Origin of the sequence: Burkholderia crassaminum (genome assembly GCF_964265005.1) — a bacterium.
Classification (GTDB): Bacteria; Pseudomonadota; Gammaproteobacteria; order Burkholderiales; family Burkholderiaceae; genus Burkholderia.
In genome coordinates this window covers 1601150-2057029 of sequence record NZ_OZ183799.1, presented here as the reverse complement: position 1 = coordinate 2057029, position 455880 = coordinate 1601150, and the positions used below count along the sequence as shown (strand labels likewise).

405 protein-coding genes, 7 tRNA genes, 6 pseudogenes and 3 riboswitches (2 of these 421 only partly in view) are annotated in these 455880 nt (G+C 66.7%); of the genes and pseudogenes, 161 read left to right on the top strand and 257 right to left on the bottom strand.

All coding sequences use genetic code 11. The features are described 5' to 3' along the window. Positions 1-293, top strand: the 3' portion of a protein-coding gene (locus ACPTTF_RS09460) for a hypothetical protein (RefSeq protein WP_423371020.1). 109 nt of this gene lie to the left of the window's left edge; 293 of the gene's 402 nt are visible here — the last part of the coding sequence; the start codon falls outside the window, past its left edge; the stop codon is at positions 291-293. A 139-nt stretch (positions 294-432) separates the two neighbouring features. Here the strand turns inward: ACPTTF_RS09460 and ACPTTF_RS09455 are convergent, their stop codons facing one another. The 4 genes from ACPTTF_RS09455 to ACPTTF_RS09440 all read right to left on the bottom strand — a co-directional run bounded on the left by ACPTTF_RS09455 (position 433) and on the right by ACPTTF_RS09440 (position 5603). Continuing rightward, on the bottom strand, positions 433-2034 hold the full coding sequence (locus ACPTTF_RS09455; protein ID WP_423371019.1) for a DUF3472 domain-containing protein: 1602 nt from the start codon (positions 2032-2034) through the stop codon (positions 433-435). A 159-nt stretch (positions 2035-2193) separates the two neighbouring features. Then, positions 2194-3000: a sulfite exporter TauE/SafE family protein gene (locus tag ACPTTF_RS09450; protein ID WP_423371018.1), complete on the bottom strand. Its 807-nt coding sequence runs from the start codon at positions 2998-3000 to the stop codon at positions 2194-2196. Positions 3001-3018: 18 nt separating this feature from the next. Then, a complete protein-coding gene (locus tag ACPTTF_RS09445) occupies positions 3019-4689 on the bottom strand; it encodes a TIGR01244 family sulfur transferase (RefSeq protein WP_423371017.1) in 1671 nt (556 codons plus the stop codon). 29 nt (positions 4690-4718) lie between these two features. Then, a complete protein-coding gene (locus ACPTTF_RS09440; RefSeq protein ID WP_423371016.1) occupies positions 4719-5603 on the bottom strand; it encodes an MBL fold metallo-hydrolase in 885 nt (294 codons plus the stop codon). Between the two features lie 261 nt (positions 5604-5864). Here ACPTTF_RS09440 and ACPTTF_RS09435 point away from each other — a divergent pair, with 261 nt between their 5' ends. The 5 genes from ACPTTF_RS09435 to ACPTTF_RS09415 all read left to right on the top strand — a co-directional run bounded on the left by ACPTTF_RS09435 (position 5865) and on the right by ACPTTF_RS09415 (position 9512). Further along, the gene (locus ACPTTF_RS09435) at positions 5865-7262 is read left to right on the top strand and encodes a sigma-54 interaction domain-containing protein (RefSeq protein WP_423371015.1); all 1398 of its coding nucleotides are present in this window, start codon (positions 5865-5867) and stop codon (positions 7260-7262) included. 79 nt (positions 7263-7341) lie between these two features. Continuing rightward, positions 7342-7872 (top strand): M949_RS01915 family surface polysaccharide biosynthesis protein, encoded by a 531-nt coding sequence (locus ACPTTF_RS09430; RefSeq protein WP_423371014.1) that lies wholly within the window; start codon positions 7342-7344, stop codon positions 7870-7872. Positions 7873-8036: 164 nt separating this feature from the next. Next, positions 8037-8597 carry a DUF2975 domain-containing protein gene (locus ACPTTF_RS09425; RefSeq protein ID WP_423371013.1) on the top strand — a complete coding sequence of 187 codons (561 nt, stop codon included), beginning with the start codon at positions 8037-8039 and terminating at the stop codon, positions 8595-8597. 8 nt (positions 8598-8605) lie between these two features. Beyond that, a complete protein-coding gene (locus ACPTTF_RS09420; protein WP_027787308.1) occupies positions 8606-8830 on the top strand; it encodes a helix-turn-helix domain-containing protein in 225 nt (74 codons plus the stop codon). After that, the gene (locus ACPTTF_RS09415) at positions 8805-9512 is read left to right on the top strand and encodes a hypothetical protein (protein WP_423371012.1); all 708 of its coding nucleotides are present in this window, start codon (positions 8805-8807) and stop codon (positions 9510-9512) included. The genes ACPTTF_RS09420 and ACPTTF_RS09415 overlap by 26 nt, the downstream gene beginning before the upstream one ends. Before the next feature lie 66 nt (positions 9513-9578). Here the strand turns inward: ACPTTF_RS09415 and ACPTTF_RS09410 are convergent, their stop codons facing one another. The 4 genes from ACPTTF_RS09410 to ACPTTF_RS09395 all read right to left on the bottom strand — a co-directional run bounded on the left by ACPTTF_RS09410 (position 9579) and on the right by ACPTTF_RS09395 (position 16565). Further along, complete coding sequence (locus ACPTTF_RS09410) at positions 9579-10607, bottom strand: MerR family transcriptional regulator (RefSeq protein WP_423371011.1); 1029 nt, start codon at positions 10605-10607, stop codon at positions 9579-9581. A 119-nt stretch (positions 10608-10726) separates the two neighbouring features. Then, complete coding sequence (locus ACPTTF_RS09405) at positions 10727-12310, bottom strand: efflux transporter outer membrane subunit (protein ID WP_423371010.1); 1584 nt, start codon at positions 12308-12310, stop codon at positions 10727-10729. A gap of 2 nt (positions 12311-12312) precedes the next feature. Then, complete coding sequence (locus ACPTTF_RS09400) at positions 12313-15459, bottom strand: efflux RND transporter permease subunit (RefSeq protein WP_423371009.1); 3147 nt, start codon at positions 15457-15459, stop codon at positions 12313-12315. Continuing rightward, on the bottom strand, positions 15456-16565 hold the full coding sequence (locus tag ACPTTF_RS09395; RefSeq protein WP_423371008.1) for an efflux RND transporter periplasmic adaptor subunit: 1110 nt from the start codon (positions 16563-16565) through the stop codon (positions 15456-15458). Before ACPTTF_RS09395 ends, ACPTTF_RS09400 begins: the two co-directional genes overlap by 4 nt. A 186-nt stretch (positions 16566-16751) precedes the next feature. Between ACPTTF_RS09395 and ACPTTF_RS09390 the strand changes: the two genes are divergently transcribed. Next, complete coding sequence (locus ACPTTF_RS09390) at positions 16752-17372, top strand: TetR/AcrR family transcriptional regulator (RefSeq protein ID WP_423371007.1); 621 nt, start codon at positions 16752-16754, stop codon at positions 17370-17372. 93 nt (positions 17373-17465) lie between these two features. On the opposite strand, the gene ACPTTF_RS09385 is transcribed toward ACPTTF_RS09390, so the two are convergent. Next, positions 17466-19199 carry a ClcB-like voltage-gated chloride channel protein gene (locus ACPTTF_RS09385; RefSeq protein ID WP_347814796.1) on the bottom strand — a complete coding sequence of 578 codons (1734 nt, stop codon included), beginning with the start codon at positions 19197-19199 and terminating at the stop codon, positions 17466-17468. Between the two features lie 103 nt (positions 19200-19302). Further along, on the bottom strand, positions 19303-20370 hold the full coding sequence (locus ACPTTF_RS09380) for a YeiH family protein (protein WP_166964576.1): 1068 nt from the start codon (positions 20368-20370) through the stop codon (positions 19303-19305). A gap of 112 nt (positions 20371-20482) precedes the next feature. Between ACPTTF_RS09380 and ACPTTF_RS09375 the strand changes: the two genes are divergently transcribed. The 8 genes from ACPTTF_RS09375 (at position 20483) to ACPTTF_RS09340 (ending at position 28720) form a co-directional block, all read left to right on the top strand. Next, entirely contained in the window at positions 20483-21376 is an 894-nt protein-coding gene (locus ACPTTF_RS09375) for a LysR family transcriptional regulator (protein ID WP_166964574.1), read from the top strand. 171 nt (positions 21377-21547) lie between these two features. Further along, complete coding sequence (locus tag ACPTTF_RS09370) at positions 21548-22312, top strand: sugar phosphate isomerase/epimerase (protein ID WP_423371006.1); 765 nt, start codon at positions 21548-21550, stop codon at positions 22310-22312. 28 nt (positions 22313-22340) lie between these two features. Then, positions 22341-23333 carry a sugar kinase gene (locus tag ACPTTF_RS09365; protein ID WP_166964570.1) on the top strand — a complete coding sequence of 331 codons (993 nt, stop codon included), beginning with the start codon at positions 22341-22343 and terminating at the stop codon, positions 23331-23333. A 347-nt stretch (positions 23334-23680) separates the two neighbouring features. After that, positions 23681-24961, top strand: a complete 1281-nt coding sequence (locus tag ACPTTF_RS09360) for an MFS transporter (protein ID WP_423371005.1) — start codon at positions 23681-23683, stop codon at positions 24959-24961. 5 nt (positions 24962-24966) lie between these two features. Next, entirely contained in the window at positions 24967-25932 is a 966-nt protein-coding gene (locus ACPTTF_RS09355) for an NAD(P)-dependent oxidoreductase (protein WP_423371004.1), read from the top strand. A 525-nt stretch (positions 25933-26457) separates the two neighbouring features. Continuing rightward, positions 26458-27501 (top strand): LacI family DNA-binding transcriptional regulator, encoded by a 1044-nt coding sequence (locus tag ACPTTF_RS09350; RefSeq protein ID WP_423371003.1) that lies wholly within the window; start codon positions 26458-26460, stop codon positions 27499-27501. 54 nt (positions 27502-27555) lie between these two features. Next, complete coding sequence (locus ACPTTF_RS09345) at positions 27556-28344, top strand: YhfC family intramembrane metalloprotease (RefSeq protein WP_423371002.1); 789 nt, start codon at positions 27556-27558, stop codon at positions 28342-28344. Between the two features lie 13 nt (positions 28345-28357). Then, positions 28358-28720, top strand: coding sequence for a DUF3022 domain-containing protein (locus ACPTTF_RS09340; protein WP_423371001.1), 363 nt, complete (start codon positions 28358-28360; stop codon positions 28718-28720). 33 nt (positions 28721-28753) lie between these two features. On the opposite strand, the gene ACPTTF_RS09335 is transcribed toward ACPTTF_RS09340, so the two are convergent. Beyond that, positions 28754-29185, bottom strand: a complete 432-nt coding sequence (locus ACPTTF_RS09335; protein ID WP_423371000.1) for a PGDYG domain-containing protein — start codon at positions 29183-29185, stop codon at positions 28754-28756. 135 nt (positions 29186-29320) lie between these two features. After that, positions 29321-29866, bottom strand: a complete 546-nt coding sequence (locus tag ACPTTF_RS09330) for a Spy/CpxP family protein refolding chaperone (protein WP_423370999.1) — start codon at positions 29864-29866, stop codon at positions 29321-29323. Between the two features lie 255 nt (positions 29867-30121). Here ACPTTF_RS09330 and ACPTTF_RS09325 point away from each other — a divergent pair, with 255 nt between their 5' ends. Further along, positions 30122-30586, top strand: a complete 465-nt coding sequence (locus tag ACPTTF_RS09325) for an Lrp/AsnC family transcriptional regulator (protein ID WP_006481526.1) — start codon at positions 30122-30124, stop codon at positions 30584-30586. A 3-nt stretch (positions 30587-30589) separates the two neighbouring features. On the opposite strand, the gene ACPTTF_RS09320 is transcribed toward ACPTTF_RS09325, so the two are convergent. The 4 genes from ACPTTF_RS09320 to ACPTTF_RS09305 form a co-directional block, all read right to left on the bottom strand. Beyond that, positions 30590-32014 (bottom strand): sensor histidine kinase, encoded by a 1425-nt coding sequence (locus tag ACPTTF_RS09320; protein ID WP_423370998.1) that lies wholly within the window; start codon positions 32012-32014, stop codon positions 30590-30592. Beyond that, complete coding sequence (locus tag ACPTTF_RS09315) at positions 31990-32655, bottom strand: response regulator transcription factor (protein WP_166964554.1); 666 nt, start codon at positions 32653-32655, stop codon at positions 31990-31992. Before ACPTTF_RS09315 ends, ACPTTF_RS09320 begins: the two co-directional genes overlap by 25 nt. An 82-nt stretch (positions 32656-32737) precedes the next feature. Next, positions 32738-33178 carry a hypothetical protein gene (locus ACPTTF_RS09310; RefSeq protein WP_423370997.1) on the bottom strand — a complete coding sequence of 147 codons (441 nt, stop codon included), beginning with the start codon at positions 33176-33178 and terminating at the stop codon, positions 32738-32740. A 56-nt stretch (positions 33179-33234) separates the two neighbouring features. Beyond that, positions 33235-34017, bottom strand: coding sequence for a hypothetical protein (locus ACPTTF_RS09305; RefSeq protein ID WP_166964550.1), 783 nt, complete (start codon positions 34015-34017; stop codon positions 33235-33237). Positions 34018-34266: 249 nt separating this feature from the next. Between ACPTTF_RS09305 and ACPTTF_RS09300 the strand changes: the two genes are divergently transcribed. Beyond that, entirely contained in the window at positions 34267-35367 is a 1101-nt protein-coding gene (locus tag ACPTTF_RS09300) for a saccharopine dehydrogenase family protein (RefSeq protein WP_085039114.1), read from the top strand. A gap of 96 nt (positions 35368-35463) precedes the next feature. Here ACPTTF_RS09300 and ACPTTF_RS09295 read toward each other — a convergent pair whose 3' ends face one another. Together ACPTTF_RS09295 and cydX are read right to left on the bottom strand one after the other, a co-directional pair. Beyond that, positions 35464-36081, bottom strand: a complete 618-nt coding sequence (locus ACPTTF_RS09295) for an AAA family ATPase (RefSeq protein WP_166964548.1) — start codon at positions 36079-36081, stop codon at positions 35464-35466. Next, complete coding sequence (gene cydX, locus ACPTTF_RS09290; protein ID WP_166964546.1) at positions 36078-36224, bottom strand: cytochrome bd-I oxidase subunit CydX; 147 nt, start codon at positions 36222-36224, stop codon at positions 36078-36080. The genes ACPTTF_RS09295 and cydX overlap by 4 nt, the downstream gene beginning before the upstream one ends. 179 nt (positions 36225-36403) lie before the next feature. On the opposite strand from cydX, the gene corA reads away from it, so the two are divergent. After that, positions 36404-37381, top strand: a complete 978-nt coding sequence (gene corA / locus ACPTTF_RS09285; protein WP_166964545.1) for a magnesium/cobalt transporter CorA — start codon at positions 36404-36406, stop codon at positions 37379-37381. 13 nt (positions 37382-37394) lie between these two features. Here the strand turns inward: corA and ACPTTF_RS09280 are convergent, their stop codons facing one another. Then, positions 37395-37682: a YciI-like protein gene (locus ACPTTF_RS09280; RefSeq protein ID WP_166964543.1), complete on the bottom strand. Its 288-nt coding sequence runs from the start codon at positions 37680-37682 to the stop codon at positions 37395-37397. 321 nt (positions 37683-38003) lie between these two features. Further along, positions 38004-38492 carry an adenosine-specific kinase gene (locus ACPTTF_RS09275; RefSeq protein WP_208102223.1) on the bottom strand — a complete coding sequence of 163 codons (489 nt, stop codon included), beginning with the start codon at positions 38490-38492 and terminating at the stop codon, positions 38004-38006. A gap of 140 nt (positions 38493-38632) precedes the next feature. Between ACPTTF_RS09275 and ACPTTF_RS09270 the strand changes: the two genes are divergently transcribed. The 18 genes from ACPTTF_RS09270 (at position 38633) to ACPTTF_RS09185 (ending at position 63609) form a co-directional block, all read left to right on the top strand. Continuing rightward, positions 38633-39619 (top strand): cysteine synthase A, encoded by a 987-nt coding sequence (locus tag ACPTTF_RS09270; protein ID WP_423370996.1) that lies wholly within the window; start codon positions 38633-38635, stop codon positions 39617-39619. Positions 39620-39719: 100 nt separating this feature from the next. Next, on the top strand, positions 39720-40205 hold the full coding sequence (locus tag ACPTTF_RS09265) for an aminoacyl-tRNA deacylase (RefSeq protein WP_122945468.1): 486 nt from the start codon (positions 39720-39722) through the stop codon (positions 40203-40205). An 826-nt stretch (positions 40206-41031) separates the two neighbouring features. Next, complete coding sequence (locus ACPTTF_RS09260; RefSeq protein ID WP_089425491.1) at positions 41032-41730, top strand: energy transducer TonB; 699 nt, start codon at positions 41032-41034, stop codon at positions 41728-41730. Between the two features lie 86 nt (positions 41731-41816). Then, positions 41817-42734: a MotA/TolQ/ExbB proton channel family protein gene (locus tag ACPTTF_RS09255; protein WP_423370995.1), complete on the top strand. Its 918-nt coding sequence runs from the start codon at positions 41817-41819 to the stop codon at positions 42732-42734. 20 nt (positions 42735-42754) lie between these two features. Beyond that, a complete protein-coding gene (locus ACPTTF_RS09250; RefSeq protein WP_021160935.1) occupies positions 42755-43177 on the top strand; it encodes an ExbD/TolR family protein in 423 nt (140 codons plus the stop codon). A gap of 372 nt (positions 43178-43549) precedes the next feature. Then, positions 43550-43981, top strand: a complete 432-nt coding sequence (locus ACPTTF_RS09245) for an ExbD/TolR family protein (RefSeq protein ID WP_048022780.1) — start codon at positions 43550-43552, stop codon at positions 43979-43981. Positions 43982-43997: 16 nt separating this feature from the next. Then, entirely contained in the window at positions 43998-45188 is a 1191-nt protein-coding gene (locus ACPTTF_RS09240; protein WP_423370994.1) for a tetratricopeptide repeat protein, read from the top strand. 308 nt (positions 45189-45496) lie between these two features. Then, positions 45497-46072, top strand: a complete 576-nt coding sequence (locus tag ACPTTF_RS09235; RefSeq protein ID WP_166964533.1) for a helix-turn-helix domain-containing protein — start codon at positions 45497-45499, stop codon at positions 46070-46072. Between the two features lie 349 nt (positions 46073-46421). Then, on the top strand, positions 46422-49220 hold the full coding sequence (locus ACPTTF_RS09230; RefSeq protein ID WP_423370993.1) for a TonB-dependent receptor: 2799 nt from the start codon (positions 46422-46424) through the stop codon (positions 49218-49220). Between the two features lie 308 nt (positions 49221-49528). Further along, positions 49529-51382: an extracellular solute-binding protein gene (locus tag ACPTTF_RS09225; protein WP_423371867.1), complete on the top strand. Its 1854-nt coding sequence runs from the start codon at positions 49529-49531 to the stop codon at positions 51380-51382. A 13-nt stretch (positions 51383-51395) separates the two neighbouring features. Continuing rightward, entirely contained in the window at positions 51396-52448 is a 1053-nt protein-coding gene (locus tag ACPTTF_RS09220) for a microcin C ABC transporter permease YejB (RefSeq protein WP_423370992.1), read from the top strand. Beyond that, a complete protein-coding gene (locus tag ACPTTF_RS09215) occupies positions 52402-53514 on the top strand; it encodes an ABC transporter permease (RefSeq protein WP_423370991.1) in 1113 nt (370 codons plus the stop codon). Before ACPTTF_RS09220 ends, ACPTTF_RS09215 begins: the two co-directional genes overlap by 47 nt. Then, complete coding sequence (locus tag ACPTTF_RS09210; RefSeq protein WP_423370990.1) at positions 53514-55157, top strand: ABC transporter ATP-binding protein; 1644 nt, start codon at positions 53514-53516, stop codon at positions 55155-55157. Before ACPTTF_RS09215 ends, ACPTTF_RS09210 begins: the two co-directional genes overlap by 1 nt. Continuing rightward, on the top strand, positions 55150-56601 hold the full coding sequence (locus ACPTTF_RS09205) for a TldD/PmbA family protein (protein WP_423370989.1): 1452 nt from the start codon (positions 55150-55152) through the stop codon (positions 56599-56601). Before ACPTTF_RS09210 ends, ACPTTF_RS09205 begins: the two co-directional genes overlap by 8 nt. Beyond that, on the top strand, positions 56601-57962 hold the full coding sequence (locus ACPTTF_RS09200) for a TldD/PmbA family protein (protein WP_423370988.1): 1362 nt from the start codon (positions 56601-56603) through the stop codon (positions 57960-57962). Before ACPTTF_RS09205 ends, ACPTTF_RS09200 begins: the two co-directional genes overlap by 1 nt. Positions 57963-57983: 21 nt before the next feature. Continuing rightward, positions 57984-61145: a multidrug efflux RND transporter permease subunit gene (locus ACPTTF_RS09195; RefSeq protein WP_423370987.1), complete on the top strand. Its 3162-nt coding sequence runs from the start codon at positions 57984-57986 to the stop codon at positions 61143-61145. Positions 61146-61255: 110 nt separating this feature from the next. Next, on the top strand, positions 61256-61903 hold the full coding sequence (locus ACPTTF_RS09190) for a glutathione S-transferase family protein (RefSeq protein WP_423370986.1): 648 nt from the start codon (positions 61256-61258) through the stop codon (positions 61901-61903). A gap of 215 nt (positions 61904-62118) precedes the next feature. Beyond that, a complete protein-coding gene (locus ACPTTF_RS09185) occupies positions 62119-63609 on the top strand; it encodes an ISNCY family transposase (protein ID WP_423368572.1) in 1491 nt (496 codons plus the stop codon). A 156-nt stretch (positions 63610-63765) separates the two neighbouring features. Here ACPTTF_RS09185 and ACPTTF_RS09180 read toward each other — a convergent pair. Continuing rightward, a pseudogene (locus tag ACPTTF_RS09180) lies at positions 63766-63954 on the bottom strand (IS3 family transposase); the annotation flags it as partial. A 47-nt stretch (positions 63955-64001) separates the two neighbouring features. Here ACPTTF_RS09180 and ACPTTF_RS09175 point away from each other — a divergent pair. Next, positions 64002-64223: pseudogene (locus ACPTTF_RS09175) on the top strand (DUF4148 domain-containing protein); the annotation flags it as partial. Positions 64224-64280: 57 nt separating this feature from the next. Here the strand turns inward: ACPTTF_RS09175 and ACPTTF_RS09170 are convergent. From ACPTTF_RS09170 to ACPTTF_RS09160, 3 genes are read right to left on the bottom strand one after another with little or no spacing between them, the layout of a single operon-like run. Then, entirely contained in the window at positions 64281-65927 is a 1647-nt protein-coding gene (locus tag ACPTTF_RS09170; RefSeq protein ID WP_423370985.1) for an AMP-binding protein, read from the bottom strand. 26 nt (positions 65928-65953) lie between these two features. Next, positions 65954-66550 carry a 2-hydroxychromene-2-carboxylate isomerase gene (locus ACPTTF_RS09165; RefSeq protein ID WP_423371866.1) on the bottom strand — a complete coding sequence of 199 codons (597 nt, stop codon included), beginning with the start codon at positions 66548-66550 and terminating at the stop codon, positions 65954-65956. Positions 66551-66590: 40 nt separating this feature from the next. Then, positions 66591-67334 (bottom strand): SDR family oxidoreductase, encoded by a 744-nt coding sequence (locus ACPTTF_RS09160; RefSeq protein WP_423370984.1) that lies wholly within the window; start codon positions 67332-67334, stop codon positions 66591-66593. Positions 67335-67599: 265 nt separating this feature from the next. Between ACPTTF_RS09160 and ACPTTF_RS09155 the strand changes: the two genes are divergently transcribed. Next, complete coding sequence (locus tag ACPTTF_RS09155; protein WP_423370983.1) at positions 67600-68169, top strand: TetR/AcrR family transcriptional regulator; 570 nt, start codon at positions 67600-67602, stop codon at positions 68167-68169. 44 nt (positions 68170-68213) lie between these two features. On the opposite strand, the gene ACPTTF_RS09150 is transcribed toward ACPTTF_RS09155, so the two are convergent. Then, positions 68214-69020, bottom strand: a complete 807-nt coding sequence (locus ACPTTF_RS09150) for a sensor histidine kinase (protein ID WP_423371865.1) — start codon at positions 69018-69020, stop codon at positions 68214-68216. A gap of 80 nt (positions 69021-69100) precedes the next feature. Between ACPTTF_RS09150 and ACPTTF_RS09145 the strand changes: the two are divergent. Both ACPTTF_RS09145 and ACPTTF_RS09140 read left to right on the top strand, forming a co-directional pair. Next, a pseudogene (locus ACPTTF_RS09145) lies at positions 69101-69715 on the top strand (class I SAM-dependent methyltransferase); the annotation flags it as partial. A gap of 113 nt (positions 69716-69828) precedes the next feature. Continuing rightward, positions 69829-70704 (top strand): lipid A biosynthesis lauroyl acyltransferase, encoded by an 876-nt coding sequence (locus tag ACPTTF_RS09140; RefSeq protein WP_423370982.1) that lies wholly within the window; start codon positions 69829-69831, stop codon positions 70702-70704. A gap of 36 nt (positions 70705-70740) precedes the next feature. Here the strand turns inward: ACPTTF_RS09140 and ACPTTF_RS09135 are convergent, their stop codons facing one another. After that, positions 70741-71397: a glutathione S-transferase family protein gene (locus tag ACPTTF_RS09135; protein ID WP_423370981.1), complete on the bottom strand. Its 657-nt coding sequence runs from the start codon at positions 71395-71397 to the stop codon at positions 70741-70743. A gap of 275 nt (positions 71398-71672) precedes the next feature. On the opposite strand from ACPTTF_RS09135, the gene ACPTTF_RS09130 reads away from it, so the two are divergent. The 5 genes from ACPTTF_RS09130 to ACPTTF_RS09110 all read left to right on the top strand — a co-directional run bounded on the left by ACPTTF_RS09130 (position 71673) and on the right by ACPTTF_RS09110 (position 75747). Further along, complete coding sequence (locus ACPTTF_RS09130; RefSeq protein WP_423370980.1) at positions 71673-72677, top strand: LysR substrate-binding domain-containing protein; 1005 nt, start codon at positions 71673-71675, stop codon at positions 72675-72677. A gap of 142 nt (positions 72678-72819) precedes the next feature. Further along, entirely contained in the window at positions 72820-73617 is a 798-nt protein-coding gene (locus ACPTTF_RS09125) for an alpha/beta hydrolase (protein ID WP_423370979.1), read from the top strand. 49 nt (positions 73618-73666) lie between these two features. Further along, complete coding sequence (locus ACPTTF_RS09120) at positions 73667-74428, top strand: SDR family oxidoreductase (protein ID WP_423370978.1); 762 nt, start codon at positions 73667-73669, stop codon at positions 74426-74428. A 148-nt stretch (positions 74429-74576) separates the two neighbouring features. After that, entirely contained in the window at positions 74577-74981 is a 405-nt protein-coding gene (locus ACPTTF_RS09115) for a nuclear transport factor 2 family protein (RefSeq protein WP_166964500.1), read from the top strand. A 43-nt stretch (positions 74982-75024) separates the two neighbouring features. Next, positions 75025-75747 (top strand): hypothetical protein, encoded by a 723-nt coding sequence (locus tag ACPTTF_RS09110; RefSeq protein WP_423370977.1) that lies wholly within the window; start codon positions 75025-75027, stop codon positions 75745-75747. Between the two features lie 266 nt (positions 75748-76013). Here the strand turns inward: ACPTTF_RS09110 and ACPTTF_RS09105 are convergent, their stop codons facing one another. The 3 genes from ACPTTF_RS09105 to ACPTTF_RS09095 are packed head-to-tail and all read right to left on the bottom strand — an operon-like array spanning position 76014 to position 80428. Next, on the bottom strand, positions 76014-77552 hold the full coding sequence (locus tag ACPTTF_RS09105) for a DHA2 family efflux MFS transporter permease subunit (protein ID WP_423370976.1): 1539 nt from the start codon (positions 77550-77552) through the stop codon (positions 76014-76016). Next, complete coding sequence (locus ACPTTF_RS09100) at positions 77549-78919, bottom strand: HlyD family efflux transporter periplasmic adaptor subunit (protein ID WP_423370975.1); 1371 nt, start codon at positions 78917-78919, stop codon at positions 77549-77551. Before ACPTTF_RS09100 ends, ACPTTF_RS09105 begins: the two co-directional genes overlap by 4 nt. 9 nt (positions 78920-78928) lie before the next feature. Next, positions 78929-80428 (bottom strand): efflux transporter outer membrane subunit, encoded by a 1500-nt coding sequence (locus ACPTTF_RS09095; RefSeq protein ID WP_423391160.1) that lies wholly within the window; start codon positions 80426-80428, stop codon positions 78929-78931. Between the two features lie 103 nt (positions 80429-80531). Here ACPTTF_RS09095 and ACPTTF_RS09090 point away from each other — a divergent pair, with 103 nt between their 5' ends. Continuing rightward, positions 80532-81368 (top strand): AraC family transcriptional regulator, encoded by an 837-nt coding sequence (locus ACPTTF_RS09090; protein ID WP_423370973.1) that lies wholly within the window; start codon positions 80532-80534, stop codon positions 81366-81368. 16 nt (positions 81369-81384) lie between these two features. Here the strand turns inward: ACPTTF_RS09090 and ACPTTF_RS09085 are convergent, their stop codons facing one another. Continuing rightward, positions 81385-81594, bottom strand: a complete 210-nt coding sequence (locus ACPTTF_RS09085; RefSeq protein ID WP_423370972.1) for a hypothetical protein — start codon at positions 81592-81594, stop codon at positions 81385-81387. A 24-nt stretch (positions 81595-81618) separates the two neighbouring features. Here ACPTTF_RS09085 and ACPTTF_RS09080 point away from each other — a divergent pair, with 24 nt between their 5' ends. Further along, a complete protein-coding gene (locus tag ACPTTF_RS09080) occupies positions 81619-81822 on the top strand; it encodes a hypothetical protein (RefSeq protein ID WP_423370971.1) in 204 nt (67 codons plus the stop codon). Positions 81823-82272: 450 nt separating this feature from the next. Here the strand turns inward: ACPTTF_RS09080 and ACPTTF_RS09075 are convergent, their stop codons facing one another. Continuing rightward, positions 82273-84564: an Ig domain-containing protein gene (locus ACPTTF_RS09075; protein WP_423370970.1), complete on the bottom strand. Its 2292-nt coding sequence runs from the start codon at positions 84562-84564 to the stop codon at positions 82273-82275. 610 nt (positions 84565-85174) lie between these two features. Here ACPTTF_RS09075 and ACPTTF_RS09070 point away from each other — a divergent pair. After that, a complete protein-coding gene (locus ACPTTF_RS09070; protein ID WP_423370969.1) occupies positions 85175-85882 on the top strand; it encodes an SDR family NAD(P)-dependent oxidoreductase in 708 nt (235 codons plus the stop codon). 31 nt (positions 85883-85913) lie between these two features. Here ACPTTF_RS09070 and ACPTTF_RS09065 read toward each other — a convergent pair whose 3' ends face one another. Then, positions 85914-86879 (bottom strand): LysR substrate-binding domain-containing protein, encoded by a 966-nt coding sequence (locus tag ACPTTF_RS09065; protein ID WP_423370968.1) that lies wholly within the window; start codon positions 86877-86879, stop codon positions 85914-85916. A 208-nt stretch (positions 86880-87087) separates the two neighbouring features. Between ACPTTF_RS09065 and ACPTTF_RS09060 the strand changes: the two genes are divergently transcribed. Beyond that, positions 87088-87552 carry a RidA family protein gene (locus ACPTTF_RS09060; protein ID WP_423370967.1) on the top strand — a complete coding sequence of 155 codons (465 nt, stop codon included), beginning with the start codon at positions 87088-87090 and terminating at the stop codon, positions 87550-87552. A 43-nt stretch (positions 87553-87595) separates the two neighbouring features. On the opposite strand, the gene ACPTTF_RS09055 is transcribed toward ACPTTF_RS09060, so the two are convergent. Beyond that, on the bottom strand, positions 87596-88849 hold the full coding sequence (locus ACPTTF_RS09055) for an alpha-hydroxy acid oxidase (RefSeq protein WP_423371864.1): 1254 nt from the start codon (positions 88847-88849) through the stop codon (positions 87596-87598). A 103-nt stretch (positions 88850-88952) separates the two neighbouring features. Between ACPTTF_RS09055 and ACPTTF_RS09050 the strand changes: the two genes are divergently transcribed. Further along, on the top strand, positions 88953-89840 hold the full coding sequence (locus ACPTTF_RS09050; protein WP_166964484.1) for a LysR family transcriptional regulator: 888 nt from the start codon (positions 88953-88955) through the stop codon (positions 89838-89840). A gap of 56 nt (positions 89841-89896) precedes the next feature. Here the strand turns inward: ACPTTF_RS09050 and ACPTTF_RS09045 are convergent, their stop codons facing one another. After that, positions 89897-91216 carry an MFS transporter gene (locus ACPTTF_RS09045; RefSeq protein ID WP_423370966.1) on the bottom strand — a complete coding sequence of 440 codons (1320 nt, stop codon included), beginning with the start codon at positions 91214-91216 and terminating at the stop codon, positions 89897-89899. 390 nt (positions 91217-91606) lie between these two features. Here ACPTTF_RS09045 and ACPTTF_RS09040 point away from each other — a divergent pair, with 390 nt between their 5' ends. The 4 genes from ACPTTF_RS09040 (at position 91607) to ACPTTF_RS09025 (ending at position 93224) form a co-directional block, all read left to right on the top strand. Then, entirely contained in the window at positions 91607-92026 is a 420-nt protein-coding gene (locus tag ACPTTF_RS09040; RefSeq protein WP_423370965.1) for an organic hydroperoxide resistance protein, read from the top strand. 71 nt (positions 92027-92097) lie between these two features. Continuing rightward, the gene (locus ACPTTF_RS09035) at positions 92098-92424 is read left to right on the top strand and encodes a DUF4148 domain-containing protein (protein ID WP_423370964.1); all 327 of its coding nucleotides are present in this window, start codon (positions 92098-92100) and stop codon (positions 92422-92424) included. Positions 92425-92488: 64 nt separating this feature from the next. Then, positions 92489-92815 carry a DUF4148 domain-containing protein gene (locus ACPTTF_RS09030; RefSeq protein WP_166964477.1) on the top strand — a complete coding sequence of 109 codons (327 nt, stop codon included), beginning with the start codon at positions 92489-92491 and terminating at the stop codon, positions 92813-92815. Positions 92816-92888: 73 nt separating this feature from the next. Further along, positions 92889-93224 (top strand): DUF4148 domain-containing protein, encoded by a 336-nt coding sequence (locus tag ACPTTF_RS09025; protein WP_423370963.1) that lies wholly within the window; start codon positions 92889-92891, stop codon positions 93222-93224. A 377-nt stretch (positions 93225-93601) separates the two neighbouring features. On the opposite strand, the pseudogene ACPTTF_RS09020 reads toward ACPTTF_RS09025, so the two are convergent. Both ACPTTF_RS09020 and ACPTTF_RS09015 read right to left on the bottom strand, forming a co-directional pair. Further along, positions 93602-94207 (bottom strand): annotated as a pseudogene (locus ACPTTF_RS09020) (class I SAM-dependent methyltransferase); the annotation flags it as partial. Positions 94208-94250: 43 nt separating this feature from the next. Continuing rightward, positions 94251-94778, bottom strand: coding sequence for a DedA family protein (locus tag ACPTTF_RS09015; protein WP_166964708.1), 528 nt, complete (start codon positions 94776-94778; stop codon positions 94251-94253). Between the two features lie 293 nt (positions 94779-95071). On the opposite strand from ACPTTF_RS09015, the gene ACPTTF_RS09010 reads away from it, so the two are divergent. The 3 genes from ACPTTF_RS09010 to ACPTTF_RS09000 all read left to right on the top strand — a co-directional run bounded on the left by ACPTTF_RS09010 (position 95072) and on the right by ACPTTF_RS09000 (position 97965). Continuing rightward, positions 95072-95737, top strand: a complete 666-nt coding sequence (locus ACPTTF_RS09010) for a response regulator transcription factor (protein WP_423370962.1) — start codon at positions 95072-95074, stop codon at positions 95735-95737. After that, entirely contained in the window at positions 95734-97119 is a 1386-nt protein-coding gene (locus tag ACPTTF_RS09005; protein ID WP_423370961.1) for an ATP-binding protein, read from the top strand. The genes ACPTTF_RS09010 and ACPTTF_RS09005 overlap by 4 nt, the downstream gene beginning before the upstream one ends. A 129-nt stretch (positions 97120-97248) precedes the next feature. After that, positions 97249-97965 (top strand): GNAT family N-acetyltransferase, encoded by a 717-nt coding sequence (locus ACPTTF_RS09000; RefSeq protein WP_423370960.1) that lies wholly within the window; start codon positions 97249-97251, stop codon positions 97963-97965. 48 nt (positions 97966-98013) lie between these two features. Here ACPTTF_RS09000 and ACPTTF_RS08995 read toward each other — a convergent pair whose 3' ends face one another. The 6 genes from ACPTTF_RS08995 to ACPTTF_RS08970 all read right to left on the bottom strand — a co-directional run bounded on the left by ACPTTF_RS08995 (position 98014) and on the right by ACPTTF_RS08970 (position 103117). Next, on the bottom strand, positions 98014-98469 hold the full coding sequence (locus ACPTTF_RS08995; protein WP_423370959.1) for a MarR family winged helix-turn-helix transcriptional regulator: 456 nt from the start codon (positions 98467-98469) through the stop codon (positions 98014-98016). A gap of 124 nt (positions 98470-98593) precedes the next feature. Next, on the bottom strand, positions 98594-98722 hold the full coding sequence (locus tag ACPTTF_RS08990) for a hypothetical protein (RefSeq protein ID WP_423370958.1): 129 nt from the start codon (positions 98720-98722) through the stop codon (positions 98594-98596). Further along, positions 98719-99090, bottom strand: a complete 372-nt coding sequence (locus tag ACPTTF_RS08985) for a GFA family protein (RefSeq protein WP_423370957.1) — start codon at positions 99088-99090, stop codon at positions 98719-98721. The genes ACPTTF_RS08990 and ACPTTF_RS08985 overlap by 4 nt, the downstream gene beginning before the upstream one ends. A 202-nt stretch (positions 99091-99292) precedes the next feature. After that, positions 99293-100393: an NAD(P)H-dependent flavin oxidoreductase gene (locus ACPTTF_RS08980; RefSeq protein ID WP_423370956.1), complete on the bottom strand. Its 1101-nt coding sequence runs from the start codon at positions 100391-100393 to the stop codon at positions 99293-99295. A 262-nt stretch (positions 100394-100655) separates the two neighbouring features. Beyond that, positions 100656-101912 (bottom strand): MFS transporter, encoded by a 1257-nt coding sequence (locus ACPTTF_RS08975; protein ID WP_423370955.1) that lies wholly within the window; start codon positions 101910-101912, stop codon positions 100656-100658. Positions 101913-102190: 278 nt separating this feature from the next. Continuing rightward, positions 102191-103117: a LysR family transcriptional regulator gene (locus tag ACPTTF_RS08970; RefSeq protein ID WP_423371863.1), complete on the bottom strand. Its 927-nt coding sequence runs from the start codon at positions 103115-103117 to the stop codon at positions 102191-102193. Between the two features lie 236 nt (positions 103118-103353). On the opposite strand from ACPTTF_RS08970, the gene ACPTTF_RS08965 reads away from it, so the two are divergent. Together ACPTTF_RS08965 and ACPTTF_RS08960 are read left to right on the top strand one after the other, a co-directional pair. Then, positions 103354-103986 (top strand): 5-formyltetrahydrofolate cyclo-ligase, encoded by a 633-nt coding sequence (locus tag ACPTTF_RS08965; protein WP_423370954.1) that lies wholly within the window; start codon positions 103354-103356, stop codon positions 103984-103986. 13 nt (positions 103987-103999) lie between these two features. Next, positions 104000-104683, top strand: coding sequence for a hypothetical protein (locus ACPTTF_RS08960; RefSeq protein ID WP_423370953.1), 684 nt, complete (start codon positions 104000-104002; stop codon positions 104681-104683). Positions 104684-104755: 72 nt separating this feature from the next. On the opposite strand, the gene ACPTTF_RS08955 is transcribed toward ACPTTF_RS08960, so the two are convergent. Then, positions 104756-105889, bottom strand: a complete 1134-nt coding sequence (locus tag ACPTTF_RS08955) for an AAA family ATPase (protein ID WP_423370952.1) — start codon at positions 105887-105889, stop codon at positions 104756-104758. Between the two features lie 41 nt (positions 105890-105930). Further along, positions 105931-106800: an RNA ligase family protein gene (locus ACPTTF_RS08950; RefSeq protein ID WP_423370951.1), complete on the bottom strand. Its 870-nt coding sequence runs from the start codon at positions 106798-106800 to the stop codon at positions 105931-105933. Between the two features lie 734 nt (positions 106801-107534). Here ACPTTF_RS08950 and ACPTTF_RS08945 point away from each other — a divergent pair. The 3 genes from ACPTTF_RS08945 (at position 107535) to ACPTTF_RS08935 (ending at position 111137) form a co-directional block, all read left to right on the top strand. After that, positions 107535-108683: an RNA ligase RtcB family protein gene (locus tag ACPTTF_RS08945; RefSeq protein WP_423370950.1), complete on the top strand. Its 1149-nt coding sequence runs from the start codon at positions 107535-107537 to the stop codon at positions 108681-108683. Continuing rightward, positions 108683-109291 (top strand): peptide chain release factor H, encoded by a 609-nt coding sequence (gene prfH, locus ACPTTF_RS08940; protein ID WP_423391159.1) that lies wholly within the window; start codon positions 108683-108685, stop codon positions 109289-109291. The genes ACPTTF_RS08945 and prfH overlap by 1 nt, the downstream gene beginning before the upstream one ends. 382 nt (positions 109292-109673) lie before the next feature. Continuing rightward, a complete protein-coding gene (locus ACPTTF_RS08935; RefSeq protein WP_423370948.1) occupies positions 109674-111137 on the top strand; it encodes an MFS transporter in 1464 nt (487 codons plus the stop codon). A 203-nt stretch (positions 111138-111340) separates the two neighbouring features. Here the strand turns inward: ACPTTF_RS08935 and ACPTTF_RS08930 are convergent, their stop codons facing one another. The 9 genes from ACPTTF_RS08930 to ACPTTF_RS08890 all read right to left on the bottom strand — a co-directional run bounded on the left by ACPTTF_RS08930 (position 111341) and on the right by ACPTTF_RS08890 (position 118551). Beyond that, the gene (locus ACPTTF_RS08930; protein ID WP_423371862.1) at positions 111341-112102 is read right to left on the bottom strand and encodes an O-methyltransferase; all 762 of its coding nucleotides are present in this window, start codon (positions 112100-112102) and stop codon (positions 111341-111343) included. Positions 112103-112207: 105 nt separating this feature from the next. Beyond that, on the bottom strand, positions 112208-112504 hold the full coding sequence (locus tag ACPTTF_RS08925) for a 4Fe-4S dicluster domain-containing protein (RefSeq protein ID WP_423371861.1): 297 nt from the start codon (positions 112502-112504) through the stop codon (positions 112208-112210). Between the two features lie 2 nt (positions 112505-112506). Next, positions 112507-112815 carry a hypothetical protein gene (locus ACPTTF_RS08920; protein WP_423370947.1) on the bottom strand — a complete coding sequence of 103 codons (309 nt, stop codon included), beginning with the start codon at positions 112813-112815 and terminating at the stop codon, positions 112507-112509. A gap of 12 nt (positions 112816-112827) precedes the next feature. Next, positions 112828-113391 carry an RNA polymerase sigma factor gene (locus ACPTTF_RS08915; protein ID WP_423370946.1) on the bottom strand — a complete coding sequence of 188 codons (564 nt, stop codon included), beginning with the start codon at positions 113389-113391 and terminating at the stop codon, positions 112828-112830. Between the two features lie 509 nt (positions 113392-113900). Beyond that, the gene (locus ACPTTF_RS08910) at positions 113901-114794 is read right to left on the bottom strand and encodes a LysR family transcriptional regulator (RefSeq protein ID WP_423370945.1); all 894 of its coding nucleotides are present in this window, start codon (positions 114792-114794) and stop codon (positions 113901-113903) included. 117 nt (positions 114795-114911) lie between these two features. Next, a complete protein-coding gene (locus ACPTTF_RS08905) occupies positions 114912-115739 on the bottom strand; it encodes an alpha/beta hydrolase (protein WP_423370943.1) in 828 nt (275 codons plus the stop codon). Between the two features lie 230 nt (positions 115740-115969). Continuing rightward, positions 115970-116353: a VOC family protein gene (locus ACPTTF_RS08900; RefSeq protein WP_166964432.1), complete on the bottom strand. Its 384-nt coding sequence runs from the start codon at positions 116351-116353 to the stop codon at positions 115970-115972. A 22-nt stretch (positions 116354-116375) separates the two neighbouring features. Then, the gene (locus ACPTTF_RS08895) at positions 116376-117338 is read right to left on the bottom strand and encodes a hydroxymethylglutaryl-CoA lyase (RefSeq protein WP_423370942.1); all 963 of its coding nucleotides are present in this window, start codon (positions 117336-117338) and stop codon (positions 116376-116378) included. A gap of 22 nt (positions 117339-117360) precedes the next feature. Then, on the bottom strand, positions 117361-118551 hold the full coding sequence (locus tag ACPTTF_RS08890; protein WP_423370941.1) for a CaiB/BaiF CoA transferase family protein: 1191 nt from the start codon (positions 118549-118551) through the stop codon (positions 117361-117363). Positions 118552-118802: 251 nt separating this feature from the next. On the opposite strand from ACPTTF_RS08890, the gene ACPTTF_RS08885 reads away from it, so the two are divergent. Then, positions 118803-119768, top strand: a complete 966-nt coding sequence (locus ACPTTF_RS08885; protein WP_423370940.1) for a D-2-hydroxyacid dehydrogenase — start codon at positions 118803-118805, stop codon at positions 119766-119768. 289 nt (positions 119769-120057) lie between these two features. Here ACPTTF_RS08885 and ACPTTF_RS08880 read toward each other — a convergent pair whose 3' ends face one another. From ACPTTF_RS08880 to ACPTTF_RS08820, 13 genes are all read right to left on the bottom strand, one after another. Next, entirely contained in the window at positions 120058-120270 is a 213-nt protein-coding gene (locus tag ACPTTF_RS08880; RefSeq protein ID WP_006497261.1) for a hypothetical protein, read from the bottom strand. A gap of 473 nt (positions 120271-120743) precedes the next feature. Next, positions 120744-121181, bottom strand: coding sequence for a hypothetical protein (locus tag ACPTTF_RS08875; protein ID WP_166964424.1), 438 nt, complete (start codon positions 121179-121181; stop codon positions 120744-120746). Positions 121182-121346: 165 nt separating this feature from the next. Then, positions 121347-122279: an ABC transporter permease gene (locus tag ACPTTF_RS08870; RefSeq protein WP_423370939.1), complete on the bottom strand. Its 933-nt coding sequence runs from the start codon at positions 122277-122279 to the stop codon at positions 121347-121349. Next, a complete protein-coding gene (locus ACPTTF_RS08865) occupies positions 122279-123148 on the bottom strand; it encodes an ABC transporter permease (RefSeq protein WP_166964420.1) in 870 nt (289 codons plus the stop codon). Before ACPTTF_RS08865 ends, ACPTTF_RS08870 begins: the two co-directional genes overlap by 1 nt. A gap of 46 nt (positions 123149-123194) precedes the next feature. Next, the gene (locus ACPTTF_RS08860; protein WP_423370938.1) at positions 123195-124274 is read right to left on the bottom strand and encodes an ABC transporter ATP-binding protein; all 1080 of its coding nucleotides are present in this window, start codon (positions 124272-124274) and stop codon (positions 123195-123197) included. 49 nt (positions 124275-124323) lie between these two features. Beyond that, positions 124324-125490, bottom strand: a complete 1167-nt coding sequence (locus tag ACPTTF_RS08855) for an ABC transporter substrate-binding protein (RefSeq protein ID WP_423370937.1) — start codon at positions 125488-125490, stop codon at positions 124324-124326. 285 nt (positions 125491-125775) lie between these two features. Further along, positions 125776-125949, bottom strand: a complete 174-nt coding sequence (locus ACPTTF_RS08850; protein WP_423370936.1) for a hypothetical protein — start codon at positions 125947-125949, stop codon at positions 125776-125778. A gap of 136 nt (positions 125950-126085) precedes the next feature. Next, a complete protein-coding gene (locus ACPTTF_RS08845) occupies positions 126086-126679 on the bottom strand; it encodes an RBBP9/YdeN family alpha/beta hydrolase (protein ID WP_423370935.1) in 594 nt (197 codons plus the stop codon). 16 nt (positions 126680-126695) lie between these two features. Continuing rightward, on the bottom strand, positions 126696-128045 hold the full coding sequence (locus ACPTTF_RS08840) for an MFS transporter (RefSeq protein WP_423370934.1): 1350 nt from the start codon (positions 128043-128045) through the stop codon (positions 126696-126698). 164 nt (positions 128046-128209) lie between these two features. Next, the gene (locus ACPTTF_RS08835; RefSeq protein WP_423370933.1) at positions 128210-129265 is read right to left on the bottom strand and encodes a 3-keto-5-aminohexanoate cleavage protein; all 1056 of its coding nucleotides are present in this window, start codon (positions 129263-129265) and stop codon (positions 128210-128212) included. Positions 129266-129382: 117 nt separating this feature from the next. Next, positions 129383-130231, bottom strand: coding sequence for a TauD/TfdA dioxygenase family protein (locus tag ACPTTF_RS08830; protein ID WP_423370932.1), 849 nt, complete (start codon positions 130229-130231; stop codon positions 129383-129385). A 10-nt stretch (positions 130232-130241) separates the two neighbouring features. Beyond that, on the bottom strand, positions 130242-131222 hold the full coding sequence (locus ACPTTF_RS08825) for a quinone oxidoreductase family protein (RefSeq protein ID WP_423370931.1): 981 nt from the start codon (positions 131220-131222) through the stop codon (positions 130242-130244). An 18-nt stretch (positions 131223-131240) separates the two neighbouring features. Further along, positions 131241-132302, bottom strand: a complete 1062-nt coding sequence (locus ACPTTF_RS08820) for a universal stress protein (RefSeq protein ID WP_423370930.1) — start codon at positions 132300-132302, stop codon at positions 131241-131243. Between the two features lie 242 nt (positions 132303-132544). Here ACPTTF_RS08820 and ACPTTF_RS08815 point away from each other — a divergent pair, with 242 nt between their 5' ends. Both ACPTTF_RS08815 and ACPTTF_RS08810 read left to right on the top strand, forming a co-directional pair. After that, a complete protein-coding gene (locus tag ACPTTF_RS08815) occupies positions 132545-135247 on the top strand; it encodes a LuxR C-terminal-related transcriptional regulator (protein WP_423370929.1) in 2703 nt (900 codons plus the stop codon). A 261-nt stretch (positions 135248-135508) separates the two neighbouring features. Then, on the top strand, positions 135509-136633 hold the full coding sequence (locus ACPTTF_RS08810; RefSeq protein WP_423370928.1) for a porin: 1125 nt from the start codon (positions 135509-135511) through the stop codon (positions 136631-136633). Between the two features lie 513 nt (positions 136634-137146). Here the strand turns inward: ACPTTF_RS08810 and ACPTTF_RS08805 are convergent. The 4 genes and pseudogenes from ACPTTF_RS08805 to ACPTTF_RS08790 form a co-directional block, all read right to left on the bottom strand. Then, a complete protein-coding gene (locus tag ACPTTF_RS08805) occupies positions 137147-137602 on the bottom strand; it encodes a hypothetical protein (protein ID WP_423370927.1) in 456 nt (151 codons plus the stop codon). Continuing rightward, a pseudogene (locus ACPTTF_RS08800) lies at positions 137586-137825 on the bottom strand (transposase); the annotation flags it as partial. The gene ACPTTF_RS08805 and the pseudogene ACPTTF_RS08800, both read right to left, overlap by 17 nt. 67 nt (positions 137826-137892) lie before the next feature. Continuing rightward, the gene (locus ACPTTF_RS08795) at positions 137893-138432 is read right to left on the bottom strand and encodes an Imm21 family immunity protein (RefSeq protein WP_423391158.1); all 540 of its coding nucleotides are present in this window, start codon (positions 138430-138432) and stop codon (positions 137893-137895) included. Positions 138433-138501: 69 nt separating this feature from the next. Continuing rightward, positions 138502-138894, bottom strand: coding sequence for a hypothetical protein (locus ACPTTF_RS08790; RefSeq protein ID WP_423370925.1), 393 nt, complete (start codon positions 138892-138894; stop codon positions 138502-138504). Positions 138895-139233: 339 nt separating this feature from the next. On the opposite strand from ACPTTF_RS08790, the gene ACPTTF_RS08785 reads away from it, so the two are divergent. From ACPTTF_RS08785 to ACPTTF_RS08770, 4 genes are all read left to right on the top strand, one after another. Next, a complete protein-coding gene (locus ACPTTF_RS08785; RefSeq protein WP_423370924.1) occupies positions 139234-139566 on the top strand; it encodes a DUF6572 domain-containing protein in 333 nt (110 codons plus the stop codon). Positions 139567-140262: 696 nt separating this feature from the next. After that, the gene (locus ACPTTF_RS08780) at positions 140263-140967 is read left to right on the top strand and encodes a glutathione S-transferase N-terminal domain-containing protein (protein WP_423370923.1); all 705 of its coding nucleotides are present in this window, start codon (positions 140263-140265) and stop codon (positions 140965-140967) included. Positions 140968-141281: 314 nt separating this feature from the next. After that, positions 141282-141851, top strand: coding sequence for a hypothetical protein (locus tag ACPTTF_RS08775; protein ID WP_423370922.1), 570 nt, complete (start codon positions 141282-141284; stop codon positions 141849-141851). A 374-nt stretch (positions 141852-142225) separates the two neighbouring features. After that, the gene (locus ACPTTF_RS08770) at positions 142226-144082 is read left to right on the top strand and encodes an ATP-dependent nuclease (RefSeq protein ID WP_423370921.1); all 1857 of its coding nucleotides are present in this window, start codon (positions 142226-142228) and stop codon (positions 144080-144082) included. Positions 144083-144293: 211 nt separating this feature from the next. Here the strand turns inward: ACPTTF_RS08770 and ACPTTF_RS08765 are convergent, their stop codons facing one another. Continuing rightward, positions 144294-144809 carry a MarR family winged helix-turn-helix transcriptional regulator gene (locus tag ACPTTF_RS08765; protein WP_423371860.1) on the bottom strand — a complete coding sequence of 172 codons (516 nt, stop codon included), beginning with the start codon at positions 144807-144809 and terminating at the stop codon, positions 144294-144296. Between the two features lie 138 nt (positions 144810-144947). Here ACPTTF_RS08765 and ACPTTF_RS08760 point away from each other — a divergent pair, with 138 nt between their 5' ends. Continuing rightward, positions 144948-146126, top strand: coding sequence for an MFS transporter (locus tag ACPTTF_RS08760; RefSeq protein ID WP_423370920.1), 1179 nt, complete (start codon positions 144948-144950; stop codon positions 146124-146126). A 13-nt stretch (positions 146127-146139) separates the two neighbouring features. Here ACPTTF_RS08760 and ACPTTF_RS08755 read toward each other — a convergent pair whose 3' ends face one another. Next, a complete protein-coding gene (locus ACPTTF_RS08755) occupies positions 146140-146871 on the bottom strand; it encodes a hypothetical protein (RefSeq protein WP_423391157.1) in 732 nt (243 codons plus the stop codon). A gap of 245 nt (positions 146872-147116) precedes the next feature. Continuing rightward, positions 147117-147656, bottom strand: a complete 540-nt coding sequence (locus tag ACPTTF_RS08750; RefSeq protein ID WP_423370918.1) for a MarR family transcriptional regulator — start codon at positions 147654-147656, stop codon at positions 147117-147119. Positions 147657-147797: 141 nt separating this feature from the next. Between ACPTTF_RS08750 and ACPTTF_RS08745 the strand changes: the two genes are divergently transcribed. Next, positions 147798-148709, top strand: a complete 912-nt coding sequence (locus ACPTTF_RS08745) for a DMT family transporter (protein WP_423370917.1) — start codon at positions 147798-147800, stop codon at positions 148707-148709. Here the strand turns inward: ACPTTF_RS08745 and cobM are convergent, their stop codons facing one another. The 5 genes from cobM to ACPTTF_RS08720 form a co-directional block, all read right to left on the bottom strand. Then, entirely contained in the window at positions 148710-149438 is a 729-nt protein-coding gene (cobM, locus tag ACPTTF_RS08740; protein WP_423370916.1) for a precorrin-4 C(11)-methyltransferase, read from the bottom strand. 43 nt (positions 149439-149481) lie between these two features. Beyond that, positions 149482-150213 (bottom strand): cobalt-precorrin-6A reductase, encoded by a 732-nt coding sequence (locus ACPTTF_RS08735; protein ID WP_423370915.1) that lies wholly within the window; start codon positions 150211-150213, stop codon positions 149482-149484. Beyond that, positions 150210-151298 carry a cobalt-precorrin-5B (C(1))-methyltransferase gene (locus ACPTTF_RS08730; RefSeq protein WP_423370914.1) on the bottom strand — a complete coding sequence of 363 codons (1089 nt, stop codon included), beginning with the start codon at positions 151296-151298 and terminating at the stop codon, positions 150210-150212. Before ACPTTF_RS08730 ends, ACPTTF_RS08735 begins: the two co-directional genes overlap by 4 nt. Beyond that, positions 151298-152551, bottom strand: a complete 1254-nt coding sequence (cbiE, locus tag ACPTTF_RS08725) for a precorrin-6y C5,15-methyltransferase (decarboxylating) subunit CbiE (protein WP_423370913.1) — start codon at positions 152549-152551, stop codon at positions 151298-151300. The genes ACPTTF_RS08730 and cbiE overlap by 1 nt, the downstream gene beginning before the upstream one ends. 124 nt (positions 152552-152675) lie before the next feature. After that, entirely contained in the window at positions 152676-152972 is a 297-nt protein-coding gene (locus ACPTTF_RS08720; RefSeq protein WP_423370912.1) for a hypothetical protein, read from the bottom strand. 142 nt (positions 152973-153114) lie between these two features. Continuing rightward, positions 153115-153305: riboswitch (cobalamin riboswitch) on the top strand. 107 nt (positions 153306-153412) lie between these two features. Here ACPTTF_RS08720 and cobG point away from each other — a divergent pair. Genes cobG through cobJ form a run of 4 tightly spaced genes read left to right on the top strand, consistent with a single transcriptional unit; the run spans position 153413 to position 157839 of the window. Continuing rightward, positions 153413-154777 carry a precorrin-3B synthase gene (cobG, locus tag ACPTTF_RS08715; protein WP_423371859.1) on the top strand — a complete coding sequence of 455 codons (1365 nt, stop codon included), beginning with the start codon at positions 153413-153415 and terminating at the stop codon, positions 154775-154777. Beyond that, a complete protein-coding gene (locus ACPTTF_RS08710; protein WP_423370911.1) occupies positions 154770-155396 on the top strand; it encodes a precorrin-8X methylmutase in 627 nt (208 codons plus the stop codon). The genes cobG and ACPTTF_RS08710 overlap by 8 nt, the downstream gene beginning before the upstream one ends. Further along, positions 155393-156127, top strand: coding sequence for a precorrin-2 C(20)-methyltransferase (locus ACPTTF_RS08705; RefSeq protein ID WP_423370910.1), 735 nt, complete (start codon positions 155393-155395; stop codon positions 156125-156127). The genes ACPTTF_RS08710 and ACPTTF_RS08705 overlap by 4 nt, the downstream gene beginning before the upstream one ends. Continuing rightward, positions 156124-157839: a precorrin-3B C(17)-methyltransferase gene (cobJ, locus tag ACPTTF_RS08700; protein ID WP_423370909.1), complete on the top strand. Its 1716-nt coding sequence runs from the start codon at positions 156124-156126 to the stop codon at positions 157837-157839. The genes ACPTTF_RS08705 and cobJ overlap by 4 nt, the downstream gene beginning before the upstream one ends. Positions 157840-157845: 6 nt before the next feature. On the opposite strand, the gene ACPTTF_RS08695 is transcribed toward cobJ, so the two are convergent. After that, positions 157846-159054, bottom strand: a complete 1209-nt coding sequence (locus tag ACPTTF_RS08695; RefSeq protein WP_423370908.1) for an MFS transporter — start codon at positions 159052-159054, stop codon at positions 157846-157848. Between the two features lie 94 nt (positions 159055-159148). Here ACPTTF_RS08695 and ACPTTF_RS08690 point away from each other — a divergent pair, with 94 nt between their 5' ends. Both ACPTTF_RS08690 and ACPTTF_RS08685 read left to right on the top strand, forming a co-directional pair. Continuing rightward, positions 159149-160051 (top strand): LysR substrate-binding domain-containing protein, encoded by a 903-nt coding sequence (locus tag ACPTTF_RS08690; RefSeq protein ID WP_423370907.1) that lies wholly within the window; start codon positions 159149-159151, stop codon positions 160049-160051. 250 nt (positions 160052-160301) lie between these two features. Then, entirely contained in the window at positions 160302-161657 is a 1356-nt protein-coding gene (locus ACPTTF_RS08685; protein WP_423370906.1) for a chitinase, read from the top strand. Between the two features lie 140 nt (positions 161658-161797). Here the strand turns inward: ACPTTF_RS08685 and ACPTTF_RS08680 are convergent, their stop codons facing one another. The 4 genes from ACPTTF_RS08680 to ACPTTF_RS08665 form a co-directional block, all read right to left on the bottom strand. Continuing rightward, positions 161798-162541 carry an IclR family transcriptional regulator gene (locus ACPTTF_RS08680; RefSeq protein ID WP_423370905.1) on the bottom strand — a complete coding sequence of 248 codons (744 nt, stop codon included), beginning with the start codon at positions 162539-162541 and terminating at the stop codon, positions 161798-161800. Positions 162542-162601: 60 nt separating this feature from the next. Continuing rightward, positions 162602-163768 carry an acyl-CoA dehydrogenase family protein gene (locus tag ACPTTF_RS08675; protein WP_423370904.1) on the bottom strand — a complete coding sequence of 389 codons (1167 nt, stop codon included), beginning with the start codon at positions 163766-163768 and terminating at the stop codon, positions 162602-162604. Positions 163769-163910: 142 nt separating this feature from the next. Next, on the bottom strand, positions 163911-165218 hold the full coding sequence (locus tag ACPTTF_RS08670; protein ID WP_423370903.1) for a CitMHS family transporter: 1308 nt from the start codon (positions 165216-165218) through the stop codon (positions 163911-163913). Between the two features lie 124 nt (positions 165219-165342). Beyond that, positions 165343-166527 carry a CaiB/BaiF CoA transferase family protein gene (locus ACPTTF_RS08665; protein ID WP_423370902.1) on the bottom strand — a complete coding sequence of 395 codons (1185 nt, stop codon included), beginning with the start codon at positions 166525-166527 and terminating at the stop codon, positions 165343-165345. Between the two features lie 276 nt (positions 166528-166803). Between ACPTTF_RS08665 and ACPTTF_RS08660 the strand changes: the two genes are divergently transcribed. Further along, positions 166804-167064 carry a hypothetical protein gene (locus ACPTTF_RS08660; protein ID WP_423370901.1) on the top strand — a complete coding sequence of 87 codons (261 nt, stop codon included), beginning with the start codon at positions 166804-166806 and terminating at the stop codon, positions 167062-167064. 150 nt (positions 167065-167214) lie between these two features. Then, positions 167215-167637, top strand: coding sequence for an NUDIX hydrolase (locus ACPTTF_RS08655; RefSeq protein ID WP_423370900.1), 423 nt, complete (start codon positions 167215-167217; stop codon positions 167635-167637). A gap of 21 nt (positions 167638-167658) precedes the next feature. Here ACPTTF_RS08655 and ACPTTF_RS08650 read toward each other — a convergent pair whose 3' ends face one another. From ACPTTF_RS08650 to ACPTTF_RS08615, 8 genes are all read right to left on the bottom strand, one after another. Then, complete coding sequence (locus ACPTTF_RS08650) at positions 167659-167985, bottom strand: low molecular weight protein tyrosine phosphatase family protein (protein WP_423370899.1); 327 nt, start codon at positions 167983-167985, stop codon at positions 167659-167661. A gap of 13 nt (positions 167986-167998) precedes the next feature. Beyond that, positions 167999-168571 (bottom strand): DUF1993 domain-containing protein, encoded by a 573-nt coding sequence (locus ACPTTF_RS08645; protein WP_423370898.1) that lies wholly within the window; start codon positions 168569-168571, stop codon positions 167999-168001. Between the two features lie 191 nt (positions 168572-168762). Beyond that, positions 168763-169215, bottom strand: coding sequence for a YaiI/YqxD family protein (locus tag ACPTTF_RS08640; RefSeq protein WP_166964337.1), 453 nt, complete (start codon positions 169213-169215; stop codon positions 168763-168765). A 55-nt stretch (positions 169216-169270) separates the two neighbouring features. Further along, entirely contained in the window at positions 169271-169879 is a 609-nt protein-coding gene (locus ACPTTF_RS08635; protein ID WP_423370897.1) for a vWA domain-containing protein, read from the bottom strand. Between the two features lie 68 nt (positions 169880-169947). Continuing rightward, complete coding sequence (locus tag ACPTTF_RS08630; RefSeq protein WP_423370896.1) at positions 169948-171024, bottom strand: ATP-binding protein; 1077 nt, start codon at positions 171022-171024, stop codon at positions 169948-169950. Beyond that, complete coding sequence (gene cobN, locus ACPTTF_RS08625; RefSeq protein ID WP_423370895.1) at positions 171021-174830, bottom strand: cobaltochelatase subunit CobN; 3810 nt, start codon at positions 174828-174830, stop codon at positions 171021-171023. The genes ACPTTF_RS08630 and cobN overlap by 4 nt, the downstream gene beginning before the upstream one ends. A 6-nt stretch (positions 174831-174836) precedes the next feature. After that, positions 174837-175925 carry a cobalamin biosynthesis protein CobW gene (gene cobW, locus ACPTTF_RS08620; RefSeq protein ID WP_423370894.1) on the bottom strand — a complete coding sequence of 363 codons (1089 nt, stop codon included), beginning with the start codon at positions 175923-175925 and terminating at the stop codon, positions 174837-174839. A gap of 26 nt (positions 175926-175951) precedes the next feature. Further along, on the bottom strand, positions 175952-177010 hold the full coding sequence (locus ACPTTF_RS08615) for a HoxN/HupN/NixA family nickel/cobalt transporter (RefSeq protein WP_423370893.1): 1059 nt from the start codon (positions 177008-177010) through the stop codon (positions 175952-175954). A 188-nt stretch (positions 177011-177198) separates the two neighbouring features. After that, a riboswitch (cobalamin riboswitch) is annotated at positions 177199-177462 on the bottom strand. Positions 177463-177586: 124 nt separating this feature from the next. After that, positions 177587-177825, top strand: a riboswitch (cobalamin riboswitch). 170 nt (positions 177826-177995) lie between these two features. Here ACPTTF_RS08615 and cobA point away from each other — a divergent pair. Genes cobA through ACPTTF_RS08595 form a run of 4 tightly spaced genes read left to right on the top strand, consistent with a single transcriptional unit; the run spans position 177996 to position 181066 of the window. Beyond that, complete coding sequence (cobA, locus tag ACPTTF_RS08610; RefSeq protein WP_423370892.1) at positions 177996-178745, top strand: uroporphyrinogen-III C-methyltransferase; 750 nt, start codon at positions 177996-177998, stop codon at positions 178743-178745. Further along, on the top strand, positions 178742-179119 hold the full coding sequence (locus ACPTTF_RS08605; protein ID WP_423370891.1) for a cobalamin biosynthesis protein: 378 nt from the start codon (positions 178742-178744) through the stop codon (positions 179117-179119). Before cobA ends, ACPTTF_RS08605 begins: the two co-directional genes overlap by 4 nt. Before the next feature lie 37 nt (positions 179120-179156). Further along, positions 179157-179759 (top strand): cob(I)yrinic acid a,c-diamide adenosyltransferase, encoded by a 603-nt coding sequence (gene cobO / locus ACPTTF_RS08600; protein ID WP_423370890.1) that lies wholly within the window; start codon positions 179157-179159, stop codon positions 179757-179759. A gap of 2 nt (positions 179760-179761) precedes the next feature. After that, a complete protein-coding gene (locus ACPTTF_RS08595) occupies positions 179762-181066 on the top strand; it encodes a cobyrinate a,c-diamide synthase (RefSeq protein WP_423370889.1) in 1305 nt (434 codons plus the stop codon). Between the two features lie 218 nt (positions 181067-181284). On the opposite strand, the gene bamE is transcribed toward ACPTTF_RS08595, so the two are convergent. Together bamE and ACPTTF_RS08585 are read right to left on the bottom strand one after the other, a co-directional pair. Beyond that, positions 181285-181824, bottom strand: a complete 540-nt coding sequence (gene bamE, locus ACPTTF_RS08590; protein WP_423370887.1) for an outer membrane protein assembly factor BamE domain-containing protein — start codon at positions 181822-181824, stop codon at positions 181285-181287. A 170-nt stretch (positions 181825-181994) separates the two neighbouring features. Further along, a complete protein-coding gene (locus tag ACPTTF_RS08585; RefSeq protein WP_423370886.1) occupies positions 181995-183158 on the bottom strand; it encodes a M20 aminoacylase family protein in 1164 nt (387 codons plus the stop codon). Positions 183159-183499: 341 nt separating this feature from the next. On the opposite strand from ACPTTF_RS08585, the gene ACPTTF_RS08580 reads away from it, so the two are divergent. Both ACPTTF_RS08580 and ACPTTF_RS08575 read left to right on the top strand, forming a co-directional pair. Beyond that, a complete protein-coding gene (locus ACPTTF_RS08580; protein ID WP_423370885.1) occupies positions 183500-184573 on the top strand; it encodes a type IV toxin-antitoxin system AbiEi family antitoxin in 1074 nt (357 codons plus the stop codon). After that, the gene (locus ACPTTF_RS08575) at positions 184542-185447 is read left to right on the top strand and encodes a nucleotidyl transferase AbiEii/AbiGii toxin family protein (protein WP_423370884.1); all 906 of its coding nucleotides are present in this window, start codon (positions 184542-184544) and stop codon (positions 185445-185447) included. The genes ACPTTF_RS08580 and ACPTTF_RS08575 overlap by 32 nt, the downstream gene beginning before the upstream one ends. Positions 185448-185496: 49 nt before the next feature. Here the strand turns inward: ACPTTF_RS08575 and ACPTTF_RS08570 are convergent, their stop codons facing one another. From ACPTTF_RS08570 to ACPTTF_RS08530, 9 genes are all read right to left on the bottom strand, one after another. Beyond that, entirely contained in the window at positions 185497-185913 is a 417-nt protein-coding gene (locus ACPTTF_RS08570) for a PIN domain-containing protein (protein ID WP_423370883.1), read from the bottom strand. After that, positions 185910-186173, bottom strand: coding sequence for a type II toxin-antitoxin system VapB family antitoxin (vapB, locus tag ACPTTF_RS08565; RefSeq protein ID WP_166964309.1), 264 nt, complete (start codon positions 186171-186173; stop codon positions 185910-185912). The genes ACPTTF_RS08570 and vapB overlap by 4 nt, the downstream gene beginning before the upstream one ends. Before the next feature lie 250 nt (positions 186174-186423). Then, a complete protein-coding gene (locus ACPTTF_RS08560) occupies positions 186424-187440 on the bottom strand; it encodes a GNAT family N-acetyltransferase (RefSeq protein ID WP_423370882.1) in 1017 nt (338 codons plus the stop codon). Continuing rightward, positions 187440-188279: a formyltransferase family protein gene (locus ACPTTF_RS08555; RefSeq protein ID WP_423370881.1), complete on the bottom strand. Its 840-nt coding sequence runs from the start codon at positions 188277-188279 to the stop codon at positions 187440-187442. The genes ACPTTF_RS08560 and ACPTTF_RS08555 overlap by 1 nt, the downstream gene beginning before the upstream one ends. Before the next feature lie 86 nt (positions 188280-188365). Then, positions 188366-190618 (bottom strand): TonB-dependent siderophore receptor, encoded by a 2253-nt coding sequence (locus ACPTTF_RS08550; RefSeq protein WP_423370880.1) that lies wholly within the window; start codon positions 190616-190618, stop codon positions 188366-188368. A gap of 22 nt (positions 190619-190640) precedes the next feature. Then, positions 190641-192005, bottom strand: coding sequence for a lysine N(6)-hydroxylase/L-ornithine N(5)-oxygenase family protein (locus tag ACPTTF_RS08545; protein WP_166964301.1), 1365 nt, complete (start codon positions 192003-192005; stop codon positions 190641-190643). A 32-nt stretch (positions 192006-192037) separates the two neighbouring features. Then, positions 192038-193072 carry a GNAT family N-acetyltransferase gene (locus ACPTTF_RS08540; RefSeq protein WP_423370879.1) on the bottom strand — a complete coding sequence of 345 codons (1035 nt, stop codon included), beginning with the start codon at positions 193070-193072 and terminating at the stop codon, positions 192038-192040. Next, entirely contained in the window at positions 193062-198065 is a 5004-nt protein-coding gene (locus tag ACPTTF_RS08535; protein WP_423370878.1) for an amino acid adenylation domain-containing protein, read from the bottom strand. Before ACPTTF_RS08535 ends, ACPTTF_RS08540 begins: the two co-directional genes overlap by 11 nt. A gap of 9 nt (positions 198066-198074) precedes the next feature. After that, the gene (locus ACPTTF_RS08530) at positions 198075-207734 is read right to left on the bottom strand and encodes an amino acid adenylation domain-containing protein (protein ID WP_423370877.1); all 9660 of its coding nucleotides are present in this window, start codon (positions 207732-207734) and stop codon (positions 198075-198077) included. Between the two features lie 273 nt (positions 207735-208007). On the opposite strand from ACPTTF_RS08530, the gene ACPTTF_RS08525 reads away from it, so the two are divergent. Beyond that, positions 208008-209753, top strand: a complete 1746-nt coding sequence (locus ACPTTF_RS08525; protein WP_423370876.1) for a cyclic peptide export ABC transporter — start codon at positions 208008-208010, stop codon at positions 209751-209753. A gap of 202 nt (positions 209754-209955) precedes the next feature. Here the strand turns inward: ACPTTF_RS08525 and ACPTTF_RS08520 are convergent, their stop codons facing one another. The 7 genes from ACPTTF_RS08520 to ACPTTF_RS08490 all read right to left on the bottom strand — a co-directional run bounded on the left by ACPTTF_RS08520 (position 209956) and on the right by ACPTTF_RS08490 (position 216794). After that, a complete protein-coding gene (locus tag ACPTTF_RS08520) occupies positions 209956-210993 on the bottom strand; it encodes an ABC transporter substrate-binding protein (protein ID WP_423370875.1) in 1038 nt (345 codons plus the stop codon). Next, positions 210990-211790 carry a siderophore-iron reductase FhuF gene (fhuF, locus tag ACPTTF_RS08515; protein WP_423370874.1) on the bottom strand — a complete coding sequence of 267 codons (801 nt, stop codon included), beginning with the start codon at positions 211788-211790 and terminating at the stop codon, positions 210990-210992. Before fhuF ends, ACPTTF_RS08520 begins: the two co-directional genes overlap by 4 nt. Continuing rightward, positions 211787-213877, bottom strand: coding sequence for a Fe(3+)-hydroxamate ABC transporter permease FhuB (fhuB, locus tag ACPTTF_RS08510; RefSeq protein ID WP_423370873.1), 2091 nt, complete (start codon positions 213875-213877; stop codon positions 211787-211789). The genes fhuF and fhuB overlap by 4 nt, the downstream gene beginning before the upstream one ends. Beyond that, the gene (locus tag ACPTTF_RS08505) at positions 213874-214722 is read right to left on the bottom strand and encodes an ABC transporter ATP-binding protein (RefSeq protein ID WP_166964285.1); all 849 of its coding nucleotides are present in this window, start codon (positions 214720-214722) and stop codon (positions 213874-213876) included. Before ACPTTF_RS08505 ends, fhuB begins: the two co-directional genes overlap by 4 nt. Further along, entirely contained in the window at positions 214722-215729 is a 1008-nt protein-coding gene (locus ACPTTF_RS08500; protein ID WP_423370872.1) for a TauD/TfdA family dioxygenase, read from the bottom strand. Before ACPTTF_RS08500 ends, ACPTTF_RS08505 begins: the two co-directional genes overlap by 1 nt. Before the next feature lie 45 nt (positions 215730-215774). Further along, the gene (locus ACPTTF_RS08495; RefSeq protein ID WP_166964281.1) at positions 215775-216017 is read right to left on the bottom strand and encodes an MbtH family protein; all 243 of its coding nucleotides are present in this window, start codon (positions 216015-216017) and stop codon (positions 215775-215777) included. Between the two features lie 120 nt (positions 216018-216137). Then, complete coding sequence (locus ACPTTF_RS08490; RefSeq protein ID WP_166964273.1) at positions 216138-216794, bottom strand: RNA polymerase factor sigma-70; 657 nt, start codon at positions 216792-216794, stop codon at positions 216138-216140. A gap of 325 nt (positions 216795-217119) precedes the next feature. On the opposite strand from ACPTTF_RS08490, the gene ACPTTF_RS08485 reads away from it, so the two are divergent. Together ACPTTF_RS08485 and ACPTTF_RS08480 are read left to right on the top strand one after the other, a co-directional pair. Continuing rightward, complete coding sequence (locus ACPTTF_RS08485) at positions 217120-217362, top strand: hypothetical protein (protein WP_166964271.1); 243 nt, start codon at positions 217120-217122, stop codon at positions 217360-217362. Positions 217363-217410: 48 nt separating this feature from the next. After that, the gene (locus ACPTTF_RS08480; RefSeq protein WP_166964269.1) at positions 217411-217548 is read left to right on the top strand and encodes an HHHH-motif protein; all 138 of its coding nucleotides are present in this window, start codon (positions 217411-217413) and stop codon (positions 217546-217548) included. Between the two features lie 42 nt (positions 217549-217590). On the opposite strand, the gene ACPTTF_RS08475 is transcribed toward ACPTTF_RS08480, so the two are convergent. The 9 genes from ACPTTF_RS08475 to ACPTTF_RS08435 all read right to left on the bottom strand — a co-directional run bounded on the left by ACPTTF_RS08475 (position 217591) and on the right by ACPTTF_RS08435 (position 230554). After that, positions 217591-218925 carry a calcium-binding protein gene (locus tag ACPTTF_RS08475; RefSeq protein ID WP_423370871.1) on the bottom strand — a complete coding sequence of 445 codons (1335 nt, stop codon included), beginning with the start codon at positions 218923-218925 and terminating at the stop codon, positions 217591-217593. Between the two features lie 98 nt (positions 218926-219023). Beyond that, positions 219024-220049: a fimbrial protein gene (locus ACPTTF_RS08470; RefSeq protein WP_423370870.1), complete on the bottom strand. Its 1026-nt coding sequence runs from the start codon at positions 220047-220049 to the stop codon at positions 219024-219026. Next, complete coding sequence (locus ACPTTF_RS08465; protein WP_423370869.1) at positions 220046-220792, bottom strand: fimbrial biogenesis chaperone; 747 nt, start codon at positions 220790-220792, stop codon at positions 220046-220048. Before ACPTTF_RS08465 ends, ACPTTF_RS08470 begins: the two co-directional genes overlap by 4 nt. Before the next feature lie 16 nt (positions 220793-220808). Next, positions 220809-223262, bottom strand: a complete 2454-nt coding sequence (locus tag ACPTTF_RS08460; RefSeq protein WP_166964398.1) for a fimbria/pilus outer membrane usher protein — start codon at positions 223260-223262, stop codon at positions 220809-220811. A gap of 118 nt (positions 223263-223380) precedes the next feature. Then, entirely contained in the window at positions 223381-223893 is a 513-nt protein-coding gene (locus ACPTTF_RS08455) for a fimbrial protein (protein ID WP_027787455.1), read from the bottom strand. Positions 223894-224098: 205 nt separating this feature from the next. Further along, entirely contained in the window at positions 224099-224335 is a 237-nt protein-coding gene (locus tag ACPTTF_RS08450) for a hypothetical protein (protein ID WP_423370868.1), read from the bottom strand. A 395-nt stretch (positions 224336-224730) separates the two neighbouring features. Continuing rightward, positions 224731-226197 carry an efflux transporter outer membrane subunit gene (locus tag ACPTTF_RS08445; RefSeq protein ID WP_423371858.1) on the bottom strand — a complete coding sequence of 489 codons (1467 nt, stop codon included), beginning with the start codon at positions 226195-226197 and terminating at the stop codon, positions 224731-224733. Next, positions 226197-229334 (bottom strand): multidrug efflux RND transporter permease subunit, encoded by a 3138-nt coding sequence (locus tag ACPTTF_RS08440; protein ID WP_423370867.1) that lies wholly within the window; start codon positions 229332-229334, stop codon positions 226197-226199. Before ACPTTF_RS08440 ends, ACPTTF_RS08445 begins: the two co-directional genes overlap by 1 nt. 20 nt (positions 229335-229354) lie before the next feature. Further along, entirely contained in the window at positions 229355-230554 is a 1200-nt protein-coding gene (locus ACPTTF_RS08435) for a MexX/AxyX family multidrug efflux RND transporter periplasmic adaptor subunit (protein WP_423370866.1), read from the bottom strand. Between the two features lie 150 nt (positions 230555-230704). Here ACPTTF_RS08435 and ACPTTF_RS08430 point away from each other — a divergent pair, with 150 nt between their 5' ends. Next, a complete protein-coding gene (locus ACPTTF_RS08430; RefSeq protein WP_166964257.1) occupies positions 230705-231352 on the top strand; it encodes a TetR family transcriptional regulator in 648 nt (215 codons plus the stop codon). A gap of 336 nt (positions 231353-231688) precedes the next feature. Then, positions 231689-232951, top strand: coding sequence for a M23 family metallopeptidase (locus ACPTTF_RS08425; RefSeq protein ID WP_423370865.1), 1263 nt, complete (start codon positions 231689-231691; stop codon positions 232949-232951). Between the two features lie 181 nt (positions 232952-233132). Here the strand turns inward: ACPTTF_RS08425 and ACPTTF_RS08420 are convergent, their stop codons facing one another. The 9 genes from ACPTTF_RS08420 to ACPTTF_RS08380 all read right to left on the bottom strand — a co-directional run bounded on the left by ACPTTF_RS08420 (position 233133) and on the right by ACPTTF_RS08380 (position 242609). Then, positions 233133-233858, bottom strand: a complete 726-nt coding sequence (locus ACPTTF_RS08420) for an amino acid ABC transporter permease (RefSeq protein WP_166964253.1) — start codon at positions 233856-233858, stop codon at positions 233133-233135. 2 nt (positions 233859-233860) lie between these two features. Then, positions 233861-234583, bottom strand: coding sequence for an amino acid ABC transporter permease (locus tag ACPTTF_RS08415; RefSeq protein ID WP_423370864.1), 723 nt, complete (start codon positions 234581-234583; stop codon positions 233861-233863). A gap of 101 nt (positions 234584-234684) precedes the next feature. Then, on the bottom strand, positions 234685-235500 hold the full coding sequence (locus ACPTTF_RS08410) for an ABC transporter substrate-binding protein (RefSeq protein WP_423370863.1): 816 nt from the start codon (positions 235498-235500) through the stop codon (positions 234685-234687). Between the two features lie 225 nt (positions 235501-235725). Continuing rightward, positions 235726-236421, bottom strand: coding sequence for an alpha/beta hydrolase (locus tag ACPTTF_RS08405; protein WP_166964247.1), 696 nt, complete (start codon positions 236419-236421; stop codon positions 235726-235728). 275 nt (positions 236422-236696) lie between these two features. Next, positions 236697-238211 (bottom strand): agmatine deiminase family protein, encoded by a 1515-nt coding sequence (locus tag ACPTTF_RS08400; protein ID WP_166964245.1) that lies wholly within the window; start codon positions 238209-238211, stop codon positions 236697-236699. A gap of 149 nt (positions 238212-238360) precedes the next feature. After that, positions 238361-239473: an agmatine deiminase family protein gene (locus ACPTTF_RS08395; protein ID WP_423370862.1), complete on the bottom strand. Its 1113-nt coding sequence runs from the start codon at positions 239471-239473 to the stop codon at positions 238361-238363. A gap of 50 nt (positions 239474-239523) precedes the next feature. Further along, on the bottom strand, positions 239524-240636 hold the full coding sequence (locus tag ACPTTF_RS08390; RefSeq protein ID WP_423370861.1) for a polyamine ABC transporter substrate-binding protein: 1113 nt from the start codon (positions 240634-240636) through the stop codon (positions 239524-239526). 10 nt (positions 240637-240646) lie between these two features. Continuing rightward, a complete protein-coding gene (gene aguB, locus ACPTTF_RS08385) occupies positions 240647-241561 on the bottom strand; it encodes an N-carbamoylputrescine amidase (protein WP_166964239.1) in 915 nt (304 codons plus the stop codon). 46 nt (positions 241562-241607) lie between these two features. Further along, a complete protein-coding gene (locus ACPTTF_RS08380) occupies positions 241608-242609 on the bottom strand; it encodes an agmatine deiminase family protein (RefSeq protein WP_423391168.1) in 1002 nt (333 codons plus the stop codon). A gap of 137 nt (positions 242610-242746) precedes the next feature. On the opposite strand from ACPTTF_RS08380, the gene ACPTTF_RS08375 reads away from it, so the two are divergent. Beyond that, positions 242747-243676 carry a LysR family transcriptional regulator gene (locus tag ACPTTF_RS08375; protein ID WP_423370859.1) on the top strand — a complete coding sequence of 310 codons (930 nt, stop codon included), beginning with the start codon at positions 242747-242749 and terminating at the stop codon, positions 243674-243676. A 97-nt stretch (positions 243677-243773) separates the two neighbouring features. Here the strand turns inward: ACPTTF_RS08375 and ACPTTF_RS08370 are convergent, their stop codons facing one another. From ACPTTF_RS08370 to ACPTTF_RS08295, 16 genes are all read right to left on the bottom strand, one after another. Further along, positions 243774-245078, bottom strand: coding sequence for an MFS family transporter (locus ACPTTF_RS08370; protein ID WP_166964233.1), 1305 nt, complete (start codon positions 245076-245078; stop codon positions 243774-243776). Positions 245079-245310: 232 nt separating this feature from the next. Further along, positions 245311-246990 (bottom strand): SpoVR family protein, encoded by a 1680-nt coding sequence (locus ACPTTF_RS08365; protein WP_166964231.1) that lies wholly within the window; start codon positions 246988-246990, stop codon positions 245311-245313. Beyond that, positions 246987-248255, bottom strand: a complete 1269-nt coding sequence (locus ACPTTF_RS08360) for a DUF444 family protein (RefSeq protein WP_166964229.1) — start codon at positions 248253-248255, stop codon at positions 246987-246989. The genes ACPTTF_RS08365 and ACPTTF_RS08360 overlap by 4 nt, the downstream gene beginning before the upstream one ends. 125 nt (positions 248256-248380) lie before the next feature. Continuing rightward, positions 248381-250303, bottom strand: coding sequence for a PrkA family serine protein kinase (locus tag ACPTTF_RS08355; RefSeq protein WP_166964227.1), 1923 nt, complete (start codon positions 250301-250303; stop codon positions 248381-248383). 550 nt (positions 250304-250853) lie between these two features. Further along, a complete protein-coding gene (locus ACPTTF_RS08350; RefSeq protein ID WP_423370858.1) occupies positions 250854-252620 on the bottom strand; it encodes a methyl-accepting chemotaxis protein in 1767 nt (588 codons plus the stop codon). A 277-nt stretch (positions 252621-252897) separates the two neighbouring features. Next, positions 252898-253827: a ribokinase gene (gene rbsK, locus ACPTTF_RS08345; RefSeq protein WP_423370857.1), complete on the bottom strand. Its 930-nt coding sequence runs from the start codon at positions 253825-253827 to the stop codon at positions 252898-252900. Then, a complete protein-coding gene (locus ACPTTF_RS08340; protein WP_166964221.1) occupies positions 253824-254855 on the bottom strand; it encodes a LacI family DNA-binding transcriptional regulator in 1032 nt (343 codons plus the stop codon). Before ACPTTF_RS08340 ends, rbsK begins: the two co-directional genes overlap by 4 nt. Positions 254856-254890: 35 nt before the next feature. Next, the gene (locus tag ACPTTF_RS08335; RefSeq protein WP_423370856.1) at positions 254891-255910 is read right to left on the bottom strand and encodes an ABC transporter permease; all 1020 of its coding nucleotides are present in this window, start codon (positions 255908-255910) and stop codon (positions 254891-254893) included. Next, positions 255907-257520: a sugar ABC transporter ATP-binding protein gene (locus ACPTTF_RS08330; RefSeq protein WP_423370855.1), complete on the bottom strand. Its 1614-nt coding sequence runs from the start codon at positions 257518-257520 to the stop codon at positions 255907-255909. The genes ACPTTF_RS08335 and ACPTTF_RS08330 overlap by 4 nt, the downstream gene beginning before the upstream one ends. Before the next feature lie 146 nt (positions 257521-257666). Further along, on the bottom strand, positions 257667-258617 hold the full coding sequence (locus tag ACPTTF_RS08325) for a sugar ABC transporter substrate-binding protein (RefSeq protein ID WP_166964215.1): 951 nt from the start codon (positions 258615-258617) through the stop codon (positions 257667-257669). 261 nt (positions 258618-258878) lie between these two features. After that, positions 258879-259280 (bottom strand): DUF805 domain-containing protein, encoded by a 402-nt coding sequence (locus tag ACPTTF_RS08320; protein ID WP_423370854.1) that lies wholly within the window; start codon positions 259278-259280, stop codon positions 258879-258881. 563 nt (positions 259281-259843) lie between these two features. Further along, the gene (locus tag ACPTTF_RS08315) at positions 259844-260770 is read right to left on the bottom strand and encodes a CysB family HTH-type transcriptional regulator (protein WP_011351897.1); all 927 of its coding nucleotides are present in this window, start codon (positions 260768-260770) and stop codon (positions 259844-259846) included. A 75-nt stretch (positions 260771-260845) separates the two neighbouring features. Continuing rightward, the gene (locus tag ACPTTF_RS08310) at positions 260846-261904 is read right to left on the bottom strand and encodes a sulfate/molybdate ABC transporter ATP-binding protein (protein WP_027787478.1); all 1059 of its coding nucleotides are present in this window, start codon (positions 261902-261904) and stop codon (positions 260846-260848) included. Between the two features lie 13 nt (positions 261905-261917). Beyond that, positions 261918-262868 (bottom strand): sulfate ABC transporter permease subunit CysW, encoded by a 951-nt coding sequence (cysW, locus tag ACPTTF_RS08305; protein WP_166964211.1) that lies wholly within the window; start codon positions 262866-262868, stop codon positions 261918-261920. Then, a complete protein-coding gene (gene cysT / locus ACPTTF_RS08300) occupies positions 262865-263758 on the bottom strand; it encodes a sulfate ABC transporter permease subunit CysT (RefSeq protein ID WP_166964209.1) in 894 nt (297 codons plus the stop codon). Before cysT ends, cysW begins: the two co-directional genes overlap by 4 nt. A gap of 122 nt (positions 263759-263880) precedes the next feature. Beyond that, positions 263881-264918: a sulfate ABC transporter substrate-binding protein gene (locus ACPTTF_RS08295; protein ID WP_021157012.1), complete on the bottom strand. Its 1038-nt coding sequence runs from the start codon at positions 264916-264918 to the stop codon at positions 263881-263883. 264 nt (positions 264919-265182) lie between these two features. On the opposite strand from ACPTTF_RS08295, the gene lexA reads away from it, so the two are divergent. Genes lexA through ACPTTF_RS08280 form a run of 3 tightly spaced genes read left to right on the top strand, consistent with a single transcriptional unit; the run spans position 265183 to position 266932 of the window. Beyond that, positions 265183-265830, top strand: coding sequence for a transcriptional repressor LexA (gene lexA, locus ACPTTF_RS08290; RefSeq protein WP_047900600.1), 648 nt, complete (start codon positions 265183-265185; stop codon positions 265828-265830). A gap of 26 nt (positions 265831-265856) precedes the next feature. After that, positions 265857-266192 (top strand): hypothetical protein, encoded by a 336-nt coding sequence (locus ACPTTF_RS08285; RefSeq protein WP_423370853.1) that lies wholly within the window; start codon positions 265857-265859, stop codon positions 266190-266192. Between the two features lie 29 nt (positions 266193-266221). Further along, on the top strand, positions 266222-266932 hold the full coding sequence (locus ACPTTF_RS08280; protein ID WP_423371857.1) for a DUF2939 domain-containing protein: 711 nt from the start codon (positions 266222-266224) through the stop codon (positions 266930-266932). A gap of 85 nt (positions 266933-267017) precedes the next feature. Here ACPTTF_RS08280 and ACPTTF_RS08275 read toward each other — a convergent pair whose 3' ends face one another. Then, positions 267018-267515 (bottom strand): universal stress protein, encoded by a 498-nt coding sequence (locus tag ACPTTF_RS08275; protein ID WP_423370852.1) that lies wholly within the window; start codon positions 267513-267515, stop codon positions 267018-267020. 337 nt (positions 267516-267852) lie between these two features. On the opposite strand from ACPTTF_RS08275, the gene nodI reads away from it, so the two are divergent. Together nodI and ACPTTF_RS08265 are read left to right on the top strand one after the other, a co-directional pair. Continuing rightward, entirely contained in the window at positions 267853-268767 is a 915-nt protein-coding gene (gene nodI, locus ACPTTF_RS08270) for a nodulation factor ABC transporter ATP-binding protein NodI (RefSeq protein WP_423370851.1), read from the top strand. Between the two features lie 6 nt (positions 268768-268773). Continuing rightward, positions 268774-269607: an ABC transporter permease gene (locus ACPTTF_RS08265; RefSeq protein WP_166964203.1), complete on the top strand. Its 834-nt coding sequence runs from the start codon at positions 268774-268776 to the stop codon at positions 269605-269607. A 37-nt stretch (positions 269608-269644) separates the two neighbouring features. Here ACPTTF_RS08265 and ACPTTF_RS08260 read toward each other — a convergent pair whose 3' ends face one another. The 4 genes from ACPTTF_RS08260 to ACPTTF_RS08245 all read right to left on the bottom strand — a co-directional run bounded on the left by ACPTTF_RS08260 (position 269645) and on the right by ACPTTF_RS08245 (position 273369). Then, complete coding sequence (locus tag ACPTTF_RS08260; protein ID WP_166964201.1) at positions 269645-270067, bottom strand: hypothetical protein; 423 nt, start codon at positions 270065-270067, stop codon at positions 269645-269647. A 101-nt stretch (positions 270068-270168) separates the two neighbouring features. Further along, positions 270169-271227 (bottom strand): permease, encoded by a 1059-nt coding sequence (locus ACPTTF_RS08255; RefSeq protein ID WP_423370850.1) that lies wholly within the window; start codon positions 271225-271227, stop codon positions 270169-270171. Then, positions 271224-272351: a tRNA 2-selenouridine(34) synthase MnmH gene (gene mnmH, locus ACPTTF_RS08250; protein ID WP_423370849.1), complete on the bottom strand. Its 1128-nt coding sequence runs from the start codon at positions 272349-272351 to the stop codon at positions 271224-271226. Before mnmH ends, ACPTTF_RS08255 begins: the two co-directional genes overlap by 4 nt. 64 nt (positions 272352-272415) lie before the next feature. After that, a complete protein-coding gene (locus ACPTTF_RS08245) occupies positions 272416-273369 on the bottom strand; it encodes a LysR family transcriptional regulator (protein ID WP_166964196.1) in 954 nt (317 codons plus the stop codon). A gap of 165 nt (positions 273370-273534) precedes the next feature. On the opposite strand from ACPTTF_RS08245, the gene ACPTTF_RS08240 reads away from it, so the two are divergent. Both ACPTTF_RS08240 and ACPTTF_RS08235 read left to right on the top strand, forming a co-directional pair. Beyond that, a complete protein-coding gene (locus ACPTTF_RS08240) occupies positions 273535-274956 on the top strand; it encodes a M20 family metallopeptidase (protein ID WP_423370848.1) in 1422 nt (473 codons plus the stop codon). 35 nt (positions 274957-274991) lie between these two features. Next, complete coding sequence (locus ACPTTF_RS08235) at positions 274992-276278, top strand: MFS transporter (RefSeq protein WP_423370847.1); 1287 nt, start codon at positions 274992-274994, stop codon at positions 276276-276278. A gap of 77 nt (positions 276279-276355) precedes the next feature. On the opposite strand, the gene ACPTTF_RS08230 is transcribed toward ACPTTF_RS08235, so the two are convergent. Together ACPTTF_RS08230 and ACPTTF_RS08225 are read right to left on the bottom strand one after the other, a co-directional pair. Continuing rightward, positions 276356-277408: an NADP(H)-dependent aldo-keto reductase gene (locus tag ACPTTF_RS08230; protein WP_085038954.1), complete on the bottom strand. Its 1053-nt coding sequence runs from the start codon at positions 277406-277408 to the stop codon at positions 276356-276358. A 147-nt stretch (positions 277409-277555) separates the two neighbouring features. Then, complete coding sequence (locus ACPTTF_RS08225) at positions 277556-277993, bottom strand: PaaI family thioesterase (protein WP_059234414.1); 438 nt, start codon at positions 277991-277993, stop codon at positions 277556-277558. Positions 277994-278162: 169 nt separating this feature from the next. On the opposite strand from ACPTTF_RS08225, the gene ACPTTF_RS08220 reads away from it, so the two are divergent. The 3 genes from ACPTTF_RS08220 (at position 278163) to ACPTTF_RS08210 (ending at position 281172) form a co-directional block, all read left to right on the top strand. After that, positions 278163-278651, top strand: a complete 489-nt coding sequence (locus ACPTTF_RS08220; protein WP_423370846.1) for a winged helix-turn-helix transcriptional regulator — start codon at positions 278163-278165, stop codon at positions 278649-278651. A gap of 334 nt (positions 278652-278985) precedes the next feature. Beyond that, positions 278986-279609 (top strand): phospholipase D family protein, encoded by a 624-nt coding sequence (locus ACPTTF_RS08215; RefSeq protein WP_034201824.1) that lies wholly within the window; start codon positions 278986-278988, stop codon positions 279607-279609. 591 nt (positions 279610-280200) lie between these two features. Then, the gene (locus ACPTTF_RS08210) at positions 280201-281172 is read left to right on the top strand and encodes a diguanylate cyclase domain-containing protein (RefSeq protein WP_423370845.1); all 972 of its coding nucleotides are present in this window, start codon (positions 280201-280203) and stop codon (positions 281170-281172) included. 51 nt (positions 281173-281223) lie between these two features. Here ACPTTF_RS08210 and ACPTTF_RS08205 read toward each other — a convergent pair whose 3' ends face one another. The 5 genes from ACPTTF_RS08205 to ACPTTF_RS08185 form a co-directional block, all read right to left on the bottom strand. Next, on the bottom strand, positions 281224-281697 hold the full coding sequence (locus tag ACPTTF_RS08205; protein WP_423370844.1) for a VOC family protein: 474 nt from the start codon (positions 281695-281697) through the stop codon (positions 281224-281226). Between the two features lie 157 nt (positions 281698-281854). Continuing rightward, positions 281855-282397 carry an aspartyl-tRNA synthetase gene (locus ACPTTF_RS08200; RefSeq protein WP_166964184.1) on the bottom strand — a complete coding sequence of 181 codons (543 nt, stop codon included), beginning with the start codon at positions 282395-282397 and terminating at the stop codon, positions 281855-281857. A 176-nt stretch (positions 282398-282573) separates the two neighbouring features. Further along, entirely contained in the window at positions 282574-282816 is a 243-nt protein-coding gene (locus ACPTTF_RS08195) for a hypothetical protein (protein WP_423371856.1), read from the bottom strand. A 205-nt stretch (positions 282817-283021) separates the two neighbouring features. After that, on the bottom strand, positions 283022-283330 hold the full coding sequence (locus ACPTTF_RS08190; protein ID WP_423370843.1) for a phosphatidylserine/phosphatidylglycerophosphate/cardiolipin synthase: 309 nt from the start codon (positions 283328-283330) through the stop codon (positions 283022-283024). A 47-nt stretch (positions 283331-283377) separates the two neighbouring features. Then, on the bottom strand, positions 283378-283761 hold the full coding sequence (locus tag ACPTTF_RS08185) for a VOC family protein (protein ID WP_423370842.1): 384 nt from the start codon (positions 283759-283761) through the stop codon (positions 283378-283380). Positions 283762-283847: 86 nt separating this feature from the next. Between ACPTTF_RS08185 and ACPTTF_RS08180 the strand changes: the two genes are divergently transcribed. Continuing rightward, positions 283848-284591 carry a DUF695 domain-containing protein gene (locus ACPTTF_RS08180; protein ID WP_166964180.1) on the top strand — a complete coding sequence of 248 codons (744 nt, stop codon included), beginning with the start codon at positions 283848-283850 and terminating at the stop codon, positions 284589-284591. A gap of 430 nt (positions 284592-285021) precedes the next feature. Here the strand turns inward: ACPTTF_RS08180 and ACPTTF_RS08175 are convergent, their stop codons facing one another. Beyond that, positions 285022-285570 (bottom strand): hypothetical protein, encoded by a 549-nt coding sequence (locus ACPTTF_RS08175; RefSeq protein ID WP_423370841.1) that lies wholly within the window; start codon positions 285568-285570, stop codon positions 285022-285024. A gap of 279 nt (positions 285571-285849) precedes the next feature. After that, positions 285850-286254, bottom strand: coding sequence for a hypothetical protein (locus ACPTTF_RS08170; protein ID WP_423370840.1), 405 nt, complete (start codon positions 286252-286254; stop codon positions 285850-285852). A gap of 326 nt (positions 286255-286580) precedes the next feature. Between ACPTTF_RS08170 and ACPTTF_RS08165 the strand changes: the two genes are divergently transcribed. After that, positions 286581-287045, top strand: coding sequence for a plasmid fertility inhibition factor family protein (locus ACPTTF_RS08165; RefSeq protein ID WP_423370839.1), 465 nt, complete (start codon positions 286581-286583; stop codon positions 287043-287045). A gap of 75 nt (positions 287046-287120) precedes the next feature. Here the strand turns inward: ACPTTF_RS08165 and ACPTTF_RS08160 are convergent, their stop codons facing one another. Then, positions 287121-287636: a GNAT family N-acetyltransferase gene (locus ACPTTF_RS08160; protein WP_423370838.1), complete on the bottom strand. Its 516-nt coding sequence runs from the start codon at positions 287634-287636 to the stop codon at positions 287121-287123. A 157-nt stretch (positions 287637-287793) separates the two neighbouring features. Here ACPTTF_RS08160 and ACPTTF_RS08155 point away from each other — a divergent pair, with 157 nt between their 5' ends. Further along, positions 287794-288132: a hypothetical protein gene (locus tag ACPTTF_RS08155; protein WP_423370837.1), complete on the top strand. Its 339-nt coding sequence runs from the start codon at positions 287794-287796 to the stop codon at positions 288130-288132. Between the two features lie 610 nt (positions 288133-288742). Further along, a complete protein-coding gene (locus ACPTTF_RS08150) occupies positions 288743-289261 on the top strand; it encodes a VUT family protein (protein ID WP_166964175.1) in 519 nt (172 codons plus the stop codon). 374 nt (positions 289262-289635) lie between these two features. Here ACPTTF_RS08150 and ACPTTF_RS08145 read toward each other — a convergent pair whose 3' ends face one another. Further along, positions 289636-290022, bottom strand: coding sequence for a hypothetical protein (locus ACPTTF_RS08145; RefSeq protein ID WP_423370836.1), 387 nt, complete (start codon positions 290020-290022; stop codon positions 289636-289638). 335 nt (positions 290023-290357) lie between these two features. Between ACPTTF_RS08145 and ACPTTF_RS08140 the strand changes: the two genes are divergently transcribed. Continuing rightward, positions 290358-290645, top strand: a complete 288-nt coding sequence (locus ACPTTF_RS08140) for a hypothetical protein (protein WP_423370835.1) — start codon at positions 290358-290360, stop codon at positions 290643-290645. Between the two features lie 9 nt (positions 290646-290654). Here ACPTTF_RS08140 and ACPTTF_RS08135 read toward each other — a convergent pair. The 8 genes from ACPTTF_RS08135 to ssuD all read right to left on the bottom strand — a co-directional run bounded on the left by ACPTTF_RS08135 (position 290655) and on the right by ssuD (position 295763). Further along, a tRNA-His gene (locus ACPTTF_RS08135) sits at positions 290655-290730 on the bottom strand. 57 nt (positions 290731-290787) lie between these two features. Then, positions 290788-291774: a tRNA dihydrouridine(20/20a) synthase DusA gene (dusA, locus tag ACPTTF_RS08130; RefSeq protein ID WP_423371855.1), complete on the bottom strand. Its 987-nt coding sequence runs from the start codon at positions 291772-291774 to the stop codon at positions 290788-290790. 132 nt (positions 291775-291906) lie between these two features. After that, positions 291907-292152, bottom strand: a complete 246-nt coding sequence (locus ACPTTF_RS08125; RefSeq protein WP_166964172.1) for a hypothetical protein — start codon at positions 292150-292152, stop codon at positions 291907-291909. A 55-nt stretch (positions 292153-292207) separates the two neighbouring features. Then, positions 292208-292405: a hypothetical protein gene (locus tag ACPTTF_RS08120; protein WP_027787628.1), complete on the bottom strand. Its 198-nt coding sequence runs from the start codon at positions 292403-292405 to the stop codon at positions 292208-292210. Between the two features lie 141 nt (positions 292406-292546). Continuing rightward, complete coding sequence (locus ACPTTF_RS08115; protein WP_006476104.1) at positions 292547-292762, bottom strand: TOBE domain-containing protein; 216 nt, start codon at positions 292760-292762, stop codon at positions 292547-292549. Between the two features lie 57 nt (positions 292763-292819). Next, positions 292820-293779, bottom strand: coding sequence for an ATP-binding cassette domain-containing protein (locus ACPTTF_RS08110; RefSeq protein WP_423370834.1), 960 nt, complete (start codon positions 293777-293779; stop codon positions 292820-292822). Further along, complete coding sequence (ssuC, locus tag ACPTTF_RS08105) at positions 293776-294588, bottom strand: aliphatic sulfonate ABC transporter permease SsuC (protein WP_423370833.1); 813 nt, start codon at positions 294586-294588, stop codon at positions 293776-293778. Before ssuC ends, ACPTTF_RS08110 begins: the two co-directional genes overlap by 4 nt. Positions 294589-294605: 17 nt before the next feature. Next, the gene (ssuD, locus tag ACPTTF_RS08100; protein ID WP_166964168.1) at positions 294606-295763 is read right to left on the bottom strand and encodes an FMNH2-dependent alkanesulfonate monooxygenase; all 1158 of its coding nucleotides are present in this window, start codon (positions 295761-295763) and stop codon (positions 294606-294608) included. A 340-nt stretch (positions 295764-296103) separates the two neighbouring features. On the opposite strand from ssuD, the gene ACPTTF_RS08095 reads away from it, so the two are divergent. Beyond that, positions 296104-296532, top strand: coding sequence for a hypothetical protein (locus ACPTTF_RS08095; RefSeq protein WP_006484223.1), 429 nt, complete (start codon positions 296104-296106; stop codon positions 296530-296532). A 115-nt stretch (positions 296533-296647) separates the two neighbouring features. On the opposite strand, the gene ACPTTF_RS08090 is transcribed toward ACPTTF_RS08095, so the two are convergent. The 3 genes from ACPTTF_RS08090 to ACPTTF_RS08080 are packed head-to-tail and all read right to left on the bottom strand — an operon-like array spanning position 296648 to position 298673. Continuing rightward, entirely contained in the window at positions 296648-297802 is a 1155-nt protein-coding gene (locus tag ACPTTF_RS08090) for an enoyl-CoA hydratase/isomerase family protein (protein ID WP_423370832.1), read from the bottom strand. Positions 297803-297833: 31 nt separating this feature from the next. After that, positions 297834-298172: a DMT family transporter gene (locus tag ACPTTF_RS08085; RefSeq protein WP_021161565.1), complete on the bottom strand. Its 339-nt coding sequence runs from the start codon at positions 298170-298172 to the stop codon at positions 297834-297836. A 3-nt stretch (positions 298173-298175) separates the two neighbouring features. Then, positions 298176-298673, bottom strand: coding sequence for a heme-degrading domain-containing protein (locus ACPTTF_RS08080; RefSeq protein WP_129514465.1), 498 nt, complete (start codon positions 298671-298673; stop codon positions 298176-298178). A 197-nt stretch (positions 298674-298870) separates the two neighbouring features. Here ACPTTF_RS08080 and ACPTTF_RS08075 point away from each other — a divergent pair. The 7 genes from ACPTTF_RS08075 (at position 298871) to ACPTTF_RS08045 (ending at position 304141) form a co-directional block, all read left to right on the top strand. Continuing rightward, positions 298871-298947, top strand: a tRNA-Met gene (locus ACPTTF_RS08075). 162 nt (positions 298948-299109) lie between these two features. Beyond that, entirely contained in the window at positions 299110-299655 is a 546-nt protein-coding gene (locus ACPTTF_RS08070) for an NUDIX hydrolase (RefSeq protein WP_021161562.1), read from the top strand. 11 nt (positions 299656-299666) lie between these two features. After that, on the top strand, positions 299667-300431 hold the full coding sequence (gene aat / locus ACPTTF_RS08065; RefSeq protein WP_021161561.1) for a leucyl/phenylalanyl-tRNA--protein transferase: 765 nt from the start codon (positions 299667-299669) through the stop codon (positions 300429-300431). A 33-nt stretch (positions 300432-300464) separates the two neighbouring features. Beyond that, positions 300465-301295 carry an arginyltransferase gene (locus ACPTTF_RS08060; protein ID WP_166964162.1) on the top strand — a complete coding sequence of 277 codons (831 nt, stop codon included), beginning with the start codon at positions 300465-300467 and terminating at the stop codon, positions 301293-301295. Between the two features lie 98 nt (positions 301296-301393). Further along, positions 301394-302431, top strand: a complete 1038-nt coding sequence (locus ACPTTF_RS08055; RefSeq protein WP_166964160.1) for a quinone-dependent dihydroorotate dehydrogenase — start codon at positions 301394-301396, stop codon at positions 302429-302431. 100 nt (positions 302432-302531) lie between these two features. Beyond that, entirely contained in the window at positions 302532-303326 is a 795-nt protein-coding gene (locus ACPTTF_RS08050; protein WP_011351851.1) for a cystine ABC transporter substrate-binding protein, read from the top strand. A 122-nt stretch (positions 303327-303448) separates the two neighbouring features. Then, the gene (locus ACPTTF_RS08045) at positions 303449-304141 is read left to right on the top strand and encodes an amino acid ABC transporter permease (protein ID WP_006484207.1); all 693 of its coding nucleotides are present in this window, start codon (positions 303449-303451) and stop codon (positions 304139-304141) included. Positions 304142-304193: 52 nt separating this feature from the next. Here ACPTTF_RS08045 and ACPTTF_RS08040 read toward each other — a convergent pair whose 3' ends face one another. The 6 genes from ACPTTF_RS08040 to rnr form a co-directional block, all read right to left on the bottom strand. Further along, positions 304194-305180, bottom strand: coding sequence for a Gfo/Idh/MocA family protein (locus tag ACPTTF_RS08040; RefSeq protein WP_423370831.1), 987 nt, complete (start codon positions 305178-305180; stop codon positions 304194-304196). 101 nt (positions 305181-305281) lie between these two features. Beyond that, a complete protein-coding gene (locus ACPTTF_RS08035) occupies positions 305282-305998 on the bottom strand; it encodes a FadR/GntR family transcriptional regulator (RefSeq protein ID WP_166964158.1) in 717 nt (238 codons plus the stop codon). Positions 305999-306277: 279 nt separating this feature from the next. Next, positions 306278-306973 carry a ribose-5-phosphate isomerase RpiA gene (rpiA, locus tag ACPTTF_RS08030; RefSeq protein WP_226121741.1) on the bottom strand — a complete coding sequence of 232 codons (696 nt, stop codon included), beginning with the start codon at positions 306971-306973 and terminating at the stop codon, positions 306278-306280. A gap of 91 nt (positions 306974-307064) precedes the next feature. Continuing rightward, complete coding sequence (locus tag ACPTTF_RS08025) at positions 307065-307937, bottom strand: N-acetylmuramoyl-L-alanine amidase (protein WP_423370830.1); 873 nt, start codon at positions 307935-307937, stop codon at positions 307065-307067. Positions 307938-308032: 95 nt separating this feature from the next. After that, complete coding sequence (rlmB, locus tag ACPTTF_RS08020; RefSeq protein WP_166964154.1) at positions 308033-308776, bottom strand: 23S rRNA (guanosine(2251)-2'-O)-methyltransferase RlmB; 744 nt, start codon at positions 308774-308776, stop codon at positions 308033-308035. 149 nt (positions 308777-308925) lie between these two features. Continuing rightward, positions 308926-311403: a ribonuclease R gene (rnr, locus tag ACPTTF_RS08015; RefSeq protein ID WP_423370829.1), complete on the bottom strand. Its 2478-nt coding sequence runs from the start codon at positions 311401-311403 to the stop codon at positions 308926-308928. A gap of 249 nt (positions 311404-311652) precedes the next feature. On the opposite strand from rnr, the gene ACPTTF_RS08010 reads away from it, so the two are divergent. Beyond that, a tRNA-Leu gene (locus tag ACPTTF_RS08010) sits at positions 311653-311739 on the top strand. Positions 311740-311965: 226 nt separating this feature from the next. On the opposite strand, the gene ACPTTF_RS08005 is transcribed toward ACPTTF_RS08010, so the two are convergent. Both ACPTTF_RS08005 and ACPTTF_RS08000 read right to left on the bottom strand, forming a co-directional pair. Beyond that, positions 311966-312403, bottom strand: coding sequence for a MarR family winged helix-turn-helix transcriptional regulator (locus tag ACPTTF_RS08005; RefSeq protein ID WP_166964151.1), 438 nt, complete (start codon positions 312401-312403; stop codon positions 311966-311968). Between the two features lie 99 nt (positions 312404-312502). Next, positions 312503-314065 (bottom strand): DHA2 family efflux MFS transporter permease subunit, encoded by a 1563-nt coding sequence (locus ACPTTF_RS08000; RefSeq protein WP_423370828.1) that lies wholly within the window; start codon positions 314063-314065, stop codon positions 312503-312505. A gap of 357 nt (positions 314066-314422) precedes the next feature. Between ACPTTF_RS08000 and ACPTTF_RS07995 the strand changes: the two genes are divergently transcribed. From ACPTTF_RS07995 to ACPTTF_RS07960, 8 genes are all read left to right on the top strand, one after another. Then, on the top strand, positions 314423-315412 hold the full coding sequence (locus ACPTTF_RS07995) for an aliphatic sulfonate ABC transporter substrate-binding protein (protein WP_423370827.1): 990 nt from the start codon (positions 314423-314425) through the stop codon (positions 315410-315412). Positions 315413-315521: 109 nt separating this feature from the next. Next, a tRNA-Leu gene (locus tag ACPTTF_RS07990) sits at positions 315522-315608 on the top strand. Positions 315609-316011: 403 nt separating this feature from the next. Next, positions 316012-316098 (top strand) — tRNA-Leu (locus ACPTTF_RS07985). Between the two features lie 353 nt (positions 316099-316451). Next, positions 316452-317699 carry an ROK family protein gene (locus tag ACPTTF_RS07980; protein ID WP_423370826.1) on the top strand — a complete coding sequence of 416 codons (1248 nt, stop codon included), beginning with the start codon at positions 316452-316454 and terminating at the stop codon, positions 317697-317699. Continuing rightward, complete coding sequence (locus ACPTTF_RS07975) at positions 317686-319239, top strand: sugar ABC transporter ATP-binding protein (protein ID WP_423370825.1); 1554 nt, start codon at positions 317686-317688, stop codon at positions 319237-319239. Before ACPTTF_RS07980 ends, ACPTTF_RS07975 begins: the two co-directional genes overlap by 14 nt. Positions 319240-319281: 42 nt before the next feature. Next, on the top strand, positions 319282-320319 hold the full coding sequence (locus tag ACPTTF_RS07970; RefSeq protein ID WP_423370824.1) for an ABC transporter permease subunit: 1038 nt from the start codon (positions 319282-319284) through the stop codon (positions 320317-320319). 83 nt (positions 320320-320402) lie between these two features. Beyond that, entirely contained in the window at positions 320403-321347 is a 945-nt protein-coding gene (locus ACPTTF_RS07965; protein WP_423370823.1) for an ABC transporter substrate-binding protein, read from the top strand. 132 nt (positions 321348-321479) lie between these two features. After that, positions 321480-322415, top strand: coding sequence for a carbohydrate kinase family protein (locus ACPTTF_RS07960; RefSeq protein WP_423370822.1), 936 nt, complete (start codon positions 321480-321482; stop codon positions 322413-322415). A 22-nt stretch (positions 322416-322437) separates the two neighbouring features. Here ACPTTF_RS07960 and ACPTTF_RS07955 read toward each other — a convergent pair whose 3' ends face one another. From ACPTTF_RS07955 to ACPTTF_RS07945, 3 genes are all read right to left on the bottom strand, one after another. Beyond that, positions 322438-324168 carry a SulP family inorganic anion transporter gene (locus ACPTTF_RS07955; protein WP_423370821.1) on the bottom strand — a complete coding sequence of 577 codons (1731 nt, stop codon included), beginning with the start codon at positions 324166-324168 and terminating at the stop codon, positions 322438-322440. Between the two features lie 7 nt (positions 324169-324175). Next, positions 324176-324802, bottom strand: coding sequence for a ParB-like protein (locus tag ACPTTF_RS07950; protein ID WP_423370820.1), 627 nt, complete (start codon positions 324800-324802; stop codon positions 324176-324178). A 128-nt stretch (positions 324803-324930) separates the two neighbouring features. Continuing rightward, the gene (locus ACPTTF_RS07945) at positions 324931-325473 is read right to left on the bottom strand and encodes a GNAT family N-acetyltransferase (RefSeq protein WP_423370819.1); all 543 of its coding nucleotides are present in this window, start codon (positions 325471-325473) and stop codon (positions 324931-324933) included. A 281-nt stretch (positions 325474-325754) separates the two neighbouring features. Here ACPTTF_RS07945 and ACPTTF_RS07940 point away from each other — a divergent pair, with 281 nt between their 5' ends. From ACPTTF_RS07940 to ACPTTF_RS07925, 4 genes are all read left to right on the top strand, one after another. Beyond that, entirely contained in the window at positions 325755-326975 is a 1221-nt protein-coding gene (locus ACPTTF_RS07940; RefSeq protein ID WP_166964130.1) for an MFS transporter, read from the top strand. A gap of 215 nt (positions 326976-327190) precedes the next feature. Beyond that, positions 327191-328012, top strand: a complete 822-nt coding sequence (locus ACPTTF_RS07935) for a TetR/AcrR family transcriptional regulator (protein WP_423370818.1) — start codon at positions 327191-327193, stop codon at positions 328010-328012. Between the two features lie 157 nt (positions 328013-328169). Next, complete coding sequence (locus ACPTTF_RS07930) at positions 328170-329924, top strand: AMP-binding protein (protein ID WP_423370817.1); 1755 nt, start codon at positions 328170-328172, stop codon at positions 329922-329924. Between the two features lie 29 nt (positions 329925-329953). Further along, positions 329954-330871 (top strand): DUF1571 domain-containing protein, encoded by a 918-nt coding sequence (locus tag ACPTTF_RS07925; RefSeq protein ID WP_423370816.1) that lies wholly within the window; start codon positions 329954-329956, stop codon positions 330869-330871. 27 nt (positions 330872-330898) lie between these two features. On the opposite strand, the gene ACPTTF_RS07920 is transcribed toward ACPTTF_RS07925, so the two are convergent. Next, positions 330899-331183 (bottom strand): hypothetical protein, encoded by a 285-nt coding sequence (locus tag ACPTTF_RS07920; RefSeq protein ID WP_423370815.1) that lies wholly within the window; start codon positions 331181-331183, stop codon positions 330899-330901. Between the two features lie 295 nt (positions 331184-331478). Between ACPTTF_RS07920 and hfq the strand changes: the two genes are divergently transcribed. Next, entirely contained in the window at positions 331479-332060 is a 582-nt protein-coding gene (gene hfq, locus ACPTTF_RS07915) for an RNA chaperone Hfq (protein WP_048020710.1), read from the top strand. Between the two features lie 77 nt (positions 332061-332137). On the opposite strand, the gene ACPTTF_RS07910 is transcribed toward hfq, so the two are convergent. The 14 genes from ACPTTF_RS07910 to ACPTTF_RS07845 all read right to left on the bottom strand — a co-directional run bounded on the left by ACPTTF_RS07910 (position 332138) and on the right by ACPTTF_RS07845 (position 346035). After that, positions 332138-332845: a DUF2968 domain-containing protein gene (locus ACPTTF_RS07910; protein WP_166964121.1), complete on the bottom strand. Its 708-nt coding sequence runs from the start codon at positions 332843-332845 to the stop codon at positions 332138-332140. 54 nt (positions 332846-332899) lie between these two features. After that, positions 332900-334291: a sigma 54-interacting transcriptional regulator gene (locus tag ACPTTF_RS07905; protein WP_166964119.1), complete on the bottom strand. Its 1392-nt coding sequence runs from the start codon at positions 334289-334291 to the stop codon at positions 332900-332902. A 108-nt stretch (positions 334292-334399) separates the two neighbouring features. Then, positions 334400-336436, bottom strand: coding sequence for a pilus assembly protein TadG-related protein (locus tag ACPTTF_RS07900; RefSeq protein ID WP_423370814.1), 2037 nt, complete (start codon positions 336434-336436; stop codon positions 334400-334402). A gap of 11 nt (positions 336437-336447) precedes the next feature. After that, positions 336448-336774, bottom strand: a complete 327-nt coding sequence (locus ACPTTF_RS07895) for a DUF3613 domain-containing protein (protein WP_423370813.1) — start codon at positions 336772-336774, stop codon at positions 336448-336450. 20 nt (positions 336775-336794) lie between these two features. Then, a complete protein-coding gene (locus ACPTTF_RS07890) occupies positions 336795-337640 on the bottom strand; it encodes a tetratricopeptide repeat protein (RefSeq protein WP_423370812.1) in 846 nt (281 codons plus the stop codon). Positions 337641-337657: 17 nt separating this feature from the next. Further along, positions 337658-338650 carry a type II secretion system F family protein gene (locus ACPTTF_RS07885; RefSeq protein ID WP_423370811.1) on the bottom strand — a complete coding sequence of 331 codons (993 nt, stop codon included), beginning with the start codon at positions 338648-338650 and terminating at the stop codon, positions 337658-337660. 4 nt (positions 338651-338654) lie between these two features. Further along, entirely contained in the window at positions 338655-339656 is a 1002-nt protein-coding gene (locus ACPTTF_RS07880; protein WP_423370810.1) for a type II secretion system F family protein, read from the bottom strand. Then, entirely contained in the window at positions 339649-341016 is a 1368-nt protein-coding gene (locus ACPTTF_RS07875; RefSeq protein WP_423370809.1) for a CpaF family protein, read from the bottom strand. The genes ACPTTF_RS07880 and ACPTTF_RS07875 overlap by 8 nt, the downstream gene beginning before the upstream one ends. Positions 341017-341019: 3 nt before the next feature. Continuing rightward, positions 341020-342294 carry a fimbrial protein gene (locus tag ACPTTF_RS07870; protein ID WP_423370808.1) on the bottom strand — a complete coding sequence of 425 codons (1275 nt, stop codon included), beginning with the start codon at positions 342292-342294 and terminating at the stop codon, positions 341020-341022. A gap of 60 nt (positions 342295-342354) precedes the next feature. Further along, positions 342355-343683, bottom strand: coding sequence for a type II and III secretion system protein family protein (locus ACPTTF_RS07865; protein ID WP_423370807.1), 1329 nt, complete (start codon positions 343681-343683; stop codon positions 342355-342357). Between the two features lie 65 nt (positions 343684-343748). Further along, entirely contained in the window at positions 343749-344681 is a 933-nt protein-coding gene (cpaB, locus tag ACPTTF_RS07860; RefSeq protein WP_423370806.1) for a Flp pilus assembly protein CpaB, read from the bottom strand. A gap of 86 nt (positions 344682-344767) precedes the next feature. Continuing rightward, on the bottom strand, positions 344768-345214 hold the full coding sequence (locus ACPTTF_RS07855) for a TadE family protein (RefSeq protein WP_166964099.1): 447 nt from the start codon (positions 345212-345214) through the stop codon (positions 344768-344770). Then, a complete protein-coding gene (locus ACPTTF_RS07850) occupies positions 345211-345711 on the bottom strand; it encodes an A24 family peptidase (RefSeq protein ID WP_423370805.1) in 501 nt (166 codons plus the stop codon). The genes ACPTTF_RS07855 and ACPTTF_RS07850 overlap by 4 nt, the downstream gene beginning before the upstream one ends. A gap of 114 nt (positions 345712-345825) precedes the next feature. After that, the gene (locus tag ACPTTF_RS07845; RefSeq protein WP_166964095.1) at positions 345826-346035 is read right to left on the bottom strand and encodes a Flp family type IVb pilin; all 210 of its coding nucleotides are present in this window, start codon (positions 346033-346035) and stop codon (positions 345826-345828) included. 677 nt (positions 346036-346712) lie between these two features. Here ACPTTF_RS07845 and ACPTTF_RS07840 point away from each other — a divergent pair. The 4 genes from ACPTTF_RS07840 (at position 346713) to ACPTTF_RS07825 (ending at position 352379) form a co-directional block, all read left to right on the top strand. Further along, a complete protein-coding gene (locus ACPTTF_RS07840) occupies positions 346713-348464 on the top strand; it encodes a collagen-like triple helix repeat-containing protein (RefSeq protein WP_423370804.1) in 1752 nt (583 codons plus the stop codon). 40 nt (positions 348465-348504) lie between these two features. Beyond that, positions 348505-349926 (top strand): collagen-like triple helix repeat-containing protein, encoded by a 1422-nt coding sequence (locus tag ACPTTF_RS07835; protein ID WP_423391156.1) that lies wholly within the window; start codon positions 348505-348507, stop codon positions 349924-349926. A gap of 144 nt (positions 349927-350070) precedes the next feature. Beyond that, complete coding sequence (locus ACPTTF_RS07830) at positions 350071-351756, top strand: ShlB/FhaC/HecB family hemolysin secretion/activation protein (RefSeq protein WP_166964089.1); 1686 nt, start codon at positions 350071-350073, stop codon at positions 351754-351756. Between the two features lie 161 nt (positions 351757-351917). Next, positions 351918-352379: a DUF2147 domain-containing protein gene (locus tag ACPTTF_RS07825; protein WP_166964087.1), complete on the top strand. Its 462-nt coding sequence runs from the start codon at positions 351918-351920 to the stop codon at positions 352377-352379. A gap of 116 nt (positions 352380-352495) precedes the next feature. On the opposite strand, the gene ACPTTF_RS07820 is transcribed toward ACPTTF_RS07825, so the two are convergent. From ACPTTF_RS07820 to typA, 6 genes are all read right to left on the bottom strand, one after another. Next, complete coding sequence (locus ACPTTF_RS07820; RefSeq protein ID WP_423370802.1) at positions 352496-352906, bottom strand: transposase; 411 nt, start codon at positions 352904-352906, stop codon at positions 352496-352498. Positions 352907-353050: 144 nt separating this feature from the next. Continuing rightward, complete coding sequence (gene zapE / locus ACPTTF_RS07815) at positions 353051-354148, bottom strand: cell division protein ZapE (RefSeq protein WP_166964083.1); 1098 nt, start codon at positions 354146-354148, stop codon at positions 353051-353053. Positions 354149-354246: 98 nt separating this feature from the next. Continuing rightward, on the bottom strand, positions 354247-355677 hold the full coding sequence (lpdA, locus tag ACPTTF_RS07810) for a dihydrolipoyl dehydrogenase (protein ID WP_423370801.1): 1431 nt from the start codon (positions 355675-355677) through the stop codon (positions 354247-354249). 81 nt (positions 355678-355758) lie between these two features. Next, positions 355759-357033, bottom strand: coding sequence for a 2-oxoglutarate dehydrogenase complex dihydrolipoyllysine-residue succinyltransferase (odhB, locus tag ACPTTF_RS07805; protein WP_423370800.1), 1275 nt, complete (start codon positions 357031-357033; stop codon positions 355759-355761). 135 nt (positions 357034-357168) lie between these two features. Further along, positions 357169-360033, bottom strand: coding sequence for a 2-oxoglutarate dehydrogenase E1 component (locus ACPTTF_RS07800; RefSeq protein ID WP_031402214.1), 2865 nt, complete (start codon positions 360031-360033; stop codon positions 357169-357171). 319 nt (positions 360034-360352) lie between these two features. Then, the gene (typA, locus tag ACPTTF_RS07795; protein WP_423370799.1) at positions 360353-362179 is read right to left on the bottom strand and encodes a translational GTPase TypA; all 1827 of its coding nucleotides are present in this window, start codon (positions 362177-362179) and stop codon (positions 360353-360355) included. A gap of 327 nt (positions 362180-362506) precedes the next feature. Here typA and ACPTTF_RS07790 point away from each other — a divergent pair, with 327 nt between their 5' ends. From ACPTTF_RS07790 to ACPTTF_RS07770, 5 genes are all read left to right on the top strand, one after another. Next, positions 362507-362998: a MarR family winged helix-turn-helix transcriptional regulator gene (locus ACPTTF_RS07790; RefSeq protein ID WP_011351804.1), complete on the top strand. Its 492-nt coding sequence runs from the start codon at positions 362507-362509 to the stop codon at positions 362996-362998. Positions 362999-363085: 87 nt separating this feature from the next. Then, the gene (locus tag ACPTTF_RS07785) at positions 363086-364582 is read left to right on the top strand and encodes an efflux transporter outer membrane subunit (RefSeq protein WP_423370798.1); all 1497 of its coding nucleotides are present in this window, start codon (positions 363086-363088) and stop codon (positions 364580-364582) included. Between the two features lie 52 nt (positions 364583-364634). Continuing rightward, positions 364635-365849 (top strand): efflux RND transporter periplasmic adaptor subunit, encoded by a 1215-nt coding sequence (locus tag ACPTTF_RS07780; protein WP_166964071.1) that lies wholly within the window; start codon positions 364635-364637, stop codon positions 365847-365849. Between the two features lie 28 nt (positions 365850-365877). Further along, positions 365878-367437 (top strand): DHA2 family efflux MFS transporter permease subunit, encoded by a 1560-nt coding sequence (locus ACPTTF_RS07775; RefSeq protein WP_423370797.1) that lies wholly within the window; start codon positions 365878-365880, stop codon positions 367435-367437. 137 nt (positions 367438-367574) lie between these two features. Beyond that, on the top strand, positions 367575-368795 hold the full coding sequence (locus ACPTTF_RS07770) for an ISL3 family transposase (protein ID WP_423370796.1): 1221 nt from the start codon (positions 367575-367577) through the stop codon (positions 368793-368795). Positions 368796-368835: 40 nt separating this feature from the next. On the opposite strand, the gene truB is transcribed toward ACPTTF_RS07770, so the two are convergent. The 9 genes from truB to ACPTTF_RS07725 all read right to left on the bottom strand — a co-directional run bounded on the left by truB (position 368836) and on the right by ACPTTF_RS07725 (position 381007). Beyond that, the gene (gene truB, locus ACPTTF_RS07765) at positions 368836-369768 is read right to left on the bottom strand and encodes a tRNA pseudouridine(55) synthase TruB (protein WP_166964067.1); all 933 of its coding nucleotides are present in this window, start codon (positions 369766-369768) and stop codon (positions 368836-368838) included. 13 nt (positions 369769-369781) lie between these two features. Next, a complete protein-coding gene (gene rbfA / locus ACPTTF_RS07760; protein WP_423370795.1) occupies positions 369782-370180 on the bottom strand; it encodes a 30S ribosome-binding factor RbfA in 399 nt (132 codons plus the stop codon). A gap of 114 nt (positions 370181-370294) precedes the next feature. Further along, on the bottom strand, positions 370295-373228 hold the full coding sequence (gene infB, locus ACPTTF_RS07755; protein ID WP_423370794.1) for a translation initiation factor IF-2: 2934 nt from the start codon (positions 373226-373228) through the stop codon (positions 370295-370297). 91 nt (positions 373229-373319) lie between these two features. Continuing rightward, positions 373320-374795: a transcription termination factor NusA gene (gene nusA, locus ACPTTF_RS07750; RefSeq protein ID WP_166964061.1), complete on the bottom strand. Its 1476-nt coding sequence runs from the start codon at positions 374793-374795 to the stop codon at positions 373320-373322. After that, the gene (rimP, locus tag ACPTTF_RS07745; RefSeq protein ID WP_011351796.1) at positions 374795-375253 is read right to left on the bottom strand and encodes a ribosome maturation factor RimP; all 459 of its coding nucleotides are present in this window, start codon (positions 375251-375253) and stop codon (positions 374795-374797) included. Before rimP ends, nusA begins: the two co-directional genes overlap by 1 nt. 459 nt (positions 375254-375712) lie before the next feature. Next, a complete protein-coding gene (gene rluB / locus ACPTTF_RS07740; RefSeq protein ID WP_423370793.1) occupies positions 375713-377479 on the bottom strand; it encodes a 23S rRNA pseudouridine(2605) synthase RluB in 1767 nt (588 codons plus the stop codon). A 60-nt stretch (positions 377480-377539) separates the two neighbouring features. Continuing rightward, entirely contained in the window at positions 377540-378571 is a 1032-nt protein-coding gene (scpB, locus tag ACPTTF_RS07735) for an SMC-Scp complex subunit ScpB (protein ID WP_423370792.1), read from the bottom strand. Between the two features lie 272 nt (positions 378572-378843). After that, a complete protein-coding gene (locus tag ACPTTF_RS07730) occupies positions 378844-380046 on the bottom strand; it encodes a pyridoxal phosphate-dependent aminotransferase (protein WP_423370791.1) in 1203 nt (400 codons plus the stop codon). Between the two features lie 58 nt (positions 380047-380104). Further along, positions 380105-381007, bottom strand: coding sequence for a LysR family transcriptional regulator (locus tag ACPTTF_RS07725; RefSeq protein ID WP_166964054.1), 903 nt, complete (start codon positions 381005-381007; stop codon positions 380105-380107). 431 nt (positions 381008-381438) lie between these two features. Here ACPTTF_RS07725 and ACPTTF_RS07720 point away from each other — a divergent pair. Both ACPTTF_RS07720 and ACPTTF_RS07715 read left to right on the top strand, forming a co-directional pair. Then, positions 381439-381834: pseudogene (locus tag ACPTTF_RS07720) on the top strand (transposase); the annotation flags it as partial. Between the two features lie 201 nt (positions 381835-382035). Next, a complete protein-coding gene (locus ACPTTF_RS07715) occupies positions 382036-382287 on the top strand; it encodes a hypothetical protein (protein ID WP_423370790.1) in 252 nt (83 codons plus the stop codon). A gap of 196 nt (positions 382288-382483) precedes the next feature. Here ACPTTF_RS07715 and ACPTTF_RS07710 read toward each other — a convergent pair whose 3' ends face one another. Continuing rightward, on the bottom strand, positions 382484-382801 hold the full coding sequence (locus ACPTTF_RS07710; RefSeq protein WP_011351791.1) for a hypothetical protein: 318 nt from the start codon (positions 382799-382801) through the stop codon (positions 382484-382486). 156 nt (positions 382802-382957) lie between these two features. Between ACPTTF_RS07710 and ACPTTF_RS07705 the strand changes: the two genes are divergently transcribed. The 3 genes from ACPTTF_RS07705 to ACPTTF_RS07695 all read left to right on the top strand — a co-directional run bounded on the left by ACPTTF_RS07705 (position 382958) and on the right by ACPTTF_RS07695 (position 384567). Continuing rightward, positions 382958-383674, top strand: coding sequence for a YdcF family protein (locus ACPTTF_RS07705; RefSeq protein ID WP_423370789.1), 717 nt, complete (start codon positions 382958-382960; stop codon positions 383672-383674). A 220-nt stretch (positions 383675-383894) separates the two neighbouring features. Next, a complete protein-coding gene (locus tag ACPTTF_RS07700) occupies positions 383895-384173 on the top strand; it encodes a hypothetical protein (protein ID WP_011351789.1) in 279 nt (92 codons plus the stop codon). Between the two features lie 136 nt (positions 384174-384309). After that, a complete protein-coding gene (locus ACPTTF_RS07695) occupies positions 384310-384567 on the top strand; it encodes a hypothetical protein (RefSeq protein ID WP_011351788.1) in 258 nt (85 codons plus the stop codon). 40 nt (positions 384568-384607) lie between these two features. On the opposite strand, the gene ACPTTF_RS07690 is transcribed toward ACPTTF_RS07695, so the two are convergent. The 4 genes from ACPTTF_RS07690 to ACPTTF_RS07675 all read right to left on the bottom strand — a co-directional run bounded on the left by ACPTTF_RS07690 (position 384608) and on the right by ACPTTF_RS07675 (position 387731). Next, positions 384608-384898: a putative quinol monooxygenase gene (locus ACPTTF_RS07690; RefSeq protein ID WP_423371854.1), complete on the bottom strand. Its 291-nt coding sequence runs from the start codon at positions 384896-384898 to the stop codon at positions 384608-384610. Positions 384899-385424: 526 nt separating this feature from the next. Next, entirely contained in the window at positions 385425-386633 is a 1209-nt protein-coding gene (bamC, locus tag ACPTTF_RS07685; RefSeq protein WP_423370788.1) for an outer membrane protein assembly factor BamC, read from the bottom strand. A 140-nt stretch (positions 386634-386773) separates the two neighbouring features. Beyond that, positions 386774-386850, bottom strand: a tRNA-Pro gene (locus ACPTTF_RS07680). 167 nt (positions 386851-387017) lie between these two features. Next, the gene (locus ACPTTF_RS07675; RefSeq protein WP_423370787.1) at positions 387018-387731 is read right to left on the bottom strand and encodes a methyltransferase domain-containing protein; all 714 of its coding nucleotides are present in this window, start codon (positions 387729-387731) and stop codon (positions 387018-387020) included. 390 nt (positions 387732-388121) lie between these two features. On the opposite strand from ACPTTF_RS07675, the gene ACPTTF_RS07670 reads away from it, so the two are divergent. Then, a complete protein-coding gene (locus ACPTTF_RS07670; protein WP_347814787.1) occupies positions 388122-388937 on the top strand; it encodes a tyrosine-protein phosphatase in 816 nt (271 codons plus the stop codon). Between the two features lie 344 nt (positions 388938-389281). Beyond that, positions 389282-391492, top strand: coding sequence for a hypothetical protein (locus ACPTTF_RS07665; RefSeq protein WP_423370786.1), 2211 nt, complete (start codon positions 389282-389284; stop codon positions 391490-391492). Between the two features lie 81 nt (positions 391493-391573). Here the strand turns inward: ACPTTF_RS07665 and ACPTTF_RS07660 are convergent, their stop codons facing one another. The 13 genes from ACPTTF_RS07660 to ACPTTF_RS07600 form a co-directional block, all read right to left on the bottom strand. Beyond that, positions 391574-391987 (bottom strand): MerR family transcriptional regulator, encoded by a 414-nt coding sequence (locus ACPTTF_RS07660; RefSeq protein WP_423370785.1) that lies wholly within the window; start codon positions 391985-391987, stop codon positions 391574-391576. 60 nt (positions 391988-392047) lie between these two features. Continuing rightward, positions 392048-392434, bottom strand: coding sequence for an integration host factor subunit alpha (locus ACPTTF_RS07655; protein WP_034190156.1), 387 nt, complete (start codon positions 392432-392434; stop codon positions 392048-392050). A 72-nt stretch (positions 392435-392506) separates the two neighbouring features. Beyond that, positions 392507-394936: a phenylalanine--tRNA ligase subunit beta gene (gene pheT, locus ACPTTF_RS07650; RefSeq protein ID WP_423370784.1), complete on the bottom strand. Its 2430-nt coding sequence runs from the start codon at positions 394934-394936 to the stop codon at positions 392507-392509. Between the two features lie 94 nt (positions 394937-395030). Next, complete coding sequence (gene pheS / locus ACPTTF_RS07645) at positions 395031-396044, bottom strand: phenylalanine--tRNA ligase subunit alpha (protein ID WP_423370783.1); 1014 nt, start codon at positions 396042-396044, stop codon at positions 395031-395033. Between the two features lie 149 nt (positions 396045-396193). Then, complete coding sequence (gene rplT / locus ACPTTF_RS07640) at positions 396194-396553, bottom strand: 50S ribosomal protein L20 (RefSeq protein ID WP_004192938.1); 360 nt, start codon at positions 396551-396553, stop codon at positions 396194-396196. 30 nt (positions 396554-396583) lie between these two features. Next, a complete protein-coding gene (gene rpmI, locus ACPTTF_RS07635) occupies positions 396584-396781 on the bottom strand; it encodes a 50S ribosomal protein L35 (RefSeq protein ID WP_004191477.1) in 198 nt (65 codons plus the stop codon). 189 nt (positions 396782-396970) lie between these two features. Then, positions 396971-397495, bottom strand: coding sequence for a translation initiation factor IF-3 (infC, locus tag ACPTTF_RS07630; RefSeq protein ID WP_071734130.1), 525 nt, complete (start codon positions 397493-397495; stop codon positions 396971-396973). A gap of 49 nt (positions 397496-397544) precedes the next feature. Beyond that, positions 397545-399452, bottom strand: coding sequence for a threonine--tRNA ligase (gene thrS, locus ACPTTF_RS07625; protein ID WP_423370782.1), 1908 nt, complete (start codon positions 399450-399452; stop codon positions 397545-397547). Between the two features lie 271 nt (positions 399453-399723). Then, positions 399724-399800: transfer RNA gene (locus ACPTTF_RS07620), tRNA-Val, on the bottom strand. Between the two features lie 85 nt (positions 399801-399885). Further along, positions 399886-402120 (bottom strand): RelA/SpoT family protein, encoded by a 2235-nt coding sequence (locus tag ACPTTF_RS07615; protein WP_423370781.1) that lies wholly within the window; start codon positions 402118-402120, stop codon positions 399886-399888. Positions 402121-402164: 44 nt separating this feature from the next. Beyond that, complete coding sequence (locus ACPTTF_RS07610; RefSeq protein WP_021162422.1) at positions 402165-402518, bottom strand: RidA family protein; 354 nt, start codon at positions 402516-402518, stop codon at positions 402165-402167. 80 nt (positions 402519-402598) lie between these two features. Continuing rightward, the gene (locus ACPTTF_RS07605) at positions 402599-403495 is read right to left on the bottom strand and encodes an alpha/beta fold hydrolase (RefSeq protein WP_423370780.1); all 897 of its coding nucleotides are present in this window, start codon (positions 403493-403495) and stop codon (positions 402599-402601) included. A 294-nt stretch (positions 403496-403789) separates the two neighbouring features. Beyond that, positions 403790-404674 (bottom strand): EamA family transporter, encoded by an 885-nt coding sequence (locus tag ACPTTF_RS07600; protein WP_423370779.1) that lies wholly within the window; start codon positions 404672-404674, stop codon positions 403790-403792. A 92-nt stretch (positions 404675-404766) separates the two neighbouring features. Between ACPTTF_RS07600 and ACPTTF_RS07595 the strand changes: the two genes are divergently transcribed. Further along, entirely contained in the window at positions 404767-405699 is a 933-nt protein-coding gene (locus ACPTTF_RS07595) for a LysR family transcriptional regulator (RefSeq protein ID WP_423370778.1), read from the top strand. A gap of 78 nt (positions 405700-405777) precedes the next feature. On the opposite strand, the gene ACPTTF_RS07590 is transcribed toward ACPTTF_RS07595, so the two are convergent. Together ACPTTF_RS07590 and ACPTTF_RS07585 are read right to left on the bottom strand one after the other, a co-directional pair. After that, positions 405778-406419 (bottom strand): CoA transferase subunit B, encoded by a 642-nt coding sequence (locus tag ACPTTF_RS07590; protein WP_021162427.1) that lies wholly within the window; start codon positions 406417-406419, stop codon positions 405778-405780. 1 nt (position 406420) lies between these two features. Beyond that, positions 406421-407125 carry a CoA transferase subunit A gene (locus tag ACPTTF_RS07585; protein WP_423370777.1) on the bottom strand — a complete coding sequence of 235 codons (705 nt, stop codon included), beginning with the start codon at positions 407123-407125 and terminating at the stop codon, positions 406421-406423. Positions 407126-407348: 223 nt separating this feature from the next. On the opposite strand from ACPTTF_RS07585, the gene ACPTTF_RS07580 reads away from it, so the two are divergent. Further along, positions 407349-407894 (top strand): LuxR C-terminal-related transcriptional regulator, encoded by a 546-nt coding sequence (locus ACPTTF_RS07580; RefSeq protein WP_423370776.1) that lies wholly within the window; start codon positions 407349-407351, stop codon positions 407892-407894. A 105-nt stretch (positions 407895-407999) separates the two neighbouring features. Here the strand turns inward: ACPTTF_RS07580 and ACPTTF_RS07575 are convergent, their stop codons facing one another. Both ACPTTF_RS07575 and ACPTTF_RS07570 read right to left on the bottom strand, forming a co-directional pair. Continuing rightward, on the bottom strand, positions 408000-408440 hold the full coding sequence (locus ACPTTF_RS07575; protein ID WP_423370775.1) for an acyl-CoA thioesterase: 441 nt from the start codon (positions 408438-408440) through the stop codon (positions 408000-408002). A 32-nt stretch (positions 408441-408472) separates the two neighbouring features. Further along, positions 408473-409255: an SDR family oxidoreductase gene (locus ACPTTF_RS07570; RefSeq protein ID WP_011351770.1), complete on the bottom strand. Its 783-nt coding sequence runs from the start codon at positions 409253-409255 to the stop codon at positions 408473-408475. Positions 409256-409433: 178 nt separating this feature from the next. Here ACPTTF_RS07570 and ACPTTF_RS07565 point away from each other — a divergent pair, with 178 nt between their 5' ends. Continuing rightward, positions 409434-411107, top strand: a complete 1674-nt coding sequence (locus tag ACPTTF_RS07565; RefSeq protein WP_423370774.1) for an electron transfer flavoprotein-ubiquinone oxidoreductase — start codon at positions 409434-409436, stop codon at positions 411105-411107. A 143-nt stretch (positions 411108-411250) separates the two neighbouring features. Here ACPTTF_RS07565 and aroC read toward each other — a convergent pair whose 3' ends face one another. The 3 genes from aroC to ACPTTF_RS07550 all read right to left on the bottom strand — a co-directional run bounded on the left by aroC (position 411251) and on the right by ACPTTF_RS07550 (position 415168). Continuing rightward, positions 411251-412351 carry a chorismate synthase gene (gene aroC / locus ACPTTF_RS07560; protein ID WP_043183141.1) on the bottom strand — a complete coding sequence of 367 codons (1101 nt, stop codon included), beginning with the start codon at positions 412349-412351 and terminating at the stop codon, positions 411251-411253. 287 nt (positions 412352-412638) lie between these two features. Next, complete coding sequence (locus tag ACPTTF_RS07555; protein ID WP_166962822.1) at positions 412639-414573, bottom strand: MFS transporter; 1935 nt, start codon at positions 414571-414573, stop codon at positions 412639-412641. Positions 414574-414712: 139 nt separating this feature from the next. After that, the gene (locus ACPTTF_RS07550) at positions 414713-415168 is read right to left on the bottom strand and encodes a CBS domain-containing protein (protein WP_006755543.1); all 456 of its coding nucleotides are present in this window, start codon (positions 415166-415168) and stop codon (positions 414713-414715) included. A 157-nt stretch (positions 415169-415325) separates the two neighbouring features. Here ACPTTF_RS07550 and ACPTTF_RS07545 point away from each other — a divergent pair, with 157 nt between their 5' ends. Next, positions 415326-415643, top strand: coding sequence for an Mpo1-like protein (locus ACPTTF_RS07545; RefSeq protein WP_166962824.1), 318 nt, complete (start codon positions 415326-415328; stop codon positions 415641-415643). Between the two features lie 16 nt (positions 415644-415659). On the opposite strand, the gene ACPTTF_RS07540 is transcribed toward ACPTTF_RS07545, so the two are convergent. Next, positions 415660-416991, bottom strand: a complete 1332-nt coding sequence (locus tag ACPTTF_RS07540) for a YihY family inner membrane protein (protein ID WP_423370773.1) — start codon at positions 416989-416991, stop codon at positions 415660-415662. Positions 416992-417136: 145 nt separating this feature from the next. Between ACPTTF_RS07540 and wrbA the strand changes: the two genes are divergently transcribed. The 4 genes from wrbA to ACPTTF_RS07520 are packed head-to-tail and all read left to right on the top strand — an operon-like array spanning position 417137 to position 420442. Then, positions 417137-417757, top strand: coding sequence for an NAD(P)H:quinone oxidoreductase (wrbA, locus tag ACPTTF_RS07535; protein WP_423370772.1), 621 nt, complete (start codon positions 417137-417139; stop codon positions 417755-417757). Next, on the top strand, positions 417754-418146 hold the full coding sequence (locus ACPTTF_RS07530) for a DUF2069 domain-containing protein (protein WP_423370771.1): 393 nt from the start codon (positions 417754-417756) through the stop codon (positions 418144-418146). The genes wrbA and ACPTTF_RS07530 overlap by 4 nt, the downstream gene beginning before the upstream one ends. Positions 418147-418164: 18 nt before the next feature. Further along, positions 418165-419586: an FAD-binding oxidoreductase gene (locus ACPTTF_RS07525; protein ID WP_423370770.1), complete on the top strand. Its 1422-nt coding sequence runs from the start codon at positions 418165-418167 to the stop codon at positions 419584-419586. A gap of 25 nt (positions 419587-419611) precedes the next feature. After that, positions 419612-420442 carry a metallophosphoesterase gene (locus ACPTTF_RS07520; protein ID WP_423370769.1) on the top strand — a complete coding sequence of 277 codons (831 nt, stop codon included), beginning with the start codon at positions 419612-419614 and terminating at the stop codon, positions 420440-420442. Between the two features lie 59 nt (positions 420443-420501). On the opposite strand, the gene ACPTTF_RS07515 is transcribed toward ACPTTF_RS07520, so the two are convergent. Together ACPTTF_RS07515 and ACPTTF_RS07510 are read right to left on the bottom strand one after the other, a co-directional pair. Then, positions 420502-420654, bottom strand: coding sequence for a hypothetical protein (locus ACPTTF_RS07515; protein WP_166962833.1), 153 nt, complete (start codon positions 420652-420654; stop codon positions 420502-420504). A 117-nt stretch (positions 420655-420771) separates the two neighbouring features. After that, positions 420772-421713 carry a LysR family transcriptional regulator gene (locus tag ACPTTF_RS07510; RefSeq protein ID WP_166962835.1) on the bottom strand — a complete coding sequence of 314 codons (942 nt, stop codon included), beginning with the start codon at positions 421711-421713 and terminating at the stop codon, positions 420772-420774. A gap of 157 nt (positions 421714-421870) precedes the next feature. On the opposite strand from ACPTTF_RS07510, the gene ACPTTF_RS07505 reads away from it, so the two are divergent. The 4 genes from ACPTTF_RS07505 to ACPTTF_RS07490 are packed head-to-tail and all read left to right on the top strand — an operon-like array spanning position 421871 to position 426782. After that, on the top strand, positions 421871-423478 hold the full coding sequence (locus ACPTTF_RS07505; protein WP_166962836.1) for an efflux transporter outer membrane subunit: 1608 nt from the start codon (positions 421871-421873) through the stop codon (positions 423476-423478). 14 nt (positions 423479-423492) lie between these two features. After that, the gene (locus ACPTTF_RS07500; protein WP_166962838.1) at positions 423493-425694 is read left to right on the top strand and encodes an FUSC family protein; all 2202 of its coding nucleotides are present in this window, start codon (positions 423493-423495) and stop codon (positions 425692-425694) included. Continuing rightward, the gene (locus ACPTTF_RS07495; protein ID WP_059769419.1) at positions 425691-425894 is read left to right on the top strand and encodes a DUF1656 domain-containing protein; all 204 of its coding nucleotides are present in this window, start codon (positions 425691-425693) and stop codon (positions 425892-425894) included. Before ACPTTF_RS07500 ends, ACPTTF_RS07495 begins: the two co-directional genes overlap by 4 nt. Before the next feature lie 12 nt (positions 425895-425906). After that, positions 425907-426782 (top strand): HlyD family secretion protein, encoded by an 876-nt coding sequence (locus ACPTTF_RS07490; RefSeq protein ID WP_014897260.1) that lies wholly within the window; start codon positions 425907-425909, stop codon positions 426780-426782. Positions 426783-426803: 21 nt separating this feature from the next. On the opposite strand, the gene ACPTTF_RS07485 is transcribed toward ACPTTF_RS07490, so the two are convergent. After that, positions 426804-428477 (bottom strand): methyl-accepting chemotaxis protein, encoded by a 1674-nt coding sequence (locus tag ACPTTF_RS07485; protein WP_423370768.1) that lies wholly within the window; start codon positions 428475-428477, stop codon positions 426804-426806. Positions 428478-428885: 408 nt separating this feature from the next. Between ACPTTF_RS07485 and ACPTTF_RS07480 the strand changes: the two genes are divergently transcribed. After that, positions 428886-430124 carry an MFS transporter gene (locus tag ACPTTF_RS07480; protein WP_423370767.1) on the top strand — a complete coding sequence of 413 codons (1239 nt, stop codon included), beginning with the start codon at positions 428886-428888 and terminating at the stop codon, positions 430122-430124. 69 nt (positions 430125-430193) lie between these two features. Here ACPTTF_RS07480 and ACPTTF_RS07475 read toward each other — a convergent pair whose 3' ends face one another. After that, positions 430194-430991, bottom strand: a complete 798-nt coding sequence (locus ACPTTF_RS07475) for a 5'-methylthioadenosine/adenosylhomocysteine nucleosidase (RefSeq protein WP_423370766.1) — start codon at positions 430989-430991, stop codon at positions 430194-430196. Next, positions 430988-433351, bottom strand: a complete 2364-nt coding sequence (locus ACPTTF_RS07470; RefSeq protein WP_423370765.1) for a UvrD-helicase domain-containing protein — start codon at positions 433349-433351, stop codon at positions 430988-430990. Before ACPTTF_RS07470 ends, ACPTTF_RS07475 begins: the two co-directional genes overlap by 4 nt. Positions 433352-433575: 224 nt before the next feature. Between ACPTTF_RS07470 and ACPTTF_RS07465 the strand changes: the two genes are divergently transcribed. Together ACPTTF_RS07465 and galU are read left to right on the top strand one after the other, a co-directional pair. Continuing rightward, the gene (locus ACPTTF_RS07465; RefSeq protein WP_423370764.1) at positions 433576-436443 is read left to right on the top strand and encodes a valine--tRNA ligase; all 2868 of its coding nucleotides are present in this window, start codon (positions 433576-433578) and stop codon (positions 436441-436443) included. 87 nt (positions 436444-436530) lie between these two features. Next, on the top strand, positions 436531-437415 hold the full coding sequence (gene galU, locus ACPTTF_RS07460) for a UTP--glucose-1-phosphate uridylyltransferase GalU (RefSeq protein WP_423370763.1): 885 nt from the start codon (positions 436531-436533) through the stop codon (positions 437413-437415). Between the two features lie 52 nt (positions 437416-437467). On the opposite strand, the gene ACPTTF_RS07455 is transcribed toward galU, so the two are convergent. The 7 genes from ACPTTF_RS07455 to ACPTTF_RS07425 all read right to left on the bottom strand — a co-directional run bounded on the left by ACPTTF_RS07455 (position 437468) and on the right by ACPTTF_RS07425 (position 444743). Beyond that, complete coding sequence (locus ACPTTF_RS07455; protein ID WP_423370762.1) at positions 437468-438082, bottom strand: DUF4136 domain-containing protein; 615 nt, start codon at positions 438080-438082, stop codon at positions 437468-437470. A 37-nt stretch (positions 438083-438119) separates the two neighbouring features. Beyond that, complete coding sequence (locus ACPTTF_RS07450) at positions 438120-440507, bottom strand: CHASE2 domain-containing protein (RefSeq protein WP_423370761.1); 2388 nt, start codon at positions 440505-440507, stop codon at positions 438120-438122. A gap of 10 nt (positions 440508-440517) precedes the next feature. Beyond that, positions 440518-441879 (bottom strand): FecR domain-containing protein, encoded by a 1362-nt coding sequence (locus tag ACPTTF_RS07445; RefSeq protein WP_423370760.1) that lies wholly within the window; start codon positions 441877-441879, stop codon positions 440518-440520. After that, complete coding sequence (locus ACPTTF_RS07440) at positions 441876-442580, bottom strand: response regulator transcription factor (protein WP_006490421.1); 705 nt, start codon at positions 442578-442580, stop codon at positions 441876-441878. The genes ACPTTF_RS07445 and ACPTTF_RS07440 overlap by 4 nt, the downstream gene beginning before the upstream one ends. Positions 442581-442849: 269 nt before the next feature. Further along, positions 442850-443263, bottom strand: coding sequence for a peptidase (locus ACPTTF_RS07435; RefSeq protein ID WP_423370759.1), 414 nt, complete (start codon positions 443261-443263; stop codon positions 442850-442852). 199 nt (positions 443264-443462) lie between these two features. Continuing rightward, complete coding sequence (locus ACPTTF_RS07430; protein WP_006402122.1) at positions 443463-443690, bottom strand: sulfurtransferase TusA family protein; 228 nt, start codon at positions 443688-443690, stop codon at positions 443463-443465. Between the two features lie 117 nt (positions 443691-443807). Continuing rightward, complete coding sequence (locus ACPTTF_RS07425; protein ID WP_423370758.1) at positions 443808-444743, bottom strand: LysR substrate-binding domain-containing protein; 936 nt, start codon at positions 444741-444743, stop codon at positions 443808-443810. A gap of 114 nt (positions 444744-444857) precedes the next feature. Here ACPTTF_RS07425 and ACPTTF_RS07420 point away from each other — a divergent pair, with 114 nt between their 5' ends. Then, positions 444858-446378, top strand: coding sequence for a CoA-acylating methylmalonate-semialdehyde dehydrogenase (locus ACPTTF_RS07420; RefSeq protein ID WP_423370757.1), 1521 nt, complete (start codon positions 444858-444860; stop codon positions 446376-446378). 59 nt (positions 446379-446437) lie between these two features. Here the strand turns inward: ACPTTF_RS07420 and ACPTTF_RS07415 are convergent, their stop codons facing one another. From ACPTTF_RS07415 to ACPTTF_RS07380, 8 genes are all read right to left on the bottom strand, one after another. Next, positions 446438-447322, bottom strand: coding sequence for a MurR/RpiR family transcriptional regulator (locus tag ACPTTF_RS07415; RefSeq protein ID WP_423370756.1), 885 nt, complete (start codon positions 447320-447322; stop codon positions 446438-446440). A 300-nt stretch (positions 447323-447622) separates the two neighbouring features. Further along, entirely contained in the window at positions 447623-448795 is a 1173-nt protein-coding gene (locus tag ACPTTF_RS07410) for a Gfo/Idh/MocA family protein (RefSeq protein ID WP_423370755.1), read from the bottom strand. A 31-nt stretch (positions 448796-448826) separates the two neighbouring features. Next, positions 448827-449753: a TIM barrel protein gene (locus tag ACPTTF_RS07405; RefSeq protein WP_423370754.1), complete on the bottom strand. Its 927-nt coding sequence runs from the start codon at positions 449751-449753 to the stop codon at positions 448827-448829. Positions 449754-449783: 30 nt separating this feature from the next. Then, complete coding sequence (locus ACPTTF_RS07400; RefSeq protein ID WP_423370753.1) at positions 449784-450797, bottom strand: Gfo/Idh/MocA family protein; 1014 nt, start codon at positions 450795-450797, stop codon at positions 449784-449786. A gap of 59 nt (positions 450798-450856) precedes the next feature. Continuing rightward, entirely contained in the window at positions 450857-451768 is a 912-nt protein-coding gene (locus tag ACPTTF_RS07395) for a sugar phosphate isomerase/epimerase family protein (RefSeq protein WP_423370752.1), read from the bottom strand. A 76-nt stretch (positions 451769-451844) separates the two neighbouring features. Further along, positions 451845-452870, bottom strand: a complete 1026-nt coding sequence (locus tag ACPTTF_RS07390) for an ABC transporter permease (RefSeq protein ID WP_166962874.1) — start codon at positions 452868-452870, stop codon at positions 451845-451847. A 27-nt stretch (positions 452871-452897) separates the two neighbouring features. Next, the gene (locus ACPTTF_RS07385) at positions 452898-454481 is read right to left on the bottom strand and encodes a sugar ABC transporter ATP-binding protein (RefSeq protein ID WP_423370751.1); all 1584 of its coding nucleotides are present in this window, start codon (positions 454479-454481) and stop codon (positions 452898-452900) included. A gap of 68 nt (positions 454482-454549) precedes the next feature. Next, a complete protein-coding gene (locus ACPTTF_RS07380) occupies positions 454550-455476 on the bottom strand; it encodes a sugar ABC transporter substrate-binding protein (protein ID WP_423370750.1) in 927 nt (308 codons plus the stop codon). Positions 455477-455792: 316 nt separating this feature from the next. Here ACPTTF_RS07380 and ACPTTF_RS07375 point away from each other — a divergent pair, with 316 nt between their 5' ends. Next, positions 455793-455880: the 5' end (the start) of a bifunctional 5-dehydro-2-deoxygluconokinase/5-dehydro-2-deoxyphosphogluconate aldolase gene (locus ACPTTF_RS07375; RefSeq protein WP_423370749.1), read on the top strand. It continues 1871 nt past the right edge of the window; the window shows 88 of its 1959 coding nt (coding positions 1-88); it begins with the start codon at positions 455793-455795; its stop codon lies off the right edge, out of view.

Here is a 455880-nt window from a genome sequence, read left to right as displayed (position 1 = left end):
CCGTTGCGGCTTTCGCGGTTGCATTTCCCGTGACAATGCTGCTTTCGTATCCGGTCTATTGGGTAAGCACGCTGCTTCCTCGGAAGGCGGTGTTGCCGATGCTGGTCATCGTGGGCGGCGTTGCCGGAGCGAGCGTTCTTGCGGTGCTGACGAAGGCAGCATGGTCGAACATCGCAAGGAACGGAGAAATGGCCATGCTGTACGCGGCAATCGGAACGATGTGCGCGGTTTCGGCGCAGGGGTATCTCGAGCGATCCAGAATTGCCGGCAGGCTGCGCAAATGGCTCGAATGACGGCCACACAGCGTCTGTTTCGACGATGACGGGCCGTCGCTCTGTTGGCCGGTGGTGCCCGCAATGAAAAACGCCCGGTGCCGACGAAGAGTCGGGCCGGGCGTTTTGCTTGGCGGTGCTGCGCGTCGATCGGCGCCGGTCAGTACGCGAAACTCTTGCCGGGCGTCGTCCAGACTGCCGTGGCCGCCGTGCACGGCTGAAGGCTCAACGCGCCGCCGGCGGCAGGCACCAGGCAGCGGCCCGTCGGCTGCGACACGAGCTGTGCCGAACCCGGCCCCGTGCCGGCTTTCACGAGCCATTGCTGATCCGTCGCGCCTGCCACGCAGGTACGCAGCAGCGTGCCGTTGGCCTGCGCGGTGAGGCAGTAGCTGTACTTGGTCTGCAGCGTGCCGTCGCCCGCGACGACCCACAGTTGCGGATTGAAGTGCGTGCCGCCGGACGTACGGACCGACGCGCGGGTCGGGCATGTTGCGAGTGCGGTGGGACTGCCGTCGCTCAGGCCGCTGGTCGCCGTCAGGCACGTGCCGCTCGCCTTCACGAGGCCGGCCGCCGACTGCCGCGGGCCGCCGATCAACGTGGCGACGCCGTTTTCCTCCGAGGCGTTCGCATCGCTGGCGGGACACGACTTGTTGACCGTGACCGACGGTGCCGGGACCGTCACCGCATTGCCGATCGAATCGTAAGCGCGGATGCTGAACTGCGCGTTCGTATATGCGACCGACGCACAGCTCGTCCGGCTCGAGTTCCAGTCGAAATATTCGACCCACTGGCTGATCGAGCTGACGGGCACCTGCGTCTGCTTGTTGCCGACGTAGATGCTGCCGATGTCGAAGCTGTCGCCGGTCGAGCCGGGTGTCACGTCGGTGACGTTGCTCTTGAACCAGCCGGGGCCCTGGCTCGTATCCGGCGTGATGCGGAACCGGTACGTGTGCCCGGCCAGCCAGTCGTAGCGATAGCGGCATTGCGCGCCCGCGCTGCCGTCCGTCGCCGAGCCGCTGACCGTGCAATAGCTGCCCGCGCCGATGCCGGCGCTCGCCGGGGTGCCGGGTTTTGCGGCGGTGGCGCCCCACAGGCTGAACAGGAATTGCTTGCCGACGCCTTCGCTTGCCGATACCAGTTCGGTCGACTGCAGGCCGGTGTAGCCGTTCAACGAATTGATCTGGTTCGACCAGAACACATTCGAGTTCGGGCCGGGATCCGTCTTTGGCGTGATGAACAGGTCGAGCGTGCCGACGCTGCGCACCGTCGACGGAAACCATGTGTCGCTGTAAAGGCCTGGCGTCGAACCGAGGAAGCCGGACAGCGTCGGTGCCGTGGCGGCGGATAGCGTTGCGAGCCCAGCGGCCGTGTCGGCCGCGATCGTGAAGCCGCGCGCACCCGCCGGCGGCAGCGACGCGACGGGCGGTACGTCGAGCGTGAAGCCGAGCGTGCAGGCGCCGCCGGCCGGCACCGTCATGCCCGACAGGGCGACGCGCGACGCACCGTCGTCGGCGAGCGTGCCGCCGCAGGTACTGGTGAGGCCGTTCGCGCTGAAGCCGGCGGGCATCCCGACGAAGAGCCCGGCGGCCGCGGGCGCGGTTCCGGTGTTGGCGAGCTTGAGCGTGGCCTTGTCGGTTCCGCCGACCGACGGCGACAGCGTGGCGAGCGTCAGCGCGGCGGTGTAGGCAGGGGTGGCGAACGTGGTGAGCGGTGCGAACAGCAGCGTGGCAATCGCCGCGCATCCTCGTGTGCTGATGGCCATAACAGGAATCCTTACTAGTTGTTAGATTCGATACCCGTCGCGACGGCGACGCGACACGAATCTAGCACGGGACTCCCGGCGGATCATGAAGATTTCGGAACGGCGGCCGCGTCGTGATCCGGGCGCCGGCTCGTTGCCCGCGCCCGGTCGTGTGCCGGCTCACGCGCCGAACGCCGCCTTGGCCAGCAGGCCGAGCGCGACGCACACGAGCACGGCTGCGAACCCGGCCTGCACATGCCGCGCGGCGAGGTGGCGCGACGCGCCGCGACCGGCGGCCATGCCCAGCGCGGTCGCGACGGTGAACCACAGCGTGACGTCGAGCGGTGCACGCGTGCCCGACACGAGCGTCGCGAACACGCCGCCGGTGCCGACGAGCGCGATCACCATCAGCGACGTCGCGACGACGCCATGCATCGACACGTTCGTGAACTTGCGCAGCATCGGCACGATCACGAAGCCGCCGCCGACGCCGAGCAGCCCCGTCATCAGGCCCGTCATCGCGCCGGTCGACGCCAGCGCGACGCCGACCGGCCAGGACCACACGAGCCGGCCCGTATCGGGATTCACGCGGCCGACGCACAGCGGCGACGCGTCGGCGTCGACCGGCGCGTGCCGCAACGCCTGCCGCAACAGGCGGCCGGCGACGACCAGCATCGTCAGCGCGAACAGAGCGAGCAGCAGGCGCTGGGGCAGGAGATGCGCGAGCCGCACGCCGAGCGTGGTCAGCGGCACGCCGGCCACGGCCATCAGCAGTGCCGCGCGATAGCGCACGAGCCCGCGGCGGAAACCTTCGAGCGCGCCGAGTGCGGCGCTGCCGGCCACCGCGACGAGCGCGACGGGCGTGGCCTGCTGCATCGGCCAGCTCATCCCGACGACGAGCGCGGGCACCGCGAGGATGCCGCCGCCGGCGCCGGTCAGGCCGAGCACGGCGCCGACGAAGCCGCCCAGTACGAGAGAAATCAGCATGACGTCATTGCGCTCCGGTCAACGTGCGACGGCGGGTTTCGCGAGCCATTCGCGGCCCTTGAGCATCGCCTTCCAGTAGAGCGGCGGCAGCACGCGTTCCTTGAGCAGCCACGCGAGCCGCGACGGGCGCTTGCCGTCGAGCAGCCACGCGGGGAAGGTCGGCGCGACCTTGCCGCCGTACAGGAATTCGGCGAGCACGATCTTGCCGCGCTCGACGGTGAGCGGGCACGAGCCGTAGCCGTCGTACGCGGCGTCGCCGTGTGCGCGGCCGAGCGACGCGAGCAGGTTGTGCGCGACAACGGGCGCCTGCTTGCGGGCGGCCGCGGCAGTTTTCGCATTGGTCGTGTTGGTGGCGTCGCCGAGCGCATAGATGTCCGGAAACTGCCGGTGCCGCAGCGTCGCCGGATCGACGTCGATCCAGCCGGCCGCATCGGCGAGCGGGCTCGAACGCACGAAATCGGGCGCCTTCTGCGGCGGCACGACGTGGATCATGTCGAACGCACGCACGACGGTTTCCTTGCCGCCGTCGGGCAGCGCGCGTGCGAAGGTCGCGCGGCGCGCGGGCCCGTCGATCGAGACGAGGTTGTGACCGAACGACAACGCGATGTCGTAGCTTTTCACGTACTCCATCAGCGCAGGGACGTAGTCGGCGACGCCGAACAGCGCGCCGCCCGCATTCAGGAACTCGACGTTCGCGGCCTCGAGGCGCCCCGCGCGCCGCCAGTGGTCGCACGACAGGTACATCGCTTTCTGCGGTGCACCTGCGCACTTGATCGGCATCGGCGGCTGCGTGAAGAGTGCGTTGCCGCCGCGGAACGCGCGCACGAGCTCCCACGTGTACGGCGCGAGGTCGTAACGGTAGTTGGACGTGACGCCGTTGCGGCCGAGCGTGTCGGCGAGGCCCTCGATCGCGTGCCAGTCGAGCTTGAGCCCCGGGCACACGACGAGCTTGCGATAACCGATGCGGCGGCAGCCGTCGAGCACGACCGTGTGCGCGTCGGGCTCGAAGCCCGCGACGGCGGCCTGGATCCGGTGCACGCCGCGCGGCAGCACGTCGGTCATCCGGCGCGCGGTGGTCTCGGGCCGGAACACGCCCGCGCCGACCATCGTCCAGCCCGGCTGGTAGTAGTGGACGTCGGCCGGATCGATTACCGCGATGTCGAGCGACGCGTCGCGCGCGAGCAGGCTCGACGCGACCGCGATGCCGGCCGCGCCCGCGCCGACGATCACGATGTCGTGCCGTGCGTCGACAGCCGGTGCTGCTTGCTTGCCGCCTTGCACGACCCGCGAGGCGAGCGCGCGCAGGTCGTAGCCGGCCGCGGCGGCCGTCGCGACGATGTCGTTCAGCGGGCGCAGGCCGGCTTGCGACAACGCCCACAGCGTGGCCGAACGCGTGCCGCTGCGGCAGTACGCGAGCACCGCGCCGTCGAGCGACGCGACGAGCGCACCGAACTGCGCGGCCTGGTCGTCGGTCACCTTGCCGGTATCGACCGGCAGGTAATGCACGTCGATGCCGAGCGGCGCGGCGGCCGCGCGGATTTCGGTGACGGTCGGCTGGTCGGGGCCTTCGCCGTCGGGGCGGTTGCAGATGATCGCGCGGATGCCGGCCGCGTGAAGCGCGGGCAGGTCGGCCGCCGCGATCTGCGGCGAGACCGACAGCGCGTCGGTCAGCTTGCGGATGGAGGTCATGTCGGGGGTCTCGGTTGGGGCGCCGACGCTCAGATCGCGTCGAGCGGGATCTTCAGGTAGCGCACGCCGTTGTTTTCGGGCTCGGGCAGGTGGCCGGCGCGCATGTTGACCTGCACGGACGGCAGCATCAGCACGGGCATCGCGAGCGTGGCGTCGCGCGCGGTGCGCATCGCGACGAAATCGTCCTCGGTCACGCCGTCCTTCACGTGCACGTTCGCGCGGCGCTGCTCGGCCACGGTCGTCACGAACTGCACGTCGCGGCCGCCGGGCTGGTAGTCGTGGCACAGGTACAGGCGCGTGTCGGGCGGCAGGCCGAGCACGCGCTCGATCGAGCGGTACAGCGTGCGCGCGTCGCCGCCCGGGAAATCGCAGCGGGCCGTGCCGTAGTCGGGCATGAACAGCGTGTCGCCGACGAATGCCGCGCGCTGTGTCGCGTCGTCGACGCAATAGGTCATGCACGCGGGCGTGTGGCCCGGCGTATGCAGCGCGCGGATCGTCAGCGCGCCGAGCGCGAGCGTGTCGCCGTCGTCGAGCAGCCGGTCGAACTGGCGGCCGTCCTGCGCGAAACCGGGGCCCGCGTTGAACAGCGTGCCGAACACGTGCTGCACGCGGCGCACGTGCGAGCCGATCGCGATCCGGCCGCCGACGTGTTCCTTCAGGTACGGCGCGGCCGACAGGTGGTCGGCGTGCACGTGGGTTTCCAGCAGCCAGTGCACGTCCGCGCCGAGTTCGGCGACGCGGGCGATCAGCCGGTCGGCGCTGGCCGTGTGCGTGCGGCCGGATTTCGGGTCGTAGTCGAGCACGCTGTCGATCAGCGCGCACGCGCGGCTCGTGGTATCGAGCAGGAGATAGCTGACGGTGTGGGTCGCCGGGTCGAAAAAGCCTTCGACCGACAGCGTGGTGGCATGGCTCACGGGGTGTCCTCGATCGGGTTCTGCATCTGCAATCGGGATCTGTAACTCAAGAAGCGTGCCAGCGTGCAGCGCGGCGCCGGCCGATCTGCCAGGGACTTGATTCGGCTCGGGTTTTCGGTGCGGCCGCAGCGAAACGCGGGCGTCGCCGGCATCCGGTTGCCGCTGCGGACTGCCACATCTGGCAGTGTCGTGGCAGAATTGGCAGTCAGCTTGGCAGTGCGCCTTGCAGTTCGTCAGCCATCCCCTTCACCGAGCGTCCGCATGAATCCGCACGACACCATCCCGATCGTCCCCGCGCCGCGTCGCGACGTCATGCCCGACGTGCGCGCGCTCGTCGCGTATCTCGAGCAGGACCCGCAGCCGATGATCGTCGTCGATCCCGACTACCGCATCCTCGCGGCGAACGATGCGTACCGGCGCCAGTTCGGCGTCGCGGGCGTCGAGCACGTGGGCCGGCACTGTTTCCAGGTCTCGCATCACTACGACGTGCCGTGCGACCAGGCCGGCGAGCATTGCCCGATGAAGCAGGCGCTCGAATCGCGCGGGCTGAACCGCGTGCTGCACATCCATCACACGCCGCGCGGCCCCGAGCATGTCGACGTCGAATTGCGGCCGATCTTCGATGCGCACGGCAACGTGATTGCGTATGTCGAGCGGCTGACGACGGTGCGCAGCGCGTCCGCGCAGCCGAGTGCGGAAGGGCTCGTCGGCGGCGCCGACGCGTTCAATGCGGCGCTCGGCGCACTGCAGCGCGTCGCGCCGTCGATGCTGCCGGTGCTGCTGCTCGGCGAATCGGGCACCGGCAAGGAACTGTTCGCCCGCGCGCTGCACGAAGCGAGCGATCGGGCGATGGGGCCGTTCGTCGTCGTCGATTGCTCGGGGATCGCCGAGTCGCTGTTCGAGAGCGAGCTGTTCGGTTACGAGAAGGGCGCGTTCACGGGCGCGAACCAGCGCAAGCCGGGCCTCGTCGAGACCGCGCAGGGCGGCACGCTGTTTCTCGACGAGATCGGCGACGTGCCGCTGCCGATGCAGGTGAAGCTGCTGCGGCTGATCGAGTCGGGCACGTTCCGCCGCGTCGGCGGCGTCGAGGCGCTGCGCGCGGATTTCCGGCTGGTCGCGGCGACGCACAAGCCGCTGCGCGAGATGATCGACGACGGCCGGTTCCGGCAGGATCTCTACTACCGGATCAACGCGTTTCCGATTCCGTTGCCGGCGTTGCGCGACCGGCGCGGGGACGTCGCGCTGCTGGCCGAATCGATCCTGCGGCGGATCGCGAACGCGCGTGCCAGCGCGGGCGACGCGGGCGCACGGCCATTCGCGGCCCGGCTGTTCGTGCTGACCGAACGCGCGCGCGCGTGTCTCGATGCGTATGCGTGGCCGGGCAATATCCGCGAGCTGCGCAACGTGCTCGAACGCGCGTGCCTGTTCGCGGACGACGGGACGATCCGGGTCGAGCATCTGCCGGCCGAGCTGGTCGCCGCATCGGTGGCGCCGCAGGATCGTACGGCCGATGCGCGCGGCGTGTCGGACGCGGAGCTCGTGCGCATCGCGCGCACGTTCGACGGCACGCGCAAGGCGCTCGCCGAGCAGGTCGGGATGAGCGAGCGGACGTTGTACCGGCGGATGAAGGCGCTCGGGCTCGGGGTGCGCGAGCGCTGAACGGGCGTGCGGCGCGCGGCTGGCAGCGGCGCGCGGCTTTGTCGATAATGGCGCGTTCGATCCTGCCTCCACCTCGCCGATGAAACGACGCTTCCTTTCGCCTTGCCTGTTTCTTGCCACCACTGCGCTGTGCAACCTCGCGCAGGCCGCCACCGAATACACCTGGACCGATGCGGCCGGCGCGCATGCAGTGACGCTCGCACGCACCGCGTCCGGCGACGACCTCGAGCTCAAGGTTGCCGCGACGCTCGACGGCCGGCCTGACTGGACCGTGCGCGACTACGTGAAGGCATGCCCGGTCGACGCGATTCTCGATGTCGTGCCCGCGTCGATCGAAATGCGCGACCTGCTCGGCAACGGCCGCAAGCAGTTCCTGTTTGCGTACAAGATCGGCTGCCGCGGCGACGTCAGCGCCGACCAGGTCAAGTACTTCCTGATCGACCAGGGCACGAAGTACGTGCTGCGCGGCGAGGAAACCGTCACGGTCAACGGCAAGTTCATGGACGGCGGCGCGGCGCCCGTGCCGAATGCAGACCTGAAAGCCCAACCCGCGTTTCTGCGCTACATGACCAAGCATTGGCACGGGATCAGCGCGCAAGACTATCGATAGGCGCGCGCCCGGCGACACGCGATGGTGCGCGCGACACGCGCCTGTCGAGGCGGGTTGAGCATGCCATGCGATAAGAAATCATGAAGATACGACAATTAATTATCGTTTTACGATAATTATCGGCGTACAATCGACGCACGTTCATTTCCCGTCGAGGACTTCGCATGCATTCCGATCGCATTGCCCGTATCAGCCAGCAGATGGCCACCGTCACGCTGTGGTTCATCGTCGGCATGCTGGTGCTCAACGCCGCATGCTGGGCATTTCCGTCACTGAACGCGGCCTCCGGGCCCGGCCTCGTATTCGGCCTCACCGATTCGGTGATCTCGAACCTGCGCGTGGATGTCGCCGCATTCCCGTGGTGGCAGAAGGCGGTCGGCATCCTGCTGTCGAGCGTGCCGCTGATCGCGCTCGCGAACGGCCTGCGTCATCTGCGTGCGCTGTTTCGCACCTACGCGCGGCGCGACTATTTCTCCGCGCAAGCGGCCGGCCATCTCGGCAAGACGGGCCGTGCGATCGGCATGTGGGTGGTGCTGAGCCTGCTGTGCGAACCGCTCCTGAGCGTGTGGGCGACGCTGCGCGAACCGGTCGGCCATCGCGTGGTCAGCATCGGTTTCAGCCTGCCGTACGTGGTCGCGCTGTTCACCGCGGCCTGCATCGCGGTCATCGCGCACATCCTCCGGCAGGCGAGCGAACTCGATGCCGAACATCGGCAGTTCGTCTGAGGCGCGCCATGTCGATCGTGGTCAAGCTCGATGTGATGCTCGCGACGCGCAAGGTCCGCTCGAAGGATCTCGCGGCGGCGGTCGGCATCACCGAACAGAATCTGTCGCTGCTCAAGCAGGGGAAGGTCAAGGGCATCCGTTTCGCGACGCTCGAGGCGATCTGCCGCTATCTCGACTGCCAGCCCGGCGACCTGCTCGCGTTCAGCGATGACGGTGTCGGCGAGCCGGACTGACACATCGCCACCGCGACGTGTCGAGGCGGCGGGGCGGCGCCGGTCGCGCATCGTCGCGCTGGCCGTCGCCGCGTCCGTATCGCTTCACCTGCTCGGATGGTTCGTGCTGCAACGGGCGTCGACGGTGGCCGGCCCGAAAGCCGGGGCGCGGCCCCGGGTCGCGCTGCGCGTCGAGCTGATTCCCGCGCGGCCGGTGCCCGTGGCCAGCGCGCATGGCGCCGGGCGAATCGGGCCAGCCGCGGGTGGGCGTGGTGCCGAGGGGGCCGAGCCGTCGACGAAACGATCCGCCGCGGTTGCAGCGTCGCGCATGACGACGCGGTCGTCTTCGGATGCAGCAGGCGTTTCGCATCCGCAAGGTGAAACACCTGCCGCCGCAATCGCGGGCCGACGTGAACTCCGTCCCGAGACCGCACCAGGCCCCGATCTCGACTGGCGCCGCGACCTGGACGCGATCGGTTCGCGGCCTGCGGCGGCGCGCAGCCCGGCGCAGGCCGCGGTCGGGGCATTGGGCGCGTCCTCCGGCGGCATGGCCGCGCGTCGTGACACCGTCGATGCGAGGCTGGCCGACGGCGTGTCGGAGGCCCGTCGCACCGACTGCCGGCAAGCGTATTCGCGTGCGGGCCTGCTGGCATTGCCGATGCTCGCACTGGATGCGGTGCGCGACACGGGCTGCAAATGGTGAAACGGGCGGCACGCGGGAAACCTGCGTGCCGCCCGCACCTTCATGCGCTCAACGCACTCTGCGCGTTCAACGCGCAGGCGCAAGCTGCGCCATCGCCTCCCGCACGAAACCGATCAGCGTGTCGTCGACCCACGTATCCCGCGTCAGTGCAGGCTCGTTCATCATCGCCTCGCGGAATTTCGCATGCGTGGCCGGATCGGTGCCGGCATAGCTGCAGAACAGCTCGAGCCAGCGCTGCGCGAGCGCGCGGCCTTCCGGCGAAGCAGGTCGGGTGCCCGCATCGATCGCGTCGCGCACGTCGCCCATCAGTTGCGGCCACTCCATCGCGTGTTCGCCGTAGTGCGCCCGCATGAAACGAATCTCGTCCGGCGCGAGATACTTCTCGAAGATCCGCATCTTGGTTTCCGACGACGCGCGCAGCACATAGTCGCGCAGCGCGGTCGAAATGCCGATCTTCGACTGCATCGCCGGTTCGTGCTGGTGCATCAGGTTCAGCTTCGCCAGCAGCCGCGGGTCGTTGTTCGTGTCGCGCACGAGCATCATCATCCAGCGACCGGCGAGCGCACGGGTGCGTTCGTCCTCGGCGGGTACGCCCGCGTCGTGCAGCGCGCGAACTTCGTCGATGAGCGCAATCCATTCGGCGTCGCCCGCCTGGCTCTTCTGGTACATCGGCAGGCGCGCGAGTTCTTCCTCGGAAAAATATTTGTCGTACACGGTCATCAACTCCAGTGTGGTGAGCCAATCGGCCAGCTCCGGCTCCGTGCCTGCGGCGAGCTGCGCGTGCAGGCTCACGAGCCGCTCGCGCAGCTGCGCGGTTTGCGCGAGCTGACGGTCGAGCAGCGCGATCTGCTTCGCGACGAGATCGACGAGCGGGGTGTCGGGCTGGTTCAGGTGGTCGCCGATTTCGGTGAGCGACAGGCCGAAGCGACGCAACGCCTGGATCTGGTGGAGCCGGGCGATGTCGTGGCGGTCGTACAGCCGGTAGCCGTTGTCGGCGCGCGCCGAAGGCGTCAGCAGACCGATCGCGTGATAGTGATGAAGCGTGCGGACGGTCAGCCCGCTGCGTTTCGCCAGTTCTCCCACTTTCAGTCGCATTCGTTCCTCCGTTCGGTACGCACACTGGAGTCTCGAACGTTACGCTACGTGAGGGTCAAGCGGAAGATCGGGAGACGGGTGCGCGGGGGATTCCGCGCGCACCCGATGGCCGGGCCGGCTTATTGCGGCGAAGGCGGGGTGTGGGCGATGTCGGCGGTATCGGCGGTGGCGGCGCGTGCTTGCTGGCCGGTTGCGCCGTCGCTGCCTGCGTTGCCGGGCTTGCCGGCCTTATCGGCCTTGTCGACCGGCGGCGTGCCCATCGCCTGGTAAAGCCGAGCGGTATCCGCGAACCGTGCGCCGGTCGCGCGGATCTCGTCGAGCCGGGCATTGCGATACTGCAGCTCGCTGGCGCGCGCGGCCGACGGCGGCAGCGCGCCGAGCCGCACGCGGGCCGCCGCGTCGTCGTATGCGCCACGCGCGGAAAGCGCGGCGCGGGACGATGCGTCGAGTGCTTCCGCATCGTGTTCGAGCGCCGCGAGCGAATCCGCGACGTTCTGGAACGCGCCGAGCACGGCCTGCTTGTACTGGTCGACGGCGGCCTCGTAAGTCGCCTTCGCCGCGCGGCGCTGCGCGAGCAGCGCGCCGCCGTGGAAGATCGGCTGGCTCAGCGACGCGCCGACGTTCCAGATCGCGCCGGCGCCCGACAACATCGTCGGCCAGCTGAAGCCGCCTTTGCCCATCGCGGCCGACAGCGACAGCTGCGGGAACATCTGCGCGGTCGCGAGGCCCACCTCGGCTGCGGCCGCCTTCAGCCCCGCGTCGGCCGCCTGGATGTCCGGGCGGCTTTGCAGCAGGTCCGACGGCACGACGACGGGCACCTGCTCGGGCAGGTGCAGATCGGCGAGCGTGAGATCGGCCGGCGGCCGGTCGGGCGTGCGGCCGACCAGCACGGCAAGCGCATGGCGTGCCGAGTCGCGCTGCTGGCGCAGCGCGGGCAGGCTTGCCGCGAACGTGTCGGCGCTTTGCCGCGCGTTCAGCGCGTCGCTGCGCGAGGCCGATCCGAGCGCGTAGCGGCGTTCGGCATCGTGGGCCTGATCGTTGGCGAGCGCGACGAGCCGCTCGGTCGTGTTGATCTGGGCATTCAGCACCGACACCGTGATCGACGCGGTGACGATGTTCGCGGCCAGCGCGCGCCGTGCGGATTCGAGCTGGAACGCGCTGACGTCGACGCGTCGGGCCAGCGCGCGGTTCGCGAAGCGCGACGCGCCGAACAGGTCGATCGTGTAGCTCGCCTGCAGCTGGCCGACGAACGTGTCGTACAGCAGCGTCGGCGCGCCGAGCGCGGGAATCGGTACGCCGAGCGCACGCTGGCGCGTGGCCTGGCCGCCCGCGTCGATCGACGGCAGCATCGAGCTGCCGATCTGCCCGCGCAACTGTTCGCGCGCGGCATCGAGCGAATGCGATGCCGCGCCGAGTGTCGGGCTGTTGCGCAGCCCTTCGTCGACGAGCGCGTTCAGCGCATCGGAGCGGTACTGCTTCCACCAGTCGGGCACCGGCTGCGCGCCGACCTCGAACTGCTGCGCGACGCCCTGCGCGGATACGGTCTGCTGGACTTGCGGCGTGGTGCCGTAGTGCGCGGGCGACGGCATCGCGGGCGGCTCACCGCTCGGCGCGAACCAGGAACAGCCCGCGAGCGGGCCGGCGAGGCTCGCCACGGCGAGTGCCCGCACGGCTTGTGTTTTCAGGTTCATCGATCGATCCATGGTCAGGCCCCCGACGGCGCGGCAGGCGTGCCGCCAGGCGGCGGGCCGTTCTGCGGGTCGCGTTCGTCGCGCTTCACGCGGAACCACGTCGCATACAGCGCGGGCAGGTAGAACAGCGTCAGCACGGTCGCGCTCGTGATGCCGCCCATCAGCGCGGTCGCCATCGGCCCGAAGAAGTTCGAGCGCAACAGCGGGATCAGCGCGAGCACGGCGGCCGCGGCCGTCAGCGTGATCGGGCGGAAACGCCGCACGGTCGCGCCGATGATCGCGTCGACGCGCCCGTGGCCGACCGCGATGTCCTGCTCGATCTGGTCGACGAGGATCACCGAGTTGCGCATGATGATCCCGAACATCGCGATCACGCCGAGCATCGCGACGAAGCCGAACGGCTGGCCGAACAGCAGCAGCGTGGCGACCACGCCGATCAGCCCGAGCGGTGCGGTCAGCACGACCATCAGCACGCGCGAGAAGCTCTGCAACTGGATCATCAGCAGCGTGAACACGGCGATCGCCATCAGCGGCATCTGCGCGTTGATCGAGTTCTGCGCCTTCGCGCTTTCCTCGACCGAGCCGCCGATGTTGATCTGATAACCGACCGGCAACTGCGCGCGCAATGCGTTCAGCTTCGCGTCGACCGCATGCGTGACGTCGATGCCCTGCGAACCGGCGCGCACGTCCGACTGCACGGTGATGGTCGGCTGGCGATCGCGCTCCCACACGACGCCGTATTCGAGCGTCGGCTTGAAGCGGCCGAGCGAGCCGAGCGGCACCGGGCCGTTCGGGGTCGGCAGCGCGAGGCCGGCGAGCTTCGCGGGGTCGACGCGATCGGCCTTCGGCGCGCGCAGGTCGACCGCGATCAGCTTGTCGCGCTCGCGGTACTGCGTGACGGTCGTGCCGGACAGCGTCATCGCGAGGAAGCTCGACACGTCCTGCGACGTGACGTTCAGCTCGCGCGCCTTCTTCTGGTCGATCTCGAAGCGCACCGAGCGCTCGGCCGGCTCGTCCCAGTCGAACTGCACGTTGACCGTGCGCGCGTCGCCGCGCATCGTCGCCGCGACCTTCTCGGCGATCGAGCGAACCGTCGCGATGCTGTCGCCGCTCACGCGGAACTGCACCGGGTAGCCGACCGGCGGGCCGTTCTCGAGCCGCGACAGGCGCCAGCGCACGGCCGGGAACTGGTCGCGCAACGTGGTTTCGAGCCAGGTCGCGAGCTTCTCGCGATCCTTCACCGACTTCGCGGTGATCACGAACTGCGCGAAGTTCGGCAACTGCAACTGCTGGTCGAGCGGCAGGTAGAAGCGCGGCGCACCGCTGCCGACGAAGTTCACCGAATGGTCGATCTCGGGGCGCTTGTCGATTACCTTCTCGAGGCGCTCGGTCTCGCGCAGCGTCGCCGCGAACGACGCGCCTTCGGGCAGCCGCAGGTCGACCAGCAGCTCGGGGCGATCGGAGCTCGGGAAAAACTGCTGCGGCACCAGCGAGAAGCCCATCAGCGACACGACGAACAGGGCGCCCGTGATCAGCAGCACGACGAAGCGCCGCTCGATGCACCAGTCGATCCAGCCGCGCAGCCGCCGGTAGAAACGCGTGTCGTAGATGTCGTGCTCGTGATCGTCGGGCAGGTGTGCCTCGTGTGCTTGCCGCTTGCGCTCGGGCAGCATGTGGTAGCCGAGCAGCGGGATCAGCACGACGGCCGCGAACCACGATGCGATCAGCGCGATCGCCGACACCTCGAAGATCGAGCGCGTGTATTCGCCGGTGCTCGATTTCGCGAGCGCGATCGGCAGGAAGCCCGACACGGTGACGAGCGTGCCGGTCAGCATCGGGAACGCGGTGCTCGTATAGGCGAACGCGGCGGCGCGTGCGCGGGTGTAGCCCTGTTCGAGCTTCACGGCCATCATCTCGACCGCGATGATCGCGTCGTCGACGAGCAGCCCGAGCGCCAGCACGAGCGTGCCGAGCGACACCTTGTGCAGCCCGATGTCGAACATGTACATGAAGAGGGCCGTGACCGCGAGCACGACCGGAATCGAGATCACGACGACCATCCCGGTGCGCAGGCCGAGCGACACGAGGCTCACGACCAGCACGATCGCGACTGCTTCGGCGACGGCTTCGAGGAAGTCGTCGACCGAGTGCGCGACCGCGTGCGGCATGCTCGACACCTCGACCAGTTTGAGGCCGGCCGGCAGTTGCGCCTGCAGGTCCTTCGATTCGGCGTCGAGCGCCTTGCCGAGCCGGATCACGTCGCCGCCCGGCTGCATCGTCACGCCGATGCCGAGCACGGCCTTACCGTTCGAGCGCATCTGCGTGACGACCGGATCGTCGTAGCCGCGCTTGACGGTCGCGAGATCGCCGAGCCGGAACGTGCGGCCGTTGATGCGGATCAGCGTATCGGCGATCGCGTCGACGTTGTCGAACTGGCCGCTCGGGCGCACGAACACGCGATCGTCGGCGGTCGTCAGCACGCCGGCCGACGAGATGTCGTTCTGCGCGTTGATCGCCTGCCCGAGCTGCTGCGGCGAGATGCCGAGGCGCGTGAGCTGCGCGTTGTTCACCTCGATGAAGATCCGCTGGTCGGGGTCGCCGAAATAGTCGACCTTGCCGACGCCCGGCACGCGCAGCAGCACGGTGCGCAATTGATCGGCGTAGTCGTGCAGTTGGGCGGGCGTGAAGCCGTCGCCTTCGAGCGTCCAGATGTTGGTGTAGACGTCGCCGAACTCGTCGTTGAAGAACGGGCCCTGCACGCCGGGCGGCAGCGTATAGCCGATGTCGCCGACCTTCTTGCGGATCTGGTACCAGGTCTCGGGCACGTCCTTCACGGGCGCCGAATCCTTCATCGTGAAGAAGATCAGCGATTCGCCGGGGCGCGAATAGCTGCGCAGGAAGTCGATGGCCGGCGTTTCCTGCAGCTTGCGGCCGATCCGGTCGGTCACCTGTTCCTGCACCTGCCGCGCGCTCGCGCCGGGCCAGAACGTGCGGATCACCATCACGCGGAACGTGAACGGCGGGTCTTCGGACTGCGCGAGCCGCGTGTACGCGAGGATGCCCGCGAGCGTCGCGAGCGCGATCAGGTAGACGACCAGCGCCTGGTGGCGCAGCGCCCACGCGGAGAGATTGAAGCGGCCTTCTTCGTACGAAACGCTCACGATGCGAAGTCCTCCGGATGCAGCGGCGCGATCGCGCGTACCTTCTCGCCCGCGCTGACCGTGTGCACGCCCTGCAGCACGACGCGCTCGCCGGGCTGCAGCCCGTGCGACACCGTCACCGTGCGCTCGTTGAAGCGCGCGACGTCGACGCGGCGCAGCTCGAGCGTGTCGTCCTTCGCGCGCACGACCCATACGGCCGGCTGCGCGCCGTCATGGAACAGCGCGGTCGCGGGCAGCGTGATCGACGGTGCGTCGCCGGCGGCCGGTGCGCCGTCGAACGCGACGCTGGCCGTCATCCCGAGCCGGATCGCCGGATCGGGCGCGGCGAGCGTGAGCTTGACGCGATACGTGCGGCTTTGCGGATCGGCGGCCGGCGCGATTTCGCGCACCTTCGCGGCGAACTGGCGGCCCGGCAGCGACGGCAGCGTGACGGCGGCCGCGTGGCCGGGCGCGAGCGAGGCAAGCGCGGCCTCGGGCACGTCGCTGACGACGTCGACGTCGCCGGACCACGCGAGCTGGTAGACGGCCTGGCCGGCCGACACGTTCTGGCCGGTGTCGGCCTGTTCGGCGGTGATGTAGCCCGCATGATCGGCGACGAGCGTCGCGTAGCGGAGCTGGTTCTTCGCGAGTGCGAGCTGCTGCTGCGCCTGGTCGCGCTGCGCGAGCGCCGACGTGTAGCTGTTCTCGGTCTGCTCGAGCTGGGCGGTCGCGATCAGGTTTTCGCGCGCCTGGGCGCGATCGCGGTCGAGCTGCTGCTTCGCGAACGCGAGGCTGTGCGTCGCGGCATCGAGTTGCGCCTGCGCGCTCGCGGCGTTCTTCTCGACGTCGGACGGATCGAGCAGCGCGACGACCTGGCCGACCTTGACGGTATCGCCGAGGCGCACCTTGCGCTCGATGATCTTGCCGGCGATGCGGAACGACAGCGGGGTGGCATAGCGCGGCTGGATCTCGCCGGGGAGCGTGCGGGCGACCGCGGCGTCGTCGGCATGGGCGGGCAGTGCGACGACGGGGCGCGGGGCGGGCGGCGCGGATTCTTTCGGATGACAGGCGGCGAGGACGAGCGCGGCGCCGATCAGCAGCGCGGCGCGGGAACCGGAGCGATTCACGAAACCCCCAGATGAAGTGAGAGCGAGAACGGAACGAAGCCGGCAAGCGCGGCGGGCGCTTGCCCCGAGCGGCGCCGGCACGGGCGCGCGGACACCATCTTTCAGAAACTGTGGCGAATTCTAATACACACCTGTATCTGAGTGCAAAGATGAATCTGAAAGGCAATTGGTGCTAGACTGCGCGCCATGAAACCACAGCGCTTAACACGCGAGCAGAGCAGGGATCAGACGCGCGAACGTCTGCTGGTTGCTGCGCACCGCATTTTTCTGAAGAAAGGGTACGTCGCCGCAAGCGTCGAGGACATTGCGGCGGCGGCAGGCTATACACGCGGCGCGTTCTATTCGAATTTCCACAGCAAGTCCGACCTGCTCCTCGAGTTGCTGGAGCGCGATCACGCCGAGGTGCAGGCTGACTTCCAGGCGATCTTCGACGGGGGCGGATCGCGCGAGCAGATGGAGTCGATGGCGCTCGCGTATTACCGGACGCTGTTTCAGGACGACGAATATTCGCTGCTGTGGGGCGAGGCGAAACTGCAGGCCGCGCGCGACGCGAAATTCCGCGTGCGCTTCAACCAGTTCCTGCATGGCAAGCGCATGCAGATGGCCGAGTTCATCCGGCGCTTCGCCGAGCGCGCGGGCACGCCGCTGCTGCTGCCGGCGGAGACGCTTGCGTTCGGGCTGATGTGCCTGTGCGACGGCGTGCAGTCGTACTACACGGCCGATCCGCAGCACGTGTCGGCCGATGTGGCCGAGTCGGTACTCGCGGGATTCTTCGCGCGCGTCGTGCTCGGGCGTGCGCCGGACTGACGCGGCAGCGGGTTCGTCGTGCCGCGTGCGATGCGCGGCAGAGGCGGGGTGCGATGAAGCATGCGGCGCGCGCGCCTCATGGCGTCGTGCGAATCAGCGCTCGCCGGTCATCCGGCGGTACGCATCGAGCAGCGACGTCTTGTAGACGACCCCGGCGAGCGTTGGCTCGGCTTCGCTTTCGATCACCGGCAGGCGTTCGCCCTGGAACGCCATGAAGCGTTCGAGCGCGGTGGCGAGCGGCATGTCGGGCGTCAGGAGCGGAAACGGCGTGTGCGCGTAATGCGCGGCCGTCTTGTCGGTCGTGTCGCGCTTGTCCAGCAGGTCGGACGTGATGTCCTTCAGCGCGACCGCGCCGCGAAAGCGCCCGGCGTCGTCGGTCACGTACAGATACTTCACCGGATATTCGAGAAACACGCGCGTCATGTCGGCGACGCTCGCCGTGAGCGGCACGACCGTCTGCGCGGGCTGGATCAGCTCGCGCATCTGCGTGGTGCGCAGCCGCAGCTTCTCCTGCGCGTCCTGGTAATGGTGCTGCGTGATCTCGTACATCGACGTCGTGCCCGTCGCGCGCGCGACGAAATACGCGAATACGCACGACACCAGGAGCGGCAGCACGACCTGGTAGCTCAGCGTCATCTCGAAGATCATCAGGATCGCCATCAGCGGCGCCTGCGTGGCGCCCGCCATGAACGCGCCCATGCCGACGATGGCGTAGGCGAAGTACGCCGACGTATGGCCCGGCCACAGCGCTTCCATCGCGAGCCCGAACAATGAGCCGAACACCGCGCCGACGAACAGCGTCGGCGTGAACACACCGCCGATCGCACCCGAGCCGACCGTGGCGGAGGTGGCGATCACCTTGAACACGAGCACCGCGACCAGCGCTTGCCAGGTCCACGGCGAATGCAGGATCTGGTTCACGACGCTGTAGCCGTTGCCCCATACGTCCGGCGTCCACACCGAGATCACGCCGACGACGAGGCCGCCGAGCGCGAGCCGCACCGGTAGCGGCAGCGGCAGCCGCTTGAACTGGTTCTTCGACGCGTCGAGCAGGTGCAGGAACTGCGGCGCGAGCACGCCGCACAACGCGCCGAGCACGACGAACAGCAGGACCTCGGGGCCCGTGACGGCCGGAAACACCGGCATCTCGTACGGCGGCCGGTAGCCGGCGAATTCGCGCATCACGATGTTCGCGACGACCGATGCGACGACCATCGGCCCGAAGCTCTCCATCGCGATCGTGCCGAGCACGATTTCCGACACGAAGAACGCGCCGGCGATCGGCGCGTTGTACGCGGACGTGATGCCGGCCGCCGCCCCGCAGGCGACCAGCAGGCGCAGGCGCGGCGGGTCGAAGTGCACGAAGCGGCCGACGAGCGACGCGGCGAGCGCCGCGAGCTGCACCATCGGGCCCTCGCGGCCGATCGAGCCGCCGCTGCCGATCGTCAGCAGCGACGACACGCTGCGCCACAGGCTCTGCCGCACGGGGACGACGCCGTTACCGAGCGCGACCGATTCCATGTAGTCGGTCTTGCCGGCCTGCTTGTCGCCGCGCGTCGCGAGCAGCAGCACGCAGCCGGCGAGGAAGCCGCCCGCGGCCGGCATCCAGAACCGCACGTACCACGGCAGGCGCTTCGCCATCTGCACGAAGCTGCCGCTTTGCCCGGAGATCAGGTGCTGCATCAGGTCGATGCCTTCGCGGAACGCCATCGTGGCAAAGGCGCCGCCGACGCCGACGATGGCCGACCAGATCAGCATCGTATGGGCGTCCGACAGGCGGAACAGCTTTTGGGCGCGAGTGCGCAGCTTCAGCAGGAACGAGAGCACGGCTGAAAGAGGGCGATGGAAAACGACGCGAAGCATAGCACTGCGCCGCGCCCGCGGGACCATCCCGTCGGGCGCGGCGCGCGAAGTGTCACGGGCGGGCAACTCAGCCAAGCCAGTGCTGCACGGCCCAGGTGATCCCGTAGCCGCCGACGATCAGCCATACGTACAGGATCAGGCCGGTCATCAGTGCCCGGGGGCCGGCCGCGCGGATCTGCGCGACGCGGGTTTCGATGCCGAGCGCGGTCATCGCCATCGTCAGTGCGAAGGTGTCGAGCACGTTCAGCGTGTGGGTGACCTGGCCCGGCAGCACGTTCAGCGAATTGACGATCACGAAACCGAGGAAACCGAGTGCGAACCAGGGCACGGCCACCTTGCGCTTGCCTTGCGCGCCGCCGGCCGTCGCACGTGCCGAGCGGGCGAGCCACCAGCCGAGCACCAGCAGCACCGGCACCAGCAGCATCACGCGCGTCATCTTCACGATCGTCGCGATGTGCGCGACCTGCGGGCTGATGTCGCTGGCCGCGCCGACCACCTGCGCGACCTCGTGGATCGTGCCGCCGAAGAACAGGCCGAGGCCGGCCGGATCGAGGTTCAGCAGCCCGGCGTGATACGCGATCGGGTACAGGAACATCGATAGCGTGCCGAACAGCACGACGCTGCCCACGGCCATCGCGCTCTGGTGCGGCTTCGACTGCAGCGTCGACTCGAACGCGAGCACGGCGGCCGCGCCGCAGATCGCGCTGCCGGCAGCGGTCAGCAGGGCGGAATCGCGGTCGAGCTTCATGATCTTCATGCCGGCCCAGGTGCCGATCACGAGCGTGCTGACGACGACCAGTACCGACACCGTCAGGCCCGGCAGCCCGACCTGCGCGATTTCCTGCAGGCTCACGCGCAACCCGAAGAACGCGACCGCGATGCGCAGCAGCTTGCGCGCGGAGAAATTGACGCCGGCCGCCCAGCTGGCCGGCATGCCGTCGCGCAGCGCGTTGCCGTACAGCGCACCGGCGACGATGCCGACGATCAGCGGCGACAGGCCGAGCCCCGCGATCGCGGGAAGTTGGGACAGGCTCGTGACGGCGGCGGCGAACAGCGCGACGAACAGCACGCCGTTCAACTGGCCGCGCATCGACGGCGCGGCGGGGCTGAGATGGGGAGTCGGGGCAGTGGACATGGAAGCACCGTGTTGGAGCGTGTTGCGATGCTGTAATCCTAATTTCGTTATATCGATATGAAAAATTGTGATTTGTGACATAAACTATCCGGAAAGCCGATAATTTATCCCCATGACCCCGGATCAACTGATAACGTTCGCCGCCGTCGCCGAACACCTGAACATCAGCCACGCCGCCGTGGCGCTGCATCTGTCGCAGCCGGCCGTGTCGGGCCAGCTGCGGCTGCTGCAGGACGAATTCGGCGAGCCGCTGTACCAGCGCGAAGGTCGCGGCATCCGCCTGACCCCGGTCGGCGAACAGCTCGCGCAGTACGCGAAGGCGCAGCGCGACACGTTCGCGCAGGCGCGCGCGTTTCGCGACGCGGTACGCGGCCTCGAGGCCGGCACGCTGCGCATCGGCGCGAGCACAACGCCCGCGAGCTACCTGTTGCCGTACCTGATCGCGGCGTTCCAGCCGCGCGCACCGCGCGTGGCGATCCACACGATGAGCGGCAACACGGCCGACGTGGTCGCGGCGCTGCCGTCGCTCGATATCGCGATGATCGAAGGGCCGCCCGGCGAGGCATTGCCGCCGGGCACCGCGGTGCACGCGTGGCGCGAGGACGAGATCGTGGCGATCGTGCCGACCGGGCATCCGCTGGCCGCGCCCGAATACGCGCCGGGGGTCACGCTCGCCGCGCTGGCGGCGCATCCGCTGGTATTGCGCGAGGCGGGCTCCGCCGTGCGGCAACTCGTCGAGCGCGCGTTCGCGCATGGCGCGGCGCCGATGCGTGTCGCATTCGAGATCGCGGGTGTCGAGGCCGTGAAGGAGGCCGTGCGTGCCGGGATGGGCGTCGGGTTCGTGTCCGCCATGTCGCTGCGTCACGACGATGCCGCGCTCGTCCTGCGCTCGCTCGCGCCCGCGCCGCTCACGCGTCACTTCTCCATCCTCGTGCCACACGGCGGCGCGCCGTCGCGGGTCGCCGCGCAATTCCTCGAAATGAGCCTCGCGCACGACATCGCCTGAACATCGCGTGAACGGCCGACCCCGGACCGGGCACGCGCGATGCGTGCCGTCAGGCGCGCGTTCGCGCCGTGCACCGTCTTAGGGATTTCCTCTATGGCGTGGGTCCGAAGCGAAGCGCACCATCCGTCTCAAGCAAATGGAACCGGTTCCATTCCGGGGAAAGAGGGCAAAATGACAGACATCGTGATCGTGGCGAGCGCATTCGGGATGGACCGCGTGCGTCAGGAGGGCCACAGCGCATTCGTCGCGACCGCGGCGGCATCCGGTGCGACCGGTTTCGAGGTGCGGCGCGAGCTGTTCGCGTCGGAAGCGGATGCGGCGCCCGGCGCGCTGGCCGCGCTCGGTGCGCAACTGACCGGCCAGGGGCTGTGGTCGGTCTATTCGACGCCGGCCAACCTGTACACGGAAACGGGCGCGCTCGACGCGGATGCATTGCGCGGCGCGCTCGCGGAAGCCGACGCGCTCGGCGCGCGCTTCGTGAAATTCCAGCTCGGCGGTTTCGCCGGCGACGCACACGCGGCCGACATCGTCGCGCTGTCGCGCGGCGCACGGGCCCGCGTGGTGGTCGAGAACGGCCAGCTTCCGGTCGGCGGCGCGCTCGCGCAGTTCCGCGGGCTGTTCGAGGCACTGGCCGCGGCGGGCCTGCCCGATGCGCTCGGGATGACGTTCGACATCGGCAACTGGCAGTGGCCGGGCGAAGCGCCGCTTGATTGCGCGCAAGTGCTCGCGCCGCATGTGGAATACATTCACTGCAAGGCTGTCGAGGGCGAGGGCGCGCGCCGTTTCGCCGCCGCGCCGGCGCCGAATGACCCGCTCGTGACCGGCGTGCTCGCGGCGCTGCCGCAGCAGGCGCCGCGTGGCATCGAGTTTCCGTTCGATGCGGCCGACCTGGCGGGCGACGCGTGCCGGCGTGTCGCGTGGCTCGCAACCGCGTGACGGCGGAAGGATCCTGGAGAGTTCATTCATGAAAGCAGCACTCGATGTCGTGACCTACGGCGAAGCGATGGCGATGTTTGTCGCGACCGAGCCCGGCCATCTCGCGCACGCGACGCAATTCTCGAAGCGGATCGCGGGCGCCGACCTGAACGTCGCGATCGGCCTGTCGCGGCTCGGCTTCCGGGTCGGCTGGATGAGCCGCGTCGGCCGCGATTCGTTCGGCGGCTACGTGCTCGACACGCTGGCGCGCGAGGGCATCGACGCGTCGTGCGTGACGGTCGATCCGCGTTACCCGACCGGCTTTCAGCTCAAGTCGCGCAACGACGACGGCAGCGACCCGACCGTCGAGTATTTTCGCAAGGGCTCGGCCGCGAGCCACCTGTCGTGCGACGACTACGTGGCCGACTACGTGCTCGGCGCGTGCCACCTGCACCTGACGGGCGTCGCACCGGCGATCTCCGCGACGTCGTGCGAGCTCGCGTTCAAGCTGGCGCGCGAAATGCGCGCGGCCGGCAAGACGATCTCGTTCGACCCGAACCTGCGCCCGACGCTGTGGCCGTCCGCCGACGTGATGACGAAGACGCTGAATGCGCTCGCGTCGCTTGCCGACTGGGTACTGCCGGGCATCGCCGAAGGGCGGCAACTGACCGGACACGACACGCCGGCCGACATCGCGGGCTTCTATCTCGCGCAAGGCGCGCGCGGCGTCGTGATCAAGCTGGGTGCGCAAGGCGCGTACTACCGGACGGCTGACGGCCGCGACGGAACGGTGGTGGGCGAGCGCGTGCAGAACGTCGTCGATACGGTGGGCGCCGGCGACGGCTTCGCGGTCGGCGTGGTCAGCGCGCTGCTGGAGGGGAAGACGATCGAGCAGGCCGTGGCGCGTGGCAACCGGATCGGCGCGCTCGCGATCCAGGTGATCGGCGACTCGGAAGGGCTGCCGACCCGTGCCGCGCTCGATCGGTTCGAAAATGTCAGCAATCGCGCCGATCGCTTAGAGGAAACCTTCACCGCGCAATGAGAGGCCGGACACGGCACAATCCGCGGACTCATTTCGTCGTACAAGCATGGGATCTGAGTAGGTGCTGAAGGGCAAACTCGGGTCGACCGCGAAGCATGGGGCTGGAGTAAGCGCTGAAGCGCTAACTCGGGCCGACCGCGAAGCATGGGGCTGGAGTAAGCGCTAAAGCACTAGCTCGGATCGACCGCGAAGCATGGGGCTTGAGTAAGCGCTAAAGCGCTAACTCCAGCCGACCGCGAAGCATGGGACCCGAGTAAGTGCTGAAGCACTAACTCGGGTCGACCGCGAAGCATGGGGCCTGAGTAAGCGCTAAAGCGCTAACTCAGGCCGACATAGGAGACATTCTGATGGCCAATACTCTCGCTGCCCGCCGCTGGTGGACGATCATGCCGATCGTCTTCATCACGTACAGCCTCGCCTACCTCGACCGCGCGAACTACGGGTTCGCCGCCGCGGCCGGCATCAACCAGGACCTCGGGATCAGCAAGGGTCTCTCGTCGCTGATCGGCGCGCTGTTCTTCCTCGGCTACTTCTTCTTCCAGATCCCCGGCGCGATCTATGCGGAACGCCGCAGCGTGAAGAAGCTCGTGTTCGTCAGCCTCATCCTGTGGGGCGCCTGCGCGGCGCTCACGGGCGTGGTCAGCAACATCCCGTCGCTGATGGCGATCCGCTTCCTGCTCGGCGTCGTCGAGGCGGCCGTGATGCCGGCGATGCTGATCTACATCAGCAACTGGTTCACGAAGAACGAGCGCTCGCGCGCGAACACGTTCCTGATTCTCGGCAACCCGGTCACCGTGCTGTGGATGTCGATCGTCTCGGGCTATCTCGTGCACGAATTCGGCTGGCGCCACATGTTCATCGCCGAAGGCGTGCCGGCCGTGCTCTGGGCCGTGTGCTGGTGGTTCCTCGTGCAGGACAAGCCGGCCGATTCGCCGTGGCTCAACGCGCAGGAAAAACGCGACCTCGACGCCGCGCTCGTAGCCGAGCAGGCAGCAATCAAGCCCGTGCGCAACTATGGCGAGGCGTTCCGCTCGCCGGCCGTGATCAAGCTGTGCGCACAGTATTTCTGCTGGAGCATCGGCGTGTACGGCTTCGTGCTGTGGTTGCCGTCGATCGTCAAGAACGGTTCCGATCTCGGGATGGTCGCGACCGGCTGGCTGTCCGCACTGCCGTATCTCGCGGCGACGATCGCGATGATCGCGGCGTCGTGGGCGTCCGACAAGGTCGGCTCGCGCCGCGGCTTCGTGTGGCCGTTCCTGCTGATCGGCGCGGCCGCGTTCGCCGCATCGTATGCACTCGGCTCGTCGCATTTCTGGATCTCGTATACGCTGCTGGTCGTGGCCGGCGCCGCGATGTACGCGCCGTACGGCCCGTTCTTCGCGATCGTGCCGGAACTGTTGCCGAAGAACGTCGCCGGCGGCGCGATGGCGCTGATCAACAGCATGGGGGCGCTCGGCTCGTTCGTCGGCTCGTACTTCGTCGGCTACCTGAACGGTGCGACCGGCTCGCCCGTCGCGTCGTACGCATTCATGAGCGCCGCGCTCGTCGCTGCGGTGATCCTCACGCTGTCCGTCAAACCCCACGCGCCCGATGCGCATTCGCTCGCGGCGCCGCTGCAAGGAAAATGAATCAGATGAAGCCCCGTATCGTCGCGTACAAGCCGCTGCCCGATGACGTCCTCGCGTACCTGCGCGAACATGCGGACGTCGTGCAGGCCGACGGTGTCGCAGCCCTCGCCGATGCGCTCGGCGACGCGGACGGCGCGATCGGCGCGAGCCTGAAGGTCACGCCGGACATGCTCGACCGCGCACCGCGGCTGAAGGCGTGGTCGACGATTTCGGTCGGCTACGACAACTTCGACGTCGCGGATCTCACACGGCGCGGGATCGTGCTCGCGCATACGCCGGACGTGCTGACCGAGTCGACCGCCGATACGGTGTTCTCGCTGATCCTCGCGTCCGCGCGACGCGTGGTCGAGCTGGCCGAGTGGGTGAAGGCGGGCCACTGGCATCACAGCATCGGCCCCGACCTGTACGGCACCGACGTGCAGGGCAAGACGCTCGGCATCGTCGGGCTCGGGCGGATCGGCGGCGCGGTCGCACGCCGCGCGGCTCTCGGTTTCCGGATGCAGGTGCTGTACGCGAACCGGTCCGCGCATGCGGAAGCGGAGACGCAGTACGGTGCGCGGCGCGTGAGCCTCGACGAACTGCTCGCGCAATCGGACTTCGTGTGCCTGCAAGTGCCGCTGTCGCCGGAAACGCACCACCTGATCGGCGCGGCCGAGTTCGCGAAGATGAAGCGCAGCGCGATCCTGATCAATGCGTCGCGTGGGCCGGTGGTCGACGAAGCCGCGCTGATCGATGCGCTGCGTGCGGGCACGATCCGTGGCGCGGGGCTCGACGTGTTCGAGAAGGAGCCGCTGGCGGCGGATTCGCCACTGCTGCAGATGAAGCATGTCGTCGCGCTGCCGCATATCGGCTCGGCGACGCACGAGACGCGCCATGCGATGGCGCGCTGCGCCGCGGAAAACCTGGTCGGCGCGCTGGCCGGCACGCTGCGCACGAATCTCGTCAATCCGGATGCGCTCGCGCGCGCCTGAGCCGCGGCGGGTAATGGGCCGGCCAGCAGTCGATGTCCGGCCGGCGGGGGGGCCGGCTTCGTTAGAGTCGATGATCTTGGTGCCGGAGGGCTGGCTGCGTTATGATCCCCGCGCGTCGTATCGATGCGTCCGGCCACGATGCCGGCGGCGTCCCGCGACGGGTATCCACGCCAGGTCCGATGCTGTCGACTGCTTTTGCGCGTGACCGGGGCGGGTGCCACCGCGCCGGCGCCGATCGACCGCGAAGCATGGGGTCCGCGTAAGTGCTGAAGGGCTGACGCTGACCGACCGCGAAGCATGGGGTCCGCGTAAGCGGTGAAGGGCTGACGCTGACCGACCGCGAAGCATGGGGTCCGCGTAAGCGGTGAAGGGCTGACGCTGACCGACCGCGAAGCATGGGGTCCGCGTAAGCGCTGAAGCGCTAACGCGGACCGACAGGAGATTCCACCGGGTGGCTTACGTTTCCAACAACAAAGGTCCGTCTGCTCACGAAGCGGCGCGGATCGCACGTCGCGAGGCACGACAGTGACCAATTCGCAACCAACCACAACGCGTCCGGCGACGATCAGCGATGTCGCGCGCGAAGCTGGCACAGGCAAGACCAGCGTGTCGCGCTACCTGAACGGCGAGACGCACGTGCTGTCCACCGATCTGCGCCAGCGGATCGAAGCAGCCATCGCGCGGCTCAACTACCGGCCGAACCAGATGGCGCGCGGGCTCAAGCGCGGCCGCAACCGGCTGCTCGGCATGCTCGCAGCCGACCTGACCAATCCCTACACCGTCGAAGTGCTGCAGGGCGTCGAAGCCGCCTGCCACGCACTCGGCTACATGCCGCTGATCTGTCACGCGGCGAACGAAATCGAGATGGAGCGCCGCTTCCTGCAGCTGCTCACGACCTACCGCGTCGAAGGGCTGATCGTCAACGCGCTCGGCGCCGATGAGGACGTGCTGCGCCCGCTGCGCGGGGCCGGCATCCCGGCCGTGCTCGTCGACCGGACGGTCGAAGGCTTCGAGGCCGACCTGATCGGCCTCGACAACGCCGACGCGATCGAGACGGCACTCGCGCACCTGGTAGAACACGGTTTCGATGCAATCCATTTCGTCGTGCAGCCGTTCGAGCGCGTCAGCTCGCGGCGCCTGCGCGAGGCCGCATTCCGTGCGGCACTGGCGGCGCGCGGGCTGACGGTGCCGTCGACGGTCGTGCTCGACCTGAACGAGCCCGACGCGGTCACAGCGGCGCTGGCCGACATCGATGCCCGCATCGATGACGCGGCACGGCGCGGCGTGCGCGCGGCGCTGTTCGCCGCGAACGCGCCGGTCGCGCTCGCGATCGCGCGCCATCTGCGCGCGCGTTTCGGCACCGCGTGGCAGCAGAAAGCGGCGCTGCTGTCGATCGACGATCCGGAATGGGCCGAGCTGATCGGCATCACGACGATCCGGCAGCCGACCTACGAAATCGGCTACAAGGCCGTCGAATTCGTGCACGAGCGGATCGACGGCGCGGCGGGCGACGTACGCGTCTCGCTGTTGCCGGGCGAGCTGGTTGCGCGCGCGTCGACCGCAAGCTGAGTATCATTCGGGGCACGCAGCGCGCCAGGTGCGCTGCCCCGAACAAGGAAATACATGACTGTCGCTCCCGTCACGCTGGCGGTACTGATCGCCGCCACGCTGATCATCGCGCTCCTGCCGCTCGTCCTCTACCGTATCCTGCGCAAGCCGCTTGCGCTGAACCGCCGCGACACGATCGTCGGCGTGGCCGTCTTCACGCTGTTTGCGATGATCCTCGAACGCGCGTTCCACGGGCTCGTGCTGAGCCGGACGCCGCCGGACGGCTGGCTCACGCAGCCGCTCGCGTTCGTCGCGTACAGCGCGCTCGTGACCGCCGTGTTCGAGGAAGTCGGCCGCTATCTCGGGATGCGTTTCCTGAACCGCCGTTACGGCGCTTCGGCCGGCGACGGCCGCGGAATCGGCTACGGGATCGGTCACGGTGGCGCCGAAGCGTGGTTCGTCGGCGTACTCGTGTGGGGCCAGTGGTCGTATCTCGCGTGGCTCGCGAGCCGCGGCCAGCTCGAGACCCAGCTCGCCGACCTGCCGGGCGATACCGTCGTGCGGCTGCACGTGATGCTCGCGACGCTGTCGACACAGTCGATCCTGCTGTTGCTGCTCGAACGCTGCGCGGCGTTCGTGCTGCAGCTTGCGCTGTCGGTGCTGGTCTGGCGCGGCGTGCGCGCCGGCCGCGCGGGCGTGTTGCCGCTTGCGATCGTGCTGCATGCGCTGGCGGCCGCGCCGGCGCTGCTGTACCAGGTGCGTGTGCTGCCGGCCGGCTGGGTCGAGGCCGCGTATTTCGTGCTGGCGGCGATCCTGGTCGTCGTGCTGGTGAAGACGTGCCGGCCGAAGCAATCGGCAGCCTGACGGGAGAGATGGGATGGACGACTATCTGATCGAATGCCAGAGCGCGGAATTTGACGCGCTCGCTCGCGTGATTTGCGATCTCTTTCCGGAGCAGACGCGTTTCGCCGAAAGCAGCGATGAGCGCGGGCGGTTCCTGTCCGTGCACTGGCTGGCGATGCGTTTCGGCGCTGTGCCGAAGCGGATGACGCTCGATATCCGCATCGTGCCGACGGCGCTCGCGCGCTATCTGGCGCTCAAGCCGATGCAGCGCGCACGCAGCCATGCGGTGCTGCACGCGTATACGGAAGCGATGCTCGGGTCGCTCGAGGAGCGCCATGCGGCCGGCGAGGCCGTCGAGCGCGACGCGGAACTCGAACTCGACGAAGACTTTGCGTGACCGTTCGCGCCGGCGCAATGCCGGCGCGCCGCATTACGCGCCGCGGTAGACCTGCGCGAAGCGCTGCGCCTGCACGACACCGTAGTCGCCGGGCGCGTATTGCATCACCCAGTCGCCGGCGACGCCGCGCAGCGTGTCGCCGTTTTCCGAGCGGGCGATCGTGAACGGCTCGTCCATGCGGCGGGCGAGCACGACGGCCGGCCGGTTCCGGTAGGCGCCCGGTGCGCCGTGCGCGAGTGCCGGATCGGCGGGCAGGTATTTGGCGTCGAAGCGCGCGCGCGACACGACCCAGCGGTCGCCGGTCGAGCCCGTGATCAGCGCGTCGCCCGCCACATAGCGGTTCGGGCCTTCGAGGCTCATCAGTTCGCCGTCCGCATCCGCGAAGGAAACGGCGACGGTTTCGTCCTTGACGACGCGACGGGCCTGCGGATCGGTACGCAGGTCGATGTGCTTGAGTTCGAGCATGGCGAGGAAGTGCGGGAAAGCTGGAAAAGCCGGGAGCTTATCCCGAATCCGGCGCGCCGTGTGACGCGCCGGTCGCCTGTAGCGGCGCGGCGCCGTTCGGCCCGGACGGGCGGCACGGCGCCGGCGGGGAGGGTATCAGGGCTGCGCGGGCGCGCTGGCGGCCGGCGCGGCTGCCGCCTTGCCTTCCTTGCCCTTCGCCTTGCCCTTGCCGCGGTGCTCGCCACCGTGGTGCAGCCAGCTGCGGAACGTCGTGTCGGCCAGGGCCTTCTGGTCGGCCGGGAAGCTCTCGTAGAGCGGTGCGAAGGCGTCGGCGAGCTTCTTCGCGCCGTCGGCGTTCGCTTGCGACAGTTCCGCGTACTGCTTCATGTCGTCGAGCGCGGAGACGTCGTGCTTGGCCATCCGTTCGCGATAGAGGCGGCCCATCGTGTCGCCGTTGTCGCGCATCGTGTCGGCGAACGTCTTCCACTGCGGTTCCTGCGCCGACGTGATCTTCAGCTGGTCGTGCAGGTACTTGATGCGCTGCTCGACGCGCGCTTCGTGGCGCGCCTCGCGCTGCTCGGCGCTCGGGGCCGAAGCCGCGGCCATCGTGGCCTGAGCGGGCGCTTGCGGCTGCGCCGGGGTTTGCGCGAACGCGCTGGCTGCAACGGCGAGCGTAGCGAGGGTGAGCGAGATTTTCTTCATGGTTGGCTCTCCGGGGTGGTGTCGTGCGAACGGGCGCGGCGGCAACTGCCGCAAGCGCGCATCTCGCGTCGCCCGCTATTAGTAGCACGTTGCGTGCGGCGCAGCAGTGAATGCGACACTTGCTTACATCCGATACGAATCGAAATTGAAAGGTTCGTATCGGCTCCGGGCGATGCCGTTTGGGCGCTCCGGCGTTCGGCGCTATCATCGCGTCACCTTCCACTTCGCCGGCGCGTCGTGCCCCGGCCCAGCCTCATGCGTCCACCCCGCCTCGACCAACTCGACGATCTCGACCGGCAACTCGTCGCGCTGCTGCAGGCCGATGCGCGCGCCAGCGTCGCGGATCTCGCGCGCCAGCTCGACGTCGCGCGCACGACGGTCGTCGCACGCATCGCGCGGCTCGAACGCACCAACGTGATCGCCGGCTACAGCGTCCGGCTCGGGCAGGACGTGCTCGACGCGAGCATTTACGCGTATGTCGGCATCATCCTCACGCCGAAGTTCGGCAAGGACGTGTTGCGCAAGCTCGACCGGATGCCCGAGGTGCAACTGCTGTGCGCGGTGAGCGGCGAGTACGACTACGTCGCATGGCTGCGCGCCGATTCGCCCGAACGTCTCAACGACCTGCTCGACCAGATCGGCACGCTCGAAGGCGTCGAACGCACGACGACGTCGATCATCCTGTCGCGCAAGATCGATCGCGGGACGATCGGCGGCTGACGCTCAAGCGCGGTGTCCGTCGCGCCGCGCGTGTTGCGCCGCCGTATCGGCCCGGCTGTCGGGCAGCGCCGCACCGGGCGGCCGCGCAAGCGGAATCCGCACCGAGATGCGCAAGCCGCCCGATTCCGATTCGTCCGCATAGGCGAGCGTGATGTCGGCGCCCATCCGGTCCGCGACGATCTTCACGATCGACAGGCCGAGCCCGGAGCCGATCTGCGCGTTGCCGGGCACCCGGTAGAACGGATCGAACACGCGCTCGTGTTCGTGCGGCGCGATGCCCGGCCCGGTGTCGGCGATCGTCACGCACGCGTGCGTGTCCGTGCATTGCGTCGACAGGTCCACGCGTCCGCCCGGCGGCGTGTAGCGGATCGCGTTGTCGACCAGGTTCATCACCAGTGACGTGAGTTCGCGCTCGTCGACGGACACGGAGGTATCCGGGCCGTCTTCGATGCCGATGTCGATCGTTTTCGCTTCGGCGAGCGGCATCAGGTCTTCCAGCACGCGGCGATAGACCGCATGGACCGACACGTCGCCGGGCGGCGTAGCCGGCGCGCTTTGCGCCCGCGCGAGCGCGAGCAGTTGCCCGACCAGGTGGCGGCTGCGGTCGAGCCCGCCGCGCAGTGCGGCGAGCCGCGCGCGCGCATCGTCCGGCAGGTCGGACTCGGCCAGGCGCTCGGCCTGCAGCGACATCGCCGTGAGCGGCGAGCGCAATTCGTGCGCGGCGTCGGCGACGAAGCGGCGCTGCGCGGCGACCGATTGCGCGACACGCGCCAGCATCCGGTTGATCGCGACGACGAACGGCCGTACCTCGACCGGCACGCGATCGACCGGCACCGCGCGCAGGTCGTGCTCGTCGCGCGCATCGATACCGGCGGACAGCGCGGCCACTGGGCGGAACAGCTTGCGCACGAGATCGGCGACGAGCAGCAACAGGATCGGTACGAGGATCAGCAGCGGCAACGCGGTGCGCCACGCGCTTTCGCGCGCGACATCGTCGCGCATGCCGGTTTCCTGCGCGACCGCGATGCGCTCGCCGTTCGCGAACGTCCGGACCATCACGCGATACGTGCTGCCGCCGGCGTCGACCGTATGCAGCCCGTCGGCGAGCGTCGGCGCCAGCGCGAGCCGCGGCGCGCCGTCACTGCCCGGCTGCGGTGCGCCGCCGAGCGGCTGCACGATCACGCGCGACAGTTCGTCGCTCTCACGTGCGGGCCCGGCGCCGGCGGCATGGAGCGACGGTGTCCGCTGGCGATCGAGCAGCGTCGCGACCTCGCGCAGCACGTCGTCCTGCAATTCGTGCGCTTCGTCGAATGCCGATGAAAAGGCGAACGCGGCCGCGGCCATCGCGACGGCCAGGATCGCGGCCGACAGCGCGACCGACAGGCGGAACCCGATCGATTCGTTCAGACGTTTCTTGAAACCATCCATCCCGCACCCCTGACGTTCTTGATCACGGTGCTGCCGAGCTTGCGGCGCAGCGAATGGATCAGGAATTCGACCGCGTTGCTTTCGACTTCCTCGCCCCAGCCGTACAGGCGATCTTCGAGCTCGCGCCGCGACAGGATCGCGCCCGGGCGCACCAGCAGCGCGCGCAGCAGCGAGAACTCGCGATTCGACAGCGGCACCGGCGCCTGCCCGTCGACGGCGGCCTCGCGCGTCGCCGGGTCGAGCGACACGATTCCGTTGCTCAGCAGCGGCGCGGCCGAACCGGCCCGGCGCCGGATCGCGACGCGAATCCGCGCGAGCAGTTCGGCCATCTCGAACGGCTTCACGATGTAGTCGTCGGCGCCGCCGTCGAGGCCGCGCAAGCGATCGTCCAGCCCGTCGCGTGCGGTGACGATCAGCAGCGGCGTACTGGCATCTTTCGCGCGGATGGCGGCCAGCACGTCGAGCCCGTCGCGGCCGGGCAGGCCGAGGTCGAGCAGGACCAGGTCGTAGGGCTGCGCGGCGAACGCGGTCAACGCGCGCACGCCGTCGGTGACCCAGTCGGTGGCGTACGACGCATCCTTCAGCGCGGCATGGACGGCCTCGCCGATCATCGGGTCGTCTTCGACGAGCAGTATTCGCATGCGTGTTCTCCGTGCCGCGCAAACGCCGCCAGCGTATGCGATTCCCGCGCGTGCGTCACGTGCCGTGCGCTTGCCGCGATCCTCACGTGCCGCTGAACCGGTCGAGGGCCGCGAGCAGGCTCTTCATCGCGGCGGCCGAATCGGCCTGCGTCGGATGGTCGGCGCGCAGCGCGGAGAGCGCCCGGTCGATCTCCTGGTCGACCATGTGCCAGTCGGCGGCCGCGCGCGGCTTGAGGCCGGCTTCGGCTGCGTCCCACGCGATCTCGAGATCCTTGATGCGCGTTTTTGCGCCGGGCAGGTCGCCCTTGGCGACGAGCGTGTTCACGTCGACGGCGATCGTGCGGAACTGCGACAGGTCGCCGAGCTTCGATGCGTGGGCCGCCGCGGGCGATGTTGCAGCCGAGGCGGGCAACGGGGTCGATGCGTTCGCATCCTGCTGCTTCGAGCAGCCGGCGGCGGCGCTCAACAGCGCAATGGTGGCCGCGGCAACGGCGAGACGGGTAACGGGATGGGGGATGCGCATGGCGTGTCCTCGATTCGGTGAACGGAAAGAACGGAAAGAACGGAAAGCAAAGGGCGTCATTCGGCGGTACCGGCACGCGTGCGCGGGCCGCTGCCGAACTGCGCGACGGCGACGAGCAGCACGATCACGGTCAGGAACAGCAGGCTCGTCCATGCGGCGCCGAAGCCGAGCCCGCCATAGGTGCGCGCCTGCGTGAGCAGGTCGCCGAGCGATGCGCCGAACGGGCGCGTCAGGATGTACGCGATCCAGAACGCCAGCACTGCATTGGCGCCGAGCCGCCACATCACGAACACGGCCGCGATCAACCCGCCGAAGATGAGCGCGCCGAGCGTGAAGCCGAGCCCGAGCGCCTCGGTCGCGAGATCGCCGGCTGCGGTGCCGAGCGCGAACGTGCAGAGGATCGCGGCCCAGTAGAACAGTTCGCGCCGCGGCGTGACGATCGTGTCGATCGACAGCGTGCCTTCGACGCGATGCCACACGAAGAAGATCGTGGCGAGCGCGACGGCAAACGCGGCGGTACTCGCATACAGGCTGACGTTCAGGCCGTCGGTGAGCAGGTCGGTGATCTGCGTGCCGACGATGCTGACCAGCACCACCGTGAGCCAGTAGATCCACGGCACGTAGCGGCGCGTACGCAACTGCAGCCACAGCGCGATCGCGAGCAGCGACGCCATCGCGACGCGCGTGACGGTCTGGCCGAGCCCCGCGTTGACCGCGAGAAAGTCCGCGCCGGTTTCGCCGACCGTGGTCGACATGATCTTGATGATCCAGAACGACAGCGCGACGTCGGGCACCTTGTTCAGCCAGTGCGGCGTGCGATGGGCGGGCAGGGATTGCATGCGATGCCTCCTTGGCAATCGGGTGGTCGGCATGCAGTCTGAATCGCGAGACTTAGGCCAGCCATAGCGGGCCGGCAGCGGGTGAAAAACGCTCGTTTCGACGTTTCGACGAAATGTGTCGTCGTAACGTCGAAATTATCGGTCGTTTCGCATCATTCTTCGTCTTGGAACTGATTTTGCGCGTCCCTAAACTGTGTTCATGGCTCAACGCCGTCCACAACACCAAACCCATCATCAGGAGATAAGCGCATGAAAATCGCCATCGTCGGCGCAGGTCTGATCGGCCACACCATTGCTCACATGCTGCGTGAAACGGGCGACTACGAAGTCGTCGCGTTCGACCGCGATGCGGATGCGCTCGCGAAGCTCTCGCGCGAAGGCATCGCGACGCAACGGGTCGATTCGGCCGACGCCAACGCGATTCGCGAAGCAGTGAAGGGCTTCGATGCGCTCGTCAACGCGCTGCCTTACTACCTCGCGGTCAACGTCGCCGCCGCCGCGAAGGCTGCCGGCGTCCACTACTTCGACCTGACCGAAGACGTGCGCGCGACCCACGCGATCCGCGAGCTGGCCGACGGCTCGGACCGTGCGTTCATGCCGCAGTGCGGCCTCGCACCGGGCTTCATCGGTCTCGCCGCGCATGAACTGGTGAACGGCTTCAGCGAAGTGCGCGACGTGAAGATGCGCGTAGGCGCCTTGCCCGAGTATCCGACCAACGCGCTGAAGTACAACCTGACCTGGAGCGTCGACGGCCTGATCAACGAATACTGCCAGCCGTGCGAAGCGATCCGCGACGGCCGCAAGCAGTGGGTGCAGCCGCTCGAAGGCCTCGAGCACTTCTCGCTCGACGGTACCGAATACGAAGCGTTCAATACGTCGGGCGGCCTCGGCACGCTGTGCGAGACGCTGTCGGGCAAGGTCGAGACGCTCGACTACAAGTCGGTGCGCTACCCGGGCCACCGCGACCTCGTCCAGTTCCTGCTCGAAGACCTGCGCCTGTCGACCGACCGCGACACGCTGAAGTCGATCATGCGCCGCGCGGTGCCGTCGACGAAGCAGGACGTCGTGCTCGTGTTCATCACGGTGACGGGCGTGAAGGATGGCCAGCTGGTGCAGGACGTGTTCACGCGCAAGATTTTCGCGAAGGACGTGTGCGGGATGCACATGAGCGCGATCCAGATCACGACGGCCGGCGCGATGTGCGCGGTGCTGGATCTGTTCCGCGAGAAGAAGCTGCCGCAAAGCGGTTTCATCCCGCAGGAAAAGGTCTCGCTGAAGGCGTTCCTGTCGAACCGCTTCGGCAAGCTGTACGAAGGCGGCACGATGGAGCGCGTGCACGCGGTGGCCTGAGCGTCCGCCAGCCTCTGGCACGAGGGCCGTACGACGCCGGGAGCGCAGCAGCGCTTCCGGCGTTGTTTTTTGCGGGGAGCGAAAAAGGTGCGGCGCTCAGGCCGGCAGCGGCGGGACGATCGTTGCCGCAGGCGGAGGCGGCGCGATGCGGTACAGCAGCGTATCGACGTCGGTGTCGGACGGCGCGGTGTTGTCGAACATCACGATGCCGTCGCATTCGTGGCCGGTCGGCACGAATCGGCGCTGCCGGTATTCGTCCCAGTGCGTGAGCTTGTACGCGTCGTTCGGGTTGCCGCGCGCGACGATCCGCTGGTGCGCGACGTCTTCCGACGTATGGACCCAGACGACCGTCAGCGTGACGTCGGGTGCGATGCCGAGCCATGCGCGGTCGAGAATGCGGCGATCGCGCACTTCGCGCGACAGCGGGCCGACGACGAGCGCACCGATGCCCAGCGCGAGATTTTCACGGGCCGTGTCGAGCAGGCCGTGGTATTCGGGATCGCGCAGGTGCTTCAGGTAGAGCGGGCTGTCGCGGTCGTTCGGATCCTCGGTGAGCGCGCCCATCGCGGCCGAGCTGTAGCGGCCGTACAGCGTGTCCTTGTCGAGCAGGCAGAACGCCTCGCCGGTCGCGCGCATCAGCGGCCCGATGAGCCGCTTCGCGAGCGTGGTCTTGCCGGTGCCGGCGTGACCGCAGAAGAACACCAGGTGTGTCACGAAACCTTGCCCCCCGGCCGCGGGCTCGACGCACCGTTGCGCTTGTCGCCGCGCGAGAACACTTCCGCTTCCAGCCACATCGCGTTGATGATGCCGAAGCCGAGCGCCACGCCGATGCCGAGTATCCACGAGAAATACCACATGGGTCTGTCTCCTTGACGGTTGGGCCGCACGGCCGTGCGGCGTGTGTGCCGCAGTGTTCCGGTGCGCGTGCTGCGGCGCACGCAGCCCGATCATGACCAATATCGCCGTGCCGCGCAAGCCGGGCTGCCCGCGCAGCAAACCGGTAAACTGATGCGCAAACCGCAACATCACGGACACCATGCTGATCAACTGTGCTGCATACCAGGACGGCCGCAAGCTGGCCGACATCGATATCGACGCCATCAGCGACTACGTGTCGAAGCCCGAATGCTTCGTGTGGGTCGCGCTGAAGGATCCGACACCCGAGGAAATCGACCTGATGGGCGAGGAGTTCGGGCTGCACGAGCTGGCACTCGAGGATGCCCGCAAGGGGCATCAGCGGCCGAAGATCGAGGAGTATGGCGATTCGCTGTTCGCAGTGCTGCATACGGTCGAGCTCGACGATGACGACGAATTCAAGATGGGCGAGTTGAACGTGTTCGTCGGCCCGAACTACGTGCTGTCGATCCGCAACCATACCGAGCAGGATTTCCGCGACGTGCGCAAGCGCTGCGAGCGCGAGCCGCACCTGTTGCAGGAAGGTTCGGCGTTCGTGTTCTACGCGCTGATGGACCAGGTCGTCGACCGCTATTTCCCGATCCTCGAAACGCTCGGCACCGAGCTCGAGGAACTCGAGGATCGCATCTTCGCGAAGGCCACGCCCGCGTCGTCGCGCGCGATCATCGAGGATCTCTATTCGCTGAAGCGCCGCCTCGTGATGCTGTACCAGCACACGGCGCCGCTGATCGAACCGCTCGCGAAACTCACCGGCGGGCGCGTTCCGCAGGTCTGCAGCGGGATGGCGGCGTACTTTCGCGACGTGTACGACCATCTGCAGCGGATCGTGAAGACGATCGAAGGGCGCCGCGAGATGGTCGTGACGGCGATCCAGGTCAACCTCGGGATGATTTCGCTGGCCGAGAGCGAAGTGACGAAGCGGCTCGGGTCGTTCGCCGCGCTGTTCGCGATACCGACGATGATCGCCGGCATCTACGGGATGAACTTCGCGAATATGCCGGAACTGCACCTGAAATACGGTTTCTACGGCTGCATCGCCTCGATGGTCGTCGCCGACTTCGCGCTGTGGTGGCGATTCAAGCGGGCAGGGTGGTTGTAGTCCTGCGTCGCACCTATCGCGGCGCGTGCTTGCCGATCACGACGCGCCACGGACGCACGCGCCACGATTTCACGAGGCCGTTCTGCACATACGGATCGGCGCGCGCGAACGACTCGGCCGCCTCCGGCGAATCACCTTCGAATACGAGCACGGCCTGGTCGGCCGGGTCCGACAGCGCGCCGGCGAGCACGAGTTCGCCGCGCTCGGTCGCGGCCTGTGCAAGCGCGAGGTGCTGGGCGCGGTACGGTTCGCGACGGGACAGGTAATCGTCGACGAGTTCGTAGATCAACTGGTAATGCATGCGTTGCTCCGGGAAGGGTTGGCGGCCGCGGCCGTCGTGCCGGCGCGGCTTTCGGTCAGTCTGTTGCGGGCAGTATAGGACAGCCGGGTGGCCAGCGCGCTGCAGCAAGAAGCGTGTTCTCGCCTTCTAAATTGCAACTAACGGTCAAGACATCTTGCGCCCTCGAATCCTGACCGCGCTCGTGCTTTTGATCCACGCGCCTGTTCATCTCGTTCTGCAAGGCCGGGAGGCGAGATCCGCATCGATGATGCGGTCACGTCTGCAGGGCAGGGCCCGGGGGACGTGCCGCACGCGCGGCGCGTCGGCCCCGGCGGCGCGCGCCTAAGCCTTGTATCCGATCGTGCGCAGCAGATCCTTGCGCCAACGCACGTCGTCGTCGTTCTCGACGCCGAGCGGCGGAAAGCCGTCGACGACGCCGACGATCCCGCGCCCCTGCGCGGTTTCCCCGACGATCACGTCGGTCGGGTTTGCGGTCGCGCAGTAGATCCGGCAGACCTCCGGCACGGCCTTGATCGCATTGAGCACGTTGACCGGATAGAAGCCGTCGCCGAGGAACACGATGAACGCGTGACCGGCGCCGATCGCAAGGGCGTTGCGGCACGCGAGTTCGACGAGTTCGGCATCGGTGCCGGAACGGCGCACGAGCCGCTTGCCCGATGCCTCACAGAACGCGAGCCCGAAACGGATGCCGGGCACGGTGCCGACCAGCGTCTCGTGGATGTCCTCGACGGACTTGATGAAATGCGACTGGCCGAGGATGAAATTCACGGCCTCGGGCTTGTCAATGGCAACGGATTGCAATTGCAGCATGGCGGACCTCGTCTGGCGATGCGGCGCGTGCCGCAATGGGCTCTCCAAGCTTAGTACGCGGCGGCCGGCGTCGAAAGCCGCGGGCGCGTCCTATCCTTCGTTGTGTAGGGCGCGCGAGCGCGAATGCAACGGAGGGCAACATGGACGTGCGACACGGCTTCGTCGACTGCGTGGGACGCACGCCGTTGATCCGGCTGACGAAGCTCAGTGCGGAAACGGGCTGCGAAATCCTGGGCAAGGCGGAATTCATGAATCCCGGCGGCTCGGTGAAGGATCGCGCGGCGCTCTACATCATCCGCGACGCCGAGCGGCGTGGCGCGCTGAAGCCGGGCGGCACCGTCGTCGAGGGCACGGCGGGCAACACGGGCATCGGTCTTGCGCATATCTGCGCGGCGCGCGGTTATCGCTGCGTGATCGTGATTCCCGATACGCAATCACCGGACAAGATGGCGATCCTGCGCACGCTCGGTGCCGACGTGCGCCCGGTGCCGGCGGCGCCGTACCGTGACCCGAACAACTATCAGAAAATTGCTGGACGGCTCGCGGACGAACTCGACAACGCGGTATGGGCCAACCAGTTTGACAACGTCGTGAACCGGCAGGCGCACTACGAGACGACCGGGCCGGAAATCTGGCGCGACACGGCGGGCACGGTCGATGCGTTCGTCTGTGCGACCGGCACGGGCGGCACGCTGGCGGGCGTGAGCCGCTACCTGAAAGAGCAGAATCCGGAGATCCGGATCGTGCTGGCCGATCCGCACGGCAGCGGGCTCTACGGTTACGTGAAAACGGGCGACCTCAGCGCCGAAGGCAGCTCGATCACCGAAGGCATCGGTTCGACGCGCGTCACCGCGAATCTGGCTGGCGCGCCGATCGACGACGCCGTGAGGATCGACGATACGGAGTGCGTGACGATGGTCTACCGGCTGCTGCGCGAAGAAGGGCTGTACGTCGGCGGATCGAGCGGCATCAACGTCGCGGCGGCGGTCTGGCTGGCCCGCCGGATGGGCCCCGGGCATACGATCGTGACCTTGCTGTGCGATCGCGGCGACATCTATCGTGCGCGGCTTTTCAACCGCGAATGGCTGCGCGAAAAGGGGTTGGAACCGGAGCGGGCGCCCGAATGAGGAAGGGGCGAGGCGGCGTTTCCATTGGCTCGAATGCGACCTATGCTGAACAAATCCGGAGCGAACTCCGTTCGCCCGATTCGCCCAGACGAGGTGTGTCATGCCTGTATCTGCCACCCTGCAGGATTGCCTGCGCCAGAAGTCATCCCGGTACGAAGTGGTGTACCACCCCTATAGCCATACGAGCATGGAGACGGCCGCCGCCGCGCATATTCCCGGCGATCGCCTCGCGAAAACCGTGCTCCTTGAAGACGACGAAGGCTACGTCGCCGCCGTATTGCCGACCACGCACGCCGTGCGCCTGTCGGATCTCTGGGTGAAGACGGGACGCCATCTCGTGCTTGCCCGCGAGGTCGAACTGCGCGAGCTGTTCAAGGATTGCGACATGGGTGCGCTGCCGCCGGTCTGCATGGCGTACGGAATGAAGACGTTTCTCGAGGAACGTCTCGCGCAGCAGCCGGAAGTCTATTTCGAGGCCGGCGACCACGAAGCGCTGATCCACATGATGCAGGATGAATTCCTGATGCTGATGGAGACGGCCGAGCGTGCGCATTTCTCGCACAAGATGCAGGGCATGCAGTCCTGACGCGCGCGGTGCATGGGCATTTGCCGGTGCGTGTGTGACAGGGTTGTGTGTCGGGGCAATCGTCGAATTTTCGGCTAGTTGTTTCGATGTGCGAAATACTATGCCGGTTTTTTCAGGTGGCTGGTCAACCTGAAATTTCCATCGCATTCCAGATTAACTGTCCGGATATCTTCCGCGTGCCAGACGTTTTGAGGAGACGATATCGGCCAGTTCGAGGCGGTCGATTGACGCGCCTGGCGACCGATGCGGGCATTGACGAAGCGAGGGTGCGCATCCAGCCGGTCGCTTCCCGGACGACCCGTTTTGGTGCGGTGCAGGAAATACGCCTTTATTTATGTTGAAGCGGCTTAATATCCGGTTTTGCATATATCCATACAATTCAATTACCGTTTTAATAATAAAAGTTTGATTTGTGCTTACCGTAATATTATTTGAATAAACCCTCCAAACTTTGTATTCGGGCATCAAATAAAGTTTGACGCGCAAATTTTTTCCTTGCTATCTTCTGCACCCAAGTGAACGGCACCAGTGACATCACCGTGTAACGAACGGCTAATCGTCATGCGACTTACAAGGTGCCGCCCGCTCAGCTGACAATTGCCTGAACGAGCAGGCGCGTGGTTTTCCGGTACCACACCGGGCCGCGCCGGCCGGAACGATTCCTTGAAAAAGAATGAATTGGAATTCGAATGTAATTCTTTCAATTCGGATTGCTAATTGAATTTGAAATGAAATGTTCGGGTTGATGCGGTGGTGATGCCGACCTGGCTTCACCGTCGGCTGCAATCCGAAACTGGGCGAATCGCTTGGGGGATGGATGGTGGGCATGAAAGTCGAAGAACGTCTGGCTACATCGAACAGCGGACTGGCTACGCTGGGCCGTCCGCGAGAGTTCGGCAAGAAGCAACAGAACCCGGTACGCCGGTTCGGCGGCATCGGAATCGTCCTGGTGCTGCATGCAGTGCTGATCTACGCGCTGCTCAACGGCCTGGCGACGAAAGTCGTCCAGGTGATCCAGCATCCGATCGAAACCCGCATCATCGAGCCGGTCAAGCCGCCGCCGCCACCGCCGATGCCCGTGGTCAAACTCCCGCCGCCGAAATTCGCGCCGCCGCCGCCGCCGTTCGTCCCGCCGCCGGAAGTGCCGGTGCAGGCGCCGCCGCAGGCGACGATCACGCACCAGTCGGCCCCGGTACCGTCCGCGCCGGCCGTGCAGGCACCGGTCGTGGCGCCCCCGGCACCCGCCAAGCCCGTCAGCCATGACGTGGGGGTCGTCTGCCCGAACTCGGACACGCTGCGCGCGTCGATCCAGTATCCGAAGGAAGCACAGGAAAACAACATCACGGGCGACGTGACGATCGAATTCGTCGTGGATGCGGAAGGGAACATCACGAACGAGCGCGTGGCGCAGTCGGCGGACCCGATCCTCGATCGCGCTGCCTTCAACACCGTGAAACGATTCAAGTGCGTCGCGCAGGGCCAGTCGGTGCGGGTCCAGGTACCGTTCTCGTTCAATCTGAATTGATGCAGTGGGCGGCCCGGCGCGAACCGGGCCGGGAAAAACCATCTCGAACTGACGTATTAAGTTCACCGAAATAACTGGAGTGGGGTATGACGAAGCGTTCAATGGCCGCGCTGGCGGCAAGCATCCTGATGTCCGTCGCCGCAATCGACGGGTTCGTTGCGCCGCAGCTCGCCCATGCGCAGGCAAGCGGCGCGGCCGACACATCGGCACAGGCCGCGGCGCCGTCGGCTGCGCCGACCACGGCTCCAGCCGCAGCCGAGCCGGCTCCGCCGCCCGCACCGGCCGCAACGGTAGCGGTCGAGAATCCGTACGGGCTCGGTGCGCTATGGAAGAACGGCGACTTCGTCGCCCGTTTCGTGCTGATCCTGCTGGTGATCATGTCGATGGGAAGCTGGTACATCATGATCACGAAGTTCCTGGAGCAGTTGCGCGCCAACCGCCGCGCGAAGCTGGCGGACGCACAGCTCTGGTCCGCGCCGTCGCTGGCCGAGGGCGCCAAGCTGCTCGACGAGGCGTCGCCGTTCCGGTTCATCGCCGAAACGGCAATCGAGGCCGGCGAGCATCATGAAGACGCGCTGCTGGAAGCGGTGGACCGCAACACGTGGATCGACGTCTCGGTCGAGCGCTCGATCACGAACGTGTCGAACCGGATGCAGGACGGACTCGCATTCCTGGCCACGGTGGGCTCCACGGCGCCGTTCGTCGGGCTGTTCGGCACGGTCTGGGGGATTTATCACGCGCTGACGGCCATCGGTATCGCCGGCCAGGCGTCGATCGACAAGGTCGCGGGCCCGGTGGGCGAGGCGCTCATCATGACCGCGATCGGCCTCGCCGTCGCGGTGCCCGCGGTGCTCGGCTACAACTTCCTGGTCCGGCGCAACAAGTCGGTGATGGAGCGGGTTCGCAACTTCGGCGCGCAACTGCACACGGTGCTGCTGGCCGGCAATCGGCGCCCGGTGCGCGCATCGTCCTCGTCGTCTGCAGCAGCATCGCTTGCGAACTGATCGGCTGACGGAGACGCGCGATGGCCATGAACGTCGGGCAGGACGATAGCGACGAGGTGATCGCCAACATCAACACGACGCCGCTCGTCGACGTGATGCTGGTGTTGCTGATCATCTTCCTGATCACGATTCCGGTCGTGACGCACACGATCCAGCTTCAGTTGCCGAAGGAGACGGTGCAGCCGCTGCAGACAACGCCGAAGAGCATCGAGATCGCGGTGAACCGCGACGGCGATTTCTTCTGGGGCGAGCAGCTGGTGGATGCACAGACACTGCTCGCGAAGCTGAAGGACGTGTCGCAGCAGCAGCCGCAGCCGAGCGTCCACGTGCGGGGCGACCAGAACACGCGTTACGAGTTCATCGGTCGGGTGGTCACGATGTGCGAGCGCGCGGGGATTGCGAAACTGTCGTTCATTACGGAGCCGCCCGCGCGTGGTGGATAGTCGTGCACGGGAACGTTGGTGAGGCAGGGGGCCGGCGGCAAGGGTTGACGTACTGATGCCGGTCGACCGCGAAGCATGGGGCCAGCGTAAGTGCTGAAGCGCTAACGATGATCGACCGCGAAGCATGGGATCGGCGTAAGTGCTGAAGCACTAACGCTGATCGACCGCGAAGCATGGGGCCAGCGTAAGTGCTAAAGCGCTAACGCTGATCGACCGCGAAGCATGGGATCGGCGCAAGTGCTGAAGCGCTAACGCTGATCGACCGCGAAGCATGGGATCTGCGTAAGTGCTGAAGTGCTAACGCTGATCGACCGCGAAGCATGGGACCAGCGTAAGTGCTAAAGCACTAACGCTGGTCGACAGGAGTCGACGATGGGAATGAATGTGCCTTCGGGCGGGAGCAATGCCGAACCGGAAGTGATGGTCGATATCAACACCACGCCGCTGATCGACGTGATGCTGGTGTTGCTGATCATGCTGATCATCACGATCCCGATTCAGATGCATTCGGTGAAGATGGACCTGCCGGTGGGCAATCCGCCACCGCCGGCCACGCCGCCGGAAATCGTGCAGATCGACATCGACTTCGACGGCACGACGACGTGGAACGGTGCACCGGTGCCGGACCGTACGGCGCTCGAGGCGAAACTGACCCAGGTGGCGGCGGAACCCGTGCAGGCGGAAATCCACCTGCGCCCCAACAAGCTGGTGCCGTACAAGGACGTGGCCGCCGTGCTCGCGTCCGCGCAACGCGTGGGCGCGACCAAGATCGGCCTGATCGGTAACGAACAGTTCATGCAATGACGACACGGACGAGCCGATGAACCAGCGACGATGGAAACGGATGATGGCGGTGGCGGCGCTCGGCGCGGCAGGCTTGCTCGGACGCCCGGCGTTGTCGGCGGACGCGCTGCGGCCGGACGTGGCGAAACCGTTGGCGGCCGCTCAGGAGCTGTATCGCGCGCACAAGTACCGCGACGCGCTCGGCAAGATCGCCCAGGCGGCCGCCGTGCCGAACCGGACGCCGTACGAAACCTACATGGTGGAGGAGATGCGCGGCGCGGCCGCGATGGCGGCCGGCGACCCGGGTACGGCCGCGCAGGCCTACGAGGCGGTGCTGAACTCGGGGCGGCTGTCGGGCGAGGACGAGCAGCGGACGACGGCGGCGCTGGCCGGCATCTACTTCCAGCAGAAGAACTACCCGCTGGCGATCCGGATTGCCCAGCGCTACCTGAAGGCAGGGGGATCCGATCCGGAAATGCGCACGCTGCTCACGCAGTCGTACTACCTGTCAAACGATTGCGCGCCGCTCGTGAGCCAGTTGAAAGCGAGCACCGACGCGCAGGCGAATGGCGGGCACGCGCCGGATGAAGGGCAGTTGCAGATGCTTGCGACCTGTGCTCAGAAGGTGAAGGACGGCAACGCGTATCGCAGCGCGCTCGGGCTGCTGGTGGCCTACCACCCGAGCCCCGCGTACTGGGACGAAATGGTCACGGCCATTCGCGGCAACCCCGGCTATCTGCCGTCGCTCGACCTCGACATCTACCGGTTGCGCCGGGCGACAGGCTCGCTCGCGACAGCCAACGCGTACATGGAGATGACGCAGCTCGCGCTGGTTGCGGGGTCGCCCGCCGAAGGCAAGCAGGTGATCGACCAGGGGTTCGCGTCCGGCGTACTCGGCAAGGACGCGCAGGCGGATCGCGAGAAGCGGCTGCAGACGCTGGCAGCAAAGCGCGCGCAATCGGGCGGCGACGCCGCAACGCCGTCTGCGCCGATCGACGCGGGTATGAACCTCGTCTTCGCAGGCAATGCGCAGCAGGGGCTGCCGATGATGGAGCAGGCGATTGCGAAAGGCGGGCTCGAGCATCCCGATGCGGCGCGACTGCGGCTCGGCGAGGCGTATTACGTGGCCGGCCAGAAGGCGCGGGCGGTCCAGGTACTGCGCACGGTCAAGGGTACCGACGGTTCCGGTGACCTCGCACGGCTCTGGACGGTGGTGGCATCCCGGTAACGCAACGCAAGGGTACGACGGCGCACGGTGCGGGAGCGGATGCGATCGGCAAACGAGGTGCCGCCGCGATAGCACCGATGCACGACTGGCAGGTCAGCCGATGGAAAGGGGCAACCTTGTTGATTAGTAAACCGAATGAAATGTGCGAGGGCTGCGTGGCCGCGCGACGCAGGTGCCGTGCCGCACCACGCGTGGCGTGCATGCCGCGACGGCGTGCAGCCGGGTATCGCGCCGGGCCGGTCGCGTCACGGCATCGGTCGACGCTTGACGACATCAAACCGAATTCGACTGCGAGGGTCCGTCTTTCCATGGCTTTGCCCCCTGATGAGTCGGTGCTCGTCGCCGTGTCGCTAGGCAACAAGATCCGGGCGCTGCGCCAGCGCCTGAAGCTCACGCTCGACGAAACGTCCACGATCGCCGGCATTTCGAAGCCGTTCCTGTCGCAGGTCGAGCGCGGGCGGGCGACGCCGTCGATCACGTCGCTGGTCCGGATCGCGAAGGCGCTGGGCGTGACGATGCAGTACTTCATCGACACGCCGACGGAAGCGCGCTCGGTATGCCGCGGCGATGCGCTGCAGTATTTCCAGTTCACGAACTCGGCCAGCCGGTTCGCCCGGCTGACGAATCTGGTGGACGGCCGCAAGCTCGACGCGATTCTCGTCAGGATGCCGGCGGGCCAGTTGTCGTCCGAGGTGACGACGCATGCGGGCGAGGAGTTCGTCTACGTGTTGCGCGGGCAGGTGGCGCTGACGCTCGAGGATTGCACGTTCACGCTGAACGAGGGCGACACCGCGCATTACGAATCGACGATGCCGCATGCGTGGCGCAACACGGCCGACGAAGAGGCGGTGATCGTCTGGGTCGGCACGCCCAGGCTGTTCTAGCAAAGGCGACCGGCGCGGCAGGCCGCCACGAAGGAGAAGTACCCGATCGGTAGCGGAGTGTGCGCAGTACGGCGCGTGCAGAGGCTCGCCGTGTGCATCGCGGCTGTCCGTCGAATCGGCAGGAAGCAGGCAAGGCGCTCAATGTAGGTGGTTAGCATGACGAATCAAAAATAGAAAACGACGGTGATGCTGAAAGGTGCTGGTGCCCCGAAGCCGATCCGTTCGAGTCGTGGCAGTCGAAAGCATGGCAATCGCGGGTTCCGGCACACGGGCACCCAGGACGCGCAAGGAATTCACAAGGTTCCGGCGCACAGCAGGTGGGGTCTTACTACGAGCGAGAGGGAACAAGATGAAGCAGAGAGTTTTGGCGTTGGCCATCAAGAGGATAGTCTGGGCGGAACTGGCGCTGACGGCAGTCCTGGCGCCGCCGGCGTTTGCCCAGAGCCAGCCGGCGCCGGGCGCCGTCGCGGTCGCCGATGCGGTCGCGAACGGCGCGCCCGTGACCGTTGCACAGGCGGGTGGCACGCCGGGCGCCGCCGCTGCCACGGGCGCCGCGGCGCCCGATGCGGCAGCGGGCGCGGCAACCGAGGCCACGCCCGCTGTACCCGGTGCGAACGGGCAAGGCAAGGTCGCGCAGATCAAGCGCTTCGAAGTGACGGGTTCGCTGATCCGGCAGGCCGACAAGACCGGTTTCCAGCAGGTGCAGACGATCACGCCGAAGGAAATCCAGGCCAGCGGCGCGGTGACCGTCACCGACTTCCTGCGTGACGCGGCGGCCAACTCGGCGAACAGCTGGGGCGAAGGGCAATCGGGCAACTTCGCGGCTGGCGCGGCCGGCATCGCGCTGCGCGGCCTGTCCGAGAAGTACACGCTCGTGATGGTCGACGGCCAGCGCGTCGCACCGTACGCATTCTTTTCGAACAGCGTCGACTCGTTCTTCGACCTCAACACGATCCCGCTCAACGACATCGAGCGGATCGAAATCGTGAAGACGGGCGCCGTGTCGCAGTACGGTTCGGACGCGATCGGCGGTGTCGTCAACATCATCACGAAACACGATTTCCGTGGCCTGCAGCTCGACGGCAGCCTTGGCAGCGCGATCAACGCCGGTAACGGCGACGGCACGGTGAAGTTCGGCGTGCTCGGCGGCTTCGGCGACCTGAACGCCGACCGCTTCAACGTGACGGCCGCGATGAGCTACTACAAGTCGAACGGCTTCACGCTGGCCGACCGCGATTCGACGCGCAACCAGGACTTCACGGGCAAGCCGGGCGGGTTCTCGCTGCTCGCGCCGTCGTACTGGAACATGCCCGGCGGTGTCGCGCAGGCGCTGAACGGGGGCTGCCCGTTCGGCGGCTCGGTGCATCCGGCCGTGTCGAATTCGCTGTCGGCCGGGTCGCAGGGCACGGTCTGCGGGTACAACACCGCTGAAAGCACGTCGATCCTGCCGATGACGGAGCGCCTGAACGCGAAGCTCCATGCGGACTTCAAGATCGACGACAAGACGACCGCGTTCGCGGATTTCCTCGAGAGCTACAACACGACCACGACCAACGACGGCTTGTGGAACAACGTGATCGGCAACTCGCAGAACCCGGCGCTCGTCTGGAATCCGCAGACGAAGCTGCTGTCGCCGTTCAACTTCACGGTACCGGTCAGCAACCCGTACAACACGACAGGCGCGGCCACGCCGCTCACCTACGCGTTCCCGAACACGGTCGCGCAGAAGACCTGGGCGAACTACTGGCGTGCGGCCGCCGGCATCAAGGGGTCGTTCACGTTGCCGTACGGCGACTGGGACTGGGCGACGTCGGTCAGCCATTCGCAGAGCACGGTGTCGAACGTGTTCACGAACCAGCTGAACGTCAATGCGCTGAACAACATCTACCAGAACGGCACGCTTAACTTTGCGAACCCCGCGGCGACGCCGAACGCGTTCAACGGGCTGTACCAGGAAGCGAACAACTTCGGCATCTCGAAGCTCGACACGATCGACGCGACGCTGTCGACGCCTAACCTGTTCCATCTGCCGGCCGGCGACGTCGGTATCGGCTTCGGCGCGCAGTTCACGCACCAGAGCGAAGTGCTGACGCCGGGCTCCGAATACCTGAGCGGGGCGGTCATCACGCCGGACCTCGAGACGGTGAACGGCCAGCGCAACGTCGCGGCCGTGTATTACCAGATCAACGTGCCGATCCTCGAGAACCTGACGTTCAGCCAGGCGGGCCGCTACGACCACTACACGGACGTGGGCGGCGCCTTCTCGCCGCGCTTCGCGTTGCGTTACCAGCCGATCAAGGCGCTCACGCTGTATACGTCGTACAACCGCGGGTTCCGCGCGCCGACCTTCGTCGAGGACAGCAAATCACAGACGCTCGGCATCCAGATCGACCCGGCCACCGGCCAGAACTATACGTCGATCACCGTCGGCAACCCGAACCTCGCGCCGGAACGCACGCGTAACTTCAACATCGGCTTCCAGGTGTCGCCGAGCAGGTACACGGATCTCGGCTTCGACTGGTACAAGATCCGCATCGACAACGTGATTGGCCAGGGTGCGCCGTCGCAGGTCGTGACCGATCCGACGACGGGCCAGCTACTGTACAAGGTGATCCCGTACCAGAACCTCGGCTACCTCGACACGAACGGCTTCGAAGGCACGTTCCGCCAGGGGCTGCCGCTCAAGGGCTGGGGCACGGTCACGCTGTCGGGTGACTGGGCGTACATCAACAGCTACAAGATCGGCTTCCCGGGTGGCACACCGGTGAACGGCGCGGGCAACAACTACACGATCACGCAGCCGTTCGGCGGCAGCTTCCCGCGCTGGCGCGGCAACACGACGCTGGACTGGAACTACCGGAAGTTCGACGCGGCGCTGACGTGGGAATTCACGGGCCCGTACGCGCAGAACCTGATGCCCGCACCCGCCCCGTCGAAGGTCGGGTCGTACAGCCAGTTCAACCTGATGATGACGTACACGGGTTTCAAGAACTGGACGATCTACGGCGGCATCAACAACCTCTTCAACCGCACGCCGCCGTACGACCCGGAATTCGCGAACGGCACGCTGGACCAGAGCGGGTACGACACGTCGGTGTATTCGTACATCGGCCGGTTCGCGCAGATCGGCGCGACGTACAAGTTCTGATGGCGATCGCGATGCACTGACAGGCTTTAGACCGGCCGCTCCACGTCCACTACCCCCCTTTTGGAGCGGCCTTTTTTCGCCTGGCGCCACGACGGCCCGCAACCGGGACGCGCGGCGGCGCAGTTGATCCGATCGAGTACAGCACGAACCATTCGCGGGACGCGGCCGGTATGCGGCGTCCGGCACAGGCATCGACCGTGCGCAGGCATCGCGCCCGCACGTTTCCGGACAGACTGACCATGAGACTGTTGAATGGGCGACGGGCACGCGTGCCGCGCCACTCGCACCTGAAGCGCACGCACGCGCGGATGCGCGCCGCCACGCGCGCCGCGCTGCTCGCGTGCGCCGCGTGGCTCGTGTCGGGCGGCGTCATGCCGCAGGCCGCGCTCGCCGTGCCGGCGATCTCGCAATACGATCATCCGAAATATCCACCGGGCTTCACGCATTTCGACTACGCGAATGCGGATGCGCCGGACAGCGGCACGCTCAATTTCGAAAACTACGACGAAACGCAAAGCTACGACTCGCTGAACCCGTTCCTCGTGCGCGGCTCGCCCGCACCGGACATCAAGAACCTGATGTTCGACACGCTGATGCAGCGCAGCTGGGACGAGCTCGCATCCGAATACGCGCTGATCGCCGACGACGTCGACGTCGCGCCCGACGGGCTGTCCGCGACGTTCCACCTCAATCCGGCCGCACGCTTTTCGAACGGCGACCCGATCACCGCGGCCGACGTCAAATATTCGTTCGACACGCTGACGAGCCCGCAGGCCTCGCCGCTGTACAACGCGCAGTTCTCGATCATCAAGCGCGCGGTGGCCGTCGACGGCCACACGGTGCGCTTCGAGTTCAAGCACGCGGAGCGCGACGCCGCGCTGATCGCGGGCGACCTGCCGGTGTTCTCGCCGAAATGGGGGCAGCGTGCGGACGGCACGCGACCGCCGTTCGACCAGATCGCGAACGTGCCGCCGATCGCGAGCGGCGCGTACCTGATCGACCAGCGCAAGAACGACAAGCAGATCAGCTACGTGCGCGACCCGCACTACTGGGCGGCGAACCTGCCGTCACGGCGCGGCATGTTCCGCTTCGCGCACGTGTCGTTCAAGCTGTACCTGGATCAGTACACGGCGCTCGAGGCATTCAAGGCCGGCGACATCGACGCGCGCATGGAATACAGCGCGACGCAGTGGGCGCGCAAATACGTCGGCAAGAATTTCCGCAACGGCATGCTCAAGCGCGGCGAGTTTCCCGACGGCCCCGCGCAGATGCAGGGTTTCCTGATGAACATGCGCAAGCCGATGTTCCAGGACGTGCGGGTGCGGCATGCGCTCGCGCTGGCGTTCGACTTCGACTGGATGAGCCGGATGATGTTTTACGGGCAATACCGCCGTACCAACAGCTTCTGGGAGGCGAGCCCGTTCGCGGCAACCGGCACGCCGAGCGAGAAGGAGCTTGCGCTGCTCGAACCGTTCCGCTCGACGTTGCCGCCCGAGGTGTTCGGCCCGATGGTCCAGCAGCCGTCGACGCTGCCGCCCGATTCGCTGCGTGCGAACCTGAAGCAAGCGCGCGACCTGCTCGCGCAGGCCGGCTGGCATTACCGCGACGGCGCGCTGCGCGACGCGAACGGCACGGCGATGACGATCGAGATCATCGACGACCAGCCCGGCATGGACCGCCTGATCCTGCCGTACACGCAGGCGCTCGCGATGCTCGGCATCCACGCGTACCTGCGGGAGATCGACAGCGCGGTCTACCTGAAGCGCCTCGACAACTTCGAGTACGACATGACGACGTACATCTACCTGCCGGTGACGATCCCCGGGGCGGAGCTGACGCGCCGCTTCGGCAGCGCGGCCGCGTCCCAGCCGGGCTCCGAGAACTATCCGGGCGTGAAGTCGCAGGCCGTCGATGCGCTGATCCGCGCGGCGCTCGCGGCCGACACGCTCGACGATCTCGAGACGGCCACGCATGCGCTCGACCGCGTGCTGATCAACCTGTACGCGCTGATTCCGCAGTACTACCTGCCGAATGCACGGATCGCGTACAAGGCGGCGCTCGGCCATCCGGCGATCGTGCCGGACTCCTATCAATACGAGGACTGGATCATCGACTACTGGTACGTGAAGCAGCCGGCGGCGAAGCCCGCGCCGGCGGCCTGACGGGGGAACGACGATGCTGGCATACATACTCAGGCGATTGCTGCTGATGATCCCGACGCTGATCGGGGTGGTGACGATCACGTTCGCGGTCACGCAGTTCGTGCCGGGCGGCCCGGTCGAACAGGTGCTCGCGCAGTTGCGCCACGGCAGTGCGCGCGGCGGGGAGGCGGGGGGCGCAGGCGGCGGCTACCACGGTAGCCAGGGCGTCGACCCGCAGCAGATCGAGCAGATCCGCAAGCAGTTCGGCTTCGACAAGCCGCCGCTCGAACGCTACGTGCTGATGCTGAAGAGCTATGCGACGTTCGATCTCGGCCAGTCGTATTTCGCGCACCGCAGCGTGTGGGCGGTCATTCGCTCGAAGCTGCCGGTGTCGATCACGCTCGGGATGTGGACGGTGATCCTCACGTACCTGGTGTCGGTGCCGCTCGGCATCGCGAAGGCGGTGCGCAACGGGTCGCGGTTCGACACCGTGACGAGCGTGCTGGTGCTGGCCGGCTACGCGGTGCCGGGCTTCGTGCTCGGCGTGCTGCTGCTGATGCTGTTCGGCGGCGGCACGTTCTGGCAGGTGTTCCCGATGCGCGGGCTCACGTCCGACAACTTCGACGACCTGACGCTGACGGCCAAGGCGCTCGACTATCTGTGGCACATCGTGATGCCGGTGACGGCGTCGGTCATCGGCAACTTCGCGATCGTCACGATCCTGACCAAGAACACGTTCCTCGACGAAATCGGCCGGCAGTACGTGCTGACCGCACGCGCGAAGGGCGCGCCCGAGCGCGACGTGCTTTGGAAGCACGTGCTGCGCAATGCGGCGATCCCGTTGCTCACCGGGCTGCCGGCCGCGTTCGTCGGCGCGTTCCTGAACGGCAACCTGCTGATCGAGACGCTGTTCTCGCTCGACGGCATGGGGCAACTGTCGTACGACTCGGTGATCCGCCGCGACTATCCGGTCGTACTCGGCTCGCTGTTCCTGTTCACGTTGATCGGCCTGCTGACCAAACTCATCGCGGATATCTGCTATGTCCTCGTCGACCCCCGTATCCAGTTCAACCGCCTGGACCACTGACCAGGCATGCGCCGCGTGCGCCGCGTCGCCGTCACCGTGGCGGCGTACGTGGTTGCGCTTTCGCGCGCAGCCGCTCGGCTACTGGAGCCTCGTGATCTTCATGGTGCTGTTCGTGCTCAGCCTGGGCGCGAATGTCCTGTCGAACGACCGGCCGCTGATCGTGCGTTACGACGGGCACTATTACTTCCCGATCGTGAAGGACTATCCGGAGACTGCGTTCGGCGGCGATTTTCCCGCGATGACGAACTATCTCGACCCGTACATCCGCACGAAACTCGAGTCGCACGGCAATTTCTCGATTTATCCGCCGAACCGCTATCGCTACGACACGATCGACTATTTCGCGTCGCGGCCGTATCCGGCGCCGCCGTCGGCCAGCAACTGGCTCGGCACCGACCAGTTCGGGCGCGACGTGCTGGCGCGGCTGCTGTACGGGTTCCGGCTGTCGGTGCTGATGGCGTTTGCCCTGACGGTATCGGGCGTGCTGGTCGGCGTGCTGACCGGCGCGCTGCAAGGTTTCTACGGCGGCCGCACCGACCTGGTCGGGCAGCGCCTGATCGAGATCTGGAGCGCGCTGCCGGACCTGTACCTGCTGATCATCTTCGCGTCGATCTTCACGCCGTCGCTGTGGCTGCTGTTCATCCTGCTGTCGATGTTCGGCTGGCTCGTGCTGTCCGACTACGTACGTGCCGAATTCCTGCGCAACCGCGCGCTCGATTACGTGAAAGCGGCGCGCACGATGGGGCTGACGAACGCGCAGATCATGTGGCGCCACGTGCTGCCGAACAGCCTCACGCCGGTGATCACGTTCCTGCCGTTCCGGATGAGCGCGGCGATCCTGTCGCTGACGAGCCTCGATTTCCTGGGCCTCGGCGTGCCGCCGCCGACGCCGAGCCTCGGCGAGCTGCTGCAGGAGGGCAAGAACAATCTCGATGCGTGGTGGATCTCGATCGCGGCGTTCGCGGCGCTGGTGGTGACGCTGCTGTTGCTCACCTTCATGGGCGATGCGCTGCGCAACGCGCTCGACACGCGCACGCGCGGTTCGGCATTCGGCGGAGGGCGATGATGACGAGACCGTTGCTGCAGATCGACGGGTTTTCCGCGCATTTCGGCGCGAACGCGGCCGTCCAGGACCTGAGCCTGTCGATCGGCCGCGGCGAGCGCGTGGCGCTCGTCGGCGAGTCGGGGTCGGGCAAGAGCGTGACCGCGCTGTCGATCCTGCGGCTCGCGCAGCAGGCGACGCTGTCGGGGCGGATGCTGTTCGACGGCGAGGATCTGCTCGCGAAGACCGAGCAGCAGATGCGCGGGATCCGCGGCGCCGATATCGCGATGGTGTTCCAGGAGCCGATGACGGCGCTCAATCCGCTGTATACGATTGGCAAGCAGATCGCCGAGAGCCTGCGGCTGCACGAGGGGCTGCGCCCGGGCGACGCGCGCGAGCGCGGGATCGCGCTACTGCGGCGCACCGGGATTCCCGAGCCGGAGCGCCGCATCGACAGTTTTCCGCATCAGCTGTCGGGCGGGCAGCGGCAACGCGCGATGATCGCGATGGCGCTGGCATGCCGGCCGCGGCTGCTGCTCGCCGACGAGCCGACGACGGCGCTCGACGTGACGGTGCGCCAGCAGATCGTCGACCTGCTGATCGACTTGCAGGAGCGGGAGGCCGCCGCGCGCGGGATGGCCGTGCTGCTGATCACGCACGACCTGAACCTCGTGCGGCGCTTCGCGCAGCGTGTGGCCGTGATGGAGAAGGGCGTGCTGGTGGAGACCAACACGACCGCCGCACTGTTCGCGGCGCCGCAGCATCCGTATACGCGCCGGCTGCTCGACAGTGCGCCGCAACGGGCGCTCGAGCCGGTCGCCGCCGGCGCGCAGACGATCCTCGACGTACGGCACCTCGCCGTCGACTACCGCATGACGGCGAAGGGCTGGCGCTCGGTGCTGGGCAAGGCGACGTTCCGCGCCGTGCACGACGTGCAGTTGAGCCTGAAGCGCGGCGAAACGCTCGGGATCGTCGGCGAGTCGGGCTCGGGGAAATCGACGCTCGCGGCGGCGGTGCTCGGCCTGCAGCGGCCGGCGTCGGGCGGGATCGAGATCGACGGCATGCCGCTGGCGTCGCTGCGTACGACGCAGGGCCGGCGCACGCTGTACGGGCGCATGCAGGTGGTGTTCCAGGATCCGTTCGGCTCGCTGTCGCCGCGCATGACGGTCGAGCAGATCGTCGGCGAAGGGCTGGGCGTACACCGGCCGCAGGTGGCCGGCGACGCACGGCGGGCGCGGATCGCCGCGCTGCTGCAGGAGGTCGGCCTGCCGGCCGAGGCGATGCTGCGCTATCCGCACGAGTTTTCCGGCGGGCAGCGGCAGCGGATCGCGATCGCGCGGGCGCTGGCGGTGGAGCCGGAACTGCTGGTGCTCGACGAGCCGACGAGCGCGCTCGACGTGTCGATCCAGAAGCAGGTATTGAATCTGCTGACGAATCTGCAAAAGAAGTACAAACTCAGCTACCTGTTCATCACGCACGATCTGGCGGTGATGCGCGCGATGGCTCACCGGGTCGTCGTGATGAAGGCGGGGCGCGTGGTGGAGGAGGGCGAGACGCTCGACGTGCTGCACGCGCCATCCCATCCTTACACGCGGGCGCTGCTCGCGTCGTCCCTGCTGGCGCCGGAGCGCGCCGCGCAGGAGAGGCAAGAGAGAACCGATGATTGACGAGAACCGGGCGCCGGGCGCCCGAGCCGTACAGGCGGCGCAGGCGTTGCGCAGTGACGCCGATTTCTGGTCGCTACGCATCGTCGACGAGACGATCGACGAACATGCGGTGCGTAACGACGTCGCGCAGCCGTTCTCGCGCACGCGCGAGCGCGGCGCGATGCTGATGGCCTGGGCCGGCACGGGCGCGGGCTATGCGGCGACGCCCGACCTGTCCCCGGCCGGGCTGCAGGCGGCGCTCGACATCGCGACCGCGCGGGCACGGGCAAGCGCGCCGTGGGCGCTGGTCGATCATCGCCAGGCTGCGCGCCCGCAGGCGAGCGGCACCCATGCGTCGCCCGATGTCGATGCGGCGCTGCCGTCGCGGGCGGAATGGATCGAGCGTCTCGCGCACGAATGCGCGGCGGCGAACCTTGGCGCGCGCATCGTCGAGCGTGTGGCGAGCGTGATGATCGTCAACACGGAGCAGTGTTATCTGACGAGCGACGGCGTCCGGATCGACCAGCGGTTCCGCTTCCTGATGCCCGAACTGCACGCGGTCGCCCACGCCGACGGCGACACGCAGACACGCTCGCTCGGTCAATCGGGCACGCTGGCGCAGGGCGGCATCGACGTGCTGGCGCGCTACGGCTTCGACGGCGCCGGCGCGCGCGTCGCCGACGAGGCGCTGCAACTGCTCGCCGCGCCGAACTGCCCGACCGGCCGGCGCGACCTGCTGCTGATGCCGGACCAGATGATGCTGCAGATCCACGAGTCGATCGGCCATCCGCTCGAACTCGACCGGATCCTCGGCGATGAACGCAATTTCGCCGGATCGAGCTTCGTCAAGCCGGAGATGGTTGGGCACTATCAGTACGGCTCGCCGCTGCTGAACGTCACGTTCGATCCCGAACCGTCCGCCGAAGCCGCGTCCTACTCGTTCGACGACGACGGCATGCCGGCGCGCAAGCAGTACCTGATTCGCAACGGCGTGCTCGAACGGCTGCTCGGCGGGGCGCTGTCACAGCAGCGTGCGGGCCTGCCGGGTGTGGCCAACTCGCGCGCGTCGAGCTGGAACCGCGCGCCGATCGACCGGATGGCTAACCTGAATGTCGAACCCGGCGACCAGTCGCTCGATGCGCTGATCGCGGGCACCGAGCATGGGATCCTGATGCGCACCAACACGTCCTGGTCGATCGACGACCGCCGCAACAAATTCCAGTTCGGTTGCGAATTCGGGCAACTGATCGAGAACGGCCGGCTCACGCAGGTCGTCAAGCGCCCGAACTACCGCGGCATCTCCGCACAGTTCTGGCGCAGCCTGCGCGCGGTAGGCGATGCGGGCACGTTCGGCATCTACGGCACGCCTTACTGCGGGAAGGGCGAACCCGCGCAGATCATCCGTGTCGGCCACGCCGCGCCGGCCTGCGTGTTCGCCGGCGTCGACGTATTCGGAGGGGCGTGATGACGGGATTCGATCCGATGGCACGCCGCGCCGGCATCGACTGGCATGCGCATTTCACCCGGCTCGCCGACGAGGCACAACGGCTGACGGCGCCGGCCGAAACCGTCCTGCTCGGCTTCTCCGGCGAAACGTCCGACTTCATCCGCTTCAATGGCGGCAGGATCCGCCAGACCGGCCGCGTCACGCAGGGGCGACTGTCCGTGCGGCTCGTCGACGGGGCGCGGCAAGCGCACTCGGCGCTGACAGTGTGCGGCGATCCGGCCGCCGACCTGCCTGAACTGGCGGCCGCGCTGGCCGTGCTGCGCGACGGCCTGCGCGATGCGCCGGACGATCCGCACTTGCTGTTCGATACCTCGTCGTGGGTTCAGGAAACGCGCCGCACCGGGCGCCTGCCGGATGCGGACGGGCTCGCGCGCGTCGTGACCGAATGCGCGCGCGGGCTCGACTTCGTCGGCTTTTACGCGGGAGGTACGCTGGCGCGCGGCTTCGCGTCGTCGACCGGCAGTCGCGGCTGGTACGAGGTCGAGAACTTCAACTTCAGCTGGTCGCTGTACGACCCGAGCGGACGGGCGATCAAGACCGTCTATGCGGGGGACGACTGGCGCGATGCGGCGTTCGCCGCCCGCGTCGAGGCGGCCGCCGCGCGGCTGCCCGTGCTCGGCCGCACGCCGAAGGCGCTTGCGCCCGGGCGCTACCGTGCGTATTTCGCGCCGGACGCCGTCCACGAGATGACGAGCCTGCTTGGCTGGAGCGGCTTTTCGGCGCGCGCGCTGGCGAGCGCCCGCAGCCCGCTGCATCGCCTGTACGCCGGCGAGGTCGCGCTCGATCCGCGCGTGTCGATCACCGAGGATTTGTCGCTGGGCCTCGCACCGGCGTTCAATGCGGACGGCTACCGGCGCGACAGCGTGCCGCTCGTCGTCGGCGGGCGGGGGGAAGGGCAGCTCGTGAGCGCACGCACCGCGCGCGAGCACGGGCGAGCGCCGAACGGCGCGGACAACGGCGAATCGCCGCAGTCGCTGGCGATCGCGGGCGGCACGCTCGCGGATGCCGACGTGCTGGCCGCGCTCGACACGGGGCTCTACGTCGGCAACCTCTGGTACTTGAACTTCTCGGACCCGATCGCCTGCCGGATGACGGGGATGACGCGCTTCGCGACGTTCTGGGTCGAAGGCGGGCGCATTGTCGCGCCGGTCGACGCGATGCGATTCGACGACAGCTTCTACCGGCTGTTCGGGCCGGAGCTCGAGCAGCTCGGCGCGGTGCCGACGCTGCTCGCGAACGACGACACGTACGGCGAACGCGCCACCGGGGGCGCGCAACTGCCGGGGCTGCTCGCGCGCGCGTTCGAACTCACGCTGTAGCGCGGTTGCCGATATTCGCCGATGCCGTCATTCTTCATCGACCGTCCCGTCTTTGCCTGGATCGTCGCGCTCGCGATCGTCGTTGCGGGCGTGCTGGCCATTCCGCAACTGCCGATCGCGCAGTATCCGCGCCTGGCGCCGCCGCGGGTCGTGATCACCGCGGCCTATCCGGGCGCGTCGACCGAGACGGTCGATGCCGACGTCGGCAGCATCATCGAGGAAAGCCTCGACGGCGCCGACGGGCTGCTGTACTACGAGACGAGCAGCGATGGTCACGGCAACCTCGAGATCGACGTGACGTTTTCGCCCGGTACCGATCCGGACATCGCGCTCGTCGACGTCAACAATCGCTTGAAGCAGGTCGAGCCGCGGCTGCCGCAGCAGGTCGTCCAGCAGGGGATCGGCGTGTTCAAGGCAGCGAACACGTTCCTGATGCTCGTCACGCTGACGTCGACCGACGGCACGCGCGATTCCGCGCAGCTCGGCGATTACCTGAACCGCTACGTGCTGCGCGAGTTGAAGCGCGCGCCGGGTGTCGGTGCGGCCGAGCTGTGGGATGCCGGCGAGGCGCTGCGGGTCTGGCTCGATCCGGTCAAGTTGCGTGAATACGACCTCGGTGCCGACGACGTGATCGCAGCGATCAGCGCGCAGAATGCGACGGTCACGGCCGGTGCGATCGGCGATGCGCCGTTCGTGCATGGCCAGCAGCTCACCGCGACGGTCGTGGTCAAGGGGCAGCTGACGTCGCCCGAGGAGTTCGGCCGGATCGTGCTGAAGTCGAAGCAGGACGGTTCGGCGGTGCGCGTCGCCGACGTCGCACGCGTCGAGATCGGCCGCGACGACTATTCGTTCTATTCGCGGCTGAACGGCCGGCCGGCCGCGACGGTCGGCATCCAGCTCGGCCCGCGCGGCAATGCGCTCGAAACGTCGAATGCGATCCGCGCGCGGCTCGCCGAGCTGTCGCGGACGCTGCCGCCCGGCGTCGCGGTCGAGATTCCGTTCGACGGCGCGCATTTCGTCAAGATCGCGATCCACGAAGTCGTGCTCACGCTCGTCGAGGCCGTCCTGCTAGTGTTCTGCGTGATGTGGCTGTTCCTGCGCGACCTGCGCTATACGCTGGTGCCGACCGTCGTGATCCCGGTCACGCTGATGGGCGCGTTCGTCGCGATGTGGGCGTTCGGGCTGTCGATCAACGTGTTCACGATGTTCGGCCTCGTGCTGGCGATCGGCATCCTCGTCGACGATGCGATCGTCGTCGTCGAGAGCGTGCATCGCGTGATGGAGGAGGGCGTGTCGCCGCGCGACGCCACGCGCCGGGCCATGAAGCGGATCGGCGGGGCGATCGTCGGCGTGACCGCGGTGCTGACCGCCGTGTTCGTGCCGATGGCGTTTTTCCCGGGCAGTGTCGGCGGCATCTACCGGCAGTTCGCGGTGTCGATGATCGCGTCGATGCTGGTGTCGTCGTTCATGGCGCTGTCGCTTACGCCCGCGCTGTGCGCGAACCTGCTGAAGCCCGTCGCGCGACACGACGGCGGAGCCGCGCGTGCGACGCGACGCGGCATCGGCGCGCGCCTGGCCGACCGGTTCGGTGCGGCTTTCGCGCGCGCCGAATCCGGTTATCGCCGCGTTGCCGTGTTCGCCGTGCGGCGCACCGGCATGGCCGTGGCCGTCTATGCGGGGCTCGTGATCGCATGCGGGCTGCTGTACTGGATGATGCCCGGCGGCTTCCTGCCCACCGAGGACCAGGGGCAACTGCAGGTGATGATCCAGTTGCCGGCAGGCGCCACGCAGGCGCGCACGCTCGCGGTCGTCGAGCGGGTGGAGGCGATCCTGCACGCGGAGCCGGCGATTGCGAACGTGACGAGCGTGATCGGCTGGAGTTTCGCGGGCAGCGGGCAGAATGTCGGGATGGCGTTCGTGGAACTCAAGGACTGGGCGCAGCGCGACTTCGACGCGATGGCGTTGCGCGACCGGCTCAACGGGCGTTTCGGCGCGATCCTCGACGGCGACGTCGAGGCGGCGCTACCGCCTTCGGTGCGCGGCATCGGGCATTCCGACGGATTCACGTTCCGGCTCGAGGATCGCGGCGGGGTCGGGCTCGACGCGCTGAAGGCGGCTCGCGAGCAGCTGGCCGAACGTGCGAAGGCGGATCCGCTGCTCTCTGCCGTGCACTTCGAAGACCTGCCGGACGCGCCGCGTATCGAGCTCGATGTCGATCGCGCGAAGGCGTATGCGCTTGGCGTGCCGTTCGAGCGGATCGCGGGGCTCCTGGGCGGCACGTTCGGCTCGAACTACATCAACGACTTTCCGGCGTCGGGCCGGATGCGGCGGGTGATCATCGAGGCCGATCCGGTCGCACGCGCGACCGATGCGCAGCTGATGGCGCTGACCGTGCCGAACCGCACCGGCGACATGGTTCCGCTCTCGGCCATTGCCGCGCCGCACTGGACGATCGGCCCGGTGATGCTGAACCGGTACAACGGCTATCCGTCGCTCGACATCAGCGGCCGGGCGGCGACCGGTACGAGTTCGGGCGCGGCGATGGCGGAGATGGAGCGGCTTGCCGGTGCGCTGCCGGCCGGGATCGGCTTCGACTGGGTCGATGCGGCGCGCGAGGAGCAGGTCGCCGCACGGCAGACGCCGCTGCTCGTCGGGCTGTCCGTGCTCGCGGTCTTCATGGCGCTCGCCGCGCTGTACGAAAGCTGGACGATTCCGCTGTCCGTGCTGACGATCGTGCCGCTCGGCATGATCGGCGCGATCGCGGCGGCGCTCGCGCGCGGCATGCCGAACGACGTGTACTTCAAGGTCGGGATGATCACCGTGGTCGGGCTGGCGGCGAAGAACGCGATCCTGATCGTGCAGTACGCGCGCGACCTGGCTGGTCACGGCGTGTCGTTGCGGCAGGCGGTGGTCGACGCGGCCGCTGCGCGATTCCGGCCGATCGTGATGACGTCGATGGCGTTCCTGCTCGGCGTCGTGCCGCTCGTGCTGGCGACGGGCGCCGGGGCGGAAAGCCGGCGCTCGATCGGCACGGGCGCGTTCGGAGGCGTGCTGGCGGCGACGGTGTTCGGGCTCGTGTTCGCGCCGGTGGCCTTTCGTGTCGTGGCGTCGGCCGGGCGACGCGGCCGGCGTGCAGCGGTGACGACGCGCGACGATCGTCAGGCGGAGACGGTAGGGGAGTGATGCAGCCCGCCGGCTGATTTTCGTGCGTTGCGTTGATCAGATACGATCGTCGTGCGGATGGCTCGCAGGCGACTCGCAGTCAACTCAACTCAAGGAGACTGATTCAAACCATGTCCTACGTTCTGTATTACTCGCCCGGCGCGGCAAGCATGGCCGTGCACTGGATGCTGATCGAACTCGGTGTGCCGTTCGAAACGCGCCTCGTCGATATCGATACGGGTGCGCAGCATACGGCCGAGTACCTGCGGCTGAATCCGGCCGGCCGCGTGCCGACGCTGGTCGTCGACGGCGTACCGCGGACCGAATCGGCCGCCTTGTTGATGCTGCTTGCCGAACGTCATCCGGAGCCGGCCCTGGCTCCCCATCCGGGTGCGCCCGAACGTCCCGAGTGGTTCGAGATGATGATCTATCTGGCCAATTCCGTACTGCCTGCGATGCGAAACTGGTTCTATGCGGAGACGGATGGCGATCCGCGATGCGCTGAGATGGTGAAGGCGTTTTCGCAAGGACAGGTCGAGGCGTCGATGGCGCAGCTCGATAATTTGCTGTCCGACGGTCGTTCGTACCTGATCGGCAATCGGTTGAGTACGGTCGACTTCCTTGCGCTGATGCTCATGCGCTGGACGCGCAACATGCCGCGCCCGGCAACGACGTGGTCGAATCTGGCGAGGTATATACAGCACCTTCGCGGGATGCCGACGTTTATCGAGTTGAATGCGCGCGAAGGTCTGACGGAGTGGGTGAATCCGGGTTCGTGAGCGTTTCGGGGGTGTTCAACAGTGCGGCAGCGGTCGGTTGGGGGCTGCTTGCCGCGGGTTTTTGGGGGGAAATATCGTATTTGACATAATCATCATTATCGATATGACTGGTTGTAGTGGCTAGATTGAAATGTCCGCTTTTGGCTACATAGAAATGTCCGCTTTCGTGCCACGTAAGCTGTCCGGCCGCCGGGTGTCCGGCGCCGGAGGCTGCGATGGCTGCAACGGAGCGGATCACGATGACGATGCGCGAGCTGGACAGGTTCAAGGTCATTCAAGACGTGGCGGACGGCAAGCTCAAGCCATGGCGTGCAGCGGAACGGCTGGAATTGACGACACGACAGATTCGCCGACTGGTCGCCCGGCTGCGTGAGCACGGTCCGGCGGGTTTGGTGTCGGGACACCGCGCGAAGCCCGGCAACCGCCGTCTGGACCCAGGAGACGCCGACCGGGCGCTGTCGATCATCCGCGATCGCTACGCCGATTTCGGACCGACACTGGCCTGCGAGAAGCTCTGGGAATGTCACGGCATTCGGCTGGCCAAGGAGACGGTCAGGAAGCTGATGACGGAGGCAGGTTTATGGGTGCCGCGCCGGCAGCGTCCGCCGAAGGTTTATCAGCCGCGAGCGCGCCGGGCGTGTCTGGGCGAGCTGATCCAGATCGACGGCAGCGACCATCGATGGTTCGAGCAACGCGCGGCGGCCTGCACGCTGCTGGTGTACGTGGACGACGCGACGAGCCGGCTGATGATGCTGCACTTCACGCAAACAGAATCGACCTTCAGTTACTTCGAGGCAACGCGAGCGTACATCGAACGTCACGGCAAGCCGGGGGCGTTTTACAGCGACAAGGCCAGCGTGTTTCGCAACGTGAAGCCAGGCAAGACTGGCAATCGCGTGACACCGTTCGGCCGCGCGATGTACGAGCTGAACATCGACACGTTCTGCGCGAACAGCAGCTCGGCCAAGGGGCGTGTCGAGCGAGCGCACCTGACGTTGCAAGACCGATTGGTCAAGGAGATGCGATTGCGCGGGATCAACACGGTGGCCGACGCCAACGCTTACGCGCCCTCCTTCATGGCCGCCTACAACGCGCGCTTCGCGAAGCCGCCGAAGAGTGACTTCAATGCGCATCGGACGCTACGGGCCAACGAGAGTCTGGACTTGGTGCTGACGTGGCGTGAGCCGCGGAAAGTGACGAAGTCGCTGACGGTACAGTACGACCGGGTGATGTACTTGCTGGACGACACGTCGGAGAACCGGAAGCTGATCGACCGGCAGATTGAGGTGTGGGAGTACCCGGATGGACGAATCGAGCTCCGGGCTGACGATCGCGTGCTGCGCTGCCGGCAGTACGATCGTTTGGCTGAAATCGATCAGGGTGCCGTCGTCGAGCACAAGCGTTTGAGCCATGTGCTGCAGGTCGCGCAAGCGCTTCAGGCGCAACGCGATAACAGCCGAATCGGTAAAGCGCCGTCACGCACACATCGCGGCGACTCAACCCGGACCGACCGAAACGAACCCCAAGCGGGCAAGAAGAAGCAACGCAAGATCACGCAGGCCGACGTCGAGCATGTGATCGTGGATCTGGCGCAACGTCGGCAAACCGCAAAGCCGCCAAACAAACCTGGCCGTCGGTCTGCAAAAGCTGAAGATACAAACGCAAGCGCCCTGCCCGTTCAGGCACCGACCTTCGACACTGCGTAATGGTTAAAGCGAGGAAAGAGACGCAGCAAAACCGACCTTAAAACCGGACATCTCTAAATGGCTGGAAGGTGGACATCTGAATCCGGCTATGACACTGGTTGTAGTGGCTAGATTGAAATGTCCGCTTTGGGGGTGCGGCGGAATTCTTGGACTGCGTTATGTCGTCAGCCCGAGACTCTCCCGGTACTCAATCGGACTGAGTGAGCCAAGCGAGATCTTGATCCGTTTCTCGTTGTACCAGCGAATGTACGAGTCGACGACCTCGATGAATTGGTCGGTGCTGATGGTCTGCCAGTCCCGAGAGTAAAACAGTTCCGTTTTCAGCCGTCCAAAGAAGCCTTCGCACACTCGTCGTTGCAACCGCACTCGCCGCGCCGGCAGTCGTTTTCGCGCAGGAAACCCAGCCGCTGACGCGCGCGCAGGTTCGCGCCGAGCTCGTCGAGCTCGAACACGCCGGTTACAACCCGATGGACTACTACTACGCGGAAAGCCTGCAGGTCGCCGAAGCGAAGGTTGCGCGCCAGCACAAACTTGATGCGCAGGCCGAATCCGGCAGCAAGCAGGTCATGTTTCAGGCGGAAGCGCATTCGCCGCTGAACATCACGCGGAAATGAAGACGCGAAACGAACGGGAACCGGCTTCCCGTGCACGGCCGGTACGCCCCCTTCCGCTCACCTCAACGTGCGACGGAGCACTTTCCCGACCGGCGACTTCGGCAACGCGTCGATAAATTCGAACTGTCGAGGCACCTTGTAGGCGGTCAGGTGCTCGCGGGCGAATCGCTGCAGAACGTCTGCCGTGAGTTCGCGCCGCCGCGACACCACGAACACCTTGAGCGCTTCGCCCGTCTTGTCGTCCGGAACGCCGATACACGCGCACTCGACGACTGCGTCGTGCAGGCTGATGACGGCCTCGATCTCGTTCGGGTAGACGTTGAATCCGGACACCAGCACGACGTCCTTCTTGCGATCGACGATCGACAGGAATCCGTCCTTGTCGAGCATGCCGATATCGCCAGTTCGAAGATAACCGTCGGCGGTAAAGGTGTCGCGGGTTTCCTCGGGCCGGTTCCAGTAGCCGCTCATGACCTGCGGACCTTTTACCGTGATTTCGCCCGGCGTACCGATCGGTGCCTCATCCCCCTCTTCGTCCAGCAGCGTGATGTCGGTCGACGGGAACGGCACGCCGACGCTATCCCGACGCGCGAATGCATGAGGCGGCGTGGCACAGACGCTCGGAGAGGCCTCGGTCAAACCGTATGCACTGAGAAGATGGCAGCCGGTCAGTTCCAGCCACCTTCTCGCGACGCTCGCCTCCACCTGTGCGCCGGCGCCGATCGTTTGCCGGAGGCAACTGAAATCCAGCGCACGAAACGGCTCGTGTTCGAGCAGCGCGTTGAACAACGTGTTGACGCCAAGCAGAAACGTAAAGCGGTGGGTGCGGAATTCGTTCGCGAAATGCTCGAGATCGCGCGGGTTCGGGATCAGCACGTTCTTGCGTGTCATCGCCACCGAAAAGAAGCAGCCGACGGCCAGACCCATGATGTGATAGATCGGCAGGACGGTCACCAGACACTCGTCACCGCGCGTGAAATCGGCGCCGAACCAGTCGCACATGATCCGGGTGTTCGCGATGATGTTTCGGTGCGACAGGATGGCCGCCTTGTTTTTTCCCGTCGTGCCACCCGTGTACTGCAAGAAAGCGTTCATGTCCGGTGTCACGACCGGATCGCGATAGGCCACGGTGCGGCCTTTCAGGAGCGCGTCCTGGAACCGGCACCGCTCCCCTTGCGCCGGACGCGGAGCGGTGATGGCGGCGGGCATGGCCGTTTGCCGCGCCCACTGCGCAAACGACGGCATTTCGCCGGCCGCCGCAACGACGATCCGGCAGGGCCGCCCGTCGACGTCGGCCGGCACCACGTCCAGCGCCGATTCCACCACGACGAGCAGGCTTGCGCCGCTATCCTGCAGATTGAACAGCACCTCGCGCGCCGTATAGAACGGATTCAGGTTCACGAGCGTGAGGCCCGCCCGCAGCGCGCCGAACACGACGACGGGATAGTGAAGCAGGTTCGGCAACATGATCGCGACACGGTCGCCGGCATGCAGCCCTTCGACGTTCAACAGGTAGCCGGCGAACGCACGACTGAGCGTATCCAGCTCCCGATAGCTCAGTGTCGAGCCCAGACAGACCATTGCCGTCTCGTCGGGGCGCGCTTCGGCGGCCCGAGTGAGGACATCGACCGCCGACCGATAACCGCTGATGTCGATTTCCGCAGGAACACCTTCCTGGTACTGCCGCTGCCAGATTCTCTCCATGCTGCCTGCCCCCTGACTGGGTTCGTTCAATCGGCCGCCAGTGCGTCGCGCACGAAGTCGAGCCGATCCTGCCCGAAGAACATGTGTTCGCCGACGAACATCGTCGGCGCGCCGAACAGCCCTCTGGCAACCGCCGCCTCGGTATCCGCTTTCAGCTGGTCCTTGACCGCCTGATCCTGGAAGATCTCGTAGAGCAGCCGAGGATCGAGATCGGCGTCTCGCAAGACCTTTTGCAACGTCTCCATGTCGCCGAGGTTCTGCGGCGTTTCCCACATCGCCCGGAATATCACGTCGACATATCGCTGGAACAGCGCTGCGTCGCGCATCTGCGTGCCGGTGGCGCCGCGCATCAGTACGAGTGTGTTGATGGGGAAATACGGGTTGTATTCGAAGCGAACGCCGTACTTGCGCGCGAATCGTTCGAGATCCTTGCGCATCCACGCGGACTTGGCGGGGATCGTTGCCGGTGACGCATTGTTCGTCGCCTTGTGGATGCCGCCCAGCAGAACCGGCTTGAAGACAAGCTCCGCCTGATGGTCGGCGGCGATGCCGGGAAGCTGGGTCCACGCGAGGTAGGCCGTCGGGCTGCCGAAGTCGAAGTAGAAGTCGATGCGTTTGCTCATTGAGATTCCTTTGGGTTTGCGGGCCGTCGAGACGGATGACTCACCACGTTTCGCGCCACGGCCGTAGATCCAGCTCGTGCGTCCAGGCATCGCGAGGCTGGGTATGCAGATGCCAGTAGTTGTCGGCGATGTGATCCGGATTGAGGATGCCGTCTTCCGCCTTCGTCGCGTATCGCTCCGGGAAATTCTCGCGAATGAATTCGGTGTCGATCGCGCCGTCCACCACGACGTGCGCGACATGGATATTCTTCTTCCCCAGTTCGCGCGCCATGCTCTGGGCCAGTGCACGCAGTGCATGCTTGGCGCCGGCGAACGCCGCGAAATTGGCGGACCCGCGAATGGCGGCGGTCGCGCCGGTGAAAATGATGGTTCCCCGCTCTCGCCCGGCCATGCGCTTTGCCACTTCCCGGCCGAACAGGAAGCCGCTAAAGCAGGCCATTTCCCAGATCTTGTAGTACTTGCGCGCGGTTTCCTCGAGGATGCTGCACGGCACGTTCGCACCGATGTTGAAGACCATCGCCTCGATCGGGCCGATCTCCCGTTCGATCCGCGACACGACATCGATCACGTCCTCCTCCTTGCGCGCGTCGGCCCCGAAACCGACTGCCGCCCCGCCTTCGGCCTCGATTTGCCGGATCAACGGCTCGAGCTTGTCCGCCTGGCGACGCACCACACAGGCGACCAGCCCTTCGCGTGCGAAGCGTCGCGCGATGGCGCCGCCGGTCGCATCGCCGGCGCCGATAACGAGCGCTGCCGGCCGGCCCTTCACGATCTCATTGGCCATCTTTCCTCCTTTATTGATTAACGGTCGTTTACTTATAGGGCACAGATCCCGATCTGCCTAGTCATTGATTACCCTAGTACCGTCCGCTTCTTGCGGAAAGGTGGTTGACGGCCCCCGGCGGCGCCAGGCGGGCGTGCTAACATCGTTCGGCCCTTTTCCGCGTCAACCTTGGCGTTCGTGATCCCTGCGAGTCCAGGCTTGAATGGCCGGCAACTGACGGCTATTCTGAATTTGAATTTTTTGCCAACGATGGATCCCGGCGACCATGCGCTACTCAAGTACCCACAAGGAAGAAACCCGCCAGAAGCTGATCGCCCAGAGCAGAGCGATCGCAAAGCGCGGTGGCTTTGCGACAACGGGCATCGATGCGTTGATGGCCTCGATCGGACTCACCGGCGGCGCTTTCTATACGCACTTCCCTTCGAAGCAGGCGCTGTTTGAAGCGCTCGTCAGCGAGGAGGTCGAGAAGAGCGCGGAGATGCTGGCCGGGGACGATTCGTCGCCGGCCGACCATGTCGCACGCTGTTTGCGAAACTACCTGAGTTCGGTGCATGCGTTGCACCCGGAGGACGGCTGCGTTCTGCCGACGCTCGGGCCGGAGATCGCACGCGCGGAACCGGAGGTTCGGGCAGTCGTGGAGCAGGCGCTCAAGCGCACGCAAAAGAGCTGGAGCGGCCGCACCGGTGATGCCGACGTGGCCTGGGCACTGATTGCCCAATGTGTCGGTGCATTGGTGCTCGCACGCTCCGTGGAGTCGGAGCGCACGCGCAAGGAGATTCTTGCCGCCAGCCGGCGCTTCCTCGGCAAAGCGCTGGCGATCGATTCGCTGCGCTGAGCCGGGTCGTCAAGCCGGGTCGTCAAATCTCGCCGGCGCCCGCACTAGCGCTGCCAGCGCTCCGGCTCCAGCCATATCGGGAACGACAGGATCACCGCCAGCCCGTTCCCCCCGATACCGGCCGTCACCTCGACCGACCCGCCGTGCGACTCGGCGATTCGCGCGACGAGTGACAGGCCGATGCCGCTGCCCGGCTGCACTGTCCCCGGTACCCGGTAGAAGCGTTCGAGGATTCGCTCGCGCTCGCCGGCCGGCACACCGGGCCCGTCGTCCGCGATACGCAGCCTGACCCGCGTCCCGTCCGCGTCGGCACGGATGTCGCACGTGATCTCGACCCGTCCGCCGTCGCGGCCGTAACGCAGGGCGTTGTCGATCAGGTTGCGCACCGCAATGGCGATTTCGTCCAGGTCGCCCCAGACGCGCACCGGTTCGACCGCGATCCGCATCGTCTGTCGGCGCGCCTGCGCGGCCGTGTCGAAGTCGCTCGCGATCAGCGCAACGAGCCGCGACAGCTCCACCGGCCCATGCTGTTCGGTGCGCGATCCCGCATCCAGCCGTGCCAGTTCGAGCAATTGCCCGGATAGCCGCGCGCTGCGCTCGACGCCGGTTGCGAGCCGGCGCAGTGCCTCGTTCTTGTCCGCCAGGCTGTCCGCCTGCAACGCCACTTCCGCCTGGGCCGACAACGCCGCCAGCGGCGTGCGCAACTCGTGCGCCGCATCGCCGATGAAACGGCGCTCGGTGTCGACAGCCTGACTCAGCCGCGCGAGCAGCCGATTGAACGATTCGACGAGTTTCGCGCGATTCGCGTCGGGCGCCGCGGCCGGCATCGCGTTATGGAACACGCTGTTCATCACCGCCGGCTATCTGGCCGCGCAAGTGACCCTCTAACCGGACATGTCATGTCCCGATCGATTCCGCCAGGAGCTTGTCGATGCGAATCCCCGAATGGATGCTGTTCCTGCGTACCTGGTTGCGCCATCCGCGCCGGGTCGGCGCGCTCGCGCCGTCCGGCCCGGCGCTCGCCGCGCTGATCACCGCACATATCCCGCGCAAAGGTGCATTCGTGATCTAACTCGGTGCGGGTACCGGCGTGTTCACGCGCGCACTGCTCGCGCGCGGCGTCGCGAGCGACAGGCTGGTGCTGGTGGAAGCCGATCCGGCTTTCGCGAACGCGCTGCGGCATCGGTTCCCCGCGGTGCGGATCATGCAGATGGATGCGGCTCAACTCGGCATGACGGGTGATTTCTTCGGTGGGGAGCGCGCACATGCTATTGTGAGCGGATTGCCACCCGTCGCGATGCCGGTCGAACAGGCCGTCGCGATCGTTCACTGCGCCTTCACGCACCACCTGGCTGCCGGTGGTGCGTTCTACCAATTCACGTATGTGCCGCGCTGCCCGATCCCGGCGCGTTATCTGGAGGCCATGCGCATTCGCGCAGTCCGAGTCGGCATCGCGTGGATGAACTTCCCGCCCGCCATCGTGTATCGCTTCGAACGTCGGATCGATGCGGCCGGCCACCAGCGGCCTGGCACGCGACCTCTGTCAGAGGTGGTTGCGGAAGCCACTACTTCATACAGCCTCGACACCACCCGATTCTCCCGTACTCCATCACTCGACTCGAGCGGCGCCGGGCAGTCAATAGACGGAAGTCCATCATCATGAACGCTCTCGGGTACTGGCTGATGCTCGGCCTGTTACGGCTCCTTTCCGTTCTTCCGTACGCGCTGGTCGCGCGAACCGGCAGCGGCATCGGCGCCGCGCTTTACCGCATACCGAGCCGACGCAAACACGTGGTGCATGTGAACCTGCAACTCTGCTTTCCGCTGAAGACCGACGCGGAACGCGACGTGCTCGCGCGAGCCCATTTCGAACATGTCGTCCGGAGTTACCTGGAGCGCGGATTCCAGTGGTTCGGCAGCGCGCGGTCGCTCAATCGCCTGGTCGAACTGGACAGCCGCATCGATCTCCACGACCCGGATGCGCCGCCGACGATCTTCATGGGTTTTCACTTCGTCGGCATCGAGGTGGGCTGCATGCTCTATTCGTCGTCGCTGCCCGTGGCGGCGCTCTACACGCGCATGTCGAACCGGCGCATGTGCGATCTCGCCAAACGTCAGCGCGGACGCTTCGGGGCCGAGATGATCGAACGCAGTGCGAGCGCGAAACACCTCGTCAGGCTGCTGCGCGCGGGCACCCCGGTGATGCTCGCCGCGGATATGGATCACGGAACGACGGGTTCGGTGTTTGCCCCGCTGTTCGGCGTGCAGGCCTGCACGTTGACGTCGGTATCGCGGCTGGCGAAGCTGAGCGGCGCGCGGGTTGTCCCGTTCGTGACCGAAGTGCTGCCGGAATTCCGCGGCTACAAGCTGACCATCTTCGAACCGCTCGGCAGTTATCCGACCGATAGCGAGTCGTTCGACGCGCGCACGATGAATTCCTTTCTCGAAGCGCAGATCCTGCGATTTCCCGAGCAGTACTACTGGGTGCACCGACGCTTCAAGCATCGTCCGGCGGGCGAGCCGGGCGTCTATTGACGGCTGCGTGAGCGGCACGTCCGGCGGCCGCGGCCGTTATGCCCCGCTGTTCGTGCCGACCAGCCCGGACGCCTGCAGATCGCTCAGGTCGGGAACCGTCGATGAAAACGCCGCCGACTGCATCGCACGCTGCGCGAGACTCGCCAGTTGCGGGAAGGCATCGCCGGTGATCGCGTGCGGCATGACCACCGCGGCACTCTGAAACGCGATGACCGTCATGATGTCGGCTTGCGAAATGCGCGCGCCAAGCAACCACGGTTCCGCATGCGCGTCATTCAGTACGCCGAACCCGGCCTGCATCTGCTCCAGGTGACCGGCCTGCAGATGCGGCAGCCGGTGAGATTCGGGGCGCAGCATCAGTTCGTCGCAATAGCGCGCCAGCTTGTCGTAGCAAGCCGCCGCATAGCTGACGAACTGCATCGCGCGCACCCGCTCCGGGCCGCCGGCGGGTATCAAGCGCTGCCCGGCCGGAACGAGGCTGTCGAGATAGTCGACGATCGCGCCGCTGTCGATGAGTACCTGCCCGTCGTCCAGTTGCAGCGCGGGGACCCGCTTCATCGGGCTGAATGCTGCGACGCGTTCCGGTTGCCGGTAAGCGTGATAAGGCAGATGCTCGAACGGAATGTTCAGCAGATTCAACGTCACGCCGACACGGCGCGTGTACCCGGACAACCACGGACCCACCAGTTTCATCGGGAACGCTCCACGGACATCGGTTGAACGACGTGAAAAATCCAGTTTAAGTCAATTCATTCACGATCGACGGGCACGCGCGCATCGATTGCGGACCGGCATCGCCGACATGGGCGGGCGGGTAATCACGTAGCCGCCGCCGCGTGTGGCGGCCTTTCCCGCCGCGGTTTAGACTGCGCGCTGGGCGTAACGGTCCGGGTTGCGGCCTCCCGCGCGTATCGAACGCGACGGAGGCTTCATGAGTTATCAACGCGTTGTTCTGAAAGGTCCGCGCCATGGATATCGTGTTGGCCATGAGAGTGTTCGCGCGCGTCGTGGAAACGAAAAGCTTCACGCGTGCAGCCGAGACGATGGACCTGACACGGGGGCGCGTGACCGTGATCGTCCAAAGCCTCGAAGCGCACCTGAAAGCGCGGCTGCTGCAGCGCACCACGCGCAGCCTGAACCTCACGGCGGACGGCGCGGCCTATTACGAGCGATGCGTGCGCGTGCTCGCGGATCTCGACGACATCGAGAATTCGTTTCTCGGCAAGGAGCGTTCGCCGCGCGGCCGGTTGCGCGTGGACATGCCGGGCGCGCTCGGGCGCGTCATCGTCATGCCCGCGCTGAGCGATTTTCATGCGCGCTATCCGGACATCGACCTGATGCTCGGCCTCGGCGACAAGCCGCTGGACCTCGTCCAGGAAGGCATCGACTGCGTGGTGCGCATCGGTACGCTGCAGGATTCGTCGCTCGTGGCGCGGCGCGTCGGCGTCTACCAGGGCGTGACGGTCGCGAGCCCCGACTACCTGGCGCGATCGGGCACCCCGCGGACGCTCGAAGCGCTCGACGATCACCGCACCGTGAACTACTACTGGGGCCGCACGGGGCGGATCATGCCGCTCACGTTCGACGTCGACGGCAAGGCGGTCGAGGTGAAGATGCGCGGCGCGATCGCGGTGAACGATGCCGAGGCCTACCTGAGCGGCGCGCTGAAGAGCCTCGGGATCGTCCAGGGTGCCCGCTTCCTTGCACTGCCGCACCTCGAATCGGGGGCGCTGGTCGAGCTTCTGCCGCAATGGAAACCGCCGCCGCTGCCCGTCTCCGCGGTCTATCCGCACAATCGCCACCTGTCCGCCACCGTGCGCGCATTCGTCGACTGGATCGCCGAGCTGTTCCGCACCGATCCGCGCCTGGCCAGCACGCCGGAGACGGATGCCCGCTGCGGCCCGGCCAGCATCGAGTCGCAGGACGGCGATGCGATCGACCTGGACGGTGACGAGGAAGCGCCGCTGGCGTAGGCAAGCCCTGCCGGCCACGGCCCGCGCATTGTTCTCGAGGAGAGAACACTGTTGAGGCGAGCGCGAGATTTATCGGTTTCGCGGTAACAACCAGAATGCGTTCATTGTTCAAGCAAACGAGAACGCAGCCGCGTTGACTGGTATGTCTACCGTTTCCCTTGCAGGTTTGCTGGTTGAAGACGCACGCATCGACGGCCATAGCCAGCCGATCGACGTGCGCAGCTTCCGGCCTTTGGCGCAAAAGCACCCGCTCTCGATCGTCCTCTATTTCCACGGCGGACTGTTCACCGCCGGTTCGCTCGACGAAACGCATTCGGTGTGCGAGGCGCTCGCAACGCAGGCGCGTGCGTGGGTGGTCTCCGTCGGTTATTCGCTCGCCCCGGCCTTGCCGTTTCCGAATGCGGTGGAAGACGCGCATCGCGCGCTGCTGTGGGCGCGGGCGGAAGCCCGGGGCATGCGCGCGGACAAGCGGCAGATGGCCGTGGCCGGCCATGATGCCGGCGCGAATATCGCCACCGGCCTTGCCGCGATTGCGCGCGACCGCGGCGACGCCGGCATCCGTGCACAGGTGCTGCTTGCGCCGCTGCTCGACCCGAGCATGACGCGCATCGGCCGCTACATGACGCCCTCGACACCGGCCATCGACACGCTGGCGGCCAGCTACCGTGCGTATCTGCCGACGCTGTCGCAGCGCGTTCATCCGTATGCCGCGCCGCTCGAATCGTGTCGCCTCGCCCATCTGCCCGCCACGTTCATCGCGACGGTCGAGCACGATCCGCTGCATATCGAAGCGGAACATTACGCCGCGGCGTTGATTGCCGCGGGCGTTCCTACCGAATGCGCACGCTATGCCGACACGACGCGCGCAGGCATCGCGACGTATGCCCCCGTGCTGCGCTCCGTCGGCGGCTTTCTCCAGCGCCATCTCGCGGGCAGCTGACAGCCGCGCACGCACATCGACACCTTTCACCCACCCAGGAGCACTCATCATGAAACTCAGCGGAAACACCATTTTCATCACCGGCGGCACGTCGGGTATCGGCCGTGCGCTGGCGGAAGCCTTCCACCGGCGCGGCAACAAGGTCATCGTCGCCGGCCGCCGCAAGGGGCTGCTCGATGAAATCGCACAGCGGAACCCCGGCATCGACACCGTCGAGCTCGATATCGGCGATGCGGCGCAGATCCGTACAGTCGCCGCGCAACTGATCGCGCGCTATCCGGCGCTGAACGTCGTGATCAACAACGCCGGCATCATGCCGTTCGACGATGCCGGCGGGCCGCTCGACGACGAACAGGCGGTGCGACTCGTCACGACGAACCTGCTCGGCCCCGTGCGCGTGAGCGCGGCGTTCGTCGAGCACCTGAAGCGGCAGCCCGACGCGACGATCATCAACAACAGCTCGGTGCTCGCGTATGTGCCGCTCGCCGCGACGGCCCTCTACTCGGCGACGAAGGCTGCGATCCACTCGTACACGCTGTCGCAGCGTTTCGCGCTGCGCGACACCAGCGTGCGCGTGCTCGAAATCGCGCCGCCGTGGGTCGACACCGATCTCGTGCACAAGAGCGGCGACCCGCGCGCGATGCCGGTCGACACGTTCATCGCCGAAACGCTGACGCTGCTCGAAACCGCGACGACCGAAGTCGTCGTCGACGCCGGCAAGCCGTTGCGCGACAACGCGGGGCCGAACGAACACGCGTTCGTCGAGCAGTTCAACCGGATGATCGCGGAGAACCCGATTCCGGTCGCATGACAGCCGCAAGCGCCACGCATGCGCGGCGCAGCAACACGTATTGAAGACGCTTTCCCGTCACCCTGCCGTGTCGTTCCGGAGGATCGTGCCGCGGTGAAAGCTAACCGGAATGAATGGAACGACACCTTTAATTATCGGAGTCCGAATCATGTCGAAAGAAATGGAAGAGAAGAACATCGCGTTCGTGCTGGACGCGCTCGATACCCTGTTCAACAAGAAGGATTACGAGAAGGCCGCGCAGTTCTGGTCCGACGCGTATATCCAGCACAGCCAGCACGTGCCGGCTGGCCGGGACGGCCTGTTCGGCCTCGTCGATTCGATGCCCGACCTGCGCTTCGAATACGACATGGTGGCCGCCAACGGCGATTTCGTGTGGGTGCACAGCCGCTATAGCCACTCAGCGTCGCCTGTCGCGCTGATCGCGATGGATATCCTGCGCATCGAGAACGGCAAGCTGGTCGAGCACTGGGACGTGCTGCAGAACGAAGCGGCGCGCAGCGAATCCGCCGGCGGCTATCCGATGTTCGGCGACAGGTTCGGCGACGAGCGCTGACACGCGCTTGCCAGGTCACTCGGTTCAACCTACGGAGGACGCAATGAGTACGCTGCTCGACGAGGCCATCCACGCCCATGGCGGGATCGGCAACTGGGAAAGATTCCGCACGGTTTCGGCGGAACTCGATATCGGGGGTGCCGTCTGGCACCTGAAAGACCAGCCCGGGATGTTCCACGGTATCGAGCTGGCCGCCGACCTGCGGCGCCAGCACGTCGCGATCACGTCGAGCGGCGGCAACTGGCGCGGCACGTTCGAGCCGGACGTCGTCGCTATCGACTCCATGAACGGCGCGGCGCCCGAAGCAAGGCGCATGCCGCGCAGCGCCTATCAGGGCCACACGCAGCAAACCCGCTGGGATCGCCTGCATGCGATGTACTTCACGGGCTACGCGTTGTGGACCTACCTGACCATTCCGTTTCTCTACGCCCGCCCGGGTTTCCGGACGGAGCAGCTACCGGACTGGCACGAGAACGGTGAAACCTGGCGACGCCTGAAGGTCACGTTCCCGGATGCGATCGCGAGCCACAGCCGCGAGCAGATTTCCTATTTCGGCGAAGACGGGCTGCTGCGTCGCCACGATTACACGGTCGACGTGATGGGCGGCGCACGCGGTGCGAACTATGCGTCGGACTACCGCAACGTGCGTGGCGTGATGGTGCCGATGTCGCGCCGGGTCTTTGCCTACGACGATGCGACGCAAAAGATCGACGAGCCGCTACTCGTGTCCATCGATTTCCGCAGCATCGATTTCCACACCGAATAGGTGCGGGGTGCCGTTGATGTTTCGCAGGAGCGTGTCGTGACCGCTCCTTCCGCGACGGTCGATCCGCGCGTCGGGTCCGTCACCGTGCCGCCATGCGACGGGCCGATGAGGCCCCTGCGTCGCGCTAGCCCTGCGCCGACGTAAGCATACTGTTGCCGTTGGCGCTCTGTGCCACGGGCACCGCGCGCCGTCCGGGGCGGCGTCGCTTCGACCGGAGACACGACAGACGCCATGTATCGGTCGGAACGGGCCGCGCAGCGCCCGCTTCACCGTTTCGCGGCGGCGCCGGGGCCGAACGGCGGACGGGCGAGCCAGACCACCGCGATCACGGCGAGATACACGCAGCCGAGCGCGAACGAAACGTCGTTGAACGAGATCTGGTACGCCTGCGCGTCGACCAGGTTGCCCAGCAGCGTCGCCGCGCGCTGCGGATCGCCGGCGCCGAGCCGCGCGACTTCGGCCCGCACGGCCGGATCGAACGCGCTCACGTGCTCGCTGAGCTGCGCGTGGTGCAGGATCGCGCGGCGGTCCCACAGGAACGACGTGATCGACACCGCGAAGCTCGCGCCGAGCGTGCGCAGGAACGTCGACAGGCCGGAGCCGGCGGCGATCTCGTCCGGCTTCAGGTCGGACAGCAGGATGCTGTTGATCGGCATGATGAACAGCGCGAGACCGAGGCCCTGCAGCAGCTGGATCAGCGCGACGTGCGTGAAGTCGATGTCGGGCACGAAGCCCGCGCGCAGGAACGACGACGTGCCGAGGATCGCGAACGCACAGCACACGAGCACGCGCATGTTGAAGCGCGGCGCGTACTTGCCCATGAACGGCGTCAGCAGCACCGGGATCACGCCCATCGGCGCGACGGCGAGCCCGGCCCGGAACGCCGTGTAGCCGAGCGTGCGCTGCAGCCATTGCGGCACGATCACGTTGACTGCAAAGAACGCCGAATACGCGAGCACGAGCGTCAGCGTGCCGGCCGCGAAGTTGCGATGCGCGAAGAGCCGCAGGTTCACGATCGGATTCGGCTCGTTGAGCTCCCAGATCAGGAACAGCGCGATGCCGAACGCAGCGACCACCGACATCACGACGATGAACGTCGAGTTGAACCAGTCGGCTTCGTTGCCCTTGTCGAGCACGATCTGCAGCGCGCCGACCCCGACGATCAGCGCGGCGAGGCCGACATAGTCGACACGCGCGGCAACGGTCGTCTCGATGCGTGCACGCATCTGTGCGAACACGCACATCGCGGCGAACACGCCGATCGGCAGGTTGATCAGGAACGCCCAGCGCCACGCGTAATGCTCGGTGACCCAGCCGCCGAACACGGGCCCCGCGATCGGCGCGACGACCGTGACCATCGCGATCATCGACAGCGCGAAACCGCGCCGCTGCGGCGGGTAGATCGACAGCATCAACGCCTGCGTGGTCGGGATCATCGGCCCGGCCACCAGGCCCTGCAGCGCGCGGAACGCAACGAGCTGCGGCAGGTTCTGCGCGAGGCCGCACAGGAGCGACGCAAACGTGAACGCGAGCGTCGCCCACACGAACAGCCGCACCTGCCCGACGCGCTTGACGAGAAACCCGGTCAGCGGCAGCGCGATCGCATTGCTGACCGAGAACGTCGTGACGACCCACGCGCTCTGCGTCGTGCTCACGCCGAAGTTGCCGGCGATCGTCGGCAGCGACACGTTGGCGACGGTGCCGTCCAGCACCTGCATGAACACCGCGAGCGCGAGGCCGAAGGTCGTGAGCACGACGCTCGACGGACGAAAGCCGCTGTCGGCGGCCGCCATCGGGCCGCTCATCGCACCGCCTCCGCGCGCGCTGCCGCCGGCAGGTTCGCATGGACGACATCGGCGATCAGGTTGTCGGCGCGCGCGAGCTCGTCGCGGTACACGTCGGTGCGAAAGACCGGCGCACGCTGCTCGAGATGCGACAGCATCGCGCCGCTGCGGTCGTGCTGGTCGACGCGCGCGTGCATCGACAGGCCGATGCGCAGCGGATGCGCGTCGAGCTGGGTCGGATCCGTCAGCTCGATGCGCACCGGCAGCCGTTGCACGATCTTGATCCAGTTGCCGGTCGCGTTCTGCGCGGGCAGCAGCGAGAACGCGCTGCCGGTGCCGACGCCGAGGCTCTGCACGCGGCCGGTATAGCGCACCGCGTCGCCGTACAGGTCGGCGGTCAGTTCGACCGGCTGCCCGATGCGCATGTGTTCGAGCTGCTTCTCGGTGAAGTTCGCATCGACCCACAGCTCGCGCAGCGGCACGACGGCAAGCAGCGGCACGCCGGGCGACACGCGCTGCCCGACCTGCACCGTACGCTTCGCGACATAGCCGGTGACGGGCGTGACGACGTCGGTGCGGGCATGCGCGAGGTAGGCGGCGCGCAGCCGTTCGGCCGCGGCCTGCACGTCGGGGTGCGACGCGACCGCGGTGTCGTCGATCAGCGCCTTGCTCGTCTGGTGCTGCTCGCTCAACGTGGCGAGCGAACTTTGCGCGGCCGCGTACGCGCTTTGCGCGGATGTCAGCGTGTCGCGTGCATGCGCGAGTTCTTCGCGTGAAATCGCGCCGGAGCGGCCGAGATCCTCGCGGCGGCCGTAGTCGGCCTTCGCCTTGTCGAGCGCGGTGCGTCGCGTGTCGAGTTCGGCGCGTGCGCCGTCGATGCTGCTCGCCAGCCCGCGCTCGTTGCTGTACAGGCCGCGCACCTTGCGCACCGTTGCCGCGAGATCGGCCTGTGCGGTCGCGAGCGCGATCTGTGCGTCGCTCGGGTCGAGACGCACGAGCGGCGTGCCGGCGCGGACGAGGTTACCGTCGTCCGCGTCGATCGACACGACGGTGCCTGTCACCTGCGGCGTCAGCGCGACGACGTTGCCTTGCGCGTACGCGTTGTCAGTGGATTCGTACCAGCGTCCGACGATCACGTACCAGATGCCCCAGCCGACGATGCCGAGCGCGAACACGGCGACGAGCGCGCGCACCAGATGCTTGCGCCGCGCAGGTGGTGGTGGTGGCGTCGCGGGTGCGGCACCGCCCGGCGCCGGTTGCGTGCGGGCGTCCGGCCCGCCCGGCGTGCGGGGTGCGCCGGAGTGGTCGGCCGCCGGCTGCTGGCGGGCGCTGGCGGAATCGGCGGCGGCCGGCCGCGCGGGAGTCTGCAGGGAGTTGTCGCTGCTCATGGTTCGATATCAAGGATGTTGGGAAGGAGTGGCGGCGAGCGCGACGTCGTCCGGCTCGGCACGAAAGCCGCCGCCGAGCGCGCCGACGAGCTGCAGCGACTGGTCCGCGCGCTGCGCGCGCAGCGCGGCGACCTCGCGGCTGGCGACCAGCAGTTGCTGGCGCACGACGAGCGCGTCGAGATAGCTGCCGACGCCGGCCCGGTAGCGCGCGTCCGCGAGCCGCCACGCGTCGGTGGCGGAGTCGAACGCCTGCTGCTGCGCATCGGTCTGCACGGCGAGCGAATGCAGCCGGTGCAGATCGTCGGCCACCTCGCCGATCGCACCGATCAGCGTCTTGTTGTAGCTGGCGACCGCGAGGTCGTATTGCGCGTCACGCCTGCGCAGCACGCCGCGCCGTTCGCCGCCATCAAAGATCGGCAGGCTCACGGCCGGGCTCGCGTTGTAGGTGCGTGACGCGGCCTGGAACAACGATGCGCCCCCGCGTGTCGCGAGCCCGATCAGCGCGGTGAGACTGACGTTGGGCAGGAAGTCCGCACGGGCGGCCGCGACGTTGCGGCTGGCCGCCTCGACCCGCCAGCGCGCGGCGACGAGGTCGGCGCGCCGGCCGAGCAGCGCGGCCGGCAGATCGGCCGGCACCGCGAGCGCGGCGGCCGGCAGCGGCGCGGGCCGCACGAGCGCGAGGCCGCGGTCGGGGCCTGCGCCGAGCAGGATCGCGAGCGCGATGCGCGCGCTGTCGATCGCTTGCGCCGTGCGCGCCTGTTCGCGTGTCGCGGCCGCGACTTCGCTTTCCGCCTGGCGCTGTTGCGCGACGTTGTCGATGCCGTTCGTGACGCGCTGGCGCGTGAGCGTGAGCGCTTCGTCGGCGCGCTCGTGTTCGGCCCGCGCGACGTCCTGCTGATCGAAGGCGTACGCGAGATTCACGTAAGCGCGCGCAATGTTGACCGACAGCAGCACGCGAGCGGCCTGCGCATCGATCTGCGCGGCGCGCGCTTCGCCGAGCGCGGCCTCCCACGCGGCACGGCGGCCGCCCCACAGATCGAGATCCCAGCTCAGGCCGAGATTGATCTCGCGCGTGTGGCTGAAGAAGCCGCCGCCCTCGCCCGAGGAAAACTGGGTGCCGGACAGCCGCTCGGCCTTTGCGCTCGCGCGGCCGACGAGATGGGGCAGCCGCGCGGCCCGTGCTTCGATCACCAGCGCCTGCGCTTCGCGTGCGCGCGCATCGGCGGTCGCGAGATCGGGGTTGCCGGCGAGCGCCTCGTCGATCAGCGTGCTCAGTTGCGCGTCGTTCAGCGTGCGCCACCAGTCGGCGGCAGGCCAATCGGCGGCCGGCACATGCGCGAGGCTGCGCGATGCGGCGAGCGTATCGGCGCCGCGCAGTGTGCCGGCCGGCGCGAGCCCGTCGCGGCTCGCGCACGCGCCGAGCACGACGAGCGCCGCGGCGACAGCGATGCGCGACATCACGCGCAGTGCGCCGACATCGCGTGTCCTGGGAGCAAGTACTGCATGCATCGCATTCCTCTGCTTCGTATCGGTTTGAACACGACACGCATTGTTGGACGCCCCCGGGCAAAGCTGATAATGTTGTTTAGACAAAAAATAATGAATTCCGGCCATGTCCATCCGAGACGTTTCTCCACCGCGCACCGTGCCGCGCGCCGATTCCGATCCGAGCGAACGTGAGGACGGCCCGTCCCTGATCGCCGTCTGGGGCGAGGACGACGGCAGCAACACGTACCGGCTCGGCACCCGCGAGGTCGACTGGCACCGCCATCTGCGCGGACAGGTGTTCTGCGTGGAAAGCGGTTTCGCGCACGTGCGCACGCCGCACGGTTCGTGGCTGCTGCCGCCGCATCGCGCGGGGTGGATTCCGCCGGGCGAGCAGCACAAGGTCAGCATCAGCGGCGCGTTGAGCGGCTGGAGCGTCGTGATCGCACCGGCTGCAAGCCGGCGGATGCCGGGCCAGCCGTGCGTGATCGCGATCACCGAGCTGATGCGCGCGCTCGTGCGGCGCGCGGTGTCGTGGGCGGACCAGGACAGGCTCGACGTCGAGCAGGCACGCATCAGCGTCGTGCTGCTTGACGAGATGCGCCGCGCGCCGCATGAGCCGCTGCACCTGCCGATGCCGCGCGACCGGCGGTTGCTGCGCATCGCCAACGCGATCCTCGGGCAGCCGCACGACAGCCGCACGCTCGAAGCGTGGGCCGAATGGGCCGGGCTGTCCGCCCGCACGCTGAGCCGGCTGTTCGTCGCCGAAACCGGCACGAGCTTTGCGCAATGGCGCCAACAGGCGCGTCTCACGCATGCGCTCGAACGTCTCGCGAACGGCGACAGCGTCGCCAACATCGCCGACGCGCTGGGCTATGCGACACCGAGCAACTTCATCGCGATGTTCCGCCGCGCGTTCGGCGATTCGCCCGCGCATTACTTCGCGAAACGCAGGCAGCCGTAGCGCCGCCCCGCCCCTATCACCCTTGCCAGTACGGCACCTGCATCGACGCCGCTATAGTCGCCGTGCGACCGGCCGGCAAGGCGACCGCACGCCGATCGTCGATGCCGGGCGGATCGTCGGCGCGATCCAGCGCGACGGCGCTGCGATCTCGCACTAGCCAGCCGGCCCGCTCGAACTGCCGGGTGCGCCGCTCGAGACGCTGCGCGACACGCATGCCGAGCTGCATGCGCATTTCGCCGCGGCGCTCGACGTGGGTGAACCGCTCCGCCCGCGCCGCACGCTGCTGCTGCATACGGCCGACCCGCGGCAAACCCTCGCCGCGTTGTACCGCATGCACGACCCGCTGTATCGCGAATGCGCACATGTGCTCGTCGATACGACTGCGCAGGATGTCGCGCGCGCGACGACCAACGTGTTGACGGTGCTGCTGGCGTGGATAGACGCAGCGGATTGAAGCCGCGCGCACCGAACCGTCGCTTCCCTGCCCCCGAATCGATGGCGAGACGCATGGGGGGCTCGAACCGTGTCCATCAGACGCGTTTTCGAAACGACGAGTTTGGATTTTCAATCATGCTATTGTGATAAGAAAAGTTATCCGAATAGGTGGGATGATTTATCCAACTGCGTGTTTCGTGACAGACGAATCGGCTCGTCAGACGACGCAAAAATCGATCCCCTCGGTGAGAATCGATTCATCCCGCCACGCCGATCGTGGTCACTGCCCTCGTGATCGTCTGGTCGCGCAACCCCATCCAGCTAAACCGGTTGCGTTCGCCAGAATGGCTGATCGACCCCACCTGAATCCACCGACATCACCAGACGACGCGCGCCGCACAACTACCACGACGCGCGTCCGGAATGCTGGCACGGTAGCCCGCGAGATCGCCGGGCGCGGGGCGATACTTCAGCGCACCTTGATTGTGTAAGTGGCTCGCGCGTCAGCCAGTCCCCCGTCGTTGGTGGCCGTGACGGTGAAGGTATAGCTCCCGGCGTTGCCGGGTGTCCCGACGATCCCGCCGGTGTCGTGGTTGAGTCGAAGACCCGGGGGCAATGCGCCGCTGGTCAGGGCGAAATGGATGGTCGCAGGCGTATTCGTCGTGACTCGCGCTTCGTAGAGCGTGCCGCGAGCGGCGTCCGGCAAAACGGCGGGGCTCAGTTGCGGCGTCGGTGCCGATACGATCTGAGGATCGCCCGTCGGGACGCCGCCGGATGTCAATTTCTGCAACGACCAACGCTGGCCAGGGCGAGTGACGGTCAGGGTCCAGTACGTATTCAGGTCGCGGAACTCAAACCGCTGTTTCTCGGTGAATGCGCCCAGATGTCGGGCGGTTTCCCACTGCTTGATTTTCTCGAAAATCAGTTGCGTCTGTGTTCCTCCTGCGGACAGGTTCTCCATCGTGACCCAGAAGCCGATGCCGGCGTTGAGCCCGGCGCCGCGTGCGAGCCAGGTTTCGACCTCGAACAGCGTATTGGGGTCGAGCATCGAGGCCTCTTTGAGATCGAGCCATCCGAGCATGCCCGGCAGGTAGTTGGCCTGGTAGAAGTCATTGTTGAGGAACAACTGGGCCATATCGTCGCTCCAGCTCGCACGGGTCAGCGCGTCCCACGCGTTCGAGGTCATCCGGCTGGTCTCGCTGATATAGCCATCGTGCCCGGCCTGGGCAGCATAGGTGCCGTTTATCAACCGGGCAATGCCAAAGCTGCCCCAGCCGGAGTCGCTGGCGGATTCCACACCATCGAAGGAATGGGACCGGATGCCGACGTTGTTCCGCAGGGTGCCCAGCCGGACCGCAATCTCGTCGATGATGCCGAGGCCGCCAATGGCCCCGCCATACGAATTCACGATCACCCGCGCAACGGGCGTGCCGGTCCCGGCGTAGGCCGCGGTGGAGCGCCATTGGCCTCGCTTTAGCCCGCCGATTTGCCATACATTGCCGATCTTCTGGACATCGGTGAACGAGATGAATTCATTGCCTACACGCAGCATCCGTCCTTGAACCTTGCCCCGCGCGGGCCCCGGTACGGGCAAGTAGAGCGCCGTGTTCTCCGCGCTCAATGGCCGCGACAAAGCGGCTTGTCCGCCCAAAACCAAACGAGGGTCCGGGTGCGGCGAAACATAGGGGTCAATGGCGCGTTCGGCGTCCGAGCCGGTGCTGATGAAATCCGACATGGTATGAACGCCGACGCGGACACCGTGTTCACTTGCGACAGCGACAAGATTTGCCGCAGCGTTGTCGCTGCTGCCAAACGTGGCGTCGAACTGATAATGCCCGGTGGAATACCAGGGGCCGCGACAGTCCCACGGAAGCGAGTAGACGTAGTTGATGCCCGCGCTTTGGGCGAATCTGGCAGCCTGGTCGACATTGTCGGTTGCGAGATTCGTCAGTACCAGGAACGACTGGCTGCTGGCCTGGGCGACTTTCTGCCATTGGCCGTTCTGGGTCGGATACAGGAGGTTCTCGCCCGACGCAATGAATGACAACAGGGTCGTCACGAGCTCCGGCTCGCAACCGTAGAGTGCAATTTTCGATCCGATGACCCTGGCAGCGCTGTCGAGCGGGCCGACCGGGATCGGGTAGCCGTCGAGGTTGAGCCGCTCGCGCCGGCGCGTATAGTCAAAAGTAAAGGCGCGCAGCACGGCCCCCCACGAAGTCTTGGCGGCCACGCTCCACGGTTCCATGTGCGCTACCGTCAACTGGTACGGATTCGGGTCGACGTCGCTTTCCCAGCCGCATTGCGGATATTCCCTGGGCCAGGCGCCTTCGGTGCGGTCGTTGAGCGGCTTGAGGCCGATCGCGAAATCCTTGTTTCGTACAACCCCCGCTGCTTCGCCGACGGTCTGGTTGATCGCGACAGGCAATGGCCCCCACAGCAGCGTCTGAACGTCGCTGCCGGCGGTGATGAACACCCGGGTGACTTCAAAGGTGGCGTAACCGTTCTTCTGCAAGACGCGGACATCGGCCTCGAATCCGGAGCGCGTCTCGCTCACGAAGATGAGCGTGTTGTCAGCGGAAGACCATCGGACGCCAGTGGGCTTCACCTGTTGTCCGTTGATCACGAGGCTGACGAGCGGGACGGACTTCCCTGGCGAAATGAAGTCGTGGCCGCTGCGGGAATCGACGAGTTCGACGACCGCGCCGGTGGCGTCCAGGCCCAGCGTCAAATAACCAGCCGGAATGTGTAGAGTGCTTGTCATTTTTCGATTTTCCTGACGAGAACAACGGGCGCGTGCGGCGCAGATGTGCCAGTGCTTTCTTCCCTGGCATGCCGCACGGCCATGTTTAGAACATCGAACCGATCCTCGTGGCATACATGTAGCAGCGGTCGACCGATACCCCGGATCAATGAACGCGGCAAATCCGGCCGACGGGTTCGAGCGCTCGTGCATGCGGTCGACGCTGGCAATCCTGCATCGACGGGTGAACGAACCGGCTTTCGAAGCCCGCCCCTTCCGGGATCAGGATCGCGGGTGAGCTTCGCGCGAAAGCACTTCGCTCGAAGCAACGTTATGCCGCGCGCATGGCGAAAGCGATTACACGTGATTACATGACTGAAGCGGCGATCAGGGCCCGTGCCGTCGGGCGACGCCGCGACGCCGGGCGGCCTTGGGGCGTCCACGCCTGAACGTCCTGACGGGTTGCGCCAACCGCAGACACTTCCCCTCCCCGCATTTGTTCCCGCGACGCAAGACTGTTGCTCCACGGTGGGTATTCGAGATCGCGGCCGGCGCGCCTACAGTTTGCCCATCGGATCCAACGATCCGTTCGGCACCGAAGCCGAGACCCCTTCACCTATCGAGGCAAATCATGAGCGCATCCAAAGTCATTATCGTCACCGGCGCATCGCAAGGCATCGGCGCGGAAACCGTCCGCGCATTCCGCGCACGCGGCCATCGTGTCGTCGCGACATCCCGTTCGATCGGGCCGTCGAACGATCCCGATCTCGTCACCGTTGCGGGCGACATCGGCGACCCGGCCGTCGCACGGCGCGTGGTCGACGCCGCCATCGAGCACTTCGGCCGCGTCGACACGCTCGTCAACAACGCCGGCATCTTCGTCGCGAAGCCGTTCACGCAATACACCGCGGACGACTATGCGCAAGTCACGAGCGTCAACCTGAGCGGTTTCTTCCACGTCACGCAGCATGCGATCGCCGCGATGCAGAAGCACGGCAGCGGACACGTGGTGAGCATCACGACGAGCCTGATCGACCACGCGAACAGCAACGTGCCGTCGGTGCTCGCATCGTTGACGAAAGGAGGCTTGAATGCGGCGACGAAGTCGCTCGCGATCGAGTATGCGAAGGCCGGCATTCGCGTGAATGCGGTGTCGCCCGGCATCATCAAGTCGCCGATGCATGCGCCCGAATCGCACGCGACCCTCGCGGCGCTGCATCCGGTCGGCCGCATGGGCGAAATGAGCGACATCGTCGACGCGATCCTGTACCTGGACTCGGCACCGTTCGTCACGGGCGAGATTCTGCATGTCGACGGCGGCCAGAGCGCCGGGCATTGAGCCGCGGCGTCGAAGCCGCGAGCCGGCGCGCCTACCGCGATGCGCGGGCCCGTCTGGTGCGTGTCCCGGCCGCCGGCCTGGCGGGCGCGTGCGCGAGATGTTCGACCAGAAAATCGACGAACACGCGCACGCGCGACGACATAAAGCGCGCATGCGGATACAGCAGCATGAATGGCCGCGACCGGCCACCTACGCCGGACAGCACGTCCACGAGCGTGCCGGCGCGCAGATCCTGCTCGACGATGAAGCGATAGGTCTGGAACAGGCCCGCACCGCTGCGTGCGAGCGTCACGCCGGCGAGGTAGTCACCCGACGTGCCGTAACTGCCGGTCGTCGCGACGTCGACTTCCTCCGGTCCATCGTTGAACAGCCACGGCACCGGCCGCCCGCTGCTCGGCAGCTCGAATTGAATGCACTCGTGCGCATGCAGATCGTCGACGGCGGTCGGCGTGCCCGCGCGCTTCAGATACGCGGGCGTCGCGACGACCACGAGTTCGGCGTCCTCCAGCTTGCGTGCGACCAGGTTCGAATCGGCCGGCGCGCGTCCGCGGATCGCGAGATCGTAGCCTTCCTCGGCGAAATCGATGTTGCGGTTGCTCAGGTGGGTTTCGACGCGTACGTCCGGATACCGCTCGCGAAACGCCGGCAGCAACGGCAGCACGCGATAGTGCCCGTACGGCGTCGGCATGCTGATCCGCAGCAAGCCGGCGGGCGTTGCCTGCTCGCCGGTCGCCTCGCGCTCCGCGTCGACGAGTTGCGACAGCGCGTCGCGGCATTGCTCGAAGTAGCGGCGGCCGGAATCCGTCAGGCGGATCTGGCGTGTCGTGCGCACGAACAGCCGCACGCCGAGACGCTGCTCGAGCCGCGCGACCGACCGGCTGACCGCGGCCGGCGTGACGCTCGCCGCGTTGGCCGCAAGTGTGAAGCTGCCGAGTTCGGCGGCAAGACAGAACAGCTCGATGCTGCCCAGCAGCAGGTCGTCGAATTGTCGTTGCATGGTTCCTGCCGTCTCCGGCATGTGGCGCGCGATGGAGCAACGAGTGTGCATGAATCTCGTGCGGGAAACCAGCGGGCACGCATGGCGTGATTCGTTACATCGCGTCGCGAATCAATTGCCCTGCCGACATTTACCGGCTTCGGCCGCGTGACTACAGTGACTCACAGGCAGCACCGATCGCCGAACCTTTTTCCGCAAGGAGCACGACATGACCGTCGAACAGAAGCTGGCCGACCTCGGCCTCGCGTTACCCGAACCGCCGAACCCGCTCGGCAGCTATACGGCCGTCAGCGAAGCCGGCAACCTGCTGTTCGTCTCGGGACAACTGCCGCTCGTCGACGGCAAGGTCGCCTATACCGGCCGCGTCGGCGAGCAGTTGAGCGTCGACGCAGGCAAGCATGCCGCCCGGCTGGCGGCGCTGAACGTGCTCGCGCAGATCCGCCGGCACCTGGGCGGGTTCGGGCGCCTGCGCAAGATCGTGCGTGTCGAGGGGCACGTGAGTTCGGCGGACGGCTTTTTCGGGCAGCCGGCCGTGATCGACGGCGCGTCGGACCTGTTCGCCGCCGTGCTGGGCGACAAGGCGGGACACGCGCGCTCGGCGTTCTCCCAGCGCCAGTTGCCGGCCGACGCGGCCGTGATCCTCGTCGTGATTGCCGAGATCGACCCGGCGTGACTTGTCGGCCGCCCCATGGGGCGGCGACCGGCCTCCCCCCGCGCTACACGGCCGTGAGCGACGCCGGCACGCCGGCTTTCCGAATCAGCACGTCGGGCGTCAGACCGCTGCACTGCTCGACGCCCAGCATGGCCATGTTCCGGTCCACTTCGTCGCGCAGCAGGCCGATCGCGTGCATGACGCCGGCTTCGCCGGCCACGGCCGCCGCATAATTGAACGGCCGCCCGACGAACACCATGCGCGCGCCCATCGCGACCGCTTTCAGTACGTCCGACCCGCGACGAAAACCGCTGTCGATCATCACCGGATAGTCCGCGCCCAGCGCCCGAACCACGTCGGGCAGGATCCGCATCGGCGAGACCGCGCCGTCAAGCTGGCGGCCGCCATGGTTCGACAGGATGATGCCGTCGGCACCCGCGTCGCGGGCGATGACGGCATCGTCCACACTGAGGATGCCCTTGATCACCAGTTCGCCCTTCCATTCCTGCCGGATCCGTTCCAGGTGCCCCCAGTCGAGATGGTCGCGGGCCGAGAAATCCCGCTGCACCGTGGACGACAGGATCGGCGCGCCGCGTGTGGCGAAGGAGTTCTCGAAATGCGGCATGCCGTGCGCGAGCAGCGTCCGCGCGAAGGTGCCCGCGAGCCAGCGCGGGCGCACGATGCCGTCCCAGAACAGGCGCGGCCCGGGGCGCAGCGGCGTGGTGAAGCCGGTACGCACGTTGTTTTCGCGATTCGCGGACACGGGGATGTCGACCGTGATCACGAGCGTCCGGTAGCCGGCACGCGCCACGCGTTCGAGCAGCGCGCTGATGCGGCTTGCGTCCCCTGGCAGGTAGGCCTGGAACCAGGTGCCTGGCGCGGCGGCGGCGACCTCCTCCAGGGGAATGAGCGACGAGCCGCTCATGATCGACGCGATGCCCGCGCGCTGCGCGGCACGCGCCAGCACGATATCGCCGCGATAGGCCGACAGCGCGTGGATCCCCATCGGCGCGATGCCGAACGGCGACGCGTAGTGTCGTCCGAACAGTTCGACGCCCTGCTGCCGCTGCGAAACGTTGCGCAGCACGCGCGTTGCAAACCCGTACTCGTCGAACACGGCACGGTTGTCGTCGCGCGTGCGGTTGTCTTCCGCGGCGCCGCTGACGTAGCCGAAGATCGGGCGCGGCAGCGCGCGACGTGCCGCGGCTTCGAAATCGTGAAGGCACAGCATTTTGCGCAGCACGCGCGGCATGTGCGGCACGCGCGCATCGGTCAGGGGGCGGCTTGTTCCGGGAACGGATGAGGCGGAAGGAGTCATGTCTGCGACCTGTTTTCGAATCGATGGTGGAATTTTAGGTACGCGCGCCGTGCTTAAAAAGCGATAATCTTCCAATGAATTTGTTCGATAAAAGCGAAAGACAATGGCCACTCCGACTCTCAAGCAGCTCGACGCGTTCTACTGGGCGGCGACCTGCGCAAACTTCTCGACCGCGGCGCAACGGCTGCATCTGTCGGTGTCGTCGCTGTCCAAGCGCATCAACGAACTGGAGCAGGTCGTCGAGCGCACGCTGTTCGACCGGAGCGGCCATCGGGCCGTGCTGACCGACGACGGCGAGGCGCTGCTGCCGGCCGTGGTGCGGGTGCTCGAGTCCGTGGCCGCGCTGCAGGAATCGGTTGCCAGGGACGAAGGATTGAGCGGCCGGCTGCGCTTCGGCGTCGGCGAACTGTCGGCGCTGACGTGGCTGCCGCGCTTCGTGGCGGCGGTCCAGAAGCTGCACCCGAAGCTGGCGCTGGAGCCGTATGTCGACGTGGGCGCGGCACTGGAGGAGAAAGTCGACGCCGGTGAACTGGATTTCGCGGTGATCGCCGGCCGGTCGTCACGCGGCAGCGTGCTGTCGCAGCCGGTGGCGGAAGCGCGGTTCGCGTGGATGGCGGCCGAGGCGCTGGTCGGCCGCGAGCGCGTGCTGACGCCGGCGCTGCTCGCCAGCCATGCGCTGGTGCTGCTGCCGTCCGGTTCGGGCGTGACGCGTATTCTCGACGACTGGCTGCTCGCGTGCGGCATCAATCACGCGCGCAGGATCGCGTGCAACAACTGGAGTGCGGTGGCCGGCATGCTGGGCGAAGGCGTCGGCATCGGCTTCCTGCCTGTCGACTGGGCGCGCGCGCGGCCGGGCGGCCATCTCGTGCAACTGACGAGCGAGCCGCCGCTGGCGCCGCTTCAATATGCGTTCCAGTGGCGCCGCGGCGACGTGCGCGGGCTGATTCCGTCGATGCTGTCGCTGGTGCGGCAGTACGCGGATTTCCGCTGAACCGTGACTTGCCGCCCGGCGTCAGGCGCGGGCGGTCCCGAAGATGCGTGCCGTCGTCACGCTTCGTCGATGCGCGAGACCTGCTTGGGATCGGGCATCCACAGGTAGCACAGCAGCGACACGAGCACGCATGCCGACACGTAGTAGAAGAACCACGCTTCGTGTCCGATGCTCTTCATCCACAGCGCGACGTATTCGGCCGTTCCGCCGAACAGCGACACCGTGATCGCGTACGGCAAGCCGACGCCCAGTGCGCGCACGCCGACCGGAAACAGTTCGGCCTTGGCCACCGCGCTGACCGATGAATACAGGCTGACGATCAGCAGCGCGACGACGATCAGCGCCAGCGCGGCGCCAGTGGTCTGAACCCCGCGGAGCGCCTGGAAAATCGGCACGGTGCAGAGCGTGCCGAGTACGCCGAACGCGATCAGCAGCGGGCGACGCCCGACGCGATCGGACAGGCTGCCGAAGATCGGCTGCATCGCGACGAACGCCAGCAGGCTGATCACGGAGACCATCGATGCGTCGGCCTTGCTCATCCCCGCGCTGTTGACGAGGAATTTCTGCATGTACGTCGTATACGCATAAAACGCGACCGTGCCGCCGAGCGTCAGCCCGGCCACGATCAGGCACTCGCGTTTGTGGTGAAGCAGGTCGGCGATCGACGCGTGGCGGCGCTTGCTGCGGCGATGCTGCTCGAACGATGCCGTTTCCTTCATGTTGCTGCGCAGGAAGATCGCGCTGCAGGCCAGCAGCGATCCGAGCAGGAACGGGATGCGCCATCCCCAGCTTTCGAGTTGCGCGGTGGTCAGGAAAAACTGCTGCAGCACGACCAGCACGCCCATCGCGAGCAACTGGCCGAGCGACAGGGTCGCGAACAGGAAGCTCGAATAAAAGCCGCGACGGGATTTGTCGGCCATCTCGCTCAGGTACGTCGCCGAGCTCGCGTATTCGCCGCCGAGGCTCAGCCCTTGCAGCAGTCGCGCGAAGACCAGGAGCACGGGCGCGGCAATGCCGATGGTGTCATAGCCGGGGGTCAGGCCGATGATCAGCGAGCCGACGCACATCGCCAGCACCGAGACGAGCAGCGCGGCCTTGCGTCCGTGGCGATCCGCGTACAGGCCGACGAGCCAGCCGCCGATCGGGCGCATGACGAAGCCGACGGCAAAGATGGCCGCCGTGTTCAGCAACTGTACGGTCAGGTTGCCGTTGGGAAAGAACGCCTTCGCGAAGTACAGCGAAAACGCGGAATACACGTACCAGTCGTAATACTCGATGAGGTTGCCTACCGATCCGCTGAAGATGGATCGGAGGTTCGCGAGGGTTCCGGTCGGCCGGGAATCCGTGGCCGTTGCAAGAGGGCTGACGCGCGACACGTAATGTCTCCGTTTCGATTGTGCTTGTGGTCCGTGCAAGTGCGGGCCGTGCGTGGGCCGCTTGCGATCGGGTGCGGCAAGGTTAGAAGAGACGTCACATTGTAGAAAGCGAAATAATGACAAGGAACCTGTTCGCTTTATGGAAAGTCAGGCCGGTGGCTCCCCCTTCCCGCTTCCGTTCCGGCATCGTTCACTGTTCCCCGATTATCAGGGATCGATCGGCGGAAAGTCTTGTCCCGGAAGGCGCTCCGCGTTCCGGATACATTGAAATACAAAATATCGCATGCGATTTAATCGAATACGCTTGACGTGGGTGGTCGCCAAGACCAAACTGCGTCGCATGCGATCGAATCGCATCTGAGACAAACCAGCCAACTGACGGAGCAAATGATGAGCAAGATCGAAAACGTGCTGTACACGGGCAAGACGCATACGACTTCGGGCGGGCGCGACGGCGCGGCGCGCAGTTCCGACGGCCGCCTCGATATCCAGTTGTCGTCGCCGGGCAGCGCCGGCACCGGCACCAACCCGGAGCAACTGTTCGCGGCCGGCTGGACGGCCTGCTTCATCGGCGCGATGCAGCTTGCGGCGCGCGCCGCGAAGGTGACGTTGCCGGCCGATCTCGCGGTCGACGCCGAAGTGGATCTCGGCACCGCCGGCAACGCGTACTTCCTGCAGGCCCGCCTGAACGTGAACGTGCCGGGGCTCGAGCGCGACGTCGCGCAGCGCATCGTCGATGCCGCACACCAGACCTGCCCGTATTCGAAGGCGACGCGCGGCAACATCGACGTCGACATCCGTATCGCTTGAACGTTGCGTCAGGCGGCCTGGCGCCGCCTGACCGAATGCCCGCTTTCCATGGTTTCTTTTCGAGGTGAATGATGAATACCCGACTGATCTCCACCCTTCTCGTCGCTGTTTCGGCCTCCGTTGCCGCACCGGCGTTCTCCAGCGAAGCCGCCGTGACGCGTGCGCAGGTGCGTGCCGAGCTCGCGCAGCTGCAACAGGCCGGCTACCCGCTGAATCGCGCGACCGACGCAACCTATCCGGACGATCTCCAGGCCGCCCTCACGCAGACCCACGCGGCCGATGCGGTCGCGAGCAACGACCCGGCGTCCGGCTACGGCGGCAATGGAGATGCGGCAACGCAATCGGGCCGCCGGCATGCGCTCAGCGTGGCCGACCGCTCGGTGTATTTCGGTCATTGAGCGCGGTGCGTCGTCGATACGCGAACCCTGAATCCCTTCTCATCCTGTTCTGTCGAGGTAAATGATGAAAACCCAATTGATCGCAGCCCTTCTCGTGGCCGTTTCCGCCTCCGCTGCCGTACCGGCATTCGCCGATGAAGCCGTCGTGTCCCGTGCGCAGGTGCGTGCCGAGCTCGTCCAGCTCGAACAGGCAGGCTATCGGCCGGGCCGCGCGAACGATCCGCACTATCCGGACGATCTGCAGGCCGCGCTGACACGCATTCACGCGAACGACACCGCGGTGGCCGACGCGGCGACATCCGGTTACGGCAGCGATGCCGTCGCCGCGACGCAATCGGGCAGCCGGCCCGCGACACGCATCGCCGAACGCTCGATCTACTTCGGTCATTGAACGAAACCGCGAACGGCGCCGGTTGCCGGCGCACGGTGCGCAACCGCTGAATCCTTATTTCTTGTCGAGGTGAATGATGAAGACCCAACTGATCGCCGCCCTTCTTGTTGCGGTGTCGGCCACCGTTGCCGCGCCGACGTACGCTGGCGAAAGCACCGTGACGCGTACGCAGGTGCGTGCCGAACTGGCCGCGCTGCAGAAGGCCGGCTACCTGCCGAACCGCCCCAACGACCCGAACTATCCGGACAACCTCCAGGCTGCGCTGCGCCGGGTCCACGACAACGATGCGGTTGCAGTTGCGGTCGAGTCGCAGGCGTCCGGTTACGGCGGCGACGCCGTCAGTGCGACGCAGTCGGGCAGCCGCAGCGCGGTTCGCACGGCGGAGCGGTCGATCTACTTCGGCCATTGAGCATGGCGTGTCGGAATCGCCGCGCGCATCCGGGCAGTTCGGTACGACGTGTGAGGAACGGGGGCGCGCGAGCACGACGCGCGCCTCGTCGGACTTCGACGGAACGCAGCGTTGCAGGCAGACGTGCATCCGTTACTTGCGTCGGCCCGGGAATCGATCGTGCGCAGCGCCGATGCAGCCGCTGGTTCTCGCGATCAGCAAGCATGCAGGAAGAGACAGCAGGCAGAGCAGCCCCCCACTCCGGCGCGCGTTCACGTTGATGGATGTCCGTGCGTCGATGTCCCGGCGCCACTTGAATTGAGTGACGGCGTATGGGGATTCAGCGTGGCATCCAGGCCGCGCAAAATAGTTGCTTCCGCAACCACATCACGATGCAACCGTACACCGGGCCACTGACGACGAACCGCATCGATCCGGCGTTCGAAGCGATACACGATGGCCGGCGGAAAGTTCATCCACGCGACACCAACCCGGACGGCGCGAAGGCGCATGGCCTCCAGGTAGCGCGCTGGAATCGGGCAGCGCGGCACATAGGTGAACTGGTAGAACGCGCCCTCCGCAGCGAGGTGGCGCGCGAACGCGCAGTGAACGATCGCGACGGCCTGTTCGACCGGCATCGCGACGAGCGGCAACCCGCTGACGACGGCATCCGCGCGCGCGCCGCCGAAGAAGTCGCCCGTCATGCCGAGTTGCGCCGCATCCATCTGCATGATCCGCAGCGCGGGAAACTGCTGCCGCAGTGCGCTCGCGAAAGCGGGATCGGCTTCCACCAGCACCAGCCGGTCGCTCGCGACGCCGCGCGCGAGCAATGCGCGCGTGAACACGCCGGTGCCCGCACCGAGTTCGATCACGGCGGCACCGTCGCGCGGAATATCGGCGGTGATCAGCGCGGCGAGCGCCGGGCCGGACGGCGCGAGCGCACCGACCCGGCGCGGATGGCGCAACCAGGTACGCAGGAACAGCATCCATTCGGGGATTCGCATCGACAGGCTCCAGGCGGGATCGATCGGTCAACGACAGGTCGGACTAGGCGGCCGCGTGCGCGGCCAGGTAACCCGCCGTGATGAACAGCGTGTTCCATAGCGCGATGCCGGCCGCGGCGCCGGACGCGAATCGCGCGAAACTCGTTTCCAGCAAGCCGGCGAGCGCCGGTGCGACGAGCCGGACGAACGGCACCAGTTGCGACCAGAGTGCGAGCCGCGCGGGCCGCGCGCGGATTCCCTCGATCAGCGCGTCCATTCTTGCGGGCTGCAGCCTGCCGAGCGGCGCGATGCGGCGCAGCAGGGTCAGCACGCTGTCTTCCGGCCACAGGTTGCCGAGCGCGTAATGCAACAGGCAGCCGGCGAAGCTGCCGAGCGCTGTGACGACGATCGCTTCCGGCAGCGTCCATGCGCCTTGCGCGCAGGCGACGCCGATCATCGTGAGGAGCACGTGGGACGGCAGCACGGGAATCAGCCGTTCGATCAGCGACAGGCCGACGAGGCAGGCAATGCTGTTGGCGCTGGCCAGGCTGAGCGCGAGGCCGAACGGGACGAGCGTGGCGAACTGGTTCATCGCGCCGCTCCCGCGCGGCGGGCGCGCGCCATGCACGACGCGCGCAACCTGCGCGACCTTCCGTGCCAGAATGGCGCGCACCGGGACGGCGCGAAGGTGGAACCTCGTGCCGCATTGCGTTGCAGCAACGGAATTGAAGGACGTGACACGGTCATCGCGAGCCTCTCGGGAAAACGCCAGATGCATTGCACCGGCAATGCGGCGATCGGCACGCATCGTGGCCCCCTGGCTTTAAGAAGTTTTTAATCGCGGTCCGTCAGGCTGGCGACCTCGCCATTCGAGGAGCGAAACCGATGCATATCCTGTTGGTAGAAGACGATGTGATGCTGGCCGACGCCGTGTGCGCCGGCCTCCGGCAGAACGGCTGGCACGCGGACTGGTCGGCCGACGTGCCGGCCGCGCGGCTCGCGCTCGTCGGCCACGACTACGACGCGGTGCTGCTCGACCTGCAGCTGCCGGGCGCGTCCGGCTTCACGCTGCTCGCCGCGATGCGCGCGAACTACGACCCGACGCCGGTATTGATCGTGACCGCGCGCGACCAGCTCAGCGACCGGATCCGTGGCCTCGATGCCGGCGCCGACGACTATCTCGTGAAGCCGTTCCAGCTCGACGAGCTCTATGCGCGGCTTCGCGCGCTGACGCGCCGCAGCCAGGGCCGCGTGTCGGAGCGTCTGGTCTACCGCGACGTGCACGTCGATCCGGCACGCAAGGCAGTCACGCGGGCCGGCGAACCCGTTGCGCTCAGCATCCACGAGTACCGCACCCTGCTCGCGCTCATGGAGCGGCAAGGCCGCGTCGTCACGCGCACGCAGCTCGAAGAGCGCGTGTACGGCAACGACGGCGCGATCGAAAGCAACACGATCGCGGTGTACATCCATCAACTTCGGCGCAAGCTCGGCGACGAACTGATCGTGACGGTGCATGGCTTCGGCTATCGCGTCGGCGAGAGCCCGGCATGAAGTCGCTACGCGTGCGCCTGCTCGCGACCGTGATGGCGGCGGTCGTCGTGTTCTGGGCGAGTTGGGGGGCGTTTCTCGGCATCGGCCTGTGGCGTGAACAGCGCGGCTGGCGCGACGGCATGCTTGAGAGCGCCGCGCAACTGCTGCTGCTGTCGTTGCCGGATGCCATCGATCGCCTGCCTGCCGCGAATGCCCAGGCAGTGATGCCGAAAGCCGCGTATGGCAAATACGACGTTGCGTTCCAGATCTGGGTCGACGGCCGCAACGTCATGCACAGCGCGGATGCGCCGGGGCCGGCGCTCAAGGCCGACCTGCGGGACGGATACGGGGTGAGCACCGGTCGTGGCGCCGCGCACGACGAGACCTGGCGGGTCTACTCGCTGTCGGATCCGGCGGGCCGGATTCACGTTCAGACGGGCGGGCCGGCCACGACCTGGCAGGAGAAGGCGAACAACGCGCTGCAACTCGGGCTGTTCAATACGGCGGTGATGCTCGGGATGCTGGGTGTCGTGATCTGGTGGGTGATCCGCTGGTCGTTCGGGCCGGTGCGAGACGTCCAGCAGGCGATCCAGCGCAAGGCCGCGTTCGATTTCTCGCCGTTGCCGCTCGTGACGCTGCCGCGCGAACTCCGCCCGCTCGTCGAATCGTTCAATCGGCTGCTCGCGCGGCTGAGTCAGGCTGTCGACACCGAGCGCCGTTTCATCGGCGATGCGGCGCACGAGTTGCGCACGCCGCTGGCGGCGTTGTCGGCCCAGGCGGAAGTGGCGTTGCAGGCGGACAGCCTGGCGGACAAGAACGAGGCACTGCGCCGGCTCGCAACCGGCGTCGAGCGCAGCGCGCGGCTATCCGGGCAATTGCTCGAACTGGCGCGGCTGGATGCGGGGTCGCGCACCGAACAGCATGGGCCGGTGGAGCTGTCGCGGCTCGTTGCGCTGATCGCGAGCGACTTCGACACGACGGCGCAGGCGCGCCGACAGACGATGCGGATCGCGGTCGAACCGGTGCGCGTCTGGGGCGACCTGGACGAAATCGCCATTGCGGTGCGCAACCTGATCGACAACGCACTGCGTTACGGCCGCGACGGCGGGCGGGTCGAGATCACGTGCGACATCCGTGCCGACGCGGACGGGGCGCGGGTCAGGCTGCGTATCGCGGACGACGGGCCCGGTGTGCCGGCCGGCGAGCGCGAGCGAATCCTCGAACGCTTCTACCGGGTACCGGGGACGGTGCAGCCGGGCAGCGGCATCGGCCTGTCGCTGGTCGCGCGAATCGCCGAGTCGCACGGCGGGTCGGTCGAGGTGACGGCCGGTATCGGGGGGAGCGGGCTGGCGGTGATCCTGTCGTTTCCGATCTGGGTGGATCCGGCGCGCTGGCAACGCTAGCACGGGGTTCGGCAACACGTGCCGCGCCTGCCGCACCGTGCCGGTGACGCGATCGATGCTGCGTCGCGCCCTGCCCGTCCGGTCCCGGTCTATGCTGTGCAACCGAAACCTTCAATCGAGGAGCAGCCGATGTCCGATGCAACGACCGGAACCGCGACAGGCAGTGCGCACCCGCTCGACCATGTGGTGTGGAACGCGCTGACGGGCAGGCAGCGCCGCTTTGCGCTCGGCAACGGACGTGCATGGCGGTTTCCGGCGGCCATCGCGCCGTTTGCCGCGATCGAGGACACGAGCGACGCATCGTTCGACGCGTTGCGTGCACTGGTCGCCGCACACGGGCCGGCGGCGCTGGTCATGCCGGACGAGCTCGAATTGCCGGCGGACCTGTCGGTGATCCGGCGCGCGACCCTGTTGCAAATGGTCTGGCAAGGGACGCCCGCCCCGACACCTGAAACGGGCCACGTCACGCTCGCGGAAGCCGACGTGCCGGAGATGCTCGCGCTGACCACGGCCGCGCAGCCCGGCCCGTTCGGGCCGCGCACATTCGAGCTCGGCCACTACATCGGTATCCGCAGCGAAGGCAGGCTGGCCGCGATGGCCGGCGAGCGGATGCAGGTCGACGGGTATACCGAGATCAGCGCCGTCTGCGTGGATGCCGCGTTTCGGCGGCAAGGGCTGGCGGCACGTCTGATCCGGTCGTTGATTGCGGCGATCGATGCGCGCGCGCAAACGCCTTTCCTGCACGTCCTCACGTCCAACCAGGTTGCGATCGAGCGCTATCTCGCACTGGGTTTTGTCGTGCGCCGCGAGATGCACCTGCTGGTGCTGGGCGACGGGCACGCATGACGACGCGGCCGGCACGATGCACGTGCCGGCCGCCGGTTCCCGGGGGGGTTATTCGTCGGTCGCCCGGATCAGGTTGCCGCGCAACGTGACGATTGCCTTCTGCATCTTCGCGAATTCGTCCGGCTTCAGCCCGGTGGCTTCGACCAGGTTCATGTCGAGCCCTTTCTCGCGCACGCGGCGGCCGCTCTTCGTCAGGCTGACGAGCACCTGGCGTTCATCCGACGGATCGCGGTGCCGCTCCAGGTAGCCCATCGCCTCGAGCTTCTTCAGGATCGGCGTCAGCGTATTGGATTCGAGGAACAGCTTCTCGCCGAGCTGGCCGACCGTCTGGTTGTCCTGTTCCCATAGCGCAATGATCGTGATGTATTGCGTGTACGTGAGGCCCAGCTCTTCGAGGATCGGCTTGTACGCCTTGCCGAACGCGAGGTTCGTCGAGTAGATCGCAAAGCACAGGAACTCGGACAGCTTCGGCGCGGCGACGGATGGTGCTTCGGTCGGTTTCATGAATGTCCTCCAGCGACGCGAACGGCCGCAGATGGACGGATTATATATCGCGTGCGATCTTATCGGAAGCATGATAAATCGGCCTCGATGAACCGACGAGGGACGCGACGCGGGCGGCGCGCCGTCAATCTGGCCTGCGGCGCTTGCCGGTCTGCACGCGGTTCGCCGACAGCAGCGTGCATTGCACCGGATGCGCGATTTCGGTCGCGACCCCGCCTGCGGCAAACAGCAGGATCATCAGCCAGCGTTTCATGCGTCCTCCACGACCGAGAGGCTCGCGCCGTCGGCGACCGTCGCGTCGAGCGCATACGGGTCGATTCCTTCGAGGCAGCCGAGATTGACGCGCCAGCAGGCCGGGTCCTTGCGCGTCTGATGGAACGGATAGACGCCGCAATGGCGGCAGAAATAATGGCGCGCGGTGTGTGTGTTGAAGTGGTAGCACGTCAGCGCGCCCTCGCCTTCGACGATCTTCAGTTCGCCCGCGGCGAACATCGGGCTCATCAGCGCGCCGCGCCGGCGGCACAGGCTGCAGTTGCAGCGAACCGCCGGCGTGACAGTGGTTCGGACTTCGAATCTGACGGCCCCGCAATGGCAGGACCCTTTGAACCAGGTTGCAGACATGAGGCACTCCGGAAGAGGTCATGCCTGCTTTATAGCGGACGCCCGAACCTGCGATGTATCGCGATGTATCCGCGGTTCGCGCAGATACAGAACATTGCAAATCGGCGGCGGGCGGCGAAGCGTGGCGGCCCGGATCGGGTTGCGTTCACCGATCGCCGGCATGTGCGTGCGGCCCGCCGCCCGCGGATCCCGGATCGCGCGATCAATCCAGCACGTGCTGCATCCGCTCGATCGCCACCCGCGTTTCGCGTTCGAGCGTGGCGAACAGCTCGGCAGCCGGCAACTGCCGCACGAGCGGCGCCGCCTGCCCGGCCCACTGCGCGCCGTAGCCGAATTCACCCTTCGCCTTCGCGGCCGCATGCAGCGCCTTGCCGGCGTCGTAGGCGATCGGGTACGCGGGCGTGACCGGCGCCTGCGGGTCGTCGCCGAGCGCGGTCAGCCGGTTCGCGATGCCGCGCGCGGTCCGGCCGGAGATCGCGGCCGTGAACGTCGTGCGTCGGGCCGCGTCGCCGAGCAGCGCGCGGCGATAACCGTCGTCGATCGACGTCTCGGGGCACGCGACGAACGCCGTGCCGAGCTGCGCGGCCTGCGCGCCGAGCGCGAGCGCGGCGGCGATGCCCTCGCCGTCCATGATGCCGCCGGCGGCGATCACCGGCAGTGCGCATTCGCGCACGATCAGGCGCGTGAGCGCGAACGTGCCGAGGCGGTCGTCATGGGCGGTCGAATCGAACACGCCACGATGGCCGCCCGCTTCGATGCCCTGCGCGACGATCGCGTCGATGCCGGCGGCGGCGATCTGGCGTGCCTCGTCGAGATTCGTCGCGGTCGCGAACAACGTGACGCCCGCGCGTTTCAGCGCAGCGATCACGTTCGCCGACGGCAGTCCGAAATGGAAGCTGACGACGGCCGGTTTTGCTTCGACGAGCAGCGCCTGCATCGCGTTGTCCGCGATGAAACTCGTATAGATTTCCGACAGCGATGCCGGGGGCGTCGCGCCGTATTCGCGGAAAGCCGGCGCGAGCCAGTCGAGCCACGCGCGTTCGACGGCTGCGTCGGCGCGCGCCGGCTGATGGCAGAACACGTTGATGTTGAACGGCCGGTCGGTGAGCGCGCGTGTGTCGTGGATCATCTTGCGGGCGCCGTCGGCGTTCGTCGCGCCCACGCCGAGCGAGCCGAGCCCGCCCGCGTTCGACACGGCGGCCGCCAGCGCCGGTGTGCTGACGCCGGCCATCGGCGCCTGGACGATCGGTGCGCGCATGCCGAGCGTGCGCAACAGCGTCCGGTTGTCGGTCGATTGATTCATGTCGCTTGCCTCCTGCAAGATCCGTCATCGAAATGCTTCGGCCGGATGCGGGCCGAAGCACGTGGGCCGGGATCGGACCGGTGCGTGTTGGTCGTGCCGCACGTGCGGCCGGTCGCGTAAAAGGTCTGTGGAAAACGATAGGCAGCCGCGCGGGATGGTGTTGGCCATTGCGGCGACGGTGTCCGTCATCGCCATTTCTCGGCGCGGCACTCGCCCGCAGCTGCCCCCATCCTACGCCCGCCCGCGACTCGCCGGCCGGCGGCTATCGGCCGCGCGCCCAACGCGCGAGCCCCGCGCAGGCCGCCAGCAGCGCACCCGTCACGAAGAACACTGAATGCAGCCCGAGCGCGACGCCGATCTGCCCGCCGATCACCGGGCCGATCACCTGCCCGCTGAATTGCGCGGACTGCAGGTAGCCGAGCATCTGCCCGGTCGCGCGCTCGTCGACCGATTGCCGCACGAGCTTGCCGATCGCCGGCAGCAACCCCGCGAGCGTCATGCCCATCAGCACGCGCAGCGCGGCAAGCTGCCACCAGTGCGTGACGAACGCCTGCGGCACCATCGCGAGCGCGGTCAGCAACAGGCAGCCGATGATCACGTTCCAGCTGCCGATCCGGTCGGCCAGCGCGCCGAGCCGGGCGGCGGTCAGCATGCTGCCGAGCGCCGAACACGCCATCACGACGCCGGCGACGCGCGCGAGATGGTCGCCGCCGACGCCGAGCCCGCCGATATAGACGGTGATGATCGGCTCGATCGACATGTTCGCGAGCAGCACCATCATCGCCGTCACCAGCAGCGCGGCGACCGCCGCGCGATTCGTGCGGTGCGGCGTACCGGTCGTCGCGCTCGCGGTGCGCGGTTTCGCGTCGGTGCCCGCGTGGAAGTCCTCCTTCACGACGAAGATCGTCAGCAGCGCGGCGACGGCGATCATCGCGCCACCGGCGAAGAACGTGCCGCGAATGCCGACCCAGCCCGGCAGCAGCCCGCCGACGAGCGGCCCGACCAGGTTGCCCGCGAGCGCGCCGGTCGACAGGATGCCGAGCGCCCAGCCGGCGCGCTCGCGCGGCGCCTGCGTGCCGACCATCACGGTCGACGCCGACGCGTAGCCGCCGACGAGCCCCGCGAGCAGCCGCAGCGCGACGAGTTCGGCCACGTTGTGCGCGACGCCGATCAGCGACATCACGATCGCCATGCCGATCGCCGCGCGCACGAGCATCGGCTTGCGGCCGAAGCGGTCCGCGAGCCGGCCCCACAGCGGCGCGGTGACGGCCGTGCCGAGAAACGTCGCGCCGAACGCGACGCCCGACCACTGGATCACGGCCGACTGTGTATCGACGCCGAGTTGTCGTACGTACAGCGGCAGGAACGGCAGCAGCATGCTCAGGCTGACGAGCGTCGTGAACGACCCGAACACGCAGACGGCGAGATTGCGCCGCCAGTAGCGCGTGTTGCGTTCGGCGTAGCTGGCGGCGGGCGGTTCGGCCCGTGCCGAAACGGGTGCGTGCGAGATCGTGCTCATTGTGCCCTCGCCGTCGCGGTCATCGGTGCGGGGAACCCCTGCGTGGCGAAGTGCGCGGGCAACGGCACGAATGCGAAACGGGCGACGCCGGCGCCGGAAACAGCGCGGTGCGTCCGTCCGAACGCACGGGCGCGACGCGGGGCGGGAAGCGCTTGATGCATGTTGACCTCCATTCGCTGAACGGGCGCCATACGCGTCCGTTGGTTGAAGGAAGTCTAGATTGAGCCGATTGTCGGGAGAATCCCCGTCACACGAAAGCCATTCTTCCGTATCCCGGTTCAATCGCCGTCGGTAATGGCCGCCAGCCGCGCGAAGTGCGCACGCAGGCGCGGCGCCGCGAAATCGACGAATGCGCGCACCTTCGGTACCGAAAGGCGACCGTAAGGCGTGACGAGATGGATGGGCAGCGGCGCATGTTCGCTGTCGCGCAACACGATCCGCAGCGCGCCGTCCCGCACCGGTTCGGCGACGTGATAGGAAAAGAGCCGCGTGACGCCGTGGCCGGCGACGGCCGACGCGACCGCGCCACGGATGGTGTTGATGACGAAGCGCGGCGCGAACTGGACGACCTGCGGCAGCGCCGACGGCGCGGACGGCGGAAAACTCCACGAATCGAGGCCGAAGTGCGTCATCGAGATGATCCGGTGCTGCGCGAGATCGGCCGGCGTCTCGATCGCCGGATGCTTCGCCAGATAGTCAGGCGAAGCCACAACGACCCGCCGCACCGCGCCCACGGGAATCGCGACCAGCGTCGAATCGCTCAGGTGCGCGATTCGCAGCGCGACGTCCATGCCTTCGTCGATCAGGCTGACGGGACGGTCGAGCAATTGAAGGCGGATCGATACCGCGGGATGGCGTTCGATGAATTCGTCGAGCAGCGCGCGCAGCACGTCCTCGCCCGCGGCAACCGGCGCGGTGACGGTGAGCATGCCGCGTGGCGCCGAGCGTTCGTCGGCGACCAGCATGTCGGCTTCCTCGAGATCGGACAGGATGCGGCGGCACGCGGCCGCATAGCGTTCGCCGGCCTCGCTGAGCCGGATCGTCCGGGTCGTGCGGTACAGCAGCGCGGTGCCCGTGTGCTCCTCGAGAAACGCGATCGCGCGGCTGACCGCCGCCGGCGACCGGCCGAGCTTGCGGCCCGCGCCCGCGAGGCTGCCTTCGTCCAGCGTGGCGACGAACACCTTCATCGCGTCGATTCGATCCATGGTCTGAGCGGGCTGGGTGCGAACGGTCGTGTGATGGGCGGCAGGCAGGCGAGCGAGCAGTCTACCGCACGCGGGCCCGGTACTTTGCCCGACGGATACCGCACCTGCCGGTTTGCCCCTACAATGCGCAGGCGAAGAAACCGCACGAACGGCCGTCAGGGCGCCGCGTTCATCGAACGCAGCGTCCGACATTCAAGCGGTTCCGCTGAATAACGAACAACATCCAACCAGCACTCATGAAAAGAAGAACATTTCTCGCGCTGCCCGCCGTGGCGGCGTCCGGCATGCTTGCCGGCTGCTCCAATTTCGGTCCCGTCACCAAGGCGTGGATGGAGGACTCGAAATACGACGAAACCTTGTCGACGTTCCTGATTACCGCGGACGGCAAACAACTCGTCGTGCTCGGCAAGCGGTATCACTACATCTTCGAGATGCCGCCGAGCCTTGCGACGGTGCTCAACGCGCCCTATCGCCCCAAGATTCACACGGCGTTCAACGATTTCGAGGCGCACGGCGACGCGATTTCCGGTCAATACACGATGAGGCTGGACTACGCGGATGCGCCGACCGGCTCCGACGTGCGCGCGCGTGCGTTCGCGGACGGTTTCAAGAAGGACGGTGCCTACCTGGAGTCGGAAGGCAGGATCAGCGGCAAGCGCTATCTGCCGAACGATGTCACGCCTTCGTCAGTCCCGCAGGCGTTCAATCGTCCGTACGGGGTCACGGTGACGGACAAGCTGACGGCTGTCGGCCGCGGTGCGAAGCTGGCGTTGTCGCCGATCGCGATGGCCGCCGATGGCGCGTTGGGCCTGCTCGGCCTCGCCCTGTTTCCGATCGCGCTCACCACCTTCATCATCGTGGCGAGTTGAGGCGGAATCGGCGATGAAATCTCCTGTCCGAAACCTGTTCCGGATCGGCTGCGTGGCTACCTGCCTGGCCTTCGCGCAACATGCCGCGGCCGAAAGCGACTGGGACGCCGCGCGCCATGTCCGGACCGACTGGGTGTTCGCGTCGATGAAGGAAAGCGACGTGCGGCCCACGCTCGATCGCGCACTGAAGGATCAAGTGCGCTGGGCTGACCTGCCCGGCAATGCGCCCGATGCCGGCGCGTTCCAATGCACGAAGCTCGCACTGCCACCGCCGTCGGCCGAAGCGCAGGCCGCATTCGACGCGGCGCCGTCGCCGCGCGGCCGCGACGCCGACAAGGCGTACGCGAAGGCCGCGTCCCTCGGTTCGTGGCGTGCGGCCGCACGTCTGGCAAGCAGTTCGCTCGACGACGAGGATTGGGAAGGCGCGCAGCCGGCGATTGCGTGGCTGCTCGTGCATCACGTGCCGGCCGGCTACAACAAGCTCGCGGATGTCTTGCAGGCGATGTCGGGCTACGACGGCGAAACACCCGGCGAAGGCATGAGCGGAATGATCGCGTCGCTGCGCTGGCGCGCGGCGCGCGAAGGCGATCCGGTCGCGCAGATGGAGATGGCCGATCTGTTCGAGAAGCTCGGCAAGCCCGATCTCGTTACCGCGTTGCGTGCCTGCGCGACGCAGCAGAATCCCGCACTGAAATGAAGCGAGCCGGTACGCCGCGATGACAGGCGGCATACCGGCTCGTGCCGCGACGTTTGCCGTGACGTCGTCACATCAGGCTTCGTACCGCACCACGTGCGCTTCGGTGGGCAGTGGCAGATCCCAGCGCGGCAGCATCGCCTCGAGCGCACGGTTCGTCAGCGACGTGTCGCGCCGCGCGTTGCGGCGCAACAGCTCCGCGCGCGGCTGCTCGAGGTAGACGAGCGTCACGTCGGCGTCGTACGCGAACAGCAGGTCGAGCGTCTTCTTGCGCATCAGCGGCGACAGGTTCGTCGCGTTCCACACAAACGGCCGTTTCTCCCGCAACAGCGCCTTCGCCGCGTCGACCGCATGGTGCGCGACGGCGCCCTCGTTCCGGCCGTGCCGCAGCCCCAATGCCTCGCGTGCATCGTCGAACGACACGACGGGCAGATCCGGATGATGCCGCGCAACCCACGTGTTCTTGCCCGACGCGGGCAGGCCCGACATCACGACGACCGGCGAGCCCGGCGTACGGAACAGCGGATAGTCGGGATGCAAGTCCGCGCCGCGAAAGTAGCTGAGCGCGGTGTGCGCATCGGCGAACGCGCGCGGCTGCCCGTAACAGCCCTCTTCCCGCGCCAGTTCGCGCAGCAGTTCGATGTTGTCGAGCACGCGCTGCGTATCGTTGCAGATGCGCCCGCGCATATCGGCCTCGGCGAGCAGGCACAGCAACGGCAGGCTCACCTGCCACGACAGTTCGCGCACGATGAACTCCGGCGTGCCGCGGCGCGACCCGCTCATCGCGAAGAACGGCACCTGGTGCACGGCGATCATCCGGCAGATCGCCTCGCGCACCGCGAACGGTACGCCGGCATCCCACAGCGCGATACGCGCATCGATCGCGCCCTTGCGCGAGTGGCCGGGATGGCCGATCGCACCGGTGACGGGATCGACGACCGTCGTGCGGTACTTCGCGATGTCGTGCAGCAGCGCGGCCAGGAACACGATTTCCTGGTCGGCGCGCGACGCGGCCTGATAACCGGGCAGCGCGAGCAGCGCATCGATCACCATCGTCGTATGGGTCCACACGTCGCCCTCGCCGTGGTGCGTCGGCTCCTGCGGTGTCGTCTTCGCCTGTTCGAGCGCGGGAAACGCCGCAAGGCACGCGTGATAGTCGGGCTGCCGGCCGGGTGCAGGCACGAGTGCCTGCAGTTGTTCGTACTTCATGATCAAGACTCCTCTCGAAACGGCGCACGGCCGTTCCGCATTCATTGGTTCGCGCGCGCAGCGGGGATCGATCCCCACGTTACCGTCGGGCGCGGTGCATACAGGTCGACATCCGGCGCGAGCAGGTTCGGGATGAACGGCTGCTCCGAGTGATGGCGCGCCGATTCGAGAATCGCCTGCACGAAATCGTGGCGTACCCACTTCAGGCGTGCGATCGTCGTGTCGTCCGTCTCGACCTTCACGTAGAGCCCCTCGGAGCGCTCCGACTTGTCGCATTGCTGCCATGCGCGCGCGAGGTCGAGCCCCTGCCGCCGCACCGTTGCCTCGAACGCGCGACGCCAGTCCGGCGTCTTCGCGAGCGACGGGCCGAGCAGTGCCTTCAGGTCGGCGAGCCGCGCCGGCGCGATGCCTTCGTACAGCACGGGCACCGATAGCACGGGCCCGTCGGCAAGCAGCGCGCGACGCGCGGCCGTCGACAAGAACAGGCCCGTCGTGCGGTCGAACACGTCGAATTCGAAGAAGTGATGCGGTAGCGCGTCGTAGAACACCGCGTGCTTCTTGCTCATCGTCTCGCCGTACATCACGTAGCGATCGCCAAGGCGGTCGAGCAGCCAGCCCGCATGGGCGGCGGCCCACGTTTTCACGAAACCGAACTGCCGCTCGCGGCCGCCGCCGGCCAGATAGTGGCCGCGCGACTGCAGCAGCAGTTCGCCCGCCGGGCTGAAGCTGATGCCCGTGTTCGCGCCGTCGAGTTTTTCCTCGACGACGATATGTGCGCCCGCGAGGGTGCGATACGGAACGTGGTCGTGACCTTCGTCGCCGTCCTGCAGGCGCGAGCCTTCGAGATGCGGCGTGCGCGGGTAGCGGGCGAGGTCGAGCGATTGCGCGTAGGCGCGAAAATCCAGCGTCATGGTCTTTCTCCGGAAACAACAGAAAAAGCCGACGACGTGAACGAACGGTCTGGTGTGCGTTGCGGTGTCAGTGCTTGTCCGGGCGCGTTCCTGCGGTCAACGTTTCGCCGCTGCAAGGCAGACGGAAACGGGCAGGACGACACGCGGCCGGGACGGCAGTCGTCGGCGTATCAGGCGAAGGGACGAATGTTTGCGGGCACTTGGATCACCGGTTCGATGAGGGTTCAGGGATGAAGCAGGCGGATGCTACGAAACGGCTTTTGCGCTGTCAAGCGCCGTCGGGGCCCGCTGTTGCGGATGTCGGCACGCGCCGAATGCCTGCTGCGGCGTGCCGCGCGTGCACTCGGCACGGAAATTATCAGGATGCCTATATGTGTGTTTTTCGCCACATCGAGTGGCGATTCGATGGGCAGCGCGGCGCGACCTGCTTGCTGCGCCCGTCGCGTGCATGCTAGAGTCGCCGCCATTCCGATCAACCCCTCACTCGCAAGGAGAAGAACATCATGACGTCACGCCAACACTCCTCCCGTCGCGGGTCGTAGTCCGGGTTTTTCGCGTCCGTTCGTTTCATCGTTCACGCCACGCAGCACACCGTATCGCCGTCATGGCGATGAATCGGGTCGTTCCGATCCGGTCGTGCCGCCCTCTTCCCGACTTCCGATGTCGGGCAGTGCATTTGAGCGCTGCCTGCGCCATGGCCCGCCGTTCTACCTTTTCATCGAACGGAAACCTCCATGGGCAATTCCATGCAATACCTGGGCGAGCGCATCACGCTGTGCGCTTGCGCCACCACCTGGATCGAAGGTGAGGCCATCCGGCAGCTCGAACACGCTGCCACCCTCCCCGGCATGCGGCGCGTCGCCGGCATGCCCGATCTTCACCCCGGACGCGGCTACCCGGTCGGCGCCGCGTTCTTTTCGACGGGCCGGCTGTATCCGGCGCTGATCGGCGGCGATATCGGCTGCGGGATGGCGCTGTGGCAAACCGCGCTCGATGCGCGGCGCGTCAGCGCGTCGAAGCTCGCGAGCCGGCTCGGCTCGATCGACGCCACGCCCGACGCGAGCTGGCAGCCGCTCATCGCGGCCGCCGGGTTCGCGGATCACGCGTTCGCGGCGTCGCTCGGCACGATCGGCAGCGGCAATCATTTCGCGGAAGCGCAGCGGATCGACGCGGTGTACGACGCCGACGCCGTCCAGGCGCTCGGTCTCGATCGCGACCGCCTGCTGCTGCTCGTGCACAGCGGGTCGCGCGGCTTCGGCCAGTCGATCCTCGAACAGCACCTGCGCGAGCACGGCTACGACGGCCTCGACGACACGGATGCCGCGTGCGCGGCATACCTTGCGCGTCACGATGCGGCGTTGCGCTACGCGATCGCGAATCGCGACCTGATCGCGCGGCGTATGCTGGCGCGCTGGCGCAGCGACGGCCGGTGCGTGCTCGACGTGAACCACAACCTCGTGAGCCGCGCGAGCGTCGACGGCGAGCGCGGCTGGCTGCATCGCAAGGGCGCGACGCCGGCCGATGCGGGGCCGGTCGTCATTCCCGGGTCGCGCGGCGACTACAGCTATCTCGTCGCACCCGTGCGGCCCGACGATGCGGCCAGCCTGGCGTCGCTGGCGCATGGCGCGGGCCGCAAGTGGGCGCGCGGCGATTGCAAGGGGCGCCTCGAACGGCGCTTCACGCCGTCGCAGCTCACGCGTACGCCGCTCGGCAGCCACGTCGTCTGCGAAGACCGCGAACTGCTGTACGAGGAGGCGCCGCAGGCCTACAAGCCGATCGACAGTGTCGTCGACGCGCTCGAGGCGGCCGGCTTGCTGCGCAAGCTGGCGCGGCTCGCGCCGGTGCTGACCTACAAGACGTCCGGGGAGGCTGGCCGATGCTGATGCAGATTTCTTCGGCGCACGGGCCGCTGGAGTGCCAGCTCGCCGCGGCCAATGCGTTGCGGCGCCTGCAGGCGGAAGCCGAGGCGCAGCGCGTCGCCGTCACGGTGCTCGATGCGCAGCCGGGCGAACGGCCCGGCACGCTGCGCTCGGCACTGCTCGATCTCGACGGCGCCGGCGCGCAGGCGCTGGCGGACCGCTGGACGGGCACGCTGCAATGGATTTGCGCGAGCCCGTACCGGTTGCGCCATCCGCGCAAGAACTGGTTCATCGGCGTCACGCGCTGCACCGACGCGCAGCCGCTGCCGGATGGCGACGTGCGGTTCGAAGCGATGCGCGCACGCGGGCCGGGCGGCCAGCACGTGAACAAGACGAGCTCCGCGATTCGTGCGACCCATGTCGCGACCGGCCTGTCGGTGCGCGTGGAAACCGAGCGCAGCCAGCACGCGAACAAGCGCCTGGCGCTGCAGTTGCTGCAGGTTCGACTGCAGCAGGAAGCCGACCGTCATGCGTCCGACGCGCGCCGGCAGCGGCGGATGCAGCACTTTGCGCTCGAGCGCGGCAACCCCGTGCGCGTGTTTCACGGGGCGGCGTTCGTGCCGGCTGACTGAGTACGAGCGACTGGCCGCCGGCGGTTTTCGCGCCGGCGGCCAGGCCCCGGGCCTCATGGTTTTCCCGGCCTGCCGGTTGCGTGAGTGCGCAATCGGTTCCGGTGCATTACCGCGCATGAGGCAGGCCGCACGGGCCTGCCGCGCGGATGCCGGCTGCCGTGCGTTCCGCACCCTTTCTGCGCGGGAAAGGACGCTTGAAACATCCGCAATTATCACGTGCCGCGGATTTGCCCACCATGTGTCGAACGATCGGTACAGCCCGCCTGTCCGGCCCTTTCACTGGCCTTACGGTGCCTGCCGCCACGTCGTGCGACCGGATGCAACGCGCCGGTCGCGAACGGCCGGGCCTTGCGCCACGGCGTATCGATAATCAGGAGACGCGATGAACAGCCATTCCCTCGATCTCGGCGGCGACGCGGGCGGACCCGCGTCCGCACGACCGCCGGCCGCTGCCGCCGGCGTCGGCGCCGATGCGGCGGCCCTCCCCGCCCGCCGCGTCACGCTCGGCGATTTCATGGACGACCTGCCGGTTGGCGCACTGCACCGGTTCGTCGTCTGGGTGATCGGCATCGGGCTATTTTTCGACATGTACGAGATCTTCCTCGTCAGCACGATCGGTTCCGCGTTGCAGAACGAATACGGGCTGAGCCGGCAGAGCGGCGATTTCAAGCTGCTGCTGGCGTCGGCATTCATCGGCATGTTCGTCGGCGCGATGTGCCTCGGCAGCCTCGCCGACCGCATCGGCCGGCGCAAGGCATTCCTGCTGACGCTCACGTGGTACAGCGCGTTCTCGCTGGTCGGCGCGTTTTCCGTGAATGCGGACATGCTCGTCGCGTGCCGGTTCCTGACCGGCATCGGCGTCGGCGCGATCTATCCGGTTGCCGACAGCTTCCTGTCCGAGATCCTGCCGAAGGAAAAGCGCGGGCGGCTCGCCGCGTGGGCCTATACGACTTCCTATGTCGCGGTGCCGCTCGTCGGCTTCCTTGCGCTGTGGTTGAATCCGCTGCATGTGGGCGGCGTGGCCGGCTGGCGCATCATCCTCGCGATCGGCAGCCTCGGCGCCGTATACGTGCTGTTCGTCCAGCACCGGCTGCCGGAAAGCCCGCGCTGGCTGCTCGCGCAGGGCCGCACCGCCGATGCGCATGCGGCATTGCGGCGCTTCGCGGAAGGCACCGGCGTGCGCGTGCCCGAGCAATTCGCGGAACCGGTCGAGCCGCAACGGCCGCTCGGGCTCGGCGAGCGTATCGCACTGCTGCGGCGCGAACCGTACGGCGCGCGCTACCTGATGCTCGCGATCTTTCACCTGTTCCAGGGCTTCGGCTACTACGGCTTCGGCACGCTGGCCGGCACGGTCGTGAAGAGCCGCGGCTTCGACGTGACGGACAGTACGCTGTTCATCGCGCTGTCGTTCATCGGCTATCCGATCGGCTCGCTGTTGTCGATTCCGCTGCTCAACTGGGTCGAGCGCCGCACGCTCGTGATTGCGTCGATCCTGTCGATCGCCGTGTTCGGGCTGTGCTTCGCGTACTCGGGTCAAACCGTGCTGATCGTCGGCTTCGGGTTCCTGACGACCTGCGCGTCGAACGTGTTCAGCAACGCGTATCACGTGTATCAGGCGGAGATTTTTCCGGCGCGCGTGCGTTCGACGGCGATCGGCAGTACCTATGCGCTGTCGCGCATCGTCAGCGGCGCGCTGCCGTTCGTGTTGCTGCCGGTGCTCGGCAGTTATGGCGCGGGTGCGATGTTCGGCGTGATCTCGGTTGCACTCGGTATTGTCGCGGTCACGCTGCGCGTGCTCGGGCCGCTGACTACGCGGCGCAGTCAGGATGAAATCAATCCAGTGTGAACGTGAGTCGATGCGGGGGCGCGGGAACGCGCTCGCGCATCGTTTTTGATGCTTCGCGGATTACCGGGCTATCGGTCGCCTGGCGTGCCGCAGTAGACGTTCGCATCTTCCGCATACGGTTACGGCCGCGCAACGGCCATGTGCGTGAACCGATAGCGGGCGAAGTACCCAGCCGGATGCTCGCCGATCGATCGCTGCGCCCTTCAGTTCGCGCCGCGGTGGCAAGGCCCCTGCGCCGACATTTCCGCTGGAGAAACGACGACCGTGAATTCGATCCCCGATTCGAAATCCAGTGTCATGGTCGAGAACCGCGGATCGTCATCGAGGTAGTGCTTGTACGGTCGAACGGCGTCCTCGGCCGTGTACATGTTGTCGGCCAGTACGATCGACCCCGGGCGCAGCAGGCGCTCGATCCGCTTGAACAACGTCAGGTAGGCGTCGGCCCACACGTCGATGAAGACCATGTCGAAGCGACCGTCCAGTTCGGCAACGGTCTCGAATACATCGCCCTCCCGGATGTCGACATGGGCGTCCAGGCCCGCCGCCCCGACGTGATCGCGCAAGCGTGCGCACTTGAGCGCATCGCGTTCGGTCGCTATGACCACGCCACGGCCCAACGTGCGCAGCGCGTCGGCGAAATACAGCGTCGACACGCCGCACGAGCTGCCGAGTTCGAGGATGCTGGCCGGCCGGTGCGATAGCACCATGTTGCGCAAGAACCCTCCCGTTTCCGGCGACACGGCCAACGACAGCGGGCTGCCTTCCGGGGAATCGAAGTCGTCGGTGGACAGCCCGAGCGTTTCGAGAAACCGGCCCCGCAGGCGGGGTGCGATCGCTTCGTATTCGTCGGTCAACGACAGAAAATCCTCGTTCGATCCCTGGAACTGCGTGCGGGCGCGGGCGATGATTTCGGATCGGCTCTCTTCGTGGAGCCGTTGCAGGAGATCGATGGTGGGTGAAGCCATGTGCATTCCTTGACGGGATGGATCAGGTCGACGATGTATCCCGCGACCGCCTCTCCCGTCAGGGTTGCTGCGCTGTCGCTCGATATCGACGATATCCGGAGGTTGTTATGCCGTGCGGGCGAGCGTGATGGCGCGTTCGGGGCACGCCGTCACACACAGTCCGCATGACCGGCAGGCAAGCGCGTTCGGCGTGTAGGCGACTTTCATGCCATGCACGCGCTGCTTCAGGCGATGCATCAGATCGAGGCCGACGTAATCGGCGTGGTCGATGCGCCGGATCTCGAACACGTTCTCGGGGCACACCGCGACGCAATCCCCTTTGCCTTCGCAACGCTTCAGATCGACGACCGGCGCAATCACGCCCGGTTTCTGTTTGCAGTCGCCCGTTGATTTTTCGCGCACGTTCATTCTCCCGTGGGCCGGTTGCGGCCGGATCGCCACGCGCTCCGGAACTGCTCCCGTTCTTCGGGTGTCATGGCTTCCCACTTGCGCCAGTGGCGCCGGCCGCGCCAGCCGTGGTGTCCGCGGAATCCGCCGAACAGGATGCGGCTCAACACGAGCAGGCCCAGCGCATGGGCGAAGTCGATCGTCCGGGCGCCGACGAACAGCGCCGGCATCACCCAGTTCCATAACATCATGACGACCCATCCGAGCACGCCTATGGCGATCACGACGAGCAGCGCCTTGCCTGCACACTTGATTCGAAAATTCATCTGTCGACTCCTCTAGGAATTGTCCAATTCGTCATAAATGAGCTGCAGTCGGGCACGCAGATGCAAGACCGCATAGCGTTTGCGAGCGAGCAGCGTATTGAGGGCGACACCGCTTTGCGTGGCCATCTCCTTGAAGGACAGGCCCTCCAGTTCGTGCGCGACAAATACCTCGCGCTGATTCGCCGGCAATTCGTCGAGCGCGTCCTGCAAGGCTTCGAGCAAGAGCGTGCGCGCGTAGCGTGCTTCGGGGCCGGCATCGTGCGCCGGCAGTACGAGGTCCAGGCGATACTCGCTGTTCGCGTCATCGTCGGCGTCGGCTTCGAATAGATCGGTCAGCGGCTGCTCCTTCTTCTTGCGAAAGCGATCGACGATACGGTTGCGCGCGGCGCGGAACAGCCACGCGCTCGCCTGTTCAATCGGCGCGGGAAGCCGGTAAGCCTGAACGAATTCGTGAAACACATCCTGCAGGATGTCCTCGGCATCGTCCGGATCGCGTATCCGACGCCGGATAAAGCTCACCAGCCTCGTGCGTTCACGCAGCACTATCGCGGTGATGTCGCGGTCTGGGTCGGTCATGTGCGTGAAGTGGGTGGCGATTCCATGCACCTGAAGACGTTTCAGGCGCGCGAATATTGTGTCGAGTGCGAAAAATGACTGCCCGACGCGTCGGCTTTACGGTGGGATGTCGATCACGCCGCCAAGCCTGGGGAATACCCATTTGTCCGGCCCCGGAGATCATCGCCGACACAACCGGGAACGGTGTAACGATAGTGCAAGGAACGTATCCGCGACGACAAGGCGGAAAATGCGCTTCTCGGCAGCGAAATATGCGGGCGGCAGGCGTGTGTCGCGGCGTCGGCGTTGCCGGGTCGAGATGGGAAAGCGAGATGGGGAAGCGCGTGCCGTGCTCGCGATGGTTGGCTGCAGTCGAGCCGTGCTACTCGAGGGCGGTTCGTGGTCGTCGGCCGGTCGGTCTGGCGCGGCTGCTTTGAATCGGCTTCCCGCAGCGGCGGGCCGAATGCGCACCGATGATCGCCCTTCCTCGCAGCCGCCCCACGCAAATCCCTACCGCTTGCAGGCTCGCCTCAACGCGCCGACATGAAATCGAACAGCTTCGCGATATCGGTCGTCAGCACGGTCCCGGCCTTTACGCCGACCCACAGCGTGCGCGTCGCCCACGCATCGTCGAGCGTCACGACCCCGAGCCGCGCCGCGCGCTCGCCGGTCACCGCATCGCGCGGCAGGATGCCGATACCGAGCCCCGCCTCGATCATCCGGCTCACGCCGTCGAAATTCGAGACCTGGATCCGCAGCTTCAGCGAACGCTCGACCGCAAACGCGGCGTCGGTCATGCGCGCGAGCAGCGAACTGCCGTCGCTGAGCCCCACGTAGTCCTCGTCGAGCGTGTCCGCAAAGCGGATGCTGTCGCACGCGGCGAACCGGTGCGTGCGCGGCACGAGCAGCACGAGCTCGTCGCGCCGATACAGCCGCCGCTCGATGCCGGGCGCCGGCACGTTGTCGGCGAACACGCCGAGATCGGCCTTGCCGGACGCGAGCGCGTCGACGATTTCGTGGCTCAGCCGCTCTTCGAGGCTGACCTTGATACCCGGGTTGTCGGTGAGGAACGCCGCGAGATCGGCGGGCAGGAACTGGACGATCGCGGACGTGTTGGTCCACACGTGGATGTGGCCGCGCACGCCGGCGACGTAGTCGCTCATCTCGTGCGCCATCCGGTTGACCTGCTCGATCACCTTCGCCGCATGGTCGAGCAGTGCGCGGCCCGCAGGCGTCAGCTCGACACCGCGCGCATGCCGGACGAACAGTGCGCTGCCCGTCACGCTTTCAAGTTCGGCGATGCGCTTGCTGACCGCGGACAGCGTGAGCTGGCCGTGCTCGGCCGCTTTCGTCAGGCTGCCGTGCTCGGCGACGAGCGCGAAGACGCGCAGCGATTGCAGATCGAAATGAAGCGGGTTCACCATGTCGTGGGTCCTGGGACGGCCGTGCCGGCGCTCGCCGCGAGCGGAGGCGGCCTGACGCCGATCATACGCGCGGCCGACCCCGCGCGGTACGTTGCGAAACGTTGTGATAAGGCGCGCCTAGCGCAGCGCGATCGACTGCAAGGCGGCGAGCATCGCCCCGTCCGGCTTCGCGAGATCGTCGAGCACGTCGAAGTGCCGCATGCCGGGGAGCCCGACGTGGACGATCCGTTCGCCCGCCGCTTCGCATGCGCTTGCGTAGTCGCGTGCTTGCCGGACGAGTTCGGGCAACTCGGCATCGCCGACCGCAACGACCGTCGGTGCGCCGGGCCCGACATGGCGCAACGGGCTGTACGCGTCGACTTCGCGCGCGGTGAGCTGCAGCTTGTCGTTCAGGCAGCACAGCGAGATCGGTTCGAGATCGACGAGCGGGCTGATCGCGAGCGCCGACACGACGGCCGGATGCGCGCGGTACACAGCCGTCAGGTGGCCGCCCGCTGAATGGCCGCTCAGGTGGATCGGCCTCCCGGCGGTCCCGATTGCGTCGGGGTCGTTCGCCAGGTAGTCGAGCAGCGCCCCGATCTCGTCGACGATGCCGGTCATCGTCGCGACCGGCGCAAGCGTGTATTCGGCGAGTATCACGTCGAAACCGCGCGCGAGCGGCCCGCTTGCCGCGTACGCAAAATCCTCTTTCGCGCAGTGCTGCCAGTAGCCGCCATGAATGAACACGAACAGCGGCGCATCGGGCCGACCGCACGACAGCCAGTCGAATCGCTGCGCGGGTTGCGCACCGTAACGCAGGTCGCGCCGGCCGCGTGTCGCTTCGTAGAGCGCCGCGCTGCGCGCCTGCATCGACGCCAGCAACGCGGGGAAATCGGGTACCACTTTCGTGTTCAGATAGGCGGCGTCGAGCGCCGCGCGGTCCATGCCGCGATAGAGGATCGTCATCGGGAATCGCCTGGGTCGGGTTGCGGAAGCGCGGACGCAAGCGTCGCGCTGGTGCGAAGGCGGCTTCTCAGTCGCCGAAGCACGCATTATCCGCAGCGTGGCGCGGGCCGGCTATCCGGAATCGGCGAGCGCGGAAACCGGCTGTCCGCTTTCGGCGGAAGATCGGCGCTGCATGCGGCCGCACCGGCACGATCCGGGCCGCATGCGCGATTGCATGAGGCGGCCTCCGCTCAGATCAGCTCGGAGATCTCGATCAGGTTCAGGTCGGGATCGCGCACGTAGACCGACCGGATCTTCTGCGTCGCGCCCGTGCGTTCGACGGGCCCTTCGACGATCGGCCATGCGACGCGCTTCAGGTGCGCGATCACGTCGTCGAGCGGCACCGACGCGATGAAGCACAGGTCGAGCGCACCGGGCACCGGCACATGCGCTTTCGGTTCGAACTCCGCGCCGCGCACGTGCAGGTTGATCTTCTGGTTGCCGAAGCGGAACGCGATCCGTCCGGCGCCGAAGGTTTCGAGCTGCATCTGCAGCACCTCGGTGTAGAAATGCTTCGTCCTGTCGGGATCGACGCAGGTCAGCACGAGATGGTCGAGGTGGTCAATCAGTGCCATGAGGTTCGCTCCGGTTGGTCGTTCATGAGAAAGCGCGTTGCGCGGGCATGTCGCCGGCGTCCGCGCGCGGCGGCGGATGAAGGTCCGAGCGGCGCCCGGCCTTCAGGATCTGGCTCGGCACGTCATGGCCGATCAGCGCGGGCAGGCGTGCCGACGCGGCCAGCACGGCCGCGAGATCGACACCCGTATCGTAGCCGTCGAGTTCGAGCATGTGCACGAGTTCTTCGGTGCAGGCGTTGCCGGTCGCCCCCGGCGCATACGGGCAGCCGCCGAGGCCGCCGAGCGATGCGTCGAAGCGGTCGATCCCGGCGTCGCGTGCCGCGAGCGTGTTCGCGAGCGCCATCCCGCGCGTGTTGTGGAAGTGCAGCGTGAGCTGCAGCGCGCCGAAGCGCTCGCGTGCACGTGCCGACAGGTCGCGCACTTGCGACGGAAACGCCATGCCCGTCGTATCGCACAGCGTGAAGCCGTGCACGCCGAGATCCGCGAAGCGCTGCATCCAGGCGAGCACGCCCTCGGCCGCGACATCCCCTTCCATCGGGCAGCCCATCGCGGTCGACAGCGATACGTTGATGGCGACACCCGTGCCGCGTACCGCGTCGATCACGTCGCGCAGCTGTGCGAACGATTGCTCGCGCGTCATCCGCAGGTTCGCGCGGTTGTGGCTTTCGCTCATCGACATCACGAGGTTCACCTCGTCGACGCCGCACGACAGCGCGCGCTCGGCACCGCGCACGTTCGGCACGAGCACCGTGTAGACGACACCCGGTGCGCGCGCGATGCCGTGCATCACGGCCTCGGCGTCGCGCAACGCGGGGATCGCCTTTGGCGACGTGAACGACGTGACCTCGATCTTCGCGTAGCCGCAGGCGCTCAGCGCGTCGACGAGCGCGATCTTGTCGTCGGTGTCGACGAATGCCGCTTCATTCTGGAAACCGTCGCGCGTCGCGACTTCGTGGATGTAGAGCCGTGTGCGTTGCCTGCTCATGTCGTCGTCTCCTGGTTCGGGTTCAGATCACGCCGCGCGTGCGCCAGTCGCCGCGCGTCGTGGCATCGATGCCGAGCGATTCGAGTACCGCGTCGGTATCCGCGCCCAGCGCGGGCGCCGCATGTTCGATGCGCCCGGGCGTCGCACCGAGCTTCGGCACGATGCCGGGCACGAGCACGGGCGTGCCGTCAGGCAGCGCGGCATCGACGAGCATGTCGCGCGCACGGTAATGCGGATCGGCTGCGATGTCGGCCACGTCGTAGATGCGCCCGGACGGGATGCGGGCTTCGTTCAGCGCCGCGAGCACGGCGTCGAGATCGTGCCGCGCGCTCCACTCGCCGATTGCCGCGTCGATGCGTTCGACCTGCGCGACCCGCCCGTCGTTGTGCGCGAGCGCGGGATCGTTGCCGAGATCGGGCCGGCCGATCAGTTCCATCAGGCGCCGGAAGATGCTGTCGCCGTTGCCGGCGATCAGCGCGTACCTGCCGTCGCGGCAGCGGTACGCGTTGGTCGGCGCGATGCCGGGCAGGCTGCTGCCGGCCGCCTCGCGCACGGCGCCGAACGCCGAGTATTCGGGCAGCAGGCTTTCCATCATGTTGAACACCGACTCGTACAGCGCGACGTCGACGACCTGCCCCTTGCCGCCCTGCTGCTCGCGATGCCGCAGCGCGAGCAGCACGCCGATCACGCCGTGCAGTGCCGACAGCGAATCGCCGAGCGAGATGCCGACGCGCACCGGCGTGCGGCCTGGCTCGCCGGTCAGGTGCCGCAGGCCGCCCATCGCCTCGGCGATCACGCCGAAGCCGGGACGGTCGCGGTACGGGCCCGTCTGGCCGAAGCCGGACACGCGCAGCATCACGAGCCCCGGATTGATCGCGGACAGCGCGTCCCAGCCGAGCCCCCAGCCTTCGAGCGTGCCGGGCCGGAAGTTCTCGATCAGCACGTCGGTTTCCGCGACGAGGCGGCGCACGACGTCCTGCCCTTCGGGCGTGCGCAGGTCGAGCGTCAGCGAGGTCTTGTTGCGCGACTGCGCGGCCCACCAGACCGACGTGCCGTCGCGCAGCAGCCGCCATTTGCGCAGCGGGTCGCCGAGCCCGGGCGGCTCGACCTTGAGCACGTCGGCACCGAATTCGGCGAGCATCCGGCCCGCGAACGGGCCGGCGATCAGTTGTCCGAGTTCCAGCACGCGGATGCCGTCCAGGGGGCGTGTCATGGCAGTCTCCGATGAAATCGTGTTGTCGATGACGGCGATCATGACGGCGTTCGCGCCCGGCGAAAATCGATCGATGCTCAACCAGCCTTTCCGAAACGGAAAGGCGTGCATCCCGTCCGTTCACATGCGCGATGCGTCAGCCTTTCCCTCCGGGAAAGCGCACTCGCGCAACGGTCAAACGACGGCACGCGCGCCGCCGGCAGAATCGAACCCGTTGCGCGCCCGCCGGGCGCCCGTCAGCGAGACCCGCCATGTTTTCTGTTTCCTCTCCCGCGAAGATCGTGTTTCTCGACCGCGCGACGCTGTCGCCGCAAACCGTGCTGAAGCCGTTCCCGTTTCCGCACGTGTTGCGCACGTTCGAGCGAACGGCCGCACACGAGGTCGCCGCGCGCATCGGCGACGCGGACATCGTCGTGACCAACAAGGTGCGGCTCGACGCGGCGGCGCTTGCCGATGCGCGGCGCCTGCGGATGATTGCGATCGCCGCGACCGGCACCGACATCGTCGATCTCGACGCGTGCGCCGCGCATGGCATCGTCGTGAGCAACATTCGCGGGTATGCGGTCCGTACGGTGCCCGAGCACACGTTCGCGCTGATCTTCGCGCTGCGCCGCAGCCTCGTCGCGTACCGCGACGCGGTGCGCGCGGGGCGCTGGCTCGACAGCGGGCAGTTCTGCTTTTTCGATCATCCGATTCGCGACCTGGCCGGCTCGACGCTCGGGATCGTCGGCGACGGCGTGCTCGGTCGCGCGGTGGCCGGCATTGCCCGCGCACTCGACATGCGGGTGCGGTTCGCGGCGCACGGCGATGCGTCGGGTGGCGACTACGCGCCGCTCGACACGCTGCTTCGAGACAGCGACGTGATCACGCTGCACTGCCCGCTCACGCCCGCGACGCGGCACCTGATCGACGCGGCCGCGTTCGCACGGATGGCGCGCCGGCCGCTGCTGATCAACACCGCGCGCGGCGGGCTCGTGGATGAACACGCGCTCGTCGACGCATTGCAGTCGGGGCAGATCGCCGGCGCGGGGTTCGACGTGGTCACGCAGGAGCCGCTGCCGGCCGCGCATCCGTTCCACGCGATCCTGTCGCATCCGGCCTTCCTCCTGACGCCGCACGTTGCGTGGGCGAGCGACGAAGCAATGCAGGCGCTCGCCGATCAGCTCGTCGACAATGTCGCCGCGTTTGTCGAGGGCACCCCGACGCATGTGGTGTGACGCGCGCGGCCGCGAGGGTCGTTTCGACCGCCCAAAGGGAAAAGCCCCGCGCGATTGCTCGACGCGGGGCTTTGGAGATGGGAGCTGCTTACGCCAGCGACTCGGCACCTAATGGGTTCGTGCATCGGGTTCATGCATCCGCCCTATCTTGCGGCTGGTTTCTGAATGCCTGACGAGCGTTACGTCAAGACATTCAGGCCGCCGATGCTGTAGGGCCAGCCCAGGAAGTCGCCCGTGCCGGTTGCAGCGCACCACCCGGCGCGCTGATCCCGACGTGAATGCGCGCGTTTCAGTAAGCGGACATCTCGACGCAAGGATCGACCTTGGACGGCGAGCAGATGACCGAATACTTCGCGCTCTCGCGCATCAGCGCTTCGCCTTCGTGCAGCGCGATCTTGATCTCGGGGTGACGCTCGTACGCGAGGAATGCCGAGCACACGACTGCGGACATCACGACGAGGGAAAACACAAATTTTTCAAGGGTTTGGAAACGTTCAGGCATGGTTCGACCTATCTCTTAGGCCGTGATTATAGCTCGAAATAAGGGTTTTCCCTATAACCCTGCCCGCATACCGAGGATGCCTTCGATCGCACGCCGATCCGATGCTCGAGCCCTTTTTCTCTGCCAATCCACGCTCGACTGCGGGGCGAACAAGCCGGTTACAAGCCGCTGAAAGGCCCATATCAGGACGATATCCAGGCGGCCGAAGCGCGCATCGCGTAATCGTCGGGTATCGGCGCGGAAGCCACTGCGTCGCCCGCGTCCGCGCCGTGTCGGCGTTGCCGGCAACCGTGTCCGGCCTGGCCCGTCGCGGGCGCTGACCCGCCGCTGCGCCAGGTGCATACGGCGAATCATGCGTGGGCAATCGGTCGATGGCGTGCCGTCGGCAGAAGGAACGCCGCGGCGTCCAGGCGCGACAGGCCGCGCATCACGGGAGGGAAACGATCAGCCGGTCGGCCGTGCACATCACTGCGTCACTGCGGCGCCGACGCACCGCTCGCCGCATTGCCGGGCCATGCCTTGCCGATCTGGTCGACCAGCGATTTCGCGGTGCCTGTCACGATCGCCGCGTCGACGCCGGACGTCTGCCACGAGCCGTCGGCGGCCTGCACGAAGGTCAGGTTCGCACGCGAGGGCTTGTAGTCGGTATTGCGCCACGTGACCACGATGTCGCACGAGTAGGTGCGATCGCCGAGCTTCTTGCAGTCGCCGTCGGGCTTCGCCGACACGACATCGGCCGAGACGGGCAGCGGCTGGCCGAACAGCGCGTTCAGGCCGCCGTGGTTTTCCGCCTCGAGCGCGCGGCGCACGGCGGCGTCGACGTCGCTCGACCCGGGGCCGTCGTGGAGCAGGTTGCAGGCGGCCAGCAGGGTCGATGCACAGCCGAGTGTCAGCAGCGTTTGAAACTTCATGGATATCCGTCAATCGGGTCAACGTCGGGGGGCGTGCGGCGACATGCACGAACGCAGTCGCCAGGCCGGTACGCCGCGTAGTCTGCAACGTCCGCGCGTCGTACGCGGTATCCATTTGTAACCAATTGCACGGACGAGCCGCGGCACGGCGCCCCCTCTTCTCTTCTACTGCCGCTCCTGCTTCACGCGGCTGACCAGCTGCGTCGGGCTCACGAACTGCAGCGCGATCACCACCCACACGAGCGTGATGGCCATGTAGATCATCGCCATCGCGTCGATCGACTGCGGCGCGCGCACGCCGGTCGAGAACACCGCGTAATACAGCGCGACGACGAGCGTCTGCGTGCTCGGCCCCGCGGTGAAGAAGGTCAGCTCGAACATCCCGATCGTGCGCACCAGCACGAGCAGCCCCGCCGCGAGCATGCCGGGCACGAGCAGCGGCAGCAGCACGTGGCGGAAATAACGCCACGTGTTCGCGCCGAAGATGCGCGCGGCGGCCTCGAGATTCGGATCGATCTGCTCGATGAACGGCGTCATCACGAGGATCACGAACGGCAGCGCCGGCACGAGATTGGCGAGGATCACGCCGGGCAGCGTGCCCGCGAGCCCGACCTTGTACATCACGGTGGCCATCGGGATCCCGTACGTGACGGGCGGCACCATCAGCGGCAGCAGGAACACCAGCAGCGCGAAGCGCTTGCCGCGAAACTGCACGCGCGCCAGCGCATAGGCGGCCGGCACGCCGAGCGCGATCGACAGCAGCACGACCGCGCCGACGACCTCGACGGTCACCCACAGCACGCTCGCGAGCTGGAAGTCCTCCCACGCCTTCGCGTACCAGTGCAGCGTGAAGCCCTGCGGCAGCGGCGTGCCGAACCAGCGTGTCGCGATCGAGTTCACCGCGACGGTCGCGATCAGCAGCATCACGTTCAGCAGGAAGAACGCCATCAGCCCCCAGACGAGCGCCTGCCACGCACGGCCGGCGAGATGGCTTGTCATCTTCCGCGGTTTCCTCGCGTCGGCGGGCCGCACATCGGGCGGGTCGGGCGCGTCGTGCTTCGGCGGCCACGCGCGGGCGGCACGATTGTCGGTCGCCATCAGCCCTTGCCTCCCGTCACCGCGCCGGTATAGAAGAAGCGGCGCGCGCCGAGCATCGACGCGACCACCAGCAATTGCACGAAGCCCATCACGATCGCGATCGCCGATGCGAGCGAATAGTCGTAGCTCTCGAACGCGGCTTCCGCCGCAGCGATCGAGATCACGCGCGTGGGCCCGGCCGGCGCGCCGAGCAGCACTGCCGACGGGAACACCGAGAACGCCTGCACGAACGACAGGCACGCGGCCATCGTGAGCCCCGGCACGAGCAGCGGCAGGTAGATCCGCCGGAACTGCTGCCACGGGTTCGCGCCGAGCGTCGCCGCGGCACGCGCGAGCGTCGGGTCGATGCCGCTGATGTACGAAAGCATCAGCAGGAACGCGAACGGAAAGCCCGACACGATCAGCGACAGCAACACGCCCCAGTAGTTGTGCGTGAGGCGCACTTCGTCGGTGTACAGGTGCAGCCCCTGCAACGCCTGCGGGAACCAGCCGTTCGGCCCGAAATACGTGAGCATCCCGTCGGCGACGAGCACCGTGCCGAGCGTGACGGGAATCACGAGCAGCGTCGTGACGAACTTCTGGTACGGCGAATGGCGGCGCAGCGCGAACGCGACGGGCACCGCGACGCCGACGTTGATCAGCGTCGCCGGCACCGCGAGCTTCAGCGTGACGAGCACGGTCGGCCACATCGCGGTGTCGGTGAAGAACTGCACGTAGTTCGCGAGCACGCCGCCGCCGTTCATCGGCTGGAACGACAGCACGAGACCGTACGCGAACGGATAGATGAACAGCGCGACGATGAACGCGAGCGCGGGCGTGACGAGCCACGCCTTCGCGTCGCGCGGCGTGCCGGCCGGGAGCGTGCTCATGCGGCCTCCCGGTGACGCGCTGTCGCGCACGCGGTGCGGCGGCCGTTCATTGCGCGTCTTCCGCATAGACGAGCGTGCGCGACGGCGCCACGCGCAGCCGCAACGGCTCGCCTTCCGCGAATTCGCCGGCCACGCGCGCCCAGATCGGGCCGAACGGCGTGAGCGCACGGATCAGCGAATCGCGGCCGCCGTACTCGACCGTTTCGACCGTCGCGTCGAACGCGTTGTCGGCGCCTGCTTCCGCGCGCTCGATGTCGTCGGGGCGCAGGGCAACCGCGACGTCCTTCGCGTCGAAGCCGGCCATCGGCACACCCGTGAGCCGCACGCCGGCGGCGCTGACGCTCACGTGGTCGCCGGCCATCCCTTCGAGCGTGAACGGCAGCACGTTGCGATAACCCATGAAGCGCGCGACATGCAGGTTGTGCGGGCGCGTGTAGACGTCCTTCGGCGTCGCGACCTGCTGCACGACGCCCTCCCTCATCACGACGATGCGGTCGGCCATCGACAGCGCCTCGTCCTGGTCGTGCGTCACGTAGATCGTCGCGCGTTCGAGCTGCGTGTGGATGCGGCGGATCTCGGCGCGCATCTCGATGCGCAGTTTCGTGTCGAGGTTCGACAGCGGTTCGTCCATCAGCACGAGCGGCGGCTCGATGACGATCGCGCGTGCGATTGCGACGCGCTGCTGCTGCCCGCCCGACAGTTGCCCGGGCAGCTTGCCCTCGTGCCCGACGAGCTGCACGAGTTCGAGCGCCTGCTGCGCGCGCCGCCGGGTTTCCTGCTTCGGCACGCCGCGCATCTTGAGGCCGAAGCCGACGTTCTCGAGCACCGACATGTGCGGAAACAGCGCGTAGTTCTGGAATACCATCCCGAAGCCGCGGCGCTCGGGCGGCAGCACGTCGATGCGCGTGTCGTCGAGCCAGATGCCGCCGCTCGTCAGCGGCTGCAGCCCCGCGATGCAGTTCAGCGCGGTCGACTTGCCGCAGCCCGACGGGCCGAGCAGCGCGATGAACTCGCCGCGCCGGATCTCGAGATCGAGCCCGTTCAGCGCGGCGACCTGCGCGCCTTGCGCATTGGTGAAGCTGCGGCTGACGCCATCGAGCCGCAGCCGTTCGAAACTGTGCTTCATTGCGCGAACTCCATCGACGCGGGCGCCGCGGCGCCCGCCGGCCCATGCGTCACTTCGACTTCTGCGAACCGATCTCGCGATCCCATTTCTGGAACGCGGCGACCATCGCCTGCGCGCTGAGCGGCTGCACGTGCGGGCGATCCGCCAGCAGCTTCGCGTACTCGGGGCGGCCGAACTTGCGGACCACTTCCTGGCTGTGCGCGGGCGCCATCTCGAGCGTCACGCCCTTCACCGCCGGGCCCGGGTAGAAGTAACCGTCGTCGTAGGTCATCGCCTGCTGCGCCGGTTCGAGCAGGAAGGTCATCAGCTTGAACAGCACGTCGAGCTTGTCCTTCGGCACGCCCTTCGGGATCACCATGTAGTGCGCGTCGTTGACCCACGTCATGTTGTCGAACGCCTGGATCCTGAATTCGGCCGGCACGATGCCGAGCGCGCGCGGGTTGAGATCCCAGCCGGTGACGGTCACGGTCATGTCGCGCGTGCCCTCTCCGAGTTCCTTCATCACGGCCGACGTGCCGCCGGGGTAGTACGGGACGCAGTCGTTGAGCTGCTTCAGGAACGCCCAGGTCTTGTCCCAGCCGTTGATCGGATCCTGCGGATTCTTGTCGCCGAGCACGTACGGCAGCCCCATCAGGAACGTGCGGCCGGGGCCCGAGTTCGCCGGGCGCGCATAGATCAGCTTGTTCGGATGCGCCTTGCACCATGCGAGCAACTGATCGGGTGTTTTCGGCGGATCACTGACCTTCGCCGGGTTGTATTCGAGCAGCGGGCCGGCCGGCATGTAGGCGACTTCGAGACCGAAGCCCTGTGCAAGGTCCTGCATCTTGCGCGGGCCGGGCGCGTATTTGTCCAGCACGCCGGGGAACGCGCCCGCGTTGTCGGGCAGCAGCTTCAGCCACAGGTTTTGCTCGATGCCGGCGGCCAGCGCGTCGGTGCCCGTCAGCACGAGGTCGATGTCGGCGCGCCCCGCCGCCTGCATCGCCTTGATCTTGCCGGGCAACTGCGGCGCCGGCGCGTTCGTGAACGTGACGTTCGACACGAGGTTCGGGTTCTTGTCCCTGAAGGCTTCGATGGCCTTCTGCGTGAGCTGCAGGTTGCCCGCGACATCGACGATGTTCAGCGACACGGGGGCGGCAACGGCTGCCGCGGCCGACAGCGTGAAGCCCAGGGCGAGTGCGATCCGGCGGACACGGCGAGCGATCGTGGTGGCGTTCATGTCTCCTCACTTCGGTCGGTGGATGGGACCTTTGTTTTCAGGAAATCATGACGGCGTTATACGATGTCGGTCAACAAAAAACCGAGCTGCGCGGGGCGGGACTTTCCCTGACAAATTCCTTCCGGTGGATCGCAATTTGATTGCCGGGCAAGATGGGCCGGGGATCGCGGCTGGACGCCAAGTCGTCTTGCGACGTCATATCTCCAGGTCGCTAAACCTGACGAAGCAGACTCAACCGGCATCCGACGTGGATCGGGTCTGTCGGCGTTGGGCAGGCCCGGCAAATCAGCGGTTCTTCAGCGCGATCAACACGTCGCGGTGCTCGGCAATGACTTTTCGCGCCGCGCGCAGCACGTCGCCCTTCTCGGCTTCGGTCGAAGCCTTGATCTCGTGGGTGGGGCGGATGATCGTGCGGGGTTTCAACTCAACCCCGTACAGCACCTTTCGTTTGGGATCCATGACAGCATTCCGCTAAAAAAACCGACAACGATCGGCCGATTATCCGTCGATCGGATGCTGCGGTCACGTCGCTGTCGATCATGGCGCCCGACGAACGGACGAAGGTGGCCCAAAGCCGGCAAACGATGCCCGAATATCAGTTCCTCAAGCGTGAATCGCCTTCGCCCAACACCTTCACCGCTTCGATCAGCCGTTCGGCGTCATGCCACTCGCCATACCCGGACGCCGGATTCAGGTGGCCCACCTCGCCGAGATCGACGAGCTTGCTGCCCCACCCCGCCGCCAGCACTTCGACGCGTTCGAAGCGCGCGAGCGGATCGTTGCGGCTCGCGGCGACGATGCTCGGAAACGGCAGCCGCCCGGTCGGCACCGGCGTCCAGCCGTTCGCGTCGATCGCATCGGGCGCCGGATAACCGGCGGGCATCGGCGACTCGAGATCGGCCGGCGCCGCGAGCAGCGCGCCGTGGATCGGGCGCGTGGCCTGCCGCGCCCAGTGCACCGTAATCATCACCCCCGCGCTGTGCGCGACGAGGATCACCGGGCCGTCGATCGCGGCCAGCGCCGCATCGAGCGCCGCGACGCGTGCGGCGCGGCTCAGCTTGTCCGCTTCGAGCGGTGCGACGGAGCGCGCGTTCGGCAGGCGCCGTTCGAGGTGCGTCTGCCAGTGGTCTTCGACGTGATCGCGCAAGCCGGGCACGATCAGGATGGTGGGTGCGGTCGTCAGGGTCATATAGGCTCCGAAGCGTTCAGGAAAGTCGGGATGCGCGCCGTTCGCGTTCGACGCGCGCGAGGTCGGCCACATAGCTCGCGCGTCCGATCGCGAACAGCACGGCGGCCATGAGCGGCACGACGGGAATCCATTGGAGTGCGCCGACGAGGCCGGCGCGATCGGCGACCCACCCCGTCAGCAGCGGGCCCGGCGCCATGCCGAGCAGGTTGTTGGCGAGCGTGAGCGTCGCGAACGCCGACGCGTGGATCGCGGCCGGCGTCAGGTTTGCGACCATCGCGCCCGACGCACCGGACGCGCCCGCGCCCACCAGCATCCCCGCGCAGATCAGCGTGAGCTGCAGCGGCCCGGGCGGCAGCCGGAACGCGACCGCGAGGCAGACGCCGGTCACCACGCAATACGCGATCGCGGTCAGCCACTTGCGCTTGCCGTCGGTCTTGCCGACGCGGTCGGTGAATATCCCGCAGCCGACCATCCCGACGCCCGCGAGCAGCACGAAGCCGGCCGCGAGCACGGCCGCGCGGTCGGGCGCCATCGCGTAGTAGCGGTTCAGGTAGCTCGGCAGCCACGCGAACAGCGCGCCCGGCACGAACAGGTGCAGCCCGCTGCCGAGATACGCGCAGATCACCGAACGCGACGCGAACAGCCCCGACATCAGCACGCGCACGCTGCCGCGCAGGTCGCGCGGCGTGTCGGCGTCGCGCCGACAGGGTTCGGCGCCAAATTCGGTGCCATATTCGGTTCGATACGCGGCGAGCCGCCGTTCGGTCACGACGCAGCGATACGCGACGAGCAGCACGATGCCGAGCGCGGCCATCACGCCGAACGACCAGCGCCAGCCGAGATGCGCGCCGACCAGCCCGCCGAGCGCCATGCCGAACACGGAGCCGAATGCGCCGCCGGCCATGAACGCGCCGGTCAGCGTCGCGCGCAGGCGGGCCGGAAAGATGCTGAGGATGAGCGCGACGCCGACGCTGCCGTACGCGGCTTCGCCGAGCCCGACGAGGCCGCGCGCGACGAGCATCTCCGTGTAATTGGTCGACAGCGCGCAGCCGAGCGTCGCGACGCTCCACAACGCGGCCATCAGCACGATGCTGCGCACGCGCCCGAAGCGGTCGGCGAGCACCGACAGCGGGAACGTCAGCAGCCCGACCAGCAGCGCGACGACGCCGGAAAGCGAACCGAGCTGCGTGTCCGACAGCGCCCACGCGTGCTTGAGGAGCGGGAACACGGCGTTGAGCACCTGCCGTGACATGTAGTCCGACAGCAGCAGGCCGACGGTCAGCCCGAACACGAGCCACGCATAGGCAGGCGCGCGCCGGCCGGCGGCGACGTCCTGCATCGACGGCTCGACATGATGGATCAGCATGCGTGTCTCCTCCGGCACCGGAGCGGTCGTGCTCCGGCGCGGCTTGCGTGGCCCCGCTCCGTTGACCGGAGTCCGCCCCCGCACCACGTGCGGGGATGGGTGCCACGCCACAACGATCGGCGGGCGGCGGCCGCCACGGCCGCTTGCCCGGATGCGCGGATGCGTCAGGCGGCCCGCAGCGGTACGTTCACCTGGCCCGGCCGGCGGTTCGGCGCCATGCCGAGCTGAGCAAGGGTCTCGTCGATGCCGTCGTACTGCACGCCGATCCGGTAGATCGCCTTCGCCTCCTTGCCGGTGGCGATGTCGCGGCCGAGTTCGCGCGCGATCCGTGCGCACTGCTCGACCTGCTGTACCGATGTCATCCGGTTGCCCTTCTGGTCGATGATCGTGTCCTCGATCCCGCAGCGCGGATGCAGGCCCAGCGCCATCGCGACCGTGTTGATCGGCAGCACGTTCTTCATCAGCGATTCGAGCGTGATGCACGCGCCGTCGGGGCAACGCCGGACGAATTCCATGAAGTTGTACGGATTCGGGCCGTCGAAGCCGCCGCCGATGCCGACCCACGTGACGTTCAGCGGGCCGCGATAGACGCCGCGGCGGATGATCCGTTCGAGCGTTTCCAGCGCATGCATGCCGGTGAGCTGGAAATGCGGCTGGATGCCGGCCTCCTGCAGGCGGCGCAGGTGCTCGTCGACCCAGCCGGGGCCGGCCGGCACGGTCATCTCGCGGTACGCGTCCCACAACGCGGCTTCGTTCAGCGACGTGCCGGCGATGTCCTTGCGGTTCATCAGCTCGGTGATGTTCATCTGCACGGTGTTGATCGCGACCGTCACCTGGTCGGGTTTCGGCGTCAGCTCGGCGAGCATGTGGCGCGTGTCGTCGGACAGCCATTTCGCATCGGCGCCCTCGCCCTCCGGCGCGAACGAGATCGAGCCGCCCACCTGCAGGATCATGTCGGGCACCGCCTCGCGCAGCCGGCCGAGCAGCTCGTTGAACTTCGACAGCCGCTTGCTGCCCTTGCCGTCGAGCTCGCGCACGTGCATGTGCAGCACCGTCGCGCCTGCGTTGTAGCAGTCGACGGCCTTCTGCACGTGCTCGTCCATCGTCACCGGAATGTCTTCCGGAAAATCGGCCGGCATCCATTCGGGGCCGTACGGCGCGACCGTGATGACCACCTTGTCCTGGTTTTCCGGGTGCAGCGAATCGTCGAGAAATTGCATGTCGTCCTCCAGTGGAAATCGTTGTATTCGGGCGTACGGGCGTGCGTATCCCGTCGCGCCGGGCGGCGGGCCCGGCGCGTTGTTCAGGGGTGCGGATCGGTTACGGTGCGGGCGCGCTCAGAACGGCACGTCGCCGACGATGCCCGCGCGCTCCATTCGGCGCACGCACGGCGGGTAGTCCATCACCGCGTAGTGCTGGGTGCTGCGGTTGTCCCAGATCGCGACGCTGTTCTTCTTCCAGCGCCAGCGCACCTGGTATTCGGGAATGAAGGCCTGGCTGATCAGGTACTGCAGCAACTGGCCGGCGCCGGGGTTCGCGTCCTGCCCGACCCGCACGCGCGCGGGCGTGTGAAAGTTCGTGAAATGCGTGGTGAACGCGTTCACGTACAGCACCTTCTCGCCGGTTTCGGGGTGCGTGCGCACGACCGGATGCTCGGCGTCCGGGTACTGCGCTTTCAGCGCGAGGCGCTTGTCGATCGGCATCGCCGCGCCGAAGCTCGCCTCGATGCTGTGGCGCGCGCGCAAGTCGTCGATCTGCTGCTTCACGTGCTCCGGCAGGCGCTCGTACGCGAGCACCATGTTCGCCCACATCGTGTCGCCGCCAACCGGCGGACCGTCGATGCAGCGCAGCACGCAGCCGAACGGCGGCGCCACGCGCCAGCTCGCATCGCTGTGCCACGCATTCTCGTAGCGGTCGTTCGCCTGGTCGGGCGACTTGTAGATCCGCACGAGCCCCGGGTGCTCGGGATCGCTGCCGGCAACCGGATGATCCTCGAGCTCGCCGAAGCGCCGCGCGAACGCGACATGCTCGGCGCGCGTGATGTCCTGGTCGCGCAGGAACAGCACGCGATGCCGGAGCAGTTGCGCGCGGATCTCGGCGAACAGGCCGTCATCGTGCACGGCGTCGGCGAGGCTCACGTCCAGCAGTTCCGCGCCGAGCGCGCAGGTCAGGGGTTCGACTCGCATGCGCGTCTCCTCAGACGATGAACACCGACGAACCGGTGGTCTTGCGCGATTCGAGATCGCGGTGCGCCTGCGCGGCGTCCTGCAGCGCGTAGCGCTGGTTGATCTCGATCTTGATGCGGCCGGCGGCGACGTGCGCGAACAGTTCGCCGGCCAGGTCGTTCTTCTCGGCCGGATCGGCGATGTAGTCGGCCAGCGCCGGGCGCGTCAGGTACAGCGAACCTTTCATCGCGAGGCGCTGCGGATCGAACGGCGGGATCGGGCCCGACGCGGTGCCGACGCACACCATCAGCCCGCGCCGCTTCAGCGAATCGAGCGAGCCTTCGAAGGTGTCCTTGCCGACGCTGTCGAACACGACGCCGACGCCCGCGCCGTCCGTCAGCTCGCGCACGCGTTTCGCGACGTCCTCGCGGCTGTAGTCGATCGTATGGTCGCAGCCGTGCGCGCGGGCGATCGCGGCCTTGTGCTCGCTGGATACCGTGCCGATCACGGTAAGCCCGAGCAGCTTCGCCCATTGCGACACGATCAGCCCGACGCCGCCGGCGGCCGCGTGCAGCAGGATCGTGTCGCCCGGCGCGAACGCGTGGATGCGGCGCAGCAGGTAGGCCGACGTCAGTCCGCGCATCGTCATCGCCGCGGCCGTTTCGCACGAAATGCCGGCCGGCAGCCGCACGAGCGGCGCGGCGGGGATCAGCCGTTCGGTGCTGTATGCGCCGAGCGTGTTCAGGAAGCCCGTGTAGGTCACGCGGTCGCCGACGGCGACGTTCGTCACGCCGGGCCCGATCGCCTCGACCACGCCGGCCGCCTCGACGCCGAGGCCGGCCGGCAGCGGCACCGGATACAGGCCGCTGCGGAAGTACGTATCGGCGAAATTCAGCCCGACCGCGTCGTGCCGCAGGCGCACCTGGCCGGCGCCCGGGTCGCCGACGTCGATCGCTTCCCAGCGCAGCACGTCGGGGCCGCCGGTTTCGTGGAATCGCACTGCATGTGCCATGTTGTTCTCCGTAGGGTGTCAGTCGGATGCGCGTCGCGCATCGTCGGGTTCGTTCGGTTCGTTCGCTTTGTTCGCGCGTGGCGGCGTCGCGGCTGCGCCGTCCGCCAGCGGTTCATCCAGTTCGGCCCAGTCCGCGTCGCCCAGGTAGCGCCGCGCGGCCGGGAAAATCACGCCTTCCATCCGCCCCATCTGCTCGAACGCGCCGTGCGCATAACGAGCGAGCGCCGCATCGAACGCGGCCGACGGCAGCCCGTCCGCGGCGATCCGCTCGAGCGCATCGAGCGCTTGCGCGTCACGCTGCCGCTGGCGGTCGAGTTCGTCCAGTTCGGCCGCGACGCACTCCGCGCGCACGCGCAATGCCGTGAAGAGGCGCGCTTCGGCGGCCGTGCCGACACGGGCGCGCTGCAGCGCGGCGAGCGATGCCAGCGCACGCTGCATGTCGGCCGCGCGCCGCTGCGGCGCGTCCGCGTTCGCGGCAGACGCCGTCAGAGCACGCTGCGTGTCGCTCGCTTGCCGCTGCGGTACGTCCACGTGTGTGGCGGACGCCATCAGCGCACGCTGCGTGTCGCTCGCTTGCCGCTGCGGTGCGTCCACGTGTGTGGCGGACGCCATCAACGCATACAGCAACACGCCGACCGTGCGATGCGCATCGAGGCAACGCGCCATCACGCGTGCCTCGGCGGGCGATCGCCGCGACGTGCACACGAGCACCGGCACGCCGCTCGTCGCGAGCAGGTCCCGCCGTTGCGCGCAGGCCGCTGCATCGGCATCGTGCGGCAGCGCCGCGACACCGATCAGGTCGCAGCCGAGTTCGGCCGCCAGTGCGCCGGGGGCTGCGCCGCCGGCCGCCGGGTGGCCGGCCCCCGCGATCGCGTGGGACAAGCCCTGCGCCCGCGCCGCGGCTTCCACTTTCGCACCGTGTTCCGGCAGCCGCGCTCCGGATAAACGCGAGTCCGGCGCGGCGCCGGCCAGCATGAACGTGACCCGGGCGCCGACCGCGCGCGCCAGTTCGAGCGCATGGCCGATCGCGTCGATGCCGCCGGGCGCGCCGTCGACCGTCACGAGCAGATGGCGGTACATCGTGCCGCTCCGTTTATCCGGCGAGCGGCGCGTGGCGCCGCGTGCCGGTCGATACGATGTTCATGGCCCTCTCCTCGTTGCGTTCGTCCTGCATCGGAACCCATGCTATCGACACGGTGCCGGTGCGGCCCCACTCGTCGCGGGGGGGATTGACGCGCGAACGCGGTTCGGCCGATCCTTCCCCCCACGCCCACCCCGGACGCTGGCCCGCACGGCACCGCCGGAATCCGACCCCTGCCCCGATGGCCCACCCACCCGAACGCGCCGACGCGCCCCCCACCGAACTGGTCCTGAAGACGACCGCGCCGCGCGTGCCGGCGCAGTTGCTGGCCCGCGCGCGGCTGAGCCTCGCCGCGCCCGCTTTCGACGGCCGGCCGGTCACGCTCGTGCAGGCGCCGGCCGGCTACGGCAAGACGTCGCTGCTCGCGCAATGGCGCCGCGAGACCCTCGCGCTCGGCCGCGCGGTCGTATGGCTGTCGGCCGACGAGCGCGACGATGCGGCCCGATTGCTGCAGGGGCTCGTGCAGGCGGTGCGGACCGGTTGCGCGCGGCCCGGCTTCGGGCGCCTGATCCCGCTCGGCGCGGCCGACGCGGCCCGCGCGCTGGAGGGCGTGACCGCGTGGCTGGCCGAGGTCGCGCAACTGTCGATCGATGCACTCCTGATCGTCGACGATGCGGAGCGGCTGCCGCCGGCCGGCCTCGATGCGCTGACCTACGTGCTGCACAACGCGCCGCAGAACCTGCATGTCGTCGTTGCCGCGCGGCGCGGGCTCGACCACACGGCCGGCGACCTGCTCGCCGGCGGGCAATGCACGCTCGCGGGCCCCGACTGGCTGCGCTTCACGCTCGACGAGACGATCGCGCTGGTCGGCGCGCGCTTTGCGCAGCGGGTCGACGCCGACGCGTGCGCGCGGCTGTTCGAACGCGTCGACGGCTGGCCGCTCGGCCTGCAGCTCGCGATGGCCGCGATGGCGCGCTCGGCCGATCCGCGCCAGGCGGTCGACGCGCTCGCCGCCCGCGTGGACGGCACGCGCGACCGCCTCGTCGAGCTGCTGCTCGCGAACCTGTCGGCCGACGACACGGCGTTCCTGACCCGCACGAGCATCGCCGATCGCCTGCATCCGTCGCTGTGCGCCGCGCTGCTCGACGACGCGGACGCGCCCGGCCGTCTCGCACGGCTCGCCCGCGACACGCCGCTGTTCATTGCGTCGGACGATTCGGACTGGTGCCGGCTGCATCCGCTCGTGCGCGACACGCTGCGCGACCGCCTGGCTGCGAGCCCCGACGCCGAGCGCAACGCGCTGCATGCGCGCACGGCCGCCTGGCTCGACGCGCACGGGATGACCGAGGAAGCCGCGCGCCACGCGTATGCGGCCGGCCAGTTCGAGGTGGCGTACGCGCTCGCACAGCGCTGCCTCGAGGATGCGATCAAGCAGGGCCGCATCAACGACGTGCTCGACTGGCTCGCGCTGTTGCCCGATGCGGAGCTCGACAAGCGCCCGACGCTGCGCATCGCGGTCGCGTGGGCGCTGGCGCTCGGCGAGCGCCACGTCGAGGCGCAGCGCCAGATCGCGGGCATCCTCGCGGATACCGGCACGCCCGCGGCGATGCGCTACGAATGCGCGCTGATCCTCAGCGCGGCTGCGTATTACGCCGACGAAATCGACCGTTTCGTCGAGCTGTTCGAACCGTGGGCCGACTTCACGCCGCCGGCGGCGACGTGGCTCGCGCAAATGCACGCGAACCGGCTGTCGGCGCGCGCGATCATCGTCGGCGAACCGGCGCAGGCGCGCCGCTTCCAGCACGCCGCGCCGCGCGGCGAGACGGCGGCCGGGTTCGGTTATGTCGCGCGCTGGGGCGAGCTGATCACGGGCCTGAGCTACCTGCGCGAAGGCCAGGTCCGGCTGGCCGACGATGCGCTGTCGCCGGCGCTGGCCCGCGCGGAAGCCGATCTCGGACGCCGCCATCCGCTGACCTGCATGCTCGCCGCGATGTGCGCGGCGCTCGCGTACGAGGCCGACCGCGTCGACCAGGCCGCCGCGTTGCTCGCGAACCGGCTCGACGTGCTCGAACATGCAGGCACGCCCGATACCGTGCTGCTCGGCTATCGCACCGCCGCGCGCATCGCGCTGCTGCGCGGCGTCGAGCACCGCGCGATCGACCTGCTCGAAGCGCTCGACGCGATGGGCGTCGCGCGCCGCTTGCCGCGCCTGTCGGTCGCGAGTCTCGCCGAGCAGGTGCGCATTCACGCGGCGCGCTATCGCGAGGCGACTTGCCATGCGCTCGTCGAGCGGATCGATGCGATCGCCGCGGCCGAGTTTCCGTCGCACGGGCCGTTGTGGCGACGCCCCGTCGTGCTGCTGCAGGCGAGCGCGCATGCGGGCGCGGCGCTGGCCGCGCGCCGCTGGGACGACGCGCGCGCGGCGCTCGACGAAGCAGCGGTGCTGGCCCGTGAAATGAGCATGGGGCAGGCGCGGATCGAGATCATGGCGCTCAGCGCGTTCGCGCTCGAACAGTCGGGCGGCGGCGGCCGCGCGCTGCTCGACGAGGCGATGAACCTCGCGGACGTGTTCGGGCTGACGCGCACGCTCGCCGACGCCCATCCGGCCGTCGCCGACTGGGCACGCCGCGCCGGCGACGAAGCGGCCGGCGGTGCCGGCCCCGCGCGGCACACGCTGCCGCCGCCGCGCATCGTGCCGCCCGCCCCGCGCGGCGTGGCCAGCCCGCGCGCGGTGCCGAGCGTCGTGCTGACGCCGAAGGAGCGTGCGATTCTCGAGCTGCTCGCGCGCAACCTGTCGAACAAGGAGATCGCGGTGGCGCTCGCCGTCGGCGAGGAAACCGTGAAGTGGCACCTGAAGAACCTGTTCGGCAAGCTCGACGCCAGCTCGCGCAAGCATGTGGTGCGCCGCGCGCTGGTGCTCGGCCTGCTCGAAAGCGCGCCGTAACGCTGGTTCGGCCGGTTCCGCCGATCGGGCGTGATCGGGCGTGTCGACGCGCCCCCGCCTCCCGTCTCGCGTCTCCCCCCCGCCGATTCTCCGCAACCCTGCCCCCCGCGCATGGGGGGGAGCGGCCGCCCGCCGTTGCGTAGTCTTTCCGCACGGCTCACGCGGGCATTGCCTGTCACGTCTTCCCGCCAGCCTCGTTGCTTCCCCGCTTCACCCGGACGGGCTCGATCCCGTCCGGACCAATACGACCCTGGAGACTTCATGAAGACGAAACTGGCCGCGCTCGCGGCGCTTGCCGGCTGTTCGGCGCTCGCGCACGCGCAATCCTCCGTCACGCTCTACGGCGTGATCGACACGGGCCTGCTGTACCAGAGCACGTCGGCGGCGTCGTTCAGCCCCACCGCGCCGAATACGGGCAAGGTGTTCCGCATGAAGGACGGCGGCATCTACTCGAGCTTCTGGGGCATCAAGGGCAGCGAGGACCTCGGCGGCGGCTACAAGGTCAACTTCAAGCTGCAGGGTTCGTTCGACAGCGGCACCGGCAAATTGCAGCTGAGCGATACGCCGGGCGCCGTCGCGATCTTCAACCAGGTCGCGTCGCTCGGTGTGTCAGGCCCGTTCGGTTCGGTCACGGCCGGTCGCCAGATCGTGCCGATGATCTACGCGATGGCCGACACCGACGTGCGCAACGCGCAGTTCTTCGGCAGCGTGCTGACCGCGTGGCTCGGCCTGAACACGGCGGCCGGCTGGCCCGGGACGAGCACCAACGGCGCGATCGGCGCGCTGTACGACAGCAATGCGCTCGTTTACCAGTCGCCGGTTTTCGCGGGCGCGTCGCTCGCGCTCGAATACGCGCCGGGCGGCGTGGCCGGGCAGTTCCAGGGCGGCACGCGTGAATCGGTCGTGCTCAGGTATGCGAACTACGGGCTGAACGCGTCGGCCGTCTACTACAACGGGCACGACACGAACCCCGCGCCGGGCGTCGCGCCGACCGGCGTCGACAACAACCGCTTCATGTACTTCGGCGCGAAATACACGATCCACGATTTCTCGGTGTCGGCGTCGTACGGCAACGGCCGGAATCCGTCGCATGCGGACAAGGTGAACCTCGACATGCTGTCGGCCGGTATCGGCTATCGCTTCACGCCTTTCCTGCAGGTGAGCTCGGCCGTGTATTACCTGAAGGATCGCAACGTGTCGGCGAACAAGTCGACGGCGGTCGTGCTCGCGGCCGACTACAGCCTGTCGAAGCGGACGACGGTCTATGCGCAGGTCGGCCACGTGAACAACCGCGGCACGATGGACCAGATGCTCGTATACGGGCAGCCGGTCGCGCCGGGCGTTGGCACGACGGCCGCGATGGTCGGGCTGCGGCATAGCTTTTGACGGCTGGCGGGCATGTGGCGGCTGTTTCGTGACAATAAACCTTCTTGAGCGCGGCGAGCTGCTCGTTGATCGTCGCCCGATCCAGCGTTCCGGGTACCAGTTGCTTGATCAGTTCCGGGTCCAGGTTCAAGCCCTTGCCCGGTTCAATCGTCACTTCTTCCTTGCGTTTGCGTGGCATAAAGTGGCTCCTTGGCCGTCAGTTTATGCCTCACACACAAAGACTCGGATAGGCTCCGCCATAGCGCGCTGAAATACCGCTCGCCCCGCGAGTTCCGGCGCTCAATGGATTCAGCAACCTTAGTGTGATGCTGTGTCCGGAAATACAGGGTCAACTCCAGCTGCCAAGATGGTCGAACAGTCAATGCATATCTACAACCATGAGCGGCCATATGTCGCCCTGAAATACAAAACGCCCGATGCGGTGCATCGGGCGTTCTAGTGCTCGGATACTGTAAATCTATTCCGGAGCTTGACAGCTTTTCAGTAAGTCGGCCCCGCAGTTGCTATGAAAATTTAAGTTGAAGAAGAAAATAAATCTCTAACCGACTTGGTAATAAGGCCTTCACGAAACCTTCCAGTGCGATATGCTTCAGCAATCGCTTGCTCATTAGAAAATCGCTTCAACTCTTCTCCGACTTCACTTGCCAGTAGGCTGAGGAACACTTCGTATTTTCTCGACTGCTCCATATCATCAAGCGCTCCCGCCCCGACAATCAACTCGCGATGCTGTGCAAACAAACGATCGAGCCGAAAGTACATGTGTGACTGTTCGATACGAGTTATTTCACCGATTCCGATCCGGTCAAGACAGAATCCCGCATTAACAAACCACTGTTGACCAAAACCATTTTCCACTCCGACTGCAATTTGTGCTCCATTTCCAGAAAAGCACATTAAATTACCTCGTCGGAGGAAGCCGCGTTCCATTAGAGTTGCAAATATACCTTGCTTGAATTCGTTTGACTTCATCGCTTGTGTGCCCGATAGCGTACGTGGTGTATAAGGCCCGTCCAATCTCCGGCGGGAACACGTAGAACGGCACGCCGTGCTCTCACGCGCGCTGCCACGACTGCACGGTCGTCGGATACTTCGTGCCCCAGGGACCGCCGGCGAAATCTTGCAGCACCTGCCTTGCCGCCTCTTCGCTGGCGGCCGCGTAGATTGGCCGCAACGCGGCGGCGAGTAGACCCCTGGCGCTTTGCCGGCAACGCGTAACTACGGTCTACGACGCAGCGCCGGGGCGTCAAAGCCAATCAGCCTCACACCCTGCTCAAGCGCACCACCCAGAGCAGGTTATTGTCGTTCTCGTACTTGATCAAAGAAACGGCGTACCTCCCGCACTCGACCACGACCTCGATCGTATTGTCCATGCCGACAGCATCTTCCCAGGCAAACGCCGCGTCGAACACAACCATGTTCGATGATTTGATCTCGAACTCGAAGGGTTGATCCTCGACGCTCGCCCATCGTCCGTTCACCACTTCACGCACGCACTGCTCGATTTCCTCTTCGCTCCCACCAAACTCGATCTTCACCAACAAGTACGAACCAGCGGAAATTTCATAAAAACCGATCTCCTGTTGCGCCCCACACACCACCAAAACATCGCTGACGAGCACGTTTCTCAACACATTCACATACTCGTCCGGTCCCACGAGGCTACGGCATGCCAGGTCGTAATCGCTGCCACCGGTGTCAGCGAGCGTCACACTCGATCCTTCGTTGCCTCGCCATCGCTCAGCAACAGGCATTCCCGTGAAAATGAAATTTCCGCCGCTGGAGTAGATCCATTTCATCATGCAAACCTTATGAAGAGTCTTGCATCTAAAAGCCCTGCGCACAGGGTGCGCAGGGCCGCAGCCTGACGTTCAAAAACCCGACGCGCCTTTACGCATGCCCTTCAGGGTCCCATCTCCCAGGGAGTTTGACTGCATCGTCCAGGAAACCCCTCCCAGTGGATCTTGCTTGAAGTCGTTCCACACATGAGTGGCGGCTTCGCTGATTGTCGAACCTACCACTGCAGTTGCCTCCGCCGTAAGCCTAAGCGGTCCGCTCACGAATCCACCCTGGGCATTGGGACACGTCACCCAACTCGGGAACAGACTCTGCTCTTGAGCGCTCGCCAACTTGGTCGGTGGGATGTGATCGCCAATGCAATAGCCTGATTTCGTTCCCGGATCCTTGGTGCCGCATATGTGACATCCGCTTTCAGTGACCTCGCGATTACTATTGTCATAGCCGATGACTTCCGTCGCGCTCATCAGGTCGACATTCGTGTTCGTGATGTCGTCGTTCAGGTCGTACGCATATGATGGTCGGGAGTCGGTAAGCTTGGTCTCGCCCCATCCCGCAGGCGGCTTTGATCTGGGTGCTGGTCACTCGGACTTCGTAAGAATCGCTTATGGTTCAATTCATGGATGAGCAAGGCCGCTTTACTGTAATATGAACCAGTACCGATCCTCTACATGAGATTTCGACACCATACAGCCGACCCACGCGGTTTATGAGGTTCGGTTCGTCACGTCAGGAGACACGAGCAAGGATTCTTTCGGCTCACGCAGACTGGCTCAGACCTAAGGCCCTCATCCCAAACGAGTAGTATGCAGACGACCCTTAAGAATCCCGAGCAGCTCGACCTAGTAACGGTCGATCCAACGAGCAACGAATATGTCCTGGTTATCTCCGCGATGAACGACTGGGACGACTCGGAGGAAGAGCAAACTCTCCTTCTTCAAAAGCTCAATAACTACGTGAACTTCGCACTTGATGGCGGACTTGCTGCGCACTTTCCTCAAAGCAAGGGAAAGCCCGTAAGAATCCAGATAGATAGCGCAGCGAGGCCGCCACTCAATGTCGATAGCGTTATCACGCAAGCCCAAGCCTTGCTGTTGAAGCAAAACATCCGCCTATGTGTCAATCTGATCAGCCAGTGACGCAAGGACCCGCGCAAATTGCCTGAAGCGCTCGGCGGCCAAGTCACTTCTCGCTTCGAGTTGGTGACAGCCAGCAGCGCAATTATCGCGCCCGAGGGTGGGATTCAAGGGGTGCGCAGTTCGTCCTCGAAAAAACCGCTCAAGATCGCTGGATTCCGCGAGGATCAAATCCGCTTCGCTACCGCGAGCAGCTATCGACAGTGGGACTTCAGCTATGCGCCGACAGCCGTAAAGCCGCCTGCCAGATAGGCCGCGGGCGAACCGGAAAGCGGTGTCATGTCAGCCGGAGCACACAACTCCAGACGCGCCTGCGTGCAACGCGACGCTCAGACCATTCAGTAAGGCCGTTTGCACCTCGTCGCAAAATCGATCAGTTCGAGTGTGCGCTGTCAGTGATTTTGCACAACCGTAGAAGTTCAAATTTCGAAAAAATGCCCTCGTGACGAGGGCTTTCATGTCGGTTACGATCTAAAAAATTTTGCCGGTCACCTCGTCAACTTTCCAAGCTTTGTTGGCATTTCTAAAATTTATTGTGACGGAACAGCGCCCGCCGCGCGCGGCGGCCATCGGCATCGATCGCCGGGATCGGCTACAGTGGGCGTTTTCGGCGCGCTCCGCCCCGCCGCCGCGCCATCGACCGTGGCGCGCGGCAGCATGGACGGCGCGCGGATCATTCACTTCGACGAGCGAACCTTCATGTCCGACCTGTCCGCCTTCCCGATCACGCAAAAGTGGCCGGCCCAGCATCCCGACCGTCTCCAGCTCTACTCGCTGCCGACGCCGAACGGCGTCAAGGTGTCGATCATGCTCGAGGAAACCGGCCTGCCGTACGAGCCGCATCTCGTGCGCTTCGACACGAACGACCAGCTCTCGCCCGCGTTCCTGTCGCTGAACCCGAACAACAAGATCCCCGCGATCATCGATCCGGACGGCCCCGACGGCAAGCCGCTGCCGCTGTTCGAATCGGGCGCGATCCTGATCTATCTCGCGGACAAGACGGGCCAACTGATCCCGAAGGATCTCGCGGGCCGCTACGAGACAATCCAGTGGGTGATGTTCCAGATGGGCGGCATCGGGCCGATGTTCGGCCAGGTCGGCTTCTTCCACAAGTTCGCCGGCCGCGACTACGAGGACAAGCGCCCGCGCGACCGCTACGTCGACGAGTCGAAGCGCCTGCTCGGCGTGCTCGACGCGCATCTCGCGAACCGCCAGTGGGTGATGGGCGATACCTACACAATCGCCGACATCGCGATCTTCCCATGGGTGCGAAATCTCGTCGGTTTCTACGAGGCGGGCGACCTGGTCGGCTTCAGTGAATTCCGCAACGTCGCGCGCGTGCTCGACGCGTTCGTGGCGCGTCCGGCTGTTGCGCGCGGGCTCAATATCCCGGCACGCGGCTGAACGGCCGCGCGGGTCGCACGCTGTGCGGCCCGCGGTCTTGAACCGCCCGCCGCATTGTGCGGTGGGCTTTTGGGGGCATTGCGAATTTCCAGGGAACGCTGAAAAGACCGTCGGGGTTTGGCCAAAAGCGGTCGTTCGAAAACACTTTCATGCGGACGTTGGAACGTTAGCGCCGCCCCAGAGAGCGGCCCTTCATGCCCGAAAGTCGGAGGCAGGGAACTCAAGGTTTTAATCCGGTAGCCGATATCCAGATTACCTAATCTGGTCTTCCAAGATCGGAAGATCACAAATATCACATCGATCAGAGCGCAGTCATGCCGCAAATCGCCCCCCTGTATCCGAATGTCACGGAACGTTCGCTTCGACTTGCCAGTCTCCTCTTTCCGATTCTGGTCGAATACGCGAAGCAAGGAAAGCTGATTAGCTATGGCGATCTAATTGAACGAGCTCAAGCGACATACCCCGACAACAGCGAGATTCAGCGCGTCATCCCACGTGCGTCGGGCAGGATTCTTGATGTAATTCGCACCTTCTGCTTGCGCCGCGGCGTTCCGGATCTTGCAAGTATCGTAGTCCAGCGGGGAACGACCGCACCCGGCCCGAACTATGTGGGGCTCGCTCAGGCAAGCGAATTTCAGAAAGAAGCATTCGCTTTCAATTGGGAGGTCGATGGTGTTGTATTTGAAGCAGAAGTGGTCGAGACAATACGCATCAACAGGCGAAAGCCGCTTTCGGAAGCAGCGGCTCGGGACGTGCTCTTCGCCTATTTCAGGGAAAACGAGGCACGACTCCCCGCCTCGATTCGTAATCACAGGGAGAAGATCCTGGCGCTCCTCATGGAAGGTTTTGACCCACACGAAGCATTCGAAATGGCGTTGAAATAGACTACTGCCTATTGAAGTCGCTGTTCGGGGTGGCATCCAGCAGTGCAGCCGTCGCGCACTGGCAGCGCCAGAATGGATGCCTATGGCCGATTGATCTAGCGCAACGAACGTTCTAAGCAGCCGACGTTGCAAATCCCTACGACAGCTTTCCGGCGGTGTATGTGAACAAGTCTTGTCGGTGAGGAGCGTCCCGTCGAACTTTACGTTCAAGCGTCCGTTACGGATGTGGAGGCAGACATCCATCAAGATGCCTTGTCGACGACTTGAATTCACAGAAGCAACTTCTTTGCCTTCAAGAGAAAGTATGATTTGGGTTTTGGCCTTCGCGAATTTCGCGTATCAGGGTCACCAACACTAAATCCAAGAGGCTCCCTGTGACCTTCCCGCTAGAGATCACCTTCCCTATAAACGGTTACTCTCATCCGATCACCAGAACCATCACGCTGCATTCTGGATTGACCGTTTTCATAGGTCCCAATGGATCGGGGAAGACACAATTGCTACGCGGCTTACAATCCGTTATGCGCTTCCATTCGGTTGGAAGAAAAGTCCGGTTCATTTCGGCTGGTCGAATTGGAGCGATTGAGAATGCTCGATCTGATTTCGATGGGCACCGAAATGGCAATCTGATGTACGAAACTGCGAGGTTCGGTAACAAACATGATCTCGAGAGACGTCATGCAATTGAAACGCTGAATGGCGACTTTCAAACGCTTTCGCAGCGAACTGATATTCAAATAAAAATCCGTGAGAGATTAAAAAAACTATTTAAACGGGATATTTTTGTCGAATGGGATGCTGGCGGCCTTGAGGTTAAATTCGCACGATATGAGCGTGGCGCAAAGACCTATTCATCAGGAAGGGAGGCGTCGGGGTTGCTGCATTTGGTCGGCATTCTCACGGCCCTCTATGATGATGAAGTGGGTGTTTTGCTGCTTGACGAACCGGAGGTATCTCTTCATCCTCAATTGCAAGCATTCCTTAATCGAGAGATCCGCAAGGCTGCAGGTGACCCACTCGACGGACCCAAGCGGAAGATCGTCATCATCGCTACCCATTCGACTGAAATGTTGCAGATCACGAAACCGGCCGATCTACCATCGCTCGTGTTTTCGCATGACATTAACACTCCTCCGACTCAGATCGATGCGAACGCACGAGAGTTAAAAAATAAGAAAATCCAGGCGCTGATTGCTCGCTTGGGACAGGAGCATAAGCTCGCCCTATTCGCAAAACGCCCGCTGCTGGTTGAAGGGCCTTCAGACGTTATTATTTGTTCAGCGATAGCCGCAAAAATCGACATGGATTTGGAAGCGGCCGGGTCCCAACTCCTACCCGTTGTCGGGAAAGGGCAAATGCCAGTTGTCGCTAAGCTGCTAAGGCTACTCGGAAAAGAACCCGTGGTGCTTGCCGATGCAGATGCTATTGCCGACGGGCTAGACCTCATCAATGAATTTCTGATCACGGATGCAGACTACGCCGCAGGTGAAATGGGGTTCGCTTCGGCCAGACACATGGCTCATGGAATCTATAACGACTTCTGCAACCAGGTCAAGAGCGGTTGGTCAGAGATTCGGGAGCATGCTGAAGACCATGCATATTGGATCAATAGAGGTTCCGCCGATGAAGACCTAGCAAAGCGACGAGCGGCCTTCTGCACGTTGTTTATACTAGGTGCTGTAGAAATTAAAAGGCTCGGCAATGGTTGGGTGCAAATGCACCGTCGCCTTACAGCCCTTCTCGATGTGCTTGAAAAGACTGGTTGCTTTATTCTTCGGCGCGGCTCCATTGAATCCTATTACAAGAAATCTGATCAATTGACTTCGACCGAAAAGCCAACCGCCGCCGCAGCCGAAATGGAATATATAGAGGGGCTTGCCGTAAATGGTGCGAGAGAGCTGTATACAGACATCGCGCGCTGCATTGTCTTTGCGGCAGAAGCGGAGTGTATTAACGAAGCCGAATCTCTTCGAGATATTCTTTTGTCGGTTGCGTCCCCAGCGTTTGCAAAATTTCAAGATGGAGCCGCCGTGAGCGATATTGAGTTGGCCGCTCAATCCCTCGCCGGAGATCGCGCCAAACTATTTTCATTCGAAGCTCTAGATGGTGCGATGAGTGTTTCATTTGCGACTAAGGTGTTAGACGTGCCGGACCAACCACTTACCTTGCGACCCGGAGATGACATATTTTCAAAGGTCAACGATACACTTGGCTTGAAAAATAAAAGATAAGCCGGTGAGATTGCAGAAATGCTGCGATAACTGGAGTCAACTCTGAATTCATAGATAGGATGTTTGCGAGTGTTCGGTATGGCGGTGTCGAGCAGATGTTCGACGCCGCATTGCGACCGACCGCTTCGGGTCGGCAAGCGAAGCCCACGAAAATTCACGAAGAACCTTGTTTGTGCCCGCGACGTGCGTTTGCGTGACGCATTCGGCACCGCTACTTGCCGTCCGCCCCTTTCGGCCCCCCGTCCCCCAGCCCCGCCAGCAGCTTCGCCAGCAGTTGCGACAACTGCACCTGCTCGTCGTCCGACAGCACAGCCAGCAACTCGCGCTGATTGTCGACATGCGCGACGACGGCCTCGTCGATCAGCGCGCGGCCGGTCTCCGTCAGCGCAACGAGCGTACCGCGCCCGTCGGCCGGGTTCGGCCGGCGCTCCACCCAACCGGCCTTCTGCAGTCGGTCGATGCGCGCAGTCATCCCGCCCGACGACATCATCAGCGCGTCATACAGCGCCGTCGGCGTCAGCGCGAACGGTGCACCGCCGCGCCGCAGCGTCGCGAGCACGTCGAATTCGCCCGGCTGCATCCCGTAGCGCGCGAACAGCGGATTGAGACGGTCGCGCGCGATCACGAGCGCGGCTTCCTGCAGCCGCCCCATCACCACCATCGACGACGCGTCGAGATCCGGACGCTCGGCACGCCATTGCGCGAGCGCATGCGCGGCTCGATCCACCTGATCCATTAACCCTCCTCGGCCTACCAGTTATCTTGACGTCGAGATAAACCAACGTTTATCTTGATGTCGAGATACTTTACATGAAAAACGCGCGGCGCCGTCCCGGGGCCGCGCACCGATTTCGAGGGCCTTGCGATGAATCGCTTCACTTCCCCCGGATGGCGGCTTGCCGCCATCGTGCTCGTCGGGCTGAACCTGCGGCCGGCGCTGGCCGCGGTCGGCCCGCTGCTCGACATGATCCAGCGCGCGACCGGCATCGACGATAGCGCCGCCAGCCTGCTGACGACGATCCCGATCCTGCTGATGGGGCTCGGCGCGCTGAGTGCGCGGCGCCTGCAGCGCGTGACCGGCATCGCGGGCGGCGTGTGGCTCGGCGTGGCGCTGATCGGGCTGGCCTGCGTGTCGCGCGTTGGCGCGCAGCACGCGTGGCTGCTGCTTGCGAGCGCCTGCTGCGCGGGCATCGGGATCGCGATGGTGCAGGCGCTGCTGCCCGGCTTCGTGAAGGCCCATTTCGCGACGCGGATCGGCGGTGCGATGGGCGTCTATTCGACGTCGATCATGGGCGGTGCGGTGCTCGCGAGCGTCGTCGCGCCGCTCGCCGCGGCCCGTTGGGGCTGGCTCGCCGCGCTCGCAGGCTGGGCGCTGCCGGCCGCGGTGGCCGCGCTGGCCTGGCCGCTGGCCAGCCGCGGCGGCAACGCGCTCGCCGCCGGGCCGGCGTCGGCAACGCATGCGCAGCCGTCGCGCTCGCCGCGTGCGTGGCGGCTCGCGCTGTTCTTCGGCATCGCGACCGGCGCGTACACGCTCGTGCTCGCGTGGCTGCCGCCTTACTACATGCGGCTCGGCTGGTCGCCGACGGCGGCCGGCAGCCTGCTCGGCGGCGTGACGCTCGCGGAGGTCGTCGCGGGGCTGACGATCTCGGCGATGATCGACCGCCTGCCCGATCGCCGGCCCGCGCTGCATGCGGCGATCGCGTCGCTGTTCGTCGGCTTGCTGGTGATGCTGGCCGCGCCCGAAGCGCTCGCGTTGCCGGCCGCGCTGCTGATGGGCGCGGGGATCGGCGCGCTGTTTCCGCTGTCGCTGATCGTCACGGTCGACCATGCGGCGACGCCGGCCGATGCCGCATCGCTGACGGGGTTCGTGCAGGGTATCGGCTACCTGATCGCCGGGCTGTTTCCGTTCGCGGCAGGCATCGTGCGCCAGCATCTCGCTGACCTGACGCCCGCGTGGGGCGCGATGGCCTGCCTGTGTGTCGCGCTGTTCGCGCTGGCGTCGGGGTTTGCGCCGAAGCAGACGCTGCACGCCGCGCGTGCGTAGCGCCGGCAGCCGTTCAGTTGACCGGCTCGCAAAACGGGATCTTGTCGCGCAGCGCGTTGCCTGCGGCGACAGGGTCCCGCCCGGCCGGCAACGTGACGGAAACCGAGGTATGCCCGGTTTTGCTCTGCGGTTCCTGGCCCGGCCAATGGCTCTCCTTCCAGGTGGCGATCCAGTCGAGCTTGCCGGCACTCGCGCCGGGCACGAAGCGCAGCCGCAGGGAACCGTCGAAGTCTTCGCTGCAATGCGGCGAGTGCTGATAGTCGTGCTCGGTGAAGCAGGCCCGAATCTGCTTGTTGCAGCTGAACGGGAGCTTCGATACGCGTGGCGTGCTCGCATGGCCGCCGTTCGGCTGCAGTTCGACGAAATCGGCGTTTTCCCAGCTTCCGCCACCGCCTGAATAGCTTTCGGACCAACCGGCCAGCACCGCGACCGCGAAGCGCTCGCCGCCCAGCGGATACAACGCGGGGTAGATCCCGAGCGGCGGTGGCTCGCCGTCGCCGTCGACCCGGTTGGTCCGCTGGTAGTCGGAGAAATCCCACTGCTGCACGCGCTTCCAGCCGGCGGCGGACGCGAAACTCACTTTCAGCAGTTGCGGGCCCGGCAGGATCGCGTAGTAGATGCCCGGCGCGTCGTTCCTGGCCCGGTACAGCGACGGCGCGTTGTCCGCGTCGCCGGGCTGGCCGGGGGCGCCGCACGATGCCGACGCCAACTCGCACACCTTGCGCGGCCAGTCGCGATCGGGCACGGCGGTTTTCGCAACCTCGACAAAAGGCACGGCGCGAGCTTCGCTGGCGTCACCGGCAGCGTGGGCCGTGGATGCCGCGATCAGAGCGGCCGTCAATCCCGCCAGGCTGCACATGCCCGATCGAATACGGGTACCCATTCAACGTTGTCCTTGTAAGGTGGTTGGCGCGCCGTGATCCCGTGCGGTGATCCAGCGACGTGGCCCAGTCTGCCCGAAAGTGCCCGCCCCGCCCAGACACCGCGCCGTTATCGACCGCCCGCTTCCCGTTCCGCCTCGAACCGCCGATAGGCACGCTCGGACGGGCAGCGCCGCAAGTCGCACGCGTCTTCGTCGCACAGCCGGCACACGCGGATCGCGTTCTGCATGTCGTCGGCCAGCGCGCCGACCAGTTGCTCGCAGATCGGCGTGAGTTGCGCGCATTGCTCGGACGTCAACGTGCGCGTGAGGTCCGCGATCGCCGCGCCGCGTGCAGCGAGCACCTGCTGCACCGCATCGTGCCCGGCCTCGGTCAGCGTCAGCACGACGGTGCGTTTGTCGTCGCCGGGCTCGCGCGCGACGAGCCCTTCCTGCGCCATCCGCTCGGCAAGTCGCACAGCCGACGAGTGGACGAGCATCAATTGCCGCGCCAGCGCGTCGATCGTCAGTGCCTGCGCCTGCGACAGCAGCACCAGCGCATCCACGCTCGACCCGTGCAGCCCGGTGTCGCGGGCGATCGCGTCCTCTACCCGGTCGTTCAGCCCAAGCGCGAGCGCGCCCAGCAGGTTGTTCAAGCGTTGCTTTTTCATGTAGGCACTCCTGGTATATGTGTGCGTCACGCATATAATTTAAACCATCGTGTCACCGATGTCAGCCGCAGCGCGACCCGCTCGATCCGGGCGGTCGCTCGCCCGCATTCTACGAGTCGACAGGCCGAGTGGAGCCAACGCATGAACGACAGCGCGCGCAAGACCGGATGCCTGATCATGGCGACGCTGTGCTGGGGCGTCGCCATCCCGTTCAGCAAGATGGCGCTGCCTGCCCTGTCGCCCGCGTGGCTCATCGTGCTGCAGATCGGCGCCAGCGTCGCGGTGCTCTCGTGTCTCGCCGTCGCGCAACGTGTCAGCCTGAAAGGCATCGCCCCGGCGCAGGTTGTCGTCGTCGCGCTGATCGGCATGCTCGAGCCGTGCGGCGCGTACTACCTCGGGTTCGTCGGCATGCAATCCACGTCCGCGCTGCACACCGCGGTGATCTTCGCGCTCGAACCGCTCGGCATCCTCGCGTTCAACATCGCGCTGTTCCGGTTCAGGGTCGACAGGCGGCTACTGTTCGCGGGCGTCGTCGCGTTGACGGGTGTCGTCATCATCACGCTCGGCGATACCTCGGCGGACGCTCACGCGTCGCTGCGCGGCGATGCATTCGTGTTCGCCGGCGTGATGGTGGCCGCGCTGTATGTGTCGTTGTCGACGCAGGCCGTGACGCTCACTTCCGCGACGGCGATGCTGCTGATCCAGCAGGCCGGTTCGCTGCTCCTCGCGCTCGTGCTGCTCGGCATCGACCTGGGCGGCGGCGGGTCGCACCGGTTGCCGGCGTGGCCGGCCGTGTGGCCCGCGCTGGCGATCGGCGTGCTGCAGTTCACGCTCGCGTTCCTGTTTTATTTTCGCGGCGCGCGCGACAACGCATCGTACTGGAGCGTGGTCGTGCTCAACCTGATTCCTGTCGTCGGTATCGCCGCGTCGATCCTGATCCTCGGCGAATCGGCCGCGCCGATCTACTTCGTCGGCGGCGCGATCACGATCGGCGCGGCGCTCTACACGCACCTGCGCGAACGCCGTGCCGAACCCGGGCCGGCCCGCACGTGATCAGCCTGCGCTCGCGTACAGCGTCGAATCCGCGAACCCTTCGGCATCGAGCACGCGCCCGATCAGGATCAGCGCGGTGCGTTCGATCTGCGTGCCCCGCACCTTGCCGACGATGTCGGCGAGCGTGCCGGTCACGCGTTCTTCATCCGGCCAGCTCGCGCGATAGATCACCGCGACCGGGCAATCGGCGCCGTAATGCGGCAGCACTTCGTCGACGATGCGCGCGAGATGGCGCACGCCGAGATGGATCGCGAGCGTCGCGCGGTGCGCGGCGAGCGAGCCGAGGGCTTCGCCTTCCGGCATCGTCGTCTTGCCCGCGAAGCGCGTGAGGATCACCGTCTGCGCGACGCCCGGCAGCGTCAGCTCGACGCCGAGCGTCGCCGCGCACGCGGCCGTGGCCGTCACGCCCGGTACAATGTCGTATGGAATCCCGAGTACCTTGAGGCGGCGGATCTGCTCGCCGATCGCGCCGTACAGCGACGGGTCGCCCGAATGCACGCGCGCGACGTCCTGCCCTTTCGCATGTGCGGCGGCAAGCAGCGCGACGATCGCGTCGAGGTCGAGCTCGGCCGTATTGACGACCTGCTCCGCGCGATGGCCGTCGAGCACGGCGGCCGGCACCAGCGAACCCGCATACAGGATCACCGGGCACGTGCGCACGAGGCGCTGGCCCTTCACCGTGATCAGCTCCGGGTCGCCGGGGCCCGCGCCGATGAAATACACCGTCATCGAAAAATCTCCGTCAATTCATGGAATGACCGGCCGCGCGGCGTCATGCGCGCGCGGCCGGATCGAGCGCGTCGATGAGCGCCGCGGCCGAGTCGAACGCGCGGTCGGCGTCGGGCAGCGGCGGCCGGCGCAGCATCACGACCGGCAGCCTGCGTTCGCGCGCCACGTCGAGCTTGGCTTCGGTGGCCGCGCCACCGCTGTTCTTGCTGACGACGACGTCGATGCCCGTCAGCGCGAACAGTGCGCGCTCGCCGTCGAGCGTGAACGGCCCGCGCGCGGCGACGACCTGCGCATGCGCGTTGCCGGGATGCGCGTCGAGGCAGCGCACGAGCCAGAACTGGTGCGGCGGGATCGCGTCGAGATGCGCGAGCGGTTCGCGGCCGAGCGTGAACAGCGGCCGCCGGAACGGCGCGAGCGCGGCTTCGATGCCGGCCCAGTCGCCGACCATGCGCCAGTCGTCGCCGGGTTGCGGCGACCACGGCGCGCGGCGCAGCGCCCACAGCGGCACGCCCGCTTCACGCGCCGCGGCGGCGGCATTCGCGCTGATTTGCGCGGCATACGGATGCGTCGCGTCGATCACGAGGCCGATGCCGGCGTCGCGCAGATACGCGGCCAGCCCGGCGGCGCCGCCGAAACCGCCGACGCGCACGTCGCAGCGCAGGTCGTCGGGCACCTTGCCGAGGCCGGCCAGGCTGTAGACGTGACGGGGCCCGAGCGAGCGCGCGATCTTCAATGCGTCGCCGGTGCCGCCGAGCAGCAGGATGCGCGTGCTCATCGCGCTGCCCCGACGAAGCGGCCCTGCCGGTCGATCGCGAACATCTCGACGGCGACCGACGCCGGCACGATGTCGCGCGCGACGCGCAGCGCGTGTGCGCAGACGAGATCGCCGAGCGGCACGCCGTCGGCGTGCGCGAGCTTCAGCGCTTCCTGGCTCGTGTTCGCGGCGCGCATTGCGGCCTGCAGCGCGTCGCTGGCGCCCGCCTCGGCCGCCCACTGTGCGAGCAGCGGCAGGTCGATGCTCGAATGGCGGCTGTGCAGGTCGAGATGGCCGGCCGCGAGCTTGCTGAGCTTGCCGAAGCCGCCGCACATCGACAGCCGCGCGACCGGCGCGCGCCGCAGGTGCTTGAGCACCGCGCCCGCGAAATCGCCCATCTCGATCAGCGCCATGTCGGGCAGGTGGTAGTGCGCGCGCATCGCATCCTCGCTTGCATTGCCCGTGCACGCGGCGATATGCGCGATGCCGTTTGCGCGTGCGACGTCGATGCCCTGGTGGATCGACGCGATATAGGCCGAGCACGAGAACGGCCGCACGATGCCGGTCGTGCCGAGGATCGACAGCCCGCCGACGATGCCGAGGCGCGGGTTCATCGTCTTCAGCGCGAGCGCCTCGCCGCCCTCGACGCCGATCGTCACGTCGAAGCCGCCCGCATAGCCTTGCTCGGCCGCCAGCGCTTCCAGGTGCGTCGTCATCATCTGGCGTGGCACTGGGTTGATCGCCGGTTCGCCGACCGGCAGCGTCAGCCCCGCGCGCGTGACCGTGCCGACGCCCGGCCCCGCATGAAACCGCACGCCGGGTGCCGCCGCGAGCGCGACACGCGCGAAGATCAGCGCACCGTGCGTCACGTCCGGATCGTCGCCGGCGTCCTTGATCGTGCCGGCTTCCGCACCGTCGGCCGTGGCCCGGCAGAACTCGAGCCGCATCATGACGTGCTGCCCCTTCGGCAGCACGATCTCGACGGCGTCGTCCGCATGACCCGCGAGCAGCAGCCGCGCAGCGGCGAGCGACGTCGCGGTCGCGCAGCTGCCGGTGGTATAGCCGAAGCGTAATGGCGCGGGCTGTTCGGGGGTCTCGTCGCGCATCACGCGTCCGTCGAGTTCGTCGTGGCCGGCGCTGCGGCCGTGCCGGCCGCGTCGGGCTTGCGCACGTCGTACAGCGTGACCGGCAACGGCTGACGCCAGGTGTCGAAGCGGCCGAGCGGCTCGGCATGCGCGAGCGACACGCGCGTGAGGGTGCCGCCATGCGTCTCGCGCCATGCGGCGAGCGCCAGCTCGCCCTGCAGCGTGACCGCGTTCGCGATCAGCCGGCCGCCGGGTTTCAGCGCTGCCCAGCACGCGTCGAGCACGCCGGGCGCGGTCGCCCCGCCGCCGATAAAGATCGCGTCGGGTGCGGCGAGCCCCGCGAGCGCATCGGGGGCGCGGCCCGCGACGAGCTGCAGGCCCGGCACGCCGAGCGTGTCGCGGTTGTGCTCGATGAAGCGCTGCCGTTCCGCATGCGCTTCGATCGCGATTGCCTGGCATGACGGATGCGCGCGCATCCATTCGATGCCGATCGAGCCGCTGCCGGCGCCGACGTCCCACAGCAGCTCGCCGGGCGCGGGCGCGAGGCGACCGAGCGTCATCGCGCGCAGGTCGCGCTTGGTGAGCTGGCCGTCGTGACGGTACGCATCGTCGGGCAGGCCGGGCGTGAGCGCGCGGCGCGGCGCGTCGGGGCCGGCCTGGCAGTCGAGCGCAACCAGATTGAGCGCGGCCGTTTCGTCGACGCGCCAGTCCTGCGCGAGCCCGTCGAGACGCCGCTCGAGCGGGCCGCCCAGATGTTCGAACACGCAGATGCGGGTCGGCCCGAAGCCGCGTGCGACGAGTTCGGCCGCGACGGCGGCCGGCGTCCGGCCGTCGGCGCTCAGCACGAACAGGCGGCGTCCTGGCAGCAGGTGACGCGCGAGCGTCGCAAGCGGACGGCCGACGAGCGAGACTGCGCCGACATCCTGCAGCGCCCAGCCGAGGCGGGCGGCCGCCAGCGACAGCGACGACGGTGCGGGCAGCACACGCCAGTCATCGGCGCAAAGCTGGCGCGCGAGCGTCGCGCCGACGCCGAACAGCATCGGGTCGCCGCTCGCGAGCACGCACACGGGCGAGCCGCGCCGCGCGAGCACGCCCGCGAGATCGAACGGCGACGGCCATGCTTCGCGTTCGGCACGCAGCCGTGCGGGCAGCATGTCGAGATGCCGTTTCGCACCGACCACGAGCGTCGCGTCGAGCAGCGCGCGTCGTGCGCTGCGCCCAAGCCCCGCGTAACCGTCGTCGCCGATGCCCACTACCGTCAGCCACGCCGTCATGCACCCTTCCCCATCGTTCGATTCCATACAATTTGTTGCGATGCGCGGCTGCCGGGCCGCCGCGCGTTGATCCGTTTCCATGCTGTGCGCGTCGCCCGCCCGCCGGTGCGATACGGCGACGATGTCAGCCGAGCGGCACGCCGACGACAAACGTCAGCAAGGCCAGATACATGCCGGCGATCGACGCGATCAGCAGCCAGCCGAGCAGCAGCCACATGAGCGGCCGCGCACCGCCTTTCCTGTACAGGAGCGTTCCGCCCGCCACGATCGGCACGCCGAGGCCGGCAAGCCCGACATTCTTCGGCCACTCGGCCGACGGTGCAAGCGGGATCAGTATGCTCGCGAGCAGAACCCATGCGGGGATGGCCAGCAGGCCCAGCGCGATGCCCATGCCGAACAGCTCTGTCCTGCCGAGTTTCATAGCGGGTGCCGGCGGTCGCCGATCTGATGTCGAGCCGCCAATCGTACCATTGGCGAGACAGCGCAAAACCGGCTGCGGCCATGCTGCGACGCGGTTGCGCGGCGCATCGCCGCTGCCGGATCGTCGCGAAAATCGGGTATCCTACGGCCGTTCGTTCGCCGGTGCCCCTCGGGGCCGAAGAGGGAACACAGGGCGCACCACGCGCCGCTGTGGCTGCCCCCGCAACTGTAGACAGCGAGCCGATCTCCCCCTCATGCCACTGGTTCCACCGGGAAGGCCGGGAGCCGGCGCCGACCTGTCAGCCAGGAGACCTGCCGGCCAGAAAGTGCGTGCGTGCCAGTCGGCGTCGGGCGGGGTGTACCGATGCGTTGGCCGCGGCGCGACACTGCCCCGGTATCCCGTTGAGTTCCGCCCCCGTTTCGATTCCTGCGTCGCCCGTCGTGCGCCCTTCGGCTTGCCCGGGGCTCGTGCGCGTGGTCGCGGCCGCCGACGGCGGCCTGTGCCGGATCAAGCTGCCGGGCGGCCGGCTCGACGCGCGTCAGGCGCGTGCGATCGCCGCTGCCGCGCGTGACTTCGGCTCCGGTGCGATCGACGCGACCAATCGCGCGAACCTCCAGCTGCGCGGCATTCGCGACGGCGCGGCCGACGCGCTGATGCGCGCATTGCTCGACGCGGGGCTCGGCCCGCCCGTCGATGCCACCGCGAGCGCCACCGCCGATGCGGCCGCGCTCTCCGCGAGCGACGACGTCCGCAACGTGATGCTCAGCCCGCTCGCCGGCCACGACCCTGCCGCACTCGTCGATAGCCGCGCGCTCGCCGCACCGCTCTTCGACATGCTGGCGCGCGAGCCGCGCCGTGGCGAGCTGTCGCCGAAATTCTCGATCCAGCTCGACGGCGGCGAATCGGTTGCGACGCTCGATCATCCGCACGACATCTGGCTGGCCGCATGGCGTCGCGGCGACGGTGCGGTGCGCATTGCGGCCGGGCTGGCCGGCTGCCCGCCGGTCGCGCATGACGCCCCACCCGCTTTGGTCGATGTCGCGCCCGATCAAGGTACCGCGCTGGTCCGCGCGCTGCTGCTCGCGTTCCTCGATCTCGCGCCGGCGGACGTCACGCGGATGCGCGCACTGCTCGCAACCTGCGGCGAGCGCGTGCTGCTCGAACGCGCGCAGCACTATGTGCCCTTCCCGCTGGCGGCCGATCCGGCGCTCGCCGGCTGGCGCCGCACGCGCACCGACCCGGCGCTGCGTTTCGGCGTACGCCCTTCGCGCGATGCGGCGCGCTGCAACGTCGGCGCGCAATTCACGCTCGGCCGGCTCGATGCCACGCAACTGGAACGGCTCGCCGCGCTGGCCGAAACCGACGGCGACGGCACGCTGTCGATGACGCCATGGCAAGGCGTGTTCATGCACGGCGTATCGCGTGAACGCGCGCCGGCCACGCTCGATGCGCTGTCGTCGCTCGGCCTCGTCTGCGCGTCGTCCGACCCGCTGGCATCGGTCGTCGCGTGCACCGGCAGCGCGGGCTGCGCGAAGGCGCGTGCCGACACGAAACACGACGCGCTCGCGCTCGCCGCGCGCATCGGCCACGCGGTCGACGTGCACCTGACCGGCTGCGAGCGCCACTGCGCGCTGCCGCATCCCGCGACGCACACGCTCGTCGCGGTTGCGCCCGCGCACTACGACCTTTACCGGCGCGACGCAGCCGCGGGCCTCGGCGCCCCGCTCGCGCGCCATCTGACGATTGACCAGGCCGCGGCCCGACTGACGGGCGCGCGGCACAGCCAGGACACCACCGATGCTTGACTACATTCGCGACGGGCAGGAAATCTACCGCCAGTCGTTCGCGACGATCCGCGCCGAGGCCGACCTGTCGCAGGTTCCGCCCGACCTCGAGAAACTCGCGGTGCGCGTGATCCATGCGTGCGGGATGGTCGACGTCGCCTACGGCCTGCGCTTCTCGGCCGGTGCCGGCACGGCAGGCCGCACGGCGCTCGCGGCCGGTGCGCCGATCCTGTGCGACGCGCGAATGGTCGCCGAAGGCATCACGCGCGCGCGGCTGCCGGCCGACAACCGCGTGATCTGCACGCTCGGCGAGCCGGAGGTGCCCGATCTCGCGCGGCATCTCGGCAACACGCGTTCGGCTGCCGCGCTCGAACTGTGGCGTCCGCACCTCGCCGGCAGCGTCGTCGTGATCGGCAATGCGCCGACCGCGCTGTTCCACCTGCTCGACATGATCGATGCCGGCGCGCCGCGCCCCGCGCTGATCCTCGGTTTCCCGGTCGGCTTCATCGGTGCGGCCGAATCGAAGGCGCTGCTCGATGCCGACAGCCGCGGCGTGCCGTACGTCGCGCTGCTCGGCCGGCGCGGCGGCAGCGCGATGGCGGCTGCGGCGGTCAACGCACTCGCGACGGAGGTCGAATGACGACCGCGCGCGGACGCCTGTTCGGGGTCGGTGTCGGCCCCGGCGATCCTGAACTGATGACGATCAAGGCGCTGCGCGTGCTGCAGGCCGCGCCCGTGGTCGCGTATTTCGTCGCGAAGGGCAAGAAAGGCAATGCGTACGGCATCGTCGAGGCGCACCTGCAGGACGGGCAGACGCAACTGCCGCTCGTCTATCCGGTGACGACCGAGGCGCTGCCGCCGCCGCTGTGCTACGAGACGGTGATCGCCGACTTCTACGACACGGCCGCCGAAATCGTTGCCGCGCACCTCGATGCGGGGCGCGACGTCGCGGTGATCTGCGAAGGCGACCCGTTCTTCTACGGCTCGTACATGTACCTGCACGACCGCCTCGCGCCGCGCTACGACACGGAGGTGATCCCCGGTGTATGCGCGATGCTCGGCGGCACCGCCGTGCTCGGCCAGCCGCTCGTCTATCGCAACCAGAGCCTGTCGGTGCTGTCGGGCGTGCTGCCCGATCACGAATTGCGCACGCGGCTCGCTCAGGCCGATGCGGCCGTCGTGATGAAGCTCGGCCGCAATTTCGACAAGGTGCGGCGCGTGCTCGACGAGCTGGGGCTCGCGAAGCGCGCGCTGTATGTGGAGCGCGCGACGATGGCGAGCCAGCGCATCGTGCCGCTCGACGAGGTCGATCCGATGGCATCGCCGTATTTCTCGCTGCTCGTCGTGCCGGGGGAAAAATGGCAAGGATGACGACCCCGCCCGCGATCGTGATCCTCGGCGCGGGCGCGCTCGATACCGCGCGGCGCATCCAGGCGCGCTATCCGGGCGCCCTCGTGCATGGCCTCGCATCGCGCGTCGCCGCCGACGTGCCGTTCGACGAGCTCGGCGCGCACTTGCGCGAACTCTATGCACGCGGCCTGCCGATCGTCGCGCTGTGCGCGGCCGGCATCGTGATCCGCTGCCTCGCTCCCGCGCTTGCCGACAAGGGCGTCGAGCCGCCCGTGCTCGCGGTGGCGGAAGACGGCTCGGCGGTCGTGCCGCTGCTCGGCGGGCTGACGGGCGTCAACGTGATCGCGCGCGAAATCGCCGCATGCGTCGGCGTTGCACCGGCCATCACGACGAGCGGCGAACTGCGCTTCGGCGCGTGCGTGCTCAATCCGCCGGAAGGCTATGCACTCGCCGATATCGCGCAGGGCAAGCGCTTCGTGTCCGATCTGCTCGCGGGCGAATCGACGCGCATCGACGGCGCGGCGCCGTGGCTCGACGATGTCGCGCTGCCGCGCGACGACGCAGCCGCGCATGCGATTCGCGTGACCCCCGAAGCCTGGCGCGGCGCGCGCGACGAACTCGTGATTCATCCGCGCAGCGTGGTGGTGGGCGTCGAGGCGCAGGCGGTCCACGCGGATGACGCGCTCGCCGCGCGCATCGCGGCGTCGCTCGACGCGCAAGGTCTTGCGCGGCTGGCGCTCGCGGCCATCGTCGCGCCCGCATCGGCGATCGGCGATGCCGCGCTGGAAGATGCGGCGCAAACGCTCGACGTGCCACTTCGTTTTGTCGATGGCGACGGCGATGGCGACACACCGACCGACGCGGCCGCGCTGCTCGGCCGCGCGTTGCGTGTCGTGCACACGCTGCGGGCCACGACGAACGGCGTCGCATGCGCGGTCGCGTCGCATCCGGTCGATGCCGCCACGCTCGGCCGTGCACGCGGCCGCCTGACGGTGCTCGGGCTCGGCCCGGGCGGCGCCGCGTGGCTCACGCCGGCCGCGCGCGCCGCGCTCGCGGAAGCGACCGACATCCTCGGCTACACCACCTACGTGAACATGGCCGGCCCGTTCCGCGACGACCAGCGCGTGCACGGCACCGACAATCGCGAGGAAATGCAGCGCGCGCGCCACGCGTTCGAACTGGCGGCAGAAGGCCGGCGCGTCGCGGTCGTGTCGTCGGGCGACCCGGGCGTGTTCGCGATGGCCGCGGCCGTGCTCGAAGCGCTCGACGAAGCGCGCGACCCGCACTGGGCCGCGGTCGACCTGCGGGTGGAGCCCGGCATCTCGGCGTCGCTCGCGACGGCCGCGCAGGCCGGCGCGCCGCTCGGCCATGATTTCTGCGCGATCTCGCTGTCGGACAACCTGAAGCCATGGGACGTGATCGAGACGCGCCTGCGGCATGCAGCGCAAGCCGATCTGGTGATGGCGTTCTACAACCCGATCTCGCGTGCGCGGCCGTGGCAGCTCGATCGTGCACTTGATGCCGTGCGCGCGCATCGCACGGCCGATACGGTGGTCGTGCTGGGCCGCGACATCGGCCGGCCGGGCGCGACGCTCACGACGACGACGCTCGGCGCACTACGCAGCGACCAGGTCGACATGCGCACGATGGTGATCGTCGGCTCGTCGACGACGCGGCGCTTTGCGATCGGCAAGGGTCGCGAGTGGGTCTATACGCCGCGCTGGTATCGCTGACCCCGGCTAGCGTGCCGGCCTGACGCCGGGCGCATCGGCGAGCGCCGTGCCGGCGGCGCCGCCGGTTCGCCAGAACCGGTACACGAGCACGCCGACGATGGCCTGCGCGACGACCACGAACGCGACGCAGCCGGCCCATCCCCACCGGTGCCAGCCGGGCACCGGCAGGATCGAGCCGAGGCTGCCGCCGAAGTAATAACAGGACAGATAGATGCCGATCGCCGTCGAGCGCGCGCTCGACGCCGCCTGCGAAATGAACGTGTTGGCCGACGCCTGTTCGACGAACACGGCGGTCGAGCTGAGCGCGAGGCCCGCCAGGATCACCGGCACGTGGTCGGACAGCGTGAGCAGCGCCCCGCCGATCGCGAGCGCGGCCGCGGCCAGCCCCGGTGCGCGCGGGCCGCGATGCCGCGCGAGGCGCCCTGCCAGCGGCGTCACGACCACCGCCACCAGGAACACCGCATAGATCGCACCGATCCCGACCGTGCCGAAGCCGAACGGCGCGCGGGCCAGGCGCAGGCCGACAAACGTGAACGTCGCGACCTGCGACGCGAGCACGCACGCGCCGATCGCGAACGATGCGAGCAGCGGGCCGCGCGTGACGATGCGCCAGGACGGCCCCGCACCGGCATCCGCATCGTGTTCGACACGCCGCGCGATCGTGCCGGACGCCGGCAGGCTCGCGTAGATCGCGACGCCCGTGACGAGACACAGCGCCGCGACGACGTCGAGCGCATGCCGCCAGCCCCACATCGACGTCATCAGGTTGGTCGCGAAGCGGCCGGCGAAACCGCCGAGTGTCGTGCCGGCGACGAACAGCGCGCTGATCTCGGCCGACGTGCCGCGATCGAAGCGCTCGGCGATATAGGCGATCGACAGCGCGAAGACGAACGGCATGACGAGCCCGGCTGCAAAGCGTGCACCGAGAAACGACGCGAAGCTTGCCGCATGCGCGGACCACACGACCGGCAGCGCGACCGCCACCGCCGCCAGCGAGATCGCGACGCGCCGCTCGATGCGCGCGGCCAGCACGCCGACGAACGGCGCGATAATGGCGACGGCCGTCGTGGTGGCGCTCACGCCCTGCCCCGCGCGCTCCGCGCTGACGCCGAAGGCGGCCGCGAGTTCGTGCAGGATGCCCTGCGTCGAATACAGATTGAGAAACGCGGCGAAGCCGCAGAGAAAGAACGCGATGCGCGTGGTCCTGTCGTTCATCGGAGCTGCCTGGTCGTCGATGCCGACAGTCTGACGAGCGCGCCGCGCGCACGCCAATACCGTTTTCATCGCCATTGATACCGGAACGACAACAATGCTCGACCTGCGCCGCCTCCGCTATTTCGTGGTCGTCGCCGACGAACTGCACTTCGGCCGCGCGGCGTTGCGCCTGCGGGTCGCGCAGCCGCCGCTGACGCGCCATATCGCCGCGCTGGAAAGCGAACTCGGCGTCCGGCTGTTCGAGCGTTCGACGCGCGCGGTGCGGCTGACGCCGGAAGGCGCCGCATTCCTCGAACATGCGCGCAACGTCGTCAGCGCGGCCGCCGAGGCCGAGGCGAGCGCGCGCAAGATCGCGCAAGGCATCGCCGGGCGAATCGTGATTGGCTATGCGAGTGCCATTCCGATGTCCGACACGTTCCCGGACGTCATCCGCGCCGCGAGCCGGACGATGCCCGACGTCGAACTCGCGTTCCGCGAGGCGGCGACCGCCAGCCAGCGCCAGCAGATCGCGGACGGCACGATGGACATCGGTTTCGGCTGGGCGTGGAACGGTGCGCCTGGCATGCCGGTGGCGTCGCTCGTCGTGTCGCGCGAACCGCTCGTTGCGGCCGTGCCGGCCGGCGATCCCCTCGCGAGCCGTGCGAGCGTCGACGTCGCGGCGCTTGCGGACGCAACCTTCGTCACCTTTCCGCCCGGTCACGGCTCGGCATTGACCGCGGCGCTGGACGACCTGTGCGCGCAAGCCGGATTCACGCCGCGTATCGGCGCAACCGCCGCACAGATCACGACGCTCGTGTCACTGGTGGCCGCCGAGCGCGGCATCTCGATCGTGCCGGGCTTTACGGCCACGCTGCAGCGTCCGGGTGTCGTCTACGTGCCGCTCGCCGGCACGCGCGCGGTTGAACAAATCGTGTCGTGGAACGAGCCGTTCGCGTCGACCTGCGTCGAGCGCTTCGTCGCACTGGCACGCGTGCTCGCGCAGCCGGCATCGGCCTGATGCAGCGCGAACGACGCGCGTCGGGCCGTGCGCGTTCGCTCGGGAAAAACACCCGCGTCACGCGTTCCGCAACTGTGTCGAATCGACAAGATCGTTACGTATCGGGAATCAAATAACAAAAAGAACTCCTGACTATTCACTATTCGACGCGAATCCTCCAAGATGGGCACGCCGCCGGCCGGGCATGCCCGGTTGCCCGACCGGCGGCGATACGCAGGCCAGCGTATCCCTCTTCCACTTGGAGAACACAATGAACAACAATGTGTTGCCGCGTTTCATCCCGCGCGCATTTGCTGCGGGTTGCTTTCTTGCAGTGGCGAGTGTGTCCCAGGGCGCAGGCGTCTATGCGCCTTATGTCGACGTGACGCTCTATCCGACGCCGCTCGTCGACCAGATCGGCGTCCAGCAAGGCATCCAGCAGTTCACGCTCGCGTTCGTGGTCGCGGGCAACGGCTGCGTGCCGTCCTGGGGCGGCGTGCAGCCGATCGGCAACGGCGCGAGCGGCGGCCTGCTGACCGCGCTGTCGACGTCGATCGCGAGCTATCGCGCGAAAGGCGGCGAAGTCGCCGTTTCGTTCGGCGGGGCGAACGGCACGCCGCTGATGCAGGCGTGCTCGACGGTCCCCGCACTGGCGAGCGCGTATCAGACCGTGATCGACACGTATGGCCTCACGCACCTCGACTTCGATATCGAGGGCGTGTCGCAGCTGGACACGGCCGCGGTCGCGCGCAACTTCCAGGCGGTCACGCAGCTGCAGGCGAGCTATGCGGCGAAAGGCAAGCCGCTGCACGTCACGCTGACGCTGCCGACGATGCCGACCGGGCTCACGCAGGACGGCCTGAACATCGTCAACGCGGCGATCTCGAATCAGACCGTGTTCGATGCGGTGAACGTGATGGCGATGGACTACGGCCCCGCGAACCTCGACATGGGGGCGGCCGCGATCAGTGCCGCGCAGGCGCTGTACTCGCAGCTCGATACGGCCTTCAAGTCGGCCGGCCAGCCGAAAACCAATGCCCAGCTCTGGCAGATGGTCGGCGTCACGCCGATGATCGGCGTGAACGACGTGCAGGGCGAAACCTTCACGCTCGCGAATGCGCAGAGCGTGCTGAACGCGGCGGTCAGCAACGGCTACGGCTTCTTCGGCAACTGGTCGGTCGGCCGCGATCAGGCGTGCCCGTCCGGCGGCACCTATGCGTCGCCGACCTGTTCGGGCGTCGCGCAGCAGCCGTACGCGTTCGCGACGATCTTCAAGCAACTCGACGGCAAGTGGGGCGCGGGCGTCACGCAGGATCCTAATTACGGCGGCGGCTCGAACGGCGGCACGCCGCAACCGGGCGCGCCCTGGGCGGCCGGCCAGGTCTATACGGCCGGCGCGACGGTCACCTACCAGGGCACGATGTACCAGGCGCAATGGTGGACGCAGGGCGACGTGCCCGGCCAGGCCGCGGTGTGGAAGCCGGTCGGCGGCGGCACGGCCACGTGGTCGGCGACAACCGCGTATTCAGGCGGCACCTGCGTGATGTACCAGGGCGCGAAATACTGCGCGAAATGGTGGACGCAAGGCGACAACCCGAGTGCGGGCGGTGTGTGGGTGAAGTCGTGATGCCGCGTATCGGCCGTCGCTAGGCCCGCGCATCCGGGGCCGTTCACGGCGATCGCTGCCCGAGCGCCGGCGGACGGCCCGCTTGTTGACCTGCTTGTTGCCTGCTCACCGGCCCGTTTGTCGGCCCGCCCTGCCCGCCGTCAGCCGCGCGCGTGCTCAGCCAGCAGTTTGGCCTTCGCGTCGACCAGCAGCGCCGCATGCATCTCGCGATGCTGGCGGATCCGCTCGGTCGGCCCGACCACCGACAGCCCGTACCAGTCGCCGTCGAGCGTCAGCGCGACCGCGATCGCCGACAGCTCGGGCGCGCTCTCGCCGAGGTTCTCGGCCCAGCCGAGTTCGCGAAACCGTGCGGTTTGCGCGACGAGCGCGGGCAGGTCCGCCACCGTTGTGTCGGTGAAGCGCTCGAACGGCAGTTGCGCGCCGAGCGCCTGCTGCGCGTCGCCATCCAGTTCCGCGAAGATTGCCTTGCCGATCGAGTTCGCATGCAGCGGGCGCAGTTCACCCGGCGCGCGCGTATAGCGGATCGCCTGCTCCGATTCGACGACGTCGAGGTAGGTGACCGACCCGCCCTGGATCTTGCCGAGCACGGCCGTCTCGCGGCTCGCGTCGCGCAGCGCGACGAGATGCGGATGGACGATGTCGACGACCGGGTCGGTCGCGTCGATCGCGGCGGCGATCGTCTGCAGGCGGCGCGTCGGGTAGTAGCCGCCGCGCTTGCGCACTTCGTACAGATAGCCGCGGCTCACGAGCGTGCGTGCCATCGCGAGGCAGCTCGACGGCGGCACATCGAGCAGGCGCGCGAGTTCGGTGAGCGGCAGCGGCCGCCGTTCGGCGGCGAACAGCTCGAACAGGTCGAGCGTGCGGGCAACGAGTTTGACGTCCATGACGAGCGCTTGAATCGGAACGGGAAACCGCGCGCCGGGCCGGCCGCCGCGTCGATACGGTCAGTACGACTTCGGCAGCCCGAGCACCTTTTCCGCGATGTAGCACAGGATCAGTTGCGGGCTCACGGGCGCGAGCCTCGGAATCATACACTCGCGCAGGTAGCGCTCGACATGGTATTCCTTCGCGTAGCCCATCCCGCCGTGTGTCGCGACCGCCGTCTGGCACGCCTGGAACGCGGCTTCCGCGCCGAGGTATTTCGCGGCGTTCGCCTCCGCGCCGCACGGCTGCCCCGCGTCGTAGCGCGTCGCGGCCTTCATCACCATCAGCCACGCGGCTTCGAGCTGCATCCACGCCTGCGCGAGCGGATGCTGGATCGACTGGTTCTGCCCGATCGGCCGGCCGAACACGACACGCTCGCACGCGTACTGCGTCGCGCGGCGCAGCGCGGCCTGGCCGAGCCCGATCGCCTCCGCGGCGATCAGGATCCGCTCCGGATTCAGCCCGTGCAGCAGGTAGCGGAAGCCGTCGCCTTCGTTGCCGATCAGGTCGCCCTCCGGCACGCGCAGGTTGTCGATGAACAGCATGTTCGAATCGACCGCCTTGCGGCCCATCTTCTCGATCTCGCGCACCTCGACGCGCGACCGGTCGAGATCGGTATAGAACAGACTCAGTCCGTCGGTCGGCTTCGCGACCTGGTCGAGCGGCGTCGTGCGCGCGATGATCAGCATCTTGTTCGCCACCTGCGCGGTCGAGATCCAGATCTTGCGCCCGCTCAGCACGTAGTGGTCGCCGTCGCGGCGGGCCTGCGTGCTCAGGTGCGTGGTGTCGAGGCCCGCATCGGGTTCCGTCACCGCGAAGCACGCCTTGTCGCACCCGGCGATCAGCGGTGGCAGGAAGCGCGCCTTCTGCGCGTCGTTGCCGAACACCTGCACCGGGTTCAGCCCGAAGATGTTCATGTGGACGGCCGACGCGCCGGACAGGCCGGCGCCCGATGCGCTGATCGTGCGCATCATCAGCGCGGCCTCGGTCATCCCGAGCCCGGCACCGCCATGGGCCGGGTCCATCGCGATGCCGAGCCAGCCGGCCTCGGCAAGCGCCGTGTGGAAATCGGCCGGAAACCCGCCCGCGCGATCGCGTTCGAGCCAGTAGTCGTCGCCGAAGCGTGCGCAGATTTTCTCGATCGCGCTTTCGATCGCGCGCTGGTCATCGGTCAGGTCGAACTGCATGGATTGCTCTCCGGAAAAAGGCCGAGCGGCCGCGCCGCTGTGAAGAAAACGCCGGGCGGCGCCAGGGTTTCCGCTTGGCAGAACGTCCCCGTGCCGGATTGCCGCCTCGGGGTGCCGGCACGAAGCGGCAGGACTGGCGCGCTCACAACGGAAACACGCCAACGATCACCGCGGCGAACACCATCAGCACCGTGGCAGCAAACAGGAACGGAATCGTGAATTTCTGGTGCTCGGCGAGCTCGACGCCGGTCAGGCCGACGATCAGGAACGTCGCGGGCGTGAGCGGGCTCACCGGGAAACCCGTCGTCATCTGGCCGAGCAGCGCGGCCTGCGCCATCTGGATCGGCGGCACGCCGAGCAGCTTCGCGCTTTCCGCGAGCACCGGCAGCACGCCGAAGTAGAACGAATCGGGGTCGAACAGCAGGCTGAGCGGCATCGACAGCAGCCCGAGCACGAACGGCATGTGGCGCGCGTGCTCGACCGGTACGTGCGCGACCACCACTTCCGCCATCGCCTTCAGCATCCCGGTGCCGGACATGATGCCGGTGAACGCGCCGGCCGCGAGCAGCACGCTCGCCATCATCAGCGCGGCCCTGGCATGCGCGTCGATCCGCTCGCGCTGGGCCTGCACGTCCGGGTAGTTGATCACGAGCGCGGCGACCGTGCCGAGCATGAACATCACCATCGGGTCGACGATCCCCGACACGAGCGTGACGAGCACGACGAGCGTCAGCACGAGATTGACCCGGAAGCGGTCCGGCCGGCGCAACGCGCGCTCGGCATCGGTCAGCGCACGCGGCGCGATCGCGAGCGCCGCCGCGCCGGCACGATCGAGCCCGAGCCGTTTCGCCTCGCGCACGCCGAGCACGTACGCGGTGCCGAACACGAACACGAACACGAGCCCGACGATCTGCACCGGAATCATCGGCATGAAGATCGCGGAGCCGGGAATGTGCAGCGCCGCCGACGCCCGCAGCATCGGCCCGACCCACGGCAGGAAATTGACGCCGGCCGCCATCGACGCGACGCACGCGAGGATGCGGCGATCCATCCCGAGCCGCGTATAGAGCGGCATCATCGCGGGCAGCGTGACGAGAAACGTGACGGCGCCGGAGCCGTCGAGATGGATCAGCAGCGCGAGCAGCGCCGAACCCATCACGATGCGCGGCGGATGGCAGCCGATCACGCGCAGCACACCCGCGATGATCGGGTCGAGCATCCCGGCATCGGTGAGGATTCCGAAAAAAAGAATCGCAAAAACGAACATCCCGGCGATCGGGCCGATGTTCTGTACGCCGTGCACGATGAACTTGCCGGTCGCGAGCCCGAAACCGGCCGCGAGCGACGCGGCCACCGGCACGACGATCAGCGCGACGAGCGGCGACAGCCGCTTCGTGATGATCAGGCCGAACAGCGCGACGATGGCAATCGCGCCGATCCATGCAAGCATGATGCGTCTCCTCTTCAGCCGATGCGCCCGTGCGCGGCCCGGCGTGGTGTTCGAATGGTCGTGCGGCACGCATGGCCGTGCGGCGCCGTCGGGCGCGCGGCACGGCCGGCGGCCGCGATGCCGGTCAGTCCCGGCGTGGGTCGTGATCGCGGTCGTTGGTGTCGGTGTCAGCTTCGGCTTCGGCGAATACCTGCGCCGCGTGTTCGTTCAGCGCGGGCGGCGGCCGCCGGTACGTCGCCGGCGTGCGGCCGAGCTTGATCGGCGACGCGATGCCGCGATGCCGGCCCAGCTCGACCTTCATCTCCCGATGCGCGACATGCGGATGGTCGAGCGCCGCGTCGAGCCCGAGCACCGGCGCGCACGGCACGCCGCGGCGCATCAGTTGCTCGGCGAGCGCCGCGCCGTCGTGCGCGGCCAGCGCCGTTTCGAGCAGCGTGCGCAGCGCGGCGCGGTTCGCACTGCGCGCGCGGTTGTCCGCGAAACGCGGATCGTCGAGCCAGTCGCGCGTGCCGAGCACGTCGCACAGCGCCGCGAACTGCCCGTTGTTGCCGACCGCGAGGAAGATGTCGACGCTCGCCGTCGGAAAGCTGTCGTACGGCGTGATGTTCGGATGCGCGTTGCCGGTACGCACGGGCGCCTTGCCCGAATGGAAGAAGTTCGGCGTATGCGGATGCAGGATCGACAGCGCGCAGTCGAACAACGTCGCTTCGACGAACTGGCCGCGGCCGCTCGCGTCGCGCTCGCGCAGCGCCATCAGCACGCCGAGCGCCGCGTTCAGCCCGGTGACGAGATCGACGATCGGCACGCCGACCCGCAGCGGCGCGCCGCCGGCTTCGCCATTGACGCTCATCAGCCCCGCGAGCGCCTGCACGGCCGCGTCGTAGCCGGGCAGCCCGCCGAGCGGGCCGTCCGCACCGAAGCCCGACACGCGGCAATGGACGAGGCGCGGAAACCGCGCATGCAGCGCGTCGAAACCGAGCCCCCAGCGCTCCATCGTGCCGATCTTGAAGTTCTCGACGATGGCATCCGCATGTTCGAGCAGGCCGAGCAGCCGCTCGCGGTCGGCCGGTTGCGTCAGGTCGAGCGCGATGCCGAGCTTGTTGCGGTTCACGCCGAGGAAGTACGACGCGGTATCGCCGTCGAATGGCGGCCCCCACGTGCGCGTTTCGTCGCCGGACGGCGGTTCGACCTTGATCACCTCCGCGCCGTGGTCGGCAAGGATCTGCGTGGCATACGGGCCGCCCAGCACCCGCGACAGATCGATGATGCGCAATCCCGCCAGCGCGCCCTGCTGCTCGTGTTCCGCCATGCGTCCCGCTCCTGGTTCCGGTTGATCGGACTGCCGGTTCCGGCGGCCCGGCGCCTGCGGCGCGACCTTCCGGATTCGACGAATAATTCTTGTGCGTGAATTTATATTCACACTCGGGAATTATGTTGTCAACCCCGGCGGCACCCTGAGGCCGCGCGGAAGACGCCGCCGTGCGCAAGTGGGGGCGACACCGAGCACGGGCCGGTTGCGATGGCGCCCCGCCTTTCGCTAAGCTGGCGGGAAACCTTCATCTCAAAAAAATCAGGCGGATTATTCATGAAACGGATGCTGCTGGCGGCCTTCGTGCTGGCGTCGACGCTGGGTGTCGGACATGCGCAAACCCAGACGTTCCATTTCGGCGAGGGACAGACGCAGATGCCGGGGGGAGCGCAGCACCCCGCCGCGCCGAGCGCACGGCCCGCGCCCGCGCGCCGGCACGTGGCACCGCCGTCGCCTCACCATCGGCGTGCCGTTCACAAGCGCCGCCATCCGCGCCACGTGAAGCCGACGCGCAGCGGGATCTATACGCACGCGTGACCCGGTGTCGGTCCCGCGACGCCGTCCACGGAACTGTCATGAACGGCCGGTAGGATCGTTGCGGCTGCCTGCAAGCCATCGCGGCCTGCTGCCGGGCAATGCGCCGCCGGCGTGCACTTTCTCCACGATTCAGCACCTGTTTTGCCGAACATGAGTACCGGGCCGGACACTCTCGCCGTCATCAAGGAACGCGCCACGATCGTGTGTCGTCAGCGCAGCAGCGTGCTGCTGGTCGCCCGCACCGCGTCGCGCTGGTCGCTGCCGGGCGGCACGATCCGGCGCGGCGAGACGCCGCTCGACGCTGCACTGCGGGAACTCGCCGAGGAAACGCGGCTGGAGGGGCTCGCACTCGACTACGCCGTGCAGTTCGGCGGGCTGACGAAGCTCCATCATGTGTTCGTGGCCGACGTGCCGGCGCACCTGACGCCGCGCGCGAGCAACGAGATCGCCCGCTGCAAGTGGTTCACCATCGACCGGCTCGACACGCTTCGTGCGAGCGTGCCGACGCGCAAGATCATCGAGTTGCTGCGGCTCGACTGTTTTACTGCGATCGCGAACGGCCGGCTGCGCTGAAGTCGATCTTACCCGCGCCAGTTACGTGCGCAGGAACGGGCCGGCCTTGCGTTCGAGCAGCGTGACGAGCTCGGGCTGCATGTACGCGTAACGGTCGGGAATGTCGAGGCAGACGATCTTCTTGTGCCGCAGATGCGCACCGAATTGCGCCGCCAGCCTTGCCTTGTGCACACGCTCCATCACGAACACGACATCGGCCCAGTCGAGCTGCTCGGCGCACAGGTGCGTGTCCGCATCGGGTGCGAGGCCCGCCGAATCGGTTTCGACGCCCGGCCACGCGGCGAATACCGCTTCGGCCGTCGGGCTGCGCAGCCGGTTGCGGCTGCAGATGAAGAGTGCCCGCGTCATGTCGCTGCGGGGTTCACCCCTGCGGAATCGTGCCCGGCCGGACGTACGCGAGCATGTGCGACACGTAGTCGGCCTTGCCGAGTTCGACGCCATGGTGGCGCAGGATCGCGTAAGCGGTGATCGCGTGGAAATTGAACTGCGGCAGTGCCCAGTCGCGCGCGTATTGTTCGCCCGTCATGTCGAACGCGATCCCGTTCGGCATCTCGAGCGCGATCGGCAGCGCACCGCCGCCATCGAGCGCATCCGGCGCGAGTTCGCCGAGAAACGTGAGCGTGCCGGCGATGATCGCCTGCGCGTCGGCGAGCGAGCCGGGCTGCGCGTCCGCATTCCACCCCGCCTCGCGCAAGGCCAGCAGCGCAGCCGGCAACGGTTCGCCACGCAGCCGGTGGACAGGCTCCATCGCCTGGAAGCACGAGAAGCGCACCTGGGCCGCGAGCGGATACATGTCGGGCGCCAGCTTCAACGTCATCGCCGTGTCGGGCGCGTCGCCCGCGGCCTGCCGGTGCGCAGCAGCCTTGTCGAGCCACGCGGTCTGTGCGCGCAGCATGTGGGTGAAGGTCGGGACGAGAAGTTGGGTCGGTGTCACGCGCGCGCTCCTGGGTTGGGTTGTCGTTTGCGCCACGATAGCAGCGTCGACTCAAACATGCATCCCGGCCCGGGTGACGAGCGCGATTCGATGCGGTTCCGGCGATCCGGCGATGTGACGTGTGGCGTCCGGGTGTTCTCCCAAGCACGACGATCACAACGATCACGACGCGCGGCCGTCGCGCCCCGGCCTCAAGGCTTGCCTTGCCGAGCCAGGAACCGGTCGAGCTGTGATGCAAACGTCTTGCCGTCGCGCGCGCTGAACGGCGCCGGCCCGCCCGTGTCGATGCCGGCGCTGCGCAACTGGTCCATCATCGCGCGCGTCGACAGGCGTTCCTCGATGTTCTCGCGGCTGAACCAGTTGCCGCGCGGGTCGAGCGCATGCGCGCCCTTGTCGAGGACGGCGGCGGCCAGCGGAATGTCGGCGGTGATCACGAGATCGCCGGCTTCCGCCAGCTCGACGATGCGCGCATCGGCCACGTCGAAACCGGCCGGCACCTGCACCGCCTTGATGAACGGCGACGGCGGCGTGCGCAGGAACTGGTTCGCGACCAGCGTCACGCAGATTTCGGCACGACGCGCGGCGCGAAACAGCATGTCCTTGATGACGGCGGGACACGCGTCGGCATCGACCAGTACTTGCATGGCGGTTTTTTCCAGTAGGCAGAAGCGGCGATCATAGCGCACCGCCGGCCGGCGATCAGCCGGCGCGGCCCGTGCACAGCGCGTCGGCCGTCACCCACTGCGCGCCCCACGCGGCAGCCAGCCGCGCGCCCTGCCCGATCCGCACGGCCGCATCGTCGAAGTCGACGAACACGACATGATCGGCGGCCGCGGGTTTCGCGGGCGTCTCGCGCGTGCGCCCGTCGGACAGCACCCACAGCCAGCGCTGCTTGCCGGGCTCGCGCCGCGCCGCGCGCGCGAGCAAGTGCGCGGCGGCCGCGATGCCGTCCGCGAGCGGCGTGCCACCGCCGCCGTCGACCGGTTCGAGCCAGCGCGCATTCCACCAGCGCGGCACGGCCGGGCCGAAACGCCGCACGGCGCCCTCGCCGCCGAAACAGATCAGCGCGGTTTCGACACGGTCGCGCGCGGCCTGGTCGAAATACGCGACGATCAGCCCCTTCGCCAATGCGAGCCGCTCGTGCGACAGCATCGACGACGAACAGTCGAGCACGAAGCAATGCAACGCGTCCGGTGCGCCGGTTCGCTTCCGGAAGCGCAGATGGCCGTGATGCAGCGGATCGCCGCGCTTCGCGGCGAACGTCGCCGGCCACGCGACGGCCGTGCCGGTGCGCGCCGTGCCCGGCACGCGCCCGGCTGCGCCTTGCTGCCATCGAGGACCGCGAACGGCGTTCGCGGCGGCACCGGCTCGATGGCTCAGCGTTTTTTTAGCGGCAGCGGTACCACGCCTTTCACGTCACGCAGCCCGGCCGGCTCGGGCCGCAGGTAACCCCAGTCGCCCTGCGCGACGGCGGTGTCGTTCCCGGTTGTGCCCGGTTGATCTTCCGGCTGCGGGCGCGCATCCGGCGGCGAACGATCGTCGCGTGCGCGGTCCGGCTGCGATGCGCCGGACGACGGCGGCGCACCGACATGGCGCCGGTGCCGCAGCACGGCCTCGGCCACGCGCGCCACGTGCGACACCGTCACCGCATCGGCCTCCTCCAGTGCGGCGAGTGCGCGCGCGGCGCGCAGCATCACGAGATCGGCGCGCAGCCCGTCGACGGCCGCGTCGATGCACAGCGCGCTGACATGCGCATGCACCGCATCGCCGAAATCGAGCGTCGCCAGCCGTGCGCGTGCCGCGTGAATCCGGTCGCCGAGTTCATGCTGCGCGGGGGCATGGCGTGCGCGGAACGCGTCCGGATCGAGATCGAATGCCAGCCGCGCCTTCACGATCCGCTCGCGCTGCGCGGCATCGAAACAGTTCTCCAGCTCGACCATCAGCCCGAAACGGTCGAGCAGCTGCGGACGCAACTCGCCCTCCTCGGGATTCATCGTGCCGACCAGCACGAAGCGCGCGTCGTGCGCGTGCGACACGCCATCGCGTTCGACGATGTTCACACCGCTCGCAGCGACGTCGAGCAGCGTATCGACGAGCCCGTCGGCGAGCAGGTTCACTTCGTCGACATACAGCACCCCGAGGTGCGCCCTCGCGAGCAGGCCCGGCCGGAAGCGCACGCCGTTTTCGGCGAGTGCATGCGCGAGATCGAGCGTACCCGTCACCTGTTCGTCGCTCGCCGACAGCGGCAGCGTGACGAATTGCCCTTCGGGCAACAGCTCCGCGAGGCCGCGCGCCGCGGTCGATTTCGCGGTGCCGCGCGGGCCGCTCACGAGCACGCCGCCGAGCGTCGGGTCGATCGCGGCGAGCAGCAGCGCCTGTTGCAATGCGTCCTGTGCGACGAGCGCCGCAAACGGAAAGACCGCGCGGGCGCGGTGCGTCGTCGGATCGGTCATCGCCGTCCTCCTTCCTGGAGTTGTTCACTTGCGAGCCAGACCGCTTCGATCCGTTCGCGATAGTCGCCCGGCTGCTGCCACAGGCCGCGCTGCATCGCTTCGACGAAACGTTCGCAGATGCCGTGCAGCGCCTTCGGGTTGTGCCGTTCGAGGAATGCGCGGGTGGCGTCGTCGAACAGGTACGCGTCGGCGACGAGCGCGTACTGGTGGTCGGACAGCACGCGCGCGGTCGCGTCATAGCCGTACAGGTAGTCGACGGTCGCGGCCAGCTCGGCCGCGCCCTTGTAACCGTGACGCTTCACGCCGTCGAGCCATTTCGGGTTGACGACGCGCGAGCGGATCACGCGCGCGATTTCCTCGCGCAGCGTGCGCATCTTCGGCGCGACCGGGTTCGCATGGTCGCCGTGGTAGATGCTCGGCTGCTGCCCCGACAGGTGCCGCACCGCGGCGGTCATCCCGCCCTGGAACTGGTAGTAGTCGTTCGAATCGAGGATGTCGTGCTCGCGGCTGTCCTGGTTCTGCACGACGACGTCGATCGTCGCGAGCCGCTCGCCGAACACGTCGGTCGCGAGCTCGCCCGCGCTGTTCTGCGCATACGCATGGCCGCCCCACTGGCGGTATGCCTCCGCGAGATCGGCGTCGGTCTGCCAGCGGCGCTGGTCGATCAGGTCCTGCAGGCCCGCGCCATAGCTGCCCGGCCGCGCGCCGAACACGCGCCAGCCGGCGCGGCGCCGCGCTTCGTCCGGTGCCACGCCCTGCGCGAGCCATTTCGTGCGTTCGCGCTCGATGCGTGCGCGGATCGGGTTCAGCTCCTCGGGCTCGTCGAGCGCGGCCACCGCCTGCACGGCCGCGTCGAACAGGTGCATCAGGTTCGGGAACGCGTCGCGGAAGAAGCCCGACACACGCAGCGTCACGTCGATGCGCGGCCGGTCGAAGATCTCGATCGGCAGGATCTCGAAGTCGGTTACCCGGTGGCTGCCATGCGCCCATTTCGGTCGTACGCCGAGCAGCGCGAATGCCTGCGCGATGTCGTCGCCGCCCGTGCGCATCGTCGCCGTGCCCCATACCGACAGGCCGATCGCGCGCGGATAGTCGCCGTGATCCTGCAGATGGCGCTCGATCAGCTGCTGCGCGGATTTCAGGCCGAGCGACCACGCGGCCTGCGTCGGCACCGCACGCGTGTCGACCGAGTAGAAGTTGCGGCCGGTCGGCAGCACGTCGGGGCGGCCGCGCGACGGCGAACCGCTCGGCCCCGGCGGCACGAAGCGGCCGTCGAGCCCGCGCAAGAGCTGGCGCATTTCCTCGCCGCCGCACGCGTCGAGCGAGGGCAGCAGCGTCGCGCGGACGCGCTCGATCACCGCGAGCGTATGCGGCCAGTCGCCGGACGGTATCGCGTCGGCGCCGGTGTTGCCGCCATCGGCCGCACACAGCTCGTCCAGCCATTGCTGTGCGAGCCGTTCGAGCCGCTCGCGCGTATCGCCCGCATGGCGCCACGGCGATGCGTCGAGCGCCTGCAGGATCGCCGGGCGCGGGCCGACCCACGGCGCGGCCCAGTCGGCCGCGAGCGGATCGAAGTCGTCGCCGAGCGCGAGATCGCGCGCGAGCGCGCCGATCAGCCCCGCGCGTGCGCCCTTGCCGTCGCCGACCGGAAAGCGCGCGAGCGCGAGCAGCGTGTCGCGTCGCTGGCGATCGGCCGGCGACATGCCGAACACGTGCAGCCCGTCGCGAATCTGCGCTTCCTTCAGTTCGCACAGCCACGCGTCGACGCGCGTGAGCAGCGCATCCTCGTCGCCCGTATCACGCGGCGGCGACACGCTCAGTTCGTCGTGCAGACGATGCTCGGCGATCGTCGCGAGGATCGTCTTGCGCAGCAGCTTCGCGCGCCGCGCGTCGACCATCAGCGCTTCGTAGTATTCGTCGACCTGCCGCTCGAGATCCTGCAGCGGGCCGTAGTTTTCCGCGCGCGTGAGCGGCGGCATCAGGTGATCGATGATCACGGCCTGCGCGCGGCGCTTCGCCTGGCTGCCCTCGCCCGGATCGTTGACGATGAACGGATACAGGTGCGGCAGCGGCCCGAGCGACAGGTCGGGCCAGCACGCGTCGGACAGCGCGACGCTCTTGCCCGGCAGCCATTCGAGGTTGCCGTGCTTGCCGAGGTGGATGACGGCGTCGATGCGATACGCATCGCGCAGCCAGAAATAGAACGCGAGATACGCGTGCGGCGGCACGAGATCCGCGTCATGGTAGCTCGCGTAGTCATTCTCGCCGCGTGAGCGAGACGGCTGGATGCCGACGAACACGTTGCCCGCGCGCCAGCCGGCGATCGTGAAACGCCCTTGCCGCAGCGTCGGATCGGCTTCGGGCGGGCCCCAGCGTTCGTTCAGCGCGTCGCGCACGGCCGCCGGCAACCGCGCGAAATGCGCGACGTAGTCTGCCAGCGCGAAACTCTGGAACGCGGGGCGCAGCGCATGCACGGCCGCGTCGTTGGTCACGCCTTCGGTGAGTCGCGCGATCAGCGCGTCGCCGTCGGGCGGCAGGTCGGCCACCGCGTAGCCCGCGTCGCGCAGCGCCGCGAGCACGCGCAGCGCGGACGCCGGTGTGTCGAGCCCGACGCCGTTGCCGATCCGCCCTTCGCTTTGCGGATAGTTCGCGAGAATCAGCGCGACGCGCTTCTCGCCATTGTCGAGCGTGCGCAGCCGGCACCAGCCGCGCGCGAGCGCCGCGACGAACGCGATCCGCTCGGCGTCCGGCTGGTAGCGCACGACATCGACCTCGGTGTGCGGGCAGCGGTACGCGAGCCCCTTGAAACTCACCGCGCGCGTGACGATCCGTCCGTCGACTTCGGGAAGCGCGATGTGCATCGCGATGTCACGCGCATGCAGGCCCTGGTTGTCGGCCACCCATGCGTCGCGATTGCCGCCGGACAGGATCACCTGCAATACCGGCGCGTCGCCGGCGAGCACGTCGTGTTCGGGGCTGTCGATCGAGCCGGCCGCGAACGCGGTCGTGTTCAGCACGAGCGCGACGTCGTGCATGTCGCAGAGCTGCGTGATGACCTCGCGGCTCACCGCATCCTTCAGCGACGTCACCGCGATCGGCAGCGGATTCAACCCTTCCCGCACGAGCGCATCGGCCAGCGCGTCGAACACGGCCGTGTTCGCGGCCTGCCAGTGCGCGCGATAGAACAGGATCGCGACGACGGGCGCACCGGGCGTCCAGCGCGGCCGCCAGTCGTCGACGCTCGCGCGGTCGCGCGCCGGGTGATACAGCGCGGCGGCCGGCAGCGGGCGCGGCGGTTCGGGTTCCTCGCCGAACCCGAGTGTGTGGAATGCAATGCTGCGCAGCAGCGCCTCGGCATTGTGCACGCCGCCTTCACGCAGGTAGCGCCACCACAGCCGGCACAGGCCGGGCGCGACGGTGCTCTTCGCGACGAGGTTCGGGTCCTCCTGCAGGTCGCCCGAGAACATCGCGAGCTGCTGGGCGCGCTTCGACGCGAGCGACACGGCCTGCTCGATCCCGTACGGCCAGTACGCCTCGCCGCCGAGATGATCGATCACGACCGACTTCGCGTGTTGCAACACGTCGTCGACGTAGAAATCGACCGACGCCGGCTGGCGCAGGAACGTGACGTTCGCGAGCCGCACGCTCGGGAAGCCGGCCGGCAGTTGCGGCACGACGCTTGCGAGCAGCGACAGCGTCGTGTCGGCCGAGCTCAGGATCACGATGTCGGCCGGTTGCTGGTCGATCCGGACAACACCCTGCGTATCGTCGACGAAGCCGCCTGGCGTGGTGCGCAGCAGATGCATCGTGCGTTACGCCTGTTGCGGCTCGGCCGCGCACGCGGCGTCGAACGCGCGTTGCAGCGCGGCCGCGTCGAGGTCTTCGCCGATCAGCACGAAGCGGCTCGCGCGCGTTTCGCCGTCCTGCCAGCGACGGTCGAAATAGCTGTCGAAGCGGCGGCCGACGCCCTGGATCACGAGCCGCATCGGCGCGCCCGGCAGCGCAGCGAAGCCCTTCGCGCGGTAGATCGTGTGCGCTTCGACGACCCGCTGCAGCGCGGCGATCGTCGCTTCGCGCGTGCCGGCGTCGCCCGACACGACCACCGAGTCGAAATCGTCGTGATGGTGATCGTGATCGCCGTCGTCGGCCGAGCCGTGATGGTCGTGACGCAGGTGGATCGTTTCTTCCGATGCCGATTCGAGACCGAGCAGCATCGCGAGATCGAGTTCACCGCGCGTCGCGCGCACGATCTTCACCTGCGGCGGGATCTCGTCGCGGATCGCGGTTTCGATCTGCGCGAATTCCGCGTCGCCGACGAGATCGGCCTTGTTCACGATCACGAGATCGGCGGACGACAGTTGATCGGCGAACAGCTCGTGCAGCGGCGATTCGTGGTCGAGGTTCGGATCGGCGCGGCGCTGCGCCTCGACGGCCTGCGGGTTCTCCGCGAACTGGCCGCTGGCGGCAGCCGGCCCGTCGACGACGGTCACGACCGCGTCGACCGTGAAGCTGTTGCGGATCGTCGGCCAGTTGAATGCCTGCACGAGCGGCTTCGGCAGCGCGAGGCCGGACGTCTCGATCAGCACGTGGTCGATGTCCGCGCGGCGCTCGACGAGCGCTTCCATCACCGGATAGAACTCTTCCTGCACGGTGCAGCACAGGCAGCCGTTCGCGAGCTCGTAGAGCTGGCCCGACGCTTCGCCCTGCGCGCCGTCGGCATCCTCGCAGCCGATGCCGCAGCCCTTGAGGATTTCGCCGTCGATACCGAGTTCGCCGAATTCGTTGACGATCACCGCGATGCGGCGGCCTTCGGCGTGCTGCAGGATGTGGCGCATCAGCGTCGTCTTGCCGCTGCCGAGAAAGCCCGTGACGATCGTGACGGGAAGCTTGCGTAGGGTCATGGAATATCCAGGGTCGTAAGGAAGAGTCAGGCCGAGATCGTCACGTCGATCTCGTCGTAGCGTTTTAACCGGTAGATCAGGGCCGACACGAGCCAGCACGCGAGGAACAGGCCGATCACGACATAGCCGAGCACGCCGAAGTGCGACGCCACCATCGACGCGAAGTCCCACACCGGGCCCTGCAGCGACAGCTTGTCCGCGAGCAGCGCGAGCACCTCGATGCCGCCGATCAGCGCGGCGACCAGCACCGACACGAAGGTGATCGTCATGTTGTAGTAGATCTTGCGGATCGGCCGCACGTACGCCCAGCGATACGCGCCCATCATCAGGATGCCGTCGGTCGTGTCGACGAGCGTCATGCCGGCGGTGAACAGTATCGGCAGCGCCATCACGGACCAGAACGACAGACCGCCCTGCACCTGCGCCGCCGAGATGCCGAACAGCGCGATCTCGGTCGCCGTGTCGAAGCCGAAGCCGAACAGGAACCCGACCGGATACAGGTGCCAGCTGCGCGACACCAGCCGGAACAGCGGACGGAACAGGCGCGCGAGCACGCCGCGCTGGTTCAGCAGCAGGTCGAGATCGGCGTCGACGATCGGCTCGCCGCGCCGCGCGGCGCGAAACGTCCGGTAGACGGAAACCAGGATCAGCAGGTTCGCGATCGCGAGCACCAGCAGGAAGAACGCCGACACGCTCGTGCTGATCACGCCGCCCCACGCTTTCAGGCTCTCGAAGCGCGCGAGCGACGCGGCCGTGAGCGTCACCACGACCGACATCACGATCACGACCGTCGAATGGCCGAGCGAGAAGAACAGGCCCGCGCCGAGCGGGCTGCGCCCCTCCTGCATCAGCTTGCGCGTGACGTTGTCGATGGCCGCGATGTGGTCGGCGTCGACCGCATGACGCAGCCCGAACACGTACGCGAGCAGTGCGGTGCCGAGCAGCACGGGCTGGCCGTGGAAGGCGGCGAACGCCCAGATCCACGCGCCTGCGTTGAAGGCGATCAGTAGCGCATAGATCGCGACGATCTTGCCGCGCAGCCCGGACGGACTGTCGTTGAACAGGCGGAACAGCGAATCGAGCATGACGCTCCTTTGCGAACGGTCGACATGAAGCATGCCAACACGGCCGTCGCTGCGCGGCCCCGCGCGGTCCGGCCCTTCGTCGCACCGGGTCATGCGCATTCGCGCAGGCGGCCGGACGACGGGGATCGGGAAACGCTCGGGTGTCGGGCACGCTGCGGCCGTGGACGATGCGCCGCTTCCCCGCGGCGCTGAACCCCAACGTTTAGGCCGGTATCCGGGCTGACGAACACGCCGCTTCGCCTTCCCGGATACGCAGGGCATCCAGTGGCGGTCGTCCGCATGCAGGCGGCATGCGGCGAAGCGGCGTTGCATCGCGGCGGGCACGATGCGTTCGCTTACCGTTGCGGGGGCAGCACAGGTTGGCTCGACTGCGACGCAGGCAGGCTCCCTGTTTCCCGTTTAACTGCGCACGCCGGAGGGCACGCGCGAGCACCAAAACGCGTGCGAGTGTAGGCGCCGGGGGCGGGAGCGTCAAGGCGGCGCGACCCGCCGAACGGCGTCTTGCATGGCCGCCGCGCCACGCCGGAGGCCGCTTCCGGCATCGGCGAAGCGGGTTCGCGCGGGCGGATCGCTGTGCTATCGTAGCGCCGCGTTCGGTGCTCGCATGCGCATTCCGCGCATGCAGTTAAACGGGAAACAGGAGGCGGATTACCGCCCGGCCTGTGCTGTCCCCGCAACGGTACGCCGCCCGCGCGACGCGCTTCCCCGCGCACGCGCCCATGCCGCCCACGATGCCACTGCCCTTCTAACCGGGCGGGAAGGCTGCGGCCTGGCCGGCGGCCAGCCCGGATACCGGCCGACGCAAGGGGCGAGCCCGATGCTCGCCGAACGCCCGATCCGCGGGGGACGGATGAGGTGCGCATTCCGCCCGCGTCCGCGCGGGCTTCGTTCGATCCGTCATGCGTGACCTGTCTGCTGGCCGCCGCCGTGCCGCCCGCCTGCCCTATTCCCCTGTTTCGACACGGTGCGCGCCGTGCCGCGCCCGATGAGCCGGGCCTGGCTCATCGGCGCCGGCCCCGGCGACGCCGACCTGCTGACGCTCAAGGCCGTCCACGCGATCGGCGCGGCCGACGTGCTGCTCGTCGACGATCTCGTGAACCCCGACGTGCTGCGCCATGCGCGTGCCGACGCGCACATCGAGCACGTCGGCAAGCGCGGCGGTCATGCATCGACGCCGCAGGATGCGATCGTCGCGGCGATGCTCGCGCATCTGCGCGCGGGCCGCAGCGTCGCGCGGCTCAAGGGCGGCGATCCGTTCGTGTTCGGCCGCGGCGGCGAAGAGCTGGCCGCGCTCGGCGCGGCGGGATTTCAAGTCGAGGTCGTGAGCGGCGTCACGGCCGGCATCGCCGCGCCGGCCGCGCTCGGCATCCCGGTCACGCAGCGCGGCGATGCGCAGGGCGTGATCTTCGTCACGGGCCACGGCGCGGGCGCCGACGAACCCGACTGGCGTGCGCTCGCCGCCACGCACATGACGATCGTCATCTATATGGGGATCCGCCGGCTCGACGCAATTGCAGCCGCGCTGCGCGAAGGCGGCCTGCCTGGCGACACGCCGTGCGCGGCGATCGAGAATGCGACGCGCCCCGGACAACGGCACGTGCTCGCGACGCTCGACACGCTCGTCGAACACGTCGGCGCGACCGGCATCGGTTCGCCGGCCATCTTCGTCATTGGCCGCGTCGCCGCGTTCGCCAACGATCCCGCGGTACGTGCCGCACTCGGCAGCGGCGCATGATGCGCGTCGCGCTCGGTGTCGGTTTCCGCGCGGGCGTGACGGCCGCGCAGCTCGATGCCGCGATCCGCGCGGCGCTGAGGCTGTACCCGGCTGCCGAACCGGCGCTCGTCGCCACGCTCGCCGACAAGGCGCGTGCCCGCGCGCTGCGCACGCTGTGCGCGAGACGCGGCTGGCCGCTCGTCGCGTTCGACGCGGCACAACTCGCGAGCCGCCCCGAACTGGCCGCGAGCGGTCCGTCGGGTGCCGCGCTCGCCCGCTTCGGCGTCGCGGGCGTGGCCGAGCCGTGCGCGCAGCTCGCGGCGCCGCACGGCCGGCTGCTGGGCCCCAAATCCATCCGGGACGGTGTGACGGTCGCACTTGCCGGCCCGCTCTGAACCCTTTGTTTCGCTTTCTTTCGACAGGATCAATCCGATGAAAACCGACACCGAATCCCATCAACGGATGACCGAACGCCGCCGCGCGGGCCACGAGAAGAAGCAGGCCGCCGCCACCAACGAAAAGGGCCTGCTGATCGTCAACACCGGCAACGGCAAGGGCAAGAGCACCGCCGCGTTCGGCATGGCCGTGCGCGTGCTCGGCCACGGCATGCGGCTCGGTGTCGTGCAGTTCATCAAGGGCGCGCTGCACACGTCCGAGCGCGACTTCCTCGGCGCGGTTGCCGAATGCGATTTCGTGACGATGGGCGACGGCTATACGTGGAACACGCAGAACCGCGACGCCGACATCGCGACCGCGCGCAAGGGTTGGGACGAGGCGCGCCGGATGATCGAAAGTGGCGACTACCGGATGGTGATCCTCGACGAGCTGAACACCGTGCTGAAGTACGAATACCTGCCGCTCGACGAAGTGCTCGCGACGCTTGTCGCGCGTCCCGATTCGGTCCACGTCGTCGTGACCGGGCGGCATGCGCCCGATGCGCTGATCGATGCGGCCGACCTCGTCACCGAAATGCGGCTCGTCAAGCATCCGTACAAGGAGCAAGGCGTGAAGGCGCAGCGCGGCGTGGAGTTCTGAGCATGCCCGCCTGCCCCGCGCTGTTCGTCAGTGCGCCCGCGTCGGGCCAGGGCAAGACGTCGGTGACGGCCGGCCTCGCGCGGCTGCACCGCCGGCTCGGCCGCCGTGTGCGCGTGTTCAAGACCGGGCCCGACTTTCTCGATCCGATGCTGCTCGAACGCGCGAGCGGCGCCCCCGTGCATGCGCTCGACCTCGGGATGGTCGGCGAGGCCGGCTGCCGCGCGCTGCTTGCCGATGCCGCGCGCGAGGCCGACCTGATCCTGATCGAAGGCGTGATGGGGCTGTTCGACGGCACGCCGAGCAGTGCCGATCTCGCGGCTGCGTTCGGCGTGCCGGTCGTCGCGGTGATTTCCGCGAAGGCGATGGCGCAGACGTTCGCGGCGATCGCGTTCGGGCTCGCCCGGTTCCGGCCGGGGTTGCCGTTTCACGGCGTGCTGGCCAATCGCGTCGGCTCGGCCCGGCACGCGGAGCTGCTGCAACAGGCGCTGCCCGACGACCTGCGCTGGCTCGGGCATGTGCCGGCCGATGCGGGCATCGCGCTGCCGGAGCGGCATCTCGGCCTGCACCAGCCGGCCGATATCGACGATCTCGACGCCCGGCTCGATCGCGCGGCCGACGTGCTCGCGCAGACGGCGCTCGCTGAATTGCCACCCGCCGTCGCGTTCGCGGAACCGGACGCCGCGGCGCCGCTGCCGCGTGCGCTCGCCGGCAAGCGGATCGCGGTGGCGCGCGACGCGGCGTTCTCGTTCATCTATCCGGCGAATCTCGCGCTGCTCGACGCGCTCGGTGCGCAGTCGAGGTTCTTCTCGCCGCTCGCCGACGAACCGGTACCGGACGATTGCGACGCGCTGTTCCTGCCGGGCGGCTATCCGGAACTGCATGCGGCGACGCTCGCGGCGAATGCGGCAACCGCACGGACGATTCGCGCGCATGCGGCGGCCGGCCGGCCGATCGTCGCGGAATGCGGGGGGATGGTGTATCTGAGTGAATCGCTGACCGACGTGGACGGCGCGTCGACGCCGATGCTGGGGTTGCTGCCGGGCCACGCGACGATGCAGCGCCGGTTCGCGGCGCTCGGCATGCAGCAGCTCGAAACGCGGCACGGCTCGATGCGGGGCCATACGTTCCACTACTCGCGGCTCGCGACGCCGCTCGATCCAGTCGCGCATGCGGCGCGCCCCGACGGCGCGGCCGGCAGCGGCGAGGCCGTCTATCGCCACGGCGCAATCGTCGCGACCTACATGCACATGTACTGGCCGTCGAATCCGGATGCGGTCGTGGCGTTGTTCAGCGGCGAAGCGTTCTAGGTTGATCGATGCAGCGATGATGAGCCGACCGGCAATGATCGCACCGCTCGACGGGCGCAGCTACAGGTGCCGTTCGATATCCATCCGCTGATGGAAGATTCGAATCACATCGATCGTGTCATCCGTTTCGCGATAGATTGGGTACATCTCGCATTCAGTCGCCGTGGCGACCTTGCCGATGTCCAGTCCGCGCCGCATGCGTTGCGTCCTTCGACATGTCAGGGCTTTTCGCGCCCCGGCGCTTCCGAACGCGAAGTGCGGATCACGGTGCCGTCGGGCGAGAAATGCGCATTGAACATCGCGTCGCCCGATACACCGCCCTCGGCCCAGTGCCAGCTCCACACGTCTTCATGGCTCAGCGCGTATTGCGCGATCTCGGTCGGCTTGCCGAGCAGTTGCCGCACGTCGTCCTTCGACATCCCGGGCACGACCTTCGCGATGTTCGCCGCCGTCAGCGCCTGCGTGATCGACACGAGCCGGCCGTCGGGCCCGAAATCGAGCATGTAGGTGCTCGTGCCGTACGGGCCGCGCGGATATTCGAACCGCTGCGAGCCGTCGTCGCCCTGCCTGACCATCTCGGGCTTGCCCGCCTGGCGGAGCACGTCTTCGGTCGTCGAGACGCCCGGCTGCAGATTACCGAACGCCATCGGATCGGGCTTGATCGCATTCACCGCGTCGGCCACCTTCTGGTCGTCGCACCCGGCCGCCAGAACGCCGACCGCACAAGCCGTCAGCACGGTCAGAAGCTGTTTTCGCATGTCATCACACCTGTATTCATCGAGCCGATCCGGCGTCGCGCGCAGCGTAGCACGCGACCTGTTCCGTCGATGTCAAGGAGCGTCAAATTCACGCGCGTGCTGTCGCGTCCGGTTTCACGGACGCATACGCACACGTCGAACGGCGGCTGCGACGCCGCCGCGCCTCTGCGTCAAACCAGGAATGCCTCGGCCAGCTTGACCCAGTACGACGCACCGGTGGGCAGCGCCGCGTCGTTGAAGTCGTAACCGGGGTTGTGCACCATGCAGCCACCCTCCCCGTCGCCGTTGCCGATGATCAGGTAGCAGCCCGGCCGCTTCTCGAGCAGGAACGCGAAATCCTCGCTGCCGGTGAGCGGCACCATCCCGTCGATCAGGTTCGCTTCGCCCACCCATTCGCGCGCAATACCGCGCGCCAACTCGGTCATTTCCGCGTCGTTGACGAGCACCGGGTAGCGGCGCTGGTAGTCGATCGTCGCGGTCGCGCCGTACACGGCAGCCTGCGCATGCACGACTTCCTTGATGCGCGTCTCCAGCAGGTCGCGCACGTCGGGTTTCAGCGCGCGCACCGACAGGCGCATCTGCGCGCGATCGGGAATCACGTTCGGCGCCTCGCCCGCGTGGATCGCGCCGACCGTGACGATCGCCATGTCGAGTGGCGGCACGTTGCGCGACACGATCGTCTGCAGCGCCAGCACGATCTGCGCGCACACGACAACAGGATCGATTGCCTTGTGCGGCACCGCGCCGTGGCCGCCGCGGCCCTGCACGTCGATGACGACGGTGTCGGACGACGCCATGAACGGCCCCGGCAGGAAGCCGAATTTGCCGGTCGGGAAACCCGGCATGTTGTGCATCGCGAAGATCGCATCGCACGGGAACAGCTCGAACAGCCCTTCGTCGAGCATCTTCTTCGCGCCGCCGAGCCCTTCTTCCGCCGGCTGGAAAATCAGGTTCAGCGTGCCCGAGAAGCTGCGCTCGCGTGCGAGATGCTTCGCGGCCGCGAGCAGCATCGCCGTGTGGCCGTCGTGGCCGCACGCGTGCATCTTGCCGGCGATCCTGCTCTCGTACGGCAGGCCGGTCGCCTCGTGAATCGGCAGCGCATCCATGTCGGCGCGCAGGCCGAGGCGCTGCGTGCCGTCGCCGACCTTCAACTGCGCGACGACGCCCGTGCCGCCGAGCCCGCGATGCACCGTGTAGCCCCACGACTGCAGTTGCTCGGCGACGAGGTTGCTCGTCGCGAATTCCTCGAAGCCGAGCTCGGGGTAGGCATGGATGCGGTGCCGGATCTCGATCATTTCATCGGCCAGGCCTGCTGGAATCACGCTGTGCGTCACGGTGTCGTCTCCTGTTTCTGCGGGGAATGTGCAGGCAAGGATAGTCGGTTCACCAGCAACCGGGCAGACGGAAAGTCGTCACGGTAGCAACTGATGGTTGCCGTATCGCGCACCGCACACGGGATAGGAAAACTGGCCATCCGGATGACTGCCGCACGCGGTCCAGGCACGTGAAACTGTGGGCTCCACATCGATTTGATGAGCACCGGGATTCGATGATGACCGTTCAAGCATCCGGAATAGCTCAGATATATCAATGTGTTGCGGATGTTTGTTCATTTTTTGACGTGCGTACATTTTTTGTGTACGCTGATGAAGAAGTGAACAAGCAATCGCCTCCGATGCCCGAGAATGCCCCCCTTCCGATGTCGGAACAGCACGTGCTCGATGAAGCCTGCGCCGCGTTCGAACGCGCGACCCGGCGCTTCAGCGCGCGGCCCGTGCGCGTGCCGGCCGCATACACCGGGCAAGCCGACGCGATGATCCGCTTCGACGTTGCCGGGCACGTATTCGAGATGCCGGCCGCCGTGAGCCTGCGCGTCGAATCGCTGCCGGGTGCACTCGCGGCACTGCACCGCCGCGGCGGTACTACCGCGACGCCCGGCGAGCGGCCGCTGATGCTGATCGCACCCTATCTTTCGGCCGAACTGGCCGCCGGCCTGACCGACCAGGGCATCCCGTTTCTCGACACCGCGGGCAACGCATGCCTGATTCAACCGGAGGCGACCGTGATGATCGCGGGCCGGCCGAAACCCGCACGCACACCGCGCCGGCAGGCATCGCGCGCAACGACGCCGAAGGGCTTGGCCGTGATGTTCGCCATCGCGACGCAGCCGGGCCTCGTTGCGCAGCCGTATCGGGCGATTGCGGCCGCGTCGGGTGTCGCGCTCGGCACGGTCAACCTCGCGATGGACGACCTGATCGCGCGCGGCCTCGTCGGGCAGCGCCGCAATGGCGAGCGCCTGATACCCGACTGGCCGCGCTTCGTGCAGGAATGGGTTGCGCTGTACCCGAGCCGCCTGCGCGCGAAACTGCCGAGCCGCCGCTATGCGAGCCTCGCGCCCGACTGGTGGCGCGGTTTCGATTTCACATCGTTCGATGCGCGGCTCGGCGGCGAACCGGCGGCCGACCTGCTGACGCACGATCTGAAGCCGGCCGCGATCACCGTCTATACGCACGGCGCGGCATCGAACCTCCTGCTGCTCCAGGCCCGCCTGCGTCCGGACGATCACGGCGACGTCGAAATCGTCGAAGCATTCTGGCCGCACTCGCCCGCGCTCGATTGGCACGAGCCGCACGTGTCGCTCGTACCGCCGCTCCTGATCTATGCGGATCTCGTCTCGTCGGGGGACAGCCGCAACCTTGCCGCCGCCGAACGGATCCATGACCGATACCTCGCCCACCCGCCCGCTTGAAGTCGACGTGCGCCGGCCGCTCGACCCGGCGGCGGTCGCGTTGCTGCAAGCGGTCAGCCGTGCCTGCGCGCGCGTCGACGCGGCCTTCGTCGTCGCCGGCGCAACCGCGCGCGACATCCTGATGTGGCACGTCCACGGCATCCGGCCGGTGCGCGCGACACGGGACGTCGACGTTGCGGTGTGTGTGGTGAGCTGGCCGTTTCACGCGCAGCTCGTCGATGCGCTCGTCGCGACCGGGCAATTCACGCGCGCGCCGAAACAGCAGCAGAAACTGCTGTTCGAGAGCGGTACGCACGGTTTTCGCACCGAGCTCGATCTCGTGCCGTTCGGGCCGCTCGAAACGCCGCCGGGCGAAATCGCGTGGCCGCCGGGCGGTGAATTCGTGCTGAACGTGCTCGGCTTCCAGGAAGCGGTGGATACCGCGCAGCCGGTGTCGGTCGACGCGCGCACCGTCGTGCCGGTGGCCAGCCTGCCGGCGCTCGTGCTGCTGAAGCTGCTCGCCTGGAAGGACCGGCGCGCACGCCAGAACAGCGATGCGTACGACCTGCTGTTCCTGCTGCGGAATTTTCACGATGCAGGCAACCGCGAACGCATCTGGGATGCCGCCCCCGACCTGCTCGAACTGCATGCGTTCCAGCCGGGCCTTGCCGCCGCCGCACTGCTCGCGCGAGACGCGAAACGGATCGCTTCACCGCAAACGCGCGATGCCATCCGCGCGCTGTTGTCCGACGCAGCGACCTATGCCGTGCTCGGCCAGGATCTGCTGGCACGCGCGTTCGCGCTGTTGCCCGGTGAATTCAGCGATGACGCCAACCGGTATCTCGACGCATTCCGCGACGCCTTTCTCGCCGATTCCCCTGCCCCCCACGCATGACGCGACGTGGTGGAGCCGCAGCGTCATCGCTGCTTTCGAACCGCCGCGCTCAGGCCGCCCAGTCTTCGAGCGACAACCCGGCCACCCGGCCGAATTCCCGGCCGTTGTTCGTGACGAGCACCGCACCGGCCGCGATCGCATGCCCGGCGATCGACGCATCGTTCGCGCCGATCGGCGTGCCGCGCGTGGCGAGATCGGCACGAATCGCGGCCGTTGCATCGACGGCCGCCGTATCCCACGACAGCACGCCATCGAGCCGCGACACAAAGGCCGTCACGAGTTCCGCATGCTTCGGCGACGCCTTCCTGCCGACTGCGCCGAACCGCATTTCGGCATAGGTAATGGCCGAGACGACAATCCGGTGCTGCGCATTGACGCACGATTGCAGCCGCGCCAGCACCACCGGCGGCCGCTCGCGCATGATGAACGAACAGATGTTCGTATCGAGCATGTAGAGCGTGGTCACTGGCCGGACTCCGTCGGCGCGGCATCCCCGCCGGAAAGGTCGAAGCGGCCTGGCTCGATCACGGCCGGGCGTTCGGCGAGGAAGTCGGCATCGGCCAGCGGTTCGCTCGCGAACGAGAGCCACGTGGGCCGTACCGGCCGCAGCAGCAGGGTGTCACCCTCGCGGCGAATCTCGAGTTCCGTCACCCCCTCGAACTCCATGTCCTTCGGGATGCGGATTGCCTGGTTACGGGCGTTCTTGAAAATGGAAACGGTGCGCATGAGCCACTCCATGGGAGTACGATGCGCCCATTCTAGGCATATGCCTGCATATGTCAACTTGAGGGGGCGCAAATCGGATGTCGCGCCCCACGCTGCCACGGGTGTTTTTGTCATGTTGCCGGCCTGTCGTCGATGAGGAGAGCGATCCATTCTTCACGACGCAGGCCGCGCAGTCCATATCCCGAACGGCCGATGCCGGCGCGGCACCGGACCGCGCGCAACGTCGCACCGACGCTGCGCGCCCGCCCCGTCACGGCAGCCGGAAAGTGTCAAAGAACGTATCGCGCTCGATCACGGTGAGCGCCGCGCGCTTGTGTGGAAAGTCGAACTCCTTCAGCGTGTAGAAGCCGAGCCGGTGCATGTACGCGATGTGCCGCACGTGATCGACGCGCGGCTCGCCGACGAGCCGCTGCGTGCGCGGTTCGTCGACGAACATGTAGTGCAGCACCCCGCTCCACCATGCATGCAGCTTGCCGGCGCTCTGGAAACGCGAGTCGCCGATCAGAAGGTGCAGCCCGCGGTCGTAGTCGTGCGCATCGTAGAACGGAGCGAGACGGTCCTCCTTCGCCCAGTAGAACTCGAAATAGCCGAACGGCGTGTCGTCGAAATAACCGATCATCGGGTGCATGTGCGGATCGGCGAGCCGCTCGGCGAGATACGCCGCGTGCTCGTCGCGCGTGCCGCGCTGGTCCCAGAACTGCGCGACGCGATCGAGGTTCATCCAGCCGCTGAACAGGTCCGCGTGCGCGTCGATATCGACGGTGCGCAGGCTGAACGTCATCCCCACCTGCGGCATGGTGCGCGCATAGATCTCGCCGGCCGGCGACGGCGGCCGCACCGGGTGCCGGTGCCCGTTCGTGATCGCATAGCGCAGCGGCATCCCGCCCGATGCGGGCGCCTTCAGCCACGGCCGCGGGTTCTGCCAGAAGGTCGTGCGCGACACGGTCAGTCGCAGCGTGTCGCCCGCGACCTGCGCGCCGTCGATCACGCCCTCGCGCACCGCGCGCGCGACGTACGACGCAACGGCCGCCGCATCGGCGCCGCCGAGCGGCACCGTGATCGTTGCCGCGTCGTATCGCGTGTCGGTGTTGAAGAGCGCGACGAACGCCGCGAGCAGGGCATCCGGCGAATCGTCGGGCCGCCAGGCGTCGAGCGTGCGCTCGGCGACTGCCATCGCCTGCCCGTGCGCGGCGCCGTCGAGCGCCGCGGCCACTTCACCTTCGACGGCGTCCGCGGCGCCGGCCGGTTTCGTCAGCGTGTCTTCCATCACAGTGCTCCCGCGTCGTGGCGATCGGCGAGAACGTGCAGCCCCCGCTCGAGCGCCGGAAACAGGCTGCGCTGGAAGTTGTTCCAGCGCAGTTCGAGAATCGTGTCGCGCGGTGCGATCGGCGTGTCGAGCACGTCGCAGATCACCTCGCCGGAATCGATGCCGTTGTCGACGTAGTGGAACGACGCGCCCGTCATCGTCACGGGCTCGACGGACGACGTCGCGCCGCTCGCCCAGTCGACCCGTTCGCCGCGCGCGCCATGCAGCGCGTCGAGCGTCGCCCACGCGCCGCGCCGCTGGTACGGCGAACCGTCGGCGGTGATGCCCGGGTGGATGTTGGCGATGCGCCGGTGAAAACGCGCACCGGACCGCACGAGCTCGTCGAGGATCACGAGCAGCCCGTCGAGCACGACGACGTCGGCTTCGAGTTCGAGCAGGCGCTCGAGCAGACGGCGCTCGAACGCCTGTTTGCCGGCTGCACGCTCGTGCGCGTCGCGCGGCAGCCGCCGGTACGTCGACGGAATCGAACAGAACAGTTCGTCGACCGGCCGGCCCTGCACCGCCAACCCTTCCGGCAGGATCCACGGGCGGCCCGGCGTGCGTGCAAAGCCGTAATCGGCCACTTTCGCGCGATCGGCTGGCGAACCGTCGTCGTCGTCGAAGATCACGCCCCTGAGCGTGTAGCGCTCGCCGAGCGGCGAGTCGTTCAGGCGTTCGACGAGGAATTCGAGCGGCGCCTTCATGTAGCGCGTGCCGCCCTGATAAGCGACCGGCTGCCCGGCACGATCGGCCGCGCCGTTGCGCAGCGACTGGATGTAGACGAGATTTTTCTTCGGCATGGATGCGTCGTGGAAAAGCGGACGAAGGCGCCGCAGCCGGCCCGCGCCGGCCACGAAGGCCGGCCGGCGGGCCGCGGCGCGCATCGTCACCAGTTGTATTTCGCGGTCGCGATCACCGTGCGGTCGGTGCCGAAAACGCAGACGTTCACCGACTGGCAGCCGCTGATGTAGTGGCGGTTGGCCAGGTTCGTCGCATTCACGGCGAAGCGCCAGTTACGCGTGTCGTAGTGCACACCCGCGTCGAACAGCGTGACGCTCGATACCGTCAGCGCGTTGTCCGACCCACCGGCCGACGCGCTCTGGTAGCGAATGCCGCCGCCGAGGCCGAGCCCCGCGAGCGCCCCCGTATGCCACGTCCAGTCGGCCCACAGCGATGCCATCTGGCGCGGACGCGGAATGTCGACCGGCCAGTTGTTCAGCGAGTTGTCGTTCGCCTTGATGACCTTCACGTCCTGGTAGACGTACGAAGCGATCATCGACAGGTTCGGCGTGACCTTGCCGGTCGCGCTCAGCTCGATCCCGCGCGAACGCACCTCGCCGGACTGTACCGACTTGGTGCCGCTGTCGTCCTGGCTCAGCAGCGCCGGCGTGATCCCGTTGGTCTGGTTGATCTGGTAGATCGCCGCGTTCAGCATCAGGTTCTTGCCGGGCGGCTGCCAGCGCAGGCCGGCCTCGATCTGCTTGCCGCGCGTCGGCTGCGGCAACCCGCCGCCGAGCAGGTTCACGCCGATCAGCGGATTGAACGACGTTGCGTAGCTGATGTACGGCGACAGCCCGTAGTCGCCCTGGTACGTGAGGCCGACGCGGCCGGTGAACGCCGTGACGTCCGCCTTCGTCGACGTGCCGCCCGCGCGGTCGTCCTGGCGCATGGTGACCCAGTCCTCGCGGCCGCCGAGCGTCAGCGTCCAGCGGTTCCACTTGATCTGGTCCTGCGCGTACAGGCCGAAGGTGTTCATCGTCGTGTACGTGTTCGTGCGATACGTGGTGTTCGGATCGGAGAACACGGCCGTGGTCACGGGCGTGTAGACGGGGTTGTAAATGTTCAGCGTCGGCGCGGCAGCCATCCATTCGCTGTCGGTCGCGGTCTGGCGGTTGTACTGGAAGCCGAGCAGCAGCGTGTGCTGCAGCGGGCCCGTCGCGAAGCGGCCTTCCACGTTGTTGTCGATGTCGAAGCGGCTGTAATTCATCTGGAACACACCGGCCCAGCGGTTGACATCGGTCTTGCTGCCGTCGGCGAAGCCGGCGCCCCACACCGACCCGTTGTCGAGCGACAGGTGCATCAGCCGCACGTTCTGGCGGAACGTCCAGGCCGAAGTCAGGTTCTGCTCGAACTGGTAGCCGACCGACCACTGTTTCTTGCGGTAGTAGTTGAAGTTCGGGTCGCCCTCGTACACGTCCTTGTTGATCTGCCCGTTCGGGTTCGGCAGCACCGTGCCCTGTGCGGGCAGGAAGTTCGACGAGATGTCGCCCCAGTCCTGCAGGTACGTCGCGGACAGCGTCAGCGACGTATCCGCGTTCGGGCGCCAGCGGAACGACGGCGCGAGCGCGACGCGCTGGTCGTTGTTCGGGCCGGTCAGCGCGTTGCCGTCGCGCGCGACGCCGACGAACCGGTACGCATACTTGCCGTCCGGGTCGAGCTTGTCGCCCACATCGATCATGAACTGCTTGCGCGCATAGTTGCCGATCTGCACGCCCGCTTCGCGCACGCGCTCGCCGTCGGCGAGCTTGGTCTGCACGTCGATGATCGCGCCGGGATCGCCCGCGCCGTACAGCACCGAGGTCGGCCCGCGCAGCACGCTGATGCTGTCGATCATGTACGGATCGACGCGCCAGCTCGCGAGGTTGATCGTGTTCGGCACCTGCAGCCCGTTCACGTACGCGGTCGGCGTGAAGCCGCGCAGCGCCGAGTACCAGTCAGAACGGTTGTCCGAGCCGTACGACGAGAAACCCGGCACGTAGCGCAATGCCGCGTTCACGTCGGTCGCGCCGGTCATCTCGATCTGCTGCGCGGTGACGACGTTGATCGTCTGCGGGATCTCGTTGATCGGCGTGTCGGTCTTCGTGCCGGTGCGGCTGCGCTTCGCGACGAGTCCGACCGTGCCGTCGCCTTCCGAGGCCGCGTTGACGTTGATCGTCGGCAGCGTGCCGGTCGACGCACTGGCCGCCGCACCGCCCTGCGCACTGCTGGCCGACGCCGCGGCGCCTGCGTTCACGGCCGGCGCCGTCTGGGCATACGCCTGCCCTGCAGCCGCACCGAACGCCACGCTCGCCGCGGCTGCGATCGCACGCAAACGCGTGCCTGTTGCCCACTCCATCTTTCTCTGCTCCACTTTTTTCATGCGGTCTCCGACCGCGCCTTTGTCAAAGAGCGAAAGCCATCCGGCTCGCGCTCACCCCGTTTTCTTGTCTTGCCCGGGCCGCGCCTTCGTCATGGGCGGGCGCGATCCCGTCTTCGAGCGACGCGCAGATTTCGTCCGCGCGGCGCGCCAGTACCGACAGCAGCGTGTCGGACAAACCGTGGCTGTCTTCGCAGCAGCCTTGCAGGTAGATGCGCGGCGCGAAGGTTTCGGGCGTCGCGAGCAGGTAGTCGCGCGTGACGTCGCCGCGCGTGAGTGCATCGCCCAGGTGCGGCGCGAGCCCTTCGAGCAGCGCCGAGTGCGTGTCGCGGCGGTAGCCGGTCGCCAGCACGAGCGCGTCGAAGCGTTCGACGCGCGTGGCGCCACTCATCCGGTCGCGCAGCGTCAGCTCGATGCGGCCGTCGGCGGTACGTACCGCGGCCTCGATCGCGCTGTTCGCGAGCAATGCATGACGCGGCGTGCCGTCGATGCGCTGCAGGTACAGCATTTCGTAGATCTGTTCGATCAGCGGCCGGTCGACCACCGCGTAGTTCGTGTCGCGATAGCGTTCGAGCAGCGCGCGGCGTGCGTCGTGCGGTTGCGCATAGACGACATCGGTGAATTCGGGGCTGAAGATCTCGTTGACGAACGGGCTGTCGTCGGCCGGCTTCAGCGCGCCGGCACGCATCACGAGGCTCGCATCGACGTGCGGGAAACGGCGCGCGAGATCGATGAACACCTCGGCCGCGCTCTGCCCCGCACCGATCACCGCGACACGGCGGCGCTCGCCGTCCGGCGACGCGACGAGCCGGTCGATGTCGGTCAGGTACGACGACGAATGGATCACGCGGTCGCGGCCGAGCGCGGCGAACGCGTCCGGAATCGCAGGCGTGCCGCCGACGCCGACCGACAGCGCGCGCGTGACGCGCTGGCGCTCGTGGCCGGTGGCGTCGCGCGACAGCACGCGCAGCGCGTCGATCCGGGCACCGTCGCCACGCACGGGCTCGATGCCCAGCACGGTCTCGCTGTAGTGAACGCGATCGTCGAACGCGTCGGCGACCCAGCTCAGGTAATCGTGGAATTCGACGCGCGTCGGATAGAAATTCTTCAGGTTGACGAATTCGTTCAGGCGGCCGCGTTCGAACAGGTAGTTGATGAACGTATAGCGGCTTTTCGGATCGCGCATCGTGACGAGATCCTTCAGAAACGAGATCTGCATCCGGCAGTCGTCGAGCAGCATCCCGCGATGCCAGCCGAATTCAGGCTGGCGCTCGACGAAGCAATGGGCAAACGTGCGCGCGCCGCTGCGCTCCGCGAGGCGTATCGCCAGCGCCAGATTCGACGGCCCGAAGCCGACGCCGATCAGGTCGAATACGGTTTCTCTCTGCATGTCTCAGCTCCCTTGTCGGTGAATCCGGCCCGTCAGACGTGACGGCCGGAGAAGAACGTCTCGCGCAGCGTGCGCATCCACAGCGGCTGCGCGTCGGCCAGCGCGAGACGGCGCTGCCGCGCGAAGCCATGCCGCGCGAGATGGTCGGCAACCCGCGCGTGGCCGGCCGGAACGGCACAGCCGACCGCTTCGGTACGCGGGTCGTCGAGAAACAGGTAATGAACGACGGACGGCAGCCAGCCCGCCACGCGATGCGGGCCGCGCCAGCGCGCTTCGCCGACCAGCATCCGCAACCCGCGGTCGTAGTCGCGCGCTGCGACGTGCGGCGCGAGCGCGTCTTCCTTCAGCCAGAACGCTTCGAAATACGCGAACGGTTCGCCGTCGAAGCAGCCGACCAGTGGCGTGACGTGCGGATCGGCATCGGGTGCGGCGCCTGGCGTACCGTCCGCGCCGGGCTGCGCGCCCGGCCAGCCGTCGCGCACGCGCGGCTCGTCGAACCAGCGCGCGACGAGTTGGGCGTCCTCGGCCGGCTGCCAGCCGCGCAGCGTGAAGCGCACGCCGAGCGCGGGCAGGTCGCGCGCATAGACGTCGCCGCGCGGCGCCGGCGGCCGGCGCGGGTGGCGGCGGCCGTCGGTGAACATCGGCAACGTCGCGCACGGCAGATGCGGGCCGACGAGCCACAGATCGGCCTGCTGTGCCCAGCCTTCGCGCATGCAGCGGCCGGCGTCGGCGAGCACGCCGCTCGCGCGCAGCGCATCGAGCGCGACCGCGGGCCATGCAGCCGGGTCGAGCCGGATCGCCGCGTGGCGCGCGCTGTCCGAAAACGCCGCGGCCAACGCGGCCAGCAGCGCACGCCGCTGGTCGGCCGGCGCCGCGCGATGGTTGTACGCGACGAGGCGCAGTGCGCCGTCGTCGCCGAGTTGCGCGCGCAACAGCTGCGCGCCGATGCCGTCGCCCTGCGCGACGCGGATCTCCGCGCCGTCGCGCAGGGCGAACAGGCCGTCCGCGAATGCGAGGCGGTACGTATCGAGCATCGTGAATCCGTCCGGACGCACTTCAGCCAGCATGGCGTTCCTCCTGTCCCGTTTCCGTGCGCGCATCGAGCCGCGCGCCGAGTGCCGCGAGCGTCGGCGACGCGAACAGGTCGGCGACCGTCAGCGCGTGACCGGCCCGGCCGGCCGCGTCGACGAAGCGCACGACGTCGAACGAGGTCGCGCCCGCTTCGAACAGGTCGGCATCGGGCTCGGGCGCGGCCGTCGCGAACGTGTCGGACCACAGCGCCGCGAGCGCGGCAGCCGCATGCGGTGCACGCGACGGCGTTGCAGCGCGTGCGCTGCCTTCCGCTTGCGCGCGATCCGACGCCTGCGCAACGGCCCGCTTGTCGGGCGCCCCGAGCGCGGCTTCCGACGCGCCGGCGAAGCGCGCGACTTCATCGTGGTAGACATCGACGAGCGCATCGACGAAGCCGCGCTCGAGCAGCTCGTCCGCATACGAGAACGCGGCGCTCACGCGGCCGTCCGGATGCTCGACGACGTCCAGCTCCAGCGTGAACACGACGCGGTGGCGCACATCGTCGAATCCGGCCAGCGACAGGCCGGCCCAGTCGCGCGCCGCGGCACCGGTCGGGCGCAGGTAGTTGAACATCACCTGGAACAGCGGATTGGCCTGCGCGGCACGCGGCGCGCGCAGCGCCGCGACGACGTCCGCGAACGGCACGTCGGCGTGCGCATAGGCCGCGAGCGCCGTGTCGCGCAGGTGTGCGAGCACATCCGCACGACGCGCGGCCGGGTCGATCCGCGTGCGCACGACCACCGAATTGATGAAGAGGCCGAGCGCCTCGCGGGCGGCGTCACCCGTCAGCTCGCGCGTCGACGCGAGCACGCCGACCGGCTGGTCGGCCGCACCCGTCGCGCGGAACAGCGCGGTGTTGAGCGCCGCGTGCAGCAACATCGGCAGCGTCGCGTGCGCGGCCGATGCCGTGTCGCGTGCGGCGCGGATCAGCGAAGCGTCGAATTCGAACGCGATGCGGGCCGCGCGCCATTGCGGCACGGCCGGCGCGTCCGCGCGCTGCGGCAGCACGCGCGCCGGCAGGTCGGCCAGCGCATCGCGCCAGTACGCAACGCGGGACGGATGGCACGGCGCGGGGAGCACGAGCGGGACGGCCAGTTGGGTGGCCGGTTGCACGGCCTCTTCGGCCGGCACGTCACCGCCCTGCACGCGGGCGACATAGCGCGCACGAACCGCATCGAGCCACAGCTCGATCGATTCGCCATCCGACACGATGTGATGAATCGTCACCGACAGCACGTGATCGTCCGCACCAAGCCGCAGCACCCGCGCGCGCCACAGCGGCGCGTCGGCCGCGAGGTCGAACGGCGCGAGTGCATCCTCGTCGGTCAGCGCTGCGGCACGGGCGAGCGCATCGGTATGCGCCGACAGGTCGATCACCGGCAGTTCGACCTGCATCGCCGCGTCGACCCGCTGGCCCGGCAATGCGCCGTCGCGGGCGACGAGCCGCGCGCGCAGTGCCGGATGCACGGCCGCCGCATCCGCGAACGCAGCCCGCAGCGCATCGACGTCGAGCGGGCCGCGCACCCGCAGCGCGACCGGAATGTTGTACGCGGCGCTGTCCGGCTGCGCGCGCCACAGGAACCACAGGCCGAGCTGCGCCGGCGACAGCGGCCACACGCCGTGTGCGTCCGGCTTGGCCACCGCGACGCCCGGTGCCGCGGCACCGGCCTGCGCGGCGCGCGGCGCATCGGCCACCTGACGCGCGTACTGCGCGAGCACCGGCGCTTCGAACAGCGCGCGCACCGGCACGTCGCGGCCGAGCCGTTCGGCCACGCGGGTCGCGACGCGCACGGCGGCAAGCGAATGGCCGCCGAGATCGAAGAAGTGATCGCCCCGGCCCACGCGCTCGAGATTCAGCACGCCACACCAGATCGCCGCGAGCGCGGCTTCGTCGCCGTCCTGCGGCGCTTCGTACGTGCGTTCGACACGCACGGGCGCCGGCAGCCGCGCGCGGTCGACCTTGCTGTTCGCGTTGCGCGGCAGCGCGTCGAGCACGATCAGCTGTGCGGGCACCATGTAATCGGGCAGCGTACGACGCAGGTGCGCGTCGAGCGTCGCGGCTTCGACCGGCTGCGCGGCCGCCTGTGCGTCGGCGGTCAGCTCGACGTACGCGACGAGCTGCGCGAGTGCGCCCTGCCCGTGCACGACCGCGCATGCTTCGCGAACCGCGTCGTGCGCGGCAAGCTGTGCCTCGATCTCGCCGAGTTCGATGCGCAGCCCGCGCAGCTTCACCTGATGGTCGACGCGGCCGATGAAGTCGAACACGCCGTCCGCGCGACGCCGCACGAGGTCGCCCGTGCGGTACAGCCGCGCGCCCGGCGCGCCGTACGGATCGGGCACGAACCGCTCGGCGGTCAGCGCCGGGCGGTCGAGATAGCCGCGCGCGACGCCGATCCCCTCACCGCCCAGATACAGTTCGCCGATCACGCCGACCGGCAGCGGATGCAGCCGCTCGTCGAGCACATGCGCGGTGCGAGCGCCGACCAGCGTGCCGATCGGCAGGTACGCGGCGTCACCGAGCTTCACGAGATCGTCGCCGGGCCGGAACATCCACAGCGTCGGCGTGATGACGGTCTCGGTCGGGCCATAGCCGTTCACCACGCGCACGTTCGGCAGTGCGCGGCGCAGCATCGCGAACGCCTCGCGCGACGTCGCTTCGCCGCCGACGGTCAGCGAACGCAATGTCGGCGGCGCGCCGTGCGCGAGCGCCCATTCGGCGAGTTGCGCCGCGCAGCCGGGCGGCACGTAGGTCATCGTCACGCCGTCGCGGACCATCATCGCGCAGGTCTGCGCGGGCGGCCACAGCACGTCGGCCGTCACCGACACGGCGGCGCCCGACATGTATTGCGAAAACCAGCCTTCGTGCGCGCCGTCGAAGTTGACCGACTGGAACAGCAGGAACACATCCTGCTCGCCCGCGCCGTAGCGCTCGGCGATCGCCGCGCAATGCAGCGCGAACGACGCATGGTCGACGATCACGCCCTTCGGCTTGCCGGTCGAGCCCGACGTGTAGATCGCATAGGCCGCATGGCCCGGCAGCACGTCCGGCAGCACGACGTGCGCCGCTTCGTCGAGTGCATCGACCTCATCGGCGCGCCACACGCGCAGCGCCGGCAGCTCGGGCAGCGACGCGACGCTCGCGCCGTCGGTCAGCACGTGCGCGATGTTCGCGTCGCCGACGATCTGTGCGAGCCGTTCGCGCGGATGAGCCGGATCGAGCGGCACGAACGCGGCGCCCGACTTCAGTACCGCGATCAGTGCGACGAGCAGGTCGACCGAGCGCTGCAGCGCGACGCCGACCCGCATTTCCGGCCGTACGCCGGCCGCCACCAGATGGCGTGCCAGGCGGGCCGCACGCGCGTCGACTTCGCCGCGCGTGAACGCACGATCGATATCGGCAACACCGCGCGCGTCGGGCCGGGCTTGGGCATGCGCGGCGATGCGCGCATGCACGGGGACGAACGGCTCGGCATCGGTCGCACCGGCCGGCGCGTTCCATGCAAGGAGCTGCGCAAGCTCGCCGGCAGGCAGCCAGTCGAGATCGCCGACCGGCACGTCCGGGCGCACGAGCGCATCGGCGAGCAGCGTGACGAAACGCGCGGCCAGCCGTTCGATCGCGTCCGCATCGAACAGGTCGAGCGCGTAGATGAACGCGGCGTCGAACGTGCCGTCCGGCGTCGCTTCGACCGAAAGCGTCAGGTCGAATTTCGCGGAAGGCGTACCGGAGGGCAGCAACGCTGCCGACGCCGCACCGAGCGCCGGCAGCGCGCGACGCTCGCCGTACGCGGCCATTACCTGGAACAGCGGATGGTGGCTCGCGCTGCGCGACACGCCGAGCGCATCGACCACCTGTTCGAACGGCACGTCCTGGTGCATCTGCGCGTCGACGAGTGCACGCTGCGTGCGCGCGACCAGCGACGAGAAATCGCCGTGCGCGGGCACGTCGACGTCGATCGCCAGCGTGTTGACGAAGAAACCGATCAGGCCGGCGACTTCCGCGCGTTCGCGGTTCGCGGCCGGCACGCCGACGCAGATCCGCGCATCGCCCGTCGCGCGCGCCAGCAGCGCATCGAGCGCGGCGAGCAGCACCGCGAACGGCGTCGCGCCCGATGCGGCCGCGAATGCGCGCAGTTGCGCACCGATGCGCGCGTCGAGCGAGAACACATGGCGGGCGCCGCGCGCACTGCGGTGTGCGGGTCGCGCTGCCGCTCCCGGCAGCGTCAGCACGCCGCGTTGCGGATCGAGCCGTTCGCGCCAGAACGCGAGCTGGCGTTCGCGTTCGCCGGCGTCGAGCCAGCGGCGCTGCCACAGCGCGTAGTCGGCGTACTGGATCGGTAGCGGCGCGAGCGGCACCGACCGGTCGGACGCATACGTGCGATAGAACGCCGCGAGTTCCTCGAGCATCACGCCCGACGACCAGCCGTCCGACACGATGTGGTGCACGGTCAGCGCGAGCCAGTGATGCGTCGCATCGAAGCGCACCAGGTGGGCGCGGACGAGCGGCGCCACACCGAGATCGAACGGTTCGGCTTCATCGGCCGTCGCGACGGCTTTAGCGTGCGCCGTGCGCTGCGCGTCCGGCAGCGCTTCGAGACCGGTTTCGCGCCACGGGCAGCGCATCGGCGCATGGATCGTTTGCGCAACGCCGTCCTGCGCTTCGTCGAAGGTCGTACGCAATGCCTCGTGGCGCGCGATCAGCGCATCGCACGCCAGGCGCAGCGCGTGCGCGTCGAGCGGGCCCGTCAGTGCGAGGCGCTCGGTGATGTGATACGCGTCGGGCGCATCGATCAGCCGCGCATGCAGCCACAGCCGCGTCTGTGCGAACGACGCCGGCACGCGGTCGCTGCGCGGCGTGCGCGGCGGGATCGGCAGCACGCGAAAATCGATGCCGGCCGCGCCGAGCTTGTCGATGAAAACGGCGCGCTGCGCATCGGGCAGTTGCGCGAAACGCGTCGCGAGCGCGAGCCAGTCGGGTTGAACCTTCGTCATCCGTCGTCCTTATTGGGTTTCTAGTTCGCCGAGCAGCGCGTCGATCGCGCTCGCCGCATCGGTCGCGCCGCGTGCCGCGCAGGCCGCGTCGATCGCTTGCGCGCAGCGCGCCAGCGTGCGCGTGTCGAACAGCGTGCGCAGCGGCAACGCGAGCCCCCAGTGCAGGTTCGCCTGCGCGTGGGCCTGCGTCGCGAGCAGTGAATGGCCGCCGAGCAGGAAGAAGTCGCCGTCGCGACCGATCGCGTCCATGTGCAGCACGCGTTGCCAGATCTCGGCGAGCGCGTGTTCCGTGTCGGTCGCGAGTTCCACTTCGGCTGCCGTTTCGCGCACCGGCGCGGGCAGTGCATGGCGGTCGCACTTGCCGTTCGGCGTGACGGGCAACGCATCGAGTTCGATCAGCTGCGACGGCACCATGTAGGCCGGCAGTTGCGCGCGCAGCGCGTCGAGCAGCGCCGCACGGTCGAGCGGGCCCGCGTCGCCGCGCGCGACATAGCCGATCAGCTGCTCGTCGCGCACGATCACGACCGCATCGTTTATGCCGGGCGCCGCGCGCAGCAGCGCCTCGATCTCACCCGGCTCGATCCGCTGGCCGCGCAGCTTGACCTGCGTATCGACGCGGCCGAGGTAGTCGAGCGCACCGTCGGCACGCCGACGTGCGAGGTCGCCCGTGCGGTACATGCGCGCGCCCGGGACGAACGGATGGGGCACGAAGCGCTCGGCGGTCAACGCAGGACGGCCGAGATAGCCGCGCGCGAGGCCCGCGCCCGCGAGATACAGTTCGCCGGTCGCGCCGGCCGGCACCGGCTGCCACGCGGCATCGAGCACGTGCAGTTGCAGGTTCGCGATCGGATGACCGATCGGCACCGCGACCGCACGCGCGTCGTCGGGGCCGCACGTCCAGTGCGACACGTCGATCGCGGCCTCGGTCGGCCCGTACAGGTTGACGAGCGTCGCGTTCGGCAGCAGCCGCGCCATTTTCGCGACCAGCTCGGGGGCGAGTGCCTCGCCGCTCGCGACGATCAGGCGCACGCTGTCGCATTGCGCAGCGGCTGCAAAATCGTCGAGATACGCGGCGAACGCGGCGAGCATCGACGGCACGAAGTGCAGCACCGTCACGCCGTGCGCATGGATCGCGGCCGCGAGACGCGCCGGATCGCGATGGTCGCCGGGCGCGGCGATCGCGAGCTTCGCGCCGATCGCCAGCGGCCACACGAATTCCCACACCGACACGTCGAAGCCGAATGGCGTCTTGTGCAGCACGACGTCGTCGCGCGTCAGCCGGTATGCGTGCTGCATCCACGCGATCCGGTTCGCGAGCGCGCCGTGCGTGTTGCCGGCGCCCTTCGGCTTGCCGGTCGAACCGGACGTGTAGATCAGGTAGGCAAGCTGTGCGTCGTCGATCTCGGCGGCCTCTCCGCCGTCGTCGTTGTCGATTTCATCGGCGAGCAGGTCGGCAACCGTCAGCAACTGTGTTGTCGCACCGTCGCCCAGCGCGGCCTCGACCTGCTCACGCAGATGGACCTGAGTGATCGCGACGGCCGGCCGCGCGTCGCGCAGCAGATACGCGATGCGCTCGGCCGGATAGTCGGGATCGACCGGCAGGTAGGCCGCACCGCTCTTCAGCACGCCGACCAGCGCCATCACCATGTCGAACGAACGCTCGACGCACAACGCGACCGGCGTATCAGGCCGCACGCCGCGGCGACGCAGCGCGGCCGCGATGCGCGACGTACCGACGTCGAGTTCGCGATAGGTCGCGCGATGCACGCCGCCGTGAACGTCCGTGTATTCGAGCGCGATCGCGTCGGGCGTCGCCCGCGCCGCATCGGCGAATTGCAGGTGCAGCGGCTGTTGTTGCGACACCGGCCATACATGCGCGGTGTCCTGCGCCAGCGCGTCGCGGGTGATGTCATCGGCGATCGACAGCGAGCCGAGCAGCGCATCCGGCGTGCGGGCCAGCGCGTCGAGCGCGCAGGCGAACGCGCGGTGCCAGGTTTCAACCTGCCGCGCATCGACGCGCGCGGTGTCGTAGCCGTAGTCGATCGTCAGCTCGGCACCGCTCTCGATCACGAGCGTCAGCGCGAAATCGGTGGCTTCGATGCTGCGCACGCCGCTCAACGCCAGCGCGCGCGGGTCGGTGTCGCGCGCCGTGTCGTCGACCGGGTAGTTCTCGAACACGACCAGCGTGTCGAACAGTGCGCCGCCCGCACCGCGCGCCCAGCGCTGGATGTCGGCGAGCGGCGTATGCGCGTGCTCGGCGGCCGCCGCGTTCTCGCGTTGCAGCGTTTGCAGCCAGTCGGCCGCGCGTTGCTTCGGCGCCGGCGCGGTGATCACCGGCAGCGTGTTGATGAAGAGACCGAGCACCGAGTCGACGTCCGCGAGTGCGTCGGGACGGCCCGCGACGGTCGCGCCGAACGCGACGGCGGGCTGGTGCGTCATCCGCTGCAGCGCGAGCGCCCACGCGCTCTGCACCAGCGTGTTGACGGTCAGCTTCAGGGCGCGTGCCGCCTGCGCGACGCGCGTCATCGCGTCGGCATCGAGCGTCGCGCGCCACGTGAGCATCTCGGCATCCGCGCGGTCGGCCGTGCGTTCCGCGATCAGCGTCGGGGCGTCGAGTCGCGCGAGGCGTTCGGTCCAGAAGCGTTCGTCGGCGTCGCGGTCGCGCGTGCCGAGCCAGGCGATGAAGTCGCGATAACGCAGCGCCGGGCGGCTCGCAAACGGCGACACGGCGTCCGGGTCGCGATAGTCGCGCAGGACGTCCGCCAGCAGGCGCGCGGTGCTCCAGCCGTCGAGCAGCACGTGGTGACGCGTCCATACGACGCGCCATGCGTCGTCAGTCACGCGGATCAGCGTGAGCCGCATCAGCGGCGGCTCGCGCCAGTCGAAGCCGCGTGTACGATCGGCCGCGAGCCACGCGTCGAAATCGGCGTCGAGCGTGTCGCCGCGCATGCGCCAGTCGAGTTGCTCGACCGGCATCTGCGCGTGGCGATGCACGCACTGCAGCGGCGCCGCTTCATCCGGCATCACGCTCGTGCGCAGGATGTCGTGACGCGCGACGGACGCCTCGAACGCAGCTGCGAGCCGGTCGGCATCAAGCGCGGCCGCGGTCGCGACGAGCTGGTTCACGTAGCTGGCATGGCCTGGCGCGAACAGCGCATGGAACAGGATGCCCTGCTGCATCGGCGAAAGCGGATACACGTCGTCGATCGTGCGCCAGTCGAGCGGCGTGCGTTCGATTGCGGCCTGCGTGAGGCCAGCGGCCTGCGCGAGCGGGAAATCACCCGGCGTCGCACCGCCGCCGCGATGCGCAACGCGCGACGCACATGCGTCGACGAGTTCACGCAGCGCCGCCGCGAAGCGTTCGGCAAATGCGTCGATCGTCGCGCGCTCGAACTGCGGCGCACCGTAGACCCAGTGCACTTTCAGCGTGCGCGCGCCGTCGCGGTCCGTATCGAGGTACGCGTGGATCGCCAGCGTATTGCCGAGCGGGCCTTGAGGATCGCGCTCGACGCCGGTGCCGCCGAAGCGCGGCACGAGCGTTGCATCGCGCGGCGCGTCGAACTGGCCAAGATAGTTGAACGTGACACGCGGGCGCGGCACGGCGGCCAGCGCCGCGCGCGTCGCCGCATCGCCATAGTGCGCGAGCACGCCGAAGCCAAGCCCCTTGTGCGGCACCGCGCGCAGCGTGTCCTTGACCGCGCAGAGCGTGTCGCGCGCGGTGGCCGCGACGGGCAGCGTCACCGGGTAATGGCTCGTCAGCCAGCCGATCGTGCGGCTCGCATCGGCATCGTCGAACAGCGCCTCGCGGCCATGCCCTTCCAGTTCGACACGGCACGATGCGGCGCCGCTCACGCCGGCCAGCGCCAGTGCAAGCGCGGCGCCCAGCACTTCGATCGTCTGCGTGCGATAGGCCGCATGCGCATCGGTCAGCGCCGCGCGGGTCAATGCCGCGTCGATCGTCTGCACGACGACGGCCGCATCGACGTTCGTCGCCGCTGCGTCGGGATGATCGGGCACGATGTCGTCGCCCTGCGCCATGCCGGACCAGTACGCCGCTTCGGCCGCGAACGGCGATGCCGGTTCCGTCGCGGCGCGCGCGAGCCTTGCGGCCCAAGCGTCGGCGCGCAGGCCGGGCTGCGACAGACGGACCGGCGTGCGTTCGCATGCGGCGCGGTAGGCCGTGTCCAGGTCGTCGAGCAGGATGCGCCACGATACGCCGTCGACGATCGCATGGTGAATCGCCAGATAGAGCTGCGTCGAGCCGTCCGGCAAGCGTGCCGAGCATGCGCAGGCAAGCGGCCCGCGACCGAGGTCGAGACGGCGCTGCAATGCGTCGAAGCGCGTGAGCGCGTCGGTTTCGTCGCGTGCGACGACTTCGACGAACGGCAGCGCATCGTACGGCTTCGCGGCGTCGCTGGCGTGCCACGTGCCATCCGCGCCGCGCGCGAAGCGCTGGCGGAACGCGTCGTGATGCGTCAGCAATGCGTCGAACGCGCGTGCGAATGCATCCGCGTCGAACGGCCCGCGCACGTCGAACGCCACCGACTGGTTCCAGTGGCCGCGATGCGGGATGTCGAGCGCGAAGAAGCGTTGTTGCGCGGGTGTCAGGATCTGCGCTGTCAGCGGTGCGCTGGCAGCGGCCACGGCCGCAGGCTGCGCGGCGGCGGTGGCAACCACGTCCTCCGTCTTCGCAATGCGTGCGAGTTCGGCCACCGTCGGGCCGTCGAACAGCTGCTTCGGCGTGAAGCGCACGCCACGCTTGCGCGCCCGGGCGATCACCTGCAGCACGAGGATCGAATCGCCGCCGAGTTCGAAGAAGTTGTCGTCGCGGCCGACCTGCGGTGCTTTCAGCACGGCCTGCCAGACTTCGGCGAGCACCGTTTCGACCGCGCCCTGCGGCGCGTTGCCGGACGCAACCGCGACCGGCGCGGCCGCCTGCTCGCGCAACGCGGCGCGATCGATCTTGCCGTTCGCGGTCACCGGCAGGCGCGCGAGCGCGACGAACTGCGCGGGCACCATGTAGTCGGGCAGCTTCGCGGCGAGCGCCGCGCGCACGGCCGCCTCGTCGAAGTTCGCGCCGTCGCGCATCACGACGAACGTCGCGAGCCGCAAGCGGCCGTCGTGTTCGATCGCGAGTGTTTCGGCCTGTGCAATCGGGCCTGCTGCACGCACGGCCGCACTCACCTCGCCCGGTTCGACACGGTAGCCACGAATCTTCACCTGGTCGTCGATGCGGCCGAGGAACGCGAGACGGCCATCCGCGCGCAACCGGACGCGGTCGCCCGTGCGATACAGCCGCGCGCCGGGCGCAAACGGATCGGGCACGAAGCGTTCGGCGGTCTGCGCCGGGCGCCCCAGGTAGCCGCGCGCGACGCCCGGCCCGCCCAGATACAGTTCGCCGGTCGCGCCGGCCGGCACGCACGCGCCGAACGCGTCGAGCACCAGCGCGCGCGCATTCGGCAGCGGCCGACCGAGCGGCACGCCGCTCGCGGGATCGCGCGCATCGGCGGCGATCGACGCCGTGTCGCATGTGATCGCGCCGACCGTCGCTTCGGTCGGCCCGTAGTGGTTGATCACGCGGCAGGCCGGCGCAAGCGCGGCCAGCCGCGCGACGAGCGCCCACGTGAGCGTTTCGCCACCGGTCACGAGTGCGTGACGCGGCAGCACGTCGGCCGGCACGCGTGCGTCGAGCAGCGCCTGCAGGTGGCTCGGCACGATCTTCAGCACGCCGACGTCGCGGCGGCGCATCTCGTCCGCGAACGCATCCGGGTCGAACGCGCACGCTGCCGGCAGCAGGTGCAGCGTGCGGCCTGCGCACAGCGCGCCGAACAGCGTCGTGTGGCCGAGGTCGGCCGCGACGGTCGACACCATCGCGAACGACGCGTCCGGCGCGAACGCGAGTTCGTCGAGCATCCCTTGCACGTAGTCGGCCAGCGCGCCGTGCGACACGACGACGCCCTTCGGCGTGCCGGTCGAGCCCGACGTATAGATCAGGTACGCCCCCTGCTCCGGATGCGGTGCAATGCGCACGCCGGCCGCATGCGCGAGCGTCGCGTCCTGCGCGAGCGTATCGACGTCGAGCGGCTGTGCGTCGATGCCGGCCGGCCAGGCGGCGGTATCCGCGACGAGCGCCCAGCGCGCGCCGCAATCGGCTGCCGCCGCGGCCAGTCGCGCGGCCGGCTGGGCGGGATCGAGCAGCACGGCCAGCGCGCCGGCCTTCAGCGCGCCGAGCAGGCCGACGACGAAACGCGCCGAGCGTTCGATGCAGACGATGACGGACGCTTCGGCGCCCACGCCTCGCCCGGACAGCGCGCGTGCGATGCGGTTCGATGCGTCGTCCAGTTCGCCGAACGTCAGCGACGTCGACGCATCGGCGAGCGCGACGCGATGCGGATACGCGGCCGCCTGCCGCGCAAACGCGGCGACGATGTCGGCATGTTCGACCGGCAGCGCCCGGCCGTCGCGCGGCTGGCGAGAAGCGGCCGACGCGTCGCACGGCAGTACGGCCGTCGTCTGGTGCGGATCGCGTGCGGCCGCACCGACGAGCGCCGCGTAGCTGTCGAGCCACGCGCGCGCGGTGTCCGCATCGATACAGTCGGTCGCATAGGCCGCGACCAGTTCGATGCCATGCGCATCGTCGGTGAAATCCACTGCGAAGTCGAAGCGCGCGGCGAGATCGGGGCCCGGCGTCGCGACGGCCGTCGCGCCCGGCAGCACGCTGTCGTGCCGCGCGTCGAACTGCTGCGCGAATTTCACGCGCAGCCATTCGTCGCCGCGCTTGACCCGCGGCTTCACCGCGTCGACGACGCGCTCGAATGGCACGTCCTGGTGTGCGACCGCGTCGAGCGCCGCCGTGCGCGCCGCATCGACAAGCGCGCGGAACGGCAGCGTGGGCGCCACCCGCACCCGCAGCGCGACCGTATTCAGGAACAGGCCCAACAGTGCACGCGTTTCGGGGCGCTGACGGTGCGCGACCGGCACCGCGACCACGACATCCGTTGCGCCGGTCAGGCGCGACAGCCACGCGTCGAGCGCGGCCAGCAGCACCGTGAAGACGGTTGCCTGCGCATCGCGCGCGAGTTGCCGCACGTCGGCCGCGACTGCATCGGGCAGCCGCACCGACACGCGCGCACCTTGCAGCGTGCGTGCGGCGCCCGGCTGGCGATCGACCGGCAGCGCGAGCGGGCCCGGCACGTCGCGCAATACGCCGCGCCAGTAATCGAGCTGACGTTCGCCCTCGCCACCGGCCAGCATGCCGCGTTGCCAGTCCGCATAGTCCGCGTACTGGATCGGCAGGTCGGGCAGCGACGGTGCGCCGCCTTCCGCATACGCACGATAGGCCGCCGACAGTTCGTCGAACGCGCAACGCGAGCTCCAGCCGTCGGTAATCGCGTGATGGGCGGTCAGCAGCAGGCGGTGGCGGTCGCCGGCGAGCGCGACCAGCGTCGCGCGCAGCAGCGGGCCGCGCGCGAGGTCGAACGGTTCGGCCGCATCGCGCTCGGCGAGACGCGCGGCTTGCGCGTCGCGGGCGGCGGGCGGCTGGTCGCGCAGGTCGACGTCGACGATCGACACCGGCAGATGCGCATGAATCCGCTGCATCACGACGCCGTCGTCGTTGTCGACGAGCGTCGTGCGCCACGCTTCGTGGCGGCCGATCACATGATCGAGCGCGCGTTGCAGCGCGTCGCGATCGAGCGTGCCGTCGATCGTCCAGTGCGCGGCGATGTGATACGCGGCGCTCGCGTCACGTGTTTGCGCGAGCACCCAGAAACGTTGCTGTGCGAGCGACGCGGCTCGATCGACGTGCGGCGCGATCGTTGCGGCCGAATCAGCCGTCATACGGCGCGCGGTGATCGCGGCCAGCGGTTCGCCGGTTTCACGTTCCGCACGATCGACCGCTTCGGCCAGTTCGGCGAGCGCCGGATCGGCAAATAGCGTATCGAGCCGCAGGTTCACGCGTACCGCGGCGCGGATCGCGGCCTGCAACTGCATCGCGGCGAGCGAATCGGCGCCCAGCGCGAAGAAGCGGTCGTCGCGCGACGGTACGACATCGAGGCCGAGCAGCGTCTGCCAGAGGCCGGCGAGCTGCTGTTCGGTCGGCGTGCGCGGTGCGTCGCCGCCACCTTGCGCCGTGTCGCGCGCGGCGGCAATCTTCTCGCGCAGCGCGGCACGGTCAATCTTGCCGTTCAGCGTATACGGCAGCGCATCGCAACGCACGAACCGGTGCGGCTGCCATGCGGCCGGCAGTTGCGCGGCCACGTGCGCCTTGAGCGCCGCGTCGTCGGCCGCCGCGCGCAGTGCGACGCACGCGATCAGGCGCGTCGGCCCGCTGCCGGTTTCGGCGACCACGGCCGCGTCGGCCACGGCCGGATGCGAGCGCAGGCACGCGGCGATTTCAGCAGGCTCCACACGCACGCCGCGCACCTGGACCTGGTCGTCGAGGCGGCCGAGATAGTCGAATGCGCCGTCGTCGCGCAGCCGCGCGAGGTCGCCGGTGCGGTACACCCGCGCACCGGGTTCGCCATCGGCATCGGGAGTGAAACGTTCGGCCGTCAACGCCGGGCGGCCGTGATAGCCGCGCGCGACGCAAACGCCGCCAAGCAGCAATTCACCCACGCCATCGGCCTCGTCGCCATCGACACGCGCGACGCGCGGGCCGATCACGCGACCGATCGGCAACGACGCATACGCGTCGTCGGCGGCCAGCGACGGCGTCTCGCCCGGTTCGACCGGCCACAGCATCGGCGAAATGACGGCCTCGGTCGGCCCGTAACCGTTGATCAGGCGTACCGACGGGAACGTGCGGCGCACGAATTCGAACGCCTGCTGCGGCAGCGCTTCGCCGCCGAACGCGAGCACGCGCAGTGCCGGCGGCACGCCGTCGCGCGCGGCCACCGCGGCGAATTCGCGCAGGTACGCGGGCGGGAACGCGGCCACGTTTACCGATTCACGCACCATCAGCGCATGCGCGGCATCCGGCGCGAATGGCTGCGGCGGCGCCACGACGATGCTGGCACCGGTCGCGAGCGGCGCGAGCCAGCACTCGTGCGCGGCGTCGAAATTGACCGACGCGAAATGCAGCAGGCGGTCGCCGGCCTCGATCGGCAGCGCGGCCGCAAGCGCGTCGCAGTGCGCGGCGAGCGGCCCGTGTTCGACGACGACCGCCTTCGGCGTGCCGGTCGAACCCGACGTATAGATCATGTAGGCGGCCGAACGCGGGTGGACGGGCACGGCTTCGTCATCCCCGGCGATCTCCTGCCCGTCCGCCGCGTCGGCGGCCGCGTCGAACGCGTGTTCGAACGGCGCGCCGAGCGCCGCGCGGCCGGCCGCGTCGACGATCCCGTGCCGCAGCTGGGCATCCTGGACGATCCAGTCGAGGCGCGCGGCCGGATGGCGCGGATCGAGCGGCACGAACACGCCGCCCGCCTTCAGCACGGCCAGCAGCGCGACGAACAGTTCGCAAGAACGCTCGACGCACACGCCCACCCGCACTTCCGCGCCAACGCCGGCCGCGCGCAGTTGCCGGGCCAGCCGCGACGCCCGCGCGTCGAGCGCGCCGCGTGACAGGCGCAAGTCGTTCTGGAAAGGTGCCGCGATTGCGGGTGCGTCGGGCGCGATGCGCGCCAGTTCGCGGATTCGGTGATGCAGCGCAGTCGGGAAACTCGTCATGTGCGTGAAGTCCTTCGGTCCGGCCGCTTCGGCCAAGTCTCGGGGCCGCTTGGGGCGGCTTCACTGGTGTGACGAACGGCGCGGCCGATTTTTTACCGTTTTGTGCTCAAAGCGCGCGCGGATACTTTTTTTTAACGCGCGGCTAAATATTTGCGCGGCCCGTTCGTCTATCAGGGAGGAAAGCCGGAACGGGGCCCGCGCCTCGCCCGCCGCTTTCGCGCCAGTTTTGCCGTTTCCGCGTTTTCGCCTGCCTTCCCTTTACCGACGTTGCCGATGACAGCTGCCCACGAGCCTTCTTCCCCGCCGTCCCTCGACGCCTCCCCCGCCCGCCCCGCGGCGCGGCTGATCCTTGCGCTGCTGCGCGAAAGCCGCGCGTCGCTCGCGCTGGCGCTCACCGCGTGCGTGCTGAACGGCGTCGCGAGCGTGCTGCTCGTCGCGACGCTGAACCGCGCGCTGTCGCAGCCAGGCGCCGCCGACACGTCGCTCGCATGGCGGTTCGCGCTGTGCGCGGTGATCGCGCTCGTCACGCGGATCGTGTCGGGGACGCTGTTCGCGCGCCTGTCGCAAGACACGATGGCGCGGCTGCGCGTGCATCTCGCGCGGCGTGTCGGCGCGGCCGAACTGCGCGACATCGAGCGGATCGGCGCGGCACCCGTGCAGTCGGTGCTGACCGACGACGCGACCAACGTATCGATGCTGTTCTTCGCACTGCCGAACCTGGTCATGCACGGCTCGATCGTGTTCGGCTGCCTCGGCTATCTCGCGTGGCTGTCGTGGCCTGTGTGCCTGCTGGCGCTGGCCGCGATCGTCGCCGGCTCGCTCGGCTATCACACCGGCGATCGCCGCGCGATCGCGTCGCTCGAAGCGGCCGGCCAGGCGCAGGACCGCCTGTTCGGCTATCTCGGCTCGCTGTTTTCCGGCGCGAAAGAGCTGAAACTGCACGATGAACGCGCACGCCAGTTCGTCGACGGCCAGCTCGGCGCCGCGATCGGCGAAGTGCGCGACCACCGCCGCCGCGCGTTCAGCGCGTACGCGGTCGGCGTCGGCTGGATCATCTTCCTGTTCTATGCGTTCCTCGGCGTCGCGTCGTTCTGGCCGCAGCTCGGCGTGCATGCCGATCCGGCCACGGCCGCCGGCTACGTCGTCGTGTTCCTGTTCATGCTCGTGCCGCTCGACGGACTGCTGAACAACCTGCCGACCGTCAACGCGGCACGCGTATCGCTGACGCGGATCGAAGGCGTGATGGCCGAATTCGGCGCGCTGCGCACGGTGCCGCCCGCGGCCGACGCACCCGACGTGCCGCCGGCCGGCGCCGTCACGCTGCGCGGCGTCACGCATGCGTACTTCCACGAGCGCGACGAACGGATGTTCAGCGTCGGGCCGATCGACCTGACGATCAAGCCGGGCGAGCTCGTGTTCATCGTCGGCGGCAACGGCAGCGGCAAGACGACGCTCGCGAAGGTGCTGACGGGGCTCTACGAGCCGGAGGAAGGCACGATCGAGGTCGACGGCCGCCCGATCGGCTGGCGCGAGCGAGCAGCGTATCGGCAGCGCTTCAGCGCGGTGTTCAACGATTTCCACCTGTTCGATGCGCTGCTCGGCATCGTCGATCCCGACGATCCGTCCCGCGCGCAGGCCGATGCGCGTGCGAACGCGCTCGTCGCGAAGCTCGCACTCGACCACAAGGTGAAAGTGGTCGACGGCGCGTTCTCGACCCGCGCGCTGTCGACCGGGCAGCGCAAGCGGCTCGCCCTCGTCGTCGCGTACCTGGAGGACCGGCCGTTCTACCTGTTCGACGAATGGGCGGCCGACCAGGATCCGTCGTTCAAGGCCGTGTTCTACGAGCAGTTGCTGCCGGAGCTGCGTGCGCGCGGCAAGGCCGTGATCGTGATCACGCACGACGACCGCTACTTCGATCTCGCCGACCGCTTGTTGAAGCTCGACAACGGGCGCATCGTCAGCGACACGACGCCGGCGCGGTCACGCGCGCAGGATGGCGTCGACGCGCTGAGCGCGTAATACGGCAGTCGATGGAAAAAAATCGCCGACGCGCTGCAACGGCAGTGCGTCGGCGATTTTCGTTTCGGAAGGACATGTTTCGGGCGCGTTGCGCGATCGTGGAAAGGCCCCGGCGATTCACCGCGAGCCAGGCCGACCGCAACGCCGTGCCCGTCGAAGCCGAAGCCGAAGCGGCATCACCCGCCGCTCGACCGCCGCACGCTCAACGCACGGCCGGCAGCTTCAGCATCGTGTCGGTCATCACGTCGGCCAGTTTCAGCGCCGACATCGGCCCGCCGAACCCCCAGATATTGCGTTCGATGAGCGCGATCCGGTGTTCCCTCATCGCAGGCACGAAGCGCCACACCGGCGAATCGAGTTTCGATGACAGCGGCACGTCCATGCCCGAAGCAGTCACGAACAGCACGGCCAGCTCGCGCTGCCTGAGCAAATCGGCCGACGTCACGTACAGCGTGCCTTCCCGCGTCGGCTTCTGCGGCCACGGCTCGAGCCCGAGCGCCCGCGCGAGGCCCGCCGACGTGCTGTTGCCCGTGTAGGCCCAGTAGCGGTCGGGCAAGCCGAGATCCTGCAGCAGCGCAACGCGCTCGCCTTTTCTGCCCGCGGCCGCGAGCCGCGCCGCATTGCGCGCGATGCCCGCATCGAGTTGTGCATCGACCGCTTGCGCGCGCGCATCGCGCCCCGTGACCGCACCGATCGTCCGGAAGATCTGCCGCATCCAGTCGAGCTGCGTGACCGGCACGCCGCCGTCCGATACGTTCGGGCTGAACTGGAACAGGATGGTCGGCGCGATCCGGTCGAGCGCGTCGAAAATCGGCGCATGCCGGAAGCCGACGCCGATGATCAGGTCGGGCTTGACCGCCGCAATCGCCTCGAGGCCCGGCTCCTGGCGCGAACCGATGTCGGTCACGCTGGCGAGCCGGTCGCTTTGAAAGCCGAGCCAGCCCGGATAGAACGCCGTATCGGCCATCCCGACCGGCACGAGGTCGAGCGCGATCACGCTTTCCGCGAACATGAAGTCGAGCGCGACCACGCGCTGCGGCCGCACCGGCATCGTCGCACTCGCCTGCGACACGACGGGGTTGCCGGCCAGCGACACCGCACCCGGCGCACGCACGCCCTGCGCGCGATGCGCATCGAGGGTCGCGGCAACGGCGCCGGACGATGCGGATAGCGCGCCGCAACACGCAGCGCCGAGCGCCGCGAGTGCGCCGAGTGCGTGCCGGCGGCCGGCATCCGTCACCGGATCGCGTCCTGCTCGGCCAGCGCCGCGTCGTCCATCGTCAGTAGCAGGGGGCAGCTTCCACACAGTTGCGTTTCTCCAGGAATTTCATAGCGCAGGCAGCACACGCGGCGCGCGCGGAACGGCGTCGGCAGCAGCGCCGAGCGCGGCACGGCATCGCGCACGGGCATCCGCAACGGATTCGGTTCGCATGCGAAACACGTCGCGCCGAACAGCCAGCCCGCGTCGCGCACCGGATCGGCCACGCATGGCAGCGCACGATACGTATCGAGCAGATAGTCGAGCAGGTTGCCCGCGTTGCTCCACAGCACACGCGGCGTGACGCGCCCCATCGCCGCGAGCAGGTCGATCACAGCGCCGAGATGCGCGACGAGCCCCGCATAGCGGGGCGCAGGATCGTCGCAGGGTTCGCCGAGCGCATCGTGCGTGAAGTACAGTGCGGCGGGCATTCCGTCGTCGAGCGCGACGAACGTGCGCTCGGGCGACATGTCGAGCGGCCGGCCGAGCGTCAGCGCGGCGACGACGCCGGCCGGCGCCGCGCGGCCGAAATAGTATTTGCTCCATTGCGACATCAGCGCGCGCGCATGCTGCGCCGGATCGCCGCCGTAATGGCGGACCATCGCGTCGAGCACGATGTCGCGATGCGCCGGCAACGCGCTGACCGGCACGATGAGGCGGCCCGGCGCGTGCGCGTCGTCGGGCATGCCGAGCCAGACGACGTCGAGGTGTTCGGCGAACGGTTCGGGCGCGAACGCCGAGAAACGCGTGGCGCGCGCGCCGTCGAGCGGCGGTGTCATCGCCCCGCGCGCCGGGCGCGGCGCCCCTCGAGAATCAGCAGCCCGAGCAGGTACGGTGCGCCGATCAGCGCGGTCAGCACGCCGGCCGGCACTTCGCGCGGCGCGACGACCGTGCGCGCAGCGAGATCCGCCACACCGAGGATCAGCGCGCCGCACGCGGCCGCGAGCCACAGCCGCGTACGGTGCCGGCGCGCGCCGAGCATCGTCGCGACGTGCGGCGCCATCAACCCGATGAAGCCGACCGGCCCGACCGCCGCGACGGCCGCGCACGCGGCGAGCGTTGCGATCGTCAGCGCGAGCGGCCGCAGCGCGGCCACCGGCAGGCCGAGTGCGGCCGCCTGGTCGTCGCCGAGCGCGAGCATGTCGAGCGGTTTCGCGAGCCACGCGAACACGGGCACCGCGAGCACGCACCACGGCAGCAGCATCGACACCTCGCCCCAGCTCCGGCCGTAAGTCCCGCCGACGAGCCACACGACGAAGCGCGCGGGCTGCACGCTTTCCTGCGTGATCAGCCATTGCGCGAGCGTGGTCCACAGCGCGCCGATCACGATGCCCGTCAGCGCCACGGCGAGCGGCGCGTAACGATGCCGGTGATTCAGCGCGAGCGTGATCGCGAGCGACAGCCCGCCGCCGATCAGCGCGGCGGCCGCGAGCGTCACGTGGCCCATCAGCGGCCATGTCGACAACGCGAACAGCGTGACGAGCCCCGCACCCTGCGTGACACCGAGCACTTCGGGGCCCGCGAGCGGATTGCGCACGACGCTTTGCATCGCGACGCCGCTGACCGCGAGCAGTGCGCCCGAGAGGAGCGCGCACAGCAGCCGCGGCATGCGCAAGTCGATCAGCATCCGCGCGAGCGCATCGTGACCGGACAGCGCAGCGGACCAGCGTGAGATCGACAGCCACTCGGGGCCGGCCGACACGCCTACAAAAACGACGAGCACGCCGATCACGACGAACAGCGCCGTGCGCAGCGGCCAGCCGAGCCGTTCGAGCCAGCCGACGAGCCGCGTCGAGCCGCCGCCCGCCGCGCGTTCGGCATCCGCGTGCAGTACGCCCGACCACGCGGCCCCGCGCCGGATCATCGCAAGCATCAGCGGCGTGCCGACCAGCGCGATCGCGACGCCGGTCGACAGCGTTGCGTCGAGATCCGACGCGAGCACCGCGCTGTCGGTGACGAGGACGAGCGCCCCGCCCGCGAGCGCCGACAGCGGCACCAGCACGCCGAGCCGAGCCGCGCGCGCGCCGCGCACCTGGCGCAGCAGGTTCGGCGCGACGAGGCCGACATACGACAGCGGGCCCGCGATACTGACGGCCACGCTCGTGAACGCGACCGCGACGATCGTCGCGGCGAGCCGCGTTGCGTCGACGCGCACGCCGGCCGCGGCCGCCGCGTCGTCGCCGAGTGTGAGCGGATTCAGCGGCCGGATCACGAACGGCAATGCGATCAGCGGCACGACGAGCCAGCGCGCTGCGAGCGCGAGGCCCGTCGCGCCCGGCTGGTACAGGCTGCCGTTGGTCCACAGCGCGGCGCCCGCGATGTTCTGCTCGAAGAAGGCGAGCACGAGCGTCGACAGCGCGGCGAACAGCAGCATGCACACGCTGCCCGCTAGCACGAGGCGCAGCGGCGTTGCACGCCAGCCGCCGGCCGCGACGATCGCGCAGGCGGCAGCGGCCAGCCCGCACACGAACAGCAGCGGCACCGATGCGACGCCGGCCAGCGCCGGCACGAGCATCGCCGCGAGCAGGCCGAGCTGGGCGCCGCCCGTCACGCCGAGCAAATCAGGCGACGCGAGCGGATTGCGCGTGAGCGACTGAAACAGCGCGCCCGCGATGCCGAGGCACCCGCCCGCGACGAGCGCAGCCGCGACGCGCGGCAGGTTGAGGTCGAACAGGAACACGTGCGCAAGCGCAGCGGCATCGCTGCCGGGCACCGCGCTCCACCACACGCGCAGATCGGGGGCGACGCGCAGCACCGCCAGTGCCGCGATCAACGCGACGAGACCGATCGCGATCGTACCGGCCCGGCCCGACGCCGTGCCCCTCCCCGCCGCTGCGAGGCGCTTGCGCATCGCGAACGTGGTCATACGGCGAGATCCCGGTCGAAAACGCCGGCCGCCTGCGGCGCGCCGTCGGTCGTCGGCCCATAGGCCGGCACACACATCGGTGCACCCGTCTGCGGATGCGCGAGCTTCAGCATCTCGACGCCGAACGCCGCGCGCAGCCGCGCCGGATCGAGCATCGCGTCGGGTGTGCCCTGCGCGACGAGGCGGCCCGCACGCATCAGCACGATCTCGTCGCTGTACGCGGCCGCCTGGTTCAGGTCGTGCAGCACCCAGACGATCGTCAGCCCGCGCGTGCGGTTCAGCGTGCGCAGCGCATCGAGGATGTCGAGCTGGTGATGGATGTCGAGATAGGTCGTCGGCTCGTCGAGCAGCACGATCGGCGCCTGCTGCGCGAGCGCCATCGCGATCCACGCGCGCTGACGCTCGCCGCCCGACAGTGCGCCGACGTCGCGATCCGCATCGTCGGCGAGGCCGCTCGTCTCGAGCGCCTCGTCGATCGCTGCATGGTCGGCGCGTGACAGGCCGCGCAGGAAGCCGCCGTATGCATAACGCCCGTACGCGACGAGCTCGCGCACCGTGAGGCCCGACGGAATCTGGTTGAACTGCGCGAGCATCGTCAGCTCGCGCGCGAGCGCGCGACGGCGAAACGCTGCGAGCGGCTGCCCGTTCACTTCGACATGGCCGGCACGCGCGGGCTGCAGGCCCGCGAGCGTGCGCAGCAGCGTGCTCTTGCCGCAGCCGTTCGGTCCGCACAGCGCGGTTACGCGGCCGGCCGCGATCGACAGGTCCAGCCCGTCGATCACGACATGGTCGCGATATCCTACCGACAGCCCGCGCGCGGCAAGCGCGGCGGTACTACGCGTCATCAATCCTCCGTTCGGTCGCGCGGGACCGTATAACTCTGCGCCATCGCGACGACCACCTTGCGCGGCCCCTCGAACGGGTCGCGCGCATGCGCGGTCAGCATGTTGTCGAGCATCAGCACGTCACCCGTGCGCCACGGGAACACGATGCGCTGCTGGTCGAGCACGCCGCGGATTTCCGCGAGTGCGTCAGCCTCGAGCGGTTCGCCGTCGCCGTAATACACGTTGCGCGGCACGTTCTCGAGCCCGACCGCGTCGACCAGCGCTTCCTGCATGTCGTCGTCGAGCGCCGACAGGTGAAACAGGTTCGCCTGGTTGAACCACACGCGCTCTCCGGTGCGCGGATGGCGCGCAACCGCCTGGCAGCGCTCGCGGGTACGCAGCAACAGCTCGCCGTCGTCGTCGGTGCGCCATGTGCATTCGATGCCGCGCGCCGCGCACATCCGCTCGACTTCGGCCGGCTCGTCGGTGCCGAACGACTGCTGCCACGGCAGGTCGAGCCCCTGCCCGAAATTGCGCACGTACAGCAGCTCGCGCTTCTCGAAGCGCGCAACGAGCGCCGGGTCGAGCGCACGGTAGACGGCGCGGCTGTCCGCGATCGGCGTCGCACCGCCCTTCGGTGCCGCGAGCGCGCAGTGGAACCAGATCCGCAGCGGCCATTCGCGCGTGTACGACTGCTCGTTGTGCAGCGGAATCGCGCGGTGCGGCGGGTATTCGGTTGACGTGTAGACGGCGCCTTCGACCTGACTGCGCGGCGTCGATGCGTATTCATAGCCGATCAGCGGATCGCCGAACGACGCCGCGAACTGCTGGAACGCGTCGATCGACGGCACGTGAAAACCCGTGAACAGCACGCCGCCCGCCCGTTCGAGCGTGTCGGCCGCGATCTCGCGCGCCAGCGGCGCGACGTCGTCGATCGACATCCCGTCGCTGCCGCGCGGCGACACGACGGTGGGCAGCCCCGGCTCGATACGCAGGTCGTCGAGCGTCGGCAACGAAAGCTGGGTCATGCAACGTCCTCTTCAGGTGGCGCGCCGCACACACGGCGCAGCGGGTCACGACGCGCGCGATGCGCGCTCGCCGTCCATTGCGCGGCGCAGGCTCGCGGGGCGCATGTCGGTCCAGACGGACTCGATGTGCGCGAGACAGTCGGCTTTCGGGCCGCTCACGCCGACCTCGCGCCAGCCGGCCGGCACGGGCCGGAACGTCGGCCAGATCGAATACTGTTCTTCGTCGTTGATGACGACCGTATAGACGAGGTCGTCGGTGTCGGCGGAAGGCGTCGTGGCTTGCGTCATGATCGGGAATCGCTGAGGCGGTTGAAGGTGGCAAAGCGGGTGGCAAATCGGATTGCAAAGCGGCGGTTTCGGCCGCTCCTGTCTGATAGACGATTGGCCGGCGCGGTTTTTTACCCGCGCTTAGCGGCGCCGCGCGCGGCCGCCCAGGAACACCGGGCACGCGACGCCGCGATGGCATGCATCGAGGCATTCCGCGCAGTGACGCTCCGCATCGCGCACCATGAAATGCACGAGCGTCTGCGACACGTTCAGCGCGCGCGCAGCGGTCTGCAGCGTCTCCTCGCGCAGCCGCACCATCTCGAATGCCGCGCGGCTGCGCGCCGGCAGGTCGTCGAGCGCGGCCCATACGCGCCGCAGCGTATCGCGCGTCAGCAGTGCGGCTTCCGGCGTCGGCTCGGGCGACGGTACGTCGATGCCGTCGTCCTCTTCCGTGTGATAGACGTTCTCGAGGTTTTGCCGGCGGCACGCGTCGATCGACGCATTGCGCACCATCCGCGTCACGTACGCGACCGGCTGGCGCACCGCATCCTGGTTCGGGAATTCGACGAGCTTCACGAACACGTCATGTACGACGTCCTCGGCACGGCTCGCGCAGCCGACGAAGCCGCGCGCGACATTAACGAGCATCGCGCGATGCGAGATCAGCACGTCGAGCAACGCGCCCTGCGCACGGGGCTCCGCGGCGCGGCGCGCACGCGGCGGCCGGTCCGGATGACTGCCGAAGAACGGGTTCGCCGCTGTCGCCGCCGGTCGGTCGAGCACTTCCGCCATCGCCATCGATCTGCTCCGTCAAATTCCGAGATAGCGCAATTTAACGTAAACGCAAATCATTCTCAATCCGATTACGAGATGACCCTTTCGATTATCGGGATTTGTCTGAATAATTGGCGAAATCGTTGCCAGGGCGGATGGGACGCGAGCCCGTGGGCCCGGTAGGTGGTCATCGGTCAATCCGGACGGCGTGACCGGCTTGCGACACGCCGACACGATCTTTCACGTGCCTGACGAAACGCCTGCACCTGTCATTTGCGGTAGCAACTTCTTACCACGTGAAATTTTGGGGGCTCGTACGATCGGGGTGCTGTTTCCACGGGAGAAAACCATGAAATCCATCGTGTTATCCGCTGTCATGGTTGGCGCGCTGTCGAGCGTGATGCTGACCGGGTGCGTTGCCTATCCTGCCGGCCCGGCTCAAGTCACGATCGGCTGGCACGGCGATCGTTACTGGGATGGGAATCGCTACTGGGAGCGCCGCGACTGGGAAGCGCAGCATCCCCGCGGAAATGACGACCGCCGCGACGACCATCGGGACGACCGACGCGACGACCAGCGGCCGCAGTGGTAAGGCCCGCCCTCTTCCCGTGATTCACTGTTCAACGACAAGGACTTCAACATGAAAACGCTACTGAAATCGCTCGCCGTCGCGGCGCTTGCCGCTGCCGTGCTCGTGCCGGCCATCGCCGAAGCGCATCCGCACCGCGTGTGTCACTTCGACCATCACCATCACAAGATGTGCCGCTGGGTGCGGTAAACGAAACAAGGCGCCGGAGAACCGGCGCCTTGTTTCATCGCTTCACCTGCGTGCGGCTGCGGCCGGCAACCGCGGCAGGCATCGCGCGAACTGCGCCGGGCTGACGGGCATGCGGCACACGCTTCGCTGTATCGCTGCGTCCGGCTTCGCCGCCAGCATCCGTGACACCGCCTTCTGCGGTGAAGCCCGGACCCGTACTGCGTCGGCGCCCGGGCTCGCCGGCCGCAACGCGCGCAGGGTCGCCGCATCGATGTGCACTTGCCAGAACTGCGGCCTGTAGTCGGGATCGCCGTCGCGATAGCCCTGCCCCGTGATGGTCTGCCCGTCGGGGCTCACGCCGATCACGTTGGCCAGGTTCAGCGTGCCGACCGACAGGCCGGCCGCTTCGAGCAACGCAACGAGGCTGCGCATGCCGCTTTGCGGCGTCCACACGAAGACGCGCTCGACACCGGTCTGCCCGTTGCTCGACGTGCCGATGACGACCCGCCCGTCCGTGCTGATCGATTGCGCGTAGCTGCTGTCGTCGCCGTCGAGAAAACCGAGCCGCTGGATGCTGTCGCCGCCGTTCGTCCACAGCACGGCCTCCGAGTCGACCCGTTGTCCATCCGGCGTGACCACCAGAGTGCCGAGCGAACCGGCGATCGTCCGTTCGTCTTCGGTCACACCACGGGCCAGATCCATTCTGGCCACGCCCGCGTTGATCGTCGGCAACAGTCGTTCACCGATTCGTTCTGTCCAAAGGAGCGCACGCGAGCCATACACGCCGTCGACATTGCCGGCGAACCCGGTTGCCGCATTCCCGGACGAGGTCATCGACAGGAGCTGCACGGCATAGTCGCCGCCCGGCGGCAACTCGCGGAAACCCCTCGGCTGGTCCCACATGAACCGTGCATTCCGGCCGTCTGTCGTCGTGAAGCTGCCCGTCATCCTCGTGCCGGCGAGGTTCGCGACTTCGACCCATGCGCCCCAGCCCGCCGTATCCGGAACGAGTTTTTGTGTGCGACCGTCGCCGGGCCATCGCACCGCCCATCGATCGAGGTTGCTGCTTTCCGCCTGGCGCGCGCTGATCGAGCCGCCGATCACCTGCCCGTCGCCCGACACCGTCTGTGCCAGCGAGTCATAGGCGTTCGCCGGCGCGGCCAGCCGCTGCCAGCCCGTCGTGGCCGACCACGAGAAGGCCATCGAGTTACCGGGCTGCGCTTCGCTCCAGTAGGAGCCGATGATCGTCTTGCCGTCCGCGCTGACGGCCTTGCCGTCGTACCGCATATTGCGCGGCCCGCCCAGGTCGCCGATCACGGTCAGCGAATAACCGCCGGCCGATACCGTCTGTGCGTGAGCCGTGCCTGCCATCGAAGCAACGCACAGTGTCGCTGCCATGGTGCCCTTCAGAATCATCTCCGTCTCCCCCGAAAAAGACGCTCGGCCGTCGGCCTGCCTTGCACGGCAAATTCCCGCTCAGGCCGCGCTCGCATGCGTCAGTAGATAAACAATCGAATCGTCGCCGTACCGTTGAACGGACCGATCTTCGGCGGACCGAACGCCTTCAGCACGGCATCAAGCGTCACGCTCTGGTAGTTCACACTTCCCGGCATCTGGGCGAGCACGAACTGTTCGTTAAACGCAATCGCCTTGCCGTTTCGGTCCTCGATGCCGATGCCGAAATTACTCTTCGGATCCGGCACGAGCAGCCCGTTCTGCACCGTCTGCGAAGTCTCGAAGTAGCCGTCCACGCGCACCGGCACGTTGCATTGCTTGGTCAGCGCGAGACTGAACGACTTGCGCGGCACCGCTGGCGAGAAACCGTTGCCCGTCGCCTGAACCTGGCCGAACTTCACGATGCCGGGCTCCGGCGTGACCTTCACGTCGACCATGCAGGGGGTCGGCTTGAGATTCTGGAGACCGCTCAGTTTGTAGCGGAAGCTTCCCTTGCTGTTCAGCCCGCGCTCGCCGTCGAACTGAAATACCGCATAGATATCCGAGGGTGGCCTCGTCCATGCCCCCCGCTTGCGAATGACCACCTGATACGTAATGCTGATGGGCCATTTCGGACACATTCCGGCATCGACCTGCCGGTCGTTCAGCTCGCAGATTTTCACGGAGCGGTGCGTGTCGATGCCGTCCCCCGGCTGGCTGCTGCGTCCGTAGTAGTCGGCGCCCTCGAAGCGAATGCCGACTTCGAGCCCCCACGCGGCAGGATTCTGTTTCTCCGGGTTCGCGTAGAAATAGATCTGTTCGGGGAAATTCTGCAACCCGCCGATATCCTTGTAGCAATAGCCCGTTGTCGTGCGCGGCGGCGACACCCAGATCACGTAACCATCCGGCGCGTCGGTCGGATACGACGCGACATTGCCGATCGCCTCGGTCAGCGACAGGCCGCCGCTGTTCGCAATACATTTCAGTGCCCACGCCGGCTGCGCGAACATGACGAACAGCGCGAGCACACACCACCTGAGCCAGGCCGGCATGCGCAACGCGATCCCATTTCGTCGCGCGCCGCTCATTTCTTCACGCTCTTGCAAGCACCGGCCTCACACGCATACTCGACCGCCACCTGGCCGCCGTAATCGTCGACGTGCGTGACGAACAGCGTCGCCGGCGTCGCGGCCTTGAACGGCACATCGGCCGTGCTCATCGGGCTGACCATCACCGGCTCCAGCGGCACGTGCGTCTTCTGCACGCCCGATGCCAGGTCGACGATCGTGATGTGATACGGCGTCGGATTGTCGAACACGAGCTTGTGTGCGGCCGAATCGACACGCAACGTCATCGGCAGCGTCCAGTCCTCGTCGCGCGCGGGCTGCACGGCCTTCGGCCGGTAGAACAGCTTCATCTGCGTATGCAGCGCGATCTGCAGCGTGTTCGGCGTATCCGTCTTCGGCGGCACTTCACGGATGTTCAGGTAGAACACCGATTCGCGATCGGCCGGCAGCTCGGTGCCCGGCAGCTTCGCGATCCGCAGCACGTTGCGCTCGTTCGCCTCGACGCGCTGCAGCGGCGGCACGACCATCAGCGGCGACGTGATCTTGTTGCCCTTCGCGTCCTCGAGCCACGACTGCACGAGATACGGGTATGTCGTGCTCTTGTTGGTGATCGTGACGACCGCGGCCTGTTCGCCTTCGTTGAAGATCACGCGCGTACGATCGGGCACGATCGCCGCGTGCGCGGCGCCTGCGAACAGCGCGCCGGCGGTCGCGAGCACGCACCATGCGCGCCGCGGAAAGGAAAGGGAGAAGGAATTTTTCATCGCTGGATCCGTGAATTCATCGTTCGACCCGTGCGGCCGCTGCGTGCGACTCGCCGGGCGTCTGGCACGTCACCGGGATCGGCGTGCCTTCGAGTTGGAGCTGGTTCGGCAGCGTGTCGATCGTGCACAGCGTGCGTTCGCCCGCACGCACCGCCAGCATGGATTTCGGTTGAACCTGGGTCAGGAACGCCGCGCCGCCCTCGCCGACGATGCCGAGCTCCTTGCCGTTCGCCATGTCCTGCACCGACGCGCCGAACGGCAGCGGCTTGCCGGCCGGGTCGGTCAGCGTCAGGTACAGGTTGCTGCCGCGCGCGGCGGAGAACTTCACGAAGCCGATCGCGCCGTCGGTCAGCACCATGCGCTGGATCGGGTTCGACACCTGCACTTCGAGCGGCAGTTTCTCGACGTTGACGGTCGCGTCGTAGACGTTGTACGGCGAGATGCCGTCGAGCACCGCATAGCCGCGCGAATCGGTATGCGAGAGCGTGCCGGACAGCGGCACATCGGGCACGCCGTCGGTCGATACCAGCAGCCGCGTGTCGCCCGCATTGCCGTTCGAGTGCGCCGAGACGCCGTATTGCGTCGCGACGAACGAGCCGTCGACTTCGAGCGACGCGGCCGCATACGCATTGGCGAGCGTCGACGCCTGCGCGGTCAGCTGATACGCCGACGAGCGCTGCCGGTAGCTCGCGTTCGCCGACGCACGTCCGTCGGTCGCGCCCGCGTTGACCTGGTAGGTGCGGCCATCCGGATCGTCGTAGATGTAGCCGGCGTTCACGCTCGTGCTGCCGCTGCCCGTCGTCAGGTTCGACGTGACGGTGTGACGGCCGCCGATCGGCAACGTCGCGGTGACCGATACCTGGTTGCCGCTCGCACCGGCGCTCTGCGTGCGGAAGGCCGACACGCTCACGTTCAGGTTGCGCAGCGTGCCGATCGAGAATGCCCGCGTCAGCGTGAGGCCGACGCGCTGCTCGTTCGCACGTTGCCAGTAGGTCGTCTGGTCGTAGGAAAAATAGGTCGACGTGTCGCCGAAACGCTTCGACAGCGTCGCCGAGTAGCGCTGCTTGCTGTTGGCGAGGCCGTACGCGGTCGGGTCGCCCGAGAACTGCGCGAAGTTCGTGTATTCGCGCTCGGAGAAGCGATAGCCGAAGAAACGCACGTCGGCATCGAGCCCGTCGAAGTGCTTCGAATAGTTGATGCGGTACGAGTTGCCGTTGCGCGTCGCGCCGTTCCACCACAGCTTCGCCCGCGCATGCGTGACGTCGGCCGACAGCGCGCCGAACGCACCGAAATCGCGACCGACGCCGAGCGCGATCGACGTATAGCCCGACGCGGCGATGAAACCGCCATACGCGGTGACGTCGAACGGCAGGCCGTAGGCGATTTCACCGAAACCGAAGAACGGTGTGATGCCGGCGCCGCCAAAGAGCCGCGGCTTGCCGACGGCGGCCTTGTAGCGCAGTTGCCCGGCGCGCGCGAGGAACGGCACGGCGGCCGTCGTCACCTGGAAGCGTTGCACGCTGCCGTCCTCTTCCTCGACTGCAACGTCGAGCGTGCCCTGCACGCTCGTGTTGATGTTCTGCAGTGCGAAGGCGCCCGGCGACACGCGCGTCACGTACAGCACGCGGCCTGCCTGGGACACGGTCACGGTTGCGTTGGTGCGCGCGACGCCCGAGATCAGCGGCGCATAGCCGCGCAGCGAAGGCGGCAGCATGCGGTCGTCGCTGCGGATCGACGCACCCGTCAGCGCGAACGTGTCGAAAATGTCGGAGGTCAGGTAGTCGTCGCCGAACGTCACCGTCGACTGGATCGACGGCAGCGCACGAAATGCGTAAAGCCGGCTGAAGCGGAACGTGCGGTCCGCGTAGGCCGTATTGCCCACGTTCGATTGCGCCTGGTAGTCGCCGCGAAAGCGCCATGCGTCCCAGTTCGCGCCAACCGTCCCGTAGGCCTGGATCGAATTCGTCTGGCTACCGCCCGTGCCGAAGTTGCGGTTCGTGTTCGCGATCACGCGATAGTCGAGCATCGCGCCCGGAATCCCTTCTGACCACCGCGACGGCGGCAGGTAGGTCGTATCGGTGAACTCGAGCGCAGCTTGCGGAATCGTGACCTTGAGCCGCCCGTCGCTTTTCAGGTAGCGCACGGTCGCCCCCTCGATCGCGCCGAGGTCGACGCAACGTCCGCCCTGGAAGCGCGGCAGGTCCTTCAGGAGCGACGGCTTCAACCCGAACTGCGCGACAAGTTCCGGACGCAGGCACGGTTTGCCTGCCCCCGACGCGTCGACGGCGATGAACTCGATCGCCTGCAGCCCGTAGAACAGGTCGTTGACCTGTACGTCGAGCATGTACTCGCCCGGAAGCGTGAAGTCCGCCTGCGAAAACTGCGACAGGTCGACATTGTTCGAGCCGTCGATGTTCAGGAACGACGAATTGAATTCCGTCGCATGGCTCTGGCTGCCGACAACCAGCACGGAGACGCAAAGGAAGGAATGTCTGATTCGCACGCGGCGCTACCGGAAGTCCAAAGAGGGGGAAAAAGAGGAAAAACGAACGAGGAAGGGTGCGCGCACCCTTCCCCGGTACGGCGGCTTACTGGTAGCGGACCGTGAAGTTCGCCACGCCTTCGGCGGTACCCGGCGTCACGCCGGCTGCGGTCGCTTCGTACATTGCCGCGAAGCGCGCGACGTTCGTGCCGTTTTGCAGCACGGTCGGTGCCTTCTGCTCGGCGCCGTTATCGAGGTATTCGCCCGACGCGGCCTGCAGGCGGATGCCGACGTTGGTCGCCGAACCGATCGTCGCGAGCAGCTTCGGCTGGCCCGCGCTCGACGTGCCCGTGAACGTGAAGTACGCGTTCTGTGCGACGCTCGTGTCGCAGTCGGTCAGCTTGATGTCGAAGTTGGTCGGCGTGGACTTGTCGCCAGCCTGCTTGAACACGTTGGTCGGCACCTTGCCGAGGTTGACGGTCTGGTTGACCGAGCCCGAATCGATGCCGCATGCGCCCGCGACGATCTCGCCCGTGAAGTTGATCGTGCCGGTGCCCGCTGCGAAGGCCGAGGTCGACAGGGCCGCGAGTGCGACAGCGGTCAGGATGGATTTTTTCATGACGTTTCCCGTAAGGACTGCAAATGGAATAGATGACGTGGCGGACACAAACGGCAGCGTGTGGTTGGCTCCCGTCCGTCACGAGGCGGCATTATCGAGATAATCGTGAAAGTTTTCTGTAAATCATTGTCAAATGCATCTGACAATGTCCGATTCAGCCCTCTAAATCCACATTCTTTCCTGTCGATTTCCAATCACGTCATTTTTATCCGCAGTCCTTTTCTATTTTCAGGAAGCAATTGAAGATTAAAGATATTTTCGACAGATAGTCGCCACCACCCTGCTCAACCTTGCTGGCATTGACTCCCGCAAGATCCGCCCGAAAAAGGACAAAACATTGTCCAGCGCCGCCACCGTTGCCATTCGACAACGTCAATATCAAATCATTTTCAACAAACAGGAAATTAAACGGCGATTCAATCAATTCAATTTTTTCGCGCAAACGATTGCGACCCGAATACAAACGTTTTACTGCGACACTTTGCCGCTCTCATTATTTCCGATATATGGTTAATTCGATTGTCAATTCCGAATCGTAAATCGCACGCATGAGCGGTCGCCGGAACCCGACTTCCGGACCGCATCGCATGGGAGAAAGATGGAAAAATGACCCGCACACGTTTGCGCGGAATTGCGACACGAGCGGTCGCAGGACAACGGCTGTTCCGGAACGCGCACGTGCGCGTTGCTGCAGGATGAAAAACGTCCTGGCCGGCCTGTCAGTGGGAAAAGATATCGCTGGAACAGCGTTATGGATCGAAGGAAGCGGCGGCGGCACGCCGAAGCGTACCGCCGCCGTCATGCCGCCCGACGCGCTGCTGCGTCAGGCGACGGGCACTACGCGGAAGCCGCGACCTCCGCCGACGCCGACGCCGGCGACCAGCCGCCGCCGAGCGCGCGATACAGCGTGATCGCATTCGCGAGCCTGAGCTGCTTGAGCCGGATCAGCTCCTGCCCCGACTCGTACGTGCTGCGCTGCGCGTCGAGCAGTTCGAGATACGTCGCGACGCCGCCCGCGTAGCGGCGTTCCGCGAGCTTCAACCGCGCGCCGTCCGCCGCATACACGTCCTGCTGCGCGGCGAGCTGGCGATCGATCCAGTCGCGCGCGGCGAATGCGTCGGCCACTTCACGGAACGCGGTTTGCACCGTCTTCTCGTAATCGGCTACCGCGATGTGCTTGCGCGCGTTCGCGACGTCGAGGTTCGCGCGGTTGCGTCCGCCCGCGAAGATCGGCAACGTGATGCGCGGCGCGAACGTCCACACGCTGGTGCCGCCGGTAAACAGGCTCGAGAACGCATCGCTGACCGAGCCGTAGTCGCTCGTCAGCGTGATGCGCGGGAAGAACGCCGCGCGCGCGGCGCCGATCTGCGCGTTGGCGGCCTTGAGCCGCGCCTCCGCCTGCCGGATGTCCGGCCGCCGTTCGAGCAGCGCACTCGGTGCGCCGGGCGCCACGGGCGCGATCGACAGCCTGTCGAGCGCGGTCGTGTCGCCGGGCACGTTGCGCGCGAAGTCGCCCGCGAGCAACTGCAGCGCCCGCACGGACTGCGCATGCTCGCGCTGCAGCGCGGCCTGCGACGCGCGCGCGGATGCCACCAGCATCTCGGCCGAGCGCAGCTCGATCGCGTCGCTCGTGCCGGCCGCATAGCGGCGCTGCGTGAGCGCGGCCATGCGTTCGCGCGCATCCAGCGTGCGCTGCGCCAGCGCGAGCTGCTCGTGCAGCGAGCGCTCCGAGACGTACGCGCCCGCCACGTCGGCGATCACGCCGATGCGAACCGTGCGTTGCGCGTCGGCCGTCGCGAAATACTCGGCGAGCGCCGCGTCGGACAGGCTGCGCACGCGGCCGAACAGGTCGAGCTCGTACGCACTGACGCCGACACCCGCACGATACAGCCCGCTGATCGCGCTTTCGCGCACGACCGGGTCGTACTGGCGCGCACGGTCATAGCCCAGATTCGCATCGACCGACGGCATCCGATCCGCACGCTGCACGCCGTACAGCGCGCGCGCTTCCTCGAGCCGGCCCGCCGCGACCCGCAGGTCGCGGTTGTTCTCGAGCGCCGCGTCGATCCACGCCTGCAGCGCCGCATCGGTAAAGTACGTGCGCCAGTCGTCGAGCAGCGCGGCATTGGCGGACGTTGCCGAGGCCGCCGCCGGCGCGGCACTGTCATCGACCGGCGCATAGGTCGCCGGCACGGGCGCCGCCGGCCGCTCGTAACGCGGCGCGAGCGTGCAGCCGGCCAGCGCGAGCGCGGCGGCCAGCGCAACCTGAACCCGCAGCGCGGCGCGTGCATTCAGCGCAAACATCATTGAGAACCCTCCATCGTCGCCGGCTGCGCGCCGCCGCGCCGGCGCGGGCCGACGTCGAACAGGCGGCCGACGATCACGAAAAACAGCGGGACGAGGAACACTGCGAGCACGGTCGCCGTGATCACGCCGCCCAGCACGCCGGTGCCGATCGCCATCTGTGCGCCGGACGCGGCGCCCGACGCGAACGCGAGCGGCAGCACGCCGACGCCGAACGCGAGCGACGTCATCACGATCGGCCGCAGCCGCAGGCGCGCGGCCTCGAGCGCCGCGTCGACGAGCGACATGCGCTGCGCGACCAGGTCCTTCGCGACTTCGACGATCAGGATCGCGTTCTTCGCGGAAAGCCCGATCGTCGCGATCAGCCCCACCTTGAAATAGATGTCGTTCGGCATCATCCGCAGCGTGACGCCGAGCACCGCGCCGATCACGCCGAGCGGCACGACCAGCATCACCGCGAACGGAATCGACCAGCTCTCGTAGAGCGCCGCGAGCGCGAGGAACACGACTAGCACCGACAGCGCGAACAGCATCGGCGCCTGCGCGCCCGACAGCCGCTCCTCGAACGACTGCCCCGACCACGAGTAGCCGATGCCGGCCGGCAGCTTCGCGGCGAGTTGCTCGATCGCGGTCATCGCCTCGCCGCTACTGTGGCCTGCCGCGGCCGAGCCGTTGATCGTGAACGACGGATAGCCGTTGTAGCGCGTGAGCTGCGGCGGCCCCATCGTCCAGTGCAGCGTCGTGAACGCCGCGAGCGGCACCATCTCGCCGCGCGCGTTGCGCACGCGCAGCTTCTTCACGTCGTCCGGATCGAGCCGGTGCAGCCCGTCGGCCTGCACGACCACGCGCCGCACCTGCGTGCCGTGCATGAAGTCACCGATATAGTCGGAGCCGAACATCACCGCGAGCGTCGTGTTGATCTCGTCCATCGACACGCCGAGCGCCGACGCCTTCGCGCGATCGATATCGAGCTTCAGCTGCGGCGCGTCCTGCGTGCCGGCGAACATCAGGTCGGTCAACGCCGGATCCTTGTGGCCCGCCCCGAGCAGCTGCTCGCGCGCGGCGCTGAACGTCGCATAGTCGAGCCCGCCGCGGTTCTGCAGCCGGAAGTCGAAACCGCTCGACGAACCGAGATCGGGCAGCGCCGGCGAGTTCATCGCGAACACCGTCGTATTCGGCGTACCCGTGAAGCGCTCGTTGATGCGCGCGACGATCGACTGCACGTGATCGCGCTCGGCCTTGCGGTCCTTCCAGTTCTTCAGCGTGACGAAGATCATCCCGCCGTTCGGCCCTTCGCCGTACAGGTTGAAGCCGCCGAGCGCGAACGTGTACGCAGCCGGTTCGTCCTTGCGGATATACGACTCGACCTCGCGTACGCTCTGCATCGTTTCCGCGAGCGGCGTGCCTTGCGGCCGGATCACCATCACCATGAAGTTGCCCTGGTCCTCGTCCGGCAGGAACGCGGTCGGCAGTTGCGTGAGCATCAGCGCCGCAGCCGCGGTCAGCGCGCCGTACACGACGAGCCAGCGCACCGGCTTCTTCAGCATCTTGCCGACACGCGTCGCATAGCGCTGGGTCGAACGCGCGACGAAGCGGTTGAACCAGCCGAAGAAGCCGCGCTTCTCGTGGTGATCGCCGGACACGGGCTTGAGCAGCGTCGCGCACAGTGCGGGCGTGAGCGACAGCGCGAGGAAGGCCGAGAAACCGATCGACACCGCGAGCGACAGCGCGAACTGCCGGTAGATGTTGCCCACCGCGCCGCCGAAGAACGCCATCGGCACGAACACCGACGTCAGCACCACGGTGATCCCGACGATCGCGCCGCTGATCTGCTTCATCGCCTTGACGGTCGCGTCGTAGGGCCCAAGGCCCTCCTCGACCATCAGCCGCTCGACGTTCTCGACCACGACGATCGCATCGTCGACGAGGATGCCGATCGCGAGCACCATCCCGAACATCGTCAGCACGTTGATCGAGAAACCGGCCGCGTACATCACGCCGAACGTACCCGCGAGCGCGACCGGCACGACGAGCGTCGGGATGAGCGTCGCGCGCAGGTTCTGCATGAACAGGAACATCACGAGGAACACGAGCACGCCGGCCTCGATCAGCGTCGTGACGACCTTGTTCATCGACACGCGCACGAACGACGACGTCTCGTACGGGATCTGGTACTTCACGCCCGGCGGGAAATACGCGGACAGCTCGTCCATCGTCGCGCGCACGCGCTTCTCGGTGGACACCGCGTTCGAGCCCGGCGCGAGCTTGATGCCCATCCCGGTCGCGACCTTGCCGTTCACGTACGACGGGTAGTTGTAGTCGTTGCCGCCGAACTCGATGCGTGCGACGTCGCTCAGGGTCAGCGCGGAGCCGTCGGCCTGCGTGCGCAGCGCGATCGCGCCGAAGTCGGCCGGCGTCTTCAGCGGCGCATCGGCGAACACGGTCGCCGCGATCGGCGCGCTGGCCGGCACCGCGGTGCGGCCGATGTCGCCGATCGTCACGCGCGCATTGTGCGCACGCACCGCCGACGCGATATCCGACGCGGTGAGGCCGTGCCCGGCCATCTTCACCGGGTCGGGCCAGATCCGCATCGCGTACTCGGCGCCCCAGAACTGCACCTTGCCGACACCCTCGACGCGGCGCAGCGCCTGCACGACGTTCGCCGACGCGTATTCGCCGAGCTGCACGTCGGTCATCCGCCCGTCTTCCGACGTGAGCGACACGACGAGCTGGATGTTGTCGGCGGCCTTCTCGACCTGGATGCCGTCGCGCCGCACCGGTTCCGGCAGCCGCGCATCGACCGTTTTCAGCCGGTTCTGCACTTCGACGGCCGCGAGATCGGCGTTCACGCCCTGCTTGAACGTCAGGTACAGCGACGCCATCCCGGCGCTGCTGGTGGCCGATGTGTACATCAGCCCCGGCGCGCCGTTCATTTCGCGCTCGATCAGCGCGGTCACCGATTCCTCGACGACCTGCGCGGACGCGCCCGGGTACGTCGCATAGATGCTGACGACGGGCGGCGCGATGTCCGGGTACTGCGCAACGGGCAGCGCGCGGATCGCGAATGCGCCGCCCAGCATGAAGAAGATTGCGATCACCCACGCGAAGACGGGGCGATCGATGAAGAAACGTGCCATGGTGGTGTGGTGTTAACCGGTCAGGTTTGACGGGCGGCCGCCTGCGAAGCGGCCGCTGCCGGCACCGCTTTCGACGGCGGCGCCTTCTCGACGGGCTTGACGGCCGTATCGGGCGCGAACTGCGCGGCGTCGTCGACGATCACGCGCTCGCCACCCGCGAGGCCGCGCGTGATGCGCCAGTCATGGCCGCTCATCTGGTCGGCTGCGACTTCGACGTCCTTGACCTTGCCGTTCGTGCCGACGACGCGTACCGACGTGCGGTCGGCCGTGCGCAGCAGCGCATCGCGCGGCACGAGGATCGCCCGCTGGTCGACCGCCGTATCGAGCGCGATCCGTACATACGCGCCCGGCAACAGCTCTCGCTCCGGATTCGGGAACAGCGCGCGCATCGCGACGGTGTCGGTGGTCGGATCGACCGCGAGATCGCTGAACAGCAGCTTGCCCTTCAGCGGATACGCGGTGCCGTCGGCGCGCAGCAGCGTCACCGAAATGTCGTGCTGCGCAATGCCCGTCGCGCGCCCGCTCTTCACCGCGCGGCGCAGCGCGTCGACGTCGGCGGCCGGTTGCGAGAAGTTCACGTAGATCGGATCGAGCTGCTCGACGGTCGTGAGCGGCGTCGCCTGGTCCTGGCCGACGAGCGCACCTTCGGTCACGAGTGCGCGTCGCGCACGGCCCGCGATCGGCGCGGTGACGGTCGCATAGTCGAGCTGCAACTGCGCCCGTGCGAGTTCCGCCTTCGCGGACGCCACGTCGGCCTTCGCCTGCGTGTCGCCGGCAACGGCCTCGGTGTGGTCGCGCTCGCTCACTGCGCGATCGCGCACGAGATCCTCGTAACGCCGGCGCTTGTCGCTCGCCGCGAGTGCGGCGGCCTGCGCCTTCGCGAGCGCGCCCTGCGCGGCGTCGCGTGCGGCCCTCAGCGGCGCGGGATCGATGCGGAACAGCACCGCGCCCTGCTTCACTTCCTGGCCTTCCTCGTAGGTGCGTGCGGTCACGATGCCCGCGACCCGCGCACGCACTTCCGCCTGCCGGTATGCGTCGAGCCGGCCCGGCAATTCGACGGTCATCGGCACGGCCGTCGGGCGCACCGTCACGACCGTCGCCTGTTTCGCGGCCTCCGGCGCGGTGTCCTTGTCGCCCTTTCCACATCCGGCCAGGGCCAGCACGGCCGCCAGCGCGAACGGCGCCAGCCCATGGCGCAACAGGGAGCGATTGTTATTCATGTGTGACCTCGGATCGATCGCCGCCGATAAAATGCGGCAGCTCAGGGTGGCCGATTATAATCAGTCACGACTGATTAAATACACACCGCTTCAATCTGACCGTCACACTGTCTCAATAAAACGACAGCGAACTGTAAGGAACATCAGGACATGGCCCGCAAGACCCGCGAAGAATCGCTCGCCATCAAGCACCGGATCCTCGACGCCGCCGAGCTCGTGCTGCTCGAGAAAGGCGTCGCGCAAACCGCGATGGCGGATCTCGCCGAGGCCGCCGGGATGTCGCGAGGCGCCGTCTACGGCCACTACCGCAACAAGATGGAAGTGTGTCTCGCGATGTGCGATCGCGCGTTCGCTCACACGTCGGAAGGCTTCGACGCAGGCGAAGGCCTGCCGCCGCTCGCCACACTGCGGCGCGCCGCGTCGCACTATCTGCAGGAATGCGGCGAGCCGGGCCCGATGCAGCGCGTGCTCGTGATCCTCTATACCAAGTGCGAGCAGAGCGAGGAAAACGGCGCGCTTCAGCGGCGCCGCATGCTGCTCGAATTGCAGATGCTGCGGATCACGAAGGCGCTGCTGCGCCGCGCGATCGCGGCCGGCGAACTCGCCGCCGATCTCGACGTGCACCTGGCCGCCGTCTACCTCGTGTCCCTGCTCGAAGGCGTGTTCGCGTCGATGATCTGGACCAACCGGCTGCGCGGCAACCTGTGGAACGACGCCGAGGCCATGCTCGACGCCGGCTTCGACACCGTGCGCATGTCCACCGCGTTGCGCAATCGCGCGCACAAATTGCCTGACTGATGAAAATTGTCGTAATAAATGCTGATTTAACCCGATTTACCGCACTGCGAAACGAATGAGCTGACCCCCTTTAAAATTTTTAACGTTTTGCGGAACATCGGTAGACTGACGCTGTCATCTTTCTTTAGCGTCTTCGTGATAACCGGGTTCGACCCGCTATGCACGCCGCCGTTCGAAGCGGGCCCGCCCCGCGCGTTGGGTCGAACGGAAACGACACAGGCCCCTGGCGGGGCCTGTTTTGTTGCACGCCCGCCGCCCGCCCCGTCGCTACCCGACGGATGCCACCGGTGGCCCCTGCCCACACCCCTTTGAACCGCTTTCCTGGATGTGGACACCTTGGTCAAGCCTGCCGCTACCCCTGATGCTTTCGCGCCCGGCCGCGCGCAGCGTGTCGTGCGCGCGCTCGTGCCGGCCGCCGTGCTCGGCGCCCTCGCCGCACTCGGCCTCGCCGCGCTGCCGGCCGTGTCGCAACTGCCGGGCGCCGTTGATTCGGGCACGGCCGCGCTGCCGCAGCGCGTGCTGTCCGACACGCCGTTTCCCACCGCGCAGCATTTCGTGACGAGCGAGCTCGCCCGCACGATCGGCGAGCGCAACGATGCCGGCGAACGCAACGACCGCAGCCCGCAGCCGGGCCTGTTCGCACCGCTCAGCGCGCACCGCAACGACATGCTCGGCTATGCGAACCTGTTCCAGTTCGCGGCCCCTGAAAGCCAGCACGGGATGCGCGCGGGCGACATCGAGCTCACGCTGTCCGATACGCTGAACCGACTCGACGTGCCGCCCGAAGTGCGCATCCAGCTCGGCGATCTCGTCAGCGGCAAGGTCGCGGTGCGCGCGAGCGCGCAGCGCGGCGACTACTACCGCGTCGCGTTCGATACGAACGACGGCACGCCGCGCCTCACCGCGCTCGAACTGCGCGTCGCCGGCCGCACGTTCGGCGCGATCTGGTTCCGCGCGCCGGGCGCCGAGCACGGCGCGTACTATGCGCTCGACGGCTCGCCGCTCGAAGCCGCCGCCTTCACGATGCCGGTCAAGTGGACGCGCATCAGCTCGTTCTTCGGCGAGCGCATCCATCCGCTGTCGCAGGCGATGGCGTTCCACACGGGCGTCGATCTCGCCGCGCCGACCGGCACGCCCGTCGACGCTGCGGCCGACGGCGTCGTGTCGTTCGTCGGCACCGATCCGGGCGGCTACGGCCGCTATGTGATCGTCGATCATGCCGATGGTTACTCGACCTACTACGCGCACTTGTCCGCGTTCGCGCACGGCCTGAAGACGGGCGAAACCGTGAAGCAGGGCCAGCGCATCGGCTCGGTCGGGATGACCGGCGCCGCAACGGGCCCGCACCTGCACTTCGAGGTGCGCGTCGCGAACAATCCGGTCGACCCGCTCGTCACGCTCGCGAGCGCGCAGACGGCGCTGTCCGACATGCAGCTCACCGCCTTCCGCCAGGAAGCGGCGCAATGGCGCTTCCGTTTCGCGTCGATCAATACGGCGCCGTTCGCGTTCGCGCAGAACGACGGGCCGCTGTGGGGCGATTTCGCGACCGACACCTCGACGCTGCGCGCGGTCTTCAATACGCACTACTCCGCGTCGTGACGCACGCGCCGCCTGCCGCCGCTCGACGAGCAGCGGCGCGCGGCCGGCCCTCTTCCTTCCTTGTCCGTACTGCCCGCCGGGCCCGACCTGCCCGGTGTGCGGTCCGCTGCATCCATTCACCGACACAGCCTCATCGGCAATTCGAGACGGCCGCGGCAACGGCTAGCGCCGCGGCATGCCGTTACCGCGCGGGTTCCGTGTACTCGGCCGCCGCTTGCGCGGCGCGTTGCGCGCGCGGACGGCGCGACAGCAGCCAGCGTGCCGCGCCGTCGAGCGACGTACACAGCACCAGATAGATCAGCGCGACGAACAGGAAGATCGGCGCCGGATACACCATCAGCCGGTTGTTCACCTGCGTCGCAACGAACGACAGTTCCGGCACGCCGACGATATAGGCGAGCGACGTGTCCTTCACGAGCGCGACCCACTGGTTCACGAACGACGGCGTCATGATCCGGATCGCCTGCGGCAACAGCACGTAGCGCACCGTCTGCCAGCGCGTGAGCCCGAGCGACAGCCCGGCCTGCCATTGCCCGTCGCCCGCCGCGACGATGCCCGCATGCACCGCGTGCGCGAGATACGCGCCGCCGATCAGCGCGAGCGCGCACACGACCGTCGCGAGCCCCGGCACGTCCATGTGCAGCAGCATGGGCATCAGGAAGTAGGTCCAGAAAATCAGCATCAGCACGGGAATCGCGCGGAAGAAGCCGATGAACGCGAGCAGCAGCACGCGCGCAGGGCCGCGCGCGAGCGCCATGGCAACGCCGAGCGCGATGCCGAGCACGGCCGATGCGAGCGCCGACGCGATCGCGAGCAGCAGCGACAGCGCGGCGCCGCCGAGCGGCCCTTCCGGGAATGCGCCGACGAGCAGGTACGGCAGGTTCGAAAGCAGCAGCGAGAAGTCCATCGTCAGCGCCCCGCCCCGAGCCGGTCGCGCCACTGCGTCGCGGCATACGCGCCTGCTTCGATCGCGGCCACCGCCGCGACGTACAGCAGCGTCGCGACGCCGAATGCGGCGAAGGTCTTGAAGGTCTCGGTCTCGACCTGCCGCGATGCATACGACAACTCGGCCACGCCGATCGCCATCGCGAGCGACGAGTTCTTCACGAGATTCATGTATTGGCCGAACAGCGGCGGCAATGCGATGCGCACGGCCTGCGGCAGCACCACGTAGCGCAGCGACTGCATCGGCGTGAGGCCGAGCGCGGCAGCCGCATCATGCTGCGCGCGCCGCACGCCGCGCAAGCCGGCTTCGCATTCCTCGGCGACGAACGCAGCCGTATACGCGCTCAGCCCGACCCAGCCCGCGACGAATTCGAACGACGGCCACGCGAGCGTGAACGGACCCATGCTCAACGCATGGCGCGCGTTCAGCCACGCGACCCAGGTTTCAGGCAGCAGCGACGCGACGCCGAAATACCAGAACAGCAACTGCACGAGCAGCGGCGTGTTGCGGAACGTGACGACGTACGCGGCCGCCACTGCGCGCGGCGCCGTGCCGCGCGCATGCCGCATGACCGCGAGCAGCAGCCCGCCGGCGGTTGCCGCGACGGCCGACGCGGCAGCGAGACCGAGCGTCAGCAGGAAGCCCTGCCAGAGCCAGGACAGATATTTGGGAGCCAACCCGAGCATGTCGTGTTACGGGCGCGAAGCGCGCGATCGGAAGAAAACGAAAAGCGCCGCGACGCCGGTGTTCCGGCGCGAACGCGGCGCGCGTGCGGCTTTTACCTGATTCAGGTCTTGTCGCCGATCCGGAAGATGCGCGTGAGCGGCGTCTTCGTCGTCGGCCCGAACCATGCGTCGTAGATCTGCACGGCGCGGCCGTTCGCCTCGAGCCCCTTCAGCGTGTCGTTGACGAAGCCGAGCAGGCGCGTCTCGCCTTTCGGCACGCCGACGCCCATGTAGTCGTTCGAGATCGTAAACGCCGGGATCTCGTAGTTCTGCTTGTCGGGCACGTTCGCGAGCAGCCCGATCAGCTTCGGGCCGTCCTGCGTGATCGCCTGCACGTTGCCGGCGCGCAGCGCGGCGAACGCGAACGGCGTGTCGTCATACGCGACGATCGTCGCCTTCGGGAATTTCTCGCGCAGCGTGATCTCGTTGGTCGTACCCTTGTCGGCACCGACGCGCAGCGCGTTCAACTGGTCGGCCGATTTCAGCACGCCCTTCTTCGCGAGAAACTGCTGGCCCGACGAGAAATACGGAATGCTGAAGTCGACCTGCTTCGCGCGCTCGTCGGTGATCGTGAAGTTGGCGAGCACGAGGTCGACCTTGCCGGACGTCAGAAACGGAATGCGGTTCGCGGGGTTGGTCGGCTGGAGCTGCAGCTTCACGCCGAGCTTGTCGGCGAGTGCCTTTGCATAGTCGACGTCGAGGCCGACGATGTGATTGCTTTTGCCGTCGACATAGCCGAACGGCGGGTTGCTGTCGAACGTCGCGACGCGCAGCACGCCGGCCTTCTTGATGTCGTCGAGACGGTCCGCATGTGCGACGGTGCCTGCGGTAACGAGCGCAACCCCGACGAGCCACGTAGCGAGAGTGTGGATTTTCATGAGCACGACCTGATTTGTTATGAAGGCCGCCGCGGATCGCGCGGCGGCCTGGTTCGAAGAACATCGCGACGGAGTGTGTCGTCGCGAAGCCGCTAACGTATCAGCGCGTGCTGTGAATCCGAACCAACAAATGGTGCTTTGCTCAGCGGGTTTCGTGATGAGCCACGCGAGCCGCCGGCGCGGCATGGCGCTGCGCGCTGCCCGCCGCGCCCGGCTTCGGGCGCATCACCCGGCGAGCGACGTCGCCGCCTCGTCGATCAGCGCGGCGACCGCCACCGGCTTCGACGCGAGCGATGCATGGCTCGCATCGAGCGTGATGACCTTGCGCGCGTCCATTCGCGCCGACATCCGTTGCTGGTTTTCCGGCGCGATCATCCGGTCCTCGCTCGAGATCTGGTACCACGATGGTTTCACGCGCCACGCGGGCGCGTGGATGGTGTCCGCGAACGTGCTCGCCACTGGCGCCTTCTGCGTGACGGCCATCACGAGCGCTTCGTCCGACGAAAGGTCCTGGCAGAAACTCTCGTGGAATTTGTCGGGCTTGATCCACAGATAGCCGTCGCTGTCCGGAGCGAGGTTCGGCGCCGCCGCCGGCAGGTGTTCCTGCGTGATCCCGCCAGGGCTTTCGCCGGCGTCGGGGGCAAATGCGGCAATGAACACGAGGCCGGCGACATTCGGCAGGTTGCCGGCCTCGCTGATCACAGCGCCGCCATACGAATGGCCGACCAGCAGCACGGGGCCCGACTGCTGCGCGACCATCCTGCGCGTGCGTTCGGCGTCGTCGGCGAGCGAAGTCAGCGGCAATTCGACCGCATGCAGCGACGCATGGCCTTTGCGCGCGAGTTCGACGATCACTTTTGCCCAGTGCGCGGCGCCGCCCCAGAAGCCGTGCACGAGCACGATCGCGGGTTTGCTCATCATGACTCTCCTTGACGTGGCATGTCATCGAACCGTCACCGGCCCGGCCGATCCGGACCGTCGCGCGGACATGCAGCAACCAGCATAGGCGAGCGGCCGCGCGCGACCAACCCCGCCGGGGCCGGCGTGAGACGCAACACACCAAAAAAAGACGCCCGCTGCAAGCAGCGGGCGCGAATCCCAGTCAAGGAGGTGTCACACGAACTACGGGCTCAGATTAAGGAATTCGCCCGTCATGGACAACGAATCGATTTCAATATCGATATGACGGGACACGCTCACGCCGGCACTTCCCGGGTCGAGCAATGGATGCCGCCGCCGCCCGACGCGATGCCGAGGATGTCGACCTGCACGATCGCGCGACTTCCCGCATACGGCCGGATCGCCGCGACCGCGGCGGCATCGGCCGCTGCATCGTTGAACTTCGGCATGACGATCGCACCGTTGCACGTGTAGAAGTTGATGTAGCCGGCCGCGAAGTTCGTCATTTGCCGGTCGTTCAGGCTCGTGCCGGCCGACTTGCCGAAATTGACCGGCGGCACCAGTTCGACGATCTTCAGCGGCCGGCCGTTCGCATCGGTCTGGCCGGCCAGGCGTTGCCGGTTGGCGTCCGTCAACGCGCGTTCGCCGGTCGAATTCGACGCGTCGTAGCAGCACGCGACCACGCCGGGCGCGAGAAAGCGCGCGTAAAAATCGACGTGACCGTTCGTGATGTCGCTTTCGCCGGCCGGCGTCGCCGCACCGCCCGCGCCACCGACGCCGCTGCCGCGCGGATAGGTTGCCGTACCCGGCAGCCAGATGATCTTCCGCACGCCGAGCGTGCGCTGCAGTTCGGCCAGCACGGTATCCCGGGCCGTCGGCAGCAGCGTCGCATTGGCGATCACGCCGTTCGGGATGTCGAACAATTGCGGATTCCGGTTCACGTGCAGCACGGACGATTCGGTGAGGATCGCCGTCCCGTCGCCGTCGAATTCGATTGCGCCGCCTTCGAGCGTCAACGTGCTGCGGACCAGGTTCGCGCCTTTGGTCTGCGCCATCCAGCCCGCCACCCGGCTGTCCTGGCTGAACGCCTGGAAGAACTTGCCCGCTTTCGACCGGTTGCTCGCGGCCAGGATCGCCGGCGGAATCGTCCCCGCACTCTGGCCGGCGCCATCGGTGTTCGCGTTGCCCCAGCCGTTGAAGTTGAAGCCGATCGCGTTCAGCGCATTGCCGTTCGCCGTGTCCCTGACGAACACGCAACCCGTGTCGCGCACCCAGAAATCGTTGAAGCCGTCGGCGAGCGGCACGAGGGTGATCCCGCCCGTGCCTGCGGCGCGTGCCGCATAGCGCGCATGCAGGTCGGGATTCGCCACGCTTGCGTTCGCGAGCAGCACGCGGGCCGCGTCCAGGTCGACCGGCAGCACCAGCATGTTGACCGGTTCGGTTGCGCCGATTGCCTTCGCGACGTCCATCAGGTCGGCCCGCACGCGGTCGATGCCGGCATCCGTGCTCTGTGACGTGACCGGCGCCCAGATACCGTCCACGCCGGACGCGAAGGTCATGTAGGTCAACGCGTGCGGCGCATCTTCGGCCGGCAGCCGGTACACGGCCTGCCGTGCCGACGGCGTCGGGCGCGACGCGCCTCCCGGGTCGGATGCACCGCCACCGCCGTCGCCGCCACCGCATGCAGCCAGGCTGCCCAGCAGCGGCATGCCGAGCCAGGCCGCCGAATAGCGGATGAATCCGCGTCGGCCGGCATCCGCCATAAGCGGCTCGCGCTTGTTCGTGCTCGCGTGAGTACCTTTCTTCGTCATGTATTCAACTCCGTTGCGCAACCCGTGCGCGCGTGCGCATCGGCGTCCGTCCTCCGAGACGGATTTCGCGCGGTTTATCAGTAGTCCGTAAAGACTGGAAAATGCAGGCAGCGTGCGGACCGGTCGCGGGGACCGGCCCGTGGCCGCGTTCAGGCCGGCTGCTGTTGCGTGGTGCAGTGGATGCCGCCGCCACCCGCGGCGATGGCGTCGATGTTCAATTGAATGACTTCACGGCCGGGAAACAGGTCGACGAGCGCGTCGCGCGTATTGCGGTCGGCCCGGCTGTCGCCGAATTGCGGCGCGATCACCGCGCGATTGCACACGTAGAAGTTGATGTAGCCAGCCGCGAACTCCGCGTTCTCGTAGGTGCGCCGGACGGTCTTCGGCCCCTGCAGCACGACGACCTTCAACGGGCGCCCCTTCGCATCGGTGGATTTCCGCAGGATCTCCAGATGCTGCCGCGTCACCGCGTGGTCGTACGACGACGGATCGGTGTCGAGCCCCGCCACCACGACGCCCGGGCTCGTGAAGCGCGCGTAGAAGTCGGTATGCCCGTCGGTGATGTCCTTGCCTGCGATGCCCGGTAACCAGATGATCTTCTTCAGCCCCAGCAACCGGCTCAGTTCCGCCTCGCACTGGGCCTGGCTGACGCCCGGATTGCGGTTCGGATTGAGCACGCAGCTGCGCGTGATGATCGCCGTGCCCTCGCCGTCCACCTCGATGCCGCCGCCTTCCAGCACGAGCTTCGTGTCGATCAGCCGCGCACCGGCGCGCTCCGCCACGAACGGCGCGACTTCCGCGTCCTGGTCGTGTTCCTGCTTGTTGCCCCAGCCGTTGAAATTGAAGCTCACGCCGCCGAGCTGGCCCGACGCGCTCTTCACGAACACGGGCCCGGTGTCGCGCATCCACAGGTCGTCGACCGGATGCTGGACGAGTTCGACCGACGAGCCGCACAGGCGCGACGCGACCGCGTAATCCTCTTCCCGCACCAGCATCTTGAGCGGCTCGTGCGCGGCGATGGCCTTCGCGACCGCGGCGAGATGCTCGCGCACCACGGGCAACAGCCGCGCGCCCCAGATGTCCTCGCTCGGGCCGAACGCCATCCAGGTCGCCGTGTGCGGCGCGCCTTCGTCCGGCATGTGCCAGGTGGCGCCCTGCTGCGCGTGCGCGGCGCGGCCGAACAACCCGCCCATCGCGCTGGCGGCCAGCGCCGCGCCCGAGACGGACAGGCCGCGTTTCAACAGTTGACGTCGTGTGGTCATGGCATTCCTCTTTCGCTTGCCGGTTACTTCGATTGTTTCGGTGCTGGCCGTCACGGGCGCGCCGTCTTGAAGCCGAGCCAGGTCCGGCCTTCGAGACGCATCGTGGCCGGCGATTCGGCGATCGGCGTGAACAGCGTACGCCGCGTCGACTCGTCCGGATAGATGGCCGGATCGCGCACCAGCGCCGGATCCATCAGCTTCAGCGCACCCAGGTTCGCATTCGCGTAACGCGTCGAATTCGAGATCTTCGCGATCACGTCCGGACGCAGGATGTAGTTGATGAACGCATGCGCGTTGTCCGGATGTTTCGCGGATGCCGGAATGACCATCGCGTCGAACCACATCAGGGTGCCGATCCGCGGAATGTCGTACACGACGTCGCGTTTCGGATCGAGCGCCTTCGCCTTCTGCGCGGCCAGGTTGATCGCGCCGGAAAAGCCGACCGTCACGCACAGCTCCCCGTCGATCAACTCGTTGGCATCGGACGAACCCACGAACTCGCGGATGAACGGCCGGATCTTCATCAGCATCGCCTGCGCGGCTGCATAGTCCTGCGTGGACGGATGCATCGGATCGCGGCCGATGTAGCGCAGCGCCAGCGGCAGCACGGTGCTCGCGGAGTCCTGCAGGCCCAGCCCGCACTTCGCGGCCACGCGCGCCGCGATCTCCGGCTTGAACAGCAGGTCGAGGCTGTCGGCCGGCATGTCCTTGCCAAGGATCGCGCGCACCCTGGCGCGGTCGTAGCCGACGCCCACGGTACCCCACATGTACGGCACGCCGTACTGGTTGCCGGGATCGGATTGCGCCATCTGCTTCAGCAGCGACGGATCGAGATACTTCAGGTTCGGCAGCCGGTTCTTGTCGAGCTTGCGAAACACGCCCGCCTGGATCTGCTTGGCCATGAAGTCGTTGGTCGGCCACACGAGGTCGTAGCCGCTGTTGCCGGTCAGCAGCTTCGACTGCAATGTCTCGTCACTGTCGTACGCGTCGTAGCGCACCTTGATGCCGGTTTCCTTCTCGAAGCCGGCCAGCGTATCCGGCGCGAAGTAATTGCTCCAGTTGTACAGGTTCAGCACCTTCTCGTCGTCGGCGCGGGCCGTTCCGGCCAATACGCACAGCGCGAGGCCCGGCACCGCGAAGCGCAACCATCCGTTCCGTTTCATCGGGCCTCCCTCATCGATAGCAGGACGATACACCGTCGCTGGTCAGCAACGTGCGATACATCTCCGGGCGGCGATCGCGGAAAAAGCCCCACGATTGCCGGTCGGCGCGGATCGCGTCGAGATCGAACGTGTGCACGAGTACCGCTTCGTCGGTGCGGTTCGCCTCGACCTGCTTCTCTCCGGTGTGATCCGCGATGAAGCTCGACCCGTAGAACACGCCCGTGAGCGCCTGCTGCTGCGGATTGCCGTTGCCGAAGCCGACTTCGCGGCCGATCCGGTTGGCCGCCACCACCGGCACCATGTTGGCGCCCGCGTGGCCCTGCATCGTGCGCTGCCAATGCCCCGCCGAATCGAACTCGCTGCTGAACGGCTCCGAGCCGATGATGGTCGGAAAGCACAGGATCTCGGCGCCCATCAACGCGAGGCTGCGCGCCGTCTCCGGGTACCACTGGTCCCAGCAGATGCCGATGCCGATCCGGCCGAAGCGCGTATCCCACACCTTGAAGCCGGTATCGCCCGGCGTGAAATAGAACTTCTCCGTATAGCCCGGCCCGTCCGGGATATGCGTCTTGCGATAGACGCCGAGCACGCGCCCGTCCGCGTCCGCCACGGCGATCGAGTTGTACGCGGCATTGCCCGCACGCTCGAAGAAGCCGATCGGCAGCACGACGCCGAGTTCGCCGGCCAGCGCCGCGAAACGGGCGATCTGCGCGTTGCCTTCGAACGGCTGCGCGAGTTCGAGATGGCGCACGTTCTGGTCGAGGCAGAAGTACGGCATCGCGAACAGCTCCGGGCACAGCACGAGATTCGCGCCCTGCGCGGCGGCCGCGCGGATCAGGCGCTCCGCGGTGGCCATGTTGTCTTCGAGATTCCAGCTGCCCGACGCCATCTGGACGGCGGCGACGGTAATGTGTTTGGACGGCATTGCGATTGCTCCTCGGTGGGACCGGAAACCGCTGACGGGACGTCGCTCAGTTCGCGACGGACGGCTGCTGCTGCGTCGAACAGTGGATGCTGCCGCCGCCGATCGACAGCGTCGGGATCGGCAGCATCTCCACATTGCGCCCGGGGAACGCGCGACCGAATACCTCGCGCGCGGCCTGATCCTGCTCGACGCCGAACGCGGACACGATCACCGCGCCGTTCACCAGAATGTAGTTCGCATAGCAATCGCAGTAGCGCTCGGAGCCGAAGCGTTCGGTGACGATCGGCGACGGCAGGTCGAGCAGCTCGAAACGGCGCCCCGCCGCATCGGTCGCGAGTTCCAGCGCGCGACGGTTTTCCCGCATCACATGAAAATAGTCGCCCTGCTCCGGCAGCGCGGTCTGGCACAGCATCCGGCCGGGTGCGATGAACGACGCGATGCCGTCCACGTGCCCGTTCGTCTCCACTTCGTCGGGATTGCCCGGCAGCCACACGATCTTCTCGACGCCCAGCATGCGGCGCAGTTCCGCCTCGATCTCCGCGCGGCTCAGGTGCGGATTGCGATTGGGATGCAGCAGGCAACTCTCGGTGGTGACCAGCGTGCCCTGTCCGTCGACATAAAACGAGCCGCCCTCCAGCACCATGTGCGAATTGAAGATCTCCGCACCGGCCGCGCGCGCGATATCCTGTCCGGCCTGCTGGCAGCCGTCGTACGGCTGGTACTTCTCACCCCAGCAGTTGAAGCGGAACACGGCCGCGCCCAGCCCGCGCTGTTCGCTCGTGAGGAAGATCGGCCCGCAATCGCGCAGCCAGTTGTCCTCGGCCGCGACCGGCAGCACGTCCACGCTCGCGCCAACCCGCTCGCGCGCGGCATCGGCCTGGCTGTGATGCACGGCCACCACGCAGCGCTGGTAGCGCGCGATCGTCCGCGCGACCAGCGCGAATTCGCGGCACACCTGCGCGTAATGGCTCCCCCACAGCTCCTCGCGATTGTCGAGAACCGGCCATCCGAGCCACGTGGCATCCATGGATTCCCATTCGGCAGGCATCCGGTAACCGCGCTGGCGAGCATCAAAGCGACCCATCGTTCAACCTCCGTTGTGATTGATGGCCGATTGTGCGTCAGGTTAAACTTGATGAATATTGATATTTTTTGGCTTAATCGATCAATTAACCTCATACCTCGATGCAACGTGTTCCGTCCCTGAAGCTCCTGATCGGCTTTGAAGCCGCGGCCCGGCTGGGTAATTTCTCGCGCGCGGCCGACGAGCTGCACCTGTCGCAATCGGCGATCAGCCATCAGATCCAGCAGCTCGAAGCGCAACTCGGGCAACCGCTGTTCCGCCGGCGCGGCCGCGGCGTCGAGCTGACCATCGCCGGCGAGGTCCTGCAGCGCAGCGTGCAGCGCGCGATGGACACGTTGCGCGGCGGGCTCGACCGCATCGCGACCTACCTGAACCCGGGGCTCGTCGTGCTCGTGTGTCCCGCGCCGTTGCTGCACGGCTGGCTGCAGCCGCGCCTCGAGCAGTTACAGCAGGTCCTGCCCGACCTGTGCCCGCTGCTGTCGACCGACGAAACCGCGCGCTACGTCGACGAGATCGACGTCGACATGACGATCGGCATGCGGCCGATGCTGCAGCCCGGCCTGCTCGATATCCCGTTCATGCGGGACGAATGGGTGACGGTGTGCGCGACCCCGCTGGCGGAGCAACTCGAACGCGTGACGCGCGACGAGCATCCGCAGCATGCGGGGCTCATCTGTCTCGAAGCCAGCCTGACCGACGAGCGCCTGGCGACGGTGTTCCGCGAGCGGCTGTCGGCGTTCCGAATGCATGCGATCTACGACGACCAGCGGCTCGTGCTGGACGCCGTGCTGCGCGGCCGCGGCATCGCCTGCCTGCCGCGCCTCGTTGCGCAGGCGAGCATCGACCAGCGCGCGCTGACCGTGCTCGCCGACTACCCGCGATTGCCCGGCACCACGTGGTGGCTGTCTCGCATGGAAGGCCCGTCGCGCTCGCCGATCGTCGAGCGGATGTTCGAATGGCTGGTCGAGCAAGGCAGCTTGTCGAGCGCATCCGCCGCGGCGCCCGACCCTGCGCCGCCTCCACCCGCGTAATCGCACGCCGCAAAAAAAAAACGTCCCGCCGGCTGGCGGGACGTTCGTCAAGATGCAAATGCGCGCAATGCGCACCATATGCGCAATGTGCAGCCGATCACGGCTCGTGACGCAGATACCCTTCCTTGCTCGGATCGCGCATCTGCCACGATACGAGCAGCGAGATCGCGCACAGCACGGTCACGTACCAGTAGAAGGTTTCCTCGCTGCCGATCGACTTGAACCACAGCGCGACGTACTCGGCCGAGCCGCCGAAGATCGCGTTCGCGACCGCATACGACAGGCCGACACCCATCGCACGCACTTCCGGCGGGAACATCTCGGCCTTGATCAGCCCGCTGATCGACGTGTAGAAGCTGACGATCGCGAGCGCGACCGTGATCAGCACGAACGCGGCCACCGGGCTCGTCACGTCCTTCAGCGCATGCATCAGCGGCACCGTGCCGATCACCGCGAACGCGCCGAACAGGATCATCGACGTGCGGCGGCCGATCTTGTCGGACAGCGCGCCGAACACCGGCTGCATCAGCATGTAGACGAGCAGCGCGACGGTCATCACGTTGCTGGCCGTCTTCGCATGCATGCCGGCCGTGTTCACGAGGTACTTCTGCATGTACGTCGTGAACGTGTAGAAGATCAGCGAGCCGCCGGCGGTGAAGCCGACCACCGTGAAGAACGCCCCCTTGTGCTGCCACACGCCGCGGATCGTGCCGGCATTTTTCTTGTCGCGCGATGTGGACGTCGACGTCTCGTCGAGCGACTTGCGCAGGTACAGCGAGATCAGCGCGGCCGCCGCGCCGACCACGAACGGAATGCGCCAGCCCCACGCCTTCAGTTCGTCGGCCGATAGCGTCTGCTGCAGAATCACGAGCACGAGCAGCGCGCACAGCTGGCCGCCGATCAGCGTCACGTACTGGAACGACGCGAAGAAGCCGCGGCGGCCCTTCAGCGCCACCTCGCTCATGTAGGTCGCGCTCGTGCCGTACTCGCCGCCCACCGACAGCCCCTGGAACAGCCGCGCGACCAGCAGCAGCGCCGGCGCGAGCGCGCCGATCTGCGCATAGGTCGGCAGCACCGCGATCACGAGCGAGCCGCCGCACATCATCAGCACCGAGATCATCATCGCGTTGCGCCGGCCGTGGCGGTCGGCGATGCGGCCGAACAGCCAGCCGCCGATCGGACGCATCAGGAAGCCGGCCGCGAACACGCCCGCCGTGTTCAGCAGCTGCGTCGTCGTGTTGCCGCTCGGGAAAAACGCCGGCGCGAAGTACAGCGCGCAGAACGAGTAGATGTAGAAGTCGAACCACTCGACGAGGTTGCCCGACGAGGCGCCGACAATGGCGAACACGCGCCGCCGGGTGTCATGCGCGGACAGCGCAGCTTGGTCGGTCTGGACGTCCATGGATTGGTCTGTTCCTTATAGTGCTTTCTGGGCGAGACGGCCGGGGCCGCCGCGTGCGATCGAACGTGGCACCGGTTCCGGCGCACGGCGCTACGGGATTTTAGCGAAATGTAAAGTAACAGGCTCTCCGGGTTCGTCCGGATGTAGAAAATTCTTCTCCCGCCACGTGTTCGTCATATGAAAACGCCAGCCCGCAGGCTGGCGTCCGATGCAAACTTTCCGCAGGCGCTGATCAGATGCGCACCTCCGGCGGTACGTAGCGGCACTCGTAGCGCTTGCGCACGGTGCCGGCCTCGTCGACGCTTTCCAGGAACACGTCGAATTGCCAGAGCCGCGCCATGTGCTTGAGCACCTCGTCGCTGTCGTTCGACAGGTGGCGGTTGTCGGTCATGAAGTGGCGCAGCGTGAGACTGCGGTCGCCGCGCGTGTTCACCGCCCACACCTGGATGTTCGGCTCGCGGTGATGGATGTCGTACTGCCTCGACAGTGCCTGTCGCACGTACTGGTAGCCCGAATCGTCGTGGATCGCCGACACCTCGAGCGAATCGCGCATGTCGTCGTCGAGCACCGAGAAGAGCCGCATGTCGCGGATCAGGCTCGGCGACAGGTACTGCGCGATGAAGCTCTCGTCCTTGAAGTTGCGCATCGCGTAGTGCATCGCCGGCAGCCACGGGGTGCCCGCGATCTCCGGAAACCACTTGTAGTCTTCCTCCGTCGGCGCTTCGCAGATCCGCCGGATGTCGCTCATCATCGAAAACCCGAGCGCATACGGGTTGATCCCGCTGTAGTACGGCTTCGTGACGGGCGGCTGGTAGACCACGTTGCTGTGCGAATGCAGGAACTCCATCATGAAGCTGTCTTCCAGCTTCCCTTGGTTGTACAGCGTATTCAGCAGCGTGTAGTGCCAGAATGTCGCCCAGCCTTCGTTCATCACCTGCGTCTGCCGCTGCGGATAGAAATACTGGCCGATCTTGCGCACGATGCGGATCACTTCCCGCTCCCACGGTTCGAGCAGCGGCGCATTCTTTTCCGCGAAATACAGCAGGTTCTCCTGCGGCTCGGGCGGATAGCGGTCTTCCTGTTCTTCCATCAGCTCGGGCTTCTTGCCCGGCAGCGTGCGCCACAGTTCGTTCACCTGCGACTGCAGGTACGCCTCGCGTTCGCGCCGCAGCGCGGACTCCTTCGACAGCGAAGGCTTCTGCGGCCGCTTGTAGCGGTCGACGCCGTAGTTCATCAGTGCATGGCACGAATCGAGCAGTTCCTCGACGCGATCGAGGCCGTAGCGCTCCTCGCATTCCGCGACGTAGTTCTTCGCGTACACGAGATAGTCGATGATCGCGTGCGCGTCGGTCCACAGCCGGAACAGGTAGTTGCCCTTGAAGAACGAGTTGTGCCCGTACGCCGCGTGCGCGATGACGAGCGCCTGCATCGTCATCGTGTTCTCTTCCATCAGATACGCGATGCACGGGTTCGAGTTGATGACGATTTCGTACGCGAGCCCCATCTGGCCGCGGCGGTAGCTCTTCTCGGTCGACAGGAAGTGCTTGCCGAACGACCAGTGACGGTAGTTCACGGGCATCCCGACCGACGCATACGCGTCCATCATCTGCTCGGCGCTGATCAGTTCGAGCTGGATCGGGTAGATGTCGAGCTCGTATTGTTCGGCAACCTGCGAGATGTGCGTGTCGTATTCCTCGAGCAGTTCGAACGTCCAGTCGGACGGGCACGGCAACGGCTTGCGTTCGGCAACGTTCATACGCGCTTCCTTTTGCCCTGGACCGGGCAAGTCGGCGGCCGGCGGCGGCGGTTCGGCCTGCCCGCGTTGCTGCGATGCGGCAGAGCCGGCCGTGTCGTCACCGGAAGGGCGCGGCGCATAGCCGCGCGACTCGTTGTGCAGATGGCGGGTCGTCATGACATTTCCACCTGCTTTTCGAACAATTCGCGAAACACCGGGTAAATGTCGGCGGCCGACTCCGCTTTTTTCATCGCGAGATGCGGCTGCGACAGGGCCAGTTGCGCGTATTCCAGCCACAGGTTCTGCTCTTCCGGCGCGACCTGGATATACGCGAAGTAACGCGTCTTCGTGAGGATATCCTCTTCCAGGATTTTGCGACACTTCGGCGAATCGTCGGTCCAGTTGTCGCCGTCGGACGCCTGCGCGCCGTAGATGTTCCACTCAGTCGGCGAGTAGCGCTCGTTCATCACCTTGCGCATCAGCTCGAGCGCACTCGACACCACCGTGCCGCCGCTTTCGGTCGAATGGAAGAAGGTGTCCTCGTCGACTTCCTCGGCACGCGTGTGGTGACGGATGAACACCACCTCGATGCGCTCGTAGTTACGCTTGAGGAACAGGTAAAGCAGGATGAAGAAGCGCTTCGACAGATCCTTGCGCTGCTCGTCCATCGAGCCCGACACGTCCATCAGGCAGAACATCACGGCCTGGCTCGACGGTTGCGGCTGCTTCACGCGGTTGATGTAGCGCAGGTCGAACGGATCGATGAACGGAATCCGCCAGATGCGCCCCTTCAGGTGATGGATCTCGGCCTCGAGCACCGCGATCTCCGCGCGCCGGTCTTCCGGATCGCTCTTCATCGCGTCGAGCTGCGCTTCGAGCTCGCGCAGCTCGTTGACGAGCGGCGAGCCGAGCGCGATGCGACGCCCGAGTGCGCTGCGCAGCGAACGCACGACATCGATGTTGTTCGGCGTGCCTTCCGCCGACCAGCCCGCGCGCACGTTCTTCCAGCTCGGCACCGTCAGCAGGTGCGTCTTCACAAGGCGCGGCAGTTCGAGATCGTCGAAGAAGTACTGCATGAACTCGTCGCGTGACAATTCGAACACGAAGTCGTCCTGCCCTTCGCCCTCGTTGCTCGCCTGACTGCCACCGCCGCCCGAGCCGCCCTGCGGGCGCGGGATCTTGTCGCCGCGCACGTAGTCCTCGTTGCCGGGGTGCACGTATTCGCGACGCCCGCCCGGCCCGTGCCGGAAATTCGGCTCGGCGATGTCCTTGCGCGGGATCGTGATGCTCTGCGTGCTCTGGATATCCTTGATGCTACGGTCGCGCACCGCGTCGGACACGGCACGACGAATGTAGTTCTTGACGCGACGCAGAAAGCGTTCGCGGTTGGCGATACTCTTGTTCTTGCCGGCCAGCCTGCGGTCGATGATTTGATGAAGCACTGCCGGTCTCCCGCTCGAAAGTCGATATGCCGGGACGCTCGCCGCACATGCCGTCTCCCGTCAAGCGGGCGGCGTCTCTGAAGTTGCCCGTACGGACTCGCCGTACGGGCGCGGTACCACGCGCGTCATGACGACTTGCGCACGCGCAGGTACCAGTCGCAAAGCAGCCTCACCTGCTTCGGCGTATAGCCCTTCGCGACCATCCGGTTCACAAAGTCCTCATGCTTGCGCTGTTCCTCCGCCGAACCCTTTGCGTTGAACGAAATCACCGGCAACAGTTCCTCGGTATTCGAGAACATCTTCTTCTCGATCACGACGCGCAACTTCTCGTAGCTCGTCCACACGGGGTTCTTGCCGGCATTCGCCGCCCGTGCACGCAACACGAAGTTCACGATCTCGTTGCGGTAATCCTTCGGATTACTGATGCCGGCCGGCTTCTCGATCTTCTCCAGCTCCGCGTTCAGCGCGGCGCGGTCGAAGCTCTCGCCCGTATCGTGATCGCGGAATTCCTGATCCTGGATCCAGAAGTCCGCATACGTGACGTAGCGGTCGAAGATGTTCTGGCCATACTCCGAATACGACTCGAGGTAGGCCGTCTGGATCTCCTTGCCGATGAATTCCGCGTAGCGCGACGCGAGCACGTCCTTCACGAAGGACAGGTACTTCTGCTCGGTTTCCGGCGGGAACTGCTCGCGTTCGATCTGCTGCTCGAGCACGTACATCAGGTGCACGGGGTTGGCCGCGACCTCGCTCGAATCGAAGTTGAACACGCGCGACAGGATCTTGAACGCGAAGCGTGTCGACACGCCCGTCATCCCTTCGTCCACGCCCGCGTAGTCGCGGTATTCCTGGTACGACTTCGCCTTTGGATCGGTGTCCTTGAGATTTTCGCCGTCATACACCTGCATCTTCGAGAACAGGCTCGAATTCTCCGGCTCGTGCAGGCGCGACAGCACCGAGAACTGCGACATCATCTTCAGCGTGCCCGGCGCGCAGACGGCCTCGGCCAGCGACGAGTTGCGGATCAGCTTCTCGTAGATCTTGGTCTCTTCCGAGACGCGCAGGCAATACGGCACCTTCACGACGAAGATCCGGTCGAGCAGTGCCTCGTTGTTGCGGTTGTTGCGGAACGCCTTCCACTCCGACTCGTTCGAGTGCGCGAGGATGATCCCGTCGAACGGAATCGCGCCGAAGCCCTCGGTGCCCTTGAAGTTGCCTTCCTGCGTGGCGGTGAGCAGCGGGTGCAACACCTTGATCGGCGCCTTGAACATTTCGACGAACTCGAGCAGGCCCTGGTTCGCGAGGCACAGGCCACCCGAGTAGCTGTACGCGTCGGCGTCGTCCTGCGCGTACTGTTCGAGCTTGCGGATATCGACCTTGCCGACCAGCGACGAGATGTCCTGATTGTTCTCGTCACCCGGCTCCGTCTTCGCGATGCCGACCTGCCGCAAGATCGACGGATAGCGACGCACCACGCGGAACTGGCGGATGTCGCCGTTGTATTCGTGCAGGCGCTTGACGGCCCACGGACTCAGGATGTTTTTCAGGTAGCGGCGCGGAATGCCGTACTGTTCCTCGAGGATCGGGCCGTCTTCGTCGTAGTCGAACAGCCCGAGCGGCGATTCGTTGACGGGCGAACCCTTCAGCGAATAGAACGGCACGCGCTCCATCAGTTGCTTCAGACGCTCGGCGATCGACGACTTGCCGCCGCCCACCGGGCCAAGCAGATAGAGGATCTGCTTCTTCTCTTCGAGCCCTTGCGCAGCGTGACGGAAGTATGCGACCACCTGCTCGATCACTTCCTCCATTCCGTAGAACTCACGGAATGCGGGATAGACCTTGATGACCTTGTTCGCAAAGATCCGCGACAGGCGCGGGTCGTTGCGGGTATCGATGTGTTCAGGTTCCCCGATTGCTGCCAGCATGCGTTCACCAGCCGTCGCGTACGCGGATGGATCGTTCTTGCAGAGCGCGAGATACTCCTCCAGCGAGAGCTCTTCCTCTCGCGTTTTTTCGAAGCGGTTCGCGAAGCTGCTGTAAATATCCATGCTACCTCCCTCGCCTGAGTCTGAAGACGTGCCTGCCTTCGTACGACTGCGCAGAAGCAAGCTCGTTCGAATTCATCCTAAACCCTTTCTTATTTTTTTTCACGAACTCTTCGTATGAAGTTCGTCATTCTCGGCAACACCGCTTGGACAACGCATTTCGTCGTTTTACAATCGACCTCCCGAGTCGCAGAAACTGCATCCGTCGCGTCTCGTCGAACAACGGAACGTCTTGTGCGTTGGACACATCCGACGTCGCCACTTCCCCCTTCATCCCTATACGTTCGAGCCGCTGTTTACGACGACACGTTGCGCGCGCCGTTACAAATTTTTTTCGCAGTGCCCTTACGGAGATACCCGTACAACGGATGCGGGAACTTCACACGCACCTGTACGCGCATCCGTCGATGCAGGTCACTCGACGCACGCGACAATGCGCGATCGTCATTCGTGCACATCGCCTGTCACATTTTTCCAGCGCAGAAACGACGACGCCCGCATGTCGCGGGCGTCGTTCTCAACCAAATGGGGATAGATGCGCGGCACGCGCGAATCAGAAGGTTTCCCAGTCGTCCGCGCCGGTGGTAGCCGCAGCCTGCGCGGGCGCAGCAGAGGCAGCGACGGGCTTGCGCACCGGTGCCACCGTGGCGGCGCGCTTCGGCGGTGCATCGCGATCGTCGCGCGCGGCAGCCTGGACGGGCGCGGCAACCGCTGCCGTGGGCGCACGCGGCGCGTGACGCACCGCATGCGGAGCCGCGGCACCCGCGCGTGACGTGTCGTCGTCGAGCTGGAATACCGCTGCTGTTTCACGCAGGCGCCCGGCCTGTTCGTCGAGCGACTGCGCGGCGGCCGCGGCTTCCTCGACGAGCGCCGCGTTCTGCTGCGTGACCTCGTCCATCTGCGCGACCGCGCGCGCCACCTGGTCGATCCCGCCGCTCTGCTCCTCGGACGCCGCCGCGATCTCGCCCATGATGTCCGTCACGCGCTGCACCGCGCCGATCACGTCGCTCATCGTGCGCCCCGCTTCATCGACCAGCGTGGAACCCGACCGGATGCGCTCCACCGACGCGTCGATCAGCACCTTGATCTCCTTGGCCGCGGTCGACGAACGCTGGGCCAGGCTGCGTACCTCGCCCGCGACGACCGCGAAACCGCGGCCTTCCTCGCCTGCCCGTGCGGCTTCGACTGCTGCATTCAGCGCAAGAATGTTGGTCTGGAACGCGATTCCCTCAATGATCGCGATGATGTCCGCGATCTTCGCCGAGCTGTCGTTGATCTCGCCCATCGTGCCGACCACCTGGCCGACCACCGTATTGCCCTTGTTTGCAATCTCCGACGCATTCGCGGCCAGCGAACTGGCCTGGCGTGCATTGTCCGCGTTCTGTTTCACGGTGCCGGTCAGCTGTTCCATGCTCGATGCGGTTTCCTGCAGCGCCGCGGCCTGCTCCTCGGTGCGCGACGACAGGTCGATGTTGCCGGCCGCAATCTGGCGCGCCGCGGTCGCAATCGACTCGCTGCCGCCGCGCACGGTGCGCACCGTGTCGACGAGCCCGCGCTGCATCTTGCCGAGGCCCTCGAGAAGCTGGCCCATCTCGTCATGCCGGTCCACGACGATCGGCCGACGCAGGTCGCCGGCAGCGATTGCGTCAAAATGCGAGAGCGCGTCGGCAATCGGGCGGCCGATCGCGCGGCTCAGCGTCAGCCACGACACCACCGCGGCGCCGAAGCCGGCCACCAGCGTGACGATCGCGAGCACGCGCAGCGTGTCGTACACCGATTCCGCGTGGTCGAAGCCGGTTTGCGCGTCACTGAACTGGAAGTTGCGCAGCGCCTCGCTCGACGTCGCGAGGTCGTTGTAGCGCGCCTGGAGCTGCTTGGCACCGTCGCCGATCCGGTCGGCCTGATTCGCGCCGACCACGCTCGCAAACGCGTCGCACTCGTGCTGCAACGCCTGCCGCTTCGCGGCGACGTCCTGTGCGAGCCGGTCTTCCTCCGGGCCGCGCGGCAACGCGAGGTACTTCTGCCACCACGCGTCGGACTGCGCGCGCATCGCGCGGCTTCGCTCCACGGCCGCCGCCGCGTCGGGCGTGGCGGCCAGGAGCGCCGCACGGTCGAGCGCCAGGCGTTCGCGCGCAGCGTAGATTTCGGCGACCGAGACGTCGACCGCGCTTGGCATCTGGTTCGTGAAGATATCGCGCGTCGTGTCGTTCGCGCGCGTCATTCCGTACAAGCCGAGCACGCCGACCACACCCAGGAGCACCGCCAGAAACGCCATCGTGAGACCGATGCGCGCACGAATCGTCAGGTTTTTGAACACCATCATCCTTCCTGTGTTGCGTCGTGATGGACGGGACGGGCCCGTCGCTTCGAAGCATTGCTTCGCTCGATACATTTACGACAGTGCACCGCACAACTTGATGGTGTTTCCGCTATTTTTTCGAATTATTCGTCTGTTTATTACAAACAGCTAAATGAAAATGCGCGTTTCGGCGTGTGCTGGAGGCAAGGCGATGGAAGGCCCTCCGCTTCCGGCGGGCGTCGCTGATACGCGGCCGGCCGTCGTTTGCGACGAACCGGCTGCGATGCGTGATCAGGCCCTATCCGGCCAGTTCGGCAAGCGTTGGAATCGACGGTTGCGCGCCCGATCGCGTGACCGACAGTGCCGCTGCGCGTTGCGCGAAGCGGATCGCCGTATCGACGTCCGCGCCGGCCGCGAGCCGCGCGGAAAAACCGCCGATGAAGGTATCGCCGGCCGCCGTCGTGTCGACGGCCTGCACGGCTGGCGCCGGATAATGCCGCGCGGCGCCATCGGCCGTCAGCGCAAGCACACCGCGCGCACCCAGCGTAACCAGCACGTTGCGTGCGCCGCCTGCCTGCAGCGCGCGCGCTGCCGCTTCCGCCTCCGCCGGGTCGCGCACCGGCAGCGCGGTCAGCGCGGCTGCCTCGACCTCGTTCGGGATCAGGTAATCGACGAGCGGCAGCCAGCCGTCCGGCAGCGGCGCGACGGCCGGGGCCGGATTGAGCACCACCGTGCGGCCGAGCCGGCGCCCGGCCGACAGCGCCGCGAACACCGCGTCCGGCGGCGTCTCGAGCTGGCAGATCAGCACGTCGGCCGACGCCAGCGCGGCCTCGTGCCGCGCGACCGTATCGGTCGTGACCTCGCCGTTGCCGCCCGCGACGATCACGATCGCGTTCTGGCTCGCATCGTCGACGACGATCAGCGCGACGCCGGTCGACGCCGACGCGCTCGTCGCGAGTCCCGCGCAGTCGATCCCCTCGGCTTCCAGGCCCGTGCGCAGTGCCGCGCCGTGCGCATCCGCGCCGACGCAGCCGATCATCGCGACCTGCGCGCCGAGCCGCGCGGCAGCGACGGCCTGGTTGCCGCCCTTGCCGCCCGCCGCCTGCGCGAACGCGTGTCCCGCGAGCGTTTCGCCGGGCAGCGGCAGACGCGGCGCGCGCACGACGAGATCCATGTTGAGGCTGCCGACCACCGTCACGCGGCCGGAGCCCGGTGCAGGCGCCGTCATGCGCGACCGCCGGAGGCCGGAGGCTCGCGGTAGACCGCCGTCGATTCACGCAGCACGAGACGCGGCGACACGACGCGCCGCCGGCTCGGCACGGCCGTCGAACCGCCACCGATCCGCTCGATCAAGGTCTGCGCGGCCATTTCGCCGAGCGCACGCACCGACTGGCCGACCGTCGACAGTGCCGGATACGTGTAGCGGGAGAATTCGATGTCGTCGAATCCGATGATCGAACAGTCGTCGGGCACGCGCATGCCGCGCTCGGCCGCCGCGCGCAGCGCGCCGACACCCATCAGGTCGTTGCCCGCGAAGATCGCGCTTGGCCGCACCGTTTCGAACAGCCGCGACGCCGCGTGATAACCGCCGAGGCACGAGAAGTCGCTTTCCGCGATCGCGCCCGGCACGATGTCGACGCCGCGCTCGGCCATCGCTCGGATGAAGCCGTGCACGCGCATCGCGCTGACCGCCGTGTCGGTCGGCCCGGTGATGCAGCCGATCTTTGCGTGTCCGAGCTCGAGCAGATGGCGCGTCGCCAGGTACGCGCCGCGCTCGTGGTCGATCTGCACGAGGTCGGCCGCGAGCCCCTCGATGTTGCGATCGACGACGACGAGCGGCGCATGGATGTCCGCGAGCGTCTGCGCGAGCACCGCATCCTCGCCGGCGGACGCGACGATCAGCCCGTCGATGCGCTTTTCCTGCAGCACGCGCAGGTAACTGCGCTGCTTCACGGGATCATCGTCCGAGTTGCAGAAGAACACGCAATAGCCATTGGCCGCGCACTGATCCTCGATGCCGCGCGCAAGCTCCGCGAAGTACGGATTCGTGCTGTTCGGCACGACGAGGCCGATGGTCGCTGTCGCACGCGCCTTCAGCGAGCGTGCCACGGCCGACGGCACGTAATTCAGCTCGCGGATTGCGCCCTCGACCTTCGCACGCACATCCGCGGACACCGGCCGCGAATTGTTCACCACGTGCGAGACGGTCGTAAACGACACGCCCGCCATGGCCGCCACATCCTTGATCGTCGCCATTTCCCGTTTCTCTCTGGTCTGTTCTGTCTGTCTTTCTACCGCACGCGCGTGCGCCGGCTGCGATACGTATCGAGCACGACCGCCACCACGATCACCGCGCCGGTGATGATCCGTTTCGTCGGCTCGTTCGCGCCGATCTGCGCCAGCCCCGCGGCCAGCACGGAGATGATCAACACGCCAAAGAACGTGCTGATCACCGAGCCGCGCCCGCCCATCAGGCTCGTGCCGCCGATCACGACGGCGGCGATCACCTGCAGTTCGAGGCCGACGCCCGCGTTCGGGTCGGCCGCCTCGAGCCGCGAAATCTGGAACAGCGACGCAAGCCCCGCGAACGCGCCCATCAATGCGAATACGAGAATTTTATACGGCCTCGGGTTAACCCCCGCAAGTCGGACCGCTTCTTCGTTCGTGCCGATCCCGACGAGATAGCGTCCGAACACGGTGCGCGTCAGCACGAACTGGGCCGCGATCATCACCGCGACCGCGATCAGGAATGCCGGCGAGATGCCCAGCGCGATCGGGTTCGACAGGAAATCGAACGCGTCGCCGATATAGGCCGTGCGCGAATTCGTCAGCTGGTACGCGAGGCCGCGCGCGGCCTCCAGCACGCCGAGCGACACGATGAACGACGGGATCCGCCAGCCGACCGTGACCGCGCCCGTCAGCGCGCCCGTGAGGGTCGCGACCGCGATGCCGATCAACGCGGCCGGCAGCGGCCCCCACTGCCATTTCAATGCGGCGACGCTGACCATCGACGCGGCGAGCGCGAGCACCGAACCGACCGACAGGTCGATCCCGGCGATGATCAGCACGAAGGTCATCCCGACCGACATCACCACGAGATCGGGAATCTGGTTCGCGATCGTGCTGAACGTGTCGTAGGTCAGGAAATGCGAGCTCAGCACCGAGAACAGCGCGATCATCGCGGCAAGCGCACCGGCGAGCCCGAGATAGTTCGACAGGCCGAGCCGCGTGCCGGACAGCATGCGCGCACGGCGCCCCGTCACGTCCTGCTGCGCGCCTGCGTCGGTCGGGGATACGGGAGGCTGGGTCATTGCTGTCGTCCTGTCGTCGAAGTGCCCGGAGCGGCGCCTGGCGCCTGCCCCGCGGCCGGATGCTGCACGCTGCCCGGCAGCGTCTCGCGGCCGAAGCCGGCGAACGCCGCGGCCAGCAGCGCATCCTGGGTCCAGTTGCCGCGCTCGAACACGGCGGTCATGCGGCCGGCCGACATTACGCCGATCCGGTCGCAGATCAGCATCAGCTCGCGCAGGTCGCTCGACACGACGACGAGCGCGCGGCCTTCGCGCGCGAGCGCACCCATCAAAGTGTAGATCTCGAACTTCGCGCCGACATCGATCCCGCGGGTCGGTTCGTCGAACAACAATACGCCCATGTCGCGCGCGAGCCAGCGGCCGATCACGACCTTCTGCTGGTTGCCGCCCGACAGCTCGCCGACCGTCTGCGCCGCGCCGTGCGTGCGGATCCGCAGCGCGTCGATCTGCTGCTCGGCGAGCGCCGTTTCACGCGCGCGGTCGACGATGCCGCCGCGCGCGAGCCGGTCGAGCTGGCCGAGCGACACGTTCGCGGTGATCGACTGCGTGAGCAACAGCCCTTCGCCCTTGCGATCCTCGGTGATCAGCGCGATACCGTGCTTCACCGCCTCGACGGGCGAACCGATCCGTACCGGCTTCGGCGGCTGGCCGATCGCGATCGTCCCCGCATCCGGCGCATCCGCGCCGTAGATCAGCCGCAGCAATTCGGTGCGCCCCGCGCCGATCAGCCCGGAGATGCCGAAAATCTCGCCCCCGCCCACTTCGAGCGACACGTCCCGCACGGCCCCGCCGCGCGAGAGGCCCGACACGACGAGCCGCGGCGCGCCGATACGACGCTCGCCGAGATCGATCTGCTCGCCGATCTCGCGCCCGACCATCAGCGTGACGAGCCCGTCGGACGTCGTCGCCGCCATGTCGCCCGCGTGAACGAGCCGGCCGTCGCGCAGCACCGCAACGCGCTCGGCGACCCGCGCGAGTTCCTCGAGCCGGTGCGAGATGTAGACGATCGCGACCCCGCGCGCCTTCAGCCGGTCGATCTGCTCGAACAGCAGCTCGACTTCACGCGCCGTCAGCATCGCGGTCGGTTCGTCGAGAATCAGCACGCGACAGTCGCCGATCAGGTTGCGCGCGATCTCGACCATCTGCTGGTGGCCGATGCCGAGCGCGCCCACCGGCGTATCGGGATCGACCGTGTCGAGCCCGACCTGCGCCATCGCGACCCGCGCGTCCTCACGCAGCTGCGCGCGATCGATGATCCCGAAGCGCCGCGGCAGGCGGTTCAGGAACAGGTTTTCGGCGACGGTCAGCGTCGGCAGCAGGTTCAGCTCCTGCATCACCATGCGCACGCCGAGCGCCTCGGCCTGCGTGCGGCTGGCCGGTGCATACGCGTGGCCGCCCAGCTGCATCGTGCCGGCGGTCGGCTCGACGAGCCCGCCGATGATCTTCGACAGCGTGCTCTTGCCCGCACCGTTCTCGCCCGTCAGCGCGAGCGCCTGGCCCGCCGCCAACGTCAGCGTGACGTCGGCGAGCACGGGCTCGGCATAGGTCTTGCCAATGCCGGATACGGACAGCACGGGGGGGGCTGAACGGGAGGGTTGGAAAGTCGGGTCCATCGCGATCCTGGTTGCGGCCGCGCGCACGCGGCGCGCGGGTGTGACGCTCACAAGTGCATGTGCATGCAGTGGCCGTGATCGCGCTCACCCCGGGATAACGGCCGCCGCGCCAAATTCTTGAGGACGGCGGCCGCATCGGGGCTGCGTCACTTCGTCACGAGATCCACCGGCGTCTCGACCACGCCCGACATGTCGGCCTGCTTGCGATGCTCGGCGATCGCCTTGAGCGCCGTGTCGATGCCGAACACGGCCTGCTTCGCCGCGTACTGATCGGCGGTCGCGAGCACGCGGCCGTCCTTCAGCATCGGCTTGATCGCGTTGATGTTGTCGTAGCCGACCACGAGCACCTTGCCCTGCTTGCCGGCCGCGCGCACGGCCGACACGGCGCCGATCGCCATGTTGTCGTTGCCGCACAGCAGCGCCTTCAGGTTCGGGTATTCGTTGAGCATCGCGGCAGCGACCGCATTGCCCTTGTCGATCTCCCATTCGCCGGACTGCACCGACACGACCTTCATCCCGCCCGCCTTCATCGCGTCCTGGAAGCCGGCCGTGCGCTGCTGCGCGTTGGTCGTCGTCGACACGCCTTCGACGATGCCGACCTGGTCGCCCGCCTTCAGCCGCTTCGCGAGGTAATCGCCGATCTTGCGCGCGCCCTTGCGGTTGTCCGGGCCGACGAACGGCACGTTCAGGTTCTTCGACTTCAGCACGTCAGGATCGAGCCGGTTGTCGATGTTCACGACGATGATGCCGGCGTCGACCGCCTTCTTCACGACCGGCACGAGCGCCTTCGAATCGGCCGGCGCGAGCACGATCGCATCGACCTTCGACACAATCATCTGCTCGACGATGCGGATCTGGTTCGCGGTGTCGGTCTCGTCCTTGATACCGTTGGTGATCAGGTCGAACTGGCTCGCGTTGTGTTTCTGGTATTCCTTCGCGCCCGTTTCCATCGTCAGGAAGAACTCGTTGGCGAGCGACTTCATCACGAGCGCAACCTTCGGCTTGGCTGCAGATTGCGCGTGGACGGCCGGTGCGGCGGCGACCGCGACGGCTGCAAGCGCGGCGGTCAGGAAGCGACGGCGAAAGAGAACATTCATACACATCTCCTGGCGACTGGCCCCAAGGGCCGGACGATTGTTTGGCTGTTGTTTTAATGTGAGCAAACGTTTGCGCCACACTACCCGGGCAATGGCCATCGATGCTGCTGTCGGTACCACGGAATGGAAGCGAGGCAGACGGCCGACTGCCTGACGCGTGCTGTCGTTTACGCGTCGCCGCCGGCGAGAAGCCGGCGGAGTGAGGGCTATGCTGTACCGATTCGCGTCGGCGCGCAACCTGTCTGATCAATATTTAAGGGTTTATTCGGAGCGCGCGTCACGCCGGTCCTGCGGCGCCTGCTCGTCTTCATCGGCTGACGGCGGCTCGCCAAATCGGTTCGCATGCGGCGTGCCGGCAATGAAGCCGTTCATCACGAACAACGCGAGCGCGCCGGCGATCGGCACGAACAGCAACAGCATCCACCATCCGGACTTGTCGATGTCGTGCAGCCGCTTCACACCGACCGCAATCGACGACCATCCCGCGACGACAGCGATGACGACGAGAACCAGCATCGCCAGCAACGGCAGATCGTCATCCGGCGAGCCGCGCGAACCGGCATCGAAAAACGCACTGAGCAAAGCGGAAACCAGCGCGTAGATCCACCACGGCAGACGCCCGATCCGGCCTTCGAAGGAAAAGAGAAACCATTTCAGATTCATTGTTTACCTCTTCGTCACGCGTGTTGCGTGCTGCGCGCCATGTCGCCGAGTGTGTCGGAACGGGCGCTCCGCGTGCATGGTTTCGTGAATGCGAACGGGCTGTGGGTAACGCGCTCCGCAGGTCGTTCCGGCGTTGCGCATGGTGTCGTTGATGCGGGCCTGTCGGTCAGGATGGCGGCCAAAGAGCCGCCTCGACACCCGTCAGCCGGCATCCACGCGCATTGAATCACATCTGAGGAGAAACGGGGCGTCCGGTACGGCGGATCGCTGAACCCGATACGAGGCGCTCGAACCTGCCGCCTCGATTTCGCGCTGGCCGGCGAGCGCATGTCGCGCGCCGTATGTGGTGATGAATCGGACTGGAAGCCGCGACTGCGGCCGATGATTCGGTGATTCGGTGATTCGGTGATTCGGTGATTCGGTGATTCGGTGATTCGGTGATTCGGTGATTCGGACAACCAAGGCGGCGGCAGATCGCCTGCCGCTGCCCGATGCACGACAACACGCGCAGGTACGTTGCGTCATCCGCAGTGATGGCGCGGATGACGCACGACGCGCCGTCGTCAAACGGCTTCGCGCAACATCCCCGCGATTTCCGCTTCGTTCAGGTGCGGCGCAAACATCTCGATCAGCCGGTACGCATATGCGCGCAGGAACGCGCCCTTGCGCAGCCCGACCCGCGTCGTGCTCGCCTCGAACAGGTGCTGCGTATCGAGCGCGACGAGCCCCGTGTCGCGCTGCGGATCGTAGGCCATCGCCGCGACGACGCCGATCCCCATCCCGAGTTCGACATAGGTCTTGATCACGTCCGCGTCGATCGCGGTCAGCACGACATCGGGCACGGCGCCCGCCTGCGTGAACGCCTGGTCGATGTGCGAGCGGCCCGTGAAGTCCTGGTCGTACGTGATGATCGGGTACTCGGCGATTTCCTCGAGCGTCAGGTTCTCGCGGCCGACGAGCGGATGGCCCTTCGGCACGACGACCGTGTGGTGCCACGAATAGCACGGGAACGTGACGATGTCCGGATAGCGGTCGAGCGCTTCGGTCGAGATGCCGAGATCGGCCTCCCCGTTCAGGATCATCTGCGCGATCTGCTGCGGGCTGCCCTGGCGCAGCGCGAGATGCACCTTCGGGAACACGTCGGTGAACTGACGGATCACCTTCGGCAGCGCGTAGCGCGCTTGCGTGTGCGTCGTCGCGACGACGAGGTGGCCGCTGTCCTGGTCGGCGAACTGGCGCGCGACGCGGCGCAGGTTCTCGGCATCGAGCAGCATCCGCTCGATCAGCTGGTGCACGGCCTTGCCGGGCTCCGTGAGCCCCGTCAGCCGCTTGCCGCGCCGGATGAAGATGTCGACGCCCAGCTCATCTTCGAGATCCTTGATCTGCTTCGACACGCCCGACTGCGACGTGTACAGCACGTTCGCGACTTCCGTCAGGTTCATGTTCTGGCGCACCGCTTCGCGCACGAACCGCAATTGCTGAAAATTCATGGGTATGCCTCTTAGGCTGTCGTTGTTTGATTGTCTGATCGGAGCGCGTTCCGCCCCCTGCCCTGCATTCTGTCGTCAACGCGCGGGAAACACACGCACCGCGCGCGGCACCGCCGTCGCACCATCGCCGACCTGCAGCGACAGCGCACGCCATGCGTCGCGATCGAGTTCCGCCTCGAGCGCGCCGCCTGCGCGCGCCTCGAGCTCCACCCGCACCGAACCACCGAGCGGAATCACGCGGCGCACGTCCACCGCGATGCCGTCGCGGTGCCCTTCGCCCGCCGGCCACAACTGCAGATCGTGCGGTCGCACGTAGGCGTTCGCGGGGCCCGCGAAATCGGCGTCGACCTCGATCGGCGCTGCCGCGCCCTCGGCGACGAAGCCGCGCCCGGCCACTGTGCCCGGCAGCCGGTTCGCCGCGCCGAGAAACTCGTAGACGAACGCGCTTTGCGGATGATCGTAGACGTCCTGCGGGCTGCCGACCTGCTCGACGTGGCCGCGGTTCAGCACGACGATGCGGTCCGCGACTTCCAGCGCCTCCTCCTGGTCGTGCGTGACGAAGATCGTCGAGATGTGCAGGTCGTCGTGCAGGCGACGCAGCCAGCCGCGCAGCTCCTTTCGTACCTTCGCGTCGAGCGCGCCGAACGGCTCGTCGAGCAGCAGCACCTTCGGCTCGACCGCGAGCGCGCGGGCGAGCGCGATGCGCTGGCGCTGGCCGCCCGACAGCTCGGACGGATAACGCTGCGCGAGCCAGTCGAGCTGCACGAGCTTCAGCAGCTCGTGCACCTTGTCGCGGATCGCGCTTTCCGACGGCCGCTCGCGGCGCGGTTTCACGCGCAGCCCGAACGCGACGTTCTCGAACACCGTCATGTGGCGGAACAGTGCGTAGTGCTGGAACACGAAACCGACCTGGCGATCGCGCGCGCCGACCGACGCGACGTCGAGCCCCTGCAGCACGACCTGGCCGGCATCCGCGTGCTCGAGGCCCGCGATCACGCGCAGCAGCGTGGTCTTGCCGCAGCCGGACGGCCCGAGCAGCGCGACCAGTTCGCCGGGCGGGAAGTCGAGCGACACGTTGTCGAGCGCCGTGAAATCGCCGAAGCGCTTCTGAAGGTTACGGACGGTGATACCCATTCTGGTTGCCTCTTTACGATTTCGACGAAACGGCGGCGACGGGGCCGGCATGTGCGGGAACGGTGTCGCGCGCGCCGGCCAGCTCGGCGGCGAGATGGCGCTCGGCGAGCAGCTTCAGCGCGAGCGTGACGAGCGCGAGCAGCGCCAGTACCGACGCCACGGCGAAGGCCGCCGCGAAGTTGTATTCGTTGTACAGGATCTCGACGTGCAGCGGCATCGTGTCGGTCACGCCGCGGATGTGGCCCGACACGACCGACACCGCGCCGAACTCGCCCATCGCGCGCGCGTTGCACAGGATCACGCCGTACAGCAGGCCCCACCTCACGTTCGGCAGCGTCACGCGGCGGAAGATCTGCCAGCCCGACGCGCCGAGCACGCGCGCGGCTTCTTCCTCGTCGGTGCCCTGCGCCTGCATCAGCGGAATCAGCTCGCGCGCGACGAACGGGAACGTGACGAAGATCGTCGCGAGCACGATGCCAGGCACGGCGAAGATGATCTGTACGTCGTGATCCTGCAGCCACGGACCGAACCAGCCCTGCGCGCCGAACAGCAGCACGTATACGAGGCCCGAGATCACCGGCGACACGGAGAACGGCAGGTCGATCAGCGTCGTCAGCAGCGCCTTGCCGCGGAATTCGAATTTTGCGATCGCCCACGATGCGCACACGCCGAACACGAGGTTCAGCGGCACGGCGATCGCGGCGACGGTCAGCGTCAGCTTGATCGCCGACCACGCATCGGGATCGGCCAGCGATTCGAGATAGAAGCCGACGCCTTTTCTCAGCGCCTCGACGAACACCGCGGCAAGCGGCACGACGAGGAAGAACGCAAGGAACGCCAGCGCGATGCCCGTGAGCAGCCAGCGCACGACGCGCGACTCGCTGACGGGGTCGAGCCGCTTCGCGGCGCGCCCCTGCGCGGCCGAAGACGGGGTTTTCAGCACGACGGTGGCCTCCTGGCTCATTGCTGGCCTCCTGCTGCGACGGCGATGACGGTAGCGGGCGCGGGACCGCTCGCGCCCTTGCTCGTGCGGCGCTGCAGATACCACTGCAGCGTGTTGATCAGCAGCAGCATCAGGAACGACACGACGAGCATCACGACCGCCAACGCGGTCGCGCCCGCGTAGTCGTACTGCTCGAGCTTCGTGATGATGAGCAGCGACGTGATCTCGGATTTCATCGGCACGTTGCCGGCGATGAAGATCACCGATCCGTATTCGCCGAGCGCGCGCGCGAACGCGAGCGCGAAACCGGTGAGGAGCGCCGGCAGCACGGCCGGCAGCACGACGCGGCGGAACGTCAGCCAGCGCGACGCGCCGAGGCATGCGGCGGCCTCTTCCTGCTCGCGCTCGAAATCCTCGAGCACCGGCTGCACCGTGCGCACGACGAACGGCAGCCCGATGAAGGTGAGCGCGACCAGCACGCCGGCCGGCGTGAACGCGATCTTGATACCGAGCGGCGCGAGATACTGGCCGACCCAGCCGTTGGTCGCGTAGACGGCCGCGAGCGAAATGCCGGCGACCGAGGTCGGCAGCGCGAACGGCAGGTCGACGATCGCATCGACGAGGCGCTTGAACGGGAACGTGTAGCGCACGAGCACCCACGCGACGAGGAAGCCGAACACGGCGTTGATCAGCGCGCCGCCGAGCGCGGACGTGAACGTCAGCCGGTACGACGCGAGCACGCGCGGCGACGTGACGGCGGTGACGAACTGGTCCCACGACAGCGTCGCGGTCTTCAGGAATGTGGCAGCGAGCGGTATCAGCACCACGAGGCTCAAATAGGCCACCGTGATGCCTAGCGTCACGCCGAAACCGGGCAGCGCGCTCGGCTTGCGAAAGGTGTACGTCGTCATCGGATGCTCTTGCTGGGTCGATGCTGCTCATGGGTCCGACGCAAACGCCGGCGCGATGCATTGCGCCGGCGGCCCGTCGAGGGTGCGGCGCGCTATCGTGGCGCGCCGCTGTCGTTATGGCGTTACTGCGGCTTGTAGATCGAATCGAACACGCCGCCGTCCGCGAAATGCGTCTTCTGCGCATTCGTCCAGCCGCCGAAGGTATCGTCGACCGTGTACAGCTTCAGCTTCGGGAACTGCTTCGTCAGTTCCGCCGGCACGTTCTTCGAACGCGGCCGGTAGTAGTTGCGCGCCGCGATCTCCTGGCCCTGCGGGCTGTACAGGAAGTTCAGGTACGCCTCGGCCAGCTTGCGCGTGCCCTTCTTGTCGACCACCTTGTCGACCACCGCGACGGGCGGCTCGGCCAGGATGCTCACCGACGGCACGACAATCTCGAACTTGTCGGTGCCGAATTCCTTGACCGACAGGAACGCCTCGTTTTCCCATGCGATCAGCACGTCGCCGATCCCGCGCTGCACGAAGCTCGTCGTCGCGCCGCGCGCGCCGGAATCGAGCACGCCGGCGTTCTTGTAGAGCTTCGTGACGAAGTCCTTCGCCGTCTGCTCGTTGCCGCCCGGCTTGTGCTGTGCGTACGCCCATGCGGCCAGGTAGTTCCAGCGCGCGCCGCCGGACGTCTTCGGGTTCGGCGTGACGATCGAGATGCCCGGCTTGGTCAGGTCGTCCCAGTCCTTGATCCCCTTCGGATTACCCTTGCGCACCAGGAACACGATCGTCGACGTGTACGGCGACGCGTTGTCGGGCAGGCGCTTCTGCCAGTCCTTGTTGACGAGCCCCTTGTTCGCGAGCGCGTCGATGTCGTACGCCAGCGCCAGCGTGACGACGTCGGCCTGCAGGCCGTCGAGCACCGAGCGCGCCTGCGCGCCCGACCCGCCGTGCGACTGCTTGAAGTTGACGGTCTCGCCCGTCTTCGCCTTCCACTCCTTGCCAAACGCCTGGTTGAAATCCTGATACAGCTCGCGCGTCGGGTCGTACGACACGTTCAGGAAGGTCGTATCGGCCTGGGCGTGCGTCGCGACGCCCAGCGCCGCCGCCGCGCCCAGCGCGAGTGTTGCGATCAGGCGGCCCACTCCGCCCACCAGCCCCGTATTGCGCTTGCCCATCCTTGGTTCTCCAGTGTTGTCGGTATTGCGATGTCGGGCCAGTCTAACGAACGGGTTACATGATTAAAAATAATCGTTCCTCATTTTTTAATACCCAAAAGTGCTAACGCATACGGGATGGACGGTTGCGGCAGATGAACCGCCGTCCGGACGTCGTGAAATCGCGCCGGAACCGGCGTGATCGCGACGAACCTCACGTAACACTTGAAATTCGCGAACTACTGTATAAAAATACAGCTCACTGTCTATCCATACAGTTGAGCCATGACCAAACTGACCGCCCGCCAGCAGCAAGTGTTCGACTTGATCCGTCGCGCGATCGAGCGCTCCGGATTCCCGCCCACCCGTGCCGAGATCGCGGCCGAACTGGGCTTCAGCTCGCCGAATGCGGCCGAGGAGCACCTGCGCGCACTGGCGCGCAAGGGCGTGATCGAGTTGGCCGCCGGCGCGTCGCGCGGCATCCGCCTGCTCGGCCTTGAAGATTCCCCGCACCAGTTCACGCTGCCGCACGCCGGGCTGATGCAGCTGTCGCTGCCACTCGTCGGCCGCGTGGCAGCCGGTAGCCCGATCCTCGCGCAGGAGCACATCTCGCAGCATTACGCGTGCGATCCCGCGCTGTTCTCCAGCAAGCCCGACTACCTGCTGAAAGTGCGCGGCCTTTCTATGCGTGACGCCGGCATTCTCGACGGCGACCTCCTCGCCGTGCAGAAGCGCACGGAAGCGAAGGACGGCCAGATCATCGTCGCGCGTCTCGGCGACGACGTCACGGTCAAGCGCCTGATGCGCCGGCCGGGCGGTCTCGAGCTGATCGCGGAGAACCCGGATTACGAAAACATCTTCGTCAAGGCCGGCAGCGCGGAATTCGCGCTGGAAGGCATCGCCGTCGGGCTGATCCGCTCGGGCGAACTCTGACATTCCGTCTCGCTGAGGAGAACATCATGGAACGCCTTGCCCGTCTGCTGCCTTTCCGTCAATTCGGTCGCCTGCGTCACCTGCGCGGCCGCACGCCCTGCGCACCGCTGTCCGCGGCGGCGCCTGTGCAAGAAGAAGTCGCAGTCGAACAGCAGGCGTCCCTGCTGCCGTCGGCGCTCCCCGCTTTCGCGCGGGTATCGCTGAACGCCGGCCTGAATCACGCGGAACCCGCGCGCCGTGCGCCGGTGCGCGTCTATCACGGCCGTTCGCGCCTGATCATGGTCGGCACGATCGATGCCGTGTGCCGGATGATCGATCGCTGCATCGCAGAGGAACGATCGGCCACGCCAGGCGGTCTCTGATTGCGGAACATCCCCGCACCGGAGGCAACGTGACAGGATCTTCGGGCCGCATATGGCGGCTCAAGCCCCTGCTGATCGTCGTGGTGGCCGTCGCCGTCATTGCGGCGATCGGCTATGCCTACGCGTCGCCGTACGTCGCGCTCGGCCGCCTGAAATCGGCGATCGATGCGCGCGATGCACAGGCCATCAGTGAATATGTCGATTTTCCGTCGCTGCGCATCAGCCTGAAGCAGCAGGTCACGGAAGAGTTGATGCGCCGGATCGACGCGGTGAAGAAGAACAATCCGTTCGCGGTGATTGGTGCACTGATCGGGTCTGCCCTGATCGGCCCGCTGGTCGATGCGTACGCGACCCCGGAGGGCGTGGCCGCGCTGATGAGCGGGTTGCCACCGCGTGGCAATCCGGGTGAGCGCCCGCCCGATTGGCCGAATCGGCCGCAAGGCAATGCGCCTGCAGACACGCCGGCCGCACCGCAGGCCAATCCGGCACCGGCAAGCGCCGTCGCTCCGGGCAACAACGCGGCGGCTGCGTCATCGCCGGCACCCACCTCTACCGCACCGGCCAGTGCGAACGATGCAACGCATGCGCCGCATCAGCAGCAAACCAGCGCGGGCTACCGGAATATCGATGAATTCGTCGTGACCTACCAGCGCAGTGCCGACGGCACGCGCTACGCGGCGATATTCCACCGCTTCGGGCTGTTCTCGTGGAAATTGTCCGCGATCGACCTGCACGCGTAGCAGGCCGCGCGGTACCCGCGCCGCTGATGCGGCACGGCGCCTGACCGGCGCGGATCGCCGGTCAGGCCGTCATCGAATCATTCGATCATTTGCCATTCGCCGTGGCGGCTTCCCGCTCACGCGCGATTTCTTCCTTCTGCTCCTGTGCCGACGAACACGCCACCAGGATGCTGCAGTTGACGCGATCGAGCAGTTGCGTGTTGCCCGAGCCCATCCACCATCTCGACAGCCCGCTGCGGCAGCGGTGGCCGACGACAACGAGGTCAACCTTCAGCTCCATCGCGAGATTCGCGATTTCGTCGATCGGATAGCCGAACGCGAAATGGCCTTCGGCCTGCACGCCGCGCTCGCGCAGCCAGTTCACCCCTTCCTGCAGGATTTCACGCGCGGTTTCCTCGAACCGGCCGCACGCGACGTCGGTCAGCAAGCCTGCGCTCTGCGCGATGCTCGAGCGCATGTCGACGACCGACAGCAAATGCGTCTCGGCCTTCAGGTCCATCGCGAGATTGGCGCCGCAGCGCAGTGCCTTGCGCCCTTCGAGCGTGCCGTCGTAACACAGCAGAATCTTGTTGTAGCTAGCCATGAAACCTCCCTATCGCAACAACGAGCCTACGCATTCATCATGGTGCGCCGCAATTCAGGACGCAAGGGATGGAAAACGCTGATTCGCCCCGCTCGGCGCGTGCGCGATGATGCGGTGCACGATCGGTGCGCGCATGCATCGCACCGTGCAGGCATGCCCTGAAGAGACGCAGCCGATGCACTAGAATGGCCCGTTCGTACTCCAGCGGGCCAGCAGGCGCCGGCGTCGTGCGCTTCGGTCATGCCCGTGTGACACGCAATCGTCCGATCGGTTCGCCAGCCGGCTACGCATCCGGCAGCGGAACGCTTCCGCGCCCGCTTACAACGACAACATGCCCATGTCCGTTGCACCGATCGATTTCCGGAACGTCGAAAAGCGCTTTGGCGACAAGCTCGTCGTCAACGGCCTGTCCTTCACCGTACAGGCCGGCGAATGCTACGGCCTGCTCGGGCCCAACGGCGCCGGCAAGACCACCACGCTGAAAATGCTGCTCGGCCTCACACATCCCGATGCAGGCGCCATTTCGCTCTGCGGCGAACCGGTTCCATCGCGTGCGCGACATGCGCGCCAGCGCGTCGGGGTCGTCCCGCAGTTCGACAATCTCGACCCCGACTTCAGCGTGCGCGAGAACCTGCTCGTCTTCAGCCGCTATTTCGGCATGTCGGCGCAGGCTGCGCGCGCGCTCGTGAAGCCGCTGCTCGAATTCGCGAAGCTCGAGAACAAGGCCGATGCGAAGGTCGGCGAGCTGTCGGGCGGCATGAAGCGCCGCCTCACGCTCGCCCGTGCGCTCGTCAACGATCCCGATGTGCTGGTGCTCGACGAGCCGACGACGGGGCTCGACCCGCAAGCGCGTCACCTCATGTGGGAGCGGCTGCGCTCGCTGCTCGCTCGAGGCAAGACGATCCTGATCACCACGCACTTCATGGAAGAAGCCGAGCGCCTGTGCGACCGCCTGTGCGTGATCGAGGAAGGCCGCAAGATCGCCGAAGGCGCGCCGCACGCGCTGATCCAATCGGAGATCGGCTGCGACGTGATCGAGATCTACGGGCCCGATCCGGCCACGCTGCGCGACGAGCTGGCGGCGTTCGCAAAACACACCGAGATCAGCGGCGAGACGCTGTTCTGCTACGTGAGCGATCCGGAACCGCTCAGCGCGCGACTCAAGGGTCGCGCGGGGTTGCGCTATCTGCATCGCCCGGCCAATCTGGAAGATGTGTTCCTGCGGCTCACGGGCCGCGAAATGCAGGACTGATCGATCATGGACGTGCGCAACTATTCCGCCACCGCACCGTCGGCACCGCCGCGTGTGTCACGCTTCGCGATCGCGATGCCCGCGAACGCGACCAACTGGATCGCCGTCTGGCGGCGCAACTATCTCGTCTGGCGCAAGCTCGCGCTCGCGTCGCTGTTCGGCAATCTTGCCGATCCGATGATCTATCTGTTCGGCTTGGGGTTCGGGCTCGGCCTGATGCTCGGCCACGTCGACGGCGTGTCGTATATCGCGTTCCTCGCGGCCGGCACGGTCGGGTCGAGCGTGATGATGTCCGCGAGCTTCGAGTCGATGTATTCGGGTTTCTCGCGGATGCACGTGCAGCGCACGTGGGAAGCGATCATGCATACGCCGCTTGCGCTCGGCGACATCGTGCTCGGCGAGATCGTCTGGGGAGCCAGCAAGGCGATGCTGTCGGGGGCCGCGATCATGCTCGTCGCGGGGGCGCTCGGCTATGCGCAGTTTCCGTCGATGCTCGCGGCGCTGCCCGTGATCGCGCTCGCAGGCCTCGCGTTTGCGAGCATCGCGATGATCGTCACGGCGCTCGCGCCGTCCTACGATTTCTTCATGTTTTATCAGACGCTCGTGCTGACGCCGATGCTGCTGCTGTCGGGCGTGTTCTTCCCGACCACGCAGCTGCCGCCGATCGCGCAGTACGCAGCGCAGGCGCTGCCGCTCGCGAATGCCGTCGAGTTGATCCGGCCCGCGATGCTCGGTCGGCCGGCGACCGACGTCGCGCTGCATGTCGCGGTACTCGCCGGCTACGCGGTCGGCGGATTCCTGCTGTCCGCGTGGCTGTTCCGGCGGCGGATGATGCGCTGACGGCCGACGCATCGGGCGCCGGCTTCATGCGACGACTTTATTCGTCGTCGTCGCTCCACGGGATCTCGACGTCGGTCAGGAACGCGACGGTCGCGAGCGGGCCCCCTTCCTGGCGGCCGAGCTTGCCGTCCGCGCGATGCCATTCGACGCGGAACTGCGTGCCCGGATCGTCGGCAACCAGGTAGACCGAGCGCAGTTCGTCCGCATCGGCTTCGTCCACCGGGCCGTCGAACGACACCAGCATCTTCTGCGGCCACAGGCCGTTGACCGGATCGTAAATACGCTCACCTTGCGGAATGTCGATGCTGGCCTCGACGCCGATCGTCGCGGAGGCCTCGATGATCATCGTGCCCAGTGCGTTCAGCACGGCAGTCGCCCGCGCGGAATTGGCCTGGCGGATCGCGAGATCGCCGCGCGTCAGCGCCTTTTCGAGTCGAGGATGGATCTTCGGTTGGGTCATGCGTTTTCCTGTTTGCTTCTTGTAAATGGCGCCGCACGCGTGAAACGGCGGCGCCGGATGAATATGACGATTGCGCCCGGCCGGCGCACCGCTTGCGCGCGTCAGAACCCGAGCGCGATCGCGAGCAGGCCGCTCGCGATCCCGAACACGACCACGAGGATCGCGACGATCGCCAGCATGTACGGCTTGAACGAACGCGCGAGCATCGCGAGCGACGGCACGCTGATCGGCGGCAGCGTCATCAGCAGCGCGGCGGCCGGGCCGACGCCCATGCCGAGCGACAGCATCGCCTGGATGATCGGCACCTCGCCGGCCGTCGGGATCACGAACAGCATGCCCGCGACCGCGAAGGCGACGATCCAGCCGAGATGATTGCCGATGTCCGGGCCGATATGCGGGAACAGCCATGCGCGCGCGGCGCCGAGCAGCAGCACGAGCACGATGTATTCGGGCACGAGCCGCACGGCCATGCGCGCGAGCAGCTTCACCCAGCGGACGAACGGATTGCCGGCCGCGGCCTGCTCGGCCGCCAGCGCGGCAAGCTGAGCATCGTCGATGCTGCGGTCTTCAGGTCGCGCAATGCGGTTCAGCAGATAGCCGATCCCGAACACCATCGCGATGCCGAGCACGAGGCGCAACGCACTCCAGTGCCAGCCGAGCACGAAGCCCATGAACACCAGCGCGGCCGGATTCAGCACCGTGTTGCCGAGCCAGAACGCGACCGCGCCGCCCGGCGATGCATGGCGCGCACGCAGCCCCGCGACGACCGGCGCCGCGCAGCACGTGCACATCATCCCGGGCAGCGACAGCAGGCCGCCCGCGGCGACGCTGCCGAAGCCGGTGCGGCCGAGCACACGCGCGACCCAGTGCGCGGGCAGCAGCGCCTGCACGGCCGAACCGAGCAGCAGGCCGAGCACCATCGCCTGCCAGATCGCCTTGCCGTACGCCCATGCGTAGTCGAGCGCGGCCTTCAGCGACGGCTCGGGGGCGGTCGCCGACGTGCCCATCAGGATCGACTGGCCGATCGAATGGTGCTCGGCGGCAACGAACGCCTTGTTGTAGTACGGGAACCATTTCACATAGAACAGTCCCGCGACCGCGATCAGCAGGAAGGTCATCCAGCCGAGGGCCGGACTGGGTTGGGAGCGTGTGGTCGTCATCGTGTGGTCGTCGATTGGTTTTTGTCGGTTGCGGACGTCGCGCCTGCGGCAAGCGCGGCCGATGCGGGCAACCCGGTTTGCGCGAGTTCGGCCAGCAGCGTGCGCGCCTGTTCACGCACGTCGGCCGCGTTGGGTCGGAACGTGAACGTCAACGCCCGGTTCGGCTTGTTGTACGCCGCGCGGTAGGTCCGTGCGTAGGCGGGATCGTAATGCTTGTCGATCAGCTCGGTGAACAGTTCGGCCCGCGCGTTGCCATCGATCAGCGCCTTCCAGTGCGTCACCTGTTCGCGGCTATGCAGGCCGATCAGCCGATGGAGCTGCGCCTTGAACGCGTCCGGTTCGTCGAACAGGTGCGCGTAATCCTCGAGGAGGAACGCAATCCGCTCGTCGTGCGCCGCGTCGACATGCACCCACGGCCCGGCGTGAAACGCTTCGATCAGCGCGATCGGCAACTGCACGAGCCCGATCCTGCGGCTTTCCGACTCGACGAACACCGGCCATTCGGGGTCGAAACGTCCAAGGCTTTCGACGAGCCCCGAATCGAACCCCTTCTGCGCCGGCTGCGGCTTGCCCGGCAGCGCGCCGAGCAGCGAGCCGCGATGGCACGCGAGCGCCTCGAGATCGAGCGTCTGCGCGCCCACGTCGTGCAGCGCGTTCAGCAGGCGCGTCTTGCCGCAGCCCGTATGGCCGACGAGCGCGATGTAGCGAAAGCGCGTCGGCAGCGAGTCGAGCGTCGCGCACACCGACTGGCGGTACGCCTTGTAGCCGCCGTCGAGTTGGCGCGCCTTCCAGCCGATCAGGTTGAACCAGGTCGTCATCGAGCCCGAACGCTTGCCGCCGCGCCAGCAGTAGATCAGCGGCCGCCAGTTGCGCGGCCGGTCGGCAAACGTCGTGTCGAGATGGCGTGCGATGTTGCGCGCGACGATCGCCGCGCCGACGCGCGTCGCCTCGTACGGCGACACCTGGCGGTACATCGTGCCGACGAGCACGCGCTCCTCGTTGCTGAGCACGGGCGCGTTCAGCGCGCCGGGAATATGATCCTCGGCGAACTCGAGCGGCGTGCGCACGTCGATGATCTCGTCGAACTCGCCGGCGCGATCGAGGGTGACAATCAGGTTCTTCAATTTGGCGTCGAACAGGGGCAATGCGGCTCGATGAGCCGCATGGGCGCGGAAGGCGGATTGGCGATTATCTCACGGGCCGGCGCCTCGGGCCGCGCGCGGCGGCCGGCGGTGGCGATGCGGCCTGCATCGCGTCGATCAGATGGTCGCGAAACGCGCGAACCGACGCGGGCAGATCGCGCCCCGCCATCGTCTGCACCTGGATGCTGCGCTCGCGAAGCTGCGGGTTCGTCACGGGCACGACGACGAAGCCGTCCGCGTCGCAGCGGTCGCGCACCGACAGCAGCCCCGTGAACATCACCGCGCCCGTGCGGCGCGCGTAGCCGTACATCGCCGCCGTGTTGTTGCTCGTCAGTTCGGGCTCGAGCAGCAGCCCGTCGAGTGCGCACGCGATGTCGATCAACTGGCGCACCGTCGTGCCGGCCTCAGGCAGCACGTGCGGGTGACGCGCGACATCGGCGAGCGATACCGCTTCACGCGTCGCGAGCGGATGGTCGCGCCGCATCAGCGCGAAGATCGGCGCGCGCTCGGTATGCTCGACGCGTACCCCCTTCTCCGGCGCGAGGCTGAAGCTCAATGCGATGTCCACATCGCCGTCACGCACGCGCCGCGTCGCTTCCGCCGGCGACACGACCCACACGGAGAAATCGACACCCGGATGGCGCGCCTTGAAGCGCGCGAGCGTGCCGGGCAGGAAATCGATCGCGAACCCTTCCGAGCATGCGATCTTCAACAGGCTGCCGTGCAGCGCGTCGAGCCCGCCGATGTCCTTCATCACGTGCTCGGCTTCCAGCAGGCTGCGCTGCGCGAACGCCAGCAGCCGCTCGCCGGCCTCCGACAGCGCCATCCCGCGCGGCCGGCGCTCGAACAGCGGTGCGCCGAGTTCGCTCTCGAGTTTCGCGATCTGGCGGCTGATCGCCGATACGGCCACGTGCAGCCGCGCGGATGCATCGCTGATCGAGCCGGTGCGCGCCACTTCGACGAAATACCGCAACGCCAGGCCATGCAGGAATGCCGCCATCGTTCTGTCTCCACCCGGCTGCCGGCCGCGCTGCTTTGCCTTTTCGGCAAAGAAAGGTTCGAAATTCGATCATTGTGACAAAAAAAACGGCTTTCTAGAATCGATCGCACTTCACGTTGCATGCGCGGTCCGCGCGCGTAGCGACCCCGTCAGAGGAGACACGACTTGAGCCGTACCGCCGCCATCCAGCACGCGCTGAACCAGTTCGAATCCGGTGCGTTCTTCACGACCCTGAGCCGCCGCGTCGGCCTGCGCACCGAAAGCCAGGACAGCGGCAACGAAGCCGCGCTGCGCGCGTACCTGATCGACGAGATCGCACCCGAGGCTGCCCGCCTCGGCTTCACGTCGCGGATCGCCGACAACCCCGTCGACGGCGGCGGACCGTTCCTGCTCGCGTCGCGCCATGAAGACGATGCACTGCCGACCGTGCTGATCTACGGCCACGGCGACGTCGTGCGCGGCTACGACGCGCAGTGGCGTGCGCCGCTGTCGCCGTGGACGCTGACCGCCGACGGCGACCGCTGGTACGGCCGCGGCAGCGCCGACAACAAGGGCCAGCACACCATCAACCTGGCCGCGTTGGCAAGCGTGCTCGACGCACGCGGCGGCCGGCTCGGCTTCAACGCGAAGCTGCTGATCGAGATGGGTGAAGAAACGGGGTCGCCGGGCCTCGACGCGCTGTGCCGCCAGGAACGCGATGCGCTCGCGGCCGACGTGCTGATCGCGTCCGACGGCCCGCGCATCGCCGCCGCGCGCCCCACGGTATTCCTCGGCTCGCGCGGCTCGGTCAACTTCAAGCTGAGCCTGCGCGCCCGCGACGGCGCGCATCACTCCGGCAACTGGGGCGGGCTGCTGCGCAACCCGGCGATCGTGCTCGCGCATGCGCTCGCGAGCCTCGTCGACGCGCGCGGCGCGATTCGCGTCGAAGGGCTGCGCCCGCCGCCGATCCCGGCCGCCGTGCGCGACGCACTTGCGGATCTGTCCGTCGGCGGCGGCCCCGGCGACCCGGCCCTCGACGCCGACTGGGGCGAGCCCGGCCTCACCGCGCCCGAGCGCGTGTTCGGCTGGAACACGTTCGAGATCCTCGCGTTCAAGGCAGGCAATCCCGAGCACCCCGTCAATGCGATCCCGCCCGTCGCGTACGCACACTGCCAGTTGCGCTTCGTCGTCGGCACCGACTGGGAAGCGCTGCATGCACATCTGCGCACGCACCTCGATGCGCACGGCTTCGCCGACATCGAGATCGACGTCGAACGCGGCGCACCGGCGACGCGCGTGCCGCCGGACGATCCGTGGGTCAGCTGGGCCGTCGCGTCGCTGGCGCGCACCACCGGCAAGAAGCCGGCGATCCTGCCGAATCTCGGCGGCACGCTGCCGAACGAGGTGTTCGCCGACACGCTCGGGCTGCCGACGCTGTGGGTGCCGCACTCGTACCCGGCGTGCTCGCAGCACGCGCCCGACGAGCACCTGCTCGCGAGCGTCGTCAGCGAGGGGCTGCAGATGATGGCCGGCCTCTTCTGGGATCTCGGCGACGACGCGCCGCCCGTTCGCCGCGCGGCACCCGCCGCGGCCGGCGCCGCCCTGTAACGCGCTTCGCCCCTTTCACGGGACCTGCACATACGATGAACACGACCACCCTGACCTCGCAGGACGCCGCACGCCCCAGCGCCGCGAAGATCCGGCGCCTCATCTTCGCGGCGTCGATCGGCAACGCGCTCGAATGGTTCGACCTGATCGTCTACGGCTTCTTCGCGGTGACGATCGCCAAGCTGTTCTTCCCCGCGACGAGCGAAGCGACGTCGCTGATGCTCACGCTCGGCACGTTCGGGCTGTCCTACCTGATCCGGCCGATCGGCGGCTTCGTGCTCGGCGCGTACGCGGACCGCGCGGGCCGCAAGGCGTCGCTGCTGCTGTCGATCGCGATGATGATGGCCGGCACGCTGCTGATCGCGCTGATGCCGACCTACGCATCGATCGGCATTCTCGCGCCGCTCGGGATCATGCTGTCGCGGCTGATGCAGGGCTTTTCCGCCGGCGGCGAATTCGCGAGCTCGACCGCGTTCCTCGTCGAACACGCGCCGCAGCGGCGCGGCTTCATGTCGAGCTGGCAGTTCGCGAGCCAGGGCCTCGCGACGCTGCTCGCATCGGGCTTCGGCGCGCTGCTGACGGCCACGCTGACCACCGCGCAACTCGAAAGCTGGGGCTGGCGCGTGCCGTTCCTGTTCGGGCTCGCGATCGGCCCGGTCGGGCTGTACATCCGCCGCTACGTCGACGAAGGCGTCGAGTTCAAGACACAGGCGCGCTCCGAGGCGCCCGTGCGCGAGCTGTTCGCGGAACAAAAGATGCGGGTACTGTTGTCGATCGGCGCGCTCGTGATCTCGACCGCGATCAACTACATGATCCTGTACATGCCGACTTACGCGATCAAGCAGCTCGGACTGCCTGCGTCGACGGGCTTCGCCGCGACGCTGGCGACCGGCTTCGTGCTGACGCTCGTCACGCCGGTCGTCGGCCATCTGTCCGACAGCACCGGGCGGATCCGCATGATGGCGGTCGCGGCACTGCTGATGCTTGTCACCGTGTGGCCGACGTTCGCGTGGCTCACTCGTCACGCATCGTTCGCGACGATGCTCGCCGCACTGGTCTGGATCGGCATGCTGAAGGCGATGTACTGCGGCGCGCTGCCGGCGCTGATGGCCGAACTGTTCCCGTCGCAGACGCGCGCAACGGGGCTCGCGGTCAGCTACAACACGGGCGTCACGCTGTTCGGCGGCTTTGCACCGTTCGTGATCACCTGGCTGATCAGCACGACCGGCAACCGGCTGTCACCGGCGCTCTATCTGATGGGCTGTGCGGTGCTGAGCCTCGCCGCGCTGTTCGTCGCGCGCACGCGGCTCAAGATGCGATAACGGAAGAAATGACGGCGCAGCGATGCGCCGCCGGTGCGGCCCGTCACGGCATCGCCGCCGAGCGGGCCGCGCGCCGTTTACGGCGCGGGGTTCGGCTGCAGTTCGTGCAACGCGTCGATCTCGGCGAGGATCTCGTCGGACAGCTTCACGTCGATGCTGCCGATGTTCTCCTTCAACTGCTCGAGCGACGTCGCACCGACCAGGTTGCTGCGCACGAACGGCCGGCTGTTGACGAACGCCAGCGCGAGCTGCGCGGGCGACAACCCGTGACGCCGCGCGAGCGCGACATAGCGCGACGTCGCCTCGACGGCCTGCGGCTTGCTGTAGCGCTGGAAGCGCTCGAACAACGTGATGCGCGCGCCGGCCGGACGCGCACCGTTCTCGTACTTGCCGGACAGCCAGCCGAACGCGAGCGGCGAATACGCGAGCAGGCCAACGCCGTCACGATGCGTGAATTCGGACAGCCCGTTCTCGAACGTACGGTTCAGCAGGCTGTACGGATTCTGGATGCTCGCGATGCGCGGCAGCCCGAGCTTCTCGGCCGCGCGCAGGAACTGTGCGACACCCCAGGGCGTTTCGTTCGACACGCCGATCGCGCGCACCTTGCCGGCCTTCACGAATTCCGCGAGCACGCCGAGGGTTTCCTCGATCGGCACCGTATAGGTGTCGTCGACCCACGGATAGGCCGGACGGCCGAACGTCGTCGTGCTGCGGTCGGGCCAGTGCAGCTGATAGAGGTCGACGTAGTCGGTCTGCAAGCGCTTGAGGCTGCCGTCGAGCGCTTCGGTCAGGTTCTTGCGGTCGAACTGGTTGCCTTCGCCGCGAATATGGCGCGGATTGTGCGGCTGCCGCGCCGGCCCCGCGATTTTCGTCGCGAGCACGATGCGCTCGCGCTGCGCGCGATGCTGCGCGAGCCAGGTGCCGATGTACTGCTCGGTGCGCCCTTGCGTATCGGGCTTCGGCGGCACCGGATACATCTCCGCGGCATCGATCAGCGTCACGCCTTGCCCGATCGCGTAGTCGATCTGCTCGTGCGCATCGCGCTCCGAATTCTGCTCGCCCCACGTCATCGTGCCGAGGCCGATCAGGCTGACCTCGATGCCCGAATCGCCAAGTGTGCGGTATTCCATGCTGTTCCTGTCGCGTCGGTGGAAAGCAGGAACGTATCACATTGAAGCGGCCGCTTCAGTCAGGCGCCACATCCGCTTACAGGCGGCCTTCGGTACCGGCGTGAAGGCGCATGCGCGGGCCCGACCGATAGTGCTGCCGCCCCGCCTTCATTGCGGCCGCTGGATGAAGCAGGTCGCCGACGCATGCGCGACGATCTTGTCGTCCGGGGTCTTCAGCGTGCCCTCGGCAACGCCCAGCGAACGCGACAGGTGAATCACGCGTCCTTCCGCCACCAGGTCGACGTCGCGCGGCACGGGTCGCAGCATCTTCACATGCAGATCGACCGTGCCGTAGCCGATGCCCGCATCAAGCATCGAATGCACCGCACACCCCGTGACCGAATCGAGCACCGTCGCCGCGAACCCGCCGTGCACGCCGCCGAGCGGATTCAGGTGCCGGCCGTCCGCCCGCGCCGAAAATTTCACATAACCGAGCTCGACGTCGAGCGGTCGCATCGGGATCGTCTCGGAAATCGACGCGAGCGGCGCATCGCCCGATACCGCAGCGCGCAGCAAATCGAGACCAGACAGGGAAAGCGGGTTCATCGGGTTGTCTCCGGGTTGAAAGCGCGTTGCCGCGCGAGTAAGTTCCAAATTGGAACTTATTATTGACAACGACGACGGCCGTTGTCAACGTGGCCGGGCCCGATGCAATCGAAGGCGGGTTCTATAATCGAGCCCGCTATTTCGCTGAACCGCCGCAAGAGACTCGACGATGAAATGGGATGATATCGGCACGCTGAACTGTTCGGTCGCGCGTACGCTCGCCGTGCTCGGCGACCGCTGGACCATGCTGATCCTCCGCAACGCGTTCCTCGGCTGCCGCCGCTTCGACGCGTTCCAGACCCAGCTCGGCCTCACGCGCCATGTGCTGGCCGAGCGGCTCGCGCGGCTCGTCGACGAAGGCGTGCTGGCCAAACGCGCGTATCAGGAGCGTCCGCCGCGGTTCGAATATCGGCTGACGGAGAAGGGCATCGACCTCTACCCGACCCTGCTCGCGCTGATGGCATGGGGAGACCGCTGGAAAGACGACGGCCAGGGGCCACCGGTGCAGTTGCGTCACCGTACCTGCGGCCATCTGATGCATGCGGTCACCGTATGCTCGGCGTGCGGCGAGCCGCTCGACGCGCGCGACGTACAGCCGGAGCGTGGCCCCGGATGGATCGCAACCGGGGCAGCCGGCACACCTGCGGCCGAGGATTGACGCTTCGCGCATACCCGAACGCGTGACGCATACGGATCGTTCGTTGCGCTCGCGCTGCTGTCTCGGGCCTCATCGGGCCCGCCCGGCGGCACTCGCGCACGGCTTGCACGCCGATATCCCGCCACCACCGCACGCGCATTCGCGCGCTGCCATCGCCCCCATCCGCTGATCAACCCGATCGCGCACACGGATCCCGCACAACGCAACTTTGTGTCACCGCCTCTGCCATCGCCGGTCATTGCGATGCGTCATCACGTTGCATCCGCACGTGACCGGGCCGCCACGTCTGCGTTACACTCACGGCCCGCTGTCTCGAAATTATTCGCTGTCCAAGATGTTGTCGCGCAATCGCCTCGCCGCCGCCTGTCTCGCTGCTTCCCTGCTCGCCACACCGTTCGCCGCCTTCGGCAAGACGCAAAGTGAATCGCTGCTTCAGCAAGCGATCGACTTGGTGTCGCGATGGCTGCCGGCCCCTACTCACGAAGCGCCCGCAACACAGGTCGTCGAATCGGCGTTTTCGCCCGATGGCGGTGCCGAAGCGCTCGTGCTGAAAGCGATCGGCGCCGCGCGCAGCTCGATCCGCGTCGCCGCCTATTCGTTCACGTCGCCGCCCGTCACGCGCGCACTGCTCGCCGCCAAGCGACGCGGCGTGAATGTCGCGGTGGTCGTCGACGACAAGGGCAATCGCGCAAAGAGCAGCAAGCAGGCGTTGAACCTGCTCGTCAACGCAGGTATCCCGACGCGCACGATCGACGCGTATGCGATCCATCACGACAAGTACCTCGTGATCGATGCCGAGCACGTCGAAACGGGCTCGTTCAACTACAGCGCGTCAGCGGCCAGCCGCAATTCCGAGAACGTCGTCGTGGTGTGGAACAACCCGCAACTCGCGTCGCGCTATCTCACGCACTGGCAAAGCCGCTTCGATCAGGGCACGCCGTACCGCTCCAGCTACTGACGCACGCCGCGCTCCCCCGTGTTCGATTCGCCGTGTTGCAGATGATCAGCGAGCATGGCGCGAAGTTCAATTCGGCCGAATGGCCAGCGCGCCGCCTTGCTCAATGGATTTCGGCTATCCGCCCTGCGCGGCACCGGCCCGCACAGTCGGCGCGCAGCGAGTCGCATGCCCCTCCACGCCGCTTGCCGATGACGTCGACATGCCGCTGGCGCCGCCAGGCAGCGCGTTGCCCACACATACAACGCCAAATGCCAGCGTGTTCTGAACCATCGGGTAAAGAAGATACAGCGCAAACGCGAGATAGCCCGCGTACAGAATTCGAACCATGGTGCAATGAAAGGCGATGAACGATTGGACTCGCCCTGTTTACGGCACTGTGCCGGGCACCTTGAGACATCGCGCATCCGATTGCGCATCGGGGCGAAACGCGGGCCCATGGCACCCGCTTCTCACCGCATCTGCATCGATCCGGGGCGAGCCGAATCCGCCCCTGACCCGATTGCCGGCGTGGCGATGCGCCGAACAATGCGCGATACTGTCCGGCATACGATTCCGTGACCGGCCTCGCAGCCGGGACAAAAGGCAAGGCCCATGCAAATCGCACCGAAACCGGCCGACGAGGCGGCCCGGCTCGATACGCTTCATTCGCTCTCGATCCTCGACACGCCGCCCGAAGAGCGCTTCGATCGCCTGACGCGTCTTGCACGCAGGCTGTTCGACGTACCGATCGCACTCGTCAGCCTCGTCGACGACGATCGCCAGTGGTTCAAGAGCCATGCCGGGCTCGAAGTCACGCAAACGTCGCGCGACGTGTCGTTCTGCTCCCATGCGCTGCTCGCGGGCAATACGATGGTGATCCAGGATGCGCTGAACGACAATCGCTTCCACGACAATCCGCTCGTCACCGGCGCGCCCGGCATCCGCTTCTACGCCGGCCGGCCGCTCGCGGCGCCGAACGGCGCGCCCATCGGTACGCTGTGCCTGATCGACACGCGGCCGCGCTCGCTCGAACCGGACGAACTCGCGCTGCTCGGCGATCTCGCCCACATGACCGAGCGCGAGATCGCCGCGCTGCATTTCGCGACCACCGACGAACTCACCCAGCTGACGAACCGGCGCGGCTTCGAGATCCTGGCCCGCCACGTGCTGAGCCTGTGCGATCGCCTGGGTCGTCATGCGGTGCTGCTGTTTTTCGACCTGAACGATTTCAAGTCGATCAACGACCGCTTCGGCCATGCCGAAGGCGACCGCGCGCTCAAGGCGTTTGCCGATACGCTGACGGGCGGGCTGCGCGACAGCGACGTGATCGCACGGCTTGGCGGCGACGAGTTCGTCGTGCTGCTGAGCGCCACCGATCCAACCGACGTTGCCGAGCCGGTCGAACGCGTGACGCAGGCGCTCGCGCTGCGCAACACGGCCGACGCGCGCGGCTATGAGATCCGGTTCAGCGTCGGGCACGTCGACTACGACCCCGCGCACCATCACGACGTGGCCGGCCTGCTCGCATCGGCCGATCAACGGATGTACGAAGACAAGCAGCGCGGCAAGACGGCCGGCGCGTGAGCGCGGGCGCATGCCGCCGCCCTTCCGATCAACCGCGGTTGCGCGACTGCGTCAGCTACCGCACGGCGGCGCGCTGGCCATTGCCGCCGCGATCTGCTCGGGCGTCAGGTCGCGCTGGTGCGTCGCGAGCGACCAGCGATGCCCGAACGGATCCTCGACCTGTCCGTAGCGATCGCCCCAGAACATGTCTGCGGCCGGAATCGTCACCGTCGCACCCGCTGCGACCGCCTTCGCGATCGCCGCATCGGTGTCCGGCACGTACAGGTGCAGGCAAACCGGCGTGCCTTTCAGGGCCTTCGGCCCGAGCGCGCCGTGATCGGGCATTTCATCCACCAGCATCAGTGTCGAATCGCCAATCACGAGGCACGCGTGCGCGAGCCGGCCGTCGGGCATCGCCAGGCGAAACTGTTCGCTCGCATTGAACGCGCGCTTGTAGAAGTCGATGGCTGCTGTTGCGCCGGCGCAGATCAGGTGCGGCGTCAGTGTGCGCATCCCTTCCGGGATCGGTTTGACGGACGTGGACATGGGTGTCGCTCCTTCGGTCGGTTGTCGTATCGCAATCGGGACGGACGCACGATGCGCACGCCTCCGATGCTACGACGGACGACCCCGGCGGAAATCGACACGCCCCCCTACATTTTTTTCTCGAGTATCGGGATGCGCGGGTTCGCCGCATCGGGCGTCATCGGCCCGTCCGGTCGGCCTCGTTGCCCGGCATGCCGAACTGCCGGCGGCATGCCTCCAGCAATCCGGCCACCGCATCGAGCGGAAGATCGGCAAACCGGGAGATCGGCAGCATCACGCCACCCGGCACCCTGGTGCGCGACGAATGCGCAGAGAACTGGTAGCCGATGTATCGATTACCGGCCACGCTGATGATCCGGAATTCGGTGACGTCACGCCATGGCGTGACGGGCTGTTCGCGTACGCCCCCGATCAACCTGAAACCCGTCTCGTCGACACGCAGCGCCATCCTGCGTCGCGACGACACGTAGAAGGCGGCACCCGCCAGCGCCAGCAACCCGGCCAGCGCCGCCACCGGCCAGAGCGCCGGGGCGGCCGCATAACCGCACAGGCTCGCCGCGGCCAGCACCATGCACGCGATCGCCCTTCTTTTCAGGCTCCGGCTGTCGACCGCCAGCGTCACCGGCAACTGTCCGGCGATCGTTCCCGCGACGGGATCGACGTGCCAGCCGGAATCGGTGGTTTCGCGTTCGTCGTTCATCGCGATCGCTCACATCGAAAGCAGCCGGGCCATCGAGGTTCGAGACCCTGTCGACGCGCCGAGACGGCCGGCTTGTCGACGGGAAATGATCGTGATCGTGGCAGGTACGCATCGACGCACGGCAACACACTTGCGCCCGCGCGGAACATACCGCGCTCTGTCGGCATCGATCATGTTCAGTTGCACACCTTGACGGTGCCGTTGGTCGTGCATTGACCGGTGGCCCAGTGACTCTGCCCTGCCAGACGAGGCGCCAGGCCGATGCCACGGATCGGCGCGGCCGGCGACGATGCCGGAACGGCTGCGGCGGCCGACGCGGTGTCGGGCGACGGCAGCGGAGGCGGCTCGGTCGCGGTCTGGCAAGCCGACAGCGCCAGACAAAGTGCGGATGCCAACGGGGCGATGAGCGATCTGGACATGGTCTCGTACGCGTTTGCGATATTCGCTTCCGGTAACGGCTCGCCGAAGATCGCGTGGCCCGTCAAACCGCTCGGCACGACCGGCAATTCGGCATGACGGTCGTCCAATACTACTCCTCGCGATCGACGTCGTGCGAGTGGCCGTTCGGCCAGGTGTCGCCATCCATGCGGCGGCACCTGCTGGCACCGGCGCATGCCGCGCCGGTCAGATTTGCGGCAGATCGCGCAACGTGCGCGACTCGCTCGTTGCATCGATGTCGAGCTCGATGCCTTCCGACGCATCGCGATACAGCACGCGTTTCAGCCTGGGCCCGATCGCGGTGTCGTCCGATGCCGAAAAAATGGCGCGGACATCGTTGCCGGACGCGAGCGCGCGCGCCACGTCCGCCACCGGCGCCTCGCTCGGCGTCGCTGCCCACGACCGGTCGGACGGATTCACGGCCGCCCAGCGCACATGCGTCACGCGCGCGCTGAGGGGATCGATTCGCACACCATTCACCGCAAACGTCGACATCGGTATCTCCTTCGAATTTTTTTTCGGCCCGCCGTACCGATGCGCGGTCACGGGCGGCCCCAGATCTCGCAGACGTTTCCCGCCGGGTCCGCCACGGAAATCGCAACCGTGCCGTCGCCGTAGTCCCACTCGTTCAGGATGCTGACGCGACACGACTCGAGCCGCGCGACGGCTTCCGACACATGCGCCACTTCGATCGCCAGCGCGATGCCATGGCCGGTCGGTCGAAACTCCGGGTACGGAAACTTGCCGCCGCTGCCCGTGTGAACGGTGAGTGTCGCCCCGTCCACGACAAAGCGGTGCCACGGATTCCCCGCAGCCGACACACCTTCGGAATCAACCGGCAGCCCAAGCGCCAAACTGTAGAAATCCACCACCGCCCGAAAGCGATCGTCTTCGACCGGCACCAGGATGCCCAGACTCGCGATCATGTGCGCTTCTCCAGCCAACGCGATTTTCGATGATACATTGGGACGCTTTGCAACCGTCAACAGACAATCGTGTACGGGAGAAACACATGACCGACGCCTGGGGAACCTTCCCTGCCAGAATGGGCGACCATCAGGCTTTCATCAGCTTCAACCACGAATTTGCGGAAATCGCCGAAGGCGATCCGCGCACGTCGCTGCTCAGCGTGCGGGTCCCCTTCGCGCAGCCGACGCCGGAAGGCCTGCCGAGCGGCGACGAATTCGCCGACCTCGCGAAGATCGAGGATCTGCTGGACGCCGCGATCACCGCGAAAGGCGGTGTGCAGGTTGGCCGCATCACCGTCGATGGCCATCGGGATTTCCTTTTCTACGTGCCGCTCGACGAAGCGGCGACGGCGGAGATCGTCGACGCGCTGGCCGATCAGACGACCTACGCGCTGCAGTACGCGCACCAGGACGATCCGGACAAGGAAGCGTACTGGCAGACGCTCTACCCGACCGACGACGACTGGCAGATCATGCGCGACATGCGCGTGCTGGATGAATTGCGGAAGCAAGGCGACGCCAGCGACGTCAGCCGGCGCGTGATGCACTGGGCGTACTTCCCCGACCAGAGCGATGCGCATCAGTTCGCGGACTGGGCCGAAGCGAAAGGCTATCCGGTCGAATCGGTCGCCCCCACCGAGGACGGCAAGTCGGCCGTGCGGTTTTCGCACGAAGGCACCATGGCACTGGCCGACATCACGCGCCATACAGTCGCGATCAATCGCGAGGTACGTTCGTTCGGAGGGGAATACGGCGGGTGGGAAACCAGCGTCGAACAGGCGGGCTGAGCGGGTTGACCCACCCGCTGTGCACTACGTGATGCAACGCATCCGGCGCAAAAAACATCCCGGCGGCATTGATGCCCGCCGCCGGGACCAAGGCATCACCGGCCGAAACCGGCGATGGGCCTGAGGGTTCGCTCAGGCACGAGGAAAGCGATTCGTGCGGATCAGGCGAACGGATGTCGGAGCGCGCAACCGGTGCGATTACGCCGCCCGCCGAACGCCTGTCCGGTTCCGCCGACGCAGCCTTCCGGCGTCGGTCGGGCAAAAAGCCCCCGCTCCTGCGCGAGCGAGCGGGGAAACGGTTGACCGGGCCGGGGAAGAACGGTCAACCGGCCAGATTGTGAGCGCGGGCCGCGCAACGATCTGTGCGGCAACTCACCCTTTGGTGACAATGCCGCGGCAACCGGTACGCTCGCGGGCCGCGCGGATCGCATCACGGCTGGAGCGCGATACCCGCGATCATCACAACGGCGATGGGCGTCAGCACTACCGCCCCGACCATCATCACGCCATCGGCCGCGAGCGTGACGGGTGTCGCGAGCACGCGCACGGCCTTGCCCGCCGTCGTGATGCGGTCGGTGACGTCGATCTTGTACGAATGCGCAAACGACGACCACGTCTTGCCCTGCGCAAAACCATCGGCCCGATAGCGCGAACCGGCCAGCGCGCCCTTCATCTCCAGATCACTGCTTCCGCGCTTCGTGAAGCCGTCCTCCAGCGCGCGGTTCCAGTCGTCGTCGGTCATGTCGGCGCGACGGAGCTGGAGCCGGAACTTGCCCGAGATCTTGCTGCCCTCCGCGACGAACCCATCAAGCGACGCGTTGATCGATTTGCGGTATGGCGACGCCAGCACGGCACCAAGATGCTCGGGCATATCAAAGATGTAGTGATATTTCTCGCCGAGCACGACGAATTTCTTGCCATCCTCGCTGACAAGGAATCGGTCGACCGTCTCTTCGTATTTGCCGTCTTCGAACAGCATTGCAGTGCAGCCTGTCAGGCCGGCAGCGACAATGATCGCGCCCGCCGTCAGCAGCGTTCTTCTTTTCATGTCTGGAATTTTGTTTTGTTTTAATTCAAGCGGAAATTTTCAGGCCCGGGCCGAGTTTCCGGTAAGTCGCGGGTGTTGTCAAAGCAGGTTTATTCTATTTTTCCGAACGACACGATTCTCACTTCATTTTTCCGCACCGACTTCTTCGAAACATCGTTACGCAAACACGAGAACTCGCGTCATGACAACTGGGTTTCGTCATCGTGACGGTCAGCTGAAAAGCCATTCCGCAACCATCTCGATCCAGTCGAGATCGCTGGCGATGTCGATGACGGTTTCGCCCACGATTTCGGCAGTCGATGTAGTCGGTGCGGTCGATGCGCCTGCCGCCACCGCCCCGGCAGCAACCACATTCGCCTTCGCCATCTCGGCCGACGCACCGAATCTCGGATCGGCCAGCCGCTCCAGCCAGTCGACGATATTGGCACGCGCATCCTCTTCATCGGCGAAATCATTTCGTTCGAGATAGCGGTCGAACACGATCCACGCAAGCGTCTTGCTTCGCGAATCCGATTCGAGATGCCAATCGACAACGCTTGTCCGACCGGACTCCCTGATTTCGAGCGTCGCGGTGAAACAGTAATCGAGATACTCGATCTCAAGTTTCGACGACATGGTTTTCTCCGGTCAACCTGCCTTCCCTGTGCTTGTGATGATCCGCGCGTGCCGGGTTTCGCGACACAGTGTGAATCCTGGATGAAATTCGTGCGGAACGCCATTCCCGCCGGCAGTATCGCGATATTCTCGTGACCTGTCGATATCGATCGCCGACACATGACCGCACTCGATTTGCCCACCATTCCCTTCTGCGCTTTCGCTCGCGGTTCAGGTTCTGCTGCGATTCGATCAGCTTTCCTGTTCCGGGTATTGCCCTGCTTCGCCGTCGCAATCGCACTGCTAAACTCCGGCCAAGACGACCGCTTGCAACACCAGAGGAAATAATGGCACTCGCCCGCGCACAACAAAATGGCGTAGAAGTCTGGATTGTCCAGCTTCCCGGGCACACCCCGTATGCGTATACGCACCTCAAGCGGGTATTCTCGTCCGACGATACGCGACACCGGGTTGTGACGATCGACCTGGCGAAACTGCTGGCATGTGCCGACCGGGACACGACGGATTACGTCTTGCCGTCTGTTCTGTACTGGGCCCCGGGAAAAGCCGCGGGCATTCGCGAATTCCTCGATCCTGAACAGGACAGGATTCCGGACATGCCGTACATCACGTTTCGCGAGACGAGAACACGAACGCTGCTCGGCATCCCCGGCCTGTCGAAGATCGGCGTCGCGTCGTTCCGAAACGGCCAGCATCGCGCGCGCTATCTTGCCTATGCAGGCGCAACGACCCTGCCCGTCGAGGTGCACGAGACGGAAGTCGATTTGCTCGTGCGGTACTGCGGCGAGTAACGGTGAAGTACGTTCGACTTTCGCGCGGAGATGGCCGCACATCGTGCGGCCGTCCCCGCGAACGTCGTCAAACGGCTAGGCCCGTATCGCATAGATCCGGTCGGTGACGTCCGTCGGGCCGATGCGGCTCGTTTCGATACCCGCCAGTTGCCAGCCGTTGTGCTCGTAGAAACCGATCGCGCGTTCGTTGCCCTCCAGCACCTTCAGGTGGACCTTGTCCACGCCGAGCGTTCGCGCCCAGGCGCGGACGGCTTCGATCATGCGCTTGCCCGTGCCGCTTCCGTGATGCGATGGATGGACATGCAGGCAGTCGAGTAGCACGCCAAGCGCCGGATCGACGGGGCGCTCGGCACTGACGAAGCCCACGGGCTCGCCGTCCGCCTCGGCGACCAGCACCAGGCCCCGCTCGTTTTCATTGCGACCGAGATATTGCCGCCACCGGGTCGCGTGTTCCGTCGGCACCTCGTCGGACAGGTAGGCCGCCGGCAAGATATGGCTGTATGCGGTTTGCCAGCTCAGCGTGTGCAGGCGAGCGATGTGGTTTGCGTCTTGTGCTGTCGCGGCACGCAGCGTGGCTTGGATTTCCGGCATCGGTGGTCACTCCTTCCGCTGGTTCTCTTGATCGGGATGTCTGACCGCAAAATATACCGCGTGTGGCGGCATGCAAAGCTCAACGTCGCCACGTGCGAACGATACTGTGTCGGCCGGACCCCGGACGACGGGAACAGGTCCCTGGAGAAATCAAACGATGCGACGTCTCTTCGGAGCGATCGGATTTGCGATCGCGGGCGTCATCAGCGTGATCGCGTGGGCCATGATCGACAGTCGCCTGTGCGTCGCGTTCGATCGGTTGTGCGTGCCGCCGGCCGGTTCCTGCGGTGGCGGCGTAGATGCTTGCGCAGCAACGACGCACACCATCGTCGACCTGTTCGCGTACATGTTCGGTCCACCTGCCCTGTTTGCGGTGCTCGGCGCCTATCTGTTTTCACAGCGTCGCCCCGCGCACGTCATCGTCGCGCACCGTGCATGCGCCATCGCCGCACACTGGCTCGTGACGTTCGCAGGCGTTCGCGTCCTTCACGTCTGACGCGAGCGCGTCAGCACCTGCCTGCCGGACGCCGTGCCGGATTCGCGCACCGCTGCAACTCGTTGCCGGAGCAACGGGATGCAGGCAAAAAAAATCCCGACGCCGTCATGGGTTGTCGGGATCGAACGGCCCTGCAAAGCATGAGGGCACGAGGAAGTCGTTACATTACACCAACGTAAGACTGTTGCGCTCTGTCGGTTCCTGCCAAGTCCCTGTCTTATTCCGCCATTCAGGCAGCAACGGGCCGCCATAAACGAAAAAAGCCTGCTCACGCGGAACGCGAGCAGGCAAGAACACGGATCAGCATTCGAGGCACGAGGGCTGTCCAGAGAAGATAACGGCACGGGAAGCGAGAACCTTAGTCGGGAGAGGAAACTGCGCACCATCACGTCGACTGGATACGGCCATACAATCTCGCGTCGACGTGGGTTTGACGAAAACCGGCTACACGGTGACGATGTCGTGTCGCTCCCAACGCAGGCTTTCCGTCAGTCGTTCGCAGTTCGACTGCGGCTCGCAAGTAGCGAAGCGCCAGTCCGGTTGATCGGCCATATATGGCAAACTTCGGCTCCGAATCGATGCAGCTCGCACTCTTTACTGCAGGGAAATCATGTACGTCTTGATCTATATCGCAGCGGTCGCTGTCGCCAACCTGATGGTCGCTCATTTCGGACCGGCTGCTACACCGATCATCGCGTTCCTGCTGATCGGACTCGATCTCGCGATTCGAGACCGGCTCCACCTGGACTGGCGCGGCCGCGCACTTTGGTCACGGATGTTTGCGTTGATCGCAGCCGCCGGCGTCGTCAGTTACGCGCTCAATCCCGCCGCCAAGGAAATCGCCCTCGCGTCTCTGGTGGCGTTCGGTTCGGCAGCCGTGGCGAGCGCAGTCGTGTTTCAACTCGCACGTCGCTTTCCGATACTGGCACGCGCAAACGGCGCGAACGTCGCGGGTGCGGCTGTCGACTCCATCATCTTTCCGCTGATTGCGTTCGGGGCAGTGTTTCCGACGATCGCCGCATTGCAGTTCGTCGCCAAGGTGGCCGGCGGCGCTTTGTGGTCGTGGGTGGTTTTTCGGAACACGCGAACGGTTCAGGCGGGAATCGCGAGCAACGCGGTCGATCGGTGAGGACGGGTTTGCTTTTTCGCCGCATTCACTACGTCCATATACGCAACTTTCCGGACACCAAAAGGCAAACAGCCCAATCCGTGGCACAGCGAACAGGGCAAGCGCGGCGCACGGCCTGAGACGTCAAGCAGGAAGATCAGCGGATGCGGCCACAGGCCGAAGCCATCGAACGGCCGCGATGCTGCCTGGATCGAACTGCACCCGTCGGGCGGAGAAGATGGTCGTAGCGCCGTACTCGACCGCCATGCACCTGCCGACCAGATGTAGGTGACGACGGTTTACGCAGCATCTTGCGTCAGATTCAGTACCTGAGACACCTGCTCAAGAAAGGGAAACAGCGCGACGATTTTGCGAGGAGGACGCGGTATCAGAACCTATCGCAGACGATGCCTGGCCCAGCGTCTCACAAGCAGTGCCACAAATGCTTCCAGCACATAGACAATCACCACGACGTTGCAAGCGATGAGGGCATAATCACCGAAATCCACCGGGTGCAGGTGATAACCGATTCGGTGGTTATCGATGATTTTATCCACCGAGGCAATGGCCGACGGCAAGCTGACGACGCTCCCGCAGATCAAGAGAACGATGACTCCCGCAACGTGTTTGATGCGTGCCTTTTGCGGCAAAACGCAAGTCGCGAGAAGCAAGCCGATGCTCCCTGCGTTGGAGAAAAGGAAAGACCACGCTGTAGGCCAATCCACGGCCCAATCCAGCAAAGAGAAGACAAACAAAAACCACGACAAGATCAGCAGGGGCATCGCCGGTGCAACTCCAGCGAGCAGATAAAACGACACCCTCACTACCCTGAAAGTCGTCATAACCATCACCTTGGGCCCCGTATCTTTTTACCGCTCCATTGCCTGCGCCACGGGCCTACTCTTTCACCGCATGGATTGCCCGAAAAGCCTCGGATTCAAAACCTGTGGGGCCCGTCAATTTACCGTAGAACGCTGCTCCGCCAATAGAGCGCGCGAAACGCGATCGAAAAATTGAGCGCCCGCTCCTCTCGCCGCATTGGCGCAGCAGCGTTTATTCGCTCGGATTTCCAACACCGAAATTTTCGACGGCCCGAGGTACGGCACGCGCCTGGAAGATGAGCGCGTGTTCCGATGCAGTTTCCGGATACCGTTCGAAGCCGCTCGAAATACGCGATCGCTGTCCGTACAACATGCAGCACGTCTACGCGATCCCGTTGGCCGGAATGCCCCCGCCGCTGTGCGCGGTACGGCTCAAGCGCAACATCGAGATGCTCCTGACTACGTGCGTGAAATGGACGGATGGCGAGCAGAACGCTCTGGAGATGGCGAGGCTCGAATCGACGCTATTGCGCCAGATTCTCTCGCGCAAAGCAAAACAGGCGCCTAAGCGCCTGTTTTGTTAATGCATTCGGTGGGGTGGCTGATGGGACTCGAACCCACGACGACAGGAATCACAATCCTGGACTCTACCAACTGAGCTACAGCCACCACTGTTACTGCTTTTTGTTCTTCGCTGCTTTTGTGTTTCAGCAGCGAAGAACAAGATTATACGAACACTTTTGAATCTTGCAAAGCTTTTTTTGCAAAAACTTCTTCGGCCTCGTTCAGATGCGCGCGCGCCTCGTCGAACACGGCCAGATCGCCGCGTGCGAGCTTCTTGTTGTCGGACAGCACACGACGCCAGCCGCGTGCGCCGGGCATGCCACGATATAGTCCAAGCGCGTGCCGCACGATCGCGCCGAGGTAGGTCCCGCGCTTCAGTTCGGCCGCGCAGTATTCGAGCAGCTTCGCCTCGGCCTCTTCGCGCGTCGGCGTCGCCGCGGTCGATCCATAGAAACGCGCATCGACCTCCGCAAGCACGTACGGGTTGTGATACGCCTCGCGGCCGAGCATCACGCCGTCGACATGCTCGAGATGCTGCGCAACCTCGTCGAGCGTCGTGATGCCACCGTTGATGACGATCTCGAGCGACGGAAAATCGCGCTTCAACTGATACGCGTAGTCGTACTTGAGCGGCGGGATCTCGCGATTCTCTTTCGGCGACAATCCTTTCAGGATCGCATTGCGCGCATGCACGACGAACGTCTCGCAGCCAGCCTCGGCCACCGTGCCGACGAAGTCGCGCACGAATGCGTAGTCCTCGACCGCGTCGACACCGATCCGGTGCTTGACCGTGACCGGCACCGACACCGCATCGCGCATCGCCTTCACGCCGTCGGCGACAAGCTGCGGCTCGTTCATCAGGCACGCGCCGAACGCACCGCGCTGCACGCGCTCGGACGGGCATCCGCAATTCAGGTTGATTTCGTCGTAGCCCCACTGCTCGCCGAGCTTCGCCGCGCGCGCGAGATCGTCGCGCTCGCTACCGCCCAACTGCAGCGCGACCGGCGATTCGTTCGGCGTGAACGCAAGATGCCGCTGGGCATCGCCGAACAGCAGCGCGCCCGTCGTGATCATCTCCGTATACAGCCACGTATCGCGCGTCAGCGTCCGGTGGAACGAACGGCAATGACGGTCGGTCCAGTCGAGCATGGGCGCGACGGATACGCGGCGGGGAGGAAGCGAGGACGGTACGGACATGGATTTCGGGCAACAGGCCAGGCGGCGCGGAAACAACCCGGCATTTTACCGCAACACCGGGCAAGCCTGCCCGCGCCATGCACGCTACCCCTCACCCAGCTCCGCATCGACCGCCCGCCGTGCCTCGTCGAGCACGCGCTCGATCACGCGGCGTTCGATCAGCAGCATCCCGTCGACCTTGACGAGCCGCCAGTCGATCCGCACGGCATCGCCCTGCAGCACGCGGTAATGCGCATGCTCGCCGTCCCAGACCTGCTCGGTCTTCACCTCGATCTCGAAGCCGCGGTACGGCTCGCTGAAATCGCCGAGGTCGCTGCCTCTCGGTTCCATCGCACGCTCCGTGGCGACGCGGCGCCAGGCCGCCCGCGCGGCCGGCGCCGTGCGCTCAATCGTATTCGTCGGATAAAAAGGATTTGCCATCGGCAGTCAGGTCGACCCGGTCGGCCGCCGCCTGATAGATCAGCCCCTCGTTCAGCAACGCGTAGACGACGTCGTCGAACGCAGCGGGAACCGGCCGGCTTTCACCGAACTGGTCGATCCATTTCAGCGCCTCGATGGCTTCGGGGGAAAGGATGGGGGTCATGCGTTGGCCTCCGGCATCGGTGTCGCTCCATCCTAGCACTTCGTCCGGACGCCGAATACCAAGGCAAACGCGCTGCGCAAATGCCGGGCGGCGCCAACGGGCAGGTTGCCCGTGGCGCCGCCCGGCGCGGGACACGCGCGCTCAGAGGCGTGCGATCGATACTTCGGTCGATTTCACGAGCGCGACGACTTCCGCGCCGACCTTCAGTTCGAGTTCGTCGACCGAACGGGTCGTGATCACCGACGTGACGATGCCGAACGGCGTCTCGACGTCGACCTCGGAGACCACGGATCCGCGAATGATCTCCTTCACCTTGCCCTTGAACTGGTTACGTACGTTGATTGCAGTGATGCTCATCAGGTTGATCGCTCCGAAGAAAAAGATCTCAGAACGGGCGGCCGCTGCCGCCCGGATTTAAACGGCCCAGCGGATCTGCCCGACCGGTCGAACGTTGTCTGCCTCATGCACCGCGCCCTGGTCGGCTGCCCCTGGGCCGCCGGCGAGCACGCGTTTCAGCACACGATCCTCCAGCGCCGCAAACGCAGCCGATGCGCGGGCGCGCGGCCGGTCGAGCGGCACCGGCTGATCCAGCGCCACACGCCCCTGCTCGATGAGCAGGATGCGGTCGCCGAGCGCAACGGCCTCCTGCACGTCGTGTGTGACGAGGAGCGCGGTGAACTGGTGTTCGCGCCACAACCGCTCGATCAGCGCATGCATCTCGATGCGGGTCAGCGCGTCGAGCGCGCCGAGCGGCTCGTCGAGCAACAGCAGTTGCGGCCGGTGAACGAGCGCGCGCGCCAGTGCCACACGCTGCCGCTGGCCGCCCGACAGTTGCGCCGGCCAGTCGTTCGCACGCTCCAGCAGGCCGACTTCATCGAGCACCGCGCGCGCATCGTCGCGCGCGCCGCGTCCGAGGCCCAGCATCACGTTCTGCAGCACGGTCTTCCATGGCAGCAGGCGCGCATCCTGGTACATGATCCGCGTGTCGAGCACGCCGCCGCCATCGCCGCGCGTCACGAGCGCGCCGCTGCTCGGCTGCTCGAGCCCGGCGACGAGGCGCAACAGGGTCGACTTGCCGCAGCCGCTGCGGCCGACAATCGCGACGAAGCTGCCGCGTGCGATGCCGAGCTCGACGTTGTCGAGCACCGTACGTGCGCCGAAGCGCTTGCTGACGCCCGACAGCGTCACCGCATCGTCGGGTGCCGGGCCCCCTGCCCGCCGCCGCGCGAGCGGAACGACGGATGCACTGCCGTCACGTTCGAGGATCGCCGCATCCCGCGCGTCGCCGTCAGCGATGCGCGCCTGTGCAAGTTCGGCCTCGAGGTCTGCGCCGGCGAGCAGGCCGTAGGCGGCCGCCGAAGTCGTCGCATTCATGCCTTTGCTCCTGATTGATAAGCGGGGTGCCAGCGCAGCGTCACGCGCTCGAGCCATTTCGCCAGCACGTCGGCCAGTTTGCCGAGCACCGCGTACAGCAGGATGCCGACCACCACCACGTCGGTCTGCAGGAATTCACGTGCGTTCATCGTCATGTAGCCGATACCCGACTGCGCGGAGATCGTTTCCGCGACGATCAGCATCACCCACATCAGCCCGAGCGCAAAGCGCACGCCGACGAGAATCGATGGCAACGCTCCGGGCAGGATCACGTCGCGATACAGCGCAAAGCCGCGCACGCCGTAGCTCTTCGCCATCTCGATGAGGTTGGCATCGACCGAGCGGATCCCGTGATACGTGTTGATGTAGACCGGAAAGAACACCCCGAGCGCAACGAGGAACAGCTTCGCCTTCTCGTCGATGCCGAACCACAGGATCACGAGCGGAATCATCGCGAGCGCCGGGATGTTGCGGATCATCTGGATCGTCGAATCGAGCGCGATCTCGGCCGCCTTCGACAAGCCGGTCGCGAGCCCCAACGCCAGGCCGACACCGCCGCCGATCGCGAAACCGAACAGCGCGCGCCATGTGCTGACTTTCACGTTCGCCCACATTTCACCCGAGGTCACGAGCGACCAGGCCGCTCGCACGACCGCGACGGGCTCGGGCAGCACGCGGGTCGACAGCCAGCCGATGCGCGCGCCGATTTCCCATGCCGCCAGCAGCGCGAGCGGCACGAGCCACGGCGCGACGCCGCGCCATGCGCGGGCGGCCACGGCCGCGCCCATCGTCGACGTTTTCGTTGTCATCGCAGACCTCCTGTCACTCAGCTCTGCGCTGCTTTCGGCAGATAGCTGTTGCCGACGATCTCGCCGAACGGGCCGGACAGCGGGCCGGTCGCCTTCGCCGCGCCGTCGCCCTTGATCAGCGGGAACACGAGTTCCGCGAAACGGTACGACTCCTCCAGGTGCGGATAGCCGGACAGGATGAAGGTTTCGATGCCGAGATCCGCGTATTCGCGCATGCGCTCCGCGACCTGCTCCGGATTGCCGACGAGCGCGGTACCTGCGCCGCCGCGCACGAGGCCGACGCCGGCCCACAGGTTCGGATACACCTCGAGCGCCTCGCGGCCGCCGCGCTTGCCGCCGTGCAGCGCCGCCATCCGGCGCTGGCCTTCCGAATCCATGTTCGCGAACGCCTTCTGCGCGCGTGCGATGGTTTCGTCGTCGAGGCGGCTGATCAGGCGCTCTGCGTCGCGCCATGCTTCGTCCTCGGTCTCGCGCACGATCACGTGCAGACGAATACCGAACTTGATCTTGCGGCCGCGGGCTTCCGCGCGGGCACGAATATCGGCGATCTTCTTCGCGACAGCCTCGGGCGGCTCGCCCCAGGTCAGGTAGGTGTCGATGTGATCGGCCGCGATCGTATGCGCAGCCGGCGACGAACCGCCGAACCACAGCGGCGGATGCGGACGCTGCACGGGCGGATACAGCGCCTTGCCGCCCTTCGACTGCAGGTGCTTGCCGATGTAGTCGAACCCGCCGTTGTCGTGCGACGCGGATAGCAGCCCGCGCCAGATGTTCAGGAAGTCGTCGGTGATTTCGTAGCGCGTGTCGTGATCCGCGAACAGGCCGTCACCTTCGAGTTCGGCGGCATCGCCGCCCGTCACGACGTTGATCAGCAGGCGGCCGCCCGACAGGCGGTCGAACGTCGCGGCCATCCGCGCCGACAGGCCCGGCGACGCGATGCCGGGACGGATCGCGACCAGGAACTTCAGGCGCTGCGTCGCCGGGATCAGGCTCGACGCAACGACCCACGCATCCTCGCAGGAACGGCCGGTCGGCAGCAGCACGCCCTCGTAGCCGAGCGTGTCGGCCGCCACCGCGATCTGCTTGAAGTAATCGTAATCCGCGGCGCGCGCACCTTCGGCCGTGCCGAGATAGCGGCTGTCGCCATGCGTGGGGATAAACCAGAACACATTCATCTGCTGCTCCTGCTTGACTGTCCTTGCCGGAATTTGAAAAAACACCGCCCTGCTCGCGTCGCGGATCAGCGGCGCATGCATGGTGTGCGTTCGAATCGGGATGGTTCGCCGGTCAGGCCGTGCAGCGGGCGAGGACGCGATTGCACGGCTGTTTCTGGGAAATCAGTCTAGGGATCGGTGCAGGGCTTTGGAACGATTTTTTTGAGCTTAGGTTTTCCGCTTTCGTGATTAGCACGACGCTGGAGCGAATATCGCAGCGAGCGGGCCCTATAATGACGCACTTATCCGAATAACTCCGCGCGGACGGCCCCGGCCGTGCGCGCCTGCGGTGCACTCATCGATGCAGAAAGTCATCCTGCCATTCCTGTCCGGCTTCCTGGCCGCCCTGTTCTTCCGCGAAGCCACGCTCGCACTCCTACATACGGCCGACCTGATCGCCGCTACCGGCTTCTCCACGCAGCCGTTCGCGCCGCTCGGCATTCCTGAATTTGTCGCGAATGCGCTGATCAGCGCGTGCTGCGCGATCCCGATGGCGTGGCTGCTGCGCGTCTCGCCGGAACGCGAGGCATCGTGGATCGGCGCGCTGGTGTTCGGCGGCATCGTGCTGACGGCCGCCCGCGTGTTCGCGATCGATCCGCTGCGCGGCATCTGGCCATCGGGCAACATGATGCCGGTGCTCGCGGCCGGTTTCGCGGCGAACGCGGTATGGGGCTTTGGCGCGCTCGTGTTCATGCGCGCGTTCATGTCGGACGACGCAGGCGACGAGTAACGCGGGCGCAAGCGCTACGCACTTCGACCGCGGGCCGGGTCATCCATGATAAAAAGGCCGCCTGCATGTGCAGGCGGCCTTTTCGTTTCCAGCTCGCGCGTCGGTCAGACTGACATCAGTCCTGCAGATTCCGCAGCGGATGCGTGTCAGGCGTCCACGGGCTGTCGAACATCGCGAGCACGTCCGCGCGATCGATATCGGCGGACGACTTGAAGCGCCAGGCCGGCTGGTGGTCCTTGTCGACGATCAGCGCGCGCACGCCTTCGATCACGTCGCCGCGCGCGAACGTCGAACGTGTGAGATCGAGATCGCGCCGCAGGCAATCGGCCATCGTTGCGCCGCGTGCACGTTCGACGACTTCCAGCGACACGGCCATCGACAGCGGCGACAACTGTTCGCGCATCGCATGGGCCGCCTTCTCGACCCATCCGTCGACGGCCGCGCAATCCTGCTCGGCGTCGAGCGACGCGAGGATCACGCCGATGTCCGGTTGCGCGAAATGCCGGTCGATCCCCGCGCGCGCGTCGGCCAGCGCCGACGTGTCGGGTGTCGGCACGACCTTGTGTGCGGCGGCCGCCTCGGCCACGCACGCGACGGCCTGCGCACCGCTGTCGATGCGCGCATGGCGCAGCGTGTCGAGCAGCACCGGCAGCGCGGCATCGGGCAGATAGACGTCGGCGAGCTGCGCGTACAGTGCGCCGGCCGCGTCGAGCGTCGCGCCGGTCACGGCGAGATAGCGGCCGAGCGCGCCGGGCGTGCGCGCGAGAAACCAGCTCATCCCGACGTCCGGGAACAGGCCGATACGCGTTTCCGGCATCGCCATCTTCGTCGAGTCGGTCACGACACGCAGGCCGCCCGTATGTCGCGCCGCCTGCGAAATACCCATGCCGCCGCCCATCACGACGCCGTGCATCAGCGCGATGTAAGGCTTCGGATACGTGAAGATCGTGTGGTTCAGCGTGTATTCGTCGATGAAGAACGTGTCGACCGCATCGCGGTCGCCGCGCTGCCACGCATCGTGGAAAAAGCGCACGTCGCCGCCCGCGCAGAACGCGCGCGGATGCGGGCTGTGCACGACGACCGCGACGACCTCGGGATCGTCGCGCCACGCGTCGAGCGCCTGCTGCATCAGCCGGATCATGCCGACCGACAGTGCGTTCAGCGCCTTCGGCCGGTTCAGTTCGAGAAAGCCGATGCGGTTCGCGACATACGCGCGTACGTCAGGCTGGGTGGATTCGGCGGAAACGGCTGCGGAAGGGGAATCGGTCATGAGGGTCATCCGGCAAACGGCAGTCGCACGCTCAGTGCGCCTGCATCTTCGAAAACAGGTTCAGTACCACGACGCCGGCGATGATCAGGCCGAGGCCGATCACGGCCGGCAGGTCCGGCACCTGGCGATAGAGCAGCATCGCGACGAGCGTGATCAGCACGATGCCGGCGCCCGACCAGACTGCATAGATGATGCCGACGGGCATCGTGCGCAACGTGAGCGACAGGCAGTAGAACGCGATGCCGTAACCGGCGACGACGAGCGCCGACGGCCAGAAACGCGTGAAGCCATCCGCCGCGCGCAACGCGGACGTGCCGACCACTTCCGCGACGATCGCGATCGCGAGCCATGCGTACCCGGGAAGCTGCATCGCTCAGCTCCTTGCGAGGGCCAGCACGGCGTAGTCCTGGCCGAGTTCGGCACACAGCGCCTCGACGACGAATTCGTGGTCCGCGCGCTGCGGCAGCCCGGACGCGGTGATCGAGCCGATCACGCCAGCGCCGGCGACGGTCAGCGGAAACGCGCCGCCGTGCGGCGAATACTCGCCGATCGGCAGCCCGTGCTTGTCCGCCAGCGTCGCGCCGGCCTGCTGCATGCGCAGGCCGATTGCATACGAGCTACGGCGGAAATGCGCGACGACGTTACGCTTGCGGCGCACCCAGTCGGCGTTGTCGGGCGTCGCGCCCGCGAGCGCCGCGTAGAACAGCGGCTGACCGAACGTGACGATGTCGATCGCGATCGCATGGCCGCGCGATGTCGCGAGGGCATGCATCCGGTTGCCGAGCGCCCACGCGCGAGCCGGGTCGAAATGGGGAAACACGAGCGCCTGTTCCTGTGCGCCGATCGATTGCAGATCGTGAGCGATGTCCATGAATCCGTCGATGCAATAAGGTGAGTCGCAACGGCGCCGATGCGATCGCGCGCGGTGCCGCTACCGAAGAGACGAAACAAACCGTTCGATTCTAGCGCACGTGCCCACCGTACCGTCCCTACAAGACGCGACACGCGATTGTCAGAAAGTGCTTGCACGCGTTCGGGTAACTCCTTATAATTCATTTCTTCGACGGACGCGGGGTGGAGCAGTCTGGCAGCTCGTCGGGCTCATAACCCGAAGGTCGTAGGTTCAAATCCTACCCCCGCAACCAACGTCCAGATTCAAGCCAAAAGCCCGGCCCAGTGCCGGGCTTTTTGTTTTTCCGTCGCATTTCCCGCCCCTCTTCGCGCGACACGCGGCCTGCACGCGCAGGCGTTCAAGAATGCCGCGCCCCGGTGATACACTCGCATTCACCTCGTCCCTCCCACTCGACATGAAATTCTGCTCCGTCTGCGGTCACGAAGTCATCGCACGCATTCCTCCGGGCGACAACCGCGAGCGCTTCGTCTGCGATCACTGCGGCACGATCCACTACCAGAATCCGCGCAACGTCGTCGGCACGGTCCCGGTCTGGGGCGATCAGATCCTGCTGTGCCGCCGCGCGATCGAGCCGCGCTACGGGTTCTGGACGCTGCCCGCAGGTTTCATGGAAATGGGCGAGACGACGGCCGAGGCCGCCGCACGCGAAACGCTCGAGGAAGCCGGTGCGCGCGTCGAGGTGCAGAACCTGTTCACGCTCCTCAACGTGCCGCACGTGCACCAGGTTCACCTGTTCTACCTCGCGCGGCTCACCGATCCGGGTTTCGAGGCCGGCGAGGAAAGCCTCGAAGTGAAGCTGTTCGACGAAGCCGACATCCCGTGGGACGAGATCGCGTTCCCGACCGTCAGCCAGACCCTCCGATTCTTCTTCGCCGATCGCGCCGCGGGCGACTACGGCGTGCACACCGGCGATATCTTCCGCTCGCTGCGCAACGGCTGAGCCCCCGCCCCATGGTCCCCTGGCTCGGCCCGGACGATCCGTTTCCGCCCATCGAACGCGCGCTCGGCCCCGCGACCGGCGCGCCGGGGCTGCTCGCCGCAAGCGCCGACCTGCTGCCGTCGCGCCTCATCGACGCGTACCTGCGCGGCATCTTCCCGTGGTATTCGGATGGCCAGCCCGTGCTGTGGTGGAGCCCCGACCCGCGCATGATCCTCGTGCCGGCCGAGTTCAAGGTATCGCCCTCGCTGCGCAAGACGCTGAAGCGCGTGCTGCGCGAGCCCGAATGGGAAGTGCGCGTCGACCACGATTTTCCGGGCGTGATGCGCGCCTGCGCGCAGGCGCCGCGCCGCGGTCAGCGCGGCACGTGGATCACGGCCGAGATCATCGACGCGTACACGTCGCTCTACCGCTCCGGCAATGCACACAGCATCGAGACGTGGCACGACGGGCGACGCGTCGGCGGCCTGTACGGCGTGTCGTTCGGGCGAATGTTTTTCGGCGAATCGATGTATGCGGACGCGACCGACGCATCGAAAATCGCGCTGGCTACGCTCGTCGCGCACCTTCGCGAGCAGGGGCTGGAGATGATAGACTGCCAGCAGAATACGTCGCATCTAGCGTCGCTCGGCGGCCGCGAGATCGCACGCAAGGCCTTTGTCGCTCACGTGCGCAGCGCGGTAGCCGAACCGCCGATTCCGTGGCAGTTCGACAAGCGCGTGCTCGCCGCGCTGACGGGCCGCGCCGAAACGGCGCCCCCCTCCGGGATCGAGCGCTAGCGCGGCACTCCCTCCCTGCAACGAGAGCTGCCCATGACTCACCCGACTGAGCTGCCGCTTTCACCGCTTTCGGCGCTGCAATTCTATGCAACGGCGCCCTATCCGTGCAGCTATCTGGACGGCCGCGTCGCGCGCTCGCAAGTCGCGACGCCGAGCCACCTGATCAACTCCGACATCTACACCGAGCTCGTCAAGGCCGGTTTCCGCCGCTCGGGCGTCTTCACGTATCGCCCGTACTGCGACGGCTGCCGCGCCTGCGTGCCGGTGCGCGTCCCCGTCGAAGCGTTCGCGCCGTCGCGCACGCAGCGCCGGATGTGGAAGCGGCACCGCACGCTCGTCGCGACGGTTTCGCCGCTGCACTACGACGAAGAGCACTACGCGCTCTACATGCGCTACCAGTCCGCACGCCACGCGGGCGGCGGCATGGATCGCGACAGCCGCGACCAGTACGAGCAATTCCTGCTGCAGAGCCGGATCAACTCGCGCCTCGTCGAATTCCGCGACCTCGACGCACCGGGCGGCGAGCCCGGCAAGCTGCGCATGGTCAGCATGATCGACATCCTCGGCGACGGGCTGTCGTCCGTTTACACGTTCTTCGAGCCCGACGACCAGCACACGAGCTACGGCACCTACAACATCCTGTGGCAGATCGAGCAGGCGAAGAGCCTCGGCCTGCCCTACGTGTACCTCGGCTACTGGATCCGCGAGAGCCCGAAGATGGCCTACAAGGCGAACTTCCACCCGCTCGAAGGGTTGCTCGACGGACGCTGGAAGACACTGGATCCGGAACGGATCGACCTGCCTCCCGTCGACGCGGCGCTGGCCCGCGCGCCGTTGCCGGGCGGACATTCCGGCTCGGGCTGACGCGCGCCGCGAGGGCGACGAAGCGAAGCGCGCCCCTGCCGCTCAACTCCCGGTAAAATAGCGGGTTGTCATTCATTCCGGCTGTCCGCCCTATTCCCGTGTTCAGTTCCCTTTATCCGCTGGCCCGCGCATCCCTGTTCAAGATGGATGCGGAAGACGCTCACCACCTCACGCTGCGCGCGCTCGGCGCGGCCGGCCGCACGGGCCTTGCCTGTGCGCTGTCGGCCCGCGTGCCCGACGCACCGCGCACCGTGATGGGGCTCACGTTCCGCAACCCGGTCGGCCTCGCGGCCGGCCTCGACAAGGACGGCGCGGCCATCGACGGCCTTGCGGCACTCGGTTTCGGCTTCATCGAGGTCGGTACGGTCACGCCGCGCCCGCAGCCCGGCAACCCGCGCCCTCGGATGTTCCGCCTGCCGCAGGCCGAAGCACTGATCAACCGGATGGGCTTCAACAACCACGGCGTCGACCAGTTCGTGAAGAACGTCCAGGCCGCCCGCTATCGCGGCATCCTCGGCCTGAACATCGGCAAGAACGCCGATACGCCGATCGAGCGCGCCGCTGAGGATTACCTGTACTGCCTCGAGCGCGTGTACCCGTTCGCGAGCTACGTGACGATCAACATCTCGTCGCCGAACACGAAGAACCTGCGCCAGCTGCAGGGCGCGGGCGAGCTCGACGCGCTGCTCGCGGCGCTGAAGGACAAGCAGCAACGCCTCGCCGACCTGCACGGCAAGCTCGTGCCGCTCGCGCTGAAGATCGCCCCCGATCTCGACGACGAACAGGTCAAGGAAATCGGCGACACGCTGCTGCGCCACAAGATCGAAGCGGTGATCGCCACCAACACGACGCTGTCGCGCGCGGCCGTCCAGGGCCTGCCGCATGCGGACGAAGCCGGTGGCCTGTCGGGCCGCCCCGTGTTCGACGCGTCGAACGAAGTGATCCGCAAGCTGCACGCCGAAGTCGGCAGCGAAGTGCCGATCATCGGCGTCGGCGGCATCTTCTCGGGCGAGGACGCCCGTGCGAAGCTCGCGGCCGGTGCCGCACTCGTGCAGCTCTATACGGGCTTCATCTACCGCGGCCCTGCGCTCGTCGCGGAATGCGTGAAGGCCGTCGCCGGCGAACGTGCCGCGTAATATAGGCATAAACAAACGGTATTTAGAGGTCGATTGCGTTTTTGCTATGATCGACCCCGTTATCAGAATCAATGACCCGGACAGGGCAAGGAAACACACGATGAAGATTGCGCTGCTGAAGAAACTGCTGGTTGCCGGCCTGATCGGCACGTCGTTCGCCGCCGCCACCGCGCATGCGGCCGACCTCCTCGACCAGGTGAAGCAACGCGGCACGCTGCGAGTCGGCCTCGAAGGCACGTTCCCGCCGTTCAACTCGAAGAACCCGCAGGGCGAACTCGTCGGCTTCGACGTCGACATCGCGAAGGCCGTCGCCGCGAAGCTCGGCGTGAAGGCGGAATTCGTGACGACCGAATGGAGCGGCATCATCGCGGGCCTGCAGGCCGGCAAATTCGACGTGATCGCCAACCAGGTCGGCATCACCGACAAGCGCAAGGAAACGCTCGACTTCTCGCCGGCGTACACGTACTCGTCCGCGCAACTGATCCAGCGCAACGACGACACGCGCCAGTTCAAGTCGCTTGAAGACCTGAAAGGCAAGAAGCTCGGCGTCGCGCTCGGCACGAACTACATGGACATGGCGAAGTCGGTACCGGGTATCGACGTGAAGACCTACCCGGGCGCGCCCGAGTACCTGCGCGATCTCGCGGCCGGCCGCCTCGACGCGGCGCTCAACGACCGCCTGATGCTCGCGTACCTGACGAAGAATTCGCAGTTGCCGCTGCGCCCGGGTGCGAACGTCGGCTCGGCGAACCCGTCGGGCATCCCGTTCAAGAAGGGCAACCCGAAGTTCCAGAAGGCAATCGACGACGCAATGGCGCAACTCGAGGCCGACGGCACCTTCACGAAGATCTCGGACAAGTGGTTCGGCATCGACGTGACGAAGCCGATCAAGTAAGCACGCCTGCATTTCCCGCCTGACGGCGGGCCGGAAAGGGCGGCATCCGTGACGATGCCGCCCTTTGTTTTATTCGTCCGGTTTATGATTGCGCTTTCGCGCACGCATCCGATTCGTATTCCATGTCGACAACGTCCCTGCTCGTCCAATCGCTGCCGGTGCTCGCCCAGGGCGCCGTGCTGACCGTCAAGTTCGCCGTGCTGTCGATGGTATTCGGCCTGCTTGGCGCCGTCGTGCTCGCGATGATGGGCATCCGGCAAAGCGAAGCGCTCGACGGCTTCGAACGCATCTGGGTCAACGCGCTCGCGTGGCTGGCACGCGCGTACGTGAGCCTGATGCGCGGCACGCCGCTGCTCGTGCAGATCTTCGTCATCTATTACGGGCTGCCGAGCCTCGGCATCTCGCTCGACCCGACGCCCGCCGGCGTCATCGCGCTGTCCGCGAACGTCGCCGCTTACATGTCGGAAAGCATGCGCGGCGCGATCAACGGGATCGCGCGCGGCCAATGGCTCGCCGCGTACAGCCTCGGGCTGTCGTGGGGGCAAACGCTGCGCTACGTGATCGGTCCGCAGGCGCTGCGCATCGCGGTGCCGAGCCTGTCGAACAGCCTGATCAGCCTGATCAAGGACACGTCGCTCGTGTCCGTGATCACCGTGACCGAGCTGCTGCGCAGCGCGCAGGAAGTGATCGCGGCAACCTATCAGCCGTTGCCGCTCTATCTCGCCGCCGCGGCCGTGTACTGGATCCTGTGCCAGATTCTCGAGTGGGTGCAGCGCTGGTACGAAAAACGCCTGTCGCTGCCGTCACGGCACTGAGCACGTGCCATCCGCCGGGCCGCACACGTGTGCCCGGCGCCCTCCTTCCCGCTTACTCGCCCGAATAGCGCACGCCGAGCGCCGCTCGCGCGGCATCGGTCATCGCGATCATCTGCCGCGAATGCTCGTGCGTCATGATCGGGCTTTCGGTCTTGCCCGCGCGCAGCAGGTCGCAGAAATGCGCGGTCTCGTAGTTCAATCCGCCGCCGTCGGCCGGTGCGTCGAGTTCGACGGTACGCCCGTCCGCGTAGCAGATCGTCGCACGCGCGGGGTTCCACCACTTCTCGTGAATCGTCACATGGCCGCCGGCCGCGGCGATCAGTGCGTCGCCGCGCCCCATCACGTCGAGCCCGCAAAAGAGCTGGGCGATCCCGCCGTTCGCATGCACGCTGTTCAGGCTCGCGAACAGGTCGACACCCGTCGCGCCGACGCGGCCGAGCGTCTGCACGTCGAGCGCCGCGCCGAGCCAGTCGACCGCGAGAAACGCCTCGTAGATCCCGATATCGAGCAACGCACCGCCCGCGCGATCGAGGCGATAGACGGAATGATCGCCGGGCACCGACGAAGACGCGCACCCTGCCCGCACGAGCCGGATCTCGCCGATTGGATCGTCATGCAGGTGCGCGCGCAACTGACGGTACAGCGGAAAGAACGGCGGCTTCATCGCCTCCATGAAAAGCCGCCCGGCGCCGCGTGCCGCCTGCAGCACGGTGTCGAGCTGCGCCGCGTTCAGCGTGGCGGGCTTTTCGCACAGCACGGCCTTGCCGGCGGCAAGCGCGGCCAGCGTGTACTGCGCGTGACTGTCATGGAGCGTCGCGATGTAGACCGCGTCGATATCGCTCGCAAGGAGTGCTTCGAGGCTTGCGGCAGGCGTACCGCCGTACGCTCCGCAAAAGCTTGCCGCGGCATCGGCGCGGCGGGCCCAGGCACCGGCGAGCGCGGCACCCGGCACGTGTGCGAGGCTTTGCGCGAAGCGGCGCGCGATGCTGCCTGCGCCGACGATGCCGAAGCGCACCGGGCGATGGTCGTTGTCGTTCATCCTGATCTTCCGTGTCGGTCATATGACGGTGGCCGGCACGCAGCCGGCCGGCCGTCATGATAAACGGCCCGGCGGCACACGGATGAGCGACACGCGCACCGTCAGGCGCGCATGGGCACGTCGACGGAGAAATCGCGCGAGATTTCGTCGGCGCTGAAATCGATCAGCGCAAGCGAAGCGGCTTCGGCTTCGCGCGGATCGCGACGCTCGATTGCATCGACCACACGCGCGTGCGCCTTCACCACGATCTCGTGCGCCCCCTCCTTCTGCACGACACGCGGATTCACGAGACGCACCGCACCGCGCACGATCGCCGCCATCTGCTGAAAGAACTGGTTGCCGCTCGCCTGGACGATCCGCGTGTGCAGCAACTCGTCCGCCGTGTCGTAGCCGGGATCTCCCGGCTGCAGCACCTTGAACGCATCGAACGCTTCGCGAATGCCCGCGACGTCGGCTGCCGTTGCGCGCACCGCCGCCTGCGCGGTCGCGCGCGGTTCGATCAACATCCGGAATTCGATGACGTCGCGCATGAACTGCGGATCGGGTTTCGCCCGGAATCGCCAGCTCACCACGTCTTCGTCGATCATGCGCCAGTCGCGCATCGGCCGCACGCGCGTGCCGACTTTCGGACGCACGTCGAGCATGTCGCGCGCAAGCAACATCGACAACGCTTCCCGCATCACGGTGCGACTCACATCGAACTCTTTCGACAACACGTCCTGCGGCGGCAAGATGCCGCCGTACTTGTCCTCGACGATACCCGAGACAAGCCCATCCATCACTTTAGCGACCAGTGACCGGTCTTTGCCCTGCTCCATGACACCTCCCCGTGCGTCGATTTGCGAACACCTGCTCCGCAGTTCCGCCGGCCCTGGTTACGACTGTTCTTATGATCTATAAGTTGATGAGTTCGAGGACATTTCGCTATCTGGTAAACACCTGACAGGGTTATCCCTCTTTTTGACGGGGTGATTTATACGGCTAAAAATAAGGCCCGGGAAGCGCATTGCGCCTACCGGGCCCCGATTTCCACAAGATTTAAACATTCAGTCCATTACGGTATGTGACACACCATTACGGACTGCTTGTCATGTCTTTCAATTAGCAGAATAAACGATCGTTTCAACGCCGCTTTCCGTGCCGAGCAAGCACAGATTCGCGCCGCGCTCGGCGAACAGGCCGACCGTCACGACGCCCGGCCATGCGTTCACCTGCGCTTCGAAGCCGCGCGGATCGGCGATCTGCAGGCCCTTCACGTCGATGATCTCGTTACCGTTGTCGGTGATGTAGGGCGCACCGTCCTTCGTCACGCGCAGCACGGGCACGCCGCCGAGCGCAGTCACGCGCCGGCCGATCGCCGTGCGCGCCATCGGCACGACTTCGATCGGCAGCGGGAACGCGCCGAGCACCGGCACGCGTTTGCTGGCGTCAGCGATGCAGACGAACGTGTCGGCCACCGACGCGACGATCTTCTCGCGCGTCAGCGCGCCGCCGCCGCCCTTGATCATCGCGCCGCTCGCGTCGATCTCGTCGGCGCCATCGACGTACACCTGCAGAGAGTCGACCTCGTTCAGGTCGAACACCTTGATGCCGTGCGATTTCAGGCGTTCGGTCGTGGCGACGGAGCTCGACACGGCGCCGCGATAACGCGCCTTGACGACGGCGAGCGCGTCGATGAAGCAGTTGGCGGTCGAGCCGGTGCCGACGCCGATCACGGCGCCTTCCGGCACGTTCTGGATCACGTAGTCAGCGGCGGCCTGGCCGACGAGGCGTTTGAGTTCGTCTTGAGTCATGGAGTGGTAACGCTGCGGGATTGCGGAAAACCGCCAGTTTACCGGACTCGGATGACGGCCCGCGTTTTTCGGCGTGCGCCGCGCCGCGGGTTCAGGGCGCGCCCGCCGCGGGCGCATTGTCCGCGGGTTGCGTGCCGGGGAAGTACTTGTCGAGCAACGCCTGCGCGATCGCGTCGGTTTCGGCGTCCGGGTTGCCCGCATAGTCCGACGGCCTGAAATGCATCTGGAACGCCGCGAACACGCGCCGCGTGCGTGCGTCGAGCACGCCATCGGTGGCCACGTCGTAGCCGTAGCGCACGAGCTTGAGCTGCAGTTCGCGCACGTCGACCGGCGCATGCGGATCACGACCGCCGAGCCGCGCCGCCACCGTCGCATCGTCCGGCCACGCACCGACGCCGGCCTGGGCCAACGCATGCCACGGAAACAGCGGCCCCGGATCGATCTTGCGTTGTGGCGCGATGTCGCTGTGCCCGACCACGCGCGTCGGCGGGATCCCGTAGCGCGCGACGATGTCCTTCGACAGCCGGGTCAGCGCGGCGACCTGTTCGGGCGGATACGGCTGCCAGGTGCGGTTCTGCGGATCGAGCGGACCACGGTTCACGTTCTCGATGCCGATCGACACCGCGTTCAGCTCGGTCGTGCCCTGCCACTCGCTGACGCCCGCGTGCCATGCACGCTCCGATTCCGGAACGAGCTGGTAGACGATGGGCATCCCGCGCTCGACGCGCGGCTGCGGCGGGACGACGTAGTGCACGCTGACCGAATCGCCTGTCAGCGTACGCAGCGATTTCGCCTCGTCGCTTTCGGTGTAATGCATCACGAGAAAGCGGATCCGCGAATCGGCACCGCGCGCATGCAGGCTCGTGTCGGCATAGTACGTGCCGCGTTCGACGAGCGCCGGCGACGTGCAGGCAGCCAGCAGGCACAGCACGGCGCAGGATGTGCCGACGCGGAACAGGGTCATCGGTCGTGCTCCGGGGGGCCGCGTGCCGCATCGGATCGCGGCACGCGTCGTTCGGGTCATTCGAGGCCCGCGCAGGTCGTGCGGGACGGGCTGCGTCAGCCCTTCACGCGCCGCTGGCGCACGGCTTCGTACAGGCACACGCCACTTGCGACCGACACGTTCAGGCTTTCGACGCTGCCCGCCATCGGAATGCTCATCACTTCGTCGCAGGTGTCGCGCGTGAGCCGGCGCATGCCTTCGCCTTCCGCACCCATCACGAGCGCGACGGGGCCGTCGAGCTTCGTTTCGTAGAGCGTCGACGACGCCTCGTCCGACGTACCGATGATCCACACGCCGGCTTCCTTCAGCTCGCGCAGCGCGCGGGCGAGGTTCGTCACCGTGATGTACGGCACCGTATCGGCCGCGCCGCTCGCCACCTTGGCAGCGGTCGCGTTCAGGCCGACCGCACGGTCGCGCGGCGCGATGACCGCGTGCGCACCCGCCGAATCGGCGACGCGCAAGCACGCGCCGAGGTTGTGCGGATCGGTGACGCCGTCGAGCACCAGCAGCAGCGCGGGGCCCTGGATGCCGTCAAGCAGCTCGGACAGGTTTTGCGCGAGCGGGACGTCCTCGACGCGCGCGACGACACCTTGGTGACGCTCGGTATGGGCGAGGCCCCACAGGCGCGTTTCGTCGGCCGCGATCAGCCGCACGCCCGCTTCCTTCGCGGTGTGCAGGAAGTCCTGCATGCGGCGGTCGCGGCGCGTCTGGTCGTACAGCACCTCCGCAACCGTCGATGCATCGTGCCGCAAACGTGCGGTCACCGCATGAAAACCGTAAAGAACCTTCAGACGTGACATGACTGGAACAACCTTCGATCAAACGTGCGGCCGCGCGACGCGCGCAGCCGCGATCCATGGAAAAGGAAAGCGCCGCGTTGCCGGCCGATGACCGGTAACGCGGCGTCTCTCGATACTGCAGGGCGTGCGCTTGGCGCCGCCCCGAACGCTCAATACTTCTTGCGGGCGCGTGTCTTCTTCGCGGTCGGCTTCGCCGCCGCACCGCCGCCGCTGCCGCCCTTCTTCTTCACGGCGGCGCGCGCGGCGTGCGCCTCCTTCACCGCGACGCTCGGCGCGCTCGCGGCCTTCTTGCGGCGCGGCGCGGGTTCTTCCGCCTGCGGCAGCGCACGGACACGCGGGCCGTTGCGATCGACACCGCCGCCAGCGGAAGCCGGCGCGGGCGACGGGCGCGGCGCCTTCACCGGCGTATCGCGCACGAGGCGGAAATCGATCTTGCGCGCGTCGAGATCGACGCGGCTCACCTGCACGCGCACGCGATCCGACAGGCGATAGCGGATGCCCGTTCGTTCGCCGCGCAGCTCGTTCTTGATTTCGTCGTACTGGAAGTAGTCCGAGCCGAGTTCCGTCACGTGCACGAGCCCTTCGATGAAGAGCGTGTCGAGCTGCACGAAGATGCCGAACGACGTGACGCCGTTCACCATCCCGCCGTACTCCTCGCCGAGCTTGTCGCGCATGAAGTAGCACTTGAGCCAGGCTTCGACGTCGCGCGACGCTTCGTCCGCGCGGCGCTCGTTTGCCGAGCAGTGCAGGCCGAGTTCTTCCCAGATCGCCGTGTTCGGATGCGGGCGGCCGCGCGTTTCGTCGTCGGCCTGCTGCATCGCACGGGCGCGCGGCGACAGCGCGGTGTTCAGCTCGAAACCGTCCGGCGCCTTCGGAACGTATTTCTTGCCGGACAGGATCGCGTAGATCGCGCGGTGCGTGAGCAGGTCCGGATAACGGCGGATCGGGCTCGTGAAGTGCGCGTATGCCTCGTAGGCCAGGCCAAAGTGACCGATGTTGTCCGGGCTGTAGACGGCCTGCTGCATCGAGCGCAGCAGCATCGGCTGCAGCATCTGCGCATCGGGCCGGTCGCGGATCTGCGCCATCAGTGCCGCATAGTCGCTCGCATGCGGCTTGTCGCCGCCGCCGAGCGACAGGCCCATGCCCCGCAGGAACGCGCGCAGGTTCTCGAGCTTCTCCGGCGTCGGCCCCGCGTGCACGCGGTACAGGCCCGGATGCTTGTTGCGCTTCAGGAAGTCGGCCGCGCAGACGTTCGCGGCCAGCATGCATTCCTCGATCAGCTTGTGCGCATCGTTACGCTGGCGCGGCACGATCTGCTCGATCTTGCCCTGCGAGTTGCAGACGATGTAGGTCTCGGTCGTGTCGAAGTCGATCGCGCCGCGCTTCTGCCGTGCGGCGAACAGCGACTTGTAGACGCCGTACAGATCCTGCAGGTGCGGCAGCAGGTCTGCGCGACGCGCGGCCTCCGGCCCCTTCGTGTTCGACAGCACGGCCGCGACTTCGGTGTACGTGAGGCGCGCAGCCGAATGGATGACGGCCGGGTAGAACTGGTACGCCTTGATCTCGCCGCGCGCGGTGATCACCATGTCGCACGCGAGCACGCAGCGGTCAACCTGCGGATTCAACGAGCACAGGCCGTTCGACAGCTTCTCCGGCAGCATCGGAATCACGCGGCGCGGGAAGTAGACCGACGTGCTGCGCTCGAGCGCGTCGGCATCGAGCCCACTGCCCGGCTGTACGTAGTGCGATACGTCGGCGATCGCGACGATCAGCCGGTAGCCGTCGCCGCGGCCGACCTTGACCGGCTCGCAGTAGACGGCGTCGTCGAAGTCGCGTGCGTCCTCGCCGTCGATCGTCACGAGCGGCACGTCGCGCAGGTCGACGCGGAAACGCAGGTCGGTCGGCCGCACCTTGTCGGGCAGCGCGGCGGCTTCGTCGAGCGCCGGCTGGCTGAATTCGTGCGGCACGCCGTACTTGCGCACCGCGATTTCGATTTCCATGCCCGGATCGTCGATGTCGCCGAGCACCTCGACGACACGGCCGAGCGGCTGCGAATGGCGGCTCGGGAAATCGGTCAGCTCGACGACGACGACCTGCCCGACCTTCGCCTTCTTCACGTTCTGCGTGATCAGGATGTCGTGGCCGATGCGCTTGTCTTCCGGTGCGACGATCAGCGCGCCGTTCTCGTTGAGCAGGCGGCCGATCACGCGCTTGTTCGCGCGCTCGGTGACTTCGACGACATGCCCTTCCGGGCGGCCGCGGCGATCGTAGCCGACGATCCGTGCGAGCACGCGATCGTTGTGCATCACCTTCTGCATTTCACCGTTCGGCAGGAACAGGTCGTCCTGGCCGTCGTCGCGGATCACGAACCCGTAGCCGTCGCGATGCCCTTGCACGCGCCCGGCAACGAAGTTCGACGGATGGGTCAACTGGTAATGGCCACGCTTGTCGAGGCGGATCTGGCCGTCGCGTTCCATCGCGGCGACACGCCGGAAGAACCCCTCGCGCTCCTGACGCTTGATCGACAGTGCCTCGGCGATGTCGTTGGCGGCCAGCGGCGCGTCGCTCGTACGCAGCACGCCGAGAATTTCTTCACGGCTCGGAATGGGGTACGGATATTTGCTCAAGGGTTTGTCGATGGTTGTTCTCGTTGCGTTGATTGATGGTGCACGGCATCAACATAGAGGTGTCCTTCAGACAGTTCTATATTGACGGCGGCGGGTCATTCTATCACCCGGCTGTGTCACCAAATGACGGGAATGCCGCCGGCAGGCGCGACGGAGCCCGGTTTGCGATGCATCGCAAAAAAGTGTTGACACGAATAATTGGGGCGCTATAATTTCGCTTCTTTGCAGCAAGCAGCTACTGCAAAACGTGCCCAGGTGGCGGAATTGGTAGACGCACTAGGTTCAGGTCCTAGCGGTGGCAACATCGTGGAGGTTCGAGTCCTCTCCTGGGCACCATCTGTTTTATAAAAAGGTCGGCTTCTAGCCGGCCTTTTTTCATTTCAAGCCCAGGAAGCAAAGCGCCTGCGCGCTTTGCGTGAGGCCTCGAAAGGCTGCGCTTGCAAGCGCAGCCGGGGTCGCGCACGTGTGACCGAGTCCTCTCCTGGGCACCATCTGTTTTATAAAAAGGTCGGCTTCTAGCCGGCCTTTTTTTCATTTCCGGCACCAGGAAACGGCGCCCGGCTTACTCGCCGATGAACTTGCGCAGCAGCCTGGACAGCTCGTCAAACTCGGCCTTCGAAAATTTCCGCAAGCGGGCGTTGAGCACCTTCGGCGCAATCTCCGGAATCTGCGCGGCAACCGCCTGCCCCGCTTCGGTCAGCGCGAGGTTCACCACCCGCCGATCGCTGACGCTGCGTGAACGCTCGACGAGCCCCTTGTCCTCCAGCTTGTCGAGCACACGCGTCATCAACCCGGTGTCGACACCGAGCAGCTTCGACAATTCGAAAGGCGTCGCCGCGCTACCGATCCGCAGGGACAGCAGGACGCCCATCTGCTGCGCCGTGATATCGAGATCCTTCAACGCCGCATCCATCTCGGACGTGATCAGGTTGCGCGCCTTCGCGAGTACGAACCCCACGCTTTCGGTGTGCAGGAAATTCTTCGGCGTGTAGTGTTCCATCGTGCTCGCTGAGTCGCATATTGTTGACCGACACAATAATTGCGACATCACGATTTTTCAAGGCACGCGGCATCTCGCGGACGCGCCGCCCGCATCGGCTCAATGCCCGCCGGCTGCCGCGGCCCCGGCAGCCACGCCCTTGCCCGGCTTCGTCACCCAGACCAGCGGAATGATCAGCACGAAGATCACCGCCGACAGCCAGAACACGTCGTTCAGCCCGAGCATCGTCGCCTGCGCATTCAACGTCGCCTCGAGGTAGGTCAGCGCCTTCGGCGCACCGGCGTCGAGCGCACTCTGCACGCTGGCGACCGCGCTCGCGAAGATCGGGTTGTTCACACTGCCCTGCTCGGCCAGTTGCGCGTGATGCAGGATCGTGCGGTCGTTCCAGGCGGTGCTCGCGAGCGACGTGCCGACCGCGCCCATGAACACGCGTGCGAAATTGGACAGGCCCGCGGCCGCCGGGATGCGCTCCGGCGGCAGCCCCGACAGGATGATCGACGTGAGCGGCGTCATGAAGAACGCCGTCGGGATGCCCTGCAGCAACGTGGGCACCACGAGCGTCCACGTGTCGACGCCCGTCGTATAGCGCGAGCGCATGAAAAATACGCCGGCAAAGCCGAGAAACGCAAACGTGACGAGCACACGCATGTCCGATTTCGGCATCACCTTGCCGACCACCGGCGCGAGGATCACCGCGAAGATGCCGAGCGGCGCGGTGACGAGGCCCGCATTGACGACCGGATAGCCGAGCGAGCCCTGTATCCATTGCGGCAGGATCACGAGATTCGCGAAAAATACCGCAAACGCAATCGAGATGGCCAACGTTCCACCGAGAAAATTTCGTTGTGCAAACAGCCTGAGATCGACGATCGGGCGCGCCTCGGTCAACTCCCAGATCAGGAAGAACACGAAGCCGGCCACGGCCACGATGGTCAGGATCCAGATCGTCGACGAATTGAACCAGTCGAGATCCTTGCCCTTGTCGAGCATGACCTGCAGTGCGGCAACCCACACGACCAGCGCGATCAGCCCGACCTTGTCGACCGGCAGCTTGCGGGCCGGCGTTTCCCGGTTGCGATAGAGCGCCCAGATCACGGCCGCCGCGAACAACCCGACGGGCACGTTGATATAGAAGATCCACGACCAGCTGTAGTTGTCCGTGATCCAGCCGCCGAGCGCGGGGCCGGCAATCGGTCCGACGGTGGCCGTCATCCCCCACAGAGACAGCGCGCTCGAACTCTTCTCCTTCGGGAACGAAGCGAGCAGCAACGCCTGGGACAAGGGCACGAGCGGCCCGGCCACGGCACCCTGGACGATCCGCGCGGCGAGGAGCACGGTCAGGTTGGGCGCGAGCCCGCACGCAGCCGACGACAGCACGAACAGCAGGATGGCCCAGACGAACAGCTTTACCTGCCCGACCCGCTGCGTCAGCCAACCGGTCAGCGGGATCGACACCGCGTTGGCCGCCGAGAACAGCGTGATGACCCACGTACCCTCGTCGATGGACACGCCCAGATTGCCGGAAATGGTTGGAATCGCGACGTTGGCGATCGACGAATCGAGAACGTTCATGAACGTGGCGAGCGCCACCGCGAGCGTTCCCAGCGCGAAGCTGGCGCCGGTCAGCGGTGCCGGCGTGCCCGGACTTTCGGACGGTTTCATCGGATGTCCTTCTGATCGGGCGCCACGCGAACAACCGCCGCGGCACCGAGCAAAATTAACTGACAAGTCAGATAAATGATTGAAAAAAACGATCGGCGCGACGCGCGGGTGTTTCCCGCGACAACGCCAATCGCTGACTCTAAATTTTCTGCAATGAATATATTTGACTATGCAATCAAATGCAAGCTCGAAACATCGATCGGCTGCGCATGCATGGGTGCGCCGCGAGCACCGGCACCCCGCTCTTATGCCCGCCAGCCGGATCGATAGCAGAATTTATCGGTTATCGTCCAATCGACCTGTTGGTACGTTAGCCGGCTCGCTTCAACGCAACGAACCAGACAAGGAGCATGATCCATGACACCGATGAACCGCCGCGCATTCGCACGCGCGATGCTGGCCGCAGGCCTCACTGCCGCCGGCGTCCGAGCGCACGCCGAGAACGCACCCGATGTGCTGCGTATCGGCTACCAGAAGTCGTCGACGCTCATCACGGTGCTCAAGACGCGCGGTGCACTCGAGCAGGCCCTGGCGCCGCTCGGCTTGCGCGTGTCGTGGCACGAATTCGCGAGCGGATTGCCGCTGACGGAAGCGCTCAACGTCGGCGCCGTCGATTTCAGCGCCGACGTGGCCGATACGGTCCCGGTCTTCGCTCAGGCCGCGCATGCGCGTTTCGTGTACGTCGCACAGGAAGCGCCTTCGCCGAAGGCGCAGGCGATCGTCGTCAAGCAGGACAGCGCACTGCGTACGCTCGCCGATCTCAAGGGCAAGCGCATTGCGGTCACGAAGGCGGCTGGCAGCCATTACCTGCTGCTTGCCGCGCTCGCACGCGCGAAGCTCGGGCCGGCCGATGCGGCGACCCACTACCTGACGCCCGCGGATGGTCGCGCGGCGTTCGAACGTGGCAGCGTGGACGCGTGGATCACGTGGGATCCCTATGTCGCATCGGTCGACCGGAATCCCGACGTACGGATTCTCGCCGACGGCAACGGACTCGCGTCGTACCAGCGCTACTACCTCGCGTCGACCGGTTTCGCGGCCGCGCGGCCCGACGTCGTCCAGGTCCTGTTCGACCAGTTGTCGCAGGCCGGCACGTGGCTGCGCGACCACCCGCAGGAGGCTGCGAGTACACTCGCGCCGATCTGGGGGCTCGACGCGACGACAATCGCGCGCGCGAACGCGCGGCGCAGTTATCTCGTCCGCGCGGTGGTCGCGCAAAATTTCGGCGAACAGCAGAAGATCGCCGACACGTTCCTCGCAGCCGGACTGCTGCCGGCCCGAGTCGACACGAGCCAGGCGCAGCGCTGGAATTTCGCCGCGAAACGCGCGAATCCGGTCGGCGCGTAAGGATCCGTCGCGCGAGGGGCAATATTTTTATCGCTTTGAATGAAATTGTGTTGACAGGCTCCGCCGACACGCTAGAATAGCGGTCTTCGCATCGCAGCAAGCGAAACGTGCCCAGGTGGCGGAATTGGTAGACGCACTAGGTTCAGGTCCTAGCGGTGGCAACATCGTGGAGGTTCGAGTCCTCTCCTGGGCACCACTTATTTAAAAAGGTCGGCTTCTAGCCGGCCTTTTTTCATTTCCAGCCCAGGAAACAAAGCACCTGCGCGCTTTGCCTGAGGACTCGAAAGGCTGCGCTTGCAAGCGCAGCCGGGGTCGCACACGTGTGACCGCCCCCTCCTGACCACCATCCGCCTTCTCAAACAGTCCGCTTCTAGCCGGCCATTTCTCATTCTCGGCATTCGGAATGGATGCACCCGCGTACATATCCGGAATCACAAGTTCGACGATGCACGCCTGCTGCCACGATGTTTGCGCACGCTGCCCGATGCCACGAACACTTCCTCCAAATTATTTTCGTTCGCGACCTCAAATTCTGTTGACAGGCGCTCAAGGCACGCTATAATTTCACTTCTTTGCAGCAAGCAGCTACTGCAAAACGTGCCCAGGTGGCGGAATTGGTAGACGCACTAGGTTCAGGTCCTAGCGGTGGCAACATCGTGGAGGTTCGAGTCCTCTCCTGGGCACCATCTGTTTTATAAAAAGGTCGGCTTCTAGCCGGCCTTTTTTCATTTCCGGCTCCGGAAACACATCCCCCCATATTCGCAAGCAGACCAGTCGCTTCGGTTAGCGTCGCCAGCGCAAGCGAGCCGTGGCGGCATGCCGCAAATCCGACGACAACTGGCCACTACCCACGCCACCTTTGGCCTGAATCGCTGGATCCCCGCAATCCATCCGCGATTCCGGACACCCCACACCGCCATCCCCGCCTCCACCCAAACCGGGATTTCCCTAAGCTGACATGCCGGCGCTCACGCGGTTAAATAAATCAACGTGATTTATTTAATGCGCCGCCGGACGGCGCACCATGGAAGGAGACGCCATGAGAAGCCCGCACTTCGGCCAGGGCAGCAATTCGGCCAACGTGCGCCGTTACAACGAGCGCCTGCTGCTGAAGACGCTGCGCCGCGCAGGCAGCGCGTCAAAGGCCGACCTCGCCCGCCTCGCAAACATGACGGGCACGGCGGTCGGCAGCATCATCGCGTCGCTCGCCGACGCAAAGCTGATCGAATTTGCGGGCCGCACCGAAGGCCAGCGTGGTCAGCCAGCCTCGTTGATTCGCCTCGACCCGCGCGGCGCGTTCGGCATCGGCGTCCATCTCGACCGGATGCGCATCGAAACGGCACTCGTCAACTTCGCGGGCGACGTGCTCGGCCGCCGCTCGCACGACACGCTGCTGCCTCCCCCGGCCGACGTGCTCGAGATCGTCCGCCACGACATCGACGCGATGCAAGCCCTGCTCCCCGACCACGAACGCGCCCGCCTGACCGGCATCGGCGTCGCGCAGCCCTACAACCTCGGCGCGTGGATGCGCGAACTCGGCCTCGCACCCGATACGTTCCGCGCGTGGGAAGACGTCGATTTCGCAAGCGACCTCAGCCGCACGCTGTCGCTTCCGGTCTTCGGCGAAAACGACGGCAATGCGGCCGCGATCGCCGAGCTGTTCTACGGATACGGCCGGCAGTGCGACGACTTCGTCTACCTGTTCATCGGGCCGGCGATCGGCGGCGGCATCGCGATCGACGGCGACTGCCTGCGCGGCTTGACCGGCAATGCGGGCGACATCGCCGTAATTCCCGTGCCGCCGAGCCGGCTGGCTTCCGCGCCGCCGCCGCGCGGCCCGTGGGACATCCTGCTCGCGCGTGCGTCGCTGCATGCACTCGTGCGTCATCTGCGCCATCACGGCGAGACGGTCGACAACCGGGCCGATCTCGAAGCTTGCATCGCTCGCGGCCTGCCCGCGGTCGACGAATGGATCGACGATTGTGTCGACGCGCTCGCACCGGCGTTACGCGCGGTGCTGTGTGTGGTCGATGCGCCGGTGGTCGTGCTCGACGCCGACACCGACGCGGGCCTGCTCGACGCGGTCACGACGCGCCTGCGCGCAGCGCTCGTCGCCACCGCGCCCGAAGCGCGCGGCACGCCGGTGCTCGTACGCGGCACGTTCGGCGCCGACGCCGGCGCGATCGGCGCGGCCACGCTGCCGATGTATTTCAACTTCTCCCCGCGGGCCGGCATCCTCAAGGGCGCCCGCACCGACTCGCAGGAGGTCAACCATGTCGCGATCTGAGTCGCCCCGCCCGCTGCTCGAAATGCGCGGGATCAGCAAGACGTTCCCGGCTGTGCGTGCGCTCGACAACGTGAGCCTGACCGTCTATCCCGGCGAGATCCATTCGCTGATGGGCGAAAACGGCGCGGGCAAATCGACGCTGATGAAGATCCTGTCGGGTGCATACCGCGCTGATGCCGGCGGCGAGATCCTGATCGACGGCGAACGCATCGACATCGACGGCCCGCTAGCCGCACGCGATGCGGGCGTCGCGGTGATCTACCAGGAGCTCTGCCTGTCGCCGAACCTGAGCGTCGCGGAAAACATCTACATCGGCCGCGAACTGAGGCGCGGCAACCGGCGTTGGGGCACGATCGACCGCGCGGCGATGGCGCGCGGCTGCGAGGACGTGCTCGCGCGCCTGGGCGCATCGTTCGGGCCCGACACGCTCGTCGACACGCTGTCGATCGCGGAGCAGCAGCTCGTCGAAATCGCGCGCGCCGTGCACACCCGCGCACGCATCCTCGTGATGGACGAACCGACCACGCCGCTGTCGTCGCGCGAGACCGAACACCTGTTCCGCCTGATCCGCCAGTTGCGCGAGGAAGGGCTCGCGATCATCTACATCAGCCACCGGATGGCGGAGATCTACGAGCTGTCCGACCGCGTGTCGGTGCTGCGTGACGGCACGTACGTCGGCACGCTCGAACGCGCATCGCTGTCGGCCGAGCGTCTCGTCGCGATGATGGTCGGCCGCGACATCTCCGGCTTTTACAAGAAGGAACACGCGCCATACGACCCGGGCCACCTGCTGCTGTCGGTACGCGACATCGCCGACGGCGGGCGCGTGCGCGGCTGCAGCCTCGACCTGCATGCCGGCGAAGTGCTCGGCATCGCGGGGCTCGTCGGCGCAGGCCGCACCGAACTCGCACGGCTGATCTTCGGCGCCGAACCGCGCGTGCGCGGCGACGTGAAGGTGGGCGAACGCACGTTCGGCGCGCACTCGCCGCGCGACGCGATCGACGCCGGCCTCGTCTACCTGACCGAAGACCGCAAGCGCCAGGGCCTGTTCCTCGACATGAGCGTGCGCGACAACATCAACATCTCGGTCTGCAACCGCGATGCACGGCTCGGTGCGCTCGACCTCGCGCGCGGCGCCGAGCGCGCACGCGACGCCATTGCGTCGCTGTCGATCCGCGTCCCCCACGCGAACGTCAACGTCGGCGCGCTGTCGGGCGGCAACCAGCAGAAAGTGCTGCTGTCGCGCCTGCTCGAGACGAAGCCGCGCGTGCTGATCCTCGACGAACCGACGCGCGGCGTCGACATCGGTGCCAAATCCGAGATCTACCGGATCATCAACGAACTGGCCCAGGCCGGCGTGGGTGTGATCGTGATCTCGAGCGAACTGCCGGAGATCATCGGCGTCGCCGACCGGGTGCTGGTGATGCGCGAAGGCGAGATCGCGGGCGAACTCGGCGGCCACACGCATACGCCCATCACGCAGGAAGCCATCATCGCGCTCGCCACCGGCTCGCAAGCCGAACTCGCCGACGCACACTGAGCCTCGACCTTTTCATTTCCTTCTTACATTCAGGTTACCGAAATGATCAACCCGACCAAGCAGCGGAACCTCGCTTCCGCGACGGCCCACCCGGTGGGCGATCGTACTCCCCGGTTGCGCGTCACCAATCACCGCGCCCGCATGCAATCGCTGATCCGCACGGCCGGCATGCTGCCGGTGCTGCTGGTTCTGTGCATCGGCTTCGGCTTCCTGACCGACGGCTTCTTCACGCTGCAGAACCTGTCGATCGTCACGCAGCAGGCGTCGATCAACATCGTCCTCGCCGCCGGCATGACCTTCGTGATCCTCACGGGCGGCATCGACCTGTCGGTCGGCTCGGTGCTCGCCGCCGCGGCCGTCGCGGCGCTGCTCGCGTCGACCATTCCGGGCTGGGGCTGGCTCGGCGTGCCGTTCGCGCTCATCGTCGGCCTCGTGTTCGGCGCGATCAACGGCGGCCTGATCTCGTTCCTGCGCCTGCCGCCGTTCATCGTCACGCTCGGCGCAATGACGGCCGTGCGCGGCGTCGCGCGCCTGATCGGCAACGACACGACCGTGTTCAATCCGCAGTTGCCGTTCGCGTTCATCGGCAACGGCACGATCCTCGGTGTGCCATGGCTCGTCGTGATCGCGTGCGCGGTGATCGCGATCTCGTGGTTCATCCTGCGCCGCACGGTGCTCGGGATGCGTATCTATTCGGTCGGCGGCAATCCGGAAGCCGCCCGCCTGTCGGGCATCAACGTGCGGGCCATCCAGCTGTTCGTGTATGCGGCGTCGGGCCTGCTCGCCGGCCTCGGCGCAGTGATGTCGGCCGCGCGGCTCTATGCGGCCAACGGCCTGCAGCTCGGCCAGTCGTACGAACTCGACGCGATCGCCGCGGTGATCCTCGGCGGCACGAGCTTCGTCGGCGGCGTCGGCTCGATCGTCGGCACGCTGATCGGTGCGTTGATCATCGCGGTATTGACGAACGGCCTCGTGCTGCTCGGCGTGTCCGACATCTGGCAGTACATCATCAAGGGGCTCGTGATCATCGGCGCCGTTGCGCTCGATCGCTATCGCCAGCGCGACTCGGCGCGCACCTGATCCCTTCCCGTCGATTCAACCTTGCGGCGCAGGCCGGTTCGCCTGCGCCCGTTCGCCAACAAACCTCACGGAGACACAACGACATGTTCAAGCACAAAGCCGCCCTGACCGCCATCGCCTTCGCACTCGCCTTCGGCGCTTCCGCCGCACACGCGGCCGACAAGCCGCTCAAATCGATCGGCGTCACCGTCGGGTCGCTCGGCAACCCGTACTTCGTCACGATCGTCAAGGGCGCCGAGGCGCGCGCCAAGCAGATCAACCCGAATGCGAAGGTCACGGCCGTGTCGGCCGACTACGACCTGAACAAGCAATTCACGCAGATCGACAACTTCATCTCCGCGCACGTCGACATGATCCTGATCAACGCAACCGATCCGAAGGCGATCGAGCCGGCGGTGAAGAAGGCGCAGGCAGCCGGCATCACGGTCGTCGCGGTCGACGTCGCGGCAGCGGGCGCGAACGCGACCGTGCAGACCAACAACGTGAAGGCCGGCGAGCTGGCATGCGACTACATCGCGAAGAAGCTCAACGGCAAGGGCAACGTGATCATCGAGAACGGCCCGCAAGTGTCGGCCGTGATCGATCGCGTCAACGGCTGCAAGACCGTGCTCGCGAAAAACGCGGGCATCAAGCTGCTGTCGAGCGACCAGGACGGCAAGGGCTCGCGCGAAGGCGGGATGAATGCGATGCAGGGCTACCTGACGCGTTTTCCGAAGCTCGACGCGGTGTTCACGATCAACGATCCGCAGGCGATCGGCAGCGATCTCGCCGCGAAACAGCTGAATCGTCCGGGCATCGTGATCACGTCGGTGGATGGTGCACCCGACATCGAAGTGGCGCTCAAATCCAACACGCTCGTGCAGGCGTCGTCGAGCCAGGATCCTTGGTCGATGGCACAGCAGGCCGTGAACGTCGGCTACGGCATCATGAACGGCCAGAAGCCGGCCAACCCGATGATCCTGATCGAGCCGACGCTCATCACGCGCGACAACGTGAAGACCTACAAGGGCTGGAGCACCCCGCGCTGATCGCGCCGCCCGTCCGCCCGCGCAACCGGGCAGTGCGGGGCCGTGTCGCCATGCGCGACGGCCCCGCACTGCCCGCCTTTTCGGATCAACCGCTGTACGGCCGCGCGCAACGCCGCGGCACAAGGTTTCGACATGACGACGACGTTTCCCCGCCTGATCGTATTCGGCGAAGCACTGACCGATTTCATCCGCGACGACGCGCAGCACTGGCACAGCGTCGCCGGCGGCTCATGCTGGAACGTCGCGCGCGTCGGTGCGCGACTCGGCGTGCCGACGGCCTTCGCCGGCACGGTCAGCCGCGACATCTTCGGCGACGAGCTGATGCGCAAGAGCGCCGACGCCGGGCTCGACTTGCGCTTCATCCGGCAGGTCGATCGCGCGCCGCTGCTCGCGATGGTCGTGTCGAAGCAGCCGCCCCACTATTTCTTCATCGGCGAGAACAGCGCCGATCTCGCGTTCGATCCGGCGGACCTGCCCGCCGGCGCGCTCGATGCGGCCGAGATCGTGCACGTCGGTTCGCTCGGCGTCGTACGCGAGCCGCTAGCGGCGCGCCTGATCGAAGTCGCGCAGGCCGCGCGGACGGCCGGCAAGCGGATCTCGTTCGACCCGAACTTCCGTGCGCCAATGGCCGCGCCGTCGTATCGCAACACGCTGCGCCGGCTGGCCGGGCTCGCCGACTGGATCAAGGTATCCGACGAGGATCTGCGCGGGCTGTTTCCCGAACTCGATGAAGCCGCCGCGCTCGCGCAACTGCGCACGTGGGCGCCCGACGCGACGATGCTCGTCACGCGCGGCGCATCCGGCATGCAGCTCCTGCATCGCGACACCGTGCTGTTCCAGCCCGCGTTCCCGACCAAGATTGCCGACACGGTCGGCTGCGGCGATGCGAGCATCGGCGGCTGGCTCGCGAGCCAGCTTGCGCGCCCCGATGCCACGGCCGTTGAACATCTTCGCTACGCAGCTGCGTGCGCGGCGGTCGCCTGTGCGCACGCAGGCGCCTATGCGCCGACTGCCGAGGAAGTGGCCGACATGATCGATCGCACGGCCGGCGCTGCGCTTTCGCTCTAGACGGCGCCGTCGCGCCGCCGCATCACGCGGCGGTGGTGCCGCCGCTGCCGTCCGGCGGCATGCCGGCCCGCAGCAGTTGCAGGCTCTCGTCGACGCTCAGTTCCGACATCGCGTCGTCGTGCAGTGTATCGTCCGCCGCGCGGCGCAACGCGTGCAGCGCATGCACCTTGAGCCGCACGATCGCAAGCCGCAACCCGCGCGCCGTACACTCGGCCGCGAACGTGCGCAACGATTCGATCGTCGTGCCGTCGACGTCCGGCGTTTCCTCGAGGCTCAGCATCACGGTATGCGTGTCCGGCGCGGCCTTCATCAGCACCCGCACACGGTTCAGCATCCGGTCCGCATTCGCGAAGAACAGCTGCGCCTCGGGCCGCACGATCAGCACGCCCGGCACCGGCTTCGCATCGGCATGGCTCGCCACGTCGACGAAATCGTGGCTGTCACGCAGCCTGCCGAGCACGCTGACGTTCGGCTCGGACAGCTTGCGCAGCGTCAGCAGCAGGCTCACGCCGATGGCCGCGAGCAGCCCGTGCAGCACGCCGAGCACGAGCACCGCGAGCAGCGCGGCGATCACGACGAGCCGGTCGCGATGCCAGGCCCAGTACGGCCGGAATACCGACGGATGCAGCGAGTGGCTGACCGCGAAGATCACGATCGCCGCGAGCACGGGCTCCGGTGTGCGCGCGAGCTGCGGCAGCAGCAGCCAGACGATCAGCGCGACCACGCCCGCCGCCCACAGGCCGGCAAAGCGCGACTGCGCGCCGGCCGCTTCGTTCGCCGAGGTCGCCGAGTAGCCGGCGCCGACCGGCATCCCGTGCAGCAGGCCCGACACGAGATTCGCGCAGCCGAGCGCGACGAGGTCGCGGTTCGGCGACACGCTGTCGCCATGCTTCAGCGCGAAGTTGCGGATCGACCCGTACGACTCCGCGTACAGGATCAGCATCAGCGCGAACGCAAGCTCGACGGTCTGCATCCACGCATTGCGGTCGAGGGTCGGCAGGCCGAATTCGATATGCCGGAAGTCGATATGGCCGACGATCGCAATGCCGTACCGGTGCCAGTCGATCGCATAGCCGGCCGCGATCGACAGCACGATCACGACGAGCGTCGCGGGCACGCGCGAGCTCCGCCCGAGCGTGAACAGCAACGCCAGTGCGGTCGCACCGAGCACGACGCTCGCGAGATTCGCATGCGGTGCGCCGGTGATCAGGTCGAGCGCGACATGCGGCGCATCGCTGTGCTGCACGGAAATCGCGAGAATCTTCGGCAACTGCTTGATGACGATCGTCAGCGCGAGGCCGAACGTGAAGCCGCGCAGCACCGGCCGCGCGACGAAATCCGACATCCCGCCGAGCCGCGCGGCACCCGCCAGGATGAACAGCACACCCGTCATCGCGACGAGCGCCGCCGCGAGCGCGAGCTGCGCGGCGAGCGCCATCCCCGACTCCGCGAGCACGGTCGCCGCGAGCACGGCAGCTGACGATGAGGTCGACGACACGATCGCGAAACGGCTGCTGCCGGTGAGTGCATAGACGACGAGCCCCGACAGCAACGCGATGAGACCGGCCTGCGGCGGCAGGTTGGCCAGCCCCGCGTACGCGACCGCCTCGGGTATCAGCAGGCCCGCGATCGACAGGCCGGCCAGCGCATCGAGACCGATGCGTCGCGTGGGCGGCGGCGAGGCCGCGTCGAGCGCGGAAAAATGGTCGGCGTGCTGCGGGCCGGCATCGGGGCGGATCGGGGCGGTCGTCATGAGGTGGTCAGGGTTTGACGGCGATGACGCCCGACCAGCCGGGCAGATAGCGTGCGTCCTGCTCATGCGCGCGATGCAGCGCGATATCGAGCGCCTTCGCGAAGTTCTTGCGGATCTGGTCGAGCGACACGTGCTGGCGCAGGTAGTCGGCCCACAGGAATTCGCTGAACGGCGTCGCGTCCTTCGCATAACCGCCCGCCGTGCGCAGCTCGCCGGCGAGGCTGCGGTACGGATCGTCCACGAGCCCCGTCAGCGCCTTCGGCAGATTCCCGTAGTCGCGGCGCGTGCCGTCCGCGCCGAACGGATGCACCCACTGGTTGTGTTCCATCATCCGCCAGAAGATCGTGTGGTCGAGCCAGGACAGATCCTTCAGCAGCATCGCGTTCACGCGCGCCTCGCCTTCCTCGATCAGCGCGAGGCCGAGATGGTGATGATCGGTGATGTAATGCAGCCCGTCCGGGCCGAGCACGGCCGGGAACCAGTGCGATTCGATCGCGGCCTTGCGCGCGCGCTTGCTGAGCGCCTTCCAGTGCTTGCGCTTCGCCTTGACTTCGCGATAGCCGACCGTCATCTGCGTGGGACGCAGTTCTTCCAGCTTGACGGGAATCAGGTGAACATCGTTACCGAGTGCCATGGTCGTACCCCATGTTGCGAAATTCCGGCAACGATACTCCTGATCGCGCGAGCCGTTAATACGTCATGACCTCGATACGCATCCGGTTGACGATCTCTGACAAGCGCTCGCGCACGCATGGCGCCGCGCTACACGCTCAGATCGTTGCGTTCGAGACGATGTCGAATGTAAGGAATGCCATCGTGCACAACGCTCACTCGGCGCATCCCGAGCTTGCGCGCGACATTCAGCGAGCCGCTGTTGGCCTCCGCGATATCGGCGATCACGCGCGGCAGGCGCACGGTGTCGAAGGCATGACGCACGACGGCCGCGGCGGCCTCGCTCGCGATGCCGTGCCCCCATGTCGCACGCACCAGCCGCCAGCCGATCTCGACGTCGCGCGCGCCGCCTGCATAGTCCGGAATCAGCAGGATCCAGCCGATGAACGCATCCGGCGCGGCCTTCTCGAAGATCGACCAGTAGCCGAGGCCCGGCGGATAGTCGCGCGTGATCCGGTGCGTGACGAAGCGCCGATGCTCGACGGGATCGTGCCACGGGCCCGCGATGTGCTGGGTGACTTCCGGATCACGATCCATCTCGACACACGCATCGAGATCGGCCAGCACACGCGGACGCAGCCACAGCCGGGCAGTTTCGAGCACGGGCAGCGTGGCGGCGGAACGTTCGGTCATCTGGACTCCTGATTCGGTGACGATGCGCTTCTGACGCATTACAAAACAAATACAAACAGCCTTCCGGAATGATACAGATACCTGTCGCCGGTTTCGCGCGACACCGTTTCCCATTCCGAAACAGTTCATTTCCTAGGGATTATTCCCGATTCGACGTCATCGCGCCCCGCATCGCTCAGCGCCGCGGCCTACACTCGATCAATGCCCCCGCACCGCGCGCAAGCCGGGCCGGCATCCGCATGCACATCGTGAGCGCGCAAGCCAACGAGGAGACCTCGGACATGAGCTGGACCCGCGAACAACGCAACGTCACGATTGCCGCTTACCTGGGCTGGACACTCGATGCGTTCGATTTTTTCCTGATGGTCTTCGTGCTGAAGGACATCGCCGCCGAATTCGGATCGACGATCCCCGCCGTCGCGTTCGCGCTCACGCTGACGCTCGCGATGCGCCCGCTTGGCGCGCTGATCTTCGGCCGGCTCGCCGATCGCTTCGGTCGCCGCCCGACGCTGATGGTCAACATCGCGTGCTACTCGCTGCTCGAACTCGCATCGGGTTTCGCGCCGAGCCTGACCGCGCTGCTCGTGCTGCGCGCGTTGTTCGGCGTCGCGATGGGCGGCGAATGGGGCGTCGGCTCCGCGCTGACGATGGAAACCGTGCCGACCCATGCACGCGGCTTCGTGTCGGGACTGCTGCAGGCCGGCTATCCGAGCGGCTACCTGCTCGCGTCCGTCGTGTTCGGCCTGTTCTACCAGTACATCGGCTGGCGCGGGATGTTCATGGTCGGCGTGCTGCCCGCGCTGCTCGTGCTGTACGTGCGCGCACACGTGCCCGAATCGCCGGCGTGGAAACAGATGGAGAAGCGCCCGCGCCCGAGCCTCGGGGCCACGCTGCAGCAGAACTGGAAGCTCACGATCTACGCGATCGTGCTGATGACCGCGTTCAACTTCTTCTCGCACGGCACGCAGGATCTCTATCCGACGTTCCTGCGTGAACAGCATCACTTCGATCCGCATACCGTGTCGTGGATCACGATCGTGCTGAACATCGGCGCCATCGTCGGCGGCCTGTCGTTCGGCACGATCTCGGAACGGATCGGCCGGCGTCGTGCCATCTTCATCGCTGCGCTGATCGCCCTGCCCGTGCTGCCGCTGTGGGCATTCTCGAGCGGCCCGGTTGCCCTCGCCGCGGGTGCGTTCCTGATGCAGATCTCGGTGCAGGGTGCGTGGGGCGTGATCCCGGTTCACCTGAACGAGATCTCGCCCGACGAGATCCGGGCGACCTTCCCTGGCGTCGTCTACCAGCTCGGCAACCTGCTCGCGTCGGGCAACGCGACGATGCAGGCATCGCTTGCCGTTTCGCACGGCAACAATTACAGCCTGGCGCTCGCGCTCGTGGCCGGCATCGTCGCCGTCGTGATCGCCGTGCTGATCCTGTTCAGCCGCGAGCGGCGCGGCATCGACATGACGCAATCGGTCAATACGCGTAGCGCGGTCAGCTAGATCTGCGCATTTCCGCACCGCACCATCGCGCGTGCCCCGCCCCGCCGGGGCCGCGCACAATACTTTCCGCATTCGCACATCGAACTAGAGGAATTTGTCCAGATTCCCCGCTTGCCCGCTCGGCCCGTGATTTTTTATCTTAATAAAAACGACTGTTTGAATCAGATAATCAAATCACCTGTTCGCGGCCGGGCAACCGGCATGGGAGGCGGAACATGGCAGTAAGTCAGGAGGGGCGACCGTCCGCGGGACGGCCGTCCGGGGCGCGGTCATCCGGCACGCGGCAGACCGGCGGGACGAAGGCGCGCATCCTCGATGCGGCCGAGGACCTGTTCATCGAGCATGGCTTCGAGGCGATGTCGATGCGCCAGATCACCTCGCGCGCGGCGGTCAACCTCGCCGCGGTCAACTACCACTTCGGCAGCAAGGAAGCGCTGATTCACGCGATGCTGTCGCGCCGGCTCGACCAGCTCAACCAGGAGCGCCTAGGCATCCTCGACCGCTTCGATGCACAACTCGGCACGCACATTACCTGCGAGCACGTGCTCGGCGCGATGTTCATTCCCGCGCTGAAGGCATCGCGCAATCCCGAACGCGGCGGGCCCGGGTTCCTGCGGCTGATAGGCCGTGCGTACACCGATCCTTCGCCGTTCGTGCGCAACTTCCTGACCGCGCACTATGCGAGCGTCGCGGGCCGCTTCTTCGACGCGTTCCAGCGCGCATTGCCGCACCTGCCGCGCACGGAGCTCGGCTGGCGGCTGCACTTCGCGATCGGCGCACTGTCCGGCGCGCTCGCGGGTGCCGAAACGGAAAGCCTGATCGACGAGTTCTCGCAAGGCCGCACGATGAACGACGTGCAGATGATCGCGCGACTGTCGTCGCTGATCGTCGCCGCGCTGAAAGCGCCGATGCCCGACAGCGCGCAACTGTCGATCTTCGCGGCCGTACTCGACGACGCAGGCGCAAGCGAAGTGTTCGGGCTGCCGCAGTCGGGCGCGACCACCGTCGATACGGCGACGCTGCATTCCACGAACTGAGCGCGCGAGGCCACGCGCGGCTTCCTGTTCACGATTTGATTGAAACGCGCGGTCATGCGGGGCGTCGAGGCGCCCCCATCGATCGACCGTGCGCCACGGGGCACGGGCCGGCGCCGAAGCGCCTGCCCTCGCCGAGAGCAAAGACCGGAGACACGTCATGTCATCTTCCGCAGCACCCGCAGCGGCCCAGGTTCCGCCGAACACCGACGGCATCTGGTACGCGTCATATCCGCCCGGCGTCCCGCACGACATCGACGTCACGCAATACGCATCGCTCGTGCAGTTCTTCGACGAATGCACGAGCCGCTTCGCCGAGCGCGTCGCCTATGTGAGCGCAGGCGCATCGATGACCTATCGCACGCTCGCGCAGAAAGTCGACGCGTTCGCGTCGTATCTGCAAAGCCTCGGCGTCAAACCCGGAGATCGCGTCGCGATCATGCTGCCGAACACGTTCCAGTACCCGGTCGCGCTGTTCGGCACGCTGAAAGCCGGCGCGATCGTCGTCAACGTCAATCCGCTCTACACCGCGCGCGAACTCGCGCACCAGCTGAAGGACAGCGGCGCGCAGACGATCGTCGTGTTCGAGAATTTCGCGCGCACGCTGCAGGACGCGCTGCCGGAAACGCAGGTGAAGAACATCGTCGTCACCGCGCTCGGCGACCTGCTCGCCGACGGCTTCAATGCGAAAGGACGCCTGATCAATTTCGTGCTGAAGCACGTGAAGAAACTCGTGCCGGCCTACCACCTGCCGCAGGCCATCCGGTTGCGCTCCGCCCTCGCGCTCGGTGCACGCGGCAAGCCGCAATCCGTGCCGATGTCGCGCGACGACCTCGCATTCCTGCAATACACGGGCGGCACGACAGGTGTGGCGAAAGGCGCGATGCTCACGCACGGCAACCTGATCGCGAACCTGCTGCAGGCGAAGGCCTGGATCGCCGACCAGGTATCGGGCGACGTCGAAACCGTGCTCACGCCGCTGCCGCTGTATCACATCTATTCGCTGACGGTGAACGCATTCATCTTCATGGGGCTCGGCGGGCGCAACATCCTGATCGCGAACCCGCGCGACATGACGATGGTGATGAAGATCATCCGCAACGAGACGTTCACCGGCATCACCGGCATCAACACGCTGTACAACGCGTTCCTCGACAACGAGGAATTCCGCAAGCGCGATTTCTCGAAGCTGAAGCTCGCGATGGCGGGCGGGATGGCGATGCAGCGCGCGGTCGCCGAACGCTTCCAGCAGGTGACGGGCCGGCCGGTCGTCGAAGGTTACGGCCTCACCGAATGCTCGCCGATCGTCACGATGAACCCCGTCGACCTGAACGACATGGCCGCGTTCAGCGGTTCGATCGGCCTGCCCGCGCCGTCCACCGTCGTGCGCTTTCGCCGCGAGGACGGCACCTGGGCGCCGATCGGCGAACCGGGCGAGCTGTGCGTGCACGGCCCGCAGGTGATGCGCGGCTACTGGCAGCGCCCCGACGAGACGGCCAAGGTGATCGACGCCGACGGCTGGCTCGGCACCGGCGACATCGGCGTGATGGACGAACGCGGCTTCATCCGCCTGATCGACCGCAAGAAGGACATGATCCTCGTGTCGGGCTTCAACGTGTATCCGAACGAGATCGAGGAAGTGCTGGTGATGCATCCAGGGATCAGCGAAGCCGCGGCGATCGGCATTCCTGACGAGGTACAGGGCGAACGGATCAAGGTGTTCGTCGTGCGCCGCGACCCGTCGCTCACGGCCGACGACGTGCTCGCGCACTGCCGCAAGAACCTGACCGGCTACAAGATGCCGAAATTCGTCGAGTTCCGCGACGCGCTGCCGCAGACGAACGTCGGCAAGATCCTGCGCCGCGCGCTGCGCGACGAGGAACTCGCCAAGCTCAAGGCCGCGAAGCAAGGTTGAACGATCCATCGCCCCAGGAGACGCCGTCGATGAACGAAGGAAAGAAGCGCCACAGGCGGCATGCCGCCGCCGTGGCAGTCGCGTGCATGCTGTCGCTCGCGCAGGCTGGCCTGCATGCACAGGAAACGGCCAGCGCCGTGAGCGCGGCGCAGGAGGTCGCGCTGCCGGCGGACCTCGCGAAAGTCACGCGCGAGCCGGTCGCGCAGCAGGCGCGCTGGCTGCGCACGGCCGCGCAGCGCGGCGCGCTTGCGCAACTCGATGACGCGACGCTCACGGCGCTCTTCAAGGCACTCGATCCGCTCGCCGTGCCGCTCTACATCCGTAACGGCCCCAACGGCTATCCGTCGTACCAGTTCACGATGGTGCGCCAGGAACGCATCAGCGGAAAATGGTCCGATACGCCCGACCGCATGCTCGTGAAGACCACCCGCGAGCCGCTGCGCGTCTATGCGAAATGGCTGCCGGGCGGCGCACATGCCGGACAGGAGACGATCTACGACACGACGCAGCGCAAGGACGAGATGTACGGCCACCTTGGCGGCCTGCTCGGCAAGATTCCGCTGTGGACGGCACTCGACGGCGCACTCGCGCGCGCTCAGTCGAATCACCAGGTGAAGGATCTCGGCACCGAGTTCATCACGAACCTGTACCTGACCGAAGGGAAGAAATACGTGGAGGCCGGCGTGCAGCGGCCGACCGATGTGGAAGCCAGGACGGTCGGCGGCGTGCGCGTCGTCGCGCTCACCTACGAAACACCGACCGGCCGGCCGCAGTTCTACGCGAAGAAGGAAGTCCTTGGGCTCGACCTGCACGCGCCCTATTTCCGGACCGTCGAGTCCTATGACAACGACGGCAAGATCTTCGAGCGGATCGTCATCGAGAAAATCGCGCCGGCGACGCTCGACGACACCGCATTCGACCCGAAAAACCCCGACTACGCGTTCTGATGCGCGCCGGCGGGGCCGGCCTCGGGCTCAATCGTCATCGTCGTCGCCATGGTGCCGGTGCCAATGCTTGTCATAGTGCTTGTGCCACTTGCGATAGCGATCGTCGTCGTCATCGCCGTAGTAGCCGTATCCGTAGCCCGGATAGGCGACCACGGCCGGCTGCGGCGCCACATAGACCGGCGCCGGTTCGACATAGACCGGCGCGACCGGTACGCCGATGCCGACCGACAGGTCGACATGCCCCGCCATCGCACTGCCGGAAGCCAGCAACGCCACGCCCCCGACCCACCCTGCCCATCGCCTCTTGTTCATGTTCTGAATCCCTGATATGCCGGCCCGCCCGGCTCGCGCAGCCAATGTAAGCGTCGCGCGAGAACCAAGGTGATACGGCACTGCGAGAGTCGTAACGCGGCGTAACGAAATGGCATTGGCCGTTTGGCCGAATCGCGAAAATGCGCTGGAACGTCTATAGTGGGTTACGGTTCGACACAATCACGACTGCGCGCTTCCCGATCGAACAGGGTAGAATCCCGCCAAATACCTTGTGGACGAACACGCCACACACACGCACAACATATTCTCTGACGCAGGCTCCTGCCGCACCTCAATGGCCAATCCCGCAGAATCCCATCCGCAAAACGACTTCATCAATTCGGCGCGCAAGGAACGTAAGCGCGTTGAAATCTATCTCGTCAACGGCATTCGTCTGACGGGGTGTATCGAGTCGTTCGACCAGTACCTGGTGATGCTGCGCACCCCCGTGGGTCTGCAAGGCATCTACAAGCGCGCGATTTCCACGATCCAGCTCGACACGGGCGGCTCGCGCCCGGGCGGCAGCGGCGGCCCCCGCGGTCCGCGTACCGGCGGGCGCCCCGGCGGCCGTGAAGGTGGCGGTCACAGCCCGTACGGCTCGCACGGCGGCCCGCGTGAATCGCGCGGCGACGGCGGCTACGGCTCCCGCGAACCGCGTGAAGGCTATGGCTCGCGCGAACCGCGCGAGGGTTACGGCTCGCGTGAGCCGCGCGAAGGCTACGGCGCCCCGCGCGAACCCCGTGAACCGCGCGAAAGCTATGGCGCGCCGCGTGACGCCGGCGACGCATCCGGCAACGCATCGCCGTCGGATTCCCGCGGCGGCAACGGGCCGGTGATCGTGACACGCCGCCGGCGAATCGTGCCGGACGGCCAGTAAAGCAAAAGGGCAAGCCAACCGGCTTGCCCTTTTTACTTGTGCGGCCGGCGCGGCATGTCGCCGCACCGCTGCCGGGTTCAGCGTGCCGTCGTCGGCAAGCCGGCGTCGGCCTCGCGCTGCAACGAACGCACCTGCTGCTGTAACGCACGCAGTTGCGACTGAAGCTCGGCCTGCTGCGCCTGCAATGCAGCCGTCTCGTTACGTACGCTCTTCTGGCGATCCGCGACTGCCGCCTGTTGCTGGCGTGCGATCGAGATATCGGCCTGCAGACGCCGCGCGCGGTCCTGCGTGACTTCGATCTGCTTGTCCATTTGCGCCTTCTGCGATTCCAGCTTCGCTGCCCGCAGTTCGTTCACGGACAGCCGCTCCGCCTGGCGCGAGAAATCGCGATAGATCGCTTCCGCACGCGTTTCATCGTAAGTCTTGATCACACGCCAGAACGCCTTCTGCTGGAACAGCGCGACGAAGTACGCGCCGTCCTTTACGTTGAACAGCAGGCTCGCACCGTAGCTACCGTTGTAGCTCGTGCGCATTTCCGTCAGCGTGTGCGCCTGGATCTGGCGCTGCAGGTCGTCGACCGTGCTCGGCCCCGTCGACTCGCCCGCCAGCGGCTGCACCGACGTCTGGACCTGCGGATCGATCACCGGAATCGCGGCCACCGGCGCCGACGCCTGCTGTACTGCCGGCGAACCGCTGTCTGCCAGACTTTGCGCATAAGCGCCCTGCATGCCTCCCACCATGGCGAGCAACACGCACGCCTTTCCCAACCCCGTCATATGGCTCATGAAGTTCTATTCCCGCCCGAGTCGTTGTAATTCAGCGCGATTTTATCTCATTAATTACTCACTTTCGCGGGTCTCGGGCTCCTCGTCAAAGATCTGATATTTGCGCATTTTTTCCCACAGTACCTTGCGGCTGATACCGAGCTGCTGCGCCGTATCCTGACGCCGCCAGCCGTTTGCGTCGAGCGCCGCAATCACGCGGTTGCGCTCGTTCATGTCCCACTTGCTGCGATCCACGAAAACCTCGGCCGCGCTCTCCGCCGGTACCGGCTGCGCCGAATTGCGCGCGTGCGCGATCAGCCGCTGCAACCGCGCGGCATCCCACCCGCCCGTCTGCCGCACCGTCACGCCGACGCGCTCGGCGAGGTTGCGCAGTTCGCGCACGTTGCCGGGGAAATAGCTGTCCGCGACCGAATCCGTCAGCCAGTACGGCAGATCGGACAACTCAGCGAGCCGTTCCTCACCGACGACCTGTGCGACGAACGACTTGAACAGCGCGATCTTGTCGACGGCGCCGCGCTCTTCCAGCGACGGAATGCTCAGCTCGATCACCGCGAGCCGATAGTAGAGATCGGCGCGGAACAGGCCATCCTTCACGAGCTGCGGCAGCTTCTTGTTGCTCGCCGCGACCAGGCGGAAATCGACCTTGACCGGCGTCGTTGCGCCGACGCGCAGCACCGCGCCGTCCTCGAGCACGCGCAGCAGCTTGACCTGCTGGTACAGCGGCAGATCGCCGACTTCGTCGAGGAACAACGTGCCACCGCCCGCCTGCTCGAAATAGCCTTTATGCGCAACAACCGCGCCCGTGAACGATCCCTTCGCATGACCGAAGAACAGCGATTCGAACAGGCCGTCGGGAATCGCGCCGCAGTTTACCGGCACGAATTCGCCGTGCCGGTAGCGCGAATGCTTTTCGTGCAGCAGTTGCGCGATGCGCTCCTTGCCGACGCCGGTTTCTCCGTGCAGCAGCACGTTGGTGTCGCAGTCGGCGAAGGTATCGACTTCGTGCAGCAGTGCCTGCATCGATTCCGAGTGCGCGACGAGTTCGGTCGGATGCGACGTTTCGGCCGTATGCGCACGCAGCTGCGTGACGAGCTTGCCGATCATGCCGCGCAGCTCGGCGCACGTGAAGTCGAGCGGCAGGATATGTGAATACTCGGGCGGATACTGCGACGCGTCGTGATCGCGCGCCGCGCCGACCCAGACGACCGGCATGCCGATGTTGGCCTGCCAGTCGCGCAGGAACGCTGCGCCGATTTCGATCATCGTCACGCTGATGATCGCCAGCGACGGACGCAATGCGGCGCGCTCGGGCGAGATCTCCGCGTTGTCGGCGCGGATCACTTCGACGTCGAAGCTCGCCATGCACCGGGCGACGCGGTCGACAATGTCCGCCTTGCCTTCCCAGACGTACAGGTCGAGCTCTTCGATTGCGGGCGTGGTTCTCATGATTCGGGTGCGGCTTCAGTAATTGACGAGTTGCTTGGCATTGCAGCTCAGTGAGCGGTTGCAGGCGGCAACGACGCTGCCTGCCTTGTTGCCTGAACGTTCAGGAATTTATTGGACCAGCATAGGGTTGCCGCATTTGATCGAGTCCGGTGTGTTCGTGACATAGGCATTCCCCAGGCTCAGACCGAGCAGGCCCGTGACGGAGGTCAGGAGAGAATCGACAGGCTGCAGGAGCAGCGGAACGAGTGTGCTTCCCAATGCAGACAGAAGCGGCCCGGTCAGCGCATTCAGCAACGGATTCAATATACCGGCCAGCACCGATACCAACCCGCCGCTTGCCGACAGCGAGATCGACAAGCCGCTGTTGACAATACCCTGAACCGCGGGCGACAGGAATTGATCCGTTCCCGTGCTCAGCATGTAAGGTGACGCCGGGCTCGGCGATGCGGATGACCCCGGGCCGGGATACGTGAACGTCAGCGGGGTCGGCGTTTGATTGGCAACGGGAACCGTCAACTGCCCGGGAGTCAGGTTGATGTTGACCGAGATATTATTCAGGTCAAGGAGCCCCAACGTCAGCACATTGAGCAACGTCGTCAACGTAGACGTCAGACCGCCAAGGTTCAACAGATTGAGCAGGCTCTGCAGGTTGACGGACACCAGCGTGATCGGTGTGGCGCTGCCGTTGGGCGTATAACCGGTCGGCGCGTTGAGATTGATCGGCGTATTCGCCGCGCCGCCAAGGTACACGGCCACCACTCCAGTCTGCACATTCACCTGCGCCGTCTTCGTACCATTCGCGGAACAAGTGACGGACGCCAGGCCGGCCGTCGCCGGCGCCAAATAGGCAGTAACCGGCAACTGAACTTTCGTAAGCGACGTCGCCGTGCCGGATGAACAACTGCTCCCCGGATAGACCAACGAGCCGTCCGGACACGTCGACAATAGCGAAATCGACGTATTGAGGAACACGTTCCCCTGCGCGGTCGACGTGTTCGTCGTGCAATTGGAGGTCCCGCAACTCGCCGGTCCCGGCGGGCCGCTCGCCGTGGCCGGCGGCGTCCCCGCGAGCGACACGGAACCCGACACGGTCGCGTTCAGCAACGGCGCCAGCGGAGTCGGCGTCTGAACCGTAACGCTAGGAATACTGACCGAACTCGTGCCGTTCGCGATCTGCAATGCCGTCGACAGCAATCCGAGTGCATTGACGCTGGCGTTGACGGCGGAGCTTCCCGTCGCGGTAGCAGCAGAAACCAGCTGGCCGAGCGCGATCTGCGGACCGCCGCAGACGCTGCCGGAACAGAGCGCAGCGACGATCGCGTTCAGTACGTTCAGGTTCGCCCCGACCAGATTCTGCTGCGTCGCCGCCTGCAATGTCGCGTTCGCCAGTTGGCCGAGCGTCACGGTACCGTTCAATACGCCGGTGGTCGTACCGACCGGCAGATTGGCGAGAATCCCGGCCAGTTTCAGGTTGACTTGCGCCAGCCCCTGATAGTCGAGGACCTGCAGACTCAGCGCATTCGGAGACCCCGTCAGCACTTGCAGCAACTTGTTGGCCAACCCGCCGTTCAACGCCGCCAACGACGTGGTCAACGTAAAGGTGTCAGTCGGCACGCTCTTGGCAATGGCCGACGCGCTGATGGTTGCGTTATTGATAAAAATCCCGCTCACCAGTTCGGAAACGGTCACGCACACGGCATTGACCGACTGCCCGGCACTGACCGTTCCGCCTGACAAGCCGGCGCATTGGTTATTGGGGGGCAGCGGTGCTCCCGAGGTGCGCGTGAACTGGGCGCTCGCGCCGCTGGTTGGCGGCGGGCTCCAGATCCCGCACGTCACGGTTGCAGTGGCCTTTCCCGACAGCAGGCTTGCCGGTACGTTCGTGATTTGATTGACCGCATTCGTTGCGGCCGTGCAGTTGGCGTCGCTGGCGACCTGCGTCACGGCGGACAGCGCGGCCGTATCGGCAGCCGACTGCATATGGCGTCGTTCGGCATAGTAGCGTCCGATATCGGTCGCACCCAGCACGATGACCGCTATCGCCAGGAAAATCGTCGCCATGATCGCGGCGCCACCACGCTGACGACGTTCTCCCGGGCAACCGATCCGGCGCCGCCGAGCCACAAGTGATTGATCTGTGCGCATTGGCGTCTCGCTTACTGCGCGCTTTGCCCGCCACCTGACATGCCACCGGCAGCACCGAGCTGCGAATTCATCGTGTCAGGAATCTTGTTCTTGAACGAGTCGAGATAGCGTTGATAGACGAGCGACGCGACGTCGCCGAGTACCGGTTGCGCTGGCGCCGCAGCACGATTGCCCCGCTGCATCGCGAGCCATTCCTTCGCGGAGCGCTCGACGTCGGACGCGTGCGGCGCATCTGCATCCTGCGCACGGACGACAGTCGAGCCGGCCACGATCCAGGCGATCGCACCAATTACTGCGATCCGGCCCACGCGCACGTTTCGATGGTGTTTATTGTTCATGTCGTTCCCCGGATGTCTGTTCATTGTGCAAAGCGCTGCAACAGCGGCACGGTCTGGTCATAGCCGAAATTGTTCGCCATCGGTGTAATCGGCGCTGCGGCGGCACGACGCGACACCACCGGTGGCGTCGCGACCGCACGCTGCTGCGCATGTGCCGCCGCAACGATCTTCGCGGCGTCGCCATTGATGTCCTTGCGGATATCCGCCGGCAGATGTTGCTGATTCATCAACCGTTGAGCATCCTGAGTGCGCCCCGCCGCGATGAGATAAAGCGCAAGATTGCTGACGATCTTGGGATTGCGCTGATCCAGTTCGGCCGCCTTCATCAACGGCACCCGCGCACCGACGATGTCGCCGCTGCGCAACTTCGCGTACGCGAGATCGGACAGCAGCGACGCATCGGTCGGCGCAAGATCCGATGCCTGCGCGAGCGCCTGCGCCGCGCGATCGAAATCGCCTGCCGCGCCCGCGATCAACCCGAGCCCGCGATAGCCTCGCGCGGCAAGCGGCGTTTTCAGCAGTTGCGTATAGACGGCCGCGCTGGCGACCGGCTGGTCGGTCATCCGCAGCGCGTCCGCGCGCAACAGGACCGATTCCGGAATCGCGCCATATGTCTTGTCGTATGCATCGATATGCGCGAGCGATGCAAAGTAGAGCCCCTGCGCCTGCATCCGCTGGATCAGACCTAGATACATCCCGGGCGTATCCGGTACGGACTGCTTCTGATCGGCCGCCTGCATCAGCGCCGCCCGCTCGGTCTGCGAGCTGACGCCGTACCCGTTTTCCTTGGTTGCGCACGCACCGAGCAGCAGTACCACTGCCGCAGCCGCCCCCATTTGCGCTGCCATCCCGCTGATCCGCTTCATCGTCTTTCCTTCCACCGTCAATGGCGCGACGACAACGCGTGCGTCACCGCCAGCAAACCCGGTCCGGCCGTCACGATCAGCAAGGCGGGCAGCAACGTCAACACCATCACGCCAGTCATCTTCACGGTCAATCGGCCGATCCGTTCACGCAACATCGCACGACGCGTCTCGCGCAACCGGTCGCCGAACTGCTTGAGCGGCTCCTGCACCGCACCGCCATGCTTGTCGACCTGAACCATCAATCGCACGATCGCGCGCAGATCCTCGTTGTCGAATCCGCCGGACAGGCGCTGCAACGACTGCTCGCGCGTCCGGCCTGCCGCGAACTGGCGCTGTGCAATTCCCATTTCCGACGACAGTACCGGCATCATTCCGCGAAAGTCGTTCGTCACGACCTGCAGGCTCTGATCGAGCGACAACCCGACGCCCTGCAACAGACGCAGCATGTCGACGAGCAACGGCAGTTCGTCGATCACGCTCTGCCGCCGCGCCGCCGCGCGGCGCTGCACGTACAGCTTCGGCAACATGAAGCCGAGCCCGAAAGCGGCAAACATACCGATCATCCACATGCCGCCCTTCATCCGCCCGCTCGCGAAAATCGCGAACAGCAGCGGCAACCCGATCCCGCACGCGACCCGGGCGCTCAGGAACAACCCTCGCGTGCGCGTATCGACGTAACCGCATTGCTCGAGCAGGCGGCGATCCTCTTCCGCGACAACGTATTTGCCGAATCCGGTTTCGAGCCAGCGCACACCAGCCGCCGACAGACGATCGAGAATACGTTCGACGCGCTGGCCCCGACGTACGTCGGGCTTCGCTGGCGCATCGCCGTCCGGCGCGGTCCGCGCTTTCGCTGCTTCGAGCGTGGCCATACGCCGATCGAGCGCATCGACAAGCGCGCGCTCGGCGCGCGTCGCCGCACTCGCGCGCAACAATGCAATCATGCCGAACAGCAGCACGCCGAGTGCGCCGCTCGCCAGGGCAATCGCTCCGATCTGAGTCGCTGTCATAGCATCACCTGAGCCGAGCCATTCGATACAGCCAGACACTGCCGGCCAATTGCAACAGGAACGCGAACATGAGAAGCGTCCGTCCACCCGGATCGTTCCACATCCCGTGCAGATACTTCGGATTGGACACGATGATGAAGCTGCCGATCCCGATCGGCAACATCACGAGCACAAAGGCCGACAACCGCGTCTCCGCCGACATCGCAGTCAACTCGCGCTCCGCCTGTTCGAGATCGCGCATGAACACGGCCATGCGTTCCAGCATCACGTCCGCGCGGCCGCCGTACTTGACCGACAATCGCAATACGGAGCCGACAAGTTCGAACTCCTCAGTCCGGTAGATTTTCGCGATGTGCATCATTGCGCGATCGATTTCGACACCCCCTCGCAGCATCCTCGACACGTGGTCGAGACAGCCGCGAAGCGGCTCCTCGGTCGTCTGCAGCGCGGATTGGAACGCCGCCGGCACGCTGTTGCCAAGCGTGACGAGTCGTACGATCCCGTCGAGGAACGACGGGATCTGCCGGACAATCTTCAGCCTGCGCCGCTGAATTCGCGATGCGAGCCAGACCCCGAGAATCGAACAGCCGCACGCAAGCGCCGCGAAGCACGCGAGCGTGCCACCGCGATTGCCCGCGAACGCCGCGATCGCAACCAGCACGACGAGCGCGACAAGCGTCTTGCCGCGTGCATCCTCGATGCCCGCGCGACTTTCAAGGTTCGTCAGATACTCGGATGCCGTCGCATACCAATGCGTCCAGAACGTGTCGGACGATGCGCTCCGTGCCGCACCTGGCTGCGTCGGCACCGCGCGCGCGGCGCCTGCCGCCGATGGCCGTGCTGCCTGCGCGGCGACACCGGCACGTGCGCCGGGTTCAAGCCGGCTGTCGATAAAGCGCTTCGCGTCGGTCCGTACGCGCCGGGTTTCCGCGTGACGCCACAGCATCATCGCAGCCGCGACGCACAGCATCGCGAAGGCCAGCACCCAAACCATCGCGCTATACATTGAAGCCCCCGCCGCGACCGAACCCGCCACCACCGAAGCCGCCGCCAAACCCGCCATCGCCGTACCCGCCGCTCGTCAGCGTCTGACGGAAACGCGCGAGCTTCGGCGAATGCGGATGAATGCCGAGCGTTTCCCAGTGATCGACTTCCTCGCCCTCCGCCGTCACACGCGCTTCGTAGCGGTAAAGCTCCTGTGTGGCGATGATGTTGTCGGACAGCCCGGTCACTTCGGTGATCGACAGGATCCGCCGCCGCCCGTTCGACAGGCGCCCGATCTGCACGATGAAGTCGATTGCGTTCGCAATCTGCCGGCGCAGGCTCGACTCGGTGCCCTGGAAGCCCGCGAAACCGGCAAGCATCTCGAGACGGTACAGGCACTCGCGCGGTGAACTTGCGTGCACGGTACCCATCGAGCCGTCGTGGCCGGTGTTCATCGCCTGCAGCATTTCCAGCACTTCGCCGCCGCGCACTTCGCCGACGATGATCCGGTCCGGGCGCATCCGCAGCGTATTGCGCAGCAGGTCGCGAATCGACACGACGCCGGTACCGTCGAAACCGCCCGGACGGCTCTCGAGACGCACGACGTGCGGGTGGTTCAGCGACAGCTCCGCCGTATCCTCGATCGTCACGACACGCTCGATCTCCGGAATGTGGAACGCGAGCGCGTTGAGCAGCGACGTCTTGCCGGAGCTCGTGCCGCCCGACACGAGAATGTTGCAGCGCGCCTCGACCGCCGCCTGGAGCAGCGTGTTGATCTCTTCGTTGAACGTCCCGTTGCCGAGCAGATCGGACGGCTTCAGCGGATCCTTGCGGAATTTCCGGATCGATACGACCGGGCCGTCGATCGACAGCGGCTCGATCACGACGTTCACGCGGCCTCCGTCGGGCAGCCGTGCATCGACCATCGGGTTCGACTCATCGAGACGGCGGCCGATCGGCGCAAGGATCCGGCGCACGATCCGCAGCAGGTGCGCGTTGTCCGTAAAGCGAACCGGCAGCTTCGCGAGGATCCCGTGACGCGACACGTACACGTCGTTGTAGCCGTTGATCAGGATGTCCTCGACCGCCGGGTCCGCGAGCAGGTCCTCGATCGGCCCGAAGCCCGCAAGCTCCTTCGTCAGGGCCTCGGCGATCGCCCGCACCTCGTTCTCGTTGAGCGGAATGCGGCGCAGGCGCACGAAGCTGTCGATCTCGAGATCGACAAACTGGTTGATCGCCTGTCGGGACCAACGGCCGAACTCGGCGCCCAGTTCTTCGATACGCGTCAGCAAGTGCTCGTGCGCGGCATTCTTGATGTCGTGAAATTGCTGCGTCTGGGGGAACGGCGCTGCGCCGTCGGCGAATTGAATGTCGTGTGCCATCGCTTACGACCGCTTGGACGAGGGTTGAATGAAGCGCTTCAGCGCGGACAGGCCGGATGCCGGGCGCGCGGCGGACGATCTGACCGACACGCCTGGCAGCCGCGCGGCGAGCGACTCGAGCGCACGCACGTACGGGTCGCGCTCCGCCATATCGACGATGAGCCGGCCCTGGTTTGCCGCATGGCCGATCGCGACGCGGCGCGACGGCAACGTACCCACCAGCGCCAGGCCGAGACGTTCGGCAATCTGTGCCGGCGTCAGGTCGAGTGCGGGATCGTATTGGTTGACGACGAGCCGTACACGATCGGCGTCGACGCCCGCATCGCGCAGCCCGGTGAGCAGATCGGCCGCAGACACGATCGACGCGACGCCCTGATCGCAGACAAGCCACGCTTCATCGGCCGAGTTCGTAATCTGCGCAACGAACTCGCGGTTCGAAAAGCCGCCGAGATCGACGATCTGTTGATCGAAGAACGCGCGAAACCGGTTCAGCAATCCGGCACATGAAGCATACGAAACGTCGCGCAGCCCGCCGAGATCGGCCGGCAGCGTCGTCAACGCAACGCCGCTCTCATGCCGGGTCAGCGCGGTGTTGACGAAGGTCCGGTCGATGCGGCGCAGGTTGTGAACCGCGTCGATGAAATGAAATTCGCAGCGGGTATTCAGGAACAGCGCGCCGTCGCCTGCCGGCAGCCCCAGGTCGACGAGCGCGGTCTGGCGGCCAGCCGGCGTGCCGCCATTCGACTCGCCGCCCGCCCCCGGGCCCACCGCACGCTTCTGCAGCCAAACGGCAAGATTCGCTGCGAGCGTGCTCACGCCCATGCCCGCACGGGCACCGAGCAACGCGACGAGCTTGCCGTGACGGCTTGCCGGCTCGCCGACGTTCGCGAGCAGCCCGCGCGTCGTGCGCAACGCATCCTCCGCCGCGGCCGACACGTCGATGAAATCGCGCACGCCGGCGCGCAATGCAGCGAGCGTGCTCTCCGGCTGGGCAAGTGAGCCGAGCGCGACAATCGGCAGCCCCGGATGGGATGCGCGTACCGCCGCGGCTGCCACGCTCGCCGCCGTGCTGCCGCCTGAAAAATCAATGAAGACGAGCGCGGGATTGAGACCCGTGATGCGCTGCGCGAGCACGCCCGGCTCAAGTGACGCCGCCTCGACCGCACCGGCCGATATGAGCGAATCCGCCAGCCAGCGGACATGCGCCTCCTGTTGCGATGCGCAAACGAAATAGTCTGTCACGGCGGGTTCACACAATGATTGGATTCGCGCGTTCATGTTGAACACCCCCGATTACGCAAGGCCTGACGATACGTCGCGACTCGCGATGCATCGCACTCATTTCGAAAATCCCGGAGCCGCATCCGGCGATGCCGCTCCGCCCAAATACGATTTCCAGACCGGCCCGTCACGCTGCTCGGACAGTTCACCGGGCGTCGCGGGCAATACCGCTCCCTTCGAGATCGGCGCAACGAGATGCGGCGTCACGATGAACAACAATTCCTTGTCGTTCTGCTGATAGTTCAGATTCTTGAAGAACGTACCGATGATCGGCAAATCACCGAGCAGCGGCACCTTGCTTACGTTCGACATCGTCTGGCGATCGATCAGGCCGCCGATCACGAAGCTCTCGCCGTCGCCGAGCTCGACCGTCGTGTCCGCACGGCGCGTCGTGATCCCCGGCACCGCAACGCCGCTGATCGTCACGCTATTCACGTAATCAAGCTGGCTCGATTCGGGCGCAACCTTCAACGCGATCCGCTGCGGGCTCAGCACCGTGGGCGTCAGCGACAGTCCGACACCGTACTGCTTCCACTGGATGGCGGTCGAGCCGAGCCCTTGCGGCGACGGCACGGGAATCTCCCCGCCAGCGAGGAAGCTCGCGCTCTGACCGGACAACGCGACGAGCGTCGGCTCCGCGAGCACGCGGGCGAGATTGTTCGATTCGAGCAGCGACAGGTCGGCGAAGATCCCGCGTCCCGCGGCATTCACGACCAGATTGAACGCGGACGAAACGGGCGAACCGAGGGTAGGAATGTAGCCTGCCGTGCCGGGGGACCCACCGTTATACGATTGCACGCCGCCTGGCGAGAACGATCCGAACGAAAAGCCGTTGCTCTGCTTGAAGAAATTGAACCCGACCTGCTTGAGCACCGAGCGGCTGAATTCGACGACCCGCACGTCGACCTGCACGACACTCTTGCCCGCGACCGTCGAACGATCGATCACGGCGCCCTTCCCGCTCATGTTCTTGCCGACCGCGGCCGCACGCGCATGCGCATCGAGCGACGCCGACGAGCCCTGCAGCACGGCCGTGCCACCGTATGCATTCACGCGCGGCGTGGAACCGTCGAGCACCGCTTGCGCTGCCGCGTCGACGACCTCGACGTTCCAGACGGTCGGCTCCTCGTGACCGCGCTCCCACAGCATCACATTCGTCGAGCCAGGCGCTTTCGCCGTCAGCAGCACGGAACCCGAGCGGCTGCCCTTCATGATCAGCACGTCGGCGATTGCCGGATCGCCGACCGCGACGCGCTGCAACGTACGGCCCGCCGAAAGCTGCCGCTGCGCGCCGACCGCGAGCTCGATCGTGCCGCTCGCGCTCGCAAGCGATGCGAAGGTCATGGTGCAGATGGCAATCGCGAATGCAATCAGTGTGTTTTTCATTGTTTGGTAGACCGTCACGCGGCCCTTTACTTGTCGTCGCTGAAATCGATGGCCGTCGATGTCGTTCAATAGGCAACCGTTTCCGACCGGCCGCCACGGATCACTTCGATTCCTCCCCCACCGCCCCCGACCGACCGTACCGCCGGCGGCAGACGCGATGGCAGCGGCGGCACGTTCACGTTGGCTACCGGGGTTCTCGGTGTGCCGGACAGTTGCTGCAGTGAGACGCCCGCGGCGGCGAGCGCCGACGGCGACAGCTTGTTGTCGGTACGCATCGCGACCGTCTGCATCGCAAGCTCGTCGTCGCGCGGGTTGCGCAACGCGAAAGTGAGGCGTCCGCTCGCCTCGCCAAGCGTCAGCGCATCGACTTGCGCGGTCGGCACCGCAAGCACCGCGATGCGGACACTGGACGGTTGACCGTTGTTGCCGTTGGTGGTGTTGCCGCTGTCTCGATCGGGTGTCGCGTCGCCAAACGACAACACACGCACCTTCGACAACAGCAGCCGCGCCTGCGTCTGCGAAATTTCGCCGTCAAGCATCGTGCCGCCGCCTTCGCGCTTCAGATTCAGGAATACGTCGACGAAATTGCCGGGCCGCAGCCGGTTGCCGACCGCATTGGTTTCGTCGACCCGGACGGCGACCGCACGCTCGCCCGGCTGGACATCCTCGGCAAGCCCCGACACCAGCGCCCCCGCGACGACCGGCGACGAAGCCGCAATATCCGCTGCCGGCACCCGGCCCACGAGCACGGACGGATCGGCAAATGCGCCCGTCGGCACCGGTGCGGTCTGCCTGATCTTCAATGCGTCGGCCGTAATCGGCTGGCCGGCGGGCAACACGCGCGTCGCGATCACGACCGGAACCGGGCTTGCCGCAACGGTTTGCTGGACAGGTGCGGCATTCTGCGTGCCACGTCCAAGCATCCACGCGTAGATTCCGAGCAATACGGCGATTGCGATCAGCAGTCCCGCGATGATCTTCGTTAAATTGTTGGCCATGTTGTTGTGTGGATGCCGGAATGAAAGTCCGATAGGTTTCTGCCCGATTCGCGTGTCAGCGTGCCCGTCGCGTCACGATAAGTACTTCATAGGATCGACTGCGGAATTTGCACGACCGCCGTACTCGTCAACGGTTGACTCAGTATGCTTCCCAGGAACGGCATGGTCGTTATCCAGTCCTTGGGGGTGTAATTCACCGTGACCGACAGGCAGTACAACGACGGCGGAACCGACGTGTCGTAACTGCACTGCGGTGCCGCGACTTGTGGCGTACCGACATTCAGCCAGGCCACGACGCTCTGTGCCGTCGTCGTTGCGTTCGTAATACGCGCCGCAAGACTGGGGGCGTAAGCCAACCCGGCCCGTGCACCTTCGCTGGCAGCAAACGTCACGCTCTGCTGAATCGTGAATATCATCCCGAAAGCGACGATGCCGTAGAAAATCACGAACAACAACGGAAACACGATCGCGAACTCGACCGCCGTCGCACCACGCTGCCGACGGCGTCCACGCGGCTGCATCTGTCGTTTCATCGCACGCCCCCTGTTGCGACAAGAAAGACAACCCATGCGGCAGCCGGTGCTGTGAGGCATGCCGCATAGGGTGTTGCACGGTATTTGCCAAGCGCCATTGCCGGCTGGCCCCGTTGCCACAACGCGCCGATCGACGTGCGCGACAGCAGCATCAGGGCCAATGCGTGAATACCGGCGGCGAGACTGGCGGCAATCCAGATCCACAGCAGCGCATGCACGCCGCACCACACGCCGATCACCGCAAAGATCTTGACGTCTGCCGCGCCCATGACGCGCAGCAAGAAAAGAGGAAAAAAGGCGACCAGCCCGACCAGCAAGCCGATCATCGCCTGTGCCGGGAGAATGCCGAACGGACCAGCGTTGAAATACGCTCCGCCCAGGCCAAAGACCATCCCCGCCAGGACGAGCGAATTCGAAACGCGTCGATAACGGATGTCGCTGGTTGCGACGAACGCAGCCCAGACCAGGAACACCCCGCTGAAAATGAAATGTGCCATCGCACCGCAACCCGCGATAAATGTCGCGGAGGGCGGACTGCCAACGACAATCCGCCCGCCGCAACACCAAGACGACTCAATGTTTCGAGGTCGTGCTGACTAACGTCAGGTGGGTTACTTAAAGATGGTGGCAGCCGTGCAGTTCGTGGCCGTCGTCGGGGCACTAATACATGACCCGAGATTCGTGAACATATTACCGAGACTCGTGCCGATGTTGGAAGCACCCGCCAGAATCGCGACAGCGATAAGACCCGCAATCAGCCCGTACTCGATCGCGGTAACCCCGTTGTTTTCCCTAAGGAAACGCTTGATGATTGCTTTCATTTTATTCCTCGTGCCTGTATTTACGTTCTTTGGCCTTTTATACGTATACATCCCCGCATATCTGGCCGGTCGCCCCGCGCTGTTCGCCACATCTGCTGTAACGACAACCGGGTGCACTTTCTTTATAGATTGCCCCGAGGGGCATGGCTCACCATTTGATGCAAGTTAACATTCGCGATAGTGACCTCCTCGAACGTTGTGTACCGAACCGTACATTTCCTTACATCTGCTCCGGATTCTATATCCGATCCTATTTAACTTCCAACCTCTTTTAACGGCTTGGATCGAAAAAAATGACCAGGAGCACAGCGTATTTGTACGGCGTTTCGGTACGACTTACACATAGGATTTACGATAGGTTAGATGTGCACACCTAATCCACCAGTAAAACAATTGCCTCGTCCACCAAGCCTGCGCGGCCTCCACGTTACGTCGCACGCGTAACGCCAATGTTGTGACGTTACGTTACGAAACGCTCGAAACCGTTCTCATTCGTCTGCACTTAAACAGATTCAACAATCTTTCAATTTCCATAACCTCCTTTTCCGACAAGGAATTGCCCCGTTTAAAACCTGTTGTCGAACCGTCGGGCATCGAAATGGCACGACAGTTGCAGAGTAGTCCCCGCACCACTCAACACAACGAAGTTCACAACACATTTTTAATGCGAGGACAAAATGGACATTAAGGTTATCCCCCATGGCGTGTTCCGGACGACTCTGATCGCGGCCACCGTTGCAGCCATGCTTTCCCTCTCCGCGTGCGGCGGCTCCGGTTCCATCAGCCAGGGGCTTGGCGGCGGCTCGAGTTCCGGTGGCGGCGATACGATCTCCACGTCGGGCACGAGCGGAACCTCGGGTACGAGCGGTACGTCCGGCACCAGCGGAACCTCGGGCACGAGCGGCACCTCCGGCACCAGTGGTACGTCCGGCACGAGCGGAACCTCGGGCACGAGTGGTACGTCAGGCACCAGCGGAACCTCGGGCACGAGCGGCACCTCGGGTGTGTCGTCGAACGCAGTGGGAACTGTCCTCGCAAGCAGCAGCAACATCGTGACGGGTGTCGGCGGAACCGTCTCGGGTCTCGGTTCCGTCATCGGCAGCCAGTCGCTGCCGGGCGTCAACCCGGCCACCACGCAAGCCGCAGGCGGCATCGTGCAGAGCGTCGGCGGCGCAGTGACCGCACTCGGCAATGGCCTCGGCAACGGTCTCGGCCAGCTCGGCGCAACGAAGGATCCGCTCGGCACCACGCTTGCCAGCACGGGCGGCGTCGTCAACCAGCTGGGCGGCGCAGTCACGCAGACGGGCAACCTGGTCACGAGCCTCGGCAGCGGCCCGCTGTCGCCGCTCGCACCGGTCACCGGCGCCGTCGGCGGCCTCGTGTCGACGCTCGGCGGTGCCGTCTCGAACGGCGGCAACACCCTCACCAACGCACTGTCGACCGGTCCGATCCAGCAGGTCACGCAGACGGTCAGCTCGGCCATCACGCCTATCACGACGATGGTCGGCCAGACGACCCAGACGATCGGCTCCGCGACCGGCCTCGGCGCGCCCGTCAACACGCTGCTCGGCACGGTCGGCAACGGCCTGAACCAGGCCGGCGCCCTGCTCGCGTCGGCGGGCGGCAACCCCGTCACGACCGGCCTTGGCAACACGGTCTCGTCGACGGGCAACACCGTGAAAGCCGTCGGCGGCCTGCTCACGGGCGGCACCGGCGGTGTGACCAACCCGCTCGCCCCGCTCACCGGCCTCGTCTCGACGGTTACCGGTGCACTCGGCGGCGCAACGGGCGGCGGCAGCGGCCCGCTCGCCCCGGTTACCGGCCTCGTCTCGACGGTTACCGGCGCACTCGGTGGTGCAACGGGTGGCGGCAGCGGCCCGCTCGCCCCGGTCACCGGCCTCGTCTCGACGGTTACCGGTGCGCTCGGCGGCGCAACGGGTGGCAGCGGCGGCCCGCTCGCCCCGGTCACCGGCCTCGTCTCGACGGTTACCGGTGCGCTCGGTGGCGCAGCAGGCGGCAGCGGCGGCCCGCTCGCCCCGGTCACCGGCCTCGTCTCGACGGTTACCGGCGCACTCGGGGGCGCAACAGGCGGCAGCGGCGGCCCGCTCGCGCCGGTCACCGGCCTCGTCTCGACGGTCACGGGCGCGCTCGGCGGCGCAACGGGCGGTACGAGCGGCGGCCCGCTCGCGCCGGTCACGGGTCTCCTCGGCGCGGTGACGGGTGCACTCGGCAGCGCCACGGGCGGCGCAGGCGGCAGCAGCCCGCTCGCCCCGGTGACGAACGTGGTGTCCACGGTGACCAGCGCGGTCGGCGCGCCGGCATTGACCGGCGGCACGGGCGCCGTCACGAACTCGGGCTCGTCGTCGAATCCGCTCGCGCCTGTCACGTCGCTGATCGGCGGCCTGCTCGGCGGCACGCACGGCAAATAAACCAAGATCCATCAATCGACAAGACAGCGAGGAGTCAAGCATGTCCCAGCAACGTTCCCTCACGACAGCCGCGCTGCGCCAGTGGCGCGCACCCCTCACGGCCTTCGCCGCAGCCTGCCTGCTGGCCGCCTGCGGCGGCGGCGGCGTCAGCTCGCCGCCGACCAGCAGCAACAACACCCCCAGCGGCACGAGCGGTACACCGAGCACGAGCGGCACCAGCGGCACGCCCACCGGCACCAAGGGTGTCGTCAGCACGGTTGGCCAGACGGCCACCGACCTCGGCAGCACGGTCGGCAACATCAGCGTACCGGGCCTCGGCGACGGTGTGACGAAGGGTGTCGGCAGCACGCTCTCCAGCACCGGCACGATCGTCGGCGCAGCTGCCGATGCCGTGAGCAACGGGCTGGGACAGATCGGCACGACTAAGGATCCGGTCGGCACGACTGTCGCGGGCCTCGGCAATTTGGTCGGCGCGACGAGCAACACGGTGTCCGGCCTGAGCTCGACGGTCAAGGCGCTCGGCACGGGGCAACTCGCGCCGCTCGCGCCTGTCACGACCCCGGTCGGCACCGTGCTCGACACGGTGGCCAATGGCTTGACGGCCGCCGGCACGACGATCGGCTCGACGCTGTCGTCGGGCGCCGTGCAGCAAGTGACGCAGCCGCTCAGCTCGGCGATCACGCCGCTCGTGATCACCGCTGGCCAGGTCACGCAACAGGTCGGCACGACGACTGGCCTCGGCCAACCCGTCTCGGGCCTGCTCGGCCAGGTCGGCGGCGCGATCAGCTCGGCCGGCAAGCAGGTCGGCGGCACGTCGAGCCAGCCGCTCGTCGGCGACGTCGGTCAGCTCGTGACCGCGGTCGGCAACACCGTGACCAACGCGGGCGGCCTCGTCAACCCGAACGGCCCGAACGGCGCGGCACCGATCCCCGGCCTGATCACGAGCCTCGTCGGCGGCTCGACGGCGACCGTACAAAACGGCACGTCGTCGGGGTCCGGCTCGACGAATCCGCTCGGCGGCCTGCTGTCGGGTCTCGGCTCGACGCCGCTCGGCTCGCTCACGGGCGCACTTGGCGGCGCGACCGGCGGGTCGGGCAGCAGCCCGCTCGCGCCCGTCACGGGCCTCGTGTCCACCGTTACCGGCGCGCTGAGCGGTGCAGCGGGCGGTAGCGGCGGTCCGCTCGCCCCCGTCACGAATCTCGTGTCGACGGTCACGGGCACGCTCGGCGGTGCAACGGGTGGCGCAGGCAGTGCAAACCCTCTCGCGCCTGTCACCGGTTTGCTGAATACTGTCACCGGAGCAGTTGGCGGCGCAGCAGGGTCAGGGGGAGCGAGCCCGCTCGCGCCTGTCACGTCGCTGGTCGGCAGCGTCACGGGTACGGCAACGTCGGGCGGCGGCTCGACGGGCCTGCTGGCACCGGTAACGGGGTTGCTGGGTACGCTGGGTAGCGTTGGCAAGTAAGGAGGACGGTCGCACCTTCGCAGCCGGAGCGGATGGCGCGACCGTACAAACACAACCGGCATGGCGGCACGCGGCGCGCGGCACCCTGGTGTCGCGCGCCGGCATTACAAAGAAGACGAAAAGCAAGGCCAACGAGGAAGAACAATGAAATCCAGACTCGACAGATGGATGATGCTGCTCGCCATCGCGGCAGCAGGCACGGCACATGCACAAACGCGCGTTGGAGGTAACCCGCTCGACTCCCTGCCCCAGATCAACGCGCCGAAGACCGGCCCGAACGTGACCGTGCAGGTCGCACCGCAAGCGCCGCAGTTGCAGGAGCTGCTGTCGCGCCACCTGACGCCGACGACGTTCCAGGTCGAAGGAGTGAAGTCCGTGCCGTTCGAGGAAATCTCGCGTCGCTTCACCCCCCTCGTCGGCAAGGACATCACGATCGGCGATCTGATCGAAACCGCCAACGGCGTGACGAAGCTGTACCAGGATCGCGGCTACGCGCTGTCGTTCGCGTTCGTTCCCGCGCAGACGTTCGAGAACGGCGTCGTGCGCATCACGGTTGTCGAAGGCTATGTGTCGGACGTGAAGGTCACCGGCAAGCCCGGTGCGATGGAATCGAAGATTCGCGCGATCGCAGCGCATATCACCGACGATCGCCCGCTGCGCCGCGCGACGTTCGAGCGCTATGTGAACACCTTCGGCCTGTTGCCCGGCCTCACGGTGAAGGCGAACGTGCCGCCGCCGCAAACCACCGACGGTGCCACGACGCTTGAACTCGCGGTCGACCGCAAGGCATTCAACGTCAGCACCGGTATCGATTTCAATCACCCGGGCGTACAGGGCCTCATCACCGCGACCGAAAACGGCCTCACGAAGTTCGGCGAGCAGTTGAGCATTTCCGCGCTGGCGCCGCCGGGGCGCGACAAGCAAACTTATTTCGCATTCAGCGGCGCGGTACCCGTCGGCAGCAGTGGCCTGATCACGCGCCTCGACGCAAGCACGTATCGCGGCAAGCCGACCGACAATCCGGGGCTGCCGTCGTACGTGCAGCGTACGGTCAAGAACGAGAAGCTTGGTCTTTCGGCTTCCTATCCGATACTGCTGAACAACCAGCGCAGCCTGCTCGGCACGGTGTCGGGCTACGCGGCGCACAACGAGGACAATTACCAGAACCAGATCAACGGTGCGACCCTCGACAACCGGTCGCAGGTTCGCGTGCTGCAACTGCAGCTTGACTACACGAACGTCCAGCCGAAACAGGTGCGAAAGTTGAGCGTCAACGTCGCCAAGGCGTTCGACATTCTCGGCGCATCGAAATCGCAGGTCGCGCAGGCGAACGGCTCGACGATCACGTACGCCGATCCGACATCACTGACCTTCGTCCGTACCGGCGCGACCTTCACGCAAACCAATGAATGGCCGTTCCGGATCGGCACGTCGGTCTCGCTGACCGGGCAATACAGCCCCGACTCGCTGCCGACTTCCGAGCAGATCTCGTTCGGCTCGACGCGCTACGCGCTCGGCTATCAGCCGGGCGAAGCGTCGGGTGACTCGGGATGGGGGATGTCGCTGGAGGTCAACCGTGGCTTCACGCCGGGCTGGACGTATATGAAATCCGTCACGCCGTACATCGCCTACGACATGGCGCGTGTGTACCTGCATGCAGGCACGCCATCGCCGAACCGCATGTCGTCGGTCGGTATCGGTGTACGTTTCACGGACAGCCGCTTCTACAGCCTCGACCTGAACGTCGCGAAGCCGGTGGGTGACGCGCCGGTCGAAAGCGCATCACGCAGCCCGCGCATCAACGCCGCATTCTCGTATCAGCTCAACTGATCGGTCACCAGACAGCCCGCGCCACGCGGGCTGTTTCGATTAGAGTCCCCTCTATCAAACGTGGCGTGCGGTTTCACGTATTCTGGCGAAGCTCGCAACATGCCCGCCCCATGCAGACGGTCGTGCGGGCAAATCGAACACGACATACAAGGAGGATGACAATGATTCAACTGACCCGCCCGTTGCGTGCTATCGCCGTTGCCGGCGCACTGCTCGCCTGCGCAGCCCCCACGTTCGCACAAGCCGACAATCCCATCGGCATGTGGCAGACGATCGACGACAACACGCATCAGCCGAAGGCACTCGTGCAGATCGCCGAGGACGGCGACGGTGCGCTGACCGGCAAGGTCGTCAAGGGCCTCGGTGCGAACGATACGCCCGATCGCCGCTGCAGCGCCTGCACGGACGAGCGCAAGGATCAGCTCATCAAGGGCATGACGATCATCAAGGCAATGAAGAAGGAAGGCGACCACTGGGACGGCGGCAACATTCTCGACCCGGAGAACGGCAAGGTCTACAAGTGCAAGATGACGCTTGAAGACGGCGGCCAGAAACTCGTCGTGCGCGGTTACATCGGCGTGTCGCTGCTCGGCCGATCGCAGACCTGGGTGCGCCAACAATAATGCGGCTCGCGCTGAAACGCGCGGCTCAATGAAAAAATCGGCCTGACGATGAAATCGTCAGGCCGATTTTCTTTTGGTACGTGCGTCGCCGCAAACAAGACGGCAAACAGCGGACATCATGCCGCCTGCTTCATCGCGCCCGGCGCATAGCCGCCCGGTGTGCGACCCACGGGTGCCACACCGCTACGCGCCTCCGCTGCTTTCGATTGCGCATGCTTGCGCATCCGCACGGACAATTCGTTGCACAGGTTCACGCCCGAGTCGCCATAGAGCTCGCGCATCACGTTCAACAACGTGCCCGTCTCGTGCCAGACCTTGAAGCGGCGATGGCAGGTCTGATACGAAGGGTAACGGCGCGGCATGGCCGACCACGTTGCGCCGCTGTAGATGACCCAGAGCACGCCGTTCAGCACGGCACGCGTATTGGCCAGCGGCCGGCCGCGCAACTCGGTGCGCGGCTGCATTTCGGGCAGAAGCGGCGCGGCGCAGCGCCACTCGTGGTCGGTCAGATCGCGATACGGTGTCATGGACATCTCCAGCCTTGGTAACCATGACACAACGATATCGGCTCACCTCAACAATGAATATAAGACAAATCCGAAAATACCCTGAGATCACGCCGATTTGACCGGAATTGACGTTTGAATCCCGCCAATTGCCGGAAATCGCACTCAGGTCAGCGACGTATCGACGATGCGGCGCGGCGTTTCGATGTATTCCTTCGACTGCATCTCGACGATTCGCGAAACCGTACGCGCAAACTCGTTGGCCATCGGGCCTTCGACGTACAGTTGCTCCGCCGGCACCGCCGCAGACATCAGCAACTTGACCTTGTGGTCGTACAGCACGTCGATGAGCCAGGTGAAGCGGCGCGCCTCGGACGCCATCCGCGGCGACATCTGCGGCACCTCGGACAGCACGATCGCGTGGAAGCGGCTCGCGAGTTCGAGATAGTCGTTCTGCGAGCGCGGGCCGCCGCACAGCGTCGCGAAGTCGAACCATACGACGCCGTCCGCCTTGCGCAGCGCCTTCAGCTCGCGCTTCTCGATATGCAGGAGCGGGCTTTCATCGGGTACCGCCGCGAGCTTCGCAAATGCATGGCGCAGTTCGCGATCGGCGTCCGCGCCGAGCGGCGTGTGATACATCTTCACCTGCGCGAGCGTGCGCTGCCGATAATCGACACCCGCGTCGACGTTGAGCACGTCGAGCTTGTCCTTGATCAGCGCGATCGCCGGCAGCATGCGGTCGCGATGCAGGCCGTCCGGATACAGGTCGTCGGGATCGTAGTTGGACGTCATCACGAACTGCACGCCGTTGTTGAACAGGCGATCGAGCAGACGATACAGGATCATCGCATCGGCAATATCCGACACGTGAAACTCGTCGAAGCAGATCAGCCGGTAGCGCTTCGCGATGCGCCGTGCGAGTTCGTCGAGCGGATCGGCCTGCCCTTTCAGTTCCTCGAGCTCGCGATGCACCTCGCGCATGAATTCGTGGAAATGCAGTCGCGTCTTGCGCTGCACGGGCACGACCGCGAAGAAGCTGTCCATCAGGAAGCTCTTGCCGCGACCGACGCCGCCCCACATGTAGACGCCGCGCGGGAGGTCGGGATGATTGATCAGCTTCTTGAATGCGTTCGAGCGGCGCGCCTTGTACTCGACCCATTCGTCGAAACATTGCTGCAGGCGATCGACGGCCGCGCGCTGCGCGGGATCGGACTGATAGCCGCGCGTGGTCAGTTCGCGCGTGTAGTATTCGGTGACGTTCATCGGGCAAACCGGAAAAAACGAAGGCGGACGGGAAACCCCGCCCGCCCTCGTCATGAGACGGTTGCGCCGGCCGGCGGCCGGCAGGCGCTATACCGTGCTCAGCTGTTCAGCGAGCGCTTGTCGACGGCGAGCGCCGCTTCGCGCATCACTTCCGACATCGACGGGTGCGGATGGCAGATACGGGCGATGTCTTCCGACGCCGCCTTGAATTCCATCGCCACCACGGCTTCGGCGATCAGGTCCGACGCGTTCGCGCCGATCACGTGCACGCCGAGCAGTTCGTCGGTCTTCGCGTCCGCAATCATCTTCACGAAACCGTCCGGCGCGTTCATGCCGAGCGCGCGGCCGTTGATCGAGAACGGGAACTTGCCCGACTTGATCTCGCGGCCTTCCGCCTTCAGTTGCTGCTCCGTCTTGCCGACCCACGCGATTTCCGGGTACGTGTAGATCACCCACGGAATGCAGTTGTAGTCGATGTGCGGCTTCTGGCCGTCGATCACTTCCGCGACCAGCACGCCTTCGTCTTCCGCCTTGTGCGCGAGCATCGGGCCGCGCACCACGTCGCCGATCGCGTAGACGTTCGGCACCGCCGTGCGGCAATGGTCGTCCACGTCGATGAAGCCGCGCTCGTTCGCCTTCAGGCCGATTGCCTCGAGGCCGAGGTTGTCGGTGTTCGGCACGCGGCCGACCGACACGATCAGGCGGTCGGCGTCGAGCGTCTGCGCGTTGCCGTCCTTGTCCGTGTAGGCGATCGACACGCTGTCCGCGGTCGTCTTCACTTCGCCGATCTGCACGCCGAGATGGATGTCGAGGCCCTGCTTCTTGAACAGCTTGGCCGCTTCCTTCGCGAGCGCTTCGTCAGCTGCGCCGAGGAATGCCGGCAGCGCTTCGAGCACCGTCACTTCAGCACCCAGGCGGCGCCACACCGAACCGAGCTCGAGGCCGATCACGCCTGCGCCGATCACGGCGAGCTTCTTCGGCACCGCGTCGAACGTCAGTGCGCCTTCGTTGTCCGACACGATCTTGTTGTCGACCGGGATGCCCGGCAGGTGACGCGCCTTCGAGCCCGTCGCGATGATCACGTTCTTCGCGGTGACGACTTCGGCTTCACCCTCGCCGCTCACTTCGATCTGCACGCCGGCGTCGGTCTTGCCGGCGAACTTGCCATGGCCCTTCAGCCAGGTGATCTTGTTCTTCTTGAACAGGAACTCGATACCGGACGTCATCTTCTCGACGATCGCGTCCTTGCGGCCGATCATCTTCGCGATGTCGATCTTCACGCCGTCGGCGGTGATGCCGTGGTCGGCCAGGTGGTGCGACGCGTTCTCGAACTCCTCCGACGAAGCGAGCAGCGCCTTCGACGGGATGCAGCCGACGTTCAGGCAGGTGCCGCCGAGCTTCAGCGCGCCGGCCGGGTTCTTCCACTTTTCGATACAGGCAACGGTCTTGCCGAGCTGCGCGGCGCGAATCGCGGCGATGTAGCCGCCGGGGCCGGCGCCGATCACGACGACGTCAAATTCCTTGGACATGACAATCCTTTCTACTTGTACGCCCGCGGGTTCGCGCGTGTGCGCGAACCCGCGGAGCGGGTCAATGCAGTGAGACTCGGCTTACAGGTCGAGCAGCAGGCGGGCCGGATCTTCCAGCGCATCCTTCATCGCGACGAGCGACAGCACGGCTTCGCGGCCGTCGATGATGCGGTGGTCGTACGACAGCGCGAGGTAGTTGATCGGACGGATCACGATCTGGCCGTTTTCGACGACCGGACGCTCCTTCGTCGCGTGCACGCCGAGGATTGCCGACTGCGGCGGGTTGATGATCGGGGTCGACAGCATCGAGCCGAACACGCCGCCGTTCGAGATCGAGAACGTACCGCCCGTCATTTCCTCGATCGACAGCTTGCCGTCCTTCGCCTTCTGGCCGAACTCGGCGATCTTCTTTTCGATGTCGGCGAGGCTCAGCTGATCCGCGTTGCGCAGGATCGGCACGACGAGGCCGCGCGGCGAGCCGACGGCGATACCGATGTCGAAGTAGCCGTGGTAGACGATGTCGTTACCGTCGATCGACGCATTCACGAGCGGGAACTTCTTCAGTGCATGGACAGCGGCCTTCACGAAGAACGACATGAAGCCGAGCTTCACGCCATGTTCCTTCTCGAACTTGTCCTTGTACTTGTTGCGCAGTTCCATGACCGGAGCCATGTTGACTTCGTTGAACGTCGTCAGGATCGCGTTGGTCTGCTGAGATTCGAGCAGACGCTCGGCGATACGCGCACGCAGGCGCGACATCGGCACGCGCTGTTCCGGACGGTCGTTCAGCCAGGTCGTTGCCGACGCCGGCACCTTCACTTCCGGCAGCGACGGCTTCGCAGCGGCAGCCTTGGCCGGTGCGGCAGCCGGAGCAGCCTTCGGTGCGCTGCCAGCGGCCAGCGCGTCGCCCTTCGTGACGCGGCCGTCGCGGCCCGAACCTGCGACGTCGCCCGCCGACAGGCCCTTCTCGGCCAGCAGCTTCGATGCGGCCGGCGATGCGGTGGCCGACGATGCCGTTGCGGCGGCCGGCTGTGCAACCGGTGCGGCTGCAGCAGGCGCTGCTGCCGGCTTGACTTCGGCGGCGCCCGCCGCGGCTTCGGCAGCACCTGCCTTCGCTTCGGTGTCGATCGTCGCGATCAGCTGATCGGCAACCACGGTGTCACCGTCGTTCTGCAGCACTTGCGCGAGCACGCCCGCGGCCGGTGCCGGCACTTCGAGCACGACCTTGTCGGTCTCGAGTTCGATCAGGATTTCGTCCTGCGCGACTGCTTCGCCCGGCTTCTTCTTCCACTGCAGCATGGTGGCTTCCGACACCGACTCCGAAAGCTGGGGGACTTTGACTTCTACGATAGCCATGTGATTTTCCTGGATGCTTAATCTGGGGTGTGACGAGGTTCGTGCGATTCCTTCGGCCGGTGCGGCGCGCCACGCGCCAGGCGGGCCAAAAGAGACGGGAAAGCGCACTGCGCCTTCCCGTTTCGCTTCCGTCGGTTATTTCGCGATCGATGCGCTCTTCAGGCGGCCGAAAGCACCTTCGATGAGGGCCTTCTGCTGCTCGTAGTGCTTCGCGTAGTAGCCAACCGCCGGCGAGGCCGAAGCCGGACGGCCGCTGTATGCCAGCTTCTGCCCTTCCTTCATGCCTTCCTTCAGATGGTGCTCGACGTAGAACCAGGGGCCCTGGTTCTGCGGCTCGTCCTGCACCCAGACCACTTCAGTCGCGTTCTCGTACTTCTTCATTTCGGCTTCGAACTGCTTGTGCGCGAACGGATACAGCTGCTCGATACGGATGATCGCGACGTCGTTCGCCTTCGCTTCGCGGCGATGTGCGACGAGGTCGTAATACACGCGGCCCGAGCATGCCAGCACGCGCTTGACCTTCTTCGCGTCGATGCCGCCGTCGGTTTCGCCCAGCACCGGCTGGAACGAACCCTTCGCCAGTTCCGACAGATCCGACACCGCTTCCTTGTGACGCAGCAGCGACTTCGGCGTCGCGACGATCAGCGGCTTGCGGAACAGGCGGATCATCTGGCGACGCAGCAGGTGGAAAATCTGCGCCGGCGTCGTCGGTTGAACGACCTGCATGTTGTGATCCGCGCACAGTTGCAGGAAACGCTCGATACGCGTGGACGAGTGTTCCGGACCCTGGCCTTCATAGCCGTGCGGCAGCAGCATCGTGAGACCCGACACACGGCCCCACTTCACTTCGCCCGACGAGATGAACTGGTCGATCACGACCTGCGCGCCGTTGACGAAGTCACCGAACTGCGCTTCCCACAGCACGAGCGTGTTCGGCTCGGCGGTCGAGTAACCGTATTCGAAGCCCAGCACGGCTTCTTCCGACAGCACCGAGTCGATCACCGTGAACTTCGCCTGGCCTTCCGCGATGTTCTGCAGCGGCACGTACGTGCCGTCGTTCCAGCGCTCGCGGTTCTGGTCGTGCAGCACCGCGTGACGGTGCGTGAACGTGCCGCGGCCCGAGTCCTGGCCCGTCAGGCGCACCGAGTAACCCGATGCGACGAGCGACGCGAACGCGAGGTGCTCGCCCATGCCCCAGTCGAGCGGCTGGTCGCCGCGCGCCATGTTGCGGCGGTCGTTGATCACGCGCTCGACGAGCGGGTGAACCTTGAAGTTTTCCGGGACCGTCGTGATGCGTTCGCCGAGGCGCTTCAGTTCGGCGAGCGGCACCGCCGTGTCGGCTGCATCCGTCCACTTGCGGTTCAGGAACGGAACCCAGTCGACCGCGTACTTGCTCTTGTAGTTCGACAGGACCGGGTCGACCGTGTGGTGACCGTCGTCCATCGCCTTGCGGTACGCCTTCACGTAGTTGTCGGCGTCTTCCGCGGTGATCACGCCCTGCTGCACGAGCTTCTCGGCGTACAGCGCACGGGTGCCCGGGTGCTGCGCGATCTTCTTGTACATCAGCGGCTGCGTGACCGCCGGCGTGTCCTGCTCGTTGTGACCCAGCTTGCGGAAGCAGACGATGTCGATCACGACATCCTTGTGGAACTGCATCCGGTAATCGATCGCGATCTGCGTCGCGAGGATCACGGCTTCCGGATCGTCGCCGTTCACGTGCAGCACCGGCGCCTCGATCATCTTGACGACGTCGGTACAGTACAGCGTCGAGCGCGCGTCGCGCGGGTCGGACGTCGTGAAGCCGATCTGGTTGTTGATGACGATGTGCAGCGTGCCGTGCGTGCCGTAACCGCGCGTCTGCGCGAGGTTCAGCGTTTCCATCACGACGCCCTGGCCAGCGAAGGCCGCGTCGCCGTGGATCTGCACCGGCAGCACTTGCAGGCCGTCTTCGTCGCCGCGACGGTCCATCCGTGCCTTCGCGGAACCTTCGACCACCGGGTTCACGATTTCGAGGTGCGACGGGTTGAACGCGAGCGACAGGTGGACCGGGCCGCCTTCCGTCGACACGTCCGACGAGAAGCCCTTGTGGTACTTCACGTCACCTGCCGGCAGGTCGTCGACGTGCTTGCCTTCGAATTCGGCGAACAGGTCGGCCGGCATCTTGCCCAGCGTGTTGACCAGCACGTTCAGACGGCCACGGTGGGCCATGCCGATGATGATTTCCTGCACGCCGCGCTTGCCCGCGTGCTGGACGACTTCGTCCATCGACGCGATGAAGCTTTCGCCGCCTTCGAGCGAGAAGCGCTTCTGGCCGACGTACTTGGTATGCAGGTAACGCTCGAGGCCTTCCGCGGCCGTCAGGCGATTCAGGATGTGCTTCTTCTCGTCTGCCGAGAAGTTCGGCGTCGCGCGGGTCGACTCCAGGCGCTCCTGCCACCAGCGCTTCTGCTCCGGGTCGCTGATGTACATGTATTCGGCGCCGATCGTGCCGCAATACGTGTCGCGCAGCCCCTTGACGATATCGCGCAGCGAAGCCTGGTCGAAACCGAAATACAGGTTGCTCGCGCTGTATGTCTGGTCGAGGTCGCCTTCGGAGAAGTCGTAGAACGCGGGTTCGAGTTCGGGAATGGCGGGACGTTCGCGACGCTTCAGGGGATCCAGATTGGCCCATTGCGAGCCAAGGAAGCGATAAGCGCTGATGAGGGACTGCACGTGAACTTGCTTGCGCGCCGCAGCAAGATTGGTGCTGCTTTCGCGCGGAATGAAGGCATTGGCCTTCGCACGCTCGGCAAACGATTCGACGATCGGAAAGTGGGCGACGTCATTGGCATTCGAACCGTCCGTTGCAGGCACATTCTGCAGCGCGTCGAAATACTCTCGCCAGTTCTCTGGCACTGACGCCGGATTGTTGAGGTATGCATCGTACAGTTCTTCAACGTACGAAGCATTGCCGCCGAACAGATAGGAGTTCAGCTGAAACTGCTTCATTACATCTGACATTTTACGCTCACCTTTCTTCGAGCTTCTCGAGAAATAGCGGGTTACTCAACCTTCCGCGACACGGCCTGACCGTTTAGCGGATTGCGAATCAAGTCTTGCTTGGAAGGACCTAAAACTTGCGTGCGCGCAGCATATCACAGAACCGATACCGAAGTTCACCGTGAAATGTGCCTGAAAGCACCGCGCGACGGGGTTTTGCCGGATTGCCACACCCCGCAGGAACAGTGTTTTGCAGGCAGCCCGATTGCACATCGCGCAGATGCAAAAAAGGCCGCCCCGAGGGCAGCCTTTTCCGTCACGATCGGGAACGATCGAACGCTCAGTCGACCGCGCCTTCGCGGCTCGCGCGGCGACGCTCGTGCTCCTTCAGGAAGCGCTTGCGCAGACGGATCGACTGCGGCGTCACTTCGACGAGCTCGTCGTCGTCGATGAATTCGACCGCGTACTCGAGCGACATCTGGACCGGCGGCACGAGGCGCACGGCCTCGTCGGTACCCGACGCGCGCACGTTGGTCAGCTGCTTGCCCTTGATCGGGTTCACGACGAGGTCGTTGTCACGGCTGTGGATGCCGATGATCATGCCCTCATAGAGCGCATCGCCCGGCTTCACGAACATGCGGCCGCGATCCTGCAGCTTCCACAGTGCGTAGGCCACGGCGGCGCCGTCGTCCTGCGAGATCAGCACGCCGTTGCGGCGCTCGAAGACCGAACCGTCCTTGACCGGTGCGTACGAGTCGAAGATGTGGCTCATCAGGCCCGTGCCACGCGTGAGCGTCAGGAATTCGCTCTGGAAGCCGATCAGGCCACGCGCCGAGATCTTGTACTCCAGACGCGTGCGGCCGCGGCCGTCCGACGCCATGTCGAGCATCTCGCCCTTGCGGCGGCCGAGCTCTTCCATCACGCCACCCTGATGCTCGTCCTCGACGTCGACGGTCAGCAGTTCGTACGGCTCGTGCCGCACGCCGTCGATTTCCTGCATCACGACGCGCGGACGCGACACGGCCAGCTCATAGCCTTCGCGACGCATGTTCTCGACGAGAATCGTCAGGTGCAGCTCGCCACGGCCCGACACTTCGAACACCGTTTCGTCGCCGGTGTCCTTCACGCGCAGCGCGACGTTGTGGTTCAGTTCCTTCATCAGGCGATCGCGGATCTGGCGGCTCGTGACGAACTTGCCTTCGCGGCCGGCGAGCGGCGACGAGTTGACGAGGAAGTTCATCGTCAGCGTCGGCTCGTCGACGGTGATCATCGGCAGCGCTTCCGGCGTATCCACCGCGCAGATCGTCGCACCGATGCCGACGTCTTCAATACCGTTGATCAGCACGATGTCGCCCGCTTCGGCCGTTTCGACCTGCACGCGCTCGAGGCCCGTGAACGACAGCACCTGGTTGATCTTGCGGTTCAGCACGTCGCCTTCCGGGCCGAAGCGCATCGCGACGGGCTGGCCCGGCTTGATGCGACCGCGCGTGATGCGGCCGACGCCGATCCGGCCGACATACGTCGAATAGTCGAGCGACGTGATCTGCAGCTGCAGCGGCGCGTCCGGATCCGCCGGACGGACCGGCACGTGCTCGAGGATCGCCTCGAACAGCGGACGCATGTCGCCTTCGCGCGCGGCCGGGTCGAGCGACGCGTAGCCGTTCAGGCCCGACGCGTAGACGATCGGGAAGTCGAGCTGCTCTTCGGTTGCGCCGAGCTTGTCGAACAGGTCGAAGGTCTGGTTGATGACCCAGTCGATCCGCGCGCCCGGACGATCGATCTTGTTGACGACGACGATCGGCTTCAGGCCGAGCGCGAGCGCCTTCTTCGTGACGAAGCGCGTCTGCGGCATCGGGCCCTCGACCGCGTCGACGAGCAGCAGCACCGAGTCGACCATCGACAGCACACGCTCGACCTCGCCGCCGAAGTCCGCGTGCCCCGGCGTATCGACGATGTTGATGTGCGTGCCTTCGTACTCGACCGCGCAGTTCTTCGCGAGAATCGTGATCCCGCGCTCTTTTTCGATGTCGTTCGAGTCCATCACCCGCTCCGCAATCTGCTGGTTCTCGCGGAAGGTGCCGGACTGGCGGAGCAGTTGGTCGACGAGCGTAGTCTTGCCGTGGTCGACGTGGGCGATGATGGCGATATTGCGAAGGGCGCGGGTCATAGAAACCTGGAAATCGTTTGAACGCGCAAAAGCGCCCGCTCGTTTTTTCACGGGCGCGCGCATTGCAGCTTGGAAAGCCACAAATTATAGCACGTGAGAATGTCGAGAGCTGACGAGGTCGTTGCAACGCAATCGGTCGGCCGGCAAGCCCTCCCCTCGAACACGCCAATCGGCCGAAGCCCGCGTTGCCGGCGAGCGCAAAAACCTTATCGAGAAAAGGGATTTCCGCGACACGAAGCGCGCCCTTTGCCGTTCGATTAACATTTGCCGCGGCAAGCAACTGTGCCTATACTGCTGCCTAGTCAACTATTGCAGCTTCAGGGTTTTATGTCGGATTCTTCTACCCAACCACCCGTTTCGCCGCTGTCGTCGTATCAGATGAACGACAGCGTCGGTTATCTGATGTCGCGCGTGAAGTCGGTGATGACCAACCTCGTCACGCAACGCACGCAGGAAGAGCTCGGCATCACGGGCACGCAGGCGAGCATGCTGTTCATGATCGCGGTCGGCAAGTGCTCGACGGCCGCCGAGCTCGCGCGCGAGTACGGGATCGACGCGAGCGCGGTCACGCGCCTGCTCGACCGGGTCGAGAAGCGCGGGCTGCTGTCCCGCGTCCGCAGCATCGAGGATCGGCGTGTCGTGCGACTCGAGCTGACCGACGAAGGCCGTGCGCTCGCCGAACGGCTCCCGCCGATTTTCCGCAGCGTGCTCGACCAGGTGCTGGACGGGTTTACGCCGGAAGAAGTCGGGTTCCTGAAGAGCATGCTGCGCCGCATTCTCAGCAACTATTGCGAGACTGCCGGCGGCAGCATCACGTAATAGTTGCCATAACAATTACTTTTGACAGATTAATGTAAGGAAATCCTTGCAGTGTCCATCATTCATTCCGAGTCAGGGATCAGCGCGATGAAATCCTCCCCGTTGTCCGTGCGCGCCGGGTCGTGCCGCGCCGCCGTTGCCGCCGCGGTCGCCGCACTGGCGCTGGCGGGCTGCGCGAACTACATCGGCATCAAGAGCGACAAGCAGATCGCCCCCGCGTCGCAATTCGAATCCGCCCAGAGCCTGCCGGCCCAGGGCGGCCAGTGGCCCGCGCTCGACTGGGCCGGCCAGTTCGGTGATCCGCAGTTGCCGAAGCTGATCGACGAAGCCCTGCAGGGCAGTCCGTCGATCGCGCAGGCGCAGGCGCGCATCGCAAAGGCGTCGTCGTATATTGAATCGTCGCGCTCGAACCTGATGCCGAAGGCGGAAGCCAGCTATTCGTGGACGCGCGAGCTGTATTCGGGGAACGCGTTGTTCCCGCCCCCGTACGGCGGCCAGTGGTACAGCGAGAACAACGCGCTTGCGAGCGCGTCGTGGGAACTCGACCTGTGGGGCAAGAACCGCGAACGCCTGCACACCGCCGTGTCGCAGGAAAAGGCGGCCGAAGCCGACATGCAGCAGGCACGCATCACGCTCGCGTCGTCGGTCGCACGCACCTACAACTCGCTCGCGCAACTCTATGCGCTGCGCGATATCGCCCAACGCGAGATCACCAACCGCGAGACGGTCGGCAAGATCACCGACGGCCGCGTTTCAGCCGGCCTCGACACCAACGTCGAACGCCAGACGGCCCGCGGCAATATCGCGACGACCCAGGCTTCGCTGTCCGATCTCGACGGCCAGATCACGACGGTGCGCTATCAGCTCGCGGCACTGCTCGGCAAGGGCCCGGATCGCGGGCTGCAGATCGCTGCGCCCGTGATGAACCCGAACGGCGAAGTCGCACTGCCCGGCAACCTGCCGGCCGATCTCGTCGCGCGGCGCCCCGACATCGTCGCCGCGCGCTGGCAGGTCGAAGCCGCGATGCACGACGTGAAGGAAGCGAAGGCCGAGTTCTATCCCGACGTGAACCTCGCGGCCGGCTTCGGCTTCGATGCGTTCGGCTGGGGCAAATTCCTGAACTTCGCGAGCCGCCAGGCGCAGTTCGGGCCGGCGATCCACCTGCCGATTTTCGACGCCGGCGCGCTGCGCGCGCAGCTCAAGGGCCGCTACGCGGACTTCGACCTGTCGGTGGCGAACTACAACCAGACGCTGATCAGCGCGCTGAACGACGTCGCGACGCAGGTCGCGTCGATCCGCGCGGTCGATCGCCAGATGGGCGATGCGCAACGCGCACTCGACGCATCGACGCGCGCATATGACCTCGCGGTCATCCGCTACAAGGCCGGCCTGTCGCCGCAGCTGCAGGTGCTGACCGCGGACAGCAACCGCCTCGCATCGGAGCAGACGGTGACCAACCTGAAGATGCGCCGGCGCGACATGCAGCTCGCGCTGATCAAGGCGCTGGGTGGCGGGTTCGACGCGACCGGCACACCGCTCGCCGCGCCCGATGCCGACAAGCCGACAAAACAGGCCGCCAACTGATCCGGCGCCACCACTACGCAGACACTCGAAATAACGGACGGAGAAAATCGCCATGAGCGACCAACAAAACGCCGCCAGCGCGCAGCCGCAGAACAACGGCAAGCGCAAACGGATGATGACGCTGCTTGTCGCGGTCATCGTGATCGCGGCCATCGCGTATGGCCTGTACTACTTCCTCGTCGCCCGCTTCCATGAAGGGACCGACGACGCGTACGTGAACGGCAACGTCGTGCAGATCACGCCGCAAGTCACCGGCACCGTGATCGCGGTGAAGGCCGACGATACGCAGACGGTCAAGGCCGGCGATCCGCTCGTCGTGCTCGACCCGGCCGACTCGCAGGTCGCGCTGCAGCAGGCCGAAGCCAATCTCGCGCAGACGGTGCGCCAGGTGCGCGGCCTGTTCGTCAACGACGACCAGTACCGCGCGCAAGTCGCGCTGCGCCAGTCCGACCTGTCGAAAGCCGAGGACGACCTCCGCCGCCGCATGGCCGTCGCGCAGACCGGCGCCGTGTCGCAGGAAGAAATCTCGCACGCACGCGACGCCGTTCGCGCCGCCCAGGCTTCGCTCGACGCCTCGCAGCAGCAGCTCGCGTCGAACCGCGCGCTGACCGCGAACACGACGATCGCATCACATCCGAACGTGATGGCCGCGGCCGCGAAGGTTCGCGACGCGTACCTGGCGAACGCGCGTAACGTGCTGCCCGCGCCGGTCACCGGCTATGTCGCGAAACGTTCGGTGCAGGTCGGCCAGCGCGTGTCGCCGGGCACGCCGCTGATGTCGGTGGTGCCGCTGAACGCAGTGTGGGTCGATGCCAACTTCAAGGAAGTCCAGCTCAAGCACATGCGCATCGGCCAGCCGGTCGAGCTGACGGCCGACATCTACGGCTCGTCGGCGGTCTACCACGGCAAGGTGGTCGGCTTCTCGGCAGGTACGGGCTCGGCGTTCTCGCTGCTGCCGGCGCAGAACGCGACGGGTAACTGGATCAAGGTCGTGCAGCGCCTGCCGGTGCGGATCGAACTCGATCCGAAGGATCTCGACAAGCACCCGCTGCGTATCGGCCTGTCGATGCAGGTCGACGTGGACATCAAGGACGAACGCGGCGACCAGCTCGTGAACGCACCGAATACCGTCTACGAGACCAACGTGTTCGCGAAGTACGGCGACGAAGCCGACGCCGAAATCGCCCGCGTCATCGCCGAGAACGCAGGCGGCAACGCATCGGCGCCGGCCGCGGCGAAGTCGAACGCCGTCGCGAAGATGATGTAACTGTTCCGACTCCGGAAAGACAACCGACATGGCACAGGCTCCTGTCTCTCACCCGCCCTTGCAGGGCGGGAAGCTCGTGGTCGGGACGATCGCGGTATCGCTCGCGGTGTTCATGAACGTGCTCGACACGTCCATCGCGAACGTCGCGATCCCGACCATCTCGGGCGACCTCGGCGTGTCGTCCGACCAGGGCACGTGGGTCATCACGTCGTTCGCAGTCGCGAACGCGATCTCCGTGCCACTGACCGGCTGGCTGACCGACCGCTTCGGGCAGGTTCGCCTGTTCCTCGCGTCGATCATCCTGTTCGTGATCTCGTCATGGATGTGCGGGCTTTCGCCCAACCTGCCGTTCCTGCTGGCGTCGCGCGTGCTGCAAGGCGCGGTTGCGGGCCCGATGATTCCGCTGTCGCAAGCGCTCCTGCTGTCGAGCTATCCGCGCGCCAAGGCGCCGATGGCGCTCGCGCTATGGGCGATGACGACGCTGATCGCGCCCGTTGCCGGCCCGATCCTCGGTGGATGGATCTCGGACAACTACTCGTGGCCGTGGATCTTCTACGTCAACATCCCGGTCGGCATCGCCGCCGCCGCCGCGACGTGGACGATCTACCGCAATCGAGAGTCGGCCATACGCCTCGCACCGATCGACGGCGTCGGCCTCGCGCTGCTCGTCATCTGGGTCGGCTCGCTGCAGGTCATGCTCGACAAGGGCAAGGATCTCGACTGGTTCGCGTCGACGACCATCATCGTGCTCGCGCTGACCGCCGTCATCGCGTTCGCCTTCTTCGTCATCTGGGAATTGACCGCCGAGCACCCGGTCGTCGACCTGTCGCTGTTCCGCATGCGGAATTTCACCGGCGGCACGGTCGCGCTGTCGATCGGGTACGGCCTGTACTTCGGCAACCTCGTGCTGTTGCCGCTGTGGCTGCAGACGCAGATCGGCTACACCGCGACCGACGCCGGTCTCGTGATGGCGCCGGTCGGGTTGTTCGCCATCCTGCTGTCGCCACTCACCGGGAAGTACCTGCCGCGCACCGATCCGCGCTTTATCTCGACGGCGTCGTTCCTGACGTTTGCGCTGTGCTTCTGGATGCGGTCGCGCTACACGACAGGCGTCGACGAATGGTCGCTGACGCTGCCGACGCTCGTACAGGGCATCGCGATGGCCGGCTTCTTCATCCCGCTGGTATCGATCACGCTGTCCGGCCTGCCCGGCCACCGCATTCCCGCGGCATCGGGCCTGTCGAACTTCGTGCGGATCATGTGCGGCGGTATCGGCACGTCGATCTTCCAGACGGCCTGGGACCATCGCAACAACTTCCATCATGCGCAACTGGTCGAGCAGACGAACGTCTACAACCCGACGTTCAACCAGGCCGTCACGCAGATGGGCAACCTCGGACTGACGCAGGACCAGGCGCACGGGCTGATCAACAACCTGGCCACGCAGCAGGCCGCGCAGCTCGGCGTGAACGACCTGTTCTACATCTCGGCGGCGATCTTCGTGCTGCTGATCGGGCTGATCTGGATCACGAAGCCCGAGCGCTCAGGTGGCGGCGATGCGGGTGCCGCGGCATCGGCTGCGCACTGAACACGCAGCCTGAACGCAAATAAAAAGCCCGGTCGACTTCGACCGGGCTTTTTTTTGGTTCATCGCAGGAAACCGTGGAGCCTTGGAGAGCGATTGCGTAACCTGATGCCTGACTTTATGGAGGTCAGGAGGAAGAATTGCTCGATCGCAAGGCACTTCAGGCACTGGGTTGCTGGACAGGCTATCGGCTGGAGCGGGTGGAGTGGCCGGCGGGTGAAAGGCGCACGCTGTCGCTGTACTTGAAGCCGGTCAGCAAGGTCATGTACTGCGAGCAATGCGGAGCGCGTTGCCAGCAGATTCATGAAACGACGGTGCGGCGCGTGCGCGATCTGCCGCTGTTCGAGTATCGGGTGGTACTGCATGTCCCTCGTCGCCGAGTCTGGTGCGAACGCTGCGGCGGGCCGAGGCTGGAGAAGCTGGACTGGCTGGGCCGCTACCAGCGAGTGACGGAGCGATTCGCCAAGGCCTGCGAGAGGCTGCTGCAAGCGGCCAGCGTGCAGGCGGTAGCCGCCTTCTACGACCTGGGCTGGCATACAGTCAAATCGATCGACAAGATGCGCTTGCGCGCACGCGTGGCCGAGCCGGACTGGTCGACGATCCGCTATCTGGCGATGGACGAGTTCGCGCTACATAAAGGCCATCGCTACGCCACGGTGGTGGTCGATCCGATCGGCCGGCAAGTGCTCTGGATCGGACAGGGGCGCTCTCGCGAGACGGCCAGGGCCTTCTTCGAACAACTTCCCGCGGGCGTCGCCGAGCGCATCGAAGCGGTCGCGATCGACATGACCACGGCCTACGAGCTGGAGATCAAGGCGCAGTGTCCGCAAGCCGAGGTGGTCTACGACTTGTTCCACGTCGTCGCCAAGTACGGGCGCGAAGTCATCGATCGGGTACGGGTGGATCAGGCCAATCAGCTACGCCATGATCGGCCGGCCCGGAAGGTTCTGAAGTCCAGTCGATGGCTGCTGCTGCGCAACCGCCGTAACCTGAAGCAGGAACAGGCCGTGCATCTGAAGGAACTGCTGGCCGCCAATCAGCCGTTGCTGTGCGTCTACGTGCTACGCGACGAACTCAAGCGGCTCTGGTTCTACCAAAAGCCAGCTTGGGCGCAAAAAGCCTGGGAGCAATGGATCGAGCAAGCCCGGCAAAGCGGGATCGCGGCGCTGCAACTGTTTGCTCAGCGCTTGCAGGGTTACTGGCACGGAATCCTGGCACGTTGCCGACACCCACTCAATACCAGCGTCGTCGAAGGTATCAACAACACCATCAAGGTCATCAAGCGTCGAGCTTACGGGTACCGCGACGAGGAATACTTCTTCCTCAAGATCCGCGCCGCGTTCCCCGGTAATCCTCGATGAACCTTTTTTTATCCGACGGGAGCGCGTTCGCGCGGATGCGTCAGGCCGCCGTGACGACGAGCCGCTCCGGTGCCAGTACGCCGCTTGCCTTGCGGGCCACGCCGAGCAACCGAGTCGCATCATAGACGCGCACGCGCCCGCCTTCGGCCGCATCGATCGGGTCGAGCGCCGACAGCGGCAGACGCTGGCCGTGCAGGAACCGCTTCGCGCTCGTTTCGTCGAGGCGAACCAGCGGAAACGTCGACAGCAACGCATCGACCGGCTGGAGCCACGCATCGCGCGACGCTTCGTCGGCCTCGGTCAGCGCTTCGAGCGTCACCGCATGCTCGAGCGTCAGCGCACCGACGCCCGTGCGGCGCAGCATCGTCAGATGCGCACCGCAGCCGAGCGCCTCGCCGATATCCTCCGCCAGCGTGCGCACGTAAGTGCCCTTGCTGCAGGTCACGCGAAACGTCACGTCGGGCAGGTCGCACGCGAGCAGGTCGAGTGCGAGGATCGTCACATTGCGGCCCTCGCGCTCGACGGTTTGCCCCGCGCGCGCATATTCGTACAGCGGCTTGCCATCGCGCTTGAGCGCCGAATACATCGGCGGCACCTGCACGATCTCGCCGGTGAATCGCACGAGCGCGGCTTCCACTGCCGCGCGATCGCATTCGACGGGCCGCGTGTCGATCACCTCGCCTTCCGCGTCGCCGGTGGCCGTACGCTGGCCGAGACGCATCGTCGCTTCGTAAGTCTTGTCCGCTTCGAGCAGATCCTGCGAGAACTTCGTCGCCTCGCCGAAGCACAGCGGCAGCAAACCCGTAGCCAGTGGATCGAGCGTGCCGGTGTGACCGGCTTTTTTCGCGAGCAGCAGGCGCTTCGCGCGAATCAGCGCATCGTTGCTCGAAAGGCCGATCGGCTTGTCGAGCAGGAGGACGCCGTCCAGCACGCGCCGGGGCACGCGCGGACGTTGGGATGCTGCAGTCGTCATAGGCCGGTCGAGCTCAGTCGTCCTTGGTGGCCGCGTCGGCGTCGTCGTCGTCCTTCGCACGCGTCGAGTTCGCTTCCTTGATCAGGCGCGACATTTCCACGGCCTTCTCGATCGTCTGGTCGTAGTGGAAATGCAGCGTCGGCACCGTATGGATGTGCAGGCGCTTGAACAACAGGTTGTGCAAGTGACCCGACGCGTGATTCAGCGCTTCCTGCGTCTTGGCCGGATCGCCGGTCAACGCGGTGAAGTAGACCTTCGCGTGCGCATAATCCGGCGTGAGTTCGACGCTCTGGATGGTCACGATGCCGACGCGCGGGTCCTTGACCTCGCGCATGATGAGTTCGGACAGATCGCGCTGAATCTGATCGGCGATCTGCACGTTGCGATTGGGGGAAGTACGTTTCCTGGACATGATCGATCCGTGATCCGTTTATCAGGATGAAGCGGCGGCCAGTGTTGGCACGCCACCATGAAAATGGGCGGGACAGGCCCAAGCCTGCCCCGCCCATGAGCCGATGCGCGAGGGTTACAGCGTACGCGCGACTTCGGTCACTTCGAAGACTTCGAACTGGTCGCCTTCGACGATGTCGTTGAAGTTCTTCACCGACATACCGCACTCGAAGCCTTGCTTCACTTCCTTCACGTCGTCCTTGAAACGCTTCAGCGATTCGAGTTCGCCCGTGAAGATCACGACGTTGTTGCGCAGCACGCGCACCGACGACGAGCGCTTGACGATACCGTCCGTCACCATACAGCCGGCGACCGCACCGATCTTCGGCACCTTGAAGACCTGGCGCACCTCGACCATGCCGGTGATGACTTCGCGCTTCTCCGGCGCCAGCATGCCCGACATTGCCGCCTTCACCTCATCCACTGCGTCGTAGATGATGTTGTAGTAGCGGATATCGATGCCATTCGACTCGGCCAGCTTGCGCGCCTGTGCATCCGCACGCGTGTTGAAGCCGATGATGACAGCCTTCGATGCCGTTGCGAGGTTGACGTCGTTTTCGCTGATGCCACCCACCGCGCTGTGCACGATCTGCACGCGCACTTCGTCGGTCGACAGCTTGAGCAGCGACTGCACGAGTGCTTCCTGCGAGCCCTGCACGTCCGCCTTGATGATGAGCGGCAGGTTCTGCACTTCGCCTTCGCCCATCTGCTCGAGCATGCTTTCCAGCTTCGCGGCCTGCTGCTTCGCCAGCTTAACGTCGCGGAACTTGCCCTGACGGAACAGGGCGATTTCACGCGCCTTGCGCTCGTCCGGCAGCACGATCACTTCTTCGCCCGCGCCCGGCACTTCCGACAGACCCTGGATTTCGACCGGGATCGACGGGCCGGCTTCCTTCGCCGGCTTGCCGTTCTCGTCGAGCATCGCGCGCACGCGGCCGTAGGCCGTACCCGCCAGCACGATGTCGCCGCGGTTCAGCGTACCGGACTGCACGAGGATCGTCGCGACCGGGCCTTTGCCCTTGTCGAGCTTCGCTTCGATCACGATGCCCTTGGCCGGCGCTTCGACCGGCGCCTTCAACTCCAGCACTTCGGCTTGCAGCAGCACGTTCTCGAGCAGATCGTCGATACCCGCGCCCGTCTTGGCCGACACCGGTACGAACGGCGAATCGCCACCGTACTCTTCCGGCACGACGCCTTCCGCAACCAGTTCCTGCTTGACGCGATCGAGGTTCGCGTCCGGCTTGTCGATCTTGTTGATCGCCACGACGATCGGCACACCACCCGCCTTCGCGTGGGCGATGGCTTCCTTCGTCTGCGGCATCACGCCGTCGTCGGCTGCCACCACCAGCACCACGATGTCGGTCGCCTTCGCGCCGCGTGCACGCATTGCCGTGAACGCTTCGTGACCCGGCGTATCGAGGAACGTGATGACGCCACGCGGCGTGTCGACGTGATAAGCGCCGATGTGCTGCGTAATGCCGCCCGCTTCGCCAGCGGCAACCTTCGCGCGGCGGATGTGGTCGAGCAGCGAGGTCTTGCCGTGGTCGACGTGACCCATGACCGTGACGACCGGCGGACGCGGCAGTTGCTCCGCATCGGTACCCGTTTCGCCTTCGACGAGCAGCGCTTCCGGATCGTCCAGCTTCGCGGCAACCGCGCGGTGGCCCAGTTCCTCGACGATGATCATCGCCGTTTCCTGGTCCAGCACCTGGTTGATCGTGACCATCTGGCCCATCTTCATCATCACCTTGATGACTTCGGAGGCCTTGATCGACATCTTGTGCGCGAGATCGGCAACCGACACGGTTTCCGGCACGTGCACTTCACGGACGATCGGTTCGGTCGGCGCCTGGAACGTCGAGCTGTCCTGATGACGGCCGCGACCCTTCGGGCCGCCGCGCCAGCCGCGGTCGACGCCGCCGCTCGAATCGCCGCGCGTCTTGATGCCGCGGCGCTTCGACGCATCGTCCTGCCAGCCGCCCTTGCCTGCGCCCGGCTTCTTGTTGCGGTCGCCCGCGCCTGCCGGCGCTTGCGTCGTTGCCGGTGCCGCACCGGCCGGCTTCTTCACGGCCGGACGCGCCTGCGCACCTTCCGGCTTTGCCGGCTTGTGCAGCGTGCCCTTCGCTTCGGCCGGCTTCGGCGGTTCGACCGGCTTCGGCGGCTCGACTGCCTTGACCACGGCCTTGCGCGGCGTGTTCATCATTTCGCGAATCGCACGCGCTTCGGCTTCTGCCGCCGCACGACGCTTGCTGATCTCTTCCTGCTCGGCGCGCGCCTTGTCCGCCGCCTCGCGGGCAGCGTCTTCAGCCTTCTTCGCCGCTTCGCGCTGCGCCGCACGTTCGGCGGCTGCGCGCGCTTCGTCCTGCGCGGACTGCGCGGATTGCGCCGATTGCGCAGTCTCCGCTTCCTGTTCGGCTGCAGCAGCCTGCTGTGCGGCTGCCTGCTGCTGTGCCGCCGCAGCTTCGGCCGCGGCACGCTTCGCTGCCGCTTCTTCCTCGGCGCGACGGCGCTCGGCTTCAGCCGCTTCCTCACGGGCACGACGTTCCGCTTCGTCGCGCTCGAGGCGTTCCTGACGCTCGCGCAGTTCCTGCGCCTGCTTCTCGAGCAGCTCGGCCTCGCGGCGCGCTTCTTCTTCGCGACGCTTCAGTTCCGCATCGTCGTCCGCTTCGGCGACCTGTGCCTGACCCTGTTCCGCACCTTCGGCCACGTCGTCTCGCTTGACGAACGTACGCTTCTTGCGGACCTCGACCTGAATGGTGCGAGCCTTGCCCGTCGCGTCAGATTGCTTGATCTCCGACGTATGCTTGCGGGTCAGCGTGATCTTGCGCTTGTCGCCGTCGGTTGCGCCGTGCGACTTGCGCAAATGATCGAGCAGACGCGCCTTGTCCGTTTCGGACAGCGCATCGTCTTCACTCGCTTTCTGGACGCCCGCTGCCTGCAGCTGTTCGAGCAGCACACCAGCAGGCATTTTCAGTTCCGCGGCAAATTGGGCTACGTTGTTACTCGCCATTCATTCCTCTTAGTGCAAGGACCGATTCCTTGCGGTTAGCATCGGGTCAGGCCATACGGCCGCCATCAAATCAGTGCGCCATGGTCATTTCTCACTGGAACCAGTGTTCACGTGCTTTCATGATCAACGCCTTAGCGGCATCCTCTTCCATCCCGGTCATGTCGACCAGTTCATCCACAGCCAACTCGGCGAGATCGTCGCGCGTCTGCACGCCGTGTTCGGCCAGCTTCGCGAGCAACTCCGGCGTGATGCCGTCGAGGCTCTTGAGATCCAGCGCTGCGTTCTCGACCTTTTCTTCGTTCGCGATGGCCATCGTCAACAGCGCGTCGCGTGCGCGGTTGCGCAGTTCGTGCACGGTGTCCTCGTCGAACGCTTCGATTTCAAGCATTTCGTTGAGCGGCACGTAGGCGATCTCTTCCAGGCTCGTGAAGCCTTCGTCAATCAGGATGTCGGCAACTTCTTCGTCGACGTCGAGACGCGCCATGAACAGCGCACGCAGCCGGTCGCGCTCTTCACCCTGCTTCAGGGCGGACTCGTCCGGCGTCATGATGTTGATCTGCCAGCCGGTCAGTTCGCCTGCAAGGCGAACGTTCTGACCGCTGCGGCCGATCGCGACAGCCAGCTCGTTCTCGTCGACGACGACGTCCATCGAGTGCTTTTCTTCATCGACGACAATCGACTGGACGGCTGCCGGCGCGAGCGCGCCGATCACGAACTGGGCGGGATCCTCCGACCATAGCACGATGTCGATGTTTTCGCCACCGAGCTCGTTGCGCACGGCCTGCACGCGGGAACCGCGGATGCCAACGCAGGTGCCGATCGGATCGATCCGCTTGTCGTACGCGATGACGCCGATCTTCGCGCGCACGCCCGGGTCGCGGGCAGCCGCCTTGATCTCGAGCAGGCCCTGCTCGATTTCCGGCACTTCCATCTCGAACAGCTTCATCAGGAACTCGGGCGCCGTACGCGACAGCTCGATCTGCGGGCCGCGCGCGGTGCGGTCGACCTTCGCGATGTACGCGCGCACGCGGTCGCCCACGCGCAGGTTTTCCTTCGGGATCAGCTGATCGCGGCGCAGCAGCGCCTCGACACGGCCCGATTCGACGATGAAGTTGCCCTTGTCGAGGCGCTTCACCGTACCCGTCATGATCTTTTCACCACGCTCGAGGTAGTCGTTCAGGATCTGCTCGCGCTCAGCGTCGCGCACCTTCTGCAGGATCACCTGCTTCGCGGCCTGCGCGCCGATGCGACCGAATTCGATCGACGGAACGGGTTCCTCGACATACTCGCCGACTTCGACGTCGGGCTTCTGCTCACGTGCTTCGAACAGCAGGATCTCGCGATCCGGCTCCTGCAAACCCGCCTCGTCGGGCACGACGAGCCAGCGACGGAAGGTTTCGTGCTCGCCGCTTTCGCGATCGATATGGACGCGGATTTCGGCGCCTTCGTCGAACAGCTTCTTGGAAGCAGATGCGAGCGCGGCCTCGAGGGCGCCCAGCACCACATCCTTTTCGACGTTTTTCTCGCGCGCCAGCGCATCCACCAGCATCAACACTTCGCGACTCATTATTTGCGGCTCCTAAAGTCAACTTGCGGAATCAGGCGGGCTTTGTCGATATCGGCCAGCGTGAAATCCAGCATGGCCGCCTCGCCCTTCTTCCCTTCAAATTCCAAACCGATCGTTTCGCCATTCGGCGCGTGCAGAATGCCCCGGTACGTCTTGCGCCCGTCCAGCGGCTTTTTCAAGGTCACGGAAACTTCGCTGCCAGCGAAGCGCTCGAAGTCGGCCAGCTTCTTCAACGGGCGGTCGAGCCCCGGGGACGAGACTTCGAGCCGTTCGTAATCGATGTTTTCGACCGTCAAGACGTGCTGGAGCTGACGCGTGACCTTTTCGCAATCTTCGAGCGAGATGCCGGCAGGCTGATCGATATAGATGCAAAGCATGCCGCGCCCGGTGCGCTCGAGATCCACCAGCTCGTAGCCGAGCCCGGTGACCGTGGTTTCTATCAGTTCCGTCAGTTGCACTGTGTCCTCTCAGGTGTTCGCGCCCGCCGCTCGCGATTACACCCGCGGGCGCGCGCCTTAGCCGGCGCAGGAAGCGCTACCCGAGATGCCTAACCGTTTCAGCAAAAAAAAATGGGCGGAACGCCCATCTTCTTACTGGTGGTCGCACCTGAGCCGCACATTGAATCCGTACGCCCAGCGACTCCGCGATTATAGCGATTTTTGGCGCAAACGCCAAGCCAGCCGGTAAAAGCAGCGTGTCGCCCGCCTTTACCGACCCAAAAATCCGAAATCGGGTTATCCGATCAGCCAGCACCATCCTGCCAGGCCGGAGATCGGTCATGCCGGCTGCGATGCAGCGGCACGCGACATATATATAGTCGAAAGCGATCAGCGCGATACGCCGTGGCGGCAAAATCGGCGGGATGCCGATCGGGCCGGCACGCCGGCGGCTTTGCGCCGCCGTGCGCCAATGCGCGTTTAGCGGCTGCGCGTACGGCTGCGCTGCGGGCGCTGGCCGCCGCGCGGACCACCGCCACTGCCGGCGCCTTCAGCCCGATTGCCGTTCGGATTGCGATTGCCGCCACCCTTGCTGCCGCCGCGCTTGCCGCCCGCGCCTTCGCGCTTGGGGCCCGCGCCGTACGATGCGCGATTGCCGTCGACATCACGGCCGCCGCCTGCGCGGTTGCCGTCGCGGCCGCCAGTACCCCGGTTGCCGTCACGACCACCGCCGGTACGGTTACCGTAGCCCGACGGCGAAACCGGCAGGCTGCCGTAGCCGCTCAGGCCCGGCAGGCCCGGCGCACCGCGACGGCCGCCACCGCGACGCGGCTGATCAAGCTGCCCGTGCGTCGTCAGCACCGGCTCACGACCGATGAAACCCATCGACGTCTCCATCGGATCGGGCTGGCGGCGCTCGGTCTGGCCGGCACCGCCGCGCTTGCCCTTCTCCTCGGTCGGCGCCTTCAGGCCGACGGTCGCCATCAGCGTGCGCACTTGCGCGTCGTCGAGCTCTTCCCAGCGGCCGCGCTTCAGGCCGCGCGGCAGCGGGATCGGGCCGTGACGCGTACGGATCAGGCGGCTCACCATCAGGCCGACCGCCTCGAACATCCGGCGCACTTCGCGGTTGCGGCCTTCGGCCAGCGCGACGTGATACCAGTGGTTCGTCCCTTCGCCGCCGCCATCGCGGATGCGCAGGAAATTCGCCGGACCGTCATCGAGCTCGACGCCGTGCAGCAACTTCTGCCGCATCCCTTCCGCCAGCTCACCGACGACGCGCACCGCATACTCGCGCTCGACGCTGTAGCGCGGATGCATGAAACGGTTCGCGAGGTCGCCCGAAGTCGTCAGCATCAGCAGACCTTCGGTATTGAAGTCGAGGCGGCCGACCGCAAGCCATTTCGCCGTCTTCATCGGCGGCAGGCGATCGAACACCGACGGACGGCCTTCCGGATCCGCGTGGCTGACGATCTCGCCAGTCGGCTTGTGGTACAGCAGCACGCGCGGCGGCTTGTTCGGCAGCTTGCGCTTGACCGGCTTGCCGTTGATCCGCACCTGATCGGTCGGCATGATGCGCTGGCCGATGTGCGCGGGCTCGCCGTTCACCGACACGCGGCCGGCAACAATCAGCTCTTCCATTTCGCGGCGCGAGCCCATGCCCGCCTCCGCCAGCACCTTGTGAAGCTTCGGCGCGTCGTCGTCCGGCGACAGCACGCGCTTGTTGGCCGGCTGCTGGTTGCGGCCGCGACGCAGCATCGGCGCTCGTACACCGCTACCGCCCGCGGAGTTGTCCGCGTCGAATGCCGGGGACGTCACGTAGGCGAACAGTTCGTCCTCGGACGCGTCGCCTTCCGCCTTCGCCGCGCCACCTTCAGTCTTCGATGCACCGCCGCGACGGCCCTGGCCACCCTGGCCGCCCTGGGCCTTGGCCGCACTCTCGCGCTTGCCGGCCGGCTTGCGGCCGCCCTTGGCCGCACCTTCCTTGCGCGGCGCACGCGCCGGCTGCTGCGCTTCAGCGGCTTCGGCCGGCTGCGCGTCAGCACCTTCACCGCCCTGCGGCTCGCCTTCGGCGCCCTTCGACTTGGCTGCCGCGCGACGCCGCGCGATCAGGCTGCGCGGGCCTCGCCGCAGACCGCGGCGGGGACGCTCGTCGCCACCCTCGGCCGAAGCGCCCTGCTCCGGTGCATCGTCGGCACGCGCTGCCTGCACGGCAGGCGCGGACGACTCAATATCGTGGATATCTGTCAAAACAACCTCAAAATGTCAGGTCTCGCGCCCGGCGCGGGCGCGGCAAGAAGTTGGCCGCGATCAGGCGCGACGCTGTTCAGGTTCTGCTTCGTCGTCCGGCAGCGCGTCGGCACCGATGGGTGCACTGGCGCTTCGTACGGCATCGGCGAGACTGTCGGACGTGTCGTCCAGCATCTCGCCGTCCGCAGGACGGGAACGGGGGGCGTCGGCTTGTCCAGCCTCGCCGGGCATGTCGCCGGCCGCTTCCGCTCCGTCTCCGGCAACCGCTTCGGCAGCCGGCTTGCGATCTTCCTCGCTCCAATCCGCATGCAGCGGCTCGGGCTGCACACCGGTTGGCACTGTTTCGGCACCAGCCTGTTCCAATTGTTCCGTTTGCCCGCGATCAGCATCGAGCGTATCGCGGCTCGCGATTTCCTGCGTCGACACGACGTCCGCCGCGAAACCACCCGGCAATCCTGCCGACTGGTCGACGGATGCCTCGCCCGCCTGCGGCGCGTCGCCCGCTGCATCTTCGGCAATCGCCATGTCCCCATCGAAATCCATTGCCTGCTGCGCCAGCAGCGCGGCCTCGATGTTCGCTGCGGGCTCTTCGAGCGCAGGCAGGTCGTCGAGCGCCTTCAGGCCCAGGTCGTCGAGGAACTGCTTGGTCGTCGCATACAGCGCCGGGCGCCCCGGCACGTCGCGATGACCGATCACTTCGATCCAGCCCCGATCCTCGAGTTGCTTGACCACCTGCGTATTGACCGTGACGCCGCGAATCTCTTCGATGTCGCCGCGCGTGACGGGCTGCCGGTACGCGATGATCGCGAGCGTTTCGAGCACCGCGCGCGAATATTTCGGCGGCTTCTCGGGATGCAGGCGATCCAGATAGTGACGCATCGCCGGCTTGCTCTGGAAGCGCCATCCGGTCGCCAGCGCCACCAGTTCGACGCCGCGGCCGGACCAATCCTGTTTCAGATCTTCGAGCAACGTGCGGACCGTGTCAGCCGACACGCCGTCGGCAAAGAGCTTGCGCAAATCGCCGAGCTTCAGCGGTTCCTGCGCGCAGATCAAAGCAGTCTCGAGGACGATCTTCGCCTCTTGGGTATTCATGCAGCTAGGCCAGACCCTGTGGTCAAACGAACCGGATCAATAAACAGACGAAATGAACGGAAGACGCGCTCGCCCGATTCTGATCGGTCATATTGATGGGAGCACGAACCGGGGGCGGCGAACCAACTTCAGGTCAGGCCCAAACCGGACGGAACAGCACGGCTCAACGACGGAACCGCGTGACTGAGCGCCATATTACGCAAAATTGCCCGGTGCGTAAAGATGAGCCGAACGGGTTGCCGCCAGCGCGCCGATTCCGCTCCGGCCCCGCTTCAGCGGGCGCCCGCTCCGCGCTCGAGGAACCGGCGCAGCCGCTCGACGCCCGCGTCGAGTCGTGCCGGATCGCACGCGTAGCACCAGCGCACGAACCCCTCCCCCTCCGGACCGAAGGCGCGGCCGGGCGCAAGGCCGAGCCCCGCGTCGCGCACCAGCGTCTTGCAGAATGCCAGACTGTCGGCCGCGCCCGGCAGGCGCAGGAACAGGTACATCGCGCCCGGCGGTGGCGGCACCTCGACACCCGGCAGGGTGCGCAGCGCGGCAACCAGGTGATCGCGCGCGTCGCGCAGAGCCGCGACGAGCGACCGCACGAACGGCTCGCCATCGCGCAGCGCGACTTCACCTGCGGCCTGCGCGAAACCTGGCGCACACGACGTGTTGTATTCGACGAGCTTCGACAGATCACCCATCACCGTCGCCGGCGCAATGAGCCATCCCAGGCGCCAGCCCGTCATCGCCCACGCCTTCGAAAATGAATTAACGACGACGACCCGCTCGTCGCGCGACGCGATGTCGAGGAACGATGGCGCGCCGCCCGCGCCGAACGCGAGCCGCTCGTACACCTCGTCGGCAACCAGCCAGATGCCGTGGCGGCGGCAATGGGCGAGCACGGCTTGCTGGTCGTCGCGCGACATCGTCCAGCCGGTCGGATTGTTCGGCGAATTGATCAGCAACACCCGTGTATCGGGCGTCAGCGCCGCAAGCAGCCGCCCGATATCGAGCTGCCAGCCCGCATCGCCATAGCCGAGCGGCACGCATTCGACCTGCGCCCCGAGAATCTTCGGAATCTCGACGAGATTCGGCCACAGCGGCGTAACCGCGACGACGCGCTCGCCCGGACCGACCAGCATCTGTGCGGCCAGCATCAGCGCGCTCACGCCCGAACTCGTCACGGCCACGGTGTCGGCCGCCGTCGCACCGTGACGGGCGCTGACGTAGGCCGCAATCGCGTCGCGCAGCGGCGCGGTACCGAGGTTGTGCGTGTAGAAGGTTTCGCCATCGCGCAGCGCCGCCGCAGCGGCATCGCGGATGAAGTCCGGCGTCACGCGATCGGATTCGCCGAACCAGAACGGCAGCATGTCCGGCACACCAAAGCCGGCGTTTGCCACTTCCCGGATCAGCGACGGACGCAACGCGCGCACCGCGTCGCGCGCCGCCGGCGCGCCGGCCACCGGAAGAGAATCTTCGTAATGCGCCATCGAGAACCACCTTCGAGGAACACGATCCGCGTAGTGTACCGGCGCGCGTCGGTACGCGTCAGTCGAGATCCTCCGCCCTCGCCGGCATCTGCCGCACGAGTTCCCAGATCGCCTGCGCAGCCGGCGACAACGACCTGTCGCGGCGGCGCACCAGCTCGACCGTGCGTTCGGTGCGCGGCGTGAGCGGCCGCGCGACGAGCGTCGAGCCGGCAGGTAGCGGCAGCGACAGCCACGGCTGCACGCTCACACCGACGCCGGCCTCGACGAGCCCGAACACGGTCGCCGAATGCCCTAGCTCCTGCATGACCGTCGCGTTGACGCGATGGGCGGCCAGCGCCGCATCGATCAGCGGCCGGCTTCCCGACGCATGATCGAGGAGCACGAGTCGCTCGCCGTCCAGCGCCGTCCAGGGCACCTCGGCACGCGCCGCGAGCGGATGGTCGGCGCGCGCGACAAGGCAGAACGAATCGGTCATCAGCGGCTCGCAGACGAGATCGGCAATCGTGAGCGGCCCGATCACGACGCCGAAATCGACCTCGCTCGACTTCACCTTGCGCAAGACGTCGCTCTGCACGTCGTCGCGCAAGCCCAGCGTCACGAACGGGAACTGGCGCTCGCACGACGCGACCACGCGCGGCATCAGCCGGCATGCGATTGTCGGGCTGGCCGCGACGATCACGCGCCCCCGGCGCTGCTCGCCGATCTCGCGAATCTCGCGCAGCGTGTCGTCGAGATCGTCGAGCAGACGAGACACGCTCGCGATCAGGTTCGCACCGACATCGGTCAACTGCACGTCGCGCGTCGTGCGGTCGATCAGTTTCAACCCGAGCTCGGCCTCGAGCTCGCGCACGCAGCGGCTGACCGCGGACTGCGTGAGCCCGATTTCGTCGCCCGCGCGACTGAAGCTCTTGAGCCGCGCGACCTCGATGAAGACGCGAAGCTGGCGCAGCGTGACGTTCATTTCCTGACCTCATCAATCGGCGATATCGATGCGCGATTTTAATGCGCGAATCCGGCCTCGATGTGCGAATCAGGCACCCGCCCCACATGTTTCGCTGCGGTGCAATACATACGCGAACGCACGTGGCGCGGGCGAACTGCACAAGATTGGTGATTGTCCCGATTTGCTGGCGGGTTATTTTGGCGTCTTATACGCCCCTAGCTGACTTAGCCGTTAGCTCGCTGCCAAGCGGCTCTCAAGGGAATTACCTCCGACATGGCACGCTTCGTGCATAACCTGGCGCACAGGGCGCAGGTTTCGTCGGACGGAAGAGCAGAAACGCCGCTGCCGGCCAACCGGACGCCCCCACCCGGCACTCGACGATCGAGTGCTTGAAGAGTGCGCGGCGCAGGGCAGCGCACCGGAGTTAGCTTCGCTGAGGTGAGGACATGATGCTGTTCGACGATTTGAGAGATAACGAGTGGGCGCTGGTCGAGGGTCTGTTTTGCTCGGAACCCGCACGGAGTGAGCGGCGCGGCCGCCCCCGCGTGGAAGCCCGCTCGGTGGTGAACGCCGTGCTGTGGGTGCTGTCGACGGGCGAAGGCTGGTCGAAGCTGCCGGGCCGCTATCCGTCGCCGCCGACTTGCCGCCGTCGCTTCGACGAATGGCAGGCGGACGGCACGCTCGCCGAAATCGTGAAGCGACTCGGCACGAGCGGCCGGCAGATCTCCCTGCGCGGGCGCATCGGTGCAAGCGCTGCGAAGCCGCCCGCACCGCCGAGCCGCGACCGGCTGCGCGGCGCATTCTGGACCAATCCGGAATCCTGGCGCGCGCCCGTCAAGATGGCGTAACGAATGCTCGATCGGGCGGCTTCGGCCGCCCGGTTTCATTCTGCGACGCGGCCTGTTCGCGACGCCTGCGTTGCCGTCGATTACCGCTGTCGCACCGCGATACATCTATTTACCAATATTTACAGCAAGCCTGCACTCCCACGCTTACCTTAGCGACATATCAACAGGCCGCGCCGACGGCTTGAAGGGAGCCCCGCCATGAAACCAATGTCACTGCTCGTTGCATGCGGCATTGTCATTTCCCTGGCGTTGTCCGCTCCAGCCCACGCCGACGATCGCGCGAAGCCGCCCCATCGCCAGCAGGACCACCGGAACACGCTCCGCCAGCCGCCGTCCGCCAACCCGCCCAGTCGGCAGACCGTGCCGCGCGGAGACCTGCGCGGCGACATCGCCAGCAATGCGCGCGCGCGCACCGGCTCGCAGCCGTTGGACGCACCGCGTCATCCGTAGTCCTGCCAATTTCAGGATTTCGCCAAAGAAAATGCCCGCCGCCGGGAACTGCGCCGCATACGACGAGTCACAACGTTGCCATGAGCACAGCGTGGCAACAGCAAAAGTATCCGGTACGCCCGTATCCTCGTGATACGGGCTTTTTTTTGGGGCATCGCCGGCCGCGCGGCGATGCGCGCGGCGGGACGATCGGCCGCTACAGACGGCTTTCGAGAATCGCCACGGCACTCGCTTCGCTCAATGCGTAGTCGGCCATGCGGCGATCAGTCCAGGAAAGTAGTTTCTCGTCGCGCTCGAGGCGCGAGAATTCGGCTCGACCGCTTTCGGTCAGCACGGCAATGTCGACCGGTGCGTGGAAGCCCGGCGCGGGTGCAACGGTTTTCTGCCTGACCGTGTCCATCAGCCCGAGCGAACGGAGATACTCGAACACGCCCGGGCGGCGTGCCCACGGTACCTGGCGGTACTGCACTCGTCTCAATGCGTCGAGCACCGCTTCGTTGGAATACGTGGCCATCTCGATTCTTTCTTAAAGTGCAGCGACAATGCGAAGCGGCGCGCCGGGCGGGTCTCCGCCCGCCGATACCGCCACCGATTCTGGAGGCCGACGTTCGGCGTCGCGTCAGGGCCGGATCGTCAGCCGTCCATAAAAAGACACCATACCCCAATCAAATTGATTCTGTTCGATTCATTTGTACTTCTCTTCATCTGTTTCATGCTCTGCCGCAAGCGGCGGAGAATCATCTCGATCGCCGCCGTTGCGCTGTTCTGGCTGCTCGCGACTGGCTGGCTCACCGCGCCGCTGATCGCCTGGACCGAGGCGGGCGTCGTACCCGTCGAGCACCCGGACATGCACGGGCGGACCACGTTGATTCTCATCGGCGCGGGGACGCAGCGCACCGACTTCGGGCTGCGGCCGCCACCTGACGGAGCCGCCCGCATCCACAAGATCGCGGCGCTCTACCGCACCTGCCGCCAGCAGGCCGAGCACTGCACCGTCGTGATGTCGGGCGGCGACCCGCAGCATCACGGCGAAACCGAGGCGGCTGTCTACGGGCGACAGCTCATCGCGGAAGGCATCGCTCCCGCGAACCTCGTTCTGGAACCGGATAGCCGCACAACCTACGAAAATGCGGAATTCACTGCACCTATACTACGCTCACAGTATGACGACGCACGCATTCTCGTCACTTCGTCATACCAGATGCGCCGCGCATTGCTCGATTTCCGCCGTTTCGGGATCGACCCGCAGCCCGTTTATGCGAATCGCCGGCGCGCGCAAACGGGCTGGCTGCCACGCTGGCGCAATGTGGCCAACGCCGAGCAGGCGCTGCACGAACTGGTCGGCATCGCGCAATTCCACGTTTATCGATGGCTCGGGTGGTTCTGAAGGCTGCGGGAAACCGGAGCGGAAATGACTGCGGCGACGACGATGGCAGGCGCGTGACGAAGTGTGCGAAGTGTTGCGCGACTTCAACGGGGCCTTGCGTCGCGCCGCGATCCGATGCACATTGATCCGTCACTTTTGTTACACTCGACACGCACTCGATTGCAGTCGCCAGACAAAACGGCAACACTCGGGTTCATCACCACTTAGCGGAGGTAAAGCAATGAAGAAGACGTCCCTGGCTATCCTGGTAGCGATGTCGGCGCTGACTGGCGCAGCGTATGCGCAAGAGAGCACGGAAATCAAGACGATTACCGATCCGGCCAAGATCTCCGAGATCGAGCAGCGCGCACAGGCGCTGCAGCAGCAGCAAGCGGCCGAAGCCGCACAGCCGGCGATGCAGGAAGAGCATCACCACGGCAAGAAGGCTGCTCACCACAAGGCTGCCGCGAAGAAGGCCGGCAAGAAGGCTGCCAAGGCCGCAGACGCTGCCAGCCAGTAAATTCGGCGGCACCGCACAAGCGAAAAGCCGAATCCGGGCAACCGGGTTCGGCTTTTTTGGTTGCGGCGCCCGTGCGCTGTGCTAAAGTCGCGCACCGAAATTTTCCACCCGTGCGCACCCCGGTGCGGAGGACAGCATGAGCAACATTCAACTCGACATCGAGTGGACCGAAGCCGCCACTCGCCAGATCAAGCAACTGATGCCCCGCGGCTCGGCCGACGCGTTCCTCGCGCTGCCGCCGATCGAGTGCCTGCCGATGGAGGGCGATGTGCTTTTCCTCGGCCCGCAAGGCAAGCAGCAACCGTTCATCGTCGCCGAGCGCCAGTATCATCACGACGGCGACGCCGACTGGACGATCATCCTGATCCTCGACGTCCCCAGCACGTCGCACTGACACACTCCGCGACCGGACACGTCCGGTCGCCCCACCCGGCTCAGACGAGCTTCGACAGCACGCGGATTTCGGAACGCTCGATCCAGTTCGCGGCCGCTTCGCGATAAGCGAGAATGTGCGCGGAGCGCGCATGGGCAGCAAGCGCCTCCTCGCTTTCCCAGCGCTCGACAAATACGAACCGCGCCGGCTCCTTCAGGTCACGGTGCAGGTCGTACTGCAATGCACCTGCTTCGTTGCGGGTCGGCTCGACGATCCCTTCGAGCTGGACGCGCAACTTCTCCTCGGCGCCCGGCTTCGCCACGATCAGCGCCACGACTGCAATTTCCGCCATTCCGCCTCCCTTCATCTGGAAAAGTCCGAGAATACGCGAATCGTGCGTCGACTGCGTCAGCACGGCACCGCACGACGGCCCCAAAAAAATAGCCCGCGCTTCAGAGAAGCGCGGGCGAAACCGTCGCCCTACGAGGATAGGCGACGGGGCCATCGAGATCCGCACGCTGGCGCGGATCATCATCAGTTGCGCCGACGCTGGTCACGCCGGCATTCGAAGACGTCGATACCGTTGATCGGGCGTTCGCGGCGCACCCCCGGTATCTGACGCCATCCTCCCTGTTTCAACAATTCCAACATATAAAGCAGGTTGCGTGCCAGCCAAAGCAAGCCGGCCACCCTATTGATTTATAAGGACAAATTTTTAACCGACGACAATACGGCATGTGTTTTGCCGCCGTAACGCGCGGATGTTACGTAACGTCACGAGGAGGGACCGAACCTCCGGCTCACGTGTGCGCCGGCGAGCGGCCATGAAAAAGCCCGCCATGCGGCGGGCTTTTCACTGGTGCGGAGAAACGCCGAAATCAGCGGAGCTGATTCACGAGCAGCCCCATGATCTGGCGAGCGGGTGACGACGCGTCGATCGCACCCGAATCGTCTACGACCGCCACACGCGTCTGGTCGGCCGTGAGCGCCTTCACGTTGACACGGTACTGCTTCGCCTGCTTTTCCTTCTTGCCGTGGAACAGCTGACTCCAGAAGCCTTGCTCAGCCGAAGTCAGATCCTTCGGATCGACATAGCGCACGAAATATAGGCCCTTCGAACGATCGCGATCGTCGACCGTGAAGTTCGCACGGTCGAGCGCGAGACCGACGTGCAGCCACGACCGGTCGTACGGCTCGCCAAGCGTGACTTCCGACGGCACGGCCGCGTCGGCCGCATCGTTGCCTTGCGCGGACGTGCGGCTGACGTTTTGCGCGGCAATCGCTGCAGCCGCCTTCGACGATGCGTCGGTGTCCGCCTTCTTGTCCTTCGGTACCGTGTTGTCCTTGATGTTCGCGATCGGCGGCTCGCCATTCTTCGCGCGCTGCTCGTTCTGCGCGAGCACGGCCATCAGCCGCTTCAGGTACTCGGTCTCGAGTGCCGGATCGTTCGGCTTCGCTTCCCACTTGCTCGAATCGTTGTTCGAGCCCGTGATCGCTTCGCGCATCCCCTTCTGGCTGATGAACACGTAGGTGCCGCCATTCGGCGCCGAATCGAGACGCGTGCGGTACTTGTTGCGCTCAGCCGTCACGTACGAGTTGCCCATCGCCTTCGAGATCACGCTGCGGATCAAGCCATCGTTGATCTGCGGATGGGTTTCGTTCCAGTCGGTTTCCATCACGCCCTTGTCGCGCTGGTCGACGACGAGCAGGAAGCCCTGCTCCTGCCAGAAGCGACGGACCTGCGGCCAGACGTCGGCAGGCTGCTTGCCGTCGATCACGAGCCAGCTCTCGGTGCCGTCGCGCTGGATATGCATGCCGGTCACGGCCGGAGCAACCGTGTCCAGCGCAGGCGCCGCCTGCTGGACCTGCTGAAGCGCAGACAGGGAAGTCGCGCCGCCCTGGGGCGGCAGCGAACGCTGATCGGCCGTCTCGTCGAGCATGTTGGGCGGCACTGCGAGCGACGCTTCCTTCGATTTCGAATCGCTCTTGTAGTCCACTTTCGTGGGCGACGACGTACCGCAACCGGCAACGAGCGCGCCGGTGGCGAGCACTGCAGCGAACCGCATGGTAAGACGAAGATCAGTCATGTTCGGGGAATCCTCTTCCGCTAAATCACGGCGCTTTCCGTGGATCAACCTTGGATTTTACCGGGGCCGCGCCGCGATGTGCAAAAAAGCGACCGGCAAGAAAAAACCCGCGTCAGCCTAAGCCGACGCGGGTTCTTGTCTGGTCGGGGCGAGAGGATTTGAACCTCCGACCACCTGCACCCCATGCAGGTACGCTACCAGGCTGCGCTACGCCCCGAAAGAAGAAAAGTATAACAGAGACTTTTCCGATTTAGAATCGGGTCGCATGCATTTTGTGAATGTTCTTGTGAAATTTTTTGGCGTGACGACCCAGATGAAACCAATGCCGCGCATGACATAGCGACCTGCACAGCGGCCGCATGGCCCCGCATCGCATTCACGGCTTCACGGCTTGCGTGCGACACAGATGACCGTCAACCCGGCGACGCGATTGAAGCGGAACATCGGCAACTCGATGCGGCAGATCGTCTTGAGCAGGCCGTTGACGAGCGGATGGTGACGGCGCAGTTGCGATGCCGGCTCGCGCGGTTGCCGACGCACCCGCTCGCCGAGCCGCAACGCGGCCGCCAGTGGAAACGTGAGACCGAAGTAATAAGCGCCGTGCTCGACGTCGAGCCCCGCGCGACGCACCACATCCTCGAGACTGCCCAGCGTATATCGGCGCTTGTGTTCGAGAAAATCGTCATGTCCGCTCCAGAGGAACTGGAACGCGGGAACGGTGATCAGGAACCGGCTGCCGGGAGGCGCGCCCGTCACATAATGCGCGAGCAGACCGACATCGTCGTCGACATGCTCGAGCACGTCCATCAGCAACACGAGATCGGCATCGAATCGATCGAGGGAGCGCCGAAAGTGGATGGGCTTGCCAGCCGTCTCGCCATCGGTATCGTCGGCGTAGCTCGTATCGACACACCACGCCTCCGACGCCTGCGTACGCTCCAGCAAGTGCTTCGAGAAGAAGCCGGAGCCTGCACCGACGTCGAGGATCCGGTTCGCGCCCGCCCCGCCCAGAAACCGTCGGATCGCACTCGCCTTCGACGCGTAGTACCAGTGATCGCCTACCCCCGCACCCAGTACGTCGACTTCCTTCAGGTCCATGGCGCTTCCCCGTGATGGCTACCGTGTTGTGATCGAACCAGCCACTGATGCCGATCTTACCTCGCCGTCAACACCGATCGCATCCGTTGATGCACGGCCCGCGTCGGCGATCCGCATGCGTCTCTCATCAAAAAGGACGATGGACGATTCACCGTAAATCGCTACCGTGCGGTTAGCCGGCGCGAGATCGACGCGCCCGGCGAACCGTCCGACTGCATGCCGATCGATCCGGCCCGCCCGGCTTTGCCGCGTTGCGCGAGACAGGAGGCGGCTTCGGTCACCCCGCGGTCGCGACGTCCTGTAACCGTCTTCGACAAAGGGCATTGAATGCATCAGAAAAACGAAATCTCCCGTCGACAATTTCTCCGGCTGAGCGCCGGCACGATAGGCGTGGCGCTGGGGAGCACGTCCCTGCTATCGGCATGCGGCGGCGACTCGATCTCGGTCGCACCGGTCACGACGCCGCGGCTGGCTTCGGCACCGAACTTTCGCGACACGGCCGGGCCGGACGGCACCGGCTATGCAACGACCGGCGGCGCGAAGATGAAGAAAGGCGTGATCTATCGCTCGTCTGCGCTCGCACTGTCCAGCACCGACGTCGCGACCGTCGGCACGCTCGGCATCAAGCAGATCTGCGACCTGCGCACGCCCGCCGAAATCAAGACGCAACCGGATGTGACGCTCGCCGGTGCCGCCTGGCAAAACCTCAACGTGCTCGGCTCCGCCAGCATCGATCCGCTCCCGACCAGCGGAGCAACCGCGACCGCTTTCATGCTGCGCATGTACCGCGCGTTCGTGACGTCGGACACCGCGCATGCGAGCTATCACGCGCTGTTCGCCGGCTTCGCCGGCACGGGTGAAAACCTGGTGTTCCATTGCACGGCCGGCAAGGATCGCACCGGCTGGGCAACCGCCATCCTGCACACGATCGTCGGCGTCCCGCAGCAAACGATCGTCGACGACTACCTGCTGACCAACGCGTACAGCGCAGCCGAAATCGCCGCCTCCGTCTCCCAGGCCCAAAAAGCCGGAGGACAAAATGCAGCAGACATGATGACCGCACTGCAAGGCGCGCACGCCGACTATCTGCAGGCGGCATTCGATCAGGTCACCGCGTCGTACGGCTCGATGGCGTCGTATATCGCGAACGGCCTGCAACTCGACCAGGCAACGCTGAACGCAATCCGGCAGCACATGCTGGTCTGATCCACCGGCAAGCCGCTTCGACGGGGCCGGATCGCATCCGCGTTTCGACCGCAGCGGCCGCTGCACCTCGTATCCGGAAGAACCCGCACCGGCCAAGGCTGGAGCGGGTTTGCGCGGCGCAACGACTGCCGCCGCCGACCGGCCGTGCAAACCAAACGACCGTTTGATCCGGTCGCCCAATCACCCCGAATCCGTTGTCCCGCAGCACGCCGCCCCACCCTGCCCACGCGCCCGTTGTTTGGTAACGCCGCTCTAGCGCGCTATGCCACACTGCACGGCGTCGACGCTCGTGCCGTGCAATGGCGCGCACCGCTGTCGATCACGACAAGACATGGAGACAGACGATGCGGAATGCGGTCCGGCGCGGCCATCGCTCGCCTTTGGCAATTTTCGACTGGATTTCCGGCCCGCAACGCGCGGCCCGCCCCATCTCGCCGAGGACATCCCGCGTGTTCGGCTGCGGCATGCTGGCGCTCACGCTGGTGTGTGCCGGTTGCGCGGAATCGTCGGCGCAGCGTGACGGCAACGCGTCGGTCGCGTCGACGAAGATCGAACGCACCAAAGCCGAACGCCTCGCGCGCGAACAGCAGGTCGCACGCACCGTGCCGTCGCTTGCATCGATCAGCCTGACGCAACCGCGCCCGTTCACGTTGCGCGACTCGGGCCAGAACGGCGCGATGACGTTCCTGCGCGACGTCGATTTCCGCATCGTCAACAACCTCGGCTTCTTCATCCATCAGTTGTCAGCCACGCTCGTGCCGACGCAGGCCGGCGCGCCGATCGTGTTCGACGATCCGACGAGTTTCGAGATCGACGTACATGAAGGCACGGTCACGCTCGACAACGCGAAGCTGACCGCGCTCTTCAGCACCTACATCTTCGGCTACCGCAATGCGCCGCTGCGCAAGCTCGCCGTGTCGGCCGGCGACGGCGTGATTCACCTGCAAGGCGAGATGCAGCGTGACGGCTGGGTGCCGTTCTCGCTGACCGGCACGCTTGCGATCCGCGACGGCAGCCAGCTCGTGTTCCATCCGACGGGTGTGCGCGTATCGGGCATCAACGCGCAGCCGGTGATGCGCGCGGCCAACGTGAAAATGGCCGACCTGCTGAAAGTCCAGACGCCGATCGCACAACTCGCCGGCGACGATCTCGTGATGTCGGTCGACAAGCTGATGCCGCCGCCGCGCCTGAAGCTCACGATCACTGCGGTGCGCGTGACGCCGGCCGGCCTCGATCTGAAACTCGACGACGGCACGCATGCCGGCTTCGCGATGCCCGCGAATGCACCCCAGCAGGCGATGTACATTCGCGGCGGCGACGTGAAGTTCATGCGCTCGATGCCGATGAATGCGGACATCGTGATCGGTCCGGTCGATCCGGCGAAGCGTGACCAGGCTTTCGTGTTCGACCTGTATCACTATCGCGACCAGGTGTCGGCCGGCTACTTCAATTTCGACGAAAGCGGTGCGATGGCGATCCGGATGCCTTCGTACGCGGGCCCGGCCAGCGGCGCACTGCTCGGCAACGCAGCCGCGCGCCTGAACGACAGCTTCCTCGCCGCGCAGCAGACTGCGCTGCGCGACGTACGCCAGCACTGGGAAGCCTACGCACTGGCGGCAAACGTCGCTCACCCGGGCATGCAGAAGGTCGCGATGCGGCGCACGTCGACCACGCCGTTCAACGAACGGCACGTGTCGAACCGCAACCCGACGATCCATCTGCGCAACGTCGACTTCAACCTGTCCGGCGATATCGGCTTTCACGTCGAGGATCTAGACGTGGAACTCGTATCGAAGCGCCCCGGCGAACCCGTCGATCTCGACGACCCGAACCAGTACGACATCCGCATTCTCGGCGGCACAGTCGTCGAGTCGTGGAAGGCGATGTCCGCGCTCTTCAACAACTATCTGCTCGACTACTCGCCGCGCTCGCTCAACGACCTGCAACTGAGCGCGGACGGCACGAACCTGCGTGTCCAGGGCGGCATCAAGCTGTGGAACCACGTACCGGGCGTCTGGCTGCCGACCGACATGAAGGGCTCGCTGTCCGTGCTCGACGACCGGCACCTCGCGTTCAAGCCATCCCAGGTATCGGTGCTCGGCATTCCGCAGGCGAAGCTGCTGCGTTCGCTCGGCATCGAACTCGCTTCGTTGACGCCATTGCAGCGTCGCGGTGCGGAACTGCGCGGCGACACGCTCGTGCTCGACCAGTACACCGTGTTCCCGCCACCCGTGCTGAACGGCAAGCTCGGACAGGCAACCGTCGAGCGCGACGGGCTGCGCCTCACGTTCAGGCGCGTGGCAGGTTCGCCCGCGCCGCAACGGCCGCAGATCGACGCGCCGAGCTACATGTGGATGGAAGGCGGTGACATGAAGATGTTCAACGTGCTCGAACTGAACGTGCGCGCACTGATCAGGAATTCGGCGGAGGCTGGTCCGATGCGTTTCGACCTGTACGGCTATCGCAGCCAGGTTGCGCAGGGCTCGGTGCGGATGCTGCCGGACGGCACGCTGGTCGTCGACATGGGACAAAAGAATCCGCTCGCATCGCGTTGATGCGCGTGCCCGACATCCATGCAAAAAGCCCGGTGGCATGTCGCCAACCGGGCTTTTCATTTCATTCTTCGCGCTTCGCGCTCAGTCGTGCTTCAGTCCGTCGATCACGTCGAGCAACGCCTGCCGCAGTGCAGTGACGTCGACGGTTGCGCCCGGCTTGCCCGGCGTGCGCGCATCAGCAACCTGTGCCTCCGGCTCGACGGGTGCCGCTGCGGCCCGCTCGCCGCCCGGCGAATCGAGCCGGTTGCGCGCACCGTTGATCGTGAATCCCTGCTCGTACAGCAACTCGCGAATCCGCCGGATCAGCAGCACTTCGTGGTGCTGGTAATACCGACGATTGCCACGCCGCTTCACCGGCCGCAGTTGAGTAAATTCCTGTTCCCAATAACGCAGCACATGCGGCTTGACCCCGCACAGTTCGCTGACTTCACCGATCGTGAAGTAGCGCTTCGCGGGAATCGGAGGCAAGACGACTTTCTCAACCGTAGTGGTCATCGTCGGTTAACCGTCGGTAAAGGGTGCGCGGCGGCCGCGCGGGACGTCAGCGCGCGGGGCTTACTCCGCGCCGTTTTCGACCAGCGCCTTCAGCTTCTGGCTCGCGTGGAAGGTTACCACCCGGCGGGCCGCGATCGGAATCGCCTCGCCCGTCTTCGGATTGCGGCCCGGTCGCTGCGGCTTGTCGCGCAACTGGAAGTTACCGAACCCCGACAGCTTGACGCTTTCGCCGTTTTCGAGCGCGTCGCGGATCACCTCGAAAAACGCCTCGACCATGTCCTTCGCTTCACGCTTGTTCAGCCCGACGCTGTCGAACAGCAGCTCCGCCAGCTCCGCCTTCGTCAGCGTGGGCGTCTCGGGGGACGCCGGCGCCGAAGCGTCGCGGTTCATGGCGCTGCGTTGCGCCGTCAGGAGGGCTTCGAATTCACTCGAGGTCATGTCGTTCATATCTGCCATACAGCGCGTTAAATCAAAACTTACGATCGGAAAAGGCCGCCCGCGAGCGGGCGGACCTCCTCCTTAGCCGCGCAGGCGCGCACCGACGCGAGCCATCCGCTCGACCAGCGTCTGGATCGCCTGATCGACGACCTCGTCCTGTAGCGTGCCAGCCGCATCCTGCAGCGTCACGCGGAAGGCAAGGCTCTTCTCGTGCGCGGCAAGACCACCGGAAGTATTTGATTTTGCACGAAATTCGTCGAAGAGTACAACCTTCTGAACGAATCGGCAGGCCTCTTCGGCAAGCGCCTTCTTCATTTCGTCGAAAAGTGCCTGAACCTCGACCGCCTGATCGACGACAACGGCGATATCGCGACGCACCGGCGGGAATTTCGACACATCGGTCGGTGCCGGCAGCGCACGTGCAATCAGCGCGTCCGCATCGATCTCGAACATCACCGGTGCGTGCGGCAGCTCGTACTTCTGCATCAGGCGCGGGTGCAGTTCGCCGATCCAGCCAACCGCACGACCATCGACTTCGATGCGCGCGCTGCGGCCCGGATGGAGGGCCGGATGCTCTGCCTTCACGAAGCGTGCGGCCGCAGGCGCGAGCAGTGCTTCGAGATCGCCCTTCACGTCGAAGAAATCGACTGCGCGGGTAGCGACGCCCCACTGCTCGTCGACTGCCGGACCGTACGCCAGCGCACCGACACGCTTCGGCTGCGCATGACCTTCGACCGCCAGCTCGCCGGCCTTCACCGACGAATCGGCGAGGAACACGCGGCCAGCCTCGAACACGCGCACGCGATCTGCACGGCGGTTCAGGTTGTGGCGCAGCACGGAAATCAGGCTGCCGAACAGCGTCGTGCGCATCACCGACAGCTGGCTCGCGATCGGGTTCAGCAGGCGGATCGGATGGTCGTTGCCCGCGAAATCCTGCTCCCACTCCGCATCGACGAAGCTGAAGTTGACGGTTTCCGCGTAGTCGCGCGCGGCGAGCGCGTGACGGATGTCGTGGATCGAGCGCCGCGTCTCGTTGGTCGCGCGCATTTCGCTCGTCGCGACCGGCGGACGCGCCGGGATCTTCTCGAAGCCGTAGATGCGCGCCACTTCCTCGATCAGGTCTTCCTCGATCTCGATGTCGAAGCGATGCGACGGCGGCGTGACGAGGAACGCGTCGTCTTCACGCTCGAACGGCAAGGCGAGGCGCGTGAAGATGCTGGCGATCTCGTCGGCGCTGATCTTCACGCCGATGATGCGGTTCGCGCGCGACACGCGCATCTTCACCGGTGCGCGCTGCGGCAGGTTCACGGACTGATCGTCGACCGGACCGGCCTTGCCGCCGCAGATCTCGAGAATCAGTTGCGTGATGCGCTCGACGTGCTCGACGGTCGTCGCGTAATCGACGCCGCGCTCGAAGCGATGGGCCGCATCGGTCGAGAAGTTGTACTTGCGCGCGCGGCCGCGGATGCTGTCCGGCCACCAGAACGCGGCTTCCAGGTAGATGTTGGTCGTATCGAGCGTGACGGCCGTGCTGTCGCCGCCCATGATGCCGGCCAGGCTTTCGACATGGCGATCATCCGCAATCACGCCGACGGTTTCGTCGAGTTCGACCGTGTTGCCATTGAGCAGCTTCAGCGATTCGCCGCGCTTGCCCCAGCGCACCTCGATACCGCCGTGGATCTTGTCGAGATCGAACACGTGCGACGGGCGGCCGAGCTCGAACATCACATAGTTCGAGATGTCGACGAGCGCCGACACGCTGCGCTGGCCGGAACGCTCGAGGCGCTCGACCATCCACTGCGGGGTTTTCGCATGCGCGTTCACGCCGCGGATCACGCGACCCGAGAAGCGGCCGCACAGATCGGGCGCAGCGATACGCACCGGCAGCGTTTCGTCGAGCTCGACGCGCACCGGGCGGATGTCGACCGGCGTCAGCGGCGCGCCGGTGATCGCGGCCGTCTCACGCGCGATACCGAACACGGACAGGCAGTCGGCCTTGTTCGGCGTCAGCTTGATTTCGAAGATCGTGTCGTCGAGATTGAGCGTCTCGCGGATGTCCTGGCCGACCGGCGTGTCTTCCGGCAGCACCAGCAGGCCGCTGTGGTCCTCGGACAGCTTCAGCTCGCGCGCCGAGCACAGCATCCCCTGGCTCTCCACGCCGCGCAGCTTCGACAGCTTGATCGCGAACGGCTTGCCACCCTCTTCCGCCGGCGGCAGTTCCGCGCCGACCAATGCAACCGGCACCTTGATGCCGGGCGCGACGTTCGGTGCGCCACAAACGATATTCAGCGTCGCGCCGGTGCCGGCGTCGACCTGGCAGACATTGAGCTTGTCCGCATCCGGATGCTTGACGACTTCGAGCACGCGGCCGACGACGATCTTCGACGTCGGCGGCGCAGCCTTGCTCAGCGATTCGACTTCGAGCCCCGCCATCGTCAGCGCGTGCGACAGTTCGTCGGTCGTCAGCTGCGGGTCGACAAAGGTTCTCAACCAGGATTCAGGGAATTGCATGGATGTCTACGTTCGAAACAGGTTAGATCGACGCCCGGGCCCCGTCGGATCGTCCGTCGGGGCATGCACGGGCACAGGTCGGCGCGGCGCGGCGTTACGCGAACTGGCGCAGGAAACGCAGGTCGTTCTCGAAGAACAGCCGGAGATCCTGGACGCCGTAGCGCAGCATCGTCAGGCGCTCGAGGCCGCTGCCGAACGCGAAGCCGATGTAGCGCTCGGGATCGAGGCCCATGTTGCGAATCACGGTCGGATGCACCTGCCCCGAACCGGAGATCTCGAGCCACTTGCCGGCGTTCTTGCCTTGCTCGAACATCATGTCGATCTCGGCCGACGGCTCCGTGAACGGGAAGTACGACGGACGGAAGCGCACGAGGATGTCGTCGCGCTCGAAGAATTTTTTCAGGAAGTCGGTATAGACGCCCTTGAGGTCGGCGAAGCTGATGTTTTCGTCGATCCACAGCCCCTCGACCTGATTGAACATCGGCGAGTGGGTCGCGTCGCTGTCGACGCGATACGTGCGGCCCGGCGCGATCACCTTGATCGGCGGACGGTTCATGCGCGCGTAACGCACCTGCATCGGGCTCGTGTGCGTGCGCAGCAGCAGCTGGCGGCCGTCGGCATCCTTGCCTTCGACGTAGAAGGTGTCCTGCATCGAACGCGCCGGATGGTTCTCCGGGCTGTTCAGCGACGTGAAGTTGTACCAGTCGGTCTCGATTTCGGGGCCGTCGGCCACATCGAAACCGATCGAGCCGAAAATCTGTTCGACACGCTCCCACGTGCGCATCACGGGGTGCAGGCTACCTGCACCGGCGCCGCGGCCCGGCAACGTGACGTCGATCGCTTCGGCAGTGAGGCGCTGGTTCAGCAGCGCGTCGGCCAGTGCCTGACGACGGGCGGTCAGCGCGGCTTCAACCTGCTGCTTCGCGACGTTGATGCGTGCGCCTTCGGTCTTGCGTGTTTCGGGATCGAGCTTGCCGAGGCCCTTCAGCAACTCGGTCAGCGCACCCGACTTGCCGAGAAATCGTGCTTTCTCGTTTTCGAGCGTGGTGATGTCGGCAGCCTGTTCGAAGGACTGCTGCGCGTCGGCGACAATCTGGTCCAGATCCATAGATCCCATCATTTCCAACGTCATTCGGTCTTGGCGAGCGAAACTGCTCCACCAAACAAAAAAGGGGCTCGGAAGAGCCCCGTTTTCGCTGCAGCGGCCGAAACTACCGGATCATCGCTGCAGCTAACCACGCAGTGCTAATTTCGCAATTAGGCTGCAACGGCGGCTTTCACCTGCTTGACGATCGCAGCAAAAGCAGCCTTGTCGAACACCGCCATGTCGGCCAGCACCTTACGGTCGAGTTCGATCGACGCCTTCTTCAGGCCGTTGATGAACACGCTGTAGGTCATGTCGTGCTGGCGAACTGCCGCGTTGATACGCGTGATCCACAATGCGCGGAACACACGCTTCTTGTTGCGGCGATCGCGGTACGCGTACTGACCAGCGCGCATCACCGCCTGCTTGGCGATGCGGTAGACGTTATTGCGGCGGCCGCGATAACCCTTGGCCAGGTTGATGATCTTCTTGTGGCGGGCCCGTGCGGTTACCCCACGTTTGACTCGAGGCATGTTTCTCTCCTGTGAGTATCTGTTGAGGGGTTACGCGAACGGCAGCATTGCGCGGACGGAGTTCAGATCGGAATCATGAACTGCCGTTGCGCCGCGCAGGTGACGCTTGTTCTTCGTGGTTTTCTTGGTCAGGATGTGGCGCTTGAAGGCCTGACCGCGCTTGACGGTACCGCCCGGACGCACCACGAAGCGCTTTGCAGCACTCTTCTTGGTCTTCATCTTCGGCATGACGACAACTCCAGTTTATTAGATGGCGATGGGTGTGCGGTTGGCTTGCGCCCTTGACCCGCCCTTCGAAACCCAGTCCACTTGTGTACGGCGATCCGCTTGCGCAGCCGCCGTCATTGTTGGCACGCCGCCCTGACCGGGCAACGCGCCGAACCACTTCCGAACCTGCGCGCGAAGCGCGCGGGCCCGTTACTTCTTTTTCTTCGGCGAGAGCACCATGATCATCTGGCGCCCTTCCATCTTCGGCATCTGCTCGACCTGGCCGACTTCCTCGAGATCCGTGCGCAGACGCTCAAGCATCCGCATACCGATTTCCTGGTGAGCCATTTCGCGACCGCGGAAACGCAACGTGATCTTCGTCTTGTCGCCTTCTTCGAGGAAGCGCACGAGATTGCGGAGCTTGACGTTGTAATCCCCGTCATCGGTACCCGGGCGGAACTTGACTTCCTTGACCTGGATGACCTTCTGCTTCAGCTTCGCTTCGTGCTGCTTCTTCGATTCCTGGTACTTGAACTTGCCGTAATCCATCAGACGGCAAACCGGGGGAACCGCTTGCGGCGCGATTTCCACCAGGTCAACATCCAGTTCTTCCGATTTACGGAAAGCATCAGCGAGTTTTACGATACCGAGCGGTTCGTTCTCGATCCCGACCAGACGCACTTCCGGCGCAGTGATTTCACCGTTGATGCGATGCGACGACTTATCAGTAGCGATGTTACGTTTCCTCTAAAAATTAAAAAAACGAGCCGCGCTGCCAGGGCGGTTACTTGAACGAGCGCAGGTCTTCCTGCAGACGCTCAACGAAGGCATCGACCGGCATCACGCCAAGATCGACGCCGCCACGGGCACGCACGGCTACCGTTTGCGCATCACGCTCCTTATCACCCACGACGAGGAGATAAGGCACCTTTTCCAGCGTGTGCTCGCGTATTTTATAGCTAATCTTCTCATTGCGCAAATCTGCCGCCACTCTAACCCCTTGTTTTTGCAACGATTGGGCCAGAGATTGCGCATATTCGGCCTGACTTTCGGCGATATTGAGCACAACTGCCTGGAACGGCGCGAGCCAGGCTGGCATTGCACCGGCGTGGTGCTCGATCAAAATGCCGAGGAAACGCTCCATCGAACCGACGATCGCACGGTGCAGCATCACCGGCCGACGGCGACTGCTGTCATCCGCGACATACTCGGCGCCGAGGCGCTCCGGCAGCACCATGTCGAGCTGCAGCGTGCCGCACTGCCACGAACGGCCGAGCGCATCCTTGATGTGGTACTCGATCTTCGGGCCGTAGAACGCGCCTTCACCCGGCAACTCTTCCCACGTGAGGCCGCAGGCGGTCAGCGCGTCGCGCAGGCCCTGCTCGGCACGATCCCAGGTCTCGTCCGTGCCCGCGCGCTGCTCGGGACGCAGCGACAACTTGATGTCGATGTGATCGAAACCGAAGTCCTTGTACACGCTCATGGCCAGCGTGTTGAACGCGATCGATTCCGAGATGAACTGGTCTTCCGTACAGAAGATGTGTGCATCGTCCTGCACGAAGCCGCGCACGCGCATCAGGCCGTGCAGCGCGCCCGACGCCTCGTTGCGATGGCACGAGCCGAATTCCGCGTAACGCAGCGGCAGGTCGCGGTACGAGCGCAGGCCGTGCTTGAACACCTGGACGTGACCCGGGCAGTTCATCGGCTTGATCGCGTAGTCGCGCTTCTCCGACTCCGTCGTGAACATGTTCTCGCGATAGTTCTGCCAGTGGCCCGACGCCTCCCACAGCGAGCGGTCCATGATCATCGGCGTCTTGATCTCGAGGTAGCCGGCTTCGTTCACGCGGCGGCGCATGTACTGCTCGACCTGCTGCCACAGCGCCCAGCCCTTCGGATGCCAGAACACCATGCCCGGCGATTCTTCCTGCATGTGGAACAGGTCGAGTTGCTTGCCGAGCTTGCGGTGGTCGCGCTTTTCCGCTTCCTCGAGCATGTGCAGGTACTGGTCCTGGTCTTCCTTCTTCGTCCAGGCGGTGCCGTAGATGCGCTGCAGCTGCTCGTTCTTCGAATCGCCGCGCCAGTACGCGCCCGCGACCTTCATCAGCTTGAAGACCTTCATCTTGCCGGTGGACGGCACGTGCGGGCCGCGGCACAGATCGGTGAAGCCGCCGTGCGAGTACAGCTTGATTTCGTCGCTTTGCGGAATCGATTCGATGATCTCGGCCTTGTACTTCTCGCCGATGCTGCGGAAGTAGCCCGCCGCTTCGTCGCGCGACACGACACGGCGCGTCACGGGCTCGTCCTTCTTCACAAGCTCCTGCATGCGCTTTTCGATCTTCTCCAGATCTTCAGGCGTAAACGGACGGTTGTACGAGAAGTCGTAATAGAAGCCGTTGTCGATCACCGGGCCGATCGTCACCTGCGCGTCCGGATACAGTTCCTTCACCGCGTACGCGAGCAAGTGCGCCGTCGAGTGACGGATGATGTCGAGGCCGTCGGCATCCTTGTCCGTGACGATCGCGAGCGAAGCGTCGCGGTCGATCACCGTGGACGTATCAACGAGTTCGCCATCGAGCTTGCCACCAAGCGCAGCCTTCGCAAGGCCGGGACCGATCGAGGCTGCAACCTCGGCAACTGTCACCGGATGCTCGTATTGTCGAACTGAGCCGTCAGGCAAGCGTATCGAAACCATAGCAATCTCCGTGATGCCGACAGTGGGCGGCAGACCAGGTACGCGATATAAGAATCGCGCGGGAAAATTTCGCGACAAAAAAAATGCGGCCCCGCTTTCGAGGGGCCGCATTCGATACTTCACTCAAACTGAAAGGGCGAAAGGGTTCCTCGACTAGCGTCGCTCCGAAAAGGTTTCGGTCAACGTTCGCGGTGTCATAACCGTATTCGCCTTGTTCGCGTTGAGTTATCTACTGCATCGAACACCCGGGGACCGGGCATTCTCAATTCGTTGGTAGGCTCGATTGGACTCGAACCAACGACCCCCACCATGTCAAGGTGGTGCTCTAACCAGCTGAGCTACGAGCCTAGTGAAGCTAAGATTATATGGAGCCGTTACCTGCTTGGCAAGTATTTTTATGCGGTCGCAGCAAAATAACGGTGTTCGAACCCCATCACGCCTTCCGCCCCGCCCGCACGACGCCCTGCACTTCGCCGAGCAGCGTGCAGGCGCGCTGCACCTGCGCCGAGTTCGTCACCTCGACGGTGAACTGCATGAATGCCGCGTTGCGGCGGCTCTGCGTCTTCACGCCCACCACGTTCATCTTCTCGCGCGCAAACACTTCGGAGATATCGCGCAGCAACCCCTGCCGGTCGCTCGCCTCGATCATCAGGTCGACCGGATAGACGGACGCACCGCGCCCGCCGAGCACGTCGGCCGACCAGGTCGTCTGCAGCACGCGCTCCGGCGCGCGCTCGACCATCCGGCGGAACGTCGGGCAATCGGTGCGGTGAATCGACATCCCCTTGCCGCGCGTGACGAAACCGCTGATCGGATCGGGCGGCGCCGGACGGCAGCAGCGCGCGAGCTGGGTCAGCAGCGCGTCGACACCCACGACCAGCACGCCGGTCGACGCGCCGTGCGCCACGCTCGCGCCGCTGCTGCGCTTCTCGAAATCGGCCGGCGCTTCGGGCGCCGGTTCGGGCGGTGGCGCATCGGACAACGCGTGTTCGACATTGCGCAGGCTGAACTCTTCCTTGCCGACGACCGAGAACAGCTCCTCGGGCGACTTGAAGCCGAGCTTCGCGGCAAGGTTGTCCAGGTTGACCGACGTCTTGCCCTCGCGTTGCAGCGTCTTTTCGACGAGCGCGCGGCCATGCGCGACGTTTTCTTCCTGCTCGATCGAGTTGAACCATGCACGCACCTTCTGACGCGCACGCGGGCTCTTCATATAGCCGAGCTGCAGGTTCAGCCAGTCGCGCGACGGCCCGCCCTCCTTCACCGCGACGATCTCGACCGTCTGGCCGTTTGCGAGCGGCGTGTTGAGCGGCACCATCGCGCCGTCGACGCGCGCGCCACGGCAGCGATGACCCAGTTCGCTGTGCAGGTGGTACGCGAAATCGACCGGCGTCGCGCCCTGCGGCAATGCAATCACGCGCGCCTGCGGCGTCAGCACGTAGATATGGTCGTCGTCGAGCGACGTCTCGCGCAATTGCGCCCACGCCTTGTCGCCCGACTTTTCCGCGCCGTCCTCGACATCATCTTTCCATGCGAGCAACTGCCGCAGCCACGCAATCTTCTCGTCGTACTTGTCGCTCGCCGAGAACTGGCCGCCATAACCGCGCGCGCCGGCCTCCTTGTAGCGCCAGTGCGCAGCGACGCCATATTCGGCGAAACGGTGCATCTCGTGCGTGCGGATCTGCACTTCGAACGCGCGGCCGTCGTCGCCGATCACGACCGTATGCAGCGACTTGTAGCCGTTCGGCTTCGGCCGCGAGATGTAGTCGTCGAATTCCTTCGGCACCGGCTGCCACAGGTGATGCACGATACCAAGCACCGCGTAGCAATCCTTGATGTCCGGCACAATCACGCGAAACGCGCGTACGTCGTACAGCTCGGAGAAATCGAGTTCCTTGCCGCGCATCTTGCGCCAGATGCTGTAGATATGCTTCGGCCGGCCGCTCACGTCGGCCTGGATGCTCGCGTCCGCCAGCTCCTGCTGCAACCGATCGATCGCCTGCGTGACGTACGCCTCGCGCTCGATACGCTTCTCATCGAGCAGTTTCGCGATCCGCTTGTAGGTGACGGGATCCTCGAAGCGGAACGCGAGATCCTCGAGTTCCCACTTCAGTTGCCAGATACCGAGACGGTTCGCGAGCGGCGCATAGATCTCGAGTGTCTCGCGCGCGACGTCGGGCGGCGGGTCGATCTTCGCGGCCGCGTAGTAGCGCAGCGACTGCAAGCGTGACGCAAGCCGGATCAGCACCACGCGGATGTCTTGCGCGAACGCAAGCAGCATCTTGCGCAGCGCCTCGATCTGCGTACGCCGCTCTTCCGCCGTGTCGCGCCCCGCGTCGGGCACCGCGTTTTGCGCGGCACGCAGGCTGACGGTGCCGAGCCGCAACAGCTTGCGCACGTCGGACACGAGCCGCGCCACTTCGTCGCCGAAACGCTCGGTGAGTTCGCGCTCGGGGTCGCTCAGGTGCGGCGTCAGCACGAACAGCGCGGCCGCCTGCATCGCGCTCGGATCGACGTTCAGCGTGCGCATGATCGACGCCGTGCCTGCAGAGTGATCGGCGAGCAGTTCGCCCGACGACAGGCGCGCGTCGCCGGCCCGCTCGCGCACGAACGCGAGCACGTCGTCGAACGACGGTGCCGCGACGGAGGAAGCGGAAACGGACTCGGTCATTGCTCGGCCTGGCGGAATGCGATCATCGTCGGGTTACGTTCGGTTCAGCTCCGCTGCGCGGCGACGACCACGATCTCGACGAGCAGCGCCGGATCCGCGAGCTTCGCCTCGACGGTGGCGCGCGGCGGCGTGTTGCCCTGCGCGACCCACGCGTCCCACTCCGCGTTCATGCCGTCGAAGTTCGCCAGATCCGAGATGTAGATCTGCACCGACAGCAGATGTGCCTTGTCGCTGTTCGCTTCGGCAAGCAGACGGTCGATATGGCCGAGCACTTCGCGCGTCTGGCCCTTGATGTCCTGCGTGGTGTCTTCGGCGATCTGGCCGGCCAGATACACGGTACCGTTGTGGATCGCGGTTTCGGAGAGACGGGCCCCGACGTGGTGACGAATGACTGCCATGGAATGTTCCGGTCGTGAGTGGATGAAGATTCGGGCGACGGCACGGCCCGCGTGCCGCCGAACCGCATATTATGACGCGTTTATGCGCCGCCTTCGACGAAAAACCGCCGCGCGAGCGCAATCTGGCCTGCATCGATGAACGCCGGCGCGTGGCCCGCCCCGGGAATCTCGGCGTGCGTGACATGCCGGCCGCGACGCGTCATGTCGGCCACCGTCTCGCGCGACAACAGGTCGGACGTCTCGCCTCGCACGACGAGCAGCGACGCGTTCGTCGTCTCGATGGCGTGCCACAGCGCGGCCTCGCCGAGCGCGGCCAACTCGGGCGTCGTTGCCTTGAACGGTTCGGCGATGCGCGGATCGTAGCGGATCGTCCAGCCACCTTCGGGCAGTTCGCGCAGCAGCGGCCCGTTGATCTCGCGCCACTCGTCGGCGGTCAGCGCACCGAACGGCAGCGACAGCGACGTCAGATAGTCGATGCCCTCCTGTTTGGTCGCAAAGCGCGGCTGCACGCCGAGATATTCACCGATGCGCGTCAGCGAATCGGGTTCGATGCGGGGGCCAACGTCGTTGACGATCATCCGGCGCAGCGGGGAACCGGGCAGCCCCGCGAACGCCATGCCGATCAGGCCGCCCATCGACGTGCCGAACCAGTCGACCGACTCGACGTCGAGCCGGGCAATCAGCGTCACCATGTCGGCCACGTATTGCGGAATCGCATAGAGCCGCGGATCGGCCAGCCAGTCCGATTGGCCGCGCCCGACGACATCGGGGCAGACGACCCGATACGTATCGGACAGCGCGGCGGCGAGCCTGTCGAAATCGCGCCCGGAGCGGGTCAGGCCATGCACGCAAACCAGCACGCGCGAGTTGGCGGGATCGCCCCACTCGGTATAGGCGACGTGATGAAGGCCGGCCGCGCTCGCACACTGCACGCGCCGCTGGCGGGGAATCGGGGAGTTCACGGGGGAAGTGGGCATCGGTGGCGTCCTGTCGAACGGTGCGGCGCGATGGCATGCGCAGGCCCGGCCCGCCAGGGCAGCCGGGGGATGCGACCGATTGTAAACCCGTTCCGGATCACGAGTCGCCTGACCACCCTTGCGGGCTTGCGGCTCGTGCGAGCGCCAATGAAATGTCACGCGTGCCCGTGCGGGCCGGGCGCGGTGTTCCGTGTTCAGCCGGCTACCGTCCGGCCGATCCCGCGGCCGCGGCAACGGTGCCGCGAACGCGCCCTCGTGCGCCGGCCTGTCATTGTCATGGCCGGGCAAGCACGGCTATTTCCGCGTGACCGCGCCGATGCTCGCGCCGACCACGCACAGCGTGCCGGCGATCTGCAGCGCGCTCATCGGCTGCGCCAGCACGACGAAGCCGATCCCCGCAGCGATCGCGGGCTCGGCGCTCATCAGGATGCCGAACGCCGACGCGCTCATCCGCCGCAACGCAATCAGTTCGAGCACGTAAGGGAACAGCGGGACGAGCACCGCCAGATACGCGGCATCGACCAGTTGCCCGGCCGGCAGGTGGCCGCCGCTTTGCGCAAGCCCGAACGGCGTCGTGACGAGCGCGGCCACGAACAGCGACGCGGACAGCCCCTGCAGCCCGTCGAACAGCATGCCGACACGCTTCATCAACAGGATATAGGCAGCCCAGCCAAGCGCCGAGCCGACCGGAAAGATCAGCGCGGCCGGCGCCGTCACCCACATACCGTCCTGCCGCGCCAGCAACAGCACGCCCGCCAGCGCAAGGGCCGGCCATGCCAGCATCGCCGGCTTGCGCACGCCGACAGTGGCAACCGCCAGCGGCCCAAGAAAGTTGATGGCCACCGCGAGCCCGAGCGGCACGCGACGCACGGCTTCGAAGAAGCACAGCGTCATCACGGCCATCGCGGTGCCGAGCGCGATGGCCGCGATCCAGCGCTGCCGGGAGTAGGTACGGAGTGGCGGCCGGACGACGACGGCCAGCGCGAACGCGGCGAAACAGAGCCGCAGCCAGGTCGTGCTGACGGTGCCGTACTCGATCGTCGCCGGCCTCGACAGCGCCGCGCCAAGTTGCACGCTGCACATCGACGCGACGGCCAGCAGCGGCGCGACCGCATTCGCGAATGGTGACGCCGCACGCTGCGCGACATCCGGTCGTACCGTACTCGATTCCTCGCTCATGCAACCGCTCCGGTTCAGTGACACGCCGATGCTAACCGCGGCCGCATGCTTGTTATAAGCTGATAATTCTTATGCCCGCATCAGGAAAATTGATGACCCGCGATCTCGACAGCACGCTGCTGCGCACGTTCGTCACGGTGGTCGAAACCGGCAGCGTCAGCGCGGCGGCAACGGCGCTGCATCGCACGCAGGCTGCCGTCAGCATGGCGCTGCGACGGCTCGAAGATGAAGTCGGCCAGCGCCTGCTCGAACGCTCGCCGCGCGGCGTCACGCCGACGGCCGCGGGCAACGTGCTGCTGCCCTATGCGCACAAGCTGCTCGGCGTCGGACTCGCCGCCCGCGCTGCGCTCGCCGCGGGCGACATCTCGGGCACCGTACGGCTCGGCATCCTCGAGGACATCGCCGTCGGCCATCTGCCGCACGCGTTGCGACAGTTCGCGGCGTCATTTCCGAACGTCGCACTCGAGATCGTCGTCGATACGAGCCCCGTGCTGTCGCAGCGACTCTCGACCCATGCGCTCGACTTCGTGATCGGCGACCCCGCGCTGATCCGGGCCGAGCCGCTCGCAACGTGGCAGCATCCGCTGCGCTGGGCCGCCGCGGGCACCACCAACCGGCTCCCGCGCAACGAACCGGTGCCGATCGTCGCGTTCGGCGGCACGTGCCCGTGGCAGGAAAAGCTGTTCGCGGCGTTGCGCGACGCCGGCCGTTCATGGCGCGTCATCTGCACCAGCACGAGCCTGTCCGCCATCCAGTCGGCGGTCGAGGCAGGCCTCGGCGTCGCGGTGCTGCTCGACTGGAACGTGCGTCGCGACACGATGCGCGCACTCGATCCGCAGGCCGCCGGGTTGCCCGTGCCGCCCGCCGCGGATTTCGGGCTGTTCAGCCGCGTGGACGCCGGCGATCGCACGTCGGCGGCAGTCACGTTGCAACGTTTCCTGTTTCATGCGCTGCAATTGGGTTCGCCCGGCGACGGCACGCCCACCGACGGACAACGCGTCGACTCGTTACGGATCGCCGTCTGACGCGGCCGGTCGTGCATGCCACCAACAAAAACGCCCCGCATACCTGACGGTACGCGGGGCGAATCGACATGAAAAAACTCAGGCGACCGCGCTGACGTCGAGCGGCGCGCCCGTCTTCGCCTGGATCTCGTCGGCGCTCACGCCATCGGCGAGTTCGAGGACCTTCAGGCCGGACGGCGTCACTTCGATCACGCCGAGATCGGTGATGATCAGGTCGACCACGCCGACACCCGTCAACGGCAGGTTGCATTCCTCGAGGATCTTGTGCTGATCGCCCTTCGCGACATGCTCCATCAGCACGACGACCCGCTTCACGCCGGCGACGAGATCCATCGCGCCGCCCATCCCCTTGATCATCTTGCCGGGGATCATCCAGTTCGCGAGGTCGCCCTGCTTGCTGACCTGCATCGCACCGAGGATCGCGAGGTTGATGTGGCCGCCGCGGATCATCGCGAACGAATCGGCCGACGAGAAGATCGACGAGCCCGGCAGCGTCGTGACGGTCTGCTTGCCGGCGTTGATGAGATCGGCGTCGACTTCGTCTTCGGTCGGCGACGGGCCGATGCCGAGCAGGCCGTTCTCCGACTGCAGCCACACCTCGACACCTTCCGGCACGTGGTTCGCGACGAGCGTCGGCAGGCCGATGCCGAGGTTCACGTAGAAGCCGTCCTGCAGTTCCTTCGCCGCGCGCGCGGCCATCTGGTCACGATTCCAGGCCATGTCAGTCTCCTTTCGCGCGTACGACGCGTTGTTCGATGCGTTTTTCGGGCGTCGGGTTCAGCACGATGCGCTGCACGAAAATCCCCGGCGTGTGGATGTGGTCCGGATCGAGCTCGCCGTTCTCGACGATCTCCTCGACCTCCGCGACGGTGATCTTGCCGGCCATCGCGCACATCGGGTTGAAATTGCGCGCGGTGCGGCGAAAGATCAGGTTGCCCGACTTGTCGGCCTTCCAGGCCTTCACGAGCGCGACATCGGCCGTCAGCGACGGCTCGAGCACGTAGTGGCGATCGCCGAACTGGCGCGTTTCCTTGCCTTCCGCGATCACGGTGCCGTAACCCGTGTTCGTGAAGAACGCCGGGATGCCCGCGCCGCCCGCGCGCAGCTTTTCGGCGAGCGTGCCTTGCGGCGTGAATTCGAGTTCGAGTTCGCCGGCCAGGTACTGGCGCTCGAACTCCTTGTTCTCGCCGACGTACGACGAGATCATCTTCTTGACCTGGCGCGTTTCCAGCAACAGGCCGAGGCCGAAGCCGTCGACGCCCGCGTTGTTGCTGATGCAGGTGATGCCCTTGACGGCCGAATCGCGCAACGCCGCGATCAGCGCCTCCGGAATCCCGCACAGGCCGAAGCCGCCCACCGCGAAGGTCTGCCCGTCACGGACGATCCCTTCCAGCGCAGCAGCCGCGCTTGGATAGACTTTGTTCATCTGTTGTCCCTTCCTCTATGGAAACCAGCGAAACCGGTTCACGCGCCCACGTGGCCCGCAAGCCCGCCGCATCATTCTATGCATGCACGGCGATGCCTGCGTCGAGGCGCGCTGTTTTTATACCGCGGCAAACCGCCACGAGATGCCTGAAAGGGTACGATGCGGCGCGGATGCGGCACAATACGCAAAAATACATAAGCGTTTGCCTCCGCTTGCCTGCGCCATGCCCGCTCTCGATTACCAGACCGCCTTCCACCTCGCGCCGCTCGGCCTCGTGCTGTCGCGCGACCGCGTGATCGAGGACTGCAACGACGCGCTCGCGTCGATCTTCCGCTGCGTGCAGGCCGACCTGATCGGAAAATCGTACGTGGTGCTCTACCCGTCGACGGACGAATTCCAGCGAATCGGCGAACGTATCGCGCGCGTGATGGCCGCGAACGGCATCTACTCGGATGACAGAATCATGAAACGCGCGGACGGCGAACTGTTCTGGTGCCACGTCACCGGCCGCGCGCTCGATCGCACCGCGCCGCTCGCGGCGGGTGTCTGGACCTTCGAGGATTTGAGTGCGACGCGCCGGGTCGCCGTCGAACTGACCCCGCGCGAGCGCGAGATCGCCGCGCAGCTTGCAACCGGCAAGACCAGCAAGCAGATCGGGCGCGTGCTCGGCATCAGCTCGCGCACGGTCGACATCTACCGCGCGCGACTGATGCGCAAGTACGGGACCAACAATACGCCGGAGCTGCTGCAGCGCCTGCTCGGGCAGTGAATGGCGGCTTCCGGATGACAATCGGCCGCGCATGGCGGCCGATTCGGGAAACAACGGGCATGGCGTGCCGCCGGCGACCTGGCGCCGGCCTCGCCGTATCGGCGCTCAGCCGACCTTCGTCGCGAGCGCGCGCTCGATCGTGTCGCGCAGCAGCTGAGGCAGCGGCACCGACTTGCCGAGCGCGTAGTCGACCCACACGCAGCGCGCCTTGCCGCGCGCATAGACGTGCTGCGGATCGTCCGCGCGTGTAAGCTCGAAACCGGTGTCGAAGCTGCTTCGGCCGGGTTTGGCGGCCGTCATCTTCGCGATCACGTCGCCCGGATAATGCAGTTGCTTGAGGAATTCCATCGACGCCGTGACGATAACGGGCCCCTGCCCTTCGCCATTGCCGCCGGCAATGCCGAGTTCCTCGAACCACGAGATCCGCGCCTGCTCCATGTAGCGGAAATAGACCGTGTTGTTTACATGGCCGAACGCGTCCATGTCGCCCCAGCGGATCGGCATCGACATCTCAAATACGGGGGAGTAATCGCTTGTTGCGCTCATTGCAGTCTTCTTTGTTGCTGAATGTCATCCGCTCAGGCGAGGCCGAAGCCGTCGTCGGCGGAGATAATCGAGCCATTGATGAACTGCGACTCGTCGGCCGCGAGCAGCAACAACAGCCCGTCGAGATCCTGCGGCTTGCCGACGCGCCGGCGCGGCAGCATCGACTGCAGCTTCTGGCCCTGCTCGGTTTCCCACAGGTAATGATTGATTTCGGTATCGATATAACCCGGACAGATCGCGTTGACGTTGATCCCGTGGCGCCCCCATTCGAGCGCCATCGCGCGCGTCATCTGCACGACCGCGGCCTTGCTCATCGCGTACAGCCCGATCTGCGGAAACACGCGCAGCCCGGCCACCGACGCGATGTTGATGATCCGGCACGGCGGCTTGCCGTTGCCGCTGCCGTTCGCGCGCATGATCATCCGCTTCGCGACTTCCTGCGCGACGAAAAACGCGCCGCGCGTGTTGGTGTCGAATACGAACTCGAAATCGGCCGGCGTCACGTCGACGAGCTTCTGCATCGTCGAGACGCCCGAATTGTTCACGAGGATGTCGATCGTGCCGGCCTCCGTCTCCGCGTGCGCGACCGCCGCCTTGATGCTCTGGACGTCGGTGACGTCGAGCGAAACGACGTGCGCGGCACCGCCCGCCGCCTCGATCTCGGCACGCAACTCCTTCAGTCGCTCGACGCGACGGCTCGCAAGCACGACCTTCGCACCGGCCTGCGACAGCACCTGCGCAAAGCGCTGCCCCAGGCCGCTCGACGCACCCGTGACCAACGCAACCTTGCCTTCCAGATTGATCGACCGACCCATTTGCACATCCCCTTTCGATGTCGTTTCGCCGCCACGGGCAGCACGGCCCGAGCGGCATTACCCTAGCACAAAAATAGAACGATCGTGCTAATCTAGCCGCATGCTGTTGCGGCAAGCGTTTCGTTTCGCAGACAATACGCTCCCGAATAAAAGCATTCTAACGGTTAGAGGAACGCCAATGACCCCCGCAAGCCTCATCGAGCAATACGGCCCGCGCGAATCGATGGAATACGACGTCGTGATCGTCGGCGGCGGCCCCGCCGGGCTGTCGGCGGCGATCCGGCTCAAGCAGCTGGCCGCCGAGAAAGGCACCGAGATCGGCGTGTGCGTGCTCGAGAAGGGTTCCGAGATCGGCGCACACATCCTGTCGGGCGCGGTGATGGATCCGCGCGCGATCAACGAACTGTTCCCCGACTGGAAGGAACGCGGCGCGCCGCTCGACGTCGAGGTGACGGAAGACCGCTTCCTGTTCCTGTCCGAGAAAAGCGCGGTCACGACGCCGAACTGGGCGCTGCCCGCCAACTTCCAGAACCACGGCAACTACGTGATTTCGCTGGGCAACGTCACGCGCTGGCTCGGGGCACAGGCCGAGGCGCTGGGCGTCGAGATCTTCCCCGGCTTCCCGGCCGCCGAGATCCTGTACAACGACGACGGCTCGGTCAAGGGCGTCGCGACCGGCAACATGGGCGTGGGCAAGGACGGCGAGCCGACCGAGAACTTCCAGCTCGGCATGGAGCTGCACGCGAAGTACACGCTGTTCGCCGAAGGCTGCCGTGGCCACCTCGGCCGTCAGCTGATCTCGAAGTTCAAGCTCGACGCGAACGCCGAGCCGCAAGCTTACGGGATCGGCATCAAGGAACTGTGGGAAATCGATCCCGCGAAGCACAAGCCGGGCCTCGTGATCCACACGGCCGGCTGGCCGCTGAAGTCGGATACGTACGGCGGCTCGTTCCTGTATCACATGGACAACAACCAGGTCGTGGTCGGCTTCGTGGTCGGCCTCGGCTATACGAACCCGTACCTGTCGCCGTTCGAGGAATTCCAGCGCTACAAGACGCACCCGTCGATCCGCGCGTTCCTGGAAGGCGGCAAGCGCGTGTCATACGGCGCGCGTGCGATTACGGCGGGCGGGCTGCTGTCGCTGCCGAAGACGGTATTCCCGGGCGGTGCGCTGATCGGCGACGACGCGGGCTTCCTGAACGCATCGCGGATCAAGGGCAGCCACGCGGCGATCAAGACCGGCATGCTGGCGGCCGACGCCGCGTTCGACGCGGTGCAGGCCGGCCGCCAGTCGGACGAACTCAACGCGTACCCGGACGCCTTCAAGCAGTCGTGGCTGTACACGGAGCTGTACCGTGCGCGCAACTTCAAGCAGTGGATGGCCAAGGGGCTGTACCTCGGCACGCTGATGGTCGGGCTCGAGCAGAAGGTGATGGGCGGCAACGTGCCGTGGACGCTGCATCACAAGCACGCGGACCACGAGATGCTGAAGCCGGCATCGCAATGCCAGCCGATCGAATACCCGAAGCCGGACGGCAAGCTGACGTTCGACCGGTTGTCGTCGGTGTTCATCTCGAACACGAACCATGAAGAAAATCAGCCGGCGCACCTGACGCTGAAGGATGCGAACGTGCCGGTGAACGTAAACCTGCGCACGTACGCTGGGCCGGAAGGGCGTTTCTGCCCGGCAGCCGTGTATGAATTCGTGAAGAACGACGACGGCAGCGATCGCCTCGTGATCAACGCGCAGAACTGCGTGCACTGCAAGACCTGCGACATCAAGGACCCGACGCAGAACATCGTGTGGGTCACGCCGGAAGGCGGCGGCGGGCCGAATTACCCGAACATGTAACAGCCGGAACGCGCCGCCATGAGCGGCGCGTTTTTGTGGGCCGCCGCAAACGAAACGGGGCGCTGCTTCAGGCAGCGCCCCGTTTTGCATTCCCGGCACGTCTGTCAGGCGAGGCGAGGCTCGAAGCACCCCGCCCGCTTGCGTCAGGTCGCGCTGCCCGCAATCTTCGGCGTCGGCGTCTCGACGTCCCCGCACTGCGCGCGATGCCGCAGCGCATGGTCGATCAGCACCAGCGCGAGCATCGACTCTGCGATCGGCGTCGCACGAATGCCGACGCACGGATCGTGGCGGCCGAACGTCTCGACCGTCGCTTCGTCGCCCGCCTTCGTGATCGAACGGCGCGGCGTGCGGATACTCGACGTCGGCTTGATCGCGATCGACACGGTGATGTCCTGCCCCGTCGAAATCCCGCCAAGCACACCGCCCGCATGGTTGCCGACGAACCCGCCTGGCGTCAACTCGTCGCCGTGCACCGAGCCGCGCTGGGCGACGCTGTCGAAGCCCGCGCCAATCTCGACGCCCTTCACCGCGTTGATGCTCATCATCGCCTTCGCGATATCGGCATCGAGACGGTCGAACACCGGCTCGCCCCAACCGACCGGCACGCCCGACGCGACGACGTCGATGCGGGCGCCGATCGAATCGCCGTCCTTGCGCAGCGCATCCATGTACGCCTCGAGCTCCGGCACGACCGCCGCATTCGGCGAGAAGAACGGATTCTCGTGCACGTGCGACCAGTCGACGAACGGCACGTCGATCTCGCCGAGGCCGCTCATGTAACCGCGCACCTCGACGCCGAAGCGCTCGCGCAGCCACTTCTTTGCGACCGCACCCGCGCCGACGATCGGCGCGGTCAGGCGCGCGGACGAGCGGCCGCCGCCACGGTAGTCGCGGATGCCGTATTTCTGCCAGTAGGTGTAGTCGGCGTGGCCGGGACGGAACGTCTCGACGATGTTGCCGTAGTCCTTGCTGCGCTGGTCGGTGTTGCGGATCAGCAGCGCGATCGGCGTGCCGGTCGTCACGCCTTCGAACACGCCCGACAGGATCTCGACCTCGTCAGCCTCCTGCCGCTGCGTCACGTGACGCGACGTGCCGGGCTTGCGGCGATCGAGCTCGACCTGGATGTCGGCTTCGGTCAGCCCCATTCCCGGCGGGCAGCCGTCGATCACGCAGCCGATCGCGGGACCGTGCGATTCGCCGAAGGTCGTGACAGTGAAAAGCGTGCCGAGGGTATTGCCGGACATGATGGAACCGCCCAAAGAGAAATGGGCAAACCGATGCGCTGCCCGGGCCGCAGGCAGGTCGATCGTTTGCCGGTCGAGAAAAAGAGGTAAGCCGCTATTATGCCAGCCGTCCCGGGCCCGCGGGCCGTGTGAACCGCTCAGACCACACGACCCGGCCGTGGCTATGGCCCGGTGCAACGGTCGGCAACTCGCGCCATTCCGGTCGAGGCCGGCCGGCTCGTGACCGATTCGCGACCGCCGTCACGGCCCGGCGCGGCGATCGGCAACCCGCGCCGCGCCCGCCCAGCCTACTTCCGCGCGCCGCGCAGTTCGGTTACGGCAGCCTGCAGCGACTCGGGTGTCGCGACCGACGCCGGGATCGGCTCGCCGACCGCCAGCGTCAGCCGGCTCATCACGCCGCGCTTGATGGGGCGCGGCATCCGCGCATCGGAATGCCGCGAAAAATAGCTGCCCCACAGCCCGCGCAGCGCCATCGGAATCACGGGTGCCGGCGTGCGGCCCAGGATTTCCATGATGCCGTGGTGGAACGTGTTGATGTCGCCCGTCTTCGTCAACTTGCCTTCAGGGAATATGCACACGAGTTCACCATCCTTCAGCGCGGCCTCGCAGGCGTCGTACGCGCGCGCGAGCATCGCGGGATCTTCGTGACGCGGCGCGATCGGGATCGCCTTCGCATGCCGGAACACCCAGCTCGCGAAGCGTGTCTTGAAGATCCGGTGATCCATCACGAAACGGATCGGGCGCGGGCTCGCCGCAGCCAGCACGAGCGCATCGACATAGCTGACGTGGTTGCATACGAGCACGGCAGCCCCTTCCGCCGGAATCCGCTCCGCGTGCACGAGACGAATCCGGTAGAAGGTGTGCACAAGCACCCACGCGACGAAGCGCAGCAGGAACTCGGGCACCAGCAGATAGATATACGCCGCGACGATGACGTTCAACAGCGCGGTGACGAGGAACAGCCCCGGGATGTCGACGCCGGCCTTGGTCAGCCCCATCGCCATCACGGCCGACAGGATCATGAACAGCGCGTTCAGGATGTTGTTCGCGGCGATGATCCGCGCGCGGTGCGTCGGCGCACTGCGGCTCTGGATCAGCGCGTACAGCGGCACGCTGTAGAAGCCGCCGAACATCGCGAGCAGGAACAGGTCCGCCAGGATGCGCCAGTGGCGCGCGCCGGCCAGGAATTCGCCGACCGACAGCAAATGGCCGGGCGACGGCAGCGCGTGGCTCGCGAAATACAGCTCGATCGCGAACACGCTGATGCCGATCGAGCCGAGCGGCACGAGGCCGATCTCGACGCGCCGCTGCGACAGCCGTTCGCACAGCAGCGAACCGAGGCCGATACCGACCGAGAACGTCGCGAGCAGGATCGTGACGACGTCGGGGCTCGCGGACAGCACGTCCTTCGCGAAATTGAAGAACGACGTGAGGAACGTCGCGCCGACGAACCACAGCCACGAAATGCCGAGCAGGCTCAGGAACACGGTGCGGTTCTGGCGTGCGAGCCCGAGGTTGCGCCAGGTCTCGCTGACCGGATTCCAGTTGATCACGAGATCGGGCTGCGGCGCCGGCGTGGAGGGCACGCGCTGCGCGACGAGCCGCCCCGCGAGCGCGATCACGACGACGCTCACCGCGAGCACGCGCTCGCCGGCGCCTTCGATGCCCGCCGCCGCGCCACCGATGATCGTGCCGATCAGGATCGCGATGAACGTGCCCATCTCGACGAGGCCGTTGCCGCCGACCAGCTCATGCTCGCCGAGATGTTGCGGCAGGTACGAATACTTGACGGGCCCGAACAGCGTCGAGTGCATCCCCATCATGAACGTACACAGATACAGCAGCGGCGCGCTGTGCGTGACGAAGCCGGCCGCGCCGACCAGCATCAGCCCGATCTCGAAGGTCTTCACGAAACGCGTGAGGGTCGCCTTGTCGTATTTGTCGGCGATCTGGCCGGACGTCGCCGAGAACAGCACGAACGGCAGGATGAAGATTGCGGAAATCAGGAAGGCCGCCGTCTTCGCATCGACACCGGCGAACCGCGCGGTGTGATAGGTGACGAGCGACGTGAAGCCGATCTTGAAGACGTTGTCGTTCAGCGCGCCGAGGAACTGGGTCGTGAAGAACGGCGCGAAACGGCGCTCGCGCAGCAGGTCGAACTGCGACGCGTGGGCCTGCCGTTCGCCGCGCCGCCCGGAAGTGGCTTGCGTTTGATCGCTCATGCGGAATACGCGCGCGCCGTCTGGGCGACGCTGCGCGGCCCTTGTGTGGTCATTGAAAAAACGGCGGCGCAGGACAAGCCTGCGCCGCCGCGTGCCGGGTGGCGGCGCCCGCGCATGACGGCGACGGGCGCGGCGTGGTTCACGACTTGTGCGCTTCGGCTTCCGATTCCGGCCAGTCGCGGATGTACGCCTTCAGCATCCTGTTTTCGAAGCTTTGCGCCTCGACGACCGTCTTCGCGACGTCGTAGAACGAAATGACGCCCATCAGCACCTTCTTGTCGAGCACCGGCATATAGCGCGCATGGCGCTCGAGCATCATCCGGCGCACTTCGTTGACGTCCGTTTCCGGCGTACACGTGAGCGGCTCGTCCATCACCTTGCGCACCTGCACGTCGCCGATCGCGCCGCCGTTCACGTGCAGGCGCAGGATGATCTCGCGGAACGTCAGCATCCCGACGAGATCGCCGTACTCCATCACGACGAGCGAACCGATGTCGTGCTCGGCCATCGTATCGACCGCTTCGCGCAGCGGCTTGTCGGGCGTCACCGTAAACAGCGTGTTGCCCTTTACTTTCAGAATATCGCTGACGCGCATCGTAGTCCCCTCATGCTTGAATGCAAAACCTCTTTCGATCCTATCGGAAAGCCTGTCAAAAGGAAAGCTCGGGCCCGTGCGGCGGGCCGCCCCCGCTTGCGGAAGCGCGCCGCCGGCAGCACAATGGCCGCATGAACAGCGGCCCGAGGAGACGGCCATGGCGCATACGCATTCGGAGCAATTCGCCAGCTTCGCTGATTTCTACCCGTATTACCTGAACGAACACCAGAACCTGACGTCGCGGCGGCTGCACTTCGTCGGCTCGCTCGGCGTGATCGGCTGCGTCGCGATGGCGATCGCGACCGGCGACTGGCTGTGGCTGCCGGCGGCGATCGTCTGCGGCTACGGGTTCGCGTGGGTCGGACACTTCTTCTTCGAGAAGAACCGCCCGGCCACGTTCCGGCACCCGATCTACAGCCTGATGGGCGACTGGGTGATGTTCAAGGACATCTGCACCGGCAAGATCCCGCTGTAACGGCCGAGCGCCCCGCTCATGCGGGCCGCGGCGGCCGCGCGTGCGGGTCGGACGCGCCGCTCGGCGTCTGCCCCGGGATGCCCTCCGGCGGTGCGCCGGCAAGCCGGTGCGCGGCGATCAGCGACGCGAGCGACACGTCGAAGCGATCGCTCGACAGCACCGCGAGCAGCGCCGCGCCTTCGACATGGCTGCGGCGGCGCTGCAGCTGGTAGGTCAGCTCCGTGCGGTCGATCACCAGCACGTCGAACAGTTGCGCGAGCGTCAGCTGCTCCGGGTTCGCGAGCAGGATGTAGCGCGGCGTGGTCTCGCCGCCCCCGTCCAGCCGCGCAATCCATTCCCGCTCCTCCATCGTCGTCAGCAAGCGCTGTGCGGTTTCCATGTCGCAGCGCAGCATGGCCGCGAGCCGTATCGCCGTATAGCCGCGCTTGCCGGCCGTGCGCGCTTCGGCCAGCCGCGCGAGCATTTCCAGTGCGTCGAGCAGGTCGCTGCCCGGATAGTGGATGCGGTGGAACTGGCCGACGCGGATCGCCGGCAGCGCGGAGGCCACCATCGCGCCGAGCAGCGCGATGAACCAGCTCAGGTACACCCATAACAGGAACACGGGCAACGCCGCGAACGCGCCATAGACGGCCGTATAGGTCGGAATGCGCCGCACGTAGTAGCCGAAACCGCGCTTCGCGAGTTCGAAAGCGACGGCCGCGAACAGCCCGCCGATCACCGCGTCGCGCCATGCGACCGTGCAGTTCGGCAGGTACACGTACAGCAGCGTGAACGCGAGCACCGTCAGCGGCAACGACACGAGCGCGAGCAGCCACTCGACGATCGATGTCGACGGCGCTGCGCCCGTAAAGGCGAGCGACTGCGTGAACAGGTACGACGAGATCGACAGGCTCACGCCGAACAGCAAGGGCCCGAGCGTGATCAGCGCCCAGTAAGCGAGCACGCGCTGCGCGAACGGCCGCGGCTTGCGCACCCGCCAGATCAGGTTGAACGCCGACTCGATCGTCATCATCGTCATCACCGACGTGACGACGAGCACGATCAGGCCGGCCGTCGTCAGCCCCTTCGCTTTCGATGCGAACTGGTTCAGGTACTTGAAGATCTGGATGTTGAACTGCGCGGGCATCAGGTGATCCGCGAGGAACCCCTGCAGCGAGATCTGGAACGACGCGAACATCGGGAACGCGGTGAACAGCGCGAACGCGACCGTCACGAGCGGCACGAGGGCCAGCATCGTCGTGAAGGTCAGGCTGCCCGCCACTTGCGGGATGCGATCCTCGGCGCTGCGCCGGGCCGCGAACTGCGCGAGGCGCTTGAGGGTGTCGAGATCGACGCTCAACTTCGGCAAACGACTTCTCCTTCTTGATGCCGCGCGCCTCACGGCGCGCCGCCGCCGCGCTGCGCGACGGCTTCAGCCCCTATAATAGCCGCTCGATTCCAGCAGGGGCCGACTGCACCGGGCACGCGCGCGGCCGCACGCGGCTCCGTCGCCCATGAAAGACATCCTCGTCCTCTATTACAGCCGTCACGGCGCCACGCGCGATCTCGCGCTCGCGATCGCGAACGGCATCGACAGCGTGCCGGGCATGCAGGCCCGCATCCGCACCGTGCCGCCCGTGTCGACCGTCTGTGAAGCCACCGCCCCCGACATCCCCGCCGACGGCCCGCCGTATGCGGAGCTGCGCGATCTCGAGGAATGCGCGGGCCTCGCGCTCGGCTCGCCGACCCGCTTCGGCAACATGGCCGCCTCGCTCAAGTATTTCCTCGACGGCACCACGCCGCAATGGTTGTCGGGGGCGCTGACCGGCAAGCCGGCAAGCGTGTTCACGTCGACGGGCAGCCTGCACGGCGGCCAGGAATCGACGTTGCTGTCGATGATGCTGCCGCTGCTCCATCACGGGATGATGATCGTCGGGATCCCGTACACGGAATCCGCGCTCAGCACAACGCGCACCGGCGGCACGCCGTACGGCGCATCCCACGTCGCGCAGCACGACCGCTCGGCGGCCGCCGGCCTGTCGGCGGACGAAAAAGCGCTCGCGGCCGCGCTCGGCGTGCGGCTCGCGCGCGCGGCGGCCGCCCTCTCCAGCGCCCAGGCCGCCGAGGCCGCATGAACGCCCCCGCCCGCCCCGCCGTCACGGCCCGGCCGCGCTACGCGCTGATCGCCGCCACATGCCTCATCGCGCTGATCGCGCTGTCGCTCGCGTGGGAGCTGTGGCTCGCGCCGCTGCGCCCGGGTGGCTCTGCGCTGATGCTCAAGGCCATACCGCTCGCGCTCGCGCTGCCCGGCGTCTGGCGGCGTAACATCTATACGATGCAGTGGGCGAGCATGCTGATACTCGTCTATTTCGCCGAAGGCGTCGTGCGCGGCATGTCCGATCGCGGGCTGTCCGCGACGCTCGGCTGGTACGAGACCGCGCTCGCCGTCGGTTTCTTCGTGGCGGCGCTGGCGTACGTCGCGCCGTTCAAGCGCGCGGCGAAAAAGTCGCGTGCCGCGTCCTGACCCTTACGCGACAAGGTGATGATGTCCTCCGAAGCTTTCGTTTCCGCGTGCCGCGATGCGATCGGCGCCGACTACGTGCTGACCGATCCGCACGATACCGAACCGTTCCTGACCGACTGGCGCCGCCGCTACAAGGGCACCGCGTGCGCGGTGCTGAAGCCCGCGAACACGGCCGAAGTCGCCGCACTCGTGAAGCTGGCCAACACGCACGGCGTCGCACTCGTGCCGCAAGGCGGCAACACGGGCCTTGCCGGGGGCGCCACGCCCGACGCGAGCGGCAGCCAGGCCGTGCTGAGCCTCGCGCGCCTGAACCGCGTGCGCGCGCTCGATCCGCACAACAACACGATCACCGTCGAAGCCGGCGTAATCCTTGCCGACGTGCAGGCGCGCGCCCGCGAAGGTGGCAGGCTGTTCGCGCTGAGCCTCGCGGCGGAAGGCAGCTGCACGATCGGCGGCAACCTGTCGACCAACGCGGGCGGCACCGCGGTGCTGCGCTACGGCAACGCGCGCGAGCTGTGTCTCGGGCTCGAGGTCGTGACGCCGCAAGGTGAGATCTGGGACGGCTTGCGCGGGCTGCGCAAGGACAACACGGGCTACGACCTGCGCGACCTGTTCATCGGCGCGGAAGGCACGCTCGGGATCATCACTGCGGCCGTGATGAAGCTGCATCCGCTGCCGGCCGCGCAGGTCACGGCACTCGCCGCGCTCGAGTCGCCGCACGCGGCGCTCGATTTCCTCGCCCTCGCGCAGCGCGCGGCCGGGCCGCTCCTGACCGGCTTCGAGCTGATGTCGGATTTCTGCATGCAGCTGGTCGGCAAGCACTACCCGCAACTGCGCTACCCGTTCGCGCAGACGCATGCGCAGACGGTGCTGCTCGAACTGTCCGACAACGAAAGCGAAGCGCATGCGCGCGCGCTGTTCGAGAAACTGATGGAAGAAGCGTTCGAGGCCGGGCTCGTGACCGACGCGGTGGTCGCGGAGAATCTCGCGCAGTCGCGCGCGTTCTGGGACCTGCGCGAGCACATCCCGCTCGCGCAGGCTGACGAAGGGCTCAACATCAAGCACGACATCGCGGTGCCGATTTCGTCGATCGCGCGCTTCATCGACGAGACCGACACGGCGATCCAGCAGGCCGCGCCGGGTGCGCGGATGGTCACGTTCGGCCACCTCGGCGACGGCAACCTCCACTACAACGTGCAGATGCCCGAAGGCGGCGATGCGAAGGCGTTCCTCGCGGCGTTCCAGGCGCCGATCAACCGGATCGTCTACGACAACGTGCACCGCCACCATGGCACGATCAGCGCGGAGCACGGGATCGGCCAGTTGAAGATCGACGACGCGCAGCGCTACAAGTCGCCGGTCGAAACGACGCTGATGCGCACGCTGAAGACCGCGCTCGACCCGCGCGGCCTGATGAATCCCGGCAAGGTCCTGCGCTGAAGCCGCCCACTCCGGAGCCCCGCCCGTGAAAGTCCGCGTCCTGTCCGATCTGCACCTCGAAAGCAACCAGCCCGACGCGATCGCGCATGCCGACGCGGATCTCGTCGTGCTGGCCGGCGACATCCACAATCACGCGGAAGGCCTGCGCTGGGCCGCCGAAACGTTCGACCCGGCGGTGCCGGTGATCTACGTGCCCGGTAACCACGAGTACTACGACGGGGAATTCGGCGCGCTGGAGACGGCGATGCGCGATGCTGCGCAGGCGCTCGACAACGTGCATTACCTGAACAACGACGTCTACGTCGATCCCGCGCAGCGTTTCCGCGTGCTCGGCACGACGCTCTGGGCCGATTTTTCGCTGTTCGGCGCCGACGAAGCCAGCATGGCCGGCGCAATCGACGCCGCGCTGCGCGTGATGCTCGATTTCAAGGGCTTGATCCAGGTGACCTGGCCGCATGACGCGGCGCTGCATGCGGCACCGCGCACGCCGGAACGCGATTTCTCGCCGGCCGACGCAATCGCGCTGCATCGACGCAGCCGCGCCTGGCTGGAAACGCAGCTCGCGAAACCGTTCGCGGGCCGGACGATCGTCGTTACCCACCATGCGCCGCACCGGCGCTCGCTGGCGCAGCGCTATGCGGACGATCTTGCGTCGGCGGGATTCGTCACGGACATGGCGGAACTCGTGCAGCCGCCGGTGGATCTGTGGCTCCACGGCCACACGCATACGTCATTCGATTATGTGGCGGACGGCGGCACACGCGTGGTGTGCAATCCGCGCGGCTACATCCACCGGCGCACCGGCGAACGGGAAAATACCGCGTTCGCGTGGGACCAGGTCGTCGAGCTCGGCTGAACGCCGGCCCGGCCGGCCGCGTTGCGCGGCCTTTTTCAACCCGGAGCGTGACCGCGGGATCAGCGGCCGGGGCGGCGCGGCTCGTGCACTCGCACCGGCACCGGCTTCATCCGCGCCTTCGCCTTCATCGCGCGCAGCAGGTCGCGGGTCGCCGCGGCGGCCGCGGCCGCGCCCAGCAGGACTCCAAGGCCGATCATCAGGTGCGTATCCATTGCTACTCCGGGGTTGCGTATCTCGTTAATTCCCACAGTATCAAACTGTCTGACACGCGTTCGTAAAAAAATGTTGCGTGAAGGACAAATCTCGTCAGATTGCGGCCAACCGCGCTGTCATGTCACACGCGTGTACGGCTCGAGCGCGGCTTCGTCGGCTGCGAGCGTGGCCGGCAGTTCGTCGCGCAGGAAATCGACCCAGGTCCGGATTTTCGCGTCGAGGTACTGACGCGACGGATACAGCGCGTAGATGTTCATCACGTGCGAGCGGTATTCGGGCATCACGCGCACGATGTGCCCGCTGCGCAACCAGCCGATCGCCGAATAGAGCGGCAGGCCGCCGATCCCCATCCCTTCCCGCACGGCCACGGCGAGCGCCTCGGCGACGTTCACCCGAAACGGCGGCGCCGTGATCGGGACGATTTCGTCGCCGTTCGGCCCGGCCAGCGCCCATTCGTCGAACTGAAAGCCCGGCGCGACCATCCCGAGGCAGACGTGCTGCGCGAGATCCGCCGGCCGCTGCGGCACGCCATGCGCCTCGGCATAGCCGCGCGACGCGCACACCACGCTGTAGCTCTCGCCGAGCCGCTGCGACACGAGCCCCGAATCCGGCAGGTCACGGCCGACGACGATCGCGACGTCGTACCCCTCGTCGAGCAGGTCGGGCATCCGCTGCGCGAGTGTCAGCTCGACGTGCACGTCCGGGTAGCGCTCGCGATAGCGCGCGATGGCCGGCACCAGGTAGTGCTGGCCGAGGCTCGTGAAGCAATGCACCTTCAGCTTGCCCGACGGGCGCGCATGCGCATCGCCCGCCTCGGCTTCGGCCTGGTCGACATACGCGAGGATCTGCTCGCACCGCTGCAGGTAGCGCTCGCCGGCTTCGGTCAGCGCGATCCGGCGCGTCGTGCGGTTCAGGAGGCGCGTGCGCAGGTGCGCCTCGAGATCGGAGACCGCGCGCGACGCATAGGCGGTGGTCGAATTCATCTGCTGGGCGGCCGCGGTAAAGCTTCCCGCGTCGACCACGCGGACGAACACCCGCATGTTTTGTAACGTATCCATCCCATTACCCGTTTGAATCCGAACGGATTGTTGCACAGAGGCGAACAAGTATTGTCTCAGGATTCGTAAAAATGACTTGCACCCTTGTCCATATATTCAGGAATCGCTGAAAAATATAATCGCATCCGACTCATCTATATCCGAAAGGGAGAAAATCGTGCAGTCTCCGGCGACAAAAGGGACGCTCGCACTGGCGGTTCTTGCAGTCTCATTAATAATGGCCGGCTGCGCGAGCATGGGCGACAACAAGCCGCAGTCGGCCCGCATCGAAGCGAACGCGCTCGATGCCGGCGCCGCCATCCGCGCGGCCGACCGTGACGCGGGCTGGCCCGCGGCCGACTGGTGGCGCGCCTACCGCGATCCGCAGCTCGATGCCTGGATCGCTGCCGCCCAGACCGGCAACCCGACGCTCGCGGCCGCCGAGGCACGGGTACGCGAAGCGCAGGCGATGGCGCGCGTGGCCCGCTCGGCCGAACTGCCGCAAATCAACGGCAACCTCTCGCTGATGCGCCAGCACTGGCCGGACAACGTGTATTACGGCCCCGGCCCGCTCGCGAACACCGATACCTGGAACAACACCGGCACGCTCGGCCTGTCGTACCACCTCGACCTGTGGGGCAAGGACAAGAACGCGACCGAGCGCGCGCTCGACACCGCGCATGCGACCGCCGCCGACGCACGCGCGGCGAAGCTCGAACTCGAAGTCAACGTCGTGCGCGCGTACGTCGGCATGTCGATGAACTATGCGCTGCTCGACCTCGCGCACGAAACGTTCGAACGCCAGCGTTCGCTCGCCGATCTCGCGCGCAAGCGACTGCAGGCCGGCCTCGGCACCCAGCTCGAAGTGAGCCAGGCCGAATCGACGCTGCCCGACTATGAGCGCCAGATCGACAGCTATGAGGAAGCGATCCAGCTCGCGCGGCACCAGCTCGCCGCGCTGGCCGGCAAGGGCCCGGGCGCCGGCGATGCGATCAAGCGGCCGCATCTGTCGCTCGACGCACAGGCCGGCCTGCCGTCGGCGATGCCGGCCGACCTGCTCGGCCGCCGCCCCGACGTCGTCGCGGCGCGCTGGACGGTCGACGCGCAGGCGCGCGGCATCGACGTCGCGAAGGCTTCGTTCTACCCGAACATCGACCTGCTCGCGACGGTCGGCGGCTTCGGCGTGACCGCGCCGTTCACCGACTTCCTGCGCGCGATGAACGGTGGCTGGACGGCCGGCCCCGCGCTGTCGCTGCCGATCTTCGAAGGCGGCCGGCTGCGCGCGCAGCTGGGGGCGGCAGATGCCGGCTACGACCAGGCGGTCGAGCAATACAACCAGACGATCGTCGGCGCGCTCAAGGACATCGCCGACCAGGTCGTGCGGATCCGTTCGCTCGATACACAGAAGAAGGACGCCACGCGCTCGGTGGCCGCCAACGACCGCAGCTACCAGTTGTCGCGCGAAGGCTTCCGCCGCGGGCTGACCGACTACGTCAACGTGCTGGTCGCGCAGCAGCAATTGTTGCGCGCGCAGGAGACAGCCGCCCGCATCGATGCGGAACGCCTCGCCGCGCACGCTCAGCTGATGGCCGCGCTCGGCGGTGGCGTCGAGACGGGCACGGACGTGCCGGGCAGCCATCCGCGGGGCGGCCATCCGTCGCACGACGAATCCGCCGCGGGCGCAGCCGCGCCTGCCGCCGCGTCGGGGGCGAAACCCGTGGCAGCCGCCGCCCGGCCCGCGCAAGTCGCGGCCACCGGTGCGTCCGGCGTGCCGGCCGCACGGTAACGCGGAGCGAGCCCATGTCAGCCTCCTCCCCCGCTTCCACGTCCGCCGGCGGCCCGTTCGCGGCCTGGACCGCCTCGTTCGGCGACTGGGCCCGCACCGACGGCGCCGCGTGGCTCTACCTGTTCAAGGCGCTGCTCGCGGCCTTCATCGCGCTCGGCGTGTCGATGCGGCTCGACCTGCCGGCGCCGAAAACGGCGATGACGACCGTCTTCATCGTGATGCAGCCGCAAAGCGGCGCCGTGCTCGCGAAAAGCTTCTACCGGGTCGCCGGCACGATCTTCGGGCTCATCGCGACGCTCACGTTCGTCGGGCTGTTCCCGCAGCAGCCGCAGCTGTTCCTGCTGGCGATCGCCCTGTGGATCGCGCTGTGCACCGCCGGCGCCGCGCGCAACCGCAACTTCCGCAGTTACGGCTTCCTGCTCGCCGGCTATACGACCGCGCTGATCGGCCTGCCCGCGTCGCAACACCCGGATGGGGCATTCATGAGCGCGATGACGCGGGTCTCCGAAGTCATCATCGGGATCGTGTCGGCCGGCGTCGTCAGCGCGCTCGTGTTTCCGCGGTACACGGGCGAGCAGATGCGCACGACGGTGCGCAAGCGCTTCGGCAGCTTCGTCGACTACGTCGCGTCGGCGCTGTCGGGCCAGCTCGACCGCGCGCACATCGAGACCATCCATACGCGCTTCGTCGCCGACGTGGTCGGTTTCGAGGCCGCGCGCAGCATGGCCGTGTTCGAGGATCCGGACACGCGCATGCGCAGCGGGCGCCTCGCGCGGCTGAACAGCGAGTTCATGAGCGCATCGAGCCGCTTTCACGCGCTGCACCAGCTGATGAACCGGCTGCACGCGGCCGGCGCGCAGGCCGCGATCGATGCGATCGAGCCGTATTTCCGCGAGATCGCGCCGCTGCTCACGCGCGATGGCGAACCTGTGCGCACGTCGATCGACGCCGCGCACTCGGCCGAGCAACTGCTCGCGTGGCGCGACGCGCTGCCACGCCGAATCCGCGCGACGCGCGCGGAACTCGAAACGCAGCCCGGCTTCCCGCTGCTCGACTTCGATACGGCCGCCGAACTGCTGTATCGCTTCATCACCGACCTGCAGGAATACGCGGCGACCTATGCGTCGCTCGCGACCGCAACGCACGAGCGCGAACGCTGGATCGAGCGCTACGAACCGCGCACCAACCGGACGGCCGCCACGATCGCGGGGATCCGCACCGCGACGGTGATTCTCGCGCTGGGCTGGTTCTGGATCGAGACCGCGTGGCCGAGCGGCGTGATGCTGGTGCTGAACGCCGCGGCGACCTGCGCACTCGCGTCGTCGGCGCCGCGCCCGACCGCGATGGCCGCGCAGATGGGGATGGGCACGGCGCTGGCCGTTTGCACCGGCTTCCTGCTGATGTTCGGCATCTACCCGCGGATCGACGGCTTCGTCCTGCTGTGCGCGGCGCTCGCGCCGTTGCTCGCGATCGGCATCTACATGACGCTGAAGCCGAAGCTCGCGGGCTACGGGGCGGGCTACCTGATCTTCTTCTGCTTCCTCGCCGGCCCCGACAGCATCACGCACTACGATCCCATGAGCTTCATGAACGACGCGCTCGCGCTCCTGTTGTCGATGCTGGTATCGGCGATCGCGTTCGCCGTGCTGTTCCCGCCGACCGCGCCGTGGCTCAAGAAACGCCTGTTCGCCGACCTGCGTCACCAGGCCGTCGCGGCCTGCCACGCGCGGCTCGACGGATTGCGCACGCGCTTCGAGAGCGGCGCGCGCGACCTGATGTACCAGGCGCACACGCTGTCGGCCGACCAGCCCGACGTGCAGCGCGACGCGCTGCGCTGGATGTTCGCGGTGCTCGAAACCGGCAATGCGGCCATCGACCTGCGCCACGAGCTGGCAACGCTGCCGTCCGACCCGCGCTATGCGCCGACGATGCCGTGGCGACGCGCGATCGAGACGATGCGTGCCGCGCTGTCGTCGCTGTTCACCCGGCCGGACACCCAACGCTTCGAGGCAACGCTCGCCGCGGTCAACGATGCAATCGACACGACCCGGCAGACGCTCGACGCGTTCACGCCGACGCGCGAGGAACGTCACCGGCTGCAGCGCATCCTGAGCCACCTGCATTTCGTGCGCACGGCACTGCTCGATCCCGAATCGCCGCTCGCCGCGCTCAACCGCAACCGCCCCGTGCGTCCCCAACCAGGAGCCTCGTCATGATGCCGCGTGAAATCGCCATTCTCGATGCCTACATGCCCACGGTGGTGCTGATGTTCGTCCTCGGCGCGCTCGCGACCTGGGCCGTCGACCGCGTGCTCGCCTATACGGGCCTCTACCGTCTCGTCTGGCACCCGTCGCTGTTTCGGGCCTGCCTCCTCGTCTGCATTTGCGGCGGACTGAGTCTTGCCGTTTACCGTTGATTCCGAACCATCATGATTCTCAGAAAACTCTTCGGCTTCGTCGCGACCGCCGTCATTCTTCTCGTCGCGATCCTGATCGGGCGCTCGCTTTGGGTGCACTACATGGATGATCCGTGGACGCGCGACGGGCGCGTACGCGCCGAAATCGTCAACGTCGCGCCGGACGTGTCGGGCGCGATCGTCGAACTGCCCGTGCATGACAACCAGCTCGTGAAAAAAGGCGACCTGATCATGCAGATCGACCCGTCGCATTACCAGATCGCCGTCGAACAGGCGCAGGCGGCCGTTGCCGCCCGTCGCGCGGAACTGCAGATGCGCCGCGACGACGCGGCCCGCCGCGCGGATCTCGACGCGCTCGTCGTGTCGAAGGAAAATCGCGAGAACGCCGCGCACAGCGCGTCGAGCGCCGACGCGCAGTACCAGCAGGCGATCGCCGCGCTCGATGCCGCGAAGCTCAACCTCGAGCGCACGCGCGTCGTCGCGCCGGTCGACGGCTACATCACGAACCTGCAGACGTTCAAGGGCAACTACGCGGTGGCCGGCCAGGCGAAGCTCGCCATCGTCGACAGCCATTCGTTCTGGGTCTACGGCTACTTCGAGGAAACCAAGCTGCCGCGCGTGAAAATCGGCGCGCCGGCCGAGATGCGGCTGATGAGCGGCGGCGTGATGAAGGGCCACGTCGAAAGCATCTCGCGCGGCATCTACGATCGCGACAACCCGCAAAGCCGCGACCTCGTCGCGGACGTGAACCCGACCTTCAACTGGGTGCGCCTCGCGCAGCGCGTGCCGGTGCGCATCAGGATCGACGAAGTGCCGGCCGACGTGGTGCTGTCGGCGGGCACGACCTGCACGGTCATCATCGATCCCGACAAGCAGAAGAAGTCGTAACGACTGAACGCCCGGGCGCGCTCAGGCCGCGATGCGAAAGCGCCCGACCAGCGACTTCAGTGCCTGCGCCTGCTCGTCGAGCGCATTCGCCGCGGCGGCCGCCTGCTCGACGAGTGCCGCGTTCTGCTGGGTGCCGGCGTCCATCTGCGTGACCGCGCGGCCGATCTCGTCGATCCCGGCGCTCTGCTCGTCCGATGCGGCGGAAATTTCGCCGATGATGTCGGTCACCCGCTTCACCGCGCGCACGACGTCACCCATCGTGCGGCCCGCATCGTGCGCGAGCGCCGCACCGTTCGCGACCCGCTCGACCGACGAGCCGATCAGCGCACGGATCTCCTTCGCCGCGGTCGCCGCGCGCTGCGCGAGCAGGCGGACCTCGCCCGCAACCACCGAGAAGCCGCGCCCCTGCTCGCCGGCGCGTGCGGCCTCGACCGCCGCGTTCAACGCGAGAATGTTGGTCTGGAACGCGATCCCCTCGATCGTGCCGATGATGTCGCGGATGTTCTTCGCGCTGTCGTCGATCTCGCTCATCGTCGCCACCACACGCCCGACGACTTCCCCACCCGTCTCCGCAACGACCGACGCATTGGCCGCCAGCGCGCTCGCCTGCCGCGCGTTCTCGGCGTTCTGCCGTACGGTCGACGTGAGCTGTTCCATGCTGGCCGCGGTGCGCTCGAGCGCGACGGCCTGCTGCTCGGTGCGCTTCGACAGATCGAGGTTGCCGGTGGAGATCTCGCCCGACGCGGCCGCGATCGCCTCGGCGCTGACGGCGATCTCGCCGACGGTCGCCGCCAGCCCCGTCTGCATCTCGGCCAGCGCACGCACCATGCTGTCGCGGTCGTGCCGGCCCAGCGCGATCGGTCGCGTCAGGTCGCCGCGCGCGATGTCCGCGGCGATCGCCTTGGCGTGCGCGGGCTCGCCACCGAGCTGCGACGCGAGACGGCGCACGACGCGCTCGGCGATGACGATCGCGAGCACGATCAGCGCAACCGTCATCGCCGCGATCATCGCGAACGACGACGAGAAAATGGTGGCGGACGCATCGAGCGTCGCCTTCGACTTCGCGCCGCGCGTCTTCACGAGTTCGGCAACCAGTTTCTCGAGCTTGCCGGTTTCGACCAGCAGCGACACGTCCTGCGTGCCGACCTGCCAGTTCATCTGCGACAGGTCGAGCGGCTGCGCACGCACGAGCGCGACGAAATCGCGCAGATGCGCGCTCCACGTGCCGACCGCTGTCGAGAATGCGCGCAACCGTGCCGAATCGTCGACGTCGGCCGGATCCGCATAGCGCTGCAGCGTGCCGAGCGCCTGGCCGATCGACGCGAGCCCCGCGCCAACCTCGGCACCCAGTTCGTCGCGCTCCTTCGCGGTGGTCGCGGTCAGCAGCATCTTCTGGGCACGGCTCGCGCGCAGCAATTCGGCCCGAACCTCCTCGGCCGCGCGGCTCGCGACGTGGCCCTGCTCGTAGACCGACGCGATCGACGCATTCAGCCGGCTGATCTGCCACAGCGAAAACATGCCGATCGCCAGCGTGCCGGCGAGCAGGATCGCGAATGCGGCGCGCAACGTCGCCTTGACGGTCCACGGCCGGCGCTCACGGCGCGCCGCCCGCAGGCGCCGGGCGGCGCGACCGGTGGCAACGTCGGGTGCGGCGGCGGCCGCACCCGGCTGTGGATGCAAAGATGCTGCTTTCATCGAACTATCCCCGTATTGATCACGCGGCCGGAAAGGTCGGTCCCGGCGTTCCCGCGATGGCTGGCCATGCCGCGCGTCCTGCGCCCGCACGGCGGATAGCCGGTGCCGGGCGCGGCGCGCCTGTTGTCATTGGGTCGTTCTACGGCCGCCACCGCCGTTTCTTGAGTCCGGTAAACCACGTACCGGCCCCGTGCACGCCCCCTCGCTGACAGGCGGGCATGCCGCCTGCGTTATACCCGGTCAAAAAAGCGGGCATCGGTCGATCCGTCAGATGAATGTCCGATTCACGATAAAACTTGTCCGGACATTCTCGATACGCCAAATTACACTTCTTTGACGCAGCAACGATTCACGACGCGCCGATCCCCAGCAGAGCGCGCCCACCACCTCAACTCGTTCAGCTCTCACATGGAAACCAGCCTCGACACCGGCACCGTCGGCGCAGCCGCCACCCAGCCGTCCGCGCCACCCGTCGCCCGCACCGTCTACCCGGTGCTCGGCGCGATCAGCTTCTCGCACATGCTCAACGACATGATCCAGTCGTTGATCCTCGCGATCTATCCGATGCTCAAGAGCCAGTTCGCGCTGTCGTTCGCGCAGATCGGCCTGATCACGCTCACCTACCAGATCACCGCGTCGCTGCTGCAGCCGCTCATTGGCCTCTATACCGACAAGCGGCCGAAACCGTATTCGCTGCCGGTCGGCATGGGCTTCACGCTCGCGGGGCTGCTGCTGATGTCGGTCGCGCCGAATTTCACGATGCTGCTGGTGGCCGCGGCGCTGGTCGGCTGCGGCTCGTCGGTGTTCCACCCCGAATCGTCGCGCGTCGCGCGGATGGCGTCGGGCGGCCAGCACGGGCTCGCGCAATCGGTGTTCCAGGTCGGCGGCAATGCGGGTTCCGCGCTCGGGCCGCTGCTCGCCGCGCTCGTGATCATTCCGCACGGCCAGCACAGCATCGCGTGGTTCTCGGCAGCCGCGCTCGTTGCGATGATCGTGCTCACGCAGATCGGCCACTGGTACAAGAAGCATCCGTCGATGAAGAAGAAGGCCGCGGCGGCCGGCCACCCGACGCTGTCGCGCGGCCGCGTGATGGGCGCGATCGGCATACTGGTGCTGCTCGTGTTCTCGAAGTATTTCTACCTCGCGAGCATCAACAGCTATTTCACGTTCTACCTGATCGACAAGTTTCACCTGTCGGTGCAGGCCGCGCAGATCCACCTGTTCGTGTTCCTCGCGGCCGTGGCGGCGGGCACGCTGATCGGCGGGCCGGTGGGTGACCGGATCGGCCGCAAATACGTGATCTGGGTATCGATCCTCGGCGTCGCGCCGTTCACGCTGCTGCTGCCGTACGCGAACCTGTTCTGGACCAGCGTGCTGACCGTGATCATCGGCATCGTGCTCGCGTCGGCGTTCGCCGCGATCCTGGTCTACGCGACGGAGCTGATGCCCGGCAAGGTCGGGATGGTCGCGGGCCTGTTCTTCGGCTTCGCGTTCGGCCTCGGCGGTGTCGGCGCGGCCGTGCTCGGCCAGCTCGCCGACGCGACGAGCATCACGTTCGTCTACAAGGTGTGCTCGTTCCTGCCGCTGATCGGTGTGCTGACGGTGTTCCTGCCGAACCTCGAAAGCAGCCGGCGCAAGAAAGCATGAAAAAACGGCCGCGGCGCGCCTGCTGGCGCCGCGGCCGTGATGCTCCGATCGACGGAATTGACGGCGGCTTCAGGCCGCCGTCGTCGCATGCAGCGTCAGGAAACGCTTGAGGATGCCGGACGAATAGCTGCTCGCGATCGCCGACAGGAAGTGCGAGAACGACTGCGTCGCGTGATCGTCGGCCGTGTCGGAGATCGTGCGCACGAGCGCGAACGGCACGTCGTGCTCCGCGCACACCTGCGCGATCGCGGCGCCTTCCATTTCGACCGCGAGCGCATCCGGCAGCGCGTCGCGCAGCGCGACGACCTCGCGCTCGCTCGACACGAAGCGGTCGCCGCTGATGATGAGCCCCGCGTGCAGCGTCGCGCCGCCCAGGCCGAAGCGTTCGGCGAACTGCGCGCCCTCTTCCGCGACGAACTGCGTGCAGGCTTCGCGGAGACGGGCCGTCAGCACGGCGTCGGTTGCGAAACGCGTGATGCCGAGCAGCGGCACCTCGTAGCGCGGAAAGAGCGGCGACGCATCGAGATCGTGCTGCAGCAGCGTATCGGCCACGACGACATCGCCGACGCGCACCGTACGCGACACACCGCCCGCTACGCCGGTGAACACCACGCCCGACACGCCGAACACGTGGATCAGCGCGCTGACCGTCGCGGCGGCCGCGACCTTGCCGACCCGCGCAAGCGTGACGACGCAGGCCGCGCCGTGCACGGTGCCGACGTGATAATCGCGGCGGCCGAGCGTGACCGTCTTCATCGCGCCGTCGGCGCGCATCGCGGCGATCAGGTCGCCGAGTTCTTCGGGCAGCGCGGCCAGGATGCCGAGCGGACGGGTCGAAGCCATACCCACCATGTCGATGCCCATCATTCCACCGCCTGCAGTTTCGCGACCGCGAGCGCGAGCCACTTCTCGCCGTGCCGCTTGAATTTCACCTGCGCCTTCGCATCGGTGCCGTTGCCTTCGAGCGCGGTGACGGTGCCTTCGCCGAACTTGGTATGGAACACCTGCTGGCCGACCCGGAAGCCGGTATCAGCGGCGCGCTGCTTGTTCGCGAACGCCGGCAGCGGCGCGGACACCGCTGCATCGACGATCTGCTCACGGCTGCCGCCGCCCGGCCGCGCGAACCAGTCGCGCCCGTACCCGGCGTTGTCCGACCGGCCGCCCCAGCGCGAACCGGCCTCGACCTTCGGCGTCAGCCACTTGAGCACGTGTTCGGGCAGTTCGTCGAAGAAGCGCGAGCGCACGTTGTAGCGCGTCTGGCCGTGCAGCATCCGGCTCTGCGCGAACGACAGGTAGAGCCGCTCCTTCGCGCGTGTGATCGCGACGTACATCAGCCGGCGCTCTTCCTCGAGGCCGTCCGATTCGAGCACGCTGTTCTCGTGCGGGAACAGCCCTTCCTCGAGGCCCGTGATGAACACGGCCGAGAATTCGAGCCCCTTCGCCGCGTGCACCGTCATCAGCTGCACGGCGTCCTGCCCGGCCTGCGCCTGGTTGTCGCCGGCCTCCAGCGACGCATGCGACAGGAAGCCGGCGAGCGGCGTCATCGTGTCGGGATTCTGTGCCGGGTCAACGGGCGATACCGGATCGAGCACCTCGACCGCCGGATCGTCCGTCGCGGTGCCAAGCTCGGGTGCCGCGATCGCGCCCGCGCGCAGCGGGATCGAACGGGCGGGCGTGTCGAGCCCGTAGCCTTCCTCGGCGATGAACGCGGTGGCCGCGTTCACGAGTTCCTGCAAGTTCTCGAGACGGTCCTGGCCTTCGCGCTCGCCCTGGTAGAAATCGGCGAGGCCGCTGGCGCGCACGATGTGCTCGACGGTGTCGGGCAGGTTCATCTGCTGCGTGTCGGCACGCATCTTCGCGACCAGGTTCGCGAACCCGCCGAGGCTCGTGCCGGCCTTGCCCGTCACGTACGGAATCGCGGCGGCCATCGAGCAGCCGTACAGGCGCGCGGCGTCGGCGAGCTGCTCGATCGAGCGCGCGCCGATCCCGCGGGTCGGGAAGTTCACGACACGCACGAACGCCGTGTCGTCGTTCGGGTTGTCGATCAGGCGCAGGTACGCGAGCGCGTGCTTCACTTCCTGGCGCTCGAAGAAGCGCAGGCCGCCGTACACGCGGTAAGGGATGCCCGACGACATCAGCGTATGCTCGATCGAGCGCGACTGCGCGTTGCTGCGGTACAGGACGGCCACTTCGCTGCGCGCCATCCCGGTGTTGATCAGCGAACGGATCTCCTCGACGATCCAGCCGGCTTCCTGTGAATCGGTGCTCGCCTCGTACACGCGCACGGGCTCGCCGTGGCCCGCGTCGGTGCGCAGGTTCTTGCCGAGGCGGTGCGCGTTGTTCGAGATCAGCTGGTTGGCCGCATCGAGGATGTTGCCGTGCGACCGGTAGTTCTGCTCGAGCTTGATCAGGTTGCGCACGCGGAATTCGTTTTCGAAGTCGCGCATGTTGCCGACGTTCGCGCCGCGGAACGCATAGATCGACTGGTCGTCGTCGCCGACCGCGAAGATCGCGTTCTCGCCGCCCGCGAGCATCTTGAGCCACGCGTACTGCAGCTTGTTGGTGTCCTGGAACTCGTCGACGAGGATGTGCCGGAAGCGCGCCTGGTAGTGCGCGCGCAGCGGTGCGTTGTACGCGAGCAATTCGTAGCAGCGCAACAGCAGCTCGGGGAAATCGACGACGCCCTCGCGCTGGCATTGCTGGTCGTATGCCTGGTACAGCTCGACGAACTTGCGGTTGAAGTTGTCGGACGCGTCGACCTTGTCGGGACGCAGCCCCTGCTCCTTCGCGTTGTTGATGAAGTACTGGACGTTCTTCGGCGGGTACTTTTCATCGTCGACGTTCGCGGCCTTCATCAGCCGCTTGATCGCGGACAGCTGGTCGGCCGTATCGAGGATCTGGAAGGTCTGCGGCAGGCCGGCGTCGCGCCAGTGCGTGCGCAGCATTCGGTTGCACAGGCCGTGGAACGTGCCGATCCACATCCCGCGCGTGTCGATCGGCATCATCGCCGACAGGCGCGCCATCATCTCGCGCGCGGCCTTGTTCGTGAAGGTGACGGCGAGCACGGTGGGCGGCGATGCATAGCCCTGCTGGATCAGCCACGCGATGCGCGTGATCAGCACGCGGGTCTTGCCGCTGCCCGCCCCTGCAAGGATCAGCGCCGGTTCGTTCGGCAACGTGACGGCGGCGAGTTGTTCGGGGTTCAGATTGGCGAGCAGATCGGGCATGGAGCGGCAGCGGACGGGCGAGAAAAATGCGGACCCGACATTATAAGTCGGCCGGGCGATGCAGTTCCCGATCCGTTCGGCCACGCGTCTCGGACGCGCTGCCGGCGCGTTGCGGCCCCGTCGCGACAGGCCCGTTCCGGCAAGGCGATGGCTGGTCGATGGGCATCCATTTATAATTGTCAGATTCGGCATCCAATTCACGCATTTTTCGGCAGATTTCCAACATGAGCGACAACACGCTTGCGAAGAGCTTCGAGCCCCACACCATCGAGTCCCAATGGGGGCCGGAGTGGGAAAAACGCGGCTATGCCGCCCCGGCGTTCGATCCGTCCCGCCCCGATTTCGCGATCCAGTTGCCGCCGCCGAACGTCACGGGCACGCTGCACATGGGCCACGCGTTCAACCAGACGATCATGGACGGCCTCGCCCGCTACCACCGGATGCTCGGCGAGAACACGCTGTGGGTGCCCGGCACCGACCACGCGGGGATCGCCACCCAGATCGTCGTCGAGCGCCAGCTTGACGCGCAGGGCGTCTCGCGCCACGACCTCGGCCGCGAGCAGTTCGTCGAGCGCGTGTGGGAATGGAAGGAGAAGTCCGGCTCGACGATCACCGGCCAGGTGCGCCGCCTCGGCGCGTCGACCGACTGGTCGCGCGAATACTTCACGATGGACGACAAGATGTCGGCCGCCGTGCGCGACGTGTTCGTCACGCTCCATGAACAGGGCCTGATCTACCGCGGCAAGCGCCTCGTCAACTGGGATCCGGTGCTGCTTACCGCGGTGTCGGACCTCGAAGTGGTGAGCGAAGAGGAAAACGGCCACCTGTGGCACATCCGCTACCCGCTCGTCGACGGTTCGGGCTCGCTGACGGTCGCGACCACCCGCCCGGAGACGATGCTCGGCGACGTCGCGCTGATGGTGCACCCGGAAGACGAGCGCTACGCGCACCTGATCGGCAAGCTCGTCACGCTGCCGCTGACGGGCCGCGAGATCCCGGTGATCGCCGACGACTACGTCGACCGCGAGTTCGGCACGGGCGTCGTGAAGGTCACGCCCGCGCACGACTTCAACGACTACCAGGTCGGCCTGCGCCACAAGTTCGCGCCGATCGAGATCCTGACGCTCGACGCGAAGATCAACGACAACGGCCCCGAGCAGTATCGCGGCCTCGACCGCTTCGACGCGCGCAAGGCGATCGTCGCCGACCTCGATGCGGAAGGCTTCCTCGACTCCGTGAAGCCGCACAAGCTGATGGTGCCGCGCGGCGACCGCACGGGCGTCGTGATCGAGCCGCTGCTGACCGACCAGTGGTTCGTCGCGATGACGAAGCCGGCACCGGAAGGCACGTTCCATCCGGGCAAGTCGATCACCGAGGTATCGCTCGACGTCGTGCGCGACGGTCAGATCAAGTTCGTGCCGGAAAACTGGACGACCACCTACTACCAATGGCTCGAGAACATCCAGGACTGGTGCATCTCGCGCCAGCTGTGGTGGGGCCACCAGATTCCCGCGTGGTACGGCGAGAACGGCGAGGTGTTCGTCGCGCGCAGCGAAGAAGACGCCCGTGCGAAGGCCGACGCGCAAGGCTACACGGGTGCGCTCAAGCGTGACGAAGACGTGCTCGACACGTGGTTCTCGTCGGCGCTCGTGCCGTTCTCGTCGCTCGGCTGGCCGAACGAAACGCCCGAACTGAAGCACTTCCTGCCGTCGTCGGTGCTCGTGACCGGCTTCGACATCATCTTCTTCTGGGTCGCCCGGATGGTGATGATGACGACGCACTTCACGGGCAAGGTGCCGTTCCACACCGTGTACATGCACGGCCTCGTGCGCGACGCCGAAGGCCAGAAGATGTCGAAGAGCAAGGGCAACACGCTCGACCCGCTCGACATCGTCGACGGCATCGACCTCGAAACGCTCGTCGCGAAGCGCACGACGGGCCTGATGAACCCGAAGCAGGCCGCGACGATCGAGAAGAAGACGCGCAAGGAATTCCCGGACGGCATCCCCGCGTTCGGCACCGACGCGCTGCGCTTCACGATGGCGTCGATGGCGACGCTCGGCCGCAACGTGAACTTCGACCTCGCACGCTGCGAAGGTTATCGCAACTTCTGCAACAAGCTGTGGAACGCCACGCGCTTCGTGCTGATGAACTGCGAAGGCCACGACTGCGGCAGCGACAAGCCGGAAGTCTGCGGCGCGGGCGATTGCGGCCCGGGCGGCTACCTCGACTTCTCGGCGGCCGACCGCTGGATCGTGTCGCTGCTCCAGCGCACCGAGGCCGACATCGCGAAGGGCTTCGCCGATTACCGCTTCGACAACATCGCAAGCAGCATCTACAAGTTCGTGTGGGACGAGTACTGCGACTGGTATCTCGAACTCGCAAAGGTGCAGATCCAGAACGGCACGCCGGAACAGCAGCGCGCAACCCGCCGCACGCTGCTGCGCGTGCTCGAGACGGTGCTGCGCCTCGCACACCCGATCATCCCGTTCATCACCGAAGCGCTCTGGCAGAAGGTCGCGCCGCTCGCGGGCCGCTATCCGCAAGGCAAGGCCGAGGGCGAAGCGTCGCTGATGGTGCAGGCATATCCGGTCGCGAACCTGCAGAAGATCGACGAGGCGTCCGAGCAGTGGGCGGCCGACCTGAAGGCGATCGTCGACGCATGCCGCAACCTGCGCGGCGAGATGAACCTGTCGCCGGCAACCAAGGTGCCGCTGCTCGCGGCCGGCGATGCCGAGCGCCTGCGCTCGTTCGCGCCGTACGTTCAGGCCCTCGCACGCCTGTCGGAAGTGCAGATCCTCGCCGACGAAGCGGCGCTCGACAAGGAGGCGCATGGCGCACCGATCGCGATCGTCGGCCCGAACAAGCTGGTGCTGAAGGTCGAAATCGACGTCGCGGCCGAGCGCGAGCGCCTGTCGAAGGAAATCGCGCGCCTGACGGGCGAGATCACGAAGTGCAATGCGAAGCTCGGCAACGAGGCGTTCGTCGCGAAGGCGCCGCCGGCGGTGGTCGAACAGGAACAGAAACGCGTCGCGGAATTCCAGAGCACGCTCGAAAAACTGCGCGCGCAGCTCGATCGGTTGCCTGCGTAACAAAGGGTAAGGCCGTTTGCGTTCACTATAATGCGGGCGTGAACATAAGCCGTCTGACAAGTCGATTACAGGAATAAAGGTTCGATCATGTTGAAAGTCACCAAGGCGGTATTCCCTGTTGCCGGTCTCGGCACGCGGTTCCTGCCGGCAACGAAGGCGAGCCCGAAGGAAATGCTGCCCGTCGTCGACAAGCCGCTGATCCAGTACGCGGTCGAGGAAGCGATCGCCGCCGGCATCACCGAGATGATCTTCGTCACCGGGCGCAGCAAGCGCGCGATCGAGGATCACTTCGACAAGTCGTACGAGATCGAGGCCGAGCTCGAGGCACGCGGCAAGGAAAAGCTGCTCGAACTCGTGCGCGGCATCAAGCCGAGCCATGTCGACTGCTTCTACGTGCGCCAGCCGGAAGCGCTCGGCCTCGGCCACGCGGTGCTGTGCGCGGAAAAGCTCGTGGCCGACAACCCGTTCGCGGTGATCCTCGCCGACGACCTGCTCGACGGCAACCCGCCCGTGATGAAGCAGATGGTCGACGTGTTCGACCACTATCACAGCTCGGTGATCGGCGTCGAAGAGATCCCGCCGTCGGAGACGAAGTCGTACGGGATCGTCGACGGCAAGGAGTGGGAGGAGTCGATCGTCAAGATGTCGGCGATCGTCGAAAAGCCGGCGCCGGAAGTCGCGCCGTCGAACCTCGGCGTGGTGGGCCGCTACATCCTGAAGCCGCGGATCTTCGAGCACCTGCGCGCACTGAAGCCCGGCGCGGGCGGCGAGCTGCAGCTCACCGACGCGATCCAGGCGCTGCTCGCCGATGAACAGGTGCTGGCCTACAAGTACCAGGGCACGCGCTACGACTGCGGCAGCAAGCTCGGCTACCTGAAGGCAACGGTCGAATTCGCGCTGCGCCATTCGGAAGTCGGCGTGGAATTCGACGAATACCTGCGCACGCGCGGCGGCGCGCACCCGGCCGCCTGAACGCGGCAAGGGCTCGCCCCGGCGGGCCCGCCCTCACCTCACCGGCCGCCGCTCAGCGCGCTTCGGCCGGCTTCACCGAGACGACGCCCGGCATTCCGCCCGCGTCGTCTTTTTTCGTCTTGACGAGCCAGCCGTTGCCCGCGTCGAACGGTACCTTCGCGAGCGCGCTCTTCACGAGCGCCGGCGCGGCCTGCTGCGTGCCGGGGTCGCGATCGCGCAGCGACGCCGTCACGCGATAGACGTCGGCACCCGACTTCGCGTCGACGAACCGCAGCGTCAGCACGTGACGGTACACCTTGCCTGCGAACGGCAGCGCGAGCGGCGACGGCCCATCGACCGTCACGCACGCGCTGCTCGCCGCACCGCACTGGTCGGCGACGGCCGCGACCGCCGTCGGCTGCGTCGCGTAGGCGACCGACAACCGGTAGCGCGCGTCCTTGAGCGACTTCGCATCGAAGCCGCGATGTGCAAGTTCGTCGCGCACGAGCGTCTCGATCTGCCGGTATTCGGCATCGTTGGCCTGCGCGGCCGTCCGCACGAAATCGTAGCCGTGCGCATCGGACGCGAATGCGTTCGGCTGCCCGACCGCACTCACGCCGCTCGTCACGCCGGCGCAACCCGTCAACAGCGACGCCGCCAGCGCGGCCGCTGCCCATTCCTTTCTCATGGCTTTCCCCAAATGCCTGCCGTCGCGCCTGGCCCTGTCAGGCGGACGGCTCGTCGATCGCGGGCAGCGACACCGTCACCGCGGTGCCGACACCCACCTCGCTGTCGACCGTCACGCTGCCCCCATGGCGTGTGACGACCGTCTTCACGAATGCCATGCCGAGCCCGGAACCCGAAATCTCGGGCCGCTCGCCGGCGTGGAATCGCTTGAAACGTTCGAACAGATGCCGCTGATCTTCCGGCGCGATGCCGTACCCCTGATCGCGAACCGTACAGAACATCCGCTTCGACGCGTGCTCGACCGTCAGCGTACACGCGATCACGGTGTCGGACGGACTGTATTTGACCGCATTGTTGATCAGGTTCACGAAGGCGCGCGTGATCAGCGAGCGATCGGCACGCACCCAACACATGTCGGCGCCGACCTCGGTGTCGATGCGGATGTGCTTCGCCTGCGCCTGCGGCCATACCTCGTCGCTCGCATCGATCAGCACGTCGACGAGGCTCGTCACTTCGAACTGGTACGCCTGCGACTCCGCGCGCGCCAACTGCACGAACTCGTCGGCGAGCGACAGCGCGCGGTGCGCGTAGCGCTCGATCCGCGCGAGCAGCCCGCGCGTCGCGTCGGTCTCGACGCGGTCGCGCTCGATCTCGACGAGCGCGAGGATCGAAGCCTGCGGCGAGCGCATGTCGTGCGACAGCAGGTGCAGCGCCTCCTCGCGATGCCGCTCGGCCGCGTGCAGTTCGGTCACGTCGACGAGGCCGGCAATCCAGCCCGTCACGCGGCCCTGCGCGTTGGTACAAGCCGCGTAGCGTAACAGATGGTCGAGGCCGTCGCGATCGCGCACCTCGATACCGCGCGCCATCGCGTCGTGCTCGGCCTCGAGCGTCGGGTCGAGCGCGGCGGGCCAGTGCTCGCGGATCGCCGCATCGTGCTCCGCGTTGCCGTCGACGGTCTTCATGAACGTCAGCTCGCCGAGCGCGGTGCGCAGCGGCCGCCCTTCCGGCAGCGGCAGCGCGAGCCGCGACCCGTAGCGCTTCGCCGCATGGTTCGCGATCAGCACCGTGCCGGCCAGGTCGGTCACGAAGATCGGCTCGGGCATGCTGTCGAGGCTGTCCCACACGAAGCGCTTCATGTCCTGCACGCGCTGCGCGGCCTGCGCCATCAGCGCCATCTGCCGTTCGAGCAGGTCGCCGCCGACGCTGCGCGTGCGCGGCGCCTCGGGCAGCAGGTGCGGCTCGTCGGCGAGCCGCTGCAACTCGCGGCGCAGGTACGACATCGTCATTTCCAGGCGCCGCCAGTTCCAGATCGGGTAGACGGCGATCAGCCCGAAGATCGCGGGCGCCGGCGACAGCCAGATGCGCGCCTCGAACAGCAGCGCCGTGCTCGCGACGACGGCGAGCACGGCAAGGCTCAGCGTCAGCAGCAGCGCGCGCCACGGCGACAGCATCAGGAAGCCGCCCAGCAGCGCGGCGAGCGGCAGCAGCGACGCGGCGAACAGCCCGGCACGCGACGCGGGCGAGATCGCGCTGCCGGTGGCCAGCATGTCGAGCACGTTGGCATGGATATACACGCCGGCGAGCGGGCCGAAGTCGCCGGACACGGGCGTCGCGAAGCGGTCGTACAGCCCCGACGCCGTCACGCCGACGACGACGATCTTGCCGCGCAGCGCGTCAGGCTTCACGCGCCCTTCGAGCACGTCGTCGAACGACAGCGTCGGATAGGCGGGCGTGTTGCGGCTGAACGGGATCAGGTAGCGGCCCTCGCCCGCCGCATCGCGCGACAGGTCGTGCGCATGCGCGCCGGGCGCGCCGCCGACCGGATGCAGCCGGCCGCCCTGGATCGCGCGATACACGGGCACCATCAGTTGCGGCCAGCGCACGCGGCCGTCGCTTTCGAACAGCGCAACGCTGCGGACGATACCGTCGCGATCGACTTCGAGGTTGATGTGGCCGAGCCCGACCGCGCGCGCCGCGAGCGCGGCCACCGGCGGATCGACCTCGCGCGTGCCGTCCGCCTGCTCGGGGCTCAGCAGCACGGGCAGGAAGGTCGGCACGTGGCTCATCGCGTCCGCGAACGTGCGATCCTCCGGAGACGGTTCGGTAAACAACACGTCGTAGACGACGGCCGCCGGCTGCGCGCGCGCCAGCGTGTCGAGCAGCCGCGCATGCACGTCGCGCGACCACGGCCAGCGGCCGAGGGCGGACACGCTCTGGTTGTCGATGTCGACGACCACCACGTCGGGCGACAGCGGCAGGCTGCGCAGCATCAGCAGCCGGTCGTAGATCAGGCCGTCGACGCTCGCCGACAGGCGGCCGAGCGCGCACGCGAGGATCACCGCGATCCCGAGGCAGCCGATCGCGATCCATTCGATCAGGAAGCGGCGGCCGAGGCGCCGCCGCGGGGAAACGGAGTCGGGTTTCATGCGCCGCGGATCAGCGCGACAGCGTGAACGCGCTGACCGGACTGGTCTTCTCGTAGAACTTGCCGCCTTCGAATTCCTCGACGGTCACGGCCCAGAAATAGTCGCCCGGCGGCAGGTGCGCGACGGTGATCTGGCGCGCATGCAGGCCGACCTGGTCGACGACCGGTGCGCTCAGGTCCTTCGAGCGCGACAGCACGAACCGGTAGCGCGCATCCTTGCCGGAACCGTTCGGCGACCAGCGGAACTCGTAGCCGCCGGCGCCGGGCGACGCGCTTGCGTCGAGCCCCATCACGCGGCGTTCGAACGCGTACGTGCGCGGCCGGCCCTCGAGGCCGTTCGCATCGATCGCGGCGACCCGCACGAAGTAGTTCCCGTTCGGCACGTCGCGAAAGACCGCGCGCGGCGAATCGGTGCGCGTTTCGCGGAACAGGTCGAGCAGCCCGGCGTCGTGCGCGAGCTGCAAACGGTATGCATGCGCGTCGGCGAGCGGCGCGACGTCGAATGCGACGTCGGGCTCGTCCTGCACCTTGTCGGGATGCGCAAGCGCCGGCGCAGGCAGCAGCTCGACGGGCGCGCCGACCGTGCCGGACGAGGTCGCGACGCTGCCGAAATTCGCATGCACGAGCGTCGGGTCGGCCGGCTGCCGGTCGCCCGCGACGCCGACCGTGCCGTCGAGCACTTCGACACGCGTCGACGCATTGCCGGCCGCGTCGTAATTCACGCGAAAGTGCGTGCCGCGCACGCCGGCCACGACCGACGGCGAACGGATCTGGAAGCGGTCGTCGCGTTTCTTCAGGTGGGTGACCTCGCTGTCGACCGAGCCGCGGGTGAGCTCGAACTCACGATCGAGCGTACCGGTCAGCACCGTGCGGCGCAGCGCCTTCAGGTCGAGCTGGCTGTCGGGCGGCAGGCTCATGTGCGTGCCGTCGGCGAGCTCGAGCGTTACGAAGCCGTTCGGGCCCGTGCGCACGCGATCGCCCTCGGCGAGCGTCGCATCGTTCGCGAGCGGCGCGTAAGCATCGCCGGATGCGCGTTCGGCCGTACCCTGCACCGCGATGACGCGCGCGGTCAGCTTTTCCTTGCGCAGACGCGCCACCGGCAGCTTCAGCGCGATGCCGGGCTGCAGGCGCTTCGGCGCGGGCACGCCGTTGATCTGCTGAAGCAGTTGCCAGTCGTCCGAGCCCTGCAGGTAGCGCGCGGCGACGTCGTACAGCGTGTCGCCCGCCTGCGTGCGGTAGACGACCATCTTGCCCGCGGCGGCGGGCGGCTGCGCGGCCGCATGCTGCGCGGCGAACGCAAACGCGACCGCGCAGGACACGCGCAGCGCCGCCGTGCGCAGGTTCGCCGTGCGCTGCGTGATTCCCGCGGTCACTCCGGTTCCCCCTGGCCGACCCGCTCGAGCCGGTAGCCGTAGCCGTAGATCGGCGCGAGGCGATAGCCGTTTTCGGGCCGCAGGCCGAGCTTGGTGCGCAGCATCGAGATGTGCGTATCCATCGTGCGCGACGGGATGTCGGTCGCCTGCTTCCACACGAGATCGAGAATGTGCGCGCGCGACAGCGGACGGTCGAGGTGCTGGAACAGCAGCAGCGCGAGCTCGAATTCCTTCTGCGTGAGGCTCACGGCCTTGTCGCCGACGTAGGCCTGCTTCAGGTTCACGTCGAAACGGAATTGATCGAATTCGCGAACGGTGGCCTCGGCGTTGACCGGATACGCGCGGCGCAGCAGCGAGCCGATGCGCGCGCGCAGGATCGGGCCCGACACGGGCTTGACCACGTAATCGTCGGCGCCGGCGTTGAGGATCTGCGTGATCCCCGCCTCGTCGTCACGGCTCGTCATGAAGATGATCGGCAGGCTGTGCTCGGTCTGATTCGCACGCACCCACTTCAGCACTTCCTCGCCGGACATGTCGGGCACGTTCCAGTCGAGCACCAGCAGATCGAACGTCTCGCGCTGCAGACGCTTCTTCAGGGCCTTGCCTTCCTTGAACGCATAGCACGTGTGGCCAACGGCCGTCAGCGTTTGACTGACGAAATCCGTCTGGGCCGGATCGTCATCCAGTACAGCAATTCTCATAGCACCCCGCAAATCGAAATCGATTCGTCCAGTTCAGCTCCCCGCCCTCAACCCGGCCGCGCAGCACGCGCGCAGCTTCCGGATACCGGCCGGCGAGCCGTCATTCGCCGCTCGCGCCATCTGCGCAAACCGGCGACCCCGGCTAAATATCTCAAAAACGGGGCGCGGACGAACCGGCGATTTCATCATAGTAGTATGAAATTCGCCAATAAATTGCGCGGACTACCGTCTTTTCTTCGAATAATCCTTCCCACCGCGCAATCGAGCGCCTAGTCGACGCCCGCCACCGGCTCGGCGACATCGTCGACCGGCATGTGCTGCGACAGCGGTTCCGGACGCGCCGGCTGTGCAAGCATCCGCTGCAACTGGCCGCGCACGCGCTCCCACGCGGTGGCCGCGTAGTCCGGCTGGCCCGCCGCCCACGCCTGCGCCAGATCGAACACGCGCTCGATCGTCGCACCGCAGTAGGTCAGGCCCGAGCCGTCGTCCAGCGCGGCATCGCGCAGCCGTTCGTCGAGCCACTCGGCCAGCCACGGCATCTCGGCCGCAGCCGAATCCGCATAGGCCTCCAGCGCGGCACGCGCGTGGCGATCCTGCTGCGGGTCGAGCTCGATACGGCTCAGTCCCGATACGCTGCGTTCCGCTCCGGACGGACTTCGAATAGTCCCTGGTCTGAAGGACATGTCCTCTCCCCGTTGTACGACGGTAGCGTCAGGCATGGCCCCCGTGCCCGCCATAAGACGTACCGTGGCCGGCGCATCCGCTGGGAGCGGACGACCGGCCGGGTCAGTATACGCAGCCGATCACGAAGCGAGGTTTAAGAATTGTCAGAAAAGCGCGGCCGACGGGCGCCGGGCGCGGCCGGCACCGTGACGCGGGCCGTCAGCGGCGGCGCATCAGGAACACGAATGTCTTGTCCTGCGTCGTCGATTCGACGATCTCGTTGCCCGTCTGCTTCGCGAACGCGGCGAAATCGCGCTGCGAACCCGGATCGGTCGCGAGCACCTTGAGGATCTGCCCGCTTTCCATATCGGCGAGCGCTTTCTTGGCACGTAGGATCGGCAACGGGCAATTGAGCCCGCGCGCGTCCACTTCCTTGTGAATCTGCATCGGCTTTCGACCTTCGAATGACGCGCCACATGCGGCGCGGGAGGAAGCCGCGATTTTACCGCAGCGCTGCCGCGCCTGCCCGGGCAGCCCATGGCGTGGCGCGCACGGGCACCGGGCTCACGCGTCGGAAAAGCCGCCCGCGAGCCGCTCGCGCAGGTGCCGCACGAGCGCGCGCACCGCGCTCGGCACGACCGGGCTGTACGGGCGGATCGCGAAGATGTGATCGCCGAATGCGCCCGACGGCCGCCAGCCATCGAGCAGCGCGACGAGCCGGCCGGCGTCGAGATCGCGCTGCGCGCTGAAATCCGGCAGCAGCGCGATGCCGAGCCCGCCGAGCGCGGCTTCGCGCATCGCCTCGCTGTTGTTCGCCGCGAAACTGCCGCGCACCGGCACGCTCACGCGCTCGCGCCGCCGGCCGTGCGGCTCGAAGCTCCATGCGGCCGGCTCGTGCTCGCGCAGGTAGCACAGGCAGCTGTGATCGACGAGTTCGTTCGGATGACGCGGCGCGCCGCGTGCGTCGAGGTAGTCGCGGCTTGCGACGAGCAACGAGCGCGTGTCGCACAGCTTCCATGCGACGTGGGTCTGCGGCGCGGTGGTCGTATGGCGAATCGCGAGGTCGAAACCCTCCTGCGTCAGCGAATGCAGCCGGTCCGACAGGTCGAGCTCGATCTGCACGCCCGGATGCTGCCGCAGGAAATCGGGCAGGTGCGGCACGACCTGCTGGCGCCCGAGCGCGACCGGCACCGTCACGCGCAGCAGGCCGCGCGGCTCGCCGGCCAGATCCTTCACGCGCGCGAAGTGCTGCCCGATCGACTCGAACGCGTCGCGCGTGCTGTCGACGAGCGTCTGGCCCGCGTCGGTGAGCCGCACGCTGCGCGTCGTGCGACGCACGAGCGGCACGCCGGCTGCTTTTTCGAGATCGGCGATGCGCTGGCTCATCGCGGCCTTGCTGATGCCGAGCCGCTGCGCGGCGGCCGTGAAACTGCCGGCCGCGGCCAGCACCGTCAGCGAATGGATATGCGGCCAGAGCGCCTGGACATTTTGCTGATTCATCCACTGATTATTCAGAATTCTGAACAGTGAATCAAGCTGCGCGGCCTTCTCCCGCCCTGCGCGTTTGCCTAGACTGGGTGCTGTCCACTCCCACCCGATCCCCCAGGAGACACGATGAATCCGGTTCCCGCGTACACCTCCGACGCCGACGTCGGCCACTATGTCGACGGCGCGCCCGTCGCCGGCCGCAGCGGCCGCTTCCAGGACGTCCTCAATCCCGCGCTCGGCCGCGCGGTGCGCCGCGTCGCGCTCGCCGACGACAGCGAAGTGCAGCAGGCCGTCGCGTCGGCCCATGCCGCGTTCCCCGCGTGGGCCGCGACGCCGCCGATCCGCCGCGCGCGCGTCCTGCACCGCTTCCTGCAGCTGATGAACGAGCACCGCGACGCACTTGCGGCGATCATCACGGCCGAGCACGGCAAGGTGTTCTCCGACGCGCAGGGCGAAGTCGCACGCGGCATCGACATCATCGAATTCGCCTGCGGCGTGCCGCAGCTCCTGAAGGGCGATTTCACCGACCAGGTCAGCACCGGCATCGACAACTGGACGATGCGCCAGCCGCTCGGTGTCGTCGCGGGCATCACGCCGTTCAACTTCCCGTGCATGGTGCCGTGCTGGATGTTCCCGGTGGCGATCGCGACCGGCAACACGTTCGTGCTGAAGCCGAGCGAGCGCGATCCGTCGACGGCCTTGTTCATCGCCGACCTGCTCACGCAGGCCGGGTTGCCGGCCGGTGTCTTCAACGTCGTGCAGGGCGGCAAGGGCGCGGTCGACGCGCTGCTCGACCACCCCGACGTGCAGGCCGTCAGCTTCGTCGGCTCGACACCGATCGCGGCGTACGTGCAGCAGCGCGCGGTGCAGTCGGGCAAGCGTGTGCAGGCGCTCGGCGGCGCGAAGAACCATCTGGTCGTGATGCCCGATGCGAACCTCGAGCAGGCCGTCGACGCGCTGATCGGCGCCGCGTACGGCTCGGCCGGCGAACGCTGCATGGCGATCAGCGTCGCGGTGCTGGTCGGCGACGTCGCGGACCAGATCGTGCCGCTGGTGGCCGAGCGCGCGCGCAAGCTGGTGATCGGCGACGGGATGTCGCCGGAAGTCGAGATGGGCCCGATCGTCACCGGCGATGCGCTCAAGCGCATCGAAGGCTATATCGAGCAAGGCGTGAACGAAGGCGCGCAACTGGTGGTCGACGGCCGCGGGCTGCGCGTGCCGGGCCGCGAGGCTGGCTTCTTCACCGGCGGCACGCTGTTCGACCACGTGACGCCCGACATGCGCATCTACAAGGAAGAAATCTTCGGGCCCGTGCTCGGCTGCGTGCGCGTGAAGGATTTCGGTGAGGCGGTCGACCTGATCAACGCGCACGAGTTCGGCAACGGCGTGTCGTGCTTCACGAGCGACGGCGGCATCGCACGCGAATTCGCGCGGCGCATCCAGGTCGGGATGGTCGGCATCAACGTGCCGATCCCGGTGCCGATGGCGTGGCATGGCTTCGGCGGCTGGAAGAAGAGCCTGTTCGGCGACATGCACGCGTACGGCGAGGAAGGCGTGCGCTTCTATACGCGCCAGAAGTCGGTGATGCAGCGCTGGTCGTCGAGCATCGGCAAGGGTGCCGAATTCGCGATGCCGACCGCGAAGTAACCGCCTGCCGGCACGCCGCCCGCCGATCCCTTCGGCGGGCGCTGCGCCGGCAGATTGCGTCAACCGGCCTTCGTGCCGTGCGCGCCGTCGGCGGTCGGCAGGTACGACAACTCGAGCCGGTACGCGAGCGCGACGAACAGGCTCTGCGCGAGGCCCATCGTGGCCGTCAGCGCGCGGAAGCCGAACGTCTCGCTGTCCTGCACCATCAGCGTCACCTCGGCCTCCCGCGCAAGCGGGCTCATCCGGCTGTCGGTGATCGCGATCAGCCGCGCGCCGCGCTGCACGGCCTGCTGCGCAACCTGCACGGTTTCCTCCGCGTACGGCATGAACGAGATGACGATCATCACGTCGCCCTCGCGCACCGACCGGATCTGCCCGAGATGCATGCTGCCCAGCGCGCTGAACAGCCCGATGCGCTTGTCGGTGTGCTGCAGCGCGTAGTCGAGGTACACCGCGATCGGAAACGCGCGCCGCGAGCCCGCGATCCAGATCGCCTGGGTGTCGGCGAGCAGGTCGACGGCCTGCGCGAGCGCCTGCGAATCGAGCGTCTGCCGCAGCTGCTGCATCCCCGCGATGCTGCCCTTGATGAACTCGTCGGCGATCTGCTCGGGCTGCAGGCTCGACGAACCCGCTTCGATCACGTCGCGCAGCCGCAGGTTGTATGCGCGCCCCGGCGCGATCTGCTGTGCGAGCCCCTCGCGGAACAGCTTCTGCATCTCGGAGAAGCCGGAGAAGCCGAAATGCTTCGCGAAGCGCACGACGGCCGACGGCTGGACGCCGCACGCTTCCGCGAGCGACTGGATGCCCTCCAGGCCAAGCTGGTCCCGATGCGTTTCCACATGGCGCGCAATCACCTTCAGGCGATTGCTGAGGCCGTCGTACTCCTGCGTCAGATGCTGCAGGAACTGCTCGACGGTGGCGGGAGGTTTCTCGGATGAACTCATCGGATAGCGCGAAGTTGACGGCCCCGATGCGCGCGCGATACGGACGGACGCGGCCCGGGACTCACCTGGATACATGCTTGAAGGGCGAATTTAATCACGTTTGCGGCGCGGCCCGCGCCGCGTGCTCGCTCCCACACGCTCGATCATCACTTGCCTACGCACCTCGGCGATACTGGAAGCGATTGTCCAACGCTCGCGCGGCGTCGTAAAGATTAGGGCGTCTACCGAGCCGGCCATCGGTACGAAACGGCGGGAAGCGGCGAGAAGCGGCCCGCGCCGCAGCCGGCCCGTGCCGCCGATTCAACGATAGTCGACCCACACGCTGCCCGCGTCGGCGGAGCGCACGCAGTTCTCGACCCAGCGCACGCCTTCCACGCCTGCATGGACATCCGGAAAGCGGATGTTCTTCAACGCTGCGGCGTCGCCGCGATCGGCCGCATCCATCGCGAGCGCGAAGCGCGCATAGAGATTCGACCAGGCCTCGAACAGCCCCTCCGGATGCCCGGCGCCGATGCGATCTTCGCGCAATGCGTGCGGATGCAGATAACCCATCCCGCGATCGAGCACCTGTGCGGGCTGACCCTGTACTTCGTAGCGCAACTGGTTCGGATGCTCGTCCCACCACTCGACGCTCGCCTTCGAGCCGATCACCCTCACCTTCTGGCTGTGCATCGAACCCGCGTTCACCGCGCTCGACCACACGTAGCCGACCGCACCCGTGTCGTATTCCATGATCGTGAACGCGTTGTCCTCGAGCGGCGCGCGGCTCTTCACGAAGCTCTGCCGCGAACACATCAGCCGCCGGATCTTCAACTCGGGCGCCATCACCTCGGAGATGTACAGCGGATGCGTGCCGATATCGCCGAGCACGTAGCTCGGGCCCGCGAACTTCGGGTCGACGCGCCAGCGCGCGGCCGCGCTCGCGGCCTCGACGCCCTCGCTGTGGAACCCGTGCGCGAACTGCATCTGCACGATGCGGATCTCGCCGAGATCGCCGCGCGCGATCATCTCGCGCGCCTGTTCGATCATCTGGTGTCCGGAATAGCCGTACGCGACGCCGACGATCCGGTTCTTCTCGACCGACACGCGCTGCAGCGTCTCGGCCTCCTCGGTCGTGAAGCACAGCGGCTTCTCGCAGATCACGTGCAGCCCCGCGTTCAGCGCGGCGCGGCAGATCTCGAAGTGCGTGTTGTTCGGCGTCGCGATCGACACCGCGCGGATACCGTCCGGGCGGCGTGCCTCGGCGTCGAACATCGTCGCGTAGTCGGGATAGCAGCGCTCGGCCGCGACGCCGAGCTTCACGCCGAACTGGCGGCCGCGTTCGGGATCGATGTCGAACGCGCCGGCGACCAGCTGGAAGCTGCCGTCGCGCAGCGCGGCCGACCGGTGGCTGTAGCCGATCTGGCTGCCGAGCCCGCCGCCGACCATGCCCCAGCGAATCGAATGTCCAAGCAGAATCTGTCCGTCAATCATGATGATGGTGTTCCTGGTGCGGGTTCAGGGGTCATGCAAAGCCGGCCGAAGCTAGAAACGCGCGGCTCGCGGCGACGTCGCGCAGGCTCGTGCCGGCATTGCGCGGGTCGCGCTCCTGTTCGATCGTGATGTACCCGGCGTAGCCGATGTCGTCGAGCGCGCGGCGGATCGACCGGTAATCGAGCACGCCGGTGCCGATCGGGCACATCACGCCGCGCGCACACGCGGCGAAGAACGCGATGTGTTCGCCCATCACCGCGTCGTACACGGCCGCGTCGATGTCCTTGAAATGCACGTAGTCGAGGCGCGCCGCGTGGCGGCGCAGCCAGGTTTCCGGGTCCATGCCCGAGTAATGCAGGTGGCCGGTATCGAGACAGAGGCCGGCCGTGTCGGCCGGAATGTCGGCGACGATCCGGTCGATCTCGTCCGCGAACTCGATGTAGCCGCCCGCATGCGGATGGATCACCGTGCGCACGCCGAATTCGTCGCGCGCGATCGTCGCGATCTGCCGGATGTGCTCGACCATGCCGGCCCAGCGTTCGTCGGACAGCCGCGGCGCGCGATCGGCGTGGCCGGCCGCGTAATCGCGTTCTTCATGCCCCCAGTCCATCACGACCAGGTACGGCGCCGCGTAGCGCTGGCCGTCCTGCGTCGGCAGTTTCGGCAGCCGCGTGATCAGCGCGCAGATCTCGCGCGTCTGGCGCAGCAGGTTCGGCAGGTTCTCCGGCGCCACGAGATCGTCGAAGATCGTACCGGCGGTGATGCTCAGGCGCTGCCGCTCGAGCTCGGCGCTCACCACGTCGAGTTCGAGCGGGATGTAGCCGTACGGCCCCAGCTCGATGCCCGAGTAGCCGGCCTGCGCGGCCTCGGCGAGCACCTGCCGCCACGGTGGCAGGTGCGGGTTCTTTACGTCGTCGACGCCCCAGCAGCAGGGCGCACAGCCAATCTTCATCGTCATGTCGGTCGATCCGGCAGGAATGCGCAGGGTTCAGCCGCGATAGAACGCGGGACGGTCGGCCATCGTGATCGGTTCGACCGCGCCGCTCTTCTGCGCCCTCACGCAGGCGTCGGCCGCGACCGCCGCCGCGTAGCCGTCCCAGGCCGACGGCCCGGTGAGCGCGTGCGCCCGCACGCCGTCGATGAATGCCTGCAACTCGACGTCGTAAGACGCGATGAAGCGTTCCTTCCAGTCGGTCATGATCTCGACCGACTGATGCGCCGCATGCTTGAGCCCCACTGCCGGCGGATCGGGCAGCTTCGCGATGCCCTGCTCGCCCACCACCTCGCACTGGATGTCGTAGCCGTACTGGCAGTTCACGAAGATCTCGACGTCGATGCGCACGCCGCTCGCGGTTTCCAGCAGCACGATCTGCGGATCGGCGAGATGCGAGGACGCATGGCGCGTCTTCTTCGGATAGACGACCTGCGTGCTCACGTAGTCCTCGCCGAGCAGCCAGCGCAGCACGTCGAGCTCGTGGATCAGCGTATCGGTGATCGCCATGTCGGTCGTGTAGCGTTCGCCGACCGACTGGTTGCGGTGCGCGCAATGCAGCATCAGCGGCGCGCCGATCTCGCCGCTGTCGATCACGCGCTTCAGCGCGCGATAGCCTTCGTCGTACGGCCGCATGAAGCCGACCTGCACGAGTCGCTTGCCGTGCGCGACTTCCGCTTCGACGATCCGCATGCAGCCTTCGGCCGTGACGGCGAGCGGCTTCTCGCAGAACACCGGTTTGCCGTGCGCGATTGCATCGAGCACGAACGCTTCGTGCGTCGGCCCCCACGACGTGACGAGCACGGCCTGCACGTCGGCGGCCGCGACCACCTCATGGCCGTCGCCGTAGATCTCGGCATCGAGCCCGTACTTCGTCACCGCGTCGCGCGCCTGCTGCGGGTCGATGTCGTTGACGGCCACGACACGCGCGCCGGACAGCGTGCGGGTCAGTCTGCGGATGTGGTCCTGGCCGATCGCGCCGCAGCCGATCACGCCGATTTGCAAGGTCATCTAACAGTCTCCAGTCGTTCATTTACGGCGCGGCATTCACCGCACCGGTCAGCAATAAGTCAACGCGCCGTGCGATCGAAATGACGATCGACGTAGCGCTGGATCGCGTCGCGCATGTAGCGCGACGACGCTTCCGCGCGGTCCTCCCACGCGAACACGCACGACGACATCACGCCGTCGAAGCCTGCCGCGCCGAGCGCACGAAAGAACACGTCCCAGTCGATCTCGCCCTGCCCGATGTCGAGATGCTGGTGCACGCGGATCTGGTTCGAACCCGGCGGGTTCACGATATAGCGCAGCTGGCTGCTCTTGCGGTGGTCGAAGGTGTCGGCCACGCGCACGTGCGCGAGGATCGGCGCGGCCTGCGCGATCATCGCGGCCATGTCGTCGCCGTAGTAGAACGTGTGCGGTGCGATGTACGACAGCTTCAGCGACGGTGAGCCGAGGTTCGTGACGATGTCGATCGCCGGCTGCAGCTGCTCGATCCAGTCCTCCGGATGCGGCTCGACTGACAGCACGATGCGTTCGCGCTCGAGGATCGGCAGCAGCTCGTCCATCGAACGGAACCACGCGGCTTCGCACAGCTCCTTCGGGTTTGCCCCCGGCCGTTCGCCGACCGAGCGCTCGGGCGACGCGCCGCGCCCGAACTCCGATACCATCAGCGCACACTCCATCTCGAGCGCGACCTCGATCGCCTTCTTCCAGCAACGCACGGCCCATAACCGCTCGTCCTCGAACGGGCTCGCCCAGCGGTACATCGGCTGCAGCGACGCGAGGCCGACGCCGCTCGCGCGCATGGCCTGCCGGAAAGCGGCCATCCGCTCGCGCGTCGCGCGCGGCATCACCCACCAGTCGAGAAAGTCGCTGCGCGGCGACAGCTCGATCTGGTCGTAGCCGAGCTCGGCCACCGCGTGCGGCAGGCGGTCGAGCGGCAGGTGGCGAATCATGTAGGGGTCCAGCGCGATCTTCATCGAAGGTCCTCGGCGGTGGCGGGTTCGGGACGAAGGCGGCGGCACGTGCCGCCCTCGCCCGGCGATGCATGGCAAGTCAGCGGCGCTTCTTCTTGTTGCGGTACTGGTCGGCGATCACGGCCGCGACGATGATCGCGCCCTTCACCATCTCCTGGTAATACGCGTCGATGCGGATGAACGTGAAGCCCGACGTCATCACGCCGAGGATCAGCACACCGATCACGGTGCCCGTCACGCGGCCGAGCCCGCCCGACAGCGACGTGCCGCCGATCACGACGGCCGCGATCGCATCGAGCTCGTACATCACGCCCATGCCCGACTGGCCGGAGATCGCACGCGCGGCGGTCACGGTGCCGGCGATCCCGCTCAGCAGGCCCGCGATCGCATAGACGAAGATCAGGTGGCGCGTGACGTTGATGCCCGACACGACAGCAGCGTGACGGTTCGCGCCGATCGCATAGGTGTACTTGCCGAAGCGTGTGTAGCGCAGCACGACGTGGAAGATCGCGGCGATCACGAGGAAAATGATCACCGGGTTGGCGCCTGAGCCGATGGCCGCGAACTGATCGGTCAGCATCGACACCGGCATCCCGTTGGTGAACCACTTCGCGAAGCCGCGCGCGGCGACCATCGTGCCGAGCGTCGCGATGAAGGGCGGGATGCCCGTCATCGCGATCAGCGAGCCGTTCAGCAGGCCGACCAGCAGCCCGACACACACGCCGGCCAGCACGGGCCAGATGATCGGCAGGTCGGTCAGGTGCGGAAACACCGCGCGCGGGAAGTCCGACACCTGCGCCAGACTCGCCGATACGACGGCCGCGGCCGCGACGACCGACCCCGACGACAGGTCGATCCCGCTGGTGATGATCACGAGGTTCACGCCGACCGCGATGATGCCGATCACGGCCATCTGCAGCACGATGATCTCGAGCCGCTCGGCGTTGAACAGGAAGCTCTGGCCGACGACGATCCAGCCGACGATCTCGAAGAACAGGCTGATGCCGACCAGCACGAGGAAGATGCTCAGTTCGGGCGGCCACTTCGTGTGCCGCGCCTTGATCGTCATGGTCTGCGCATCCGCAGCCGGATTCAGGTTGCCCATTTCATTTGTCTCCAATCTTGTTTCGGCTCAGCGCGACGCGAGATCCATGATGCGGACCTGGTCGGCGTCCTTGCGATCGACGATGCCGGTCATGCGCCCTTCGTGCATCACCATCACGCGATCGCTCATTCCCAGCACTTCCGGCATCTCCGACGAGATCATCAGCACCGCGACGCCCTTGCCGGCGAGCGCGCTGACGAGCCGGTGAATCTCGGCCTTCGCACCGACGTCGATGCCGCGCGTCGGCTCGTCGAGGATCAGGATGCGCGGCTGCGTGAGGAGCCAGCGGCCGATCAACACCTTCTGCTGGTTGCCGCCCGACAGGTTCTGGATCTCCTCGTGCAGCCCGGGCGACTTCACGCGCAGCATCCGGCTCATTTCCTCGCAGTCGCGCTTCAACTGCGCCTGCCGCACGAAATTGAACTTCACGTAGCGGTTGCTGAGCACCGCCGCTTCCATGTTCGCGAGCAGGTCGAGATTCAGGAAGCAGCCGGTGTCCTTGCGGTCTTCGGTGAGGAAGGCCATCCCGTACTTCATCGCCTGCGCGGGCGTCGTGATGCGCACCGGCTTGCCGTCGATGCGGATCTCGCCCGACGTGGCCGGCACGACGCCGAACAGCGCCTCCGCGACGTTCGAGCGCCCCGAGCCGACCAGGCCGGCCACGCCGAGGATCTCGCCCGCGCGCAGCTCGAAGCTCACGTCGCGGAACACGCCTTCGACACCGAGGTTCTTCACCGACAGCACGACGTCGCCGATCGGCACCTCCTCCTTCGGGAACATCTGCGTGATCTCGCGCCCGACCATCATGCGGATGATGTCGTCGCGCGTGACGTCGCTCGATGCGTGCGTACCGATGTACTTGCCGTCGCGGAACACCGAGAACTCGTCGGCGATCTCGAACAGCTCGTTCATCTTGTGCGTGATGTAGACGATGCCCTTGCCCTGCTCGCGCAGCTGCCGAATGATCCGGAACAGGTGCGTGACTTCCTTGTCGGTCAGCGCGGAGGTCGGCTCGTCCATGATCAGCACGTCCGAGTCGAACGACACGGCCTTCGCGATCTCGACCATCTGGCGGCTCGCGACCGTCAGCGTGCGCACGTCGGTTTCCGGATCGATGTCGATCGACAGCCGCTCGAACAGCTCGGCCGTCTGGCGGCGCAGCGCCGCATGATCGATCAGGCCGAAGCGGTTCTTCGGTTCGCGGCGGATCCAGATGTTCTCCGCGACCGTCATGTACGGCATCAGGTTGAGTTCCTGGTGGATCATCGCGATGCCGCGGTCGAGCGCATCGAGCGGACCGTTCAGCACGACCGGCTCGCCGTTGATCAGGATCTCGCCCTGGTCGGGCGTGTAGACGCCCGCGATGATCTTCATCAGCGTCGACTTGCCCGCGCCGTTCTCGCCCATCAGCGCATGGACGGTGCCGCGACGCACGCGGAACTGCACGCCGTCGAGCGCGACGACACCGGGAAAGGACTTGCCGACACCGCGCACCTCGAGCACGCAGTCGGCCGCGGAAGAAGCCGGCGGGGCCGACGAGCCGGCCGCGCCGGACGAAGCGGCAGGCGCATCGCCGCCGGCCATCGGGCGCGCGACTCTGGCTGTAAACATGGACGTTCCTCGACAAGTCGCGCGCGAACCCGGCCATGCCGGGCCCGCGCAGTTCAACGGATCACCGGTCAGTGCTTCGCGTACTGGTTCATGTTCTCGGGCGTCACGAGCTCGAACGGCACGTTCACGTAGCGGTCGACGGGCTGTTTCTTCGCGAGCTTGAGCGCGGCCGCGACAGCCTGCTGCCCCTGCCCGGCCGCGTTCTGGTACACCGACACCTTCAGCTCGCCGCTCTTCATCGATGCGAGCCCGTCCGGCGTCGCGTCGATGCCCGCGACGATCGTCTTCGGCGTCAATTTGCGCGCGGCCTTCAGCGCGTTGATCGCGCCGATCGCCATTTCGTCGTTGTTGGAGATGATCGCGTCGAACTTCGTGCCGGAGCTCAGCCAGTTCATCGTGATGTCCTGGCCCTGCGTGCGGCTCCACTTGCCTTCGCGCTTGTCGACGATCTTCATCCCCGAGCAATCCTTCGTCGCGATCACGTCCTCGATGTCCTTGGTGCGGGCACGCGCCGATTCGTTGGACAGCTCGCCCATCAGCACGAGGAGGTCGCCCTTGCCGCCGAGCAGCTTGCACACCTGGCGCGCCTGCAGCGTGCCCGACTGCTTTTCGTCGGATGCGACGACCGCGACGCCGGCCGGCAGCTTGTCGAAATCGACCGGCTTGCGGTTCACGTAGACGAGCGGAATCTTCGCGGCCGTCACCATCTTGGTGATCTTCGGCGTCGCGTCGGTATCGACCGCGTTCACGATGATCGCGTCGACCTTCTGCGCGATCATGTTCTGGACCTGGCTCAACTGCTTGCCGACGTCGTTGCCGCCGTCCTCGATCTGCACCGTCGCGCCGTCCTTCTTCGCTGCGTCGGTGATGCCGTTGCGCAGGATGGTCAGGAACGTGTCGTCGAACGACGCCATCGTCACGCCGATCTTCTCGGCATGCGCGAGCGGCGCAGCCAGGATCGCGGCGGCCGCGACGGCCATCAGCTTGGTCTTCATGATCAATCTGTCTCCTCATCTCCGGGGGGCGGAAGACGGCGCGTTGCGCGCCGCCGGGCCGAGTCCGATCGAATCCGATACGGACTGAAGCATCCGGATGAAACTGTAGATCAGTTCCTCTACGATTTGGAAATTTATTTCTACGTGATTTCACCTAGGGAACTGGATTTCCAAAAAGCCTAGACTGCGTCCGTAGCCCGATTCCTTGCGGCAGGCAGTCCCGCGTCGTGCAAGACACGTTGCGGACGGTCGCGAGCAGATCGGTCCCCTAATCCGCCGGCATCGCCGAACGCCGGCCGCGAGCGTGACACGTGATATGAGCCTGCTGAACTTTCCGAGTGACCGCCCCATCGATCTCGCCTGCCTCGGCCGCGTGGCCGTGGATCTCTATGCGCAGCAGTACG

Excerpts from the sequence above, each read along its gene's own strand:
- ACPTTF_RS09455 (WP_423371019.1), bottom strand. The coding sequence starts at position 2,034 with ATGGCCATCAGCACACGAGGATGCGCGGCGATTGCCACGCTGCTGTTC.
- ACPTTF_RS09450 (WP_423371018.1), bottom strand. The coding sequence starts at position 3,000 with ATGCTGATTTCTCTCGTACTGGGCGGCTTCGTCGGCGCCGTGCTCGGC.
- ACPTTF_RS09445 (WP_423371017.1), bottom strand. The coding sequence starts at position 4,689 with ATGACCTCCATCCGCAAGCTGACCGACGCGCTGTCGGTCTCGCCGCAG.
- ACPTTF_RS09435 (WP_423371015.1), top strand. The coding sequence starts at position 5,865 with ATGAATCCGCACGACACCATCCCGATCGTCCCCGCGCCGCGTCGCGAC.
- ACPTTF_RS09430 (WP_423371014.1), top strand. The coding sequence starts at position 7,342 with ATGAAACGACGCTTCCTTTCGCCTTGCCTGTTTCTTGCCACCACTGCG.
- ACPTTF_RS09425 (WP_423371013.1), top strand. The coding sequence starts at position 8,037 with ATGCATTCCGATCGCATTGCCCGTATCAGCCAGCAGATGGCCACCGTC.
- ACPTTF_RS09420 (WP_027787308.1), top strand. The coding sequence starts at position 8,606 with ATGTCGATCGTGGTCAAGCTCGATGTGATGCTCGCGACGCGCAAGGTC.
- ACPTTF_RS09415 (WP_423371012.1), top strand. The coding sequence starts at position 8,805 with ATGACGGTGTCGGCGAGCCGGACTGACACATCGCCACCGCGACGTGTC.
- ACPTTF_RS09410 (WP_423371011.1), bottom strand. The coding sequence starts at position 10,607 with ATGCGACTGAAAGTGGGAGAACTGGCGAAACGCAGCGGGCTGACCGTC.
- ACPTTF_RS09405 (WP_423371010.1), bottom strand. The coding sequence starts at position 12,310 with ATGGATCGATCGATGAACCTGAAAACACAAGCCGTGCGGGCACTCGCC.
- ACPTTF_RS09390 (WP_423371007.1), top strand. The coding sequence starts at position 16,752 with ATGAAACCACAGCGCTTAACACGCGAGCAGAGCAGGGATCAGACGCGC.
- ACPTTF_RS09380 (WP_166964576.1), bottom strand. The coding sequence starts at position 20,370 with ATGTCCACTGCCCCGACTCCCCATCTCAGCCCCGCCGCGCCGTCGATG.
- ACPTTF_RS09375 (WP_166964574.1), top strand. The coding sequence starts at position 20,483 with ATGACCCCGGATCAACTGATAACGTTCGCCGCCGTCGCCGAACACCTG.
- ACPTTF_RS09370 (WP_423371006.1), top strand. The coding sequence starts at position 21,548 with ATGACAGACATCGTGATCGTGGCGAGCGCATTCGGGATGGACCGCGTG.
- ACPTTF_RS09365 (WP_166964570.1), top strand. The coding sequence starts at position 22,341 with ATGAAAGCAGCACTCGATGTCGTGACCTACGGCGAAGCGATGGCGATG.
- ACPTTF_RS09360 (WP_423371005.1), top strand. The coding sequence starts at position 23,681 with ATGGCCAATACTCTCGCTGCCCGCCGCTGGTGGACGATCATGCCGATC.
- ACPTTF_RS09355 (WP_423371004.1), top strand. The coding sequence starts at position 24,967 with ATGAAGCCCCGTATCGTCGCGTACAAGCCGCTGCCCGATGACGTCCTC.
- ACPTTF_RS09345 (WP_423371002.1), top strand. The coding sequence starts at position 27,556 with ATGACTGTCGCTCCCGTCACGCTGGCGGTACTGATCGCCGCCACGCTG.
- ACPTTF_RS09340 (WP_423371001.1), top strand. The coding sequence starts at position 28,358 with ATGGACGACTATCTGATCGAATGCCAGAGCGCGGAATTTGACGCGCTC.
- ACPTTF_RS09335 (WP_423371000.1), bottom strand. The coding sequence starts at position 29,185 with ATGCTCGAACTCAAGCACATCGACCTGCGTACCGATCCGCAGGCCCGT.
- ACPTTF_RS09330 (WP_423370999.1), bottom strand. The coding sequence starts at position 29,866 with ATGAAGAAAATCTCGCTCACCCTCGCTACGCTCGCCGTTGCAGCCAGC.
- ACPTTF_RS09325 (WP_006481526.1), top strand. The coding sequence starts at position 30,122 with ATGCGTCCACCCCGCCTCGACCAACTCGACGATCTCGACCGGCAACTC.
- ACPTTF_RS09320 (WP_423370998.1), bottom strand. The coding sequence starts at position 32,014 with ATGGATGGTTTCAAGAAACGTCTGAACGAATCGATCGGGTTCCGCCTG.
- ACPTTF_RS09315 (WP_166964554.1), bottom strand. The coding sequence starts at position 32,655 with ATGCGAATACTGCTCGTCGAAGACGACCCGATGATCGGCGAGGCCGTC.
- ACPTTF_RS09310 (WP_423370997.1), bottom strand. The coding sequence starts at position 33,178 with ATGCGCATCCCCCATCCCGTTACCCGTCTCGCCGTTGCCGCGGCCACC.
- ACPTTF_RS09305 (WP_166964550.1), bottom strand. The coding sequence starts at position 34,017 with ATGCAATCCCTGCCCGCCCATCGCACGCCGCACTGGCTGAACAAGGTG.
- ACPTTF_RS09300 (WP_085039114.1), top strand. The coding sequence starts at position 34,267 with ATGAAAATCGCCATCGTCGGCGCAGGTCTGATCGGCCACACCATTGCT.
- cydX (WP_166964546.1), bottom strand. The coding sequence starts at position 36,224 with ATGTGGTATTTCTCGTGGATACTCGGCATCGGCGTGGCGCTCGGCTTC.
- corA (WP_166964545.1), top strand. The coding sequence starts at position 36,404 with ATGCTGATCAACTGTGCTGCATACCAGGACGGCCGCAAGCTGGCCGAC.
- ACPTTF_RS09280 (WP_166964543.1), bottom strand. The coding sequence starts at position 37,682 with ATGCATTACCAGTTGATCTACGAACTCGTCGACGATTACCTGTCCCGT.
- ACPTTF_RS09275 (WP_208102223.1), bottom strand. The coding sequence starts at position 38,492 with ATGCTGCAATTGCAATCCGTTGCCATTGACAAGCCCGAGGCCGTGAAT.
- ACPTTF_RS09270 (WP_423370996.1), top strand. The coding sequence starts at position 38,633 with ATGGACGTGCGACACGGCTTCGTCGACTGCGTGGGACGCACGCCGTTG.
- ACPTTF_RS09265 (WP_122945468.1), top strand. The coding sequence starts at position 39,720 with ATGCCTGTATCTGCCACCCTGCAGGATTGCCTGCGCCAGAAGTCATCC.
- ACPTTF_RS09260 (WP_089425491.1), top strand. The coding sequence starts at position 41,032 with ATGAAAGTCGAAGAACGTCTGGCTACATCGAACAGCGGACTGGCTACG.
- ACPTTF_RS09255 (WP_423370995.1), top strand. The coding sequence starts at position 41,817 with ATGACGAAGCGTTCAATGGCCGCGCTGGCGGCAAGCATCCTGATGTCC.
- ACPTTF_RS09250 (WP_021160935.1), top strand. The coding sequence starts at position 42,755 with ATGGCCATGAACGTCGGGCAGGACGATAGCGACGAGGTGATCGCCAAC.
- ACPTTF_RS09245 (WP_048022780.1), top strand. The coding sequence starts at position 43,550 with ATGGGAATGAATGTGCCTTCGGGCGGGAGCAATGCCGAACCGGAAGTG.
- ACPTTF_RS09240 (WP_423370994.1), top strand. The coding sequence starts at position 43,998 with ATGAACCAGCGACGATGGAAACGGATGATGGCGGTGGCGGCGCTCGGC.
- ACPTTF_RS09235 (WP_166964533.1), top strand. The coding sequence starts at position 45,497 with ATGGCTTTGCCCCCTGATGAGTCGGTGCTCGTCGCCGTGTCGCTAGGC.
- ACPTTF_RS09230 (WP_423370993.1), top strand. The coding sequence starts at position 46,422 with ATGAAGCAGAGAGTTTTGGCGTTGGCCATCAAGAGGATAGTCTGGGCG.
- ACPTTF_RS09225 (WP_423371867.1), top strand. The coding sequence starts at position 49,529 with ATGCGCGCCGCCACGCGCGCCGCGCTGCTCGCGTGCGCCGCGTGGCTC.
- ACPTTF_RS09220 (WP_423370992.1), top strand. The coding sequence starts at position 51,396 with ATGCTGGCATACATACTCAGGCGATTGCTGCTGATGATCCCGACGCTG.
- ACPTTF_RS09215 (WP_423370991.1), top strand. The coding sequence starts at position 52,402 with ATGTCCTCGTCGACCCCCGTATCCAGTTCAACCGCCTGGACCACTGAC.
- ACPTTF_RS09210 (WP_423370990.1), top strand. The coding sequence starts at position 53,514 with ATGACGAGACCGTTGCTGCAGATCGACGGGTTTTCCGCGCATTTCGGC.
- ACPTTF_RS09205 (WP_423370989.1), top strand. The coding sequence starts at position 55,150 with ATGATTGACGAGAACCGGGCGCCGGGCGCCCGAGCCGTACAGGCGGCG.
- ACPTTF_RS09200 (WP_423370988.1), top strand. The coding sequence starts at position 56,601 with ATGACGGGATTCGATCCGATGGCACGCCGCGCCGGCATCGACTGGCAT.
- ACPTTF_RS09195 (WP_423370987.1), top strand. The coding sequence starts at position 57,984 with ATGCCGTCATTCTTCATCGACCGTCCCGTCTTTGCCTGGATCGTCGCG.
- ACPTTF_RS09190 (WP_423370986.1), top strand. The coding sequence starts at position 61,256 with ATGTCCTACGTTCTGTATTACTCGCCCGGCGCGGCAAGCATGGCCGTG.
- ACPTTF_RS09185 (WP_423368572.1), top strand. The coding sequence starts at position 62,119 with ATGGCTGCAACGGAGCGGATCACGATGACGATGCGCGAGCTGGACAGG.
- ACPTTF_RS09170 (WP_423370985.1), bottom strand. The coding sequence starts at position 65,927 with ATGGAGAGAATCTGGCAGCGGCAGTACCAGGAAGGTGTTCCTGCGGAA.
- ACPTTF_RS09165 (WP_423371866.1), bottom strand. The coding sequence starts at position 66,550 with ATGAGCAAACGCATCGACTTCTACTTCGACTTCGGCAGCCCGACGGCC.
- ACPTTF_RS09160 (WP_423370984.1), bottom strand. The coding sequence starts at position 67,334 with ATGGCCAATGAGATCGTGAAGGGCCGGCCGGCAGCGCTCGTTATCGGC.
- ACPTTF_RS09155 (WP_423370983.1), top strand. The coding sequence starts at position 67,600 with ATGCGCTACTCAAGTACCCACAAGGAAGAAACCCGCCAGAAGCTGATC.
- ACPTTF_RS09150 (WP_423371865.1), bottom strand. The coding sequence starts at position 69,020 with ATGAACAGCGTGTTCCATAACGCGATGCCGGCCGCGGCGCCCGACGCG.
- ACPTTF_RS09140 (WP_423370982.1), top strand. The coding sequence starts at position 69,829 with ATGAACGCTCTCGGGTACTGGCTGATGCTCGGCCTGTTACGGCTCCTT.
- ACPTTF_RS09135 (WP_423370981.1), bottom strand. The coding sequence starts at position 71,397 with ATGAAACTGGTGGGTCCGTGGTTGTCCGGGTACACGCGCCGTGTCGGC.
- ACPTTF_RS09130 (WP_423370980.1), top strand. The coding sequence starts at position 71,673 with ATGGATATCGTGTTGGCCATGAGAGTGTTCGCGCGCGTCGTGGAAACG.
- ACPTTF_RS09125 (WP_423370979.1), top strand. The coding sequence starts at position 72,820 with ATGTCTACCGTTTCCCTTGCAGGTTTGCTGGTTGAAGACGCACGCATC.
- ACPTTF_RS09120 (WP_423370978.1), top strand. The coding sequence starts at position 73,667 with ATGAAACTCAGCGGAAACACCATTTTCATCACCGGCGGCACGTCGGGT.
- ACPTTF_RS09115 (WP_166964500.1), top strand. The coding sequence starts at position 74,577 with ATGTCGAAAGAAATGGAAGAGAAGAACATCGCGTTCGTGCTGGACGCG.
- ACPTTF_RS09110 (WP_423370977.1), top strand. The coding sequence starts at position 75,025 with ATGAGTACGCTGCTCGACGAGGCCATCCACGCCCATGGCGGGATCGGC.
- ACPTTF_RS09105 (WP_423370976.1), bottom strand. The coding sequence starts at position 77,552 with ATGAGCGGCCCGATGGCGGCCGCCGACAGCGGCTTTCGTCCGTCGAGC.
- ACPTTF_RS09100 (WP_423370975.1), bottom strand. The coding sequence starts at position 78,919 with ATGAGCAGCGACAACTCCCTGCAGACTCCCGCGCGGCCGGCCGCCGCC.
- ACPTTF_RS09095 (WP_423391160.1), bottom strand. The coding sequence starts at position 80,428 with ATGCATGCAGTACTTGCTCCCAGGACACGCGATGTCGGCGCACTGCGC.
- ACPTTF_RS09090 (WP_423370973.1), top strand. The coding sequence starts at position 80,532 with ATGTCCATCCGAGACGTTTCTCCACCGCGCACCGTGCCGCGCGCCGAT.
- ACPTTF_RS09085 (WP_423370972.1), bottom strand. The coding sequence starts at position 81,594 with ATGCAGCTCGGCATGCGTGTCGCGCAGCGTCTCGAGCGGCGCACCCGG.
- ACPTTF_RS09075 (WP_423370970.1), bottom strand. The coding sequence starts at position 84,564 with ATGACAAGCACTCTACACATTCCGGCTGGTTATTTGACGCTGGGCCTG.
- ACPTTF_RS09070 (WP_423370969.1), top strand. The coding sequence starts at position 85,175 with ATGAGCGCATCCAAAGTCATTATCGTCACCGGCGCATCGCAAGGCATC.
- ACPTTF_RS09065 (WP_423370968.1), bottom strand. The coding sequence starts at position 86,879 with ATGCAACGACAATTCGACGACCTGCTGCTGGGCAGCATCGAGCTGTTC.
- ACPTTF_RS09060 (WP_423370967.1), top strand. The coding sequence starts at position 87,088 with ATGACCGTCGAACAGAAGCTGGCCGACCTCGGCCTCGCGTTACCCGAA.
- ACPTTF_RS09055 (WP_423371864.1), bottom strand. The coding sequence starts at position 88,849 with ATGACTCCTTCCGCCTCATCCGTTCCCGGAACAAGCCGCCCCCTGACC.
- ACPTTF_RS09050 (WP_166964484.1), top strand. The coding sequence starts at position 88,953 with ATGGCCACTCCGACTCTCAAGCAGCTCGACGCGTTCTACTGGGCGGCG.
- ACPTTF_RS09040 (WP_423370965.1), top strand. The coding sequence starts at position 91,607 with ATGAGCAAGATCGAAAACGTGCTGTACACGGGCAAGACGCATACGACT.
- ACPTTF_RS09035 (WP_423370964.1), top strand. The coding sequence starts at position 92,098 with ATGAATACCCGACTGATCTCCACCCTTCTCGTCGCTGTTTCGGCCTCC.
- ACPTTF_RS09030 (WP_166964477.1), top strand. The coding sequence starts at position 92,489 with ATGAAAACCCAATTGATCGCAGCCCTTCTCGTGGCCGTTTCCGCCTCC.
- ACPTTF_RS09025 (WP_423370963.1), top strand. The coding sequence starts at position 92,889 with ATGATGAAGACCCAACTGATCGCCGCCCTTCTTGTTGCGGTGTCGGCC.
- ACPTTF_RS09015 (WP_166964708.1), bottom strand. The coding sequence starts at position 94,778 with ATGAACCAGTTCGCCACGCTCGTCCCGTTCGGCCTCGCGCTCAGCCTG.
- ACPTTF_RS09010 (WP_423370962.1), top strand. The coding sequence starts at position 95,072 with ATGCATATCCTGTTGGTAGAAGACGATGTGATGCTGGCCGACGCCGTG.
- ACPTTF_RS09005 (WP_423370961.1), top strand. The coding sequence starts at position 95,734 with ATGAAGTCGCTACGCGTGCGCCTGCTCGCGACCGTGATGGCGGCGGTC.
- ACPTTF_RS09000 (WP_423370960.1), top strand. The coding sequence starts at position 97,249 with ATGTCCGATGCAACGACCGGAACCGCGACAGGCAGTGCGCACCCGCTC.
- ACPTTF_RS08995 (WP_423370959.1), bottom strand. The coding sequence starts at position 98,469 with ATGAAACCGACCGAAGCACCATCCGTCGCCGCGCCGAAGCTGTCCGAG.
- ACPTTF_RS08990 (WP_423370958.1), bottom strand. The coding sequence starts at position 98,722 with ATGAAACGCTGGCTGATGATCCTGCTGTTTGCCGCAGGCGGGGTCGCG.
- ACPTTF_RS08985 (WP_423370957.1), bottom strand. The coding sequence starts at position 99,090 with ATGTCTGCAACCTGGTTCAAAGGGTCCTGCCATTGCGGGGCCGTCAGA.
- ACPTTF_RS08980 (WP_423370956.1), bottom strand. The coding sequence starts at position 100,393 with ATGAATCAATCGACCGACAACCGGACGCTGTTGCGCACGCTCGGCATG.
- ACPTTF_RS08975 (WP_423370955.1), bottom strand. The coding sequence starts at position 101,912 with ATGAGCACGATCTCGCACGCACCCGTTTCGGCACGGGCCGAACCGCCC.
- ACPTTF_RS08970 (WP_423371863.1), bottom strand. The coding sequence starts at position 103,117 with ATGGATCGAATCGACGCGATGAAGGTGTTCGTCGCCACGCTGGACGAA.
- ACPTTF_RS08965 (WP_423370954.1), top strand. The coding sequence starts at position 103,354 with ATGAAAAGAAGAACATTTCTCGCGCTGCCCGCCGTGGCGGCGTCCGGC.
- ACPTTF_RS08960 (WP_423370953.1), top strand. The coding sequence starts at position 104,000 with ATGAAATCTCCTGTCCGAAACCTGTTCCGGATCGGCTGCGTGGCTACC.
- ACPTTF_RS08955 (WP_423370952.1), bottom strand. The coding sequence starts at position 105,889 with ATGAAGTACGAACAACTGCAGGCACTCGTGCCTGCACCCGGCCGGCAG.
- ACPTTF_RS08950 (WP_423370951.1), bottom strand. The coding sequence starts at position 106,800 with ATGACGCTGGATTTTCGCGCCTACGCGCAATCGCTCGACCTCGCCCGC.
- ACPTTF_RS08945 (WP_423370950.1), top strand. The coding sequence starts at position 107,535 with ATGGGCAATTCCATGCAATACCTGGGCGAGCGCATCACGCTGTGCGCT.
- prfH (WP_423391159.1), top strand. The coding sequence starts at position 108,683 with ATGCAGATTTCTTCGGCGCACGGGCCGCTGGAGTGCCAGCTCGCCGCG.
- ACPTTF_RS08935 (WP_423370948.1), top strand. The coding sequence starts at position 109,674 with ATGAACAGCCATTCCCTCGATCTCGGCGGCGACGCGGGCGGACCCGCG.
- ACPTTF_RS08930 (WP_423371862.1), bottom strand. The coding sequence starts at position 112,102 with ATGGCTTCACCCACCATCGATCTCCTGCAACGGCTCCACGAAGAGAGC.
- ACPTTF_RS08920 (WP_423370947.1), bottom strand. The coding sequence starts at position 112,815 with ATGAATTTTCGAATCAAGTGTGCAGGCAAGGCGCTGCTCGTCGTGATC.
- ACPTTF_RS08915 (WP_423370946.1), bottom strand. The coding sequence starts at position 113,391 with ATGACCGACCCAGACCGCGACATCACCGCGATAGTGCTGCGTGAACGC.
- ACPTTF_RS08910 (WP_423370945.1), bottom strand. The coding sequence starts at position 114,794 with ATGGTGAACCCGCTTCATTTCGATCTGCAATCGCTGCGCGTCTTCGCG.
- ACPTTF_RS08905 (WP_423370943.1), bottom strand. The coding sequence starts at position 115,739 with ATGACGATCCTCTATCGCGGCATGGACCGCGCGGCGCTCGACGCCGCC.
- ACPTTF_RS08900 (WP_166964432.1), bottom strand. The coding sequence starts at position 116,353 with ATGGCACTGATTGACCACCTCGACCATCTCGTGCTGACCTGCGTCGAT.
- ACPTTF_RS08895 (WP_423370942.1), bottom strand. The coding sequence starts at position 117,338 with ATGAGCAGGCAACGCACACGGCTCTACATCCACGAAGTCGCGACGCGC.
- ACPTTF_RS08890 (WP_423370941.1), bottom strand. The coding sequence starts at position 118,551 with ATGACACGCCCCCTGGACGGCATCCGCGTGCTGGAACTCGGACAACTG.
- ACPTTF_RS08885 (WP_423370940.1), top strand. The coding sequence starts at position 118,803 with ATGTTTTCTGTTTCCTCTCCCGCGAAGATCGTGTTTCTCGACCGCGCG.
- ACPTTF_RS08880 (WP_006497261.1), bottom strand. The coding sequence starts at position 120,270 with ATGCCTGAACGTTTCCAAACCCTTGAAAAATTTGTGTTTTCCCTCGTC.
- ACPTTF_RS08875 (WP_166964424.1), bottom strand. The coding sequence starts at position 121,181 with ATGAAGTTTCAAACGCTGCTGACACTCGGCTGTGCATCGACCCTGCTG.
- ACPTTF_RS08870 (WP_423370939.1), bottom strand. The coding sequence starts at position 122,279 with ATGGCGACCGACAATCGTGCCGCCCGCGCGTGGCCGCCGAAGCACGAC.
- ACPTTF_RS08865 (WP_166964420.1), bottom strand. The coding sequence starts at position 123,148 with ATGAGCACGCTCCCGGCCGGCACGCCGCGCGACGCGAAGGCGTGGCTC.
- ACPTTF_RS08860 (WP_423370938.1), bottom strand. The coding sequence starts at position 124,274 with ATGAAGCACAGTTTCGAACGGCTGCGGCTCGATGGCGTCAGCCGCAGC.
- ACPTTF_RS08855 (WP_423370937.1), bottom strand. The coding sequence starts at position 125,490 with ATGAACGCCACCACGATCGCTCGCCGTGTCCGCCGGATCGCACTCGCC.
- ACPTTF_RS08850 (WP_423370936.1), bottom strand. The coding sequence starts at position 125,949 with ATGGATCCCAAACGAAAGGTGCTGTACGGGGTTGAGTTGAAACCCCGC.
- ACPTTF_RS08845 (WP_423370935.1), bottom strand. The coding sequence starts at position 126,679 with ATGACCCTGACGACCGCACCCACCATCCTGATCGTGCCCGGCTTGCGC.
- ACPTTF_RS08840 (WP_423370934.1), bottom strand. The coding sequence starts at position 128,045 with ATGCTGATCCATCATGTCGAGCCGTCGATGCAGGACGTCGCCGCCGGC.
- ACPTTF_RS08835 (WP_423370933.1), bottom strand. The coding sequence starts at position 129,265 with ATGCAATTTCTCGACGATTCGCTGCACCCGGAAAACCAGGACAAGGTG.
- ACPTTF_RS08830 (WP_423370932.1), bottom strand. The coding sequence starts at position 130,231 with ATGCGAGTCGAACCCCTGACCTGCGCGCTCGGCGCGGAACTGCTGGAC.
- ACPTTF_RS08825 (WP_423370931.1), bottom strand. The coding sequence starts at position 131,222 with ATGGCACATGCAGTGCGATTCCACGAAACCGGCGGCCCCGACGTGCTG.
- ACPTTF_RS08820 (WP_423370930.1), bottom strand. The coding sequence starts at position 132,302 with ATGTACCGCCATCTGCTCGTGACGGTCGACGGCGCGCCCGGCGGCATC.
- ACPTTF_RS08815 (WP_423370929.1), top strand. The coding sequence starts at position 132,545 with ATGGCCCACCCACCCGAACGCGCCGACGCGCCCCCCACCGAACTGGTC.
- ACPTTF_RS08810 (WP_423370928.1), top strand. The coding sequence starts at position 135,509 with ATGAAGACGAAACTGGCCGCGCTCGCGGCGCTTGCCGGCTGTTCGGCG.
- ACPTTF_RS08805 (WP_423370927.1), bottom strand. The coding sequence starts at position 137,602 with ATGAAGTCAAACGAATTCAAGCAAGGTATATTTGCAACTCTAATGGAA.
- ACPTTF_RS08795 (WP_423391158.1), bottom strand. The coding sequence starts at position 138,432 with ATGATGAAATGGATCTACTCCAGCGGCGGAAATTTCATTTTCACGGGA.
- ACPTTF_RS08790 (WP_423370925.1), bottom strand. The coding sequence starts at position 138,894 with ATGAGCGCGACGGAAGTCATCGGCTATGACAATAGTAATCGCGAGGTC.
- ACPTTF_RS08785 (WP_423370924.1), top strand. The coding sequence starts at position 139,234 with ATGCAGACGACCCTTAAGAATCCCGAGCAGCTCGACCTAGTAACGGTC.
- ACPTTF_RS08780 (WP_423370923.1), top strand. The coding sequence starts at position 140,263 with ATGTCCGACCTGTCCGCCTTCCCGATCACGCAAAAGTGGCCGGCCCAG.
- ACPTTF_RS08775 (WP_423370922.1), top strand. The coding sequence starts at position 141,282 with ATGCCGCAAATCGCCCCCCTGTATCCGAATGTCACGGAACGTTCGCTT.
- ACPTTF_RS08760 (WP_423370920.1), top strand. The coding sequence starts at position 144,948 with ATGAATCGCTTCACTTCCCCCGGATGGCGGCTTGCCGCCATCGTGCTC.
- ACPTTF_RS08750 (WP_423370918.1), bottom strand. The coding sequence starts at position 147,656 with ATGAAAAAGCAACGCTTGAACAACCTGCTGGGCGCGCTCGCGCTTGGG.
- ACPTTF_RS08745 (WP_423370917.1), top strand. The coding sequence starts at position 147,798 with ATGAACGACAGCGCGCGCAAGACCGGATGCCTGATCATGGCGACGCTG.
- cobM (WP_423370916.1), bottom strand. The coding sequence starts at position 149,438 with ATGACGGTGTATTTCATCGGCGCGGGCCCCGGCGACCCGGAGCTGATC.
- ACPTTF_RS08735 (WP_423370915.1), bottom strand. The coding sequence starts at position 150,213 with ATGAGCACGCGCATCCTGCTGCTCGGCGGCACCGGCGACGCATTGAAG.
- ACPTTF_RS08730 (WP_423370914.1), bottom strand. The coding sequence starts at position 151,298 with ATGCGCGACGAGACCCCCGAACAGCCCGCGCCATTACGCTTCGGCTAT.
- cbiE (WP_423370913.1), bottom strand. The coding sequence starts at position 152,551 with ATGACGGCGTGGCTGACGGTAGTGGGCATCGGCGACGACGGTTACGCG.
- ACPTTF_RS08720 (WP_423370912.1), bottom strand. The coding sequence starts at position 152,972 with ATGAAACTCGGCAGGACAGAGCTGTTCGGCATGGGCATCGCGCTGGGC.
- ACPTTF_RS08710 (WP_423370911.1), top strand. The coding sequence starts at position 154,770 with ATGCTTGACTACATTCGCGACGGGCAGGAAATCTACCGCCAGTCGTTC.
- ACPTTF_RS08705 (WP_423370910.1), top strand. The coding sequence starts at position 155,393 with ATGACGACCGCGCGCGGACGCCTGTTCGGGGTCGGTGTCGGCCCCGGC.
- cobJ (WP_423370909.1), top strand. The coding sequence starts at position 156,124 with ATGACGACCCCGCCCGCGATCGTGATCCTCGGCGCGGGCGCGCTCGAT.
- ACPTTF_RS08695 (WP_423370908.1), bottom strand. The coding sequence starts at position 159,054 with ATGAACGACAGGACCACGCGCATCGCGTTCTTTCTCTGCGGCTTCGCC.
- ACPTTF_RS08690 (WP_423370907.1), top strand. The coding sequence starts at position 159,149 with ATGCTCGACCTGCGCCGCCTCCGCTATTTCGTGGTCGTCGCCGACGAA.
- ACPTTF_RS08685 (WP_423370906.1), top strand. The coding sequence starts at position 160,302 with ATGAACAACAATGTGTTGCCGCGTTTCATCCCGCGCGCATTTGCTGCG.
- ACPTTF_RS08680 (WP_423370905.1), bottom strand. The coding sequence starts at position 162,541 with ATGGACGTCAAACTCGTTGCCCGCACGCTCGACCTGTTCGAGCTGTTC.
- ACPTTF_RS08675 (WP_423370904.1), bottom strand. The coding sequence starts at position 163,768 with ATGCAGTTCGACCTGACCGATGACCAGCGCGCGATCGAAAGCGCGATC.
- ACPTTF_RS08670 (WP_423370903.1), bottom strand. The coding sequence starts at position 165,218 with ATGCTTGCATGGATCGGCGCGATTGCCATCGTCGCGCTGTTCGGCCTG.
- ACPTTF_RS08665 (WP_423370902.1), bottom strand. The coding sequence starts at position 166,527 with ATGGCGGAACACGAGCAGCAGGGCGCGCTGGCGGGATTGCGCATCATC.
- ACPTTF_RS08660 (WP_423370901.1), top strand. The coding sequence starts at position 166,804 with ATGAAACGGATGCTGCTGGCGGCCTTCGTGCTGGCGTCGACGCTGGGT.
- ACPTTF_RS08655 (WP_423370900.1), top strand. The coding sequence starts at position 167,215 with ATGAGTACCGGGCCGGACACTCTCGCCGTCATCAAGGAACGCGCCACG.
- ACPTTF_RS08650 (WP_423370899.1), bottom strand. The coding sequence starts at position 167,985 with ATGACGCGGGCACTCTTCATCTGCAGCCGCAACCGGCTGCGCAGCCCG.
- ACPTTF_RS08640 (WP_166964337.1), bottom strand. The coding sequence starts at position 169,215 with ATGCAAGTACTGGTCGATGCCGACGCGTGTCCCGCCGTCATCAAGGAC.
- ACPTTF_RS08630 (WP_423370896.1), bottom strand. The coding sequence starts at position 171,024 with ATGACCGATCCGACGACGCACCGCGCCCGCGCGGTCTTTCCGTTTGCG.
- cobN (WP_423370895.1), bottom strand. The coding sequence starts at position 174,830 with ATGCATCTGCTGCGCACCACGCCAGGCGGCTTCGTCGACGATACGCAG.
- cobW (WP_423370894.1), bottom strand. The coding sequence starts at position 175,925 with ATGACCCTACGCAAGCTTCCCGTCACGATCGTCACGGGCTTTCTCGGC.
- ACPTTF_RS08615 (WP_423370893.1), bottom strand. The coding sequence starts at position 177,010 with ATGCTCGATTCGCTGTTCCGCCTGTTCAACGACAGTCCGTCCGGGCTG.
- cobA (WP_423370892.1), top strand. The coding sequence starts at position 177,996 with ATGAGCCGGGCCTGGCTCATCGGCGCCGGCCCCGGCGACGCCGACCTG.
- ACPTTF_RS08605 (WP_423370891.1), top strand. The coding sequence starts at position 178,742 with ATGATGCGCGTCGCGCTCGGTGTCGGTTTCCGCGCGGGCGTGACGGCC.
- cobO (WP_423370890.1), top strand. The coding sequence starts at position 179,157 with ATGAAAACCGACACCGAATCCCATCAACGGATGACCGAACGCCGCCGC.
- ACPTTF_RS08595 (WP_423370889.1), top strand. The coding sequence starts at position 179,762 with ATGCCCGCCTGCCCCGCGCTGTTCGTCAGTGCGCCCGCGTCGGGCCAG.
- bamE (WP_423370887.1), bottom strand. The coding sequence starts at position 181,824 with ATGCGAAAACAGCTTCTGACCGTGCTGACGGCTTGTGCGGTCGGCGTT.
- ACPTTF_RS08580 (WP_423370885.1), top strand. The coding sequence starts at position 183,500 with ATGCCCGAGAATGCCCCCCTTCCGATGTCGGAACAGCACGTGCTCGAT.
- ACPTTF_RS08575 (WP_423370884.1), top strand. The coding sequence starts at position 184,542 with ATGACCGATACCTCGCCCACCCGCCCGCTTGAAGTCGACGTGCGCCGG.
- vapB (WP_166964309.1), bottom strand. The coding sequence starts at position 186,173 with ATGCGCACCGTTTCCATTTTCAAGAACGCCCGTAACCAGGCAATCCGC.
- ACPTTF_RS08560 (WP_423370882.1), bottom strand. The coding sequence starts at position 187,440 with ATGGAAGACACGCTGACGAAACCGGCCGGCGCCGCGGACGCCGTCGAA.
- ACPTTF_RS08555 (WP_423370881.1), bottom strand. The coding sequence starts at position 188,279 with ATGCCGAAGAAAAATCTCGTCTACATCCAGTCGCTGCGCAACGGCGCG.
- ACPTTF_RS08550 (WP_423370880.1), bottom strand. The coding sequence starts at position 190,618 with ATGAAAAAAGTGGAGCAGAGAAAGATGGAGTGGGCAACAGGCACGCGT.
- ACPTTF_RS08545 (WP_166964301.1), bottom strand. The coding sequence starts at position 192,005 with ATGCAGAGAGAAACCGTATTCGACCTGATCGGCGTCGGCTTCGGGCCG.
- ACPTTF_RS08540 (WP_423370879.1), bottom strand. The coding sequence starts at position 193,072 with ATGCTGGCTGAAGTGCGTCCGGACGGATTCACGATGCTCGATACGTAC.
- ACPTTF_RS08535 (WP_423370878.1), bottom strand. The coding sequence starts at position 198,065 with ATGACGAAGGTTCAACCCGACTGGCTCGCGCTCGCGACGCGTTTCGCG.
- ACPTTF_RS08530 (WP_423370877.1), bottom strand. The coding sequence starts at position 207,734 with ATGACGAGTTTCCCGACTGCGCTGCATCACCGAATCCGCGAACTGGCG.
- ACPTTF_RS08525 (WP_423370876.1), top strand. The coding sequence starts at position 208,008 with ATGACAGCTGCCCACGAGCCTTCTTCCCCGCCGTCCCTCGACGCCTCC.
- fhuF (WP_423370874.1), bottom strand. The coding sequence starts at position 211,790 with ATGACACCGCCGCTCGACGGCGCGCGCGCCACGCGTTTCTCGGCGTTC.
- fhuB (WP_423370873.1), bottom strand. The coding sequence starts at position 213,877 with ATGACCACGTTCGCGATGCGCAAGCGCCTCGCAGCGGCGGGGAGGGGC.
- ACPTTF_RS08505 (WP_166964285.1), bottom strand. The coding sequence starts at position 214,722 with ATGACGCGTAGTACCGCCGCGCTTGCCGCGCGCGGGCTGTCGGTAGGA.
- ACPTTF_RS08500 (WP_423370872.1), bottom strand. The coding sequence starts at position 215,729 with ATGACCCAGCTTTCGTTGCCGACGCTCGACGACCTGCGTATCGAGCCG.
- ACPTTF_RS08495 (WP_166964281.1), bottom strand. The coding sequence starts at position 216,017 with ATGACGCAAGCCACGACGCCTTCCGCCGACACCGACGACCTCGTCTAT.
- ACPTTF_RS08490 (WP_166964273.1), bottom strand. The coding sequence starts at position 216,794 with ATGGCGATGGCGGAAGTGCTCGACCGACCGGCGGCGACAGCGGCGAAC.
- ACPTTF_RS08485 (WP_166964271.1), top strand. The coding sequence starts at position 217,120 with ATGAAATCCATCGTGTTATCCGCTGTCATGGTTGGCGCGCTGTCGAGC.
- ACPTTF_RS08480 (WP_166964269.1), top strand. The coding sequence starts at position 217,411 with ATGAAAACGCTACTGAAATCGCTCGCCGTCGCGGCGCTTGCCGCTGCC.
- ACPTTF_RS08475 (WP_423370871.1), bottom strand. The coding sequence starts at position 218,925 with ATGGCAGCGACACTGTGCGTTGCTTCGATGGCAGGCACGGCTCACGCA.
- ACPTTF_RS08470 (WP_423370870.1), bottom strand. The coding sequence starts at position 220,049 with ATGAGCGGCGCGCGACGAAATGGGATCGCGTTGCGCATGCCGGCCTGG.
- ACPTTF_RS08465 (WP_423370869.1), bottom strand. The coding sequence starts at position 220,792 with ATGAAAAATTCCTTCTCCCTTTCCTTTCCGCGGCGCGCATGGTGCGTG.
- ACPTTF_RS08455 (WP_027787455.1), bottom strand. The coding sequence starts at position 223,893 with ATGAAAAAATCCATCCTGACCGCTGTCGCACTCGCGGCCCTGTCGACC.
- ACPTTF_RS08445 (WP_423371858.1), bottom strand. The coding sequence starts at position 226,197 with ATGTTTGCGCTGAATGCACGCGCCGCGCTGCGGGTTCAGGTTGCGCTG.
- ACPTTF_RS08440 (WP_423370867.1), bottom strand. The coding sequence starts at position 229,334 with ATGGCACGTTTCTTCATCGATCGCCCCGTCTTCGCGTGGGTGATCGCA.
- ACPTTF_RS08435 (WP_423370866.1), bottom strand. The coding sequence starts at position 230,554 with ATGAATAACAATCGCTCCCTGTTGCGCCATGGGCTGGCGCCGTTCGCG.
- ACPTTF_RS08430 (WP_166964257.1), top strand. The coding sequence starts at position 230,705 with ATGGCCCGCAAGACCCGCGAAGAATCGCTCGCCATCAAGCACCGGATC.
- ACPTTF_RS08420 (WP_166964253.1), bottom strand. The coding sequence starts at position 233,858 with ATGGACTTCTCGCTGCTGCTTTCGAACCTGCCGTACCTGCTCGTCGGC.
- ACPTTF_RS08415 (WP_423370864.1), bottom strand. The coding sequence starts at position 234,583 with ATGCTCGGGTTGGCTCCCAAATATCTGTCCTGGCTCTGGCAGGGCTTC.
- ACPTTF_RS08410 (WP_423370863.1), bottom strand. The coding sequence starts at position 235,500 with ATGAAAATCCACACTCTCGCTACGTGGCTCGTCGGGGTTGCGCTCGTT.
- ACPTTF_RS08405 (WP_166964247.1), bottom strand. The coding sequence starts at position 236,421 with ATGATGAGCAAACCCGCGATCGTGCTCGTGCACGGCTTCTGGGGCGGC.
- ACPTTF_RS08400 (WP_166964245.1), bottom strand. The coding sequence starts at position 238,211 with ATGACGAAGAAAGGTACTCACGCGAGCACGAACAAGCGCGAGCCGCTT.
- ACPTTF_RS08395 (WP_423370862.1), bottom strand. The coding sequence starts at position 239,473 with ATGACCACACGACGTCAACTGTTGAAACGCGGCCTGTCCGTCTCGGGC.
- ACPTTF_RS08390 (WP_423370861.1), bottom strand. The coding sequence starts at position 240,636 with ATGAAACGGAACGGATGGTTGCGCTTCGCGGTGCCGGGCCTCGCGCTG.
- aguB (WP_166964239.1), bottom strand. The coding sequence starts at position 241,561 with ATGCCGTCCAAACACATTACCGTCGCCGCCGTCCAGATGGCGTCGGGC.
- ACPTTF_RS08380 (WP_423391168.1), bottom strand. The coding sequence starts at position 242,609 with ATGCCTGCCGAATGGGAATCCATGGATGCCACGTGGCTCGGATGGCCG.
- ACPTTF_RS08375 (WP_423370859.1), top strand. The coding sequence starts at position 242,747 with ATGCAACGTGTTCCGTCCCTGAAGCTCCTGATCGGCTTTGAAGCCGCG.
- ACPTTF_RS08370 (WP_166964233.1), bottom strand. The coding sequence starts at position 245,078 with ATGGACGTCCAGACCGACCAAGCTGCGCTGTCCGCGCATGACACCCGG.
- ACPTTF_RS08365 (WP_166964231.1), bottom strand. The coding sequence starts at position 246,990 with ATGACGACCCGCCATCTGCACAACGAGTCGCGCGGCTATGCGCCGCGC.
- ACPTTF_RS08355 (WP_166964227.1), bottom strand. The coding sequence starts at position 250,303 with ATGGATATTTACAGCAGCTTCGCGAACCGCTTCGAAAAAACGCGAGAG.
- ACPTTF_RS08350 (WP_423370858.1), bottom strand. The coding sequence starts at position 252,620 with ATGGTGTTCAAAAACCTGACGATTCGTGCGCGCATCGGTCTCACGATG.
- rbsK (WP_423370857.1), bottom strand. The coding sequence starts at position 253,827 with ATGACGGCGCCTGCACCGGGCTCCGGCCGCGTGACGGTGGTCGGCAGC.
- ACPTTF_RS08340 (WP_166964221.1), bottom strand. The coding sequence starts at position 254,855 with ATGGCGACGATCAAGGATGTGGCGGCCATGGCGGGCGTGTCGTTTACG.
- ACPTTF_RS08335 (WP_423370856.1), bottom strand. The coding sequence starts at position 255,910 with ATGACCCAGCCTCCCGTATCCCCGACCGACGCAGGCGCGCAGCAGGAC.
- ACPTTF_RS08330 (WP_423370855.1), bottom strand. The coding sequence starts at position 257,520 with ATGGACCCGACTTTCCAACCCTCCCGTTCAGCCCCCCCCGTGCTGTCC.
- ACPTTF_RS08325 (WP_166964215.1), bottom strand. The coding sequence starts at position 258,617 with ATGAATGTTCTCTTTCGCCGTCGCTTCCTGACCGCCGCGCTTGCAGCC.
- ACPTTF_RS08320 (WP_423370854.1), bottom strand. The coding sequence starts at position 259,280 with ATGAATCTGAAATGGTTTCTCTTTTCCTTCGAAGGCCGGATCGGGCGT.
- ACPTTF_RS08315 (WP_011351897.1), bottom strand. The coding sequence starts at position 260,770 with ATGAATTTTCAGCAATTGCGGTTCGTGCGCGAAGCGGTGCGCCAGAAC.
- ACPTTF_RS08310 (WP_027787478.1), bottom strand. The coding sequence starts at position 261,904 with ATGGGTATCACCGTCCGTAACCTTCAGAAGCGCTTCGGCGATTTCACG.
- cysW (WP_166964211.1), bottom strand. The coding sequence starts at position 262,868 with ATGAGCCAGGAGGCCACCGTCGTGCTGAAAACCCCGTCTTCGGCCGCG.
- cysT (WP_166964209.1), bottom strand. The coding sequence starts at position 263,758 with ATGACGACGTACACCTTTCGCAAGCCGAGCGCGCTGCCCGGTTTCGGC.
- ACPTTF_RS08295 (WP_021157012.1), bottom strand. The coding sequence starts at position 264,918 with ATGGGCAAGCGCAATACGGGGCTGGTGGGCGGAGTGGGCCGCCTGATC.
- lexA (WP_047900600.1), top strand. The coding sequence starts at position 265,183 with ATGACCAAACTGACCGCCCGCCAGCAGCAAGTGTTCGACTTGATCCGT.
- ACPTTF_RS08285 (WP_423370853.1), top strand. The coding sequence starts at position 265,857 with ATGGAACGCCTTGCCCGTCTGCTGCCTTTCCGTCAATTCGGTCGCCTG.
- ACPTTF_RS08275 (WP_423370852.1), bottom strand. The coding sequence starts at position 267,515 with ATGGCTAGCTACAACAAGATTCTGCTGTGTTACGACGGCACGCTCGAA.
- nodI (WP_423370851.1), top strand. The coding sequence starts at position 267,853 with ATGTCCGTTGCACCGATCGATTTCCGGAACGTCGAAAAGCGCTTTGGC.
- ACPTTF_RS08265 (WP_166964203.1), top strand. The coding sequence starts at position 268,774 with ATGGACGTGCGCAACTATTCCGCCACCGCACCGTCGGCACCGCCGCGT.
- ACPTTF_RS08260 (WP_166964201.1), bottom strand. The coding sequence starts at position 270,067 with ATGACCCAACCGAAGATCCATCCTCGACTCGAAAAGGCGCTGACGCGC.
- ACPTTF_RS08255 (WP_423370850.1), bottom strand. The coding sequence starts at position 271,227 with ATGACGACCACACGCTCCCAACCCAGTCCGGCCCTCGGCTGGATGACC.
- ACPTTF_RS08245 (WP_166964196.1), bottom strand. The coding sequence starts at position 273,369 with ATGGCGGCATTCCTGCATGGCCTGGCGTTGCGGTATTTCGTCGAAGTG.
- ACPTTF_RS08235 (WP_423370847.1), top strand. The coding sequence starts at position 274,992 with ATGAACACGACCACCCTGACCTCGCAGGACGCCGCACGCCCCAGCGCC.
- ACPTTF_RS08230 (WP_085038954.1), bottom strand. The coding sequence starts at position 277,408 with ATGGAATACCGCACACTTGGCGATTCGGGCATCGAGGTCAGCCTGATC.
- ACPTTF_RS08225 (WP_059234414.1), bottom strand. The coding sequence starts at position 277,993 with ATGAACCCGCTTTCCCTGTCTGGTCTCGATTTGCTGCGCGCTGCGGTA.
- ACPTTF_RS08220 (WP_423370846.1), top strand. The coding sequence starts at position 278,163 with ATGAAATGGGATGATATCGGCACGCTGAACTGTTCGGTCGCGCGTACG.
- ACPTTF_RS08215 (WP_034201824.1), top strand. The coding sequence starts at position 278,986 with ATGTTGTCGCGCAATCGCCTCGCCGCCGCCTGTCTCGCTGCTTCCCTG.
- ACPTTF_RS08210 (WP_423370845.1), top strand. The coding sequence starts at position 280,201 with ATGCAAATCGCACCGAAACCGGCCGACGAGGCGGCCCGGCTCGATACG.
- ACPTTF_RS08205 (WP_423370844.1), bottom strand. The coding sequence starts at position 281,697 with ATGTCCACGTCCGTCAAACCGATCCCGGAAGGGATGCGCACACTGACG.
- ACPTTF_RS08200 (WP_166964184.1), bottom strand. The coding sequence starts at position 282,397 with ATGAACGACGAACGCGAAACCACCGATTCCGGCTGGCACGTCGATCCC.
- ACPTTF_RS08195 (WP_423371856.1), bottom strand. The coding sequence starts at position 282,816 with ATGTCCAGATCGCTCATCGCCCCGTTGGCATCCGCACTTTGTCTGGCG.
- ACPTTF_RS08190 (WP_423370843.1), bottom strand. The coding sequence starts at position 283,330 with ATGTCGACGTTTGCGGTGAATGGTGTGCGAATCGATCCCCTCAGCGCG.
- ACPTTF_RS08185 (WP_423370842.1), bottom strand. The coding sequence starts at position 283,761 with ATGATCGCGAGTCTGGGCATCCTGGTGCCGGTCGAAGACGATCGCTTT.
- ACPTTF_RS08180 (WP_166964180.1), top strand. The coding sequence starts at position 283,848 with ATGACCGACGCCTGGGGAACCTTCCCTGCCAGAATGGGCGACCATCAG.
- ACPTTF_RS08175 (WP_423370841.1), bottom strand. The coding sequence starts at position 285,570 with ATGCTGTTCGAAGACGGCAAATACGAAGAGACGGTCGACCGATTCCTT.
- ACPTTF_RS08170 (WP_423370840.1), bottom strand. The coding sequence starts at position 286,254 with ATGTCGTCGAAACTTGAGATCGAGTATCTCGATTACTGTTTCACCGCG.
- ACPTTF_RS08165 (WP_423370839.1), top strand. The coding sequence starts at position 286,581 with ATGGCACTCGCCCGCGCACAACAAAATGGCGTAGAAGTCTGGATTGTC.
- ACPTTF_RS08160 (WP_423370838.1), bottom strand. The coding sequence starts at position 287,636 with ATGCCGGAAATCCAAGCCACGCTGCGTGCCGCGACAGCACAAGACGCA.
- ACPTTF_RS08155 (WP_423370837.1), top strand. The coding sequence starts at position 287,794 with ATGCGACGTCTCTTCGGAGCGATCGGATTTGCGATCGCGGGCGTCATC.
- ACPTTF_RS08150 (WP_166964175.1), top strand. The coding sequence starts at position 288,743 with ATGTACGTCTTGATCTATATCGCAGCGGTCGCTGTCGCCAACCTGATG.
- ACPTTF_RS08145 (WP_423370836.1), bottom strand. The coding sequence starts at position 290,022 with ATGCCCCTGCTGATCTTGTCGTGGTTTTTGTTTGTCTTCTCTTTGCTG.
- ACPTTF_RS08140 (WP_423370835.1), top strand. The coding sequence starts at position 290,358 with ATGAGCGCGTGTTCCGATGCAGTTTCCGGATACCGTTCGAAGCCGCTC.
- dusA (WP_423371855.1), bottom strand. The coding sequence starts at position 291,774 with ATGCTCGACTGGACCGACCGTCATTGCCGTTCGTTCCACCGGACGCTG.
- ACPTTF_RS08125 (WP_166964172.1), bottom strand. The coding sequence starts at position 292,152 with ATGGAACCGAGAGGCAGCGACCTCGGCGATTTCAGCGAGCCGTACCGC.
- ACPTTF_RS08120 (WP_027787628.1), bottom strand. The coding sequence starts at position 292,405 with ATGACCCCCATCCTTTCCCCCGAAGCCATCGAGGCGCTGAAATGGATC.
- ACPTTF_RS08115 (WP_006476104.1), bottom strand. The coding sequence starts at position 292,762 with ATGAGCATCACTGCAATCAACGTACGTAACCAGTTCAAGGGCAAGGTG.
- ACPTTF_RS08110 (WP_423370834.1), bottom strand. The coding sequence starts at position 293,779 with ATGAATGCGACGACTTCGGCGGCCGCCTACGGCCTGCTCGCCGGCGCA.
- ssuC (WP_423370833.1), bottom strand. The coding sequence starts at position 294,588 with ATGACAACGAAAACGTCGACGATGGGCGCGGCCGTGGCCGCCCGCGCA.
- ssuD (WP_166964168.1), bottom strand. The coding sequence starts at position 295,763 with ATGAATGTGTTCTGGTTTATCCCCACGCATGGCGACAGCCGCTATCTC.
- ACPTTF_RS08095 (WP_006484223.1), top strand. The coding sequence starts at position 296,104 with ATGCAGAAAGTCATCCTGCCATTCCTGTCCGGCTTCCTGGCCGCCCTG.
- ACPTTF_RS08090 (WP_423370832.1), bottom strand. The coding sequence starts at position 297,802 with ATGACCGATTCCCCTTCCGCAGCCGTTTCCGCCGAATCCACCCAGCCT.
- ACPTTF_RS08085 (WP_021161565.1), bottom strand. The coding sequence starts at position 298,172 with ATGCAGCTTCCCGGGTACGCATGGCTCGCGATCGCGATCGTCGCGGAA.
- ACPTTF_RS08080 (WP_129514465.1), bottom strand. The coding sequence starts at position 298,673 with ATGGACATCGCTCACGATCTGCAATCGATCGGCGCACAGGAACAGGCG.
- ACPTTF_RS08070 (WP_021161562.1), top strand. The coding sequence starts at position 299,110 with ATGAAATTCTGCTCCGTCTGCGGTCACGAAGTCATCGCACGCATTCCT.
- aat (WP_021161561.1), top strand. The coding sequence starts at position 299,667 with ATGGTCCCCTGGCTCGGCCCGGACGATCCGTTTCCGCCCATCGAACGC.
- ACPTTF_RS08060 (WP_166964162.1), top strand. The coding sequence starts at position 300,465 with ATGACTCACCCGACTGAGCTGCCGCTTTCACCGCTTTCGGCGCTGCAA.
- ACPTTF_RS08050 (WP_011351851.1), top strand. The coding sequence starts at position 302,532 with ATGAAGATTGCGCTGCTGAAGAAACTGCTGGTTGCCGGCCTGATCGGC.
- ACPTTF_RS08045 (WP_006484207.1), top strand. The coding sequence starts at position 303,449 with ATGTCGACAACGTCCCTGCTCGTCCAATCGCTGCCGGTGCTCGCCCAG.
- ACPTTF_RS08040 (WP_423370831.1), bottom strand. The coding sequence starts at position 305,180 with ATGAACGACAACGACCATCGCCCGGTGCGCTTCGGCATCGTCGGCGCA.
- ACPTTF_RS08035 (WP_166964158.1), bottom strand. The coding sequence starts at position 305,998 with ATGGAGCAGGGCAAAGACCGGTCACTGGTCGCTAAAGTGATGGATGGG.
- rpiA (WP_226121741.1), bottom strand. The coding sequence starts at position 306,973 with ATGACTCAAGACGAACTCAAACGCCTCGTCGGCCAGGCCGCCGCTGAC.
- ACPTTF_RS08025 (WP_423370830.1), bottom strand. The coding sequence starts at position 307,937 with ATGACCCTGTTCCGCGTCGGCACATCCTGCGCCGTGCTGTGCCTGCTG.
- rlmB (WP_166964154.1), bottom strand. The coding sequence starts at position 308,776 with ATGTCACGTCTGAAGGTTCTTTACGGTTTTCATGCGGTGACCGCACGT.
- ACPTTF_RS08005 (WP_166964151.1), bottom strand. The coding sequence starts at position 312,403 with ATGGAACACTACACGCCGAAGAATTTCCTGCACACCGAAAGCGTGGGG.
- ACPTTF_RS08000 (WP_423370828.1), bottom strand. The coding sequence starts at position 314,065 with ATGAAACCGTCCGAAAGTCCGGGCACGCCGGCACCGCTGACCGGCGCC.
- ACPTTF_RS07995 (WP_423370827.1), top strand. The coding sequence starts at position 314,423 with ATGACACCGATGAACCGCCGCGCATTCGCACGCGCGATGCTGGCCGCA.
- ACPTTF_RS07980 (WP_423370826.1), top strand. The coding sequence starts at position 316,452 with ATGAGAAGCCCGCACTTCGGCCAGGGCAGCAATTCGGCCAACGTGCGC.
- ACPTTF_RS07975 (WP_423370825.1), top strand. The coding sequence starts at position 317,686 with ATGTCGCGATCTGAGTCGCCCCGCCCGCTGCTCGAAATGCGCGGGATC.
- ACPTTF_RS07970 (WP_423370824.1), top strand. The coding sequence starts at position 319,282 with ATGATCAACCCGACCAAGCAGCGGAACCTCGCTTCCGCGACGGCCCAC.
- ACPTTF_RS07965 (WP_423370823.1), top strand. The coding sequence starts at position 320,403 with ATGTTCAAGCACAAAGCCGCCCTGACCGCCATCGCCTTCGCACTCGCC.
- ACPTTF_RS07960 (WP_423370822.1), top strand. The coding sequence starts at position 321,480 with ATGACGACGACGTTTCCCCGCCTGATCGTATTCGGCGAAGCACTGACC.
- ACPTTF_RS07955 (WP_423370821.1), bottom strand. The coding sequence starts at position 324,168 with ATGACGACCGCCCCGATCCGCCCCGATGCCGGCCCGCAGCACGCCGAC.
- ACPTTF_RS07950 (WP_423370820.1), bottom strand. The coding sequence starts at position 324,802 with ATGGCACTCGGTAACGATGTTCACCTGATTCCCGTCAAGCTGGAAGAA.
- ACPTTF_RS07945 (WP_423370819.1), bottom strand. The coding sequence starts at position 325,473 with ATGACCGAACGTTCCGCCGCCACGCTGCCCGTGCTCGAAACTGCCCGG.
- ACPTTF_RS07940 (WP_166964130.1), top strand. The coding sequence starts at position 325,755 with ATGAGCTGGACCCGCGAACAACGCAACGTCACGATTGCCGCTTACCTG.
- ACPTTF_RS07935 (WP_423370818.1), top strand. The coding sequence starts at position 327,191 with ATGGCAGTAAGTCAGGAGGGGCGACCGTCCGCGGGACGGCCGTCCGGG.
- ACPTTF_RS07930 (WP_423370817.1), top strand. The coding sequence starts at position 328,170 with ATGTCATCTTCCGCAGCACCCGCAGCGGCCCAGGTTCCGCCGAACACC.
- ACPTTF_RS07925 (WP_423370816.1), top strand. The coding sequence starts at position 329,954 with ATGAACGAAGGAAAGAAGCGCCACAGGCGGCATGCCGCCGCCGTGGCA.
- ACPTTF_RS07920 (WP_423370815.1), bottom strand. The coding sequence starts at position 331,183 with ATGAACAAGAGGCGATGGGCAGGGTGGGTCGGGGGCGTGGCGTTGCTG.
- hfq (WP_048020710.1), top strand. The coding sequence starts at position 331,479 with ATGGCCAATCCCGCAGAATCCCATCCGCAAAACGACTTCATCAATTCG.
- ACPTTF_RS07910 (WP_166964121.1), bottom strand. The coding sequence starts at position 332,845 with ATGAGCCATATGACGGGGTTGGGAAAGGCGTGCGTGTTGCTCGCCATG.
- ACPTTF_RS07905 (WP_166964119.1), bottom strand. The coding sequence starts at position 334,291 with ATGAGAACCACGCCCGCAATCGAAGAGCTCGACCTGTACGTCTGGGAA.
- ACPTTF_RS07900 (WP_423370814.1), bottom strand. The coding sequence starts at position 336,436 with ATGCGCACAGATCAATCACTTGTGGCTCGGCGGCGCCGGATCGGTTGC.
- ACPTTF_RS07895 (WP_423370813.1), bottom strand. The coding sequence starts at position 336,774 with ATGAACAATAAACACCATCGAAACGTGCGCGTGGGCCGGATCGCAGTA.
- ACPTTF_RS07890 (WP_423370812.1), bottom strand. The coding sequence starts at position 337,640 with ATGAAGCGGATCAGCGGGATGGCAGCGCAAATGGGGGCGGCTGCGGCA.
- ACPTTF_RS07885 (WP_423370811.1), bottom strand. The coding sequence starts at position 338,650 with ATGACAGCGACTCAGATCGGAGCGATTGCCCTGGCGAGCGGCGCACTC.
- ACPTTF_RS07880 (WP_423370810.1), bottom strand. The coding sequence starts at position 339,656 with ATGTATAGCGCGATGGTTTGGGTGCTGGCCTTCGCGATGCTGTGCGTC.
- ACPTTF_RS07875 (WP_423370809.1), bottom strand. The coding sequence starts at position 341,016 with ATGGCACACGACATTCAATTCGCCGACGGCGCAGCGCCGTTCCCCCAG.
- ACPTTF_RS07870 (WP_423370808.1), bottom strand. The coding sequence starts at position 342,294 with ATGAACGCGCGAATCCAATCATTGTGTGAACCCGCCGTGACAGACTAT.
- ACPTTF_RS07865 (WP_423370807.1), bottom strand. The coding sequence starts at position 343,683 with ATGAAAAACACACTGATTGCATTCGCGATTGCCATCTGCACCATGACC.
- cpaB (WP_423370806.1), bottom strand. The coding sequence starts at position 344,681 with ATGGCCAACAATTTAACGAAGATCATCGCGGGACTGCTGATCGCAATC.
- ACPTTF_RS07855 (WP_166964099.1), bottom strand. The coding sequence starts at position 345,214 with ATGAAACGACAGATGCAGCCGCGTGGACGCCGTCGGCAGCGTGGTGCG.
- ACPTTF_RS07850 (WP_423370805.1), bottom strand. The coding sequence starts at position 345,711 with ATGGCACATTTCATTTTCAGCGGGGTGTTCCTGGTCTGGGCTGCGTTC.
- ACPTTF_RS07845 (WP_166964095.1), bottom strand. The coding sequence starts at position 346,035 with ATGAAAGCAATCATCAAGCGTTTCCTTAGGGAAAACAACGGGGTTACC.
- ACPTTF_RS07840 (WP_423370804.1), top strand. The coding sequence starts at position 346,713 with ATGGACATTAAGGTTATCCCCCATGGCGTGTTCCGGACGACTCTGATC.
- ACPTTF_RS07835 (WP_423391156.1), top strand. The coding sequence starts at position 348,505 with ATGTCCCAGCAACGTTCCCTCACGACAGCCGCGCTGCGCCAGTGGCGC.
- ACPTTF_RS07830 (WP_166964089.1), top strand. The coding sequence starts at position 350,071 with ATGAAATCCAGACTCGACAGATGGATGATGCTGCTCGCCATCGCGGCA.
- ACPTTF_RS07825 (WP_166964087.1), top strand. The coding sequence starts at position 351,918 with ATGATTCAACTGACCCGCCCGTTGCGTGCTATCGCCGTTGCCGGCGCA.
- ACPTTF_RS07820 (WP_423370802.1), bottom strand. The coding sequence starts at position 352,906 with ATGACACCGTATCGCGATCTGACCGACCACGAGTGGCGCTGCGCCGCG.
- zapE (WP_166964083.1), bottom strand. The coding sequence starts at position 354,148 with ATGAACGTCACCGAATACTACACGCGCGAACTGACCACGCGCGGCTAT.
- lpdA (WP_423370801.1), bottom strand. The coding sequence starts at position 355,677 with ATGTCCAAGGAATTTGACGTCGTCGTGATCGGCGCCGGCCCCGGCGGC.
- odhB (WP_423370800.1), bottom strand. The coding sequence starts at position 357,033 with ATGGCTATCGTAGAAGTCAAAGTCCCCCAGCTTTCGGAGTCGGTGTCG.
- ACPTTF_RS07800 (WP_031402214.1), bottom strand. The coding sequence starts at position 360,033 with ATGTCAGATGTAATGAAGCAGTTTCAGCTGAACTCCTATCTGTTCGGC.
- typA (WP_423370799.1), bottom strand. The coding sequence starts at position 362,179 with ATGACCCGCGCCCTTCGCAATATCGCCATCATCGCCCACGTCGACCAC.
- ACPTTF_RS07790 (WP_011351804.1), top strand. The coding sequence starts at position 362,507 with ATGTCGGATTCTTCTACCCAACCACCCGTTTCGCCGCTGTCGTCGTAT.
- ACPTTF_RS07785 (WP_423370798.1), top strand. The coding sequence starts at position 363,086 with ATGAAATCCTCCCCGTTGTCCGTGCGCGCCGGGTCGTGCCGCGCCGCC.
- ACPTTF_RS07780 (WP_166964071.1), top strand. The coding sequence starts at position 364,635 with ATGAGCGACCAACAAAACGCCGCCAGCGCGCAGCCGCAGAACAACGGC.
- ACPTTF_RS07775 (WP_423370797.1), top strand. The coding sequence starts at position 365,878 with ATGGCACAGGCTCCTGTCTCTCACCCGCCCTTGCAGGGCGGGAAGCTC.
- truB (WP_166964067.1), bottom strand. The coding sequence starts at position 369,768 with ATGACGACTGCAGCATCCCAACGTCCGCGCGTGCCCCGGCGCGTGCTG.
- rbfA (WP_423370795.1), bottom strand. The coding sequence starts at position 370,180 with ATGTCCAGGAAACGTACTTCCCCCAATCGCAACGTGCAGATCGCCGAT.
- infB (WP_423370794.1), bottom strand. The coding sequence starts at position 373,228 with ATGGCGAGTAACAACGTAGCCCAATTTGCCGCGGAACTGAAAATGCCT.
- nusA (WP_166964061.1), bottom strand. The coding sequence starts at position 374,795 with ATGAGTCGCGAAGTGTTGATGCTGGTGGATGCGCTGGCGCGCGAGAAA.
- scpB (WP_423370792.1), bottom strand. The coding sequence starts at position 378,571 with ATGAATACCCAAGAGGCGAAGATCGTCCTCGAGACTGCTTTGATCTGC.
- ACPTTF_RS07730 (WP_423370791.1), bottom strand. The coding sequence starts at position 380,046 with ATGGCGCATTACGAAGATTCTCTTCCGGTGGCCGGCGCGCCGGCGGCG.
- ACPTTF_RS07725 (WP_166964054.1), bottom strand. The coding sequence starts at position 381,007 with ATGAACGTCACGCTGCGCCAGCTTCGCGTCTTCATCGAGGTCGCGCGG.
- ACPTTF_RS07715 (WP_423370790.1), top strand. The coding sequence starts at position 382,036 with ATGAAACCAATGTCACTGCTCGTTGCATGCGGCATTGTCATTTCCCTG.
- ACPTTF_RS07710 (WP_011351791.1), bottom strand. The coding sequence starts at position 382,801 with ATGGCCACGTATTCCAACGAAGCGGTGCTCGACGCATTGAGACGAGTG.
- ACPTTF_RS07700 (WP_011351789.1), top strand. The coding sequence starts at position 383,895 with ATGAAGAAGACGTCCCTGGCTATCCTGGTAGCGATGTCGGCGCTGACT.
- ACPTTF_RS07695 (WP_011351788.1), top strand. The coding sequence starts at position 384,310 with ATGAGCAACATTCAACTCGACATCGAGTGGACCGAAGCCGCCACTCGC.
- ACPTTF_RS07690 (WP_423371854.1), bottom strand. The coding sequence starts at position 384,898 with ATGGCGGAAATTGCAGTCGTGGCGCTGATCGTGGCGAAGCCGGGCGCC.
- bamC (WP_423370788.1), bottom strand. The coding sequence starts at position 386,633 with ATGACTGATCTTCGTCTTACCATGCGGTTCGCTGCAGTGCTCGCCACC.
- ACPTTF_RS07675 (WP_423370787.1), bottom strand. The coding sequence starts at position 387,731 with ATGGACCTGAAGGAAGTCGACGTACTGGGTGCGGGGGTAGGCGATCAC.
- ACPTTF_RS07665 (WP_423370786.1), top strand. The coding sequence starts at position 389,282 with ATGCGGAATGCGGTCCGGCGCGGCCATCGCTCGCCTTTGGCAATTTTC.
- ACPTTF_RS07660 (WP_423370785.1), bottom strand. The coding sequence starts at position 391,987 with ATGACCACTACGGTTGAGAAAGTCGTCTTGCCTCCGATTCCCGCGAAG.
- ACPTTF_RS07655 (WP_034190156.1), bottom strand. The coding sequence starts at position 392,434 with ATGAACGACATGACCTCGAGTGAATTCGAAGCCCTCCTGACGGCGCAA.
- pheT (WP_423370784.1), bottom strand. The coding sequence starts at position 394,936 with ATGCAATTCCCTGAATCCTGGTTGAGAACCTTTGTCGACCCGCAGCTG.
- pheS (WP_423370783.1), bottom strand. The coding sequence starts at position 396,044 with ATGGATCTGGACCAGATTGTCGCCGACGCGCAGCAGTCCTTCGAACAG.
- rplT (WP_004192938.1), bottom strand. The coding sequence starts at position 396,553 with ATGCCTCGAGTCAAACGTGGGGTAACCGCACGGGCCCGCCACAAGAAG.
- rpmI (WP_004191477.1), bottom strand. The coding sequence starts at position 396,781 with ATGCCGAAGATGAAGACCAAGAAGAGTGCTGCAAAGCGCTTCGTGGTG.
- thrS (WP_423370782.1), bottom strand. The coding sequence starts at position 399,452 with ATGGTTTCGATACGCTTGCCTGACGGCTCAGTTCGACAATACGAGCAT.
- ACPTTF_RS07615 (WP_423370781.1), bottom strand. The coding sequence starts at position 402,120 with ATGACCGAGTCCGTTTCCGCTTCCTCCGTCGCGGCACCGTCGTTCGAC.
- ACPTTF_RS07610 (WP_021162422.1), bottom strand. The coding sequence starts at position 402,518 with ATGGCAGTCATTCGTCACCACGTCGGGGCCCGTCTCTCCGAAACCGCG.
- ACPTTF_RS07605 (WP_423370780.1), bottom strand. The coding sequence starts at position 403,495 with ATGCCCACTTCCCCCGTGAACTCCCCGATTCCCCGCCAGCGGCGCGTG.
- ACPTTF_RS07600 (WP_423370779.1), bottom strand. The coding sequence starts at position 404,674 with ATGAGCGAGGAATCGAGTACGGTACGACCGGATGTCGCGCAGCGTGCG.
- ACPTTF_RS07595 (WP_423370778.1), top strand. The coding sequence starts at position 404,767 with ATGACCCGCGATCTCGACAGCACGCTGCTGCGCACGTTCGTCACGGTG.
- ACPTTF_RS07590 (WP_021162427.1), bottom strand. The coding sequence starts at position 406,419 with ATGGCCTGGAATCGTGACCAGATGGCCGCGCGCGCGGCGAAGGAACTG.
- ACPTTF_RS07585 (WP_423370777.1), bottom strand. The coding sequence starts at position 407,125 with ATGAACAAAGTCTATCCAAGCGCGGCTGCTGCGCTGGAAGGGATCGTC.
- ACPTTF_RS07580 (WP_423370776.1), top strand. The coding sequence starts at position 407,349 with ATGCCCGCTCTCGATTACCAGACCGCCTTCCACCTCGCGCCGCTCGGC.
- ACPTTF_RS07575 (WP_423370775.1), bottom strand. The coding sequence starts at position 408,440 with ATGAGCGCAACAAGCGATTACTCCCCCGTATTTGAGATGTCGATGCCG.
- ACPTTF_RS07570 (WP_011351770.1), bottom strand. The coding sequence starts at position 409,255 with ATGGGTCGGTCGATCAATCTGGAAGGCAAGGTTGCGTTGGTCACGGGT.
- ACPTTF_RS07565 (WP_423370774.1), top strand. The coding sequence starts at position 409,434 with ATGACCCCCGCAAGCCTCATCGAGCAATACGGCCCGCGCGAATCGATG.
- aroC (WP_043183141.1), bottom strand. The coding sequence starts at position 412,351 with ATGTCCGGCAATACCCTCGGCACGCTTTTCACTGTCACGACCTTCGGC.
- ACPTTF_RS07555 (WP_166962822.1), bottom strand. The coding sequence starts at position 414,573 with ATGAGCGATCAAACGCAAGCCACTTCCGGGCGGCGCGGCGAACGGCAG.
- ACPTTF_RS07550 (WP_006755543.1), bottom strand. The coding sequence starts at position 415,168 with ATGCGCGTCAGCGATATTCTGAAAGTAAAGGGCAACACGCTGTTTACG.
- ACPTTF_RS07545 (WP_166962824.1), top strand. The coding sequence starts at position 415,326 with ATGGCGCATACGCATTCGGAGCAATTCGCCAGCTTCGCTGATTTCTAC.
- wrbA (WP_423370772.1), top strand. The coding sequence starts at position 417,137 with ATGAAAGACATCCTCGTCCTCTATTACAGCCGTCACGGCGCCACGCGC.
- ACPTTF_RS07530 (WP_423370771.1), top strand. The coding sequence starts at position 417,754 with ATGAACGCCCCCGCCCGCCCCGCCGTCACGGCCCGGCCGCGCTACGCG.
- ACPTTF_RS07525 (WP_423370770.1), top strand. The coding sequence starts at position 418,165 with ATGATGTCCTCCGAAGCTTTCGTTTCCGCGTGCCGCGATGCGATCGGC.
- ACPTTF_RS07515 (WP_166962833.1), bottom strand. The coding sequence starts at position 420,654 with ATGGATACGCACCTGATGATCGGCCTTGGAGTCCTGCTGGGCGCGGCC.
- ACPTTF_RS07510 (WP_166962835.1), bottom strand. The coding sequence starts at position 421,713 with ATGGATACGTTACAAAACATGCGGGTGTTCGTCCGCGTGGTCGACGCG.
- ACPTTF_RS07500 (WP_166962838.1), top strand. The coding sequence starts at position 423,493 with ATGTCAGCCTCCTCCCCCGCTTCCACGTCCGCCGGCGGCCCGTTCGCG.
- ACPTTF_RS07495 (WP_059769419.1), top strand. The coding sequence starts at position 425,691 with ATGATGCCGCGTGAAATCGCCATTCTCGATGCCTACATGCCCACGGTG.
- ACPTTF_RS07490 (WP_014897260.1), top strand. The coding sequence starts at position 425,907 with ATGATTCTCAGAAAACTCTTCGGCTTCGTCGCGACCGCCGTCATTCTT.
- ACPTTF_RS07485 (WP_423370768.1), bottom strand. The coding sequence starts at position 428,477 with ATGAAAGCAGCATCTTTGCATCCACAGCCGGGTGCGGCCGCCGCCGCA.
- ACPTTF_RS07480 (WP_423370767.1), top strand. The coding sequence starts at position 428,886 with ATGGAAACCAGCCTCGACACCGGCACCGTCGGCGCAGCCGCCACCCAG.
- ACPTTF_RS07475 (WP_423370766.1), bottom strand. The coding sequence starts at position 430,991 with ATGATGGGCATCGACATGGTGGGTATGGCTTCGACCCGTCCGCTCGGC.
- ACPTTF_RS07470 (WP_423370765.1), bottom strand. The coding sequence starts at position 433,351 with ATGCCCGATCTGCTCGCCAATCTGAACCCCGAACAACTCGCCGCCGTC.
- ACPTTF_RS07465 (WP_423370764.1), top strand. The coding sequence starts at position 433,576 with ATGAGCGACAACACGCTTGCGAAGAGCTTCGAGCCCCACACCATCGAG.
- galU (WP_423370763.1), top strand. The coding sequence starts at position 436,531 with ATGTTGAAAGTCACCAAGGCGGTATTCCCTGTTGCCGGTCTCGGCACG.
- ACPTTF_RS07455 (WP_423370762.1), bottom strand. The coding sequence starts at position 438,082 with ATGAGAAAGGAATGGGCAGCGGCCGCGCTGGCGGCGTCGCTGTTGACG.
- ACPTTF_RS07450 (WP_423370761.1), bottom strand. The coding sequence starts at position 440,507 with ATGAAACCCGACTCCGTTTCCCCGCGGCGGCGCCTCGGCCGCCGCTTC.
- ACPTTF_RS07440 (WP_006490421.1), bottom strand. The coding sequence starts at position 442,580 with ATGAGAATTGCTGTACTGGATGACGATCCGGCCCAGACGGATTTCGTC.
- ACPTTF_RS07435 (WP_423370759.1), bottom strand. The coding sequence starts at position 443,263 with ATGTCCTTCAGACCAGGGACTATTCGAAGTCCGTCCGGAGCGGAACGC.
- ACPTTF_RS07430 (WP_006402122.1), bottom strand. The coding sequence starts at position 443,690 with ATGCAGATTCACAAGGAAGTGGACGCGCGCGGGCTCAATTGCCCGTTG.
- ACPTTF_RS07425 (WP_423370758.1), bottom strand. The coding sequence starts at position 444,743 with ATGAATCAGCAAAATGTCCAGGCGCTCTGGCCGCATATCCATTCGCTG.
- ACPTTF_RS07420 (WP_423370757.1), top strand. The coding sequence starts at position 444,858 with ATGAATCCGGTTCCCGCGTACACCTCCGACGCCGACGTCGGCCACTAT.
- ACPTTF_RS07415 (WP_423370756.1), bottom strand. The coding sequence starts at position 447,322 with ATGAGTTCATCCGAGAAACCTCCCGCCACCGTCGAGCAGTTCCTGCAG.
- ACPTTF_RS07410 (WP_423370755.1), bottom strand. The coding sequence starts at position 448,795 with ATGATTGACGGACAGATTCTGCTTGGACATTCGATTCGCTGGGGCATG.
- ACPTTF_RS07405 (WP_423370754.1), bottom strand. The coding sequence starts at position 449,753 with ATGACGATGAAGATTGGCTGTGCGCCCTGCTGCTGGGGCGTCGACGAC.
- ACPTTF_RS07400 (WP_423370753.1), bottom strand. The coding sequence starts at position 450,797 with ATGACCTTGCAAATCGGCGTGATCGGCTGCGGCGCGATCGGCCAGGAC.
- ACPTTF_RS07395 (WP_423370752.1), bottom strand. The coding sequence starts at position 451,768 with ATGAAGATCGCGCTGGACCCCTACATGATTCGCCACCTGCCGCTCGAC.
- ACPTTF_RS07390 (WP_166962874.1), bottom strand. The coding sequence starts at position 452,870 with ATGGGCAACCTGAATCCGGCTGCGGATGCGCAGACCATGACGATCAAG.
- ACPTTF_RS07385 (WP_423370751.1), bottom strand. The coding sequence starts at position 454,481 with ATGTTTACAGCCAGAGTCGCGCGCCCGATGGCCGGCGGCGATGCGCCT.
- ACPTTF_RS07380 (WP_423370750.1), bottom strand. The coding sequence starts at position 455,476 with ATGAAGACCAAGCTGATGGCCGTCGCGGCCGCCGCGATCCTGGCTGCG.